This window comes from Globicatella sanguinis, from assembly GCF_002847845.2.
Lineage (GTDB): Bacteria > Bacillota > Bacilli > Lactobacillales > Aerococcaceae > Globicatella > Globicatella sanguinis.
Genome location: NZ_CP126962.1, coordinates 115,343 through 576,715, shown reverse-complemented (window position 1 = coordinate 576,715; position 461,373 = coordinate 115,343). Strand labels below are relative to the sequence as shown.

Below are 461,373 nucleotides of genomic sequence, written 5' to 3'. Positions count from 1 at the left end.
TTTGGTTGTACGTAGTTCGTCAAATGATAAAGTGGTTGGCAGGGTATTCGTTTGTGGTTTCATCTGCGTTTCCAAGGAATCGAGTACTCTAACGACCGTACTAATGGATACATAGGTATTTTTAGCAATCAGTGAAGCAGATTGTACGAGTCTCAATTGTTCTTTTACGAGTTGTTTTTGTAAGTTAGAAATCTGACAATTTGGCTCTACTAAATTGGTTTGTGCCATAAAGGTTTTCTTACACGCTTTACATATAAAACGTTGTTTTTTTAGCAGAATTAATTTAGGACAGGCAAGAGAACAAGCATATTTTACTTTTACTTGCTTAAAGCCATGCTTCAAAATAGAGTTATTAATATTTTTTTGATGACAGCAGGGGCAAGCCACTGGGTCATAAGAAAGCTTAGCAGATACAGTCTGGTAAACGACACCGTTCAATGTAATGGAATCTTGATCCAAACATCCTTCAATAAAAGTGATATTAGGGTCTGTTATTTCAAGTAATTTTCTGATATCATCTGAATAGGTCATGTGAGTTCCTCTTTTCTAATAGTTTAGTCGCTAATTAGATTATATCGGAATTCCATGACTTTTTGTATTGATTTATAAAGGTGTGAATGAACAGAGTCATTTCTATAAATCCACACCAAAAAGTATAGAGCCAAAATAATCATATATTGAGAGTGTTAGAGTCCCGAGAGGGGCTCTTTTTGTTTTCTGACTACTTCTTGCCCACTCCCTTTTTTTCTGATGCTTAAAAATTATAGCTAGTATTTGATGGTGTAAAAAGACGAAATGATAATTCTTTGATTGTACACTTTTTGCCGCTCCTTGTTGCTGATGGATTAATAAGATAATGCGAAAAGTCTCTGCTTTCCATGACATTGTTCGGAACACTCCACTCAAATCGTATGGTACTTAATTAAAAGATAAGACTGGGCAGAAACTTACTCGCTTCTGTCCAGTCTTGTTTTGGGGATTGGTTTGTAGCTGATAAACCAATAGTTTAATTATCTTATATTTAAGCTTTTTCTAAATGCCAAATATCTTCGTTGTAATCATTGATTGTACGGTCAGAAGAGAAGTAGCCAGCTTTAGCAATATTCACTAATGAGCGACGTAACCAATTTTCACGATCTTCGTATTCTGCATATAATTCTTCTTTAGCATCGATGAATTCTTCTAAGTCAATTAAAGTCATGAACCAGTCTTTATTGATTAATTCATTGTGTAGACGAGTTAAGCGTTCTTCATTACCGATTGCCATCATTTCATCACTTACAATAAAATCAACTAAAGGTTTGATTGTTTCACGCTCATAGTAGTCTTTAGCAACATAACCATTGGTGTCATATAATTCGATGATTTCATCACTTAATTTACCAAAGATTTTAATGTTTTCATCACCAACTAATTCATGAATTTCAACGTTAGCACCGTCCATTGTTCCTAAGGTCAATGCACCGTTTAACATGAATTTCATATTACCTGTACCAGAAGCTTCTTTAGAAGCTAATGAGATTTGTTCTGAAATGTTTGCTGCAGGAATTAAGTAAGTAGCGGCAGTTACATTATAGTTTTCAATCATTACGACTTGTAAGTGAGGGCTCACATCTGGGTCATTAGCAATGATTTCAGATAAGTTTAAGATTAAGTGAATTACATCTTGTGCAATTGTATAAGCTGGTGCTGCTTTACCACCAAAAATGATTGTAATTGGTGTAGCAGGAATTTCACCATTTTTAATTGCAAAATATTTATGAATAATATATAAAGCTAACATTTGTTGACGTTTATATTCGTGAATTCTCTTAATTTGAACATCAATAATAGAGTGGTTGTTAATTTCAACACCTTGTGTTTTTCTTAGACTTTCTTGTAATTTCTTCTTGTTATCATGTTTGATATCATTTAAAGCTTTGATTACATTTTCGTCATCAATGTGATCTAATAATGCAGTTAAATCACTGTTATTACGCCATTCAGAACCAATCGTATTATCTAATAATTTTGCTAATTCAGGGTTAGCATCCATAATCCAACGACGGAAGGTAATACCATTCGTTTTGTTATTGAATTTCTCTGGATAAATATCATAGAAATGTTTTAATTCTGAAGCTTTTAAGATTTCAGTATGTAAGGCAGCAACCCCGTTAACACTGTATCCAAAGTGAATCGCAATATGAGCCATATGAACACGGTTTTGTTTATCGATAATTGCGACTGCTTCATTACCAGGATATTCTGCTTCAACCACTTCAGCTAATTGATGAATAATTGGTAATAATTGTGGTGCTACTTCTTCAATATCAGATAATGGCCATTTTTCTAATGCCTCTGCTAAAATCGTATGGTTAGTATAAGCTGTCATAGAGCGAACAATCTTCACCGCTTCATCAAATTCAATACCACGTTCACCTAATAAACGAATTAATTCAGGAATTACAAAAGCAGGGTGAGTATCGTTGATTTGGATAATCGCATAATCTGCTAAGTCATGTAAGTTACTTCCTTTAGCGATTGCTTCATCTAAAACTAATTGAGCACCATTTGATACCATGAAATATTGTTGGTAAATACGTAATAATTCTCCTGCATGATCAGAATCATCTGGATATAAGAATAAAGTTAAGTTTTCTAAAATATTACCTTTATCAAAGTTAATACCATCAGTAATAATTTCTGAGTTAACAGAATCTAAGTCGAATAAACGTAGACGGTTTTTCTTCTCTTGTTTGTAACCAGGAACATCAATATCGTAAAGTGTTGATTTTAATTCAAAATCTTTGAATGGAACAACATAAGAATGTTCTGAGCGGATTACCCAATCGTCGCCATCTAACCATGGATCTGGAATAGCAGTTTGTTGATTGTCTTTAAATACTTGACGGAATAAACCGTAATGATAGTTTAAACCAACACCATCACCGTTTAATCCTAATGTTGCGATTGAGTCAACGAAACAAGCAGCTAAACGTCCTAAACCACCGTTTCCTAATGATGGTTCATTTTCTGCTTGCTCGATATCCATCATGTTTTTACCAGCAGCTGTTAATTCTGCTTGTACTTCATCATATAGACCTAAGTTTAATAAGTTGTTACTTAATAATTTACCAATTAAAAACTCAGCTGAGAAATAGTATAATTTTTTCTTTGTGTCATTGGTTGGTTGATCTTTTGATTTGTCACGAACAAGATGTAATAAAACCTTATATAATTCTTGTTCAGTACACTCAGCAACAGTCTTATTGAAAAGTTTGTTTGTATAATTTGATAATAAAGTCATTTGTTTTCTCCTTTTAAAATGTAAATTAGATATGTTATTAAAACTATGGTAATTTAACAAAATATTGAATAGTAGAAAATTGTCGATTTCCAAATGAACTAAATTTATTTGTTAGTTTTAGTCTTTGGTTTAGCAGCAACTTTTTTAGTTGATTTACTTTTTTCTTTTTCTTTTTGAGCAGCTTTAGCTTTTTCTGCTTCTTTTTTTACAATGTTTTGGTTTGCTCTGAAGTAGGTGACGGTGTAATCGGTCAACTTCGCTTCAATCGTTTCTGTAATAGCATCTTCTTTCATGCGCCATTTCCAGTTTTTACCAATGGTGGAAGGCTCATTCATACGTGCAGTATTATCTAAGTCTAATAAGTCTTGCATCGTGAAGATAACATAATCACTTACTGAAGCTGATAATGTACGGTTTAGAGCTTCGGCGATGGTTTCATCTTCTTTACGATTAGAATATTTATCAGCATTATGTCGGATATATTCAGGAACTGATTGATACCATCCTGTGATGGTTTCATTATCATGAGTCCCTAAGTAACTAATCGTATTACGCACATAGTTATGTGGTAATTCCATAGAGTCTGTACCATCAAAACCAAATTGTAAAATTTTCATTCCTGGGAAACCAGTAGCATCGCGCATATCAATTACTTCTTGGGTTAAGAAGCCTAAGTCTTCAGCGATAATATTTAAATCGCCTAATTCTTTTTTGATTTGCTTGAATAATTTAACGTCTGGACCTTTTTCCCAACGGCCATCAGCAGCAGTAGGGGAGCCAAAAGGCACTGCCCAATAAGATTCAAAACCTCGGAAGTGGTCAATACGAACCATATCATAGATTTTAAAGCTTTCTTTCATACGCAGAATCCACCAAGAATATTTATCTTTCTCCATATATTCCCAGTCATAAATTGGGTTCCCCCAATATTGACCGTCATCAGAGAAGTTATCCGGTGGTGTACCTGCAACAACAATCGGCATTTTGAATTCATCTACTTTAAATAGTTTTGAATTCGTCCACATTTCAACAGAGTCAGCTGAAACATAGATTGGCATATCACCAATGATTTGAATATCATTTTCATTAGCATAAGCTTTTAATTGTAACCATTGAGTGAAGAAGAAATATTGGGTTACTTTATGAAACTCAATTTCTTTCACCAATTTTTTACGGTATTCATTTAATGCTTTTTTATCGCGTAAACGAATATCCTCATCCCATTCGGTCCAAGAAACTAAACCGAAATCTTCTTTGATTGCCATATACTCTGCATAGTCTTCTAACCAATGTGCATTTTCGGCAACGAATTGTGTGTATCCTTCTAATTTGCCTCGTTTTAAAAAGTTTGCGACAGCTTTTTCGAGAATAGGACGACGGTTAATGAATATAGTGCCGTAGTCCACATTTTCTGGATCGTCACCAAAATCAACTTTTTCATAATCAGCTGGTTCTAAGAGACCTTCTTTACTTAATAATTCAAAATCAATAAAGTGAGGGTTCCCAGCGATAGCTGAAAATGATTGATAGGGTGAATCACCATAGCTAGTTGTACCTAAAGGAAGAATCTGCCAATAGGTTTGTTTGGTACGAACTAGGAAATCAACAAAGTCATAAGCTGATTGCCCAAATGTACCGATACCAAATTTATTTGGTAATGATGATATATGCATTAAGACGCCACTTGATCGGGCCATAACACGACCTCCTTTTATTTTGTTGTCGCATTCATTATATAAGGAATAAAAAATACTTACAAATGATTTTGGCCTTTTTCTAAATTCTGTTACCGGATAACAGTCTCAAAAGGCGATGATAGCAAGGTTTTCAATTTTGAGGAACTGACGAATGATGACATAAAAGTTAGTCATTAATTGCCAAAAAGATGTTTTTATATCAATATTTTTATATCCTAATCATAATAAAAAAATATTTACTTAACCCCTTTCAAAGTTTGTTTTATAGAAAATTAAGTGGTAAACTAGTTATGGATTTGTGTCATTTTCGAGAAGATAAATGTCAACAAAATTTTATTGACAACAGTCAATTACCAAAAAAAGGAGGGTCACTCTTGGATGAAACGATTGTGTTTGAACTATTAGGTATTTCTTTTGGGTTGAACACTTTTTTAGCTATTTTAGCAACTGTCGCTATCGTCACAGTGCTTTGTGTTTGGACTTCACATAATTTATCGGTGGATAAACCAAATAAGCCTCAACTATTAATGGAAACGATTATTGAATTTGTTCGAGGCGTAGTAGGGGGAGCAATCGATGATAAAGGAGCACAAAATTATCAATTATTAGGATTGACATTATTGTTATTTATTTTTACCTCTAATATGATAGGTTTACCTTTAATATTACATGTGGGTGAATTATCACTTTGGAGAAGTCCGACAGCCGATCCAATTGTGTGTTTATCGATAGCACTTTTAATGATTTTGTTATCTCATTTCCTAGGGATTACAGAACAAGGAATGAAGGGGTATGTGGTGAATGGCTATTTAGAACCTTCAGCATTTTTATTCCCAATAAAATTAGTTGAAGAGTTTACTAATGCTTTGACATTAGCACTTCGTCTATATGGTAATATTTTCGCTGGGGAAGTTTTATTAGGTTTAATTGCTAATTTAGCCAATGCTAAAGGTGTCTTTACATGGGTAATAGGATTACCATTACAAATGGTATGGCAAGGATTTTCAGTATTTATAGGTGCCATTCAATCTTATATATTTGTAACCTTAACAATGGTATATTTGTCGCATAAAGTTGAAAAAGAAGAAATATAGTTTTTAAAGATAAGGAGAATATAAAATATGAACGCTATTGCTGCTGCTATTGCTGTTGCGATTGCTGCTCTTTCTGCATCAATTGGTAATGGTATGGTTATTTCAAAAACAATCGAATCAATTGCACGTCAACCAGAATTAGAAGGTAAATTACGTATGACCATGTTCCTTGGAGTAGGGTTAATTGAAGCGGTGCCGATTATGGCCGTGGTTATCGCCTTTATTTTAGTTTTCAGATAATTAAACTAATTAAGCTGACGATACTAAATGAAGGGGGATTAAAATGTTAATTGTATATGCATCAAGTGGAAACACCGCATTAGGCAATACGATCGTTACGATGATTGCGTTTGTCGCTTTACTGATGATTATTAAGAAATTCACTTGGGAACCTTTTATGTCGATGTTAGCACAACGTCGTCAAATTATTGAAGGAGATTTAGCACAAGCAGCTGAAGAAAAAGCTACGAGTACTAAAGCTAAAGAAGATGCTCAACAAGCATTAAAAGATGCACGTGCGGAAGCTAATCAAATTATCTTAGCAGCTAAAAAACAAAGCTTACAAATTCAAGATAATATGATTAAAGAAGCAAAAGAGGAGATAGCACGTCTTCATGAATCTGCTAATCAAGAAATTGAACAAGATCGTGAACGCATCTTAAATGAAATTAAAAATGAAGTATCTGATATTGCTATTGAAATTGCAGAGAAAATTTTACGCCGTGAAATTAAAGAAGAAGATTACCATAAATTGGTCGATGATTTCATTGCAGGAATGGATGATATAGCATGATGAGTGAAAATGAAACTTTAAATCAAACAAGTGTTAATGAATCGTTAAAGGTTAATAAAAAAGTTAAAAACGAAGAAGATGCTTTATTAAAAAAAATCAATCAAGAACGTATTCGTGATTCGATTCAAAAATGGAACGATGATAATCCTGATGCGAATCGTGAGCATTTTGAAGATGAACTTTTAGGAAAAATCATGTTAAACATGATGCATGATGAAGGAGATTCTCTTAACAAAGAACAAAATCAAAGTGAAATGTTAATGATTACCTCTGCGGTTCCTTTAACTGACGAGGAAAAAGAACGCATTGTGCGTAAATTTTTAGATATTACCAAAAAGCCATTACGTCGTATTACGACAGTCGTCGATCCAAGTTTAATTGCGGGTGTCCGTATTCAAAGTGAAAGTTACTATTATGAAGTAACGGGTAAAAAGACTTTAAAAGAATTACGACGTCATTTAGATCGTAATTGGCATTATTAGGAGGGATTGAAATGAGTTTAGAAAGATTAGATGAACGTCTTCGTCAACAAATTCGTCAATTCCACAGTGAAGAATTAATTGAAGAAATTGGAACAGTTTCTTACATTGGGGATGGGATTGCCCGTGCTTATGGATTAGAAAATGTCATGGTCGGAGAAATGGTTGAATTTGCCAATGGAACAATTGGGATGGTTCAAAACTTAGAAACCAAAGATGTCGGGATTATTATTTTTGGTGAGTATGTGAATATTCACGAAGGTGATTTAGTCCGTCGTTTACATAAAATCATGGAAGTTCCAGTAGGAAATGGCCTATTAGGTCGTGTTATTAATCCTCTAGGTGAAGCGATTGACGGTATTGGTGAAATTGACTATAAAAAAACAAGACCTGTTGAAGCAGATGCGCCAGGAATTATGGAACGTCAAAGTGTTAATGAACCATTGCAAACAGGTATTAAAGCCATTGACTCTTTAGTACCAATCGGACGTGGACAACGTGAGTTAATTATCGGGGATCGTAAGACCGGTAAAACATCTTTAGCAATTGATACGATTTTAAATCAAAAAGGACAAGATGTTATTTGTATTTATGTCGCGATTGGTCAAAAAGAATCAACTGTAAAAAACATCGTGACGACATTGCAAGCACATGGTGCGATGGACTATTCAATTGTAATGAGTGCAAGTGCTTCACAACCGGCGCCATTACTTTATTTAGCACCATACTCTGCAACGGCAATGGCCGAAGAATTTATGTATGAAGGCAAGCATGTTTTAATTATTTACGATGATTTATCTAAACAAGCAGCAGCTTATCGGGAAATGAGTTTATTATTAAAACGTCCACCAGGTCGTGAAGCTTACCCTGGAGATGTTTTCTATTTACATTCTCGTTTATTAGAGCGTTCTGCAAAATTATCTGATAAGTTAGGTGGAGGTTCGATTACTTCACTGCCAGTTGTTGAAACGCAAGCAGGGGATATTTCGGCTTATATTCCAACGAATGTCATTTCCATTACCGATGGACAAATATTCTTGGAAAGTGATTTATTCCACTCTGGTGTCAGACCCGCAATTAATGCCGGTTTATCGGTATCGCGTGTGGGTGGATCGGCACAATTAAAACCAATGAAACAAGTGTCCGGTACTTTACGAATTGATTTAGCTAGTTACCGTGAATTAGAAGCCTTTACACAATTCGGTTCAGACTTAGACGCTTTAACACAACAAAAATTAAATCGAGGACGTAGAACGGTTGAAGTGTTAAAACAACCTTTACATAAACCAGTCAGTGTTGAAAAACAAATTATTTTATTCTACGCCTTAAATCATGGCTATCTTGATAGTGTTGGGATTGATAAACTTAAAGAGTATGAACAATCACTCTATAATTTCTTAGAAGAACGTTATGATGTTGTTTTACGTGATATTAGTCGTAACCATCGAATGCCTGAAGAAGATTTATTACAAACCATTTTAGAAGAACATTCTCAAATAGCACAATAGTTTTAGAAAGAGGTAGTGGTATGTCATTAAACCAAATAAAAAAAAGAATCGACTCCACTCGCAAAACAGCTCAAATTACCAAAGCGATGCAGATGGTTTCTGCTTCTAAATATAATAAAATGGTGCAAACTTCGAGTCGTTATTTTACTTATGGCCAAAAACTAAAGAAAATGGTTGCCCGTTTAGGTAAACAACAATTTGATTTATTAGATGATGGTGTACCGATGGATGTCAATGAAGTAAAAGATATTGATTTTCATGATATGTTAATTGAAAGACCGATTAAGAAAACCGGTTATTTAATTATTACATCAGATAAAGGTTTAGCAGGTGGCTACAATCATTCGATTTTAAAAGCAACCGAAACGATGTTAAAACAAGACCATCAAGATAAAAGCGAAGTGGTAGTGTTAGCAATAGGGGAACCGATCGCAAAATTTTGTCGCGATGAAGGGTATGAAGTCGCTTATGAAATTCATAATTTAACCGATCACCCTAGCTTTTTTGAAGTGTCGAAGATTGTAAAAAAAGCGGTCGAACTATTTAAAGAACAAGTCTTTGATGCCTTATATGTTTGTTATAACCATCATATTAATCCAATGACTTCTCAATTTCGTGCTGAACAAATTTTACCCATTACCGATTTAGAGTTAGAGGAAGAATTAGAAAATACCGAAACAGAAGTTGAGTTTTTAATTGAACCTTCTGAAAGCGAACTACTAGATGTATTATTGCCTCAATATGCTGAAAGTCAAATATATGGTGCAATTATTGATGCAAAAACATCTGAACATGCTAGTCGTATGAGTGCGATGCGTAGTGCGACGGATAATGCAGAGGAAATGATTGAAAATTTAAAACAACAATATAATCAAAAAAGACAATTAAAAGTAACGAATGAAATTATTGAAATAATTAGCGGTGCACAAGCACTGAATGATTAGAAGGAGGAATGTTGTACATGCGAATTGGTCGTATTGAACAAGTTATTGGACCCGTAGTCGATGTCACTTTCCCAATTGAAAATGGTGGTCCTGACATTCATAATGCATTAATTGTAACGAACGCTGATATGGCGGATGTAATGCAAGAAAATATTTCGGATGAAGAAAAATTATTAACCTTAGAAGTTGCACTGGATTTAGGTCATGGAATGGTCCGGACAATTGCGATGGAATCAACCGATGGTTTGGAACGCGGCATGACAGTTGTGGATTATTTAACACCGATTAAAGTGCCAGTAGGCGAAGCCACTTTAGGTAGAGTATTCAATGTTTTAGGTGAGACAATTGATGAACTAGAACCGGTTGGCGACGATGTTGAACGCAAAAGTATTCATCGTGAAGCCCCTAAATATGAGGACTTAGATAATAGTTTTCATGTTTTAGAAACCGGAATTAAGGTCATCGATTTATTAGCTCCTTATATTAAAGGGGGAAAAATCGGTTTATTCGGTGGTGCCGGAGTTGGAAAAACTGTCTTAATTCAAGAATTAATTCATAATATTGCAGAACAATTAGGAGGTATCTCCGTTTTCACTGGGGTTGGAGAACGTACACGTGAAGGGAATGACCTCGTTTTTGAAATGCGTGAGTCAGGTGTAAGCAAGAAGACGGCCATGGTTTTTGGTCAAATGAATGAACCACCAGGAGCACGTATGCGTGTTGTCTTAACAGGACTTACAATGGCGGAATATTTCCGTGACGAATTGAAACAAGACGTCTTATTATTTATTGATAATATTTATCGTTTTACTCAAGCAGGTTCCGAAGTGTCAGCCTTATTAGGTCGTATGCCTTCAGCAGTAGGGTATCAACCAACTTTAGCAAGTGAAATGGGACAAATGCAAGAACGTATTACGTCTACGAAGCACGGTTCCATTACATCAATCCAAGCGGTATATGTGCCAGCCGATGACTATACGGACCCTGCTCCTGCGACAACCTTTGCCCATCTAGATGCGACTACCAACTTAGAGCGCCATTTAGCAGAACAAGGGATCTACCCAGCTGTTGACCCATTGGCTTCTACTTCAAGTGCTTTATCTGAAGAAATAGTGGGTATACGTCATTATGAAATTGCCCGTCAAGTGCAAACTGTTTTACAACGTTACCGTGAATTACAAGATATCATTGCCATTTTAGGGATTGATGAATTATCAGATGAGGAAAAGATTACGGTGAAAAGAGCCCGTCGTATCCAATATTTCTTATCGCAAAACTTCCATGTGGCTGAAGCTTTTACTGGTTTACCAGGATCATTTGTTAGCATTCAAGAAACACTAGATGGCTTCGAAGGTATTCTAAATGGTAAATTCGATACACTCCCAGAAGAAGCTTTCCGTAATGTTGGAAATATTGATCAAGTGATTGCAAAAGCGAAAAAATTAGGTGCAAGTCTACCGGAAGAATTAGAATAAGGAAGTGAATGAATTGGCTAATAATGAAAATAATAGTCGTCCTTATATGACTGTGACCATTTCATCACCTGATGGTATTATCTATGAACACCGTTCCTATAGTTGTAATGTGAAGACAACCCAAGGCGGATTGACCATTATGCCGAATCATATTCCTATTTTAACACCGTTAGTCATTTCGGCTGTTAAAGTAACACGAGTGGAAGATGGAGAACCAGTTGATTATATTGCGATTAATGGTGGCATTTTATCAATGGCGAACAATCAATTAGAAATCATTTCTAATTATGCTGTTCGCGCGCGTGACATTGATGAAGCAGCCGTTGAAATTCAAAAACAACAGGCTGAAGAAGATATGGCTGCCGCCTTAAGAGAGAAAGATTCTCGCAAATTTAAGCGAGCAAAAATTTCACTAGAAAGAGCCATCAATAAAATTGCCGTTAGTCAACATCGTCGTTTATAAGATGATGAGTTGCTAATAGCGTCTCTCGACGTTTAAGCAGCAAAGGTTGGTTAACACATAAGGTGTTGATCTCTACTTAATACAATACAACGAAATAATAAAAGCCTAGAAATTAGGATCAAAAATTTTAAGTTTTTGATTCCCAGTCATTAATTGAGGCTGCAATCGTTGTGTGGTCTCAAACTAGGTCTTAAAGAGTTTGGGCAGATAAAACAAAACTATTCATGTTCGACTTCTGGTCCATTCCCACTCTTTTTTCGCTGACGAAAAGGGATGATAATTTATTCGTATAAAGCAAAATAATCCTAGTGTTTTTTTGGAACAAACGAAATATTTTCATAAAAAGATGATTAAATAGCTAAATATTAAATAGAGTCACGATACAATAACGGGTTTTTATAATGATTATCATTCTGTTACCGATAACAGAATTAAAAACCTATTGTATTATTTTCAATTATATAAGATAATATAGTTAAGAAAGCGATTTACGCAATATTTAGGAGGTTTCAATGATGAAATTGAATTTGAAGAAATTGGCAATTGGTACTTTGTCTACAGTTACAGCTTTATCTACATTAGTATCAACTGGTGTATTAGTAGCTGATGCTCAAGAAGAAACATTAGTTATTTCTGCAGCCGGAGAATATGACTATGTCAAAAATCACATCGCTAAATTCGAAGAAGAATATGGTGTGAAAGTAGAATTATTAGATGCTGATATGTTTGAGAAAATTGATGGTTTAGCATTAGATGGTCCTGCTGGAACTGCTCCAGATGTTTTAATTGCACCATATGACCGTATCGGTTCATTAGCTCAAACAGGTTTAATTAACGAAGTAGCGTTAAATGAAGAAGCAGGTTATGATGATACAGATAAACAACAAGTATCAACAGATGGTGTTGTTTATGGTGCGCCAGCTGTTATCGAAACAATTGTTTTATACTATAACAAAGACTTACTATCTGAAGCGCCAAAAACTTTTGATGAATTACGTGAATTGACTAAAGATGAAAAATATGCTTTTGCTGGGGAAGATGGAAAATCTACAGCATTCTTAGCTCAATGGACTAACTTCTACCATAGCTACGGTTTATTAGCTGGATATGGTGGTTATGTATTCGGTGAAGATGGTACTAACTACGAAGACTTAGGATTAAATTCTGAAGGGTCAGTAGAAGGTATTAACTATGCAGTGGACTGGTTCCAAAATGTATGGCCACAAGGTATGTTAGATGTTTCTTCAGTAAGTGACTTTGTAATGCAACAATTTACTGATGGTAAAGCTGCTGCGATTATTGATGGACCTTGGCAAGCTGCTGCTCTTAATGAAGCAGGCGTTAACTACGGTGTTGCTAAAATCCCTACATTACCAAATGGTGAAGAATACAAACCATTTGCTGGTGGTAAAGGTTGGGTAGTTTCAGCATTTACTGACAAACAAGAATTAGCACAAGAATTCTTAAATTGGGTAACATCTGAAGAAATGCAAACAGCTATGTATGAAGAAAGTGGACAAATCCCTGCTAACCAAGCAGCTCGTAAAGTTGCTGCTGAAGCTGGAAATGAATTAACAAATGCGGTTATCGATGTTTATTCAAATGCTGTACCAATGCCAAATATTCCACAAATGAGTGAAGTATGGTCAGGTGCTGAAAACTTAATGTTCGATGCTGGTTCAGGTAATAAATCAGCTCAAGAAGCTGCTGATGCTGCTGTTGAATTAATCAAACAATCAATCGAACAAAAGTATTAAAATTTCGTGAATCGTAAGTTTTTATCTGGCAGAGGTTGATCTTCTGCCAGATATTAATAGTTAAACAGCATTTTATTTAAAGGAGTGATTTTATGAGTCAGACAGCCAAAAAACAAAATCCGACATTAGCGATGCTCTTGTCGTTGATTCCAGGACTAGGTCAAATATATAATAAACAATTGATCAAAGGCTTAACCTTTCTAGGGATTACCGGGTTGTTTGTTTATGAATTAGTAAGTTTTGGTTTTGGTGCGTTGACTGACTTTATTACATTAGGGGATACTCCGGGGGTAAAAGGTGATAACTCCCTATTCTTAATGATTATTGGTACTTTACAAATTATCATTACGATCGTATTCTTAATCTTCTTGATTTTCAATATGATAGATGCAAAACGCATCGCGAATCTTTGGAATGAAGGATTTAAAGTTAATCAAACATTTAAAGAACATAAAGATAATATTTTAGATAATGGGTTCCCTTATTTATTAATTGTACCGGCATATATTTTTATGACTTTTGCTATTATTTTCCCAGTTTTAGTCACTTTATTTACAGCATTTTTAAATTATGATTTTAAAAATATGCCACCAGCAAAATTATTAGACTGGATTGGTTTTGCAAACTTCGCGAATATCTTTACATTAAGCACCTTTAGAGATGCCTTTACATCCGTATTTATGTGGACGTTAATTTGGACATTATGTGCGACTACTTTACAAATTGTGCTCGGTATTTTCACAGCTGTTGTAGCTCACCAACCATTTATTAAATTCAAACGTATTTTTGGGGTAATTTTCTTATTGCCATGGGCTGTACCAGCATTTATTACAATTTTAACGTTTTCAAATATGTTTAATGACTCAATTGGTGCGATGAATACACAAGTAATTCCGTTTATTAATAAATTAATTCCATTTGTTGAAATTGGAAAAATCGCTTGGAAAACCAACCCGTTTTGGACCAAAGTTGCGATTATTATGGTTCAAGGTTGGCTAGGGTTCCCTTATATTTATGTAATGGTAACCAGTATTCTTCAATCTATCTCCGAAGATTTATATGAAGCAGCCAAAATTGATGGAGCGAATGCTTTTAAACGATTCACTTCCATTACTTTACCTGTAATTTTCTCTGTTGCTGCTCCAACATTTTTAACTCAATATACTGGTAACTTTAATAACTTTACGATGATCTATCTATTTAACAATGGTGGACCTGGATCAGTGGGTGGTGGCGCTGGTGCAACCGACATTTTAATTTCATGGATCTATAAGTTAACAACTGGAACTTCACCGCAATTCTCATTTGCGGCAGCCTTGACACTGATTATTTCAGTAGTGGTTATTTCAGTATCGTTAATCGTCTTTAAGCGTACAAAAGCTTTTGAAATGGAGGGATAATCAACATGAAAAAATTATTTGCATCTGCCAAATTCAAAAAGTTTTTGGGACAGTTCTTTACCTATTTTTATATGATTCTCTTATCGATTATCATTATTTATCCATTATTAATTACGATTAGTTCTGCTTTTAGAGCAGGGAATATTACCGCATTTGATTTGAATTTTAATTCAAAATGGACCTTGAATCATTTTAAACGATTATTTGAAGAAACCTATTATTTACAATGGTATAAAAATACTTTAATCGTTGCAGTTAGTACCATGGTAGTGCAAGTTATGGCAGTAACCCTCGCTGGTTATGCTTATAGTCGTTACAACTTCTTTGGTCGTAAAAATAGTTTAATGTTCTTCTTAATTGTACAAATGGTGCCGACGATGGCAGCTTTGACGGCCTTCTTCGTAATGGCACTCTTGATGAAAGCTATTAACCAATTCTGGTTCCTATCCTTAATTTATATTGGTGGTGGTATTCCAATGAATACTTGGTTAATGAAAGGGTACTTCGATACAGTTCCTTATGATTTAGACGAATCAGCCAATTTAGATGGTGCAGGACATTTTAGAAGATTCTGGCAAATTGTGTTACCATTAGTACGTCCAATGATTGCTGTACAAGCTTTATGGGCATTTATGGGACCATTTGGAGACTTTATGTTATCTAAATTCTTATTACGTAAAGAAGAATTATATACTTTAGCTCCAGGATTACAAACGTTTATCAATGACCAACGTAACCAAAAAGTAGCATTGTTTGCGGCCGGTTCTATTTTAATTGCAGTGCCAATTTCAATTCTATTCTTTGTCTTACAAAAGAACTTTGTTACTGGTTTGACTAAGGGTGGAACAAAAGGTTAATCAATCGAGTGTGAGTCTGGGCATAAACTTGATAAATTTAGTCAATTATTGTTCGTTAATTAAAAGCACAATGGTTGAGAGATCTCAACTTTGCAAGGTGACCAGATGAATCGAATATTATTTGACTTTCTACTTCTGGTTCGATTCCTAGTTTTTCACTACTTTGGATTTTTTAGAAACATAATCGACGATTGATTTAAAATTTGTTAAGAAAATAAGGGTGGGCAGATGAAGTGAAAATCTTTTGATTTTCTACTTCATGTCCATTTTTTTCTTTTTTAAATGCTATAATATGTAGAATGAGGTGATTATAATGAACAAAGTATTTCCAATTAATTACTTTACAAATATCTTTTCGGCGAAGAAAATTTTTAAGAATCGTCAACAATTAATTTGGTGGCAAATACTGTTAATTGTATTGTTGCTTAATGGTTTAATGTTGATGCCGTTATCGGTTCAGTTAGGAAAAATTCAATCGGCTAATTTAAATGATTTTGTACCGAATGCTTTAGCAACGATGCATGACGACACTGTTCAACAATTTAATCAAATGGTAGAACAGGGAACAGTTGCTGAAACCAGTCAATTTATTCCTTCTATCAATGAGGTAGAGAGTGATTCTCTAGTAGAAAACTCCATCTTAATTGCTCCAGATGGCTTTATTATTAAAGAAGGAAAGAATCCCGAAATTAAACAAACCTATATTGAAGAGCTACCATTAACCACGGTGGCAGATAAAGAAGAACTGATTGCTTTATTGTCTCAACATTGGTTCCAAGCCAATCGTTTATCGATAGTGCTAACTAATTTTATTAATGTGTGGTTTTTAATGTTTTTTAACTTCGTTGGTTTATTATTAGGGACAGCTTTTTTACTTTGGTTAACGAAGTTTGGAAAAATATTTACGATTGCTAACTTTAATGAGGCTTTACAGTTATCACTCAATACTTTTGGCCTTCCCACTTTGATCGCGATGCTACTGGGCTTCTTATTGAAAGATCCAAATGTGATGGCCTTAACACAGAGTACCCTTTATATTTTATTGCTTTTATGGGTTTATTGGAAAACGCATTTTAATGATCATTATGTGGAAACAGCGAGTAAAATTTCTGTATTATAAAATATTTCTGTTAAACTATCCTTAGTAATATGATGAGGGTAGTTTTTTTATCTTGGATAAGGGTATTATTAATAAAGATAAATTGATGGTTTTTTTCTAAGCAAACGTATTTATATCTATATTTAAACGATTTTTTGTGATAGCATATATAGTTATGAAGGTGGTGATTTAATGCTTGCTAAAGTGATTATCGATATTCCAGTCGCTCAAGTTAATCGAGAATTTGACTATTTAGTCCCCGAACAGTGGGAAGAAGCCATTCAATTAGGTATGCGTGTTGAAGTGCCTTTTGGTCCAAGGCAATTACTGGGATTTGTAGTTGGTTTTTCAGATGAAACGAGTTTTACTGGAACCTTAAAACCAATTAGCAAATTATTAGATTATCGTAGTTTTTTGAATCAAGAATTAATCGAATTAAGTGATTACTTAGCCAATCATTTGCAGGCTTTTAGAATTGCTGTTTTACAAACAATGTTACCTAATTTATTAAAAGTAAAATATGAATCGTATTTTCTAATTCATAATCATGATCAAATTCAAGCCTTGACTAATACTTTGATTGAAAATCATGAAATTGAAAAAACGATGCTCGAAACGATGTTAACACCAAATCAAATAAAAGCATTAATTGATCAAGAGGCCATCGAACTAGAAAATCGAGTTTTAGATCGAAAATCAACCAAAATGGTGCAAGTGATCGATAGAGCTTTGGATGAACAACAATATAAAGCCGTTTCTGAAAATTTAAGCAGAGCGGCTAAAAAACAACAACAATTGCTTGACTATTTAATCTATCATCCGAAAATAACTTATCCGATTGCGATTCAAGATTTTTGTGAAATCACCGGTCTCAGCCGTACTGTTGTAAATACCGCTATTGATAAAGGATGGTTAATCAAATCTGAAGTGGCTGTTTACCGTAATCCATTAAAGGACCAGGAATTTATTCAAACGACAGCCAAAACATTAAGACCTAACCAACAAAGCGCTTATGATACCATTGTGGCTTCTGTAGAAAAAGGGCAAGCTAAAACCTTTCTACTAGAAGGCGTTACCGGTAGTGGCAAGACCGAAGTATATTTACAATTAATGGAAAAAGCCCGTCAACAAGGGCAGTCGGCCTTATTATTAGTACCAGAAATTGCCTTGACTCCACAAATGGTCAATCGAGTGGTAGGCAGATTCCAAAAAGGAGTGGCAGTTTTACATTCTGGTTTGTCTACTACGGAAAAATACGATGAATGGCAGCGAATTATTAAAGGTGAAGCGACGATTGTGGTCGGAGCCCGTTCTTCAATTTTTGCACCATTAAAAAACATTGGTATTATCATCATTGATGAAGAACACGAAACGACTTATAAACAATCCGATAATCCACGTTATCATGCGCGTGATGTCGCTTTATGGCGGAGTCAATATCATCAATGTCCAGTTGTTTTAGGAAGTGCCACCCCATCATTAGAAAGCCGAGCTCGGGCTCAGGTTAATCATTATCAACTCGTTATGATGAGTGAACGAGCAAACTTTTCTGAATTACCGGAAGTAGAATTAATCGATATGACCAATGTCTTAGTTTCGAAGACCTATACCGAGATATCGCCATTCTTACAACAAGCAATCGAGCAAGCCATTAGTCAAAAACAACAAATCGTATTGTTATTAAATCGTCGTGGGTATGCATCTTATATGCAATGTCGCGAATGTGGACATGTTGTTCAATGTCCTCGTTGTGATATTTCTTTGACCTATCATAAGAGTGAACATCGCATGAAATGTCATTATTGTGATTATCAACAAATGGTACCAACTGAATGTCCTCAATGTGGTAGTCAACATATTCGCAGTTTAGGTTCAGGAACCCAAAAAATTGAAGAGACTTTAGCAGAATTAATCCCCCATGCGCGAATTTTACGTATGGATAATGATACGACTAGAAGAAAAGGGAACCATGAACGGATATTAAAACAATTCGCTAATAAAGAAGCCGATATTTTATTGGGAACACAAATGATTGCTAAGGGGCTTGATTTTGAAAATGTTACTTTAGTCGGTGTTATCAATGCGGATACGGCCCTTAACATACCAGATTTTCGTTCGGGTGAGAAGACCTTTCAATTATTAACGCAAGTAGCAGGACGGACCGGACGTGGTCAATTAAAGGGGAAAGTCATCATTCAAACCTACAATCCCGATCATTATGTGATGCAATTGGTCAAGACGCACGATTATGAAAATTTCTTTAAATACGAGATGAAACGGCGTCATATTGGAAATTATCCCCCTTATTATTTTACAACTTTAGTCACTGTCTCCAGTAAAAATCAAGGGATGGCTGAACGTAAAATCCATCAGGTGAAACAATTATTATCCAATCCATCACTAGAACAACAACAACAATTATTATTGTTAGGCCCATCAAGAGGCGCTATTGCGCGCATCAACGACGTTTATTATTTTCAATTATTACTCAAGTATAAAGATAAGCAATTCATTCAAAATAAAATTAGTGAAATTGTCAATCAAGCTCAAAATGAATCACGGCAAGGTCTTTATGTTTCAATTGACCATGAACCATATCATTTTATTTAGAGGAGGTAAATTATATGAAGAAAATTATTTTTATGGGGACACCTGAATTTTCAGCAACAGTTTTAAAAGGGATTTTAGCACAATCCTCATTATATGAAGTGATTGCCGTTGTGACTCAACCAGATCGCCCTGTTGGTCGTAAAAAAGTATTAACCGCTTCACCAGTAAAAGAAGTAGCATTGAGTCATCAAATTCCTGTCTTCCAACCGGAAAAACTAGGTAAATCAGAAGAGATGGAACAAATATTAGCCATGGACGTTGATTTAATTGTCACGGCTGCTTATGGTCAATTTGTGCCGACCAAATTATTAAAACATCCAAAATATTTAGCCATTAATGTGCATGCATCACTATTACCAAAATATCGTGGTGGGGCACCGATTCATTATGCGATTTGGCAAGGTGACGAGGAAACAGGTATTTCAATTATGTATATGGAAAAAGAAATGGATGCGGGCGATATTTTAGCACAAGCTAAGACTCCTATCCATTTCAATGATGATGTCGGTCAATTATTCGAACGCTTGGCAATAATAGGGCGCGATTTATTATTAGAAACATTACCACCATTATTTGCTGGAGAATTAACACCCATTAAACAAGATGAGCAGTTGGTTACATTCTCTCCCACTATTTCTAAGGAACAAGAAAAAATTGATTGGTCGCAATCGGCAACGGCAGTACATAATCATGTCCGCGCTTTTCGACCATTTCCTTCCACTTATACTATGTGGAATGGTCAACGCTTAAAAGTGTGGGAAGGGCAACCGATCGCTTATGCCACAACGGAAACGGTGGCACCAGGGACGATTGTAGCCGTAGAAGATGACCAAGTAATTGTCCAATGCCAAGAAAGCTATTATGCGATTACATCATTACAACCAAGCGGTAAAAGAAGAATGGATGCAGCTACTTTCTTAAACGGAATGGATGCTGAAGATTTAATCGGTCAACGATTTGAATAGAGTGACAGCTAATGAAAATAAAACAACGTAGTGAAAAACAATTAGCTAAAAATGTTAGATGGCAGGCGCTCAAACTGATTCATCAAATTGAATATGAAAATCAATATTCGAATGTTTTAATCGATCAAACCATACAACATACTCATTTGAATGAATTGGATCAAAAATTATTGGTACAATTAGTCTATGGTGTTGTGCAACGTCGCTTAACGTTAGATTATTATTTAGAACCTTATCTCAAGGGCAAGAAAATCGATACTTGGATTGCTTCTTTATTTCGCTTAAGTATTTATCAACTATTATTTTTAGATAAAGTCCCAGATCATGCCGTTTTAAATGAAGCAGTCGAAATTGCGAAAACGAATGGGCATGGTGGCTTAGGCAAGTTTGTTAATGCCATTTTGAGACAATTTAATCGCCAACCATTAAGGGAATTACCCGATAAAGCAACGGCATTCTATGACTATTTGAGTATTCAATATAGCATGCCATTATGGTTAGTCGAGCAACTTTCACACTGGTTAGGGGATCAAAGTGATCAGTTAGAATCATTACTAAAAAGTTTATTAGAGACACCCCACTTATCAGCGAGAGTGATTGCGAATATTGATCAGCGTCAAGAGATTCAGCAACAATTACAAAGCGAACAAGTGATCACTGAACCTAGTAAGGTATCACCTTATGGCTTAATCGTACAAAGTGGTGATTTAATTCATTCTAATGTCTTTAAAGAAGGACGCGTGACCATTCAAGATGAGTCCAGCATGTTAGTCGCACCATTAGGAAAAATAACCGGAACAGAGCAGATATTAGATGCTTGTTCAGCACCTGGTGGTAAAGCGACTCATATTGCCCAATTATTAACGACAGGCCATTTGACTGCTTTGGATTTATCGAGCCATAAATTAAAGAAAGTGGATCAACATTTACAACGAATGGGTCTAGCAGAAAAAGTGACCACCCAACAGGCCGATGCTTCAAAATTTTTGCCGAAAAATAATGCATTATATGATACAATATATTTGGATGCTCCATGTTCCGGTTTAGGCTTGATGCGTCGAAAACCAGAAATAAAATATGAAAAACAAGCACAAGATTTAGTTGAGTTAGCAAAGATTCAAGCTGAACTATTAAATCATGTCGCAAGTTTATTAAAACCTGGAGGGGTGTTAGTATATAGTACATGTACACTAGCACCGATTGAAAATGAGCAAATGGTTGATCAATTTTTAGCCACTCATGCGGATTTTCAATTAGATCCAATCCAACCAACAGAATTACTACCAGCAGATTTACTTAATTCAGCGGGTCAAATTAGAGTTTGGCCGCATCAATATCATACAGACGGCTTCTTTATTAGTCGTTTCGTTAAAAAATAAACAGAGGTTTATATGAGAGGTGAAAGGATGAAAATCAAAGTCCGTTCAAATGTTGGACGAAAACGTTCATCAAATCAAGACTATGCTGATTATTTTACAAATCAACATCAGCAAGTATTATTTATTTTATGTGATGGTGTCGGAGGGCATCAAGCGGGCGATGTCGCCAGTAAACAAACCACTCAGTTTTTAGGGGAGCGCTTTGTTCAAACTGAAGAAAAATTTGATTTAACCAATATTCAAACGTGGTTAAAAGAACAAATTGAAGCCGTTAATTTATATATTTATGAAAAATCGAAGTCAGAAAGTCAACTGGAAGGCATGGGAACGACCTTAGTTGCGGCTATTGTAGTTGAGGATCAATTAGTTATCGTACATGTAGGGGATAGCCGGGCATATGTCTACAAAGAAGGCCAATTACTTCAGGTGACCGAAGACCATTCTTTAGTCAATGTCTTGATTAAAACAGGTGAAATTACGAAAGAAGAAGGCCAAATGCATCCGCAACGCAATGTGGTGACTCAATCAATTGGTGGCACTCCTGATGTTGAAGCTGAAAGCAACTTAATTCCATTGGAACAAGTAGAAATGCTGATGCTTTGTTCAGATGGCTTAACCAATATGGTAGAAGATACACAATTGCTTGAAATGTTTAATCAGGATCGTTTTGCAGATGATTTTCCTGAAAAATTAATTGAAGCCGCAAATAATGCGGGAGGCACTGATAATATTACCGTTATTTTAGCATCTGAATTCTCAAATGAGGAGGTGTCAGCATGATTGAAATAGGAGATAAACTCTCGGATCGTTATCAGATAAATGATGTTATTGGTCAAGGTGGCATGGCTAATGTGTTTTTAGCACGTGATCTAATCCTGGATCGCGATGTTGCTGTTAAAGTTTTACGATTTGACTTCCAGGATAATAAAGATGCGATACGTCGTTTCCAAAGAGAAGCGATGTCTGCTAGTCAATTACTACATCATCATATTGTTGAAGTTTATGATGTCGATGAGACCGATCAACAACAATATATTGTAATGGAGTATGTGAAGGGAACAGATTTAAAGTCCTTTATTAAACAAAATGCGCCACTTTCATTAGAATTAACGGTTTCGATTATGAGTCAAATTTTGTCAGCTATTGAAATTGCCCATAAAAACCGTATTATTCACCGTGATATTAAACCGCAAAATATTTTAATCACGGAAAATAATGAAGTGAAAATTACCGACTTTGGGATTGCGATTGCCTTATCGGACACCAGTATTACTCAAACGAATACATTATTAGGTTCGGTTCATTATTTATCACCAGAACAAGCTCGTGGTAGTAGTGCAACGATTAAATCAGATATTTATGCCCTTGGGGTCGTATTATATGAATTGATAACAGGTACCGTTCCCTTTAATGGTGAATCGGCGGTGTCGATTGCTCTTAAGCATTTCCAAGAGGCCTTTCCCCGTGTGAAAGATACGGTCGATTATGTGCCACAAAGTTTGGAAAATGTGGTCTTAAAAGCGACTACAAAAAATCCAGCCGATCGCTATAATTCTGTCGAAGAAATGCATCAAGACTTGACCACTAGTTTAAGTGCTAATCGTATGAATGAAGCACTTTTTGTACCAAAGGATATGTCTGAGACGACGGTTTTAAAACCAATTAAACCTATATCTTCAGCTCATAAAGCTTTAGATGAAAAAATGGAAGCGCCAGAACCTTTGGATGAAGAATTAGTACCTAGTTTTGATGTCGTCCCACCGATTGAACCTGTTCGCAAAAATTATCGTTTCGTGCGTTGGTTAGTGGGGCTATTATTACTAGTACTTTTATTACTTGGTGCCTATTATGTCTATGGTCAGACCACCCGTTTTGTAACGATACCGGATGTATACAATAAAACGCAAGAAGAAGCGATAAAGTTACTAGAAGAAAATAATTTAAACGTCAATCAAATTATTCCCCAGTGGGATAAGACCTTACCAGCGGGAACGGCTATTGAAACGAAACCGGAAGCCAATTCACGTATTGAAAAAAATAGTGCTGTTAACTTAGTGGTAAGTAATGGCAAAGAGCAAGTTGAAATTGGTAATTATATTGGGGAAGCTTATGAACCGATTCGTAAAGAATTGACGGATGCTAACTTTATTGTGGTGCGACGCGGAATGGCGACCAATGATGAAAGTCAAGTTGGGGTTATTCTAGACCAGAGCGTTGAGCCTGGCTCAAAGGTTGTACCAACTGATACTACGATTACCTTTACAGTAGGACAAATGTCGGATAGTATTTCTATGCAAGATTTTAATAATTTACCTTTATCCATGGTGCAAAACTTTGCAGATGAATATGGTTTAAATGTTGATGTCACCTATGCTTATGATGATTATATATCCGCTGATCAAGTTATTAGCCAAGACCCTGCGAGTGGTACAGCTTTAGTTCCAGGTGATACTATTTCAGTCGTTGTCTCACAAGGTGCACAAGAAGAAGTGGTTCTACAACATACCGAGACCATCACGCTTGAATATTTACCGACTTATGCAGATACTGATTTGGAAATGAAAAAGCCATTACCAAATGTAATCGATGTCTATATTGGTGATTCACAAAACAATATTAATACTTTACATCGTAGTTTTGAAATAACCGAAACAACGACCGTTCAATTAAAATTATTTATTAAGAATGATGGTGTCGGTCAGTATCGTATTTTAAGAGATGGTGAAGTTTATATGGAAAGTAATGCTGTTTACCCAGAACAATAGTTGAAGTGACAGGACTGCTATTGACCGATTAGAGTCGGCAGTAGTGGTCTATTTTTATAAAACGAGGAGGGAATCTGTGAAAGAAAAGCAATTCATTACGAAAGAAGGAATCATTTATCAGGCGATTAGTGGTTTTTATTATGTTTGGTCTGAAGGTCATTCATATGCCACTAAACCTAAAGGTAAATTTCGACATCAACAAGTAAAACCACTGGTTGGGGATCATGTTGAAATCGAAATCGATCTTGATGATAGTCAATCCGAAAGTCGTTTAGTGACGATATTTCCAAGAAAAAACAGTTTAGTGAGACCCCCGGTGGCCAATGTGGATGATGCGTTTATTGTGATGTCACTGGTCGAACCAGATTTTTCATATAATTTATTAGACTATTTTTTAGTATCGATTGAGTCTCATCAAATTGAACCGATTATTTTACTTACCAAATATGATTTATTAGTAAAAGCGTTAGGTGAAACGACAGCAGAATTAAAAGTGAAAGAAATTAAAGGCGTTTACCAAAAGATTGGCTATCAAGTCATCGTTAAAAATGAAATTAGTACTTTTGCAGAAGAAATAGAATCAGTAGTCAATAAAGATGCCATTTACATCGTGATGGGCCAATCAGGTGTGGGTAAATCGACTTTATTAAATGATTTATTGCCTAAAGCCGATATTGCTACCGGTGAAATTAGTGATTATTTAAATCGTGGACGTCATACGACCCGTGAAGTCACTTTATATCGCTTATATCAAGGGCTTCTTGCAGATACGCCTGGATTTAGTGCAATTGACTTTCCACAAATTGAAAAAGAAGCACTGAGTCAGTACTTTCCAGAAATTTGGCGCAAGAGTGCCGAGTGTCGATTTAGAGGATGTCTACATCAAAATGAACCTAACTGTGCAGTCAAAGAAGCGGTTGAAACCGGCGAAATTGCCACCTCTCGATATGAAAATTATAGTCAAATATTACAAAAAATTGAACAAAGAAAACCGATTTATCGTAAAAAGGAGAAATAAAAAATGAAAATAGCTCCCTCAATGTTGAGTGCGGATTTTACCAAATTATTAGCTGAAATTAAAGAAATTGAACAATATGGTGCAGATTATTTACATATAGACCTAATGGACGGTAACTTTGTCGGTAATATTTCTTTTGGGCCGATGGTCTATCAATGGTTAAGACCTCATACCGACTTAGTATTTGATGTGCATATGATGGTCGAACAACCAGAACGATATGTCGAAATGGTTGCCAATGCTGGGGCCGATATTATTACGGTACATGTCGAAGCCACTCATCATTTACATCGCGTGATTCAAATGATTAAACAACTAGGAAAAAAAGCAGGAGTGGTGATTAATCCTGGCACACCAGTGTCTGCCATTGAAGCTGTATTATCAGAAGTAGATTTAGTATTGGTCATGACGGTTAACCCTGGGTTCGGAGGACAAAGTTTTATCGAATCGACTTTAACCAAAATTAGTCAATTAAAAGAGTTACGTAGTCAACACCAATTTCAATATGAAATTGAAGTTGACGGGGGGATTAATGAAATGACAGCTCAACAATGTCTGGCAGCTGGAGCCGATGTTTTAGTAGCGGGTTCCTATATTTTTAACGCAACGGACCGTCAACAAGCGATTGAGTCTTTACGTAAATAAGGAGCGATGCGCATGGCAAAAGTCATTATTTGCGCAGGAGGACCTAATCCAGCCCTACACCAGTTGCGAATAAAAGAAGAAGACATCTTAATAGGAGTCGATCGTGGCGCCTATCGCTTAATAAAAGCCGGTTTTACTTTAACTCATGCTTTTGGTGATTTTGATTCAGTTAGTGCAAGTGAGTTAGCCTTCATTGAAGAGCATACGCAAACACTTCATCGCTATCCATCAGAAAAAGATGATACGGATTTGCAATTAGCTTTGTTATATGTGCTAGAGCATTACTCTCAATATGAAACGATTGCAATATACGGAGCCTTAGGTGGAGGCGGTCGTGTTGACCACTTTTTAGCCAATATTTGGTTAGTATTGGAACCGCGCTTTGAAAACATTGTTGAAAAGCTTCATTTTATTGAAGCTCAACATCAAGCGCGCTTTTATCAACCAGGTCATCATCAATTATTGAATCCATCGCAAGCGAAGTATTTATCGATCATTTCTTTAACCCCAGTTAGCTCGTGGCAAATTAAAGGTGCTAAATACAATTTACCAGCAACGGATTTTAAGACCCCGACTGCTTTAATTAGTAATGAGTTTATTCCCAATCATCCAGTGATTGAATTGTCATTTACTAAGGGGATGATTGTTGTAATGTGGGTTCAAGATGATCATTAATTTTTAAAAAACAAAAAAAGGCAAATTTCAAGTTTAAATTAGCCAGCGTACATCATCTCAAATGGTGATTTGTAGTTGAATATTCTTTTCGGATAATGATTAATCCAGTTTTCAATTTTCTTTACTTCTAATTCCGTTACATCTGTTGTTCCTTTAGGTAAAAACCGCCTTATTAGTCGATTGTGGTTTTCGTTTGTTCCCCGTTCATATGAACAATAGGGATGGGCATAATAAATATGCTCATAAGGAAAGACTTCATGCAGTCTAAAAAATTCAACACCATTATCCGCAGTAATTGATTTAATCGCATATTCATTGAGTATACCTAATAAAGCATTATTGACGGATGCCGCCTGTTTATTCGGAATCAGTCGAATAATTTGATGGCGTGTCCGACGATCGGTTAATACGAGTAAACATTTATTGGTCTTGCGCGTTAGAATCACGGTGTCAATTTCATAATGACCGTACTCACCACGCTGATTAATGACTTCCGGACGCATTTCTATGGATTGACCTTTCACTCTAAATTGCGAGCTAGTATTCTTACGTTTTTTCTTTGATTTACGTGGATAAAGTAAGTCATTCGATGTTAAACCTAAATGTCCGTTATGAATCCAATAGTAAATCGTTGAAACAGGAACGTTGACAAGATTAGAATGAACGATCATTTCTGGTGAATATTTCATTTCGGTCAGAAAATGAACGAGTGTTTCTTTGGTTTCCTTATCAAGTGACACTTTGCGGCCACACTTGTCACGCTGTTTTAAATACTGAGAATGAACATACTCAGCAGAATAAATCTTTTTGAAGCGACCTTTTCTCACTTGTTGAAGCACAAGCCCTCTTTTGATTTCATTATGAATCGTTTGAGGGGCTTTATCTAGAAGACGCGCAATTTCACGATTAGACTTACCACTATGGTGCCAACGCTCAATATTATGACGATCGTCCAAGGTTAAATGTTTATTTCGGGTCTTGCTTTCTGCTGAAAATGAATTATAATGATGATACATCTTAAAACGTCCTTTATTCTGGTTTTGTCACTACAATAATAACGTTTTGAGATGTTTTTTTCTATACTTTTTTCTATACCGTAGCACTTGACTGAATCGTCGAATCGGGTGCGGGGTCACTCCCCGACCTTTTTGCACTTTGTAAATGTCAACACAAAATTGTACAAAAGTGTGAATATAAATATGTACAATTACATATCGAATTGACTATGTTTATTCCTCTTCTTCCTTGTTTAAATGATCTTTTAACCGATAAGAATCACCATTAATTTGAATCACTTTTGAGTGATGAAGGACGCGATCAACAATCGCATGAGCAATTAAGGCATCTTGAAACAGCTCATCCCAATTACCAAAGGAAATATTCGTGGTGAGTATGGTGCTCTTAGTCTCATAACGCCGGTCAATGACTTGGAACAAGAGACGCTCATCTCCTGGATTTAAGGGTAAGTAGCCTAGTTCGTCAATAATGAGTAAGCTGGCCCGATTATAATAACGCAGACTGCTCTCTAATCGATTCTCTGACTGAGCCTTTCTGAGCTTCTCTAAGAGATCGCTACACTTAATGAAATAGGTGTTATAGCGATTCTTAGCTGCTTCTAAACCAATTGCCGCGGCTAAATGGGTCTTGCCTACTCCACTTGAACCCAAGAAGACGACATTCTCCTTTTTTTCTATAAAAGATAAGGTCATCAAATCACGGATTTCTCGCTCTTGAATGCTTGGTTGAAAGTCAAAGTCAAAGTTTTCAAAGGTCATATTGATTGGTAATTTAGCGATTTTAATCATCATATCCTTACTATTTTGACGCTTAATATCTACCTCATGATTCGTTAACCTTAAAAGGGTATCCACAATGGAGAGGTGGTCGTAATCGCCACTTAAAACCCTGTCTAAATGCAGGCTCATCTGAGTGAGCTTAAGATAGTCTAAGTTCTCCTTGAGCTGAAGATACGTTGTTTTATCCTTTCTTGCCATAAATAGCGTTCAACCTTTCTAAATTTTCTTTTGAATAAGCTTCGACCTCTTCTTGTGACTTATAGGGCATGGTGCTAGCGACGAGCTGTTCATAGTGTCCTGGCAAGTAATTCATGGCCAGATTAGATACTGGATGACTAGTGATCAACTTCGTGTTATCATAAAGATACAAGGTATTGTCTTCAACCTCTAGGCCAAGCCTTTTTCCGATGTATTCAGCTGGAACTGAATACTGATTCGATTGATAGCTAATCATCGAAGAGCTGTTCACCTTGACGGTTTGTTGATAATAGTAACGACTTCTTATCTCTTTGCTAGGCAGCGGGGATAGGAAGTCTTTTTCGTATTCCAAGAGACTCATGGGTGATTTTTTGGTGGTTGGATGGATCTCAAGATTTTTACGAAGATTCATCTTTTCAACATGGCCCACCAACTCTTCAAAGGAAAACTTTCCCTGATAAGCATCGAGTTCATCAATCAACTTCATTTGGCTTTCCACTTTCCCTTTGGTACTTGCACGCCGAGCGACACAAGCTCTGACATCAAAATTATAATCACGACTAAACTGTTCAAACTTCTGATTAACAGAGCCAGGACGATAGGACGTTCGTGGCTCTTCCATGATCGTCGTCATATTATCATTGAGTATTTCTTTGGGAATTCCTCCTAGCTTTTCAAAGATGTCGTTTAAGACGGCAAATAGGGTATATTGCCTCCGATTCAGGGTAACGTGATACAAACTATAGCGCGAGTAACCTAAGATACCCACAAAAACGTTCAGATAAATAAGCTCCCCTTCCTTCGTTACGTATTTAAAGTTCTCCTTCCAGTCTATTTGTAGTTGTTGACCCGGGTCTGTCTCAAAACGCAAGATTGGCTCATTGTTCATAAATTTCCTCTTCTCAAAGTATTGCTTAAACTCTGGCTTCTTGTTGATATAGTATCTGAAAGAAGATTCCTTTAGTTGCAGGTCATGGTTATCTACAAGATAGCGCCATAAGTGGCGAATATAGTGAAAAGTTTGGATACAGTCTTCGCTAAGCAACTCCTTGATCAACTTGTAGTAGTCATCCGCTTGAGAAGGCTTGACCCTCGTCGTTGCCTTTTCAAAACCTTCATAATACTTCTGAACCGTCCTTCGATCTTTCCCCAACTCTCGAGCGAGTTGAGAAAAATTAGGTTTCATATTGCACACCTCCATAACAGCCTTATAATTAGCTAAATCCTTAAGACATTTCACTTTTAAATCTTCCGCAAAATCTATCTTGATTGGATTATACATTCACATTACCTCATGAATGATTATCCGTTATCTCCTCCTGTCTGTGAAGCATCTATTTGTACATCTTTATTTTGTCACAACTGTACATTTTTATGTTAGCACTTATACACTTCGCTTAAATTTTCGGTCGAGTCATTTAGCTTACCCGATTCTCCCATTAAGCAAAGTGCTACTGTTGTATTGAAAGCCATAAAATAGTTCCCCTCCCAACCGCAACTAGCAGCTTTATTTTCAATCATAAAAATGGGGAGGATACACAATTTAAGTGGCTAATTTAATTTTAGAACTTTCAAAAAACAAAAAAAGTCTGTAAAGTATCTTGCCTTTACAGCTAAACTATGGTAAATTTGTAAGGTATGAAAAAGCAGAGACTCAGCTCCTGCGATATAAAGGAGGAATTACGATGGCTAAAGTATGCTATTTCACTGGTCGTAAAGCTAAATCAGGAAACACTCGTTCTCATGCTATGAATCAAAGCAAACGACGTTTCGGCGCTAATTTACAAAAAGTTCGTGTGATGATCGACGGAGAACCTAAAAAAGTTTGGGTATCTGCTCGCGCTTTAAAATCAGGTAAAATTGAACGTGTATAATTAACACAATATACTAATAGGGGCTAGGCAAACACATTCTTGTTGATTGCCAGTCCCTATTTTTGTTAAAAGAGTCATAATGACTGGATAGGACTAAATTCATTGAGATGCTTTCAATTCAAGCCAAATTGTATGGGATAGGTAAAGCGAGTTTAAATTGTTTGTTTTTAAGTTTAATGATATCTATTCTGTAAAATATACAGATTTCATCCGTAATAAATAGCGTTTAATCACTAGTTATGGTAAAATTATTACGATACAAAACATAAGTTTGAGGAGGCGTATATAAATGGCTATTAAAATTCAAACTCCAAATGGTCAAATTACATTAAACAACGAAGTAATCGCAACCGTAGTAGGTGCAGCTGTTACCGATAATTACGGTGTCGTGGGAATGGTTAGTAAAAATTTTATTCGCGATAATATTACAGAAATTCTAAAAAAAGATAACTATGCAAAAGGGGTCGTCATTAGCCAACAGGGGAATGATGTAGCAGTCGATGTGTATATTTTAGTTATATACGGCACCAAAATATCAGTCATTTGTCAAAATATTCAGCAAGCCGTGAAATATAATGTTGAACAATTATTAGGTTTTGAGACAAGTTATGTCAATGTTCATGTTCAAGGCGTTAAAGTGGACTAAGTCTTAAAATCGAGGAGGATTCAAGTGGAATTAACAAAAATAACTGCAGCCGAATTTCGAGCAATGGTGATTGCCGGTGGCCAACGACTAAATGATCAAATGGAACTTATTAACTCATTAAATGTGTTTCCAGTACCAGATGGTGATACCGGAACGAATATGAATATGTCGTTTACTTCTGGGGTAGAAAATTTAAAACAATCAAAATCTGACAAAGTAGGAGAATTAGCGGGTGCTTTAGCTAAAGGTTTATTAATGGGAGCACGTGGTAACTCTGGTGTTATCTTATCGCAGATTTTCCGTGGTTTTTCACAAGCAATTACAGACAAAGATACTTTAGATGCTAATGACTTTGCTGCTGCTTTTGCCGGTGGTGTCGAAGCTGCCTATAAAGCGGTGATGAAACCCGTAGAAGGAACCATTTTAACTGTTGCCCGCGAATCAGCTATTCGTGGTGAGAAAAAAGCGGCTAAAACAGATAATATTATTGAAGTAATGCAATCAATCGTAACAGGCGCTGAAAAATCTTTAGCCAAGACACCTGACTTATTACCCGTTTTACAACAAGTAGGTGTCGTTGACTCAGGTGGAAAAGGATTATTAAGTGTTTATGAAGGATTCTTATCTGCACTTAAAGGCGAAGCAAGTATTGCCCAAGATGCGGATGAATTATCACAACAAGCTCAAGCTCATGCACATGCAATGTTTGAAGAGGGTGCAGAAAATCCAATGACCCTTGAAGAGATTACGTATGGTTACTGTACCGAAATCATGGTGCGCATTGGGGAAGGACCTACTACAATTAAATCATTTAATTATGATGAATTTAGAAATACATTAGGTCAAAAAGGAGACTCATTATTAGTAGTAGCCGACGATGAAATCGTAAAAGTTCATATCCATACTGAAAACCCTGGGGAAATTATGCAATTAGGTCAAGAGTTTGGTGAATTAATTAAGATTAAAGTAGATAATATGCGTGAACAAGTGCGTAGTCTAGAAAATGATGAAAAAGCATTAAATGAAAAAGCTAAACAAGCGGCGGAACCGGCGAAACCAACGGAACCAGAACGTGAATATGCGATTATCGCAGTAGCAGCCGGTGAAGGGATTATGGAATTATTCCGCTCACTTGGTGTGACCGAAGTGTTATCAGGCGGTCAAACCATGAACCCATCTACTGAAGACTTTATTAAAGCAATTGAAAGAGTACACGCTAAGAAAATTATCTTATTACCTAACAATAAGAATATTGTCATGGCTGCAGAACAAGCAACGCAAGTGGCAGAAGTTCCAACAGTGGTCATTCCAACGACTACCATTCCAGAAGGAATTGCTTCATTAATGGCCTTTAATGTGGATGCATCGATTGAAGAAAATAAAGAACAAATGACTGCAATGAGTCACCAAGTAACCAGTGGTCAAATTACTTATTCTATTCGTGATACCGAAATTGATGGTGTTAAAATTAACAAAGATGATTACATGGGTATTGTGAGTGGTAAAATTATGTTATCCGTACAAGATGCTCCAACTGCATTAGACCAAACTTTAAAATTAATGATGACTGAAGAAACTGAAATTGTGACGATTATTGTTGGCGAAGACGGTTCAGTCGATGAAGCAAATCAAATTGCTGAAGAATTAGAAGAACGATTTGAAGACGTTGAATTTGAAATTGTAGAAGGTAATCAACCGGTATATAATTATATCATTTCAGCAGAGTAGTGTATTAAGGATGATAGTTAGAGCTGGGGCAACCCGGCTCTTTTGTGTTATTTTAAGGGAGGAGGCAAGGTCAGTGAGTGATTGGTTGGATAGTATTGGAACTTTAAAAGGAGTAGGCCCAGCAAAAGTACAACAATTTGCCTCTTTAGGCATTCTAACTATTCGAGATTTATTATTTTATTTCCCTTTTCGCTATGAAGATTTTCAAATTCGAGATTTAAAAACAATTATGGATCAAGAAAAAGTAACCTTAAAAGGACAAGTTGTATCACCACCGGTGGTCAATTATTATGGTCGGGGCAAGAGTCGTTTATCATTTCGTTTTGCTGTGTCTGACACTGAGGTCATCCAAGTTGTTTTTTTTAATCAACCTTATTTAAAAAAATCATTTGAATTAGGCCAAACAAAAGTGGTTTATGGTAAATGGCAAAGTAACCAACAAAGTTTACTAGGCAGGAAAATGATTAAAATTGATGAAGATGGGGAGAATAATATTGCCGGTGTTTATCCTAGCAAACAGGGAATTCGTCAAATCACCATTTTAAAAACAATTCAAGCTGGTTTTGATGAATATTATCATCAGATTCCTGAAATTATTCCCCAATATTTAAATGATAAATATCGCTTAATCCCATTGAATCAAGCTTTGTATCAAATGCATTTTCCAAAAGACTCAGTGCAAAAGAAACAAGCAACGCGCAAAATCATCTTTCTTGAATTTTTCTTATATCAATGGCGCTTATTAAACGCTGCTTATCGTGATAGTCAAGAGCAGGGTGTACGAATTTTTTATGAGGTAGAAGATTTAAAAAGTGTTATTAAGACCTTACCCTATGAATTGACCAATGCTCAGAAAAAAGCCGTGAATGAAATCTGTTATGACCTAATGGCGCCTTATCCTATGAAACGAATGCTACAAGGTGATGTCGGAAGCGGGAAGACCTTAGTGGCCTTTTTAGGGATGATAGCAACGATTCAAGCAGGTTTTCAAACGGCTTTAATGGCACCTACTGAAATATTAGCCAAACAACATTATGAGAATTTTAACCGGATATTTGAACCGATGGGCTTACACGCAGAATTATTAGTGAGTAATTTAAAAGCAAAAGAAAAACAAAATTTAATCGAAGGCTTACAAACGGGTAGAATTCGAATTGTGATTGGGACACATGCACTCATTCAAGATAATGTTCAATTCAAACAGCTTGGCTTAGCCATTATCGATGAACAGCACCGTTTTGGTGTTGGACAAAGACAAGCCTTACTGAATAAAAATGCTACGGCAGTTAATTTATTACAAATGACTGCTACTCCGATCCCTCGTTCATTAGCGATGACATTATATGGCGAATTGTCGGTTTCGACCATTGATGAATTACCAGGTGGACGTAAACCGATTACTACCCATCGAGTAGAAGCAGGAAAAATAGATGAAGTATATGAACGTATGCACATTGAACTGGCGGTAGGTCATCAAGTTTATTATGTGTTGCCATTGATTGATGCATCAGAAAATATGCAGTCGATTGATAATGTAATCGAGATTGCCGATCATTTAAGCGAGGTTTTTGTTCAATATCAAGTAGGCGTCTTACATGGACAGTTAGATAAAGAAGCACAAGAAAAGGTAATGGATCAATTTAATGATAACCAGATCCAAATTTTAGTGGCAACTACCATGGTGGAAGTCGGTGTCGATGTTCCTAACGCAACAGTCATTGTGATTCAGTCTGCTGAACGCTTTGGTTTAGCTCAGTTACATCAATTAAGAGGACGGGTCGGACGAAGTGATTTACCAAGTTATTGTTACCTCATCGGATCGCCTACTACTGAACAAGGAGAAGCACGACTGGATATTATGACCCAATCTCAAGATGGCTTTTTTATTAGTCAAGAGGATATGAAAATTAGAGGGATTGGCGATATTATGGGACGTAGCCAATCGGGATTACCACAATTTCATTTTGCGAATGTGGTCGAAGATGCGCATATTTTAGCGATTGCCCGTCAAGAAGCCAAAGAACTTTTAAATCATTTACATCATTTATCTGATGAAGAAGAACAAGCCTTAAAAGATTGGCAAGATTCTACCATCATTGAAATGTAATTTTCGAATCAAGATAATAATTAATAAATCACTGTATGGTGATGACTTTTTTGAAAACGACAAAATCTGAAAACTTATTTTGATAATAACCATATCAGATGAACTATTTAAAAAAGTAGTGTAAAATAACTTCATTAAGTGAACATAAAATCATTACTTATAAATCTTATCTATATAATAGGAAGAGATTTTTATTAGCTTGTTTGGAATGGGCAAAAATTTGATAAAATTGATTCAATTATTACACGTAAATGCTCAGCGCATTTTTTATTAGAAATCAAACAGTACCTAAAAAATAGGTTAATAATTTCTGACTGTGAGTGCTAGAAGTTGAAGCGAAAATCATCTCATTTTGTTATACTTGTCCACTTCCTAAATGAAAGATAAAAACGATAATATGTGTTTAAGAAAGAAGGTATATAATGTTTAAAATTGCAATCGATGCCATGGGAGGCGATCATGCTCCCAATGCAGTTGTAAAGGGAGTCAATAAGGCTATCGCGACTTTTCCCGAAATTGAAGTACTGCTATTTGGAGATGAAGCACAAATAAAACCATTATTAACAGTTGAAGACAGAGTCACCATCGTCCATACCGATGAAGTGGTTGAAAGTGATGATGAACCTGTGGCTGCGGTGCGTCGTAAAAAAGGTTCTTCAATGGTAATGGCAGCACAATATGTAAAAGAGAAAAAAGCGGATGCTTTATTATCAGCCGGAAATACTGGTGCTTTATTAGCAAGTGGTTTACTCGTCGTTGGACGTATGAAAGGGATTGATCGTCCAGGTTTAATGCCAGTATTACCAACTTTTAATCCTGAATCACCACATTTAATTTTAGCCGATGCAGGCGCAAATGCGGATTGTAAACCTAATAATTTATATCAATTTGCCGTGTTAGCTTCATTTTATGCCAAAGCCATGTTCGGTATCGCTAAACCAAGAGTAGGCTTAGTTAATAATGGTACTGAAGAAACCAAAGGGAATGAATTAAGTAAAGCAACCTTTCCTTTATTAAAAGAAGCAACTGAATTAAATTTTATAGGCAATGTCGAAGCAAAAGAACTGTTACAAGGTGTATGTGATATCGCCATTACGGATGGTTTTACTGGTAATGCTATTTTAAAATCATTGGAAGGAACTTCTAAATCCATTTTTAAAGCAATCAAAAATCAATTATTAAATACGGGCCTTAAATCCAAATTAGGTGGATTATTAATCAAAGATGCATTGAGTGATTTAAAAGATCAATTTGATGACACTAAAGAGGGCGGAGCTATTTTATTAGGAGTACAAGCGCCCGTCATTAAAGCACATGGCTCTTCTAATGAGGAAGCCATCTTCAATGCGATTAGACAAGCAAATAAAATATTAACAAGCAATGTTGTGGAAGAAATAGCTAACCATTTTAAAAATTTCTCATAATCTAATAGTGGATTCTTAAATTAAATTAATTTTTAGGTAGACAATTTAGTATTTAGTATGTAAAATAGTATGAGTATACTAGCGCGTGTAGACGCAAAATTAGTTGGAGGTATATTAATGGGAACTAAAGAAAATGTATTCGAAATTGTAAAAGAAATGATTATCGATCGTTTTGATGTTCAAGAAGAAAGTGTCACTCCGACAATGACGTTTAATGATTTAGGTGCTGATTCATTGGATATCGTTGAATTAGTAATGGAATTAGAAAATCGATTTGAAGTGACATTTGATGATGACAAAATAGAACAACTTGATAATGTTGGCGATGCCGTTCAATATATCGAGACGTTAACAGCGTAGTAGTATAAGGTATAACTGAACGGAGGGAAAACATGAATGAGCAAGAATTATTATTAGATATAAAAGACTTGCATGTTGGGTTCCGTATCAAAGATGATTATTATGATGCGGTAGATGGTGTTTCTTTACAACTATTCAAAAATGAAAAATTAGCAATAGTTGGAGAGTCAGGTTGTGGTAAGAGTACACTTGCAACGACCATTATGGGATTACACAACCCAAATGTAACAAAGATTACTGGTGAAATTATTTATCAAAACGAAAATGTTATTGAATATGATGAAGCAGCCTTTAATGGTATTCGTGGTAAGGAAATCGGAATGATTTTCCAAGATCCATTAGCTTCATTAAATCCTTTGATGACCATTGAATCTCAAATTGATGAAGCTTTAATTTATCATACAAAGTTAAATTCTAATGAGCGCCATAAACGCGTTTTAGAATTATTAGATCAAGTAGGGATTGCGAATCCACAACGAACAGCAAAACAATATCCACATGAATTATCCGGTGGGATGCGTCAACGTGTGGTTATAGCGATTGCTTTAGCTTGTAAACCGGCTATCATTATTGCCGATGAGCCTACAACAGCATTGGATGTTACTATCCAAGCTCAAATTTTGGACTTATTAAATGATATTCAGGAAGAAACTGAATCAGGTATTATTTTAATTACACATGACTTAGGAGTTGTAGCTGAAACAGCTGACCGTGTAGCCGTGATGTATGCAGGGCAAATCGTTGAAATTGCAACCGTACATGATTTATTCAATGATCCTCGACATCCATATACACGTTCTTTATTACGTTCAATCCCACAAACGGATAGTAATTTAGAAGATGAATCAGGTGATTTGCATGTTATTCAAGGAATTGTTCCACCACTACCTAAATTACCAAGAAAAGGTTGTCGTTTTGCTCCACGTATTCCGTGGATTGGATCAGAAGCTCATGAAGAAAATCCAACCTTACACGAAGTAGTGCCAGGTCATTTCGTTCGTTGTACCTGTCATGAACACTTCCACTTTGAAGAGGAGGCGAAATAATGGCAGAATTTATGAGAGTAGAAGGACTGAAAGTCCATTATCCAATTAGAAGTGGCTTCTTTAACCGTATTACAGATTATGTTTATGCAGTTGATGGCGTTGACTTAGTCTTCGAAGAAGGAAAAACTTATGGATTAGTAGGAGAATCAGGTTCAGGTAAATCAACAATCGGTAAAGCCATTATTGGATTAGAAAAAATTACCGACGGTAAAATCTTCTATGAAGGTAAAGACATTACTTCAGAAGCACGTAAAAGACGATCTGATTATCGTCGAAATGTGCAAATGATTTTCCAAGATGCAATGAGTAGTTTTAACCCTAAAAAGCGTATTACAGATGTTTTATCAGAACCATTACGTAACTTTGAAAATATGACACCAGAAGAAGAAAAACGTAAAATGATTGAGTTACTGCATATTGTCGGTTTATCCGAAGATGCTTTAAACAAATATCCACACGAATTCTCAGGTGGTCAACGTCAACGTATTGGCGTAGCCAGAGCGGTTGCGATTAATCCTAAATTAATCATTGCCGATGAGCCAGTTTCTGCTTTGGACTTATCTGTACAAGCACAAGTATTAAACTTTATGAGACGTATCCAAGATGAATATAATACGAGTTATTTATTTATTTCCCATGACTTAGGGGTCGTAAAACATATGTGTGATGAGTTAGCAATTATGTATCGGGGTCGTTTCACTGAATATGGTTCAAGAACCGATATTTATGGCGATCCAAAACATATTTACACTCGTCGTTTATTATCAGCGATACCGCAAACCGATCCAAATAACCGTGAAGAAAACAAAATGAATCGTTTGCGTGTTGAAAAAGAATACCAAACGAATGCATCTAAGTATTTCACGGAAGAAGGTCGCGTTTACGACTTGAAAGAATTATCATCTACGCACAAAGTAGCTCTGAAAGATGTTAATGGACAAGGAGGCATCAATTAATATGTGGAAAACAATTCTTAGACGTATTGTCTTAATGCTGCCACAATTGTTTATATTAACAATTTTAGTATTTGCATTGAGTATCTTAATGCCAGGGGATGCCCTAACCGGGACAATTGACCCAACAATTTCAGCAGCTCAATTAGAAGCAATGCGTGAAAAATTAGGCTTAAACAAGCCATGGTATGAACGTTACATTGATTGGATGAAAGGTGTTTTAGTGGGAGACTTCGGTAGAAGTTGGAAATACAAACAACCTGTATTATCTATCATTGGACAACGTGTATGGCCAACAATTTGGTTATCATTATTTACAGCAATTTTAACGTATCTTATTGCGTTACCTTTAGGTTTATTAGCAGGTCGCTACCAAGATTCTTGGATTGACCGTACGATTAACTTATATAACTTTATTTCGTATTCAATGCCATCATTTGTATTAGGTTTATTAATGATTTGGTTATTTGGTTATACATTAAAATGGTTCCCAACACGTGGGACAATCAGTTCAGGTGTCACACCGGGCACGATTCAAGCCATGTTATCACGCTTGTATCATATCATTTTACCGGGGACTACCTTAGCTTTAATTAGTACTACCGGTACCATTCAATACTTACGTACTGGAATTATTGATGCAAAATCACAAGACTATGTGCGTACTGCTCGTGCGAAAGGGGTACCTGAAGCTGTAGTATATCGCCGTCATATTTTCCGTAACTCATTGTTACCAATTGCAGCCTTCATGGGATATACCATTACCGGTTTAGTTTCAGGGGCAGTTATTACAGAAAATATCTTTACTTATCAAGGGATGGGACGTTTATTCTTAGACTCAATCAGTGGTCGTGATTTCTCAGTTATGATGACCTTAGTATTGTTCTTTGGATTTATGACCTTATTAGGTACCTTGTTATCTGATATTATTATGGTATTCGTGGATCCACGAATTAGAATAGACTAGGAGGAGGACACAATGGAATTACAACAAAATATGCAAGAAACCGAAGTAGTTCGAGATCAAGAAACATCTGTGCCACCCCTAGGTTTTGAAGTTATTCGCCGTGAATTTATGCGTGATAAAGTAGCGATTTTCGCTTTAGTATTATTGATTTCTATTATTTTAATTTCAATATTATCGCCATATTTTATCGATGTTCCCGCGGGAATGAAAGTTAACATTTTTGACCGTTTCTTAAAACCGGGAGTAGATGGCCATATTTTAGGTACTGATGAAGGTGGACGTGATGTCTTTACAATGTTAGTTGCCGGTACTCAAAATACATTATTCATCGGATGGTCCGTAACGGTTATTACCGCAGTTGTTGGGATTGCTTTAGGGGTAATCTCTGGTTATTATGGTGGTGCCGTAGATGATTTCATGATGCGTATTGTTGACTTTATTATGGTTTTACCGACGTTCATGTTTACCATCGTTATGATTACAATCGTTGAAGGGTTTAGTATGTGGAAATTAATTTTAATTATTTCTGTATTCGCGTGGCCAAGTACTACACGTTTATTCCGTACAGCAACCTTATCAGAAGCAGCTAAAGATTATATTAGTGCTTCAAAAACGATGGGAACTCGCGACTGGAAAATTATCTTATTTGAATTATTACCTAACTTAAGCTCGATGATGATTACCAACTTAACTTTAAGTTTTGCTGGAAATATCGGGATCGAGACCGGGTTAAGTTATTTAGGATTTGGTTTACCAGTAGGAACCCCATCAATTGGTACTTTAATCGGTTATGCTAATAACCCAGACGTTATTGAAAATAAAACTTGGGTTTGGTTACCAGCGGTTATCTTAGTATTAATCTTAATGCTTTGTGTTAACTATATCGGACAAACCTTACAACGTGCAGCAGACGCTCGCCAACGTCGTGGTTAGTCTTAATTTTAATAACTAATCAATATTTCCTCACCTACGGGTGGGGATTTTTGTGTGTCTAGACTTAAGAAAAATCGGAAAAGATTGACTAGATCATACAAAAATCCAGGAAATCATTAACATTTTCGGTAAACGGTTGCAAAAAATTTAAAAATAATGTAAATTAATATTAATATAAATTATTTATGGAGAGTGCCACTATGGAAGAAAATAAAATTTATAGTATCGGTCTGGATATTGGTATTGCCAGTGTTGGTTGGGCAGTGTTAAATACGAGAGCACAAAAGATTGATGATTTAGGGGTAAGGCTATTTTCTGCTCGTAATAGTGATAATAATCTTGAAAGAAGAACTTCAAGAGGTATGCGTCGATTAAATAGTAGAAGAAAAACGAGAAAAAATGATGCAAAAAGATTTTTAGCAGAGCTTGGATTTTACGAAGACGAAAAATTAATTAATGAATGTCCATACCAATTAAGAGTGAAAGGTTTAAATGAAGAATTATCTAAAGCTGAAATTTATAAGGTTATCCTTCATATATTAAAAAAACGTGGTGTGAGTTATTTAGATGATAGTGTCGTGGAAGATGCGCCTTCTGGTCAAGATTATAAAGGTGCTGTTGAATCAAACTTAAAACTCACGCAAGAATTATCACCGGGACAAATACAGTTTAATCGTTTAAATGAAGATGGCAGAATTCGAACAGGTGTCAACTTTAAGGGGGAGTATCAACTCAATGTATTTCCTGTTAAAGCATATGCCAATGAATTAAAAAGAATTTTAGAGTGTCAAAAAGATTATCATGAGGAAATTAATCAAGAATTTATAGATTTTTTTATTAGAAAAGAAGGTAAGCCAGAAGAAATCGGGCTCGTTTATCGTAAAAGACCTTATTATCATGGTCCAGGTAATAAATATAATAATTCTGAATATGGTCGATGGGCTAACTATAAAGAAGATGGAAAGCCTGCTGAAAATATCTTTGATAAATTAATCGGACGTGATTTACAAGGTTACTTAAGAGCGGCCAGCGTCAGTATTACAGCTCAAAAATACAATTTATTAAATGATTTGAATAATATTACCATTGATAGAGAAAACCTAAAAATAACGACGGAAGAAAAAGAACAAATTTTAGATTTCATTATTAATAGAGATTCTTCTCGCTTATCTTATAAAGATATTTTTAAGGAAATAGGCTTATCTATAGAGCAAATTAGAGGATATCGAATAGATCGTAATGGTAAACCAGAATTCCATACTATGGGCGCATATCGTCGTTGGAAGACAATATTCGCTGAATATGATATTGATTTAAACACCATTGATGATAACACCTACAATGAAATCGCAAAAGCCGTTATGTTGAACACCGAAAGAGACGGTATTCTAGATACACTGAATAATTCACTTCCAGACTTGGATAAAAATATTCTTGAAATTGTGTTAGATAATAAAGATAAATTACGAAGAAAAGATGGAAATGAATCATGGCACAGTTTTTCTATTAAAACGATGGAAATCCTAATACCAGAACTAATTAATACCAGTGAAGAGCAAAATACTATCCTTGAAAGATTAGGAATCAAGAAAATTAATCGTCAACAATTACAGAAAGAAAAAACAATTCCTGCTGATATTATTTTAGATGAAATCTATAATCCTACAGCTTCAAAATCCGTACGACAAGCCATTAAAGTTTTTAACGCCTTAGTGAAAAAATATGGTAAAGAGAATATTGCCAATGTTGTTATTGAAATGCCTCGCGATAAAAACGAAAAAGAAGAACAAGATAATATTAAATTGATGAATAAAAATAATGAGCAACGTAAGAAAGATAGCCAAGCGTACTTCTTAGAAAAATCCGGATGGAATATTGAAAGATTTGAATCAGAATTAAGAAGACCAGCTTTCGCGAAGAAACTTTATCATTATTTTGAACAAGATGGAAAATGTGCATATTCTGGAAAAGCTATTCAACCAGAAATGTTGTTGACCAATGAAACTGAGATTGATCATATTATACCTTTATCGATTAGTTTAGATGATTCTTTAAAAAATAAAGTGCTAGTAAAAGCTGAAGCTAACCAAGAAAAAGGACAACGATCGCCTTTACAAGCCTTTGATGAAGGGGCGAATTTTGGACAAAGTAAAGAAGAATTCATTGCTTGGGTTAGTCAGAATAAGAATTTTGCTGGCAAAGGAAAAGTAACGAAGGCCAAATTGTTATTAGAAGATAGAAATATTTATGATCCAGAAGTAAGAAATGAATTCATTGCAAGAAACTTAAATGATACCCGTTATTCAAGTCGTATTGTATTGAATGCAATTCAAAGCTTTTTCTACGAGTCAGGAACTAAAGTAAAAGTTATTAATGGAAACTTTACCCATACCTTACGAAAAAAATGGGGCGATAATTTAGAAAAAACAAGAGAAACTCACTATCACCATGCCGTTGATGCTGTATTATGTGCTGTAAGCCCCTATGTGAAACCAACAGCTTATGAATATCGTGAGACAGAAGAGGGCAGAGCCGAGATGGTTGATTTAGATACCGGTGAAGTGATGTCCTATGCCGAATATAAGAAGTTACGAAATATTGATAAAAAATCTTATATTCCGGAATGGAAAAATTTCAGAGAACAATTATATCCATCGTCACTATATCCACGAATCAAATTCTCACATCAAGTTGATAAGAAATCAAACCGCAAGGTTAGTGATGCTACTATTTATTCAACTAGAGAAAAAACAAGTATTACTAAAAACGGAAAAGAAAAAACGGAAGAATTTGTTATTGCTAAAATAAAGGATATCTATACTGTAGATGGTTATAAAGAGTTTGAGAAAAATCGTGATAAACTATTAATGAAGGAATTAGACTCTAAAACATTTGAAATTCTATGTAAGATAGCAGATACTTATCCAAATTACATCGAAAAACAAGATGCAAGTAGCAAAGTGAAAAAGGTGGATATCTCCCCATTTAAATTATATTGTGCCGAAAATAATATTTTAGCGATTCAAAAATATTCTAAGCGAGGCAATGGACCTTTTATTAGAAGCTTGAAATATTATAATAAAAAAATAGGTAATCATATTAATATTACAAAAGATAATGATGGACAAAAGATTGAACAAACTGAACGTGGGAAAAAAGTAATACTAGCTAATTTGAACCCTTGGAGAACCGATGTTTATTTTGATCCAAAGACTCAATCATATAATTTATTAGGAATTAAATATAATCATTTAAAATATCAAAAAGGTGAATATGGAATACCAAAAGAAATATATCAGGAACTCATGGAAAAAGAGAAGATTGGTAAAGAACAAGAGTTTCTATTTAGTTTATATCGTAAAGATCTAATACGAATAGAACAAGGAGATTTGTTTGTCGAAGGACTATATCATTCGAGAAATGAAGTTTCAAAAAATTATTTTGAAATAAAACCAGTTGAACAAAATAAATGGACTAAAGAGGAGTTACCAGTTTTAGGAATAACTTCAAATCAAAGAGTGATAAAAGGCATAAAACCAGAAATGATATTAAAAAAATACTATGTAGATGTGTTAGGAAACAAATTCGAAGTAAAAAAAGAAGAAGGTCCGCAAAATATTTTATAAAAAACGCTTGCATTCTATAACAGGTAGTGGTATTATATGGGTGTAGAGATATCACTACCATGTTTGACGAAACATGTCTTAATAATTTTTACTGATAGGAAATTATTAGAGAATCTGCAGAGATAAGGCTTTATGCCGAAATCAGACCACCCTTTGGTGGTCTTTTTTTATTGGGAGGGAACAGTATGGGATTTAGAACAGTTTTTGTTAAAAATGGCGATCGTTTGAATTTAAAGTTGGATAATCTTGAGGTTACTAAAAGTACAGAGACATTTACCATTCCATTATTTGATATCGAAAACATTATTTTAGAAGGAGACTATACCGTTATAACATCACGATTGTTAGCAAAGTTGGCACAGTTTCATATCAGTGTAATTGTTTGTGATAATCATTATTTACCATGTGGTCAATTTTTAGGATTTGGTCAATATCATCGAAGTGCAAAAAGAGCAGCTTGGCAGGCATCATGGTCAGATGTTGAAAAAGGGAATAGTTGGACAGAAGTTGTTAGCAATAAGATTAGAAATCAAATTACGGTAGCAGAGAAACTAAAAGTGGCAACTGAAAGAATCGAATTAATGGATGATTTATTGTTGGAAATAGGTTTTGCAGATAGTACTAATCGTGAGGGCCATGTAGCCAAAGTTTATTTTAATAGTTTGTTTGGTATGGGTTTTTCAAGAGAAGATAATATTCTACCTAATCATTGTTTAAATTACGGTTATTCCATTATTCGAGGTCAAATGGCTAGGTGTGTAGTTTCACTAGGCTTATTACCGATGCTTGGGATTTTTCATAGAAATGAATATAATTCATACAATTTGGTTGATGATTTAATGGAGCCATTTAGACCTTTGATGGATTATTTTGTGTTAACCGAGATATTAAATGAAGACGTTGAATTTTTAACGTATGAAATTAGATTGACCTTAATTAACTTTTTAAATCATAAAATGATGATCAAGGGTAAAAAGATATACATGTCTCAAGTGATGTTAGATTATGTTCAATCATTTATTAAGGCAATTGAGAAAAATGATTATTCTTTACTAATGAAGATTAATTTTGAAGATTATTTAGGATGTGATGAAAGTGAGATTTAGCCAAATGAGATTAGTTTGTATGTTTGATTTACCCACTGAAACATCTAAGGAACAAAAAGAATATAGAATCTTTAGAAAACATTTGTTAGAAAACGGATTTGTAATGATGCAATATTCAGTATATTATCGATCACTTCCTAATCGAAGTGCTTTGAAAAAATATGAAGCAATTTTAAAAAAGAAAGTACCTAGTTATGGTAATGTGCGTTTAATTTATGTGACAGAAAATCAATTTCAAGATATGTTGTTATTAACAGGGGATAGAACCAGGCAAGAAGAAATTGTAGGAATAAATCGATTGGTGGTGATTTAAATGGAACGAGTACAAATTCAATCGAAAATTGGAAATTTTGATTTTATGATGAATGATTGTTTGGTCTTTACAGGTTGTAATCATCAAACTAAAGAAACAATTTATAAATTAATCAATCGAAATTTTCAAAGCACTATCTATTCGATTATTGAAGAAGATACATTAGGAGAGGAGGGGATAAAATTATTAATTAATGATAAAGTAATCACGAGTCGTAAATTAAAGTATATATCAATAGAATCCACAAACGATTTAATGAATCAATTTAAAATTGAAAAGAAAAATTTTCTAGATCAAATTATGATTTCAATACTTAATGATTTTGATTTTTCAGAAATATTTGAAGAGCTAGGAGACCTTTTATTAAAGATTGAAAACAAACTAAATTATAAATTAAGAGAAATATTACCTAATGTTTATTCCGCGCTCTCAAGCCCACCTATACGCAGCATCAAGTCCGGCTGTAGCCAATTCAAGGCAATGAGTCCACGCTTCAAGGCAAGAGAGTAGCCATACTCATGGAGCATGGCTATGAATGAAGTTTTATTCTTGGTTGGCAAAATGTTCACGCATATTCAATTGTCCAGCATCTAACCACACCGAGTTATGAACAATTCGGTCCATAATCGCATCAGCATGAACCCCACCACCTAGTCGTTGATGCCAGTCGCTCTTCCTAAATTGAGTGCAGAAGATAGTTGAACCTGATTGATAACGTTTCTCAGTGATTTCAAAGATAAACTTTAAATCCTCGTCTGATAAGTCTTCTAACAACCATTCATCCAAGATAAGCAGGCCATAGTTCGAATATTTAGTAATCAGTTTTTTCATACCACTGGGTTTAAGCGTGGCTTCATCGCGTTCGACCAGAAGGTCAGGAAGTCGGATATAACGGGTTCGAACTTCTAACTTACAAGCCTCTTTACCTAGAGCGCAGGCTAAATATGTTTTCCCAGAGCCTGTGAATCCTTGAAAAACGACATTTCTATACCGATGAAGATAATTTCCTCTAGCCAGTTCTTGAATCACTTGTTGTTTAAGTTCTCGCTTCTCGTAGTAGATGGAGGTGACATCAGCTTCAGGCAAGCGGAAATTAGCCCGTTTGATCAATCCATGGACTTTCTTGTTATATTTCTCTTGATAGAGATAATCAATCGCTAATTGGAGTCGTTCATCAAAGGTCAGGGTGAGTGAATCATTCTCCAGTTCCTGCATTTCTAGCGCACTCACTAGCGGTTCTAAATCAAGCTGTCTCAACTTACGGATACTTTCACTGTTAATCATGATCTTCACCTCCGTAATAGGCTGCTCCTCTAACAAAGCCCATTGGCGGCTCGGGTTTGTGGTTCTCTTCGGATTGAGCTTGAACTGGATTGGTTAAGATGGCGTAGAGATGACGATATCTAGGGGAATGAATTCGCTCTAAGGCGATGTGACAAGCCGTTTCAAGGTCTTCATTCGAAAAAGATTGACTTAATTTGAGAATGGATTGACTGGGTTGGTAGCCTCGTTCTTTTAATGGTACTGTTTCAAAGACTCTTTGAATCACCTTGTGTGTGAAGGGTCCGATTGCTCTGGCTTGATTCAACAGCAAGGTATCATTCACTTGAGGACGATTGAATTGTTCGGGCAAATGCTCAGGGCTTGTCGAGAATTGATATTCTAAATAGCTTGGGAAGCGCTTATGAGTCGCGATACGTTCTTGATTGTAATAAACCTCAAGGAGACGATCTGTCACGCGTAAATCCACCTGTTTGCGAACATATTGGTAAGGGCAGGAATAGTTATTCTTTTGGAAAGTAATGTGACAGTCTAGTTTTACTTTGCGACCATAGACCCATTCTGCCACTTCATACGGTACCAACGGCAAGGGGCGCAAGGTTGGGTGTTCAACGGTTTCAAAAATTTGTTTGCGACTTCCTTCTCGTTTTTGGAACGGTGTTGCATTAAAGAGTGTGATACGTGTCATGATAGCGTCATTGAGTTCGTCAAGACGAGTAAAGATTTCATTTCTCAAAGGAGCAATAACTGCCATCGCAGTTTGATTGACGCCTCCTTCAACGGCAGCCTTTTGTTTAGGTTTCTTTACGCCCGTCGGCATAATCGCCATGACATAATGATCAGCTAAACCTTCATACTGGGCATTCAAAATAATATCGCCTTCTTTAGGATGTGAGATAACCCCCGTCTTTAGATTATCACTAATCAGGCGAATGGTTGTACCGCCCAGAAAATTAAAGAGGTTAACATGGCAACGAATCCAAGTATCACTGGTCATATCGAGGGTTCCTTCAACGTAAGTATATTGACTATAAGGTAGAACAGCCACAAAGAGATGCACTTCAATAAAGGCCCCGCTTTCAGGGTCTAAGAGTTGCATTGTCGCTCCAGCCCAATCCACTTGAGTAGAAACTCCAGGTTTATGTTTTAAGTGATTAGTGAGCTTATATTGGTCAATATGCTTATTGTAGTCTTCACAAAACTTACTGTATCCAACTGCAATGCTTTTCTGCTTCTTACATTCATCGACATACTCAGTCCACAACAACTTCAGTGTGACACCTACACGCTTAAGTTCCTCTTGCACATAATCGTAATCAGGCAAGGTATAGAGCGCCTCTGATTGGTGCTTGGAGGGAAAGAATTTTTGATAAACTTCTTGTTCAGATATGTTTTGGATATCTGCGTAAGTTAAATCTAACTCATCCGCACGTCGAAAGACTTCGCTGACAGAATCACGCCCGACTCTTTTTGTCTTAGCAATCATGTTTCTCGAGAGCCCTTGCTCTCTGAGTTCCATAATCAACTTGACCGGTATTTTTCTAGCCATTAAAAACAGCCTCCTTTTAGAATATTTTGAAGACGATGTCTTCAAAATAACTATACCTAAAAGAAAGGCCAAGGTGGACTCCAAACGTGGATTGATTGCCTTGATGTGCGGATGTAAATGTCAACACAAAATTGTACAAAAGTGTGAATATAAATATGTACAATTACATATCGCATTGACTATGTTTATTCCTCTTCTTCCTTGTTTAAATGATCTTTTAACCGGTAAGAATCGCCATTAATTTGAATCACTTTTGAGTGATGAAGGACGCGATCAACAATCGCATGCGCAATTAAGGCATCCTGAAACAGCTCATCCCAATTACCAAAGGGAATATTCGTGGTAAGTATGGTGCTCTTAGTCTCATAACGCCGGTCAATGACTTGGAACAAGAGACGCTCATCTCCTGGATTTAAGGGTAAGTAGCCTAGTTCGTCAATAATGAGTAAGCTGGCCCGATTATAATAACGCAGACTGCTCTCTAATCGATTCTCTGACTGAGCCTTTCTGAGCTTCTCTAAGAGATCGCTACACTTAATGAAATAGGTGTTATAGCGATTCTTAGCTGCTTCTAAACCAATTGCCGCGGCTAAATGGGTCTTGCCTACTCCGCTTGAACCCAAGAAGACGACATTCTCCTTTTTTTCTATAAAAGATAAGGTCATCAAATTACGGATTTCTCGCTCTTGAATGCTTGGTTGAAAGTCAAAGTCAAAGTTTTCAAAGGTCATATTGATTGGTAATTTAGCGATTTTAATCATCATATCCTTACTATTTTGACGCTTAATATCTACCTCATGATTCGTTAACCTTAAGAGGGTATCCACAATAGAGAGGTGGTCGTAATCGCCACTTAAAACCCCGTCTAAATGCAGGCTCATCTGAGTGAGCTTAAGATAGTCTAAGTTCTCCTTGAGCTGAAGATACGTTGTTTTATCCTTTCTTGCCATAAATAGCGTTCAACCTTTCTAAATTTTCTTTTGAATAAGCTTCGACCTCTTCTTGTGACTTATAGGGCATGGTGCTAGCGACGAGCTGTTCATAGTGTCCTGGCAAGTAATTCATGGCCAGATTAGATACTGGATGACTCGCGATCAACTTCGTGTTATCATAAAGATACAAGGTATTGTCTTCAACCTCTAGGCCAAGCCTTTTTCCGATGTATTCAACTGGAACTGAATACTGATTCGATTGATAGCTAATCATCGAAGAGCTGTTCACCTTGACGGTTTGTTGATAATAGTAACGACTTCTTATCTCTTTGCTAGGCAGCGGGGATAGGAAGTCTTTTTCGTATTCCAAGAGACTCATGGGTGATTTTTTGGTGGTTGGATGGATCTCAAGATTTTTACGAAGATTCATCTTTTCAACATGGCCCACCAACTCTTCAAAGGAAAACTTTCCCTGATAAGCATCGAGTTCATCAATCAACTTCATTTGGCTTTCCACTTTCCCTTTGGTACTTGCACGCCGAGCGACACAAGCTCTGACATCAAAATTATAATCACGACTAAACTGTTCAAACTTCTGATTAACAGAGCCAGGACGATAGGACGTTCGTGGCTCTTCCATGATCGTCGTCATATTATCATTGAGTATTTCTTTGGGAATTCCTCCTAGCTTTTCAAAGATGTCGTTTAAGACGGCAAATAAGGTATATTGCCTCCGATTCAGGGTAACGTGATACAAACTATAGCGCGAGTAACCTAAGATACCCACAAAAACGTTCAGATAAATAAGCTCCCCTTCCTTCGTTACGTATTTAAAGTTCTCCTTCCAGTCTATTTGTAGTTGTTGACCCGGGTCAGTCTCAAAACGCAAGATTGGCTCATTGTTCATAAATTTCCTCTTCTCAAAGTATTGCTTAAACTCTGGCTTCTTGTTGATATAGTATCTGAAAGAAGATTCCTTTAGTTGCAGGTCATGGTTATCTACAAGATAGCGCCATAAGTGGCGAATATAGTGAAAAGTTTGGATACAGTCTTCGCTAAGCAACTCCTTGATCAACTTGTAGTAGTCATCCGCTTGAGAAGGCTTGACTCTCGTCGTTGCCTTTTCAAAACCTTCATAATACTTCTGAACCGTCCTTCGATCTTTCCCCAACTCTCGAGCAAGTTGAGAAAAATTAGGTTTCATATTGCACACCTCCATAACAGCCTTATAATTTGCTAAATCCTTAAGACATTTCACTTTTAAATCTTCCGCAAAATCTATCTGGATTGGATTATACATTCACATCACCTCATGAATGATTATCCGTTATCTCCTCCTGTCTGTGAAGCTTCTATTTGTACATCTTTATTTTGTCACAACTGTACATTTTTATGTTAGCACTTATATGCGGATTCGGGGTTAAAACAGGGGGTGCCTAGGGGATGCCTTGAATTGGCTACAGCCTGCCTTGAAAGCGTGGAATAATCACCTAATATTGAATTGGAATTTGATACGTTTAATAGTGATATTTTATACCGTAAATTTTCAAAATTAATTTGGACGAAAAATGAACATGAGCAGTTACAGTATTTTTTAGATCATGAAATTCTTATTGATAATTTTTGTAGACTTTTAGAGACTTATATTGAACAAACAGGAGAACATGTCTGTATTCAAATAAAATATCCTGATGTTTTCTTAAGTGAAAAAAATATGGAATTATTTATGCGCCGATTAATCGATATTAATAAGAAATATAAAAAGATATTTCTTTTTGTTTATCATTACCAAAAGTGTGTTGATTTTGGCATCGAAAACTTTACTTCAATTGCTCTATGTACAAACATTATTCAACAATTGCCTGAATTCGAGTTTTATCGAAATTCAATAGAAAGGTATTATCCGATTGAGCTAAAAATAGGAGATGGCGAATTGTATAGTCGCACCATCAATATTTTGCCGTATGCAGGTAATAAATTGGATTATAAAAACTTGATTTCATCAAGAGATATGGTATTATTAAAGTTGTTGAATCAACTGTTAGATTTAGATGTATTTGAGGAGACGTCCTTAGATGGTCTAACAAAGTATGAACAACTTTACCTTCTCTCATGATGCAAAAATTTTTAATTTGAGGTTTTTGCACTCTCTATAATTTCCTATCAGTAAAACCAAGTTGACGAAGGCATGGATATTATCACGGTTTTTGCACTCTCTATAATTTCCTATCAGTAAAACTGCTATTTGACCATTCCCACGTAAATATACGTTTTTGCACTCTCTATAATTTCCTATCAGTAAAACGACAATCAAGGCATTGAATATGATGCGAAAGTTTTTGCACTCTCTATAATTTCCTATCAGTAAAACTGACCAATTCGATTTATGAAATGTATCACTGTTTTTGCACTCTCTATAATTTCCTATCAGTAAAACAATATCCTGTTAAAACTCTACTTACGGAGTGTTTTTGCACTCTCTATAATTTCCTATCAGTAAAACTATTAAATCTATTGATTGAAGCACTGATAGGTTTTTGCACTCTCTATAATTTCCTATCAGTAAAACCCAACTATCGTTGAAAGCGAAGAACGAGTTGTTTTTGCACTCTCTATAATTTCCTATCAGTAAAACTTCCTTCCTAAAAAATCCTAGTCAATGGCAGTTTTTGCACTCTCTATAATTTCCTATCAGTAAAACTTATGAACAAAGAAGAAAAAGTCGTAGTAGGTTTTTGCACTCTCTATAATTTCCTATCAGTAAAACCAATTAAACAAGGAACATGAGTTAGGTCAAGTTTTTGCACTCTCTATAATTTCCTATCAGTAAAACCATTAGTTTTAGCAATGATGACATCACCAAGTTTTTGCACTCTCTATAATTTCCTATCAGTAAAACCAAGTTGACGAAGGCATGGATATTATCACGGTTTTTGCACTCTCTATAATTTCCTATCAGTAAAACTGCTATTTGACCATTCCCACGTAAATATACGTTTTTGCACTCTCTATAATTTCCTATCAGTAAAACGACAATCAAGGCATTGAATATGATGCGAAAGTTTTTGCACTCTCTATAATTTCCTATCAGTAAAACCTGTTTATTACTCGAAGTTAGGCATCACTGGTTTTTGCACTCTCTATAATTTCCTATCAGTAAAACCAACTGATACCGTCTGCTGAAGGTATTCAAGTTTTTGCACTCTCTATAATTTCCTATCAGTAAAACTTCATTGGTATAGATTACGTGGCGCGCGTGGTTTTTGCACTCTCTATAATTTCCTATCAGTAAAACTTCCTTCCTAAAAAATCCTAGTCAATGGCAGTTTTTGCACTCTCTATAATTTCCTATCAGTAAAACTTATGAACAAAGAAGAAAAAGTCGTAGTAGGTTTTTGCACTCTCTATAATTTCCTATCAGTAAAACCAATTAAACAAGGAACATGAGTTAGGTCAAGTTTTTGCACTCTCTATAATTTCCTATCAGTAAAACTTCCTTCCTAAAAAATCCTAGTCAATGGCAGTTTTTGCACTCTCTATAATTTCCTATCAGTAAAACTTCAACGGATTAATGATTGTATTGAATTCAGTTTTTGCACTCTCTATAATTTCCTATCAGTAAAACAACAAGGGGAACACTCACTACGAGTATATTGTTTTTGCACTCTCTATAATTTCCTATCAGTAAAACCTGTTTATTACTCGAAGTTAGGCATCACTGGTTTTTGCACTCTCTATAATTTCCTATCAGTAAAACCAACTGATACCGTCTGCTGAAGGTATTCAAGTTTTTGCACTCTCTATAATTTCCTATCAGTAAAACAAAAAGGTCGTGAACCAGTTGTACGAGAACGTTTTTGCACTCTCTATAATTTCCTATCAGTAAAACGCAGTGCAGTTGAGTATCTACTTAGAGCATGTTTTTGCACTCTCTATAATTTCCTATCAGTAAAACAAGATTACATGTCTTAATGGAAGAAAAAGAGTTTTTGCACTCTCTATAATTTCCTATCAGTAAAACAGTTGTTTTAGCGATAGATGGCTCTGCATAGTTTTTGCACTCTCTATAATTTCCTATCAGTAAAACACATAGAATGGTACGAGCATTTAATCGAGAGTTTTTGCACTCTCTATAATTTCCTATCAGTAAAACTAATAGATGATTTAGATTTTAATTTACTAAGTTTTTGCACTCTCTATAATTTCCTATCAGTAAAACCCACGATAGGATACGGAAGTGGCTCACCCGGTTTTTGCACTCTCTATAATTTCCTATCAGTAAAACCATCAAATAACAATTCAGTAAAAGGTTTATGTTTTTGCACTCTCTATAATTTCCTATCAGTAAAACGTAGTGCGGTTGAGTATCTGTTACGTGCTTGTTTTTGCACTCTCTATAATTTCCTATCAGTAAAACATGTGGCTATTCTGTTAGGAACTCCTACAAGTTTTTGCACTCTCTATAATTTCCTATCAGTAAAACAGAGATTACGACTCAGTTAACAAATCTTAAGTTTTTGCACTCTCTATAATTTCCTATCAGTAAAACCCGCACGTGATACTGCCATTGAATTATCCAGTTTTTGCACTCTCTATAATTTCCTATCAGTAAAACATTATGATAAGGCACTCAAAATCAAGGATGTTTTTGCACTCTCTATAATTTCCTATCAGTAAAACCGATATTTGCTCTATACAGTGTGAGAATTGGTTTTTGCACTCTCTATAATTTCCTATCAGTAAAACTACAACTCAGGGGAACGTAAAGAAAGACGAGTTTTTGCACTCTCTATAATTTCCTATCAGTAAAACCATTGCCTAAAGGACAGTTTGAATTAGTGGGTTTTTGCACTCTCTATAATTTCCTATCAGTAAAACATTAAAGCAGGCAAAGAAACATTGGATGAGGTTTTTGCACTCTCTATAATTTCCTATCAGTAAAACTAGGCTTTTCTGCGAATGCTTTACAGTTGAGTTTTTGCACTCTCTATAATTTCCTATCAGTAAAACAAGAGTTGCAAGAATACAAACGCCAACTCAGTTTTTGCACTCTCTATAATTTCCTATCAGTAAAACAAACTCGATTGCGTGAAGAAATCGCTAAAGGTTTTTGCACTCTCTATAATTTCCTATCAGTAAAACCGCAAGAAAGTTTAAGAAATCAAAACCTTAGTTTTTGCACTCTCTATAATTTCCTATCAGTAAAACTCAACTTGCAACTGTGGTAATCCTTGTTCAGTTTTTGCACTCTCTATAATTTCCTATCAGTAAAACGTGTTATATGATAGTGTTTCAGCAAAATCGTTTTTTAAACCACTGTCATTTTCATACAAAATTTCATTTTGTTCCACTTTAACGGATTGTTTATCATTGCTATTGCGATATAATAGAATTAAATGCATTATATAAAAGTATATAAAAGTATATAAAAGCTTTGAGGTGACCATAATGGAATTTTTAATTTTTTTCATGATTTTGATTTTACTTTGTCATCCCTTAGTATTATCGGTTGTTACATACACTTGGTTGACGATTAAAGGATTGATCTTTTTAGCTTTAAAACTATTATCGATTTTATTTGAAAAGTTAAATATAAAATTGTAATTTTCATCATAGTAGTTTTATTATTTATCGGCCTTACTCTTATCCATATGAAAGAGAAGGCTGTTTTTGTTTGTCAATCACAACAATATTTTATTGAATCGGCACAATACCCAACAGCATCTGCTAGCCTCACTTAAAGCCGATCAATTTTGTGAACTTTAGTAGGGTACAAAATCAAATTTTATGTTTGGATTACTTTTATTTTTCCGTATCCTATTACAAAAGAAGAATTAAATTTTAGCTTTACATCAGTGAGATGACAAATATAATTTTCTTTAAATGGTAGGGAAATTGCTCGGAGATAAGCACTTCTTCATTGCAAACCCTCTTCCATATTGAGATAATAGGGGATAGACGAGGAGTGAGAGTTATGAATTTTGATCATACAGCTTTTGCTGTTTTTAATGAACCTGAACTAGCAGGAAGAATGGCGGCAATTCAAGCACGTATTCAACCAACTTTTCAATATTTTGGTGATATTTTAGCAGAACATCTTCATGAACAATCATCACAATCAACGGAGGTGTTCGTGCATATTGCAAAACATTTACGGAGAACGACTTATCCACCAGAATCAACATGGGTAGCGATTGGCGGCGATAAACGTGGATATAAGAAGTATCCTCATTTTCAAATTGGTATTAATGAACATTATGTATTTTTTACGTTGGCGTTAATTGATAATCCGCTCCATGAAAAAGAGATTGCTCAATTATGGCAACAAAAATTATCAGTATTTAAAGAGTTGCCACAAGATTTCGCAGTCATTCCGGATCATACCCAGTTTGGGTTTCAAGAGGGGCCGGATATTGATTGGGCAAACTTGCTTGAACGTTTGGAAAAAGTAAAAAAAGCTGAGTTAATGATAGGAAGAATCTATCCAAAGGATTCAGCGATATTAAGTGATAGTAAATTATTAACGAAAAGTTTCATTGAAACTCAAGATGAACTGATGCCGTTTTATATGGAAGCCATGTCATTTTATTAAAATTTTGATTGTCAAATTAAGCTAGAATTTTTACCTAACACATAATACGTTTGCTTTTTGTTTAATTGATAATTAAAATGTTTGTTCGAAAGTTCAAGTATAAATTATCCACTAACTTTAAGGTTTCCACAAAGTCAGATTTGTGGCAAGTGTAGTGAGTCAAATTGATGCATTAAATCGTTAGAGCTTTACTTGGATGCTCCGGTATGATACTCGCGAATAGCGAGTTGGGGAAAGGGTTTGGGTAGGAGACCCAAAAAGCATCCCCAAATCATCATGCCGGGCTAGGCACCAAGTCAAGCTCTAACAATCAGGTGCCTTACGCAATGGATTCACTGTCTTAACAAACACATTGTGTGCATTAGAAAGCATCTATCCATCCAAGTTCCTTACAACAATCGATAAAAACTTCAATTGGCGTTCGATAACCTAATGATTTTCGTGGAATTTCATTGCGGAAATGAGCTGTTTGGCTGAGTATTTCCTGCGATATATCGGTAAAATCCATCCCCTTAGATAACCCATCTCTTCGAAGTAGTCCATTAGAGTGTTCATTTAAGCCGCGTTGTGACGGACAACCGGGATCAGCAAAGTAAATATTGATGTCATTGACATTTGAAATGGCTTGCCAATCAGAAAATTCTTTTCCACAATCAAACGTAATGGATTTAAATATATTTCTCGGTAAATAAGCAAACCAGTTATCACAAGCGATTCGCACATCACTTGCTTTGCGACTGTTAATTTTTATCGGGATGATGAGTTTACTGATTCTTTCGACCAGTGTTAGGACTGCACTCTTATGGTCTTTTCCGACAATCGTGTCACCTTCTAGATGTCCAAATTCTTTCTCATATTGTGGATTTTCTTTTTTACGATCTTCGATGGTGCGTCTAAAGTGTTGTTTACCTCTTTTTTCCTGATGCCCATTGGGTTTTCTCTTACCTTTCATCGGTAAAGTTGAGGGATCAAAGAGTTCCGAGTCTTTAAAACGACGATAGAGTGTTCGAGCTGTACATCCTAATGGGAGTTCATTCCGACCAATGATGACGTCAGGAGACCACCCCTGGTCCACTTTTTTCTTAATATATGTGATTTGTTTAGTGTTAAAGACCTTCTTTTTGGCACCACAGCGTGATTTATTCTCTTTATATTGATCGTAGTATTCCTGAATATTACCACTATTTTTAAGAAAATTAACGACGTTATAAATGGTTTGGATGGCCCGATTTAATTTTTTAGCGATATCCGTTACTTTTTTACCGCTATCGTAATAATTTTCTATCCAAATCAATTCTTTCATGGTAAGATGTGTATAAGCCATTTGTATGTACTCCTTCCTTAGCATGTGTTCGTATGTTTAGGATACCATACAAATGGCCTATTTATTTTTCTAGCTTAATTTTACTATCCAAGAAACTAAAATAATTTGATATAGACCGCTTTCATCGGAAAAATGTTTTTATTTTTATTGCAAAATACTGTATAGTAGTACATGGACAGGAGGCGGGCTAATGCAAAATTATGCTTATCCTATCGATTCAGATTGGTCAACAGAAGAGATAGTTAAAGTTGTTGAATTTTTAGCAGCTGTTGAGCAAGTTTATGAGTCTTCAATGGATGTTAAAGAGTTCTCGATTAAGTATCAAAAATTTAAAGAAGTGGTGACCAGTATAAGTGGTGAAAAACAATTAGATAAAGTTTTCCAAAGTGAAAGTGGTTATTCTATTTATCAAGCTGTGAAATTAATGAAAGAGCTGAATAAGACGGAAGCCAAAAACAAAAAGATGAGGATTAATTAGGAGGAAGAATATGGATTACCAATTACATCATCGTATTTTAGTTTGGATGGAAGAAGCGGCAGAGGCTTTGAGAGAATCTCATAGTAGAAAATTACAAGTCGATGAAAAAAAGGATGCCAGTGATTTAGTTACTGAAATGGATAAAGCAACGGAAAAATTCTTTACTGAGAAAATTCGTCAGTTTTATCCTGAACACCGTATTATTGGCGAAGAAGGAATCAGTGATCCGGTAAATGATACCAATGGCATGATTTGGGTTATTGATCCGATTGATGGAACTTTAAACTTTGTTAAACAAAAGAATAATTTTGGTATTATGATTGGTTTATTTAATAATGGTAAGCCAGTAGCGGGCTATATTTATGATGTGATGCAGCATGATTTATATTATGGTATCGTTGGTGAAGGGATGTATCTCAATAATAAACCATTGAAACCATTACCGGTAGGTCCATTAAATGATAGTCTCATTATGGGAAATGTCGGGATGTTTAGTCGCAATCAAAATAATTGTCAAAGTTTATTAGCAACGGTATTAGGAGCCAGAGCACATGGTTCTGCAGCTTTAGAGGTGATTCAAGTTTTAAGAGGTGAAGCCTCACTTTACTTATCTTTTGGCTTACATCCTTGGGATTTTGCTGCAGGATATGCGATTTGTGAAGCGGGTGGTATTATTTGTACACAAGCAAATGGCTCACCATTATCTATTTTAGAAAAATCACCGGTCCTCTTTGCACATCCAAGCGTTTATAAGGAAGCAGTCGAAATTTTAAACAATCCAACAGAAATAGGGGAAATTAATGAATACGCGTAATGATATAAGAAATATTGCAATAATTGCTCACGTTGACCACGGTAAAACAACTTTGGTTGACCAATTACTAAAAAACTCAGATACTCTTGATGCTCGTTTACAGTTAGAAGAACGTGCAATGGACTCGGGAGATATCGAAAAAGAACGTGGCATTACCATCTTAGCCAAAAATACAGCTGTTAACTATAAAGGCACTCGTATTAACATTTTAGACACACCAGGACATGCCGATTTTGGTGGTGAAGTAGAGCGTATTCTTAAAATGGTTGATGGTGTTGTGTTAGTAGTGGATGCTTATGAAGGTACCATGCCACAAACACGTTTTGTATTAAAAAAAGCATTAGAAGTTGGATTAACGCCAGTAGTGGTTGTTAATAAAATTGATAAACCGTCAGCAAGACCGGCAGAAGTGGTCGATGAAGTGTTAGAATTATTTATTGAACTCGGTGCGGATGATGACCAATTAGAATTCCCAGTAGTTTATGCTTCAGCTATTAACGGTACTTCTTCTACTTCTGATCAACTAGAAGACCAACAGCCCTCAATGGATGCTATTTTTGATGCTGTTATCGAACATGTGCCAGCACCCATTGATAATAGTGATGAACCTTTACAATTTCAAGTTTCCTTATTAGATTATAATGCCTTTGTAGGTCGTATTGGAATTGGACGTGTTTTCCGTGGTAAGATTAAAGTGGGCGATAATGTTGCTTTAATGAAAGCAGATGGCACTAAGAAAAATTTCCGTGTCACCAAGATTTTAGGTTTCTTTGGTTTAGATCGTGTAGAAATTAATGAAGCTAAAGCCGGAGATTTAATTGCACTTTCTGGTATGGAAGATATTTTCGTTGGTGAAACAGTTGCTGACGCACAAAAGCCTGAAGCTTTACCATTACTACACATCGATGAACCGACATTGGAAATGACATTCTTAACAAATAATTCGCCTTTTGCTGGACGTGAAGGTAAGTATGTAACAGCGCGTAATTTACAAGATCGTTTAATGCAAGAATTACATACAGACGTTTCATTGAAAGTAGAACCAACTGATTCACCAGATGCGTTTAGAGTGATGGGACGTGGCGAGTTGCACTTATCCATCTTAATTGAAACAATGCGTCGTCAAGGATATGAGTTCCAAGTTTCAAGACCAAAAGTTATTTTACGTGAAATTGACGGTAAAATGTGTGAGCCATTTGAGCGCGTACAAATTGATACACCGGAAGAATATATGGGTTCGATTATCGAAGCATTAGGTTCTCGTAAAGCTGAAATGGCTGATATGATTCATACTGGTAATGGTCAAGTACGTTTAGTATTCTTAGTCCCAGCGCGTGGTTTAATTGGCTTTTCTACAGAGTTCATGTCGATTACGCGCGGTTACGGCATTATTAACCATACTTTCGATGATTATTTACCAGTAATAGAAGGAAGTATTGGTCGTCGTCGTAATGGTACTTTAGTTTCGATTGAAAATGGTACAGCAACGACTTATAGTATTATGGCTTTAGAAGATCGTGGTACGATTTTCGTAGAACCTGGTACGGAAGTTTATGGCGGTATGATAGTGGGAGAACATAATCGTGAAAATGACTTAACAGTCAATATTACTCGCGCGAAAAACTTAACGAACGTTCGTTCTGCTACTAAAGATCAAACAGCAGTCATCAAACGTCCTCGAATCTTGACTTTAGAAGAATCCATTCAATTTATGGATGATGATGAATATTGTGAAGTAACCCCAAAAAGTATTCGTCTAAGAAAACAAATTTTAGATAAATCTTTACGTGAGAAAGCCAATAAAAAAGAAAGTAAATAGTTTTTTGTAAGACACATAAAGCTTACCATAACTGGTGTCCCGAGGGAGACCAGTTTTTTGGGTTCTTTATTAATATGTGCGAGCTATGAAAGATTAACCATTCATCCAGCCATGGAGAAATTTAATTTTTGCCAATGACTTTTTTGATATTGGAAGCAGAATTAAGAAAGTTAATTTTGGCTAATGACTTTTTTGATATTGGAAGTAGAATTGAGAAAGTTAATTTTGGCTAATGACTTTTTTAGTTATTGGAAGTAGGTTGAATGTTAGCAAATGAATGCTGACTCTACTTGCTGTCTATAAAAAGTATATAGAGACTGAGTATAGTAAGCGAAAATTAGCTGTTATTTTCTTAGTCACTCCCATTTATTAATGTCAAAAAGCTTATTCTCGCGCTTTTATTGCAAATGAAACAAGGAGATTGACTAATTTACAATAAGATTACTTTTAAAAATTTTGATTACAAAATAACTTTTGGGTGTATTTAAATTTATTTTATGCTATGATAGAAAAGAAACGAGGGGTGAGAATAAAATGACAACAGCTAATGGTATGGCAGTACTGCTTGTAAGATTTTTATTCGTCATGATGTCTTATATGATTTTAGACAAAATCGATTGGCGTAAATTATTTTCCAAAAGAAATTATGTTTACGCTCAGTATGTTTGTATTTTAGCAAGCATCGCACTGGGACATCTTACTGGCTCGTTTGTTATTACGATCATGGAATTATTGCGTAGTATTTTATACAGCATATTCCTATAATTAAATCGACTTATCGTTCGCTCCAAAACGATAAGGTAAAACTAAAGGGGAATAAATTGAATATGGAAGAAATTTTAGTACAAGGCGGTAATCGCTTAGAGGGATCTGTTAAGGTTGAAGGAGCGAAAAATGCCGTATTACCCATTCTAGCTGCTTCTATTTTGGTTGAAGAGGGTAAGACATACTTGTCAAATGTTCCAGTTCTATCAGATGTCTATACAATTAATGAATTATTGAACAATATTAATGTAAAAAATAAATTTGATACAGAGAACAATACAATAGTTTTAGATGCAACAGGTGATATCTTAACAACGGCTGACTATGATTTTGTTAGCAAGATGCGCGCTTCTATTGTTGTAATGGGACCATTATTAGCACGATTTGGTCATGCTCGTGTCGCAATGCCAGGTGGTTGTGCGATTGGGTCAAGACCGATTGATTTACATTTAAAAGGATTTGAAGCTTTAGGCGCGAAGATTACGCGTGCTGCCGGCTATGTTGAAGCAACAGCTGAAAAATTAGTTGGAGCGCGTATATATTTAGATTTTCCAAGTGTCGGAGCTACTGAAAATATTATGATGGCAGCTGTATATGCTGAAGGGACTACTATCATTGAAAACGTGGCCCGTGAACCAGAGATTGTTGATTTAGCGAATTTTTTAAATAAAATGGGTGCTCATGTCGTCGGGGCTGGTACAGAGACAATTCGTATTGAAGGTGTGCAAACATTACATGGAACAGAACATTCCGTGGTTCCAGATCGAATTGAAGCGGGAACCTTTATGGTAGCGGCAGCTGTTACCAAAGGTGATGTCTATATTGAAGGAGCAATCGCTGAGCACAATCGTCCATTAATTAGTAAATTAAGAGAAATGGGCGTTGTTATTGAAGACTATCAAGACGGTATTCGTGTTCAAGGTCCTGAGAAATTAAAACCAGTTGATGTAAAAACTTTACCACACCCTGGTTTTCCAACTGATATGCAAGCTCAAATGACTATCGCACAATTATTAGCAGAAGGTAGTTCAGTTTTAACTGAAACAGTATTTGAGAATCGTTTTATGCATTTTGAAGAATTACGTCGTATGGGTGCAGAATTTAAAGTTGATCGACAAACCGTTGCAATGTACGGACCATCTGAATTAACAGGGGCGAGCGTTAAAGCGACTGATTTACGAGCAGCGGCCGCTTTAATAATTGCAGGTTTAACCGCAAAAGGATTAACCCGTGTTTCGGAATTACAATATTTAGATCGTGGATATTATAAATTCCATGAAAAACTAATTGCTTTAGGGGCGAATATAGAACGTGTTGACATTCATTCATTGAATCAAACCAATACGAAGCCTGTAACTGTCTAAGAAGGCAAAATGAGGTGAACATATGAGCAGAGATATAGGAATTGATTTCGGAACTGCAAATGTGTTAATTCATTTTAAAGGGCGCGGAATTGTGGTCAATGAACCTTCAGTAGTGGCGGTAGACAACCGGACACATGAAATTATTGAGGTTGGTAAACGTGCCTATGAAATGATAGGGCGAACGCCAGAATCAATTGACATCGTCCATCCTTTAAAAGGCGGTGTGATTGCTGATTTTGATTTAGCTGAAGCGATGTTAGTTTTATTTTTAGAAAAAATTCATGCACGACGCTGGTTTTCTAAACCCAATGTGTTGATTTGTTGCCCTTCTAATATAAGTGAAATTGAACAATTGTCACTAGTTGAAGCAACAGAAAGAGCAATTGGTGGTCGAATTTTTATTGAGGAAGAATCGAAAATTGCTGCTGTCGGAGCAGGGATTGATTTAACCGATGCTTCTGCTAACATGATTATGGACATCGGTGGCGGGACCACAGACATCGCTGTGATTTCATCAGGAGAAATTGTTAATAGTGAATCCTTAAAGGTCGCAGGGGATGATTTTGATTTAGCAATCGTCCAATATTTTAAGGAGCATCATAATTTATTAATTGGCGAACGCTCCGCTGAAGAAGTGAAAAAATTATTGGCGAGTGCTTTACCTGTTGAAGAAGGGGAACTAGCAACATATGATTTAAAAGGTCGCGATTTAGTATCGGGATTACCACGATCATTAAATGTCACTTCTAATCATATTTACGAAGCAATCTGGCCACAATTACAAATAATCGCACGTACAGCAAGACGTATTTTGGAAGACACCGAACCGGAAATGGTAGCTGACGTCATTGAAAAAGGGATTATTTTAACCGGTGGTGGCGCGATGACGTATCATTTGGATACATATTTAACCGAGGAGTTAGGGGTTAGCGCTTTAAGAGCAGAACAACCAATGAGTTGTGTTGCGATTGGCACTGGCCTCATGTTAGAATTAATCTTAAGTGGAAAATTAGAACGAAAAAATGTTTCCGAAAAACACAAACTAAAACGTTGGTTGTTACGACTTAAGAGACGATTAATTGGATAATAAAAGGATGATACTTATGAGCGAAACCTATCTTACAGAATCGATGCTCATTAAAGCATTGAAATTAATATTAAAAACAATCCTTTACCTATTATTACTTATTTTGTTTGTAGTGATTGGGTTGTTTGTTGGTTATTGTCTCATAGGAGATGGTAATTATTGGGAAGTATTAAATCGTGATACTTGGCAACATATTATTAATTTTGTAAAGTAACACTGAACAATTATTTTGATACAGAGGTTTGGCAAAAAAATGATGACTTTGCCCTGCCTCTTTTTTAGAAGGTGATAGAATGTACCCATTTTCATTAAGTGAACTAATGATTTATATTACGCCTATTTTAATGGTTTATTTAATTCAAAAGTATTTCAAAGCGTATCTGAAATTTTTTAAAGAGTGGCCACTGACGATGGCTATCATTTTAATACCATTATGGCTAACCTCCATTTATTTATTAGGGTGGCTTATTTTTGATTATAATTTAGTGCCGTTTATTTTATTTTTTTCATGTTTTATTTTAGTTTTGCAATTATATGATTATGTGCGTCGCATTGATCACTTTACCTTTAAAAATTATTATTTAATGGCAAGTAAATTATTATTTCAACATTTATCGGCTTTTTTTCTTGGCTTAGTGATTTTAAGATTATTTACGTATTTTGTGGGATAATCCCCCACCTTTTTTTATTTATAGGTGTTTCATGGGGGATTCTACCACTATTATGGGAAAATCCCCCACATTTTTGTTTAAATATAAACCTTATTATATCAACGCTTAGCGACTTTGTTTTATAAAAGTCGTATTTTTTTTGATATTTTTTAGGAAAAAGTGGTACGTTGTGGGGAATTGTGGTAAACTATAATCAAAGCATTAGAAAGTGGGTGAAGGGTCGTGCTTATTGGTGAATATCAACATAATATTGACACAAAAGGGCGACTCATTATGCCTGCAAAATTCAGACCTGATTTGGGTGAGCGTTTTATTATCACTCGTGGGATGGATGGATGCTTGTTTGGATTTCCGATGTCAAGTTGGGAAACCATCCATGAAAAATTGAAAAATTTACCTTTGTCAAAAAAAGATGCACGTACTTTTACGCGTTTATTCTACTCAGCTGCCACTGAAGTAGAGTTTGACCGTCAAGGACGTGTTAATTTACCGAAAAATTTAATAGAGTTCGCAAAAATCGATAAGGAATGCCGTGTGGTCGGCGTGTCAGACCGTATCGAGATTTGGAGTAGCGAACAATGGAATAATTTTTCTGAAATGAATGATGATGAATTTGAAAATATTGCAGAAGATTTGTTTGATTTTGGATTTTAATTAGGAGTGAGATTATGTCATTTGAGCACTATACAGTGTTATTAAAAGAGACAATTGATGGTCTAAATATTAAACCAAATGGCATTTATGTTGACTGTACATTAGGTGGGGCTGGACATGCCAAATATATCCTATCCCAATTAAATGATGATGGAAGACTTTATGCCTTTGACCAGGATATGGTGGCGATTGAGAATGCGAAAAAAGAATTAGCAGACGAAGTCGAAAAGGGTAAAGTAATCTTTATTCATAATAATTTTAGAAATATAACCGAAGCGTTAGCGACTTATGGTGTAACTGAAGTTGACGGCGTTTACTATGATTTAGGAGTTTCCTCCCCACAATTAGATGTTGCACAAAGAGGATTTAGTTATCATCAAGAAGCACGTTTAGATATGAGAATGAATCAAGAGGCAGCATTGACTGCTTACGAAGTAGTCAATCAGTGGCCTTTTGAAGAATTAATGAAAATAATATTTCGATATGGTGAAGAAAAATTTGCCAAACGTATTGCACGTAATATTGAAAAAGAACGTTCAATTGCGCCGATTGAGACGACGACACAATTAGCAGAAATTGTCAAAACTTCAATTCCAGCTGCAACGAGAAGAACAGGGGGCCATCCTGCTAAAAGAACTTTCCAAGCAATCCGTATTGCAGTAAATGATGAATTAGGAGCCTTAGAAGATTCAATGCAACAAGCAGTTAAATTATTAAAAGTTGGTGGACGTATTAGCGCCATTACTTTCCATTCTTTAGAAGATCGATTTGTAAAACAATATTTTAAAGAATTAAGTACTGCACCTGAAATACCACATAATTTACCAGTGTTACCCACAATAGCTAGTGCTGATTATACATTGGTTAATCGTAAACCTATTGTCGCAAGTGAAGAAGAACTATCTGAGAACAATCGTTCTCGTAGTGCTAAGTTAAGAATAATTGAAAGAATAAAACAATAAAGAGAAAAAATATCAAACTAACATTTGATATTTCATGAGGTGATAAAAATGGCGGAAGTAATAAGCAAAACAACTGAATATCCAACAATGAATCATCAAACTTATTCTCAACCATTTGACGCATCGATTAGTAAAACAGGAACATTTGTATTTGTCTTTACACGGATTCATGCCTTGGTGTTAATGGGAGTCATGTTAGTTTGCACCGTGTTAATCGCATTTAATTTAATAATGCAACAAAAGACAGCTGAAGCTGAAATCGCAGTTAGAAACTATGAAGCAGAGATTTCAACACTTCAGACACATACAGACACTATTTACAATAAAATTAGTGACCAATATAATTATGAAATAATAAAAAAAGCAGCTAAAGAAGGCAATTTAAACATTGATTCATCGAGAGTGAGGTCAGTTGAGTAATAATGAAAAGTAGTAAGCTAAACATATTTATTTTGGCTATGACGGCTGTAGTAATGTGTGTATTATTTATTACTAGAATTGTGCAATTAACTGTTCTAAAATCAGTAAATGGCGTCGATTTAGTTAGTTACACTGAAATAGCCAATGAAAGAAGTAGTATTACACAAGCAAGAAGAGGGACGATTTTTGATTCTAAAGATCAACCGATTGCCATGGATACTACTTCTTATTCTTTATTTGCAATTTTAAGAAATGCCGATGAGGAAGTAATTGTAAAAGATTATGATTTAACCGCCAAAGTACTATCTGAGAATATTGATTTAACCCGTGATCAAGTTTTAACCTTATTGCGTAATCCGGATGCTAATCAAATTGAATTTGGTGAAGCCGGTCGTAATTTATCAAAAGAAGTAAAAGAGAAAATTGAAGAAGCCAACTTACCGGGTGTCTATTTTGCGAGTGAAACAACGCGTCAGTACATTAATGACTTTTTTGCTTCCCATTTAATAGGCTATGCGACGCCCTTAATGGCAGGAGAAAATGATGATTATGAAGACGCTGAAATATTAAAAGGACAGTTAGGGATTGAATTAAGCTACGATGAACAGTTAAGTGGTGCGAAAGACTACCGAGAACAATGGGAAGCATCGAATAACCTTAATTATTTATCTGGTGATGATCTTTACTTAACGCTCGATAGTCGCTTACAAAATCAACTAGAGGATTTATTAAATACCGCCATTACTACTTACCAACCAAAAGAGATGGGAGCTTACCTAGTAGAAGTGAAAACCGGTAAATTAATTGCAGCGGCTCAACGGCCTTCGTTTAATTTAAATACCCGTGAAGGCATTGATAAAGAATGGCGAAATTTTTTAACCGAAGATGCTTATGAACCGGGATCAACAATCAAAATATTAACGATGAGTGTCGCTTATGACCATAATCTATATCAGCCAGACGAAAAGTATCATTCGGGAACGATTGAAATATTTGATACTAAAATTAATGATCATAATTTATATGGATGGGGAGATATTACCTTTGAAGAAGGTTTAGCTCGTTCAAGTAATACGGCGATGGTCACTTTAATTGAGCGCCTGGGTGAAGAAAAATGGATTGACGAACTTGCCAAGTTTGGATTTGGAAAATCAACTAACTCAGGATTAATTAATGAAATTGACGGCACCTTTAGTTTTGATAATCCCGTATCGCGATATATGTCAAGTTTTGGCCAAGCATTTTCGACAACACCGATTCAATTGCTTCAAGCTTTTACCTCTGTAGCAAATCATGGTACAATGGTTAAGGTTCAATACATCGAAGGTATTGGCGAAAAAAATAATCAGTATAAAGTACAAGAATTAGGACAACCTATTTCCAAAGAAGCTGCTGATCATGTCTTAGGCTTAATGGTCGATACCGTTGAAAAAGATTATGGGACGGCAAAACCATTCAAGAGTGACATCGTTAAAGTAGCGGCTAAAACAGGTACGGCTGAAATTGCCAATGAAGATGGTACCGGTTATTTAACTGGGCCGAATGATTATACCGACTCGGTAGTGGCTTTTTTTCCGGCTAATGACCCGAAATATATGATGTATCTTTATATGAAACAACCGACGGATAAGAAAGGCTTAATTGGTTCACAGATTTTAGCCCAAACATTTCATCCGTTTATTGAATCGATTTATATTAATCAGTAAAGAAAGAAGGAAATACATGAAAGCGACAGATTTAATCGAAGTCCTTCGATTAAAAGCTATTTATGGAGAACCATTAGCAAATAAAGAGATTAGTTTATTAGTGAATGATACACGCAAAATTATCGCAAACAGTTGTTATATTGCGATACGTGGTGAACATTTTGATGGGCATCATGCTATCGAACAAGCAGTTAAAGCGGGTGCCAATGTTGTAGTTGTAGAAGAATACCGTGAAGCATGGCAAAACTTAAATGCGACTATTATATTAGTAGATTCAACTTTTCGTGCTCAAGCAATTCTAGCTAATCAATTTTATCACCGTCCATCAGAAAGACTAACGATAACAGCGATTACGGGTACGAATGGCAAAACAACCACAAGTTCAATGATTAGTGATTGGTTAACGAGATTAGGTCATAAAACCGGCTTGTTAGGAACCTTACATTATAAGGTCAACGAAAAATATTATCCCGCAGTCAACACTACTCCGAATGCTTTAGAATTACAACGATTATTTAATGAAATGGTAGTAGAAGAGTGTCAAGATGCAATCATTGAGGCGTCATCACACGCTTTGCAATTAGGTCGTTTATGGTATACTGAAGTAGACTGTGCAATTTTTACCAACTTAACACGCGAACATTTAGATTTTCATCATACGATGGAGCATTATGCTTATGCTAAAAGTTTATTATTTGCTCAATTAGGTCAAAGATTATCCAACGGACGACCAAAACTAGCGATTGTTAATTTAGATGATGAATACAGTCAGCTAATGGCGCAAGCAACAGCTGCTGAAGTCGCCATTTATAGTATTGGTAACGCGGATGCCACCGTTTATGCTACAGACATTGAAGTAGTAGATAACCAAACTAAGTTTAAGCTCTGGGTGAATCAACGTCCACATCAAGTTACGTTAAAAATGCTAGGTGATTATAATGTTGCAAATTATATGGCAGCCTTTTTATGTTTGAAATATTATTATGGCTATTCTACCGAAGAAATTATTCGAGTAAGCGGTGAGTTTGAAGGTGTGAGTGGTCGCATGCAATTAGTAGATGAAGGACAACCCTATAAAGTAGTAGTTGATTTTGCCCATACACCAGATGCTATCGAAAATGTTTTAAAAGAATTAGCAGCTAAAAAGCAAGGAAGATTAATTACTTTGATCGGACATAGTGGAGGTAATCGAGATAGTGGCGCTCGTCCTGAAATAGGGGACATTGTCTTTAAATATTCAGATTATATCGTTTTTACAGCCGATAATCCACGCCATGAGCCAGTTCAAAAAATTTGTCAGGAAATAATTGGTCAGCATAATGAAGTAGACTATACAATTATTGAAAAAAGAGAAGAAGCGATAGCTTTCGCATTGAATCATGCAAATGAACAGGATACGGTTGTCTTTACAGGTAAAGGTGGCGAATTATATCAAGTCATTGGGGATGATTATGTCCCATATAATGAAGTTGAGGTAATTAAAGCTACTTTAAGAAAAAAATAAATAGAACATTAGGTGAATAAATATGGAATTAGCTTTACCATTGGCAGTAAGCTTCGCGATTACTGTCTCAATTATGCCATTTTTTATTGGTTATTTTAATTATAAAAAAATCGGTCAAACAACTCGTGAGGAAGGTCCAACGTGGCATGAAGTTAAAACGGGAACACCAACCATGGGTGGAACGGTCTTTGTTTTTGCAATCTTAGTTACTTTATTAATCAGTGCATGGTTAATGAAATTACTGGAAGGCAGTGTTTGGATGATTCTCTTAACCTTCTTATTATTTGGAGGAATCGGCTTTGTAGATGATTTTATTAGTATCTTTAAAAAGCAAAATGAAGGATTAACCGCCAAACAAAAATTCGTTTTGCAAATTATCTTTTCGATCGTTATTATGTTGATTGGCGTTTTACATCAATATAAAATATCCATCCCCTTAGGGTTTACACAAATTACCAATCCGGTTATCTTAATTATTTTTGCTAGTGTTTGGATTAATGGATTTTCCAATGCCGTTAATCTTACCGATGGTTTAGATGGTCTAGCAACAGGACTGAATGTTATTGCTTATGGTGCTTATTTTGCTATTGCTATTAATCAAGGTGCGCAGACTATTGCTTTAGCTTGTTTTGTGGTGGTAGGTGCCTTATTGGGATTCTTAATTTATAATAAGAAACCAGCGAAAATATTTATGGGTGATGTTGGATCACTCGCCTTAGGGGCCGGATTAGCAGTTATATCGATTTTATTAAATAATCCATGGAGTTTATTGATCATAGGTTTAGTATTTGTTGTGGAAACAGCAAGTGTTATTTTACAAGTATGGTCATTCAAAACAAGAGGTAAACGTATTTTTAAAATGAGTCCGATTCACCATCATTTTGAGATGAGTGGATGGTCTGAATCGAAAGTCGTTTATGTCTTTTGGTTAGTTGGTATGATTGCCGCAATCATTTATATTAGCATATTCAAATAAAAAAGGATTTAAGGTGTCAAAATGGATTTAAAAGATAAAAAAGTATTGGTTTTAGGTTACGCTAGAACGGGAAGAGGAGCCGCTGAATTTTTAGTTTCTCAAGGTGCGAATGTCACCATCAACGATTTAAATGATTTAAGCGAAGAACCATCGATTAAAGAGTTAAAAGCTAAAGGCGTTATCGTTGTTGATAAAAAACAACCAGTTACACTTTTAAACGAAAACTTTGACTTTATTGTTAAAAACCCTGGTATTCCTTATCAAATTGATTTATTACAAGCGGCTATTGCACAAGAGATTCCTATTTATACAGATATTGAAATTTTCGATTGGTATAATCCGGGAATATTAATTGGTATAACGGGCAGTAACGGTAAAACAACCACTACTACCTTGGTTGATAAAATTTTACAAAATAGTCAGTATCAAGCCCATTTAGCAGGTAATATTGGTATTCCGACACTATCGGTTTTACCAAAAGTAAAAGAAAATGATGTGGTAACGATGGAACTATCGAGTTTTCAATTGATGGGAACAGATAAATTCAAACCACATATTGCTGCCATTACGAATATCTTCTCCGCTCACCTAGATTATCATGGTACAAGAGAAGAATATGTTAAAGCAAAATTACGACTTATTCAAAACCAAGATAATCATGACTTTATAATCTTTAATGCAGATCAAAAAGAACTTGCCGGTTATGTGGTTGAATCACCTGCTAATAAAGTACCATTTGCTAGATTAAATTTAACGGATTCAGTACGACAAACTGGAGCGTATTATGAAAATGGTGGTTTATACTTTAAAGGCGAATTGATTATGAAAGAAAACGATATTCAAATTCCCGGTGAACATAATATTGAGAATATTTTAGTTGCTATTGCAATTACCAAAATATTAAACGTTCCAAACAACATTATTCACGATACAATTATGAATTATCATGGTGTTGAATATCGTATCCAACCTGTTGGAAGTTATAATGGTATTCGTTATTATAATGACTCTAAAGCGACTAATCCTGATGCAACCATTACTGCATTAAAGAGTTTTACTGAACCAACAGTCTATATTGGTGGCGGCTTGGACCGTGGCATTAGATTTGATGAATTAGTGCCATATTTAGAAAATGTCAAAGTTGCTATTTTATATGGTGAATCAAAAGAAATTATGAAAGAAGCGATGGAACAAGCTCAGATTGCAGAAATTGTGATGGTGGATAATTTAGAACAAGCAACGAAAGCCGCGCAATCATATGCTGAAAGTGGCGATGTTGTATTATTATCGCCTGCTTGTGCAAGTTGGGATCAGTACCAATCGTTTGAAGAACGTGGAGCACAATTTAACGAATTAATTGCTGGTCTCAATCAATAATCAAGCTTCAATTATTAGAATTTTTTGAAGGAGGTGTTATAATGCCAAATATTTTTGAAGATGATTTAGAGAATGTGCGACAATTTAACCAACAATTAGAAGCAGAAGTAAATGACGTTATAACATCTAATCAAAAAATTGTAAGAAGTAAACCAGAGAAAGCACCCATTAATTGGACTAAAGGGTTGCCAACCGGTAGAGTTGAATTAGCTAGTGTGACTGCCGTAATTTTCATTTTAATGTGGACATTCTGGTGGCAATTAGCCCCTTTTAATAAAGTCAATCATTTAACCGTTTCCGGTAATGAAATTGCAGAATCGGAAATGGTTGCTTATTCTTCTGGGATTCGCTCTCTTGACACAATTAAAAATGTCATGGCTAATAGAGAACAAATTGAAAAGAATATTATTCAAACCAATCCCATTGTTTCGGGCGTTGTTTTCGATCGTGTTAATTGGAAACAAATGGATATTAAAGTTTCAGAATATCATATTGTGGCGATTGTAGAAATTGAAGGGGAATTATATCCTTTATTGGAAAATGGTGAAATCTTAGTGGAATCCAATAAATATTTGCAAGAGAATATGGACCGATTTAATTTACCAAGAATTTTAAATGTTGAACAAAAAGGTAAATTAGTATCTGTAGCAACGTCTTTAAGAAGAGTTGAACCAGATGTCCTAGCTTTAATCGATACCATTGAATTATCGAAGGATTTGAATCGTCCAAATCATTTAACGATGAAAATGCAAGACGGGATGTATGTCAAAGCCGTCACTTCTACCGTGGCTGAAAAAATTAATAAATATCCTGCCATGAAAAAAATTATTGGCGACCAAATGGGAACTGTTAATTTAGAAGTAGGAGCTTACTTCACACCAGAAACAGAAGGTAATAATAATATTAAACTTGATACTAATTTAGATAATTAATAAATATTTCTGGTACTATTTGAAGTTTTATCTTCAATATAAATTTATTTTGTGTTAAAATTGTAGAGAGCTATTAGAGGTAGACACAACTCCTATAATACATAAAACTACGTTAAGGGGGTTACATATTGTAATGAGAAATCATGAAATTTTTGTGAGTTTAGATATCGGCACCACATCGATTAAAGTTGTGGTAGCAGAATATATTAATGGACAAATTAACATCATTGGTGTTGGTAATGTAAAGTCTAGAGGATTAAGTCGAGGCGTGATCGTTGATATTGACGAAACAGTTTACTCGATTCAACAGGCTGTTACATTAGCCGAACAAAAATCTAATGTTAAAATTAAAGAAGTATCGGTCGGCATTCCAAGTAATAAATTAGGTTTAGAATCTTGTCATGGAATGATAGCTGTATCGAATGAAAATAGAGAGATTACCAATCGTGATGTGGATAATGTGATTACCGCGGCTAAAGTTCGCTCTGTGGCACCAGAAAGAGAAATCATTTCGGTTATTCCAGAAGAATTTGTGGTAGATGGATTTAACGGTATACGTGATCCACGCGGCATGATAGGTGTTCGTTTAGAATTATATGCGACCTTATTAACAGGACCAAGAACGATTATTCATAACATTAAACGTTGTGTTGAAAAAGCCGGCTTAGTAATTAAAGAATTAGTTTTACAGCCACAAGCTATTGCTGAAGTAGCACTTAGTCAAGATGAACGTGAATTTGGTACCGTCATTATTGACATGGGTGGGGGACAAACCTCTGCTTCAATTATTTATGATAATCAATTAAAATATTCTTTCGTCGATCAAGAAGGTGGCGATTTTGTTACTAAAGACATTTCAATTATTTTGAATACATCTTTAGAAAGTGCTGAGCGGATTAAGCGTGAATATGGGTATGCAATTGCTAGTCAAACTTCAGATGAAGAGTATTTCCCCGTTGAGACAGTAGGTAAAAAAGAGCCTGTTCGTGTAGATGAGCGTTATTTAGCAGAAATTATTGAAGCGCGTTTAGCTCAAATTTTTGAAACGATACATGAAGACCTAGGAGCTGTGGATGCTCTTGATTTGCCAGGTGGTTTTGTGATCACCGGGGGTGCAGCATCATTACCAGGTGTCTTGGAATTAGCACAAAAATTCTTTGGTAGTAAAGTGCGTCTATTCATTCCCGAACAGATGGGGATGCGTAATCCAGTCTTTTCTACTAGTATGGGTATTATCGAATATGTTGCAGGCTTAGATGATGTTCATCGGATTGCTCAAGGAACTTATCGACCTAATAGTCGTCCGGCGCAACAACCTGAACAAAATCACGATGCAAGTAATGACTATTACCCAGCTCAACCTAATCGACAAACGACTCAATATCAAAGACCGATGTCTGAAGCGAGTCCAAGACCTGAAAGACCAAGAGCAAATTATGATCAATATCAACAAACGAATGGTCAAGAAAATCAACGATATATCGAAAATGAATATTATGAAGAGGAAACTAACCAAGGTGTTTATGAAGAACCAAGCAATGAAAATTCAGTTGCTTCAAAAGTAAAAGCATTTTTCAATACATTTTTTGATTAGTCATGAAATTAGGAGGAAATTATAATGGAATTATCTTTCGATTCATCAATGAATCAGACTGGCGCGGTAATTAAAGTTATTGGTGTTGGTGGTGCAGGTGGTAATGCCGTCAATCGTATGATTGTAGAAGATGTTCAAGGTGTTGAATTTATCGTTGCGAATACCGATACCCAAGCCTTAGCTGGTTCACAAGCAACAACTAAAATCCAATTAGGTTCAAAATTAACTAAAGGATTAGGAGCAGGATCGTTACCAGAAATTGGTCAACGTGCTGCTGAAGAAAGTGAAGAACAAATCCGTAGCGTTTTAGAAGGTGCGGACTTAGTATTTGTTACTGCCGGAATGGGAGGAGGTACCGGTACTGGTGCTGCCCCAATTGTCGCAAAAATTGCGAAAGAATTAGGCGCTTTAACTGTTGGGGTTGTAACTCGACCATTTACTTTTGAAGGACCAAAACGTGGACGCTATGCTGCTGAAGGGTTGAAAAATTTAAAAGACAGTGTTGATACTTTAGTTGTAATTTCAAATAATCGTCTATTAGAAATTGTAGACCGTAAAACGCCAATGTTAGAAGCATTTAGTGAAGCAGATAATGTTTTACGTCAAGGGGTCCAAGGAATTTCAGATTTAATTACCTCTCCTGGTTATGTAAACTTAGACTTTGCTGACGTTAAAACTGTTATGAAAGACCAAGGTACTGCTTTAATGGGAATTGGTACAGCAAGTGGTGAAAATCGCACAGCTGAAGCGACTAAAAAAGCTATTTCTTCACCATTGTTAGAAGTGTCAATCGATGGTGCAGAGCAAATCTTATTAAATATTACCGGCGGTTCAGACTTAACCTTATTTGAAGCTCAAGATGCAAGTGAGATTGTTGCTAATGCTTCGTCAGGTGATGTCAATATTATCTTCGGTACGTCAATTAACGAAAACTTAGGTGATGAAGTAGTAGTGACAGTTATTGCGACTGGTATTGAACAAGAAAAATCTGAACGCAATAAAATTAACCCACGTCAACAACGTACAACCTTCACGTCAACAAGTGGTTATAATCAAATTGGAAATGAACGTGAAGCAAATGTCAATCATAATCAACCACAATCGGGTAATACACCGAATCCACCATCTAATCAAGGTGGACCTGAATTAAATGTTCCACGTCAAAAAGAAGAACGTGATTTATTCAGTAATTGGGATATTAAACGTGAACAAAATACACGTGAGGTTTCAAATGAAGTTCCTCAACGTACGTTCCAACGTAATGATAATGAAGTGACTCGTAAAAATGATACTATCGAAGACGACGAATTAGATACACCACCATTTTTCCGTAAACGTCACCGTAACTAGTAAAGATTAAAATGTAATTCAGTAGACCGGGCAGATTTTCTCTGTCCGGTCTTGTATATATCTAGTTTGTGGGTAAATGAGAATTACATTAAGTTAATGTAGAGGCTATTACTGAAAATGAATTAATATGGGAACATAGGTCTAAGCAGTATTATGGGTTTTTTTGTTAGTATCTGACTTTGATTAATTAAGTATTAGGTCAAAATAGTATTACGTTATATTTATGTCTATCTGGCTTTGATTAGTCATGGTATAACGGGCTGAGTACGTCATTAATAAACATGGGAGTGGGCAAGAAGTAGAAAATCGAATGATTTTCGCTTCGTCGGGCTACCCCCGCACAGTTGAGTAGGCCTCAAACAAGTCGAAAGACGCAGGTTGAGGCCACTCAACCACTGCGCTTTTAATGAATAAGCACTAATTTGACTGAATTTTTCAAATTTATGTTCAATCTCATTAAGACGCAGTTTGAGGCCACTCAACCACTGCGCTTTTAATGAAAAAGCACTAATTTGACTGAATTTTTCAAATTTATGTTCAATCTCATTAAGACGCAGGTTGATGCCACTCAACCACTGCGCTTTGAATTAAATAGATATGCCTGAACAGAATTTAAATGGTTTTTGCCCAGCCTTATGTCCAACTTCTATAAGACGCAGATTGAGGCTGTTCAACCACTACACTTTTAAATTTCGAGCAATGACTAAACAAAATTTCAAAAGTTTATGCTCATCCTCATCTTTTAATTAATGATGAAGCGTGATTGGCAAGATATGAATGCTTTAGTATGATTGCCAGGATTTTCTTTTCTTAATCAATGATTCATTAGGTAAACAGTCATTTTTATGATAGAATAGCTTTAAGAAAATTTAAGGGGAACAGAGATATGATTTTTAATTTAGTCGTTTATTTAATGAAATTAATTGACGCTTACCAAATGGTCTTAGTTGTCTATGCATTATTAAGTTGGTTTCCAAATGCACGTGGCAGCAAAATTGAAGAGTGGGTTTCTAAATTATCAGAGCCATATTTAAATATTTTTGACCGTTTTATTCCACCCATTGGTGGTATTAGCTTTAATGTGATTATTGCTATTTTCACGCTCAACCTCGTTAAAAGAGGTATTATCGTTTTACTTAATTTGTTTTTATAATCGTTTAGAAAGAGGATTAAAGTGAATCAGGACATATATCAACATTATGGCAAAGAGGAGCAATCTTTTATTGACCAAGTTTTTGGTTGGATGCAAATAGTAGAAAATCGTTATAGTGCTTATTTAACACCTTTTTTAACACCTAGAGAAACACTTATTGTAAAACAATTAGTAGCAAGTAATGAAAATTTAGCCGTTTATTTTAGGGGAGGATATGAAAAAGCTGAACGAAAACGAGCTCTAATTGTTCCACCTTATCATGAACTGGAAGAAGATGATTTTAATTTGAGTTTATTAAATATCAAATTTCCAGTGAAATTTGCTAATATTTCTCACGGAAAAATATTAGGTACCTTAATTGGTAGTGGAATTGATCGCGAACGCATTGGGGATATTATTACCGATGGAGAAGCGTGGCATGTAATAGTCGATGAAACGATAAAATTATATTTAATGAGTAATGTTACCAAAATTGGTAATGTTGGTGTTCACTTAGAGGAGATTGAGTGGGAACAAATTTTAGAGTCCAATGAAGCCTGGGAAACCATGACGGTGATTAGTAGTTCTTTAAGATTAGATGCGATGCTTTCGAATGTTTATAATTTTTCAAGACAAAGAGCTAAAGATCAAATTAATGCCGGTAATGTAAAAATGAATTTTATGGCGATGACTCGTTCCGACATTGAAGTAAAACTTAATGATATTGTGTCACTTAGAAAATATGGTCGTTTTTGGATACAATCGATTGATGGTGTGACCAAGAAAGATAATTATCGTTTAACAGTCAATGTGCTGATCAAATAATGAAGTCCTATTTATCGATGATAATGTTTTATTTTTAATGATTTAACAAAAGTTCTCATGAAACTCTATAAATTTCAATCGAATTAGTGTAGAATAGTAATTGTATATTTTATCGATTGAAACTTTTGAAAGGAAGTGTCAGAATGTCTTTAACACCATCTGAGATTTTACATAAAGAATTTAACACGAAATTTAGAGGTTATGATTCAGATGAAGTCAATGACTTTTTAGATATTATTGTGGTTGAATTTGAAAAATTAACCAAAAGTAATAATGAGATGACGACCAAAATCGCCGACATGGAAGATAAATTGAATTATTTCAAACAGTTACAAGATTCATTAAATAATTCGATTATGGTCGCACAAGAAGCAGCTGAACGCTTAAAACAAAACGCGCGTAAGGAAGCTGAATTAATTTTATATGAAGCAGATCGAGAAGCTGAACGCATTTTAGAAGATGCTAATAACCGATCTAAAACCATTGTAAGTGAAACTGAACATTTACATCAATATAGTTTAAACTTTAGAAATCGCCTAAAAAATATGGTTGAAGCTCAATTGTCATTATTAAATAAAGAAGACAATCAAGAATTATTTAAAGAAGCGCAAGGAGAGATTGAAACACCAATTAATCATTTACGTGATGAATTAAGTGCTCAATCTGAAGATTTATCAGTTCAAACTGAACTTGAACCAATTCAAGAAGTAGAAGCTGCTCAAGCAGTTGTGGAACCTACTGATGAATTAAAAGAAGATAAAAGAAGTCAATTAGACCAAATGGATTTTGAAATTGCTGACGAAGATGGAAAAGATATTCCAGTACAAGATGATTTTTTTGAAGCAGATCCAGTTGACGAACATCATAACTATCCGGTTGCTGGAGAAGACTCTGAACAACCAGTTGAAAGTGTTCTTGGTCGTACAATTCGTATAGATTTACCAAAAGAGTAATTGGACACAATTATTTGATTATATTATCAGCGAGTCAAGGAGGGTGTGAGCTTGACATCACTAATCACTTAATTATCCCCAATTGTTAATTATAAAAATGAACTATAAGTAGTTTTTGTCGCTTAAATAGCGTTATCATGAAAGAGTGAGTTGCAATAATTTATTGAAACTAAACTGGGTGGTACCACGTAATTTTACGTCCCTTCTATTTGAAGGGGCATTTTTTATTATAATTAAAGGAGATAACAATGAAATTAAAAGAGACATTAAATTTAGGAAAAACAAACTTTGCCATGCGTGCAAATTTACCGGTCAAAGAAGTAGCATTACAAGAAGAATGGAAAGACGCAGATATTTATAGCAAAATCCAATTGAAAAATGAAGGAAAACCGTCATATATTTTACACGATGGTCCTCCATACGCTAACGGTAAAGTTCACATGGGGCATGCTTTAAATAAAGTAACGAAAGATTTTATTGTTCGTTATAAATCAATGAATGGTTTTAGTGCACCTTATATTCCAGGCTGGGATACACATGGGTTACCAATTGAATCAGCTTTAACTAAAAATGAAGGAATCGATCGTAAAAAATATTCGGTTGCTGACTTTAGAAGAATGTGTGAGGAATATGCTTTAAAACAAGTAGATGCTCAACGCGAAACATTTAAACGTTTAGGTGTCACAGGAGAATGGGAACACCCTTACTTAACTTTACAACCAGAATATGAAGCTGCTCAATTACGTATTTTCGGTAAAATGGCTGAAAAAGGATATATTTATAAAGGATTAAAACCGATTTATTGGTCGCCATCAAGTGAATCATCGTTAGCAGAAGCGGAAGTAGAATATCAAGATGTAACTTCACCAACAATTTATGTAGCTTTTAAAGTGAAAGATACGAAAGGCGTTGTCGATGAAAAAGCAGAATTTATTATTTGGACGACGACTCCATGGACTATTCCGGCAAACTTAGGGATTTCAGTTAAACCAGATGCTACTTATGTAGCAGTCAATGTGGCAGACCGTCAATTTATTGTCGCGAAAGAATTATTAGAAAAAGTTGCTCAAGAAATTGGCTGGGAAGATTACCAAGTGGTAGCTGAATATGAAGGGATTCAATTCGACCGTATGACGGCTCAACATCCTATGTATGACCGAGAATCATTATTAATGGTTGGAGATCATGTAACGATGGATGCTGGTACTGGATTAGTCCATACGGCACCAGGACACGGGGAAGATGACTACCAAATTGGTCAAAAATATGGATTAGAAATTTTATCACCAATTGATAATCGCGGACATTTCACGGATGAAGCACCAGGTTTAGAGGGCGTATTCTATCTTAAAGGGAATAAGCTTGTGATGGAGCAATTAGCTGAAAATGGCAGCTTATTACAACAAGATGAATTGCTTCATAGTTATCCACATGATTGGCGTACTAAAAAGCCAGTCATTTTCCGTGCGACGCCACAATGGTTTGCTTCGATTGATAAATTCCGTCAAGATTTATTAACGGCTGTTGATAATGATGTCACTTGGTATCATCCATCAGGTCAAGTTCGTATTTATAATATGTTACGTGACCGTGGCGATTGGGTCATTTCACGTCAACGTGTCTGGGGAGTTCCATTACCTATTTTCTATGCTGAAAATGGCGAAGCGATTCTTGATGGAAAAGTAATTGAACATGTGGCACAATTAGTTGCTGAAAATGGTTCTAATATCTGGTTTGAACGTGAGGCTAAAGAGTTATTACCTGAAGGCTTTACTCATCCTGGCAGTCCGAATGGTGAGTTTACGAAAGAAATGGATATTATGGATGTATGGTTTGATTCTGGAACTTCTTATGCAAGTGTCTTAGAAAGACCAGGTCAATCATTCCCAGCAGACCTATATTTAGAAGGTTCAGATCAATATCGTGGTTGGTTTAACTCAAGTTTTACTACTTCTATTGCGGTAAATGGCGTACCACCTTACAGAGCTGTATTATCACAAGGATTCGTCATGGACGGTAAGGGGCAAAAAATGAGTAAATCATTAGGTAATGTTATTTTACCTGAAGAAGTAATGGAAACATTAGGTGCTGACATTATTCGTCTGTGGGTAGCAAGTGTGGACTATGAAAATGATGTTCGTGTTTCGCATGATATTTTAAAACAAGTATCAGAATCTTATCGTAAAATTCGTAATACGATTCGTTTTATGCTATCTAACATTGGTGACTTTAATCCAGAGACCGATCGAGTATCCGAATTACGTAAAGTAGACCAATATTTAATGGCAAAATATAATGTATTGGTTCATGATGTATTGAAAGCTTATGATGAATTTGAATTTTCAACGATTTATAAGAAAGTAATCAATTTTATTACCGTAGATTTATCTGCATTCTATCTAGACTTTGCTAAAGATGTCTTATATATTGAAGCAGCAGATGCCAGTGCACGTCGCGCAATGCAAACTGTTATCTATGACATTTTAAGTGGGTTAATTCCATTGCTTACCCCTATTTTATTACATACAATGGAAGAGGCTTGGAAAGAATTACCTGGAGCTGAAGGCTTTGTACAATTACAAGATATGCCTAAAGCAAAAGACATTACCGAAGATTTAGCAGTGATTAAAGCATGGGAGCCACTCTTTGAAATGAAAGATGCTGTTAATAAAGTCTTAGAAGAAGCGAAAAACGTTGAAGAAGACCCAATTAAAAAATCATTTGAAGCAGCTGTTACGGTTTATACGGATGAAGAAATGCGTCAAGTATTGACTAATTTAAGTGATCAATTAGATCAATTATTAATTGTTTCTAAATTAGATTTAAAAGATATTACTGAGGCAGGAGCAAGTGCCCATGAATTTGATCATTTTAAAGTTTCAGTTAATCATGCACCGGGACATGTATGTGAAAGATGTCGTGCTATCCGTGAGGAAGTAGGGACAATTGCTGGAGCTGAAGAATTATGTTATCGTTGTAACGAGATTGTAACAAATCATTTTCCAGAATATTTTTCTGAAAAAGAAGCCTAGTATAAATTAAATGTATGAAACTAATTTAGATTTTACTGAGAAAGTCATCTTGATTCTAAATTATTGTTGATATAACAGTATTTTATTAAGTACCTGTGAGTGTTTTTTGAACTCTCACTAGGTACTTTTTTATTTATGAAAATTTTTTGAAAAAATTTTGAATTCGGATTAAAGCGCTTGACTAATTTATATGAGAGTGTTATCTTTAATGTAACAAAAGTGTTACAAATGTTTCAAAAAAGGGGAGTTAACAATGAATAATTTAAAACGTACTTTATTAGTTTCAATTGCCACTTTAGGATTTTCTGTATCACCATTAATGATTGAAGCTCAAGCAACTCAATATTCAGTAGTTGCCGGAGATACCCTATGGAAAGTTGCCAAAGCAAATGGTGTGACAGTAGCTGAATTAAAACAGTGGAATAATTTAACCAGTGATTTCTTACAAATTGGTCAAAAGTTAACTGTTTCTGCTACAACACCAGAAATACCAGAAACACCAGAAACACCAGAAACACCGACAGAACCAAGTACAGTTTATACGGTCGTAGCAGGTGATTCATTATGGAAGATTGCCAATGCGCATGGCGTAACTGTAGCGCAAATTAAGCAATGGAATAATTTAACCAGTGATTTCTTACAAATTGGCCAAAAATTAAAATTAACAGGTACGACTGCACCAGAAGCACCAGAAACACCGGAAGAACCATCTGAACCAAGTACAGTTTATACGGTCGTAGCGGGTGATTCATTATGGAAGATTGCGAATGCAAATGGCGTAACGGTAGCGCAAATTAAGCAATGGAATAACTTAACCAGTGATTTCTTACAAATTGGCCAAAAATTAAAATTAACAGGTACGACTGCACCAGAAACACCAGAAGAACCATCTGAACCAAGTACAGTTTATACGGTAGTAGCAGGCGATTCATTATGGAAGATTGCGAATGCGCATGGCGTAACTGTAGCACAAATTAAGCAATGGAATAACTTAACCAGTGATTTCTTACAAATTGGTCAAAAATTAAAATTAACAGGTACGACTGCACCAGAAACACCAGAAGAACCATCTGAACCAAGTACAGTTTATACGGTCGTAGCGGGTGATTCATTATGGAAGATTGCGAATGCGCATGGTGTAACCGTAGCGCAAATAAAACAATGGAATAACTTAAGCAGTGATTTCTTACAAATTGGTCAAAAATTAAAATTAGCAGGAACGACTGTACCAGAAACACCAGAAGAACCATCTGAACCAAGTACCGTTTATACCGTTGTAGCAGGCGATTCATTATGGAAGATTGCGAATGCGCATGGTGTAACGGTAGCGCAAATAAAACAATGGAATAACTTAACCAGTGATTTCTTACAAATTGGCCAAAAATTAAAATTAGCAGGAACGACTGCACCAGAAGAACCATCTAAACAATATACTGTTGTCAAAGGTGATTCATTATGGACTATAGCACAAGCCCATGGTACAACAGTTGCTAAAATTAAACAATTAAATAATTTAACGAGTGATTTCTTACAAATTGGTCAAAAATTAACTATTAAATAGTAGTTAAACTATATGTGAATCATTAATCGTTCGCTTGTTATGCTAACTAAGCTTCGTTATTTCCACCTCATTTCATCTATTACAAATGGAATGAGGTGGATTTATTTATACTGTCTTTTTTTATCGTCTTTAATTGGAATAATGGTGCATTTAAATTTAATAAATTGATGAACTCAACTGACATTTTACATAAAATCGCTTATAATAAGATTAATACCCCCATTGAGAGGATGAAGTTTATGAGTAAACCTATTTTGTTTTATAGTTCCGTTTGTCCAGATACGGATCCTTTTATTAAACTATTAGAGCCCTATCACATCGAATATGAGGCTATTAATATTACGGAAACGATGCCAAATTTGAAAAGATTTTTAAGTTTACGCGATACACGTAAAGAGTTCATGGAGAAAAAAGAATTGAATCAAGTAGGGATTCCAGTTTTAGTAACCGAAGATGCAACCTTAATTTTTGATGAAGCGTCATTAAATGACTATTACAAAGAAACATGAGGTGTTAAGATGACAACAAAAGAAGAATTAATTAAATTATCAAGAGCAGTACAAAAAAATGCATATATTCCTTATTCGCATTTTCCTGTAGGTTGTGCAATGGAAATGAAAGACGGCACCATTATAGAAGGTGTGAATGTTGAAAATGTCTCATTTGGTGTTACGAACTGTGCTGAACGTTCTGCGATATTTACTGCTGCCACGAAGGGTTACCGACCAAAGTCAATAGCAGCTATTGCGGTGAGTGGTGATACAGAAGATTTTCTTCCACCATGTAGTATTTGTCGTCAAGTAATGGTTGAATTTTGTGATCCAGATACGCCCGTATATTTAACGCGTAATAATGGTGATATTTTAACAACTTCGGTAAAAGAATTAGTGCCATTTGCTTTCGAAAAATTAGATATGTAAAGCAAAACTTTTGTTATTTTTGATTGTCAAATTAAGCTAGAATTTTTACCTAACACATAATACGTTGGCTTTTGGTCTAATTGATAATTTAAATGTTTGTTCGAAAGTTCAAGTATAAATTAGCTACTGACTTTAAGTTTTTCACATAGTTAAATTTGTGGCAGGTGTAGTGAGTCAGATTGATGCATTAAATCGTTAGAGCTTTACTTGGATGCTCCGGTATGATACTCGCGGATAGCGAGTTGGGGAAAGGATTTGGGTAGGAGACCCAAAAAGCATCCCCAAATCATCATGCCGGGCTAGGCACCAAGTCAAGCTCTAACAATCAGGTGCCGTACGTAATGGATTCACTGCCTTAACAAACACATTGTGTGCATTAGAAAGCATCTAGCCATCCAAGTTCCTTACAACAATCGATAAAAACTTCAATTGGCGTTCGATAACCTAATGATTTTCGTGGAATTTCATTGCGGAAATGGGCTGTTTGGCTGAGTGTTTTCTGCGATATATCAGTAAAATCCATCCCCTTAGATAACCCATCTCTTCGAAGAAGTCCATTAGAGTGTTCATTTAAACCTCGCTGTGACGGACAACCGGGATCAGCAAAGTAAATATTGATGTCATTGACATTTGAAATGGCTTGCCAATCAGAAAATTCTTTTCCACAATCAAACGTAATGGATTTAAATATATTTCTCGGTAAATAAGCAAACCAGTTATCACAAGCGATTCGCACATCACTTGCTTTGCGACTGTTAATTTTTATCGGGATGATGAGTTTACTGATTCTTTCGACCAGTGTTAGGACTGCACTCTTATGGTCTTTTCCGACAATAGTGTCACCTTCTAGATGTCCAAATTCTTTCTCATATTGTGGATTTTCTTTTTGACGATCTTCGATGGTGCGTCTAAAGTGTTGTTTACCTCTTTTTTCCTGATACCCATTAGGTTTTCTCTTACCTTTCATCGGTAAAGTTGAGGGATCAAAGAGTTCCGAGTCTTTAAAACGACGATAAAGTGTTCGAGCTGTACATCCTAATGGGAGTTCATTCCGACCAATGATGACGTCAGGAGACCACCCCTGGTCCACTTTTTTCTTAATATATGTGATTTGTTTAGTGTTAAAGACCTTCTTTTTGGCACCACAGCGTGATTTATTCTCTTTATATTGATCGTAGTATTCCTGAATATTACCACTATTTTTAAGAAAATTAACGACGTTATAAATGGTTTGGATGGCCCGATTTAATTTTTTAGCGATATCCGTTACTTTTTTACCGCTATCGTAATAATTTTCTATCCAAATCAATTCTTTCATGGTAAGATGTGTATAAGCCATTTGTGTGTACTCCTTCCTTAGCATGTGATTTTATGTTTAGGATACCATACAAATGGCCTATTTATTTTTCTAGCTTAATTTTACTATCCAAGTATTAAATTAATAATTTGCTATGATGTAAGTAGTAATGAAATAGGAGTGAAAACATGGCACAAACATTATTACACGCGTGCTATCGCGTTTATGATTTAGAAGCATCAATTAAATTTTATACAGAGGTATTTGACTTTACTGTTAGTCGTGAACGTCGTTTCCCAGAACATGGCTTTGATATTATTTATTTAGTAGTACCTGGTTCAGATTTTGAATTAGAGTTAACTTACAATTATGATTCAGATCGCTATGAAATTGGAAATGGCTTTAGTCATTTAGCTATCGGTGTAGATGATTTACAAGCAATTCATGCAAAATGTAAAGAATCTGGATATGAAACAACAGAGTTAAAAGGTTTACCTGGCTCTGAACCGTCTTACTTCTTTGTGACCGATCCAGATGGCTATCGTTTAGAAGTAATGCGTAACAAATAATTTATTATTGAATCATTGAGCTTTGGCTTATCCGAATAAGGGGCCAGAGCTCTTTTTTTATGCTTCATTTCGTATATAGCCATTATCATATAATTAGACGTTAACACAAAGGATAATGATCAAATATCTAAAGGCTAGGCATCATCTAGATAAACTCAGTCTGGTGATTGCTTTCTATGGAGGGATATGGTATAGTGTCACTATGCGATGAGTCGAAAGCAGTCTGGTAGACTGAAAGACAGTATAGCATGAAGCCAGGATGGCGCTATATGTTATCATGTTGTGAACCGTGATAACTGATACTTTAGTATTCTGTCGTTTCGTAGAGACTAACAATAAAGTTTTCTTTATTGTTAAATCTCTTTTTTTGTTATTAGCCGATTGTATAATAGCTGTTTGATAGTATATGTTCTGTCTTAGTATTAATAAATAATGATTACCATTGACAGTCAAATGATAAAAATTATACAATCAAGTTAGTAACGGAATAGAGAAGAGGGATTTAATGCAAGAGTTTATTAAAAAGTATGCGATTGATAGAAAAGGCACTCATTGTGTAAAATGGGATGGTCTCCAACCAATCTTTGGTGCCGAAAATTTGCTTCCACTTTGGGTCGCAGATATGGATTTTAAAGTAGCGGACGGAATCAATCAAGCGATTACGAAGCGTATTGAACATGGCGTTTATGGTTATTCTTATTTGGATAATGACTACTATGAGCCGTTTTTTAAATGGATGCAAGAACACTTTAATGTACAATTAAGCAAGGATTGGATTCGTTTCACTCCAGGTGTAGTAAAGGCTTTGTATCATTTTGTAAATGCTTTTACCAAACCAGAAGAGGCTGTTATTATTATGCAACCCGTTTATTATCCTTTTAGTCATGCTATCGAACATACCGGTCGGAAATTAGTATCAGCGGACTTAATCGAAACAACGGACCATCATTTTGAAATAGATTTTGAGGCATTTGAAGCCAAAATTATTGAACATCAAGTTAAACTCTTTATTTTATGTTCACCTCATAATCCAGTAGGACGGGTATGGAAGGAAACAGAATTAAGAAGATTATTAGATATTTGTCAAAAACACCAAGTTGTGATAATTGCAGACGAAATTCATCAAGACTTTGTTTATCAACCCCACCAACAAATTGCATTATTAAGCCTCAATCACCCTTATATACAAAAGGGTGTCATTGCGGTAACATCTGCATCTAAAACCTTTAATATAGCAGGTCTAACTCACTCAATTGTTATGATACCTAATGAAACATTACGTTCACAATATGATCAATATGTTAAACGTGTGGGCGACATCGGTGTCAATTTAATAGGTTCTATCGCTACTGCGGCGGCTTATGAAACAGGTGAAGCATGGTTAGAATCTTTATTACAAGTGATTCAATATAATGATCAATTAGTGCGGCAAAAATTGACAGAACATGCACCAGAAATTATCATACACCCATTAGAAGGAACCTATCTACAATTCATCAATTTGAATCCCATTTTAAAGGGACGTGATTGTAAGGAGTTTATTCAAGATCAATGTGGGTTGGCTGTTGATTTTGGAGAATGGTTTGGGAAAGATTATAATGGTTATATTCGTTTGAATTTAGCAACTTCACCTGCGATTATTGAAGAAGCTGTTCATAAGATATTAGACCATTTGTAAAAGATAAATAAAAACTCCGAGATAGAATCAGTCGATTAATACTGATTTCTTCTCGGAGTTTTTTGTTCTCAATTAACCTGGAGCAACGGTTGTACTAGCAGGTGGCTCTGTAACCTCTGGTTGAGTTTCAGGAGCTGGCGTTTCACTTTCATTTGGTGTTTCACCATCAGTTGTTGTTTCGCTAGATTCTGTTGTTGTTTGAGAGTTATTTCTTTGTTGTGCTTCTCGTTGTTTACGAGCCGCTTCTTGAACTTTAGCAATATAAGAAGCCCAGAAATTCTGTGCATCTTGCTCAGTTCCATTAAAGATAAAGTCGTATTTTAATTCAGGTGCAGGTCTAGAAGTTTTGAAAATTTCTTTAACCAGTGGTTGAGTAACATTAATGTTAGTACCGTTCACTGTTATAGACCCTGGTAGTGTACCTGTCTCTTGAAGGACTTCTGTTTCTTTAACACTATCTGGCATGACGAATGTTTCTTCGGTACCAAAGATGTCAGGATATTGAGCATAAAGTTCATTCATAATATTAGCCCAATAAATTTGGATACGCTCGGACTCACGTCCATAACCATCGTTAATATCAATATAATAATCATAATAACGATTGTCATAACCTAACCAAGTACCAGTAGTAATTTTAGGGGTTGAAGCTAAATACCAAATATCACGTGAATTTTCACTGATACCGGATTTGGCGATCCAATCACCACCCATTTGCATATGAGCAGCTGCTGTACGACCTGTACCTTCGGTATTAGTGTCTCTCAGCATATCCACTAAAATATAATTGGTATCTTCTGAAAAAACTTTTACAGGTTCTACGTCATGTTGATATATCACATTTCCATAAGCATCTTCAATACGCTCGATAAAGTAACCATCAACATATTGACCATTATTTGCAAAGGTCGTAAAGGCTCTTGTCTGTTCAAAAACGGTAGGACCAGTGGTGACTCCTCCTAAGGAGAAGGCTAAGTTTTCAGTATCTTCTTTAGTATATGAATCATTGATATCAAAGCCCATTTTTTTCATATAATCAAAAATTGGAATGTTATTTTCAACTAATTTTTGATAAATACGAACGGCTGGTAAGTTATCTGATTTCAGTAAAGCAGTGCGAGCAGTCATTAACCCTCCACTGACCACACCTCCGTAGTTAGTTGGGGTCCATGTGCTACCATCTTCAAAGGTAATTTCAAAGGCGGTATCCGGAATAACAGTCGATGGATTAATCAAATTATTTTCAACAGCCGGACCATATACTGCCAGAGGCTTAATGGTTGAACCGGGTGAACGTCTCATACCAAAGGCATGGTCAATTTGATTGTTTTCATAATCTGTACCAGCCACAAAACCAAGTACTTTACCTGTTTTATTTTCCATTACAACAATACCAGCTTGAACAGTTTCAACATAGTATGTTTCTTCGCCTGAATCAGGATCTGTATAGACACCATCATATGACACACCTAATTGATCTTTGTATTTAAAAGCTAGTGTTTGTAATGAATCATAAATATCTTTATTAATAGTGGTATAGACATGGTAGCCACCAGTTCTTAATTGTTCAAGAGCTTCAAAATAAAATTCGTTATACCATTCTACATCAGCATTAACCTGATCCCAAGTTAAACCTTGGTCGGCAATATTTAAACGCATAATTTGTTCAATGGCACCATTCATCATGGATTGATATAAGTAAGTTTGTCTTTCGACACTCTTTTGTTCAGTAGGAATAAAGTCTTTGGTGATATCATACTGTATCGCTTGTTCATATTCCTCTTTGGTAATTTTTTGTGCACGGTACATTCTAAACAGTACTTCTTTCATCCGTTCGATTCCTGCGGTTTGATCTTCATTAATTTCACCATATTGATTATAAGGCGTGTAATTATATGGATCTTGTGGTAAACCAACTAAGAAAGCGGCTTGAGCTAAGTTTACTTCATTTGGACTTTTTCCAAAAATACCTTCAGAAGCACTTAGAATACCTGCGACGTTTTCACCATTATTATTGCGGCCAAAAGGCGAAATATTTAAATAAGCAGTTAGAATTTCATCTTTACTAAAATAATTTTCAACACGTAAAGCTAGTAATATCTCGTTAGCTTTACGGAAGAAGGTGACATCATTCGTCAACATTTGTTGTTTAACTAATTGTTGAGTTAAGGTAGAACCACCAGTACCAGAACCAGACAATAACAACTCTTGTAAGGTTGCTCTTAAGATTGCTTTTGGCACAATGCCTGGATGTTCATAGAAATATTCATCTTCCGTTGCAACCAAGCCATCTACGATATATTGTGAAATATCACTTAGTTGAGTGACATTTCGAACCACATCGGCTCTAACATTCGCAATAGAATTACCATTGGCATAATATAGGGTACTTTGTTGTTCGACACGATTAATTTGTTCTGCCATTTCTTCCTTAGAAGGAGGGGGTGTCTTGGAAACTAAATTGGCAAAGTAGCCTAGACCAATACCACCCGCTAATGCCCCCATTAATAATCCAATTAATAAAATATAAATGGCAAAACGTTTTAGAACATCGAAGAAAACATTAAAACCAAAAATTACTTTTTCTTTGGTTGAAAGATTAGAAAGCGAATAGACATCATTTTCTTTTTTTCGTTTACGTTTCTTTTTATTATGTATTTTGGCTTTGATTATTTCAGTTTTATTTTGCGACACTGAAGATGCCACCACTACCCCTTCCAAGTTATCAGCGTCATTATTAATGTGTTGAGAATGAGCTTCATTTTTTGTTGTGGACTGGTTTTCCGTTTCGTTTTCAGTATGATCATCCATTATTAGAGGAACTGTAGGTCCATCTGCATGAACTTTAGCTCCTGAGTTGGAATAATCAGATTTAGCGTCTGCATTGTCAGATTCAGCGTCGGTTTTCTCAATTTCAGATTCTGTATTGTCAGTTTCATCATCGTTTTTGTCAATTTCAGATTCTGTATTGTCAATTTCTGAATCAGTTTTCTTAATTTCAGATTCTGCGTTCACAGTTTCTGAGTCAGAATAATCATTGGTGAATATCTCAGCTGTAGTTTTGGAATCAGACGCATCATTATGAGTTATTGATCTATTCTGCTCAGATGCGTTATTTCGCTCAACTTGACCATCTAATTGACTTTGAAGCCCATTGTTTTCATACGTTTCAGATCCGGTTAATGTTGAATCAACTGTGTTACCAGCTGATTTTGATAGGGAACTCGCATCACCGGTAGATGATACATCATCAACATTATCATCTAATTGCACTTGGTTGTCTCGCTGTTGTTCTCCCATCGTATACATTTTTGAAGGAGCTAAGGAATCCAAGATAGGTGGATTCCCTAAACCATCCTCATCCTGAGGTTGAATAGGATTCGTTTGATGATGGCTATCATCGACTTTCAAAGCTTGATTATAAGAATCGGTGTTATGATAAGTTGCATCTTCCAGATGGCTTTCTTTATGAGTAAACTTTGATTGACGATTAGAAGTTGCATTCGATTTTTCAATCAACTCATCATCATGAATTGGATTAAAATCAGATAAATTATCTTTTTTTGAATCGGTTGTTTCTTCAAGTGAGGAGTTAACACTTGATCCATCATAGAGTGAATCATTTTTCTTACGATTACGCTCATGGAAAGTTCTTTCGACTTCACTGGCATCAGCAATATTTTCTAACTCTTCAATGCGTAGACGGCGACGACGCTCTCTTTCAGCTCTAATTTGTTCGCGAGTAGGTAAGGGCATCTGGGCCATCTTATCCCGATTTTTTTCACGTTCATAAAAATCCATCTTATCATTTTTCTTATATGGATTTTGGTGAGGCGACTGACTATCGACTGCTTGAGTGAAAAGTGATTGAAGACGGCGGATTGAACGATCAATGTGACTAGAAGTTTGGCTTTTAGGCTCTACTTCTTTAGATTCATGAGGTAACTCCGGCTTTTTAGGTTTAGGAGGCTCATGATAGTCAAAATCAACATCGTAAAACTTGCCGTTCTGTTTATTGTTTTGAGGAATCTCATCTTCAAACTTACTCACTATCACACCTACTTTCTTCTATTATCGTCCATACTTAATTAGTTAATTTGATTAAAACTTACGCAGTAGCGGAATCTTTTAATGACTCTCCAATTGCGTTTAAACGTGTTTCCCATTCTTCTGTTGATAATTTTTTTTCCACAATGTATCGATTACGAGGATGGCGACGGCATTCGGCACAACAACCACGCACATATTTGTGCTCATTGTCTTCTGAACATAAGATTTGTTCATTACAGAATGGGTTACCACAATTGACATAGCGTTCACATGGTGTACCGTCAAAATGGTCTTTACCAATAACTGTTGGATCTACATGGTTAATTGGGACCGCAATACGTTCGTCAAAGACATACATTTTACCTTCCCATAGGTCTCCACGTACTTCAGGATCTTTACCGTAAGTATCAATACCGCCATGCAATTGACCAACGTCTTTGAAACCTTCACGAACCATCCAGCCTGAGAATTTTTCACAGCGGATACCACCCGTACAATAAACTACAACACGTTTTTCCATGAATTTTTCTTTATTATCTAACACCCATTGAGGAAGTTCACGGAAATTACGAATATCCGGGCGAATAGCACCTTTAAAATGACCTAAGTCATATTCATAGTCATTACGAGTATCTAAGACAATAGTATCTTCGTCTAAGATAGCGTCACGGAATTCTTTTGGTGACAAGTATTGTCCGGTAGTAGTAAGTGGATCAATATCTTCTTCTAAGTTTAAAGCCACAATTTCTTCACGTGGTCTGACAAACATTTTCTTGTGAGCATAGTCATCTGCTTCATCTTCTTTAAACCATAAGTCTTCAAAACCAGGTAATGAATGGACATACTCTTTATATTTTTCAGTTTGTTCAATTGTTCCTGAAACAGTCCCATTAATACCTTCAGTTCCGACTAATACACGCCCTTTAAGGCCGATACTTTTGGCAAAAGCCAAATGTTCTTGACAAAAAGCTTCTGGGTCTTCTATGGTTTGGTATTTATAGAAGAGTAATACACGGTAATCTTTTGACATAATTAATAATTCCTCCTTGTAGTTGCATGCTACAATTTTTTGCTATGGATAGCCTTTCTATTATATAATATTTTAACATATTTCTCCAATTTAGATAATTTATAAGCATAAATTTAACCTAGTTGTAACGATTTATGTAATAATTGACTTAAGAGAATTGTGAGTGTTGTTAAGAGGAGTGATTTTATGTTGAAAAAAGTCTTAGTGATTGCAAATCCAGGGTCAGGTAAAAATAAAGCAGTGGAGTATGCAGGAAAATTAACACAAGTTTTACTAGATGAGTATCAAGCAGAGGTAACTGTAAGAGTAACTGAAAAAGTGGGAGATGCGACGGAATGGGCCGCCCAATTTGAAGGGGATAGTGTCCTTTGTTTAGGTGGGGATGGTACTGTTAATGAAACAGCACAAGGTGTTTTGAAAAATCTTCAGCAACCTAATTTTGGTTTTATTCCTCTTGGAACGGTCAATGATTTAGGTCGGGCAATAGGGTATGATTTGAATCCTGAAAGAGCGATTGAACAATTTCGCAATGTTCATCCACAGCCACTTGATATGGCTAAGGTCAATGATGTTTACTTTGTTAACACTTTAGCAGTTGGTTCAATTGCAACTTCAGTGATGGAAACTGATTCTGATGACAAAAATACTTTTGGATTCTTTGCATATGTTAAAGATGCTGTGAGTTCATTTTTTGAGTCAGACGCATTGAAGTTAACAATTGATGATGGAGAAAATGAATATCCTATTGACACTAATTTAGTGGTTTGTGCTTTAACCAATAGTGTGGGTGGTTTTGAACAACTAGTACCAGAGGCGACAATTGATGATGGAAAAATTCACCTATTGGCAGCTAAAGGAAGTGCCCCGCAAGATTTAGTTAAAGCAGCCGTAGATGGCGGATTAAAACTACAAGATTCAGAGCATTTACTCGTCTTAGAAAGTGAACAATTTAATATTCGTTATACTGATAAAGATGATGAACATGAGGTTTATTGTAATATTGATGGAGATAAAGGACCGGCAGTGCCATTATCAATTAAATGTCTACCACAAGCGATTAAGGTATTGCAACCAGTTGTTGATTAATTAATAATAGCTGTTATCGTCTAACCTAATTTATTTTGATGAAAATAAAATAAACTGCGAATAGTTGTTCATCGGGCTATGACGGAAAAAAAGTTTTGCAAAAACTATAATAATTGTTTTGAAGCCAACGCATTACTTTTTAGCGCAGTGGTTGAGTGGCCTCAACCTGCGTCTTGCGAGGTAGGGATAGAGCTGATAAAATCAATTAAGCTATTGTTCGTTAATTAAAAGCGCAGTGGTTGAGTGGCCTCAAACTGCATCTTAATGAGGTTGGGCATAAATTTGAAAAATTCAGTAAAATCAGTGCTTATTCATTAAAAGCGCAGTGGTTGAGTGGCCTCAAACTGCATCTTGCGACTTGTTTGAGGCCTACTCAACTGTGCGGGGGTGGACCGACGAAGCGAAAATCATTCAATTTTCTACTTCTGGTCTACTCCCAACTGTGCGGGGTGGACAAACGAAGCGAAAATTATTCAATTTCTACTTCTGGTCCACTCCCAACTGTGCGGGGGTGGACCGACGAAGCGAAAATTATTCAATCTCTACTTCTGGTCCACTCCCAACTGTGCGGGGGTGGACCGACGAAGCGAAAATTATTCAATTTCTACTTCTGGTCCACTTCCATTTTATAGCGAGTGTCTAAGATTTTGACCTTAAAATTCGTAAATGTAGAGTTTTTGAACTTAAGTCGCAGTATCTATAAAATTCGAACGAAACATAGAAAAAAACTTTTACAACTTATGTATAAGTGAAAAATAGTATTGATGATGTTCATTGAAAAAATAAGTCATTATATATACTCATTTTAAAGCCAAATTAAGCTAAAGTTGCTTCAAGTGCAAATTGAATGCGTTTTTCTTTTAAATGTGGTATAATAGATTCAGTTGTAGGCGTTCTTGTCAATTAGGAAGAGGGTACGATATGACAAAAAAACTTAACTTAAAAACCAAGAACATAATTGAAAAAGAGTTACGTCGAGGGACAAGTAAATCACGAATTGCCGCTATTCTCAAAGTAGATTTTGATGAAGCACAAGAAATGATTGAAAAGGTTAAAAAATCTATTAGACCTGAGTTGAACGAAGTCATTACTTTTGAATTTAGGGATAATTTGATGCGTGGGACAATTATTAAATTATTGACTAATAGCGCCGTTGTTAAGATTAACTGGGACTATTCAGACACGACAATGAAAGATATCTGTGAAGATAAGACCATTGTTAATTTTAAGGATATTATTGATTTTATAGGCTAAAAGGTAGCGATTTGGTATTTATTTGAATGCTAAATCGTACTTTTTTGTTTTATCTTCAGAAAAAATATGGTAAGATGTTTAAGCGTGTTAAATAATGACATGATGCATAAATATGGGAGGGTTTATGACACTAAGAGAGGAGACAAAGTATGTCACGAAAAGCAGAATCTTTAAAAACTTATATTGCTTTAAAACACAGCATTAATGAAATAGAATCTAAAACCCGTAAATACGTAGGGAATTTTGGTTTAAATTTGAATGAATTTGCGGTCTTAGAAATCTTATACCATAAAGGAAAACGAACGACTCAACAAATTAAAGAGGGTATTTTAATTGCTAATAGTAGTACGACTTATATCGTTGATAAATTATGTGATAAAGGATTAGTTAAACGTGAATTTGCACCAGAAGATCGTCGAGTGATTAATGTAGAGATTACGGAAAGTGGACGCAAATTAATGGATGAGCTATTCCCAGCTCACGCGGAGCAACTAACTGCAAATTTTGATAAGTTAAGTGAGTACGATATTACTGAAATTCGTCAGTTATTAAAGAAAATGAATGGTATAAAATCTTAATATAAGCAAATAACTTTTTTATTATCTTTAAAGATGTTAAACTTAAATTAAAATACTAAGGAGGACTCTTTTATGACTTTTGAATTACCAAAATTAGACTATGAATATGCTGCTTTAGAACCCGTTATCGATGCTCAAACAATGGAAATCCATTATACAAAACATCATAACACTTATGTTACCAACTTAAATAAAGCAATTGAAGGTACAGAGTATGCTGATAAATCAATTGAAGAATTAGTTAAAGGTTGGGCAGAATTGCCAGAAGATATTCAAACCGCTGTTCGCAACAATGGTGGGGGTCACTATAACCATACATTATTCTGGGAAGAATTAGTAGCGCCTTCTCAAGCAAAAGAGATTCCAGCAGATTTGGAAGCAAAACTTGTTGAAGCATTTGGTTCTGTAGACGAATTTAAAGAAAAATTTGCTGCTGCTGCCGCTTCACGTTTTGGTTCAGGTTGGGCTTGGTTAGTTTCTAATAATGGTAAATTAGAAGTAGTTTCTACTCCAAATCAAGATAACCCATTAACAGAAGGCTTAGTACCTTTATTAGGTTTAGATGTTTGGGAACATGCATACTACTTAAACTACCAAAACCGTCGTCCAGATTATATTAAAGCATTCTGGGACGTAGTAAACTGGGAAGTTGTTGCAGAACGCTTAGCTTAGTCTAAGACTATATGGTTGAATTAATCTTCGTCTAGCATTTTACAATGTTGGGCGATTTTTTTATATAAAATTATCGTTACAAGAGTCGTAAACAAGCATTTGTAAGGCTGTTAGTTGTAGATTTTTCAATTTGTAACAAGTTGATAATCTTCTTTTTTAAAGGTTGTTAGTACGGGAATAATTAGCTATAATACAAAAGAGATAGGGGGAGAGTTTAATGAACTTTAAAAGATATTGCCTTGTAACTTTAAGTGTATTATTGCTAAGTGGATGTGTTGATTTAAGCCCAGTTAATCCCAATGAAACGACTAGTAATATTTCTGAGTCCGTTGACGATAGCAAAGTCAATGTAATGGAAGACCACCAACAAAGTACTACCAAGAAGCAACAATTGCAACAATTAATAGCTAAACGTTTTGAAGCCCTTGATAAAGTAGGCATGAATTTGGTTGTTTCCACTACGATTGATGATCAATTATATAAAGTCAATGAAAAAACAGAGGAACGTTATGAAGAAGGTCAACTTAAAGGTTATTTGGTGACTAACCAAATCGAGCAAAACTCTCACGAGCTTGAAGAACAAATATATTACAGTGGAGAAGACTATTATTATCGTTTTAATTCAAATTCGTGGCAAAATTTGTCAGGAGATACTAAATCGTCCATTCTTTATATTTCTTTAATGAAGTATTTATTTGAAGGAAGCGATGAATGGCAACTTGACGAATCAGAAAACAACGTAATAGTTAAGCGTACGATTGAGGATGAACAACTCTTAACAATTGCACCTCAATTATTTAGTTTACCGATGATGCTATCTAAAAATGCCCAGATTGAAATAGATGCACAATATCGTGTAGACACAGAAAATGGTAATATTACTTATATTGTAATGAATATGGTAATAAATGATTTAAATTCTCAATATAAGGTCAAAATCGAATCTAATATTAATTCGAAAGCTGAGTTTGAAGACTGGCAAATTGATACCAATCAAGCAGTTAGCTTAGACACCACACAAAAAGATCAACAACAATTAATTGCAGAAGCTAATCCCTATCAAGTGATTAATTATCTTGAAACTTATCGAGATGATCAAACCCAAACGACTTTAACAATGGGGAATTATCTAAATGCCGAACCTTATAGTTTAATAGAAGGTGAATTGCAAGAACAATCATTGATTAATGTAAGTTTTTGGAAGGCAAATCGACAGTATCAAGAAACAGAGGGAAATGTTGAAATTCAAGAGGTTAAGCAAAGTAATCGCTATGCACAATTTGTTCAACGCTTAGACCAACAGTATGAGCTGTTAGATCAATTGGAAGCGACAGAAGAATCAACTTTTATTACTTTGAGAGAGTTTTTTGAACAAGATTATGAACAATTTTCATCAACGTTAACTGAATTGGATAAGGAAATGTTTAATCAAGATAACAAAGTTTATGGAATTGATTATCTTATTCATAAAGAAACGTATCAATTGATGGGGGTTATTTTATGGAGTGCCGATGCCAATACAGCAGAAGTAGGAGCAACGATAACACTTAATTTTGATAACTTTAATGTATATAATCCGAGTTTATTAATGGATCAGGTGAGTGATCAAATTTTAAGAAAAATAATTGAATAAGAGGTTTGGTGAATGGAACAAAAAATCATTTTTATAAAACGATGTTAGCAATTGCGATACCAGTTGCGATTCAAAATTTAATAACTTCTTCTTTAAATATGCTAGACACGCTTATGATTTCATCATTAGGAGATATTACGCTAGCAGGTGTGGGGTTGGCTAACCAAGTATTTTTCTTTTATATTTTGATATGTTTTGGAATTAATACAGGGTCATCGGTGTTAGTATCACAATACTGGGGAAGAAAAGATACAGCCAATGTTCAACGTGTAACAGGCTTTGCAATTGCATTGTGTACCGGTTTTGGTTTATTGTTTACAATGATTGCTTTATTGTTCCCAAACTTTATAATGGGCCTACTCACTCGTGATCCAGAAGTCATTGCTAGTGGTAGTCGCTATTTGCAAGTGGTTAGTTTATCGTATATTATGACGAGCGTTAGTTTTGCTTTTGGTACCTCATTAAGAAGTACCGGAGCACCTAATCCACCACTATACGCTTCGATTGTCGGATTTTTTACGAATGCTATTTTTAATTATTTATTAATTTTCGGGATTGGCTTCTTCCCACGTTTAGGTGTGGTAGGGGCTGCATTAGGAACGGTTATTGCACGTTTAGTAGAATTTATTATGATTCTATGGTATACCTTCCGTTATAAAGGGCCGATTAATGCTTCATTTAAACAATTTTTTAATTTTGATCAAGCGTTTATACAACAATATATTGAAATTGTGAGTCCGGTTATTTTAAATGAAACCTTTTGGTCATTAGGGCAAGTGCTTTACAATATTGCTTATGCGATGACGGGGACTGAATCAACTGCGGCGGTTCAAATTGTTGCCTCAATACAAAACATCTTATTTGTATTAGTAAGGGGATTGGCTAATAGTTGTACGATTATGATTGGAAGTTCTGTGGGACGTGGCGAAACAGAAGAAGCCTACGATTTAGGGCGTCGTTTCATTAAAATTGTCATTATAATTGGAATTATCATCGGAACTTCGATTGTTTTTGGACGGGATATTTTATTAATGGCATTTCCATCATTAAGTCCAACGGTTCGACAGATTTCAAGTCAATTACTCATTGTGATTGGTTTATTTTATGTATTAAAAGCCTTTAATTCCATTATTGTCGTGGGCATCCTTAGAGGTGGCGGTGATACAAGGTTTTCAATGTTTATGGAGACTTTTGCGGTCTGGTTGGTAGGAGTTCCTTTGGCTTTTATTGGAGCCAAATTTTTACAATTACCAATCTTATGGGTGATGTCAATGGTGTTAATGGATGAAGTAGTAAAATCAATTGTCGGTATCATGCGGTTTAGGTCACAAAAATGGATTCATGTTATTAAGTAGGGTCAGCCTAGTATTTATTTTAATTAAAGCGACTTGACCAAAATGATGAGTCCAATTCATTGCAAGTAATCCTTATTATTGACAGATTTAGCTGAATGGCATTAATCAACAACCTAAGGCTTAAGGGATTTTGACTCAATGGTCTATACTCTGAAGCAATAAAAATAAATAACGCCATTCGATATTACTTATTTTAGTAATCAACGGTTATCATACATTAATTTAATGGACCAACATTATCTTTTGGACAAACTCAACTCTATAATCTAGCGAAATTATATATATTTGGATATACAAAAAGACTGAACAGAAATGATGGATAGCTCTCTATCAGATAGATAGAAGGCTGTTCATAATAAATTTCTGCTCAGTCTATTTATTTTTAATGTGGCTTGGCGATTAAGGTACCCCAAAAGCCATCTATTCAGAGTTATTTACTTCATTTGAAACGTCAAAATAAAAACGACTCATTCATTTTTATTTTGGACCGATTTTTTATTTATATTTTTCTTCTAATTGAGACATCCACCAACCTAATAAGGTACCGCCTAATAATGATAATAGGCATGCAAAATATTGGATAAAACCAAAACCAGTATAATCTGTTGGTATAATGACTAAAGTAGATGCAATGACAACTCCTACGATAAAGTGGAAGAAGCCAGAGTAATTACGATCAAAAATACTAGCAATTAATTTGGATAATAAGACAATGGTTGCTAAACCACCTAAAGCAATCGGAATAATAACACTAAGGTCTAAGGTTTTAAAACCATCTGACATTTTTTGATAAAGCCCCATATACATAATAAAATTAGAAGGACTAAGACCAGGGATTAAAATTCCAAGTGCAATTAAGGCACCAGAGATAAACCAACTAATAAAGTTAGCTGCAACTTGACCTTGGAATAATTGTTGGCCAAAAACTAATAAAACAAAACCAAAGATAAATGCAATTACCATCACGATGATGTCTTTTTGTTGGCGACCTTTTTTACCTGCCTCTGCCCATAATGAAGGAGCAGTACCTACAATACATCCGACAAAGAACCATCGAACAATTGTTTCATAATTTTCTAAAACCCAACTTACTCCAAAAGAGAAGAAGACAATACCAGCCAAAGCTCCGAAACCTACCGGAATAAAGTAGATGACATTTTCTTTAAAGTCTTTGGTTATATTAGATAAAAAACGAATAATACGTTCATACATACCAAAGATAGCAGCTAAAGCTCCGCCACTGATTCCTGGAACGATAAATCCTGAACCAATAAACATTCCTTTAATAAATCGTAAGAACCAACTTTCTGTTTTTGCTATTTCATTTGTTTGCATTTCAAACCTCCATTTGTGTATCTAAAAAAATATGACACTATAATAGTGTATAGTGCTTCACTATTTTTATCAAGTAATTTCCATATTTTGACCTTGAAAATAATGATAAGGGGCAAGGAGGGGTGTTAGAAACTTTAAATAATTCGTTTTTTTCATCTATTTATTTTATAATTTAGTGGTTGAGTGGTCTCACGCTGCGTTTTAAAGATGTAAGGCATTAACATTGTGAATTCAGTCAATTTATTGTGCACAAATTAAATGCGCAGGGGTTGAGTGGTGGATGTACGACAAAGCGAAAATTATTAGATTTTCTACTTATGGTTTACTCCCATTTTAAGTATACTCCCTCAACTATTCTATTATTTAAAATAAATTGATTTGCTATTATCACGAAGAAAATTTTGTAAAAGTACCCTTAAAACTTTCATTTATGCTATAATAATGAAACTGAGAGGAGGCCATTCATGAAATTAAATCAAATAAAATTCAAGCCATCTTTCAAGGATAAAAAAGGTTTACAATGGCTTAAAAAGGGATATTCGGCCATACACCATTATTTTTTATCTTTAGATCATGTATTATTGTTAATGACGTATATCTTAGTGATTATTGGAATGATTTTTGTCTTTAGCGCTTCTATGTATCAGACAAATAGTAATGGTTCCAATGAAGCAGTTAGTCTAGTTTTTAGTCAGTTTAGAGCGGTAATAATTGGTTCATTAGGATTGTTTTTGATGCCTTTAATCCCTAGTAAATGGTATCGCTCATTGCCATTAATCTTGACCATTTCAGGTTCGTTCATGTTAATAATGTTATATACTGCATTATTTGAGGAAGAACGTGGTGGTGCAGCTAACTGGTTATCAATTGGCGGTTTTTCATTCCAACCTTCCGAATTATCAAAACTAGCGTTAATCGCCTTATTTGCGTGGTATGCAAGTTTTAGCAATCTAGATTTGGTTACCAATACAGTGTTAAAGATTCCAAGCTTAGTAAAACAACCATCTGAAACCTTGAAAGACATAATCGAAGATATTAAAAATGAGCCACTCCATTTAATAAGTTTTATTATATTGTCAATGACTTTATTCGCGTTACTAAAAATGCCAGATTATGGCACAATATTAATTATTGGTTTAATATTAATATTGATTTTTGGTCACAGTTGGTTTTCCAAAAAAGGGATCGCGATAATTTATAGCATCTTGATGATAGGCTATCTGATGTTGCGTTTGGTGTCGAATATTTATGGTCCAAATTTAATTGCATCCGGAAATTATGGAAAAGCACGTATTGGTATTTTTACTAATCCTTTTATCGATGAATTAGGTTCAGGTTATCAGATTATTCAATCCCTGACCGCTTTTAGTAATGGTGGGTTATTTGGTAAAGGACTAGGGAAGGGTCTGGTCAAAAGAAATCATTTACCAGCAGCTCATACGGACTTTATATTTTCAATTATGGGAGAGGAGTTAGGACTTATAGGCATTAGTATCTTTTTAATCTTTTTCTTCTTTTTAATGATTTATATCCTTAAAATAGCTACCACTTTTAAAAATAGCTATCGTCGCCATTTAACAATGGGGATTGCAATTATGTTTTTGGTGCAGTCGATTGTTAATATTGGTGGTGCACTAAGTCTATTGCCATTAACGGGTGTGACCTTACCGTTTATTAGTTATGGTGGGACCAGTATCATGGTCAGTCTGATTGCAATCGGAGTAGTAGAGGCGATGTTCATTCATGAACAAAATGAAGATCATTCTCCTTCGACATCCAATAATAATCGTACAAATACAATACCAGCTAATGAAATTTATTCAGTAGAATCAATGGAGAGAAAACAATCAACAAGTTTTGAGAATGAGATGGATGATGATTCATTAGTAGACTGGAGTGATGAGAATGGAATTTGAATTAATTGAGCGTCAAGCATTAGTTGTTTGGCTCTATACCCTAAAACAAATTAAAAATATACGAAAATTTGGACATGTTCATTTTATTAGCAATCGATTACGTTATGTTATCTTATATGTAAATCGTGATGAACAGGATGAGATAATCGAAAAATTAAATAAATTACATTTTGTTCAAAAAGTAGAAGTTTCTTACCGTGATGATATTGATATGACTTGGAAGGATGCAATACCGAATCGTAAAGATAAAGATATGCTTCAAGAGAAAACGGTAGTTGAAGAAGAGGGAGATATCGTAACCGGTGATGTTAATTATGATTCATTTTTAAAATCATTACGCGATTCACTGTTAAATAAGGAAGAGAGCCAATGAGAGTCGTAGCAGGAAAATATGGCAGTCGCCCATTAAAAGCAGTCCCAGGACAAAATACGCGTCCGACAACGGACAAAATAAAAGAAAGTATCTTTAATTTATTAGGAAGTCGTTGTCACTCTGGCATTGTATTAGATTTATATGGTGGCACGGGTGGACTAGCAATTGAAGCTGTTTCACGAGGAATGGATCATGCAGTAATTTGTGAGAAACATCGAGCAGCAATAGCTACCATCAAACATAATATTAAAATTACTAAAGAAACCGAGCGTTTTACCTTATTAGCAGGTGATAATTATGTGAGTTTGAAAAAATATCAAACGGCACATCCAACAGTTATTTTTGATTTAGTATTAATTGATCCGCCTTATAAACGAGAGAAAATTGTTGAGGATATTAAGTGGTTAGCCCAACTCGGATTGATCAATCAAGATACAATCATTATGTGTGAAACGGATAATGAAACTACTTTACCTGAAACCATCGATCAATGGTCTAAATATCGTGAGAAGCATTATGGATTAACAGTAATTCATTTATATGAATGGGAGGATGAAGTAGAATAAAATGAAAAAAATCGGAATTTTTCCAGGTAGTTTTGATCCTTTGACCTTAGGTCATTTGGATTTAATTGAACGTGGTAGCAAATTATTCGATGAATTAATTGTCCTCGTTGCAGTTAATACAACTAAAAAAGGACTTTTTAAACCGAATGAACGTGTTACCTTAATTGAAGAAGCCGTTAAGGGAATTGAAAATGTTTCGGTAGAACTTTATTCTGATGGCTTAGTGGCAACCTATTATCGTAATAAAAATGCAGTGGCTTTATTAAGAGGCGTGCGCAATGCTCTGGATTTTGAATATGAAAGCAATATTGCGATTATTAATCGTAAACAATTTGAATCTCTGGAAACAGTGTTAATGTATGCCAACGAAGAATATCGTTATTTAAGTTCAAGTATGATTAAGGAAGTTGCTTATTTTAAAGGTGATATTAGTGATATGGTACCACCTAATGTGCGAATGGCCATTGAAGAAAAATATGGCACTTTAAAAGATATATAATAATAAAAAGGTTTGGCAGAACGAAAGTTTTGCCAAACCTTTTGCGATGTGCGCCCAGCATGGGCGTTAACTTGGCGGTTCAAGTCCGCTACTTCTAACGCATGTGAGACTGTAATGACTAAAGTCAAACAGTCTCAGCAAGGCTTTGCAGTAGGAACTGTTAGCTAAGGGCAAGGGTGTCGGTACCCTATCCTTAATCTCTAAGTGCTAAAGCACTAAGAATTAAGGTCGTCGTGAGGCGGAATCTGAAGGAAGCCTAAGGCAAACTCCTGCGCCGACGAACAGAAACTTGATAGAAGGTCTAATCATAAGGGTGAGCTTGCATTACAAAGTAAAGCCCAATACTGCACGGATTATGGTTGGATAAATCAAGCGGTGACATGGGAGGGAAGTTAACGCACCTTACCTGGGGAGGTCTCATGAGAGATAAGCATATCTTAGTAACAACGAATCATGAGAAGTCAGCAGAGGTCATAGTAGGTTGTCTACCAACTGAAGGACTGAACAATAATGAACATTGGAAAGAAAGAGAGGTAGTGAAGATGAAGAAGGCAGAAAACAAGCAAAAGCTTGGCAAGATGCAAAGGGATAAGACGGAATCGAAAGAGTATGCATCTGCGCAGAGTCAATCACTAGGAGAAGCTTTGGACCAATGGCGTCACTATCCGATAATGTCGAGGGTGGTAGAAAGAAATAACCTGAGACGCGCATGTGATAGAGTCAGAAGAAATGGCGGAAGCCCGGGTGTGGATGGGATGACTGTTGAAGAAGTGGAAAGTCATATCTTCAACTATTATGTTCCTTTGTGTAAGAAATTATTCGAAGGCACCTACCGTCCTCATCCAGTAAAACGGGTTGAAATACCTAAACCGAATGGAGGTGTCCGTAAACTAGGCATACCCGTTGTAAGGGATAGAGTGATACAACAAGCGATTAAGCAGGTTATTGAACCGTCAATCGACAAGACCTTTAGCCCTTACAGTTATGGGTTTAGACCAAATCGCAATGCTCATCAAGCAAGAAAACAATGTGCCAAGTATTATGAAGAAGGCTACCGATATGTCGTGGATTGCGATTTAAAACAGTACTTTGATACGATTAACCATGACAAGCTGATGTATCTTCTGAAACAACACATTGACGATAAATCAATATTAAGATTGATTAACCGATTCTTGCAAGCTGGCGTCATTGAACTAAACGGAAACTTCCAGAAGACAGGAAAAGGCGCCCCGCAAGGAGGCGTTCTGTCGCCATTACTCAGTAACATCTATTTACATGAGTTAGATAAAGAACTAACGAAACGGGGACACCGATTCGTACGCTATGCCGATGATTTTGTCATCTTTACGAAAAGTAAACGAGCAGGCGAACGAATTCTACAGAGCATCAGTCGATTCCTATCAAAAGAATTGAAATTGGTTGTGAATACAGAAAAAAGTAAAGTAGGTAGTCCTTACCGTTTAAAGTTCTTGAGTTGTCTGATAATGAAAGCGAATGGAGGTTGTCGATACCGACCGACTAAAGAAGCAGTGAAGCAATTCAAAGCGAAACTTAGACAAGTCACGAGTCGGAAAACACCGAAAACCTTTCAAATGTTGGTAAAGGAAATCAACCAAGTAGCCAGAGGGTGGATACAATACCACGGAAGAGGCTATATTAAAGGCACTATCCGAGCCACTGAATCCTGGTTACATCGTAGAATCAGACAACTAATACTCAAGCGATGGAAACGACCAAGAACGAAAATAAAAGAACTCATGAAGAGAGGGCTAACACTCGATGAGTCCAAACGTATCGCCTATTCAAGAAAGAAATATTGGCGATTGTCCTGTACTTGGGAAGTTCATCAAGCCATACCAACGGAAAAACTCTACCAATGGGGTCTTTTGAATATGACCCAATTGGCAGAGCAAGTGTACTTACATTATTGAACCGCCGTATACGAGAACCGTACGTACGGTGGTGTGAGAGGTCGACTAACCAACTAATGATTAGTCTCCTACTCGATTATATGTTATCATTTCTATTGCTAATTGATTCGAATTGAATGTGCTAGAAATATTAATTACGCTAGGACAATATTAACACATTCTGGTGCTAAGGCCGTTACTTTAGCTTTTTTCAATAAACCAGATTTTGTATCACGATTTAATACAGTAATCATATCGGTGTCTTGATGTGGAATAAGTAAAAACTTTTCAGTTTCATCTAAGATAAAATCACGAGGAATTTCACCATAAGTTGATATTCTTTGGATTTCACTTAACATTCCAACAGAATCTACTTTAAATGCTGTAATTACATTTGAAAAACGAGTTGAGCAATATAAGAATTGACCATCTTGAGTAATACGAATAGCCGCACCAGCTGAGGTCTCTACTTCAGATGCATCAACATTTGGTAAAGTGTTAATGACAGTTAAGGTCTTGTCTTCATTAATTCTCACCACTGAAGTCGTGTTACCAAGTTCACCAATGACATAAGCCACGTCTAAGGTTGGGTGAAGTGTGATATGACGCGGTCCTGTGCCGGCAGGGAATTTCGTTACTGAAAATTCTGATAGTAAACCATCATTTTGTATATCATAGACATATACTTCATCCGTTCCTAAATCACAAACATATAATTGGGATTGATCTTTACTAAAATGAGTCATATGAACATGAGGTGATTGTTGGTTTTTATGAAAACTTGAACCAGAATGAGTGACTTGCTCAATGAATGAGAGTTCTCCTGCTTCGTTATAACGGTAAATATCGATGGACCCATGGTGATAATTCGAAACATAAACAGTACGTGTTGCTTCATGATATGAAATATGACACCCAGGAATCTCAGTTGCAAAGCATTCTGATTGTGTAATGAAAATACCATTGGCATCTTTTTTCAGTACTGTCAGACCACCTTTATCAGCTTTACTAATAGCAAATAAGGTATCTTTATTTTCATTAAGGGTTAACCAAGTTGGATTATTGAGAGCAGAAACAGGGATGACTGGTCCGAATTTAGTCTTGCTTGGATCAAATGTGACTGAGGATATTCCTTTATTAACTCTTTTCGTGTATCCGCCTAAAAAGTAAGTTTGTTGCACGTATGTTCCTCCTAAAAGCAGTATTTGATTATTTATAGTATAACATCTGATTAAAAAAATTCAAAACATTATTAAAATTTATTAATAAATAGTCTTTAGGTCTTTAGTAGTATCTCTTTTTAGTTAAAATATGGTAGAATAAACATATCGCTTTAGAAAAGGAGGATTTTGATGGATCAACGTCATAAAAAATCAACAGATGCACGTCATCCTTTATTTTGGCATAATTTTTTAAACAGTAAAATGGTTACGACTTTAATGATTATTTTATTAGTTTTAATTATTATTTTCTTAATGACCAAATTAGCTTATATATTTACCCCAGTTTTAACTTTATTCGAAATATTTGGTTTTCCAATTGTTTCGAGTGCGGTTTTATACTATTTGTTTTACCCGATAGTCAATCAATTACATAATCGTGGGATAAAAAAATCGATATCAGTATTTGGGATTTTTATTTTCTTAATTTTAGCAATCAGTTTAAGTATTGGTTCCATTGTTCCGATTGTGCGTGACCAAGTCAATACCTTTATTGAAAATGTTCCTAATTATTACGAAACTTTAATGAAAATATTTAAAGATTTACCATTTTCTTTCAATGATGTATTACCTGAATTAGGCATTGATTTACAGAAGGTATTTGATGGTTTCTCAACTGAAGGCTTTAGCCAACGAATCGATAGTATTGTTTCTTCCACCTTTGGTGGATTAGGAAGTTTTGTTGGAACGGTAACTACCACCTTTACAGGACTATTAATTATCCCAATTTTTACTTATTATTTATTAGTAGACTCCGATAAAATTCCCAAAAAGATTTTATATTATATTCCGACAAGATATCGTCAAGTAGTCAGTCGAATGTTATATCAAGGTAATTACCAAGTCTCTCAATATATTCGTGGACAAATTATTGTGGCAATTTGTGTGGGAATAATATTTGCGATAGGGTATGCGATCATCGGTCTTGAATACGGAACAACATTAGCAGTGCTTGCGGGTCTATTAAATATCATTCCTTATTTAGGATCGTTTATTGCTATTATCCCGGCATTAATTGTTGGTTTAATAACATCACCCATCATGCTGATTAAAGTAATTATTGTGATGGTGGTCGAACAAACGATTGAAGGTCGATTTATTTCACCGCAAGTATTAGGCAATAGTATGCAAATTCACCCTGTGACGATACTGATGGTGTTATTAGCCAGTGGTAAGTTATTTGGAGTAGTAGGCGTGGTGATCGGTATCCCGACTTTTGCTGTCTTAAAAGTAATAGTCTCAGAAATATATTCATGGTACCGTGAAAATAATCCCGCTTATCAAGAGCCAATCGTTGACTATTCAACAGGTAGTACACCCGTGATTGACTCAATGATGCAAATGAAAAATATTAATGAAAGTACAGAGAAAACGGATGAGAATTAAGCAAAAAAAACTCTTACTATTACCCATAGTAGGCATGATACTGAGCGGTTGTGACTCAGTTAATCAAAAATACAATCAATTTATAGAACAAAAAACTGAAGAAAGTACAGTCGTTGAAAGTGAAGAAACAACTGAAGTTTCAGAAAAATTAGTCGATATTCGATTAGTTCCTGAGTTTGTCCAAGTAGAAGAAGCGGTAAAAGCCATTGATAATTTAGAAATAGGGGAAGAAATTTATCGTACTTCACAAACTATTACGCAATCACAAGATAATTTCGATATTTCAGTTAATCAAATGGTGGTTTATGAAGCGAAGTCGGATGATCAAATATTGGGTATAAAATCAACAGATAGTGATGAAGGAGCGATTGTTATCGTTAATGTCGCTATTACTAACAAAACGGCTGAAACTTTCTATTTCCCAATTGATGAACTAAAATTAAGCTATCCGAATGCACCTGTTGCTCGTTTGGCGACCGCAGGATTGTATCCTTTGCAATCAGGGAATTTATATGAAATTTTATTAAGTGATGATCATGGTGCTATCTCGCCAGCCTCCACTGTCGAAGGTTATTTAGTTTATAGTTTAACAAAAGAGGATTTTGAACATATTAAAGAGCAAAACGCTTTTAATTTAACAGTTGTACCACCCAGACTTGATGCTGATAGTATTGTAGGCCTTAGTTCAACCGATTTAGGCTATGTCTTACCTTTATATTTACCTCTCACGGACACGATTGAACAAGAATTAGTTGATAAAAATAAGCAAATTCAAGATCGTATTTCTGCTGAATGGTGGGGACGTAAAGAGATATTAGCGGATGAGATTCTTGAAGAAAAAGACACGGATGGTGAAGTTAATTTTACTTTAAAACGTATTGAAATTTCGAATTTTACCCCAAATGAAAATTATGAAGAATCATTTCAATACTTTCCTAATGGTCAAGTGATTGTTTCATTACAAATTGAAATTGATAATCAATCGGAACATACTTTATTACCTACCGATAGTTTAGTTAACTTAGTCATTAATGGCGATACTATACAAAGTGATTATATCTTAATTAATGAATTATATGGCGAGCATTTAGAGCCGGGTGAAAAAACAACCATCATTAAAACTTTTGCTTTAGATAAATATACGTATCAACAAAATTGGCAAAATCAAGATATACAAATTTATATTCAGGTATCTCCCGATGATTCAATAGACAATCAGGACGCAACCACAACGGTTGAAGAATCAACTGAAGTGGAACAAGTCGAAGAGTTTATGACGGGCGAAGAATCGGATATTATTGTAGAAGATGAAACAGGTGAAGAGACAGAGTTGATGTATGTGGGGAATTTTGTATGGGAACCAAAATTGGTGAAATATATTAACGAAGATTTAGAAGTAGTGGATGAATTAGTATCAGAAGAAGCGGATGATGAGACGACAGAAATGGATAACCTTGATGACGCAGATGCTATTCTAGAAGAAAGTACAACAGAAGCAATGAGTGAATAATGTAACACAATCATAAAAGGTTTTTGTGTTCACATAAAATAATATAATGAGATTTTACTTGAGGCAGGGCAACAATTTTTATCATTGCCTTGCCTATTTTTCTATGGTATCGATAGTGAATCAAAGTGATAGTATACATCGAATAAAATAAGTTCAACGAGTTTCGATATAGAATGATGCCAATTATTACGAAAGAAAAGAGGTTGTATCGATGACTGAAATTAATGGGTTTTATCGTTTATCGCCTGAGCAAAGAAGAAAAGTGTTAAAGGAAAATTTTCCTGATGTTTTTATAGAATCAGATACGCAATTATCGGAAACAACGGCAGATGCGATGATTGAAAACTATTTTCAAAATTATTCCTTACCAATGGGAATTGCGCCAAATTTTCAAATTAATGGACATCTTTATCATATTCCTATGGTGATAGAAGAACCTTCCGTGGTTGCAGCGGCTAGTAATGGTGCTAAAAGGGTTGGGAATATTATCACTACAAGTCAGCCACGTGAATTAATTGGGCAGATTATTGTGAAAGAAGTCATAGACCTTGAACAAGCGACTGCTGTGATTGAAAAAAATAAACACTGTTTACTGGATTTAGCTAAATCATTTTCCATCAATATGGTAGAGCGCGGTGGTGGTCCTACTCGAATTTGGACTAAAAATTTTGAATCGTATTTTACCGTTTACCTTGGCTTTAATCCTTGTGATGCCATGGGGGCTAATGCGATTAATCATGTATTAGAAGCACTTAGTGATGAAGTAGAACAGTTAGTCAACGGCGTTGCTTTAATGCGTATCTTATCTAATTATCAACCCGAATCATTAGTAACGGCTAAAGTTAAAATTCCTATTCACTCTTTAGCTAATAACCATGCAGACAGCCAGCTATTAGCGCAAAATATAGTGGCGGCTAGTGAATATGCCCATTTAGATGTCTATCGTGCCACCACTCATAATAAAGGTATAATGAATGGGATTGATGCCGTTTTAATGGCGACCGGTAATGATTGGCGAGCTGTCAGTGCCGGCGTACATGCTTATGCGAGTCATACCGGACACTATCAATCATTAACTGATTGGAAGATTGAAGAAGATTTTCTAATGGGTAAAATTGAACTACCATTAGCGGTCGCCACAGTGGGTGGAACCTTGTCGGTACATCCACAGGCAAAACAATCATTGGCTTTGTTAGGTAATCCTGATGCACAACAGTTAAGTGAAATTATCGCTGCAGTCGGTTTAGCGCAAAATTTTGCTGCGTTAAGAGCTTTGGTTTCAGAAGGTATTCAAAAAGGTCACATGAGTTTACATGCGCGCCAGTTAGCGATTCAAGCAGGCGCTAATGAGGCAGAAGCTCCACGTTTAATTGAACTTTTAAAAAGACAAGAAAAGGCTATTAGCATTTCGGTGGCTACTGAATTACTTGCAAAAATGCGCCAAAACTGATATTTTTTTTCAAAAGATAACAAATTTTTAAAATAATATGTTAATATACTATAGTGACTTGAAGAAGTGCATCATAGATTAGGAGGATATTGTGAAAGAACTAGAGGTAGGAATTGATAAATTAGGCCTATATGTGCCTAAGTATTATATCGATATGAAAGAATTAGCAACCTATCGTGGTGTAGATCCTAATAAATGGACCATTGGAATTGGTCAAGAACAAATGGCAGTTCCAACCTTAGCTAGCGATGTCGTTGCTTTAGCTGCTAATGCAGCCAACCAAATTATTACTGATGAAGATAAAACTTTAATTGATCAGGTGATTGTCGGTACCGAATCTGGTGTAGACCATTCGAAATCAATTGCGACTTTTGTACATGGCTTATTAGAAATAAACCCTTTTGCTAAAGCGTTCGAAATTAAACAAGCATGCTATGGCGCAACTGCTGCCTTGCAATTAGCCTGCGATTATGTACGTTTAAGACCAGAAAGAAAAGTGTTAGTCATAGCGACTGATATCTCACGTTATGGATTAGATACCAGTGGTGAACCAACTCAAGGGGCAGGAGCTATCGCAATGTTAGTTAGCGCCAATCCAAAAATATTGACCATTCGTCAAGAAAGTTTCATGCATACGAATCATCAATTCGATTTCTGGCGTCCCAATGATTCTGAATATGCAATGGTTGATGGTCATTTTTCAACCAAACTATATCAAGATGAATTTGTTAAAGTATTAGAGCATGTTGAGGCGATGAATCCTTCATTATTAGACCGTATCGAAGCGATGACCTTCCATTTACCGTTTACTAAAATGGGATTAAAGGCATTAAATGCTTACGAAGAAGCCAAAGGATCACATCCTATAATAGATAAATGGCGTTCTCATTATGATGCTTCACGTGTTTTAAATAGACGAGTAGGAAACATTTATACGGGTTCGCTCTTCTTAAGTCTAATATCATTATTAGCTAAAGATGATACCTTATCAGCTGGAGAAACAATTGGCTTATTTAGTTACGGTTCAGGAGCCGTTTCTGAATTGTTAATTGGTCAGTTACAGCCCGATTATCGTCAATATGTTAACTCAGAAATGATTGAACAACATTTAGATCGACGAGATGCTTTAACTGTTGAACAATATGAAACCATCTTTTTAGAAAAGCAGTTAGTCAACGATGGCCAATCAGCACCCTTAACCGCAGATGAAGTTGGTTTTTACTTTGCAGGTATAACAGATCATAAACGTCAATATCGTTATCAAGCATAACAGGGTCTTTATTAATCTTAACAACATATTAACCGCTGAATATCTAGAGTAATAGATAAATTCGGCGGTTTTTTATTGGATTGTTAGGTAAGGGGAGTGGGCAAGAAGTTGAAAATGTAATAATTTTCGCTTCGTCTGTCCACCCCCGCACAGTTGGGAGTAGACCAGAACTAGAAAACCAAATAAGTTGTGATTCGGCTTGTTTTCCAGCAGCGTTGGAGTGGGCTTCAAACAAATTTTTAAGACGCTGTTTAATACCACTCACCGCTTGGCTTTTAATGAGCGCGTAATAAGTTGACTGAATTTATCAAGTTTATGCTCAGTTTCATTTCAGTTGATGAGAGTCTATTTTCATTGAAAACAAATGAAATTTTCATAAGATAATGTTGTGTTTCAAAATATTGAAGGATAAATGACTTTTTTAAAAAATTGGGGTATAATTTAATAGAAAAAGGAGGGGATTCTCATCGTAACCTTAAAAGATGTGGCTAAAAAAGCAAATGTTTCTAAAATGACTGTATCACGAGTGATTAATCACCCTGACTTAGTAACAGACGAACTAAAAGAATTAGTTCATAGTGTTATGAAAGAATTAGGGTATAAACCTAACACAGTAGCACGCGCCCTAGCGCAAAATAGAACAATGGTAGTAAAAGTCTTGATTTTAGAAGAAATGGATAGTACAGAGCCTTATTTCATGCATTTAATTAATGGTATTGCGAAAGGTTTGGACCAATATCATTATGCATTACAATTAGTGACTGAAAATACTTATGATTTAGGACGCTGTGACGGTTTTATTATTTCAGGTATGACTCGTGAAGATTACGAATGGGTAAAAGAAATCAAGGAGCCCTTGATAGTTTTTGGTGAAAATGATATAAACTTACCTTTTGTCGATTCTGATAATGAACATGGAGTTGAAAATATGACCCTATTTGCATTAGAAAAAGAATATGACCATTATATATATGTAGGTATCGATGTACCGGAATTATTTGCAGCTAATCGTGAAAAAGGGTTTGAAACAGCGATGGCTACTCGACCAGAAAAAGGTCATGAAATTTATAAAGTAAAAAATTCTTCAACAGCAGCAGAAATAATGGTTGATGGTTTAGAATATCCTAAGAATACCTGCTTTATTTGTGCTACAGATCGCATTGCCGTCGGTGTACAACGTGCTATTTTGAAAAAAGGGAATATTCCTGAAGATTATGGTGTCACTGGTTTTGATGGTGTTTTCCTTGATCGCATTGCTTCACCTAAAATGACCACGATGAAACAAGAAGTTGAGCAAATGGGTCGAGCATGTGTGGAATTATTAATGAAAAGAATTGATGGCAAAAAGTTGAAAAAAACTGCCAATTATTTCGATGCGCATTTAGTTAAGAGAGAAACTTTACGCCCATAAGATATTGAAAGGCAGTCGATTATTATTATTTTTTTATTGCTTTAATGTGCTTATGTAAGACAGATTTAGCCAGCTGATCAGCGGCTAAATTTTGTTTTTCAGGAATCCAGTTGAAAAAAATTAAAGAGAAGTTTTTCTTTAAAGAGATGATTTTGTTAAGATAAGGTTGATAACGTTCATCTTTTACATACTCTTTTTCAATGGAACTGATGACGATTTTACTATCACTATAAATTTCGCACAATTGGTCCTGTAGCTGTTGTTGTATCAGTTTTTCAAGGCATAATATCATAGCTTTAAATTCGGCTTGATGATTGTCTTCAATTTGTGGTACAAATTCACTAAATTGAAAACGTTCATTGCTTTGATGATAAAGTGTCACAATTGCCGCCATTTTTTTATTAGGATCAAAAGCAGCATCTGTATAAATTTTGACCATTATATACCAACTTTCTGAAAGGAAATCATATGTCTGATATTATCAATTTACCAAATAATCATGAAAATTTCTATCGTAAAGGTGTTCAATCTTTGGAGAAGGGCGACTTTGATATGGGATATGACTTTTTTCAAAAATCATTAGCTCTTTCTTTTGAGCAAGAAGTGTTTTTAGAATTAGTTCATGCTTGTCTTATTTTTAATAAACTAGAAAACTTGATGGCTGTTTGGGAACAATACTATCCACAGACAGACGATATCTTTAAAGACGAAGCCCTTGTAAAGATGTACGTGGAGTCCATGGATTTAATGATACCAGTTGATAAACGTTTATTAAAATTTACACAGCTAAAACAACAATTGAATCAACAAAATTTTGATTTAAATCAAATCAATGAAAAAATTGAACGCTATCAAAACTTAAATCTACTGAAATTAACCGTAGAAGAATTAGTCAGTGAGGGGACTGTTGATCAGTGGGTAACAGCTAGATTGGATAAAGGGCAATATCATCTATTAACGCAGTTAAAAGAACTTTATTTATTAGATTTTTCATTAGTCCAACCTCTCTATCAAAGTATTTTAGAGCATCCATCGGTCTTTAATTATTTAAAAGCTGATATTATGCATTATTGTATTTTTCATCAAATTAATGCTTCATTTAATTGGTATTGGTTTAGTGATTCGAAAAACGTATCGATTAATGAATTAGTCGCTTACCACCAACAAAGCTTTTATCAAGAAGGTCTAAAACAAATAGAGCATTACTGTAATAAGGAAAATCCTCATTTAGAAGAAACCATCAAGGAACAGTTCCGTTTACAATATTTCGGATTATTTCCATTTTATGATGATTTGGCTTTAACGAGTCATCAATGGATTGATTTTTTACTCTATTCAATGGGGTTAGAAGAGTCGGCACCGAGTAACATTAATCAATTTACTTATCAATTATTGTTACGCAACCAACAAGAAATTATGTTATTGTTTTATTTAGATTAATTAAAAATATCCATTTAGTCCCGTCAGAACCGGCGAATCATACCGGGTTGGGTACTAAATGGATTTTTTTAAAAAACTTATTTTACTGTACTCCAAAATTGATAATAATCAACTTTCAAGGCACCATTATATAATTTTCGTTTTTTCGTTGCTTTTTCACCATAATAGGTTTCAAAGTTTTCATCGCTCGTTAAAATATATTTACTCCATGTTGGCATTTGACGGTAAATTTTTCCCATTTGACGATAAAGTTCATGAACCTTCTCTTCATCTAACAAACGGTCTCCATAAGGTGGATTGGCGATTAAAATGCCAAATTCTTTATCGGGCACGTAATCACTCAATTGCATTTGTTTAAATTGAATACTGTCCGCCACACCAGCTTCAAGCGCATTTTGTTTGGCGATTTCAATCATACGGTGGTCAATGTCAGTGCCTAATAAATCTAATTGGCGATCGTAGTCGGCTAAACTTTCTGCTTCATTGCGTACATCTTCCCATACTTCAGGATTTAATAAAGTCCATTCTTCAGCTTCAAATGAACGGTTAAAGCCTGGTGCAATATTATGTCCCATTAACGCTGCTTCAATTAAAATCGTACCAGAACCGCAAGTAGGATCATATAAAGGACGGTCAGGATGCCAAGTAGTGAGCATGATTAGTGCAGCAGCCATATTCTCTTTTAATGGGGCGCCACCTTTATCAATTCGGTAGCCACGTTTAAATAAACTAGAGCCACTCGTATCAAGTGTTATCATCACATGATCTTTATTAATGGCTACTTCAATAGGATATTTTGCTCCCGTTTCAGCAAGGGGAGTGCGACGATGATAGTATTCCTTGGATAGTAAAATTAAGCTAGAAAAATAAATAGGCCATTTGTATGGTATCCTAAACATAAAATCACATGCTAAGGAAGGAGTACATACAAATGGCTTATACACATCTTACCATGAAAGAATTGATTTGGATAGAAAATTATTACGATAGCGGTAAAAAAGTAACGGATATCGCTAAAAAATTAAATCGGGCCATCCAAACCATTTATAACGTCGTTAATTTTCTTAAAAATAGTGGTAATATTCAGGAATACTACGATCAATATAAAGAGAATAAATCACGCTGTGGTGCCAAAAAGAAGGTCTTTAACACTAAACAAATCACATATATTAAGAAAAAAGTGGACCAGGGGTGGTCTCCTGACGTCATCATTGGTCGGAATGAACTCCCATTAGGATGTACAGCTCGAACACTTTATCGTCGTTTTAAAGACTCGGAACTCTTTGATCCCTCAACTTTACCGATGAAAGGTAAGAGAAAACCTAATGGGTATCAGGAAAAAAGAGGTAAACAACACTTTAGACGCACCATCGAAGATCGTCAAAAAGAAAATCCACAATATGAGAAAGAATTTGGACATCTAGAAGGTGACACTATTGTCGGAAAAGACCATAAGAGTGCAGTCCTAACACTGGTCGAAAGAATCAGTAAACTCATCATCCCGATAAAAATTAACAGTCGCAAAGCAAGTGATGTGCGAATCGCTTGTGATAACTGGTTTGCTTATTTACCGAGAAATTTATTTAAATCCATTACGTTTGATTGTGGAAAAGAATTTTCTGATTGGCAAGCCATTTCAAATGTCAATGACATCAATATTTACTTTGCTGATCCCGGTTGTCCGTCACAACGCGGCTTAAATGAACACTCTAATGGACTACTTCGAAGAGATGGGTTATCTAAGGGGATGGATTTTACCGATATATCGCAGGAAATACTCAGCCAAACAGCTCATTTCCGCAATGAAATTCCACGAAAATCATTAGGTTATCGAACGCCAATTGAAGTTTTTATCGATTGTTGTAAGGAACTTGGATGGATAGATGCTTTCTAATGCACACAATGTGTTTGTTAAGACAGTGAATCCATTGCGTAAGGCACCTGATTGTTAGAGCTTGACTTGGTGCCTAGCCCGGCATGATGATTTGGGGATGCTTTTTGGGTCTTCTACCCAAACCCTTTCCCCAACTCGCTATTCGCGAGTATCATACCGGAGCATCCAAGTCAAGCTCTAACGATTTAATGCATCAATCTGACTCACTACACTTGCCACAAATCTGACGTTGTGGAAACCTTAAAGTCAGTGGCTAATTTATACTTGAACTTTCGAACAACCATTTTAATTATCAATTAGAAAAAAAGCAAACGTATTATGTGTTAGGTAAAAATTCTAGCTTAATTTGACAATCAAAATTCCATTAAACGTTTTGCAATCGCCTTTTTAACAATACGTTGACAATTAGGAACAGAATGTAATTTTGATTTTTGTGATTTACCACTGATTGGAAATTCTGCATCTAGTGGTAAGATGTCTTCCCATGGTAAAGCATAGGTTTGATCGAAGAGTTGTTCGAATGTTGTGGCTTTAAATTCACCAAAAATAATTTTAATGCGATCAGCCGTTCTTAACCAAAGATTGGTGAAAGCAATATCGCGTGCATTGCCATCAAATCGTACGCGTCCATTTTCGGTTTGAGTCTGGTAACCATGTTTTTTTAATTCTTGATTGACCAGCGATTCGATTCCAGCAGCAGCCGTTGCTAGTAAATGGTAATTTTTCATGTGTTCTCCTTTGTTTTGTCGATAATTTACAAAAAGGGCAGGACAACGTCCCACCCTCAAATCCTATAAAGCAAATTTTTATAAGCCATGTTCTGTCACTCGATTTATCCTAGGCAGATAAATCGACGGGTAACCATCTATCTACACTTTCGTGTCTTCTTCTTCCGTTCATTTACGTATAGAAGAAGCGCCCCTACCAAAGTTTGGGTTGCTCGCTCGAGGGGTTTACCAACGTTCCACTTTCATCGTTTCCAATGAAACTCGTCACTGTGGCACTTTCAAGTATACTAACACATAGTCCGTAGACCTTAGTGCGTTTTACTGCCGTCAATTAAATTGCCTTAGCTTATGGTTTCGCTAAGCACGAACACTACACGCATCTCAGCGTGTGCGAGCATGGACTTTCCTCAACTAATTATTAGCCGCGATTACCTAAAATTTGCTTAGTTAACTTTCTCATTTTATTTGTTTACTTGTGAATAGTCAATGGTATTATCAACATTATTTATTTTTGAGCCAAAAACATGCTTTTCTAAGTTAGAAAGACGTTTTAAAATATCAAAATTAGTCACGCCACTACCTGGTGTAGTTGGCGAAGTCTTTTTGTTTAAGGCTAATTGTTTTGTTAACTCATCAACTTTACCAATTAAACGTTCATTCTCAATTTTTAATTGAGTCACTTCTTTTTGATATGAATCATAGTCGCGGATAATACTATCTAAGTATTCGTCCACTTCAGCTGTATTATACCCTCTCATTGCACGGGTAAATTCTTTTTGTAAAATATCTTTTGCTGTTAAATTTTTTTCTGCCAAGTATATCACCTCTTAATATTCAATCCAATTTTATTATACAACATTAAGAATCATTTGAGTTAAAAATGAGAATTTTTTTAAAATTATGGCGGTAAAAAAATGCCATATAATCTATATTATGCCATTCATTGTCGAAAATATCTAGTAAAGAATAAGAAAAGTAATTAAAATAATTCTTAAAGCTAGCTTTTTATTGAATTTAAAGTTTTAATAAAGCATAATAGAAGAAAGAAGGTGAGCCGATGCAACAACATAATTTATTAACCTATCAACATTATTTATTAGAAGAATTATATTTTCATTGTGAGTGGCAGTTAAGTTGGCAAGAAGATTGGCATTGTATTGAACTGGTTTTACAATTTGAATTTGAAAATAATAATACTGATATTCAATTAAATTTAGACCAAGCAGATGAGACAGTGCTATACGAATGCAAAGTTTTATTTGTTGACCCTCAAGCTGCCCATTTCTATACACCAAATGTGATTCAACGTTTTGTAGTTGATAAGACAAAAGGGATTCCTACAGGAGAAGTGACAGCTATCTTTAAATATTTAAAGCAGAAAACAAGTCAAGCACAGGCTGCTTGGTATGATTTTATCCATGATGATTCTATCGATCATTTTGAAATAACTTGGCAAGAACAGGACTATCAAATCATAAAAGAACGCCTCGTGCAAACAAATCAATATAATCAACAAGCATTATTTTTGCCGATAGTTGATTAGAAAGAGGTCTATATGGAGGAAAAAAATTGGTATAAAGTAATATTAGAAACGACTAATAAGGAAGGCGAATTAATTGAATTGGTGTCCAATTTGTTTTTTGAATTAGGTTCTATTGGTGTAGAAGTAAATTATGCACAAGGTTACCTAGAAAATGATGAAAATCTATTTGGGGAAATTTTCGATGAAGAGATGTTAAAAGTATTGGATCGCGATACCGAAATCATTGCTTATTTTAACGAACCGATGGAACTTTCTGAATTAGAATTTGCGATAAAAAAATTATTCAACCAAACACCGTTTAAATTGACTCAAAATAAACAGTTGAATGAGAATTGGCAAAAGAATTGGATACAACACTATCACCCACAACCAATCAGTCGTTATTTAACGATTGTTCCTGTTTGGCAAGATGATTACCAAGCTCAACCTCAAGAACAAATTGTCTATTTAGATCCTGGCGTGGCCTTTGGGACCGGTAATCATCCAACAACTCAATTAGGTGCTCAAGCATTAGAAATCGTGATGCGTGGCGGAGAAACCATTTTAGACGTTGGTACAGGTTCCGGTATCTTAACCTTTATTGCGAAAGCATTAGGCGCTCAAACGGTTCACGGATATGATTTAGATCCACAAGCAGTAGCCAGTGCCAATGAAAATTTAAATTATCAACCAGATAAAGAAGGCATTCATTTTGCAGTAAATAATCTTTTGGTAGGGGTAGAGACTAAAGCTGATATCATCGTTGCGAATATTTTACCGCATATCATTATTGAAATGTTAGACGATGCCGAACGTTTATTAAAAGAAAATGGTTGGTTAATTTTAGGTGGTATTCTAATCTCAAAAAGCCTCGGACTTGAAGAAGAGTTACGAACTCGAGGTTGGAAATTGTATCAAAAGACTATAATGGGTGAGTGGGTTTCATTAATTTTAGAAAAGCAGGAGCAAGAGTAGATGCAACGTTATTTTATAGAAGAAAGTTTAACAATTGGTCAACAGGTCATTTTAGACGCTGATATTACGCATCATGTTTATGATGTCATGCGTGGTAAAACGGGAGCGCATATTTTACTAGTTGATACAAAGCAACAAGTATATTTGGCTTCTTTAGCAGCCAAAGAAGGTGCGTTTGGGATGGCGATAATTGAGAGTGAAATTGAACATCAATCTGAATTTCCTTTAAGTGAGGTTGCAATTGCTTGTGGTCTTTCGAAAAATGATAAATTAGAATGGATTGTTCAAAAAGCAACTGAGTGTGGGATGACTCAGTTTTATCCACTTACATTGAAACGCGATGTCATGAAATGGCCAGGGGAAAAAGCAACTAAGCGAATGATGCGTTTACAAAAAATTGCTCAAGAAGCGGCTGAACAAAGTCATCGAGTACAAATTCCGACTATTAATGAACTATCTTCTTTAAAGCAATTGATTAATTTAGCAGATGATTATACAATTAAGTTAATCGCTTATGAAGAAACTGCCAAAAGCGGTCAACATGCTCAGTTAAAAGAAGCGTTAATTCATTTAAAAGCAAGTGATCGTCTATTAATGGTCTTTGGATCTGAAGGAGGACTAACTCCAGAGGAAGTGAGCCAATTAGAGGAGGCTGGATTTATCTGTTGTAGCTTAGGTCCCCGGATTTTAAGAGCTGAAACGGCGCCTGTATACTTTTTAAGTGCATTAAGTTATCAATTAGAATTATAAATTTGGAGGAAGATCATGAATCAAAATTTAGCAAAATATATTGACCATACCATTTTAAAACCGGAAGCAACTAAGAAAATGATTGAAGTCTTATGTCAAGAAGCAATAGAGCATGACTTTATGTCTGTTTGTATTAATCCAACCTGGGTACCTTATGTGGCGTCTTTATTAAGTGACAGTGATGTTAAGGTTTGTACGGTTGTTGGTTTTCCTCTAGGGGCAAATACAACGTCATTAAAAGCTTATGAAGCAGCTGAAGCAGTTAAAAATGGTGCTCATGAAGTAGATATGGTAATTAATATTGGTGCAGCTAAAGCTGGTGATTGGGAGTTAGTATATCAAGACATTAAAGCAGTCGTAGATGCTGTACCATCAGAAGTGGTTGTTAAAGTTATTATTGAAACATGTCTATTAACAGATGAAGAAAAAGTGAAAGCTTGCCAACAAGCTAAAAAAGCGAATGCTGAATTTGTGAAAACTTCAACTGGTTTCTCAACAGGTGGTGCAACGGTCGAAGATATTCGCTTAATGCGCGAAACAGTTGGACCAGATATGGGAGTTAAAGCAAGTGGTGGTGTTTCGAATACCGAAGAAGCTTTAGCAATGATTGATGCAGGCGCAACACGTATTGGTGCATCAAAAGGTATTGCAATTATTGGCAAATAATTAGATACCGTTAATTTAAAGAATTAATGAATAAAGCTTAGACTGAATGTTTTTACAAAGAGGATAATTGGTTACTCCCAAACAGTAAAACATGATAGTCTAAGGCTTTTTTTAATCAGTTAACATTGTAGAATATACAAATTTATCGTATAATTAGTGGTACATATTTTAACAGAAATTAGGTGAAAAAAATGGCTCGTACTCAAGATTTAACTGCACAAGAAGTAATCGACATATGTAAAGAATATATGAATGACAAAAATGTACAGTTTATAAAAAAAGCTCTTGAATATGCCACCCATGCCCATCGTAATCAAGTACGATTATCAGGAGAAGCTTATATCATACATCCTATTCAAGTAGCTGGTATTTTAGCTCAATTAAAAGCAGATCCTGCAACAGTAGTAACGGGCTTTTTACACGATGTCGTTGAAGATACTGAATACACATTAGAAGATATTGAGTCTGAATTTGGGAGTACTGTGGCGTTTTTAGTCGACGGTGTTACCAAATTAGGTAAAGTCAAATTTCAAAGTAAAGAAGAGGCGCTAGCAGAAAACCATCGTAAAATGTTATTGGCGATGGCCAAAGATATGCGTATCGTGATGGTTAAATTAGCTGACCGTTTACATAATATGCGCACATTAAAATTTCAAAAACCAGAAAAGCAAGTGGAAAAATCACAAGAAGCGATTGAGATTTATGCACCCTTAGCTGATCGTATCGGGATGAATGCGATAAAATGGGAATTGGAAGATATTGCGCTACGTTACATTAATCCAGCTGAGTATTATCGAATTGTGCGATTGATGGATGCTAAACGTGATGAACGTGAAAAATATATTCAAGAAGCCATCGTCGAAATTAACGAAGCCGTAGCTGAAATGGACATTAAGGCTGATGTATATGGACGACCTAAACATATTTATTCAATTTACCGTAAAATGGTCGACCAGAATAAAGATTTTGACCATATTTATGATTTACTAGCAGTAAGAGTGTTGGTGGATACTATTAAAGACTGTTATGCAGTACTGGGAATTATTCATACTAAATGGAAACCAATGCCAGGTCGTTTCAAAGATTACATTGCGATGCCAAAAGCGAATATGTATCAATCGATTCATACAACTGTCATTGGCCCATATGGTAAACCGGTCGAAATTCAGATACGAACACATCAGATGCATGAAGTAGCAGAATATGGGGTCGCTGCCCACTGGGCTTATAAAGAGGGCAAAACAGATAAAGTAGAGTCTGAAAATAATATTGAACGCCAAATGAAATGGTTCCGTGAAATTGTTGAATTGCAAGACGAAGCAAGAGATGCTAGTGAATTTATGGATTTTGTTAAAGAAGATTTATTTAAAGACCAAGTCTATATTTTCTCTCCAAAAGGTGATGTTTTTGAATTGCCGGCAGGATCAGGGCCGATTGATTTCGCCTATCATATCCATACTGAGGTAGGAAATAAAATTATCGGTGCTAAAATTAATGGTAACATTGTCCCCTTAAATTATACTTTAAAAAATGGCGATATTATCGAAATATTAACCAATCCCAATTCAAATGGTCCAAGTCGTGACTGGTTAAAATTAACTCATACGAGTAAGGCCCGCAATCGTATTAAACGATTTTTTAAACTATTAGATCGTGATCGCAATAGTGAATTAGGTCAACAGATGTTAGAACGTGAATTTAAACCGGTTGGATTTTCAGTAAAACAGTTGAATAAGAAAAACCGTGATAAAGAGTTATTAGAACGGTTTAACTTTAATAGCTTAGAAGATTTATATGCAGCGGTAGGACTAGGAGAATTATCTCCACAGACCATCATTAACTTCTTAGGTTTAAAACCGATGGAAGAAACAACAGAAGTAAAAAAACAACCGATTCAAACCATTAAAAAAGAAGCACCAGATAATAAAATGCCACGTACCGTTCATGAAAGTGGTGTGGTGGTCAATGGTGTCGAAAACTTAATGGTGCGCTTAAGTCGCTGTTGTAATCCTGTACCAGGAGACGATATTGTTGGTTATATTACTCGCGGACGTGGTGTTTCAATTCATCGCAAAGATTGTCCAAACTTAGTGCATGAACCAGATTTAATGAAACGGACGATTGATGTTGAATGGGAAAATAAAGCAGATTTAACTTCAGATTATGAGACTGAAATAAAAGTCATTGGTTTTGACCGTTCAGGATTGATTAATGATGTTTTGCATGTGGTTAATCACACCGTAAAAAATCTAAAAAATGTTAATGGACGCGTCGATGCGGATAGTACGGCGACAGTCACCATTAAAGTAGCCATTTCTAATACCATTCAATTGAATGATTTAATGAATAAATTGCGCAATATACCCGATGTTCATGAAGTAGAGCGGGTCGCAAATACATAATTAGGATGAATTAAATGAGAGTTATTATTCAAAAAGTAAAAGAAAGTTCAGTAACAGTTAATAATACCTTGTTAGGGGAAACGCAACATGGATTAATGCTGTTAGTAGGATTTACTCACACGGATACGTTTGAGGATATTCAATACTGTGCTAAAAAAATTGTGCAGATGCGTATTTTTGAAGACGAGAATGAAAAAATGAACTTGTCTTTAAAAGATGTGGGAGGCTCTATTTTATCAATTAGTCAGTTCACTCTCTATGCGCAAACCAAGAAAGGCAATCGTCCTAGCTTTACCGAAGCAGCTAAGCCTGATTTAGCAACAGCGCTATACGAACAATTTAATGAAGAATTAAGAAGTTACGATGTAGAAGTAGCTACCGGTGAATTTGGGGCAATGATGGATGTGGCTTTAATCAATGAAGGCCCAGTAACCATTATTTTAGACTCCAAAAATCGCTAATGCTTGTTGAGTAAGTTGGCAAGAAGTAGAAATTGAATAATTTTCGCTTCGTTTGTCCACCCCCCGCACAGTTGGGAGTGGACCAGAAGTAGAAATTGAATAATTTTCGCTTCGTCTGCCCACCCCCCGCACAGTTGAGTGGGCCTCAACCAAGTCGCAAGACGCAGATTGAGGCCACTCAACCACTGCGCTATTCATTAGCGAGCAATCACTTATTTTCTATCTTTGATGACAAAACATTATATAACAAATAAAAAACACGTTGAGCACATGATTTTGTGTGTTCAACGTGTTTTTGTCCGATTAGGATTTATTTTCGGTGGTAGGCAAGAAGTAGTCATTAAAATGATTTCCACTAAATTTGCCAATCAACCACTGCGTTTTTAATTAGCGCGCAATGACTTGACTGAATTTACAATGTTGATGCTTTACTCTTTATGACGCCGTTTGAGACCACTCGACTCAGCGCTTTTTATTTACGAGCAATTACTTGATTGAATATCTCAAGTTATTGTCCAAGTGCTCATTTGCTTGATTTGATCAATTATTTGTCTAATGTATATTATTCTTTTTCAATAGAGTCAGCTTTTTCATCCTGATCAATGTTTGTCATAGAATTATTAGACGATATTTCTTTTGAGTTATCATGAGGTGCTGTGTCATCTGAAACCGTCGGGGCTTCATTCGCCTTATGATGAGGTGCAGTATCATTCGATTGAGTCATATTTTCATTCGTTTTATCTTCGTGTGTATCATCGTCTGATTGTGACGCTTTATCTTGTTGGTTAGTTTCGTCTTTAGTTTTTTCTTTAGCTAAACGTTCTTCGTATTGACGTTTTATTTTGGCTAAAGCTTCTTCTTTGGTATCAATTGGTTTTAAATCGTTAAAATAGGGATCGACGTCTTTGACAATGTCATGACGTTTCAATTTATTAAACTCATCACCGGTAAAAATATCAGGTGAGATAATGATCTTTTTTGGATTATCATCATCTTTTTCCATACGATTTTCAGGTTCAATATAATCAAGCTCTGGGAAATAATTATTGAACTTTGATAGATCGCCGGGCTTTTCTTCAGTAAGACTTAATAAAAACTCTTTAACAAAAAGGGTATGACGTATTACCATTTGGTAAAGGTAAATCATCAAGAAAACACCTAATGCAAAAAAGCTACCGACAAAACCCGGAACAAAGATTTTCACAATTTGAATTAAAACATAAGGTGCAAAGCTAATTGCCATCGTCAATTTAATCCGTTGCCAAAAACTAAAGGGTGTTGATATACGATGATTTAAACCAGTAGTTACAAGTGTGAGTAGTAATATTAACAATACATATGTTAGTAAGTTGACCACAAAATAACTAATCCATTGTGAAAAGAGTGTAATGTAAGGATGTTCATTCAAGGCATTTAATAAACGGATTAAAGTTGCTTTCGAAACAAAACCTGACTCTGTCTCACTTAAACGATAAAATTGCCCGCCAACCTTAGCAAAAGCACTGTTTTTAAACAGGTAAAGATTGATAAAGGTTTTGGAATCAATGGCTTTTGCTTTGTCCTTTTCGAGTGTAATATCTTCTAACTGTTTGTTAGATTCAATCGAATCATCAATAACCAATTGAAAATTTTTTGAACGATAATACAGTGGTTTTTCATTATGCGCGAGTTGTAATTGGCCATTTATATATTGATAATCCGGAACAAAAGTTGATGCATCTGCAATATTTTGTGATATTTCATTAAAGTAGGGTTGGTTACCAATCGTCATTGACGTAGCCGCTATCATGATTGCGACGATGGCCAGGTGGCGTAATTGTCTAAATTTCACCGCAATGATTTGAATAAATAAACGCGGTTCTTTATAGGCTTTCAATAAAAATTTAAAGATGTTTTTCTTCATTTAAATCTCCATTCTTTTTATAAATATAAACTGATAATGGGATGAGACATACAATTCCTAATCCAATAATACTAAGTATCGTACCATACTTAATTGACTTAGGTAAATAATTTAATTCAATTTGATGTTCCCCTTGAGTTAAGTCAATGGATAATAAGGTATTATTAAGCACGGAATGGGTTTGGACAATGTTGCCATCGACTTTTACTTGCCAGTTTTCATCATATGGGATGGTAAATAGTAACTGGCCAGTTGTTTGTTTAAAGTCTATCTTACCACGAATCGATGTATTTGAAAAATGTTCGACATTAAACAGATTGGTTTGTTTGGATTGCACCATTTGTTGGTAGCGCTCATTATCAAATTCATAAAGCGAGATTTGATTAGCTTTTAATTCTTTTTCTAATAAAGTAACCTCAAAAAGATGAGTCTGATTTTTTTGCTTAAAAGCAGCATTAGTCACTTGCCTTTGTCTAAAAGGGGAACTGAAATGATAGTCTAATTTATCTAACGTTAGTTTGACATTTTCATGATCATATTGGCTAGGCAGTGTAAAGTAATAGGGATTATCTGATTCAGTTTTAAATTGATATTGGATGGTTCCTTTTTCTTTTTCTAAGACATCAGTAATTAAAGAATGATAGGTAAAATAGTTCCCTTCGGTTTTATCCGTGATACTCACATTAATTAACTTGGTCTGTGACAAGGCTTTTTTGGTGAAATAAGGTTGACCTGAACCTTCGAAATCAATTAATCTCAATAATACCTCTTGATTTGCGATAGGATCATGTTTTTTAAAGGTACTAGAATCATCAAAAATTTGATTTGACACTTCAATACCCAAACCAAATCGTTGCTCATTTTCATAAACATCAATCCGTTGATAGTGTTTCACTAGAGGGTATTGTTTCACATCAAAATCACTAGTGCGTTGAGAAAGTGAATATTGTTCATCGGTCAGTTGTTCATTGGCTTCGATATTGGCTTCCAATAAATATTTAATATTAAAAAAGTCATCTGTGAAGAGAGTGCCATTGGCATAGGTAGCATTGCCGCTCGTTTCAGGTAAACCTAAATAGCCAAATAAACGGTTAGTCGCAGCTTCTATCGTTGAACTAAAATTATCTAATCCATAATAATGTGCAAAGAAAGCTTCGTCTTTTGTGCGAGCAAAATTTTTATGAATACGATAAAATTCATTGTGCGATGGTTTTAAAGGTGTGGTTGTTTCTACTAAAAGATCGGTATAGTCTTGATATTTACTTTGATCAACATAGCTCATTTGTTGGATAATCTGAACGCCATTAATAAATAAATCGATTACTACCACCATAACCAAAACGATTTCTTTATACTGCCATGTCATATTATTCGTTTCAAATAATAAAATGAGGATAAAAACAAAGACCATTGTTAATAAAATATTATGAGTTGTAAGATAAAAATAGTCAGCTTGATGCATTAAATAATAAAAGCAAAAACTACTAAATAAAACAATTATGATTAAGGTTTGTAAAATAGTAGGTTGCTTAAATTTTATTAACGGCACAGTCTCAAGAGCTAAGTAAATCATGAAAAAGGTAATTAGAAATGAATAACGATAAGGGTACCAAATTGGGTCTTGACCCCCATGAAAAAGCTGGTTAGGCACTTTAAAATATAAACTGATTGCGAAAAACAGTAGGATGATGAATGCTGTTATTTTTTGAGAAAGTTTGATTTCTTTGTTTATAAAATAAAAGACAAATAAAATAAGAATGAGGGCACCGGCATATAAGGGTGGCGCACCTTCCTTAATTTCATCAAATATAAAACTGCTTGAAAATAATTTTGAAATTAAAGTCATCCCATCCATCGTTGTTTCAAAAGACCATTCAAAATTGCTATTGGCGCCTTTACTGGATAATAAATAATAAAAAGCCGGAACGAGAGTAATACCGGCTAAACTAGTAGCTAATAAAGAAGTTCCTACAAATTTAAGATATTGAGTAATTCTGTTTTTAAATGAAACGCCTTCTGTTGCCGATATTAAGTAAATTGTAAAGAGACTTAAAAAGATGCAAATCATATAACCGATATAGTAATTAATCATGAGCATCGCTGTTAAAGCAATCAGATAATGTAGATAAGAAGTTCCTTTTAGAAGCTTATCAAGACCAACCACAATAATCGGCAGCAAGATGAGGCCATCTAACCACATAATATTTAAGGCATAAACCATAGTGTAGCTCATAAAAGCATAGCTTAAACTAAAACTCAGACTCACTAGCATTGAAGCTTTAAATTGATAGCGACAGCAATACATAAAACTTAAACTCATCGCTAGTAGTTTTAAATAAGTAATTATTGTTACAGCCAAATCTAATTGTTCTTGTTTAAAAAGCAAAAAGATCAGGTTAAAAGGACTCATTAAATAATAAGCCCATAAACCAATCATTTCACCGCCAATACTTTTTTGAAAACTATAGATGAAAAGAGAAGGGTCTTTTAATAGCGCTTGTCGATAGGCACTATAGAAATCAATATATTGTTGACCTAAATCAATTGTTAACATTGTCTTATGGCCAAAAGGAATAAAATTAAAAATAATAGCAATACAAGAAAAAATTGAAGTAAAGACTAGAAAGTTAATAAAATAAGGTATAAATGACTTGGATTTCAAGGTTTTTTCCTCCAAAATAGAATATCTATATTATAGCAAAACACTACTTAATCAACAATTATCAGTTAAATTCATGAAAAGTTCATCAAAAGATAATAATATTTTATTCCCCAAAGATTAAATAGTTTGTTATAATGATAAATGATTATTCTGAATCAAAATAAGTAACAGAATTGAGTGACACTATGGCTAAATACAAATTGAAAAAAAATAAGAATAATTCACATATTCCCAAACGCTTAAATATTTTGTTTTTTGCAGCATTTTTAAGTTTTGCGGCATTATTTGTGAGATTAGGATATTTACAACTTTATAAAGGGGACACCTTCTTGTCGATGGTACAAAAGACAGAATCGACCTTAACGACAGGTTCAGTACCACGAGGCATGATTTATGACAGCCAAGGACGAATCTTGGTGGGGAATCATCCTGAAATGGCAATACTTTTCACTCGTGATACCGATTCAAAAGTTGCCCCTTCAGATTTAGTGGACTTAGCACGTAAATTAGCTTCTTTAATTGATATTCCAACTCAAGGACTATCTGAGCGGGATTTAAAAGATTATTTTATTATCAATAATGAATCAACGGTTAATAGTCGACTCACTAAAGAGCAAAAGCAATTAACGGGTTCAGCCTTTTATAAAGAACAATTAAATGCCGTGAAATCAGAAGAATTAAATTATTCTGATGGTGAGAAAAAGGTAATAGCTTTATTTAAAAACATGAATAGTGCTTATGCATTATCAACGGTAACAGTAAAAAATCAAAATGTGACGCCACAAGAAATTGCACGTGTCAGTGAACAATTAGGTTCTTTACCTGGCATTTCGATTGGTACCGATTGGCAACGAACGTATCCTCAAAATGGTTTATTACGTTCCATCTTAGGTCAAGTTTCAACAGAACAGCGCGGACTCCCTAGCGAAAGAGCTAATGAATTAATAGCTAAAGGTTATGCGATGAATGACCGTGTAGGAATTTCGTTTTTAGAACAACAATATGAAGATGTATTACGAGGAACTAAATCCATTTCAACAGTCGTAACCGATTCGACCGATGACATTTTATCAAATCAACAAATTTTTGAGGGTTCTAAAGGCGATAATCTGGTATTAACGATTGATACAGCCTTCAATGCAAAATTAGACCAAATTGCTGAAAATGCCTTGAAAAACATGGACAATCAAGGATTAAATGACCGTGTTTATATCGTCGCAATGGATCCTAATAATGGTGATATTTTAGGTATTGCTGGTAAAAAGTTTGAATATGATGAAAATACCGACTCTTATACGGGTAAAATTATCGATGATGCCCTAGGTGCTATTAATACAAGTTACGGAATGGGGTCGTCTGTAAAACCGGCAATGGTTGCTATGGGATATTTAACCGGAGTCATAAACACAACCAACAATACCATCGTCGATGAACCTATGAAATTCCAAGCCTCTCAAGAGAAAAGTTCCGTTTTTAACCGTACTGGAGAAGTACCGATTACAGACATTCAAGCCTTACAATTATCATCTAACATTTACATGATTAAAATGGCGATGATGATTGGTGGACAATCTAGTTGGGAACAAAACGGTCAATTAACGATTTCACCTGATACTATTAATATTATGCGTAAGTATTTTGCAGAGTTTGGTTTAGGAACTCAAACCGGTATTGATTTACCAAGTGAATCAGAAGGATACACGCCTTATAGTTCCCAATTAGTATCGGCTCTTGATTTATCTTATGGACAGTTTGACTTATATACACCATTACAAATGGCTCAATATGTTTCAACGATTGCGAATAATGGTATCCGTTATTCACCAAGATTAGTGAAAGAAATACGGAGTACAGATGCCAATGGTGAATTAGGTGGCGTAAAAACTTCGATTGATCCTAAAGTAATGAATGTGGTCCAATTACCAAATGAAGCATTTGATCGTATACACGAAGGGATGTACCAAGTGTCCCATACGGATCAAGGGACAGCACGTTACTATTTCTTAAATTATCCAATCAAAGTCGGTTCTAAGACAGGGACTACCGAAGCTTTTTATTCTGGACCTATTCAATATGCACAAAACCAACCGGTAACGAATGCGACATTTATCGGTTATGCGCCATATGATAATCCAGAGATTGCGATTACTGTTGTTGTACCTTATTTAGAAGAAGCGGCCACTGGGCGCCAAAGTACCCATATTGCTCATCAAGTCATGAATGCTTACTTTGAAATGCAGGCTGAGACGAAAGATACGATCAAAACATATATGGAAGCTCACCCAGAGTTAGAATAGTATCATATAGAAGATTATAAAAATATCGTAATATAAGAGATTTAGTAAGAACGTAGGTTTTTGCTAAATCTCTATTTTTGATATTAGCAGTATCATGGAGGCTTATATCTTAGTGTAAAATAACTGTTGGTCATCTAAAAGCAAAAAAGATAATCCTCTGCTATACTGTAAGTAGGTAAATACACAGAAAGGTAGAGGATTATCCATGAGTATTATAACACAAATTATGCAAAAAATTAATGAAATGATGGCAGATTTATATAATCAAGCGATTCAAGGTGAAGTAGACTTTTCAACATGCATCAAAACCATTAGCGATACGATGCGTCAACTCTCAGTCGATTTAGGAGAAGATCTCTGTACAACAATTGAGGAATCACTCTTTGAAAGCCCTGCAAGAAAAGCAAGATATAGCGTTCATCGTTGCGATGATGAAAAAACAATCTCCACACTGATTGGTGACATTAAACTCTCAAGGCGTTATTACAAAGATAAACAAACGGGTGAGTTCTGCTATTTATTGGATGACTTCTTATCGCTCACGCCTCACCAGCGCGTGGATCTCGAGCTAGAAGCAGCCATTTACGAGAAGGCTAGTAAGCATTCTTATCAAGAGACCATTGATAGCTTCGAACATATCGGGATTTATAGTCGCCAGACAGTCAAGAATATTGTGCATAAGTATCGCCCAGATTCTGTTGCGTTACCGGTGGAAGCAAAGCGTCAGGTAGATTGCTTATATATTGAAGCTGATGAAGACCATGTAGCTTATCAAGATGGGAAGAATCGGGAAATGCGCTTGGCGTATGTTCACGAAGGATACAAAGAAAATTTAGAAGCAAGTGACCGAAAAGAATTAAATATTAGTCGCATCTTCACAGGCTTATACGAAGATAGCGAGGAATTGTGGGAAGATGTTTATTACTATCTCGACCAACAATACGATTTAGCAGCCTGTCCGACCCTTTATTTAAGTGGAGACGGGGATCACTGGATTAAGAAAGGGTTGGACTATCTACCGACTCAAACACGCTTTGTTCTTGACCCTTATCATACGGTTAAATACCTTCGTCAGGCATGTGTTGGTATCAGTAATGATCATTTATACGCCACTTTACATCGTTGGCTTTATACAGGTGAAAAAGGCTATTTACAGGACTACTTCGAAGTGCGACTCAGCGATCCGTCGCTACCCGACTCTTCGAAACAAACGCTTCAAAAGGTCCGTCGCTATCTGATAGGCAATTGGGATTCTATTCAAAGACAAAGGGACCCACAATATATCGGTTGTAGTGCCGAAGGTCACGTCAGCCATTGGTTAAGTGCTCGTTTAAGTTCGCGACCGCTAGGATGGAGTACAACAGGAGCAGAAAACATCGCTAAAGCACGTGCTTATGACTTAAATGGTGGTGATTTAAAAACTTGGGTAACAAATCAAATTAAAACAAAAGAAAGAAAAAGACGAGTAGAGAAATTAGATGGCCGTGTGGGACGGAAATACGCCCGTCAGTATGATTGGAATGGTAAAGTAGCCATCTTACACTATTCCAATAACACACGAAGTCGCCAGGCTTTTGGGACAATCGCTGGTTATTGAAATATAGTAGATTGAAGCCAGTCTTCATAATGATAGCTAAAGGCGATGAAGTGAATGCTTGATAGCGAGCAACGGCATGGTACTGGCGTCTAGCGAGACTGGATTGGATATAGGGAATACCTCCCTAAAGACTTCCAGAACCCATTATGCCGCTAGCGGCTCGCTATCAAGGATAGTGGTTAAAATACGGAATCCATGAAACTGGGTTCAGAGAATTAGTAAAAAGTATGGTAGAGGAAAACCAACAATAATTTGACACTATCGGCTTATATTAAATCAATTGACAATTAATATAATAAAGACTAAAATAAAAGATGTGTGAAAGCACATTTTTTAATTATTTAACTTCAATTTTTTTGAAATGAAATAAAATATAATAATGATACGGAGGTGACTCTTATGGACTTAGTGTCAATCGCCTTCGCTATCGTTGCTTTAATAATCGGATTAGTTTTAGGGATTTTTATTCAAAAGAAAAATGATGAAAAACGTGTCGATGGCGCAAAAGCAAATGCAGAAGCCATTGTGGATGATGCGATTAAACAAGCGCAAAATCTAAAACGTGAAGCATTATTTGAAGCGAAGGAAGATAACTTAAAGTTCCGTAATGAGGTTGAACAAGAATTAAAAGAACGACGCAATGAAGCAACTAGATTAGAACAACGTTTGATGCAAAAAGAAGAAAATTTAGACATCAAAAGTAACAATCTAGATAAGCGCGAATTAAATCTTGAGAAAAAAGAAACGGAATATACCAAACGCCAAGAAGCAATATCTGAAAAAGAAAAACAAGTTCAAGTATTAATCGATGAACAAAAGCTTGAATTAGAAAGAGTAGCGACTCTTTCAAGACAAGATGCCAGAGAGATTATTATGTCTGAGACTGAACAAGAATTATCTAATGAAATTGCTATTATGGTCAGAGATTCAGAACAAAAAGCCAAAGATGAAGCAGATCGTAATGCTAAAAACATTATTTTACAAGCTATTCAAAAATCTGCAACTGATTTAGTAGCTGAGAATACTGTGACCGTTGTACACTTACCAAGCGATGACTTGAAAGGACGCATTATCGGGCGTGAAGGACGTAATATTCGCACATTAGAAAGTTTAACTGGTATCGATTTAATTATTGATGATACACCAGATACTGTCGTCTTAAGTGGATTTGATCCAATCAGACGACAAATTGCTAAAATTGCCTTAGAGCGATTAATTCAAGATGGACGTATTCATCCTGCTAGAATCGAAGAAATGGTGGATCGTGCGCGTAAAGAAATTGATGAGAAAGTACGTGAAATTGGTGAAGAAGCAACATTTGACGTTGGCGTACATTCGCTTCATCCAGACATCATTAAAATTTTAGGACGTTTGTCATTTAGAACTAGTTATGGACAAAACGTTTTAAAACATAGTATTGAAGTAGCTAAATTAGCGGGAGTGATGGCTGGAGAATTAGGCGAAGACGTTGCTATGGCCAAAAGAGCAGGACTTTTACACGATTTAGGTAAAGCACTTGACCATGAAATCGAAGGATCTCACGTTGAAATTGGTGCCGAAATCGCCAATAAATACCACGAACCTGAAATTGTAGTAAATTCAATCGCATCTCATCATGGTGATACTGAACCGACCTCACCAATTGCAGTATTAGTAGCTGCTGCTGATGCCTTATCTGCCGCAAGACCAGGTGCAAGAAGTGAATCACTTGAAAACTATATTCGTCGTCTAGAGAAATTAGAAGAAATTTCTAACAGCTATGATGGTGTTTCTCATAGTTATGCTATTCAAGCTGGGCGTGAAGTCAGAGTAATGGTAAAACCACAAGAGTTAAATGATGCTCAAGCGATCAAAGTTGCGCGAGATATCAAAAATAGAATTGAAGCAGAAATGAATTATCCAGGAAATATTAAAGTGACGGTTATACGCGAAACGCGTGCTGTTGAGTATGCAAAATAAATCGAAGAATTGAGACGGGAAGAACAGTAGTTCTAATCCCGTCTTTTTTGAAACATTAAGTTAGTAACCAAATTAGGAGCTAACGTAAGTCATATTAACTGTTGTAGACAAATGGGTGCTATCTTTTTTAGTAGAACAATCAAATCTTATTCTTGTTAGCACTCTATGAAACTAGGTATGAACCTGACAATTCTAAAAATGAAAATTAAAGCTTTTAATCCTATGTGGACGATTATGAAAGAGCAATGAAATGAATGAATTGCTTCTTAAAGCAAAGTAATTTAATCGCAAAATGTAAACTAATTGCGCTATTGTAATGAGCTAGTAATTGTGAATTTTCGTAACGCAAATGATTATTTTGCCACGGGTTCTTTTAGTGAAAGATTTAAAATAATGAAACCAGCAATAAATAAAAACGTTAATGATGCCACGGCATATTGTTGATTACCAGTAAAAGACGTAATTAAAGAAACGATTAACGTTCCAAATATTGAAGCACCTTTTCCACAGATGTCAAAGATACCAAAATATTCTCCCGATTTTTCATTAGGAATGATTTTAGCAAAATAGGAACGTGATAATGCTTGAATTGCTCCTTGGAACATCCCAACCGCAATTGCTAGAATCCAAAACTCATACAATTGATCCAACTGAATGGCATATAATGCGATTAAACCATAAGCAATAATACAGATTTTTATTAAGGTTTCTGTTTTATATTGATGAGAAATTTTTGAAAAATAGAGTGCAGCTGGAAATGCTACTAATTGCGTAACTAATAAAGCTAAAATTAAACCGGTGGAATCTAAACCTAAAGAAGTACCATAAGCTGTAGCCATATTAATAATTGTATAGACACCGTCAATATAAAAGAAGAATGATAATAAAAACAGACTGATTTTACGGTCTTTAATAATTTGTTGTAAGGTCGCCCATAATTGTTGGAACACTTGATTGGCGTTATTTTCAGTGTTGATATGTTTTTGTTCATAGGTTTTAAGGAGTGGAATTGAAAATAAGAACCACCATAAAGCGTTAATCACAAATGCAGCAATCGTAGCATGAAAAGTTGTGATACCAAGCATGTCTTTACCAAAAATTATCGCGATACTAATGACAAAAGGAATCGTACTACCGACATATCCCCAAGCATAACCATGAGAGGAAACACGATCCATCCGTTCAGGAGTGGTAACATCGGTTAACATACTGTCATAGAAAACTAAAGATGAATTATAAAAGACCTTCGTTAAAACATAAGCAATGAGAAAAGATAACCAATGTTGAAAGAATGGCATTAAGATACAACCAATTGAACCGAAAACTAACATTATTGTGAACCAGCGTTTACGATGACCGTGACTATCCGATTTGGCGCCTAAAATAGGCCCTAAGATCCCAACGATAATCGTGCTAATAGTGACGGCATAACCCCAATACGAAAAATAGACATCTTCTGATAAACCCTTATTCTCAGCTAAAGTATTGAAGACAATCGGAATGATAGTAGTAGCTAATAGGGTGAAAGCACTATTTCCAACATCATATAAAATCCAATTTTTTTCTAATTTTGTTAAATCTTTCATAGTTTACTCTCCATCATAATTTATTTTAAATGCATCAGCCAACGCGTGTCCGTTCATTAAATATTGAAATACATTATCAATTAGAGCCGGGGACTTGTTCAAGGTAGTTTCAAAAATAGCATCCAATTGAGGATTAGCAACCGCCGCTTCCTTAAAAGGAGTTTGCAAGATAATGAGAGACTTAAAGTTAGAAAACCCAGCAAAATTAAGTAAAGATATTAAAAGGTTCTCTTTAATTTGTGATTCGCTATGAAAAAACCACTTAATATAACGAAAGAAACGAATGCCTAAAATAACATTTTGTGGTGTTCCTTTTGGGTAATGAGTATAAAATTTGGGTATTACCGTTTTAAAACCTGGCTCTTTCGCAATAAGATTTTCTAGTTTGAATTTAAAGGGATTTTTCTGGTCTTTGATTAAATAGTAACGGTCCAATTCTGTTTCAACATTTAAATGAGAAAATTCTCCTTCACTTAGTTGATTTACAAGTGGATGTATATTTGAATCAAGCAAGTAGTGACAAAGACTGCCAATAAAATAAGCCATCTCTGGGGAATTCCATTCGCAATCGAGGAGCATCTCTTTTTGATTCTCAATAAAATTTATCCCAGACTCTTTATGAATAATCATTCCAGGGCTATCTGATTTCATCAAGGTTAAAGGATTAAAGAAAAAAATATCTGGGCCTTGTTGACCTAATAAATAATAATCTCGATGTGTTTCGGCAATAATTTTATAGTGCTCAGGTAGTAATTCAAGCAATTGTAGACCAAAGCGATGATGGGTATAAATACTGGCCATAGAATCAATCCTTCCATATATTATAATAAATTAATCATAACATGATTTAGTCATTGATAGATAGAATAGATTGTAAACAAAATGTAAATTTGAATAGAAAAAGCAGCATACAAATTGAAAAACTAAATGATAATATTTATTTATAACGAGTAGAAAGAAGGGTTATTATTATAGGTTTATGAAAAAATTTGTTATAATATTGTCAATAAGTGAGGTGAGGATAAATGATTTGGCTATTTTTGGGAACAGCGCTTTTAACGCTAGCGTTATTTTTAAAATTTAAATGGCTAAATGTTGTAGTGGCTGTCGGTCTTTTTGCAGTATATTTTGATGTATTGAATCAACCGATTTTCGATTATATTATTTTTCTAATCGGGGTGGCATTTTTAATTATTGAATTGTATATTCCGGATTTTGGCATTGTGGGTATTTTAGGTGTTATCACCATTATCTACTCATTAGCTGAACAAATCAAAGATATTCCTGATTTAATTTTATTACTATTAGCACTAGTTGGTCTGGTATTAGCAGTAAGTTTTATTGCTTATCAAGCGGGATTAACATTACAACTCTCACCTCAATTCGTTTTAAATAAAGCAATTGGCAAACAGGTTGATGAAGATACTTTAGTTAGCTATGGTAAATTAATAAATGAAACAGGTATCGTTATCGAAGATTTAAGACCAGTTGGTAAAATTAAATTGGACTCAGATCAACAAGTTTACGAAGTGATGAGTGAAGAAGGTATGCTTGAAGCGAGTCAGCCTGTATACATTTCAAGGGTGAAAGGGACCCAGCTTTATGTGAGAAAAAATGGATAGTTAAATGATTACTTAGAAAAATAGATGAATAGTAAAAGGAGTGGAAAAAATGGGAGAAACAACCATCGTTTCGATAGTTATTATTGCTGTTTTGGCGATAATTTTTATTGCTTTGTTCTTTAGATTTGTACCAGTAGGATTATGGATTACAGCCTATTTCTCTGGAGTGAAAGTTGGGATTGGGAATTTAGTTGGGATGCGTCTACGACGAGTTGTACCCTCATATATCATTACCCCCCTTATAAAAGCAACTAAAGCCGGTTTAAAAATCAGTACAGATGAACTTGAAGCACACTATTTAGCGGGCGGTAATATTAATTTAGTAGTCGATGCACTAATTGCCGCTCAAAGAGCTAATATTGATTTAGAATTTGAGCAAGCAGCAGCTATTGATTTAGCAGGGCGTAATGTTTTTGAAGCAGTACAGGTATCCGTTAATCCTAAAGTAATTGAAACACCAATCATTGCTGGGGTTGCCATGGATGGTATTGAAGTAAAAGCAAAAGCCAAAGTAACAGTAAGAGCTAATATTGAGCGTTTAGTTGGGGGTGCTGGTGAAGAAACTATCATTGCCCGTGTTGGAGAGGGGATTGTAACGACCGTTGGTAGTGCGCCAAAACATTCAATCGTTTTAGAAAATCCAGACTCTATTTCGCAAACTATTTTAAGAAAAGGATTGGATTCCGGTACCGCATTTGAAATTCTATCGATTGATATCGCGGACGTGGATGTAGGTCGTAATATAGGAGCAAAATTACAAGCAGATCAAGCAATTGCCGATAAGAAGATTGCACAAGCCAAAGCCGAAGAGCGTCGTGCCTTCGCTGTTGCTCAAGAACAAGAGATGTTGGCCGAAGTTCAGCGTATGAGAGCTAAAGTAGTAGAGGCTGAATCAGAAGTTCCTTTAGCTATTGCTGAAGCATTCAAAAAAGGTAATTTAGGTGTAATGGACTATTATCAAATGCAAAATATAAAATCAGATACTGCGATGCGTGATTCAATTGCCAATCCAACTATTCAAAATGAAAATGAATAGGGGCGATGAACCATGGAAATATTTCTATTGATTCTCATCTACTTTTGGTTTATTAATACTAAATCAAAAGAAAAAAAGTTTGATATAGTAAAAAAGCTGGAAGTTGATGAAGAAAAGTTAAGTGAAAAAACAAAAAATGCGATTGAAGCAGCTGAACGTTCGATGAATCAACTTAAAAGCAGTTTAAAAGAAAACCAAAAAAGAGAAACAAAGAAAAATAGAAAAAGAAAGGTTTTAGAAGAGTTGGCAATCGATAGTGAAATGGAACAACTTTCTATAGAAGAAGATCAATCCTTGATGGATGAATTAGAAAGCGACAAAAATATAACACTTGACAATCAATCGTTGAATCATGAATCATTAGACGCGAGAGATTCAAAAGAAAAATCAATCGAAGACTATTTAACAAAGGATATTGATTATTTCGAGTCAATGGCAGATGACTTAATTGAAGATGAAGAAGATACACTACAAGTGGAAAGAACAAAGCATCATCAATTTAAACAACATCCGTATCAACGAATGTTACGATCTGGTAAAATTAAAGAGGTTATCGTCATGAGCGAAATAATGAAACGGCCACAAGGCCGAAAACAACTTAAATAAGATCTAAAAAACCGATTACGATTTAAAGTAATCGGTTTTTTCAAAAAATGTAAAAATAAAGTAAAAAAGGTGTTGACGCGTGTCGGATAACATGATACTATAAGGGAGTTCCAAGAGAACAAGACGAAAGATTGAAAAAGAAATAAAAAAAGTTGAAAAAACTTGTTGACAGTTTCAATCAAACGTGATACTATATAGAAGTTGCTTAAGTAAGCAACAACGAAGCTCATTGAAAACTGAACAAAGACAAACACCAAAAATGTGTAGGGGATAATTCAAACGAATTATCACAACATACCCGAATATAAATTCGAGACAGAGTGGTAACTCTATAAATATACAAGCTAGTAAATAGTAAGAGTCTGAAACGACTCATGAAACTTTCATGAGAGTTTGATCCTGGCTCAGGACGAACGCTGGCGGCGTGCCTAATACATGCAAGTCGAACGAACCATAACTTGAACTTGTTCTGGTTAAGGTTAGTGGCGCACGGGTGAGTAACACGTGGGGAACCTGCCCTTTAGTGGGGGATAACAGTCGGAAACGACTGCTAATACCGCATAGACAATTTAACCGCCTGGTTAAGTTGGGAAAGGTGCTACGGCATCATTAAAGGATGGCCCCGCGGTGCATTAGCTAGTTGGTAAGGTAACGGCTTACCAAGGCGATGATGCATAGCCGACCTGAGAGGGTGATCGGCCACATTGGGACTGAGACACGGCCCAAACTCCTACGGGAGGCAGCAGTAGGGAATCTTCCGCAATGGACGCAAGTCTGACGGAGCAACGCCGCGTGTGTGAAGAAGGTTTTCGGATCGTAAAGCACTGTTGTTAGAGAAGAACGGCTACTAGAGGAAATGTTAGTAGATTGACGGTATCTAACCAGAAAGCCACGGCTAACTACGTGCCAGCAGCCGCGGTAATACGTAGGTGGCAAGCGTTGTCCGGATTTATTGGGCGTAAAGGGAGCGCAGGTGGTTTCTTAAGTCTGATGTGAAAGCCCACGGCTTAACCGTGGAGGGTCATTGGAAACTGGGGAACTTGAGTGCAGAAGAGGAAAGCGGAATTCCATGTGTAGCGGTGAAATGCGTAGATATATGGAGGAACACCAGTGGCGAAAGCGGCTTTCTGGTCTGTAACTGACACTGAGGCTCGAAAGCGTGGGGAGCGAACAGGATTAGATACCCTGGTAGTCCACGCCGTAAACGATGAGTGCTAAGTGTTGGAGGGTTTCCACCCTTCAGTGCTGGCGTTAACGCAATAAGCACTCCGCCTGGGGAGTACGACCGCAAGGTTGAAACTCAAAGGAATTGACGGGGACCCGCACAAGCGGTGGAGCATGTGGTTTAATTCGAAGCAACGCGAAGAACCTTACCAGGTCTTGACATCTCTTGCATATCTTAGAGATAAGAGAAACCCTTCGGGGCAAGAAGACAGGTGGTGCATGGTTGTCGTCAGCTCGTGTCGTGAGATGTTGGGTTAAGTCCCGCAACGAGCGCAACCCTTATAACTAGTTGCCAGCATTGAGATGGGGACTCTAGTTAGACTGCCGGTGACAAACCGGAGGAAGGTGGGGATGACGTCAAATCATCATGCCCCTTATGACCTGGGCTACACACGTGCTACAATGGATGGTACAACGAGTCGCTAACTCGCAAGAGCATGCCAATCTCTAAAAGCCATTCTCAGTTCGGATTGTAGTCTGCAACTCGACTACATGAAGCCGGAATCGCTAGTAATCGCGGATCAGCACGCCGCGGTGAATACGTTCCCGGGTCTTGTACACACCGCCCGTCACACCACGAGAGTTTGTAACACCCGAAGCCGGTGGCCTAACCAATAGGAGGGAGCCGTCGAAGGTGGGATGGATGATTGGGGTGAAGTCGTAACAAGGTAGCCGTATCGGAAGGTGCGGCTGGATCACCTCCTTTCTAAGGAGTACTGGAACTACACAAGTTAGGATTTGTCATTGTTCAGTTTTGAGTGAGGTTTACTTACTCAAAACACCTAGTTCATTGAAAACTGAATAACAAAACAAACCATATTGATTATTTTAACAGGAGTAATCAATATAGATTATATAATTTCAAGAGAAAGATATAATAAACCGAGAATTGACCGAGTCTATATAATAATATAGAGAAATATGAGTAAAGGGGAAGAGCCTTTACGAGCGCAAAAATGTGGTTAAGAAACAAAGGGCGCACGGTGAATGCCTTGGCACTAGGAGCCGATGAAGGACGTGACGAACGACGAAACGCTTTGGGGAGCTGTAAGTAAGCTATGATCCAGAGATATCCGAATGGGGGAACCCACTGCTAAATGCAGTACGCGTAAGCGAGGAAGACGCAGAGAACTGAAACATCTAAGTACCTGCAGGAAGAGAAAGAAAAATCGATTCCCTAAGTAGCGGCGAGCGAAAAGGGAAGAGCCCAAACCATTGTGCATGCACAATGGGGTTGTAGGACTCCGATATAAGACCGAAGTGAGTAGTAGAATCTGATGGGAAGCAGAGCGAGACAAGGTGAGAGCCCTGTATACGAAACTGACTGAAGCCTTAGGAGTATCCTGAGTACGGCGGGACACGAGGAATCCCGTTGGAATCCGCCAGGACCATCTGGCAAGGCTAAATACTCCCTAGTGACCGATAGTGAACCAGTACCGTGAGGGAAAGGTGAAAAGCACCCCTGGAGGGGAGTGAAAGAGTACCTGAAACCGTGTGCCTACAAGTAATCAGAGCCCGTTAAGGGGTGATGGTGTACCTTTTGTAGAATGGACCGGCGAGTGACGATACCATGCGAGGTTAAGTTGAAGAAACGGAGCCGTAGCGAAAGCGAGTCTGAATAGGGCGAGAGTATGTTGTTGTCGACCCGAAACCAAGTGACCTACCCATGAGCAGGTTGAAGGTGTGGTAAGACACACTGGAGGACCGAACCAGGACACGTTGAAAAGTGTTTGGATGACTTGTGGGTAGCGGAGAAATTCCAATCGAACTTGGAGATAGCTGGTTCTCTCCGAAATATATTTAGGTATAGCCTCAGAGTAAGAGTCATGGAGGTAGAGCACTGTTTGAACGAGGGGGACGCAAGTTTTACCGAATTCAGATAAACTCCGAATGCCAAGGACTCATCTCTGGGAGTCAGACTGCGAGTGATAAGATCCGTAGTCGAAAGGGAAACAGCCCAGCCCACCAGCTAAGGTCCCCAAGTAATTGTTAAGTGGAAAAGGATGTGGAGTTGCACAGACAGCTAGGATGTTGGCTTAGAAGCAGCCATCATTTAAAGAGTGCGTAATAGCTCACTAGTCGAGTGATTCTGCGCCGAAAATGTACCGGGGCTAAACAATACACCGAAGCTGTGGATTCTAGTTTAAGACTAGAGTGGTAGGAGAGCGTTCTATATGCGGCGAAGGCATACCGTGAGGAGTGTTGGAGCGTATAGAAGTGAGAATGCCGGTATGAGTAGCGCAAGACGGGTGAGAATCCCGTCCACCGATAGACTAAGGTTTCCAGGGGAAGGCTCGTCCGCCCTGGGTTAGTCGGGACCTAAGCCCAAGCCGATAGGCGTAAGCGATGGACAACAGGCAGAGATTCCTGTACTTGATGTTATCGATTGAGTGAAGGAGGGACACAGGAGGTGACTCCACGCATCCGGATGGAAGAGGATGTGCAAGCAGTGAGTTTTAGTAAGAGTGAAATGCTTTTACTTAAAAGGATGAGCTGTTAAGCGTAGCGAATAAAGTAGCGAAGGTGGATAATCAAACTGTCGAGAAAAGCTTCTAGCGAGATAACATGAACCCGTACCGCAAACCGACACAGGTAGTCAAGTGGAGAACACTAAGGTGATCGAGAGAACTCTCGTTAAGGAACTCGGCAAAATGACCCCGTAACTTCGGGAGAAGGGGTGCTGGTAGAAATACCAGCCGCAGTGAATAGGTCCAGGCGACTGTTTATCAAAAACACAGGTCTCTGCCAAATCGAAAGATGACGTATAGGGGCTGACGCCTGCCCGGTGCTGGAAGGTTAAGAGGAGAGGTTAGCGCAAGCGACGCTTCGAATTGAAGCCCCAGTAAACGGCGGCCGTAACTATAACGGTCCTAAGGTAGCGAAATTCCTTGTCGGGTAAGTTCCGACCCGCACGAAAGGCGTAACGATCTGGGCACTGTCTCAACGAGAGACTCGGTGAAATTATAGTACCTGTGAAGATGCAGGTTACCCGCGACAGGACGGAAAGACCCCATGGAGCTTTACTGTAACTTGATATTGAGTGTTTGTGTGACATGTACAGGATAGGTAGGAGCTTAAGAATCGTGAACGCCAGTTTACGAGGAGGCGCTGGTGGGATACTACCCTTGTGATATGAACCCTCTAACCCGCGTTGTAAGGCAACGGGAGACAGTGTCAGGTGGACAGTTTGACTGGGGCGGTCGCCTCCTAAAGTGTAACGGAGGCGCCCAAAGGTTCCCTCAGAATGGTTGGAAATCATTCGTAGAGTGCAAAGGCAGAAGGGGGCTTGACTGCGAGACCAACAAGTCGAGCAGGGACGAAAGTCGGGCTTAGTGATCCGGTGGTACCGTATGGAAGGGCCATCGCTCAACGGATAAAAGCTACCCTGGGGATAACAGGCTTATCTCCCCCAAGAGTTCACATCGACGGGGAGGTTTGGCACCTCGATGTCGGCTCATCGCATCCTGGGGCTGAAGTCGGTCCCAAGGGTTGGGCTGTTCGCCCATTAAAGCGGTACGCGAGCTGGGTTCAGAACGTCGTGAGACAGTTCGGTCCCTATCCGTCGCGGGCGTAGGAAATTTGAGAAGAGCTATCCTTAGTACGAGAGGACCGGGATGGACGCACCGCTGGTGTACCAGTTGTTCCGCCAGGAGCATCGCTGGGTAGCTATGTGTGGGAAGGATAAGCGCTGAAAGCATCTAAGCGCGAAGCCAGCTTCAAGATGAGATTTCCCATTCGTAAGAAGTAAGACCCCTGAGAGACGATCAGGTAGATAGGCTAGAAGTGGAAGTATAGTGATATATGGAGCGGACTAGTACTAATCGGTCGAGGACTTAACCACGAAGATTTAAGGTTGAAAGGTTTGTGAGTTATTCAGTTTTGAGTGAACTAATATAAGTTTACTTAAAGAAAATAATGTACCTGTGTGGTGATGATGGCAAGAAGGATACACCTGTTCCCATGCCGAACACAGCAGTTAAGCTTCTTAGCGCCGATGGTAGTTGGACCTTTGGTCCTGTGAGAGTAGGACGTTGCCGCGCAGGGTAAATTATTTTCAAACTGGAGGTTTAGCTCAGCTGGGAGAGCATCTGCCTTACAAGCAGAGGGTCAGCGGTTCGATCCCGTTAACCTCCACCATGACTCGTTAGCTCAGTCGGTAGAGCAACTGACTTTTAATCAGTGGGTCACAGGTTCGAATCCTGTACGGGTCATCAGAATGCGGGTGTGGCGGAATTGGCAGACGCACCAGATTTAGGATCTGGCGCCTTCGGGCGTGGGGGTTCAAGTCCCTTCACCCGCATGAAGACGAACAGATGTTTGTCGAGGTAACAAGCCGGCTTAGCTCAGTTGGTAGAGCATCTGATTTGTAATCAGAGGGTCGAGGGTTCAAGTCCTTTAGCCGGCATATAGGCCTTTTTAGAAGAGGCCGGCTTAGCTCAGTTGGTAGAGCAACGCACTCGTAACGCGTAGGTCACAGGTTCAAGTCCTGCAGCCGGCATGAGTGAATAACAGAATGCGGAAATAGTTCAGTGGTAGAACACCACCTTGCCAAGGTGGGGGTCGCGGGTTCGAATCCCGTTTTCCGCTTTGCCAGCAAACTTAGGCAAATGCCGGGGTGGCGGAACTGGCAGACGCACAGGACTTAAAATCCTGCGGGTAGTGATACCCGTACCGGTTCGATTCCGGTCCTCGGCATTAAAGCATGCACCCATAGCTCAATTGGATAGAGTACTTGACTACGAATCAAGCGGTTGTAGGTTCGACTCCTACTGGGTGTATAGAAACGGGAAGTAGCTCAGCTTGGTAGAGCACTTGGTTTGGGACCAAGGGGTCGCAGGTTCGAATCCTGTCTTCCCGATTTTTTTGAACCAAAAATCAAAAAAACAAAACAAATAGTAAATTCATACCAAAATGGGGGATTAGCTCAGCTGGGAGAGCGCCTGCTTTGCACGCAGGAGGTCAGCGGTTCAATCCCGCTATTCTCCATTCATGGCGGTGTAGCTCAGCTGGCTAGAGCGTCCGGTTCATACCCGGGAGGTCATGGGTTCGATCCCCTTCGCCGCTATAAACACTGGGACCTTTAGCTCAGTTGGTTAGAGCAGACGGCTCATAACCGTCCGGTCGCAGGTTCGAGTCCTGCAAGGTCCATGTCTTGTAGGACAAGAGAAAAGGATAAAAGCATATCAAACGTATCATATGGAGGATTACCCAAGTCCGGCTGAAGGGAACGGTCTTGAAAACCGTCAGGCGTGTAAGAGCGTGCGTGGGTTCGAATCCCACATCCTCCTTTACCAATATCGCGGGGTGGAGAAGCTGGCATCTCGTCGGGCTCATAACCCGAAGGTCGTAGGTTCGAATCCTACCCCCGCAATTAAGAGAAGATGCGGGTGTAGTTTAGTGGTAAAACTACAGCCTTCCAAGCTGTTGTCGCGAGTTCGATTCTCGTCACCCGCTTAAAGCGACAACGGGCCTATAGCTCAGTTGGTTAGAGCGCACCCCTGATAAGGGTGAGGTCGATGGTTCGAATCCATTTAGGCCCATCTTTTTTGAATAAAAAAAGTATTAAACTTGGTTAATGGGGAAGTACTCAAGAGGCTGAAGAGGCGCCCCTGCTAAGGGTGTAGGTCGGGTAAACCGGCGCGAGGGTTCAAATCCCTTCTTCCCCGTCAGACGGTCCGTTGGTCAAGTGGTTAAGACACCGCCCTTTCACGGCGGTAACACGGGTTCGAATCCATTTAGGCCCATCTTTTTTGAATAAAAAAAGTATTAAACTTGGTTAATGGGGAAGTACTCAAGAGGCTGAAGAGGCGCCCCTGCTAAGGGTGTAGGTCGGGTAAACCGGCGCGAGGGTTCAAATCCCTTCTTCCCCGTCAGACGGTCCGTTGGTCAAGTGGTTAAGACACCGCCCTTTCACGGCGGTAACACGGGTTCGAATCCCGTACGGATCATTGAATGAAAGTAAAGAAGCTGATGGAGGATTACCCAAGTCCGGCTGAAGGGAACGGTCTTGAAAACCGTCAGGCGTGTAAAAGCGTGCGTGGGTTCGAATCCCACATCCTCCTTATCTATAATAACATCGCGGGGTGGAGAAGCTGGCATCTCGTCGGGCTCATAACCCGAAGGTCGTAGGTTCGAATCCTACCCCCGCAATTGGTTCCGTGGTGTAGGGGTTAACATGCCTGCCTGTCACGCAGGAGATCGCGGGTTCAAATCCCGTCGGGACCGTCGATGCGGGTGTAGTTTAGTGGTAAAACTACAGCCTTCCAAGCTGTTGTCGCGAGTTCGATTCTCGTCACCCGCTTCACGACTCACTTCGGTGAGTCTTTTTTTATAGTTAGGAGGGAACATTTTGTTAAGCGAAGAGAAATTGCGTCGAATTAATGAATTATCAAAAAAGAAGAAAGAACATGGTTTGACTGAAGCTGAATTAAAAGAACAATCTATTCTGAGAGAAGAATATTTACAAAATTTACGTAAAGGTTTTAGAAATCATATTGAAGGATTAAAAATCGTTGATGAAGAAGGAAATGATGTTACTCCTGATAAATTAAAAGCAATTCAAAAGGAAAAACGTATTCATAATCGTCATAATGAGGATTAATTAGATTATTACTTTTATTTTTAATCATTCTTTAGTATTATATATAATGTATTTAGTTAGGAAAGTGAGGGAATAGTATGCTACCAACATGGGCATGGTTAATTATTGTTGTAATTGGTATTATCGCTGGTTTCGTTGGAGGCTTTTTTGCTGCTCGTCGTTATATGATGAATTACTTTAAAGAAAACCCACCAATTGATGAACGTATGATTACACAAATGATGATGCAAATGGGTCAAAAACCATCTAAGAAAAAAGTTCAACAAATTTTAAATAGTATGAAAATGCAACAACAATAGACTTTATAGACTGCTTGACGAGTTAAAATTAACTTTGTCATCAGTCTTTTTTTATACCTTCATTTTAAAATGGGGCAGAAAATGGGTATTGTAATCAATCATTTTTAGGCTTTTTGTCAAGTAATGTTGGTAATATTAAATACTTCTTATATATGATCGAATCTTATGTTCTTAGTGATTGGATCAGTATTAGCGGGTGTAGCGATTATTTTATCGGCTATAAAAATCAATTCATTCTAACAAGCATTTTACTTTATAATCATAAAGAGATATGGCATAATACTGCTTATGAATTATTGAAAATCCAATTATTACGTTGATAATATTCGAAAAGTATTGGGTTCTATTAGGAGGAAATTTTATATGTTATTTGAGAACATTATCGAAACAATAGGAAATACACCTTTAGTAAAGTTAGCTAATCCAAATCAAGATCGTGCTGATATTTATGTTAAAGTAGAAAGTTTTAACCCAAGTGCAAGTATTAAAGATCGTGCTGCGAAATTTATTTTACAAGATTTATTAGATAAAGGAGTCTTAAAAACGGGTGGCACTATTATTGAGGCAACTAGTGGAAATACTGGAGTCGCTTTAGCTATGATGGGGGCTGCATTAGGAATCAAAGTTATTTTAGTAATGCCAGAAACTATGACGATTGAACGTCGAAACTTAATGGCGGCGTATGGGGCGGAGTTAGTATTAACTCCTGGTTCAGAAGGAATGAAGGGTGCTACTGCCAAAGCAGAAGCTTTAGCTGAGGAATTATCGGCACCTATTTTTGGACAATTCACTAATGAAGCGAATATTAAAGCACATCGAGAAACAACGGGTAAAGAAATTTTAAAAGACTTAGAACAAGTAGACGGTTTTGTGGCTGGTGTAGGGACCGGTGGAACTGTTTCAGGAACAGGATTAACTTTAAAAGAAGCAAATGCTGAAACGATTGTTTGGGCAGTAGAACCGACTGCTTCACCAATGTTAAGTGAAGGAAATGCGGGTCCTCATAAAATTCAAGGAATTGGAGCAAATTTCGTGCCTGATAATTATAGAGCTGACGCTGTAGATCGTATTTTTACCGTTTCTAATGAAGATGCGATTGAAACGACTAAATCATTAGCTAAAACAGCAGGATTGTTAGTTGGAATTTCCTCAGGTGCTAATGTCTTTGCAGCCACTGAATTAGCAAAAGAATTAGGATATGGAAAAACAGTGGTAACAGTTTTACCAGATACAGGTGAGCGTTACTTATCTGCTGGACTCTTTAATGCTTAAAGTATTTAAATTTTGGTGGGAAGAAGCCAGGTGGGCTTATCAGCAAGATCCTTCTTGTAATAGTGTGATACAAGCTTTCCTATTATTTCCAGGCATTAAAGCGAGACGTTATCATACCTTGAGTCATTGGCTATATCGTCATCACCATTTATTTTTAGCTCGTTGGGTCTCCGAAAGAGCCAAAACTAAGACGGGTATCGATATTCATCCAGGTGCTCAAATTGGGCATCATCTATTTATTGACCATGGTACCGGAGTCGTAATAGGTGAAACAGCCATCATTGGCAATCGTGTAACGGTTTTTCACGGTGTAACTTTAGGGGGGACCGGTAAGGAGAAAGGTATCAAACGGCATCCAACTGTTGAATCAGATGTGATTTTAGGGGCAGGCGCAACGGTTTTAGGAAATATTACTATTGGACAAGGTGCTAAAGTAGGTGCCGGTGCTGTGGTGTTAAAGTCAGTACCTCAAAATGTGACTGCTGTTGGAATACCGGCAAAATATTATCAAACAAAAGATATACCTGATAATAGTGTTCCACCTGAATGGTTTATTTAATTAAAATATGTTTATTATCGTGATTAAAAATATTATGGATATGTAATTAATCATTTAACAATTTATCTTTGAGAGACTGGCTTAAACTTGATTAATTTAGCTAACTGAGTGCTTGTTATTTTATAGCGTATTAGTTAAGTGGGGGTGAACAGATGAAGCGAAAACTATTCGATTTTCTAAGTCTGGTCCACTCCCTATTTTTAATCAATAAATAACTTAGTTAAGACAAGTTAATATCTTACAAAATAGAATTATTCGAATTGTATTTAGTTTAAATTTTAAGCCTGTTATAATCGGTTTCGGATAATTTTAAATGTATGAAATTTAGTATTATTAATTTTGATAAGCACTCAAATTTCACAAAAAACACTATATTTAGTGTTCAAGGAAAATTTAAACACAATATATAGTTGCAATAGCAGTAAAGATAGGGTAGTATATAGTCATTGACAATTAGTCGATAATCACATCGACGGAAAGAGAGTGGATTATGAAAACTGTAACTGTTTATTCAAAACCAAATTGTATGCAATGTAATTTCACCAAAAAATTCTTAGAAGATAATTCTGTAGAATATACAATGATTGATGTTTACGAAAATGAAGATGCATTAAATAAAATTAAGGAAATGGGCTTCCAATCTTTACCAGTAGTAGAAATTGAAGGCGAAGAACCATTCTTTGGCTTTAGACCTGATCGCTTAGAAAAATTAGCGATATAAATCAATAAAATTTAGATTGACTCGATTAATTAGTTATTAGACTAATAGTCGAGTTTTTTTATTGTTATGAATCTTGGTCAAATAGTATGGTTGAGCCACATTACTCAGTTTAATCACATCAAAAAAATATAAAGCAGTAGTTAAAAGGTATCTCTAATAATAGCTTACTTAGAGAAAATTTGTTGCAAATGAATTGCTATAATGAATAATTGTGATTGGCCATACGGACTTTTAAGCTTAACATGATTATGGCATAATAGAATAATATTTTTATTAAAGAGAGGAAATCTATTGGAAAACATCATTTTATTAACAACTAACTTGTTCGAGTATTTTTTTAACCATCTAAATGCTCAAAGTTTTTTCATTTTATATTTAATCATCCTAAATGTCAGTTTACTGTTCGCAATGTTATAGGATAAATGGATGGCTATTAAAAACGCGCAAAGGATCTCGGAGCAGACCTTATTAGCCATGGGATTTTTTGGTGGTGGACTTGGAGGATTAGTAGGAATGTTTCTTTTTCGTCATAAAATACGTAAACCTTATTTTACGATTGTTTATTTGGCAGGTATCTGTTTAGTAGTGTTGGTATATTATCTTAGTGTAAAATAACTGTTGGTCAGCTAAAAGCAAAAAAGATAATCCTCTGCTATACTGTAAGTAGTCTAAACACACAGAAAGGTAGAGGATTATCCATGAGTATTATAACACAAATTATGCAAAAAATTAATGAAATGATGGCAGATTTATATAATCAAGCGATTCAAGGTGAAGTAGATTTTTCAACATGCATCAAAACTATTAGCGATACGATGCGTCAACTCTCAGTTGATTTAGCCGAAGATCTCTGTAAAACAATTGAGGAATCAATCTTTGAAAGTCCTGGAAGAAAAGCAAGATACAGCGTTCATCGTAGCGATGATGAGAAAACAATCTCCACACTGATTGGTGACATTAAACTTTCAAGACGTTATTACAAAGATAAACAAACGGGTGAGTTCTGTTATTTATTGGATGATTTCTTATCGCTCACACCTCATCAGCGCATGGATGTCAATCTAGAAGCATCCATTTACGAGAAGGCTAGTAAGCATTCTTATCAAGAGACCATTGATAGCTTCGAACATATCGGGATTTATAGTCGCCAGACAGTCAAGAATATTGTGCATAAGTATAGTCCGGATTCTGTTGCGTTATCGGTGGAAGCAAAGCGTCAGGTAGACTGCTTATATATTGAAGCTGATGAAGACCATGTAGCTTATCAAGATGGAAAGAATCGGGAAATGCGCTTGGCGTATGTTCACGAAGGATACAAAGAAAATTTAGAATCAAGTGACCGAAAAGAATTAAATATTAGTCGCATCTTCACAGGCTTATACGAAGATAGCGAGGAATTGTGGGAAGATGTTTATTACTATCTCGACCAACAATACGATTTAGCAGCCTGTCCGACCCTTTATTTAAGTGGAGACGGGGCTCACTGGATTAAGAAAGGGTTGGACTATTTACCGACTCAAACACGCTTTGTTCTTGACCCTTATCATACGGTTAAATACCTTCGTCAGGCATGTGTTGGTATCAGTAATAATCATTTATACGCCACTTTACATCGTTGGCTTTATACAGGTGAAAAAGGCTATTTACAGGACTACTTCGAAGTGCGACTCAGCGATCCGTCGCTACCCGACTCTTCGAAACAAACGCTTCAAAAGGTCCGTCGCTATCTGATAGGAAATTGGGATTCTATTCAAAGACAAAGGGACCCTCAATATATCGGTTGTAGTGCCGAAGGTCACGTCAGCCATTGGTTAAGTGCTCGTTTAAGTTCGCGACCGTTAGGATGGAGTACAACAGGAGCAGAAAACATCGCTAAAGCCCGTGCTTATGACTTAAATGGTGGCGATTTAAAAACTTGGGTAACAAATCAAATTAAAACAAAAGAAAGAAAAAGAAGAGTAGAGAAATTAGATGGCCGTGTGGGGCGGAAATACGTTCGTCAGTATGATTGGAGTGGTAAAGTAGCCATCTTACACTATTCCAATAACACACGCAGTCGCCAGGCTCTTGGGACAATCGCTGGTTATTGAAATATAGTAGATTGAAGCCAGTCTTCATAATGATAGCTAAAGGCGATGAAGTGAATGCTTGATAGCGAGCAACGGCATGGTACTGGCGTCTAGCGAGACTGGATTGGCTATCGGGAGGAAATGCCTCCCTAAAGACTTCCAGATCCTCCCATGCCGCTAGAGGCTGGCTATCAAGGATATCGATTAAAATATGGAATCCATGAAACTGGGTTCAGATAATTAGTAAAAAGTATGGTAGAGGAAAACCAACAATAATTTAACACTATCGTATATTATCAATTTTTTGCTTCACTATTTTAAATTTGTTATACTTATTTCAATTAGAATGGAGGTTTTATAAATGACTGATTGTATTTTTTGTAAAATAATAAATGGAGAAATTCCTTCTGTAAAGGTTTATGAAGATGATTTAGTGTATGCCTTTTTAGATATTTCTCAAACAACTCCTGGTCATACATTATTAGTCCCGAAAGAACATGTGCAAGATATTTTTGATTATTCACCAACATTAGCGGGGGATGTGTTGGCACGTTTACCGAAAATTGCAAAAGGATTAGATAAAGCATTTCCCGATATGTTAGGTTTAAATATTTTAAATAACAATCGCGAGGCAGCTTATCAAACAGTTTTTCATTCACATTGGCATCTCATTCCACGTTATGGTGAAAAAGATGGCTTTAGTTTAACATTTACTAATCATATGGATGATGTATCCAAAGAACAGCTAACTTCTTTAGCTGAGCAAATTACTCAAGGGATTAGTGAGGTGACTGAATAATGAAACAAACTTTTTGGTCTGGCTTATTTTGGGGTGCTGTTATTGGAGGAGCCATTGGTCTACTCAATGCCCCCCGAAAAGGATCAGAAACACGGACGCAATTGAAAGAATTTAAAGAGCAAACGCAAAGCGATGTGACTGACTTAAAATTTAAAGTAGATCATTTGAATACTGTTGTCGATCAAGTGAAAAATGATGGTGTCCAAACTACTCAGGCATTGGTTGAAGAATTACAAGGTGATATTAAACATTTTATGGAAAATAATCAACCGCGTATTAATCGCATTCAAAGAAGAATTGAGACATTGAAAGATAATTTAGAAGAAAATATGAACAATCTATCAAATGTATCTGAAAATTAGTATTTTTCTTGAAAATGTACCATACGACCACAAAATATGTTATAGTTATCTTGTTATACACTTTAAGTCAATGAAGGAGTTTTATTTATAATGAAAAAAAGTTTAGTAAAAGTAGTGACTGGATCGGCAGTAATGTTCTTATTAGCAGGATGCACTCCTACAAAAGCGAATGAAAATGCAGAATCAGCAGCTGATAATAAATCAGAAGTAATCGCAACTATTGGAGACGAGACCATTTCGTTAGATGATTTCTATGCTGAATTAAAAGCGAAAGCTGGTACAGCTACTTTACGTAGTATGATTATTCAAAAAGTGTTAACTCAAAATGTAGATGACGCTGAGGCATTGAAGAAATCTGCTGACGAAGAAGTAAACGCACAAATTGAAAGTGCTGGTGGCGAGCAAGTTTTCCAACAATTATTAGCTTACCAAAACTTAGGATCAATTGATGATTTTAGAGAGTCTGTTTATATTCGTAACTTATTCCAAGAAGTTATTAGCAAAAATGTAGATACTTCAGAAGAAGCGATTAAAGCATACTACGAAAATGATTATGCGCCAAAAATGGAAGCACAACATATTTTAGTAGAAACAGAAGAAGAAGCTAACGCAGTTATTGAACGTTTAAATAACGGTGAAAAATTTGAAGATTTAGCAAAAGAATTATCAACTGATAGCTCATCAGCGGATGGTGGTAATTTAGGTGAATTCTCAGCTGGACAAATGGTTCCTGAATTTGAAGAAGCTGTTAAATCTGTTGCTAGCGGAGAGTTAGTGCCAGAACCTGTTAAATCACAATATGGATACCATGTTATCAATGTTATCAATAATGGTGAGAAGAAACCTTATGATGAAGTAAAAGATGAAGTGAAACAACAGTATTTAGATAGTAAATACAACGATTCTAATTTAGCTTATAGCATTGTTGGTAAATTCATTAAAGAAAAAGGCGTAGAAATTAAAGATGAAGATTTAAAACCAGCTTTAGATGAATTAATGGCTGCAATTGAAGCAGCTGAAGAAAGTGCTAAAGCCGCTGAAGAAGCCGCTGAAGAAACGACGGCTGAAGGTGAATCAGAAGCGGAAGAAACAACAGCTGAAGGCGAATCAGAAGAAACAGAAGCAGAAGAAACTGCTGCTGAAGACGAAGCCGCTGAAGAGACAACAGTTGCTGAGTAATTAAATAGATAATACAAATGACTAAGTTAGGTTTTGAGGCATTAAAAGGATTAACTTTTTAAAAGACTCAAGCCTGACTTTTTATTATTTTAGTAGTGAGATACAACTCCTAATATGATACAATTTATTTGTATGTTCTAACAAGAAGGAGAAAACAATGACAACATTTAAAGAATTAAATTTACAGCCGTTTATCCAAAAAGCATTAGCAGAATTACAATTTGAAAATTTAACGGCTGTTCAAGAAGAAGTTTTAAAACCGGCTTTAGCAGGTGAAAACTTAATTGTTCAATCTCAGACTGGTTCAGGTAAAACACATAGTTTTTTAGTACCGATTGTCAATCAAATCGATCCTCAAGAGGCAAGTGTGCAAGTCGTTATTACCGCTCCCAGTCGTGAGTTAGCGAATCAATTATATGATGTGACGCGACAATTGGTCAAAGATGCGCCAGAAGAAATTGTTGTAAATAATTATGTCGGTGGGACTGATAAGGATCGTCAAATTGAAAAGCTTAACAATCGTCAACCTCATATTGTTATCGGAACCCCTGGTCGTATTTTTGACCTCATGTCAGCCAATGCCTTATGGGTCCAAACAACTAAGATAATGGTTGTGGATGAAGCTGATATGACGATGGATCTAGGCTTTTTATCTATTATCGATGAAATTGCTTCGAGAATGCCTCAAGAGTTACAATTAATGGTCTTTTCAGCGACCATTCCTCAACAGTTATCGGTCTTTTTAAATAAATATGTGACTAGTCCCAAACAGATTAAAATTGAGCCAAAACAAGTATTAGCTGAAGAAATTCAAAATTATTTAATTAATACAAAAGGGCAAGATCGCCGTGAATTAGTTTATCAATTATTAACGATGGGTCATCCTTACTTAGCGTTAGTCTTTTGTAATACCAGACAATATGCTGATGAAGTGGCTGATTATTTAAAAGAACAGGGCTTAAAAGTAGCCTTGATTCATGGTGGAATCCCACCGCGTGAGCGTAAACGCCTAATGAAGCAAGTTCGAGATTTGGACTATCAATTTGTTGTAGCAAGCGACCTAGCTGCTAGAGGGATTGATATACCTGGAGTTTCAATGGTGATTAATACTGAAGTACCTAAAGAATTAGAGTTCTTTGTTCATCGTGTAGGACGAACAGGACGTAATAATATTGCGGGGACTGCTTATACCTTTGTGACCCCCGATGATGACCAAGCGATTGTCCAGTTGGAGAAAAAAGGTATTGAATTTACTGAAGTTGAGCTAGTAAAAGGTGAGATTCGACCAGCTAAAATACGTAATCGTCGTCAAAAGCGTCAAGATACTAAGAAAGATACGGACGATGCTGTAATCAAAGGCATGATTGCTAAAAATAAAAAACGTAAAGTTAAACCTGGCTATAAAAAAAAGCTAGATATTCAAATTAAAGAACAAAGACGTCAAACAGCTAAAAAGCAAGCACGTTCAATGAGACGGAATCAGGGACGTTCAGGTAAATAATTCTGAAAACGTGTTAAATATTTTAGCTAAACCCATTATGAGGATTGATAATGAAGAGAATCCTGTTTGTAAGTAGACGGATCACATTCACTATTATAATTTGGATGAGTGAGGTTTTAGGGAGTGGGCGTGGAGTAGAAAATCGAATAATTTTCGATTCGTCTGTTCATCCTAGCAAAGTTGGGAGCGGGCCAGAAGTAGAAAATTAAATGATTTTCGCTTCGTCGGCCCCCACAGTTTAGTAGGTCTCAAACAAGTCTTTAAGACGCAGTTTGAGATCGTACAACCACTGCGCTATAAACTAATAGATGGAGCCAAATAGATTTATTAAACTGTTTGCCCATTTTCTTCAATAAATTGTGGGTGTTATGCTATAATATGAAGCATATTCATTAAGAAAAGGTGTTTTAAATGTTAAAAACAATTGTCATATTTTTACTGATATTTTCAATTATTGTTGTATATCATGAATTTGGGCATTATTATTTTGCCAAAAAAGCCGGGATTCGGGTGCGGGAATTTGCTTTAGGTATGGGTCCTAAATTATTTGCCAAACAAGATAAATCCGGAACGACTTATACCGTGCGAATGTTGCCATTAGGAGGTTACGTGCGCTTAGCAGGTTTAAATGAAGAAGACGGGATTGAACCGGGGATGCAAGTAGGATTAATCCTCAATGAACAAAACATTGTCACTGGTATTAATCTTTCCGATAAAAATGACCCTGAGGAATTACCGGTACAAGTAGATGAAGCAGAATTGATTGATAAGATGATGATACGAGCACTTCCCATTGGGCAAGAAACGATGGTGACCTATCAAGTAGATCCAAATGCTTTTATTACCGAGGCCGATGGTACTAAAGTTTTGGTTTCACCAAGAGCGACACGTTATGAAAGTGCCACCCCTTGGAATAAAATTAAGACCAATATTGCCGGACCAGTGAACAACTTTATTTTAGCTATCGTTGGGTTTATGATTGTTGCCTTAATTTCAGGAGGCGTTGTGTCAGATACTTCCATCATAGGTGAGGTAAGTGCTGATTCTCCAGCAGCCACAGCCGGTTTAATAGCAGGAGACCGGATAACGAAATTTGGGGATCAAACGATTAATAATTGGAACGAATTAGCGATGGCCATCCAAGCAAATCCTGGAAAAACAATTCCTATCGAATATCAACGTGATAATCAGACCCACACCAGTCAAATTACCGTTAACGAAGTTAAGGATGAGGAATCTGGGCAAACATTTGGACAGATTGGGATTATCCGTTCTTATGACACAAGCATCAAGAGTCGCTTATTATTTGGCTTTAGCCAAACATGGGCTGTAATCACGATGGTTATTTCTACTATTTTAGGAATGTTTAAGCGTGGTTTTGATGTGAATCAATTTGGGGGACCGGTAGCCATGGCACAAATGACCAATACAGTTGTCCAACATGGCGCCTTAACGGTCATCAGCTTTATGTCTATGTTAAGTGCAAACTTAGGTATTATGAATTTATTACCTATACCAGCACTTGATGGCGGAAAAATTATCTTAAATATTTATGAAGCTATTAGAGGAAAACCACTAGCACAAGAAAAAGAAGGCATTATTACTTTAATTGGAGTAGCAATCTTATTTATTTTGATGATAGTAGTGACTTGGAATGATATTATGAGAGCTTTCTTTTAATCGTATAGTTTGATAAAATATAAAAGCCAAGAAAAGATGAGGTGGCAATAAAGTGACGCAGGTGACTTTATCCGCCTCCTTTTCTTTATGTTAGTGGAAATGGAGGATAATGATGGACAAGACAGAATTATTTCAACATTTGTTAAATCAAATTCAATTGCAAGATGAAGATATTTTAGACGCTTTATCGCAAACAGCTATTGACCATGTCGATATTTTAGCACAATCAAATCAATGGCATTTTCATTTGAAGAGTGCCGAACGATTCCATCCACATGTTTATAATGTTTTTATACACCATTTGCGCATGGCTTTTTCAGCTATTGCTAAAGTGGAGGTTTGGTGGCAGTTTGATCATGATCAATTGACTGATGAAATTATTTTAGATTATTGGACGGCCGTTTTAAGTGTCGTTTCAATGGAAAAACCATTCGTTAAAACACTTTTAGGTTCAGCTAAGCATCAATTGGATGGTCGAACAATTAAAGTTGCTTTAGCAATGGAACAACAAATTGATGTTATCCAAAACCAATATCATTCTTTATTAATGGAACATTTAGCAAGAGTTGGAATTAACAATATTCAAATTGAATATTATTTTGATGAAAAATTACATGAAGCAGAACGTTTAAGTGTAATGGAACGTAAGATGTTGGAAGATGAAAAAAATCTTAAAGACGCGATGGTAATGGCTGAAAAGCGTCAACAACAAACGCGTATTGAAGCACCAGTTAATAATAGTGATATTAAACCAATCGGTAAAGACATTACCAGCAACATTATTACCCCCATCAAAGAATTGCCTGATAATCAATTTAGACAAGTCATTGAAGGGTATGTCTTTAGTAAAGAAATTAAAGATTTACGTTCAGGCAATCAATTAATGATTTTAAAAGTCACGGACTATACGAGTTCGGTAACTGTAAAATTAATGAGTGGACGCGGTATTAAAAAAGAATCATTTACCTTGTACAATAAGGGCGACTGGTTACGTCTAGAAGGGGATATGGTACCGGATAACTTTACATCAGAATTAGACTTTAGACCCCGTAGTATTCGTCATATTACCCATAACGAACGGGTTGATCGTGCACCAGAGGGTGAAAAACGAGTTGAGTTGCATTTACATTCTAATATGAGTCAAATGGATGCTACTAATAGTGTTAGTGATTTTATTAAACAAGCTGCTAAATGGGGGCATCCAGCTATTGCTATTACCGATCATGGGGCCGCCCAAGCCTTTCCAGAAGCTTATTCTGCAGGAAAAGCGAATAACATTAAAGTGCTCTATGGTATTGAAGCTTATGTCGTCAATGATGGTGAACCGATTGCTTATTACCCACAACCAATCGAGTTAGATTCGGCTACCTATGTAGTGTTTGACGTGGAAACAACGGGGCTTTCGGCTGTTTATGATAAAATTATCGAATTAGCTGGTGTCAAAATGCAAAATGGCGAAGTGATCGATACGTTTGAAGCCTTTATTAATCCGGGTCATCCGCTTTCTGCCTTTACGACAGAGTTAACCGGTATTACTGACGCAATGTTACAAGATGCGCCCCCAGAAGCCGAAGTTTTACAAAAATTTTATGAATTTAGTAAAGATACGATTTTAGTGGCGCATAATGCGAGCTTTGATATGGGATTCTTAAATAAAGGCTATCTTCGTATGGGACTTAAAGAGACAACACAACCTGTCATTGATACTTTGGAGTTGTCACGTTTAGTTAATAGTCATTTACGGGCGCATCGTTTAAATACTTTAGCCAAACATTATAATATCAATTTAGAACAACATCACCGGGCAGTCTTTGACTCGGAAACAACGGGTTATATTTTGTATAAATTGTTAGAACAAGCTAAAGATGATTTTAATATGACCATGCATTCGCAATTAAATGATCAATTAGGTGAGGGTGATAGTTATAAAAATGCTCGTCCATTTCATGCGACGCTCTTAGCGAAAAATCAAGAAGGATTAAAAGATTTATTCAAAATTATTTCTGAATCCAATGTTAAGTATTTCTTTAGAACGCCACGAGTACCGCGAAGCTTATTAGTCAAATATCGCGAAAATTTACTAGTTGGTACGGCTTGTAGTGAGGGGGAAATTTTCACTACGATGATGCAAAAAGGGTTTGATGAGACGGCGGAGTTAGTAGATTTTTATGATTATATTGAACTTCAACCAAAATCAGTTTATCAAACTTTAATCGACCAAGAACAATTAGGTTCAGTAGCCGATTTAGAAAACATCATGCGTGAATTAGTACGTTTAGGTGAAGAAAAGAATATTCCGGTTGTTGCGACTGGTAATGTTCATTACTTAGATGAAAAAGACTCAATTTATCGTGAAATTCTAATTAAATCAATGAAAATTAATGCCAATCGTCAAGTGTTTTTACCACCTGTTCATTTTAGAACGACGGATGAAATGTTGATGGAATTTGCTTTTTTAGGTAGTGAAAAGGCTAAAGAATTAGTGGTAACCAATACCCAAAAAATTGCTGATTCAATTGATGAAATCGAAGTAATAAAGGATAAACTATTTACACCTAATATTCCAGGTAGTAATGAAGAAATCCGTCGCTTAAGTTATGATAAAGCGCATGAATTATATGGCGATCCATTGCCTGAAATTGTTGAAGCACGTATTGAAAAAGAACTGAATTCGATAATTTCAAATGGTTTTGCGGTTATTTATTTAATTTCCCAAAAACTGGTTCATAAAAGTAATGAAGATGGTTATTTAGTTGGTTCACGGGGTTCGGTAGGTTCTTCGTTAGTCGCAACCATGACAGGAATTACCGAAGTCAATCCTTTAGCACCCCATTATTATTGTAAAGAGTGTAAATTTAGTGAATTCTTCACTAAGGGGGAAGTTGGGTCAGGTTTTGACTTACAACCGAAGGATTGTCCGCATTGTGGCAAACCTTTACACCGAGATGGCCATGATATTCCATTTGAGACTTTCTTGGGATTCTATGGTGACAAAGTACCCGATATCGATTTGAACTTCTCTGGTGAGTATCAACCACGTGCCCATGCTTATACCAAAGTATTATTCGGTGAAGATTATGTTTATCGTGCCGGAACCATTTCGACAGTTGCAGAAAAGACCGCATTTGGTTATGTGAGAGGTTATCTCGAAACTACCGGAGAACATATGCCACAAGCAGAAAAAGAACGCTTAGCCAAAGGAATTGAAGGTGTAAAAAGAACTACTGGTCAACATCCGGGAGGGATTATTGTTATTCCAGATTATATGGATGTTTTTGATTTTACACCCGTGCAGTATCCAGCTGATGATTTGTCAGCCGAATGGCGAACTACCCATTTTGATTTCCATTCAATTCATGACAATGTCCTAAAACTTGATATATTAGGACACGATGATCCGACAATGATTCGGAAATTACAAGATTTAAGTGGCATTGACCCCCAAACCATTCCGATGAATGACCCAGATGTGATGTCTTTATTTAGTGGACCGGAAGCATTAGGGGTGACAAGTGAGCAAATCTTTTCGGAAACAGGAACTTTGGGCGTACCAGAATTCGGAACTTTCTTCGTTAGAGGGATGTTAACGGAAACCAAACCTAAGACTTTTGCAGAATTACTGCAAATTTCAGGTCTGTCACATGGTACCGACGTTTGGTTAGGAAACGCGCAAGAGCTAATTAAAAATAAAACGACGACGCTAGCCAAAGTAATTGGATGTCGTGATGATATTATGGTGACCTTAATGCAATATGGAATTGAAGATGGCTTAGCCTTCAAGATTATGGAAAGTGTTCGTAAAGGGAAAGGTATCCCAGATGATTGGCAAGAAACCATGCGTGAAAATAAAGTACCTGAGTGGTACATTGACTCTTGCTTAAAGATTAAGTATATGTTTCCGAAAGCCCATGCGGCAGCCTATATTATGATGGCCTTACGGGTGGCATACTTTAAAGTGCACTATCCAATGTATTATTATGCTGCTTATTTTTCAATTCGGGCTGAAGATTTCGATTTAGTAGCCATGCATCAAGGAAAAGAGATGGTCAAGCGACGTATTCGAGAAATCCAAGCGAAAGGGTTTGATGCTTCAGTGAAGGAAAAGAGTTTACAAACCGTCCTAGAATTAGCGAATGAAATGCTGGAGCGAGGCTTTAAATTCTCGATGATTGATATTGATAAATCAGAAGCTGATGTCTTTAAAATCGAAGGAGATACGCTCATTCCACCTTTCAATGCAGTATCAGGCTTAGGTCTAAGTGTCGCGCAACAAATCGTTAAAGCACGCTCAGAAGCGCCTTTTATTTCCAAAGAAGATTTACAAAAACGTGGCAAAGTTTCGAAAACAATTATTGAATATCTTACTGAAAATGGGGTCTTAGACCATTTACCAGATGAAGATCAATTAAGCTTATTTTAAGAAGCGTTAAGTTAATTGAGAGTAGGCATAAGAGGCTGGGCATAAATTTGATAAATTTAGTCAAAATTATTGTGCGTTAATTAAAAGCGCAGTGATTGAGTGGCCTCAAACTGCGTCTTAACGAGGCTGAGAATAATCTTGACCAATTCATTCAGATTAGTGCTCGATATTTAAAAGCACAGTGGTTGAGTGGCCTCAAACTGCGTCGTAACGAGGTTTAGAATAATCTTGACCAATTCACTCAGATTAGTGCTCGATATTTAAAAGCGCAGTGGTTGAGTGGCCTCAAACTGCGTCTTAACGAGGTTTGGCATAAATTTGATAAAATCAATCAAGTGATTGCTCGATATTAATAGCGCAGTGGTTGAGTGGCCTCAATCTGCGTCTTGCAACTTGTTTGAGGCCTACTCAACTGTGCGGGGGTGGACAAACGAAGCGAAAATTATTCAATTTCTACTTCTGGTCCACTCCCAACTGTGCGGGGGTAGGCCGACGAAGCGAAAATCATTCGATTTTCTACTTCTGGTCCACTCCCAACTGTGCGGGGGTGGACAAACGAAGCGAAAATTATTCAATTTCTACTTCTGGTCCACTCCCAACTGTGCGGGGGTAGGCCGACGAAGCGAAAATCATTCGATTTTCTACTTCTGGTCCACTCCCAACTGTGCGGGGGTGGACAGACGAGCGAAGATTATTCAATTTCTACTTCTGGTCCACTCCCAACTGTGCGGAGGTAGGCCAATGAAGCGAAAATCATTTGATTTTCTACTTCTGGTCTACTCACAACTTTGCGTGGGTGAACAGACGAAGCGGAAATTATTAAATTTTCTACTTCCAGTTCATTCCCCACGACAATGCCAAGTTCGCCCTATTAGTATAATCGAGAACGTACTAATAACTGTCAAGGAGTGTTATTTGGTAATATTCAACGATGATGCTATGTTTCACTTTATAGGGTAGGATGAAAGGTAATAATACAATACTTAAATTTATGAAGTACTGCTTGAGTTGAACTTAGGCAGTGCTTTTTTTAAGATGAAAGTTATAATAAAAACAAATCAATGATGGTTTGAATAAGATTAGTCCTAGAGAAATTAATGTTTTTGAAAGCATTTTATAGTGAATTATGTTAAAATATTGAATGAATGTGAGGTGTTGTTAGTGAAATATGGACAAATCGTCGTCGGTAAAATTACTGATGAGAATGAACAAGCTTTTTATGCACAGTATGAAGGGGTTACCTTCGAATTAAATAAAAAAACAACCGAGGATACTTATACATTAGGAGAAACGGTTGAAGGGATGATTTATGAGAATCGCTTTAACCAAAAAGTGATGCAAACAGAATTACCTTTAATTCGACCAGGATATTATGGTTGGGGGACTGTTATCAGTGCTCGTAAAGATTTAGGAGTTTTTATCGATGTCGGATTGGAAGAAAAAGATGTCGTGATGTCACTGGATTATTTACCAGAAAATAAACAGTTATGGCCGAAGAAAGGCGATAAACTATATCTGACTTTCTTTGTAGATGACAAGAATCGTTTTTGGGGACAGTTTGCTGAAGTAGAACAATTTAATCAATTATTTAAAAAAGCACCAGAACGATTAATGAACCAAGAATTAAAGGTGACAATCTATCAAGTAAAATTAGCGGGTGCATTAGCCATTTCTGAAGAAGGATTTAGAGTGTTCATTCATGAGAGTGAACAAACGGAAACATTAAGATTAGGGCAAGAAGTCACTGTGCGTGTGGTGAATGTCGCACGAGACTGCTCTCTAAATGGTTCTATGCGTCCTCGTGCTCATGAAACGATTACCGATGATGCGCAAATGATTTTAGCTATTTTAGACAAAGTTCCTAATGGATTTTTAGCTTTGCATGATAAATCTGATCCAGAAGCGATTCAAGCACAATTAGGGATTAGTAAAGCACAATTTAAACGCGCCGTAGGTAATCTTTTAAAAAATAAAAAAATTAGACAAGAGAAAAATGAAGGAATTTATCGATTATAATGTTAAGTTCCTATATCGAAGATTTTAAGCGATACTTATTATTAGACCAGGCGCGTTCTAGTAATACAATTGAAAGTTATGGCCGTGACTTGCGAAAGTTTAATGAGTTTGTTAAAGCACAAAACATTGAGACGATGTTACAATTAAATAAACCTTTAATCCAAAATTTTTTAGCACAGTTAAAAGCGGATCATTACTCAGCGAGTTCAACCAATCGCATGTTATCCAGTTTAAAACAATTTTTTAATTATTTGGTAATCGAAAAGGTCATCGAACAATCGCCGATGACCATGATTAAAAGTGCTAAAAAGCCCAAACGTCTACCTAAAGCACTTACGGTTAATGAAATTGATGATTTATTACAGGCCCCTGATTTAAGTACGACTTGGGGGATTCGTGATCGAGCTATTTTGGAAGTGATGTACGCGAGTGGCCTAAGAGTGAGTGAATTGACCCATTTATCGATGCGCCATTGTCATCTAGAGTTAGGCTTTATCCGAACGATTGGTAAAGGGAATAAAGAAAGAATCGTTCCGATAGGTGAAGAAGCAACCTATTGGATGCAACGCTATTTTGAAGAAGTTAGACCTGCATTTCAACGTAAAGGGAAACCAACGGATATTGTCTTTTTAACTGAGCGCGGTAAACCTTTTACTAGACAAGGTATTTGGAAAAACATTAAGAAATACGTAGCGCAAATAGGACTGGATAATGATGCCGTTTCACCACATGTTTTACGTCATTCATTTGCGACGCATTTATTAGAACATGGAGCCGATTTAAGGATGGTACAAGAATTATTAGGACATTCTGATATTTCTACCACTCAAATATATACCCATATTTCTAAAGCACGTTTGCAAGAAGTATATCGGAAAGCTTTCCCACGTTCTTGATAACAGGTCAATCGCTTAATAGACATCCTATCGATATTAAATTAGATAACTATTAATTTAGATAACAAATGTAAATATTAATCATTTTAAAGAAAGAAGGAAGTTATATGACAAAATTTAATCGTATCCATCTCATTGTAATGGATTCAGTCGGAATCGGAGAAGCACCAGATGCTAAAGACTTTGGTGATGTGGGTGCTCATACATTAGGCAATATTGCTAAAACTGCAGGACTATCACTACCTCATTTAACTGAATTAGGTTTAGTCAATATCGAGCCCTTACAAGGAATGACTCCAGTTGAACAAACGAAAGGATATTGGACTAAATTAGAAGAAATTTCTGCAGGGAAAGACACGATGACAGGTCACTGGGAAATTATGGGATTACATATTAAGACGCCTTTCCGTGTTTTTCCCGATGGATTCCCTCAAGAATTACTAGATAAAATTGAGGCTTTTGCTGGTCGTAAAATTGTTTGTAACTTACCATACTCTGGTACAGAGGTGCTAGAAGATTATGGTAAGCATCAAATGGAAACGGGTGACTTAATTGTTTATACTTCAGCTGATTCCGTATTACAAATAGCTGCTCATGAAAAAGTGATACCATTAGAAGAGTTATACCGTATTTGTGAGTATGCTCGTGAAATTACTTTAGAAGATCCTTATATGTTAGGCCGAATTATTGCGCGTCCTTATGTTGGGGAACCAGGTAATTTTGTGCGGACAGCAAATCGTCATGACTACGCGTTGAGTCCATTTTCGGATACGACTTTAGATTTCTTAAAAAATGCAGGAAAAAGTGTTATTTCAGTAGGGAAGATTGCTGATATTTTTAATGAAAAAGGAATTACTGAAAGCAATCGTACGCAAAATAATATGGATGGTGTTGACACCTTATTACGTGTCATGGATCAAGATTTTACTGGCTTAAGTTTTACCAACTTAGTCGACTTTGATGCTGTCTATGGTCATCGTCGTAACCCAGAAGGCTATGCCCAAGCGTTAGAAGAATTTGATGCACGTCTTCCTGAAATTTATGAAAAAATGCAAGAAGACGACTTATTAATCATTACTGCCGACCATGGAAATGATCCAACCTTTACTGGTACCGACCATACTCGCGAGTATGTGCCAATTTTAGTTTATAGTCCATCATTAAAGGAACCAAAAGAATTACAAGCGACTCACTTTGCAGACATTGCAGCAACCATTTCTGATAATTTCGAGGTTGAATCAACCGGACTTGGCCAATCATTCTTATCTCAATTAATTTAGGAGGCATAATATGTTTAAAGAAACCACTCAATATTTAATCAATCAAGGTATTCTAGACCCACAAATCGCATTAATTTTAGGTTCTGGGTTAGGTGAATTAGCGGATGAGATTGAAAACAAAATCGTCATTCCTTACGAAGATATTCCCAGTTTTCCTGTTTCAACCGTAGCCGGTCATGCGGGTCAATTGGTATATGGTGAGTTAGAAGGTAAAAAAGTTATTGCCTTACAAGGACGTTTTCATTATTACGAAGGCTATGATTTACAAACTGTCACTTATCCCGTGCGCATTTTCAAAGAATTAGGATGTAAAACGGTGATTGTAACCAATGCAGCAGGTGGAGTGAATGAAAACTTTACGCCAGGGGACTTAATGATCATTACAGATCAATTAAACATCACCGGAGAAAATCCTTTAATTGGAGCGAATATTGAGGAGCATGGTCCACGTTTTGTCGATATGTCTGAAGCTTATAGTAAAAGAGGTCAAGCTTTACTAAAAGAAGTGGCTCAAGAGATTGGGATTACTTTACAAGAAGGGGTTTATACTTGGTTTACAGGACCAACTTACGAAACACCAGCGGAAATTCGTTATGCACGTACTATCGGTGGGGATGCTGTTGGTATGTCAACGGTACCGGAAGTGATTGTAGCAAGACATTGTGGCATGGAAGTCATTGGGATTTCATGCATTACTAATTATGCTGCTGGGATGCAAGCAACCTTAAATCATGAAGAAGTGATGGAAAATTCACAAAAAGCGAAACCCAATTTCAAAAAATTATTACGTGGTACCATCGCTCGCTTAGATTAGGGTGAGGAATCGGGTCTAAATGAACACCTATCTTCACTTTCAAAGCTGATTGTTCTGAGGAAAGATTTGCATTTTTCGTCTTTTAATGTTAGTATATTTCGGTGATTAAGAGTTCAATAGTAAGACCAGAGGGATTCTCAGACAATGAATCAATAGCAATTTAAATTAACAAAACGAAGTTCAAATGAACAGGACTCTTTTAAACAGGTCATTTGTGCTTCAAAATTATGGAAAGAGGCATTACATGCTTATACGTTCAAAAAATAAAAATGAAAAAATAGTATGGGGATTATTATCATATACATTTGATGATTCAATGACATCGGCAGAGCAACATGAAATCATTGAAGCGATTAGAGAAAATCCTAATTATGAGATTTTTCTATATAAAGGAGAAGACTCAGACAACTACATCGGAGTTTTGGTAGTTGAAATTAATAAAAACGTATCTGAGGAGATTGAAATGGCAATTTCCATTCATCGTGCTGCCTTATTACCGTCTTATCGAACAGAAGGATTAGGCTATCAAATGTATGTCGAATTAAGAGACTTATATCCTGAAGCATCGATTCAGGGATCGATTTTGATGAGTGAAATCGTTAAAAATTGGTCGATTAGATATCGTGAGGAAAATCAAGAATAGTAAGTTAGAGGAGTAAATCGAGATGACCAAAGAAATACTGAAACTAGAGTTAGAAGCATTTCAAGGTCCTTTCGATTTGCTTTTGCATTTAATTAAAGAATTAAAAGTCGATATCAATGATATTCCAATGACCGAAATTACGGAACAATATATTGCCTATATTAAAAGTATGCAAGAATTGGAATTAGATATAGCCGGAGAATATTTAGTAATGGCTGCTACTTTATTAGAAATTAAGTCGCGGATGTTGTTACCGATTGAGCCGATAGAAGACATCGATAGTGAATATGAAGGTGACCCTAGGGAAATCTTAGTACAACAACTCTTAATGTATCAACAATTTCAGCAAGTGGCCACTGCCTTAGAAATTAAAGAAGCCAATCGTTCTCATTTATTTACGCGACCGGCGGAAGATTTATCAAAATATCAAAGCGCAATTCCTTTACCAGAAAATGAAATATCCTTAGCACAATTAGCGGATGCTTTTTCATTAGCTTTACAACGTGAATTAGCACGAGCACCAAAAGAAAGACAAATTGAACATGATCCGCTAACGGTAGAACAGAAAATTGCTGAAATACGTACTATCATTCAAACTCATAGGGAAAAAATTAATTTTTCATCACTTTTAAATTCCCATTCGCGCCATGAAATTATTACAACTTTTATGGCAGTACTGGAAATGGTGAGAAAGCAATCGATTGTCTTTTACCAAGAAGAAGCACTCGCCCCGATTACGATTAAGGCAGTTGCACAATAGGAGGAATTTTTTGGAACCATTGATTAAAAGAATTCATGGCATCTTATTTGTTGCTGGCAATGAAGGGGTAACGAGAGAGCAACTTGCTAACGCTTTGGAAGTTCCTTTAACGGATGTGACCAATGCACTACAACAATTATCATTGGACTTACAACATGATGCGCAGTCGCCGATTGAATTGGTAAACTTTAATCAGCACTATCGCTTAATTACCAAGCAAGAACTCGAATTAGATGTTGAAAAATTTGCCCAGTCACCACTAACGCAACAACTTTCAAGAGCAGCTATCGAGACCTTAGCCATTATCGCCTATCGTCAACCGATTACCCGAATGGGGATTGACGAGATTCGTGGCGTACAATCCAGTGGTATGTTACAACGATTGTTGTTAAGAGATTTAATTAAAGAAGTGGGGCGTGTAGAAGCACCAGGCCGTCCAGTTTTATATGGCACGACGGATTATTTTATGGATTATTTCGGGTTAACCACTTTAGAAGATTTACCGGAAATTGAACCACTGGCCTTGCATGGTCAACCGGTTAATGAATCATTATTTTCAACCAAACAATGGGAAATTGAATATTTTGACGAAGAGGAGTCAGATTAATGGAAAGACTACAAAAAGTAATGGCGCATGCAGGGGTAGAGAGTCGCCGTAAATGTGAAAGTATTATTCATGAAGGACGCGTAACGGTTAATGGCACAGTTGTCACTGAATTAGGATTCAAGGTATCGGCCAATGATAAAATTGAAGTCGATGGCGTGCCGATTTACCGTGAACACCCAGTGTATATTTTAATGTATAAACCTAAATCTTATATTAGTGCGGTTAGTGACGACAAAGGTCGTCCAGTGGTAGTAGATTTATTACCACAAATTGAGGAACGGATTTATCCTGTAGGACGATTAGACTATGACACAACGGGTTTACTATTATTAACCAATAATGGTGACTTTGCGAATTTAATGATGCATCCAAGTTCGCAAATGGATAAAGTCTATATTGCGAAAGTCAATGGGATACCGGATATTCAAGCGCTAAGACGTTTAGAACGCGGCATCGTTATTGATGGTAAGAAAACCAGTAAAGCCAGAGCAGAATTAATAAATTTTAATAAAGATAATAATACAGCAATTGTACAATTAACGATTCATGAAGGATGGAATCACCAAGTAAAACGAATGTTTGAAGCAGTCGGACATCCGGTAATGAAGTTAAAACGTGAACGCTATGCCTTTTTAGACTTAAAAGGTTTACAACCTGGCGACTCACGCGATTTAACGGCTTTTGAAGTGAATAAATTAATTCAAATGGCTGAAAATCGTTAAAAACTCCTAAAAATCGGGAGTGGGCAAGAAATAGCATAGCAATTGATTTTGGCTGTGTTTGCCCCAGACCGAAGCAGTGAGTACGACTCAAACGATATCTTAATGACTCGTTTGAGGCCAATAAACTGTTAACAGGCAAAGCATTTGACTGACTTGATGCCTAGCACGATATGATCGCTATTAAATAACGAAACTTGTAAGAGTGGTATAAAAAGTGAAAATCCAGTGATTTTTTACTTTAACCACTCCTTTTTTTATTTAGGGATAGACGAGTATCATTGACTGAAAAGCTGACGAAAAATCGATTTTCGTGATAGAACTTAACAGTGTTAAATGATTGACTTATCAAATTTTAATGGTAAACTAATTATTGATATAAGGAGAGTGGTATTTTGGAGATATTTTCAAGATTAGGATGGTTTTTTAAACAAGAGAAGAAGCAATACATTATCGGTGTCTCACTGCTATATTTAGTGAGTATTTTAGCGACGCTAGTGCCAATGGTCATTGCAGCTGTAAATGTCAACACAAAATTGTACAAAAGTGTGAATATAAATATGTACAATTACATATCGAATTGACTATGTTTATTCCTCTTCTTCCTTGTTTAAATGATCTTTTAACCGATAAGAATCACCATTAATTTGAATCACTTTTGAGTGATGAAGGACGCGATCAACAATCGCATGAGCAATTAAGGCATCTTGAAACAGCTCATCCCAATTACCAAAGGAAATATTCGTGGTGAGTATGGTGCTCTTAGTCTCATAACGCCGGTCAATGACTTGGAACAAGAGACGCTCATCTCCTGGATTTAAGGGTAAGTAGCCTAGTTCGTCAATAATGAGTAAGCTGGCCCGATTATAATAACGCAGACTGCTCTCTAATCGATTCTCTGACTGAGCCTTTCTGAGCTTCTCTAAGAGATCGCTACACTTAATGAAATAGGTGTTATAGCGATTCTTAGCTGCTTCTAAACCAATTGCCGCGGCTAAATGGGTCTTGCCTACTCCACTTGAACCCAAGAAGACGACATTCTCCTTTTTTTCTATAAAAGATAAGGTCATCAAATCACGGATTTCTCGCTCTTGAATGCTTGGTTGAAAGTCAAAGTCAAAGTTTTCAAAGGTCATATTGATTGGTAATTTAGCGATTTTAATCATCATATCCTTACTATTTTGACGCTTAATATCTACCTCATGATTCGTTAACCTTAAAAGGGTATCCACAATGGAGAGGTGGTCGTAATCGCCACTTAAAACCCTGTCTAAATGCAGGCTCATCTGAGTGAGCTTAAGATAGTCTAAGTTCTCCTTGAGCTGAAGATACGTTGTTTTATCCTTTCTTGCCATAAATAGCGTTCAACCTTTCTAAATTTTCTTTTGAATAAGCTTCGACCTCTTCTTGTGACTTATAGGGCATGGTGCTAGCGACGAGCTGTTCATAGTGTCCTGGCAAGTAATTCATGGCCAGATTAGATACTGGATGACTAGTGATCAACTTCGTGTTATCATAAAGATACAAGGTATTGTCTTCAACCTCTAGGCCAAGCCTTTTTCCGATGTATTCAGCTGGAACTGAATACTGATTCGATTGATAGCTAATCATCGAAGAGCTGTTCACCTTGACGGTTTGTTGATAATAGTAACGACTTCTTATCTCTTTGCTAGGCAGCGGGGATAGGAAGTCTTTTTCGTATTCCAAGAGACTCATGGGTGATTTTTTGGTGGTTGGATGGATCTCAAGATTTTTACGAAGATTCATCTTTTCAACATGGCCCACCAACTCTTCAAAGGAAAACTTTCCCTGATAAGCATCGAGTTCATCAATCAACTTCATTTGGCTTTCCACTTTCCCTTTGGTACTTGCACGCCGAGCGACACAAGCTCTGACATCAAAATTATAATCACGACTAAACTGTTCAAACTTCTGATTAACAGAGCCAGGACGATAGGACGTTCGTGGCTCTTCCATGATCGTCGTCATATTATCATTGAGTATTTCTTTGGGAATTCCTCCTAGCTTTTCAAAGATGTCGTTTAAGACGGCAAATAGGGTATATTGCCTCCGATTCAGGGTAACGTGATACAAACTATAGCGCGAGTAACCTAAGATACCCACAAAAACGTTCAGATAAATAAGCTCCCCTTCCTTCGTTACGTATTTAAAGTTCTCCTTCCAGTCTATTTGTAGTTGTTGACCCGGGTCTGTCTCAAAACGCAAGATTGGCTCATTGTTCATAAATTTCCTCTTCTCAAAGTATTGCTTAAACTCTGGCTTCTTGTTGATATAGTATCTGAAAGAAGATTCCTTTAGTTGCAGGTCATGGTTATCTACAAGATAGCGCCATAAGTGGCGAATATAGTGAAAAGTTTGGATACAGTCTTCGCTAAGCAACTCCTTGATCAACTTGTAGTAGTCATCCGCTTGAGAAGGCTTGACCCTCGTCGTTGCCTTTTCAAAACCTTCATAATACTTCTGAACCGTCCTTCGATCTTTCCCCAACTCTCGAGCGAGTTGAGAAAAATTAGGTTTCATATTGCACACCTCCATAACAGCCTTATAATTAGCTAAATCCTTAAGACATTTCACTTTTAAATCTTCCGCAAAATCTATCTTGATTGGATTATACATTCACATTACCTCATGAATGATTATCCGTTATCTCCTCCTGTCTGTGAAGCATCTATTTGTACATCTTTATTTTGTCACAACTGTACATTTTTATGTTAGCACTTATAGCAGCGATTATTGATGGGATGACAGCCAAAACATTAACAGCCAAACAATTGTGGATTTGGATTGCCATACTATTAGCTATTGCTGTTGCCCAGTATATTATGCGCTATTTTTGGCGAATGAATATTTTTGGAACAGGTGCTAAATTAGAAAAAATATTACGTCGTCGTTTATTTGTTCATTTTACTAAGATGGATTCGATTTTCTTTCAAGAACACCGTACCGGTGATTTAATGGCCCATGCAACGGTTGATGTTACCACGGTACGAATGGTTGCAGGCGGCGGAATCTTAACTTTATTTGATTCTATTTCTCAAGGTTTAATGACTATCTTCATGATGTTTTTTGCAGTCGATTGGCGCTTGAGTTTAGCGGCTATTTTACCACTCCCATTATTGGCGGTTATTATCCGTTTTAATGGGAAAAAGGTTCATTATCATTTCAGACATGCACAAGAAGCCTTTTCATCCATGAATGATAAAGTTCAAGAAAGTATGAGTGGCATGAAAGTCATTAAGACTTTTGGTGAAGAAGAGCGAGATATTGCAGATTTTGAAGCTCACACCAAAAAAGTGGTTGAAAAAAACCGCAATGCCTATCGTTATGATGCTTTGTTTAGACCCAGTATTCAAGCAGTGATGGGCTTATCATCGGTTATTTCAGTGTTCTATGGAGGCTATTTAGTTTCTAAAGGGGAATTAACAGTTGGTTTATTAGTAGCATTTCTAAATTATGTTACCCGCATGGGATGGCCGATGATTGCGATTGGACGCTTATTTAATACATTAGAACGTGGAGCGGTTAGCTACAATCGGATTGAGAATTTATTAAAAAATAAAACTCATATTGTCGAAGCGGCGGATGCTATAACAGCACCTGTTACCGGTGATATTGAATTTAATATTAATCAATTTACCTATCCAGGTGATCAAGAACCGACATTAGAGAATGTCCAATTTACCCTTAAACAAGGACAAACATTAGGGATTGTAGGGAAAACTGGTGCCGGTAAATCTTCGATATTCAAATTGTTAATGCGAGACTATGATCAATATGATGGTAAGATTAGTTTAAATGGAAATGATATTAAAGATTATTCATTAAATTCTTTATTAACCAATATCGGTTTTGTTCCTCAAGATAATTTTCTTTTTTCAACTACTGTTCGTGATAATATCCGATTTGCGGATCCGCAAGCGGCCCAAGAGGACGTTGAAGCAGCAGCCAAATTGACCAGTGTTCATGATGATATTGAAGGGTTTACCAATGGTTATAATACATTAGTTGGTGAACGGGGAGTAGCACTGTCTGGTGGTCAAAAACAACGTATTTCAATGGCCAGAGCGATGATGATGAACCCAGAATTACTTATTTTAGATGATTCATTATCTGCGGTTGATGCTCGGACCGAAGAAGAAATTTTAAATGCAATAAAAGCCAACCGTCAAAATAAATCGACGATTATTTCAGCTCATCGTATTAGTAGTGTGATGCATGCCGATGAAATTATTGTCATTGATAATGGAACGATTTCAGAACGTGGCACACATGATGAATTAATTAATTTAGGTGGATGGTATAAAGAAATGTTTGACCGTCAACAATTAGAACAAGAATGGTCGAAAGAGGTGACAGAATGAGTGCACAAGAAACTTATAAATCGGATTGGGCTAGAAAAATGCCCGTAAAAGAACAAATTGATGTTTCTCGTCGTATCATGGCGTTCGCCCTAGAATTTAAAGGACAATTTATCTTAGCGATGCTCTTTAGTGCAGTATCATCTATCGTGACCGTCATAATGCCGCGTGTTATTCAAACATATATCGATAAGTATTTAGGAAATGCTAGTGGTACCTTACAAACAGCTTTATTATTTGCTTTAATTTACTTAGTGTTGATTGTCATACAAGCGATTAGTAATTACTATTCTTCTTTTTTATTTAGTATGGCTTCTGAAAAGACAGTAGAATCGATACGAAATAAAATCTTTCGCAAAATTAATGGCTTAGGAATGCGTTATTTTGATCAAACACCAGCAGGTTCCATTGTCTCAAGAATTACGAATGATACCGAAACATTAAAAGATTTTTGGGTAGTCTTCTTCTCATTATTTGAAGGCATTGTCACCGCTACATCTGTTTTTGTAGGAATGTTTTTATTAAATCCGAAGATGGCCTTAATATTCTTAGGTTTCTTACCGATCATGTTAGCTGTTATTTGGTATTATCAATCTTATAGTTCACGCGTTTATCGTACTTTACGAGAAAATTTAAGTCGATTAAATACTAAATTGAATGAAAATATTACGGGAATGTCAGTAGTTCAACATTTTAGACAAGAACAACGGATGATTGATGAGTTTGATATTGATAACGAAGAACAGTATAGAGGACGTCGCAAAATGATTTCAATGCATGCATTAATGCTGAATCCTTTTATTGCGTTATTAGAATCAATATCATTAGCTATTGTCTTTTATGTTTTAGGAAATCAATTTTTTGATGGAGCGATTGAAGTGGGGATTGTTTATGCCTTCACTCAATATAGTACGACCTTTTTCAGACCAATGGGCATGATGATGGAAAGCTTGAGCCAAATGCAAGACGGAGTGGTTTCAAGTTCACGTATTTTGCGTGTCATGAATCATAAAGAGTTAGTACCTGAACAATTAGTGAATGATGAAGCAACGATTGATCAGGCAAAAGTTGAATTTAAAAATGTTTCTTTTTCATATGATGGCAAACAAGATGTCTTAAAGAATATTACTTTTACGGTTAATCCAGGTGAAACGGTTGCTTTAGTAGGACATACAGGTAGTGGTAAAAGTTCTATTATCAATGTGTTGATGCGATTTTATGAATACCATGCCGGTGATGTGTTAATTGATGGCCATAGTTTAAGGGAGTTTAGTTACGAACGATTAAGAGAGCAAGTAGGATTAGTATTGCAAGATTCATTTTTATTTTATGGAGATGTAGCGCGTAATATTCGTTTATTAGATACCTCCATAAGTGATGAAGAAATTAAAGAGGCGGCGCGATTTGTTAATGCTGATACCTTTATCGAAACAGATCCTAAAGGCTATCATAAGAAAGTGATTGAACGGGGTGCAAGTTATTCTAGTGGTCAAAAACAATTAATTTCCTTTGCTAGAACGATGGCACGTCATCCAAAACTTTTAATACTCGATGAGGCAACAGCGAATATTGATACTGAAACGGAAACGTATATTCAAAATAGTTTACAAAAGATGCGCCAAGGACGAACAACGATTGCGATTGCTCACCGTTTGAGTACCATTAAGGATGCAAATGAAATATTAGTCTTAGATAAAGGCCGTATTATTGAACGTGGTACCCATGATGAATTAATTGCTTTACAAGGTACTTATTATCAAATGTATCAGTTGCAATCCATGAATAACGCATCATAAACATTGAGAAGTTATATTATTTTAATGAAGACATCTTAATTAGAATAACGAATGTTGAAAATTTTTTATTGAGTAAGCGAGAGGTAAGAAATGGCAAATTTCAAGTTTAAATTAGCCAGCGTACATCATCTCAAATGGTGATTTGTAGTTGAACATTCTTTTCGGATAATGATTAATCCAGTTTTCGATTTTCTTTACTTCTAATTCCGTTACATCTGTTGTTACTTTAGGTAAAAACCGCCTTATTAGTCGATTGTGGTTTTCGTTTGTTCCCCGTTCATAAGAACAATAAGGATGGGCATAATAAATATGCTCATAAGGAAAGACTTCATGCAGTCTAAAAAATTCAACACCATTATCCGCAGTAATTGATTTAATCGCATATTCATTGAGAATATCTAATAAAGCATTATTGACGGATGCCGCCTGTTTATTTGGAATCAGTCGAATAATTTGATGGCGTGTCCGACGATCGGTTAGTACGAGTAAACATTTATTGGTCTTGCGCGTTAGAATCACGGTGTCAATTTCATAATGACCGTACTCACCACGCTGATTGATGACTTCCGGACGCATTTCTATGGATTGACCTTTCACTCTAAATTGCGAGCTAGTATTCTTACGTTTTTTCTTTAATTTACGTGGATAAAGTAGGTCATTCGATGTTAAACCTAAATGTCCGTTATGAATCCAATAGTAAATCGTTGAAACAGGAACGTTAACAAGATTAGAATGAACGATCATTTCTGGTGAATATTTCATTTCGGTCAGAAAATGAACGAGTGTTTCTTTGGTTTCCTTATCAAGTGACACTTTGCGGCCACACTTGTCACGCTGTTTTAAATACTGAGAATGAGCATACTCAGCAGAATAAATCTTTTTGAAGCGACCTTTTCTCACTTGTTGAAGCACAAGCCCTCTTTTGATTTCATTATGAATCGTTTGAGGGGCTTTATCTAGAAGACGCGCAATTTCACGATTAGACTTACCACTATGGTGCCAACGCTCAATATTATGACGATCGTCCAAGGTTAAATGTTTATTTCGGGTCTTGCTTTCTGCTGAAAATGAATTATAATGATGATACATCTTAAAACGTCCTTTATTCTGGTTTTGTCACTACAATAATAACGTTTTGAGATGTTTTTTTCTATACTTTTTCTATACCGTAGCACTTGACTGAATCATCGAATCGGGTGCGGGGTCACTCCCCGACCTTCCGCACTTCGCTTAAATTTTCGGTCGAGTCATTTAGCTTACCCGATTCTCCCATTAAGTAAAGTGCTACTGTTGTATTGAAAGCCATAAAATAGTTCCCCTCCCAACCGCAACTAGCAGCTTTATTTTCAATCATAAAAATGGGGAGGATTCACAATTTAAGTGGCTAATTTAATTTTAGAACTTTCAGAGAGGTAAGAAATAATGGTTACTCAATGAAGCACTTGCTCTAAAGATTTTGATTGCAATTAGGCTTCATTTCACTGAGTGAAGCTTAGATACGATGAGTGTCAATTCAAAGGTTAGTCAAAAGAGTAGTTTGATACCCACTCCCTCTTGGCTATTTCCGGTTTTGTAGTTTTCTAGTAGTTGGAAGACACAAAAAATCAAACATCTATGATAGTGATATGATCCTAATTACGAATTGATAGAGACGGAATAGTTTGTATTACAATGGTTTGACTTTGTTCTAATTATATCTCACATGTTCATCATTTAACCTATTCGAGTATCGTTTTAGTTGGTACAAAGGATTATTTCGAATAAAATCATTGAAAACGGATAACAAAAGTCATATAATAAATTTATGTTTAAGATTTTTTTAAGAAAGGAGACGTTTTCCATTAAGAAGTTTATTTTATTATTAAGTGTTCTTTTAATAAGCTATAACAATACGATGGAATTGATTGCCAATGCAGAAGAATCGACTGAAACGTCTGAAATTGTGACAGAACAGACAACTATCGATTTTAGTACTAGCCATTTCTTAGAAGTACAGCCTTTTGATTTGAATCAATTTGTCATTACGGGTACAACGTCTCCTTTAGCAGAATTAAAAATTGATATTTTGCTTGATCAACAATTGTATACATTTGATGGAGTAGCTGATAACCATGGTCAATTTAATTTTAATAAAGACTTTTTATTTGGCCCTGATCTTATGATTGACGAGTCGTTATTACATTCTATAACGGTCACGAGTACTTCTAATGAAACCCATGAGCAATTACAAGAGTCGCTATATTCACCCGCACCACAACCGACATCGCAGACGACTCAAAGCACAGCCATTGTAACCACTAAAACGAATGTTGAATTTTCAAAAACGAATGTCGGCGATATTTTTTTAACAGGATTTGGCGAAGGATATATCATTGAAGCGATAATGTCTAATGGTCAAACTTACCAAGTTACTTTTGATGAGATGGGGTATTTTTATATTGAACTGCCATGGAAATTAGCAAGTGCGGAACAATTTCAAATCAATATCTATGATGCGAATCAAGTACTCATTGAAACGATTCCCATTACGATGGAGACGAGTGTAACCGATACGCAAGCTCCCAATGCCCCGACATTAGAACAACATTTAGTTGCGGGACAAATGGTCATCACTGGCTATAGTGAGGCCAATACTTTAGTATTACTGCGTTCAACGACCAAACCACCGGTCATCATTCCTACAGATTCGACGGGTTATTTTTACTTAGAATTATCGACACCCATTGAAGAAGATGATATCATTTCGGTATTTAGTGTGGATTTAGCTGACAATATGTCTGAAGAAGGAATTATACAAGAGATTGACCCCAATCCAAATCGACCTGCAATACCAATAATTGAACCTGTGCAACAAACTAGTATTCAAGTGAAAGGAAAAGCAGCTTCCAATACATTAATCGTGTTTAAGAGAGTGATGGCAGAAAAAGTTACTTTTCTACAGACAGAAACTGATGAAAAGGGACTGTTTCAGATTAATTTAACGACACCTTTATCGCCAGGAGAAACTTTAATCTTTTATTCAGCCCAATTATTAGCCTATAATAATATTATTTTAAGTGAACCTGTGCAAATAGTATTAGATTAAAGTGACAGCTAAAAACTTTAAATTGAACTGCTCCCGTTAAAATAAGACTTTAAAAATTAAGTCTATTTAACAGGGGAAAGTTCTTTTTTGTTTCCTTAAAATTTTTACTCTTGATAAAAACCAATACGGGTTTATTATGTATTAAACATCGGGAGTGGGCAAGAAGTTGAAAATCAGTCGATTTTCGCTTCGTCTGTCCACCCCCGCACAGTTGAGTAGGTCTCAAACAAGTCAAAAAACGCAGATTGAGACCACTCAGCCACTGCGCTTTGAAATAAATAGATATGTCTGAACAGAACTTAAAAAGTTTTTGCCCAGCCTCATTATCGTAACATACTGTAGTAAGCTTACAAGACAGATTTTAATTAGATGAAATGTCTATAGTGATTTTTACTTTATCAATCGATATCAAGGCCAATTTTCATGTTATGCAATACAAAATTTTCATACAAACCTTCGATGAGGCATTTAATTAATCAAACGATTAAATTTAATTGAGATGCTTTTACAATCTTTCTTTAGTTTGATAAACTATATGACGCAGTGAACATCATAAGATTTTAATGATGATCACATTTTCAAGAGTGTTTTGAAAAGGATGATAGGTTTCCTTTAACAACCTAAATATTTTATAGTTGGAGTTTTTAATGAATAATTTTAATGATACTAGTAACTGGAATGATTTTTTTGCCGGTTATTTCAATACACCTGCCGGAATCCAATTAAAAAATGAGGTAGATTTAGAGTATCAAACAAATCAAGTATTTCCTCAATATGAGCAAATCTTTCATGCGTTTAAGCTGACACCATTAAATCAAGTAAGAGTAGTGATTCTTGGACAAGACCCTTATCATGATGATGGTCAAGCGCAAGGATTAGCTTTTTCAGTCCCTGATGGTATGAAGTTACCACCTTCATTGAGAAATATTTTTCAAGAGCTAGCCGATGATTTAGGCGTTGAGCCTCCGCTGTCGGGTGATTTAAGTCATTGGGCTACACAAGGCGTTTTATTACTTAACACCTCATTGACTGTAAGAGCACATCAAGCTAATTCCCATAAAAATATTGGTTGGCAACCCTTAACGGATCTCGTGATTCAACGATTAAATCAGCAATCACAGCCCATCATTTTTGTATTGTGGGGTAAACCCGCTCAAAAGAAACGGGCGTTGATTACAAATCCACAACATTATATTTTAGAGGCACCTCATCCGAGTCCTTTATCCGCTTATCGTGGATTTTTTGGTTCAAAACCCTTTAGCAAAATTAATCAAATATTGGATAAGCATCCCATTCAATGGGTTAAAAAATGATTGGCCAAGAGTACGATGCTCTTTTATAAGGGTTGAGCCTGTAGATTAACAATACAAATTCTATCAAATGACTGTCTAATCTGTATAATATTACACAACGTTACTAACAATAAATGATTCAAGAGTACCATGTCTATTATTAATCAATAAAATAAATTATCAAAAAGGAGTTATTAATCATGACATTTGAAGCAATCTTACCAGAATTAAAAAAAGGAGCTAAAATTATTCGTAAAGGTTGGGGCGGTTATGAAGAATATGTAAAATATATTCCTGAAACGACCATTGAAGGTGTTACCATGACCCCTTATTTTGTCATAATGGTACAAGGTGAAGGATATAGCATGTTTCAACCAACAGTCTGCGACATTTTGGCAGAGGATTGGATGATTGTCAATGACTAGTCCTAAAGTTAAGCGAGAACACTTTTTGCCACAGCAAATGACGGTCATCGTGACAGGTGCAAGTTCTGGCATTGGTTATGCACAAGTACAAGCTTTTTTAAAAGCGGGGCACAAAGTTTTAGCGGTCGACAAAGTACCCTATTCAGATAATCTATCAAAAACAGACCGTTTAATTTTTATCAAAAAAGATTTAACCGACGAAGCCAACGTTAAGGAAGTTTTTGAGGTTTTAAATCAACAATATGGGCAATTGCAAGTACTTTGTAATACGGCAGGAATGCTAGATAATTATCAAACAATTGAACAAACTAGCTTCAGTCAGTGGCAACAGATACTTGCGAATAATCTGACTTCTCAATTTTTAATGGCGAAGTATGCTTTACCGTATTTATTAAAAAATCCGACCTCGCGTATTATCAATATGGCTTCTATAGCGAGCTTAACTGCTGGTGGTGGTGGAGTTGCTTATACAGCTGCTAAACATGCGATTGCAGGACTCACGAAACAGTTAGCCTATGATTATGCTGAACGTGGTCTAAGAGTCAATGCGATTGCACCTGGCGCTATTCAAACACCTATGAATGCGAAAGATTTTATCGGTGAAGAGCCAATGGCAAATTGGGTTGCGGATCAAACACCAGTTAAGCGTTGGGCTCAACCGGAAGAAGTAGCCGAATTAACATTGTTTTTAGCGAGCGATGCAGCTGATTATATGCAAGGCGTTGTTCTTCCACTTGACGGTGGTTGGTTAATACGATAAAATAAGAGAGTTGTTAATAAACAACACGATGACACTTCGACGGAAGGAATACCTTCTGCATCCTTTGGTCATCGTTATTACTAGGCTAGGATGACAGCCTACAAAGGAGAATCAAAAATGAATCATCAAAGTTATACTGCGCAAAGTCGCACCATGGATTTGGTAAAATCCGCTATAGTCGTGTCTCTCTATATAGTTTTAACCTTATTAGTTGCACCAGTCGCTTATGGTCCAGTTCAATTTAGAATTTCAGAAATGTTAAATTTCTTAGGACTTTATAATCGTCGTTATATTTATGCTGTAACGTTGGGCGTTTTTTTAGCAAACTTTTATCAATATGGCCCAGTCGATATGGTCATCGGAAGTTTAACAACATTAGCTTCGATGCTTATTGGTCGTTGGGTAGGGGATTGGTTAGTATCATTAAATGAAACACACCAATTCTTTAAATATGATCCGATCTTTTTAAGATATTTAGCGATGGCTGTAGTATTTGCCGCAGGATGTATTACCATTGCGATTATGTTAGTAATGGTGGGCGCTGAAGCTGCATTTTGGCCAGTTTACGGTTCGTTATTTGTCAGTGAATTAGTCGTCATGTTATTAGGAATCCCTGTGATGTATGCGATTAGTAAACGTGTTGATTTTAATGCTTAATAAATAAAAATAACCTTATAGTCAAGCAATGATTCCTATTGGAGTCGCTAGACTATAAGGTTTTTGTTTATCTGAAAGGCTAAATAGGTTAACAAGAGACGACATCACTTGTTCATATATACTACTGTTGGATATTAAAAAGTTAAGATAGTATTAAGAGGCGATAGGCCGATTACCTGATTTCCATTTTGATTATTCTTTAAATAATGGGTATCTAAAGGTTAATGGTTTCGTAGTAACGCTTTTCAAACGCACTCATTTTATTTCAACAGGCGCCAATCTAAATAAAGGTTTCGCTGTATGCTGTTAATGCCATTCATTTGAAACTAAATGTCGTATATCTAATCAAATAGACTAATAGCCTAGCTCATATAAAGGCGACAAATTAATTTCACGGATGTTTCATCCATTTTAAAAGATAAAAAAACTAATGAGACACTAAGGGGCTGGGCATAAACTTGATAAATTTAGATAAGATTATTGTTCATTAATTAATAGCGCAGTGGTTGAGTGGCCTCAAACTGCATCTTAAAGTAGCTGAGAACAAGTTTGAAAAATCCAGTCAAGTCATTGTTCGATGTTTAAAAGCGCAGTGGTTGAGTGGTCTCAATCTGCGTCTTAAAGACTTGTTTGAGACCTACTCAACTGTGCGGGGGTGAACAGACGAAGCGAAAATCATTCAATTTTCTACTTCTGGTCCACTCCCTCTCTATTCATTAGTTTATTTTGATTAATGATCATGTTGGGGTTCTTGTTTTAAAATCGGAGCAATAACGAAAACAGTAATCGCAATAACAATACCTAATATTGAAGCACTTTTAAAGTCGTAGGCGGCAGTTGTTAATTGACTTCCTAAATAATAAGCAACTTGACCTAGAATAAAGGCCCAAACTAGCGTAACGATATATTTCATAATATAACAACCTTCTTTCAGGATTAGTGTAACACAATTAATGAAAAACGGGTAGTATTTCTATGATAATTAGTCGATTCGTAAAAAATTATTCAGTTTTGCTCCTCATCAAAGTATAGTATAATAGACTTAAAGTGTTAAAAGAAAGGAGGAGGGCAATGTTATTAAATGTACAAACAGCTTATTCATTATTACAAAGTACTTTGCGTCTTGACCAGTATGTTCAACAAGCCAAACAATATGGTTATCAACAAATCGGTATTGCCGATATTAATAGTTTAATTGGCGTTGTTGAATTTTATCAAGCAGCAAAAGCGCAGGATTTAACCCCTATGATTGGTATGACCATGAAAACTCATGGATTAATACGACAAGATCGAGAATACAAAGTGCTTTTATATGCTAAAAATTACCAAGGTTATCAAGAACTGATTGCCTTATCAAAAAAATTGTCACAAGAAAATTTAGGACTCCATGAACCATGGAGTTTTTTAAAAGAGCATACCGAAAATTTAGTGCTAATTTCGACTGGTAGTGAATCAGAATTAGAAGAGCTATTATTGGCGGGCGATTATGCCTCTGCTGAAAAAGTAGTCCGTTTGTGGCGTGAAATAATCGGATATGAGGATGTTTATTTTGGCATTGCTGCCTATCCTTATAACCCAAAAGATGTGGCATTATATACTAAATTTGCTCAGTCACATCATTTGACAATGGTAGCTAACCAAAAAGTAAATACATTAGAAGCCAAAGATTTATTTAGTTTGAAAGTATTGGAAGCCATCGATCAAGCCGAAACGATAGAATTGTCATTAAGAGAGATGAAAGGACATCATTTTCTATATCCGTTAGACGAATTAAGAACCATGTATCAATTAGCGAAAATACCGTTTGTCATGGAAAATACTCAGCAATTAATCAATCAACTTCAATTTGATATTCCGCTTGAACAGGCCTTCTTACCGAAATTTAAAGTACCAGATGGGTATGATGCGGATGCATATTTAAAAACTTTAGTAGAAGATTCGATGAAGGAAAAAGGTCTCTTTGAAAACCAGGCTTATGTCGATCGTGCTCATTATGAATTATCCATTATATCGCAGATGGGATTTAGTGATTATTTTTTAATCGTATGGGAAATTATGGATTTTTGCCAGAAAAATAATATACGGGTAGGTCCTGGGCGAGGTTCCGCAGCAGGCGCATTGGTCAGTTATTTATTAGGCATTACCTTTGTTGATCCTTTGCAGTACGATTTACTATTTGAACGTTTCCTTAATCCTGAACGCTATAATATGCCGGATATCGATCTGGATATTCCTGATAACAAACGTGATTTAGTATTAAAACACATTGAAGAACATTATGGTCATTCTCAAGTGGCTCAAATTGGGACACTGGGAACATTTGGCGCCAAACAAGCAGTGCGGGATACTTTAAGAGTATTAGGTGCGTCAACTCAAGAGATGAGTCAATGGTCTCGTTCAATACCGACGGAATTAAATATAACGTTAGAACGCGCCTATACCATCTCCGCTAAATTACGAGAAATTGTACAAATGAATGATCAAAATCGTGCCATTTTTCAAGTTGCTTTAACATTAGAAGGATTACCACGTCATATGTCAACCCACGCAGCAGGAGTTATTATTCATGATGAACCACTTGAACAAATAATACCAGTTATGGAACGATCTAACCAAATGTTGTTATCGCAATTAACGATGCATCATGTTGAAAAAGTTGGTCTCTTAAAAATGGACATCCTGGGATTAAGAAATTTATCGCTGCTTGACGATATTTTATTAAATATTAAGCGAACACATGGTCAAACATTAGATGTTTATCAATTTCCGATGAATGACGAAGCAACGTTGGCTTTATTCAAAACGGCCGATACTAATGGCGTTTTTCAATTTGAGTCGGAAGGGATTAAAAATGTCTTACGTAATTTACAACCAAGTGAATTTGAAGATATAGTCGCCGTCAATGCCTTATTTAGACCGGGTCCGATGCAACAAATTGATGAATATATCAAACGTAAAAAACAACAAGTACCCGTTGAGTATTTACACCCTTTGTTGGAACCAATATTAAAATCAACCTATGGCATTATCATTTATCAAGAACAAGTCATGCAGATTTGTCAACAGTTAGCTGGTTTTACCTTAGGACAAGCCGATATTTTACGTCGAGCAATGGGTAAAAAACAAGCGAATATCATGCAAAGAGAACAGGCACACTTTATTGAAGGGGCCCAAGAACGTGGCATTGAAGCTGATTTAGCGCAAAAGATTTATCATTATATTGAAGCCTTTGCCAGTTACGGGTTCAACCGTTCCCATGCGGTTGTTTATTCTACATTGGCCTATCAGTTGGCTTACTTAAAAGCACATTATCCCTTAGAGTTTTACCAAGCAATCTTGAATCAAGGACGTTCCAATTTAAATAGTTTTGTCGATTATATCGAAGAAGCAAAAAGGCGTTTAGGTAAAATTTTACCGGTTGATATTAATCGCAGTTTTCGTGGAGTGACGATTGAAGAGGATGCATTAAGAATCGGATTTGAAAGTATTAAAGGCCTTCGACGTGAAATGATTACTCATATTTTAGATGAGCGTAAATTGGAGGGTAATTATCAAGATTTATTTTCGTATTTAGGACGCTTACCGAAGAAATGGCAAAAACAAGAATTGATTGAAAATCTAGTTCGAGCGGGTGCCTTTGATAGCTTTGGTTATAATCGTGCCACCATTTTTTATAATTTACCAAGTTTCCTACAAAGTATCGAATATAGTGGCTTAAACCTTAACTTATTTGAAGCGATTGAACCAAAAGTGGACATACAAGAAGAATGGTCGCAGACAAAAATAGCTACAGAAGAAAAAGAGGCTTTAGGCTTTACACTGGCACCACATCCATTAGAACAGTATCAAGCACAGTTAGAGGCATTAGACGATTTAAATAACCTTTATCAAATGAAAATTAAACGTAAAATAAAGACAATTATTTTTGTACAAGATTTACGAGTAATTGAAACTAAAAAAGGGGATGAAATGGCCTTTGTCACAGCGGATACTGGAAAAAATGAAGTATCGCTAGTCGTATTCCCCAATGTTTATATACGTAGAAGTCGTTTGATACAACCGCATGCCATCTTATATATGGAAGGGACAGTTGATCGTAGCCGTCGAGGCGAAATGCAAGTCATTGTGAATCATTTGGCACCAGTAGACGAGTATATCGCTGTAGAAGAAAAGTCAAAATCGATGAGCAAATGTTTTATTCGTCTGACAGCTAATATTGACCTAAAAGAAGTAGTTGAATTTGTCAAAAAATTAGCAACAGAAAATCCTGGTCCATGTAACATTATTTTTGTGACGGAAGATAAAAAGACTTGGCAATTAGATGACACCTATCGAATAGGGTTTGGACAAAGCGTTCAAAAGGAATTAGAAAACCGTCTAGGCAAGCAAAATATAGCTTTTCGTTAAGACGATTTGATTGATTTTATGAAGTGTTTATGAAAATTAACTCATTTTCACAAAAAGGTTGATTTTGTAAATGTTTACATAAAAATAATTGTAAAATAAATCTTAATTTCTTGACAAATACATGACTTATATTAAAAAAAATGATACAATACCCATGAAGAGTCGAGTTGTGATTCTTGACAAAAAAATTGAGGTGAAGTTTTATATGAAACGTATTGCCGTTTTAACCAGTGGTGGCGATGCTCCAGGAATGAACGCAGCGATTCGTGCTGTTGTTGAACAAGGTGCTCACCATGGCATTGAAGTGGTAGGAGTAAACTATGGCTTTAAAGGTTTGGTTGAAGGAAACTTTAGAGAATTGACTGTTGCATACTGTCAAGATAAGATTCGTCGAGGTGGGACTTTCTTATATTCAGCACGTTTCCCAGAGTTCAGAGAAAAAGAAAACCAGCTTAAAGCTATCGAACAAATGAAAGCTAACGGTATCGAAGCTCTAGTAGCAATCGGAGGCGATGGTACTTTTACCGGAGCGTTACAATTACAAAAACATGGTTATCCAATTATCGGTATTCCTGGAACGATTGACAATGATATTCCTGGAACGGAATACACGATTGGATTTGATTCTGCTGTTAATAACGCCTTAGATGAAATTGATAAAATATCTGATACAGCATCTTCTCATAACCGTACTTTTGTGGTGGAAGTAATGGGCCGTCATGCAGGAGATATTGCTGTATGGGCTGGGGTTGCAACGGGTGCTGATGCGATTGCGATTCCTGAAGCAGATTTTGATATGAAGGATATTGTAAGACGTGTCCACTCTGGTCGTGCGAATGGTAAAGATCATTCAATGATTATCTTAGCTGAAGGTGTAATGGGTGTTGACGAATTTATCCATGGTTTCCAAAAAGTAGATCCTGGTATGGCAATTCGAGGTATTACTTTAGCCCACGTTCAACGTGGTGGTAGTCCAAGTGCTCGTGACCGTGTTTTTGCAACTTTAATGGGTGCACGTGCGGTTGACTGTTTAATTAATGGTGAAGCTGGTCTGTTTATGGGTGTGAAAGGTGAGCAATTCGCTACATTCGATATTATCGAAACTTTAGAGAAAAAATCTCATGCTGTACGTCAAGATTTATACCAATTAAACCAAGATTTAACTGATAAAGCCAACTAACATTATTTTGAAGTTCAATTAAAAGGAGAAAACATAGATGAAAAAGACTAAAATTATTTGTACTTTAGGTCCAGCAACTAATACACAAGATAAAATGGAAGCATTAATAAATGCCGGTATGAACGTTGCTCGTTTTAACTTTTCACATGGTAACCATGAGGAACATTTAGAGCGTTTCAATGCTTTAAAAGCAGCGCGTGAAGCAACGGGTAAATTAAATACAGCAATCCTTTTAGATACTAAAGGACCAGAAATCCGTACAAATGACATGGAAAACAATGGCGTCGAATTAGTCCGTGGAAATACTATCCGTATTTCAATGACAGAAGTATTAGGAAATGCTGAAAAATTCTCAGTTACTTATGCTGATTTAATCAATGATGTAGCTCCTGGTAATCATATTTTATTAGATGATGGTTTAGTTGATTTATTAGTTACAGAAATCGACCATGAAAATGGTGAAATTGTAACCAAAATTGAAAATACTGGTGTTTTAAAATCTAAAAAAGGTGTTAACGTACCAAATGTTTCCGTTAATTTACCTGGTATTACCGATAAAGATGAATCAGATATTCGTTTTGGTGTACAAAACGGAATTGACTTTATTGCAGCTTCTTTCGTACGTCGTGCAAGTGACGTTATGGAAATCCGTGCAATTTTAGAAGAAGAAGGCGACTCAAAAGTTAAAATCATTTCTAAAATTGAAAACCAAGAAGGTGTAGATAACATCGAAGAAATCTTAGCTGTTTCTGATGGTATCATGGTTGCACGTGGTGACTTAGGGGTAGAAATCCCAACTCATGAAGTGCCAATCGTTCAAAAATATATTATTAAAAAATGTAACGAAGCAGGTAAACCAGTTGTAACAGCTACTCAAATGTTAGACTCAATGCAACGTAACCCACGTCCAACTCGTGCAGAAGCAGGGGACGTAGCAAATGCTATCTTTGATGGTACTGATGCGGTAATGTTATCTGGTGAAACAGCAGCAGGTGACTTCCCAGTTGAAGCAGTTACCACAATGGCTGATATTTGTGTTCGTACAGAAGCAGCGTTAGAAGGTCAAGATGCTTTTGCTTTAAAACGTTACGATCAATCAGACATGACCGAAGCCATTGGACAAGCAGTTGGTCATACAGCGCGTAATTTAGGTATTGAAATTATTGTAGCAGCAACTTCTTCAGGTCATACAGCTCAAATGATTTCTAAATATCGTCCAAATGCCACTATCGTAGCAGCTACATTTGATGAACAAACAGCTCGTCGCTTATCAATTACTTGGGGTGTTAATGCACACGTGATTGAACGTCCTGCTTCAACGGATGAAATGTTCGATAATGCAACAGCTTTAGTTCAAGAAAAAGACTATGTTTCAGAAGGTGACTTAATCCTTATCACAGCAGGTGTACCGGTAGGTGAATCTGGAACAACTAACTTAATGAAAATTCAAGTTATTGGAACTCAATTAGCTAAAGGTGAAGGTGTTGGTAATGGACACTTTATTGGTAAAGCAATTTTAGCAGAAGATGCAGAATCAGCTAACAAAAATGCTGTCATCGGATCAGTGTTAGTTGCTCGCACAACCGATAAAGACTATGCACCAGCATTAGAAAAAGTTGGCGCAATTATTACTGAAGAAGGCGGAATCACTTCCCACGCAGCTATTATGGGGATTGAACGTGGTATTCCAGTAATTGTCTCAGCTAAAGAAGCTTTAGACAAAATTGCTAATGGTGAATTAATTACTGTAGATGCTCGTCGTGGCGTTATCTACCGTGGTGCTACCATTAGTATCTAATCTAATTAAATATACATAGTGAGTTATCAGAACGATTGGGTTCTGAACTCTGCTTGAATAATTAGCTCGAACTTCGGTTCGGGCTTTTTTTATTTATTAAGATGAGGCTGGGCATAGACTTGATAAATTTAGTCAAAATTATTGTTCCTTAATTTAAAACGCAATGGTTGAATGGCCTCAAACTGCGTCTAAATGACTTGTTTGAGACCTACTCAACTATGCGGGGGTAAACAGACGAAGCGATAATTATTTCATTTTATACATCTGGTCCACTCCCAACTGTGCGGGTGGACAGACGAATATAAAATCATTTGAGTTCTATTTCTTGCCTAATCCTATTTTTAACCACTAAACCAATAATAAGGACAACCAAATGAATGTTTATAACAATCTATGAATCAATAAAGACAACAATTTGTTAGTTAAGTCAATCGCTGGAGCAATAATTTCAGATATAAATCAAGTCCTATTTATGGTACAATCGATGAGAATAATTGTAGAAAGGATGATAATGTGACTTCGAGTAATATTCAATGGTTTCCGGGTCATATGGCGAAAGCTAGACGAGAAGCAAATGAAAAATTAAACTTAGTTGATATTGTGATTGAATTGGTCGATGCACGCATTCCTGAATCGAGTCGCAATCCAATGATTGATGAGATTGTCGGTCAAAAACCGCGTGTACTAGTCTTAAATAAGGCTGATTTAGCAGATAAACGAATGACACAACAATGGATTGATTATTATCAAGATATAGGTTTCCCTGCTGTAGCGATTGATGCACAGCATAATGTGGGGTTAAAACAGTTAATGAAGATTTGTAATGAAATCATGCAACCATATTTTGAAAAGCAAAAAGCCAAAGGAGTTAAACCACGTGCAATCCGTTTAATGATTTTAGGGATTCCTAACGTAGGTAAATCGACTTTAATCAATCGTTTTGTTGGTAAAAATCAAGCGATTACCGGTAATAAACCAGGCGTTACAAAAGCACAACGGTGGCTAAAGATGGGGAAAGATTTTGAATTATTAGATACGCCCGGGATTTTATGGCCTAAATTTGAGGATCCTGTAGTCGGTCAAAAATTAGCGATTACCGGTGCTATTAAAGATCAATTACTGCATATGGATGATATTGCGTTAGCTTTGATTGATATTATCCGCAATCGTTATGCCAATATTTTAATTGAACGTTATAAATTAACTGATGAACAAGTACAAGCTGAAACGAGCGTTAATCTTTTAATCGCAATGACAGAAAAAATGGGGTTGAAAGAAGATTATATGACGGCAGCGGAACGTTTTATTTTCGATTATCGTCAAAATAAATTAGGGTCATTAACATTGGACACACCGTATCATGAGGTGTCATTTGATGACTAATTTCTTATCCATTCAAGTAATTAAAGAATTAATCGATTCATTTCAAACAATGGAAGAATTGCAGGCGACTGATTTATTAAAAGATGAGCGTAAAGGTGTGCAAAAATTAATTCAACAGTTTGAAAAACGTTTAACACGAGAAGCATTAGTTAAAGAAGAACATTTACAACGTTTGAGTATTGAAAATAAACTTAGAACACAAGGATTTCAATATATTGCCGGCATTGATGAAGTGGGGCGGGGACCTTTAGCTGGGCCAGTTGTGACAGCGGCTGTTATTTTACCAGAAGATTGTGATGCCTTAATGGGTGTGAATGATTCTAAACAGTTAAGTCATGAAAAACGAGCTTATTTTGTTGACTTAATCAAGGCAACGGCTTTAGCTTATTCTATCACGGTAACGTCTGTTGCAGAAATCGAACAGTTTAATATTTATGAAGCCACTAGACGTTCAATGTTGGAATCAGTTCAAAAACTAACGTTACAACCAGATTTTTTATTACTAGATGCTATGAAAATTGATTCGCCTTTACCACAAGAATCTATCATAAAAGGGGATCAACGTTCTTTGTCGATAGCAGCTGCGAGTATTTTAGCTAAGGAATATCGTGATCAGTTAATGATAGATTATGGTAAAGAGTATCCAGAATTTGGTTTTGAAAAACATATGGGATATGGTACCAAATTACATTTGGCAGCTTTGGCTGAATTTGGTTATACCCCTATCCACCGTCAATCATTTTCACCTGTAGCTCAAACGCTTAAAATTTATAAAAAATGATTCTATTCATCCATGCGTATTTACTTATTAAGGAGAGTGAATACACATGGATTTATCTATTAAAGAGCAAATGATTGGGTTGATATATTCAGGGGTTAATTATCGTTCACAAAAATGCTACTTGTCTTATTTATTTCAAGAACACTTACAACAAGAAGCTTTACCAATAAAAGAGATTTATCAAATTATTAAAATGTTACGGCTTAATCACCAATTCACGGATCAAAAAGTGATTGATTGGCAAGTGGCTGAATTGGCATATTTCAAACAATTAGCAAAATCGACGATTATTTTTGGTGAAGCTCACTATCCACCTCTGTGGTATCAATTGGCGCAACCACCTTTATTGCTCTTTTATCAAGGGGATTTATCTTGTTTAAATCGTCCTTTGGTGTCAATCGTAGGTTCACGGCAGACCACGGAATATGGTCGAATGATGACGGAGTCATTAGTAGCTGCTTTTGCCAAAGAAGGTTGGGGTGTAGTTTCGGGCTTGGCGCGTGGTATCGATCGGATTGTGCATGAGACAGCGTTAGCTTATCATTCACGAAGCACTGTAGCCTTGATTGCTAGTGGTCTTAATCGCACCTATCCGCGTGAACACCAGGAGCTTCAACAAAACTTAGCCAAAAATCATTTAGTGATTTCAGAATACTTACCGGATAGTCCGCCTTTAAAGCATCATTTTATTATGCGCAATCGGTTAATAGCGGGGATTTCACCGGTCACTTGTGTGATGGAAGCAGCCCAAAAGAGCGGAAGTTTAATCACTGCTAATTATGCTTTGCAGTGTAATCGTGAAGTATTTGCTTTACCGGGGCGCGTGATTGATAAGCACTCTCAAGGCTGCAATCAATTAATTGCCAGTGGAGCGTATCCTATTTTAAATGTCTCGGAAACAGTGGCTGACATTCGCCAATTATTTAAAAATCAACATTATTTTTAATATTTATATTTGACAACCTGTCTTCTTTCCTATAATATGGTTAACGATTTGAATTAAAAAAATAACGAGTCAGTTTTTGACTATATAATAGAAGGAAAAATTCAAAAAGATTGAAAGAAAGGCAGGTGCGATAATGTCTACCTATAAAAATCTAGTCATTGTCGAGTCGCCAACAAAAGCGAAAACTATTGATCGCTATCTTGGAAAAAATTATAAAGTTGTTGCCAGTAAAGGGCATTTACGTGATCTACCTAAAAGTAAAATGGGAGTCGATATCGAAAATAATTTCGAACCTCATTATATTAGTATTAGGGGACGCGGCGACACGATTAAAGAATTAAGAAAATTGGCGAAAAACTCTGAAAAAGTTTTTCTTGCAGCCGACCCGGACCGTGAAGGTGAAGCTATTGCATGGCATTTATGCCACTTATTAAATTTAGATTTAGATGCAGAAAATCGAGTGGTCTTTAACGAAATTACTAAAGATACTGTTAAGGAAGCATTCAAAACGCCACGTAAAATAAATCAAGACTTAGTAGATGCACAACAAGCACGTCGTATTTTAGACCGTGTAGTAGGGTATTCTATTTCACCTTTATTATGGAAGAAAATTAAAGGCGGTCTATCAGCTGGACGTGTACAATCAGCTACTCTAAAAATTATTATCGATCGTGAAAAAGAAATTCGTAATTTCAAACCTGAAGAGTATTGGAAAATTCCAGCAAAATTTAGTAAAGGTCGTCAAAAATTTGAAGCAGAATTTTACGGTATGGATGGTAAGAAGATGGATTTACCAGATGAAACCGCTGTTCAACAGGTGATGAAACGTTTGGATGAAAAAGCACCTTTCAATGTCACCAATATCGAAGAGAAAGAACGTTTACGTAAATCTTCACCACCCTTTACTACCAGTACCTTACAACAGGAAGCATCTAATCGATTGAATTTTAGAACCAGTAAAACAATGATGGTTGCACAACAATTGTATGAAGGGATTACGATTGGACGCCAAACTGTTGGTTTGATTACTTATATGCGTACCGATTCAACGCGTATCGCACCTTCTGCACAGTCTGCTGCATATGAATTTATTCGTGAGAATTATGGTCCACAATATAATGGTAAATCTAGAGCAACTAAAAACAGTAGCGGAGCCCAAGATGCCCATGAAGCCATTCGACCATCCAATCCAGCAATGACCCCGGACAGCATTAGTGATTCGTTGACTAAAGATCAACTGAGATTGTATTCACTTATTTGGGCACGTTTTATGGCGAGTCAAATGGCTGATGCAGTGTATGATACTATTCGTTGTGATATTGATCAAAACCAAGTTCAATTTAGAGCATCAGGATCACGCATCAAATTTGATGGATTCTTAAAAGTTTATCCAAGTAAAGCGAAAGACAATTACTTACCAGAATTAACTGTCGGTGACGAAGTAAAAGCTGTTGAGTTAGAACCTAAACAACATTTTACTCAACCTCCAGCACGTTATAATGAAGCAAGTTTAATTAAGACTTTAGAAGAAAAAGGCATTGGTCGTCCGTCAACTTATTCACCTACAATCGAAACATTACGCAAGCGTTACTATGTTAAGATGGTTGCGAAACGCTTTGAACCAACCGAATTGGGTGAGATTGTCAATGATGTGATGTCAGAGTTCTTCCCACAGATAGTCGACACAGACTTTACTGCCGAAATGGAACACGAACTTGATTCAATTGAAGAAGGTAAAGAACAATGGGTCAATGTATTAAGTAAGTTCTATGGTGATTTTGAAACGGATTTAACGAAAGCCGAGTCAAAAATCGAAAAGATTGAAATCAAAGACGAACCAGCAGGGTATGATTGTCCGGAATGTGGAAATCCAATGGTCGTTAAAATTGGTCGTTATGGTAAATTCCATGCGTGTAGTAACTTCCCAGATTGTCGTCATACCGAAGCCATCGTGAAGAAAGTTGGGGTAAAATGTCCTCTTTGTCACGAAGGTGAAATTATTGAGCGACAATCGAAGAAAAATCGTATCTTCTATGGATGCGACCGTTATCCTGCTTGTGAGTTTGTCTCTTGGGACAAACCAATTGCACGTAACTGTCCAAAATGTGACCACTACCTTGTAGAAAAAACGACTCGTAAAGGTCGCGAAGTAAAATGTAGTAACTGTGATTACCAAGAAGAGGTAGAATCATAATATTAATCAAAAAAGCAGTCAAGCAAATGGAAAATTAATCCATTGGCAGACTGCTTTTTTATGCTATAAAAGGAGTCAAATAACAAACTTGTATTATAGAAAATTAATTTTTTGTTCTTAAATGAGAATATTTGAAAAACAACGCACCTGTTATTTAAATGTTATCTTTGTATCATTAATAATAGCTAGGTTATCGCCATTATTTCATTTATAAAGTGATAGTTTAAGTCAACTATTCGGTCAATGCTTTTTAACTATAATAATCATATGTAACAAATAATGATATTACATGCGTTTTGAATAGCCCTTTGCATATTCCGATGGGCTCATATTAAAAGCTTTGCTGAACGCTCGAGAAAAATATTGAATCGAACCATAGCCTAATTCAGTCGCGATTTGTGTAATCGATAAATTAGATTCACGAATTAATTGACGACTTTTTTCTAATCGTTGTTGGTTAATATAACTTTTTGGTGTGGTATGTTCATATTTATTAAACAACTGTTGCAAAGTAGAGCGTGATAGGTTGAATTCATTGACAAGATCACTCACTTTTAAGGCTACGATATCGCTTTGATGGATGTAATCGATGATTTCATTGAATATATCACTTTCATAGCGTTCACGCATAATAGTTGAACTAGATTCGTTGTTATTTTGATGCAATGACCGATGGAGTGCAAAGACGAGATTATCCAATTGATTCCAAACTTTATCGGCACCTAATGGTAAACTCAAGTCCTGATGCAAGACATCATATAACGGAGCTAGATATTCTGTCGCATTGATTAAGTTCTTAATTAATGCTGAGTCGATGCCTTCTGCAGTAAAGCGGATTGAATGTGTGAGTGTTCGTTTGTCAGCGTGATGAAATCTTATACTTGGTGTATCCGGTGGTAAAATCATTAAGTGGCCTTTAGTTAAAGTATGAACCGTATGATTAATTTCAATGTTGAATTGTCCCGACTCTACGATAATGATTTCAAAATGAGATTGCTTAACAAATTTTTTGCGGTAGTCTTCTGAGTAAAGCGTACTAACAGTGGATACAATGGTTAACAAATTAAAGGATACAGGTGTTGATTGGGCAGTAAAAATCTTATCTAATTTGATATAAGAAGGTTCTGCTTTGATTTGGGTTGATAGGTTGACAGTCGCACTGGAAGAAAGGCATAAGACATTGAACTCAATCCCTTTTCTTAAAGTGACTTCCGATTCAATTAGATAAGTTTGAAATCGATCTGTTTCGGCTATTTTAATGACTAATAATGTTAAGCCCTTGATGGGAGTGATCTTAACCGGCACTTCAAAATGGAACAGTGTTTGCGTATGATTGGCATTTAAGTTGATTTGACGATGATAGATATATTCCTTAGTTGAAGAGGGATTCTTTGGATTTTCAAAAAAATAAGCGGTATGATCAAACTTTTGATTAGTAAAATACATTCCAATGACCTCCATGAGTTTTTGATAATACTATTATATACTAATAAAGATAAATTATCATCTTTAATTATCTAATTTTACAATCATTTCTTTGATAAAGACAATTGACCGGCTAAGTTGAATATTTTATTATTAAAAGAAATCATTAAATTTAAAAATAAATGAGAAACTTTCTCATTTTGTGCTATAATACTCCTATATATTCCATAAGTTTTCGTGAGTGAAATGATGCTTACCAATTTACTTGGATGAATAGACAGAAGATGTAGACCAACGAGGAGGATTTATCATGAATAAAATTAAGAAAGTGCTAATCGCCAATCGTGGAGAGATTGCGATTCGCATTGGACGTGCATGTAAGGAGCTTGGCATTAACACTGTTAGTATTTACTCAAAGGAAGATATTGGCACCTTGCATCGTCAAAAAACGGATGAATCTTACTTAATTGGGGAAGATTTAGGTCCTATCGAAGCGTACCTAGATATTGAAGGAATTATTGCCTTAGCAAAAGAAAAATTAGTCGATGCGATACACCCTGGGTATGGATTTTTAAGTGAAAATGAAACTTTTGCTAGAAGATGTCAAGAAGAGGGAATTATTTTTATTGGACCCGAGTTAAGACATTTAGAAATGTTTGGTAATAAAACCCGTGCACGCGAAACAGCGATTAGTGCTGGACTGCCAGTTATTCCAGGAAGTGAGGGTATAATTCAATCTCTTGCAGAAGCTGAAGCGTTTGCGGCAACAACCGGTTACCCATTAATGATTAAAGCAGTCAGTGGTGGTGGCGGCAAAGGAATGCGTATCGTTCATTCGGCTAGTGAATTAGCTGAGAGTTATGAACGAGCAAAGTCTGAAGCTAAATCATCTTTTGGTGATGATCGCTTATATATAGAAAAATATATTGCCAATCCTAAACATATCGAGGTGCAAATATTAGGGGATCAACACGGCAATGTCATTCATTTATATGAACGAGATTGTTCAATCCAAAGACGCCATCAAAAAGTAGTGGAAGTGGCTCCTTCGTTCGGCTTGCAACCAGAGATGCGTCAAAAATTAACAGATGCTTCCTTGCAATTAATGCAACATGTCGGTTATGTTAATGCGGGTACGGTAGAGTTTTTAGTTGCCGATGATGAATTTTACTTTATTGAGGTCAACCCGCGTGTCCAAGTAGAACATACTATTACTGAATTAGTAACAGGCGTTGATATCGTGAAAACACAAATTCAAATTGCCGATGGTGAAAGTTTATTTGGCGAGGAGATTGGTATTCCACCACAAGACCAAATAGTGACAAGAGGATATGCCATTCAATGTCGTATTACGACTGAAGACCCATTAAATGATTTTGCACCGGATTCTGGCACTATCGTCAGTTATCAATCGCCAGGCGGAACAGGAATTCGTCTAGATGCTGGTGATGCCTTTTCGGGTTCAATGATTACACCGTATTATGATTCGCTTTTAGTCAAAATATCATCTTATGCTATTCATAAAAAAGGTGCGATTGTTAAAATGTCACGTGCATTGGATGAAATTCAAATTTCAGGTGTTAAAACGAATATTCGTTTCCTAGAAAATATTATTCATCATCCTGACTTTATGTTAGGAGACTATCATACTAACTTTATTGCTGAGAAAGTTGAGTTGTTTGACTTTGTTCCTCCACGAGAACGAGGAGTAAAATTACTTAAATATATTGCCAATGTGACTGTCAATGGTTTTCCTGGTATTGAAAAGATAGATAAACCTGATTTTACAAGACGTGAAATACCGACTGTTGAAGGGGTTCGCTCTAGTATTCACCCAGCAAGCTTCAATAAAGCGAGTCGCAACCGATTAAAAACAGTCCCCTCAGCGATACAGCAACCTACTTGGAAGCAACTATTAAATGACAAGGGCCCAAGCGCAGTCTCTAAATTACTATTAGAAGAAAAATCGACTCTATTAACCGATACCACTTTACGCGATGCTCATCAGTCCGTTTTAACGACTCGTATGAGAACAACCGATATGTTAAAAGTAGCACCGTATATTAATGCAACGATGAAAGATCATTTCTCACTTGAAATGTGGGGTGGTGCGACCTTTGATGTGGCTTATAATTTCTTAAAAGAAAGTCCATGGGAAAGATTACAGCAATTACGTGAATTAATTCCCGATATTCCATTCCAAATGTTATTGAGAGCCGCTAATGCAGTCGGTTATCAAAATTATCCAGACAATGTCGTTCAACGATTTATTAAAGAAAGTGCGCATGCTGGCATTGATGTTTTTCGTATTTTTGACTCATTAAACTGGGTCGAAGCCATGAAATTACCGATTGAAACGGCCTTGAAAACTGATAAATTTGTCGAAGGAACCTTGTGTTATACAGGAGATATTTTAAATCCAGAGCGTTCTTCTTTATATACATTAGAATATTATGTTAATTTAGCACGCGAACTTGAATCATTAGGCGTTCATGCGATTGCGATTAAAGATATGGCGGGACTATTAAAACCGGAGGCAGCTTATCAATTAGTTAAAGCCTTAAAAGAGGAAGTTGCTTTACCGATTCATCTACATACGCATGATACAGCTGGTAATGGTGTTTTAACTTATTCACGAGCAATTGATGCGGGCGTCGATATTGTTGATACCGCAAATCCAGCTTTAAGTGGTCAAAATTCGCAACCTAATGCCAATTCACTATACTATGCCCGTCAAGGGACCAACCGACAAATCAAGTTAAATGTGGAAGTTAATGATGTGTTAACTAATTATTGGAAAGTGACACGTCAATATTATCGTCCATTTGAGACCGATTTAACAACAGCTTGGACACCGGTTTATCAATATGAAATGCCTGGTGGCCAATACTCAAATTTAAAGATGCAAGCTGAATCCCTAGGTTTAGGGGACCGTTTTGATGAAGTAAGTGCAATGTATCGTCGAGTGAATTTATTATTTGGGGATATTATTAAAGTAACACCTTCTTCTAAAGTTGTAGGTGATATGGCACTATTTATGGTACAAAATGATTTAGATGAAGCTTCAGTCATTGAAAAAGGGGCTAAATTAGACTTTCCTGCTTCAGTTGTCTCCTTCTTTAAAGGCGAAATTGGTCAACCGGCAGGCAAGATGAACGAAGACTTACAAAAGGTTGTTTTAAAAGGAGAAGCTGCTTTCACTCAAAGACCGGGTGAATTGATGACGGAATTTGATTTTGAAGCATTGAGAGAAGACTTATCTAAACGACTCTATACACCAGTAAACGAACAATTATTATTAAGTGGTGCTTTATATCCAAAAGTGACCCAAGAATTTCTTGATTTTGTTGAAAAATATGGTAAGGTAAGTGTGTTAGAGACACCAACTTTCTTCTATGGGATGAAACCCCATGAAACAATTTCAGTTGAGTTACAACCAGGAAAAACAATCAATATTGAATTGACTTCAATCGGTTCAGTTAAATCAAATGGGTTAAGGACAGTTTACTTTAACTTAAATGGACTATCACAAAAAGTTGAAGTCCATGATTTATCCGCCAAAACGACTGTGGATATTAGACCATTGGCCGACCGTCAAAATGATAACCATATTGCAGCTCAAATGCCCGGAACTGTATTTGCTATTAAAGTTAAAGAAGGCGACCAAGTTGAAGCGGGACAATTATTGATTATTACGGAAGCAATGAAGATGGAGACATCGATTGTTGCGACTAAACCGGGTGTGGTGAAGAAATTGTACATCCAAGAAAAAGATTCAATCAAAGCAGGGGAGTTATTGATTGAATTAGGCTAATAGTATTAAGATAAGAGAGAGAGCATATAGATGAAAAGATTAAGAAACATTTTGTTATTAAGTGCATTAACCTTATTAAATGTCGCTTGTCAAAGTCCAACTACTAATTCTCAAGCCAATGATGCGCAAACGACTACGGTAAGTGCTCAAGATGCTACGACTACCGTAAGTACTGAAGAAGCGGATGAAGCAAACGCTGATGCTGAAGGGGAGACTCCTACTAAAGAAGGACGTTCGGTGACCATTCGTTCGATCGGTGATATATTAATTCACGACTGGGTTTACGACAATGCAGCGACTGCTGATGGCTATGACTTTACTCCAATGTTTGAACCCATTAAAAAATATTTAGAAAATGCGGACATCACGACGGCTAATTTAGAAGTGATTGCTGCTGGTGATACTTACCCATTATCTACTTATCCAGCCTTTAATGCCCCTTCGGAAATTATTGATGCATTAAAAACGGTTGGGGTGGATATTGTCAATAATGCTACTAACCACTCAATGGACTTAGGAGCAAAAGGAGCTTATGCTTCAATTGAAGCTTTGAAAGAACGTGATATGCCTTATGTTGGTAGCTATGAAAGTTGGGATGATTATAATAATATGCGCGTTTTAGACGCGAATGGTGTTAAAGTAGGATTCCTTTCTTATAGTTATGGTGCAAATGGGAATTATATTCCTGAAGATCAAGCCTATCTTTTAAGTTTAATTGATACGAATTTAATGCCATTAGAAGTTGAAGCTTTAAATAAAATTTCGGATATTTCAGTGGTGATGATTCACAATGGTGAAGAATATGATACATTACCGTCTGTCTATCAAGCTAATGTCAACAATGTCGTGCGTAATGCTGGAGCGAATTTTATTTTAGGTGGTCATCCTCATGTACCACAACCGTTTATTGTGTATAACAAGTATCAAGCCGCAATGTTTTCTCATGGTAACTTTTTATCAGGTCAAGTCGAACAAGAAAACAAAGTAGGGGGCATTGCCGAGTATACCTTTACCGAAGTGGATGGCGAATTTGAAATTAGTAAAATACGTTTTATGCCGACATATTGTATCGGTGCTCAATTCGAAGATTATTATGTCGTACCTTTGGCAGATTGGGAACAATATGGCATTTACAATGGCGATGGTTTGTTTGCTGATTTAGAAGAACGCATGACCTATTACTCAAACTTAGTTGAAGTGGTTGATTATTTAGACTAACTTTAGAGTAGGTGACCTTCCCCAAAGGTTGAATATAGTTCTCTAGAAAAGTCCCATGATTGTTTTAGATGCTATTTTAAGGATTATTGACTAATAATATAAGAATTTTACCCTCAAGCTTTATTTTATACTTAACGCTAGTAGGCAAGGTGGACCAACGAAGTGGAAATTATTTGATTTTCTACTTCTGGTCCACTCTTTTTTATATGCTCAAAAGTATTTGGCATTATTTTTACGTACCTATTCTTAGGAGGGTGTACAATGAAAAAATGGCATTTAATTACATTGATAGTATTTTTAATCATGACGATAGTACCGCACACTGTGACAGCACAAGCCGTTGAGTTAGCTCAACCTTACCAATTAATTACTAACTGGGAAGGAGACATCATTAATCAGGAAAATTGTCAAATTTTAATCCAAAACCAGTTTAATCAAAGTGACAATATGAGTGAACTTAATCAATTGATAACGAATTATCAAACAACTTTATCCGAATTAGAAAGCGAATTTAATCGCTTAACCAGTGAAATTGAATCTCTCGAACACAATGAAAACTATTCGATTATTCAAGCAACCAACACCTTAAATGAAGTCATCGAAGCAACTTATTTAACGCTGCAGACAACCGAACCGGAATTTAATAACCTTACAGAAGCGGAACAATTAAGTTTGGTGGAAATGGATCAAAATGTCATTGAGTGGCAACAATACTTGGAGGGAATTATTCAACAACAAAACGAAGTCATTGCTTCACGCTCAATGGTCGAAACACAGTATCATGAGACCCTATATTTATTGGAAGTAGCACAAAATCAATTAGCTGAAAATCAAATGGCTGATCAACAATTGAATCAATGTCTTCTATATGCTTATTCTGTGCCTAAGATCAATGCGGAAAGTTTTTTAATTGATCACCAAATGAGTAGTTTAACCGAATATTTAGCTAATTTAGATTTCTATTTATCACAATTAGTACCATATCCTTATTATCAACTACGATTTGAAGATATTTATCAACAATTTACTCAAATTTTAACAATTGAGGAGATAACGCAAACACTTAACTTAAAAGGGAATATTCAGCTAGACGATGATTTAAAGAGCGCCTATCAATATCGAAAAGAATTGAGCATTAATGATGTGATTCGCTTTGTCAGCATCGCACAAAATGATGTTTATCAAAGTCAAACCAGTGAAGACTATCTGATAAGGTATCAGGAATTATTATTAATTAAAGAAGCACAATTTCTTTATTTTAGTCAAATTAACGCCAATGCATGGCAACTAATTAAAGATCATTTAGCAAATTTTTTAAATCATCAAGGTTATGTAAGTGATGATGCGATTGCTTTAGTACGTCAACTTAATCAGAAATATCAAGTAAAAATGGTCACCTTTAATGAAGCGACTCAAACTTGGCACCCGGTCGAAGCATCAACTACCGGTTATTTAGCAGAATACTATTACCGTGACATCGATTGGCATACGCTTGTCGAAGAAGAAACCACGAGCGACATTGAAGTGGAAGATAATAATGCAATTACTGAATCATCAAATAATGAAGATACAAAAGAAGATGAATCTACCCATAATATAGTGGACAATTCATCTAACCAAGAGTCTCCATCATCGACTAAGCCATTATCGGGTTCAAGATATTCTGCTAATCGTAGCACGAATACCCAACAGGTACCATCGACAACAAAATCAAGTAATAACACTAATACGCTGGACAATATTAAAGCAAAATTAGCAACCAATCAAAAGACTAACAACAACAAGCAATCAAATTTAAATAAAAACAATATCTCAACAGAGAAATCGAATAATCAGTCGTCCCAGAAAAAGACACAATCAAATAATAATCAATCGAGTGAAAAGGATCGTAATAATCAAGCAAATGATACAGAAGCCAATAAGACTAACAATCAGCAACAGTCATCATCCAACGCAAATAAAAAGCAAACGGTCCAATTACCAACAACTGGAGAACAACAAAGAGCCATGACTTGGGCATTGATTTTGTTAATGTTAGGTGCTATTTTAATCTTAATTTCAACTATTTATAAACGCAAGCAACGTCAAAAATTGGATGAGATTGATTTAGATGCTTAAATAAAATTTTCATCATTTAAACTTATTTCCTATATATGTAGTCATACTTGATATTAACTCCAATATAATAATCAGTCCTCATTAAGTGAATTTCCCTTATAACTATGTTACAATTTACTCATATTATGGAGGTAGATAAAATGAATGAAATCGAAACTTATTTAGAACAAATTAAAGTATTTGAGGAAATTTCACCAGTCAAAGGGATTGAATTATTAGAACAAGAGGGGACAAATATTTATATCGGAAGAAAAACTTGTCCATACTGCCGTCGCTTTGTAAATAAATTAAATAAAGTAGCACAGGAGTATCAATATAAAATTTACTTAATTGATTCAGAAAGTGAAGAATATGATTTCAAAGATATTCAATCATTCCGCGAACAATTTAACATTCCTACTGTACCAGGATTTTTAGTTAAACAAGCTTCAGGTGTCGCAGTTCGTTGTGACAGTTCAATGACTGAAGAAGAAATCGTTCAAATGATAGAAGAGAAGTAAAATGAAAAAACTTCTCCTACTTTTAATCCTTTGTACATTTATTATTGGATGTGATAATAAAGAGGAAGTGGAAACTGATCATTCTACGAGTGAAGCTACTATCGAGATGACTACCCAAACCCTTGAGGATACCTTAGCGGAAATTTCAACAACCTTAGAGGCGACCACTGAAGAAATAATAATAGCTGAAACTACTGAAGAAGTAACAACTGTAGTAGATACTACACCACTGTCAGATGGTATTTATACCTCAACTGAAATTATTAATTGGAGTAGCCCAGTTAAGCCAGCAGAAAAAGGGCTGAAACGGATTATCAAAATACTGCAAGATAAAAAAGAATATTATGATGCGATTGAATATTTATTTTATGTCGAAAATATTAGTCATAACCCGGAAGAGTATCATGTGCGTGTGATTCAAAATTTTTCAGATCAACAAATCGAAGTAGGTAACTTTATCTTACATGGTGAAGATGTGGAAACTCAAAATTAACAGATGGCATAAACAATAAGTAGGTTGAAATTAAAACTAAAGAATTAGGTCTTGGAGCCATATTTTTGTAAGAAGGATTAATAAAATAAATCCAAATCTAAATGACATCATAAGTGACCACTCTTTTGTTACAAAAATAGACATTTAAATAAGACTGAACCGAAAGTATTATTTTGGTTCAGTCTTTTTGTGCGCCCAGCATGGGCGTTAACTTGGCGGTTCAAGTCCGCTACTTCTAACGCATGTGAGACTGTAATGACTAAAGTCAAACAGTCTCAGCAAGGCTTTGCAGTAGGAACTGTTAGCTAAGGGCAAGGGTGTCGGTACCCTATCCTTAATCTCTAAGTGCTAAAGCACTAAGAATTAAGGTCGTCGTGAGGCGGAATCTGAAGGAAGCCTAAGGCAAACTCCTGCACCGACGAATAGAAACTTGATAGAAGGTCTAACCATAAGGGTGAGCTTGCAGAACAAAGTAAAGCCCAATACTGCACGGATTATGGTTGGATAAATCAAGCGGTGACATGGGAGGGAGGTTAACGCACCTTACCTGGGGAGGTCTCATGAGAGATAAGCATATCTTAGTAACAACGAATCATGAGAAGTCAGCAGAGGTCATAGTAGGTTGTCTACCAACTGAAGGACTGAACAATAATGAACATTGGAAAGAAAGAGAGGTAGTGAAGATGAAGAAGGCAGAAAACAAGCAAAAGCTTGGCAAGATGCAAAGGGATAAGACGGAATCGAAAGAGTATGCATCTGCGCAGAGTCAATCACTAGGAGAAGCTTTGGACCAATGGCGTCACTATCCGATAATGTCGAGGGTGGTAGAAAGAAATAACCTGAGACGCGCATGTGATAGAGTCAGAAGAAATGGCGGAAGCCCGGGTGTGGATGGGATGACCGTTGAAGAAGTAGAAAGTCATATCTTCAACTATTATGTTCCTTTGTGTAAGAAATTATTCGAAGGCACCTACCGTCTTCAGCCAGTAAAACGGGTTGAAATACCTAAACCGAATGGAGGGGTTCGTAAACTAGGCATACCCGTTGTAAGGGATAGAGTGATACAACAAGCGATTAAGCAGGTTATTGAACCGTCAATCGACAAGACCTTTAGCCCTTACAGTTATGGGTTTAGACCAAATCGCAATGCTCATCAAGCAAGAAAACAATGTGCCAAGTATTATGAAGAAGGCTACCGATATGTCGTGGATTGCGATTTAAAACAGTACTTTGATACGATTAACCATGACAAGCTGATGTATCTTCTGAAACAACCCATTGACGATAAATCAATATTAAGATTGATTAACCGATTCTTGCAAGCCGGAGTCATTGAACTAAACGGAAACTTCCAAAAGACAGAAAAAAGGCGCCCCACAAGGAGGTGTCCTGTCGCCATTACTCAGTAACATCTATTTACATGAGTTAGATAAAGAACTAATGAAACGGGGACACCGATTCGTACGCTATGCCGATGATTTTGTCATCTTTACGAAAAGTAAGCGAGCAGGCGAACGAATTCTACAGAGTATCAGCCGATTTCTATCAAAAGAATTGAAATTGGTTGTGAATACAGAAAAAAGCAAAGTAGGTAGTCCTTACCGTTTAAAGTTCTTGAGTTGTCTGATAATGAAAGCGAATGGAGGCTGTCGATACCGACCGACTAAAGAAGCAGTGAAGCAATTCAAAGCGAAACTTAGACAAGTCACGAGTCGAAAAACACCGAAAACCTTTCAAATGTTGGTAAAGGAAATCAACCAAGTAGCCAGAGGGTGGATACAATACCACGGAAGAGGCTATATTAAAGGCACTATCCGAGCCATTGAATCCTGGTTACATCGCAGAATCAGACAACTAATACTCAAACGATGGAAACGACCAAGAACGAAAATAAAAGAACTCATGAAGAGAGGGCTAACACTCGATGAGTCCAAACGTATCGCCTATTCAAGAAAGAAATATTGGCGATTGTCCTGTACTTGGGAAGTTCATCAAGCCATACCAACGGAAAAACTCTACCAATGGGGTCTTTTGAATATGACCCAATTGGCAGAGAAAGTGTACTTACATTATTGAACCGCCGTATACGAGAACCGTACGTACGGTGGTGTGAGAGGACGACTAATCAACTAATGATTAGTCTCCTACTCGATTGGCTAAACTTTTCACAATCTAATTGTGATTAAGAGCACAAACTTTATGTAAGTAAAGGGAATAGTTTAAGAAAAACATTGTGAAATCACCTTATAAGAGTACCACGAATCGCTTCACAATAGGAAAAAAACGTCTAAAAATTTGATAGCGTTTTCGTTATTTTGTTATCGTCATCGGCTTCTATCGAAAAGATTTTTATAAAAAATATGTGATTTTTTGCACAAAATCCTTGACATAACATTGTGAAAAATGTAATATGTAGTTGTAAAGAAGAAACACCTATTGAGGAGGATTTAAAAAATGGCAGAAGTTGTAGAAAAAAACAAACAGCAAATTGCTGAAGAGCATGTCGATGGATTAGTAAAAAAAGCAGTGGTGGCATTAGAAGAATTCCGTCTTTTAGATCAAGAGCAAGTTGATTATATTGTCGCAAAAGCATCTGTTGCTGCATTAGATCAACATGGTGTTTTAGCAAAACACGCTTATGATGAAACAGGACGTGGTGTCTTTGAAGATAAAGCAACTAAAAACTTATTTGCTTGCGAACACGTTGTTAACAATATGCGTCATACTAAAACAGTTGGAATTATCTCAGAAGATGATGTTACAGGATTAACTTTAGTTGCTGAACCAGTCGGAGTTGTTTGTGGAATTACACCTACAACTAACCCAACTTCAACTGCAATCTTTAAATCATTAATCTCATTAAAAACACGTAACCCAATTGTTTTTGCATTTCACCCAGCAGCTCAAGAATCATCTGCACATGCAGCGAAAATTGTTTACGAAGCAGCAGTAGCAGCAGGTGCTCCTGAAAACTGTATTCAATGGATTACTTTACCTTCAATGGAAGCAACCTCTGCTTTAATGAATCATCCAAGCGTTGCAACTATCTTAGCAACAGGTGGTAACGCAATGGTTAAAGCCGCTTACTCTTGTGGTAAACCAGCATTAGGGGTAGGTGCAGGTAACGTACCAGCTTATGTTGAAAAAACAGCTAATGTTAAACAAGCCGCTTATGATATTGTGATGAGTAAATCATTTGATAATGGAATGGTTTGTGCTTCTGAACAAGCAGCCATTATTGATAAAGAAATTTACGATGAATTCTGTGACGAAATGAAGTCTTATCATACTTACTTCGTTAATAAAGATGAAAAAGCTAAATTAGAAGAATTCTGTTTCGGAGCAAAAGCAAATAGTAAAAACTGTGCTGATGCTAAATTAAATGCTGATATCGTTGGTAAACCTGCTACTTGGATTGCAGAACAAGCTGGATTTACTGTTCCAGAAGGAACAAATATTTTAGCAGCAGAAGTTTCAGAAGTAGGGCCGAATGAACCTTTAACACGTGAAAAATTATCACCAGTGATTGCTATTCTAAAATCAGAAGATCAAGCAGATGGATTGAAGAAAGCTTGTCAAATGGTTGAGTTCAATGGTTTAGGACACTCAGCTGCTATCCATACTAATGATGAAGATTTAGTAAAAGAATTTGGACGTCAAGTTAAAGCAATTCGTGTTATTTGGAACTCACCTTCAACTTTTGGTGGTATTGGGGACGTTTATAATGCCTTCATTCCTTCATTAACTTTAGGATGTGGTTCTTATGGTGCCAACTCAGTTGGTGATAACGTTAGCGCAATCAATTTACTTAATATCAAAAAAGTGGGGAGACGTAGAAATAATATGCAATGGTTTAAAGTTCCTTCAAAAATCTATTTCGAACGTGATTCAATCCAATATTTACAAAAAATGCGTGATGTTGAAAAAGTATTTATTGTAACTGATGAAATGATGGTTAAATTAGGATTCTTACATAAGATTATCGAACAATTACATTTACGTCGTAATAAAGTGGTTTATCAAGTATTCTCTAACGTAGAACCAGATCCAGATATTTCAACTGTTCGTCGTGGTGCTGATCAAATGAAGAGCTTTGAACCTGATACAATTATTGCTTTAGGTGGGGGTTCTGTAATGGATGCTGCTAAAGTAATGTGGATGTTCTATGAGCAACCAGAAATCGACTTCCGTGACTTAGTACAAAAATTCATGGATATTCGTAAGCGTGCTTTCAAATTCCCTGAATTGGGTGAAAAAGCAAAATACGTTGGTATCCCAACAACATCTGGTACGGGTTCAGAAGTGACACCATTTGCGGTTATTTCAGACAAGAAAAATAATATGAAGTACCCATTAGCAGACTACTCATTAACACCAACTATTGCAATTATTGACCCTGCATTAGTAATGACAGTGCCAGATTTTGTAACAGCAGATACTGGTATGGACGTGTTAACGCATGCGATTGAAGCTTATACATCATTAATGGCGAATGATTATACTGATGGTTTAGCGTTACAAGCGATTAAGATTGTATTTGAATACTTAGAACGTTCTGTTAAAGAAGCAGACTTTGAATCTCGCGAGAAAATGCATAATGCTTCAACAATGGCTGGTATGGCATTTGCGAATGCATTCTTAGGAATTTCTCACTCAATGGCTCATAAGATTGGTGGATTCTTCCATACTGTCCATGGCCGTACAAATGCGATTCTATTACCATATGTTATTCGTTACAATGGTACTCGTCCTGCAAAACAAGGTAACTGGCCAAAATATAACTACTATAAAGCAGATGTTCGTTACCAAGATATTGCACGCTTATTAGGACTTAAAGCTGATACACCAGAAGAAGCAGTTGCTAGCTTAGCTCAAGCAGTTTATGACTTAGGTGAACGTTGTGGTATCGAAATGAGTATTAAAGCTCAAGGTGTTGACGAAAAAGAATACATGGCACGTGCAGAAGAAATTGCTTATCTTGCTTATGAAGATCAATGTACACCTGTAAACCCACGTTTAGCATTAGTAAGCGATATGAAAGAAATCATCGAAGATGCTTACTATGGATATAAAGAACGCCCAGGTCGTTTAAAATAATTTAGTTGATAGATAATAATAAGAGCTTTGTGCTGATGCAGAGCACAAAGAACTCTTATTAACACGAAGCACAAAATAATTCGCTTCCTCTTCGTGTTAACTTCAATTGTGGACTAGTTTTTATGGGAGATAATATCTAGTCATTTAGTATCGGAATAGCCAATCGGCTATTCCGTTGTTTTTTTATTGGTAAAGAAAACTGGCCAAGTGTAGCATCGCTTGATTGGCCAATTATTAGTAAAAGGACGCTACAACTTTTAGTATGGACCCACAAGAAAAAGGTTATTAATTGTGTGGACCTACTAAATATTTAGTGAGGAAAATGAATATGGACAAGCGGCAAAAATTTTTCCTTTTTTTGCCCAATCTCTATTACTAAACAAAGCTATTTGAAGTATGTATAATAAGAAGTTTGCAAAGAGGCTGGGCATAAACTTAATAAATTTAGTTAAGATTATTGTTCATTAATTATTAGCGCAATGATTGAGTGGTATCAAACTGCGTCTTAATGAGGTTTGGTATAAATTTGATAAAATCAATAAAGTGATTGCTCGATAATAATAGCGCAGTGGTTGAGTGGCATCAAACTGCGTCTTAATGACTTGTTTGATACCTACTCAACTGTGCGGGGGTAGGCCGACGAAGCGAAAATCATTCGATTTTCTACTTCTGGTCTACTCCCAACTGTACGGGGGTGGGCAGACGAAGCGAAAATTATTTAATTTTCTACTTCTTGCCCACTCCCTGAAATCACACTTAAGAATAGGTGAATTTCATGGAAAGATACAAGTAGGCGTTACTGTATGATTTTACTCATGAGCATAAGCACAAGCTGCAAAGACAACATAACCGAACTTTTTTGCCCAAGCTATCCCTAGAAAACAAGCAAGCCATCCGCATAAAAACGGATGGCAAGTAAATATTATTAAATAAATATTTGATAACATTAAAATAGGTGATATTAGTTATTATTTGTTGGTTTTCTAAGACCGAAATTGATGCGACTTTCTTCACCTTTCATAAGACGGACCACATTAGTACGATGACGATAAATCATAAAGGCGGCGATTGCGATAAAGCCAAGACCAAATATTAACGGTTGGGTAATTAAAACATATAAGGCTGCTAATGAAAAACTCGTTAAGGCGGCTAAACTAATAGTGCTCGTTAAATAGATTAATAAAAATAACAATAATACAAAGCTTAAACCAATGAAAAAATTATAACCAGCTAATACTGCAAAAGAAGTGGCGACCACTTTTCCACCACGAAAATTGGCAAAAATAGGATAAGCATGACCTAAAATAGCGGCTATACCGGCTCCCATTATTACCCAATCAGTATTAGGATAAAAGTAATGTGCAAGTATCATCGCCACCAGTCCTTTTAGAACATCAATGACCGTTACAAAAATAGCAGCTTTAAATCCAAAATTACGTCCAATATTGGTGGCGCCACTATTACCACTACCCAATTCACGCACATCAATCTGGTGTTTAATTTTTGAGTACCAAACACCAGTTGGAATTGATCCTAATAAATAACAAATAAATAAAAATATAAATTGCATAATAAACCTCCATCTTTGGATATACGCTACTATTTTACATTAAATAAAGTGAAACAACAATGCTTAACGTATCATAATTAAGACAGCTGTAAGTTTATAATGCATTTATGATTATTTAAACAGCCATATATGTGGTTGTGTAATAAACTTTATAAATTTGTTTGGTTCCATTTATTTATGTATTTATTTTACTTATTTTACAGCGCAGTGGTTGAGTGGCCTCAACCTGTGCAGGGTTAGGCCGACGAAGCGAAAGTTATTCTATTTTCTACTTTAGGTCTACTCCCAACTGTGCTGGGGCGGGCAGGCGAATCGAAAATCATTCAATTTTCTACTTCTGGCCTACTCCCAACTGTGCTGGGGCGGGCAGGCGAATCGAAAATCATTCAATTTTCTACTTCTGGCCCACTTCAATGTAAGTTGTATTTGCTTAAATTACAAATTTCAAGTAATATTTGAAAAGCAGTAAAGTTATTTGCTATTATAGAAGAGTTGAATATAAGAAAATTTTAGAGGTGATTAAATGTCAGAAACTAAGACGACACCAATTCAATATAATGATGACGCGATTCAAATATTGGAAGGTTTGGACGCAGTAAGAAAAAGACCAGGGATGTATATCGGTTCGACAGACCAAAGAGGATTACATCATTTAATTTATGAGATTGTTGATAATTCAGTCGACGAAGCTTTATCTGGTTTTGCTGATTATATTAAAGTAGAAATTAAAGCAGATGGTAGTGTTCGAGTACAAGATAATGGCCGCGGGATGCCAGTTGGTCAGCATGCAAGTGGGGTACCGACCATTCAAGTTATCTTAACTGTCCTCCATGCGGGTGGTAAGTTTGGTCAAGGGGGCTATAAATCTTCCGGAGGACTTCATGGTGTTGGTGCAAGTGTGGTTAATGCATTGTCTTCCTGGTTAGAAGTGACTGTTGAACGTGATGGCAATCTTTATCGAATGCGATTTGAAAATGGAGGGAAACCTGCTTCAAAATTAGTTAAATCAAAAGCTTCAAGTAAAACGGCTCATGGTACTACCGTGCATTTTATGCCAGATAAAAGTATTTTTGGTAGTGCTCATATTAATTCCGAAGTGATTGCTGAACGATTAAGAGAATCTGCCTTTTTATTAAAGGGGTTAGCGATTGAACTAGTAGATGAACGCCATGACTACCAAGAAATTTTTCATTATGAAAAAGGATTAGAAGATTTTATTCAATATTTAAATGAAGAAAAAGATGTATTGGGAGATGCGTTCAGTTTTTCAGCGGCAGTGGAAGAATTTGAAGTTGATTTTTCAATGCAATACAATGACGGATACTCCGAAACAATTTTATCATTTGCTAATAATGTTCGGACTGCTTCTGGAGGAACGCATGAAGTCGGTATGAAAACCGGGATTACCAAAGCATTTAATGATTACGGTCGTAAAGTAGGTCTAATTAAGGAAAAAGATAAAAACTTAGAAGGTAGTGATGTTCGCGAAGGTTTGACCGCGGTGGTGTCTGTTCGTATTCCAGAACAATACTTACAATTCGAAGGGCAAACTAAAGAAAAATTGGGTACACCCAAAGCTCGTCCTTTAGTAGAGAATTTAATGTATGAACGTCTTTCAAGTTTCTTAAATGAAAATGGGAATTTTAGCCAAATGATCTTACGCAAGGCGATTCGTGCTCGTGAAACTCGCGAATTAGCGCGTAAAGCTAGAGAAGCCGCTCGTAGTGGGACGAAGAAATCGGCACAAGAAAAATTGATTTCTGGTAAGCTAACCAAAGCCCAGTCAAAAGATGCGAGTAAAAATGAATTATACCTAGTCGAGGGTGATTCAGCGGGTGGGTCCGCAAAATTAGGTCGTGACCGTCGTTATCAAGCTATTTTGCCATTACGTGGTAAAGTAATTAATACTGAAAAAGCGTCAATGCAAGACATTATGAAAAACGAAGAAATCAATACGATGATTTATACTATCGGGGCAGGAGTAGGAACTGATTTTGATATTAATTCCTGTAATTATGACAAAATTATTATTATGACCGATGCGGATACCGATGGGGCTCATATTCAGGTCTTACTCTTGACTTTCTTTTATCGTTATATGAAACCACTACTTGAAGCTGGAAAAGTTTATTTGGCAATGCCACCATTATATAAAGTTTCAAAAGGTTCTGGTAAGAAACAACAAGTAGAATATGCTTGGACCGATGAGGAGTTACAATCAGCGATTAAGAAGATTGGGCGAGGCTATATTTTACAACGTTATAAAGGTTTAGGGGAAATGAATGCAGACCAATTATGGGAAACAACGATGAACCCAGATTCTCGAATTTTAATACGTGTGACGATTGATGATGCGGCGCAGGTTGAACGCCGTGTGACGACCTTAATGGGTGCGAAAGTTGAACCGCGTCGTAAATGGATTGAAAGTAATGTTCAATTCACGATGGATGAAGAAGATACTTTATTAAAAGAAAATCAAGGGACTAGTCAGTCTACTGACCAAGCAACAGAAGAGTTAATTAAAGAAGCACATGGATTGAAAGATGACGAAATAGACACATTGGAAGAAGCTCTGGATTTAGAAGAACTTGATAATGGTAGTTCTGACCATTATGTAGTAGACGTGACCGAACAGAATTCAAAAGGCACCAAAAATACTACTAATAGTAAAAGCAAAGCGCAATCAATGGCCAACCGTCCACCGGCCAAAACAACAAATAAAAAATCGGCTCAATCAAAATCAAAAGCAAAGACAGTAAAAAAAGAGAACAATAAGCCATTGGATAATGAAGATGATGAAAATGGCCAGTTAGAATTATTTTAGGAGGTAAAACATGGTAAAAGAAAATATTCAAGAATTAAATTTTGCCAGTGTCATTGGAGATCGTTTTGGACGTTATTCTAAATACATCATCCAAGACCGTGCTTTACCTGATATTCGTGATGGATTAAAACCGGTACAACGCCGTATTTTATTTGCAATGTACATGGACCGCAATACCGCTAGTAATCCATACCGTAAGTCTGCTAAGACAGTAGGGAATGTAATTGGTAATTATCATCCTCATGGGGATTTTTCTGTTTATGAAGCGATGGTCCGCATGAGTCAAGATTGGAAATTGCGTGAAACTTTAATCGATATGCATGGTAATAACGGGAGTATGGATGGCGACCCAGCAGCGGCTATGCGTTATACAGAAGCGCGTTTATCACCCATTGCCGATGAGTTATTACGTGATATTCAACATGAGACGGTTGAGTATCTGCTAAACTTTGACGATACATTAGAAGAGCCAACTGTTTTACCTGCTCGTTTTCCAAATTTATTAGTCAATGGTGCCACCGGTATTTCTGCTGGTTATGCTACTGAGATACCACCTCATAATTTAGGAGAAGTAATTGATGCGGTTATCTATATGCTAACCCATAAGCGTTATCGTTTAGACGATATTATAAAATTAATTCCTGCACCTGATTTTCCGACTGGTGCGATTATTCAAGGGGCAGACCAAATTCGTAAAGCGTATGAAACGGGTCAAGGAAAAATTGTCGTACGTTCTTTAACTGAAATAGAAGACTTAAAAGGTAATAAGCAACAAATTGTGGTGACGGAATTACCATTTGATGTTAATAAAGCCAAATTAATTCAACGTTTAGATGATATTCGTATTCAGAAGAAAATTGAAGGGATATCGGAAGTTCGTGATGAAAGTGACCGAAATGGTGTGCGCGTGGTCATTGAATTAAAACGTGAAGTGAATGCTGAAGGCATCTTACAATATTTATTAAAAAATACTGAATTACAAGTTAATTATCACTTTAATATGGTCGCTATCCATAATCGCCGTCCGGAAGTGGTAGGCTTAATGCAAATGTTGGAAGCATATATTGATCATCAAAAAGAGGTGATTACGAAGCGTACCAAGCATATGTTAGCAACCGATAAAAAACGACTACATATTGTAGAAGGTTTGATTCGGGTTGTGTCCATTTTAGACGAAGTGATTGCCGTTATTCGAAACTCGGATAATAAAGCAGATGCTAAGCGCAACTTAGAGCGTGAATTTGATTTTTCAGAAGTTCAATCTGAATCAATCGTTAACTTACAATTATATCGTTTAACCAATACGGATATCGAGGCATTACAAAATGAAAAGCTTGAATTAAATGAGCGAATCATGATGTATCAAAATATTTTAAATAATGAAGATATCTTGAAAAAAGTATTGGCCAATGAATTAAAAGACATTAAAAAAAGTTTTGCATCACCAAGAACAACCATTGTTCAAGATAAAGTTGAAGAAATTATTGTCGAAACGAGTATTATGATTCCCGAAGAACAGGTTTATGTATCGGTAACGAATGAAGGCTATATCAAACGCACCAGTGTCCGCTCATTTAGCGCTTCCGACACGACTGACTTAGGAAGTCGTGATTTGGATTATCCAATCTTTGTAAAAGAGATGAGTACGCATGACGCGATTGTGTTAATTACGAATAAAGGAAACTATATTCATTTACCAGTTCATGAATTACCAGATATTCGTTGGAAAGATATGGGAATGCATATTTCAACCAATTATCATTTAGAAGATGGAGAGCAGTTAATTGCCGCTTTTAAATCGGTAATGGAACCAGATAAATTAAAACCTGAAGCTAATCCAACATTGGTATTGACTTCCCGTAATGGCAAAATTAAGCAAACAACTTTATCACAATTTACAACTTATCGTAGCTATAAAACTAAGACGATGATGGCGATGAAATTACAAGATAAAGAAGATGAATTGGTGTCAGTCCACCTAGCAAAAGTGGATCACGATTATCAAGTGGTTGTGATTACTGAGAAAAGTTATGGTGTCCGTTATGAATTGTCAGAAGTGGCGATTAGCGGAACCAAAGCGCAAGGTGTAGTGGCGATTAACTTGAAGGATGACGATCAAGTAGTCGCTTCATTATTAATTGATAAAGCGGTGGAACGTCCACAATTATTAGCATTAACTCAAAGAGGAAATATTAAACGCTTTGACGTAGAGGTTATCTCGCAAGTGAATAATCGCTCAAGTCGGGGACATTTATTATTAAAAGAATTAAAAACGAATCCACATCGCTTTATTCAAGTTTTAGCTTTACAAAAAGGCAATATTCCAGTCGTTATCTTAGGTGACACTGGTAAAACACACGAAATTAAGGCGATGGATATTGCTTTAACCGACCGCTTATCAAACGGATCCGCTATTCAAGGTTTAGAAACTTTAGGTAAAGTTGTCGGAATGTATCCTGCTCGCTTAAAAATGTTAGATGAGGAATAGTTTTATTTCGATAGGCTCCATCAATAGGATGATAAATATTGATGGGGTCTTTTTTATTTATTTAGGGTGTGAAATGGGAGTGGGCAAGAAGTAGAAAATTGAATAATTTTCGCTTAGTTGGCCTACCACCGCACAGATGAGTAGGTCTCAAACAAGTCATTAAGACGCAGGTTGAGACCACTCAACTCCTGCGCTTTTAATTATAACCGATAACTGAATAGAATCTTAAAAGGTTTATACCTATCTCCATTAAGACGCAGTTTGATGCCACTCAACCCCTGCGCTATTATTATCGAGCAATCACTTGATTGATTTTTTCAAAGTGATACCTCACCTCATTAAGACGCAGGTTGAGACCACTCAACCCCTGCGCTTTTATGTGCGCCCAGCATGGGCGTTAACTTGGCGGTTCAAGTCCGCTACTTCTAACGCATGTGAGACTGTAATGACTAAAGTCAAACAGTCTCAGCAAGGCTTTGCAGTAGGAACTGTTAGCTAAGGGCAAGGGTGTCGGTACCCTATCCTTAATTTCTAAGTGCTAAAGCACTAAGAATTAAGGTCGTCGTGAGGCGGAATCTGAAGGAAGCCTAAGGCAAACTCCTGCGCCGACGAACAGAAACTTGATAGAAGGTCTAACCATAAGGGTGAGCTTGCATTACAAAGTAAAGCCCAATACTGCACGGATTATGGTTGGATAAATCAAGCGGTGACATGGGAGGGAGGTTAACGCACCTTACCTGGGGAGGTCTCATGAGAGATAAGCGTATCTTAGTAACAACGAATCATGAGAAGTCAGCAGAGGTCATAGTAGGTTGTCTACCAACTGAAGGACTGAACAATAATGAACATTGGAAAGAAAGAGAGGTAGTGAAGATGAAGAAGGCAGAAAACAAGCAAAAGCTTGGCAAGATGCAAAGGGATAAGACGGAATCGAAAGAGTATGCATCTGCGCAGAGTCAATCACTAGGAGAAGCTTTGGACCAATGGCGTCACTATCCGATAATGTCGAGGGTGGTAGAAAGAAATAACCTGAGACGCGCATGTGATAGAGTCAGAAGAAATGGCGGAAGCCCGGGTGTGGATGGGATGACCGTTGAAGAAGTAGAAAGTCATATCTTCAACTATTATGTTCCTTTGTGTAAGAAATTATTCGAAGGCACTTATCGTCCTCAGCCAGTAAAACGGGTTGAAATACCTAAACCGAATGGAGGTGTCCGTAAACTAGGCATACCCGTTGTAAGGGATAGAGTGATACAACAAGCGATTAAGCAGGTTATTGAACCGTCAATCGACAAGACCTTTAGCCCTTACAGTTATGGGTTTAGACCAAATCGCAATGCTCATCAAGCAAGAAAACAATGTGCCAAGTATTATGAAGAAGGCTACCGATATGTCGTGGATTGCGATTTAAAACAGTACTTTGATACGATTAACCATGACAAGCTGATGTATCTTCTGAAACAACACATTGACGATAAATCAATATTAAGATTGATTAACCGATTCTTGCAAGCCGGAGTCATTGAACTAAACGGAAACTTCCAAAAGACAGAAAAAAGGCGCCCCACAAGGAGGTGTCCTGTCGCCATTACTCAGTAACATCTATTTACATGAGTTAGATAAAGAACTAATGAAACGGGGACACCGATTCGTACGCTATGCCGATGATTTTGTCATCTTTACGAAAAGTAAGCGAGCAGGCGAACGAATTCTACAGAGTATCAGCCGATTTCTATCAAAAGAATTGAAATTGGTTGTGAATACAGAAAAAAGCAAAGTAGGTAGCCCTTACCGTTTAAAGTTCTTGAGTTGTCTGATAATGAAAGCGAATGGAGGCTGTCGATACCGACCGACTAAAGAAGCAGTGAAGCAATTCAAAGCGAAACTTAGACAAGTCACGAGTCGAAAAACACCGAAAACCTTTCAAATGTTGGTAAAGGAAATCAACCAAGTAGCCAGAGGGTGGATACAATACCACGGAAGAGGCTATATTAAAGGCACTATCCGAGCCATTGAATCCTGGTTACATCGCAGAATCAGACAACTCATACTCAAACGATGGAAACGACCAAGAACGAAGATAAAAGAACTCATGAAGAGAGGACTAACACTCGATGAGTCCAAACGTATCGCCTATTCAAGAAAGAAATATTGGCGATTGTCCTGTACTTGGGAAGTTCATCAAGCCATACCAACGGAAAAACTCTACCAATGGGGTCTTTTGAATATGACCCAATTGGCAGAGCAAGTGTACTTACATTATTGAACCGCCGTATACGAGAACCGTACGTACGGTGGTGTGAGAGGTCGACTAACCAACTAATGATTAGTCTCCTACTCGATTATCGAGCAATCACTTGATTGATTTTATCAAATTGATGCCTATCCTCATTAAGACGCAGATTGAGGCCACTCAACCACTGCACTTTGAATTACATAGATATGCCTGAACAGAATTTAAATAGTTTTTGCCCAGCCGTCTATCGTTTTGCAGTTTGGCTTGGTTGAGAAAGCTTAGTACAACTCATTATAAGTATTTATTAAATATATAATGAAAAATGAGTTAATCACTCACAAATGAAAGCAATATCTGATATAATTAATTTTGTATGTAAAGGAGAGAGGCACAACATGAGAGGCTTATTACCCATTTGGAAAGAAAAAGGCATGACCAGTCATGATGTCGTTTTTCGTCTGCGCAAAATATTAAAAATGAAAAAAATCGGCCATACTGGGACACTCGACCCAGATGTAGACGGAGTTTTACTAGTCTGCTTAGGCGAAGGAACCAAATTGGTTGAATTATTAATGGATGGACAAAAAGAATATCAAGGTTCGATTACTTTAGGATATTCGACTGAAACGGAAGACGCTAGTGGAGAAAAAGTGTCGACCACCCCTGTGTTAACTCCCGTCACTACCGAGTTAATTGATCACAAAATGGCTGAAATGGAAGGGGTTATCAATCAGGTTCCACCGTATTATTCAGCGGTGAAAGTCAATGGTCGCAAACTGTATGAATATGCACGAGCTGGGGAAAAGGTGGAGCGTCCGGTAAGACAAGTACAAATTGATTCCTTTAAACGCACCAGTGAGCCTGTTTATAATGAAAGTCAACAAACCCAAACTTGGGATTTTCATGTTGTTTGTGGCAAAGGCACTTATGTTCGTACTTTAGCCGTTGATTTAGGAGAGAAATTAGGATTTGCCAGCCACATGTCGCGACTAACACGCAATGCAACGGGTGGTTTCAATCAACAGCAAGCGTTAACGCTTGATCAAGTTCAAGTAGCAGTTGAACAAGGAACCATTAACGAGGCAATTTGCCCGATTGAATCAGCGCTGACTGAATTTCCAAGCATCATCTTAACAGAATCACAATATCAGGATGTTCAACATGGGAAATTATTACCACATGATTATTTTAATTCATTAGTGTCGGAACCAACCGTCTTATTTTATCAAGGATTGGCTCGGGCCATTTACCAACCCCATCCCTTAAAACCAAATTTATTAAAACCATTAAGAATGTTCGTCGAGAACGAATAAGATTACTAGAAAGAAGGGTTTCGTAATGAATATAATAAAATTACATCATCCCTATAATCAAGAACAAATTTTTCCTGGGCCGATTGTCTTAGCATTAGGTTTCTTTGACGGTGTACACCGAGGGCACCAAGCGGTTATTAATACAGCGAAAAAAATTGCGATTGAAAAACAGATGCCTTTAGCAGTAATGACTTTTAATCAGCATCCCAAAATTATTTACCGTCAATTAAACCCAGATGATGTCACTTATTTGACTTTATTAGATCGTAAAGTTGAGCTATTGCGTGCATTAGAGGTAGATGTATTGTATTTAATAGACTATACAATAGAATTCGGTACGCAAAGTCCTCAAGAGTTTGTAGATCGTTACATTGTCGATCTCGGAGCGGTTACGGTGGTAGCCGGTTTTGATTATACCTATGGTAAACAAGAGCTTGCCAATATGAAAACATTGCCCGAACATGCTAAAGGGCGTTTTGACGTCATTGAAGTTCCAGAATTAAAAAATAATAATTTAAAAGTTGGGACTACCAATATTAAGGAATTATTGGTAAAAAATCAAATCGAAATCGCCAATGAAGAGCTTGGTTATTTATATCAAACTAGCGGAAAGGTCGTTCACGGGGATAAAAGAGGACGCACAATTGGCTATCCTACAGCTAATGTGCAAATTAATCCGCAAGAGGTATTACCAGGTGTTGGGGTCTATGTCTGCGAGATTGAAGTTGATGGAAAATGGTATCAAGGCATGGCATCCATTGGTTATAATATTACGTTTGAGGCGAATCGCCAAAAAACCTGTGAAGTCTATATATTAGATTTTGAGCAAGACATTTACGGACATTTTGTAAAAGTAAGATGGCATCATTATTTGCGTGGTGAAATGAAATTTGATGGCATTGAAGGTCTCATTCATCAATTAGACCAAGATTTAATGAACACAAAAACGTATTTTGAGCAGCTAGCACAACAGTCAACGACATCTGTTAATGAAAAGGTGAAAGATGATGAATAGAGCGGATGCTGTTTATATCCATATTCCATTTTGTAAGAAAATTTGTCATTATTGTGCCTTTAATAAATATTTCTATGATGGACAACCAGTAGGTTGTTATTTAGCGGGCTTAGCCAATGAAATGCGATTATATATGGATGAAGTAAAGTCTACCAAACCATTTGATACGATTTATGTAGGTGGTGGCACACCAAGTTGCTTAAATATTGAAGAATTGACGCAATTATTGGAGAACATCCAACAAATATTACCCTATGATGATCAAACGGAGTATACATTTGAAATTAATCCTGGTGAATTAACTCCAGAAAAATGTCAATTATTGAAGTGTTTTGGTGTTAATCGCGTGAGTATGGGGGTACAGAGTTTTAACGATTTGTTATTGCGAAAAATTGGTCGTAATCATCGTGAACGTCATGTTTATCAATGTATTGAATGGTTAAGAGAAGCTGGACTAACGAATTTAAGTATTGATTTGATATTTAGACTACCGGGACAAACATTAGCCGATTTTGATGATAGTTTAACTAAAGCCTTATCATTAGACTTACCACATTATTCACTCTATTCTTTGATCATTGAAAATCAAACGGTTTTTCAACAATTACAAAGAGAAGGCAAACTACCATTGCCCACTGAAGATGTAGATGCCGATATGTTTGAGTTAGCCATTCGCCGTTTACAAGAGAACGGTATTGAGCAATATGAAGTGAGTAACTTTGCACGACCTGGATTCGAGTCACGTCATAATTTAAAATATTGGCATTATACGCCATATTATGGTTTTGGCGCAGGAGCACATGGTTTTATTGATAATGTTCGATACTATAATAATGGCCCCGTTCATCATTATTTAAAAGCTACCGAAGCGAATCAAAAACCGGTTGTGAATAGATTGCCATTAACAGAGTCTGATCAGATGGAAGAATTTTTATTTTTAGCTTTAAGAACGACACGAGGTTTCTATTTAAGTGAATTTACGGAGCGTTTTAATCAAAATGCGACCGAATTGTTTGGTGATTTTTTTGTAGAACAACAACACAATGGCTTATTAAATATTGCCGATGACCATGTCTATTTAACGAATCGGGGATTGTTTTTAGCAGATACGGTATTTCGTGATCTATTAGGGACTATTACAAAATAGGGGGAGCTTATGAAAAAAGATCATATTAGAATTTTGGTGAATATCTTTTTGGTATTATTAGGTAATTTCATTTTTTCGATTGCGATTAATTCAGTGATTATTCCGAATGAATTAGGTGAAGGTGGTATCACGGGGTTCTCATTATTCTTTCTATATGTTTTTAATTGGAATAATGCTATTGTTAGTTTTGTGGTGAATACGATCTTACTAATTATCGGTTGGAAGTTTTTAGATAAGAAGACTATTTTTTATACAATTTTAGCAATTGCGTCATTATCAATTTTTTTACAATATATCCATTTAGGAGCATTTATTCCTGAAAATACTATTGTTGCACCTTTAGTAGCCGGTTTTCTAATCGGATTATCCGTTGGGATTGTTATCCATGGTAATGGAACTACTGCGGGTACAGATATTTTAGCCTTAATGATGAAAAAATATTTAGGGATTAGCGTGGCGCGTGGTTTGTTAATTTTAGACATTATGATTATTACCCCCTTAACCTTTGTCATCGGCTTAGAAAAAGGTGTGATGACGGTCATTACTTTATTGATTACAAGTCAAGTTCTTTCCTTTATTTTGGAAGGATTTAACCCACGTAAAGCTGTTACGATCGTTTCAAATGAGCATCAAGCGATCGCACAGAAAATTACCGATACATTAGATCGTGGTATTACAGTATTAAATGGTTATGGTTTTTATACGCAACTGGAAAAGCATGTGCTATATATTGTTATTAGCGAGCGTCAATTACTGGCATTACAAAAAATTGTTCATGAAATTGACCCTAAGGCATTTGTAACCGTCACCGATATTCATCAAGTAGTCGGCGAAGGCTTTACTTTCTTTATCGAACCTGAAAATGATACACCGGCAGTGACCAACCTTTCTGGTAATGAACCTTAATTTATTAGGGACATGGTAATATAGTAAAAGCTAGTCATTTCAAGTCGCTACCATGTTTTGATGATGGATTAATCAATGGAAAGTCTGGTATTGCGACCTAAAAGCCATTATTGCCTTCAATCGAAACTTACTCATTATGAGATGGAAGCAAAGAGACGATTACGAAAGTTATAAAGCAAATAGCTAACTCTCTGTATGAAGTAACTGTTAGTACAGGAGCCCTAACCAACTTTTTTATGACTCGATTAATGGCTTTGTTTTTAGCAATTATTTTCTATTTTAAACTAAACATTTTATCATTGTTATACAAAACCTTATAATAACAACCTTCTGTTGATTAGCACTCTCTATAAAAGAGTGCTAATTTTTTATTAAAAAGTGTTGACAAAGGCTATAGTAGGGTGTATGATATAGATAGGTTAGCACTCCAAGTGTATAAGTGCTAATTAGTGAGGTGAGAAAAATAGATGAATTTAACGCCTAGACAACAACAGATATTACAGTTGATTGTTAAATTGTACGGAGAGACCGAAGAACCTATCGGTTCGAGGACTTTATTGCAAAGAAGTGTCTTACAAGTAAGTCCAGCTACTGTTCGTAATGATATGATGGCGCTCGAGCAATTAGGGTTTCTAATGAAAGCTCATAGTTCAAGTGGTCGTATTCCTTCTTATGAAGGCTACCAATTTTACATTGATCAATTAATCGAACAAATAAAGCAAGAGTCTGAAAATAAGCCAGAACAATCAAATAAGTTATTTGGTGAACGATATTATGATGTTCAACAATTTGTCTTGCATGCGACTAATCAGTTAGCACAATATACTGGTTATCCGGTTGTCGTTTTGATTTCGAATCTGAGTCATCGTAGGATGCGCGATTTTAAATTAACCAAATTATCGGATTATCAACTCATTGCGTCAGTGATTAGTGACCATGGACAGGTTGAAAGTCAATTATTTGATTTACCATATGCTTTAAAAGACGAGGCAATCGATAAGATTGAACAAATTATTCAAGATGAATTGATCGATTTAACATTAGATGATGTGTATCAACGTATGAAATTGACAATTCCCTTAAAAATTCAACAGGCTGTTTCAGTACAATTGAATTTTGCCTCTTTAATCAAAAAGGCAAACGAAGCACATGACAGTCAGTATTATCATGTTGCAGGAAAAAATCATTTGTTTGATCTCATTGATCCAGAACTACCAACTGAAGGCTGGCGCACTTTGTTTGATTTAATCGATGGAAACGAAGCCTGGTATCAAATTTTAACTGATGCAAAAGTTGGTTTGAATGTCACATTTGATTTTACAACGCCACCGTATCACTTTAAAAATGTAAGTATCGTTACGGCGAAAAGTAAAATTGGCAATCATGTCATTACCTTTGGTTTGGTAGGTCCTGCGACAATGCCTTATCATAAAATTATGACAGGAATGCAAGATTTATTAATCGAACTATCGAATTATTAACAATTAAAAGGAGGTATCGTAGTGGCAGAAGAAAACAAACGTAATGAAGAATTAGAAAAAGATGTTTCAGAAGTTGAAGTTGAATCCCAAACTACCAAAGATGTTGAAGAAACAACAGCAGAAGTAGAAGCAAGCTCAACTGTTGATGAAACAGTAGAAACAAAGGTGGAAGAGAATCCACTTGCTGAATTAGAAGCAAAAAATGATGCTCTAGAAGACCAAGTGCTAAGATTACAAGCTGAAATTGCGAATATGAAAAGAACGAATGCTAAGGATCGTCAAGATTTAGCAAAATATCGTTCGCAAAAATTAGCAACTTCAATGTTAGAAGTAGTTGATAATCTAGAACGCGCTTTACAAAGCGAGACTAATTCTGATGACGCTAAAGCATTGAAAAAAGGTGTTGAGATGGTTCTCTCACAATTACAAAATGCTTTGGAAAGTGAAAACATTAAAGTCATTGATCCAATGGGAGAAAAATTTGACCCTAATTTCCACCAAGCAGTCAGCGTGATGGAAGCAGAAGAAGGTCAAGATTCTGACGTGGTAATCAATGTTTTACAAAAAGGATATTTATTGCATGAACGCGTGATACGACCAGCAATGGTTATTGTATCTCAATAATTAAATTATAAAGGAGAAATGTAAAATGGCTAAAATTATTGGTATTGACTTAGGTACTACAAACTCAGCTGTCTCTGTCTTAGAAGGTGGAGAAGCAAAAATTATTCCAAACCCAGAAGGTAATCGTACCACACCTTCAGTTGTTGCTTTTAAAAACGATGAAATTCAAGTAGGGGAAGTTGCAAAACGTCAAGCAGTGACAAATCCTAACACTGTAAGCTCAATTAAACGTTATATGGGTGAAGACCATAAAGTTTCAATGGGTGGCAAAGACTACACACCACAAGAAATTTCAGCAATGATTTTACAATACTTAAAAGGTTTTGCTGAAGATTACTTAGGTGAAAAAGTTGAAAAAGCTGTTATTACGGTTCCTGCTTACTTCAACGATGCTCAACGTCAAGCGACAAAAGATGCTGGTCGTATTGCTGGTTTAGAAGTAGAACGTATCGTTAACGAGCCGACAGCAGCAGCTTTAGCTTATGGATTAGATAAAACGGATAAAGAAGAAAAAGTGTTAGTATTCGACTTAGGTGGCGGTACCTTCGACGTTTCAATTCTTGAATTAGGTGACGGCGTATTCGACGTATTATCTACATCAGGAGACAACCACTTAGGTGGAGATGACTTTGACCAAAAAATTATGGATTATTTAGTAGCAGAATTCAAAAAAGAAAATGGTATTGACTTATCGAAAGATAAAATGGCATTACAACGTTTGAAAGATGCTGCTGAAAAAGCTAAAAAAGATTTATCTGGTGTGACTTCAACACAAATTAGCTTACCATTCATTACAGCAGGAGCAGAAGGTCCATTACATATGGAATTATCATTAACTCGTGCGAAATTTGAAGAATTAACCCATGAATTAGTAGAACGTACAAAACAACCTGTTCGTCAAGCAATTAAAGATGCTGGTTTATCACAATCTGAAATTGACGAAGTTATCTTAGTAGGTGGTTCAACACGTATTCCAGCAGTGGTTGAAGCTGTTCGTAAAGAAACTGGTAAAGAGCCTAACAAATCAGTTAACCCAGACGAAGTGGTTGCAATGGGTGCTGCTATCCAAGGTGGGGTTATCTCAGGTGATGTGAAAGATATCGTCTTATTAGACGTAACACCATTATCATTAGGTATTGAAACAATGGGTGGTGTGTTCACTAAATTAATTGACCGTAACACTACAATTCCAACATCTAAATCACAAGTGTTCTCAACCGCAGCTGATAATCAACCTGCAGTAGATGTACACGTATTACAAGGTGAACGTCAAATGGCAGCTGACAACAAAACATTAGGTCGCTTCCAATTAACGGATATTCCACCTGCACCACGTGGTATCCCTCAAATCGAAGTAACTTTTGACATTGACAAAAACGGTATCGTTAACGTAAGTGCAAAAGATTTAGGTACTCAAAAAGAACAAACGATTACGATTAAATCATCTTCAGGTTTAACTGATGAAGAAATCGATCGTATGGTGAAAGATGCTGAAGCCAACGCAGAAGCAGATAAAGCACGTCGTGAAGAAGCTGACTTACGTAATGAAGTGGATCAATTAATCTTCGCTACTGATAAAACTTTAGATGAATTAAAAGACAAAGTATCTGAAGAAGAAGTTAAAGAAGCAGAAGCAGCACGTGATGAATTGAAAGCAGCCGTTGAAGCAAACGACTTAGAAGCAATGAAAGCTAGACGTGATGCATTAAATGAAGTAGTTCAAAACTTAACCGTTAAATTATATGAACAAGCGGCAGCAGCACAACAAGCAGCAGCAGGTGCTGAAGCAACTTCAGATAACCAAAATGATGACGGCGTAGTAGATGCTGACTTCGAAGAAGTAGACGAATAATCAACTGCTAAAAAGATTATAAGGTCTGATTCGTTTTGAAGATAATGTTAGACTTTAATGAAGGTTTTTGTTATTAAATACATTCGAACAACCTAATAATTTAGTATGATAGCTGGGGTGGGCGAGGAAGTCAGAAACGATGAGTCTTGGCTTCCAGCTCACTCCTATTTAGTATTTCTCAGATGAATATTGATAAATTCTTAATTTTTGATTATGATAGATAAGTCTACAACGAAGGAGGTTGAAAATGGCAACTAAACGTGATTATTATGAAGTCCTTGGTGTTTCACGCGATGCCTCAGATGCAGAAATAAAAAAAGCATACCGTAAACTCTCAAAACAATATCATCCGGATATTAATAAAGAACCGGGTGCGGACGAAAAATTTAAAGAAATAACAGAAGCCTATGAAGTTCTAAGCGATAGTCAAAAACGAGCAGCATATGATCAATATGGTCATGCAGCCAATGATCCTAACTTTGGTGGTGGCTTTGGTGGCGGCTTTGGAGGTTTCGGCGGTGGTGCCGGTGGCTTTGGTGGCTTTGAAGATATTTTCGATACATTCTTTGGTGGCGGCATGGGAGGTGCCAGTCGTCGTCCAAATGCTCCTCAACGAGGAAATGATTTACAATATCGTGTAACCTTAACTTTTGAAGAAGCCATCTTCGGGAAAGAAACGACTATTACGTATAAGCGTAACGAAGAATGCCATACTTGTCATGGTTCCGGAGCCAAAGAAGGTACAGAACCCGTAACTTGTTCAAAATGTCATGGAACAGGTGCGATTCAAGTAGAACGTAATACACCATTTGGTCGTGTGATGACTCAAACAGTCTGTGATGTCTGTCAAGGTACAGGTAAAGAAATTAAAGAAAAATGTCATACTTGTCATGGTTCAGGTATTGAAAATAAAGATCATTCTGTTAAAATTACTATCCCAGCAGGTGTTGATGATGATCAACAAATGCGTTTATCAGGACAAGGTGAAGCCGGTAAAAATGGAGGTCCTTATGGCGATCTTTACGTTATTTTCCGTGTGAAACCAAGTGATAAATTTGAACGTAATGGTACTGAAATTTTCTACAATTTACCTATTAATTTCGCACAAGCGGCCTTAGGTGACGAAATTACTGTGCCAACGGTTCATGGTAATGTAAAACTTAAAGTTCCAGCGGGTACTCAAACGGATACCACTTTCCGACTACGAGGCAAGGGAGCACCAAGTGTACGTGGAACAGGCAATGGCGATCAACATGTAACCGTCAAAGTGGTAACACCAACTAAGTTATCTGATAAAGAAAAACAATTATTTAAAGACTTAGCCAAAGAAAGCGGATCGAGTGTAAAAGGACATGACCCAGGCTTTTTTAACAAAGTAAAAGATATGTTTGACGGCAAATAATATATTCTCACTGAGTTGACTTTAAAAGTGGAGATGGCAAGCTGTTTGTAATGCAGAGATAGAATAAATAATTTATAACAATGTGTAACTTAAACATCTTCTCATTGTGCTTTTGATAGTCAACTGAATGAGTTATCAAACCGGCCTTACTAGTTAGCGTACCCTAGCTAGTAGGTGTCGGTTTTTATTTTTTATTATCGTTAATATGTAATGCGTTTTAGCGTTTTTTAGCTGTAAACAGATAGATTACGATGATAGCGACAGTGGTTATCAGACAAAATGACAGAACTATTCTATTCTCTAGGATTTTTTGATATAATAAATTTAAGTTTAGAATTAAAAAGGGAAAAGGATTATATAACATGTCTAAAGAATTACAAACGATACCCCAGCATGTTGCGATTATTATGGATGGCAATGGACGTTGGGCTAAAAAAAGATTCATGCCGCGTGTAGCCGGCCATAAACGTGGAGTCGAAACTATTAAGCGTATCACCAAATATGCTAATCATAAGGGCATTAAGTTAATCACACTTTATGCTTTTTCAACCGAAAATTGGGGACGACCTCAAGATGAAGTCAACTTTTTAATGAAATTACCGGGTGATTTTTTCTCGTCATTTTTACCAGAATTAATTGAAAATAATTGTCGTGTTGAATGTATTGGTGATATTACCAAATTACCTGAGGATACCCAAAACATTTTAAATAAAGCGATTGCTGAAAGTGCGCATTGTACTGGACTAGTATTAAACTTTGCGATTAATTATGGTGGACAACAAGAGATGATTCAGGCCATTCAGGCGATTAGTCAAAAAGTTAAAGAGGGTGCCATTGAGATAGATCAAATTGATGAGGCATTAGTTGAAGATTATTTATTCACTGCACGTTATGGAGCCATCGCAAAACCTGACTTGGTGATTAGAACTAGCGGTGAGCAACGCTTAAGTAATTTCTTATTATGGCAATCCGCTTATAGCGAATTGTATTTTACAGATGTCTTGTGGCCAGATTTTTCTGAAAAAGATTTTGAAGAAGCCTTGGTTGCTTTTAGTAATCGTAACCGTCGTTTCGGAAAAGTTTAGGAGGGACCGATGAGAACAAGAATTATTGGGGCGATAATGGGGATAGCAGTGCTTATTCCCTTTGTTTATTTAGGAAGTCATCCTTTCGCGTATGGCATCCTGGTAGTAGCTATTTTAGGATTATTTGAAATTGCTCGCATGAAACAGATTCAATATTTTAATGCGATTGGATTGATTTCTTCGCTTGCAGTCGCTTTAATCGTTTTGCCAGAACACTATAATTTAAGTTGGATTACTAATTTCAATTCTCAGTTTTTATTTTATTTGTGTGGAATGGGGCTGTTGGTTTTAACCGTCTATGGTTATAAAGAAATCAACTTTGAAGAAGTATCGGTATTAATGTTTGCAGCTTTATACGTAGGGTTTGGCTTTCGTTTTATTATTTTAATTCGAGATATGGGCCTAGTCACATTAGCTTATCTATTCATTGTGATTTGGGCCACTGATATTGGCGCTTATTTTATTGGTAGAACCTATGGTAAACATAAACTAGCACCGGAAGTCAGTCCCAACAAAACGATTGAAGGTTCTATTGGGGGTGTCCTTTGTGCGATGCTTGCTGGTGTTGTCTTTGTTTTTATTTTCCAACCTAATTTAGGTGATACCAATCATGTTTGGCTATTGAGTATTATCTTATCGCTAGTCGGACAATTTGGTGATTTAGTCGAATCAGCGTTAAAGCGTCATTTTAATGTTAAGGATTCAGGAAAATTTTTACCAGGACACGGTGGAGTATTAGACCGATTTGATAGTTTAATTTTTGCGAGCTTTATGTTTATGATTTGGCTCAATTTATTTCAATAAAAATTCAGCATCTTCATTCTTATTAGTTTGAGGGTGCTTTTTGTGTGGAATAAACCTATTTGAAAAATGAAAAAATAATTAGTATAATGAGATTTAATTATTGATTTGTTAGAAAGTAAAGAAGGTGCGAGATGAGTTATTTAACAGATATTGAGATTGCGCATTCAGTTGAAATGGCACCCATTGATCAAATTGCAGAAAAGTTAGCTATTTCAGATGAACAACTCCATCATTATGGAAAATATAAAGCTAAAATAGACTATAAGAAATTACCCGCTAAAAATCCGGGGAAATTAATTTTAGTGACGGCTATTTCACCGACACCAGCAGGGGAAGGAAAAACAACGACGTCGGTAGGATTAGCAGATGGTTTAAATTATATTGGAAAAAAGGCTGCCTTAGCATTACGTGAACCGTCCTTGGGACCGGTCTTTGGTTTAAAAGGGGGTGCAGCTGGTGGTGGACGTGCTCAAGTCGTTCCAATGGAGGATATCAACCTACATTTTACTGGAGACTTCCATGCGATTAGTGCTGCTCATAATCTATTAGCGGCGATGTTAGATAATCACCTTCATCAAGGCAATCATTTGCAAATTGATCCACGCACCATCGTTTGGAAACGCGTGGTTGATATGAATGATCGTCAATTACGCCATATCGTATCCGGGCTACAAGGCAGTGCCAATGGTGTCCCGCGTGAAGATGGGTATGATATAACCGTTGCCAGTGAGATTATGGCGATTTTATGTTTAGCAGAAGATTTAGCGGATTTAAAATCACGGATTGCTAAAATTATTGTGGCCTATAATGTTTTTGGTGAACCGGTAACAGCAGCTGATTTAAAAGCGGCCGGTGCTATGACTGTTTTATTAAAGGAAGCAATCATGCCTAACCTTGTCCAAACTCTGGAACATACACCTGCTATTATTCATGGCGGCCCCTTTGCGAATATTGCACACGGTTGTAATAGTGTCATTGCGACTCGTACCGCACTTAATTTAGCCGATTATGTCGTGACGGAAGCTGGATTTGGAGCTGATTTAGGGGCGGAGAAATTTCTCGATATTAAATGCCGTACTGCCCAATTGAATCCTCACGCAGTGGTATTGGTGGCCACGGTACGCGCTTTAAAAATGCATGGTGGTGTGGCCAAGACTGACTTAAATCCGGAAAATATTGCAGCCGTTAAACAAGGTTTACCGAACCTTCAACGCCACTTAACTAATTTGCAAACAGTCTATGGTGTACCAGTTGTCGTGGCTATTAATAAATTTCCGACGGATACTGAAGCTGAATTACAAGAAATTTTGAGCTTATGTCAAAGTTTAGATGCAGAAGTGGTCCTTTCTGATGTGTGGGCTCAAGGGGGGAAAGGTGGCGCTGATTTAGCGCGAAAAGTAGTGGCGATGACTGAAAAAACGCCCGCTCCATTACGTTATGCCTATGAATTAGACGATAGTATCGAAGAAAAAATTACCAAAGTAGTACAAAAAATTTATCATGGTAGCCATGTTGTCTATGATAAAAAAGTGCGCAAACAAATACGACAATTGACGAATTTGGGCTTTGCTAATTTACCGATATGTATTGCCAAAACTCAATATTCCTTTTCTGACAAACCTCAGTTAATTGGGGCGCCAGAAGATTTTGATATAACGGTTAAGGAATTGCGATTATCGGCGGGCGCCGGCTTTATCGTCGTGATTACCGGGGAAATTATGACCATGCCCGGCTTACCAAAAGTTCCAGCAGCTGAATCAATCGATATTGATAATGACGGTACAATTACAGGATTATTTTAATCCTGGGGGTTTGCTTGGGTAAAATGTAGCGTATTAAAAATGCTCGGTATTCATTAAGTTTAATAGTAATTTTGAAGTCGAAACTGGTGAGGTTAATGATGCTTTTAACGTTTTTGAGTAATTCAATATCGGGGCTTTGTGAGCTAAGTCAGTATTAAGCGCGTATTTTAGTAAATTAAACGTATTGTTTTTCATTGGATAACTATTAACTTGCAACTCAATCCTTTATTTTGTCTAGTAAGTCAATCATAAGGGATTGTGACGAAAGGGAAGCGGTTAGTAATTTCGTTGCAGTGTAATTATTAAAAAAGAAATAGAGGAGTATCATGACGGATGAACAACGTCTTTGATACTCCTCTTAACTTTCAATTTCATCGGCTAATTGCATGGTAATAATATCTTTAATCGGAATAAAATGGTAATGTTGCTTAGTTTGGACACCAATTTGTTCGGTATTTAGTACCGTAATCGTTCCGGTAATGGTTTCGGTACCAACGACAAAATTGATGGTCAATTGATGAACATAAGCTTGAGAAAGTAATAACAGTTTTTCATCGAGTGATAAAGCTTTTGAAAAATCAATGACATCGCCATTATCATTTAAGGCACTATTATGTTCTGATAAGAAAAATCCCATCCATTTAGCCATCTTACGATCATGGTACATGCGAGCAGAACGAAAAGGTAAATAACTGCGATCAATCATGATAAACCATCTAACCCTCCTGCAGAATGTCCACCGATTAACTTACTACGTGCGACCATTCTCGAATTTTCCAATAGTGAATTCGCTTTTTGAACCGCAAGAAAACCATATTTACTGCGGATTTCATCAATGGCATGATCCATTTTTTCTTGCTTATCTAATTTAATGGGATCATCAAATAAGGTGTAAAAGGTATAAACTTCATCCACTAAACCACTATAACGTACCGCAATACTTCTTACGGGATGTCCCTTATATTTTTTACGAAAAAGAGTGAGGACATATTGAGTTAAGCGCTTGGTGCTTTGAGTGGGATCAACCTTCATTTGGGTATTGATACTAGCTACGTCTACATCATTGCTGAAACCTATATGAATTGCCACATTCGTTGCTTTCTTGTGGACACGTCGTAAGCGAATCGTGACTTGCTCGGCCATTTCACTTAAAACTAATTCAATATCGGATTGTAAATAATAATTTTTAGGTAAGATTTGTGAGTTACCAATTCCTTTAGCGCGAGGATGGTATCGTTCTAACACATTACTTTCATCCACACCATTAGCATGAAACCATAATTGTAGACCGATAATACCAAATTCTTTATTTAAATCATCAGGGTTAGCATTGGCTAACTCTTTAATAGAATAGATTTTTAATTTATTAAGTCGTTTTTCCGTTCGGCTACCAATACCCCAAAAATCAGTTAACTTAGGAATTTGCCATACTTTGGTTTCGACATCTTCATAAGACCAATTAGCTCGCATATTGCGATTATGCTTGGCTTCATTATCCAGTGCTAACTTAGCGAGTAGGGGATTCGCATTACTCATACCAATCGTAGAATAGATGCCGGTTGCTTGAAAAATATCGGTCTGAATTTTTTTAGAAATTTGATCTAGCTTTATTTTGCGACTGGTCGTAATACGGTCAGGAATAAAATAATCAAGTGAACGCGTTAAATCGATAAATCCCTCATCAATAGAATAAGGCAATATCTCTTCTTTAGGGGAATAATTTTGTAAAATGGCTTGGATTTCTAGATTACGCTCAATGTATAAACCCATACGTGGGGGCACAATATACGTACGTTGTGCCCAATATTCAATATATTGTTTAGTTCTTAAATCACTTTTTAATCCTTGTTTTTTAGCAATATAAGGATCAAAACGACGGGTTTGAATATTAAAAGGTAAATCATAGCTACGACTCACATTTTTCTTACCAAAGACCTTTTTAAATAAAGGGGAAGACGCTAAAATTAAACCATTTGAATTATCTGAACGACTCATCACACACAGGGAAGTCGTCAGCGGATTTAAGCCTAATTCAACACATTCAACACTGGCATAGAATGATTTCATATCGATAAACGCGATATCAGAGCGAGGCTCTCGCGAATAATCAATATAGCCCATTATTATCGCTCCAAGGGTATAAAATTACCGACGATTTTGCCGACAACACGTGGTTCTTCATCATAAGGGGCTAGTTTATCAGCATATTTTTTATTAAGTGAAACCAGTCTTAAGCCCTCTGCTTCACGGTAAACTTTCTTCAAATAAGTCTGACCGTCCCAAACCACAGCATAAATCGCACCATCATAATCGAAACCAGTGTCTTTAATTAAGGCGACCGAACCATTTAAATACTTCGGTTCCATGGAATCCCCATAAATCCAAGAGGCAATATCGTAATCAATTTCTTCATCGAAATAAACCGTCTCATAATTGCGATCATCCATTGCAGAATATCCCGTCCCAGCTGATAACTTCTCGTAAACACGGTATTCGAATAATTGGATGGGTTGAGCTGTTTTTTCTTGTTGAAGCTGATCATCTAATGTCTTTTGCGTATAATTGAGTACGACTTGTTGATTCGGTGGGGTGAGTTGCAAATATAAATCAACAATCTCATATTCCGATTCGAAGTAAGTCGGAGTCACCTCTAGCAATTCCGCTAATAAATCTAAGTTTTTTTGATTAGGACGCGTCTTGTCCGCTTCCCAATTGAAATATGAAGCACGACTCACACCGACTTGTTTCGCAAGTTGACTTTGTGATAAGCCAAGCTCTTCACGACGTTTTTTTAATTGTTGGCCAGAAAACATTAAAATCACTCCTTTGTGTAAGTTTGATAACTAACTATATTTTAGCACGCTTTGTAGCGGAAAGCAATCAAAAGTTAGTTTTGTAACTGACAATAAAATGAGAATTAAAATAGAGAGAAGTAAGGAAATTATAAAATTAATATGTTATAATAAGATTAAATTCTTCGCTAAGTTATTCTTAGCGCTATATATAGTATATATTTAATTCGTAATACTAAATATAGGATTGAAGAACCATAGACTCCGTTAGGGGACTGAAACATTAAGATCCATGAATTGATGGTTAAAATTTTGAACATTGAAGAACCATAGACTCCGTTAGGGGACTGAAACACACCACTTGCATAAACTTCCACAAAATCATAGTTATTGAAGAACCATAGACTCCGTTAGGGGACTGAAACTTCTTCTTTTACCGCTTTTTCATAGGCTTTGTACTCATTGAAGAACCATAGACTCCGTTAGGGGACTGAAACGCTTTATTTTATAAGTCTTTAAGCTAGACTAGTCACGATATTGAAGAACCATAGACTCCGTTAGGGGACTGAAACTTCAGTATCGTTAATTTTAGCTTGCGTGTGGATCATGATTGAAGAACCATAGACTCCGTTAGGGGACTGAAACTAGAAAATTGCATAATCATCATATTGTGGTAAATATTATTGAAGAACCATAGACTCCGTTAGGGGACTGAAACATTCTTCGTGAGTGCTTTAATTCTGCTCATCTTATCGCTATTGAAGAACCATAGACTCCGTTAGGGGACTGAAACATTTACCATTTTTATCTATCATCATATTAAGCCACCTATTGAAGAACCATAGACTCCGTTAGGGGACTGAAACAGTGTAAAATTGTATGAACAATACCGTACAATACAATTGAAGAACCATAGACTCCGTTAGGGGACTGAAACAATGTATTCGTCTTCCGATTTAATATTAATCTCTAGTATTGAAGAACCATAGACTCCGTTAGGGGACTGAAACATATATTGACTTATGCGTCAATTTCTTTTTTATTGTTATTGAAGAACCATAGACTCCGTTAGGGGACTGAAACTAATGCTTGTTTTTCATTCATTTTAAGTTCAGCCTTTATTGAAGAACCATAGACTCCGTTAGGGGACTGAAACTTCGATTAGCTTGTCACTTAATTCGCCAATCTTCTCAATTGAAGAACCATAGACTCCGTTAGGGGACTGAAACTTCTTCATTACTTAGGTTAGTGATAATGATTTCATTATTGAAGAACCATAGACTCCGTTAGGGGACTGAAACTGGAAGAGTATATCAATTGCATGCTCTACGCTACCTATTGAAGAACCATAGACTCCGTTAGGGGACTGAAACTTAATTTTGTTTTCAACTAATAAGTCGATTCATTTTATTGAAGAACCATAGACTCCGTTAGGGGACTGAAACGATATTATCAATGGTCAATTCGTTCATGTTATGTTTATTGAAGAACCATAGACTCCGTTAGGGGACTGAAACATTTTGTGGTCAATCACAATTTGAAAAGAGTTACCACCAATTGAAGAACCATAGACTCCGTTAGGGGACTGAAACTCAATATCTAAGAATTGTTCGCTAAATTCTTGCAATAATTGAAGAACCATAGACTCCGTTAGGGGACTGAAACAAAATCATTGCTTTCATATAAATCAACCACCTTTCATAATTATTGAAGAACCATAGACTCCGTTAGGGGACTGAAACCTTCAATAACTTTCTCTTTCACGTCTTCCATAGCTTCATTGAAGAACCATAGACTCCGTTAGGGGACTGAAACCTGTTAAGCCTGTGACATACAATGTAACATTATCATATTGAAGAACCATAGACTCCGTTAGGGGACTGAAACTTTCATTTTTGTTCCTTCTTTCTTAATTCGTTTTATTTTAATTGAAGAACCATAGACTCCGTTAGGGGACTGAAACTGCATGGTTTTTTTGCTATATGCCTCGCCTATTGGCACATTGAAGAACCATAGACTCCGTTAGGGGACTGTATATTGTTTAGATAAATGGAAGCGTTATAAAAAGAGGCTGTTATCGAAAATTTTTAATATAATGAGGGAGAGCATATGAAAGAATTAATTGTATACAGTTCAAAATGTTATATTGGAAAGCAGAATAATAATGTAGTAGTAAAAGATCAAAATAGAGAAATTATTCAGAGTATGTCAATTAAACAAATAGAAGCAATAAGTTTATACGGCAATCCCAGAATTTCGACACAACTAATTAAATTATTATCTAAAAATAATGTTAATTTATTTTTTTATTCACAGTATGGAGAGTTAGTCTCGTCAATTATTAGCGTAAATAGTTCCAATTATGAGAAGCAAGTTTCACAGTATAAAGCGAATTTAAATGCTGACTTTAAATTTGAAATGGCCAAAAAATTAATAAAAAACAAATTAAAAATGCAGTATAATTTATTAGATGCATATAATGTAGATAGATTAATTACCAAAAAAGAAATGTTAAATTTAATTGAGGCTTTGAATAAAATAGATAAAGCGATGGATTTAAAAGAACTACTTGGGATTGAAGGGCGTTTTGCTAAGTCCTATTTTTATTATTTAGGTATTTTAGTACCAAATGATTTCAGATTTTACGGCAGAAGCAAGAGACCAGCAAAAGATCCATTTAACATTATTCTTAATATAGGATACACACTTTTATATAGAGCACTTTTGGGTGTTATCATAAAATATGGATTAAATCCAGGAGTGGGCTTTATACATAAACCACGAAATAAGCATGGTGTTTTAGCGAGTGATTTAATGGAAGAATGGCGCGCCGTAATTGTCGATGAGGTAGCTATGCAACTTATTATAAAAAAATTAATAACTAAAGATCATTTTGAAGTGCTTGAAGATAAAAAGATAAGTGTAACGAAGGATGGTCATCAAATTATTTTAGAAGCTATGAGAGAACGAATGTTGGAACAACATCATTATCTTTATCCTAATAAAAAATTTTATACATTTTTCTATTCCATTAACTTACAAATTGAAAGTCTCTTAAGAAGCATTGAATCTGAGAAAGCAGAAGACTATATAGTCATAGGTTAAAAAATGAGAAGATGGTTTAACTTAACAGATGAAGAAAGAAAAATATCGCGAAATAAAAAAATGTTTTGTATAATTATTTATGATATATCTAATAATAAAAGAAGATATCGTTTTAAAAAGTTATTAGAAGGATATGGTATACGAGTTCAACGTTCATGTTTTGAAGTGTCTTTAACACCCAATATTTATAAATCATTGATAAATGATATTTCAAAGTTCTATAATAGTGAAGAAGAAGATAATATTATTGTTTATCGTGGAGACGAAGGTTTGGTGAATCGATATAGCACTTTGAATGTAATTCAAAATAATGAGTATTATCAATATATTTAAGGAGATTTATGAAAAAGTATACATTACAATTGTTTATTGAGTCCAATGAAAATATTAATGAAGTAAAACTCTCTACCTATTTACATGGTATGCTAATGAATTCCATTGAAGATGAATATGCAGATGAAATGCATCAGCAGAGTCTTAAACCTTATTCGACATACTGTCTTTGGCTAGGTGGAAGTGTATATGAGTGGACAATAAATTTATTAACAGAAAGAGCAATTAAAAATTTTGGTTTATTTTTTAATCAACCAAATTTTGAAAAACTGAATTTAAATGCTTTCAGTGATGCAGCGATAAAAGTTTTAGACGTAAAGATTGAAGAATTTTCTGAAATTGCTTTAGCAAATTTATTCTACAATGAAGATACTAATAATAGTTGGGAGATTGAATTTTTAACTCCGACTGCATTTAAAAGGGACGGAGAATATTTTTATTTCCCAGATCCGAAATTAATTATTCAAAGTGCCATAATTAAATATTCAACGGCATTTGAAGGGGAAACAATTTTTGATCAAACAATGTTAGATGAAATGATGCGTTATATTAGAGTGACAAACTTTAAAATTCGAAGTAAGCCATTTTATGTACATGGAAATTATGTACCTGGATTTGTTGGTAAGTTATCTTTAAAAGTAATTAAAAACAACACATTAGCACGTTACATACACCAATTATTACGATTTGCCGAGTATAGTGGAATTGGCATTAAATCAACCATGGGAATGGGTGCCATAAATTTAAAAACATTTAAAGGAGGTACGTCATTTGAACGAAAAAGAGATACAAGTCGTTAAATTAAGTCTCATGAACTCAATTAAGTTATTATCTGACTTTTTAAAAGTAAAAGACAATCAACTAACAAATTATGTGTTAGATTTATCTAAAGAAATCAAAGAATTATTTAGTGAAAAATTCTTTGAGGAACAACCCATTTTAAACCAACCTTTAGAAGATATATTTAATAAATTTTCGATATCAGAAATAGAAGATGACTATCAAATAAATCGCTACTATGAGCCGATTGCTTTTGGAAATGAAGATAAAATTAATTTTTCAAAAGAGAATATTAGCCTAGATTTATCATCATTACGAAAAAGATTTAATAAACTGATGAATATTTTGACGACAATAGGTCTAGATAAAATCGAAATTAATCAATTGTTATCTATAATGGAGGAACAATTAAGTTATGTTCAAAGTCCAATAGAAGATGCGTCATTGTATGATTATGCTAAATTAATGTCGGCAATCGATTTAACTTGGTATCAATACAATCAAAATGCAAGTGTAGAAAACACATTATTTGATACTAATAAACCTTTTTCATTGATAAGCTTTGATATAAGTGGTATTCAAGATTTTATTTATACAATCGCTACTAGTCGTGCAGCAAAAATGTTAAGAGCAAGATCATTTTATTTAGAGATTTTAAGCGAACACCTAATTGAAGAAATTTTATCAAGATGTCATTTAACAAGGGCTAACCTTATCTATAACGGTGGGGGGCATGCCTATATCATTGGAACTAATTCGCAAGATACTCATGACCAATTAAAAGCAATTCAAGGAGAGATTAATGACTTTTTATTAAAGAACTATGATATACAATTGTATATTGCTTTTGGAATAGTGCCATTTTCTACGAATGTGATACTAGGTAATCAGCAAGAATATTCAAACTTATATAAAGAATTAAGTGAGGTCATTAGTAAAAACAAACTTAATCGTTATGACTTAGAATCAATCCTACGTTTAAATGAAAATGGTAAAAAAGAAGGAAAAACATGTTCAGTATGCCATACAATTTCTGAATTAGATGATGATTTATGTTCAATTTGTCAAAAGTTAATTGAAGTTTCGCCAAAATTAATGACAGCGGATCAGTTTTCAATTACTTCAAATAAAAGCGGATTACCGATTGGGTTTAATCGATACTTGGAGATGGGTAGTAAAAAGGATGCCATCTTTATCTTTAATAAAAATAATAAAGCAGACTTTGGTATTCCAATTTGGATGGGCGATTATAATGTTGGAAAGACATATGAGCAATATACTGAACAAGACATCGGTATTAAAAGATTAGGCGTCTTACGATGTGATGTTGATAATCTTGGTGAAGCCTTTATCAATGGATTTTCAAAAGAAAGTGCCTCCTTTTTACGTTCAGCTACCTTTAGTAGACAAATGAGTTTGTTTTTTAAATACCACATCAATCATATTTTATCGAAACAAAATACTAATGGAACAATCATCTATGCTGGTGGCGATGACGTTTTTGTAGTTGGGCAGTGGGGAGATATGATAGATTTTTCAATCGAACTGAGAAATAATTTTATCCAATTTACTCAAGGAAAACTAACACTTTCTTCAGGCTTTGGTCTTTATCCAGCTAAATTTCCAATTTCAGTGATGGCCAAAGAAACTGGTAATCTGGAGTCATATGCAAAAGACTTACCAGATAAAAATGGTATTAGTTTATTTGATAAGAATTATACATTTAAATGGAATCGTTTCATTGATGGGGTCATTAATGAAAAATATAGATTAATTGAAAATTATTTAGAGAAGATTAATATAGAAATCAATTTAAAAAATTCTTTTATTTATCATTTACTTGAATTAATTAATAATAGCTTTGACGAGGTAAGAGATAGTAAACGTGGAGAAAGAAAAACAATTTCATGGGCTCGTTGGGTATATTATTTAGTTAGAATGGAGCCAGAAGGAAATGAAAATAAAGAAGTTTATCATGAACTAACCCAAAAATTAAACCAATATTTTAAAAATGAGGTTGAAGTGAAAGAATTACAGTGTGCCTTAATTTTATACGTTTACCATAATCGTGGAGGAGAAATATGACTATACTAACTGAAACTAACTATGTAGATAAAGCCGAAAAGATTGTCCAATCATTAAACAAAAAAAATGATAAATTTATTTTAACCACTTCGCAAATAAGAAATATTTTATCTTCAACTAGTCATTTGTTTGATAAAGTAAAGTACTCATCCTTTGAAGATGTTATTGGAGATATAAAGTATCTTCAGGTTCAAGTCATTTATCAAGCATCAAGACAATACAGCGTCAAAGATTTTGTAAATAAAGCAGAATTATTAGACATTTTAAAAGAAGTTAATAGCATCGAAAGTATAATCTTATTTTGTCGCTATATGGAAGCTTTAGTAGCCTATTTTAAATATTATGGAGGAAATGATTAATGAGCAATTTTAAGAAACTGAGAATTACAGGTGAGTTAGTAATAGTAACAGGTTTGCACATTGGTACCAGTGAAGGTTTTGCTGCTATAGGAGCAACTGATTCTCCAGTGATTAAGCATCCTATTAACCGATTACCATTAATACCAGCATCATCCTTAAAAGGTAAAATGCGTTCATTATTAGCTAAATCATATAATGAACAGATTGCCAAAAATCCAACTAAAGATAATATTAAAATCTTACGTCTATTTGGATCATCTCAAGTAGAAAAAGGACAAAAACCCCATAATGCTAGATTATTATTTAGAGATTTACAATTTATTAATCATGAAGAACTTAAAGCTGAAGGGATTAGTAGTCTAACAGAAATCAAATTCGAAAATACAATCAATCGAATCACAGCGATAGCCACACCACGTCAGATTGAACGGGTAATACCAACCAGTAAATTTCAATTTGAAGCAATTTATAATGTAGAAGATGAGGAAGAAATGTTTGAGGATTTTGAGATGATTGCTAATGGAATGAAGCTTTTAGAATATGATTATTTAGGTGGACATGGAAGTCGTGGGTACGGACAAGTAAAATTTGAAAATCTTAAAGTTACATCGGTTTTTGGTGAATTAGCTGAAGACAAACTATCAGAAATAAATCATATTATTTCGAATAATAAGTGGTGAAAATATGGATTTGCAGATTTATGAATTAAAATTTGATACAGTTCATTTTGGTGACGGATTATTAGAGAGTTCTATGGGTTTATTCACGGCAAGTAGAATTTTCTCTGCAATGTTTATCGAAGCAATTAATTTAAACTTATCTGATGAATTATATAGTTTAGCAATATCTGATGATTTTGTATTATCGGATGCATTAATACATAATGAAGAACTTTTTTTACCTAAACCAATTGGCTATCCCAAAAAAGAAAACCAAAAAGCTGAGCTAAATCGAGTTCAAATCAAACAATTAAAAAAAATTGAAATGATTCCAAGTAATACTTTTTATGATTTTATACAAGGTAATATTGATGTAGATTTGATTGAAGAACTTTACCACTTACAGCAGAATTTGTGGAAAAATAGTATTGTGACTAGAAAAGGAGAAGATCCTTATCGAGTAGGGATAGTAAGTTACTATGAAAATGTAAAAGTTGTTTTTATTTCGATTAAGCATCCTCTCATTGAAACATTACTTGAAAGCTTACAATATACTGGTATTGGTGGGAAAAAATCAACCGGATTAGGAAAGTTTGAACTAACTTTCAAAGAAGTACCCAAGTATTTAAAAAATAAAATAACACAAGACAGCGATTTTCCAGTAATGTTATTGACTACTGCAATTCCAATACAGGAGCAATTAGCTAATACTTTAAAAGATGCGAATTATTTATTAATTAAATCATCAGGATTTGCTGATAGTTCTTCAAATTTACAAAATTTACGAAAACAAGATCTTTATAAATTTAAGATAGGATCTACATTTAATCGAACGTTCCAAGGAGATATTTTCGATGTCTCTCCAGATGATTTTCCTCATCCAGTATGGAATTATTCTAAGCCATTATTTTTGAAATTGGGGTGATTTTTTGAATCATGAATATTCTTTTTTCGAATTTACATTATATACGCTAGCACCGGTTCATATAGGGTGTGGAGAAAGCATTTCTAAAAATGAAATGGTTTATGAAAATGGTGTTTATCATTATCTTGATATGGGGAAACTATACTTAGATATAGAATCAATGGGTTCTAAAAAAGTGCAAAAGTTTACAAATTATATGTTAAATACCAATAGAAATAGTTTGTTAAATTTTTTGAAAGATGAAAGAATTAATTATAAAAAATATGTAGTTGAAAAACGAAAAGAATATATATTGTCAACCAAAAATAGTGATAAAAGTAAAGTAAAAAATATTGAAAAAATGGTTTCTGATGCTTATGGAAAACCTTATATTCCGGGGAGTTCTTTAAAAGGTGCTATTAGAACCATTTTAGTGAATGGAGTCTTTAAAACAGATGATAATAGTATCATTAACACTAGGTATGCGGAAAATATTAGTGATGGTCATGATTTATTTAATCAAATTCGCGTTAGTGATAGCTTACCAATTGAAAAAGATAAATTAGTTATTGCCCAAAAAATTGATTATAATAAATTTAAAAGTAAAGAAAATTCAATTAATTTATATAGAGAATCTATCGCACCATTAAGTATTATTACGTTTAATATAACTTGTACAAGCGACTATGCGGCTCAATTAATAAGACAATTACCTGAGTTAGCTAAAAAGCATTATGAACATTATTTTCAACATTTTTTAAGTGAATTTCCCAAAACTTATATTGGAAAAAATCCTGACTTATCAACAATTTATATCGGTGGAGGAACAGGATTTTGGACCAAAACGTATATTAATAAAGCTAATCCAAGCAGACATAAACGAGGTGGTCGTACAAGAATGGTAGAAAAAGGTGTACTTAAATTAACAAAATCTATTAAAGAAAATAGATTAATAAATAATGATGAGCAGTTATTTGAAATGGGCTTATGTGCATTTAAGATTAAGGAGATAAACAAATGAAAATATTGATATCACCGATAGGAGATTCCGATCCGATTAGAAATAACCATGATGGTTCAATGTTGCATATTGCCAGGGTAAAAAGACCAGAAATAATATATTTAATATTTTCTGAAAAGATGCTACCAAAAAAAGAAGCGATTATTAAAGCAATAGCTAGTATCAATGATTATAATCCGAAAATTGAATACTTTGAAGAAGTGATTTCAGACAATGAGATTGCATTATATGATCCAGTCTTTAAAATTATTGATAAGCATCTATCCTTACTTGTTAAAAATATACGAAAAGAAAATCATAACGAAAATATTGAAATATTATTAAATCTGACTTCTGGCACACCTCAGTTAAAAAATGCTTTAAGAACTGTTAATATTATACATCAATTAAATTGTACAAATATGATGGTTTTAACTCCTAAACTTGGTTCCAATGCAGGGTCTGAACATGATAATTATTTGGATATTGATCAATCAATAGCGACAAACCTTGATAATGCAGACGACTTTTTAGATCGCACGCGTATAGATGCGGGTGATGAGCTATATAAAATGCTAGCAGTGAGAAACTTACGTGACATGATTAAGCAATACGACTTTTATGGTGCTTTACAATTAGTGAAGAATCAGCAATTTCTTGATAATCAAAAAGACATTAAAAAGGAACTTGAGCTAATAGTAGATTCAATTCATCGTCATGATTCTAATAAAATTATCAATCATTATTTTCCAAATACAAATGAAGATATTGTTTATAGAAGGGCTTGGTTTGCAAATTCTTTAGCTTCAATCGAGTATAAAACAGGAAATGTCGCTTCAAGTCTAATACGGACAACATCCATTACAGAATATTTATTAAGAGAGTATTTTAATCGTAATTTCTTTGGTTTATTAGATCCTAAAGATTCAAAATCGTTCAATCGTAATTATGATAAAATTATTACAAGAAATTTTGACAAACAAATACAACAAAATAATAATATTTTGGAATTTTATCGATGTTTATTAGTAGCGGTTGAAGCAGATAGTAGATTAATTTATAATTTAAAAAATATACAAGATATTGTTTTGCAAAGAAATGATGTGGCTCATCATTTATCCATCATCAGTGATTTAGACAACAGTAAATTACAGTCTGCTATTCAAGGAAATTGGAAAATATTTAATTTGATGTTTCCAAAAGCAGGTCTTAGTTTATTATTTGACCCGATAAAGGATAAACTATTAGAGTCAATTTAATTACATTATTTAAAGACGTGAGATGCCATATATAAGGTATCTCTTTTTTTACTACTGGTTCATTTAGTTGAAGGAGAAACACAATCAATTATAGAACAATAAGAACCGTTAAAGCATCAGTTTCAATGGGGTTAAAGAAGGATAGATGGAGTAAAAAGTATTGTAACTGATATTGAATATTGCCATCCCAAAGCTCCACTCGTGCCAATGTGAGCTCCGCCCTTTGCCAATTTTTGCTCCACTTGTGCCAAATATAGCTCCACCTCATTTAATAGCACTTAAAGCCCCATAAAAGGGCTTTAAGCTTGGAACACCTTATCGTATTCCCATACGCTCGCGCATGGAAATTTGCCCATCTATGAGGATATGGTAGGCATTGTGAACGATGCGGTCTAGTATGGCATCTGCTAACTGGACACTTTCAATTTTTTGGTGCCAGCCCTCTGGAGCGAATTGTGAACAGAAGATAGTAGAAGTTTTATTTAATCGTCCTTCTATCACTTCTAGTAAATACAGGGAGTCCTCTTGACTAATCGGAGTCAGTAGCCATTCGTCAAGAATTAAGAGTTCATACTTACTGTAACTCTTTATGATTTTACGATAGGGTCCACTTCCATCACGTTTGGCGATCTTTAGCTCATCAATCAACTCTGGTAGCCTAATATATTTGACCCGTTTGAATTGCCTACAAGCCTGGATACCGAACGCATTAGCTATCCAAGTCTTCCCATTGCCAGATGCTCCCATAAGGATGATATTTTGTTTATTTTCTAGATAGGTTCCTGTCGCTAATCGTTGAATTAAATCCCTATCTAAATGACGGTCGGCATGATAATGAATATTTTCAATATAAGCTTCTGGATTGGAAAAAGTAGCTTGATTGATTAGCCGATTCAACTTATTGTTCTGCCTCTTGGCATATTCGTGGTCAATCAATAAAGTTAACCTTTCTTCAAAGCTCATGGCTTGGTAGTCTTGGTTATTCATTTGCTGCTCATAGGCTTCAGCCATCCCGCTAAGTCGCATGGCTTTCATTTTATTTAGTGTTTCTTGTTTAACCATTATTTTTTCCTCCCAAAGTAATCTGCCCCTCGGACAAAACCGTGTTGTTCATCTTGTTTTTGTTGAACTGCCTCTTGATGGGTGGGGCGATTCGTTTCTTCCTTTATGATTTGTTTAAATGTCGATAAAGTCGGTTGCTTAGCGATGTCCAGTAGGATTGGCAAATTTCAAGTTTAAATTAGCCAGCGTTCATCATCTCAAATGGTGATTTGTAGTTGAACATTCTTTTCGGATAATGATTAATCCAGTTTTCGATTTTCTTTACTTCTAATTCTGTTACATCTGTTGTTCCTTTAGGTAAAAACCGCCTTATTAGTCGATTGTGGTTTTTGTTTGTTCCCCGTTCATATGAACAATAAGGATGGGCATAATAAATATGCTCATAAGGAAAGACTTCATGCAGTCTAAAAAATTCAACGCCATTATCCGCAGTAATTGATTTAATCGCATACTCATTGAGTATATCTAACAAAGCATTATTTACGGATGCTGCCAGTTTATTCGGTATCAGTCGAATAATTTGATGGCGTGTCCGACGATCGGTTAATACGAGTAAACATTTATTGGTCTTACGCGTTAGAATCACGGTGTCAATTTCATAATGTCCGTACTCACCCCGTTGATTAATGACTTCCGGACGCATTTCGATAGATTGACCTTTCACTCTAAATTGCGAGTTATTATTCTTACGTTTTTTCTTTGATTTACGCGGATAAAGCAGGTCATTCGATGTTAAGCCTAAATGTCCGTTATGAATCCAATAGTAAATCGTTGAAACGGGGACATTGACAAGATTAGAATGAACGATCATTTCTGGTGAATATTTCATTTCGGTCAGAAAATGAACGAGTGTTTCTTTGGTTTCCTTATCAAGTGACACTTTGCGGCCACACTTGTCACGCTGTTTTAAATACTGAGAATGAGCATACTCAGCAGAATAAATCTTTTTGAAGCGACCTTTTCTCACTTGTTGAAGCACAAGCCCTCTTTTGATTTCATTATGAATCGTTTGAGGGGCTTTATCTAGAAGACGCGCAATTTCACGATTAGACTTACCACTATGGTGCCAACGCTCAATATTATGACGATCGTCCAAGGTTAAATGTTTATTTCGGGTCTTGCTTTCTGCTGAAAATGAATTATAATGATGATACTGATTATTCCACGCTTTCAAGGCAGGCTGTAGCCAATTCAAGGCATCCCCTAGGCACCCCCTGTTTTAACCCCGAATCCGCACATCAAGGCAATCAATCCACGTTTGGAGTCCACCTTGGCCTTTCTTTTAGGTATAGTTATTTTGAAGACATCGTCTTCAAAATATTCTAAAAGGAGGCTGTTTTTAATGGCTAGAAAAATACCGGTCAAGTTGATTATGGAACTCAGAGAGCAAGGGCTCTCGAGAAACATGATTGCTAAGACAAAAAGAGTCGGGCGTGATTCTGTCAGCGAAGTCTTTCGACGTGCGGATGAGTTAGATTTAACTTACGCAGATATCCAAAACATATCTGAACAAGAAGTTTATCAAAAATTCTTTCCCTCCAAGCACCAATCAGAGGCGCTCTATACCTTGCCTGATTACGATTATGTGCAAGAGGAACTTAAGCGTGTAGGTGTCACACTGAAGTTGTTGTGGACTGAGTATGTCGATGAATGTAAGAAGCAGAAAAGCATTGCAGTTGGATACAGTAAGTTTTGTGAAGACTACAATAAGCATATTGACCAATATAAGCTCACTAATCACTTAAAACATAAACCTGGAGTTTCTACTCAAGTGGATTGGGCTGGAGCGACAATGCAACTCTTAGACCCTGAAAGCGGGGCCTTTATTGAAGTGCATCTCTTTGTGGCTGTTCTACCTTATAGTCAATATACTTACGTTGAAGGAACCCTCGATATGACCAGTGATACTTGGATTCGTTGCCATGTTAACCTCTTTAATTTTCTGGGCGGTACAACCATTCGCCTGATTAGTGATAATCTAAAGACGGGGGTTATCTCACATCCTAAAGAAGGCGATATTATTTTGAATGCCCAGTATGAAGGTTTAGCTGATCATTATGTCATGGCGATTATGCCGACGGGCGTAAAGAAACCTAAACAAAAGGCTGCCGTTGAAGGAGGCGTCAATCAAACTGCGATGGCAGTTATTGCTCCTTTGAGAAATGAAATCTTTACTCGTCTTGACGAACTCAATGACGCTATCATGACACGTATCACACTCTTTAATGCAACACCGTTCCAAAAACGAGAAGGAAGTCGCAAACAAATTTTTGAAACCGTTGAACACCCAACCTTGCGCCCCTTGCCGTTGGTACCGTATGAAGTGGCAGAATGGGTCTATGGTCGCAAAGTAAAACTAGACTGTCACATTACTTTCCAAAAGAATAACTATTCCTGCCCTTACCAATATGTTCGCAAACAGGTGGATTTACGCGTGACAGATCGTCTCCTTGAGGTTTATTACAATCAAGAACGTATCGCGACTCATAAGCGCTTCCCAAGCTATTTAGAATATCAATTCTCGACAAGCCCTGAGCATTTGCCCGAACAATTCAATCGTCCTCAAGTGAATGATACCTTGCTGTTGAATCAAGCCAGAGCAATCGGACCCTTCACACACAAGGTGATTCAAAGAGTCTTTGAAACAGTACCATTAAAAGAACGAGGCTACCAACCCAGTCAATCCATTCTCAAATTAAGTCAATCTTTTTCGAATGAAGACCTTGAAACGGCTTGTCACATCGCCTTAGAGCGAATTCATTCCCCTAGATATCGTCATCTCTACGCCATCTTAACCAATCCAGTTCAAGCTCAATCCGAAGAGAACCACAAACCCGAGCCGCCAATGGGCTTTGTTAGAGGAGCAGCCTATTACGGAGGTGAAGATCATGATTAACAGTGAAAGTATCCGTAAGTTGAGACAGCTTGATTTAGAACCGCTAGTGAGTGCGCTAGAAATGCAGGAACTGGAGAATGATTCACTCACCCTGACCTTTGATGAACGACTCCAATTAGCGATTGATTATCTCTATCAAGAGAAATATAACAAGAAAGTCCATGGATTGATCAAACGGGCTAATTTCCGCTTGCCTGAAGCTGATGTCACCTCCATCTACTACGAGAAGCGAGAACTTAAACAACAAGTGATTCAAGAACTGGCTAGAGGAAATTATCTTCATCGGTATAGAAATGTCGTTTTTCAAGGATTCACAGGCTCTGGGAAAACATATTTAGCCTGCGCTCTAGGTAAAGAGGCTTGTAAGTTAGAAGTTCGAACCCGTTATATCCGACTTCCTGACCTTCTGGTCGAACGCGATGAAGCCACGCTTAAACCCAGTGGTATGAAAAAACTGATTACTAAATATTCGAACTATGGCCTGCTTATCTTGGATGAATGGTTGTTAGAAGACTTATCAGACGAGGATTTAAAGTTTATCTTTGAAATCACTGAGAAACGTTATCAATCAGGTTCAACTATCTTCTGCACTCAATTTAGGAAGAGCGACTGGCATCAACGACTAGGTGGTGGGGTTCATGCTGATGCGATTATGGACCGAATTGTTCATAACTCGGTGTGGTTAGATGCTGGACAATTGAATATGCGTGAACATTTTGCCAACCAAGAATAAAACTTCATTCATAGCCATGCTCCATGAGTATGGCTACTCTCTTGCCTTGAAGCGTGGACTCATTGCCTTGAATTGGCTACAGCCGGACTTGATGCTGCGTATAGGTGGGCTTGAGAGCGCGGAATAAACAGATACATCTTAAAACGTCCTTTATTCTGGTTTTGTCACTACAATAATAACGTTTTGAGATGTTTTTTTCTATACTTTTTCTATACCGTAGCACTTGACTGAATCGTCGAATCGAGTGCGGGGTCACTCCCCGACCTTCCGCACTTCGCTTAAATTTTCGGTCGAGTCATTTAGCTTACCCGATTCTCCCATTAAGTAAAGTGCTACTGTTGTATTGAAAGCCATAAAATAGAACCCCCTCCCAACCGCAACTAGCAGCTTTATTTTCAATCATAAAAACGGGGAGGATACACAATTTAAGTGGCTAATTTAATTTTAGAACTTTCGGTCCAGTAGGATTTCACTCGTCTGTTCTATTATAGCTAGCGAATGTTGCTCCTTTAATCGTTGAATGCCTGCGATCATTCTTAGCGCTCGCTTCTCCACCTGTTGAGCTAATATCTTATCAATCAGTGCTTGGGTTGCTGGACCGATTGTTTGTGCCCAATTCCGGCTAGAATCGGGAGTGTGATCCAGATAGAGCCGATGATGGTCAGGCATATGATCCTTGTTCGTGCTATAAATTCCTATGTCACCATGAATTCGTTTATGAGATGCAATTCGCCCCTGATTGAAGTAAACTTCTAGTAAGTCCTGAGTGAGGCGTACCTCGACCTGACTTTGGACGTATTCATAAGGGACGGAGTAGTAGTTCTTGTCTACTTGGATATGATAATTAGTTTGGACTTTAGCTACTCTCCAGTCCGTTAGTTGAAATCGGGGTTGTCTAACCGGGGTGAGATATTCCCATTCTTCTTCTTCGAAGACGCTCTGTCTTGAGCCAAGCTTCTTTTGGAAAGGGGCAGTGGTAATTTCTTCTAACTTCTGAAAAATCAGCTCATTTAATTCATGAAGATAGAAACACTGGACATTCCTCAAGGCGGCAATGATTTGACGACTCGCTAGCCCGACACTTGATTCAACAGATGGTTTGTCTTTCGGTTTTTCTACACGTGCTGGGACAACAACGGTTCCGTAATAATCAGCTAAATCTTGATAAGCAGCATTCAGCTTAGGCTCCGCATAGTTGGGCGTTTGAATCCCCGTTTTCAAATTATCTGGAGACAAGAGTTCTGGGACACCATTGAAGTACTCAAAAGCATGAATGTGAGCAGTCAACCAACTAGGAGAAGTCATATCTAGAAAGCCTTCCACATAGAAATGCTGACTGAATGGCAGACAAGCCACAAAGAGATAAACATCAATATCAGGGCCACCAGCTAAATCTTTTAAAGATAAAGTTGCGCCCGCCCAATCTACTTCTAATGTTTCGCCAGGCTTCCGTTTCAATGGCATCGTGACTTTATACTTGCGAGCATAGTCTCCGTAGAAGCGACAATAAGATCGATAGGAATAGCCCATCAAGCCATCCTCTTTAGCGCGATCCTTATACTCCTTATGTAATAAAGTCAGTGACATGTGCTTCTTCCCCAATTCCTTATGAACATATTCCCAGTCTTCTTGATAATAGCCTTTGGCTACCGGCGTCTTTTCTGGAAAAAGAAAGGTCTCCAACCATTGATTGGTCATCTCATCTTCAAGAGAACTTAAGTCTCGAGCTTCAGCTCTTTCAACCACCTCCCTAATTGTGTGTCTGGAACTACCGACGAGACTTTCAATTGTTCGCTGACTCGTTCCTGAAAACGTCAATTCCAGTATTCTGCGATAATTAATCACAAAAAATACCCCCTTATAATATATTCATGCTGGAATTCAGCATGTAAGCCTATTATAAGGGGTTTATTCATTTAAGTGGGGCTCATATTGGCAATGGGTGGAGTCATTTTTGGCACAAGTGGAGCAAAAATTGGCAAAGGGCGGAGCTCACATTGGCACGAGTGGAGCTTTGGGATGGCAATATTCAGATATAGGTTAAATATTCAGTCGAACATACTAAGTATAAAAAATTGACTGAAAAAATTGGCAAAGGGTGGAGCTCACATTGGCACGGGTGGAGCTATTTGATGGCAATACCCACCTCATTTCCTTGAATTGCCTCTAGCCGGACTCGATGCTGTGTATAGGTGGTTTTGAGATCTCAGAATTAACAGTTTACAATTTCCATACAATTAATATACAGTTAATTAAGAAAATGTTTACAATAATTTGCTAATATTTTAATTATAAAATAAAGGAAAAGGGTGAGGTAATGTATTTGATGATGAATCCAGCGAATCAATTTCGGATTGTGCAAATTACGGATATTCATTTAAATCATTATCCATTCGACGAAAATGATCAAATAATTTTAACAGATATCAAGCAAGCGTTAGAAATGTTAAAACCAGATTTAATTATGTTAACCGGTGATTATGTGAATACTTATCAAAATGAACAAGAAGAATTAATTTTTAGAAACTTCTTTGCTTTTCTGAACCAATTTCATGCACCTAAAGCCATCACATACGGCCATCATGATTCTGAACGATATCTTGACCGAGTGGATATTGAAAAAATATTCAATGAGATTGTTGTAAATAAAGTTAAAAGGGAACATGAAGAATGGATTGAAGGCTTGTCACAATATGCCGTGATGATTAAAGGGGATAAGGGGTTATCCAATGTTCTTTATGTGATGGATTCTGGTAGAACAGCACCTGGATTAGAGCGTACCAACGACTGGATATTGCCTAAGCAAGTAGAATGGTTTAGAAAGGTATCCCAGCGTTATGCTGATATGAAGTACAATTTAGTATTTATGCATTCACCGTTACCAGAATATGATCAAGCGCGAGTTAATATTTTAGCGGGAGAATTAAGAGAACCGAATCAATGTATCTCGTTTAGTCGTATTAATACTGGACTATTTTCAGAGTTCTTTTTTTCAGAACAAATTGACTCGGTTTATTGTGGACATAACCATTTAAATAATGCTGAAATGATGTGGGAAGGAATTCGTTTAGTCTATGGTATGTTTTGTGGACGAGATGAAAAAACAGGGGATTTCCGTGGGGTTCGTTATATCGATATTGACGGTGCAACAGGCGCAGTTATGACTGACTTTAAGTATTTTTATGAGTTCAAAAAGGTGACAACCAATATCAAATGCCATGATTGTCACTTTGTTAGCTTTGGCCCTTAAAGTCTGTATCAGTATCCTATGATGTCATTGGATAACATCGAAACTTTATCAAACTAAGAGACTGGGCATAAATTCAATCAATATAGTATTCTTTATTTATAAACATAAAGATGGAGTGGCATCAAACTGTTTTTTAGAGACTCGTTTGATGCCACTCCATTGTGCGAGGATGGGTAGACGAAGCGAAAATAATCTAATTTTCTACTTCTTGCCCACTCCCTTATTCTTTTATATTTGATGAGTGCTTAATCAGCCTATGATTATTTATGTCTTTGAGTTTAATTATTATAATAAACGCTAAATTAATAGGGCTGTACAACGCTATTCCGCATCTACAGTTTAAATCGCTAATTTATAGGGCTATATGACGCTATTGCGCATCTACACTTTAAATAGCTAAATCAAAATAGCGGATAAGGTAATCAGCTAAACCATCTTCATCATTGGTTAGGCGAGTAATGTCATTAGCTGCGGCTTTAATTTCTTCGGTCGCATTTTTCATGGCTACGCCTAAACCAGCATACTCAAGCATTTCTAAGTCATTATTTTCGTCCCCAAAAGCTAAAATATTATCAACGGGTATACGGTAAAAATCAGCGATAGCTTTGACTCCGACGGCTTTATTAATCGATTTGCGAACAATTTCTAAACATGGTAAGCTACCACCCCAAGTTCGAACGGATACTTGGTCGCCATAATGTTCTTCAATTTTGGCACGAATATCAGCCATTTTTTCTTCAGGTGAGAAGACGGTAATGGCCGTTGGATTATAAGTTAAAGATTCACGGTTTAAACGGTCAACTAAGGCTAAATCAAAAGGATAGAAAGGACTATCAGGTAAATTCATTGAACTAGTAAAGAGGCGATCTTTACCTTCAGCACACAATAAATCAATATTAAGTCGATCTTGATTCGCAAATAAATCAAAAGCAATTTCTTTATCTAAAGTTAAATGATAGCTCGGAATATAATGATCACGGCCTGGGAAATGACAAAGCGCCCCATTGAAGTTTACCATCGGTGCTTCGATGCCAATTTCCCGATAAATATCACTACTATTACGGTAAGGGCGCCCCGTTACAATACAAACGAGGTGGCCAAGGTCACTAACAGCACGGAGTGCTTGAATGGTTTTAGATGTTAATTTTGATTGGTTATTTAAGGTAGTCCCATCCAGGTCTATCGCAATTAAATGTTGTTTCATGCTTTCTCTCCTTTGAATAATTTCTTTTCTATTATAACAGAATTTTAATAACTTGCAAAAATCCATAATTCTAGTAATATATATCTTGTATAATAGAATGAGGTGTTGAGATGACAGAAGAAACACAAGCAGCAGTGATGACCGCTCTTGAAACGGTCATTGACCCAGAATTAGGGATTGATTTGGTAAATTTGGGATTAATATACAATGTTGAAGTCAACAATGAAGGCGTTTGCGCGATTGATATGACATTAACGACGATGGGCTGTCCTTTAGCTGATGTGATTGTAACGGATGTACGCAATGCTGTCTTAAAAGTCGATGGTATTAGCGATGTAATGATTGAATTTGTGTGGTATCCGGCCTGGGGACCTGAACGCATGTCGCGTTATGCTAAAATTGCTTTAGGGATGCCATTTTAAAGGAGTAGGACATGGATAAAAACGAAAAATATTGTCAAGATTCAAGAACAGTGACGACTCATTATATCTTACCAAGTGATACCAATGGTCATGGTACATTATATGGTGGACGTTTAATGGAAATGATTGATAGTGTCGCCTACCTAGCTTTTGCTAAGCATACCCGTTTAGTGGGGGTAACAGCGTCAATGGACCAATTAAATTTTATTGCACCATTACCGGAAGGGGATGCGGTAACGATTGATACTTTTGTTTCAGGAGTTTCTAATCGCTCTGTTGAAGTGTTTTGTAAAGTAACGGGAGAACACCCACAAAAAGGCAAAACTTATTTAGCCGCAACAGCTTTTTTAACCTTTGTAGCAACCCAAAAGCCTGAACATCCTGAAGGTATCGTAGCGGTTATTCCACAAACTGATGAAGAAAAATTGGTGTGCGAAGGGTATGAAAGACGTCGTGCAGCACGTTTAAATGACCGAGAGAAAGATAAAGAATTTAATAATCGTTTAACTTTAAATTAATATTAAAGCCACCTCATTCTTTTCGAAGTTAGTGCGAAAAAAGTGAGATGGCTTTTTTTTTATATAAGCTATATGATTTTGTGCCTTAATAACCGTACACAGTCAGTATAGAACCTAAAGTATATCCTATATGTTACTTTTTAGGTTTAGGTACATAGACATACTCAGGGTCTAGTTGCTTATCTAATAAGGCGAATTGTTCAGCGATTTGAGCATCGACTTTGGCTAACATTTCCTTGTCATATTTTTGGGTTGAATCAAAGGGAATCGGTTGTCCAAAGGCAATTTTAGCTCGTTTACGGGTAATAAATTGCCAAAAACCAATAGGTGGTTGGATGGCTACCGGTACAATGGTGGCTTTACTTAGTTTTTGGATAAAGGCCGTTCCACTTTTAATTTCGGTGGTATGACGGGAACCTGATGGGAAAATTCCTAAATTTAAATTTTCTTTTGTTAAGACATTGACAGCATGTTTAATGGTTGTAGTGGATGGTTTCTCACGATTAACTGGAAAAACATTACCCTTAGCTAATAAATTCGCTAACCATTTTTGCTTAAATAAAGAATCTTTGGCCATAAAGGCAACCTCTTTAGGATAGACCACATCTGCTAATAAGAAGGGGTCTGTCATTGAACGATGCGTACTAGCGATAATAAGCGGTTGATCCTCAGGAAGATTTTCTAAGCCACTTACTTGCGGTTTTCCATTAAATAAGTGGAAAATAAATTTAATCATATGAACAGCAAATTGATAAAAGGTCATTTGATAACCTACTTTCTTTCTATATTACACTAACTTTAATTCTACCAATTTTTTCAGAAATAAGCTACAATTAAATATGAACTCACGAGGAGTGATGAATGTGAAAGACCGATATAAAAGCTTATTTTTATTATGGATACTTGGTATGCCGGTTAAAGTGCAAGCAGCTGATTCAGTATTAGTAATTGACCAATATCCCATCAATGAACCCGTCTTTACCCAAGGTTTGGAAGTGATAGAGAATCGCTTAGTATTAGGAACAGGATTATATGGCGGATCGGAAATTGGTTGGATTGACTTAGAAACTGGCGATTTTCAAGTACAAGATCAATTAGATGATGATTATTTTGGGGAAGGGTTAACCGCTACTACGGACTATTTATGGCAATTTACGTGGCGAGAAGAAAAAGCTTTTAAACGCTCATTAGATGATCTAACTTTATTAGAGGAAATTACTTTTGATGGGGATGGATGGGGAATGGCTTATGATGACAAAGCTGATGTGATTTGGACTTCTGATGGTAGTGCCCAATTGACCAAACGAGACCCTGAAACCTTAGTGGCACTCGACACCTTAACCGTCACTGAAAACAATCAGATGATTGAACGCATTAATGAGTTGGAGTATGCTAATGAGGCTATTTATGCGAATGTGTGGCAGACCAATGAAATAGTGAAAATAAATCTAGAAGATGGTCAAGTAGAACAAGTATGGGACTTAACGGATTTAGTGGAGGAACTTCATTTTACTAATGCTAATCCTGATCGTGTATTAAATGGCATTGCTCATCTTGAAGGGGATCGGTTTTATGTGACAGGTAAATTATTTCCTATCATATGGGAAGTGGAATTGACTTAGTCTATTTTTGCATCTCATAATAAATGTTTTGATTATTCCGTAACATTGAAGATGATTTTGTAGAAAGCACGCCCCTAATTACCACTTATGAATAAATGTTTGAGTATTGTGGAAAAAATGTAAATCAAACCAAATATGGAGAGTGCACAGGTTGCCGAATCCAAATAAACTAAAAAATTAATTGTCGAAACGACTATTCATTGATACAATAGAAAAGCAAATCAAAAAGAAAGAGGCGAACTAATTGAGTGAACCAGTAATTCGTTATGAATTAATTAAAGAAGAAAAACATACCGGCGCGAGACTAGGTAAATTACATACGCCACATGGTACCTTTGATACTCCAATGTATATGCCCGTTGGGACTTTAGCAACCGTCAAAGGATTATCACCTGAAGAATTAAAAGAGATGGGAGCCCAAGTCGTATTGAGTAATACCTATCATCTATGGTTACGACCGGGCGATGACTTAGTAGCGGAAGCAGGCGGCTTACATAAATTTATGAACTGGGATCAAGGAATTTTAACTGACTCCGGTGGATTCCAAGTATTTTCATTGAGTGATATCCGTCGTATTGAAGAAGAAGGCGTTCATTTTAGAAATCATTTAAATGGCTCAAAATTGTTTTTAACGCCTGAAAAAGCGATTCATATTGAAAATAATTTAGGTGCTGATATGATCATGAGTTTTGATGAATGTCCACCATTTTATGAAACACATGATTATGTGGAAAAATCAATTAACCGCACGACTCGCTGGGCAGAGCGTGGCTTAAAAGCTCATCAACGACCACATGACCAAGCGTTATTTGGTATTTTACAAGGAGCAGGTTATAAAGATTTAAGATTGCAACATGCCCGTGATATGATTAGCTTAGATTTCCCTGGATATTCAATTGGTGGCTTATCCGTGGGTGAGTCTAAAGAAGAAATGAATGAAGTGTTAGAATATTTAACACCCGTTATACCTAAAGACAAACCACGTTATTTAATGGGGGTTGGATCACCAGATGCGTTAATTGATGGTGCTATCCGCGGTGTTGATATGTTTGACTGTGTATTAGCCACTCGTATTGCTCGTAATGGAACAACGATGACAAGTACTGGACGTTTAGTAGTGAAAAATGCTAAATATGCCAGAGATTTTCGTCCATTGGATGAGCATTGTAATTGTTATACTTGTCGTAATTACTCTCGTGCTTACTTACGCCATCTATTCAAAGCCGATGAAATGTTTGGTTTAAGACTAGCTTCTATCCATAATGTTCATTTCTTATTGAATTTAATGAAACAAGTTCGTGAAAATATTATGAACGATTCTTTATTAGAGTTTAAAGAAGACTTCTTTGAGCGATATGGTTATAATAAAGAAAACGCTCGTGCATTCTAATGATTATTTTGTTATAATTATTAGGTGATTTAAATTATGAGAGGATGACTTGAATGGAACTTATAGCAACGTTTTTACCTTTTGCTTTGATGATGGGGGTAATGTGGTTTTTAATGATTCGCCCACAAAAGAAGCAAGCACAAGAACGTAAAACAATGTTAGAAAACATGCAACCGGGACACCATGTGGTAACAATTGGTGGCTTACACGGTATTTTAGAAGAAATTAATCGCGCTACTCAAACGGTCGTGATTGATTGTGAAGGTGTTTATTTAACATTTAATTTATCCGCTATCGCAACGGTTAAAGAAGCAACGCCAACTCAACCGACCACTACTGTTGAGGAAGAAGTTGAAGAAGAAATCGTTCATGATGCAGAGGTTGCACCTGAAGCGTAATAACTTGAATGGTATTTTCCCGCTAGTCACTCAAAACTAGTGGGATTTTTATTTCTTACATTTTTATGATGATGCGTATAGTTAAATTCATCAGCCAAGACATTAGTTTTTTCGTAACAAATTTATGATGATGGTTCATAACATTAAATTTATCAGATTCGATTCTAACGTCGTAACAATAAATTAATCAGATTCGATTCTAACGTCGTAACAATAATTTTAAACATAGAGCATTAATACCGTCGTGATACTAACGTTTAGGTTTATCCTTTTACCGTCGTGATACTAACGTTTAGGTTCATCCTTTTATCGTCGTGATACTAACGCTTAGCTTCATCCATTTATTGTTTTGATGCTAACGTTTAGCTTCATCCTTTTACCGATGTAATAGTATCGTTTAGATTCAACACCTTACAATTGTGTTATTAACGCTTAGGTTTATCACGATTAACAGCGTCAATTTTTCAGTGAAGCTGTCCCTAATAGAATCATCATTTTATCATTCATCACCCCTTCGCCACCGTGCAAAACTACTTAGTGTAAAATAACTGTTGGTCAGCTAAAAGCAAAAAAGATAATCCTCTGCTATACTGTAAGTAGCTAAAACACACAGAAAGGTAGAGGATTATCCATGAGTATTATAACACAAATTATGCAAAAAATTAATGAAATGATGGCAGATTTATATAATCAAGCGATTCAAGGTGAAGTAGATTTTTCAACATGCATCCAAACCATTAGCGATACGATGCGTCAACTCTCAGTCGATTTAGGAGAAGATCTCTGTACAACAATTGAGGAATCACTCTTTGAAAGTCCTGCAAGAAAAGCAAGATATAGCGTTCATCGTTGCGATGGTGAAAAAACAATCTCCACACTGATTGGTGACATTAAACTCTCAAGGCGTTATTACAAAGATAAACAAACGGGTGAGTTCTGCTATTTATTGGATGACTTCTTATCGCTCACGCCTCACCAGCGCGTGGATCTCGAGCTAGAAGCAGCCATTTACGAGAAAGCTAGTAAGCATTCTTATCAAGAGACCATTGATAGCTTCGAACATATCGGGATTTATAGTCGCCAGACAGTCAAGAATATTGTGCATAAGTATAGTCCGGATTCTGTTGCGTTACCGGTGGAAGCAAGGCGTCAGGTAGACTGCTTATATATTGAAGCTGATGAAGACCATGTAGCTTATCAAGATGGGAAGAATCGGGAAATGCGCTTGGCGTATGTTCACGAAGGATACAAAGAAAATTTAGAATCAAGTGACCGAAAAGAATTAAATATTAGTCGCATCTTCACAGGATTATACGAAGATAGCGAGGAATTGTGGGAAGATGTTTATTACTACCTCGACCAACAATACGATTTAGCAGCCTGTCCGACCCTTTATTTAAGTGGAGACGGGGCTCACTGGATTAAGAAAGGGTTGGACTATCTACCGACTCAAACACGCTTTGTTCTTGACCCTTATCATACGGTTAAATACCTTCGTCAGGCATGTGTTGGTATCAGTAATGATCATTTATACTGCACTTTACATCGTTGGCTTTATACAGGTGAAAAAGGCTATTTACAGGACTACTTCGAAGTGCGACTCAGCGATCCGTCGCTACCCGACTCTTCGAAACAAACGCTTCAAAAGGTCCGTCGCTATCTGATAGGCAATTGGGATTCTATTCAAATACAAAGGGACCCTCAATATATCGGTTGTAGTGCCGAAGGTCACGTCAGCCATTGGTTAAGTGCTCGTTTAAGTTCGCGACCGCTAGGATGGAGTACAACAGGAGCAGAAAACATCGCTAAAGCCCGTGCTTATGACTTAAATGGTGGCGATTTAAAAACTTGGGTAACAAATCAAATTAAAACAAAAGAAAGAAAAAGAAGAGTAGAGAAATTAGATGGCCGTGTGGGGCGGAAATACGTTCGTCAGTATGATTGGAGTGGTAAAGTAGCCATCTTACACTATTCCAATAACACACGCAGTCGCCAGGCTTTTGGGACAATCGCTGGTTATTGAAATCTAGTAGATTGAAGCCAGTCTTCATAATGATAGCTAAAGGCGATGAAGTGAATGCTTGATAGCGAGCAACGGCATGGTACTGGCGTCTAGCGAGACTGGATTGGCTATCGGGTGGAAATGCCTCCCTAAAGACTTCCAGAACCTCCCATGCCGCTAGAGGCTGGCTATCAAGGATATCGATTAAAATATGGAATCCATGAAACTGGGTTCAGAGAATTAGTAAAAAGTATGGTAGAGGAAAACCAACAATAATTTGACACTATCCAAAACTATCTTTTTCTTGTAGTCTGATGATGTCTGTGTTACAATAATGTTATAGAGTAAGTAGTTAGTGACTGAAGGAGTGAGCGGCAACGCTCGCTCCTTTGTTACGAAAAAGGCAAAATTTTGAATAAGAGGTGAAGTATGAGTGCAATTATTGATAAAGTCACACCTTTAGTCCAACCCATTATTGAGGATTTAGGTTGCGAACTGGTAGATATCGAATACGTAAAAGAAGGTAGAAATTGGTACTTACGAATTTTTGCTGATAAAGAAGGTCGCATCGACATTGAAGACTGTGCTTTAATTAGTGAAAAAGTAGGGGAAGTATTGGATGGGATTAAACCTGATCCATTTCCAGAAGCTTACTTTTTAGAAGTATCCTCACCAGGCGCTGAAAAGCCTCTAAAAACAGAAGAGGCCATTCAAGCTGCAATTGGTGAATATGTTCATTTCGACTACTATGTGCCACAACACGGTGAAAAGCAACATGAAGGTTTCTTAGTTGCAGTTGAAGATGACCATTATGAATTAGAAGTACGCATTAAGACAGCAACAAAAATACTTAATATTGATAAAAAAGCGGTCGCTAAGGCTCGATTAGCGATTCAATTTTAGTTGATTGAGGAGAAAAGGAAGATAATGAGTAAAGATTTAGTAAAAGCAATTCAAGTGCTAGAAGAAGAAAAAGGAATCTCACGTGCAGTGATTAAAGATGCCTTAGAAACAGCGTTAGAATTAGCTTACAAAAAAAATTATGACCAAGCGCAAAACGTTGAGGTTGAATTTAATGAAGAAAAAGGCTCGATTAAAGTATTTGCCGTTAAAGAGGTAGTAGAAGTTAACTACGATAGTACATTAGAAATTAGCCTGGAAGAAGCTCAAAAAATTAATCCAGTTTATGAAATTGGTGATAAAATACGTTTTGAAGTAACACCAAAAGATTTTGGTCGGATTGCAACACAAACAGCTAAACATGTTATTATGCAACGTATTCGTGAAGCAGAACGTGAAATTATATTTAATGAATATAGCCAATACTTAGATGAAGTATTAACGGGTACTGTTGAACGTCAAGATTATCGCTATGTTTATGTTAATTTAGGACGTGCCGAAGCAGTAATGCCGATTAATGAGCAAATCCCCGGTGAACAATTTACCATGGATGAGCGCATTATGGTATATGTGGCAAAAGTTGATAAAACAACTAAAGGCCCACAAGTAGTGGTAAGTCGTGCTCACGAAGGTTTCTTAAAACGTCTATTTGAAAAAGAAGTTCCTGAAATTTATTCTGGTATCGTTGAAATCATGAGCATTGCCCGTGAAGCTGGCGACCGTTCAAAAGTAGCGGTTCGCTCAAGAGATACTAATGTTGACCCGGTTGGTACTTGCGTGGGTCAAAAAGGACAACGTGTGCAAACAATCGTTAATGAGTTAAATGGTGAAAATATGGATATTGTACAATGGGATGAAGACCCAGCTGTATTCATTAAAAATGCGATGAATCCTGCAACGGTTGAAGAAGTTATCTTTGATGGCGACACTCCTTCTTGTATAGTGGTTGTACCAGATCACCAATTATCATTAGCTATTGGGAAAAAAGGTCAAAATGCGCGTTTAGCAGCACGTTTAACAAAACATAAAATTGATATTAAATCGGTAACTGCTTATAAAGAATACTTAGCGGAACAAGAAGCGTTAAAATCTGAATTAGCAGAAGACGAGGAAGCAACAGTTGAAGCAGTTGATTCAGTTACAACTGATGAAACAAACGAATTAGATACGACTGTAGAGGAAACAATTGGTGAAGTTGAAATGGCAATGGAAACCGCAAATGCAGATGCAGATGCAGAAGACTTAATCATTGAAACGATCACTGGTGACGTTGAAACCGTCGAAGAATTAGTTGAAGAGCTTGAAGCCGAAGAAGATATGGAAGGCTAATTTAGAAAATAGGTGAATCATCATAATGAAACAACAGCCGTCAAAACGAAAAGTTCCATTAAGAAAATGTACAGTTTCAGGAGAAATGTTTCCTAAAAAAGAATTAGTTCGTGTTGTCAAAACGAAAGAAGGAGACGTTTCGATTGATCCGACTGGACGTCAAAATGGACGCGGAGCTTATATTGGCTTAGATCCAGAATTAGCGAAACTAGCTAAGAAAAAACGAACATTTGATGCTGCTTTTAGTATGAAAATTAGTGACGAATTTTATGATGAATTGTATCGTTACATAGCACATCAAAAAGCACGTAAGGAATTATTCTAAAATGACTCCACAACAGAAAAAATTAAATTTACTTGGTCTAGCACTGCGTGCGGGATTTTTAGTCAGTGGCGATGAAATGGTTGAAAAAGCCATTAAAAATAATAGTGTTAAACTAGTCATTTGTGCTAGTGATGCGAGTAGTGCCACTATGGAACGTTATCAATCATTATGCGAAACATTTAATGCAAGATTGATTACTGAATTTACTAGAGAACAGATTTCGGATGCTATCGGCAAGAGCCGAACGATTTGTGCAATTGGAAATTCTGGTATGATTAAAAAATTCTTATCATATGAGGCTAAGTAAAATGATTAATAAATTAATGAAGAGAAACCTGTAATCGCAAAGGCTGACGGCGAATAAACTGTCTAGTACTTTGCAGAAGTAGGAAGGTGATTATATGACAGGAATTCGCGTATATGAATTTGCGAAACAAAATAAATTATCAAGTAAAGAAGTATTAGGATTGGCGAAAAAGAATGGGATTGAGTTCAACAGCCATATGTCCATGATGGATGAAAACCAACAAAAGACTTTGTTAAATAAGTTAAATCCCGCTAATACCGCTAAGAAAACTAATCATTCACAACAAGATAAGAAAGCAAAACAACCACATAACGGTAAAGCTATGAGTGAAGAGGTAAAAATGGCAGAGAAAAAAGAAAACAATCAAGCAACAAAACAAACAATGGACAATTCTAGTAAAGGAAAAGCTAAGCCTAGAAAATTAGTTGAAGAAGTTGAGAATGATGAAGATATCCCTGCGATTAAGAAAGCAACCAAAGGTGCAAAAGCTAACAAAGATAAAGCACCAGTAAAAAAAGTTAAAAATAAAGCAGATGATGCAGGGGAAAATAAAAAAGCATTTGAGCCTCGAGGACGTCGCAACCGCCGTCGTGGTCGTAATAACAAAAACAATCAACAACAAACACAATCCAAAGGAATTACACAACGTAAGTATAAAGAATTACCTGAGAAGTTAGTGTATACCGAAGGAATGAATATTCAAGATATTGCGAAATTAATTTATCGTGATGCTTCTGAAATCATCAAAAAATTATTAATGCTAGGAGTTATGGCTAACCAAAACCAAGCATTATCTAAAGATATCATTGAATTAATTGCTTTAGAATACGGAATTGAACCGGAAGAAAAAGTTGTCATTGATAAATCTGATTTGGAAGTTTATTTCAATGAAGAAGAAGTTAATGAAGAAGAATTAACAACACGTCCACCAGTTGTAACCATTATGGGACACGTTGACCATGGTAAAACAACTCTATTAGACCAATTAAGAAATTCTCGCGTAACAGAAGGCGAAGCCGGCGGCATTACGCAACATATTGGGGCTTACCAAGTTCAATTACAAGGTAAAACCATCACGTTCTTGGATACGCCAGGACACGAGGCTTTCACGACGATGCGTGCTCGTGGTGCGAATGTTACGGATATTTCAATTATCGTAGTCGCTGCTGATGACGGTGTGATGCCACAAACAGTAGAAGCAATCAACCATGCTAAAGCGGCTGATGTCCCAATTATTGTGGCAGTTAACAAAATCGATAAACCAACTGCTAATCCAGATCGTGTTATGCAAGAAATGACTGAACATGGTTTAATCCCAGAAGACTGGGGTGGCGATACTATCTTTGTCCCAATCTCAGCTAAATTTAATCAAAATATCGACGAATTATTAGAAATGATTTTATTAGTAGCTGAAGTTCAAGAGTTAAAAGCGAACGCCAATCGTTTAGCAATCGGTTCAGTGATTGATGCTCGTTTAGATAAAGCAACGGGTGCGACGGCGACATTATTAGTACAAGAAGGTACACTAAATGTAGGAGATCCAATCGTAGTAGGAAATACTTATGGTAAAGTACGTACGATGTTAAATGATACCGGTCGTCGTATTCGTCAAGCAGGTCCAGCTACCCCAGTTGAAATTACTGGTTTAAATGATGCACCACAAGCCGGTGACTTATTCGTAGTCTTCCCAGATGAAAAATCAGCTCGTCAAGCTGGTGAAGAGCGTGCTAGACGTGCATTAGAAGAACATCGTGATGCTAATAAGAAAGTAACGTTAGATAATTTATTCGAAAGCTTACAAGAAGGCGATTTAAAATCGGTTAACGTCATTATTAAAGCGGATGTTCAAGGTTCAGCTGAAGCATTAAATGCTTCTTTACAAAAAATTGATGTGGAAGGTGTTCGCGTAAATACAATTCACCAAGCAGTTGGAGCTATCAATGAAAGTGACATTTCATTAGCAGCAGCTTCAGGTGCGATTGTGATTGGATTTAACGTGCGTCCGACCCCTCAAGCACGTGCACAAGCAGAACAAGAACAAATTGATATTCGTTTACACCGAATCATTTATAATGTTATCGATGAAATTGAAACAGCGATGAAAGGTATGTTAGAACCAGAATATGTTGAAGAAATCACTGGACAATTAGTGGTTCGTGAAACGTATACTGTTTCTAAATTAGGAACGATTGCCGGGGCATATGTTTTAGATGGCTATATTCGTCGTAATTCAAAAGTCCGTGTAATACGTGATAACATCGTCATCTATGATGGGGAATTAGCGAGCTTAAAACGATTCAAAGATGATGCACGTGAAGTTACGAAAGGCTTTGAATGTGGGGTTATGATTGAGAAGTACAATGATATCCGTGTAGATGATATTATTGAACCTTACCATATGGTAGAAGTAGAAAGAAAATAAGATAGCACCACGCATAACAGTTTGAGTCTTAGCAATAGTTAGAGTCGAAAGATAGGATAGTTCTTCCACTCATCCAATTTTAAGTGAGTGGAAGTTATCTATTAAGAGGAGGCTAATCATGGCAAATTTCAGACATGGTCGTGTTAAACAAGAAATTTTAAGAGAAGTTAACCGTATTTTAATGCGTGAGATTAAAGATCCGCGCGTAGAAGGTGTGACCATTACCGATGTTGAATTGACAGGTGACTTACAACAAGCAACGATTTATTATAGTACACTTTCTGATAAAGCTGGCGCTCGTCAAAAAGAGCAAGCTGGTTTAGAAGCAGTGACAGGCAAAGTGCGTTCAGAACTAGGTAAAGCCATTAAGCTTTATAAAGTACCGGAGCTTAAATTTGAACGTGATACCTCTGTTGATTATGGTAATCGTATTGATGCTTTATTAGATAAAATTAAACAATCAGACGAAATCACCTATGAAGGTGAATAAAATCTGATATTAATGACTGTACAAAACTTATTTAGTTTTGGCAGTCCTTTTTTTATGTGTGCCCATTATGCGTGTAAAGTTGACGATTTAAAATCACTAGTTTAACATATTTTAAACAGTGATAACTTAAGTCAAACCGTCTCAGTAAAGCTTTACAATAGGGACAGCTAGCTATTTTAATTCATGAACAGAATAATCAATAAAATGATATTAGCTTTAAGTTTTTAATTTACCATTATTTGCCGTTCAATAAACATTAAACTGAGCTTAATAGAAATTCGTGCGTAACAAATAAGAGTGTGATATAATAGCAAGGATATGAACACTATAGGAGTTGAATCAATGAGAGTTTTACATATAATGAGTGGTTTTGGAGGCGGCATTTCATCTTTTATTTATAATAAAGCGATTGCCCTTAATGACAAAAACATTGTGTTTGATGTCGCCACTTATGATGAGTGTTCTACATTGTTTACGGATGCGATTCATAGTATGGGTGGGCAAATTTATCGTCTTGAAAATCCCAAAAAAGTAGGTTGGAGAAAATTTAAAACAACCTTTGAAAAAATCTTAAATGAACATGAGTATCAAGCGATTCATTGCCATATAACTGGCTATCGAGCTCTAGCTTATTATCTAGTTAGTCGTCATTATGTGAAACGCTTCTTCCTACATGCCCATATGACAAAAGCTTTACAGGTCACTGGATTTAAACAAAAATTACTGCGTAAGTTAGATCAAACGATTAATAAATCTATTACATCTAGTTATGTCGGTTGCGGTCGCTTAGCTAATTTAGCTATTTACGGTCCGATTCCAGAGGAACAAATGATGGTGATTCCTAATAGTATTTCGACTGAAAGGTATTTACTATCTGATGATGAATTTGAGCAGAGACGTAATCAGTTAAAAGCTCAATATGGTTTAGATGATCAAACACTCGTGATTGGTCAAATCGGGCGTTTACATAAAGTGAAAAATCAAGAACATACCATTCACCTAGCGGAGTATATCCGTGAACATCAATTAAAAGCAAAAATCTTTATTATGGGTTCAGGAGCAGATTTCGAATCACTCAATCAATTGGTAGCAACAAAGGATTTAAAGGATTATGTGACCTTTTTAGGAAGAATTGATAAAACCGAAACAGTGATGCCAATGTTAGATGTGCTCATTATGCCGTCATTGTATGAAGGCTTACCGACTGTTGTCGTAGAAGCTCAAACAGTTGGGATTCCTTGTTTGATGAGTGACACCATTACGGATGAAGTCGATTTCGATAAAGGACAAGTAGATTATCTTTCATTAAATGAACCAATAGAAAAGTGGTACCAATCATTGAAAGGCCTGAGTCAAGTACCACGACTATCTAAAAATGAAAGAGAACAAATATTGGTTGAACGAGGTTTTACAAACGAGCAATCGGCTCAAATTTACCTTGATTTTTTAAATCAAAAGATTAATAGCTATTTAATTAAATAGGAGAAAAGAATGAAACATTTTATTAAACGATTGTTAGGGTTCAGTTTAGGCCCTGTATTTGGTGCGTTTATCTCATTTATCCAAATACCAATCATCACTTATTTTATCTCGAAAGCAGAGTATGGAAAGGCTAGCTTATTCTCGAGTTTAATTGTAGCAATGCCTAATTATATTTATATTGGACTTGACCAGGCTTATACAAGAGAATACCAAGAAGCCGATGATAAAAAACAATTGATTCAACAAGCCGCCTTAATTCCAATGATTGTCGGCATATTATTGTTTATCGTGTCAATTGTTTTTGCACCAGAAATTTCCAATTGGTTATTTGATAGCCCTGAATATACTTACATTGTCCTCTATGGTGGTGTGTGGGTTTTAGCAACGATTATTGAACGCTTTATTTTATTATCGATTCGGATGGAAGAAAGAGCAATTGAGTTCTCTAGCTTTTCAATGATTTTAAAATTTAATGTTTTTGTATTATCCATGCTTTTAATTTGGATGGGGTGGCGCGATTTTAAAGTCATTGTTTACGGGTTAATCTTTGGTCAATTACTGGGCGATGTGGTCCTTTTCTGGCGTTATCGTCACTATCTTGATATTAGAGGATTTAAACTGAATCGTGAGTTAATTGTACGAATGTTAAAATTTGGTCTACCCTTGATGGTTGCCATCTCATTAACTAATTCGTTGACTTTAGTGGATAAAATCTTCATTAAAAATTATACGACTTTAGAAGACGTCGCCATTTATGGGGCAGCCTCAACGATTATTGCGGTAATTGGTGTCGTTAAAACAGCTTTTACCTCTTTCTGGATACCAACTGCTTATCGTTGGCATGAGGAGCAGAAGGAGATTCGTCACTTTAAATTTGTAAGTGATGCAGTTTTGTTTTTATTAACCGGTATCTTTTTTGGCTTATTATTATTTAAAGATTTAATTGCTTATATCGTGGTAGCGGAAGCTTATCGCGATGTCAAATATATTTTTGGTCTATTAGCATTCCCACAAATTATGTATACTTTATCTGAGACAACCAATTTAGGGATTGTCTTTTCTAGAAAAACATATTTGAATATCATTGTTAGTGTTTTAACTTTTTTACCTAGTATGGTATTAAATTTAGTCCTTACGCCTGTTTGGGGGTATCGTGGGGCAGCAGCTGCTTCATTTGCAGCTTATATTATGTTTTACTTTTCGAGAACTTATTTATCAAACCGTGTTGGCTTTGGATTTAGTCAAGTGAAACCGACAATTTCGATTATCATTATGTCGATTGCGGCTTTTCTAAATGTGTTTGAATTACCGTATATAGAATGGTACACTTTAGGCTTAGGTTTATTAGCATTAGTAGCACAGTGGTCGACCGTTCAACAAGCAATTGAAATAAAAAATGATAGTAAAAATTGGGACTTTACCTAGTTACGTCTCGTAGTAATCATTATAGAAAACAGAGAGACTCAGAAGGATGTGAAATGACCTTCTAAATATATTTTACGAGGAGGGAATGACAAAGCGTGCAACTTTATGTTTTAATATTAGTAATGGCTGTCTTCTTAGGAAGTAAATTGCTTGCCATTCCAACACCATTCGCCCAAATGACAATTTACCGATTACTAGCGATAGGGGTGCCAGTCATTTTGACCTATCAAGTGGCGATAAAAAAGAAAAATTTAGTTATCATACCTAATAGTGATGGTACTCGTGCTTTAGTTGGCTATCTTTTATGGTGGCTATATGCCTTATTATCGGTTATTTGGGTGGTTGATATTGTTAGTTGGTTCCAGGCAATGTTTTTAATGAGTTTGGGATTGTTCGTGATGCTAGCTCTTTATTTTTGGGTTACAAGCGAAAGACAATGGCAAACCTTAATTTACGGAGTCTGGTTTATGATCTGTACCCAAGTTATATGGGGCTATCATGAAATTATAACTGGAAAGTATTTATTTGCTAATTTAGACAAGTTAGATAAGTATCGCACCTTTGATCGAATTCCATCAACGCGCATGCCGATTACCTATTTCGCTAATCAAAATGATTATGCTACTTTATTATTAGCATTTATCGCGATTTCGACTATTTGTTATCACCGCACACAATCATTTTGGTTAAAAATAACAACGATTTTATTTGGTGGAGCCGCCAGTTATTTAATTTATCGTACGGATTCACGGATGGCTTTATTGGTATTATTGATGACGATTGGATTATATACGATTTTTCAATTTAATTTTAACTTAAAAAGAAAACATTGGCTTATTCTTTTAGTCGGTGGCTTAATGATGGTCATAGGGATTTTCTTTTTAAAACCTACTCTAGGTAAGAGTATTATGACGATGTTATTATCACAACAAAACTATGTCTTATCTGGGGACGGTGCAAGAATCAACCTTTGGAAAAATGGGTTAATCTTTTTAGCTGAGACCTATGGCTTGGGTGTCGGAGCAGGAAATATCGAAACGTGGATGGCACAGGTACCTTATTATCCTATCAATGGATTAGTGAATATTCACAATTGGTGGATCGAAATATTAGTCGCATATGGATTGGTATCTTTTATTATTTACATAGGTGTCTATTTTATCTTAGTGAGAAAACTTTGGATAATGTCCAAAACGAATAATCACCAACAAAGACAAACATCATTAGGTTTGTTAGTTTTTATGATAACATTTATCTTTTCTAGTATAACAAGTGCTTCCAATATGTTAATTGAATGGCATTGGATTATCTTTGCACTTATTATAAGTTATGTTAACATTATTGAGGTCAGAATGAATAAGGGGTGTAAGCGATGAGTTTAGTCACGATTATTAGTGAATTAATCAGATTTTTAAAAGACTATGCCTTAAAAATAATTTTAAGTGCATTATTAATAGGATTGACAGTTGCCGGTGCGCGCTATTTTTTTGGTGGATTTGAAACACCTGAAATAGAGGCAGCTTATCAAGATTTAAAACAACGATATGAGCAAGAACCAGCAGAATTTCAAATTATTTTGACGAATGCAGAAGGTGCTTTCTTTAGCAATTCATTTTTAATTGATGAATATTTTGGACAGCCTGAAGTGGTTGAAAAAATTGAAAAAGAAACGGGTATTCAATTTGCTGGATGGATTGAAAATGAAAACTTATTAGAATTAATAAAAACGAATCAGTTTCGTGGAGGAATGGCGGCCTTAAGAGATGGTTCGACTGAAATGATTACCGTTCGGGTGGCTGTCGGAGAGTCAGCTAAAGAAAACTTACAAATTGCTCAAGCCTATCAACATTTAATCGTTGAAGAAACCTTACCGTTTTTAGAATCTTATAAAGTCTCACTGGTTAACAAAGCCGAAATTGGCGAACAGTTATCGGAGTTAAAATTTCCTAATTTAGCTAATATTGAAACATTGGAACATTATAACCGCATTTCAACGCGTTCAGCCATTGTTTTTGGGGTGGCTGGTACTATTGGTGGAGCAGTATTAACGGCTTTAGCATTATTCTTCTTACGTTTATTTAAATCAAAAATTGGTTATGCATTTGATTATAGCTGGGCAATGGAAGATCAACATTTTATTTTTAATCGTACGAATATTGAACATGAAGCGGATGTGGTAGCGTTTATGTCAATTCCTAAACGTGATCATCGTTATGTCGTGATTCAAGGTGATCCAGAAAAATTATTGCCAGTAGAAGATCAAAAAGATTTAATCTTTGTAACAAAAGTACAAGATATCCAAGCTGATGTTGAAGAGATTATCTTTGTAATTTATGCTAATCAAACGGATAAAGCTTGGTATAATGAACAATATCATATGGCAAAATTATATGATGTTCCTGTTAAAATTATGCAATTAGTGTAGAAGGTGACTTTATGGACAAAGGATTAGTTTCAATTGTGACTCCGGTATATAATGCCGAAAAATTCATTAGACAAACAATTGAAAGTGTGCTGAATCAAACTTATGATGATTTTGAATACATTTTGGTTGATGATCAAAGTCAAGACCATTCTGTCGCAATCATTGAATCATACGCTAAGCAAGATATGCGCATTAAATTTATACAATTAGAACAAAATAGTGGCGCAGCTGTAGCACGTAACACGGGCATAAGCGCTGCTAAAGGTCAGTATATCGCCTTTATCGATAGTGATGATTGTTGGGCACCCTCAAAATTAAGTGAACAAATTAAATTTATGCAGGACTATCAATATGCGTTTACTTATACCAGTTTTTCACTAGTAGATGAAGCAGGACAGACACTTAAAGAAGCAACGCCGATACCTGAGAGTTTAACCTATCATCAATTACTAAAAAACACTGCCATTGCTTGTTCAACTGTTGTGATAGATCGTGCTATAGTTGGCGATTTTCGGATGCCTTTGGTGCGTAAAGGTCAAGATACCGCTACTTGGCTAATGTTAATGCGTGAACGCAATGTAAAAGCCTTTGGCTTAGATCGAGTTTTAAATGAGTATCGTCAAGTTGCCGGTTCGATCTCGAGTGACCGTTGGGGCGCTTTAAGAAGAACATGGAATACTTATTATAATTTAGAACAATTACCTTTACCAAAAGCAGTTTATTACTTTTGTTGGTATGTTTGGAATGCCATACTCAGAAGATTATAATTGTTAAATTTTTTATAAACATAGAAAAAACATTTGATTTATTGCTTAATAGATGATATTAAATAATAAGTTAGAAGTTCTTTTCTGTGTTTTTTTATTTTAACATTTATTTTTTAGACCTAAAATGTTATGATAACGATAATATAAAGCACAAGATTAATGGTAGGATGTGGCATATGAATATTAAGCGTAAATTAATTTTAGGAATTATTGGCGGTCTCATTGCTTTAACCGGCATCTTCTTTTTTGCGAAAAACACTTTTTTCCCAACACAAAAAGATGAGATGATGGGGAGCGAAAACATGGATCTGGGGCCAGATGGCATGCCGGTTGAAGGCGAAATCGCCTATACATTATATAATTTATTCAGACAAGATCCCGTTACTGTGGATGCGAGTGTAAAATTAAAGACTGATACCGCGTATTTTTATCAAGCGGATTTAGGTGAAATTGAAGCCATTTTAGTTAAAGATGGGCAAAAAGTAACTAAAGGCACCACTTTATATAATTACAAGCAAACCTCAAAAGAAAATCAATATGCTCTTGAGGATTTATACCGTGAGCAAACGAAATTATATAATACCCGCCAAGCATTAATCAAACAATTAAGTGATTATACAGGCGGAGAATATAATTATCAAGGGGATCAAATCGCGTATTATTGGGGAAATGATGGTAAACAAGTTTATTATATTGTTAAAGAAATTGGTAAAACAACTTCGCCTTCAATCAACACTCCGGCTAATACGAATACCGATAATACGCTCTCTCAAGATAGTCCTGAAGGAGCATTTGATACCGGTAGTCTGGAAATGTCAGCAATGGATTCGGCAGCAGATCCTAGTGAAGGTATTAAAGAACAAATCCGTCAAGTTAATGAGCAAGTTGAAGAATTAGAAATTAAATTAATTCGTCAACAAGAACTACAAAATAATAAAGTTATCGCTAAGACCGATGGGATTGCGATGGTTAACCCAGATGCCAAAGATAATCCTAATGTACCTGTAGTGCGCATTGTGTCTGAAGAAAGCTCCGTTGTCGGAAGTGTAACGGAATACGATTTTTATGCTTTAGCAGAAGATCGTGCCGTCAATATTTATATACCTGCAGAGGACCGGACGGTAACGGGGAAGATTGTGGATTATGATAAAATTCCTTCTTATAGCGGAACCAATGGCCAAACTGATTCAGCTGAAGGTCTAGCTGCTTCTAACCCAAGCGGCGGCAGCAATGCGAGTCAATTTAGTTTTGTTGTACAACCCGATGAACCTTTACAAGCTGGTTTTTCTGCTAAAGTGAATATCACATTACCAGGTTTTGCGATACCTTCTGATGCGATTGTTGAAGAAGGGGATGAACATTACGTCTTTTTATATTTAGATGGTAAAGCAGCCAAAACAAAAATTGAATTGATGACTCAAGGTTTACAAAAAGTGGTCTTAAAAGGGTTGAATGAGGGGGATCAATTGATCATGTATCCTTATGACTTAACCGATGGTCAAGCAGTGTCGGTGGTTGACCCGATGGCGATGCCTCCAGCAGAAGAGCCAATGGATGGGGATGTGCAGTAGTATGACTAGCGAAATGCAACAGCAACCGCTCATTGAAATGAAAAGGATCAACAAATATTATCAAGTGGGGGAGCATCAATTACATGTTTTACGCGATATTGATTTATCAATTTATCGCAATGAGTTTGTGACCATTATGGGACCATCAGGCTCTGGAAAATCCACTTTAATTAATGTTTTAGGATTTTTAGATAATAAGTTTGAAGGCCATTATAATTTTGATGGTAAACCAGTAGAAGCAAGAACCGATAAACAAATTTCTGTTTTACGTAATGAAATGGTTGGTTTTGTCTTTCAAGATTTTAATTTAATTCCGACTATGACGGTCAATGAAAATATACGTTTACCACTGTTGTATAAAGGTATGCCGGCTAGAAAAACTAAAGAAAGAGTTCAACAAGCTCTAGAGAGTGTCGGTTTAGGTAGTAAGTTTAATAGCCGTCCACATGAATTATCCGGGGGCCAAAAGCAACGGATTGCCATCGCAAGGGCCTTAATTAATCAGCCACGATTTATTATTGCCGATGAACCGACGGGCGCATTGGATACTAAAACATCCAAAGTGATTATGGATATCTTAGCCCGTTTACATCGTGAACAAGGGGTAACAGTAGTATTAGTAACGCACGATCCTAACTTACAAGCTTATGCGACTCGGAAAGTGCGTATTGTCGATGGGCAAATTCATTCGAATGAAGTGAGTGAAGCCACTTATGAATTAAGTGAAAAACCATTAGTTTTTGATGAGGTGTTAAATAATGAGGATGAGTGAAATTTTTAAATCGTCGTTATCAACCTTAAAAATGAATGGTCGACGAACGTTTTTAACGATGATTGGTATTATCATCGGCATTGCAGCGGTTATTACAATATTAAGTCTTGGGAATGGTTTTCGAAAGAAAACTTTGGATGAATTAGCACAAGATTCCAAGGGCCGTCCCAGTCAAATGTTCCATTTTAATGTATCCAATATGGATGCAGACTGGTCAAAATTAGATCCATTTGATACAAATACTTTGGACGGCATCCGTCAAATTCCAGGTGTTGATGAAGTCGTCCCATCTTCTGATGATGAGGATTCTGTTAATTATGCTACTGTGGATTTTGCCAATAAAGAATCCAAGACCTATGGCACAAAATATCTCGATGTAACGAATCAGCAAATATTATATGGGCGAAATTTATATGACTATGATTCTAAAGGAGCTAAACGTAATGTCATTATTGATGACATCGTAGCAGCCGATATCTTTGAAAATCCAGAAAAAGCCATTCATCAATCCATTAAGATTGATGGGACCAGTTATATAATTGTCGGAGTCTATGCAACAGAGTTAACGGCAAAAGAAATTGAAGACATCCAAAATTATGGTTTTGGAGGTTCTGATGCACCTCAAGTTATTATTCCTAGAGGAACCAATAAATTACTAAATCCCAATGCAAATGTGGACTTTAGTATTAAGGCATTTTATAAACCAGACTCCAATGTCAGTGGCATTAGTCGGAAAATCGCGGAATATTTAAAAGAAAATGGATCTGAGAAAGAAAACGGTACTTATGAATATTTCGATATGTCTGAAATGATGGAATCGATTGGTCAACAAGTGTCAATGGTAACCTACTTTATTGGAGCGGTGGCGGGAATTTCTTTATTTATCGCCGGAGTAGGCGTAATGAATATGATGTATATTTCTGTTTCTGAACGAACCAAAGAAATTGGGATACGTCGTTCCTTGGGAGCTACCCAAAATAGTATTCAATGGCAGTTTTTATTGGAAGGTATATCCATCACGACTTTAGGCGGTCTTATTGGATATCTGTTTGGTGTTGGTATTGCGATTATAGCAGGCAATTTCTTGCCGTTTAAAGCCTTAATCGATGTGCCGACAGCTTTAATTAGCGTCTCAATTTCTGTTTTAATTGGCATTAGTTTTAGTGTTTTCCCGGCTAGAGCTGCCGCTAGAAAAAACGTGGTTGAAATATTACGTTAAGATAAGTGATTAAAGGCGTAGATACTTGAGTAAGTCGAGTATTTGCTCCTTATTTTTGAAAGTTCTAAAATTAAATTAGCCACTTAAATTGTGTATCCTCCCCATTTTTATGATTGAAAATAAAGCTGCTAGTTGCGGTTGGGAGGGGAACTATTTTATGGCTTTCAATACAACAGTAGCACTTTACTTAATGGGAGAATCGGGTAAGCTAAATGACTCGACCGAAAATTTAAGCGAAGTGCAAAAAGGTCGGGGAGTGACCCCGCACCCGATTCGATGATTCAGTCAAGTGCTACGGTATAGAAAAAGTATAGAAAAAAACATCTCAAAACGTTATTATTGTAGTGACAAAACCAGAATAAAGGACGTTTTAAGATGTATCATCATTATAATTCATTTTCAGCAGAAAGCAAGACCCGAAATAAACATTTAACCTTGGACGATCGTCATAATATTGAGCGTTGGCACCATAGTGGTAAGTCTAATCGTGAAATTGCGCGTCTTCTAGATAAAGCCCCTCAAACGATTCATAATGAAATAAAAAGAGGGCTCGTTCTTCAACAAGTTAGAAAAGGTCGCTTCAAAAAGATTTATTCTGCTGAGTATGCTCATTCTCAGTATTTAAAACAGCGTGACAAGTGTGGCCGCAAAGTGTCACTTGATAAGGAAACCAAAGAAACACTCGTTCATTTTCTGACCGAAATGAAATATTCACCAGAAATGATCGTTCATTCTAATCTTGTCAACGTTCCTGTTTCAACGATTTACTATTGGATTCATAACGGACATTTAGGTTTAACATCGAATGACTTACTTTATCCACGTAAATCAAAGAAAAAACGTAAGAATACTAGCTCGCAATTTAGAGTGAAAGGTCAATCCATAGAAATGCGTCCGGAAGTCATTAATCAGCGTGGTGAGTACGGTCATTATGAAATTGACACCGTGATTCTAACGCGCAAGACCAATAAATGTTTACTCGTATTAACCGATCGTCGGACACGCCATCAAATTATTCGACTGATTCCGAATAAACAGGCGGCATCCGTCAATAATGCTTTATTAGATATACTCAATGAATATGCGATTAAATCAATTACTGCGGATAATGGTGTTGAATTTTTTAGACTGCATGAAGTCTTTCCTTATGAGCATATTTATTATGCCCATCCCTATTGTTCATATGAACGGGGAACAAACGAAAACCACAATCGACTAATAAGGCGGTTTTTACCTAAAGGAACAACAGATGTAACGGAATTAGAAGTAAAGAAAATTGAAAACTGGATTAATCATTATCCGAAAAGAATGTTCAACTACAAATCACCATTTGAGATGATGTACGCTGGCTAATTTAAACTTGAAATTTGCCTTGCTCCTTATTTTCATAAAATATTTCATTAAGACTCTGCTTAGAATAGGAATTCATGAAAGAGTATGCTATAATAATAAAAAAGAGTCAATATAGGAGGAGTCTTTATGGCAGCCGACATTTTAAAGGAAACAAAACAACGAATGAATAAAGCAATTGATGCTTACCGTAATGAATTAGCAACAATTCGTGCAGGACGTGCAAACGCTAGTATTTTAAATCATGTGAATGTATTATATTATGGCGTTCCAACACCATTAAATCAACTAGCAAGTATTACCGTTCCAGAAGCGAGAATGTTATTAATCTCACCTTATGATAAATCATCTTTAACTGAGATTGAAAAAGCGATTTTACAGTCTGATGTGGGGATTACCCCTTCAAATGATGGTAGCGTGATTCGTTTAGTCATTCCTGCTTTAACTCAGGAGCGACGTCAAGAATTAGTTAAACAAGTTGGTAAAGAGCAAGAAAATGCTAAAATTGTTTTACGTAATATTCGTCGTGATGCAATTGATCAAACGAAAAAAATGCAAAAAAATAATGAATTGACTGAAGATGATGTGAAAGATTATGAAAAAGATATTCAAGTAATCATTGATGAAGCAACTAAAGAGTTAGAAAAAGTTTCTGCAGAAAAAGAAACAGAAATTTTAGGTGACTAATTTTATATTTATGATTGAGGATGAACCAAAAGTTTGAAATACTGTTTGGTTCCCTCTTTTTTTATAGCTCAATGGGAGACTAGATTTAAAACTTCGTCTTACTGTGGGGAACAACTATTATATAAATTCAGTCAAATTTTAGTTCGTTAATTGAAAGTGCAATGGTTGTTTAGCATCAAATTTCATCTTTAAGACCTATTCCAACTTTTTTCGGGGGGAAGACGAAGCAAATTATCAACCTCTTGTCCAGTCCCGTTTTAATGTGAGATATTTTATAGTTACAACGATAAATAGGGGGCTCATTAACATAATAATTTGAATATTCGCGATAGTGTTTAAATAAACAAAAAGACCTTGAAGTCCAAAGATGAAGTTCAAGGTCTTAAATTTTTATTTACTAAAATATTCTTCTAAAGCAGCTACAATGACATTCGTTACTGCATCTTGATAATCAGCTGAAGTAATATATTGTATATCGGTCGCATTGGACATATAACCTAATTCCAATAATACAGCCGGACGCGTATTTTCTCTTAATACAGAGTAATTGCCAAATAAGGTTCCGTTATTCGGTAAGGCGAGTGTCGAAATCGCATCATTGATACTTTTGGCTAATTCATAATCATTCTCATGGAAGTAATAGGTAGTGGAACCAGACCAGCCAACTTGACCTTTATCAAAATGAATGCTGATAAAGGCATCGACTTGTTGCTCATTACTTAAATCACTACGCGGTATCAAATCGATGAATTCATCGGTTTCACGAGTCATAAGGACTTTTGCTCCAACCGCTTCTAATTTTTGTTTTAATAAGAGCGAAGTAGATAAGGTAATGTTTTTCTCAAAGACGGATTCATCTTCAGTTGTTGCACCGGAATCTTCACCACCATGACCCGGGTCAATCATAATGACCGCATCTTGTAATGATTGAGCAGTTTTCTCAGCCACATGGCCAATCGAATCAGCTTCCATTCCCGCAATTCGACTTTCTACATAACCTTGTAGACCATCACTATCTTCAACTAAAATAAATTCTGTTTCATTACCATCTGCCGAAACGACTTCATCAATGTATTTGAATTTTTGACCATAAGCAATATCATAAATACGATTGGCATTCAATGAAGGAGCATCAAATAATGGTTCACCAGAATATCTTACAACCACTATTTTTTCAGCTGCTTCTTTTGCTTTTTGAATGGCTACTGGGTCATAGACTTCATCCAGTTTATCAGGATCAATCGAAGGCACATCACTTAAATTGATTAAATTGACTGCCCGCGTCTTAATGTATCCATATCGACCATCGACTTCAACTTGTAGCCAACCTTTTTTCTCGAAGCGAACAATCAGGTAATTTTCAGGTTGAATCGTAGTCATCACAGCTGATTTTTCGTTCATTTCGGTATAAACCGGTGTGTCAACTAATATATGGGCCGCAATGGCATGATCACTAGTTAATGTTTCACTTTCAATAAACCATTCAGGCACCCAACCATCGCTACGAGCATTCAGTCTCAGTTTGTACCAACCATTCGCTTTAGATAAAATATCATAGCTTTTACCTTTTTCTAAGGTTGCGATACTTTCCGAATTTGTTGCTGGTTCTATCCGTGCTACAACTTGATCTTTTTCAATTGTGACCTGTTCATCTGTAATTAAACTGAAGACAGCTAAAGAACCAATTAATAGCATTAATACGGTCATGAAAGGAGGGAAGTATTGACGCGATAAGAGTAATCGCATGAATTTTATTAGATTATCTTTCATAATTCCTCCAATATAAAACAATTGTACTTTTTATTATTATAAGACATTTTTCATAGAAAATTCAAACTTTTCAATAATGTTATCGAATAGTAATCATTTTGTGATAATCGTGTCATTATAACGATTACAAATTGGACGATAGGTTAAAAGTACATTAAAAACATTTAATCAATCAATTGTTTTTATCAAAATAAACTTGACAAATTCTTTAACTAACGGTAATCTTATACAAAGATGAATAGTATATTCGATAACATAGACAAGTAGCAAGCTGAACTCCAGAGAGTACATTCCGTGGCTGAAAGAATGCACATAGGCAAGAGCGAAGACACTATCGAGAAGAATAATGAAAAGTTATTCCGTTAGCCGCGATATGGCTTCGAGGTGATAGTATGACTATTACAAAATTAGGTGGTACCACGTATTGAACGTCCTAAAGCAATTGTTTTTGCTTTAGGATTTTTTTACTTTATTAGACCGGTATTGCAATCCTTACTACGAAACTAAACATTTGATGTTAGTTTACAATCATTTGCGTTTTTACTAACATTGAAAGACTAGATTAAATCGAGGAGACCCGTTAGCCAAACTATTTAATAATCTCACATTTAAACGAGGATAAACCTAGACTAACCACTCTATAATACCCATCCATAAAATGTTAGAATCATCGCACTCGAAGTACAAAATTGATTATTTGATAATACTAAAACCATTCCATTGAGGAGGAACGAAAATGATTAAAAAGATGAAAGGGACAGAAGATATTCTGCCTAAAGATAGTTATAAATGGCAATATTTAGAAGATACTGTTAGAGCGATTTTTGACACTTATCAATTTAAAGAGATAAGAACACCGATTTTTGAAGCGAAAGAATTATTTGCTCGTTCAGTCGGTGACACGAGTGATATTGTTTCGAAAGAAATGTATGACTTTAAAGATAAAGGTGATCGTGATCTAGCGTTAAGACCTGAAGGGACAGCCGCGATTGTGCGTGCTTACGTTGAACACAAGTTATTTGGTCCTGAACATCCACAACCTTTAAAAGTTTATTATATCGGACCAATGTTCCGTTATGAGCGTCCACAAGCAGGGCGTCAACGTCAATTCCATCAAATTGGGGTTGAGGTATTCGGAAGTACTAATCCTGCCACTGATGCTGAAGTGATCGGTTTAGCTTGGGATATTTTAACTGAATTAGAAGTTGAAAATGTGGAATTAAACATTAATTCATTAGGTAAACCAGCGGATCGTCAAAAATATCGTGAAGCCTTAATCGAGTATTTTACTCCTTTAAAGGATCAATTAAGTGAAGATTCTAAACGCCGTTTAGCGGATAATCCTTTACGTATTTTAGATAGTAAAGATGCCAAAGATAAAGCCTTAGTAGCACAAGCACCTACAATTTTAGATTTCTTAAGTGAAGAAAGCCGTCAACATTTTGAACAAGTTCAAGCGATGTTAAAAGCTTTAGACATTCCTTATACCGTCAATCCTTTGATTGTACGAGGTTTAGATTATTATCAAGATACGATTTTTGAAATCATTGTCAATGATGATGCGATTGGCGCTCAATCGACCGTCATCGGTGGGGGACGTTATGATGGATTAGTGGAACAATTAGGCGGTCCCCAAGCACCTGGCTTTGGTTTTGGATTAGGGATGGAACGCTTATTATTATTATTAGAACAACAAAAGATTGAATTACCAGAAGAAGAACCATTAGATTTGTTTGTATTAACAATGGGAGATGCGGTTAATATTAAAGCTTTACAAATCGTTCAAGCAGCTCGACAAGCAGGTTATTTAGCTGAACGTGATTATTTAGGTCGTAGCTTAAAATCCCAATTTAAAACAGCAGATAAATTAAATGCTAAGTTAACCTTAACGTTAGGTGAAAATGAATTAGAGACTGGTAAGGTTACCATCAAAAATAAAGCATTAGATAAACAAAAAGAAGTGGCTATTGATGATTTATTAGCAGATTTCGAGAACATTTATCGTGAGTTGACAACCGATACTTCAGCCATCGATAAGTACTTTAGAGGAGAATAAACATGGAACAAAGAACAGTATATGCAGGTTTAGTAAGTGAAGAATTAGTTGGTAAAACAATTACGCTTAAAGGTTGGGTACAAAGACGTCGTGACTTAGGTGGCGTTATCTTTATCGATTTACGTGACCGTGAAGGATTTTGTCAAGTTGTATTTAATGCCGAAAATTTATCGGTTGAACAAATGGATTTAGCGGATCATTTACGAAGCGAATATGTCGTAGAAGTATCAGGAGTGTTAAATAAACGTGTCGCTGATCAAATTAACCCGAATATTCCGACCGGACAATATGAATTAATGGCTCATGAATTAAATGTATTAGCCAAAGCCAAAACACCGCCCATTTATATTGAAGAACGCTTAGATGTTGAAGAGGAAGTACGTTTACGTAATCGTTATTTAGATTTACGTCGTCCTAATATGTTCAACAATTTACGTTTACGTCACAATGTCACAAAAGCCATTCGTGAATACTTAGATAGTCTTGATTTTATCGATGTCGAAACACCTTATTTAACCAAATCAACCCCAGAAGGTGCACGTGACTATTTAGTGCCAACGCGTCGTGAAGCGGGTAAGTTCTATGCTTTGCCTCAATCACCACAAATCTTTAAACAATTATTAATGGGTGCTGGTATTGACCGTTATTATCAAATTGTTCGTTGTTTCCGTGACGAAGATTTACGTGGTGATCGTCAACCCGAATTTACTCAAGTCGACTTAGAAACAAGCTTCTTATCACAACAAGAAATTCAAGCAATCGTTGAAGGAATGTTAAAACGAGTCGTAAAAGCAGCTCGTGGCGTTGAAATGACAGAAGCTTTTCCAACAATGACTTATGAAAAGGCAATGAATGAATATGGGGTAGATAAACCGGATATTCGTTTTGAAATGAAACTAGTTGATTTATCAGAATTTGCTGCTCAATCTGAGTTTGGTGTCTTTAAATCTACGATTGAAAACGGCGGACAAGTAAAAGCCATTAACTTAAAAGGGTTAGCGGATGCTTATACGCGTAAAACAGCCGATGAACTGATTAATATCGTGAAGCCTTATGGTGCGAAAGGGTTAGCATGGTTAAAAATTACCGATGAAGGTTTCAATGGTCCGATTGCTAAATTCTTTGCTGATGAGACAAGTTATAAAGCCATCACTGAGCCAACGAATGCTGAACCAGGTGACATCTTGTTCTTCGTAGCCGATCAAAAAGATATCGTAGCAGCTTCTTTAGGTGAATTACGTGTTCGTTTAGCCAAAAAGCATGAATTATTCGATCAAGATGAATTAGCTTTTGTTTGGATTACTGATTGGCCATTATTCGAATATGATGAAGAAGCCAAACGTTATGTGGCAATGCACCATCCGTTTACCGCCCCTCAAAATATGGACTTAACGGCAATGAAAGAAGACCCAGCTAATGCATTAGCACAAGCATATGATATTGTATTAAATGGTTATGAAATTGGTGGCGGCTCAATCCGTATCTTCACGCGTGAAATGCAAAATCAAATGTTTGAATTATTAGGTTTTACACCGGAACAAGCACAAGAACAATTTGGTTTCTTAATGAATGCTTTTGATTATGGCTTCCCACCACATGGTGGCTTAGCATTAGGTTTAGATCGCTTAGTCATGATTTTAGCTAAAGAACCAAATATTCGTGAAGTGATTGCCTTCCCTAAAACAGGGCGTGGAGTCGACTTATTGTCAAATGCCCCAAGTTATGTTGCAAATGATCAAGTTAGAGAATTACATTTACGCATTCAAGAATAGGAGAGTAAATTAATGTTTATTGGATCTCATGTTTCAATGTCAGGTAAGGATATGCTTCTAGGTTCAGCCAAAGAAGCTGCTTCTTACGGTGCCAATGTCTTTATGATTTATACGGGCGCACCACAAAACACACGTCGTAAAGATATTTCGACTTTTAAAATTGAAGAAGCTCGTCAATTTATGGCAGCTAATGGTATTGATTTCTTTACCGTCCATGCTCCTTATATCGTAAACCTAGCCAATACCACTAAAGAAGGATATTTTGATTTCGCAGTTGAATTTTTAAGAGAAGAAATTAATCGTGTGGAAGCGGTAGGTGCCAATCAGGTTACTTTGCATCCTGGAAGTCATGTTGGAGCAGGTGAAGCGGTGGGGATTGCCCAAATTATCAAAGGTCTAAATGAAGTGATTCGCCCGGATCAAAACGTGCAAATCGCTTTAGAAACAATGGCCGGAAAAGGTACGGAATTAGGACGTACTTTTGAAGAAATTGCACAAATGATTGATGGTGTTACCCATAATGATAAATTATCGGTTACCTTCGATACCTGTCATGTTTATGATGCGGGTTATGATATTGTCAATGATTTAGATGGTGTGTTAAACCAATTTGATAAAATCATCGGTTTAGATCGCTTAAAAGTCATTCATATTAATGATTCCAAAAATCCATTCCATAGTAATAAAGACCGTCATCAAAATATTGGTTTAGGTTCAATTGGATTTGAAACTATTAATCAATTGGTTCACCATCCACAATTGATGCATTTACCCAAAATCTTAGAAACACCATGGGTGCCAAAACCCGATAATGAGAAGGTAAAAGTAGCCCCTTACAAGCAAGAAATTGCGATGTTAAGAAAAGGTGTATTCAATGAAAACTTAATGGATGATATTTTAAATAATCGTTAATCCTGATAGTATAGACTACCAACAGCAAATCTTTTGTTATTGGTAGTCTTTTTTAAGATGAAGAATAGGAAGGTGCCAACGTGTCCTCAAAATTTGAAATTATTTTGACGAAGTTAAAACCCAATGCAAACCCACAGAAAGCGGTGGAAATGAAACAATATATGCGCAATCAATTTGAATTTTTGGGCGTCAAGATACCTGTAAGAAAAGCGCTTATTAAAGAATTTATTCAAAATGAAAAAGCAACTCAAACAATCGATTGGCAATTTGTGAACGATTGTTATGATAGTCAATTTCGTGAGCTGCATTATGTCGCATTGGATTATTTACAAGCGATGACCAAATGGTTAACATATGATGATATTTCTAACTTATATCACTTGGCTAAGCACCATCAATGGTGGGATACTATTGACCGATTAGATCGTTTAATCGGTAATATTGGGTAAACAGATAATCGGGTCGATCATTTAATGCTTGAATGGTCAAAGAATGAGGATATTTGGCTTAGACGCTTAGCCATAGATCATCAAATTGGACGTAAAGATAAAACAAATACGGAATTGTTAACCGCCATCATTTTAAATAATTTAGGTAGCGATGAATTCTTTATTAATAAAGCGATTGGTTGGAGTCTTAGAGAGTATGCTAAAACCAATCCTCAGTGGGTACTTCAATTTTTAGCTGACTATCAACATCAGCTATCTGCATTATCCTATCGTGAAGCAAGCATTTAAAATAGGGAGTAGACCAGAAGTAGAAAATTATTCAATTTTCACTTCTGGTCCACTCCCAATATTTGATAGTGCAAGTATCAATGTTCTTTACTATTATTTATTTCACAAATGTGCTATGAATTTAGAATGTTAGTTGAATTTGGGAAAAGATTGAAAGACCAATAAAATTTAGTTACAATATATTTATAAATTTAAGGAGGCGTTCACATGTCTGTTTTAGAAATTAAAGATTTACATGTCAGAATTGAAGACAAAGAAATATTAAAAGGTGTGAATTTAACACTGAATACCGGTGAAATTCATGCCGTAATGGGACCCAATGGTACCGGAAAATCAACCTTAGCAGCCGCAATTATGGGCAATCCTGCGTTTGAGGTCACTCAAGGTGAAATTTTACTTGATGGCGAGAATGTATTAGAGATGGAAGTTGATGAAAGAGCGCGTGCCGGTCTATTTTTAGCAGTTCAATATCCAAGTGAAATTCCTGGCGTGACCAATGCAGAATTTATGCGAGCAGCAATCAACTCACGCCGAGCTGAAGATGATAAGATGGACGTGCGGACGTTTATTAAAAAACTAGACGAAAAGATGGCCTTATTAGATATGCCTGAAGAAATGGCAGGACGCTATTTGAATGAAGGATTTTCTGGTGGAGAAAAGAAACGTAATGAAATTTTACAATGCTTAATGATTGAGCCAAAATTTGCGATTTTAGATGAGATTGACTCTGGATTAGATATTGATGCTTTAAAAGTTGTTTCTAAAGGTGTTAATGCAATGCGGGGTGAGCAATTTGGTTCCTTAATCATTACTCACTATCAACGTTTATTAAATTATATTGAACCAGATGTCGTTCATATTATGATGGACGGAAAAGTTGTCATGACCGGAGGACCTGAGTTAGCACAACGCTTAGAAGCAGAGGGTTATAAAGGGATTAGTGAAGAATTAGGTCTAACGTTAGAAGAGAAAGAATAGGAGTGAATTTAATGTCATTAAATGAATTACACTCACAATATGAATTATTACCATATGCTTATGAATTACCAGAATGGTTTACTCAATTGCGTGATGAAGCAAGTGAAAAATGGGCAACATTAGCACTGCCGGTAATTGAGCGCGCTAAATTTCATCGTTGGCCATTATTTAACACCAAAATTGTTGATGTGGAAGCAATGATGGACCCCTTAACTTATGGAACAGCCGCTGCGTTAGAATTGGCCGAAGCAGAAGGAGCCAAAATCGTTCAAGCAGGTAATAGTACCATTATGGAGAGCTTACCAATAGACTTAAAAGAACAAGGCGTCATCCTAATGGATTTATTTGAGGCGCTAGTCGAATATCCTGATTTAGTCCAACAATATTTCGGTACCGTCATTGAACATCATACGGATAAAGTGGTTGCCTATAACACCGCACATCTGAATGGTGGATTGTTTATTTATGTGCCCAAAAATGTTGAAATTGAATTACCAATCGAAAGTATTTTAATGGCCGATGCCCGTTATCATCAAGCATTTAATAAACGCGTCTTAATCGTTGTAGATGAGAACAGTTCAGTTGATTACTTAGAGCGTGTCCAAGCTGAAGGAGAAGCAACCTTTAGTGCGACTATTATCGTTGAAGTGATAGTAAAAGCAGGAGCTCGTTTAAAATATATGGCTATCGATACCTTACCACAAACTACCCATGCCTATATTAAACGCTATGCAAGGACTGAACGTGATGCTCATATCGATTGGGCGATTGGAGAAATGAATGATAGTAATGTTATTTTAGATTTGGATACTTATTTAGATGGTAATGGATCTGAATCACAAGTGGCGATTGTCGGTATTTCTTCTAATAAGCAAGTTCAAGCCATTGATTCAAAAGTTGTTAATCGTGGTCACCATACGATTGGGAATATTTTCCAACATGGCGTCATCTTAGACCGTTCGACCTTGACCTTTAATGGCATTGGTTTAATTGAAAATGGCGCCAAACATGCTGATGCGCAACAAGAGAGTCGCGTTTTAATGTTATCAGATAAAGCACGCGGAGATGCCAATCCGATTTTATTAATTGAAGAGTTTGAAGTGACCGCAGGCCATGCTGCAAGTATTGGACAAGTCGATGAACAACAATTGCATTACTTAATGAGTCGTGGTTTAACAAAAGAAACAGCAGAATATTTAGTCATACGTGGATTTTTAGGACCGGTTATTTTAAGTATGCCTTCACAAAAAGTACGCGATGAATTAATGGAAGTTATTGATCATAAGTTAATGAGTATTAAGGCAGATGATTTAAATGATTAATCCATTACGTCAACAATTCCCGATTTTAAATCAAACGGTCAATGATGAGCCGTTGATCTACTTTGATAATGCAGCCACTACCCAGAAGCCACAGGCCGTATTGGAGGCAATGATGCGCTATTATCAAGAAGACAATACTAATATTCATCGCGGTGTTCACAGCTTAGCTGAAAGAGCGACCACCCAGTATGAAACGGTTCGAACGAAAGTGGCTCAATTTATCGGCGCTAAAGCAACGAATGAAATCATATATACAAGTGGGACAACGGCAAGTCTTAATTTTTTAGCACGTAGTTTGGTGGAACCAATCATGACAACGGGCGATATTATTTTAACCACGGCCTTAGAGCATCATTCTAACTTTGTTCCTTGGCAAGCCGTTTGTCAAAGAACAGGAGCCCAATTAAAAATGTTACCTTTAACAGAGGATTTTACTGTTGATTTGGCTCAATTGCCTCAAGCAGAAGCGTTAAAATCCGTTAAAGCTTTGGTAATCCAACATGTTTCCAATGTATTAGGCGTTGAACAACCTATTCGACAATTGACTGAGTGGGCACATCAACATAATATCATCGTGGTAGTGGATGGTGCCCAAGCGGTCGCTCATCAAAGTCTAGATATTGAAGCCTTAGATGTCGATGCTTATTGTTTTAGTGGTCATAAATTATATGGACCAACGGGTATTGGAATTTGCTATCTCAATCGTCGTCATCATGAAACATGTCAGCCATTCTTTTATGGTGGAGAAATGATTCATTATGTCGGAGATGAAACCAGTAATTATAAAGAAGCACCTTGGAAATTTGAAGGAGGAACACCACCCATTGCGGAAGTCATTGGATTAGGTGCAGCGATTGATTGGCTAAACGACAACGGCATGAAACCTATACAAACTCATGTCCAAGAGCTAACTCAACGGTTAACACAGGGGATGTCTGAAATCGATGGCGTGACCGTCTATCACCAAGGGCAAAATGGCATTTTAAGCTTTAATATTGAAGGGGTTCACCCGCATGATGCGGCGACCGGTTATGATATGGAAGGGATTGCCGTTAGAGCTGGCCATCATTGTGCGCAACCTTTGATGCGCTATTTAGGTGTTCATGCGACTTTAAGAGCCAGCTTAGCCGTTTATAATACAGAAGCAGAAGTAAACCATTTTATTGAAGTAACGAAAAAGGTAAAGGAGTTTTTTAATGGGCCTATCTAATTTATCTCATTTATATCGAGAAGTGATTTTAGATCATGCACAACATCCTCATCACCATTATGCTTTAGACAATGCAACCCATCACATGGAATTATTAAATCCAACCTGCGGTGACGCTATTATGGTGCAAATGGTAGTGAAGGATCAGATGATTGAAGAAGTGGCTTATACCGGACATGGATGTTCGATTAGTATGGCCAGTGCGAGTATGATGACAGAGGCTATTAAAGGACTTACTATTGATAAAGCCTTAAAGTTAATTGACGTTTTTAATCAATTGGTTAAAGGAGAAACAATTGATGAACAATGGGAGCTTGCCTTAAAAGATGCTTATTTCCTTGAAGGAGTTAAACAATTTCCTGCACGTTATAAATGTGCGGTATTAGCTTGGAAAGCTGCAGCAGGGGCAGTCGACCCACAGAAAGAGAGTGATTTAGATGACTGAAGTAGTAAGAGAACATGAAGTGCCAGTCGTGGATGACTATGCTTATGGTTTTAAAGACAATGCAGAAATCATTTTCTCAACTGGAAAAGGTTTAAAAGAAGAAGTGGTACGCACCATTTCAAAAGAAAAAAATGAACCCCAATGGATGTTAGACTATCGCTTAAAAGCTTTAGATGCCTATTATAATGCTAAAAAAGTTAATTGGGGACCGGATTTATCTGGCTTAGACTTAGATGATATTACTTATTATCAAAAAGCCACTAATAAACCAGCGAGAAGCTGGGATGATGTCCCTGAAGAAATCAAAAATACCTTTGAACGACTTGGTATACCTGAAGCTGAACGTGCTTATTTAGCAGGGGCGGCCGTGCAATATGAATCAGAAGCTGTTTATCATAATTTAAAAGCCGAGTTTGATAAACTAGGTATTTTATTTACTGATACGGATACAGCTTTAAAGGAATACCCAGAAATTTTTAAAGAACATTTTGGAACAGTGGTACCGCCCACTGATAATTTTATCGCGGGATTAAATGGAGCCGTCTGGAGTGGTGGAACTTTTATTTATGTTCCAAAAGGCGTAAAATGCGATATTCCATTACAAACATACTTTAGAATTAATAATGAAGGAACTGGACAATTCGAACGGACTTTGATTATTGTCGATGAAGGTGCCAGCATTCACTATGTTGAAGGTTGTACAGCACCGACTTACTCAACCGCTTCTTTACATGGTGCAGTGGTGGAAATTATTGTCAAAAAGGATGCCTATTGCCGTTATACCACCATTCAAAACTGGTCTCATAATGTTTATAATTTAGTAACCAAACGTTCGGTTGCTCATGAAGGCGCGACAATGGAGTGGGTTGACGGTAACCTTGGTGCTCAAGTGACCATGAAATATCCAAGTGTTTACTTACAAGGTCCAGGTTCTCGTGGTACCGTCATGTCCATTGCCTTTGCTGGAGCGAATCAAATTCAAGATGCCGGTGCCAAAATCTATCACAATGCACCAAATACCTCGAGCTCAATCGTTTCTAAATCGATTGCGAAAGACGGTGGTAGTGTCAACTATCGTGGACAAGTCTATTTTGGTAAAAATTCACAAGGATCCATGTCGCATATTGAATGTGATACGATTATTATGGATGAAAAATCAAAATCAGATACCATTCCATTTAATGAAATTCATAATGGCCAAGTGGCTTTAGAACACGAAGCCAAAGTATCGCGCATATCAGAAGAACAATTATTCTATTTAATGAGTCGCGGTTTATCAGAAGCGGCTGCTACTGAAATGATTGTCATGGGATTTGTTGAACCGTTTACCAAAGAATTACCGATGGAATATGCAGTTGAATTAAACCGATTGATCAGTTATGAAATGGAAGGTAGTGTGGGGTAGTTACTAACTATGAGCTAGGAATGTTATTATATCAACGTTCCTAGCTTATTTTTTTGATTGTTTTTATGAGTGACTAAGGAATTGATTAAGGTTTATTAAAAATTGACGTATTTAGTAAAATTATGTGCTAGTTAATTTTACACAATATTATGGACTTGACTTTAATTGATTAAAAATTATAAAGGACAAAATTATACAAAATTGTTTGAATATAATTATTTAAAGTGGCAATTACTACAAAAACGGTTGATTTTGTATTAAATAAATAGTATTATTTGAAAAACAATACTATTTGAGGTGATTTTGTGTCATATGAATCTTTAGAGAAGGTAAAATTTAGAAATGAACATAACTTTATACAAGAATATGAAAAAAGAATTAACGGCTATGGAACTTTACTAACAAATTTAAAAATTTTTCCCTTTAATAAGAAAATTGAAGTAAGGGAGACGAAGAAAAAATTCAAACTATTTGTTGTATCTAACATAGAGCTTATCATGATCCAAGAAAAAATAAATAATAATGCGGATAAAATCACACGCTTATTAAATCTATTACCTGAAATAGCTAAAATGTCATTTATAGATAATGTTTTGATTAATGAAATCCAAAGCACTAATGATATCGAGGGGGTTAGAAGTACAAGACAAGAAATTGAAGAAGCTCTGTTATATGTTGATAAAAAAAATAATAGAAGATTTACAGGAATTGTAAAACTATATAAATATTTGTTTGAAGAAGAATTTACACCTTTAACAAAGTTAGAGGAAATCAGAGAAATTTATAATGATTTAGTATTTGATGAAATAACAAATGATAATGAATTGGATGGATTTCTATTTAGAAAAGGTTCGATAAAAATAACGCAAGGTGAAAAGGTAATACATAGAGGTAATCCAGATGAAGAAAGCATTGTAAGAGATTTAAATAAATTTCTAGACTTTTTGAATAGTGATGACTTTCCATATTTAATTAAGGTAATGCTTTCTCATTACTTCTTTGAATATATTCACCCATTTTATGATGATAATGGCAGAACTGGTAGATATATAACTTGTAAATATTTATCAGATAAACTTGATCCTTTAACAGCACTAAGTTTCTCTCACATGATAAACTATCATAAAGAAAAGTATTATAAAGCATTTGATATTACGAGTAGAATTAATAACTGTGGGGAAGGTACAATGTTTGTATTTATGATGCTAGATATAGTATTAGATGGGCAAAAAGAGCTCATTAGAAATTTAGAAGAAAGTAAAAATATGTTAGATAGAACTTATATAACACTTGAAAGTGATAGTAAACTTAATGAAAAAGAAAGAGAAATAATGTTTTTGATGTCACAAAGTACTTTGTTTAATGGGATACTAACTGATAATGATATTTCAGAAATATTAGGAATTCATAGGAATACTCTTCGTCCACTTGTTAAAGGATTAGAAGATAAGATGTATATATACGAAGCAAAGAAGAGACCCACTATTCATAAGCTAACGGATACATTTATCAAAAAAATTGTGGATACAACTATATAGTTTATTATCATTGTTTTTATCCTTTCTTTTAAATAAACTAAAAAAAGGCTTGCAACATAATGCAAACAATAATACTTCTATTGTTGTAATATTTAATGTTGGATATAATAAGGATAGGAAGAGGAGGTAGGACTCCTCTATATCCTATTTAAGCGATTATCTAAACTTTCGTCGTCTAGGTGGTCGTTTTTATTTTGGTTTATCTTTAATTATTTCAATCATTTAGCTATGAAAATGCTGACATTAAATTTATTTATTCTATCTACCCTGCATAAACTATGGAAGAATGTTTAATAAAAATTTTGTAACAACCGGGCGATCCATATTAGTATTTTAAGCCTAATGAAATGTTTACTGGCCAGTCACATAATTTTAATTTTAAGATAGTAACATTTATGAGCATATTATTTTACATATTCATCATAAGGTAGTATAGTAGAAGTATGATATAAAACAAGGAGGAAATGAATATGTCAAATGAAAAAAATGAAGCGAAATTAGATAAAGTATCTGGGTCAGTAAAAGAAACTGTCGGAAAAGTTACCGATAATGAAAAATTACAATCTGAAGGCGTTGCTGAAAAAGTTAAAGGCGCTGTTAAAGAAGGTATTGAAGATGTAAAAGATACTGTAGAAGGTATTAAAGAAGGTTTATCTGACAAAGAAGATAAATAAATTAATTAAAAGATTGGGCTCTAGGGTTCAATCTCTTTTTGTTTGATAGTAAAACTAGCGTTGAATTTGATATCCATCGTCTAATATTGATGGCTTTTTGTCAAATAGTGGGGTTTATGGAGAATAATCTGTCCACCAACACTTTTAAAAAAGATCCTATATTTTTAATAGTCATTCCATTGTACCTATATTGAAATAGATGTTAGAATAGTATCAGATGAAAAAAAGGAGATTTCTTATATATGACTTATGCATTGGAAATATCGGATTTAAAGAAGGTTTATGATACAGGAGTACAAGCACTCAAGGGGATTGATTTAAAGGTCTCTGAGGGTGATTTTTATGCGTTATTAGGCCCTAATGGTGCTGGCAAGTCGACGACTATTGGTATAATTACTTCCCTAGTTAATAAAACTTCTGGGACTGTTAAAGTATTTGGTTATGATATTGATACTCAGTTAGAAAAAGCGAAGCAACAGATAGGCTTGGTACCACAAGAGTTTAATTTTAATCCATTTGAGACCGTCCAACAAATTGTGGTCAATCAAGCAGGATATTATGGCGTGCCTCGTAAAGAAGCTTATAAGCGCAGTGAAAAATATTTAAAACAGGCAGATTTATGGGAAAAGCGTGATGAAAAAGCGCGCATGTTATCGGGAGGAATGAAGCGTCGTTTGATGATTGCTAGAGCCTTGATGCATGAACCCAAACTATTGATTTTAGATGAACCGACTGCCGGGGTTGATATTGAGTTAAGAAGGGGGATGTGGCATTTCTTACAAGAGTTAAATGCTAATGGCACTACCATTATCTTAACGACTCATTATCTTGAAGAAGCCGAGATGTTATGTCGTAATATTGGCATCATCCAAGCGGGCCGACTAATTGAGAATACCAGTATGAAATCATTATTATCAAAATTACAGCATGAAACTTTTATCTTTGATTTGGATATATCGCAACAACAACCTAAGTTAGCAGGCTATGCTTATCAATTTGATGGTGACCAAACCTTGGAAGTCGAAGTTGAGCGCAATCAAGGAGTTAATGATATTTTTACTCAATTAACAAAACAAGGCATCAAGGTACTGTCGATGCGAAATAAATCGAATCGTTTGGAAGAGTTATTCCTGAAAATTACCGAAGAGAAACATCAGACGGAGGATCAACATGTTTAGTTTATATTTTACAGCTTTAAAAAGTTTAGTGATGAAAGAAACCAATCGTTATTTGCGAATTTGGGTTCAAACATTAGTTCCACCTGTCATTACCACTTCGCTATATTTTATAATCTTTGGAAAAATGATTGGTGGACGTATTGGTGAAATGGGAGGCTTCAGTTATATGGAGTTTATTGTTCCAGGATTGATAATGATGTCATCGATTACCAGTTCCTATGCCAATGTTTCCTCATCATTCTTCTCTCAAAAATTACAAAAGAATATTGAAGAATTATTAGTAGCACCTGTACCCACTCATGTTATCATTTTGGGATTTGTATTAGGAGGGGTTGGACGGAGTTTAATTGTCGCTTCGTTAGTGACCATGGTGTCATTATTCTTTGTACCATTACACGTTCATTCATGGTTAGTGGTAATGATGACCATTTTAATGACTGCTATTTTATTTTCTTTAGCAGGTTTAATTAATGGTGTGTTTGCTAGAAGTTTTGATGATGTCTCAATTGTGCCCACGTTTGTACTACAACCCTTAACTTATTTAGGTGGAGTGTTCTACGCCATTTCAATGTTACCGCCGTTTTGGCAAGCTATTTCGAAAATCAATCCAATCGTTTATATGATTTCGGGTTTCCGTTACGGTTTCTTAGGGATAGGCGATGTACCGATAGCGATGTCGATTACCATTTTAATCATTTTTATCGCGGTACTGTATTCATTAGCATATTATTTAGTGGATCGCGGTATTGGCTTACGTAGCTAATTTAACCAGTATAACAGTCAAATCCAACCCAAAAGTGCACAATATAATTCAATCTCCCTTGTTTATCACTGTAATAAGTGATAGCAAGGGAGATTTTTTTCAAATGATGCGAATGAACCTAGAAAATTCAGTCGACTCATACCTAAAAGTATTGAGTTCTTTTATTTCATTAATTTTACGAAGATGAAGGTGAGTACTCCCGTTAATAAGATTGCCAAAATCATCCAAATGATAAAGAGAGTTTCATATTTTAAGGTAGTTAAAAATAAACCGACTAATCCCATTGAGAAAAAGGCTGAAATGAGAGCTTTAATAATTTTAGTATCTTCAAGGTTTAACCAAACTTTTAGTTCATGGCGGAAATAGAATAAATATCCAGCGATAATCAACATTAAGAGGGGAAAAGCAAAATATAAAACCGTTAATATCATATAGTACTCCTTTAATTTCATTTATAAAAAAAGCTGGCTCGCGCCAGCTAATAAGAATATCCGAATATGCCGTCATGGCGTACACATGTAATGAACCCGCAAGTAACTGCAGGTGGGCTTCAAGAAAATCCTTCCTGACTTCCAAGTGTAAAAGGCTTGTCATTCCAGACCTTCAGTAGAATCCCTATATAATGATAAAGTGTTCGGTTCGCACGATGTGTAAACAACGTACACTTCAGATATCTCATCTATGACTATATTATAGCACTAAATGTTTTATAAATAAAGCGTTTTGCAAAAATATCATTATTAAACCGCAATTAATCAAGGGCAAATTTCAAGTTTAAATTAGCCAGCGTACATCATCTCAAATGGTGATTTGTAGTTGAACATTCTTTTCGGATAATGATTAATCCAGTTTTCAATTTTCTTTACTTCTAATTCCGTTACATCTGTTGTTCCTTTAGGTAAAAACCGCCTTATTAGTCGATTGTGGTTTTCGTTTGTTCCCCGTTCATATGAACAATAGGGATGGGCATAATAAATATGCTCATAAGGAAAGACTTCATGCAGTCTAAAAAATTCAACACCATTATCCGCAGTAATTGATTTAATCGCATATTCATTGAGTATATCTAATAAAGCATTATTGACGGATGCCGCCTGTTTATTCGGAATCAGTCGAATAATTTGATGGCGTGTCCGACGATCGGTTAATACGAGTAAACATTTATTGGTCTTGCGCGTTAGAATCACGGTGTCAATTTCATAATGACCGTACTCACCACGCTGATTAATGACTTCCGGACGCATTTCTATGGATTGACCTTTCACTCTAAATTGCGAGCTAGTATTCTTACGTTTTTTCTTTGATTTACGTGGATAAAGTAAGTCATTCGATGTTAAACCTAAATGTCCGTTATGAATCCAATAGTAAATCGTTGAAACAGGAACGTTGACAAGATTAGAATGAACGATCATTTCTGGTGAATATTTCATTTCGGTCAGAAAATGAACGAGTGTTTCTTTGGTTTCCTTATCAAGTGACACTTTGCGGCCACACTTGTCACGCTGTTTTAAATACTGAGAATGAGCATACTCAGCAGAATAAATCTTTTTGAAGCGACCTTTTCTCACTTGTTGAAGCACAAGCCCTCTTTTGATTTCATTATGAATCGTTTGAGGGGCTTTATCTAGAAGACGCGCAATTTCACGATTAGACTTACCACTACGGTGCCAACGCTCAATATTATGACGATCGTCCAAGGTTAAATGTTTATTTCGGGTCTTGCTTTCTGCTGAAAATGAATTATAATGATGATACATCTTAAAACGTCCTTTATTTTGGTTTGGTTACTACAATAATAACGTTTTGAGATGTTTTTTTCTATACTTTTTTCTATACCGTAGCACTTGACTGAATCGTCGAATCGGGTGCGGGGTCACTCCCCGACCTTCCGCACTACGCTTAAATTTTCGGTCGAGTCATTTAGCTTACCCGATTCTCCCATTAAGTAAAGTGCTACTGTTGTATTGAAAGCCATAAAATAGTTCCCCTCCCAACCGCAACTAGCAGCTTTATTTTCAATCATAAAAATGGGGAGGATACACAATTTAAGTGGCTAATTTAATTTTAGAACTTTCACGCAATTAATCAAGTTACATCAAGCTTAATCGCAAAAAAATATCGCTTTTTGTGAGGTGCTTTAATGTTTTGTTGCTTTAAAATGGGGCGATTAGACATTATAATTCAACCTAATTTAAAATGCATTTTCTGATCTAAGGCGTTACTATTTTTTATTTCACTAGTGGGCAGAGGCTGGGCATAAACTTGATAAATTTAGTCAAAATTATTGTTCGTTAATTAATAGCGCAGTGGTTGAGTGGCCTCAACCTACATCTTTCGACTTGTTTGAGGCCTACTCAACTGTGCGGGGGTGGGCAGACGAAGCGAAAATTATTTAATTTTCTACTTCTTGCCCACTCCCGCTTGAAATTATGATTGACTTTTTATTTTTTTATAGACATTAGCGAGGGCTTCTTCATATTTACCAGTTGGATCTGGTTTGAAGTATTGTTTACTTTTAACATTATCTGGTAAATATTGTTGTAAGACCCAATGACCAGGATAGCTATGAGGATATTTATATTCAACACCACGACCCAATTTAGCTGCTCCGCTATAATGAGCATCTCTCAAGTGATCAGGAATAGGGCCAACATTACCACTGCGAATATCAGCTAGCGCATTGTCTAATGCCATCATTGTGGTATTGGATTTTGGACTTAAGGCAAGTTCTACAGTCGCAAAGGCTAACGGAATACGTGCTTCAGGTAAGCCTAATTTTTCTGCGGCTTCGACAGCGGCTACTGTTCTTTCAGTTGCTTGAGGGTTACCCAAGCCAATATCTTCATAAGCAATGACCAATAAGCGACGACAAGCAATAATTAACTCGCCGGCTTCCAGTAAAATCGCTAGATAATAGAGGGCAGCATCTACATCACTTCCACGAATGGATTTTTGTAATGCAGAGATGGTATCATAATGGGCATCGCCATCTTTATCATGAGCCAAACGTTTGCGTTGCAAGCATTCTTCAGCAATATCTTGAGTAATGACTACTTTACCGTCTTCATTCGCTTCTGTCGATAAAACAGCTAATTCAAGTGAATTGAGGGCGCTACGAATATCGCCATTGGTGACATGTGCAAAATGACGTAAGGTGCTGTCATCCATTTCAACTTGATAGTGACCTAAGCCCCGTTCTGAATCGTAAAGCGCATTGGTTAAGCCTTCAACAATTTCGTCACTCGTTAGTGGCTTGACTTCGAAGATTTGTACGCGACTACGGATAGCAGGGTTAATGGATATATAAGGATTTTCAGTAGTGGCACCAATTAAAATCACTCGTCCACTTTCAAGGTGGGGGAGTAGATAATCTTGCTTAACTTTATTTAAACGATGTATCTCATCCAGTAATAAAATGACGGTGCCTGACATGTTTGCTTCTTCAACGACGACTTCGATATCCTTTTTGCTGTCAGTGGCGGCATTAAGGACGCGAAAGGCATGTTGTGTACTACCGGCAATGGCACTGGCGATACTGGTTTTTCCTGTGCCTGGAGGACCATATAAAATCATGGAAGTGAGTCTTTGAGCACGAACCATGCGATCAATGATTTTACCGGGTCCCACTAAGTGTTGCTGACCAATCACTTCTTCAATTTTTCGAGGTCTCATTCGGTAAGCTAATGGTTGAGACATTCTAATCCTCCTTTGTTTTTTATGAATTAATAACTCTATTTTAAAATATTTACTAAATTAAAGCAAAAGTCTTGGTTACGTTTTTATTATATGTTATGATACTGAAGTTGTGAATACATTATGATATTCGTTTGAATGAAGAAAGGATTGATTATGCATTTTATAGTTTGTTAGGATGTTATTTATCAAATGATCGATTCAATGATAGGGGTCCTTTAATTATCCATACACAAACAAATTGGAATGTAGTATAATAGACAATGTGATAAGGAGGAATGTGTCGTGATATATTTAGATAATGCCGCAACGACACCCGTTGATCCAGAAGTAGCAAAAGTTATCCATGAAGCTTTGTTGGAAAATTATTATAATCCATCAAGTGTTTATCAAGCGGGAAAGAAAAATAAACATTTAATTAATCAAGCACGCCAACAGATAAAAGAGCTAATTAATTTACCAAAAGCAGATTTATATTTTACCAGTGGGGCGACTGAAGCGAATAATTGGGCCATACTGTCACAAGCAATGAAAGCAAAAGCACTAGGTTATGGTCATCATATTGTCGCTACGGCAATTGAACATCCATCAGTGTTAGAAGTGTTAAAATATTTAGAGACTCAAGGTTTCGATATCACTTATTTAAAACCTCATGATTTAAATTTTTCTGTAGAACAATTTATTGCCGCAACCACTACACAAACAATTGGTTGGGTAGCGATGTTGGTTAACAATGAATTAGGTTCGCGTTTACCGATTGAAGATCTCGGAAAAATTGCGAATGACCATGTTAAATGGTTCCACGTTGATGCCGTTCAAGCATTTGGTCATGGTAAAGTAGATCTCGAGGCGTTAAATGCCACTTCTTATTCGGCTTCTGGTCATAAATTAGGTGCACCCAAAGGTATTGGCTTTTTAGCTTATCAACCATGGGATGAAAAAATGACACTTCAGCCTTTATTGCATGGGGGTGGACAAGAAGCCGGGTTACGTTCTGGAACAGAAAATCTTCCTTATATTTTAGGGTTGACGAAGGCTTTTGAATTAGCAAACCAAGCTAATTTGGACACCGCTAGTGAATTAGCGAATTATTTAATGGCTCAAATCAAGCAAAAGGGCATTGAATTTGAACGTAATGGCGCTCATCAAGTACCCTATATTGTTAATTTATACTTTCCCAATATTGATGCAAGTCAGCTATTAGTCCAAACTGATTTAGCTAATATCGCTATCTCAGCTGGAAGTGCTTGTTCAGCAGGTAGTTTAGAATTAAGTCATGTTTTATCAGCTTATTATCCAAATGATGATAAGCGCCATCACCAAAGTATTCGATTATCATTTGGTAAACAAAACACCAAAGAAGAAATTGATACCTTTATCCAACAATTAATTAATTTAAAAGAAAGGACCAAACAATTATGGCATTCACAACAACCGCAACATTAAAAGGATTCAATCGTACATTTAGCATGAGCCCAGAATGTAAACCTTATACCTTAAGAGATAATGGTTTCATGGAGACTAAAGGTGGTAATTTTCAATATAAACGACCTTTAGATACGGAACATCGGAGAGGTTTAGTATTGAAAGTGACAGTAAAAAATGATTTGAAAACATTAAAAATCTCGACTGTTACGAGTAATGAATTAACTGCTGTTGATGTCTCGAAATTAGATAATAATGCAATGTTAGTAGAAAAAATTAACTTTATTTTTGATGGTTTTGTCGATCGAAATGTAATGATTGAACACAAATAACAATATAAATAGGAGGTCATGTGTTGACTGATAACAAAAATACACGCGTCGTAATAGGCATGAGTGGTGGCGTCGATTCATCGGTGGCCGCACTATTATTAAAACAACAAGGATATGATGTCGTCGGTTTATTTATGAAAAACTGGGACGATACAGATGATGAAGGCTATTGTACCGCAACGGAAGATTATGAAGATGTAGCAAAAGTTGCTGAACAAATTGGCATTCCTTATTATTCAGTCAACTTTGAAAAAGAATATTGGGATCGCGTTTTTGAATATTTCTTACAAGAATACCGTAATGGTCGTACGCCAAATCCTGATGTCATGTGTAATAAAGAAATTAAATTTAAAGCATTTTTAGATTATGCGATGGGATTAGGTGCGGATTATATCGCGATGGGACATTATGCGCAAGTGGAAACAGATGAAAATGGTGTGGTTCATTTATTGCGTGGTAAAGATGCAAATAAAGACCAAACTTATTTTTTAAGTCAATTATCACAAGCACAATTGAAAAAAGCGATGTTCCCATTAGGTCATTTAGAAAAGCCACAAGTACGTAAAATAGCCGAAGAAGCTGGTTTAGCGACAGCTAAAAAGAAAGATTCAACGGGTGTTTGCTTTATCGGTGAACGTGATTTTAATGAGTTTTTAGCGAATTATTTACCTAACAAACCCGGTAAAATGATGACATTAGATGGTCGAGTAATGGGCGAACATATGGGATTAATGTATTATACCATTGGGCAACGTCAAGGTCTTGGAATTGGTGGCACAGCCGGTACTTCTAATGAACCATGGTTTGTTATTGGTAAAGACCAAGCTACTCAAACCTTATACGTAGGTCAAGGTTACCATCATGATAATTTATATTCTGAATATTTAGAAGCAAGTGAAATTCATTTTACAACTGATAATTGGACGGAAAAAGAATTTGAATGTACAGCTAAATTCCGTTATCGTCAGAAAGATATTAACGTGAAAGTGCAATTGGATGAATCAGGCACTAAAGCGAAAGTTATTTTTGATGAACCAGTGCGTGCAGTAACACCAGGACAAGCAGTTGTCTTTTATCGTGACGAAGAATGTTTAGGTGGCGGCTTAATTGATGCTGCTTATATGAACGGTGAAAAACGTCAATATGTTTAAAATGAAAAGATAATAAAAGATAGAGTGAATCGTTATAGGTACGTTTAGTGACTATTGTGAATTCACTCTTTTTTTGTTTGTGATATTGAAGATATAAGGTTGACTGTATTTTGTTGGCTGTGTGCTTTTGGTTGTGAATAGAAGAAATTTCCCTGGTGATTAGGTATAGGTGTAAATTTTGGTTTTATTTCGCACTAACTTCAAGCGCTATGTTGCACTAATAGAACAAAAAAAGACTATTTCGCTAAATGAAATAGTCCTTTTTATTACTTATTTTACTCCAATGACTAAACTATCTCGTGCAGCTTCCACTACTTCTGTCGTGATAGTTTCAAGGTTATTGATTTCTAATATTCTTTCGATTTGGGTGAAAAGTCTTTGGATAAGTCGAAAGTTTCCACTGGTAATTTTAATAATACTAGTGACAGCTTCATAATTAGCAAAATCTTCCAGTTGGACAGATAATCCTAACTCTTCCCATTTGTATTCCAGAATATGGTGGATCTCGTCTTTACTCAATCTGTCAAATTCATGGGCAAAACCTATTCTCGAGTAGAGTTGAGGATAACGAGCCAATCGCTTTTCTATACCCGGCATTCCAATAAAGATCATAGCCACATCTTTTTGGTCATAAATATCTCTTAATTGTTCTAAATGCTGTACTTTTAATCGATCTATTTCATCAATAATAATGAGATCAATTTCTTCATACACATTCGTTGAGTATTTTTCTTCTGCTCCTAACTGAAGAACTCTATACATACTTTTAACCATACCCATTTTACCACCGATCATATCGATTTCATTCGTCATTTTAGTCGCCCGTATGGCTGGAGCGGTGTAAAATATTGTTTTCGCTTCAAGGATTTTTTCATCTGCATTCATTCCGATTTCTTCCGATTTTTTGTAATCAATTTGTTTTTCGACCCAATTCCAATTTGAATATTGCTTAGCGGATAAAGTTTTCCCAACTCAGGGTAATCCATAACAAATTCCGATATATTTGTATTTGATACATGCCTGACAAAATTCTACAAAGCGTTTATATTCTTTTGTTTCAATAAAATAGGGTGTTTTATTCATTGTAATACCTCTTAATTTTTGACTTCTTAGAATCTTTTTTGTTTACAGGATTATCTAACTCTTTCTGCTTAGATGAAATAAGTTCTTCCGCAATATTATTTCCAGAATGGAGCTGATTTTAAGGTTTTTCCGTGCTTTATTACGTGCCGCAACAATCTCTTTTAAATCGACTTCGTAATCAGAAATTTCAGGAGAAATTGCCGTACATAAATATTGGTCTTTGTAAAATACACGAATCTCAGCAATATCTCTTGGATCATATCGAATGATAACAGTTTCACCTACATAAGCTGCTAAATTGGTGTCAATATATCTTAAACCTTGGAAGTGAATTCCATCAGAATGAACTTTTCTTGGCTTTCCAACATTTAATAACAATAAATCTAAACTTTCTAGACTATCTGGTTGATGAGGAAGAAATCCTGAATTATTCCACATCTTTATAGGTTCCTGTTTTGTAGTGCCATGCACTCTATGGTGATAGTCATATATAATAAAATGCGCTAATTTCTCATCAAGCTCTTTTATCGTAAGAACATTTAAAGTATTTTGATTCCCAATGTAACCTGGTAAATCTTGCAAAAATAATTGATTAATTGTTAAAAAGAAACGTTCTATTTTCCCCCGTCCTCTTGGCATACCTACCGTAGAAAAAATAAGATTGATTTTTAAATCAATTGCGACTTGCTCCAAATGATTTGAAGTGAAATCACTTCCGTGATCGGTATAGAAAGTTTCAGGTATACCGCATATTTGCCAATCAGAGTTGCTTTTTTTCCATATTGCTTGGTGTAAAACTAAAGAAGTTTGAATAGCAGAAGGAGCTTGAAAACTAAGGAAATACCCTGCAAATGCTCGGCTATAATCATCTAAAATAATTGTTAACCATGGCCTCTCAGGCTTTCCTTTTTCGTTTAAAACAAGGATATCCAAGGGAGTGTGGTCAGCCTGCCATATTTCATTGGGATAATAAGACTCACGACGATAAACCAAATCATAATTATTTTGATATTCTTTTTTTCCTTTATGAGCAAGTTCCTTTAATTGTGGCGACAGATTTTTAGCAATCGCATATACTTGATTGTAACTAGGCGGGGCCCAATTTTTCTTTTTACAAATTTTACAGACTTTCCGATGAATAGAAGTTAAGGTGTTTTTTTGTTTTCAAATATAAGCTTTTTAATTTCTTCTTGTACATTTTCTTCTACTTTAAAGCTTCCTGAATCCGAGCGCTTTCTTCGGATCAATCCTTTCAACCCTGATTGTTGATATTGATTTACCCAATGGTATAAAGTTCTTTTTGGAACCCCTGATTCTTCAGCAATATTACTCAAACTTTCTTCATGCTTAAGATAAGGGGCAATCACTTGATATTTATCCATCGCATTTTGTCGTAGTTCTTCTGAATATGAAGTTAATGGAGGAAGTTCTTGGTTCATGAGAACACCTCTTTCCCACGATTAAATAAAATTAATCGTCAATTTTTATTTATCCAAGTAACGATAAAGCGTTTACTTGCTGATTCCTGTCATCTCAACAATTTCTTTCACACTATATTCCTCACTTTTGTACAATTTTATTGCTCGTTCAATATCTCGTTGGTTCACAGGAGGACGCCCGCCTTTTCGCCCTCTAGCTCGAGCACTTTTTAAACCTTCTTTTGTGCGTTCAACAATCAAATCTCGTTCAAATTGACTAAATGCTTGAAACACAGTCATCATAAGTCGCCCTTGGGGAGTGACCGTATCAAAATTCTCTTTTTAGCTGATCAACTTTACATTATGTTCTTCAAAGTAATTTACAAGATCAATTAAATCTTTTGTGCTGCGCCCCAAACGAGAGAAGCTTTCCACGATAACTGTATCATCTGGACGCAATTTATCTTTCAGCCGATTTAATTGCGGACGGTTAGCTTTGGTTCCCGTCATTTTTTCGGTCAGTATTTCGTTGCAGTTATGTTCATTGAGCAAATCCAACTGACGAGACAATTCTTGTGATCGTGTACTTACCCTTGCATACCCATATATATACCCACTCATAATCCTCTTCCTTCTCTATTTTGATTTTTTCAATTGTATCATAAAGGGTGGGTAAAGATACGTAGATAAAGAGCAAAGTTTTGGCACTAAAAACCCTTCTTCTAGTCTATAAAAGTTGTTATTTAAAATCGTCCCATAATCGATTGTTTTTGATACTAACTGATTTATAAAAATATGCCTCTAAAGTTTCCAAAACTTCAGAGGCATATGAAAACGAGAATTAGTTAATATTTGAAACAGGTTATTAATTTTTGATAGGCTTAGAATTAGACCTTAACAATCGAAGCCCATTCAGAATAACAACCAATGTACTTCCTTCATGAATAATGACACTGATTGCAATATCCGTTAAGCCTAAGAAACTAACGACAACTAAAAAGGCAACAACGGCCATTGAAAAAATAATATTCTGCCAAATGACACGATTCATTTTCGTAGATATATTATGAGATTGTACCAATTTGGATAAATCGTTTTGCATTAAAACTAAATCCGATACCTCTACTGCCACATCGGTCCCATCTCCCATAGCGATTCCCACATCTGCGTTTACGAGAGCGGGGGCATCATTCACTCCGTCTCCAACCATGGTAACTACACCGTATTTTTCTTTTTGTTCGTCTATAATTCTGGATTTGTCTTCCGGCATGACATTCGCAATCACTTCATCTATTCCTAATTGTTTAGCGACAGCTTTACCCGTCATTTCTGAGTCACCAGTAATTAATGTGGTGTGTATGCCTTGTTCTTTGAAATAATCAATGGTTTCTTTTGCATGCTCACTCGGAACATCCATGAGGGCAATAAGACCTATAACAGCCTCATCTACTGCTACGTATACGACCGTCTTACCTTCTGACGACCATTCATTATTTAAACGACTATATTCATCTGAAACATCGTCAAACGAAGTCGGTTTTCCTATACGATAATTTCTCCCTTTGTAATCTCCTGTCAATCCTTTGCCGATCTGGTTTTCTACTTCGATAGTTAGTTTATTTTTTTGCTCAAACTTTCTTAGAATAGCATCTGCTAAAGGGTGATTGGATTCTTTTTCAAGAGCTACTACGATATCAATCATGTTTTCTTCGTTCACGGAATCAGCAAAATAGTAATTGGTTACTTCAGGTTTTCCTTTAGTCAAGGTTCCTGTCTTGTCAAATGCAATGGCTTGAGTATCGGCTAATTGAGACAGGTAAGAACTACCTTTTGAAAGGACGCCTTTTTTGGCCAAGTTAGAAGTCGTCGATAAAGTTACCGATACAGTAGCCGCTGCTAAAGCACAGGGTGAAGCTGCCACTAAAAGGACCAATCCTCTATAGATACTTTGTGACCATGTCCAGTCTAGGAGAAAAGGAGCCAATAACATGAATAACGGAATGGCAATTAAAACAACTGTAACGTATTTCGGTTCAAATTTTTGGATTATACTCGCAGCTTTTGTTTGGTTGTCTTGGTTCTGGTTTACTAACTGTAAAATTTTTGAAAATACTGTATCTTTATTTTCTTTAGTGACTTCCATTGTGAAAGTACCTGTTCCATTGATTGTACTTCCGAAAACGTCGTCTCCTTTGGACTTCTCTTTTGGGATACTTTCTCCATTAATAGATGACTCATCAATGGACGTAGAGCCTGACAAAATGACGCCATCAATGGGGACTTGATCGCCATTCAATACTTGAAGTTTATCTCCCACTTTTAATTCACTGACGTCAACATTTTTTGTACTGCCATCAGGCTGGATTAACCGGGCAGTCGTTGGATTCATTTCGAGTAATTTCGTGATTTCTCGTTTACTTCTTCCTTCTGCATAATCTTCCAAAAAATGTGCACCAGAAAAAATAAGAATCAATAATGTACCTTCCCAAAAATTCCCCATTAAAGAAGCGCCAATGGCCGCTAATCCCATCAAAATGTGAGAGTTGGGCATGAACTTTTTTTGAACTTTGGAGTTCTCGATTGTTTCTCCAAGGCCTTCAAGAATAATGACATGATATCCTGCACTGATTGTAGCGATTGAGAATAAAATATTTCGCATTAACTGATAATCTTCATTCAAAAATAAAGCGATCACCGCTAAGGCTAAACCAATAAAGTATAAAACGATTGGCATTTTTCCGTGTTCATGGTCATGGTCGTGGTTGTGATTATGTTTTTCTTGAGATTGTTGTTCTTCGATAGTTTCCATTTTTATCACCTTCCTATATAATTCCTTTGATTTCCATTCATTTACTTATTAAATCACACAAATTCCCACTAAAAGAAGAGAAGTATTCAAGTAATTTCCATTGTCTCTGACTCCTTTCAGTTGTCCCATATGTAAATGGAATCTTTACGTTTTACATATGAACAACAAATCATATGTTTATAAAATCATATTAACTCACTGTATGAGTTTTGTCAAGACAAGATGCTTCTTATTCAAATGGACTACTATTGCTGATACAAAAGTCTTAATTTTGTCTATAAACAAAAAACTAGCATCGTTTTACTCATGTGGTATTATATATATGAATAGAAAATCATGTGAGAGGAATAAGAGCATATGGATACATCAACAACTTCGCCAATCAATAAAGAGAAGATCCAATCAATAAGCAAAGTATTCAAAGTGATTAGTGACCCTACACGCTTGTCAATTCTCTTTCTTTTACAGAAAGAAGAGCTCAGTGTTGGAAACATTGTGCTTGCATTGGATATGGAACAGTCCGCGATTTCACACCAACTAAAAATATTGAAAGATTCACGTTTAGTGAAGGCAAGAAGAGAAGGGAAAAGCATGGTTTACAGTCTTGATGATCTTCATGTTTTCAGTATTCTCGAACAAGTATTAACTCATATCAATGAACAAGAACAATAAAAGCTAATAAGGTATAAAACTAAATGGAGGTTTTTAAAATTTCAAAGTCAGAGAAACAAGAAAATCACTCGCACCAAAATCAACCGAATAAAAATATTAAAATTGCTTTTTTCATCAACTTTATTTTTTCCATGATTGAATTTTTCTTTGGGTCTCTTTTCAATAGTGTGTCAATTATGTCCGACGCCGTTCATGATTTAGGAGATTCCATTTCTATTGGATTCGCTTGGTTTTTCCAGGGGTACTCAGAAAAGCAGCAAGATGAACAGTTCACTTTTGGTTATAACCGCTTTTCATTATTAGGGGCGTTGATAACTGGAGTAGTACTGATCGGCGGCTCATTTTTTATGATTTACCGAAGTATCCCACGTTTGATTGATCCGCAACCGGTTAATTACAGTGGCATGTTTTGGCTTTCACTCGTGGCTATTGGATTGAATGGATATGCGGCTTGGATTCTAAGCAAAGGGTCATCTAAAAACGAAGGCATGTTGAACCTGCATATGCTAGAAGATGTATCAGGGTGGATTGGGGTCTTGGTTGTGAGTATCGTAATGAACTTTACCGAGGCTTATCGATTGGATCCAATCTTATCGATTTTGATAGCACTCTATATCCTCTATAAAACTGTACCTGAATTTTTCAGTACAATGAAAATTTTATTGAACGGTTCGCCGGAAAATGTAAACGTAGAGAACCTGGCGAACTCCATTAACAATATTCCTGCTGTAAAGGACCTCTCTCATTTTCACATTTGGTCACTGGACGGAGAAGAAAATGCCCTTATCGTTACGGTTCTTATAGACTCTTCCGATATAAACAAGACTAGGGAAATCAAAGAAGAAATTGCAGAGCTTGCCCATACATCGGGTGTAAAGGATCATATCACAATAGAAATAACTACAAGTAAAGACGAACTGGAAAAAGGGTATGCTTATGGCAGTTAAAGTATTTATATATTGAAAAAAGGACTATTTTAAATCGAGTAGGAGACTAGTCAATTAATGGCTAGTCTCCTACTCGATTTATTAGTGCAAAGCACCCCTTAAATTTAATGCAAAATAAAATTACAATTTACAGGTATAGGTTTTAAAAAAGGCTGTTAAAGACGAATTCAGTTGTTTTTTTTAAACCTTGATCGGAGTAAAAAATGAAGCAAATCGATTGATTCTCGAATTGTTTATTCACCTCCCGTACAGTAAGAATTAGACAAAAAGTTGAAAAACGATTGAGTTTTGCTCTTGATTAGAATTCATTAGTATAAAAGGTTGAATAAAAAGTGGACAAGTTTACCAAAGTGCTGGATTTTATCGCTCGTCCACTGATAGTTTAAATTAAAATATCTAATATTTCTTTGAAGTTTTGTGCTTGATAGGTGATGGTTAAGTCGTCTGGCTGTTGCTTTTGGTGAGGATTATACCAAATCGAATGCATTTGAATATTGTGCGCACCACGCATATCAGAGGTAAGACTATCACCAATCATAATGGCTTGTTCAAAATCAAAATCATTAATTTGTTTAAATGATTCTTCGAAAAAGCGAGTATCAGGTTTACTAAAGCCTAATTTTTCTGAGATAAAGATATAGTCAAAATAGCCGATGATGCCAGTTTGATTTAGACGTTTTATTTGCGTTGGATAGACGCCATTGGATGCTGCTAGTAATGTTTTTTGATGTTGTTGTAGCGTAATTAAGAAGTTCTCTGCACCATTAATCAAATCACCAGCTTCTGCAAGTTGATCACGGAAATAATCATCCATATTATCCGATACTACCGAAAAACCGAACTGCTCAAAAAAATTCGGAAAGCGGGTTGCGAGTAGTTCTGACTTACTAAGTGTCCCTAATTCGATTTGATGCCATAGTTGTTGATTATATTGTTTAAATTGGTTGAATAGGTCATCTGAGTAGGGGAAACCAATATGTTCCGTTAATTTTTTAAAGGCTTTTTGTTCACTTTTTTGAAAATCAAAAATCGTATCGTCTAAATCGATAAAAATATATTGATAGGTCATCATGGACATCCTTTCGTCTTAAAGATTTTTACAAACTTAGCCTCTATTATAACATAAAAGAAGAGACAGAGTCGTTCGTATCAATTAAACGTCTACTCGGTCTCTTTTAAATTAATAATTTATATACGTTATGAAATAATTTAGACAACCCTGATAATAATAATTTAGCCATCAGGTACCATTTTTATAAGAGTGGCGCAAAGATTTTAACGATCCACCCTGTTAATTTTTGAGTAAAGGGACGACTATTCAGTTTATCAAATAAGATAAGTTCTGACATTCCTAATGTTTCTTGGAAATCCTCTTCAATATCGGCAATCGAGTCTGTTTTATAAAGTAAAACACCACATTCAAAATGATGGTACAAGCTACGATAATCTAAATTAATGGAACCGACAACCGCCGTATCATTATCACTGACAAAGACTTTTGCGTGGATAAAACCTGGCGTATATTCATAGATATCAACGCCGGCATCCATTAAAGAAGCGTAGTATGTTTTTGCAAGGGCAAAAGGAATTTTCTTATCAGGAATACCTGGTAAAATGATTTTTACCTCCACACCACGGTTGGAAGCAAATTTGATAGCATTTTCTAATTCACTATCAAGAATTAAATAGGGGGTCATGATGTGTACATATCGATTAGCACGGTTTAAGATATCGATATAAACATTTTCGCCAACTTTTTCATTATCAAAAGGTTCGTCTCCATAAGGAATGATAAAGCCATTTTGTTTGTTAGGTAGGGGATTGGCTTCATTTAAATAAGCAGAATAACGCGGCTTTTCTTCATCCATATTCCATAGTTGTAAAAACATCAGGGTAAATGTCTTAACCGCATCACCTTTTAACATAATGGCGGTATCTTTCCAATGACCAAAGCGGTGAATTAAGTTAATATATTCATCCGCTAAGTTAACGCCACCGGTAAAAGCCGTATGCCCATCAATGACCAGTATTTTACGGTGATCACGGTAATTGTAGTGAGTGGATACAAATGGTGTAATCGGGGCGAACATCTTACATTGAATCCCTAATTGACGAATCTTCGCATCATAATCCCAAGGAACTTTGGTAAAGGCATTGGTACCATCGTACATGACACGCACCTCAACCCCTTCGGCTGCTTTTCTGGCAAGTATCTCTAGAATGTGTCCCCACATTTCACCTTCTTGGATAATAAAATACTCTAAAAAGATAAAATGTTGGGCTTTTTCTAATTCAATCATCATCGCTTGATATTTATCTTCACCCGTTTTAAAGTACTCAGTTGTCGTTTGATTATAGACAGGATAATTACCATTTAATCTTAGATAGTGAGCAAGGGTAGCAGTTCCTTCATTAACTTTAGTTAGCTTTTCTATCACTTGTGGATTTTGGCGAACTTTATGTTCACTGCGGACGATGGAATGATTGATGCGACGCGCTAAAATTCGATGTCCTAAATTACTATGAGTGTAAGCATAGAGTAAGCCACCAAAGATTGGGAAAGTCATGATTACCATAATCCAGGTTGTTTTGGCAGTGGCACTAATTTTGTGTGAGTTTAAAATATAAATAACAATAAAACTTGAAAATGTAAGGGAAATACCATTGATTATTGGAAAATATTCACCAAACCACTTAAACATTGAGAAGAGGAAGAAAATTTGAACTAATAATAAAATGGTAATAACGCCGGTACGACTAAAAATTATTTTGAATAACCCATGTTTACCTTTATCCTTTAGTAGATATAAGGCTTTGGTTGTATGTTCTTCCTGTTTCATATTTCCTCCATAAAAAAGCAATACTTTCTTCTATTATACTGTCAGTACGCTATTTATTTCAACTTTTTTGAAAAACTTAATCTGATTGTAATAGCATTACTATTGAAAATTTTCAGTTTTTTGAATAAAATAGAAAGTATGAATAATGAAAGAGGTGCCTTATGGATATATGGATTTTAGTGATTGCACTATTAGCAATCGCCATCGTATTATTGATTGCTTCTATTTATGCAAAAGACGATCAAAATATTGAAAAACAATTAGAAGAATTTCAAATTCAACAATCAAGAGAATTATATAATATTAAAACACGAGTAGCTGAAATTGAGCAAGAATTAAAAGAACCTTCTCCTTTAGTTTATGGTAGTGACCAAAATTATCCTAACGAAACAGTTACCGATGAAGAACAATTAGTAGAAGAAGTTGAAGTAGTCGATACTACCGAAATTTCCGAATTAACCAAAGAGGAAGTAATTCGTTTATATTCTCAAGGATTCACCATGCAAGAAATTGCAGCTGATGTAGCATTGAATGTTAAAACCGTTCAAACGATTGTTGATGATTACATCGAAAATCGTTAGAAAGGAATGATTTCATGAGTAAACAAACATTAAGATCAATGGGAATTGGCTTTTTATGTGCGGCGTTATTATCAGGTGCTTATGCTGTTTTTGGTCAAGGAAATGTACCGGTACCGGGTGTGACGGTTAACTCTTTGTTTAATGGTTCTAATAACGATAAGGAATTAGCACAATATCGTGAGGAAGTAAGTAAATTACAAGAAGAGAAAAGTAATTTAGAGTCAGAAAAACAAAAATTATCTGAGAATATGTCAGCCTTAGAAGAGCAAATGAACAAACAATCAGAAAAGAAAGAAGAAACAACTTCTGGTAATTCTATTGAACCAACCAGTGGTGAAGAAAGTACGGTAGCCGAAGGCGAAACGACGGAAGCAGCGACGGAAGGAAATAATGATGAAGTGGCAGCTGAAGCGAGCTCAACCACTACTTTCACGATTAGTGAAGGGGAAGATTCAACGACTATCGCGAATCGTTTAGCAGATGAAGGTATTATTCAAGATTCAGCTGAGTTACAAGAAATTATTGCAAACTGGGGCTTAGATACATTAATTCAAGCAGGAGAATATGAATTAAGTCCAGATATGTCAGTCCATCAAGTGGCTGAAATCTTAACTAATGGTGCTTATTACTATATTCCATAGTATTAAATGAGTCGTTAGTAAGAACAGATTTAATCAGTTTAAAATCGTTTGTTTTTGCGTAGGTCGTACTGATTAGCAGTCATATAACGTCAACGGCGGTGTCGCAGTAGGAACATCGCGTTTGTAGGTTGTAATCATTAGCAATCATATATCGTCAACGTCAAAGGTTTTTATACGATTTTAACTACTCTAGAAATAGAAAATAAAAAGGGACTGGGAAGAAATTTTATTGAGTTTCATCCAGTCTCTTATTTATGTGGAAAAGCGCCATGAGGGATGAGGAAAATAAAATGCCTCAAAATGACTGAAAATTAAATATTTGTTTCTCAAAGGATCGTTTGATACGATAAGAGCGTTGTATAAAGTATCGTTGTCAATCAATTCTTAAGAGAATATGATAAAAATGACTATTCAATTAAGCAAAAATTTGTTACTATTAATCATGTATGTATAAAGCTTGAAATAAGTTTTTATTGAATTCAAGCAAAAGGATGTGAAATTATGTCTTTAAGAGATGATATGTTAAAAAGACAACAAAAAATAAGAAACTTTTCGATTATTGCCCATATCGACCATGGTAAATCAACTTTGGCCGACCGTATTTTACAACAAACCCATACGGTTTCGGATCGTGAGATGCAAGACCAATTGCTTGATTCAATGGATTTAGAGCGTGAACGTGGTATTACCATTAAGTTAAATGCCGTTGAGTTGAAGTATCAAGCAAATGACGGCGAAGAGTATATTTTTCATTTAATCGATACGCCAGGTCACGTCGACTTTACTTATGAAGTATCGCGTTCATTAGCTGCTTGTGAAGGGGCGCTATTGGTTGTCGATGCTGCTCAAGGGATTGAAGCGCAAACCTTAGCGAATGTTTATTTAGCATTGGATAACGATTTAGAGATATTACCGGTTATTAATAAAATTGACTTACCAGCAGCCGATCCTGAAAGAGTTCAACAAGAAATTGAAGATGTTATTGGGTTAGATGCCAGTGAAGCTGTTTTTGCGAGTGCCAAAGCCGGTATTGGAATTGATCAAATTTTAGAGCAGGTAGTTGAAAAGGTGCCTGCACCGACGGGGGATATTGATGAACCTTTACAAGCTTTAATCTTTGACTCAGCTTACGATAGTTATCGTGGCGTTGTCTTAAATGTCCGAATTGTGAATGGGACGGTTAAACCAGGTGACACGATTCGTTTAATGAGTAATGGCAAAGAATTTGAAGTAATCGAAGTAGGTGTATTTTCTCCAAAACCAATTAAGCGAGACTATTTAATGGTTGGGGATGTCGGTTATTTAACGGCTGGAATTAAGACGATTCAAGATACACGGGTAGGGGACACCATTACCTCAGCTGATCGTCCGGCAGCAGAACCGTTAGAAGGCTATCGTAAATTAAATCCAATGGTTTTTGCTGGTCTTTATCCGGTTGACTCCAATGACTATAATGATTTACGTGAGGCCTTGGAAAAACTGCATTTAAATGATGCTGCTTTAGAATTCGAAGCGGAAACGTCGCAAGCATTAGGTTTTGGTTTCCGTACTGGATTTTTAGGTTTACTGCATATGGATGTCATTCAAGAACGTCTAGAAAGAGAATTTAACATTGATTTAATTACGACCGCACCATCGGTTATCTATAAAGTTTTAAAGACGAATGGTGAAGAAGTAATTGTTGATAACCCAAGTATGATGCCACCAGCAACTGAAGTTGATAAGATTTTCGAACCTTATGTTAAAGCAACGATTATGGTGCCTAATGACTATGTTGGGGCAGTAATGGATATTGGTCAACGTAAACGTGGTAACTTTATTACGATGGATTACTTAGATGATTATCGTGTCAATGTTGTTTATGAATTGCCGATGGCTGAGATTATTTATGACTTCTTCGATAAATTAAAATCTAATACCAAAGGCTATGCTTCATTAGATTATGAAATTATTGGTTACAAACCATCTAACTTAGTTAAAATGGATATTTTATTAAATGGCGACTTAATCGATGCCTTTAGTATGATTGTTCATAAAGATTTTGCTTATGGTCGTGGTCGTGAATTAGTTGAGAAATTGCGTGGCATTATCCCACGTCAATTATTCGAAGTGCCAATCCAAGCTGCGGTTGGACAAAAGATTATTGCGAGAACGAATATAAAAGCATTGCGTAAAGATGTAACAGCCAAATTATATGGTGGGGACGTTTCGCGTCGTAAGAAATTATTAGAGAAACAAAAAGAAGGTAAGAAACGGATGAAACAAGTGGGGTCTGTAGAAGTACCTCAAGAAGCATTCATGGCTATCTTACAAATGGATGAAGATTAAGCTTAATTTAGATAAAAGGGCGACGAGATAGAAAGATTGATTTCTATCTCGTCGCCGATTATTTTTGTAATATTGACGTACGTTTAATTTTTTTCAAAATAAATCTAATGATTTTCAAGGAGGAAAGTAACAAGCGAGGCAGGGCAAAAACTTTTTTAATTCTGTTCAGCCATGTCTATATAATTCAAAGCGCAGTGGTTGAGTGGCATCAAACTGCGTCTTAATGAGGTTTGGCATCAATTTGACAAATTCAATTAAGTTATTGCTCGCTAAATAAAAGCGCAGTGGTTGAGTGGCATCAAACTGCGTCTTAATGACTTGTTTGATACCTACTCAACTGTGCGGGGGTGGGCAGACGAAGCGAAAATTATTTCATTTTCTACTTCTGGTCCACTCCCAACTGTGCGGGGGTGGGCAGACGAAGCGAAAATTATTTCATTTTCTACTTCTGGACCACTCCCAACTGTGCGGGGGTAGACCGACGAAGCGAAAATTATTCAATTTTCTACTTCTGATCCACTCCCTTCTAAATTTCCATTGTTGGTATCATTATCTTAATGTGAATTAGTAATGGCATTGTCTGAATAAAATCGCTTATTGCGATTATCGGCATCGTAGAAAGTAAAGCCTTGACCAATAACTTGTTGGACATCGGAGATGGTAACAAAGGCCTTAGCATCAATTTTTGAGATGAGTCGTTGAATTTGGATGACTTGATGACGACTCACAATGACATATAAAACATCTTTTTCGCGATGACTGTAATAACCATAGGCTTTTAAAACGGTTAAGCCACGACCAACTTGTTCAATAATAGCATGCGCTACTTCGTCTTGTTTTTCAGAGATAATCATTAACGATTTGCGACGATCAAAACCTTCTGTGAATATATCGATCATATAACTAGCAATAAACTTCATAATTAACGTGACAATCGCATTTTCTAAACCAATAACAAAGGAACTCGAAATAATAATTAATAAATTTATTAAGAAGACACCCAGTGAAAATCCTAAACCAAAGAATTTTTTTAACATTAAAGCGATAATATCGGTACCGGCAGTCGTTCCATTACCACGGACAATAATCCCCATACCGATCCCCATGATGACACCACCCGCAATCGAAGAAATTAAGACATTTTCTGAGGTGAATCCAGGTGTTTGGATAATTTCCATGAACCAACTCATCATAGCTAAGGCATAAATAGTGAAGACCAGTGTTCTCTTTTCAATAAATTTCCAGCCGATAAGTAGTAAAATCGCATTCAGGATAAAGTTGGAGGCTCCAACATTAATTTGACGCATATAGTATAAAATAATCGCAATACCCGACACGCCACCACTGGCAAATTTATTAGGTAGAACAAAACTATTAATACCTACCGCATAGATTGCGCAACCTAAAGTAATCATCACGATTGAGAAAATAATGGTTGATGTTTCCATTTTGAGATAATCATTTATTCTTTTCATTGAGAGCTCCTAATTTCTTATTTTATTCATCAATCATTATACCACGCTAAATAAAACTGTAAACGGCTATCTGATTAAAAACTGATTAATTATTTCACAATCACAGGTAGCGAAAATATTGGTACAATAGGAGTCGTTTATTAGCGGATCATGCTTCTATTCACAAATATTATAAGACTTTTTTGAATTTAATACTAAAAAAATAAAGCGTTTCATGTTATAATGGTTTTATGTAAAATTATTTAGAAATGGGGAACATGTTAAATGTCTATTACTATGGCAGTGAACGCTGGTAGTTCAAGTTTAAAATTTCAATTGTATACGATGCCTGAGGAAACGGTCATCGCTAAGGGATTAGTAGAACGTATTGGGATTAATGACTCTGTATTCAAATTAGAATATGGTGACGACCAAGAAGTGAAATTAGTGGAGGATATCGCAACTCACGATCGAGCTGTTGAAATCTTATTTGAACAATTAGAAGCTAATAATGTTATTCATTCATTTGATGAAATTACGGGAATTGGTCACCGTGTAGTGGCAGGTGGCGAATTATTTAAAGAATCTGCTTTAATAGATGATGAAGTAATCGAACAAGTAGATGCATTAGCAGAATTTGCACCATTACATAATGCAGCGGAAGCAGCAGTTATGCGTGCATTTAAAGAACGCGTTCCTAATGCAACAATGGCAGCAGTATTTGACACTTCATTCCATACAACTTTACCTGCTGAAAATTATTTATATAGTTTACCATATGAATATTATGAAGATTTCAAAGCGCGTAAATATGGAGCTCACGGAACGAGTCACCGTTATGTTAGCCGTCGTGCTGCCGAAATGTTAGGTAAAAACATTGAAGATTTAAAAATTATTACTTGTCACTTAGGTAACGGTGCGTCAATTACTGCGGTTGAAGGTGGTAAAGCAGTGGATACTTCTATGGGATTCACACCTTTAGCTGGTGTGACAATGGGAACACGTACTGGTGATATTGATGCTTCAATCATTCCTTTCTTAATGAAAAAATTAGAAATTACCGATATTAATGAAATGTTAAATATCTTCCAAAAACAATCAGGTTTATTAGGAATTTCTGGCATTTCAAGTGATATGCGTGAAATTATGGCTGCAAAAGAAACAAATGAACGTGCTAAAATTGCATATGACATTTTTATTAACCGTGTTCAAAAATACATTGGTCAATATATTGCCGTAATGAATGGTGTGGACGCGATTGTCTTTACAGCTGGTATTGGAGAAAACTCAGCTCCTGTCCGTGAAGATGTTATTAACAGTATCACTGTTTTCGGTGCAGAAATTGATGCAGAACGTAATGATACTCGTAAAGAAGCGGTTATTTCAACTGAAGACTCTAAAGTCGTGGTATTAAATATTCCAACGAATGAAGAAGTTGAAATTGCACGTGAAGTTGAGCGTTTAAAAGCGAATGCTTAATTAGTTGTAATACAAGATGATGAAGGGCTGGGGCTTGCTCCCAGTCTTTTTTCGTGATTAAATATGAAGTACTTACTATTTTACATGAATTTAATTGATATTTAACAAATTAGTAGCAGGATAGTCAATTATTCTTCTAATTTATTTTATAATATAGTAAGTGAAGAAATAGATGAAAGAAAGGTGGTGCCGCAAATGGCTAATCAAAACAAGTCGAGTCATATCTGGCAAGGCATCAAAAATTTATGGCGCTATTATCGTGGGTGGAAATGGCTCATCTTCATAGGGATGACGTTGTCTTTAATCTTATCCAGTTATTTAGTTCTGATTGCGAAAACAACTTCCGTAGATACTTTACAAGAAGCGTTAATGTCTCATACAACAGTCCTAGATATCAATGATGAAGTGGCCGGTACTTTACGCGATCAAAAAGGGAGTTATGTTAGTTTAGAAAACATTTCAACGCCGATGCGTGAAGTAGTCGTCAATACCGAGGATAAACGATTCTATCAACATGTCGGCTTTGACCCAATCGGGATGGGGCGGGCATTTGTACGCTTAATTATCAATCGTAACACTACCGGTGGTGGGGGAAGTTCGATTACACAGCAATTAGTAAAAAATGCGTTTTTAACGTTAGATCAAACGTTTAATCGTAAATTAAAAGAATTTTTCCTAGCTTTAGAAGTTGAAAAGAAATATACCAAAGATCAAATTTTAGAGATGTATTTAAACCATGCTTATTTTGGTAATGGAGTCTGGGGGATTGAGGATGCTTCTATGCGTTACTTTGGACATAGTGCCGCCACCCTAGATTATAATGAAAGTATGGTTTTAACGGGTATTTTAAAAGGACCTAATATTTTTAATCCGATTGATGATTATGAAGCAGCGATTGATCGTCGTAATGTCATTGCTGATTTAATGTATAAAGAAGGTATTCTTTCACAGTCTGATGTTGAAAATATTAAGGTCAGTTCGATTGTGCTGAATGATGCTTATTATGATACGGTGAGTCATGAATATCCGTTTTATTTTGATGCGACCATTTCTGAAGCAGTAGCCAAAGCGAAAATACCTGAAGATGTGTTAGTTTCAAGTGGTTATAAGATTTATACGTATTTAAATACAGACTATCAAAATGCGCTTGATTCTTCTTATACGAATGACTGGATTTTTGGTGATGATGGGATTGATCCGACCGTTCAAAGTGCTAGTGTAGTGGTTGACCCTAAGACAGGTGGCGTAATGGCGGTTTATGGAGGACGTGGCGAATATACCTATCGTGGCTTTAACCGTGCAATTGATATGTATCGTTCTCCTGGTTCGACGATTAAACCCCTAGCGGTCTATGTGAGTGCCTTGGAAAGAGGTTATACCATCCATTCGATGGTGCCGGATGTTGTAAAAGGATATGGTAGTGATAACTACGCACCAGAAAACTATGACCGTCAAGTGTCCGATACCGGTGAAGTTGAACTTTATTATGCTTTAGCTCAAAGTAAAAATACCAGTGCGGTCTACTTGATGGATCAATTTAAAATAGATACTGCCGTTAATAAATTAGCGCAATTTGGTATTAAGGTTGAAGAAGAAGATAAGTCCTTAACACTTGCTTTAGGAGCCATGAAAAACGGTGTTTCACCGCAGCAATTAGCATCAGCCTATTCCGCTTTTAGTAATGATGGCGTGCGTTTAGAAAGTAACTTTATTCGTCGTATTGAGGACCCAAGTGGTAAAGTTGTTTATAATAATGAAAACCCAACAAAATATAAGGTGATGACAGCCAATGTCTCAGCTGATATGACGAGTATGATGCTCGACACTTATGGTGGTTATGGAACGGCTTATGGTGCTGGCCCCGATTACGGATTAATTGCTGGTAAGACAGGTTCGACTGAAGTGAGCGAAGGCAATATGCAAACCCGTGATAAATGGATGGTAGGTTATACACCAGACTTTACCATTGTTACTTGGGTTGGTTTGGATAATGTTGGTGATGGTAACCTAGATGAGTTGATGCCGACTGGTATGGGGAGTCTATTCAATATTCAAACAACCAATTTGATGTTAAGTTCACCGCAAACACCTTTCAATGTTCAAATGGCATCACAAATGGAAGCGGATAGTAACTTTATCGATGAAGATATTTTTGGCGATAGCTTTAAAGCATGGTTAGAAGGTGCGGGTGAAACCTTAAATAAAGTCGTTGATAGATTAGGCAACGAGGCTTCTGAATTATGGCAATCAGCTAGTGAATGGTTAGAGACAGTTGAATTACCATTTTAAAACAATTAGATAATACTAACTGAAAAAATAATTTACTTAGTAATTTCATTGTAGAATGGTCTATATTTTGATATGATAGTAACGTAACTTAAAAGGAGATGACTAGAAAATGACACAAAATAACATTTATGATACAGCTAATCAATTAGAACGTGATTTACGTAACTTAGATGCTTATAAAAATTTAGTAGAAACAATGAAAGCAATTCAAGAAGATAGTGCTTCTAATGAATTATTTGAAGAATTTAAACAAATGGGACAAAGTTTCCAAATGAAGCAAATGACTGGTCAACAACCAACAGAAGATGAAATTAAAGATTATCAAGAACTTTCAGAAAAAGTGATGGCCAATGAGTCTATTAATAAATTAATGGAAAGTGAACGTCAGTTAAGTCAAATTATGGAAGACATTAATCGCATCATTACATTACCATTGCAAGAAGTATATAGCGAAAATAACGAACAATAGTTTATTTTCCATCTGAATTGCCAACTGCGTGTCAATCGAAGTCGATTTGCGTCAGTTGGTATTTTTTAAAACAAAATTGAAAGGAGTCAGCTATGAAATTACTACATGTATCTGACTTACATTTAGATACTCCTTTTAGTGGGATTGCTAAACAAGATTATCAATTACAACAAAAGCTGATTCAAGCTCCCTTTGAGTCTTTTGAACGATGTGTCTCAATCGCGATTAATCAAAAAGTAGATTTAATGTTAGTTTCAGGCGATATCTATGATGCGACTAAGCAAACTATTGCGGCTAAGCATTTTTTCTTTCAGCAAATGAATCGCCTAAAACAAGCAGAAATTCCAGTCGTCATAGGCCATGGTAATCATGATTATTACGAGCAGAATCACTTATCAATGAATTATCCTGACAATGTTCATTTATTCGAGGAAGAATTAGTGAAGCACTTTGATATTACCACTAAAAATAATGAAACTATCCGCATTTATGGTTTTAGCTATAATCATCGTTGGATTAAAGAACGAATGATTGAAAAGTATCCGATTAATCCGAGAACAACTGATTTCACCATTGGTTTATTACACGGTTCTTTAGATTCCACTGAAAGCGAACAAGCCAATTACGCACCTTTTAGCTTACAAGATTTGTTAAGCAAAGAATATGATTATTGGGCACTTGGCCATATTCATCAAGCTATGGTGCTAAATGAAGTCCCTTTAATTCAATATCCAGGTATTATTCAAGGAAAAAATGCTAAAGAATCGGGAGATAAAGGCGCTTATCTTGTCGAATTACGTCAAAATCAACCTACCTTAAATGAGTTTGTGTCGCTTGCATCCATTGTCTGGGAAACAGCTAATTTATATTGCGATTATGATTGGGATCAACAGCGGATTATTTCAGAAATTCAAGACATTGTTACTAATTATGAAGCAGAATCTGAAGGGACTCAGCAGTCTTATTTATTAACGATTCATTTGAATCATGCTCATAAATTATCCAATGCATTACAAGAACAAATTGAATCTGGGCAATTAGCAGAAGTATTTCAACCGAATTATGAGGCGAAACGCTTTACTAAAGTAGTTAAAATCAAATTAGTCACGGATAATCAATTAGAGGTTTTTGAATATGACCAACTATTGAATGAGAGCTATTTAGCGACTCTTCAAGAATTTAAAGATGGAACATTATACGATACAGTCATTAAAGAGATTACGAAGCATCCGGTCATGCGAAAATGGTTAAGAGATAGTGTTTTAACCGAGGATTTAAAAAATGATGCGCTTGAAAAAGCTAATCAACGATTACTGCAAACTTTGAGTATCGAATCGGAGGAGGATAACCATGAAAATTAAAAAGTTAGATATTTATGGTTATGGTAAATGGGTTGACCAAAGCTTTGAAATTGATGAACAATTACAATTGTTTTATGGTCCAAATGAAGCTGGAAAATCAACTTTACAATCCTTTATCCGAAGTATTTTATTTGGTTTCCCTACCAAACACCGACGTGTCAATCAACTCAATCGCTATGAACCTAAATTAGGTAGTCGCTATGGTGGGCGTATTTTATTAATAGATACTCCCGAAGGCGATTTATGGATTGAACGAACAGATTCCAAATTTTCAATTCATACAGTGGATGGAGAAGAAAAGGACCCAGCGCTATTGGAAACATTATTATCTGGGCTTGATGAACGTTTATTTGATACATTTTATGCTTTCAATTTGCAAAATTTACAAGAACTTTCACAATTAGACACCGAGCAAATTAATGATTATTTCTTAAGTATTGGGACCGTGGGAAGTGATCAATTTGTAAAAATTGCCAAGTCATTAGAAAAAGAAACCGATGATTTTTATCGTCCCCAAGCACAAAATCGTCCACTTAATCTATTATTAAGTGAATATGATCAATTAGCCTATAAAGTTGAAGCTGCCAAAGAAACTATGGGACAATATGATCAATTACTGCAAAAAAGACAAAATGAAGAAAAAACAATTGCTGAATTAAACGCTAATATTAAAGAAATAGACAACTCTATGCGCGAATTAGACAAGTTAGTTGGACGCTATGACATCTTTATCAAAGATAGAGCAGCTGTGCGTGAATTAGATCAACTCGTTTTTACCGAGATTGAAGACGAAATGCCTGAAAAGATTAAACAAGCGAATCGTGATATTTCTGACAATCACTCAGAAATTAGGCAATTAGAAGAAAAGATTGAGTTAATTCGTGGGGAATTAGGAACGATGACCCGTTTAAATTGGGCAGTGAACCATGAAGAGGAACGTAAAGTATGGTTATCAAAAACTCAACAAGCAAAAGACATCCAAGCTAAAATTGAGTATGCTCAAGCACGGATTGATGAACAAGAAAAATCGATGCACGAATTAGCGGCCAGAGGTCAATTTTATCCTGAACGCGTTGCCGATGATAATGAATATCAACTAAAAGTAGAAAGCGGACTTGATATTCAATCTAAAAAAATTGATTTAGCCAAACAAGAAGATAATTTGAAATCCGAGCGTAAAGTTTATTTGGAACAACGCAAAGAACAACAGAATTATAGTGCCATTGTCCGTTCGCAAGTCGCGAAACTTGAAAATCAACGCATGAATGATGAAGCTGTTTTGATAGAAGAGACCAGTTTAAAACATTATTTGATGGGAATTGTTTTCCTAATTTTAGGTTTAATGTTAATGGGATCGCAAATGATTAATTCTGTCTTTAATTTGAATGTATTATTCTGGTTAGGGGCTATTCTAACTGTTATTGGTTTAGTGAGTTCGCTCTATGTGTTTTTTGAACATCGTAAACGATTTAATATTTTCCACAATAGTCCAATTGTTAGCAAAATACAAGAATTAAGAGAGAAAGAAAGCGATTATCAAGAACAAAGTAAAGCAATTGGCATTCAAATAAATCAACGTGATGAAGCCTTAGAAAAAATTGTGGAAGAACGTGAAGAAGTCAACAAAGCTTTACAAAAATGGTTAGTTTCAATAGGGTTTTATCCAACAGCTGATCCCGAATTAGTCCTTAAAACCAATCCGGTAAAAGCATATTTTGAAGCGAAATCAGTAAAAGAAAAATTCATTGAAGAAAAAGAACATAATCTACAATTGATTAACGATTGGCGTGCTTTATTACAACCACTATTCGAACGTTTCCCATTTGATGATGAATCGGTACGGGCTCAAATTCGCTATGTTGAAGAATTGGAAGCCCAATTGAAAGTAACGCAGTTCAGAGGTCAAAATTTAAATGATCGCATTACGGAAGCCGAAACTAAAATTGCACAATTGAAACAAAAAGCTACCGATGATCAAGCTTTAATTGATGACATATTAGCGACAACGAATAGTCAAAATCAACTAATTTTCTTTGACAAAGTTCGTGATAATGAACGTATTTTAGAATTAACTGAAAAACATGAGTTATATCAACAACAAATGGCCGGTTTCGAAGAAGCACTTGCAGAAGTAGTGAATAAACAAGCGCTAGTTGAAGAATATAAACGATTAGAAGCGAAGATGGAATTAACACGCGAACAATTAGTACCACATCATTCGGAACGTGCTAATTTAGAAGTAGCGATTCGTAATCTAGAATCAGATGGCACTTACCAAAATCTAACGCAACAATTAGCGATTAAAGAAGCTGAAGTCAGAGAAGCTGTTTTAGAGTGGACATCTAAACGCATCGCGATGGAATTAATCTTTAAAACACTGCGTCATGGTATTGGGGACCCAGTACCTGCTATGATTGAACGTGCGAATGAAATATTTGAACGTTTATCTTATGGACGTTATACGCAAATTAAGCTGAACAAACAAGGTGTTAAAGTGATGCAGTTTAGTGGTATTTTATTTGAACCACATGAATTGTCACAAGGGACATTAGAGCAATTGTATGTTGCATTACGATTAGCATTTGTTGAAAGTGCTACTACAATGGTTAAATTACCAATTATTATTGATGATGCATTCGTTAATTTTGATGAATTTAGAAAAACGAGCATGTACCAAGTGTTAGAGAAATTTAGTGAAACAATCCAAGTCTTGTTCTTTACTTTTGATCAACAAGCGATTGAATCATTTAAAGAAGAACAGACCATTGATTTATCTGAGATTGAGCAAGTAGAAGAAAAGGCGGTGGAATAATGACTTATTTGTATGATATTCAAACAGGTGAAGATTTTAACCTCTTTTTATTAATAAAATCAGCAGAAGTAAAAATTGCACGAAATGGTAATCCATTTATCGCTTTTAGTTTCCAAGATCAATCAGGTTCGATGGATGGCATGTATTGGTCTGCTACTGATGAGGAAGTTGCCAAATTCCAAACTGGAAAAGTTGTATTTGTACGTGGAATGCGAGATAGTTATCAAGGAAAATCGCAAGTGAAGATTAAACAATTACGACTAGCTGAAGAAGGTGAACCAAATGATCCAGCCCTTTATCTAGAGCGGGTTGAAGTCAAACGTGAAGATATTAAACGTGAAATTGATGAAGCCATTTTCTTAATTCGAGAACCTAATATTGTACGTATTGTCCATAAAATTTTGAATACCGTTGAAGAGGACTTTTATAGTTATCCAGCAGCGAAAAGATTTCATCATGCAATGGTTGGAGGCTTAAGTTTCCATACGGTTTCAATGTTAAGAATTGCTAAAAGCTTATTAAAAATCTATCCAGATTTAAATGCGTCTTTATTAATTGCGGGGATTATCCTTCATGATATTGGTAAGACGATTGAATTAAGTGGTCCTGTCTCAACGGAATATACCTTAAAAGGAAAAATGATGGGACATATTGTCATCATGTCGGAGTTAATAGATCAAGCCTGTCGTGAAATCAATATTAATCCTGAAATGGAATCGATTGTATTATTGAAACACGTCGTTCTAGCGCATCATGGTAAATTAGAGTTTGGCAGTCCAGTAGTCCCTCAAATTGTTGAAGCTGAATTGATTCATCAAATTGACTTAATGGATGCAAACTTAAACATGATGTTAAGCGAAACAGCAAAAGTTGAAGGTGGAGAATTTACCGAACCCATCTTTGCTTTAGACCGTCGTCAATTTTATAAACCTAAATTTAAATAGAGGAGCCTTGCTATGTCCAATGAAAAAGAATTAGCATCTAATCAAACCGAAACAAGTGCCTGTGGCTATTCAGGTCACAGGGACGAACATCACCACCATGAGTGTAATTGCGGCCATCATCACGATCACGCGCACGAACATCAAGATGAATGTAATTGCGGCCATCATCATGACCATGCTCACGAACACCACCATGAGTGTAGCTGTGACCATCACGATCACGCGCATGAGCATCACCATCATGAATGTAGTTGCGGCCATCATCATGACCATGCTCACGAACACCACCATGAGTGTGGTTGTGCCCATCATCACGATCATCACCATCATGAATGTGGCTGTGGCCATCATCACGACCATCACCATCATGAATGTGGCTGTGGCCATCATCACGACCATCACCATCATGAATGTGGCTGTGGCCATCATCACGACCACGACCATGATTATGAACCGCATCATGGTTTAACCATCAATTTTGATGGTGAAGTCCAAGCGGATATTAATCGTGTTTGGGAAATTTTAACTGAGAATGAGTATATTACCCAATGGTCCCAAGGTTTACGGATTGAAGATTACCGTCCTGGTGGTAAATTGATACATACCGATGAATTAGAAACAGACCATTCCTTTATGATTTTAGATATTGAAGCACCGGTATTGTTCACCTTCACTTGGCAAAAGGGCACGATTGCTTTTGAATTAAAGGGAACGTCTGAAACAACCACGTTGATTAATTTTTCTAATTGGTTAGAAATTGTCGATGAGAATACAGCGATTAGTTTAACGAATTGGATGATTAATTTACAAACAATCGCAGCTTTAGCGGAAGGAGTCGCAATCGAAGATCGTGACACACAATATGTTGAGATATTACCAAAAATGCGTCAAATGTTGTCTTTAGAAGACACGAATACCATTGAATTTGAATAATAAAAGCAAATAACAAGACCGAGCAGAATTTTAATGATTTCTGTTTGGTCTTGTTTGTTTAGGTTATTTTTAACGAGTCAAAGTGCTGTCTACCTTAACAAAAGTATAAATTTAATAGTGTTTACTAAGCTAGCGATCATCGCCTGGTTTATGACCGAAGAAGTTTAGGTATTCCCGGTAAAAATAGGTTCTGTTAGAAAAACCGACGATATGACTAATCTCATTTATCGGTAAGCGTGTGGATTGAATTAACAATTGGGCTTTTTGCAATTTTTTTTGATTAATTAACTCAGTGAATGTCTTGCCACTTTTTTCTTTTATTAAGTTGCTTAAATAATTTTTATTAAAATTTAACTGATTGGCGGCTTCATTGAGTGTTAGTTTTTGATACTGTGTATCGATTAAATTTAACACTTGTAAATAAGGCGAATGTTCTTCAAAGGAATCTTTTTTGATTTCTGGTAGATCACGAGCCATTTCATAAAATAAAATAGGCAAGTACTGTTGAATAATGACTTCAGAAAAGTCACGTGGCAGGAAGTATTCGGTTAAAATTTGTTCTAAAATATGATTGATTTGACTACTTTCACCTTGTGAACGTATGAGGGCAAATTGTCCCTTTGTTTGATTAGAATTCGTTTGATTTAATAGAGTCTGGTATAACAAGCTATTTCGACTTTTTATTTGGTTTAACCACTCAATGGAAACGTGATTATTTTGAAAAAGAATATTGCACATAATATCTTCTTCATTTAATGCATGGATAGAGTGAATACTATCGACATCCATTAATAATAAATCACCAGCATTAAGGGTGATGAGTTCACCATTAATCACTTGTTGGCAAGTACCATGAACCATGTAATTTAATTCTAAGAAATTATGTGAATGTTCAGGGTATTTAGCATAACGACTGTGTTTACTAATATAAATATCTTTATTTTGAAAAAAGAGAGCATCATTAAGCTGAGGTACATGACCGGTTGGTAAATCCGAAATTCCTGGAATATCAGCAATAAAACGGCCTAATGCTTTTTGTTCCTTTTCATGTTGGGTTTCTTTTAATAAATATTTTGTGATTGTTTTCATTTTACACCTGTATATTTGATACTTTATTACTGTTCAAGTGTCATTGTATCATAATTCATTTTAGGTTTAAATAGTCATTGTAAGGGAAATCATTAAAAGAAAGATAGGAGGGGACTTATGAGTTACCATATTGCAGTTGATATAGGTGCATCCAGTGGACGCTTAATACTTGCTACTTATCATGATGATCAAAATATTTCATTTGAAGAAATTCATCGCTTTAAAAATGGCTTTTCATTAGTGGATGGACATGATCGTTGGAACATAACGGAGTTATGTCATGAGGTACTCACAGGATTACAGTTAGCGAAAAAACGTGGTATTGACAAATGTACTGTGGGAATCGATACCTGGGCAGTGGATTATGTATTGTTAGATGAAAAAGGTCAGTTAATAGCAGAACCGATTGCTTATCGTGATAATCGTACACACAATGCCATGAAAGAATTTGAGCAATTCATCTCAAAAGAAAGTATTTACCAAAAAACTGGTATTCAGTTCTTGAATTTTAATACTTTGTATCAACTCTTTAAAGAATCGCCGAGAAGTTTATCTAAAGCGAAACATTTATTGTTTATTCCAGATTATCTGGGGTATGTTTTGACTGGTAAGAGGGTAGGCGAGAAAAGTAATGTTTCTAGTTCACAATTTCTAAATTTAGACACGGGAACTTATGATAAGGAACTCTTAGACAAAGCTAATGTTCCAATAAGTATTTTACCTGAATTAGTGGACAGTGGGACTACGTTAGGTCCGTTAAAAACATCTTTAAAAGAAACTGGTTTATATCCTGAATGTGAAGTCATCGCTGTCGCAACCCATGATACAGCGAGCGCAGTCGTGGGGATTCCGGTTGTAAAAAGTAGTGGCAATTGGGCTTATTTAAGTTCAGGAACATGGTCATTGATTGGTGTTGAATTAACAGAGCCGATTAATGGGCCTGAAGCTTTGGAAGCTAATTATACTAATGAATGGGGTGCAGAGCACACTTATCGTTTCTTAAAGAATATCACGGGTATGTGGAGTGTTCAGGAGATTGCGCGTATGATGAATTATGAACTGAGTTACGCTGAAATGGCAAAAGCAGCATCACAAGTAGAGCCATTTCAACAGTTTATCGATTTAAATGATGATCGTTTTACCAATCCAAATAATATGATTGAAGCGATTCGTTCTTATTGTCGCGAAACTGATCAAATTGTTCCTCAAACCGTAGGTGAATTGGTTATGGCAGTCTATTCCAATTTAGCTTTATCTTATGCTTATGAAATGGGTCGCATAGAGCGCCTAACTGGTACGAAGTTAGACACATTACATGTCGTTGGTGGTGGTAGTAATGTTCAATTACTCAATCAATTAACCGCTGATTTATTAGGCATTCCTCTGTTGGCTGGCCCGGGTGAAGGAACAGCCATTGGGAATATTCTCGTACAAATGATTAATCAGAAAGTATTTGATAATCTAGCCGAAGCGCGTCAGTTTTTAGCGACACAAATTGAAGTGAAAACTTATACACCCCAAACAACTTATCCCAATGATTTAATGAGTCGATATATTGCTAAAGTCAAATAAATGGAGGAAAATAAATGGTAGAAGTTAAACAAATTGAACAAGCCTATGAATTAGCTAAACAACGTTATGCTGAATTAGGTGTTGATACAGAAAAAGTAATGGAACAATTAAAAAAAGTAAAAGTTTCTATGCATTGTTGGCAAGGTGACGATGTCAAAGGATTCCAATTCCCTGATCAAGAATTATCCGGTGGGATTGCTGTTAGCGGGAACTATCCAGGTGCAGCTCGCACGCCAGAAGAATTACGTCAAGATTTAGATAAAGCATTTAGTTTAATTCCTGGAAAACATAAATTAAATTTACATGCAATCTATACCGATACCGATGAAAAAGTAGAAGCGGATGAAATTGAACCCCGTCATTATCAAAAATGGGTTGATTGGGCTAAACAAAATGGTTTAGGTTTAGATTTTAATCCGACCCTCTTCTCACATCCTAAAGCAGCCAATGGTACATTAAGTGCCTTAGAAGATGAGACACGTGAATTTTGGATTGAACATACGAGACGTAGCCGTAAAATTTCTGAATATTTTGGTAAAGAAACAGGGATTGTTTCTGTTAATAATATTTGGTTACCTGACGGTTCTAAAGATAATCCAATTGATCGTTTATCACCAAGAAAACGACTAATGGAATCACTCGACAAAGCGCGTGAAGAAGCGATTGATCCGCAATATTCTATTGATGCAGTAGAAGGAAAAGTATTCGGAATGGGATTAGAAGCTTATACTGTGGGAACACATGAGTTCTACTTATCTTATGCATTGACGCGTAATATTTTATGGACGATTGACTCAGGACACTTCCATCCAACGGAGGATCCTGCGGATAAATTTGCAGCTGTAGCGCCATTTGGACAAGGGTTGTACTTACATGTGACACGACCAGTTCGTTGGGATTCTGACCATGTGGTAATCATGGATGATACATTACAACGAATTGCTGAAACCATTGTTAATAACGAATTATTAGATACTACTCATATTGGACTTGATTTCTTTGATGCCAGTATTAACCGTGTGGCAGCATGGGTTATTGGAACACGCAATTCCTTAAAAGCCATTTTACATGCTTTATTAGCACCCGTAGAAGAACTAAAAAACATCGAAAAAGAAGGTAATTTTACTAAACGTCTTGCTTTAACAGAAGAACTAAAATCGTTACCATTTTCAGCTGTTTGGGATTATTATTGTTTACAAAATAATGTTCCAGTGGGAACTGAATGGATTAAAGAAATCGAAGCATATGAAGCAGATGTCTTAAGCCAACGTCAATAGTCGTGAAAAGGAGAAACGCATGAAAAATATTTTAGAAGCCAAATTTGTTCGTGAAATGATGGATACTACTGCCAATCTTTATCGCTTAGGTTGGGATGAGCGCAATGGAGGTAATATTAGTTATCTATTAACTGAAACAGAAGTTGCTGAGTATTTGGATATTAACCATGTTGAACGAGTCATTCCGATAGACTTTGAAGGAGAAGCATTAGCAGGAAAATATTTCATTGTAACGGGTTCAGGGAAATATTTTAAAAATGTTGAAAAAGATCCTGAAGACAGTTTAGGCGTAATACGTATCGCACCAGATGGAAAATCGGTTGAGTTATTATGGGGCTTTGTGAATGGTGGCCGACCTACATCAGAATTACCATCTCATTTAATGAGTCATATTGCGCGTTTAGCAGTAGATCCAGAAAATCGTATTGTAATGCACTGTCATGCTACTCATTTATTAGCGATGACTTTTACCCATCCGTTAGAAGAACGTGAACTAACCCGTACTTTATGGCAAATGTGTACCGAATGTTTAGTGGTATTTCCTGAAGGAGTCGGCATTATTCCTTGGATTGTGCCAGGAACGAATGAAATTGGTGAAGCGACAGCTAATAAATTTAAAGAAACTCGCTTAGTCGTATGGCCGCATCAGGGTATTTATGGAGCAGGTAAAGATATGGATGAAACTTTTGGTTTAATTGAAACAGCTGAGAAAGCGGCACAAGTCTTTACTTATGTACGTAGTCAAGGTGAAATCTTACAAACAATTACGGACCAACAATTACAAGATTTAGCTGATGCCTTTGGGGTAACCGCTAGAGCAGGCTATTTAGATTTATAAAACTTAAAGACTACTAAATGAATAAAGGGACGACTCAAAAATTAGTTATTATTTTTGGGTTTGTCCTTTATCTCAATATGTGAAAAAGTTATTAAACGTTAATGACTCAATTACTTAATCATAAAGGAGGCGATGGTCTTTAATCATAGTAAACTTGTCTTGGCTCACAATAAAACAAAAATTTAAACATAAAGGAGAATGAGAAAATGTCAGTATTTTATGTACCTTCAACAAACTTAATTGGTCGTGGTGTTGTGAACGAAATAGGCCCTTATATTAAAGAATTAGGTTTAAATAAAGCTTTATTAGTAACGGATGAATTTATTGCCAATAGTGATATTTTAGCTAAAGTAGCAGCACCCTTAAAGGAAGCTAATATTGATTATGTTGTATTTAGTCAAGTGGAACCTAACCCAACAGTTAAAAATTGTGAAGAAGGCTTAGCAGTATTAAAAGAAAATCAATGTGATTTTATTATTAGTGTTGGGGGTGGTTCACCACAAGATTGTGCGAGCTGTATTTCGGTATTAGCAACGAATGATATGAAAGTACAAGAGCTAGAAGGACTTCATAAGACATCTAATAAAGGTTTACCCGTAGTAGCAATTAATACGACAGCAGGTACTTCAGCAGAGATTACAATTAACTATGTCATTACCGATGAGGAACGTAAAGTAAAAATGGTGATGGTAGATAAAAACTCATTAGCCACAATTTCTGTCAATGATCCTGAGTTAATGTTATCGAAACCCAAAGCATTAACAGCAGCAACCGGTATGGATGCTTTAACGCATGCCGTAGAAGCATTAGTGACCCCTGGTGCTTATGGTGTAACAAAGAAATTATCGATGGGTGCCATCGAATTAATTAAAGAATACTTACCTCGTGCGGTTGAAAATGGCGAAGATATTGAAGCGCGTGAAGCGATGGTTAATGCTATTTTCCTTGGAGGAATGGCTTTTAATAATGCTGGTTTAGGCTATGTTCACTCAATGGCTCATCAATTAGGAGCAGTATATAAATTACCACATGGTGTCTGCTGTGCGATGTTATTACCAGTAGTCGAACGTGAAAATGCAAAACGTGTACCGGCAGCCTTTAGAGATGTTGCGAAAGCATTAGGAATGGATGTTATGGATCATTCAGATGAAGAGTGTGCTGATTATGCTATCGCTGAAATTGAAAAATTATCTGAAACGGTGGGCATCCCTAAAAAATTAACCGAATTAGACATTAAAGAAGATGAGTTTGATTTTGAATACTTATCAAAAAATGCAATGATCGATGCTTGTGCACCAGGTAATCCTTTCACTCCAACCTTAGTAGAAACGATTAGTTTCTATAAAGAATTATTTTAGGAAATTAAAGACAAGTTTATTAAGTTAAGTGATTAAAAAGATTGGACCACACTTTAACAATCCATCTGTTGGTTGTATAGTGCAGGGGTTGAGTGGTAACAAACGGCGTCTGAAAGTAGCTGAGAATAATCTTGAAAAATTCCGTCAAGTTACTGCCCGATAATGAAAGCGAACGGGTTAAGTAGTCTCAAGCAATCTTTTAATGAGATTTGTTAAAAGAAGCGAAACTTATTTAATTTTCTACTTATGGTCCACTCTCAACTGTGGGGGTTAGATAGACGAGGCGAAAATTATTCGATTTTCTACTTCTGGCCACTTCCAACTGTTCGGTGGTAGGAAAAATTGCGGAATTTAATCGATACATTATTTCTCGCTCACTCCCTTTAAGTTGGATTTAAAGGCCTTTTAGCTTAAGAAAACTTGGTGAAAGTTACAATATTTTCTGAAAATGTATTGTTTTTAAAAATAGACAATGTTATAATTGTTTGGTACTGTTCGATGAAACAAATTACCAAACAGTTTGGAGGGAACAAAATGCGCGTAAACATTAACTTAGAATGTACAGAGTGTGGCGAACGTAACTATTTAACAAACAAAAATAAACGTAATAACCCAGACCGTTTAGAAGTTAAAAAATATTGCCCAAGAGATCGCAAAATTACTTTACACCGTGAAGTGAAAAAATAATCGCGAATTAAAAAGAAGCAACTGCTCGTTTGAAGTAGTTGCTTTTTCTTTAGGTAATAATTGACATAACCTTTAATGTTGTGAGTCATCAATATATAAACCGTAAACGCCGAATAACCAGGTACGTATCACAGCCCAACCACCTCCTGTATGATTAAGTTAAAACTTATGGAGGTGGTTGATTGATTATTAATCTCGATGCTGCTAAACGCTATTACATTATGACTGGTCGGACAGACTTACGCAAGGGAGTTGATTCTCTGGCTGCTCTCGTTCAAAATGATTATCAATTAAATCCCTTTGAAAAGAATCTCTTTCTATTCTGCGGGTCCAGGCTTGACCGCTTTAAAGCTCTTTATTGGGACGGCCAAGGTTTCTGGTTACTGTATAAACGCTATGAATCTGGCCGAATTCATTGGCCTAGACAGGAGGAGTCACTGAAGGAAATTGACCGTCACCAACTGATTCAGCTTATGGATGGCTTTTTGATCGAACCATCCGTTCAATCATTGGAAGGATCTTACACAATGTGAAAAAAACTTGATTAAATCGCTTACAAGGTATATAATCAAAGAAATTTGAACAGAAGGGAGGTCCGGGAATGGACATCAAATCCATAGAGACGCAGACACCTGAACAACTAATCGATATTATTGAAACACAAGAACGTGAAATTGAATGGTTGAAAGAACAGCTTCGTTTGATGATGAACCAACAGTTTGGTCGCAAGAAAGAAACGGCGCCTCAACCTGGACAAACCAGTCTGTTCGAGGATTGGCAGGAAGCTCTAGACAGCCTAGAACTAGAAGAAGATATCGTCCAAGAAGTGAAGGCTCATAAGCGTAAAGCAAAGAAGAATAAAGGGATCAAGCGGGCGATTCTCGACCAGTTCCCTGCCGAAGAAAAGCTACACGAACTTTCAAACTGCCAGTGTCCAGACTGTGGGGAATCGATGAAACAGATAGGTGCTAGTGCTGTTCGTGAAGAGCTTGTCTTCATTCCTGCTCATATGAAACGAATCATTCATAAACAAGCTTCTTATAAATGCGAGGGTTGCACTCAAAAAGAGGGGGCTAATGACAAAATCGTGAAGGCTCCCGTTCCTAAAGCTCCCCTCAACAATAGCTTGGGGTCTGCATCATTGATCGCTCAAACGATTCATCAAAAATATGGCTTGAAGTTACCCGCTTATCGTCAAGAACAGGAATGGAAACAAATGAATCTGCCCCTAAGTCGGGATACGATTTGCGGTTGGCACATTCGCACCTATCAATACTATTTCCAGAACCTCTGTGACTTACTTTTAAACAAGCTCCGTCAACAAGAAGTTCTCCACGCAGATGAAACCAGCTATCGGGTATTAGAGAGCCAAAAAGCGAAGAATTATTTTTGGCTTCTCATGAGTGGCAAGGATACACCAGAACAGGGGATTATTTATCAATTTGATGAAGGCAGAGGACGCCAAGTCATTCTTGACCTATTGGGTCCAGATTTTGAAGGCAGCCTTCATGCAGATATGTATGGCGCCTATGTCAACCTATGCAAGGAGAAAGTTAAAGTCAGTGGCTGTTGGGCGCATTTAAGGCGGAAATTCTTTGAAGCTCTGCCAGCTAAAGTGTCTAAGCATCATCCTGCTTATCAGGCGGTTAAATGGTGCGATTCCTTTTTCCAATTCGAACAGAATTGGAAGGAGCTGACAACTGAGGAACGCTTGACTTGGCGCCAAACTTGCCTTCAAAGACAAGTTGACGAGTTCTTTGATTGGGTCAAGACTTTGAATGCCTTACCTCAAACCAAGCTGGGAATGGCCATCTCCTATGCTCTCAAACATGAGCCTTTCTTCCGTCAATTTCTTGAAAATGGTCGACTAGAGATGAGCAATAATCGAGCGGAGAGACAAATCAAGCCACTGGTAATTGGGCGCAAGAACTGGTTGTTTAGCCAAAGCATTCAAGGAGCCCAAGCGGCCGGGGGGATCCTCAGTCTCTATGAGAGTGCGAAGCTTAATGGTATCCATCCTCCGTCTTATTTTCAATATTTACTTGAGGAGCTTCCTGAACTTCCGGTGCAAAATTTTGAAGCACTCGAGGCTTATTTGCCTTGGTCTTCGAAGGTCAAGGAAGCCTGTCAGGCCATGAAATAATTAAAAAGACTGAAACCGGCCCTTCAACACCTATTGTAGAGTGTTGAGGGGCCGGTTTCTATATACTTGGCTATTGGGCGCTTACTATAAACCATCATCATCTGCTTTAACAATAAAGCTGGGCCAAAACTAAAATAACAGTTTGGTCCAGCTATTATATTTATCGCTCGGTATTTGAATGGTATTGAATTGTGTCTTCATAGCTAGTTTGTTACCAACTTAACTCAACTTAACTCGACTTAACTTGACTTAACGTTGCAAGAAGAGTAGCAAATGAAGCGACAATCATTCAGGTTTCTACTCCTTGCCCAATGCTTCTATATCGCTTTGGATTATTTAAATAATTGAATCAATCCAGTAGCCGCTTCTTCTAATAACTCTTGGGGTATTAATTGCACTAAATACATTAAGATGACTGATAAAGCATTATTGACAAAGTGAAAACTAATGGAGCCCCAAATATTTCGGTCAAATCTTTCATACATATAAAGTAGAGAAATTGATAATGGCAGATAAATAAGAAAGTCTTGTAAAGAAACCACATGGGCTCCCGCAAATAATAAAGTAGAAACAATCCACATGATAACGACTAGTCCGCGGTTCGCTTTATTGACCCAACCGTTTAAAGACTCTCTAAAGACTAACTCTTCAACTAAAGGTGCTGAAATAACAGTAAAGAAAATAAATAATAAAGGATTGATTTGAGTTTGCATTTCCTCTAATGCCTGTTGGTTCATTCCTAATGATTCCAAATCTAAGTAAGGTTCAAAAAGGGTCATTAAAATAGTTCTAGCGAACACGTTAATGATAAATAAAAGAAAGGAAAGCCAAAGAATTTTCTTCACGGTTGTTTGTGTTTTAAATCGAGCCCATTCTTCTTTAAGGTGATCACCAAATAAAAATAATGCCAACATGACGTTTGTAATGCTGCTTAAAGCCGTACTGGTATACATATCTATGACACCACTCGCACCTAATACACCAAAAAGAATCATATTAATAAAGAAACCGAAAAACATAATTTTATTACGATGTTTTTTCATAACAACACTCCTTTTCTAATACAATAATCATAGCATATTGTAACGTTTACTTAAACTAATACCATTCATTATTAAAGTAAAACTATGATATAATGAACAAGAATAAAAAACGAGGAGAAGCCCATGAAAGAATTAAAGATTGAACAATTATCCAAAACATATGGTACTAAAACATTATTAGATAAAATTGACTGGTCAATTAGAACTGGACAGCGCGTTGGTTTAATTGGTCCCAATGGGACAGGGAAGAGCTCATTATTAAAAGTAATTGCTGGCTTAGATAATTATGATAGTGGGACTATTTCTAAGCCAAATCAATATACCATAGCTTATCTCGATCAACATCCAGAACTGGATCCTAATAAAACTATTTTAGAAACGGTCTATGATAGCCAAGCTCAAGACATTCAACTATTATTGCAATATGAGTTAATCCGGGAGCAATTAGAAGCTAATCCAATGGACGAGGATTTATTAACTCAATTTACGCGCGTTAGTGATGAAATGAATTTAAAAGATGCTTGGGATATAGAAGTAAAAGCAAAAGCTATTTTATCACAATTAGGCTTAACCAATTTATCACGACGAGTAGGGGAGTGTTCTGGTGGTGAGCAAAAAAGAATTGGTATTGCCCAAGTATTAATTGAATCCCCTGATTTATTAATTTTAGACGAGCCAACAAACCATTTAGATGTCAAAAGTATTCAATGGTTAGAAAAATATTTAGCTAATTATCCCGGCGCCTTACTTTTAGTAACTCATGACCGCTATTTTTTAGATCGTGCAGTTAATTTTATTGTTGAATTACGTCATGGAAAACTAACTGAATATGTTGGGAATTATGAAACCTATGTCATAAAACGGGCAGAACAAGCAGCCATTAATCAAAAAGTACAAGAAAAAGAGAATAAATTATTTCAACAAGAATTAGCTTGGATGAGAAAAGGCGCTAAAGCTCGTACCACTAAGCAACAAGCTCGTATCGATCGTTTCGAGGAGTTAAAAGGAAATATTGCGAATCGTCATCAAGAAGCTGAAGGAATAGAATTTGACTTCCAACAACAGCGTATTGGGAATCGTGTCATTGAATTAGAAGATATTGCCATCTCTATCAATGGGCAAAAAGTGATTGAAGGGTATACTAAGAATTTTGTTAAAGGAGACCGTATTGGCATAATCGGGGCAAATGGTGTGGGGAAATCAACATTTTTGAATACTTTAGCCGGTTATCATGCGCTTGATAGTGGCGTTTGCCAAGTGGGTCAAACCGTGCGTATGGCCTATTATCGACAACTTGATCAAGATCTGCCTAGTGATGTTAGAGTATTGGATTATTTAACTAAAATCGCCGATAATTTTAAACGTGAAGACGGCTCATTAGTAAGTGCTTCTCAATTATTGGAGCAATTTAATTTTCCAAGAAATACTCATGGTACACAAATTCAATATTTATCGGGTGGAGAAAGACGTCGTCTTTATTTACTTTCACTCTTAATTCAGCAACCAAATGTTTTATTATTAGATGAGCCGACCAATGATTTAGATATTGATACTTTAACTGTACTGGAAGATTATTTAGCTAATTTTGAAGGGGTGGTATTTGTCGTTTCTCACGATCGCTATTTCTTAGATAAGACGACGGATTATTTGTTAAATATTAAGGGAAATGGCGCCTATGATATTTTCTGGGGTAGTTATTCTGAATATTTAGAAGAAGCCGCTTTACAAACTAATAATGAATCCAAAGCTACCGTTAAAATGGATGAAGTAGCGAAACAAGAAACGGATGCTAGTCAGAATGATCATCAACCGAAAGCCAGAAGATTAAGTTATCATGAAAAGAAAGAATTAGAGAAACTACCAAGTGAAATTGAGCAATTGGAAATACGTTTAGACGAAATCCAACAAGAAATGAATACTATCACGAGTGATGCTGGTAAATTAATGGATTTACAGCGTGAACTTGAAGAAAAAGAAGAAGCGTTGATGGCCTTATATGAAAGACAAGAGGAATTAGCAACGCTCAATTAAAAGGAGCATTATGATGAAACAATATCAACAACTTGTCCAATCAGTATTAGAAAATGGACATTTTAAAGGAGATCGCACTGGCGTGGGAACCTATAGTTTATTCGGGTACCAAATGCGGTTTGATTTAAACGAAGGTTTTCCAATGGTCACCACCAAGCGGGTGCCATTTGGATTAATTAAAAGTGAATTATTGTGGTTTTTAAGAGGAGATACCAATATTAAATATCTATTGGAACACCATAATCATATTTGGGATGAATGGGCCTTCGAACGCTATATCAAAAGCGAAGACTATCAAGGACCAGATATGACTGATTTCGGTTTAAGAGTCTTGGAAGATGCTTCGTTTAAAGCAGAATATGAAATTCAAATGAAGCTGTTTCAAGAGAAAATATTATCGGATGCCACCTTCGCTGCTAAACACGGTGAACTAGGTGATGTATATGGTAAACAGTGGCGTCAATGGGAATTACGTAATGGTGAAACACTTGATCAAATTAAAGAGGTTATTAATCAAATTAAAACGAATCCCGATTCTAGACGTTTAATCGTTTCGGCTTGGAATCCAGAGGACATCCCAACCATGGCTTTACCACCCTGTCATACTCTATTTCAATTTTATGTGAATGATGGCAAGTTGAGTTGTCAACTTTATCAACGGAGTGCCGATATCTTTTTAGGTGTGCCTTTTAATATTGCAAGTTATGCCTTGTTGACTCATTTGATCGCCTTAGAGACTGGATTAGGAGTAGGAGAGTTTGTTCATACTTTAGGCGATGCACATTTATATCAAAATCATCTTGAACAAGCGAAGTTATTATTAACAAGAGAACCGAAAGCTTTACCAACATTGATTATTGATCGGTTCAATGGCTTTGACCAAATTGAAGCGGATGCGATTCGTTTGGAAGGATATCATCCTCATCCAACGATTAAAGCACCGATTGCAGTTTAAGAAAGGAAAAGAACCATGATTAGTTTTGTTTATGCACAAGAAGCACGTGGTGGCATTGGCTATCAAAATCAATTACCATGGCATTTGCCCAATGACTTAAAATTTTTTAAAGAAACGACCATGGGACATACAATGTTAATGGGGCGTAAAACATTTGAATCGATGGGCCAACGCCTGTTACCCGGTCGAAAAACGGTGGTGATGACGCGAGATTTAAATTATGGAAAAAATATTGAAGGCTTAACGGTTATTCATCGTTTAGAAGAAGGACTTGAACTAGCTAAAGACCAAGAATTAATGGTTATTGGTGGTGCTGATATTTTTAAGCTATTTTTACCATATGCCGATCAAATTATCCGAACGTTCATTGAAAGAGAATTCCCGAGTGATGTATTTATGCCAGCCATCGATGAAGCGGAGTGGCAATTAGTCAAAGTGGTAACGGGTATTTTAGATGAAAATAACACGATCCCTCATCAATATGAATGGTGGGAACGTAAGGAGTATCAAAATCATGAATAAGTTTACTTTTTTATTTTTAAGTCTAACATTTTGGGCTGTTATTAATGAGAAACCTATCAAGGCTCAAGACATCACGACAACTGAGGCAACCGAGATGACATCAATAACAAGCGAAGCTAATGAAACCAATCAGACAACAGAGGCTAATGATTCTAGTACCTCAGAAACAAAATATATTATTGATACGGAAGTCTCTTGGCCAGAAATTAATCAAAGTTTCGAAGAACAATCATCTTCCAATATGATTGCGGAGTTTAACGACCAAACGAAAAGTTTAATAGTGGATCAAATAAGCATTATTAAAGAACAGTCAAAAACAAGTTCCATTTTTGTACAAGCGGCTAACCGTCAACTTTCTTCTTCAGAAGATGCGACGGAAGTATTACCGGCCGATGATTTAATAAAATTATTTATTGCAGCAGTATATTTTCATCAAATAGAAACCAAACAAATAACTGCAGCAGATACGGTAAACATTGCTGAACAAGCAATTATTCCAGGAAGTACTTTAGCTAATTTACCACAGGATAAAAGCTATAGTTTAAAAGTACTGGTTCAATTAATGCTACAATCTCATGATAATATGGCAACCGATCTATTAATTGAATCATTAGGTGGCCTTGAAAAAGTAAATCAACAAATTCAAGAGTTAGGTTTTATTCAAACGACTTTGGTCAACAATATGGCGACGGAATTATCTGGAACCGTTAATCAATATAATGAAACATCAGCGAGTGATTTAGCAAATTTATTACTAGCTTTATTCCAAGGGGTATTATTTGATGAAGAAATTAACCAAGAAGCTTTGACGATGTATTCACAACATGGTCCTATTGGTATTGCTAATAGTTTATTCAATAATCAATTATTTTATGGTTTGAAAGCGAAAGCAATGCAAGAGGGGATGCTTCATGATGCCTTATTGTATGAAGTTGAACCAGGAGTTCCGATGGTCATTGTCGTGATGTCCGAACAATTAAACGATGCTGAAAATTGCTTAGATAATTTAGGCTATCAACTAAATCATCTCATTATGGAATAGGAGGGATACGATGGCTGGTTATTTAAATACAAAAATCAATCAAGTTTATTATTTAGAGGTGGATGAGACGCATACTCTTTATATTGAGGAATGTGGTAATCCAGAGGGTCAACCGGTTTTATTTCTCCATGGAGGACCTGGAGGATCCGTTGGCGAACCTTCACGTCGCTTCTTTAATCCGGAAAAATATCGTATTATTTTATTTGATCAAAGAGGGACCGGACAAAGTCAACCTTTTTTGAGTTTAGAAAACAATACCGTGCTCGATAGTGTCGCTGATATTGAAAAAATTAGACAATACTTACAAATAGAACAATGGTATGTATTTGGTGGCAGTTATGGGACCACTTTGGCCTTAGCTTATGCGATTCATTATCCGCAACAAGTTCAACATTTAATATTGAGAGGTATTTTTTTAGGTCGTCAAAGTGATGTTCATTGGCTTTTTCAAGAAGGGGCAGGCTACTTTTATCCTGAAGAATTTGAACGATTTAAAAATTATATCCCTGAAGCTGAACAGGATGATTTAGTAACCGCGTATTATCAACGTATGCTTGACTCAGATGAATCAGTCAGAGACGAAGCGTGTTATGAATGGAGTCAATGGGAAACAGCTATTGTTAAATTAGTCCAAAATCCTAAAGATTTAAGACAACCCGTTACGAAAGGTGATCGTTCAATCGGTTTATTAGAATCACATTATTTTGCTCATAAGATGTTTTGGAAAGAAGATAATTATTTGTTGAATCGAGTAGATAAGCTGCAAGACATACCGATGGATATTGTACATGGTCGCTATGATGTCGATTGTCGCTTAAGTGGTGCCTATGAATTACAACAGCATTGTCCAAAAGCTAAATTGCATATCGTTGCCTTAGGTTCCCATACACCTTATGATGATGCGATGTTCACTCAACTGGTAAGCATTATGGATAAATTAGCATAATAATAAATGACGAATTAATGCATAGGATGTTCATGCAAGAATCCACCGTCATAATAGTTGATTATTAGAAGTGGGTCAGCAGTATAAAATAAGTGCTATTAGCTTCGTGTGATAATCCCACACAATGTGTAGGAATCAAGAGGCTGAGCAAAAAATTTTTAAATTCAGGTCAGGAATAACTATTTAATTCAAAGCGCAGGGGTTGAGTGGGGGTGGACTGACGAGGCGAAGATTATTTCATTTTCTACTTCTGGTCCATTTCCTAAGACAAAATTTAATGCCACTCAACAACGGCAATTTTAATAAACAAATGATGGCTAGGCTAAATGTCTTAATATTTTGCTTAGCCTCTTTTTAATGTCTTATTGTATCTAACATTTAATAAAAGTTAGGATGTTAAGCGATAGCAAAATCGATAATATTAAGTGAAACTTGTGTAGTGGCAGTCGCTCATAAAATACTTTTTATTTCTAGTTAGTATTAATTGACATGGAAAGACTAATCTGTTTTAATATAAACATCTATATTAAAAGGAGCATTTGAATGATAGAATTAGGAGCAGTTGTATTAAACACCAAACACTTACAAGCACAGAAAAATTTTTACCAACATATTATTGGTTTATCGATATTAAAAGAAGATGATAATAAAGTTGAATTAGGGATCAAAGGTAACGAAGAACCACTTGTTACTTTAGTTACGACTAACTTACCTAAAGGCCATTACTATGGTTTATATCATTTGGCGATTTTAGTTCCTTCACGTAAAGATTTAGGTGATGCTTTATTGCATATTCTCAAAGCTCAAGCACCAATACAAGGGGCTTCGAATCATGGCTATAGTGAGGCTATTTATTTAGCAGACCTTGAAGGTAATGGTATTGAAATTTATCACGATCGTCCTAAATCAGTATGGAATTATCAACGCGATAAGATTATTGGCATTACTGAAGAGATGGATGCTGAAGGCGTATTAGCTTTAGCAGAAGATAAAAATCCTTATTTGATGCCGAAAGGTACCAAAATGGGACACGTTCACTTATCAGTCGAAAATCCGCTTGCAAGTAAAGTTTTTTTCAAAGAAATGTTAGATATGGACGAAAAGTTTTCAATGAGAGATCAGGCGACTTGGTTAGCTAATGGTGACTACCATCATCATATTGCTGCCAATAAATGGGCGGGTACATTGAATAAAATTCATGACATTCATACACCAGGTTTGAATCACTTTATAGTGAAGATCCTAGATGAGACTGACTGGCGCCGTTTCATTGAAGCGACCGAGACTCATCCAGAATATATCGTTAATCAATCAGCCAAAGAATATTTTATTAAGGATAATAATGGGATTCATATACTTGTTCGCCAAGACTATCAATAAGAATACGAACGTTTATATATAACTTTAAAATGATTACTAATTAGAGCAGGTGATACTATGGATGACTTGTTTTAAGACGGTGATCATTTTTTATTTATTGTTATAAAATAAAGAGTAAAATGTTTTATTGAAGCAATCGATTTGATACAATAAATAAGTAAGTAAAGTAAAAGGGGATTTTAAATGAATTCTGAAAAATTATCACCAAGATTAGCGAAAGTATGTGAATTTTTAGTTCATTATCAAAAAGATGCGATTCGCTTAGCGGATATCGGCAGTGACCATGCGTATTTGCCTTGTCATTTAGCATTAAATAAGCAACTTGAATTTGCGATTGCTGGCGAAGTAGTAGAAGGTCCTTTTCAATCAGCTAAAGCCGAAGTCGCAACCAGAGGACTTACTAAAGTCATTGATGTTCGTAAAGGGGATGGCTTGGCGGTTATCACTGAAGCAGATCAAATTAATGCTATTACGATTTGTGGAATGGGTGGCAGTTTAATACGTAATATTTTAGATGAAAACAAGGCCATCATTCGTGAAAACACGGTTTTAGTTTTACAGCCTAATATGGCGAGCTATCAATTAAGAAAATGGCTCAATCAAAATGGTTTTGTCTTTCTTAATGAAACGGTGGTGGAAGATCATCATCGTGAATATGAAATTATGGTTGTTAAAAAAAATCACTATCATAAGCAAATATTAACGGTTAATGAGTTGCAATTTGGAAAATATAATTTAGAAGATCCAACAGCTGCCTTTTATCAAAAATGGCAAAAGGAACTGTCATTACTTGAAACGACCTACCAATCAATCGTTAAAAAAGCTGGGGCAGATCATCCTAAAGTGCAATTAATGCAAGAGGAAATTAATCAAATTAAGGAAGTGCTTAATTAAAATGACACAAGTGACATTTCAAAATTTAATCGATGCTTTGAATGAATTGTATCCACCCACTTTGGCAGAAGATTGGGACCCAATTGGTTTACATTTTGGTGATCCAAAAGCACCAGTCAACAAAATCATGACCACTTTAGATGTTCGTCCTGCAGTTGTTGACGAAGCGATTAAGCTTGGGGTAGATACGATTATCGCGCATCATCCTTTATTGTTTAAACCTATTCAACGGTTTGATTTATCGTCTTTAACTAATCAACTTTATGCAAAATTAATTAAACATAATATTAAAGTGTTTGCGATGCATACTAATTTAGACATTGCCCATAATGGTATGAATGATTGGTTAGCTGAGCAATTAGGTTTAATCAATATTAGAGAATTGGCTGTGCAGGCTACCGACGAGTTACCGGGCTTAGGTCGTATCGGTCAATTGGCTACCCCTTTGAGCCGAACTGCTTTATTAGATTTATTAAAGTCAACTTATCAACGAAATGAATTACCCATTATCGAGAAAACACCTCAAGAATCTTATCAAACGATTGCGATTATTGGTGGAAGTGGTTCGAGTTTAATGGAAGCAGTAGCCAGCCAAGAAGTCGATGTCTTCTTAACAGGTGATATTACTTATCATACTGCGCAGGCTTTAGAAGATATTCCAATGATGACCGTTGATGTTGGTCATTATACAGAAAGTATTTTTGCCAAAAAGGCAGCTGAAGTGATACAATTATTAGTAAATGAAAAACAGTGGCCGGTGACAGTTCAAGCTACTGAATTGAATATTAATCCCTTTAGATATGAATAGGAGTGTTTAAATTATGGTCGATATTTTTAATCAAACAAAAGAACGTCTTTTAAAGTACACAAAAATTAATACGCGCTCAGATGAAAGCAGTGATACTATTCCTTCAACTGCGATTCAATTTGATTTATTAAAATTATTAGTGATTGAATTAGAACAATTAGGTCTAGAAGATGTAGAATTAAGTCCTACCAATGCTTTTGTTACGGCAACGTTACCTGCTAATACGGATGAACCAATACCAGCAATTGGTTTTATCGCGCATGTGGACACTGCTGATTTTAATTCAGTCAATGTGCAACCTCAAATTCATGAAAATTATGACGGTAAAGACATCGTTTTAAACGAAGATGAAAATATTGTAATGTCAGTCAAAGATTTTCCGAATTTACCACCATATAAAGGTCAAACACTTATTACGACCGACGGCACAACTTTATTAGGAGCTGACGATAAAGCTGGGATTGCTGAAATCGTAACAGCCTTAGAATATTTAATTGCTCATCCAGAGATTAAACATGGAAAAGTGAGAGTGGCTTTCGGTCCGGATGAAGAAATTGGACGTGGAGCAGATCATTTTGACGCGGAAGGTTTTGCAGTTGACTTTGCTTATACGATGGATGGCGGTCCAGTCGGGGAGTTACAATACGAAAGTTTTAATGCGGCTGGGGTAACGCTAAAAATCACAGGAAAAAATATCCATCCTGGTACTGCTAAAGGTAAAATGATCAATTCCATTGGTATTATCAATGAATTTATGAATGGTTTACCTGAAAAAGAAGTACCTGAACAAACAGAAGGTCGCGAAGGATTCTATCATATTACCAATATGGAAGCGACTGTCGATGAAGGTATTTTATCATTGATTATTCGAGATCATTACCGTGAAAAATTTGAAGAACGTAAAGCGTTTGTTGAACAATTAGTCAAAGATATTAACCAACGCTATCCTTATGAAGTCATTGAAGTTGATATTAAGGATCAATATTATAATATGGCAGAAGTTATCGAAAAAGATATGCGTCCGGTTGACTTAGCTAAAGAGGCTTTCGCAGCATTAGATATTCCTGCTGTCATTGAGCCGATTCGTGGTGGTACAGATGGATCTAAAATTAGTTTTATGGGTATCCCGACACCTAATATTTTTGCTGGCGGCGAAAATATGCACGGTCGTTATGAATTTGTTGCAGTCGAATCAATGGTCAAAGCGACAGAAGTGATTATTAAAATCGTGGAATTAAATGCTAAGTAAAAAAAGCTTATAATGAGTGGTATTTTAGGTTAAATGATGTCGTTTATTAAACTTCAGATAGATGACTGATAAATAACGCATAGTTGCTTTAAATTTCCACTCTTTACATCCAGATTTATAGAGATTAGGAAAGAAATGATTAACGTTTCTGCCTAATCTCTTTTTTTTGGACCGCTAAAGAATCTCAGTAAAAATATTATCATTTTTTATCAAAAGATAGGATGCTTTGTCAAGAAAAAGTTATAATATCTATCGATTTAAATAAAAACATTCGTTTTTCATTCGTTTTTTTAACTGAATATAAAAAATAGTAAAAACAAAGTTCGTCTTTAATCGTTTTCAAAATTATTTTTCTGTTGCAATTCTAGAAGGTATCAATTATAATGAAGAGTGAAACAAGGTTTCGATAACACAATCTTTTGGAGGGATTCGATGAAAAAATTTGTAAGTTTAGCATCGTCAGCATTATTAGTAGCATCTTTTGCTACACCAGTTTTAGCAGAGGAAGATTTCTCAACAGTGATGATCACTGATATCGGTGGGGTGGACGATGGTTCATTCAACCAAAGCGCATGGGAAGGTATGGTTGAGTTTGGTGAAGCTAACGGATTAGAACGTGGTGTGAATGGTTACGAATATTTACAATCAAATAGTGACTCAGATTTCGTAACACATTTAAATACAGCTGTTCAATCTAACTTTGACTTAATTTTTGGTATTGGATTCAAATTAGAAACTGCAATGAAAGAAATGGCTGAACAACAACCAGAAAAACATTTCGCAATTGTTGACTCAGTAATTGACTTACCAAACGTTGCATCATTAACATTTAAAGACCACGAAGCATCATTCTTAGCAGGTGTTGCTGCAGCAATGACAACTAAGACTAATAAAGTTGGTTTCGTAGGTGGACAAGAAGGGTTCGTAATCGACCGCTTTGAAGCTGGTTTTGTAGCTGGTGTTGAAGCCGTTAACCCAGATGTTGAAGTTGTTATCGAATATGCAGGTAGCTTCGGTGATGCTGCCAAAGGTAAACAAATTGCAGCAGCGATGTACGCAAACGACGTTGATATTATCTTCCACGCTTCAGGAGACACTGGTAATGGTGTGTTCTCAGAAGCTAAAGATATTGTAACAGCAGATCCTTCACGTGAAATCTATGTAATCGGTGTTGACCGTGACCAAGAAGCTGAAGGTATTGTTGAAATTGATGGTGAAGAGCGTCGTTTAACATTAACATCAACCTTAAAACAAGTTGGTGCAGCAGTTAAATCATTTGCTGAACAAACAAAAGCCGGTAATTTCGAAGCTGGTAATAAAGTTTACGGTTTAGAAGACGGTGGTGTTGGTTTAACAGATGGTCAATTATCAGAAGAAGTTTTAGCAGCAGTTAAAGAGTATTCAGATAAAATTATCGCTGGCGATATTAAAGTACCAGAAGCACCAGGACAAGATGTAGAAGCGGCTGATGATACAGAAGCAGAAGACTCAGAAGAAGCAACTGAAGAAGAAGCAACTGAAGAAGAAACTGCAACTGAAGATACAGAAGAAACAACTGTTGAAGAAACAACTGCTGAGTAATCAGAAGAAAACAGCCATTTAAGACACAACTGCTGAATAATTTTCAATTTATTCATAGTTAAACAGTAGGGCATTCAATCGAATGCCCTTTATTTTTTCATAAAAAGTATAGCCATTATTTAATAATTATATTAAAATATAGATGATGTAAATTATTATTACTATCAGAAAGTGAGGTTTCCAAATGACTGAAGTTAACTATCCAGTTATTGAGATGCGTGACATTACCAAACAATTTGGTGACTTTTATGCAAATAAAAATATTAATTTAGAATTGCGTAAAGGTGAAATTCATGCATTATTAGGTGAAAATGGTGCTGGTAAGTCAACATTAATGAATATGTTGAGCGGTTTGTTACAACCAACATCCGGTCAAATATACATGCATAATAAACCCGTAGAGATTGTCGATCCAACAACGGCTAATCGATTAGGAATCGGAATGGTTCACCAACATTTCATGTTAATTGAAGACTTCTCAATTGTTGAAAATATTATCCTTGGTAGTGAACCCAAAAAATTTGGAATTATTGATAAGCAATCCGCAAAAGAAGAAATTTTAGAGTTATCGAAACGTTATGGTTTGTCAATTGATCCTGATGCTAAAGTAGAAACCATTAGTGTGGGGATGCAACAACGTGCAGAAATTATTAAAACATTATATCGTGGTGCAGATATTCTAATTTTTGACGAACCAACAGCTGTATTAACACCGCAAGAAATTGATGATTTGATGTTAACTTTAAGAGCTTTAGCTGATGAAGGTAAGTCAATCATTATTATTACCCATAAATTAGATGAAATTAAAAAAGTAGCCGATCGTTGTACAGTAATTCGTCGTGGTGAATCAATTGATACTGTCGATGTAGCCACAACGACTTCTAAAGAACTAGCGGATATGATGGTAGGCCGTTCTGTTAATTTCAGAACTGAAAAAACAGAAGCTAATCCTAGCGAAGTGATGCTAGCAGTTGAAAATTTAGTAGTGAAAAATGAACGAGGTTTAGATGCCGTTCGTAATTTATCTTTCACTGTCCGTAAAGGAGAAATTGTCGGAATTGCCGGTATTGATGGCAATGGGCAAACAGAACTTGTGTTAGCTTTAACTGGATTAATGCCAATAGATTCTGGAGCAGTTCATTTTAAAGGGGAAGAAATTAACAATAAATCAACCCGTGAAATTACTGAAATGGGCATGGCTCATATTCCTGAAGACCGTCATAAATATGGACTTTCATTAGAAACAAAATTAGAAGATAATTTCGTGTTACAAGAATATTATAAAAAACCTTATTCACAAGGCGGCTTCTTAAACTTTAAAGAAATCAATCAAAAAGCATTGCGTTTAATGAAAGAATATGATGTTCGTGCGGCTTCTGAAAAAGTTCCAGCTCGTGCCTTATCAGGTGGAAACCAACAAAAAGCAATCATTGCTCGTGAATTAGATTTAAAACCGGATTTACTCATTGCCGCTAATCCAACGCGTGGATTAGACGTTGGGGCGATTGAATATATTCATAAAGCATTAATCCAACAACGTGATCAAAATAAAGCTGTGTTATTAATGAGTTTTGAATTAGATGAAATATTAAATGTTTCAGATCGCATTATTGTCATGTATGATGGTAAAATTATCGCTACCTTAGATGCGAAAGAGACCAATGAACAAGAGATTGGTCTAATGATGGCAGGAACAAGTTATGATGAAGTATTAAGATTGCGTGAAGAAGGCGGTGTAAACAATGAACAAACAGTTTAGAAGTATTTTAGTTCCCATATTAACTGTCTTCATTGGACTTTTCTTTGGAGCGTTAATCATGTGGGCTTTCAAATTTGACGCGATTGCTGGTTATAAAGCACTTTGGACAGGTGCAGCGGGTTCACCCTTTAATATTGGACAATCATTAAGAGCAGCCACTCCCTTAATATTTACCGGGTTAGGTTTTTCAGTAGCTTATACAGCTGGATTCTTTAATATTGGTCTTTCTGGTCAAGCATTAGCTGGATGGCTAGCTTCTATTTGGGTGGCTTTAGCCTTACCGGATGCACCTAGAATGATTGTCTTACCATTAGCCATCATTGCTGGAATGATTGCAGGTGCGTTTTGGGCTGCGATTGCCGGGGTATTAAAAGCTTACTTTAATACCAGTGAAGTTATTGTGACTATTATGTTAAACTATATTTCTGTTTATATTAGTGACTATTTGGTACGAAATGTGTTAACTAATAAAGGTGATGTAACGCCTCAAATTGGTGACAATGCCACATTACGTGCACCTTGGTTAAGTGAATTAACAAAAGGATCAACCTTACATACAGGGATTTTCTTAGCCGTTGTTGCTGTTATTCTAGTTTGGATTTTTATGGAAAGAACGACCTTAGGTTTCGAATTAAAGACAGTTGGTAAAAACCGTTTTGCCGCTCAATATGCTGGGATGAATGCCAAATATAATATTATCTTAGCAATGGTAATATCAGGTGGTTTGGCTGGTTTAGGTGGCGTAATGAACGGTTTAGGTGAATTCCGTAATATTTTCTTGATGAACGGTGTAGCACCCGCTATAGGATTCGATGGGATGGCCGTTTCATTATTAGGTGGCAACCACCCTATAGGAACTTTATTTGCTGCCATTTTATTTGGTGGATTAAAAACAGGGGGTACGTTAATGCCATTAGCTGCCAAAGTACCATCAGAAATTGTTAATATCGCAATTGCATCCATCATCTTCTTTATCGGTTCACAATATATCATTACGTTCTTCTTAGATCGTAAGAAAACAAATAATTAGGGGGTAGAGTAGCATGGTAAATATGTTAGCATTAATTGTTTCGTCCACTCTTGTTTATTCAGCACCTCTAATTTATACAGCTTTAGGTGGCGTTTTCTCGGAACGTAGTGGAATTGTCAACGTTGGATTAGAAGGAATTATGGTAATGGGTGCGTTTAGTGCGATTATCTTTAACCTTCAGTTTGCTCAAACTTTTGGAAGTTGGACACCTTGGATTGCTACTTTGTTTGGTGGTTTAATTGGTGTATTATTCTCTTCTATTCATGCGGTCGCAACGGTTTCTTTACGTGCGGATCATATTATTTCAGGTACTGTATTGAACTTAGTAGCACCATCTTTAGGTGTTTTCTTGACGCGTGTCATGTTTGATGGAGCAGGGCAAACCGATTTTATCAAACAAAAATTTGGTTATTGGAGTGTACCACTTCTTTCAAAAATTCCAGTGGTAGGGAAGATTTTCTTTAGTCAAACTTCTCAACCAGCTTTTGTTGGGATTGTGGTAGCGATTATTTGTTGGTTTATTGTGTTTAAAACGAGTTTTGGTTTAAGATTACGTTCTGTTGGGGAACATCCTCAAGCAGCCGATACTTTAGGTATTAATGTATACAAAATGCGTTATCTAGGCGTCTTATTATCTGGTTTAATGGGTGGTTTAGGTGGAGCGATTATGGCACAATCAATTAACTCACAATTCGCTATTACGACGATTACTGGACAAGGTTTCATGTCAATGGCAGCAATGATTTTCGGTAAATGGAATCCTATTGGTGCGATGTTGGCCGCTATTTTCTTTGGTTTTGCACAAAGTTTAGCGGTAGTGGGGTCACAAATACCATTTATTAAAAACATCCCTTCAGTTTATTTACAAATTGCGCCTTATGTCATCACCATCTTTGTATTAGTTGGGTTTGTTGGAAACTCTAAAGGACCAGCAGCTAACGGAACGACTTATATTAAATCTAAATAATATCTTTTAAATAAGTGGACAAAAGGCTAGGTCAGTTCATGACTACTTTTGTCCCTTTTTTAATTTAAAAATATAGTCAAAAATGGTCAAAAAATCCTTGACCTTTCTTAACCAAAGGTATATAATATAGTTAAGCTCTTAAAGAGAGCTACTTTTATAGGAAAAACTTACTGACTATATTTGACCAAAGGGGTGTTATTGAATGATTGAAAAAATGACAACAGCCATGCAAGAAGCTTTGGCACAAGCACAACAAATTGCGATGACAAGAAAACATCAAGAAATTGATATTCCACATTTATGGCGCATTTTTGTTCAACCCGATAGTTTTGCTTATAATTTATACCATGAATTCCAATTAAATATGGATGATTTCCAAAGAAAAATCGAACAAGAAATTGATAAGTTGCCGTCGATAACAGGAAGTAATGTTCAGTATGGACAGCAAATTAGTCAACGCTTATCGATGTTATTCCAAAAAGCTAATCAATTAGCACAGGATCAACAAGATCAATATTTATCGACTGAAATGGTAGTGTTAGCACTATTTGACCAAAAAAACAATCCATTAACAGAATATTTAATTTCAAACAATGTCACCGAAGCCAAGATGAAAGCAAGAATTGATAATTTAAGAGGAGGCGAGTCTGTGACTTCACAAAACCAAGAACAAACTTATGAATCTTTAGAAAAATATGCCACTAATTTAAATGAGGCAGTAAAACAAAATAAATTAGATCCAGTAATTGGTCGTGATGAAGAAATTCGTGATGTGATACGAATTTTATCAAGAAAGACTAAAAATAATCCGGTATTAATCGGTGAACCAGGTGTTGGTAAAACAGCAATTGTTGAAGGATTAGCCCATCGTATTGTACGTAAAGATGTACCAGATAATTTAAAAGGGAAACAAGTTTACTCATTAGATATGGGTTCATTAATTGCGGGTGCAAAATATCGTGGTGAGTTCGAAGAACGATTAAAAGCGGTATTAAAAGAAGTAACGAAATCGGAAGGTAATATTATCCTGTTCATAGATGAAATTCATACGATTGTCGGTGCCGGTAAGTCCGAAGGAGCAATGGATGCCGGTAATATTCTAAAACCAATGTTAGCTCGTGGTGAAATCCATTGTATCGGAGCTACCACTTTAGATGAATATCGTGAAAACATTGAAAAAGATAAAGCATTGGAACGTCGTTTCCAAAGAGTGTTAGTCCAAGAACCAACGGTGGAAGACACCATTAGTATTTTGCGTGGATTAAAAGAACGTTTTGAAATCCACCACGGTGTTAATATTCATGATAATGCTTTAGTCGCTGCGGCAACTTTATCTAATCGTTATATTACCGATCGTTTCTTACCAGATAAAGCGATTGACTTAGTCGATGAGGCTTGTGCGACGATTCGTGTTGAAATTAATTCGATGCCAACAGAAATGGATACTGTGAATCGTCGTTTAATGCAATTAGAAATTGAAGAAGCAGCGCTTAAAAAAGAAACGGATGATGCAAGTAAAAAACGTTTAGAATCTTTACAAGAAGAATTAGCTGAACTTCGTGAAACAGCCAATGAATTAAAGATGCGTTGGGAAGTAGAAAAAGAAGCGATGAATGAATTACGTGATAAACGTCAAGAAATTGATGATTTAAGACGTCAATTAGAAGAAGCAGAGTCCGAGTATCAATTAGAAAAAGCGGCTGAATTAAGACATGGTCGTATACCTGCATTAGAAAAAGAACTGAAAGAATTAGAAGCGAAACAATTAGGGCAAACAGAACGTCTAACACAAGAAAGTGTTACTGATGAGGAAATTGCTAAAGTTGTCGGTCGTTTAACAGGTATTCCCGTTACGAGATTAGTTGAAGGTGAAAGAGAAAAATTATTAAAATTAGATGAAACATTACACCAACGAGTAATCGGCCAAGATGAAGCGGTCACAAAAGTCTCAGAAGCGGTATTAAGAAGCCGTGCCGGTTTACAAAATCCTAATCGACCAATTGGTTCATTTTTATTCTTAGGACCTACAGGTGTCGGTAAAACGGAATTAGCGAAAGCTTTAGCTGAGGTATTATTTGACGATGAACACCACATCGTACGTATCGATATGTCTGAATATATGGAAAAACATACGGTCAGCCGATTAGTTGGAGCGCCTCCAGGATATATTGGTTATGAAGAAGGCGGACAATTAACGGAGGCAGTTAGACGTAGTCCGTACTCAATTGTCTTATTAGATGAAATTGAAAAAGCCCATCCAGATGTCTTTAATATTTTATTACAAGTATTGGATGATGGTCGTTTAACAGATTCAAAAGGACGGACTGTAGACTTTAAAAACACTGTCTTAATTATGACAAGTAATATCGGTTCACCATTATTGTTAGAAGGTGTTGATGAAAATGGTCAAATCGCTGAAGAAACTGCGAGCCAAGTTCGTCAATTGTTAAGAACACACTTCAAACCAGAGTTCTTAAATCGGATTGATGATACCATTATGTTTACACCATTATCAATGGATCATATGGGCGCTATTGTCGAAAAATTATTGATACAATTAAAAGAACGTTTAGCTTATCAAGATATTCATTTAACTGTGACGAAAGAAGCGATTGAATGGATTGCACGCAATGGTTATGATCCGATTTATGGTGCACGTCCATTGATGAGATTTATTACACGAGAAATTGAAACACCACTCGCTCGTTTAATTATTAAAGGCGATATTTTGCCAGGTCAATTGGTTACTGTCGACTTGATTGATAATCAATTGAATTTCCAAGCTAAAGACACAGTTGTTACAGAAAACTAAACAAGAGTCTAATCCTTGTATATAAATATTATAGTGACTCATTGAAGAAAAATTGATTCCTAGTTAAATCTTAAAAATTAAACGATTAACTTAGGAATTCGTATAAAAACTTGACGCAAACAGCTTGCATCATAACCTCTATGGCAGGTTATGTAAGTTGTTTGCGTCTTTTATTTAGTAATACTTTATTGGTTCTAATCGAGTTACATTATTATATTGTTTTGCTTTAACATAAGCTCGAGTTTCATTGATGATAATCGGCGATAAGGCAATCAGTGAAATAAGATTGGGAATGGCCATTAACCCATTGACGATATCAGCAATAATCCATACTAAGTCTAAATTTAAAAACGAACCGATAAAGACCATGGAAACAAAAAATAGATGATAATAGCGAATATATTTCAAACCAAATAAAAATTCAAAACAACGTTCACCGTAGTAATTCCATCCTAAAATGGTAGTAAAGGCAAATAAAGATAAACTAATGGTCAAAATGAAGGTACCGTATTCACTAAAATAAGCATTAAATGCATATTGTGTCATACTGGCTCCACGGAACTCTGTTTGCCAAGCACCGGTAATAATTAAGACAATACCTGTTAAGGTACAAATAATGATTGTGTCGATAAACGTTCCTGTCATTGAAACTAAACCTTGCTCAACCGCAGAGTTTGATTTTGCTGCAGCACTGGCAATCGGCGAACTACCTAATCCCGATTCGTTTGAAAACACACCACGAGCAATACCGTTCTGAATGGCAGCTTTCATAGTAGAACCGACAAATCCACCCGTAGCGGCCGTTTTAGTGAAAGCAGATTGAATAACAAGTAATAAGCTATCATCTAATAACTGCCAATTGGCTATAATGATAAAAAGACATGCTGCAATATACAAAAGAGCCATAAAAGGGACGATAAAACTAGCGACTTTTGAAATAATCGTAATACCATCAAAGACAATTAGCATGACTAACAAGGCTAAAATAAAACCCGTAAGCAAGTTTGATAGCGCAAATTGATTGTGGAGCGCTTCTGTAATGGCATTGACTTGTGTGAAAGTTCCAATACCAAAAAGCGCTACTAAGATACCACTAAAGGCGAACATCGTCGCTAATGGACGATATTTCTGTCCCATACCGTTTAAAATATAATACATCGGTCCGCCAGAAACATGTTGCTGTTCATCTTTAACACGAAATTTAACAGCTAACAGACCCTCTGAATATTTGGTTGCCATCCCAAACAGTGCTGCAAACCACATCCAAAATAAAGCACCAGGTCCACCGATAGCAATGGCGGTCGCTACGCCAACAATATTACCTGTTCCCACTGTACCTGCTAATGTTGTACAAAGAGCAGCAAAACTGGAAATATCGCCATCTGAATCTGTTTCATTTTTAAAGATTAAACGCAAACTATGGAACAATTGATTAAATTGTATTCCTCTTAAAACGAATGTTAAATAAATACCTGTTCCTACTAATAAGATTAAAAGGGGAGGTCCCCAAATAAAATCATCAATCATTTGAAATAAATCTACTACCATTCATACCACTCCTATTTTATAATGTTATTATCAATAAAAAAAGAGCAATAGATTTCTCTATTACTCCGGAATTGGTAAGAAGTTGTTATGGTATCATGTTATAATATAATAGGTATAACAAATAAACCATCAAAACAATTTCTCTGTCCTTTTGCCTGAGAGATTGAGCAAAGCCTTGCCCCTTCGGCGCCAAATTAATGGTCTCTCCAGAGTTCCGTCATTTAACAGTCTTACTTATTGCTAAGTACCTGAGAGTTTTGCTCCTTCGGTGGGGATGATCGAATCCACGCTCTTCTGCTAAATATCAACCGGTATTGATAATATAATGATAGCTTAGGCTATTTTGAAGAAAAAGTCAATGAGAAATTAAAAATCTATGAGAAAAAATATTAGGAGGCTATTAATGGAAAGAGTAGCGATTATTGGATTAGGTGTTAGTGGCTCGGGCGTCTTACGAGCCTATCAAAAAATAAAGAGTCAGGAGCCTTCATTGGAAATTGATATCCATGCTTATGATATTAATGAGCGAATCGGAAAAGGGATTCCTTTTAGTGAAGATTACTTGGGCGCATTAATTAATTCACGAAGTTATGAAATCAGCATTGATTATGAAAATATGGAAGAGTATTATCATTGGTTAAAAAACAATCCTGATTATCAACCATATGACTATACAGCCCGTTCCTGGTATGGTGATTATAATCTAGAAAAAACCAATGAACTGATCCAAGCATTGCAAGTAACTGTTCATCACCATATGGTTAAAACAGTGGACTATCAAAAGGGACAATGGGTCATCGAAGACGATAATGGACAAGTAAACTTATTTGACCGCGTCCATCTTTGTTGTGGAGAATTACCGGTTATCGATCATTATCAGTTATTAGGACAAAAACAATACATCCATAATCCGTATCCTTTAACTCAAATTAAAGATAAATTCACGGCTCAAGATCATGTAGCTGTCATTGGTACAGGATTAACCAGTATTGATATGATTAAATATTTAATTCATGAAACAAACGTTGAGAAAATTTTTGTCTTTTCAAAAAGCGGCTATTTTCCAACTGTAAGAGGCGATGATCAAGTTCCTGAATTTCACTATTTGACTGAAGAAAAAATGAATCAATTGATTGAGCAACGTTCAGGGTATTTGTATTTCGAAGATTTCCAAGAATTATTGTTAAATGAAATGAAACATTATGGTTTCGATCTAGATGAAATTATCGTTCAGTATTTTGCAACGGGTGTTAGGGGATTGAGGTTAACAATAGCTAACGCCGAAAGAGTTGGTAAATTACAAGCGATTGCTTTACAAGTTACCAATTTATTAACCACAGGATGGCGCGCCATGCGTCAAACAGATCGTGAACAATATGCAGCCAAATACCATAAATTAATTGTTAAATTAAGAAACCCAGTACCACCTTCATCAGCAGAAGAGATTATCGAAGCTGTTAATCAAGAAAGAGTGATCATTTTTGATGAAGTATCCGATATCGAAGCAATCGATAATGACGGTTTTGCATTGGTGTTAGAAAACCCAGATCATCAAAAGGTAGATTGGGTCATTAATACGACAGGAATGGTATTGAAAAATAAAGCAGATTTAACAAAAGATTCCTTATTATATCATTTAGTGAATCATGAATATGTTCAGATTGATGATTTTGGTGGATTATCAATCAATATTGAAACAGGCAATATTATTTCCCCTAAATTTGGCGAAATTGATACTTTACATGCTCACGGTATGTTAATCGAAGGGGTTGTTTATCAAAATAATTCTACGATTAAAATTCAAGAGTTTTCTGAAAGATTATTGCAGAGTATTTACTTTAACTAAAGATAATCAAGACGAAATATCTTTTCAAAATAAATTGAAATTTTGATTTTGAAGTAATTTGACAATTTTTTGAAAATGCTTTATAATTAAGTTAATAAAATAAAAGTCTTCAGGGCAGGGTGTAATTCCCGACCGGTGGTAAAGTCCACGAGCTAATGGTGATATTAGTTGAACTGGTGTAATTCCAGTACCGACAGTAAAGTCTGGATGGGAGAAGATGGATACGTCATTCATGTTTTTAAAACGTGTAGTGTATTTGCTGAAGATTTTACAATAGCAAGTATACTGCACGTCTTTTTATTTGAATAACGTAACCAATCCCTTTTAGCTCACTTAGAGACAAAAAGGAGAGAAAAAAATGAAAAACAAAAATTTGTTTTCGTTAGTACTGTTGGCGATTTTAGGTGCATGGGCAATCGTGTTGCGGATGTTTGATTTTCCGATTTTACCGGCCGCACCATTTTTAAAAGTTGACTTTAGTGATTTAATGGTCTTAATCGGTATGATGATTAAAGGACCTATTGGCGCAGTAGCTGTCGCATTAATAAGGGATTCAGTTAACTATATGATGAAAGGTGGGGAAGCAGGGCTTCCTATTGGCACCATGATGAGTTTTCTTGCTAGTATGGCGATGTTCTTACCGACACATTTTATTTTAAAACATACTGATCGTTTTAAACCAACTGTTCGTAAAATATTTATGAGTTTAACACTCATTTTAGGCTTAGTCGTTTCAATGGGACTATTTAATTATTTTGTAGCATTACCTATTTATGTGACGGTCATGAACTTTCCTATACCGGATATTACGGCCTATTTATTAAGTGTCATTATCCCATTTAATTTAATTAAAGGGGTCATTTTATCAGTGGGGCAATTAATTGTCGTTGAAAAAATTTGGCCAGAAATTTCAAAACGAAATATTGAATATGAAGATTATCATTTACCGATTAATTCTTCGAAGGTAACCATTTAATAGCCTTTGTAGGACAATCGTGAAGGGCACGCTCACTTGCGGCTTGTTGCTGAGGTGAGCTTTCTTTTTTTACAAATGCAATTCCCTCATCATTACAGTCAAAAACATCGGGGAAATTTAAAAAACATTTGCCACAGGCAATACATTTCTCTGGAATAACGTGTAATTGTGTCATATTGGGCTCCTTTTCTTAAAATAATATTACAATTTAGTATCAAATAGGTGTAAAATGCTTACAGATATGGTATAGTAATGTTATTATATCATGTGATGTATATTTAGTATATCATCAAACAGAACGCATACTTATGTTCATAATTGTAACATAAATAGGAGGAATTGTAATGACAACGGATAATGAAAATTCACGCCGTCCAGAACCCAATGAAACGGTTGACAAAGCAAAGGCGCCTTGGAACAATCGCTTTGGTTCTGATGAGAATTTAAAACAAAGAAAGTATTCAAGAACCTCTAGAAACCAACCTGTTAAAGAAGCGTCGAATATGTCTAGAGTTTTATTAGGGATTTTATTTTTAACCGTATTAACACCATTTTTATTATATTGGTTTGTTAAAGCTAATACGCCTACAAATAATAATACCCCTCAAACTGCTACTAGCGTGATGATTACGCGTAAATCAGAAGCGACGACCGAATCAAAAGCAGAAGAAGATACGACGACTAGTGGAACCTTTGTGCAAAATGGAAACAATGAAGGCGAAGAAGAGACGGTCGCTCCAGTTGATGTAAATGAGACAACAGCAGAAGTGGCACAAGTAACGGAACCACCAGTGACAGAAGCTGTTACGGAAGCACAACCAAGTGGACAAACTCATACAGTTGCAGCAGGCGAAACTTGGTATGGTATCGCTAGAACTTATGGGGTAGACGTGAATGCTTTAGCAGCAGCCAATGGGGTTACGACTGACTCACCAATTTATCCAGGAAATACTTTGGTGATTCCTTAATTCTTTTAATATAATTTAAATTTTCTGGGGCTAATAGTCCCAGTTTTTTTATTATATTTTTATACTTTTTTTAGCATTAGTTCATTGAAAATTCATAATAATATGATAGACTTAATTTTGTCATATGAGGGAGAGTGTCTTATGGATTTAGAGAAAAAGCAAGTTGCAGTAACTAAAAGAATTACGGGTCTCGATGGTTTAAGAGGATTATCAATTTTACTGGTTATTTTATATCATTTTTTCCCAAGAGTTGTTAAAGGTGGTTATTTAGGAGTTCCACTGTTGTTTATTTTATCTGGATATTTATTATCAAGTTTAGATACCAAAAAGTGGCATAGAGACCAATATTCGATTCTAAGATTTTATCAATCAAGAGTAAAAAGAATCTTTCCGCCATTATTCTTGTTTATTGGACTTATTTCATTATTTTGTTATTTATTTTTACCAAGATTATTAATTGGACGTACACCGGAAGTGATGAGTGCTTTTCTAGGCTATAATAACTTTTGGCAAATTGCTCAAAATGCATCTTATTTTGATCGAGTCACCAGTGCTTCACCCTTTACACATTTATGGTCTTTAGCGATTGAATTACAATTTTATCTCGTTTGGCCATGGGTATTTGTCATTTATCAAAAAGCTAAAGTACGAGGGAATGATTATCGGGTATTGTTTTTAATGCTGACGGGTATTTCGATGCTTTGTATGGCCTTTGGTTATTATAAGGGAGTCGATATCTCGATTTTGTATTATCACACCGCGACGCGTATTTCCGCGATTTTATTAGGTGTGTGGTTAGGTTTAGTGCGATCTAGTAAAATCACACGATTTATAGAAGAGTTTAGTGTTAATCGTTTGTATTTAACATTTGGTGCCATTTTAGCGGTCACAATTTTAGCGGTATTCTTGATGGATGGTCAATATCCTTCTACCTATTATATCGGACTTTCAATGATGACGTTTTTATTTGGTATCCTTTTAATTTTGGCCATTCAAAATCATTTACCATTTGGACGTCTGCTTGACAATCCAGTGTTAACTTATATTGGATCTAGAGGATATGAGTTATACCTATGGCATTATGCGGTCATGTTTATATCCAACTCGCTAAAAATTAAACCAAGTTTCATTAGTTTAACAATACAATTTTTAATCTTTATCTTATTAGCGGAGTTGTCATATCGATTAATTAATAATAAATTTAATTTCGTTAGTCAATGGTTTAAAGATGAAGCTGCGTTTCAGCAATATGTAAAAATGACGCGTAATGTACTTTATGGCGTATCTGCCTTAGGGCTAGCTTTACTTTTAGTCGCATCATCAAAAGCGGATGATTCCAAGAGTAAATTAGAAGCTGATTTGGCAGCTAATAGTGAGTTGTTAGCAAAACAAAGGGAGATAGCTAAGGAAAATCAATCAGCAGAAACGACGATTGACATGGTTAATGAAACCGAAACAACGGTTGCAACAACCGCTGAATCTGATGATGATTCTGAAGCTGAACCGGAAACAACGACCGTCACGCAGGACAGTGCAGATGTGACCCAACAACCGATTACTTTAATTGGTGATTCCGTTTTATTAGGTTCAGTAAAAGAAGTTCAAGCAGCATTTCCAAATGCATACATTGAAGCCGAGGAATCACGTCAAGCCTATGAAGTAGCAGATTTATTTAGACAGATGATTGCTAATGGAACGATGGCTAATCGCGTGGTAATTGCCTTAGGTACCAATGGCTACTTTGATATTAGCTTTGGACAAGAATTAATGGACTTACTTGGGCCAGACCGTGAAGTGTATTGGGTAACCGTTTATGGAGAATTTTTACAATGGGAGGCAAGTACCAATCAAGTAATCTATGAGCTAGCCAGTCAATATCCGAATTTAAAAATTATTGATTGGGAATCTCAAGTTAAAAATCATCGAGAGTGGATTATTGATGATGGCATTCATCCCGATTTTGGCGGACGCGATCAATACGCACGTATTCTAAAAGAAACCATTGAAACGAACCAGCCTTAGTTGTTAGAATGGTAAACTCATCAGTAGTAACGAGCTTTCTTTTGTATATGAAATTAAATCCTTTATCATAAAATTAAAATATAATGAAAATACCATTGACACTCTTTCAATCCGGTGTTATTATTAAGATAACATTTAGGAGAGGAGCTATAGAGTATGTTTTCAATTTTTTCAACAAAATCAAATCGCTGGCAAAGTTGGCATAGATAGGTTGTAGACTTGGAGAACATACTCCACGGATACAGCCCAGTTTAGACTGTTCTGTATCTATGTGGCGATTTTCAAGAGTTTACCACGTAGATGTACTGATATTACATACTATGTGGTATTTTTTTATGCTCGACAAGGGTCCCATAGTATGTGGGGCCAGTGTCGAGCTTTTTATTTTATAAGAAATGAGGAAAAAAGATGCGTAAACTTTATAAGTTATTTACAACACTGTTAGCTTTAACAGTTATGATGTCATTATCCATTAATATCCAAATCGCTTCAGCAAAAGAGGAAGCTAAAGTTGCTATTATTCAATTAGTAAGTCATCCTTCATTGGATCAAATTGTGTTGGGGATTAAAGAAGGACTGGCTGAAGGTGGGTATCAAGAAGGCGATAATTTAACCATTGAATTTCATAATGCAGAAGGGGATATGAATTTGCTTGGTTCAATTGCGGATACGGTTATTCATAATCAACCTGATTTAATTTTTGCAGTAACAACACCCGTTGCTCAAGCAGTAGCCGATGCAACTACGGAGATTCCTATTGTATTAGCAGGTATTACCGATCCGCTTGCAGCTTCATTAGTTGATTCATTGGACCAGCCAGGTGGCAACATTACCGGTGTTAGTGACGCTGTTCAGTTTGAGGAACAATTTGATTTAATCGTTCAATTACAACCAGAATTAAAAACTTTAGGTATGCTTTATACAACGAGTGAAGACAATTCCTTAGCAGAATTGAAAAAAGCTGAAGTCGTAGCAGAAGAATATAATATAGAAACAATCATTACGGGGATTGATTCTACACTAGATATGCAATTAGTCGCAGAAAATTTAGCTAAACAAGTGGATGCTATTTTTGTTGGTTCTGATAATTCCATCGCCAGTTCAATTGATACTTTATTAGATGTAACCGATAAAGCAGGCATTCCGGTATTTACGACGATTGACAGTTTTGTCGAAAAAGGCGCTTTATCAGCGATCGCCATTAATCAAAAATCCATTGGGATACAATCAGCAACGATGGGGATTGACATCCTAAAAGGTCAAAATCCAGCTGAAATGCCGATTCAATTAGTAACAAATAAACAACCTGTTTATAATTATGAAACGGCTGAAAAATTAGGCATTACGATTGATGAACAAGAAGAAAGTATGATTGCAGAAAATGAAGTTAACACAACTGCCACAACAAATAATAATTTTTCAATTTATTTTAATGCGATGTCTCAAGGAATTTTATGGGGCATTATGGGGATTGGTTTATATATAACATTCCGTATTTTACGATTTGCTGATTTAACGAGTGAAGTCTCATTTACCATGGGTGCATCAGTAGCAGTTGCATTAGCGTCTAGTGGCGTTCATCCATTAGTCGCAACAGTGATAGCGATTTTAGGTGGAATGGTTGCAGGGTATGTCACTGGACTTTTAATGACTCTGTTTGATATACCGTCCTTATTAGCTGGTATTATTACTTTAACAGGTTTTTATTCAATCAATCTCAGAATTATGGGCAAACCCAATGTTTCATTTAGAGGTCTAACGACCATTTATGACACCTTATCGGGATTATTCGCTTCAGATATATTACAAAGAACACTGATTGGTCTGGCGACAGTTGGGATTGTTATTCTCTTATTAGCCTTATTCTTTAAAACTGACTTTGGACAAGCGGTGATCGCAACCGGAGATAATGAAATAATGGCAGACGCATTAGGTATTTCAACCGCACGTATGAAACGATTTGCTTTAGTATTAGCCAATGGAATTATCGGTTTAAGTGGTGCTTTAATTGCTCAGGACAATGCTTATGCGGATATTTCAATGGGGGTCGGAACCGTGGTAGTAGCCTTATCATCGATAGTAATTGGCGAAGTATTGCTGAAAAATTTAACTTTACCCTTAAGGCTGTTATCGATTGTTGCTGGAGCAGTTATTTATCGTTTAATCCTTGTTTATGTACTGCAATTAGGATTTAATGCCAATGATTTTAAATTAATTTCTGCTACCGTTTTAGCGATTTTCTTAGCTTTACCTTCAATTTCTAAACGATTCAAAAATCTTAAGAAAGGTGGTGCTCAATAATGAGTCATGCAACGATTGAATTAAATCAAGTAACGAAACATTTTCAACGTCAAACAGGTGAACAAGTAGTTGGCTTAAAAAATATCAATTTAAAAATCAATGCAGGCGAAGTGATTGGCGTCATTGGGACTAATGGAGCCGGTAAATCAACTTTGATGAACTGCTTAACCGGTCAATTACCTATTGATAGTGGTGAAATCTTAATTGAAGGAGTCGCCATCCGTAAAATGAAGAAGCGTGATATTGCTAAAAAAATAGGGCGTGTCTTTCAAAATCCTCAGATGGGCACCGCACCACGAATGACCGTCTTTGAAAATTTAATGCTAGCTCAAAAACGAGGTGAACAACGAGGCTTTTCTCGCTCACTAACTAAAGAAAATTATCAAAAAATGTTGAAGGAATTAGCAGCCTTTAAACTAGATTTAGAAAACCGTTTAGACGTCCCCATGGAAAATTTATCAGGTGGTCAAAGACAAGCGGTATCACTGATTATGGCGACCATCCAAAAACCAGAATTATTATTATTGGACGAACATACAGCCGCATTGGATCCTAGAACTGCCAAGCAAGTGATGGCGATGACGCAATTGATGATCAAAAATTATGGTTTGACGACTTTAATGATTACTCACCATTTGCAAGATGCGCTTGATTATTGCGATCGTTTAATTGTGATGCATCGTGGACAAATTAGTCGTATTTATCAAAAGACAGAGTTGGCCTCATTGACCGCAGGCGATTTATACCAAACATTAGAAAATCTGGTCATCGAAGATGCTAAATAATGACTATATAATAGGAGTGGGCCATCGATTGATGTCTATCTTCCTTTCCAGCAGAGTAGGGATCAAATATGTCTATAAAATCTGCCATATGATACTTATTTGATGCCACTTAACCACTGGACTGATTAAACCAAATGGAACTATATGTTTTTGCCCAGCCCCATTAATACTATATATTACGATACTGGCTTAGTATTTATTTTAAGAAAAAATGATAATATCTATTTTAAAACGGAACATTATTGACAAAAAACATCGTTAATCCTGGATAAAAAAGTCAAATGATGAACAGGGCGGTAAATAAGACATGCTAGCTTTTACTCATTGGTTAAATGGAGTTTCTAATCATTTCCTTATTAAGAATCATCGTTTTTAATTGATTATTTAGAAATAATAAGAAAGTTATCATTGTTAATCAGATTGTGAAAAAACTTTTAATTAATAATGAAAATCTGATTAATATACACTTTGAAAACACTCGTATAAGCGCATACATTATAAGGTTAATCATCATTTTATGAAAATGAACTAAGGGGTTTTAAATCTAATCTTTATTGTGAAATATAGTGAAATATGTTACAATATAACTGTAGGTTGCATTAGATGTTTTTTTGAAAGGAAAAGGATCATGGAACAAAATACAGTGAAAAAACAACCCAAATTAATTATCCAAACAATGGCTAGAAGTTGTAAATACAAACCAGTAAGTTTCTTAAATACCGAAGAGGTTCAGGAAAATCGTAAAGTTTATACACCAAATGAAAACACGTCGATTATTGTAAGAAAAGCAAATTGGTTTGACAGATTATTTAAATAATATTACAAATACCGGGCAGAGACTTAATTTCTGACCGGTATTATTTTTATGTCTAATTTTAAAGATGAACTGGTATCAACAAAATTTTATAGATAATGATAGCTCATAGAATTTTGGAACAGTTGTAAATGCTATCTGAAGTATTAAATGAGGCATCACAGATCTTAACAATAATCAAATGATAAATGATTGAATCTAAATTTATCGCAACATAAAAAAATCACAAAAATAAATTCAAATATGACGACAGTTGTAGGAACAAATTATATCATTTGGATTATTAAATGGCATCGATAAAGATGTGTAATGAGCGTTGATATGCGATGTAGATTAAATTTGTTTAGTCAGCTGAAATTCAAATTACTGATGGAACAGTTCATTTAATAATATTAACCAGCTACCACAAACGACGTATATAAATGAATGCAATGATTGTGATTGTATGAATGAGATTGAATTATGGCTTTCATTGAATCGAAGTAAAAAAGCAACTATAAATGATATTTATAAATTAAGTTATAAATTATCACTACCGAAATGTAATGTATATTATGTTAACCCAGATATATTATTTTTCTGCATGACTCCCCACTCGTTCTTATGTTGTAATAATGTGGTCTATATGTCTAATACATCGTACTGTTTGTTGCAACTGTTTCATTAATTTGCGTTTTAAGATCTTTTCAAATATTAAGGTGGATGATTACCCATGAAACGACGTTAAATAAGGGATATTAATTTTAATGAAGGATCAATAACTTGCATCTTAAATCATAATTTATCATTAATTCTTCATATTCTCTCTTCATTTTAATAGAATACTTAAAAGTTTGATACATATACAGACATAAGTTGCTCCTAATTTATAAATACAAAATAATGCCTTTTTCAGTATCTTCGACCTTCACATCTTTTGGTGCTTTTAACAATTGATTTATTAAATAAAAATCCCCGATACATGTAGATAGATGAGTCGCCGTTAATATATCAAATAATGATGAATGAGGTACTACAATTGGAAATAATGCGATTAACGCTAAACTAATGATTAAACAAGGCATTAATGCAATAACTATAAATTGAGTGCGTGTATAGCGACTGCCGGGACTTGATGTGTACACCATTCCGGTTTGATAACCGAACTTAACTGTAGCATATGGATCAAATAGTTTAAAGAAGATACCATGAATCACTTCGTGAATGAGTAAGATAATCATAAAAAGAGCCACAAAACTAATCAGTTCAATAAAAATATGCTTAATATCTAATGGAATTGGCGCTTTACTAAACTGGTAAAAAGCTTGCATAATGCCGATGATCACTTGCAATATTATGACAGATGCAATAAGAATAACGAGTGAATAACGACTTAATTTCTTTAACGTTTTCTGGTCATCAACCAAATTAATTTCTTTCCATTTCTTCATTAAGCATTCTCCTAGCTATTTTTATTTTATTATATCAAATTATCACCCTTTTTTAAGCAATTTAACGATACTTTTGATTAATTATTTGAACTAAAAAACCATTAAAAGCACACTCTCCTGCTTCTAATGGTCTCAAATTTTAAGCTAAAAAGTTAATTTTAGAATTCACATCATAACGTGTTGAATCAAGGGGTTCTTCGCCTGGTTTACCAATTGAAATGGCCATAATAGGTACGAAACGTTCGATATCAAGTTCTAAAGTTGCAACTAAGTCTTTTGAATTATAGCCTGCCCATGCATTCGCTTCATATCCGTGTGCTCTAGCAACCAATAATAATTGCATTGCTAACATTGAACTGTCTAAGGTAGCATCTTTAATTAAAAAGTCGCGATCAGCTTTTTCATATAACGGTAAAAATGAATTGAAGATGGCGTCTAATTTCTCTTTGGTAATTTTGCCCTCTTCATACACTTTGGTCCAAACTTCGCGATAAACTTTATGTGAATGAGTATCGCCTAATATAAAGATTGTAACTGGTGCTGTTTCTAATTGTGGATAATTAAACGGCATCGTGATTGCTTTGACTTTGTTACGAGCTTCTTCATTATCAACGACGACAAAATGCCATGATTGTAAGTTACATGCGGATGGTGTGATTGTCGCTTCATCTAACATCTCAACGATTTCATCACGACTAACACTTTGACTTGGGTCAAATCGACGACATGAACGACGATTGAATACGATATCTTTATAGTCATTATTAACATAATCTTTTGCTAAAAATTTTTCTCTCGTGAAAACCCTTTCCTTTTATTATAAATTAATTTTATCACTAACCTTGTGGATGTTCAATTAATTTGTGAAAAATATAACTAATTTATTAAAATAAATATGAGACCAGATAGATTATTATTTCTTTCCAGTCCCCTAGTATAAATATGCTATTGTTGTCGATTGGGAGTGGGCAAGAAGTAGAAAATCACACGATTTTCGCTTCGTCTGTCCAGCCTCATGTTTTTATATTTTATTTACGATTAATATTTTGATTTAATTTTGTCCATAATACGCATTAGCACCGTGTTTGCGATAATAATGTTTATCAAGCACATATTGAGGTAGTTTTTCTGCGTTTGAACGAACGGCTTCAGTTATCTGTGCCATTTGACAACATTCGTCTAAAACTAAGCTGTTTTCGATGGCTTTTTGTGTAGTGGTTCCCCATGTAAAAGGACCATGACCATTGACTAACACTGCTGGAATAGCTAAAGGATCAAGATTTTGATTTTCAAATGTTTCCACAATGACTTTACCGGTATTTAATTCGTAAGCTTCTGTGACTTCTTCACTTGTTAGATGACGCGTAATCGGCACTTCGCCATAAAAAGTATCAGCGTGCGTTGTTCCATATACAGGCAAAGAACGTCCGGCTTGTGCCCAGGCGACCGCATTGGTACTATGAGTATGGACTACAGCCTTAATATTCGCGAAATGCTTGTATAAATAGACATGAGTTGGTAAATCAGATGAAGGTCGATAACCTTTCTCTAATGGGTTACCATCTAAATCGACCACCACCATTTGATCTGCCGTCATCGCTTGATAATCCACACCACTCGGTTTAATAACAATGACACCTAGTTCACGATTAATTTCACTGACATTACCCCAAGTTAATTTTACTAATCCCCAGTTTGGTAATTGTAAGTTTGCTTGAAAGACGCGTTCTTTCATTTCTCTAATTATTTCTTTAGTCAAAATAGTACCCCGCTTCCTCTAAAAGTGGTAAAAGATATTCTTTGGCCTCTTGAATACGTGCTGTTGGTTCTGAATCGGTTTCACTCCACATTTCAATAACAAAAGCACCTTGATAGCCGAGACGTTCCAAAGTTTTTAAGCAACCTAAAAAATCCACATCCCCTTCACCAAATGGGACATTTTTAAAGACGCCCGGTGAATCAGCGGTAACATTTTTAGTGTCTTTAAGATGGATAGCCGTGATAGATGCTAAGCCCAATGTTAATTCTTCAATCACATTATTTTCTGGCCATGCGGAAAGATTGCCAATATCTGGATAAACTTGTAACCACGGTGAAGGCACTGCTCGATTTATTTGTTTAAATTTGGTGAGTGAGTTAATATAGGGATCATCCATAATCTCGATAGACAACATTACTTGTTTTTCCGCTGCCATGCAAACCGATTTCTTGAGATTTTCAATAAAATAAGCACTGGTTAGCACATCTTTTTCTTCATAGTAAACATCATATCCGGCTAATTGTATTGTTCTAACGCCTAATTTACTTGCCAGATTAATGGCTTTTTGCATAATGTCTAATGCTTTTTCACGGGTATTTTTATCATGTGAACCAAGCGGAAATCGTCGATGACCACTTAAACAAATTGATGGAATGAAGATACCTGTTTGATCAATTGCAGCTCGGATTTCACAAATTTGATCTAAAGTCCAATCAAGTCGAGCTAATCGTTCATCGGTTTCATCAATTGACATCTCTACAAAATCGAATCCTAACTCTTTGGCAAGTTGCAATCGTTCTAGCCAACTGATGTCTTTAGGTAATGCTTTTTCATAAATTCCTAAAGTAGCCATGGATACTACCCCCAAATACGACGTATTTCGTCTTTAAAAGCTCGTGCGGCCGCCGCCGGATCTTCAGCTTGAGTGATGCCACGTCCTGCAATAAAGGTATATACATCAATGCCTTCAAATAATTTTAAAGTATCGATATTTAAACCGCCGGTGACACTTACTTTGAAGCCCATTTCAACTAATTTTTTAACTTTGTTTAAATCTTTTTTGCCCCAAGTTTCCCCAGCTAATAAAGCATCACGACTTTGGTGATAGATTGCCTGATTAATACCCGCATCTAACCATTGTTGTGCATGCTCATAAGTCCAGTCCCCATATAATTCAACTTGTATTTCTTTTACTTCTTTGGCCGCTGCTTTCATAGTAGCGATGGTTGCTGAACAGATACATGTCATCCAGTCTGCTCCACGATTAGCACAGTTTTTCGCTACCGTACCACCGGCATCGGCGCATTTTGTATCAGCTACGATTGTTTTATTAGGAAATAACTCGCGTAATATGCCAACGACTTCACTCCCTACCTCTAACATCAAAACGGTACCTGCTTCAATAATGTCGACTTCTTGTCCTACTGCTACCGCATCTTTAATCGCATCTTTAATATTGGAATGATCCAACGCGACTTGTAAATTTGGAATACTCATTTTATCTTTCCCTTTCTTCGTTAAAAAGGACGGGCTCTTCACCACGTCCCTCTTTCGTTTTTTAAATTATACTGTAAGCTGAATGGCTTCTAATTGTTCGGAGATTTCTTTTTCAGATAATAGATTTTGTAAACCTATCACATGAGTTTTAGGTAAATCTAAACCACTAAAAACATCCAATAATGCTTTAGAAACAAATACGATATCATATTGTTTGGCAAGCGACTTCGCTTCTGATACGGCACAATGGTAGATTTCAACCGGAATATTTTTCTTTCTAAAAACATTGGCTAGTTTCATTTTTATAATTTGGCTTGATCCCATACCACTGCCACATGCTGCTAATACTTTGATCATTTTTATCATCTCCATTTTTATATTTTATAATGACAATTCATTATGTTTAATTACTGTTGAGTTGCCTCTAAATAGCCTTCATAATCTTCAGCTACGGTGAAATAACGCTCTTTATTTTTCATATATTGTAATTGAGGTATTGCTAATAAGATTAATAGAATGGCTGCCACGCCAATAAAACCACCATATTTCATCATCAAGCCAAATCCAACCCAGATGGTATCCCAGTCGAAGTTACCATGCCAACCACCATATTTTGCTAATTGGAAGACTGAAGCGGCAAAGGCTCCCCCTAATACTTGAATAATTCCGGATAAAAATGGAATGATGGTCGCAGCTCTAAAGCCACCTTTATGGTTTGCATAAACAGCGAAGGTAGCATTATCAAAAAATACTGGCACGAAACCGGTAATTACTAATACTGGACTCTTAAATACTAATAACCCCATAATCGCAATAAATTGTCCTAATGTTCCGAATAAGAAACCGATGGTGACCGCATTTTCTGGCCCGAACCCATAAACGGCTGCACAGTCAATGGCTGGCATTGATCCAGGTAATAATTTATCAGAAATACCTTGGAATGATTCTGATAATTCTGATACGAACATCCGAACACCGAGTTGTAAGATTTGTAAATAAACCGTGAAGGTTAATGATTTTTGTAAAATATAGAATACATAGTTTTGTGCACCACCTGAACTACCATATGCCGTATCGATGGTCATCATTAAGTCTTTACCCAAGATGCCCATAATTAAACCAAAGAAGACAAACATTAAGATAGAAGTTGCGACAATACTTTCTTTAAAAATCGATAAGAAACCTGGTAATTCAATTTCATCAATACCTTTTCCATCTTTTGATTTAAAGAAAGGGGCTATTTTATCTGTTAACCAAACACCAAACATTTGTTGATGCCCAATAGCTAAGCCGGCTCCACCAGTCAAATCTTGAGTCGCTTCTACTGTTAAATTTGAAGAAACTGACCAATAAACCCCTAAGACTACACCTAAGATGATTAAAATTTGCGTATCTTGTAATTGCGGAAAGGCAAATAGCACTAACCATAAGGCCGTTGAAGATTGTTGAACCATGATGTGTCCAGTAATAAAAACAGTCCGTACTTTGGTCCATTTTCTAAAGATAACTAAGATAATATTGACAATAAAAGCGACTAATAAGACCATTAACATTAAACTAAATGAACGACCTGCTTCTTCAACGGCACTTTGCGCAGCAGATTGACCAAAATATGGATCAATGACCGCAGCCTGTAAGTCAAAACGTTCTTTTAAGCCCGCTAATATCGGACGGAAGTTAGAGACTAAACCACCAGCCGCAACGTTTAATATTAAGTAACCAACAACGGCTTTAATAAACCCAGCTAACGCATCATACCATTTCTTATTCATCAATAAGTAACCAATTAGCACTAGAAAACCAACGAAGAATGCTGGGTTGGTTAAAATGTTAATTTGGAAAAATTTCCAAAGATTAGTAATGATCTCCATATAAATCCTACTTTCTTGTGAGTGATAATAAATCTTCTGGGTTTTTTGCTGACAGCAGTTTTTCAACTAAAGACTCATCTTCCAATAAAGTGACCAATTGAGTTAAATTCTCAAGATGTTGGTCATTATTTATTGAAGCTAAAACAAAGAACAGGCGGGCTGTATAGTCACAGTTAGGTCCAAAATCTACCGGTACTTCTGTTTTCATAAAGCCAATTTCAGTTTGATACACACCTTTACCTTCTTGAGCATGAGGAATGCAAATTTCAGGCGCAATTACAATATAGGGTCCAAATTCGTGAACATTATTAATAATATATTGTGAATAGTCGGTCGAAATAATCCCTTTTTCTTCTAAAGGTCGGCAGGCTGCTTTAATGGCATCTTCCCAACTTTCAAATTGATGGTGAAAGGAATACAAGCCTTTTTCAACGATATTTTCTAACATAAAGAATCCTCCTACGGTTATGTTAAATTATAAGAATGATGGGAATGGTGTATCATTTTCATAGTGGAAAGCGTCTTTAAATCCACGGTTAAACATAAATTCAAGTTTTCCTAAATCTTGTGGGTAGTTAAAACGTCCACCTACTTGCCAAATGTATGGATTGAATTGATAATCTAAGCGATCTTTTTTCATTTTCCAAATTTGAACAATTTCTTGAGGGTCTGCCATAAAGTTTGTCCAAATATCGTGATGCACTGGAATAACGACTTTGGCATTTAAGTTTTCTGCCATTCTTAAAATATCCACTGATGTTAGTTTGTCGGTAATGCCACGTGGGTTTTCACCAAAAGCACCTAAACAAACATCAATTTTATGTTCATTTCCATGTTTGGCGAACATATTACAAAAATGTGAATCACCAGCATGATAAACACTACCACCTGATGTAGTAAATAGATAATTAACGGCGATATGATCCATATCTTGTGGCATTTTACCTTTTAATTCATATTCAGGATCACCGTCCCAAGTCACTAAAGCAGTACGGTCGAATGATTCTAAAGCGGTAATTTTAATGTCTTTTATCATCAATTCGTCATTAGGTTTTACCACGATGGTTCTAGCTTCAGGTACACCCCATTTTACCCAGGTGTCTACTACTGCTTGAGGTCCAACAAATTTAGCATCTGGACAATTTTTAGCTACTGCAGCTGCTGTATTAATATCTAAATGATCTGAATGGATATGAGTGACAACAAGGGCATCTACGTTTTGAATTTCAAAAGGATCTAATACGAATGGCTGATTACGTAAATTCGGTTGTAATTGTTTGACACCACTCATTCGCATCATTTGGTGTCCTTTTTTCATATCCCCTGCCCCATGAGTTCTCTTACCAGTACCTGTCCATAAATCACATAAAATATTGGTGCCTTCATGAGATTTTAGCCAAATACCTGTACAACCTAACCACCACATGGAAAATGAACCAGCGGGAACTTCAGCTTCTTGAATTTCTTCATTTAACCAAGTACCCCATTCTGGAAAAGTACTTTTTAACCAACTTTCTTTTGTTACATCTTGAATGTTCATTTAAATTCCTCCTTGAGCGTTTATAACGCTTTCATTAATTTAATAATAAACGATACTATTTAAGCTGACAACCCAGTTAAATGTTTGAATAAGATAATTTTATGCATTTTATGTTCGTTTAATCGTTTGTTAAGGAATTATACTTTATTTTAATGTTTGTTTTGATTATAATATGTTTGAAAAAGAGGTGAATGAGATGAAACAGTCAAAAGAAGTTGTTGAGGAAAGACGTTATAATATTTTGCAATTATTACAAGCAAGTCCCGATTTAGTATTGAGTGTGAATCAGCTAGCTAAACGATTAGCAGTCTCGCCTATGACCATTCGCCGAGACTTAACTGAATTGGAAACGATGGGGAAAATAAATCGTCTACATGGAAAAGCAAAAATACTGGAAAAACCCCACTTTGAAGGTAATACCAATAATGAACATATCGAAGCAATCAAATATAAAATTGCTAAACAAGCTAGTTCTTACGTTGAAAATAATATGACAATTTTTATCAATAGTAGTAGTACCGCTTTAATGACCTTGAATCATTTAATTGATAAGTCATTAGTAGTCTTAACCAATAATGCCCATGTCATTGACATGAAAAATAATCCTAATACCTCCGTTATTTTAACAGGTGGTGAAATCCGCTTCCCAAAAGAAGCTTTGGTTGGTGATTTGGCCTTAGCTTCATTAATGAATTTTCAAGCGGATGTATTAGTTTTAGGTTGTTCGGGTATTAGTCCTGAGCGAGGCATCTCGACAGTGAATATTCATGAATCAGCCGTTAATGCCCTTTTTATTCAAAATACAACAAAAAAAGTCATTGTCGTTGCAGATTATCGAAAAATTGGTTATGATGCGAATTTCTTTGTTGCGCCAACGGATGTCATTGATATCCTCATCACCGATTCATATGCAAATCCAGACATTATTGAAAGGTTTGAACAACAAGGCATTCAAGTCGTTCAATTGCCAATTTAAAAAGGTAATTTTGTTGAAATTAGAGTGGAACTGAACAGGAAGTTGATTGGATGTCGCTTTTACTATTGACTTTTGAAAGATAGGATTTGGCAAGAAGTAATAAATTGATTGATTTTTGATTTACCTTCCACCTAAGCACAGCTGGGAGTTGACCAGAAGTAAAAAAAATGACTAAGTATTGCTTCGTATGTTGACTCTGTCGCAGTTGAAGCTGGTTAATAATGGAAGCATATAACCTATTTAAAGGTATTGTCCATTCTTGTAAAATAAACTATAATTTTAAAAATTAACGCGCCCCACTCTTTTATGTGAGACGCGTTATTTTCATGGCTATAAATGATTCGGGAGTGGACCAGAAGTAGAAAATTGAATAATTTTCGCTTCGTCTGTCCACCCCCGCACAGTTGGGAGTAGACCAGAAGTAGAAAATCGAATGATTTTCGCTTCGTCGGCCTACCCCCGCACAGTTGAGTAGGTATCAAACAAGTCATTAAGACGCAGTTTGATGCCACTCAACCACTGCGCTATTATTATCGAACAATCACTTTATTGATTTTATCAGCTCTATCCCTAACCTCTTTAAGAAGCAGATTGAGGCCACTCAACCACTGCGCTTTTAAATATTTGACTAAATTTATTAAGTTTATGTTCAGCCTTGGACAATGAGCTGCAAACACTATCTATTTTGCGTGATACAATTGGAGAATTTTTGACAAAGCCGCTTCTAGGTACTTTGAGCCGCAGATACGACCAAACTATTAACCGTGAGCTACGACTTTATTGGCTAATTCTACGCAATTGGTAATGACCGCATTGACCTTGTGGGCTACCATCATTTCAAGATGCGCTTGTTCATTGACAGTCCAGACATTGGTTTTAATGCTTTTATCAGCCAAATTTTCAAAATCTTCCTTCGTTAAGCTAACGAAAACGGGATGATAATATTCAACACCATATTGAGCACAATAGTTACCAGGCTCTAATAAGGCAGTGTCTGATAAGAACCCGCAAGCAATGTGCGGTGCTTTTTCTTTCACTTCTTGGATAGTATGATGATTGAAAGATGAAATAATCACACGATCTTCAACGCTATATTTTTCAATTAAGGCAAGGGTTTTATCGACGATGCCAGGATAAACGAAAATATTATTTTTGATTTCAATATTGACCATTAAAGGTGTTTCAATTAACCATTCAAAAAACGCATCTAAAGTAGGTGCGGTAATGTCTTCATGGTTCGTTCCTTCAGGAATCCCTAGACCATTAGTGAAAGAGAATTGTTGAATTTCTTCTAAAGTTAAATCTTTTAAATAGCCCGTTCCATTCGAAGTCCGATCAATTTTTTCATCATGACAAATGACCACTTGTTCATCTTTAGTTAAATGAACATCTAATTCAATGCCATAAGCCTCATATTCAGCCGATTTTTTAAAGGCTAACATGGTGTTTTCTGGGTATAGCTCACTATAACCCCGATGTGCAATTACAAATGTCATTTTTACAACTCCTCTGCTAATTCTTTTGGTGAGAGAATGGTTTTACCAGTTGCTTTATCAAAGAGACTTAATTTTGTTAAATCCATTTTTACATGAACCGCTTGACCATATGAAATAATACGTGGCGGATTAAAACGTGCAGCGCATTGACGGATAGCATCTGGGAATTCAAAGTAAACATAGGTATCAGAACCGATTTGTTCGACATTATTAGCCGTTACCGTGAACACAGAAGAGTCATCATTCACCTTTTTATATTTAATGTTTTCAGGACGAATGCCGACTAATATTTCTTGATTGCCAACCGGCACAATTAAGCGTTCGGCGATTTCATTTGGTAGTTCAATCGTGCGATTCGATAAAGCAAATGATGGTTTACCATTCTGCATGACTAATTTAGATGATAGCATATTCATTTGCGGACTACCAATAAATTCAGCGACAAAAACATTTGCAGGATTATGATATAAATTAGCTGGTGTGTCAAATTGTTCGACATTCCCAACCGACATCACCGCAATCCGATCCCCCATGGTCATGGCTTCGGTTTGGTCGTGGGTCACATAGATAAAGGTGTTTTTTAATTCACGATGTAAGGCCACGATTTCAGCACGCATCGACACACGTAATTTCGCATCCAAGTTAGATAAAGGTTCATCTAATAAAAACACTTTGGGATTACGCACCATTGCTCGTCCTAATGCTACCCGTTGACGTTGCCCGCCTGATAAAGCGCCAGGCTTTTTATCGAGAACGGGTTCTAATTGTAAGATTTTGGCTACTTCTTCGGCACGACGATAGCGTTCTTTTTTAGATACACCGGATAGCTTCATTGAAAAAGCGACATTATCACGATTGGTCATATGTGGATACAGTGCATAAGATTGAAAGACCATCGCGATATCACGTGCTTTGGGCGACATATTATTGACTAATACATCATCAATGAATAATTCCCCTTCTGAAATACGCTCTAAGCCGGCAATCATTCTCAAAGTAGTTGATTTTCCACATCCGGAAGGTCCGACAAAGACAATAAATTCGCCATCTTGAATATCTAAATCAATATTCTTAACTGCTTTATAGCCATCTTCATAAATTTTGGCTACTTTCTTTAACTTAACATTTGCCATTTCATTCAATCCCCTTTTCTAACCTTTAACAGCACCTGCTGTTAAACCTTTCACCATATTGCGTGAACCAACAATAAAGATTACTAAACTTGGTATCATACATAAAACAACACCGGCGACCATTAAGACTAATGATTGTGAATCGGCACTATTTAACATGGAGATACCAATTTGTACGGTACGATTACTATCTTGATTGGTGACTAATAATGGCCACATATACATATTCCAACCACCTAAGAAAGATTGAACCGCCATTGCACCAAGTGTCGGTTTAATTAATGGAATTAAAATCCTAAAGACAAAGCGTAAATCAGGACAACCATCCACTTTGGCTGCTTCATAAATTTCATAAGGGAAATTTTGTAAAGCTTGCACACATAAAAAGATATTAAAGGCTGAAATCATAAATGGTATTATTAAAACTTTCAGTGAGTCGGTCCACCCCCATGATGAGACCATTAAAAATTGTGAAATGATAACCGATTCACCGGGAATCATCATCGTCGATAAGATTAAAGCATACAAAATACCTCTGCCCTTAAATTCTAAAAAACGAAAAGCAAAAGCTGCTAACGCTGAGGTGATAATTTGTAAAATCGTAATACTCGTTGCTACGATCATGGAATTACGGATATAAGTACCAATGGGTGCCGTCCGAAAAACATCAACGAAATTGGATAAGGTTGGAATTTTAGGAAACCAAATGGAAGTAGGATCGTATAATTCTCCGGCTGGTTTAACGGCCATTGAAAAGCCATATAATAAGGGAAACATGACAATTAGCCAGACGACAATATTTAATACTAATCGTAACCCCATCCAAAAACGACTCCAAAATAATTCATTTTCATTAAAAGCTTTATTGCTCATGGATTACTGCTCCTTTCGACGTATTTTGAACATCACGATGGTTAACAACATGACGATTATAAATAAAATAACCGATTCTGCTGAAGCAAATCCATAACGATAGTTCATAAAGGCATTACGATAAATATCATAGACAATGACATTAGTCGCTTGTCCAGGACCACCTTTAGTTAAAATATTAATCTGACCAAAACCTTGGAAGGCATTGATGATATTAGTCACGATCACAAAAAACAATGTCGGTTTTAACGATGGAATGGTAATATATAAAAACTGCTGAAAACTATTAGCGCCATCTACTTGCCCACTTTCATATAATGCATCATCAATCGATGCTAAACCAGAAGAAAAATAGAGAAAATTCATGCCACTATTTAACCACCCCGTCAATACTCCGATAACTAATAAAGCTGTTTCAGGTTTAGTTAAATAATTAATATAAGTACCTAAGAGACGATTGATAATCCCTACAGTCGGATTTAACATGACTTGGAAAATCATCGCCATTCCTGCAGAAGCAATCGCCATCGGCATCGCATAGGAAGTAGAAAAGAATTTCACACCAGGAAATGATTTTTGACATAATAAGGCCGTAAAAAACCCGAGCGTCACCCCCACTACTACGACGATCACAACAAATACAAAGGAGGTTTTGACACTATTCCAAAAACTATCACTACCCAATAGTTCAGTATAATTGCCAAATCCTAAATATTCGACATTAGCACCCATATTATTGGTTAAAAACATCGAGCGATATAAGGTTTGGATAAAGGGCCAAAACATAAATAGACTCAAAATAATGATGGCCGGCGATAAAAAAAGGTATCCTTTAATTTTGTCAAAGAATGTTTGTTCTTCTTTTATAATTACTACATCTTGATTCATCTTGTACTCCAATCTATAAAAAGAAAGTCAATCGAGATCAAAGCAAGCTGCCTTTATCCCGATTGATAACTTTCCCAAACTTAGCTGACTATTGATTTGCTTTGTTATAGTTTTCGATTGCGCTATTAATTTGGTCTGCCATTGATTGAGCTGCCGCTGCTGGTTCTAATTCACCATTAAATACTTTTTCAACTTCATTTTCAAAGATTTGACGGGCTTCTTGGGCTACACCTGATAATGCGCCTTGGTCTTCTGGTTTAGCATCATGTAATTGATCGATTGCGGTTTGGAATTGCGGATATTCTGCTAAATTGTCCTTGAAGACTTGTTCATCATGAGCACCAATATTTACTGGGAAGTACCCTGTGTCAACATTCCATTGAGCTTGAGCTGGTGCTGATACTAAGTATTGGATAAAGTCCCACGTTGCTGCTTTACGAGCGTCATCTCCTGATTCAATCATCCATAATGAAGCCCCACCGATTGAAACGCCACCTTTATCTTCCGCATCAATACCAGGATAATAAGCTACACCCACTTCAAAACGTCCGTCAACTTCAGTTAGGATTTGACGTAAACTAGCAGTTGAACCAAAAGTAATCGCAGATTGACCGGCGATAAATTCTGGTTGTCCTCCAGTTCGACCGACGTTTGGCATCATACCGCTATCTACCCCTTTTTTCCACATCGTTAAGATTTTTTCCATCCCACCATTATCGATAAAATCGACTGCCGTTGAAGGTTTGTCACCACGACCATTGGCCTCATTGAAAATGTCTTTTTCCATTTTGTTAAACCATTGATCAATCCACCAACCATAGATGGAAACAGTTGCTGGCATTGGGGCTCCCGCTTCTTGTAATTTAGGGCCGATTTCAATAATTTCTTCTAAAGTGGTCGGTACTTCGACACCCGCTTTTTCAAATAAATCTTTGTTGTAGTACATTAACGGTGTAGAAGAATTAAATGGCATTGAATTTAATTGTCCACCGATAGTATAGTAGGCTAATAAGTTTGGCTCTAATTGAGATAAATCAAATTGAGATTCATCGACAAATTGTTGGACTGGAACCGTTAATCCTGAATCAATCATAAAGGTTGATCCAACCTCAAACACCTGAACTAAGTCAGCACCTACTTCTGAACCAGAAGCTGTAGAACGTAATTTAGTTAACGTTTCATCATATGAACCTTGATATTGTGCATCGACGATTACTTCTGATTGAGAAGCATTGTATTCATCGACTAATTTTTGTAAAGCTTCCCCAACACTACCACCCATTCCATGCCAGAATGTAATTTTTGTTGGTTCAGCCGCATTCACTGTTTGATTAATCGGTAAAACCGCACTTGAAAGTGCAATTGATGAAGCCGCTAAAACTAATTTTTTCATCCATTTTTTCATCTATCATAGACCTCCAGAATAAAGTTCGAGTACTGTAGCACCCGTCATTCAGTATCTAATTTGCAATAGTCAAAGTCAATTCACTTTATTAAAAACTCATAAGAAATTTACTCTTCATTTACAATGTCCGAAATTATTTTACATTATTTTCAGAAATTTGATTTGACGTTTACATTTCTCGTTATGTTAACTGCTGTAAAAGTGGTATCACTGATGAACGTCTAAACGAGTCATTCTTGTCAAAAATATATTAATTACTGATATTTTAAAGGGTTTACATTTACACGAATGCTGGATTGTGATAAAATTTTTATATAGATGAATAAAGGAGTGATCTAGATGGTATTAGAACAATTGAAAGATAATTATATTTTTGCAGTCATTCGTGGTAAATCAGCCGATGATGCACTGGAAATTGCCCGTCATGCAATTAAAGGTGGCATCTTTAATATGGAAATCACCTATACAACACCGGATGCATCTGCTGTCATTAAACAATTAAAAGAAGAATTTAAAGACGATCGTCGTGTGGTGATTGGTGCAGGAACGGTGATGGATTTAGAATTAGCGAAGAAATCAGTAGCTGCCGGAGCGGATTTTATGGTAAGTCCCCATCTTGATCCTGAGATTTTAGCTTATGCTAAAGAGGCGAAAGTCGAATACTTCCCAGGATGTGGAACGGTCACTGAAATTGTGCAAGCAATGAACGGTGGGGCTAACATTATCAAATGCTTCCCTGGTGGCGTCTTAGGACCTAATTTTATTAAAGATGTTCATGGACCGATTCCAGAAGTTAATTTAATGCCTTCCGGTGGTGTTTCATTAGATAATATTGCTACCTGGAAGAAAAATGGTGCCTGTGCTGTTGGGGTTGGTTCTGCCCTAGCTTCTGATGTGAAGGAACATGGTTATGAAAGTGTGGTTACTAAAGCCAAAGCCTTTGTAGCAGCTTGTCACTCTTAAGATAACTATTCGGTACTTAATAAGCTTAACTTTTTCGCTCGGTCTTTATCTACGATGAAAGAAGAGTTAGTAAAATGTTAACTTGCCCTATTCAATCAAATAATAAAAAATGACTCCCTTAATTAAAGCAGTACTGTGGTGAAGTACGCTATAATTGAGAGAGTCTTTTTAATTGAGGTCTATTTTATAATAAGATAAAAGCATTCGTTAAACACAATAATATCTCTTATCTCTTCGTTAAACTTTCGTCAGCTCGTCATTTATCTAAACAACGACAGCTAATTATTTATCCGTATTTTTGGTGAAGTAATTTACGGCATTGTAGTAACAAATATTTTGAACTAAAGTCTTCAATAATGATTCATCATTAGGAATTTTACCTGCATCGACTTGTTCACCGATAAATTGGCACAAAATACGACGGAAGTATTCATGACGTGGATACGATAAGAAACTTCTTGAATCGGTTAACATACCGACAAAATTCATTAAAAGTCCTTGATCAGCTAAAGCAGCCATTTGAGCACGCATCCCACGTTCGGTATCATTAAACCACCAACCAGAACCTAATTGTAATTTAGATTTGATGCCTTTATCATTACTTTGGAAGTTAGCTAAAGCACTGCCAATAACATCATATTGCGTTGGATTCAATGGGTATATAATCATCTTAGGTAATCCATTATTTTGATTCATTGCGTCAAATAATCGGTTTAATCCACTTGCATCATTACTCGAGTCACGAATAGAGTCAAATCCAGTATCAGGTCCTAATGTTTCAAACATTTTAGTATTATTATTACGTAAAGCACCAAAATGAATTTGCATCGCCCAATCATAATCCGCATAAAGTTTTGCTAAATCGACTAATAAACGACTAGTATATTGGTTCACTTCTTGTACAGTGAGTGTGTCCACATTTAATCCTTTGGCAAAAATTGACTCTATTTCTTCATTAGTCGCTCCGACATAATTGACTTCTTCTAAAGCATGGTCTGAAGCAACAGTTCCCACTGAATCAAAGAATGCGATACGTTGAGCTAAAGCATCAACAAAATCTTGATAATGATTGACCTTTTTATCAGCTACTTTACCAATTAATTGCACATATTCATTAAACGTTGGATCGTTCACTTTTAAAGCTTTATCTGGTCTAAATGAAGGAACGACTTTTGTTTTGAAGGAATCGTCCTCAGCAATTTGTTGATGGAATTCTAAAGAATCTTCTGGACTATCGGTCGTACCAATTAGAGCGACATTTGATTGATTAATAAAATAACGAGTCGTCATTTGCTTTTCTTTAATTTGTTTGTTTAATTTTTCAAAAATTTCCTCACCATTGTCAGCTGTGGTTTATTATTTAATGAAGATGGCACTCCAACTGCATGTGCTAACAAAATCTTAACCAATACCCAAATGTGTCGCTTTGGAGAAGCGGAGGAACTAGTCGGTGGTACTTTCTTCTTAGCCGACGAAAACTTAGCAAGTTTTGTTAATGGTGTTTTTTTACCGATTGATGGTGGTTTTGCTGCCTACTCCGGTGTTTAATAAACTGATTTAAATCATATTCCTTCCTCCTACACACAATTTTATAAGGAATATATTTAATGATGACTAATAATCAATTGTACAAGGGTTTCTACTCCCCTTCTCACAGTTGATTATTAGTCTTTTTTTGAGAGTGGAGCAGAAGTAGAAAATTGAATAGTTTTCGCTAGTCTATTCACCCCCACATAGTGGGGAGTGGACAGTTAAGTAGGTCTCAAACAAGTCATTTAGACGTAGTTTGAGGCCATTCAACCACTGCGCTTTTTATTATCGAACAATAATCCAACTAAATTTATCAATCTTATGCCCAGCCCCTATTGAACTGTATTATTAGTAGTGTTGTAGCCATGATTACCATTTCCTCATTAAAACACTTTCATTCTTTTTTACTATTAATTATGAATAGTTTATAATAGAGTTATTATTAATTGAAGGTGGTTTTTTAGATGGTAAAAGTAGGTATTATTGGTGCTGGAAATATTGCGCGTAAAATGGCACATACGATTAATTGTGAAGAAAAAGCAACAGCGTATGCTGTAGCCGCACGTGATTTAACGCGAGCACAGGCATTTGCTGATGAGTTTGATTTTGAAAAAGCGTATGGATCCTATTTAGAATTAGTGGAAGACCCTGAAGTTGAATTAGTCTATGTCGCAACGACTCATAACTTCCATTATGAACATTGTAAATTAGCGATGAATCATGGTAAACATGTTCTTTGTGAAAAAGCTATTACGATTAATGCCAATCAATTAGCTGAATTAATCAAATTAGCCCATGAAAAACAAGTTACCTTTATGGAAGCCATTTGGAGTCGCTTTATGCCACTGCAATTAAAATTAAAACAAATGCTAGATGAAGGTGTGATTGGGACGCCGCGTTTAATTCAATCTAATCACGGCGCATTGCTTGAAGATAAGGAAAGAATGTATCGTCCGGATTTAGCTGGCGGTGCCTTGTTAGACTTAGGGGTCTATAATGTTCATTTTGTGTTGCAAATGTTTGGTAATGATTATGCCACTGTTAGCTCCTCAATGGATTTAACCGATGAAGGAGTTGATCGTACTACCGCCATTACCCTCACCTTTCCAGATGGACGGATGGCTCAAATGTTAACAACAATGGCAACTATGCGCTACACCGATGTCTTAATTATTGGTGATAAAGGAATGTTCAGAATTGAGGGTTCTAATCATATTGATGTGATGCGTCTGTATGACCAAGATAATCAATTAGTCGAAACTTATCAAAGACCCGCTGATAATGGTGGCTTTGACTTCCAATTGCGCGAAGTGATTCATTTAATTGAACAAGGTAAAATTGAATCAGACATTGTATCTTTAGAGGATTCATTAGTTGTCATGCGTTTAATGGATACAGTGCGAGCACAACATGGGTTTAAGTATCCTGAAGAAAAATAAGCATTATTGACAAAACGTGCTAAGGGTGAGAATATAGGTAAGTGAATGGCCTTATTCTCACCTGCCTTTTTATACTATTTTATATAACTTATAATGTATAAAGTGCAAAAAAATGAGAATATACCTCAAATATAAATAAAAAAGATAAGATTATTTTTAAAGGAGTCATAATGGTTTTATCAAAAAAACGCGCAAGAAAAGTAATTGAAGAAATTATTGCCCTATATCCTGATGTCCCACCTAGTTTAGATTTTACCAATCCGTTTGAATTAGTGGTGGCCGTTACTTTAAGTGCTCAAACAACTGATGTGGCAGTCAATAAAGTAACCCCTGCCCTGTTTGAACGATTTCCAACACCAAAAGCGTTGGCTTCAGTGCCCCCAAGTGAAATCGAGCCCTATATCGCTACTTTAGGACTCTATCGCAATAAAGCCCGATTTTTACATGAATGTGGTAAACAATTAGTCGAGAATTTCAATGGCGAAGTCCCACAAACGCGAGCAGAATTAATGAGTTTATCTGGAGTTGGTCGTAAAACAGCCAATGTTGTACTAAGTGTCGGTTTTGGCATTCCGGCATTTGCTGTTGATACTCATGTCACCCGCATCTGTAAACATCATGACATTGTTAAAAAATCAGCCACTGCCTTAGAAGTTGAAAAGAGAGTATGCGATGTACTCCCACCTGAATTATGGCTGAAAGCTCATCAAGCGATGATTTATTTTGGACGAGAGATTTGTCATCCGCGTAATCCCCAATGTCACTTATACCCTCAATTATACGAATTTGATTAAAAAAACGTCCCTTACTATTAGTAAAAGACGTAAAATGAGAGTGGGCAAGAAGTAGAAAATCAAATGATTTTCGCTTTGTCTGTTCACCCCCGCACAGTTGAGTAGGTATCAAACAAGTCATTAAGACGCCGTTTGAGAGCGCCCACCCACTGCGCTTATCAAGAACTTGTCGAACTTTATTTTGATTATGGCTAGCATTTTCTCTACTTTCCTATTTTCAGGAAAATAAAAGACTGCACGTTCTTAAAGGTTATTTTGATAGATGACGATTTTTTCTCGTGGATCTTGTTGATTTCCGGGTAATAAAATCGTCTTTTTTAATTGAAAGTCAGTTTTTTCTTCAATAAATTGAATACAGCTATCAAGTGGATAATAATATATCAAGGTTATTTTTCTTGGAAAGGCCACTACCGATTGCATAATACCATAGATAACCGGGCGCATAATGACCAATTGAAAAGGATTGAAAAAGTAAAAGACTGTATCACGACTTGAGATTTGATACTCTTCCACCGGTTGATTCAAAATCGTGATGGGATATTGTTGACCCATTTTTTCATTTAAGGCCAAAATATTGCGCTGAGCAATATCAAAAGCAGCTGGTATGAATTCAACCCCCACAACTGGAATTTCCAATTTATAAGCCGAATAAATCAATACACGACCGGTGCCACTACCCATATCCACTAATTGATCGGTTGCGCTAAACTTAAACTCACGAAAGAGATGATCAAGGACATAATAATCGGTTGATTCTGTTCGATGATAATGCCAAAAGTGATCGCCAAATTCTTGTTCAATTAGGTGATGAGTCTGAATCCCTAGGCGGGCATCTATTTGATGATTATCCATATTATGACTCATGATTCTCCAAATAATGGCGGTTTAAACTCACGGTATTCCCTTTAATATACCCTTCCGAATAGGCAGCATCTGCTTTCGTGTAGCGTGGCGCTTTATACGATAATTTTTGGCCTCCTACTTGGTTTCGAAAGGCTTTTTTTACTTCATCTGGCACTTGAATCACGAGTGCATAGGCATCATTTTCAGTTTGCATTTCTTCACGTTGGGCCGCAAATTTTTCTTCTAAACCATCGATAAACCCTTTGTAATAAGCTTTACGTAACTCTACTTGAGCTACATTTTTATTTTCCTTTTGAATCGCTTTTAAATGATTACTCGCATGATAACGCATGCTATCAGCTGCTAAATGAAATATTTCATAAGCTAAATCAGTATCTTCTGGAAACCCCATAAAGACAATTTTACGTACGGTTGAAGCTTGATGAGGGAGACGATTACTTTGTACGTATAACATCACTCTAAAATTATCAGCAATGACCATCGCTAATGACTTTTCCCACCAATATAAACGCTTATAAACCGATAATGAACGTAGGACGATTTCTTTTTTGTCTGACTTACTTAATTCATTTTGCGAAATTTTATGTTTCAGCATTAATTTCTGCGCCATAATCAAAGCCGTCTGACTTTCCTCGTCATTGCCGCCATCTTCGGCTAATTCGAGTAGATTGCGGATTTTTTCTAAAATCTTATCATTAGCAATCATAACGATACCTCCTTACTCTAGGGGCGTTAATGTTCTTAATATGTCTTCGAAATGCTCTGGCAACGGAACTTCAAAACTCATTGATTGATCGCTAATAGGATGTTTAAGATGAATTTCTTTGGCATGTAATAATTGTCCATCGGTTAATCGTGTCAACGCCCCTCGCATTTGACCGACACCGATGCGGTAAACAGGGTCCCCTACTAATGGGTGCCCAATATATTCCATATGAACTCTAATTTGATGAGTACGTCCTGTTGCTAACTGTAATTCAACGAGTGTTGAATCGGTATAACGTTGTAAAACTTTAAAATGGGTTAAAGCGTACTTGCCATCTGGTTGAACAGACCATCTTAATCGATTACTCGGATCACGTCTCAAGGGCACTTCAATCGTACCTTCGGGTTCTTTAATGGTGCCATGAACCAATGCATAATAGGTTCTTCCCATTGAATGATCCGCTAATTGCTCACTTAGTAAATGATGCGCTGCATTGTTTTTAGCGACTACTATTAAACCAGAAGTATCTTTATCAATGCGATGCACTAATCCAGGACGTGTAGTATCATCTGGATAGGCTAAATTATGCCCCAAATAATATAGTAAAGCATTAACAAGCGTGCCTGAATGATGCCCTTTTGAAGGATGAACCACCATGCCTGCTGCTTTATTGATGACGACTAAGTCTTCATCTTCATAAACAATATCTAAGGGAATGTCTTCTGCTTTTAACTTTTCTTCCTCTGGTTCTTCAACTTCAGGGATGACAATGGTAATGGTCTCGTGACCTTCTAATTTAAGATTAGCTTTCGCAACTTCCCCATTGACTTGGACTAAATCTTGTTTAATTAGTTTTTGGATCGTTGAGCGACTTTCGCTCGGTAATAAGGTCGTCAAGACTTTATCTAAACGTCCTGTTTCCCCTTGTAAATTAAATATTTGTGACATCATACGCTCCTTCTTTTTCTAATTCAAATAAAATAACAATCATTAAAATGATGACACCAAATGTCAATGCCATATCTGCGACATTGAATACAGGGAAATCAATAAATAATAAACGGAACATGTCGACGACATAGCCATTTAACAAGCGATCGATAAAATTACCTAAGGCACCACCAATCAACAAACCGTATGCTATTTGACTAAGTCGTTGTTGTGGTGTAGTCTTATAAAGTAAATATACTAAATATATTAGGATTAAGATGGTGGCAACATAGAATAAATTCATTTTTCCAGAAAGTATTCCCCAACCGGCACCTGTGTTACGTAAGTAATAAAAATCAAATACTTTGGGTACCCCTGGTAATGAACTATGTAAATCAATTTGGTTGATTGTCCAATATTTAACTAATTGGTCAATAATAACAATAAAAAATGCAATGCAAAGTCCAATTATCATGGTGTCCTCCTTGTGAAAATGCTTTTATATTTGGTATAATAATAAGCATACAACGTTTATTATACTTAATTTTAGGTGAAAAGTCATGTATTTAAGACTTTTTATTAAGGAGACTTTATGAAGAAGATAAAACCTTTTCTACTAACGGTCGTTTTAACGCTATTTGTAGCTGGCTGTGACAATTCTCTTGAAAGAGCGAGTAACACAATTGGATTAATGCAAGACCAAGTGACGAAAATCGTCAATGAACTTTATGAAGTTCAAAATTTAGAAAACACCCTTCAATCAGATTTTGAAGAAGATTTAGCCAATGCCAACAATAATTTAGAGTATTTTAATCAAGATGACATCTTGGTGATGCAAAATATTTCTGAACGTAAGACGCATTTAAACAATATGAATGATGCGATGAAAGAATTAAACAGTTTGGTACCGGAATTGGAAAGTACGAAAAAGAATCAGAACTTGCCGAGTGGTGACTTTGATAAATTAGCAACGATGATTACCAATCTGCAAACAGATTTATCGACTTACACGGGTAATTATCTTCCTAATCTTGATCTAGAAGCCCAAACGTTTCAATCAATCGGTAATCCTAATGTGGATTATAATTCTTTCTTTAAAGTATTTGATAATATTAATACCTTGTCACAAGACAATCTCTATTATTTAGATGCCTTATTGAAACACTTTGAGCCGTTGAATGGATTATTAGTCGACACTAAAGTAAAGATTGTGACTTTACAGGAAGCGAAATAGAGGTGTTAACATGAATACAAAACGATTATTAAGCATTACAGCGATCATCCTTCTAGCAAGTGGTTGTAATCAAGCACAAAATCAAACATCAACCCCGACCTATACAGAGTTACCGACAGTTGAAAGTAAATTAGACGCCCAGACCATTAGTGACTTTAGTAGTCGCCGCAAACAAAATCAGGGAAATCGTTATGAAGGTCTCGTTATTAATAAAAGCAATATTTTAACAAGACCCGATGACCTGCCCTCTTCCCTTTTCTATGATAGTGGCATTAATATTAGCTATCCTAAAGAAGGCGTTAAAGGTATTTATTTGCCCATTGATTGTGTGGTCAATACTGAGTATTTCCAAGAAAGCATCGATAAATTAAATTCGACAGCATTAAACAGTGCGGTGTTAGACTTTAAAGATGACTCTGGTCAAATTCTACCAATCTTAGAATCAGATAATCCCATGGTTAATGAAAACGTCGTAGGATTAGCTGATTATAAAGAAGTACTCAAAACCTTTGAACAAAACAATATTTATCCGATTGCTCGGATTGTTACCTTTAAAGACAACTTTTTAGCCTCATCACATCCTGAACTATCATTCCAAACAGAAGATGGTGAAATTTGGACGCCGGACGGTGAAGACTACTTTACTAATCCTTTCTTACAAGAAACATGGGATTATAATGTGGCCGTTGCGATTGAAGCAGCTAAAATGGGCTTTAAAGAGGTTCAATTTGACTACGTTCGTTTTTCTGATGCCTTTATGTATGAAGAAGAATACTTAACCTATCCTAAAGGACGCTTTGAAAACTATATTTCCGAAGATCCTAACGATAAAGGTGAAGAACGAATTGCGGCCATTACGGAGTTTTTAGCGTATGCAAAAGAAAAATTAGCACCCTATGGTGTTGATGTCAGCGCCGATGTCTTTGGTTATACAGCCATTGCTAATAATTCCGAAGATGTTCGTGGTATCGGGCAAAACTTTGCAGGAATTGCCGACCAAGTCGATGTTATTTCCTCAATGGTTTACCCTTCACACTGGAATGTCGGTTTCTTTGGCTTAGAAAACCCTGACCTCCAACCATATGACTTGATTAATGAGTATATGTTATCGGAAAAACAATTATTAGAACATGTAAATAACCCTGTTACGACTCGACCATGGTTACAAAACTTCTCTGACCACTCTTTCTATGGTGATGCAGAAGTACAAGCGCAAATTAATGCTTTAGCTGATAATGGTGTTTATGAGTACTTATTATGGAATGCTTCCGGTGACTATATCGAAAATGTCGATTATGCACCTGAAATTACTGCGCCAGAACAAACAGAAAGCACTGACACCACGAGTCAACCACAATAATAATGAATAGTTAAAAGAAGCTCTAGAAGATTTTGTTATTCTTCTAAAGCTTCTTTTATTTTGTATGGAATGATTGAATGGTATTAGCTAAAATATAGGTAAATAGATTGTCTTTTTTGCGTTTTATGTTATCTCAATGGAAAGACAATCGGTAAAAAATTAATTTTTGAAACTTCCTAAAGTATTAAGGGTATGCCAAAGTATAAAGCCAGCGAATATCAACGCTAAAAACCTCTTTAATAAATCAACTTCGCTTGCAAAGATAGCGAATATTAGAAGCGAAATAATACCTATCGCTTAAAAAGCTAAAACGATTATACGACTAAGCGTTCTAACCCAAGGTGTTGTTTGTTTATTGGCTGATTTTCTAAACAACAGACCTAGGATAAAAAATACCGTGATATAAATTAAACGATTAAAAAAAGAATCAGCGTTTATATGATTTCCTCCTTGAGCATCTGCTTTTAATTGAGAGATTAGACAATGGTTTGGCCTAGATATAAATCAAATGGCTGAGTGACATTCAACTGCGAATTAGAGATTATTTTGATAACTTATTCACCATACCCGTTAGCTCAAACGAAAAAAACAATCAAACAAGGTGTTTTTATTCGTTATTGTTGGATTAGACGATGTGCGAAATAATCGAATTGTCTACTCTTGTCTACGCCCTAATAATCTCGCTTCTGAGACAATAGACAATTCAGATTTGGTTCGATTTGATCATGAACAGCATATTGTAAGAAAAATAATTTTGATAAATATGGCCTTTATACATTCATTATATCGCTTCCCCCTTAGTGAGATGATAATACAAAATTAGTCACAGTAAGTTTTTCGAAAGATAATCATATTGTCTTAGATTTTGAGTCCAAATATTCCTATTATACTTATCGAGCTTTAGGTGTTGATAGTTATAATAATGCAGTTAATGCGATTCCTATTAATCGTCATACTGATGAACATAAAATCACCATTGTGAAAGAAAATGAGATGGTCGTGATTTACTTGGATGGCACGGCACTTTCAAATCGCATGTATAAAACAGAAGATAAAATAAAAATCTCGGCTTACAAAGGTGACGTGGTTTTTGAATAGTTTTTTTCACAAAGTTTCATTTTTCAAAATGACTCTAGATATTTTCATATGAAATGGAAGTGAACAATGTAAGCATTCCAAACATAACAAAAGTACTAAAAGTGATAAATATTGACAACTTTTTGTTTTCAGAAATTTTCATGGTGTCTCAAAATGAGACACGAAAACAGCCTTTTTCGAGTGTTATTTTCATTTTCATAAAATTTTGAAAAAATAATCTCAAATCTTGATAAAATCTTAATAATTAACCAAGAAATGTCTCAAAACGAGACACGGTATTGTGAATGAAAATAATCAAAATAAAATTCGTTTTTGAATTATAATCTTTAATTCATTTCACAAGCAACATGAATAATATTTAGATAAAATTGATATTTACACAGAATTGTTATGAATCAATAATATCAATTGAAAATGCCAGGTCCACGTTATTATAATCTTGTTCTAAAGCTTTTAATAATTCATCCCTTAAAATGATTTCTGCCTTTTTCATAACTTGTTTATTGAAATTATCTTGGGTGCTCTTTGATTTTTCTAGCCAAGGTTCTTATTCTTTGTAACCTAGTACTTACTAATCTAAGATTAAATCTAATTCCTAAAAATATCTTTTACAAGCAATAATATTTTGAAAGTGATGTGTGATCTTTACTGTTCCCTTGAAAGAACCTTTCACAAATAGTAAGTAATTAGGATAAAATATGAAGTTAATATTGTACTTGTTAATTTTACACAATGTTTTGGACATGAAATTAATTCATTTTAATCAGTATGTGAAACAAAACGGGCTGATATACATTCAAACCTTATCGAATGTATACCAGCCCATCTGCTTTTTACTTAAAAATTATAGAAAGTTTTATTCCTTATTAAAGATGTAACTATTTAGTCATACTTCACTTGATAAAAATTATTTTTTATCTAGTTTTAAAGTCATAGCATTAATTGCAACGATAACTGTTGACAAGGACATCAAAACTGCTCCGACTGCAGGGCTTAGAGTAATGCCAAATGGTGCAAGGATACCCGCTGCAATAGGTATTGCAAGAAAGTTATAGCCGGCTCCCCAAACAAGGTTTTGCTTCATTTTGCTAGTTGTATTATTAGCTAATTCAATAAATGACTCGATATCGCCAGGGTCTGACTGCATTAGAACAACATCAGCTGAATCCAGTGCTACTTGTGTTCCAGCTCCAACAGCGATTCCCACATCTGCTAATGCAAGAGATGGTGCATCGTTAACTCCATCACCAACCATAATAACGGTTTGTCCTTGTCTTTTAAATTTTTCTACCAATTCATACTTATCTTGTGGAGATTGATTCGCTTTATATTCAATTCCTAGAGCTTCAGCAGCTCCTTGCGCTGCTTTTTCATTATCGCCAGTAGCCATCAGAGGGGTAATTCCTTGTTCTTTCAAGACTTGAATGAGCTCCTTGCTCGAAGGTTTCAATTCGTCTCCCAAAGCTACTGCACCGATAGCTTGTCCGTTATCAACCAATATACTAATTGTCGCCCCTTTAGGAACATCAATATCTAAGTTTTGCCCGAATGCTTTTTGACTAATTAATTCATAGCGATGACCATTGGCCTCACCTTTCACACCAGCACCTGAGATAACATCAATGGAATCAAACGTTACAGGGGTTACACCTTGTTGCTCGGCATGTCTAATAATGGATTGAGCAATTGGATGACTCGATCCGCCTTCGATTCCGGCCATAAGAGCTATAACTTCCTCTTTAGTATAATGCTCACTTAACAAGTCAACATTCAATACTTTAAATTCACCGGATGTTAATGTACCGGTTTTGTCTAAAATCATAACGTCTGCGTTTGTAGCTAATTCCAATGCTTCTCGGTCTTTAACTAGCAAACCTCGGCTAGCTCCTAAACTAGTGCTTCGTGCAACGACCAAAGGAATCGCTAAACCTAAAGCGTGCGGACAGGCGATCACTAATGTTGTAACCATAAAAATGATGGCAGTTTGTACATCGGTTGTCAACATCCAATATATAAAAGCAATTACTGCAGCAATGACCGCAATGTAAAATAACCAACCAGCCACTTTGTTGGCAATATTCTCAGCTCGTGAAGGTTGATTCTGTGCTTGTCCAATTAGCGCTTGAACCTGAGAAATAAATGATTTATCTCCTGTTTCCTGTACTTCTACATATAAAACACCTTCACCATTGGTAGAGCCCCCTATAACTTCTTCACCCACATTTTTTTCAATAGGCTTAGATTCTCCCGTTAATAGAGCTTCATTAACTCGGGACTCTCCTCTCTTAATAATGCCGTCTGCTGGCACATTTTCCCCTGCCTGTACGCGAACAATATCTCCTACTTTTAATTCGGAAACGGGCCGAGTATCAATTGAGTCATCGTCAAGTACGACGTGCGCATCTTTTGGTAATAATTCAGCAAGTGCTTGTTGAGCATCTCCAGCTTCCCCAATGGCTTTCATCTCAATCCAGTGTCCAAGTAGCATAATCAAAATTAATGACGCAAATTCAAAGAAAAAGTCCATGACGTGTTCCCCTGTCAAATATTTAGCGACTACTGCGTAAATACTGTACAAATAGGAGACAGATATCCCTAAAGAAACCAGTGACATCATTCCGGGTGCTTTTTGCTTAAATTCTTCTAACGCACCTTGATAAAATGGTCTTCCGCCATAAATTAACAAGATAGAGGATAATATGGAAACAATAATATCTGAATATGGAAAAGTGAACTGAAATGGGAGCGTAACTCCCATCATAGGCGACAGCATCAGAATAATAATTCCCAATGGTAATGATTTTAAAAAGAGCTCTTTGAAATTTCCATGATGGTGGTGTTCATGTCCACCCCCACTATGGTCATGATGACCATGGTGAGCATGCAATCCTTCTTCTACTTGCACTTCATGATGACCATGGTGAGCATGATTATCATATTCTTCATGCTTATGACGTGGTTCATGTTCGTTAAAATTGTGTTCCATGTGGTCTTTGTGATTATGATGATGTTGTTGGTTATTTTTCATGTTAATCCTCCATATAATATATATTTAAAGATCTTTTTGACTATCGGGAAGTTCATTAAAAACCCCGAATATTAATCTCATTGCTTGGTTATTATGTCATATTCCTAAATAATAGGTCTTGATAACACACTACCTCTTTGTATTTCCAAAGCAAATCGTAACTTCTCAAATAAATAATTTATTATGTTGATTATAAAAACAACATGGCCAGTCATGTTTTCTTCATTTTTTATGAGCTCTTTTGTAATAATTGCTATGCTAATTCCTCATGATACATAAGAACAATATCCGCCAATTCAACCGTGCGAGTCTCTACCCAATCCAATCGCTATTACGATATTTTAATGAGCAAAGATAGGTGACTCTTGATACCACCCCCTACCAATGTTGTTTCTTAACTTTTCTTGCAGCTTTTCCCTTTTAGCTGCTATATTGTCAAATAATATTCTGCTTAGTACAGAATCAATAATAGCTTGTTTAGATAATCAATAGTGCAGTAAAGTTTTTAACTCTAATAAATATGATGACTGAAACAAAAACGTTTTTAGTTTTTCAACAACAAACTCACTGTTTTCATTTCATTTAATATCTTTTATATATTTTTATGAACTGCTTGATTAGGTTTGGCTTCTTCCATGATATTCGATAATGTTATTCCTACTTATATGTAGCAAATATGCAGAATAAATTCATTGCCACTTCATCAATACCCTCTTTTTCATGTCGTAGAGAAATATATATTCTCACCTATGTCTTTTTTGATTATGCGGCAATTAAAATTTTGAATATAGTTAGCTTCCATTTAATTATATTATTTATAATAATCTATTTACTGTACTCATTGTTTTCCTGAAATCCAGATACCTCGCTGATTTTCCCTTTAGAAGAATGAATTGGAACTGATTTTGAGCCTTTCATTTTTATTACGTTTCAAGATATAATTCTAGTTTACAATTGTAAACTGATAGTGTCAAGTTTTTGCACTCATTGCAATTATTAAAGAACATAAAGAATTAAAAATTTGATTATTCAATTACAAATGTATATCCAAGGTGTCTCTACAAGAAAAATGTCGAAAGCCTTTGAAAATTTATATGGAAAAACCTATTCTAAATCATTTGTCTCTTCCCTTACGAAACAACTGGATGAAGAGGTTCGACAATGGTGTCATCACGATTTAAGTTCTGTCTTAATGAATCGGTTGTTCATTTTCGACTTAAAAGCACCAATTGTCTGGAACGGTTAAATGAAGAGGTTAGAAGACGGGAAAGAGTCATTCGAATATTTCCTAATGTTGAATCAGCTTACCGTTTAATCGATCAAGACGAAGAGTGGCTAACAGCAGATAGAATATATATTCAAATGTAATCCTTCAATTTTCCCCCCTTTCAACATTTTAATTGCTTCTAAGAACCTGTCAAGGATCGCTTTGCTTTCCCCCTTTACAGAACCTTGTCAGCAATTAGTTATTCGTTAAGGAAAAAATGGAATAAAAAAATGTGCTATTTATTTTTACACAATATTATGGACTTGAATATAATTTCCTTTATAGTAAATAAAACTAATAATAATACGCTAAACTATTCTTTCGTTTACCATTCTATTTAATGGTTTCCCAGCTGTGTCATAAGATGTAATATCTAAGAAATTATTGGCAAAAAAACCTTATTTGTTTTAAAACTATTTATTTTGTCTAATATTTTTCTGTATATAAACTCATTATAAGCCTCTTTTGTCCCAAATGTTATATCATATCTGGGACAAACAACATGTACAATTAAAATTCAATTCCTTATTTTTAAATTTACGGATTTTTTCCATTTTCTAATCTTCGTTCTAAAAGTTCCAAATGGTACTACCGTGTTGACATGAATGAATTTATACACTTCCCAAGTAGCTGTTTTTGTTGCGCCGTCGGCCCATTTTCTCATATGTGGTTTAAACAATTCGTCATCTGTTAATTCATCTATCAGAATATAAATATCCTCTATATTCTGTGATAGTTGTTCTTTTAGTTCCTTTAACGATTTATGAGCATAGGTATCTGTAAACCATTGATACAAGTTTCCAAGTTGATTCCACTTAAATTGATCAGATGGTGTTTTAACATCTAGTCCATTTTTCTCATCTTGTTCCCATTTTAAAATTAAAGAAGTCCAACCTACTTGATAGGCAAGATTTTCTGCTGGCGTTCTATCAACTTCTACCACTCTTTTGTCTTTTAATTCTTCTGGGATATTATCAAATTCTGAAATATATTTTTCAAAAGCTATCTTTATCTCATTTTTTAAAGCTTCCTTACTTTCATAAGTCCTCATATTCCGACCTCTGTAGTTTGTATAGAGAGATTATACTTTAAAATTTACTCCTGACCTTGATTCATCATCCTGTAATTAAACTGTTTCCATTTATTCCTATTTTATAAAAAATCTACCACATCAAACAAGAGTTTTTGTTACAAATCTAAAATTTGATTGGAAGAATTGTTTATGAGATATATCAGTAAATTAATATTAAAAATTCAATCTCCAGTCAAAGAAATCTATAACAATCATGCAGAGACAATAATTAAAAAGCTGGACTCTACATTCCTATTAGGAGAAATGGGTAATAGAATTACTCTAGAACTTCTGGAAAAAAAGCCAGAGGCCACTATAACCCATTTGAAACAAGATCAACCTAAAATATTTTTGTTTAAACCATCAAAAAATTGATTAGGAACTGGTGATCCAAGATGAAATGACGAATGTCCATGCTACGAGACTACCTAAGCTTTAGCTATATTAACATAATATACAATGTCTACTACTCGTCTAAAAATTTTGTAAAATATGCTTTAAAGTCCTTATACTAGAAACTGAATGAAAAATATAAAATAAAAAAGCATCCGAGGATTAATCGAATGCTTCCCTATTAGTTAATTGTTTTCTAGCTCAGTGTATTTCTTATTGCTGCCCTTTGCTTGACTAATTGGATACTTAACGCAATTTTTCATGAGTTTTTCTCGGATAATATCCGTTACGTCTAAATCCAAATTATCAGCCATCATTAAAGTATAAATTAAAACATCAGCAATTTCTTCTTTTAAGTGCTCTAACGACTCTTCCTTTGCTTCCTCAGACGACCGCCACTGAAAAATTTCTAATAGTTCATTAGCTTCTAAACTAATCGAAATTGCTAGATCTTTCTCGTTATGATATTGTCGCCAATTACGCTCGTCTCTAAAATGATTAATTTCTTTAATAATTTCGTTGATTTCCATTTATTCTCCTCTATTCCGATAGACTTCTAATAATTTATTTCTTAATTGTTCATCAACAGCATAGATATATAGTCCATTTACACCGCGTGTTAACAATACATTCAACTCATTTTGAATGAGTTCTTCAGAAACATGGCGCTTTTCATTGTTTGAGAAGGTACGTCTTTGAGTTGCATGTTTATTTTTACTTTCGTTAGGATCGATAATAACTTTGCCATTTCTATATTTTACGGATGGTCCTATTATTACACCAGCATAATTCAAATCAAACCCTTGTACAGTATAATGAGAACCCACTTCATTTATAGTGTGTGGCTGTTCCGCCCATGAACGATTCTTATTTTGTTTTTTTAAAGTTTTATCGTATTCTTGTAACTGTAAGTTCCATGGCATCTCCCAAGTACCAATTTTCACCATCCAAAAATCAGTATTTTCTGGTTTTTTAGTAGAAGAATATTCCCAATCGAATGAAGCAATCGTTCTAGATATTCCTTTCTTAGAATCAAAATTTCTTTCTTTAATCGCTTGAACTAATTCTTCCGGAGAATCAAAAACTCTCAAATCATATGAATCATCTTTATTCATTGTCCCTATCTTGTTATGCCTTGCAAAGTTTTCAATCCATTCTATTGTCTTTAAACTAGCATTAATACGCATTTGATTTTTTAATGTAATTTTATGTAGTTTGGTTTTAGGAACTAAATGCTGAATATCTTTTTCCATATACTGATTAGTTTGCATAATTTGATCTTCATCAAAAACAGCAATCGTCACTTTACTCCTATTGATAATATCGATTAATTGATTTTTTCCGCGATATGATTGTTTACCTTGAGTCCAAAGTAAATGCGCCTCATCAATTAACACAATATCGGCTTTATTTTCCTCCGAATTTCTATTTATAAACTGAGTAGGTTTTAAAACGCGTTTTACATCCTTTCCTAAGATGTTAAGCTTACTTGCTATTTGCTCGTATACTACTAGTAACTGCTCATGATTCACCAAAAGGTAATTGTTTAAAGCGTTTTTTTCCAGTTTTTCTAATTGAAATTCTGTATCGTTAAATAAATCATAAAATAAACTACTTAACAAAACTGTTTTGCCAGAACCAGCTGCTCCATTAACAATAATTAAATTACCAGTTGTATTATTTTGGAAAATTTCGGCAACAGTATTGATAATTTCCATCTTAGCCTCTAGTTGTTCATTAGTTAATTTATGAAATGGCGAAGCTTTGAAAAGTGCAGAATCTTTAATGACAGATTCCATAGGAAACAGTTTTTTATTTTTACTTCTTAACTTCAACCAAATTTCGGAAAAAACCTCATCTAATTTATTTGAAGTATAATATTTATTTTGCTCATTAGTTCTTCGATTATAGACTGATTTTACATTTTCAACGCTTGATAAATACAACATTAAGCGATTTTCAATATCAAGAGTTAAAGATTTGTTAAAATATTTGTGTCCAATAATATACATAGAAGAGTTTTTTGCTTCCGATAAAGCTTTCCAATCTTCTCTAATTTTCGGATCAATTAATAAATGTTGTTGGGTTCGTTTATTAATATTAGTTGTTTCACCGACATAGACATAAAACTCGTCTTTTTCTTTATGATTAGCGATATAAACAGTTGGATATTCTAATAAATATTCTCTGTTTTTATCATTCTTAGATTTCGTTTCTTCAATAAATAAATCTAAATCTTCTTTATTAAATTTTATTTCTTCAATGAACGCATTTGAACTCATAATTAAACTCCTAAATATAAAAGATCATTATAATTTATTGTATCATATAAGCTTAGATATTTCTTTAAAGACATAGAATTAGTAATACCACTCATAGCGTAAAATATCTTGTGTAACCTCGGAGTCTCCCTGGAAAAAGAGACCTCTTTTTTGTAAGATTGTAATAACAACAAAACAATCACAAACAGGAGGTCCCTCATGAAAGATTTTAACACAAAATTAATCACAGCACTAGCACAAGGTGAATCGGTTCATGAAATATTTCGTCAAGCTTTAGAAGAAGCTATTAACCTACTCCTTGAAAGCGAAAGAACGGTTTTTCTTAATTATGAGAAATGGGAAGTGAAAGGCTACAATACCGGCAATTCAAGAAATGGTTATTATTCCAGAACATTAACGACAGAATACGGTAAGCTACAGCTCAAAATACCAAGAGATCGATTAGGTCTGTTTGATATTAAAACGATTCAATGTCTTCAACAAGCCCCTAATCACTTAGAAGAGATGATCATTTTAATGTATCAAAAAGGTGTGACAACACGCGATATCTCAGACCTCATTGAAAAAATGTATGGTCACCACTATTCGCCAACGACTATCTCTCATCTTTCTAAAACATTTGAAGAAGAATTAGCTGCTTACCGACAACGCCCTATTAAGCAAGACTATGTTTGTCTATATTGCGATGCCACCTTTATCCCTGTAAGACGTGGGAGTGTGTCTAAAGAAGCTGTCCATACCATTATTGGAATTGATGCTCAAGGCTATAAAGAAATACTCGATTTTCAAGTCTATCCGACAGAGTCCTCCTTGCACTATCGTGAAATGCTACAAGACCTAAAACAAAGAGGGCTCGAAAATGTGTTTCTCTTTGTGTCAGACGAATTAACAGGCTTAGCGGAAGCGTTAACCAATGAGTTTCCAATGGCCCTTCATCAAACCTGTTGGACTCATCTGCTGAGACATTTCGCCATGAAAGTACGGGTGAAAGATCGTCAAGAAGTATTAGAAGGGCTAAAAAAAGTCCCTAAAGCTGGTAGTATCGTAGAAGCCACGCGCTTACTTAATGAATTTATTCAGACTTGGAAAGGGACTTATCCAAAATTGGTAGAACAATTAAGACGAAAAAAGAACCTTTTCTCGTTCATGCATTTTCCCAAAGAGATATGGCCATCACTTTATACAAACAATCTATCCGAGGCCTTTAATAAGCAATTGAAGAAGCGAACGAAAATTAAAGAACAATTTCCACATGAGGCGTCCCTAGAAAAGACAGTCTATTGTTATGTCATAGAATATAATGCCAAGTTCGCAAATCGTATTCATAAAGGCTTTGGGAAGGTTGCATTTGAACTTCAACTGCTGATAGATCTCAAAAGGCCGGTTAATGAATTCAACTTAAGAAGAGAAACAGAAAAATCCTCAAGTATCATGTGAGGCTTAACTAGCGCCCTTCGGTTGCTGGCCTTGCCTTTTAGATGGATTATCTTGTTGAGAGGAAGTACAAGTTCACTGGTCGTTATGATAATTCATCTAAAAGGCAAGGTGAAATTCAATAAATAGTTATTAATTATATTACAATCTTAATATGCAGGTTACACAAAATATTTGACACTACCATACCACTCTCTATTAATAATAGTTATTAGACTTTATTTTTTAAAATGATTATAATTTATATGGTGAAAATTTATTTTAAGGAGTGACAATATGTCAATTTTAGCAATTATTTTAGCTTTCTTTGGTGGCGTATTTGGTGCTGCGATTGGAGCGATCCCTGCGATTGGTTTATGTGGGTTCTTCGTCTTAATCGGCTCATCAATCATGGCTGCTGGAGGTTCAGCAGATTTCTTAAACAATGTCGCATTTGGTTATTTCTTTGGACCCCATATCGCTTTCACCGGTGCTGTAGCAGCAACTGCTTACTTAGGTTCTAAAGATAACTCTGGTTTCCATGGAACAGATATTAATAAACAACCATTTGCTTCCAATGATCCAATGGCTTTATTAGTCGGTGGTATCTTCGCCGTTATCGGTTATTTATCAGCTTACCTAATTACCCAAGTATTGGGATTAAAAGTTGATGGTGGCGCAATCGGTATCGTGATTGGTTCAATCATTACTCGTTTAGTATTCGGTGGTGGCGAATTTATGTCGCAACCAGAAGAAGGACAACCAGTCTTCAATATGAGTACGAATGATTTAGTATTTGGTTTATTATGGTCAGCAGCTTACTCTGCTATCATCGCTTATGTAACGCAATTAACAGGTATTCCATTCTTTGGCTTTGGTTTTGGAGCATTCTTATTCTTCTTTACCATCTTTGGTGCCAACTTCCCGGTTGGACATCATGTTGGGATTATCTCAGCTTTAGCAATGGTTGCTTTTAATAACTTCTTCTTAGCGATTTTATTTGGTGTGATGGCGTGGTTCGTATTTGAGTTAGTTGCTCGTTTCTTCAACACCAATGTCAAAACACATATTGACCCACCCGCTTATGCAATTGCATTATTTTCATTCATATTAAATACATTCTTCATTAAATAATTGAAGCAGTAGAAATAGCCTAACAAACTCACATCGGGTTTGATAGGCTATTGTTTTTTGCGTGTCTGCCCTTATATCGGTATCACAATACATTATCAGCAAGGGCGCAACAATCATGGAAGATGTGCTTGTCCTTTCTTATATCGGTACAACGATACAATATGCTTTTCAAAATATTATGAATGGTATCTATCGCCAAAAATACCGGCAATTTTATCGGCGCCTTTGCCCTCGCCTTTTAGTAAGAATAACAATATGACGTATTTAGCAACGAAAAGCCATTGGCTAGACCACTCCCATTTCCTATTCCCTTTCAACAGCATTCAAAACACCTTAAGGCTGGCATAAACTTGATAAATTTAGTTAAGATTATTGTTCATTAGTTAAAAGCGCAGTGGTTGAGTGGTCTCAATCTGCGTCTTAATGACTTGCTTGAGACCTACTCAACTGTGCGGGGGTGAACAGACGAAGCGAAAATCATTCGATTTTCTACTTCTGATCTACTCCCACAACCAGTCTTCTGGTCGCATCAAACAGCAAATTCTTTATTGCCATTCCTCTCTCATTCTGAATCAAGGTATATAAAATTACTTTCTTAGTCTTTAATGATTTTCACGATCAAGTCATCATTATTACTTTGATTTAAACCGTAATTTCTAATTGATTGCCTTCAAAGATTATGAACTTACTCTCGTAATAACCGTCACCGGTTGTACGCGGGCCATCAATGAGTTCATAACCATCGTTTTCTAACTCTTTAGTTAAGGCATCTACTTTCTCCTTACTGCCCACACTCATTGCCATGTGAACCAATCCGGTTCGATTTAAGCCTTTATAAGTATCCACCATGTCTGGTCTTGTCATTAACTCTAATCGAGCTCCATCCTCAAATGTTAAAAAATAAGAGCTAAATTCTGTGTTCGGATTGAAGTACAATTCATTTGATTTTGCCTCAAAATATTTAACAAAGAAATCTCTCGCATCATCTAAATGATTAACATATATCGCTACGTGTTCAATTTTCATAGATTTCCCTCACTATTCAAGTTTGTTAATTATAGTTTAGCAAATAATCTCCTTCAAGACTATGGACTTTTTTATGATATATCAGAAATATTGCAACTAAAAGGTATATAATTCGTCATAACGATACACTACATTAAAATCTAACAATACCACACATACATCTTTAACTGGCTTAGCTTTGGCTTGACTCAAGGCTTGTGCATACAAACTCAACTGGAATTTATACTTATCGGCAACCAATTCAATCTGCTCACTACGCGGGACATTGCCATATTGACGATAGCGGTCTGTTTTATAGTCCAATATGACCAAGCCATCGTCTGTTTCGTAAAAGGTATCAATAATCCCATGGACTAATAATTGATCATCGGCCAACTGTGGCATTGTTTCCTCGGTTAATTGTGCTTTAAACAACCATTTAGCAGGCAATAAATAAGAAAAGGCTTGTTCACGTTGTAAAGTATGATGATGCTTAAATAATTGTTGTCCATACGGATCTTGTAAGAACCAGACTAAAGTCTCCATTTTAATTAAGGCCGCTTCTTCTTTGGTTAAATACTCTTCACTCACTAAGCGGCTGATTTCACTTGCCACCCAGGATTCAATCGCTTCACCTTGATACTGATCAAAGGCCAAATGTTGCATCACAAAGTGAGTTAAGCTACCGATTTCGGCATAAGTCATCGTTTTCGGTTTCATAAATTGTGGTGGTTCAAAGGTGTCCTCCGTATAGCGAATACTTTGAATCCCTTCCTGTTCAGTGACATCGCTTGCTGGCGTTACTGCTGCTTGATTATTAGTAGCGGATAACTGCCCTTCTCTTAGCTTGAGTTGTTGGTCCCTTTCAGTGTTGACTAGCTTAGTTCGGTCAGTAAAATAACTTAATTGATCATGTGCCGGTTCTTCATACAAACGTTTTAACTCGGATACCGATTGATAAGAGGACGTATGACTCGCCAACTGATAGGGGTAGATTGGATTGGCTAATGCGGCCATCGTTTGCATTAAGGGGGACCTTGGTTCATCCATCGAGACTTCTTTTATCGCTTTCAGTGTAAAGTCGAGCCAACTTTCTTCGGTGATGAATTGTCGTTGTTGAATTAATTCGCCTTGCGTTTGGAAAATCTCTGCTTGATTTTTAAAGGTAACATTAACTTGTGCTATATCAAAATCAGTAACTTTTTCGGCTAAAGTATCCGGTACTGCTAATGCCTGACGAATCCATTCTAACCATGAATTAGCGGCTTGACGTTCTTGTAAGACGACTAACTTATCTTGTTTATCGGTTAATTCACGGGTTTTTTCATTTTTTTCTTGCCATTTATCCTGTGAATCAATGGTTCCAACTAAAATTAATTGTTGTTCACAACGGGTTAAAGCCACATATAATTTACGCATTTCTTCGGCTTTAGCTTGCATCGTTTTTTCGATTTTAATGGCTTTATTAACCATCGATGGATATTTTAACATCGTGGTAAAATCATATAAATCGGTGCCCATTCCGGAGTTTTTCGATAATACATAGCGTTTATGATTAATATCCTGCATGTTAAATTGCTTTTCAATATTCATCAAATAAACAATCGGAAACTCTAATCCTTTACTACCATGAACCGTCATCATGCGCACATAGTCTTCATTATCGCCTAATAAGACCGGTTCAGCAATATCTTGATTATGTTCGGTTAATTCTTCAATATATCGAATAAAGCCAAATACCCCTTTAAAATTACTCTTTTCAAAGCTAGCGGCTTGTTGGTAAAACGCATGTAAATTCGCTTGACGTTGGGCACCATTGGTTAAGCCGGTAACATAGTCTAAGAAATACGTTTCTTGATAGATTTGCCAAATCAATTCAACTAAGCGTTTCTCACTGGCAATCGTTTGCCAATGAATCAATTGTTGATTAAACTGACTTAATTGATCCGCAAGCGCATCATCTACTTGGGTCATATAATCTAAGACGGCTTCATAATAGGCCCCGCTAGGATGATGAATTCGGATTTTACTTAATGCTTCATCGCTCAGTCCGACAAAGTATGATCGTAAAATCGCCACTAAAGGCAAGTCTTGTCGGGGATTATCAATGATTTTCAATAAGGCAATCATTAATTGAATCTCTTGTCTTTGAAAATAGGTATCAATTTTTTGCGCATTAATCGGTATTTCATATTGTTGGAAAGCCCGTTGAATTTCTAAAAATGGCTTTTTAGTAGATGATAAAATGACAAAGTCACGGTACTCAACCGGACGCATGCCTTTGGCTTTTTTATCATAGACTTGCCAACTAGACAGTACTTTTTGACGTATGTCTTGGGCAATTAAATGAGCTTGGGCTTCAATCGAACTATCAAAAGCGAGTTCATCTGCTACCTCATCGGTATCATTCGCTTCTTCATTAAAGCTAGTTGCCGCTGCTTCATCACTGTCCTCGGCTTTTTCATGCAATAAGAGTTGAATATTAAAGCGCGGTGAAGGCGAAACGGGTTCAAAGGACAGATTACCTGTTTTTAAGGACTCTTGTTCGCCATAGTTCATTTCGCCAAATTGCTCGTCCATAATGCGCTCAAATACATAATTGGTAAATTGCAGCACTTCATCGCGTGAGCGATAATTTTTATCTAACACAATTAATTTGCCGGCTTCATGTGCTTGGTATTGGCGATATTTTTTCATAAATAGGCTCGGTTCGGCCATACGGAAGCCATAAATCGATTGTTTAACATCCCCTACCATAAACAAATTACCTGTTAAATCCGGTCGTTGTTCATGTGATAACCAAGATAAAATTGTCGCTTGAATTTCATTAATATCTTGGTATTCATCGACCATGACTTCTTTAAAAAGATTTTGATAATAAGTAGCGGCAATACTGGCCTCACGGCGTCCAGTCTGTTGATTATAAGGGGCTAAAATATTTAAGGTTAAATGCTCTAAATCATTGTAATCAATAATATTAAGTTTAGCTTTATGCTGAGCGACCGCTTGTTTAAAGTGTAAGGTCAGTTGGCTTAATTTATCAATAATTGGGGCTAACTGGGCTTCGACTTTTTCCAATTCGAGATAAGCTAATGGAAAGACCGGTTGTACATTTTTGGTAATCAATGTTTTGGCTTGATCCCGGGCCACTTTCATCGCATCGATTAACTCGCCTTCCTCGGTCTTACGCGGTTTACTTGGCCAACGCTTAAATTCCACCCCCGCCAACATATTAGCAAAGTTCGCTAATTGATCTTGGTATAGATTATCTAATAATTGACCGATCATTTCTCGTTCAGTCGCTAAGAAATCCCCATATTTTTTCGCAATTTCATCGCTAGCACCTGTTAATAAGTTTTCAGCTTTTAATAATAATTGATAAGCCGATTGAAGATTACTTTGTAAATTAGGCGCTAATTGTTGTTTGTATAAGGTTGTTTGACTAAACTGATTAAAATCACGACTATATTGCGATAAGTTTTGTAAATAGATTTCCGGTTCAGGGTGGGACGAAGAAAATAGATGTAAGTTAAGCACTAAATCAAATAAGTCTTGGTCACTTCTAGGATTGGCATAACGACTTAATAATTCTTGTAAGTCATTCGCATCCAGTCCGGTCAACTTGCCTTCGATAATATCAGCCACTAATACTTCCCAAACATCTTGAAAAATCAAGGCCTTTTGTGTCTCGTCCACTAATAAAGTAAAGCTCGGATTAAAATCAATCAAATAGAAAAATTGTTGAATCACCTGTAAGCAAAAACTATGCAAGGTCCGAATATGGGCTGCGGGTAATTTAGCGACTTGTTCTAAAAAGAGGGCTTGTTTGTCTTGGTACTCCGGTTGGTAAATAACCGCTTTGAGTTTGGTTTCCATCCGTTCCTTCATTTCTTTAGCGGCAGCTTCGGTAAAGGTGACCACCAGTAATTCATCGATTTGTGCAAACTCTTTACGGATATGGGTTAAGATTCGCTCAATTAAGACCGTCGTCTTACCCGATCCTGCTGAGGCTGCGACCAGTAAGTTAGATCCTGTTTGTTGAATCGCTTGCCACTGCTCGTCATTGTATTGCGCATCTTTAGGTTTTGGTTCAATTAACATCTATCCTTCCTCCTTCCCTTCAAAGTCAATTTTCAATTGGTTAATAACTTCTTTAGCTTTGATCGTTTTACGGCGATATAAGTGATAATGTTCGGTAGCATCAAAGCCTGAAATGACCCGATACCCCGGTTGTAAAGCCGTTGTATAAGGATTATCTTTATACGGCGCTAAGTCAATACGACCCGACTGCATTTCTTCAGCGGCTTGGATAAAGCGCTCATCGGTCATACGTAAAACTAATTGTAAATCCTCGCCACGAATGACTTTTGAACTGGCCTTATATTGACCATCTTTCTTTAATGATACCGGATAAATCAAACTATCTGATTGTTCCTCAATATCGGGATCAATTTGCATTAAATCCGCTTCATCGGCTGCTACAAATCCCTGTAATAGATTGTTTTTTAATTGGGTATCATAAAGGGATCCTTGAGACGCTTGGGCTAAGACATCTGGTGTTACCTCATTAAAATTATGAATCAATGGTTGGTAAAAAGCACCTAATGCTTCAAACTGCAGATAGTTTTGTAAAGCAATATTTAAATAAGTTAGAATTTGTAAATCGTGACCATAATAAGCATCTTCTAGCTTAAATTGTTTTTTACCTGACTTATAGTCAATGATTTGTAATTTATTCGCCCCCACTAATTCGTCAATACGGTCAATTTTCCCGGTAATATATAATTTACCGCCACTGGACAATGGGTAACTCATCCCTTTTAAATCATGTTGCGGATTCATCCCAAAGATGGCTTCCGTTTTTAAGGTGCGCATCTTAATTTTAGCTTGTTGTTGATAGCTAAATTGTAAAAAGCGCCATAATTGTTGATCAAGTTGTAACTTAATGGCCTGCATTCGTGGATGACCACTGAAAATATTAAATTTCCACTCTTGATTAATGGCCTCGATGCTTTCATTTAAAATGGCACTTAATTCTTCAGCGGTTAAATTAACTAAAGTACGCCCAGAAGCAATAATTTTAGCCATCACCAAGTCTAGTGCATGATGGAAATAATCCCCGGTTTTAGCCGCATCAATTTCATATTGTTCTCGCTCTTTTAATCTTAAACCATAGGTTAAAAAATGACTGAATGGATCTTGATAATAAGCTTCTATCTTCGACACAGAGGCTGAAATATTTTGGCCAAATAAAGCAATGGCGGTTTCAGGTGTGAGTGCCGTTGGTAAAACATTGAATTTAAAAATCTGATGCACTAACTGTTGCCAATTCTTTTCAATGGCTTCTGGCGCATACAATACTTGATGTAATAATTGTTTTTGTTGATGCGTCATCGGTAAACTATTCTGATATTGATGACGCAATACTCCAAGTAGAGGCGATAATTGCATCGGCAGGCGCCCTAATTGGTTGCTGTGAATCTTTTCATTTAAAAATGGGTGTTGTTCACTACCAAATGACTCCACTTTAAATTGACAAGCTTTAATCAGATTGAGGATATAAGGTGAAAATTGTCTTTGTGAATCGCCTACACTGAGTGCCACTGAAAAATATAATTGATCGGTCGCATCCAATAATAATTGATAGCCAATGAGCTGTTCCATTTGATTGCGTTGCTTGGAGGTATCGGCTAGGTTTTGATGTGGTAGTAAACGTTCTTGAATCTCCGCACGATTATCTTCTGTTAAGAGAGAATCACTGGTATAAGTCTTCGGTAAACTATGATCATCGGCTCCTAGAATAAAACAAATTTTAGCCGGTTGCACTTGTGGACTTTCAATACTGGTAACCGTCACTTGATCCATCGTTGGTGGAATAATATGATAGGTCGCTTGTTGTAAACCAGTTAGTAATAATTCAGCAAACAACGCTAATGACAAGTTCTTTTCACCATAAAGTTGATGGAATTCATCTAAGGCATCCATCAATACTTGCCATACTTGTTCAAAACGACGTGACAACTCAATTTGTCCCCGTTCAATCGCTTGATCACGTAAAGCCATGAGGCGCTTTTGCACTTGGGTATCGACTAATAATTGATATAACCATTCTCCGGCTTGTTGACCTGACAGCCCTTTGTCCCAACGACTTAAGGGTTGATATAGATTGGACACAAGCCACTGACGCCAACGACTCACCCCTTCAAAAATGGTTTCGTTCGTTTCATCACCTTGATAATTAACATAGGGTTGTTCTGATTGCGGAAATTGCCATTCAAACTTTTCACTATAAAAGCGGAAGCCAAAATAACCATTGGCAATTAAAATATTCTCTAAGAGCGCCTTTTGATGACGTGCCTCTTCAATATTCCCTTCTAGCCATTCAGGCATTAACAAATCCGACTTGATGACGAGCATTAAGTCTTGATACCGCCAATGATTTAAGGACAAATTCAGTACTGCTTCTAACCACAAGACTAAGGGATGTTGCGACATATTCGCTTCATGGTCAAAAAAGTAAGGAATTTGATTCATCTCAAAGATTGGGCCTAGCATTTGTTGATATAAATCCATATCGCGGGTTAACACTAAAATATCACGATAACGATACCCTTCAATCGTTACTAAATAATGAATCTGATTACTAATATGACGTAATTCACTTTGCACTGTTTCAAATTGCCAAAAATAATGATGCGTAGTAGCGCTATTTAAAGCCTGTGGCACTAATAATTGTGATTGTTGTTGTTGGAAACGTGAGGCAACTTCTAAAATGGCGGGTTGATAATTAAAATAATGCGCTTGAATCTCCCAATCAGGCAACACTTCAAAATTAAATAATTGTCCATAATGTTTAAGTTGACGATAAGTGTCTTTTACTATTTGAACCATTGGTAACCATTCAGCACTATTAATTTGGGATTGTTTAATCGGTAAGGTTAACCAAACTCGCTTAAATTTTTGAGCGAGGTCTACTAATAATTGATATTGTTGTGCATTAAAAAAATAATGATGATCTACTACTAAATAATGATGGTCAAACGCTTCATGTTGGGCTAAATAGTGTGATAAATCCAAATACGTTTGATAATTAGCTAATGATTGCGTTTCGATTGTATCAATAAAAGCGGTATATAATAATTGTAATTCTTTAATACGTTGCGCTTCCATATTTAAAATCGTCGCCTCAACTACTTGTTTACTCACCATATCATCGGTTAAGGCTTCTGGATTAACATTGCCTTGATATAACTCTTCGAATAGCGCCAATAATTTCTCAACGAAACCTAAGTGATGTTGTTGCCCTTTATAAACAATCAATTGGTCTTGATATTGATCTAATAGTTGCTTAATCACCATCGTTAAACCGATATCGGATAGATTAGTGCGTTGATGTTGTTTCTCATCTAACATAAACCAAGCCAAACGTGTAAAGCTGACCACTTGAATATCCATCATGGCCGATTCTTGACGTCCGCTCATTTTTTGACTTTCTTTTAGTACAAAGGTTTCCATGTCAAACTTAATATGTTCCGGCACTAAATAATAAATAATTGCTTGCGGATCTTGTGCTTTAATTTTAAATAGCTCTTGGATTAGGGGAGCTTTTTTATTAACTGACAAATCGCCTGTTACAATTTGTAAAGCCATACTCTCGTCCCTCCTCGTAAAATAATATCGATAGTCCTATTGTATCAAATTCACTGCTGTTTAAAAATAGGCCTTCGTTGATTATTGAAGAATAATGCTTGATCCACTTACAGATAATTCTTCCTGCCTTAGGGTAAAATGAGTGATGCTAACTTTTATTAGAAAGCAAAAACAATTTCTAAAATCAATTAGTTTTTACGTTAATTATAGTCTCCACAAGATTAGGAGCCGACTAAAAGTAGAAAATTGAATGATTATCGCTTCGTCGGCCTACCCTCAAAAAGATGTTTACCCTATTCAATTGAAAAAATTCCCTTGCTTATGGGGTACTGGCATCAATCAAGTTTCCCTCCATACAATTAACTAAAATCCCTTGCTTATAAGAGCCACTGACACCATGCCAATTTAGCCCCATACAATTGAATAAAATCTCCTTCTATATTGCCTAACGCCAGAAACTAGATGGATTAGGACAAACAAAAAAGACCGAACAGAAATACATGCTCGGCTTCGTTTCAAATAGATATTCTAGTTTATTTGAAGGAGGCAGTCAGATATCTTTCTGTCAGTCTTAATTTATTAGTTTTCGTAAGCCGCCGTTAATTGCGGTACGACTTGTTTCTTACGTGAAACGACACCTGGTAATAATAGTTCATTGTCAGTCACTGTAGTACCAAAAGCTGCTTCTACTTGTGTGAAGTCTTCACCAGATACTAAACCGAATGAATTGCTTTCTAAAATATCGGTTACGATTAACACGAATAAATCATATCCTGAAGCATCCATTGCTGTTAATAATTCAGCTTTTTGTGCTTGCATTTCTTCGAAACCAATCGCGTTTACTTGTGCGATGCGCACTTTTTTACCATTCATGTCGAATGATTTCACATCTAATGTTAATAATTCATCAATTGTTTTAGTTGATAAATTGGTTCCTGCTTTTAATAATTCTAAACCATATTTTTCTAAATCAACTTCTGCGATTTTCGCTAATTCACGCGCTGCAGATTCATCTTGATTCGTGCAAGTGGGTGATTTAAATAATAAAGTATCAGAAATAATAGCCGATAACATTAAACCAGCAATTGATTTTGGAATATCGTAATCATGTTCCTTGAACATTTTTAATAAGACAGTGGCGGTACAACCAATGGGTTCTGCACGGTAATATAAAGGTTGCGCTGTTTCAAAACCAGCAATACGGTGATGATCGATGACATAATCCACGGTCACATCCGCTAAATCATCGACTGATTGTTGGGGTTCATTGTGGTCCACTAAAGCAACATGCTCAACTTCGTTGGCAACCGTGGTTACTACGCGTGGTGCTTCGACATTGAAATAACTTAAAGCAAATTCAGTTTCTTCATTTGGGGTTCCTAAAGCAACAGGTTCTGCGACATACCCTTGACGCTCTAAAAAGAAGCTCATCGCAATGGCTGAAGCAATCGTATCAGTATCTGGATTTTTGTGTCCGAACACTAAATATTTAGACATTTATTAATTCCTCCTAAAAAGGTCTTTTCTATATTTTATCACATCTTAAGCTATTTTAAAGAAATATTTTCATTTTCTTGTTGAATTTCTGCTAACCATTCTTGTTCTTGCTCTGTTAAATCAGCTTTTTCAAGTAAGTCAGGTCGTCTTTCATAGGTTTTGCGGATAGCTTCTTTGGCTTTCCATTTTTCAATCTTTTCATGATGTCCACTTAATAAGACATCCGGTACCACTTTTCCTCTAAATTCTCGTGGTCGTGTATACTGTGGATGTTCTAATAAATGACGTTGATGGGACTCATCTACAATTGAATGGGCATTTCCTAATACTTCGGGAATTAACCGGACGGTCGCATCAATCATCACCATTGTCGGCATTTCACCATTCGTTAAAACATAATCACCGAGTGACACCTCATCGGTTACATAATCACGAATTCGTTCATCGAAACCTTCATAATGACCACAAATAAAGATTAATTGTTCTGCTGTTGACCATTCTTGAGCCATTTGTTGGGTAAACGGCTTGCCGGTTGGATCAACTAAAATGACTTTCGATTTATCTTTACGTTCAATTGCTTCGAGTGTTTCGACAATCGGCTCAACCCGTAATAACATGCCCGCTCCGCCACCATATGGATAATCATCCACATGGCCATGTTTATTGACCGCTTTTTGACGAAAATCATGTAAATTTAAAGTCATTTTTTCTTTATTTTGTGCTTCCTTCATTAAAGAGGTATTAAGGGGTGCAAACATTTCTGGGAATAAAGTTAACACATCAATTTGCATCATCAATCAAACCTTCCATCAATTCAATCGTCGCGATGCCGTTGGTCAAATCTACCTCTTTCACGACATCATTAATAAAGGGCAATAACACATCGCGTTTTTTCGGTTCATGACGTTTAACCACCCAGACATCATTCGAACCTAACGATAGAATTTCCTTAACGGTTCCTAATTCATTACCATCGGTAGTGATAATCTTTAAGCCAATAATTTGATGATGATAAAATTCATCTTCAGGCAGTGCCTGTTGTTGGTCTTTTTCAATCGCTAACCAATAATTTTTATAGTGTTCAATATCATTAATATTATGGATTCCTTCAAAACTTAAAATATAAGTCCCTTTATGTAAATAGGCATCCGCTACGGTTAATTTTGTTAGTACCTTCTCTCCGTCGATAATCGCTAATTTTTCACCTGGAGCAAAGCGTTCATCAGGGAAATCCGTATCCGCAATGACTTTAATTTGACCTTTAATACCAAAGGTATTGACAATTCGCCCTACTTTATACATTATCCTTCCTCCTCAATCGGACCATTTTGGGTAAAACGTTCTGACATATATAACATTAAAATGGTTAATAATCCTAAATAAATCGGTAAAATTCCCATGCCTGTTACTTTCGTAATCCAACCAAAGATAGGTGGCATCGCCATTGCGCCCACATAGGCACTGGCCATTTGCACCCCAATAATGCCTTGTGATTTATCTTTTCCAAAATAACGTGGCGACATATGAATAATACTTGGATAAATAGGTGCACACCCTAATCCAATAATAATTAAACTAATTAGCGCAATCACTGGAATTTTGATTGGCAATAATAATAAAATTATGCCCGTTGCTAGGACACCTATCCCGATACGAATCATTTGCTCGTCATTAAATTTAAAGGTTAAGAAGCCACTCAACGCACGTCCTACCGTGATACCGATATAAAATAAAGCAGCATAACCGGCAGCAGTCTCAGGTTCAATGCCTTTTACTAATACAAAATAACTACTTGCCCAAAGTCCTGCAGTCGATTCAATCGCACAGTAACAAAAGAAAGCAATCATAATTTCTTTAGCACCTTTTAATGATAAAATCTCTGGAATGCTTAATGGTTTGCCTTCAGCACGTTTACCATTGCTTTTAGCTTCATGCGTTTGCCATAAAGGTAAGCTAATAAATAGACTCGTTGTTAAAACAATTTGAATGATTGCAATATATAAATAACTACTTTGCCAACCCGAACCATTCATCAAGGCATAGGACATAATATAAGGCCCAATCGCTGCTCCTACACCCCACATACAATGTAACCAGCTCATATGGTGACTCTTATAATGTAAAGCGACATAATTATTTAATGAAGCATCGACACTGCCGGCGCCTAGACCATAAGGAATCGCCCATAAACATAACATCCAAAATTGATTACTAATTGAGAAACCAAATAAAGCAACTGCCGTTAATAGCACACTAAATGCCGTTACTTTACCAGGACCAAATGTCTTCGTTAAGCGATCACTTTGCAAACTGGAAATGATTGTTCCAAAAGAAATAATTAACGAAATAACGCCGGCATAAGAAACATCAACCGCTAAAGTTTGATGCATTACGGGCCATGCTGAACCTAATAAGGCATCCGGTAAGCCAAGACTGATAAATGATAAATAAATCATGACTAATAATAAATGTATCATGCAACCTCTCCAATCTAAAATAATAACCTTCACTATTATACGACAGTTCAAGTAAATTCGCTATCGAAACCGTTTATTAATCGCGATAACTTTCACTTTAGTGGATAATCATGTAAAATGTATTTATATCTCTTTTTAGGAGGAACCAAGTATGACGTTTGATGGCTTTTTTACACGTGCCTTAGTCAAGGAATTAGCGGATCATCTAATTGGTGGCCGTATTTCCAAAATATATCAACCTTTCGAGCAAGAATTACAATTGGTGATTCGTAATCATCGTACCAATTATCGTTTAAACAGCTCGATTCATCCCACTTATTACCATTTAGGTTTAACAGATGAGCGTCCAAGTAATCCCACTCATGCACCAATGTTTTGTATGTTGATGCGTAAACATTTAGAAAATGCCATTGTATTAGACATCCGGCAAATTGACAATGACCGTATCGTACAATTTATTGTGAGTGGCTTAGACGAATTAGGCGACCAACAGAATTACCATCTTTATTTTGAATTGATGGGTCGCCACAGTAATATTCTATTAGTGAATCCGGCTAAAAATACGATTATTGACTGTATTAAACATGTCTCTCCTAGTCTTAATAGCTATCGCGGATTACAACCAGGTGCTGAATATGTTCAACCACCCAAAAATCCACAACAAATTAATGTCTTTGCTTTACCAGACTTAGAAAGTTGGGCGAATGAACATCATCAGCTATTAGCAGATGGTCTGGCATCTCGAATGATTGAAGGATTAGGAAAACTTGGTGCCAATGAAATCGAATATTTAATGAATCAAGAAAAAATGACAGCTGGTGAAGCTATCAATCAATTGATGGCGGCTACCACTACTGCACAACCCACGATTTTCAAGCAAAAAAATGCCAAATTATCCTTTTATTATTATCCTGTTAAGCATCTTAAAGCTGAACAAATTCACTACCCTTCACTTTCAACTTTATTAACAGCCTTTTTCCAACAAAAAATTCATTTAGATCGTATTCGTCAATTATCAGGCGATTTAATACAAAAAATTGAACATGTGATTGGACGCAATCAAATTAAAATAGCAAAATTAGCAGAAGATCGCAAAGTAGCCCAGGCTTCAGATACCTATCGGATAAAAGGTGAACTCTTAAAAGCCTATGCTTACCAAATTGAAAAAGGTCAAACAGAAGTGACATTGGATAATTATTATGACAATAATCAACCTTTATTAGTTGAACTTGACCCACGTTTATCAGCGATTGATAATAGCCAAAAATATTTTAAAAAGTATACTAAATACCGTGATTCATTAAAATATATTGACCACCAAACCCAATTGGCTGAAGCAGAAAATGAGTATTTAGAAACAGTACTTGTCCAAATTCAACAAGCTGATTTGGAAGACATTGAAGATATTAAAGAAGAATTAACGAGCGAAGGTTATGTTGCACAACGTAAACAAAATATTAAAAAACGTTCAAAATCAACGTCAAAACCAAGACGCTATCGCAGTGATGATGGGGTCATGATTTATGTTGGACGCAATAATCACCAAAATGACGAACTCAGTCTTAAAAAAGCCAGTAAAAATCACTGGTGGCTCCATGCCAAAAATATCCCAGGTTCTCATGTGATCATTGAAAGTGACCAACCAAGTGATGAAACCATTACACTAGCGGGAGAACTCGCTGCTTATTATTCTAAGTTCAGTGATTCAGCCTCCGTTCCAGTAGACTTATTACAAGTCAAACATTTACGTAAACCCAATGGTGCTAAACCGGGCTATGTGATTTATGAAGGTCAACGCACGATTTATGTGACACCTGATGAACAGAAATTACGTACCTATCAAATTGACAATTAACTAAATTGGCTATTTGAGTTGAGCCTTTAAAGTATTTAGCAGTCTATTTAATGACTAGCAAAAGCTTTTATCTATCAATATAATAAAAAAACTGAAGTTACAAGATGAGTTGAGTGTCGAGTAGACCGCACAACCACATCATAACTTCAGTTTCTTTTTTATTTTACAATGACCACTTGGTCTTCACCATTGTCGACTTCACTTAAGCGTACCGCAATTCGCTCTGTTTTGGCAGTTGGTACATTTTTACCCACAAAATCTGCTCTAATCGGTAATTCCCGGTGTCCACGATCCACTAAAATAGCTAATTGAATATGCGAAGGACGATGTTGGTCTAAAATCGCATCCATCGCAGCTCTAACCGTGCGTCCTGTATATAATACATCATCCACGATGACGACTTTTTTACCCGTTAAATCATGAGTAAAGCTCGCTTCAGTTACTTCTGGTTCATCGGAAACCGTCGCATGCGTTAGGTCATCTCGATAAAAGGTAATATCCACATAATCAACCGCCACTTCATGCCCTTCAATTTCTTTAATCTTCGTCGCAATGCGATTGGCTAAGTATTCGCCACGCGTTTTAATCCCGACTAACACAACGTCCTCTAAAGTCTTATTACGTTCTAAGATTTCATGGGCAATTCGTTTAAGTGTCCGATTGATGGCCATTTCATCCATTAAAACATTTTCAACCATTTCAACACTCCTTTCAAGGTGATAAAAATAAAGATCGTCATAGCCCATTAAAAATGAAACTATCACCATCTTTATTGACTAATATAGGCTGTACATTATTTTCTTGATTTTACTTTTCCGCCCCAAGTAGAAAAGCCATTTTTCAAGATAAAGACATTATCATGACCGTTTTTCTTTAAAATACGGGCACAACGTGGTGCTAAATTACCATCTTCGTCGTATAAATAAACGGGTTTGTCACGGCGTACCTCGGCTTGACGTTGTTTAAACAGTGACATTGGAATATTGCGTGCCCCTAAAATGTGACGTGCCTCGAATTCCGGTATTTCACGTACATCCACAATTTGTGCTCCAGCACGTAATGTTTCTAATTCCGTCGCTTCAATCATTTGAGCGGAATTACGTGCAATCCACCATAAATAAAGTAAGTAGCCACCATAAATTACTAAACCTAAAACAATTAAAGCTAAAATAAATTTCAAAATTTCCATTAAATTAATTACTCTCCTAACTCATCAACTGGTACTAATCGAGCAGCCCCGATAACACCAGCATCATTACCAATTGTTGCTAAACGGATTTTTGTGACATCACGTACTTGTGGGAATGAATATTGACGGTGATATTTTTCAACGCGCTCTTTTAAATAATTGCCAGCCGCCGAAACGCCGCCCCCTAAAACAATCGTACTTGGATTTAAAATATTCGCAATATGGGAAGTCGCGATGCCTAAATAGTGAGAAAACATATCAACTACATGTTCACTAAATGTATCGCTATCTTTTGCTGCATCAAAAATATCACGAGCGGTTACTTGGTCCCCACTGTCAATACGCGCTTTAATCGTTGAATCACCTGCAAATTCATTTGAATAATGACGTGCAAGATTAACAATTCCTGTTGCTGAGGCAACTGTTTCTAGACAGCCTTTATTACCACAAGTACATTCAAAACCATTTTCCGTATCAACAAAAATATGGCCCACTTCACCTGCTGTACCGCCGACACCATGTAATAATTTATTACCTAAAACGATACCGCCACCAACACCAGTACCTAAAGTAAACATCACGACATTGGGTTCTCCATTACCGGCACCTTTCCATTGTTCACCTAAAGCAGCCACATTCGCATCATTATCAATATAAAAAGGTAAATTAAAAGCTTCGGCAAATTGCTTTCCAACTTCTTGTAATTCACTCCAGTTTAAATTGTAAGCGCCAATAACTGTTTTGTTTTCAGCATCTACTTTCCCTGGCGTTCCCATCCCAATACCATAAAAACTCTCTTCTGTTAAATTTAATAATGATAATTGCTCTTTAATCGAATCGATAATATCCGGGACAATATGTACGCCATCATTTAAGATGTTGGTTTGAACACTCCATTTTTTTTGAATTTCACCAGCGGGTGTTAAAATTGCTAATTTTGCTGAAGTACCACCTAAGTCAATCCCAATAATTTTTTTCTCCATTTTTCCTACTCCTTTAAATTTCTCTTTGTATCCCAATAAAAATAAATGAAATCAATAATAAAACGATGCTAATGAATAATAATAATCGTTGTTTCTTCGTCAATGGATGATATTGCTTGATACCAATGGCTGCGGTCATCAAAGCTCCCATTAAAGCGCCACCCATATGACCCCAGTTGTCGATCGTACCTGAAAATAGATTCATCAAGACATTAATAACAAATAATGTCAGAAACGTTTGACCACGCTGTCTTAAATAATTTGATTGTGGATATAGACGACCTAATACAATATAAGCCGCAAATAAACCAAAAATACCGGTACTAGCTCCTGCAGAAAGAGAACCCGCACTCGCTAAGCCAAATGAAACAACATTTCCACCTAGAACACTCATTAAATAAATCAGTAAATAACGTCCATGACCTAATATTTTTTCCAGTTCAATCCCCACAAAATAAAGGGAAACCATATTCATCAAGATATGTTCGAATCCAATATGAATAAAACCGGCAGTCAATAAGCGCCACCATTCATTAAAATGAACAATGAAAGGTCTAAAATTTGCACCTGCATTTACTAATGCTTCGCTCGATTGTGTAGTACCAAAAACGAATAACATCCATATAAAAACAGCAATATTAAGTGTTAATAAAATATACGTTACAAATGGCGCCTGACGCCACCATTCAGGATTTTTAATTTTTTCCATTATTGCTCCTCTCTATCTCGCAATGATGAGCTTTTTAACAGGTTGATCAAATGATTCGACAGGCAATAAATCATTGTCGACCATTTGAATCGGAAAAACGAGCGAAACCGTATTGGTGGTAGGTAATTTTGCTAGTAGACGATCATAATAACCGCCACCAAAGCCGACCCGATACCCCTCACTCGAAAAAGATAAGCCTGGAACAATGATTAAATCTAATTGCTCAGGTTCTAGTCGTTGGTGAGTCTTCGGTTGCACCACTTTGCGATAAACTGTTTTAAGTGTGTCCCCCATTTTATAAGGAGCAAACTCTAATTGATAATTGGGAGCTAAACAAGGTAAATACACTTCATAACCTTGTGCTTCTAATTCTTCTAATATGGGCAAAACATTTACTTCAGGATGAAAGCTATAAAACAAAGCTAATTTTTGAACTTTGATTGTTTGTAAATACCCAAAAAATTGTTGCTTCAAATCACTTTCCCATTGGCGTCGTTGCCCACTATCCAACTCTTGAAGTTTATTGATACTTTCTAATCGAAGGGTTTGCTTATCTTTTTTCATAATACCTCCCTCTAAGATTACTAATATATTTTAACACATTTTAATGAAAAATGGGAGCGTTCTTTCAAGGAATCATAACGTTATCAAAATCATGTTTAGAGTGGACAAAATAGCATTAGATAAAGTTAAGCTTATCGTTTATAAATTTGATTAGAAATTAAGAACGGTGAATATTTTTGTTTAAATTTAGGTGAGACCATCGGGCTCAGAGCGTAATTCAATTCTAATAGAGTAACCCCGAGACGAATGGCATTTAGGTGAATATCTTATTGTAAATGAAAAATACCCGATTGACTGTCAATACAATCAACCGAGTATTCAAATCTTGGATTATCTAGTTCGTTCTTTAATTCTAGCTGCTTTACCAGACAATGCACGAATGTAGTATAATTTCGCACGACGTACGCGACCTTTACGAACAACTTCAATTTTCGCTACACGTGGCGTATGTAATGGGAATGTACGTTCTACACCTACACCATTTGAAATTTTACGAACTGTAAAAGATTCGCTAATTCCAGTACCACGACGTTTAATAACTAAACCTTCGAAAATTTGCACACGTTCACGTTCGCCTTCGACGATTAATGCGTGTACACGAACTGTATCACCTGCACGAAATTCAGGGATATCGTTACGTAATTGAGCTGCAGTAATTTTTTCAATTAATTTACTCATGTTTTTTTCTCCTCTTCTAACAAACACTCATAGATAGCAGAATTGTCTATCCAGCGGAATATCGTGATTTGGGGTCCGCAGACCACTCTTACTATTATACAATAAAAGATACGGTTGTAAAGAGCTTTTGTAAATATTTTTTTAATCCGCTAGAAATTCATAGCTTCGAAAGTTATATGACCTATTAAATGGTGTAGACTCTCCTTTTGAGATGGAAACTAATAAAATTTGATGAAATAAACAACATTGAAATCATCCATCAAGTGAATAGCTCAATCAAAATAAAGATCTATGCTCATGGAGACACTTATTCTCAAATCTATCAAAAATCTGATGAAAAGGATCTTCTAAAGTTAGTGCCACGGTATCTAGCCATAAAAAACATTAGAGTATGAGTTCATCCATCATCAAGCATCAAAAATAGTGCAACTAATCTATTTTTATAGCGTGTGATGTGTTATCTATCCTATTAACTTTTTCGCTATTCTTCTTCCTCCTAGCATAACGATTAACTAGACACATCTAGGTTTGAACGCTATAATTAATGAGAATAATTTTTAGGAGGCTCTTATGGTTAAACGAATTTGTTTTACTGGTGGTGGCTCTATTGGCCATGTGTCAGTTAACGTAGCCTTAATCCCTTATTTTCAAGAAAAAGGTTATGAAACATTTTATATAGGATCAAAAAACGGGATTGAACGTGAGATGATTAATAAATTAGACAATGTGCCCTACTATCCCATTAGTAGTGGTAAATTACGTCGTTATTTTGATTGGCAAAACTTTGTCGATCCTTTTAAAGTCATGAAAGGCGTTAGCGATGCTTATTTTATTTTGAAAAAGCAACAACCGACGATGATTTTTTCTAAAGGTGGCTTTGTAAGTGTGCCGGTTGCGATGGCAGCCAAAATGTTAAAGATTCCTATCGTGTTACATGAATCAGATGTGACACCAGGTTTAGCAAACAAAATTAGTATTAAGTTTGCTGATCATATTTTTACAACCTTTCCACAAGCAGCAGAACATTTGCCCAAAGGACAAGCTACCGTTATTGGCTCTATTATCCGCGATAGTTTATTTGAAGGTAATGCGGAACGTGGTTATCAATCTACAGGTCTAACACCTGATAAACCAATTATGATGGTTATGGGGGGCTCTTTAGGTTCGAAAGCAATCAATGATGCGATTCGTCAAAATTTAGATTATTTATTGACAGAATACCAATTAATCCATTTAACGGGTAAAGGTTTAAAAGATGACTCTCTAACTCAAGACGGCTATGTCCAATATGAATTTGTAACGGATGAATTAAATGATATATTAGCGATTACCGACTATGTTATTTCAAGAGCGGGTTCTAACTCAATTTTTGAATTTTTAGCTTTAAAAATACCGATGCTATTAATTCCCTTAACCGCTCAAGCTAGTCGTGGAGATCAATTATTAAATGCTCAAAACTTCCAAAATGAAGGATATGCCCTTGTTTTAAACGAAGAAGAACTTTCTCCAGAAACGTTGAAAGAAAAATTAGTCGCCTTGACTAAACAAAAAGACACTATCATTGAAAAAACGAATAAATACCAAATTAGCAATTCAATTGAAGACTTCTATCAATTGATTACGCAGTTTGAAAGATGAAGTTTAAAAACGCGCAAAAATATCACAATTTGCGCGTTATTTTTTATTTAATTATTTGGTCGATAACCTGAATATATTTTTCGAAATCTTCGTCAGGAACATCTCCACCCATTTGTAGTAAAACCTTTCCTTTTTGGTAAGTATGTGAATAGAATAGTGCAGATTGTTTAGCTAAGTCATCATAATATGCCTTTTGAAGTTTCATATCTTCCTCATCTTCAATGAAAAATAAACGTCCATAGTTGTAAGGATCTATCTCACCATTTTCATCAATCACTGGATCGACTGCTAATTGGGCACCGAAAAATACCATATTATCAGTTGTATAAGGTGCCATTCCTAAATCCGTTCTTTTTGCCATATAGGGCTCTAATACATTCAATTTATTATCTACAAATCCTTGCATTATTTCTTTTAATTCTTTATTTTCAATACTATTGATAAAATCTGAAGGGTCAGTATCTACTATGACGGTTGTTTCTTCAGTATTACTGCTTAATTCTTCAGTTTTTGGCTTCTCACCTGTTAAGATAATATTAACTGGTTCAGCATTAATATTCATAATATCTTTTAATTGTAATTCTAATGTATCAAAATCACCATTAAAACCAAAATACATTTTTTCATCCCCTGATTTTCCAGAAGGAATTGGTAAAAAGGATTCATCACCCATAAAATATGGCATTGTAAGCTTTCCATCTGTAAATAAAGATAATTCATTACCTGAATAAAAATCATCTTCGTTATTGTTGGTTACGGTATATTCAGCAACTAATAGGTTGTCAAATTTTTCTTCACTATACTCGTTTCGTTCTTCAGTAAGATATACATTATGAAACTCTATTTCTAAATTCCCTACCGTATATTTTTTATCTTTAATATGTGAAAAATCACCTTTTTCGAATTTATTTAGCATTTCTTCTAGCATTCTTTTGGTTTCTGAATCTTTAGCCGTTTCTGATTTAGCAAATGCAATAGCATGCTCTTTCATAGCATCGATTGCTGTTTTAGGTATACTATAATTTCCATCATTTAAAATGGATTCAACAATTTTGAATAAATCTTCATCCTTAATTTCTTTATTCTTTTCAACTAATAACACGATTTCATAATTTAATTTTGTAATAATTTTAGAAATTTCAGTTGAATTTAAGGAGGTTTCTTCAGTTAACAATTGTTCAATTTTAATTTGATTTTCTGCAATTCTAATATCTTCAGGATTTAATTCCATTCCTTGTTGACTAAAAATCTCATAAACACCTGCTAGAGCTCCTTCTCCTGTAACAGGTTGTGGTGAAGCTATTTGAATGTATGCATTCGTAGCTCCAGCAGCAATTGCTGCGTTTCGATACGCTGACTCTGAAACCTTTGTAATATTCTCTGGCGTTATTACAAACACTTCAACACCAAAACCTTTTGGCATAAATTCTACTTTTGAACTTGAATATATCCCCACTGTATTATCGGTACCATCATTTAAATATTTATTAACTGTATTGCCATCAATAGAAATAACATTATCACTTTGGTTGACCCCAAATAAGGATAACATAAATTCTTTATCTTCTCCTGTTAATGATACTCCCAATGAAACCATTGAAGTCCCCTCTTGAGCAAAAATACTCATAGGTAATAATATTGCAACAAGTATTGAAATGATAATTCGTTTCATGTAAGTGCCTCCATGTATTTTTAAGAACATTATAATATATCTATTTTAAATAACAAGATATTTTTAAACTTTTCTTTATTTTTAATAAGTATTTTTTCATACTCTTTACTTGACATTGGATTATGATAACTTTACAATCTAGTTATAAAGACTAGATGTAAGGGGGTGGCTATTTTATATGATAAAGTTACCGTATTGGCATCAATTGCCTGATTTAGATTTATATTTAGACCAAGTTTTAATTTTAATCAATGACTTGATAGTGGAACCCACATTGTCGGAAGAAAAAGGTTTAACAGCTTCAATGATTAATAATTATGTCAAACATCATCATATTGAAAAGCCAATTAAGAAAAAATACCGTAAAAGCCAAGTCGCTAGACTGATTGCGATAACTTTCCTTAAAAATGTATTTCCGATTCAACATATCAGTCAAACACTGAAGATGTTAAGTGAAGATTATGATTCGGAAACATTGTATAATGGTTTTGTCAAATGTTTAGCTAAAGATCAAAACAATGAAATCGAAGTCCCAGTAATTATTCAATCAGCTTGTCAAACAGTTATCTTATATTATCAAACACAAGCTCTTATTGCAGACTATAAAGGAGAAAAAAATAATGAACATGACACGATTTAAACCCAGTATTCAACTATCATTTGGTGAAGAAATTGGTAATAGTGTTTCGCATGGTGTAGCGGCTTTAGCCGTGTTAATCCTCTTACCGATAACCGCAATTTATGCTTATATCCATTATGACATCACGGCCATTGTGGGGATGTCTATTTTTACAATCAGTTTATTTTTAATGTTCTTAGCTTCTACCATTTATCATTCAATGAGTTACGGTTCACCTCATAAATATGTCATGCGCATCATCGATCATAGTATGATTTTTATTGCGATTGCGGGTAGTTATACCCCGGTTGCACTTTCGTTAATTGGTGGCTGGTTAGGCATCGCGATTATCGTTTTACAATGGGGCATCACCATTTTTGGTATTTTATACAAAATCTTCGCTAAAAAAGTCAATGAAAAGTTTTCCTTATTCCTTTACTTAATAATGGGATGGTTGGTCGTTTTTATATTACCGGATGTGATTAAACATACGAGCGCCATCTTTCTAGCTTTAATGGTATTAGGGGGTCTGCTTTATACGATTGGTGCCCTCTTCTATGCTAAGAAAAAACCATACTTCCATATGATTTGGCATTTCTTTATTATTCTAGCTTCACTGGCTCATTATATTGCGATTGTCTATTTCATGATTTAATGAGGCTATGCAAATTTTTATAATTCTGTTCAGGCATATCTATTCAAGTCAATGCGCAGTTGTTGAGTGGTATCAAAATGCGTCTTAATGGGGTTTGGCATCAATTTGATAAATTCAATTGAGTGAGTGCTCGATAATTAACAACGCAGTGGTTGAGTGGCCTCAAACTGCGTCTATCGACTTGTTTGAGGCCACTCAACTTTACGGGGGTGAACAAACGAAGCGAAAATTATTCAATTTTCTACTTCTGGTCTACTCCCAACAAAAAAGCTTTCTAGCTGAATTCTACTTGATGCGTTAGAATCCAGTTAAAAAGCTTATTTTTTATTTAATTATGACGTTTAACATAGCTTACTTGACATATACTTCGTTAAAAATTTGCGTAAAAATTGATTTCAACAGCATTATCTTACGCCATTTAGCTTCAACTTACTCGAGCCAAATGATGACGGCATTATTTAATAAACATTGCGTCGCCAAAACTAAAGAAACGATATTTCTCAACTACTGCATGTTCGTAGGCTTTTAAGATTTTTTCACGATCATAAAAAGCACTCACTAACATCACTAAAGTTGATTGTGGTAAGTGGAAATTCGTGATTAAATGGTCCACCACTTTAAATTGATAACCTGGTGAGATAAAAATGGAAGTCCAGCCAGAACTTGCGACGATTTCGCCATTATGTTCTGAGGCAATCGTTTCTAAAGTTCTCACACTCGTCGTTCCGACAGCGGTAATTTTGCCACCATTCGCTTTTACTTGACGAATTTTAGCCGCTGAATCTTCGCTTAACATATAGTATTCGGCATGCATTTCATGTTCTTCAATTTTATCGGTCGAAACAGGACGAAACGTTCCTAATCCAACATGAAGCACCAATGGAATAATTTCAATTCCCTTGGCTTTTACTTTCTCCAGTAATTCCGGAGTAAAGTGAAGCCCTGCTGTTGGGGCAGCAGCTGAACCATTTTCTTTGGCATAAACTGTTTGATAACGATCAGGATCATCTAAGCGTTCTTTTATGTACGGTGGTAATGGCATTTGACCTAGGGTTTCTAATAATTCTAGAAAAACTCCTTCATAATGAAATTCTATCATGCGACCACCATGGGTTAATTCTTTGGTAACCGTCGCTTTTAATTGTGCATTGTCACCAAAATGAATTTCGGTCCCCACTTTCGCTCTTCTAGCTGGCTTAATTAAACATTCCCAATGATTACCTTCTGTATTATTCAGTAATAATACTTCTAAATGTCCACCAGTATCTGGTTTTACACCAAAGATACGAGCCGGAATAACACGTGTTTCATTAACGACTAAAGCATCACCGGGATTTAAATAATCAATAATCTCAGTAAAATGAGTGTCTGTTAGTTCATCTGTTTCACGGTCTAATACCAATAACCTAGAAGAACTGCGATCACTCAAGGGGGTTTGGGCGATTAATTCTTCTGGTAATTCATAATCAAAATCTTTTGTAGTTAACATTAATTAATAATCCTCGTTTTCTAGTAAATATGGATAGCCTAAATGAGTATAAGCTAATTCGGTTGCGACACGACCTCTTGGCGTGCGTCTAATAAACCCATTTTGTAACAAGAAAGGTTCATACATATCTTCGACTGTTTCACTGTCTTCACTAATATTGATGGCGAGCGTCCCAATTCCGACAGGGCCACCCTTGTATTCTTCGATTAAAGTTCTCAATAATTTACGGTCAATTGGATCCAATCCTTTATCATCGATGGCTAAGACTTTTAGCGCTCTTTGAGTTAGCTCTTTGGTAATACGACCGTCCCCTTCAACTTGCGCAAAGTCACGCACTCGTTTTAAAATGCGATTGGCGATACGTGGTGTGCCTCGACTTCTTAACGCAATTTCCAATGCACCGTCAGGCGCAATCTTGGTATTAAAGACTTCAGCATTACGGTTAACAATTAAATTGAGTTCTTCCGTTTCATAATAGCGCATATGGGCAATGATGCCAAAACGATCACGTAAAGGCTGTGTCAGCATCCCTGCCCGAGTGGTCGCCCCAATGAGAGTAAAGGGTGGTAATTCAAAATGAACCGGATGGGCAGTTGTACCTTGTCCAATGATAATATCGACATAATAATCTTCCATTGCCGAATAAAGAACTTCTTCAATTAATCTTGGCATCCGATGGATTTCATCAATGAATAAAACATCTCCTGGATTTAATTCATTCAGTAATGCTAATAAATCCCCCGGTCGTTCAATCGCCGGGCCGCTAGTCGTTTTAATTCCCACATTTAATTCATTGGCAATGACCATTGCCATGGTCGTTTTACCTAGTCCAGGAGGCCCATAAAGGAGGACATGGTCTAAGGCTTCTTGACGTTGTTTGGCCGCTTGAATATAAATAGCTAATTCTTCTTTTAATTGTGATTGCCCAATATACTCATGTAAATATTGAGGTCGTAAACTAAAATTTTGACTGTCTTCAGCTAATTTTTCGCCAGAGACTAAGCGTTCTTCTTCCATACAGGCGCTCCCTTTCTATTTATTTAATAATAATTTAAATGCTAAACTTAACGCTTCTTGTGTCGTTTGACATTGTGCTTGTGCTAATGGTTTTTCAATACGCTTAATTTCGCGTTGAGAGTAACCTAAACCAGCTAATGCTTCAGTTACTTCCGTTATTAATTGCGTATTGGTACCTGCCACCTTCGTTTCGGCAGCCGAAGGCGTTGGCACACGATGATCCAATAAATCACCCAATTTACCTTTAAGATCTAAAATAATTTGTTGAGCAGTTTTTTTGCCGACTCCGGGAAACTTAGTTAAATAATTGCTGTCTCCTGATTCGATGGCTTGCACTAATCCTTGATGATCATCTGCTGCTAAAATCGACAAGGCACTCTTTGGTCCGATACCAGATACTTTATTTAAAGTTAAGAATAAAGCTTTTTCCTCTTGATCATTAAAACCATACAATGTATGGGCATCTTCTCTAACAACTTGTTCCACATAAATTTTAATTTCTTGATCTTGTTTTGAAGCATATTTAAAAGGATTCGGTGCTAGCACACGGTATCCAATTTGATTGACTTCAATCACTAAATAAGTGGGAGCGATGTGTGTCAGCTTCCCAATGAAATATTCATACATTTAATCCTACTCCACATATTGAATATAGTCAGCATAGCCTTCTGCTTCCATTTCGGCTAATGGTACAAAACGTAATGCTGCTGAATTAATACAGTAACGTAAACCACCTAATTCTTGAGGCCCATCTTCAAATACATGACCTAAATGCGAATCTGCATTCGAACTTCTCACTTCTGTACGAGTACGTGCTAAGGTATTGTCAACATGCTCGGTTAACATTGCTTCTTGAATTGGACGTGAAAATGATGGCCAACCACACCCCGCATCATACTTATCGGTGCTTGAGAATAATGGTTCCCCGCTAACGATGTCCACATAAATTCCTTTTTCGTAGAAATCATCGTATTCACCCGTAAAAGGTCTTTCGGTTGCATTTTCTTGTGTTACTTTATATTGTAACTCCGTTAATTCATTTAATCTTTCTTCAAATTCTTTTTTTGCCATTTTATTTCCTCCTTTAAGCACGATGGCCACTCTCATGAGCATCCATAATACGCTTAAATAATTTTTCTAATGTCGTTTGATTAAATTCAACAAAAACCGGTCTGCCATGAGGACAATGATAGGGATCTTCCAAGTCCGCCATCTCACGAATTAAAGCTTGTGCTTGAACTTCGCTCAAGTAATGATTAGCTTTAATCGCTCCGCGACAACTTTGCATAATAATCGATTTTTCTAATAATTGATTCACCGTTAAATTAGGTTCTTCATCTAATAAAGTGACTAAATCATGAACGGTCTTTTCTACTTGATCTTCATTTAACCAATTGGGATAACTTTCTAATTGATAAGTATTAGGTCCGAATGAAGATAAGCTTAAGCCTAATGCCTCAAAACGCTCAAGCAAGGATTCCACCACTGCAGCTTCCGCTGGAGAAAAATGAAAAACAAACGGTAATAATAAATGTTGTTGATCAAATTCAGTCGGTTCGTTTTTCATCAAACGTTCATACCGTATTTTCTCTTGCGCCGCGTGTTGATCAATTAAATAAAACCCTTCTTCGCTTTCAGCAATTAAATAGGTTCCATGAATTTGGCCGACATATCTTAAATCATAAAAAGGAACCTTTTGGGTATCCCAAGTCGGTGCTAACGATGATTGTTTAGCTTTAAAATCTGGATTATTACTAGCTGATAACGTTGACTGATGATTGCTCAACTCCTGTGAAGATGGGTCATAATCTTCCAGAGACGAAAGGTCACGACGATCTTCTGGATTAGACCTAGATGTTTCGGATCTTTCAATAGGATGATGATGTTCATTTCGCTCATTATCGTAGTGTTCTGTTGACTCATCAATTTTACCATATTTCTCTTTATTTTCATCATGATTTGATTGTGATGGGGCTACCGATAGATTTGAATCCAATTGAGAATCTTTTACTGTTGGACGAGCGGTTAAATCAAAAGGCAAATCTTCATACTGAATTTTCTCTTTTGTACGTGTTGTTTTAAACCCTGGTACATCCTCTACTTGTAATTGTGGTACTGGGTTAACCTCTTCAAGCACATCATTGACAGCTTGGGTTAATAAAGCACCTAATTCGGTTTCTTTACTTAAGCGAACCGTTTGCTTGGTAGGATGCACATTAACATCGACTAATTGAGGATCTAATTCAATATTGATAATCGCAATTGGGTACCGTCCAATCATTAATTGTCGACCATATGCTTTTAATAACATTTGGGTTAAGGGATAACTTTGAATAACGCGTCCATTGATTAACCAATGAATATAATACTTAGAGGTCCGCGTTAATTGAGGTGGCGATACATAACCACTAATAATAAAGTCTTCATCTTCAGCTGCTATGGGGATCAGTTGACGCGCGATTGAAGGTTGATAGACATTCGCAATCGCCTGTCTTAAATCACCTGTTCCATAAGAGCTAAAAATCTGACTGCCATCATTAATTAAAGTAAAGCGAATCATGGGGTATGCTAAAGCAATTTGTTGCACAAAATTTAAAATATGACGAATTTCAGTTTTTAAACTACTCAAATGTTTTAAACGGGCCGGTGTATTATAAAACAAACTTTCAACGGTCATGACGGTACCCGGACGAGGTGCGGTGACCCCTTCTTCAACGATTTCAGAGCCATGAACTTTGATGAAATAACCTTGATTAGCCGGAGTGCCGGTCATTTGATTAACGGTTGATTCAATGGTCATTTTACTGACAGACGCAATACTAGCAAGCGCCTCACCACGAAAACCTAAAGACTGTATTTGGAATAAATCGTGGACATCATAGATTTTACTAGTAGCATGCGGTAAGACCGACATGAGTAAGTCTGACTGTTCCATTCCAATCCCATCATCACTAATTCTAATAAGTTGAATGCCCGCTTCTTTTAATTCAATCAATATTTTAGTACTTTTAGCGTCAATAGCATTTTCGACTAATTCTTTCACGACGGATGCTGGTCTTTCGACAACTTCACCCGCAGCGATTTGGTTAGCTAATTGCTCAGGCATTTGTCGTATGATTCCCATCGCTTATCCCTCCTAACAAATGTAATTCTATAACTATTTTATTTTATTTTGTAATTGCATTAAAGTCGTTAAGGCTTCAATGGGTGTCATTTGATTAAGATCAAGTTGTTTTAATTCATCTATGACTGCGGTGTTTTCTGAATTATTTGAAGGTGTAGTTGCATCAAAAATCCGTTCATCAAATAAAGGGATAGCATCAGCATTGGTTCTGGTCGGCGCTTGTTGTTCTAATTGGGTTAACACTTCCCTACTCTGTAGTATTAAGGAATCAGGTAAACCCGCTAACTGGGCGACGTGAATACCATAACTTTTATCGGCAGGACCATCTAAAATTTTATGGAGGAACACCACTTTACCATCTTGCTCAATCGCACCAACATGGATGTTTTTTAAAACAGATAATCTTTCTACTAATGTGGTTAATTCATGATAATGCGTTGAGAAAATGGTTGCTGCTTGCACTTCATTGGCAATATAATCAATAATCGCTTCAGCAAGCGCCATACCATCATAAGTAGCCGTTCCCCGACCTAACTCATCAAATAATAACAAACTATTGGCCGTTGCGCCCCGAATCGCGGTATTTGTTTCCATCATTTCTACCATAAAGGTACTTTGACCGGTAGAAATATCATCAGAACTCCCAATTCGCGTGAAGATTTTATCGACCATTGGGAGTGTTGCTGCTTTAGCAGGGACAAAACAACCAATTTGGTTCAATATCACACAATAAGCTACTTGTCGCATATAAGTTGATTTACCAGACATATTCGGACCAGTTAATAGTAACATTTTTTGATCATTCGTAATCAATAGATCATTCGGAATAAATTTCGATTGGCCAATTAAATGCTCTACTACGGGATGACGACTATCCGTTAATTTAAAATAACCCTCTTCTTGACTAATGGTTGCTCGCACATAATTTTCCTCTTCGCTTAGTGCCGCAAAGTTCGCCAATACATCTAAAGCCGCAATTTGATGCGCTAATGCTTGTAAGCCGGGAATATAAGGTAAAACATCTTTTCGCAATTGAGTAAACAGTTGATACTCTAAGTTAACCGATTTTTCTTGAGCTGTTAAAATAGTCGTTTCCAATTCTTTCAGTTCTTCGGTGATGAACCGTTCATTATTCGCTAAAGTTTGTTTACGCTCATAACGCTCATCATTTAATTGAGCGGCTTGTAGACGACTAATTTCAATATAATAGCCAAAGACTTTATTAAATCCCACTTTTAATGTTTTGAGCCCTGTTTTTTCACGTTCACGCTGTTGTAATTCCGCTAACCACTGATGACCATTCGTTAAAGCATCTCTAAAGCGATCTAAATCTTGACTCACTTGGTCACGAATCAGCTCACCTTCGGTAACCGAAATCGGAGGTTCTTCCACTAATTGAGAATCAATTAAAGTATACAATTCATCAAATGAAGGTAACAAATCAAAGACTGGTACGGTTAAAGATTGTTGAATGACCGATAGCACTTGATTAATGGGACCTATTTGACTTAAAGAGTACCGTAATTGATCCAAATCACGGGCATTGGCGTGTCCCATACTAATTTTCGTCACTAAACGTTCTAAGTCATAAACATTTGCTAAGTAATCGACTAATTCTAAGCGTTCAAAATAAGCATTTTTTAATATTTCAACTTTTTGATGACGAACTTCAAGGGCTGACTGACTGAGTAAAGGTTTATCTAACCAACGTTGTAAAAGTCGTCCCCCCATCGCTGTTTTGGTTTTATCTAACAACCATAATAAACTCCCTTTTTTACGTTGGGTACGCAATGATTTGGTTAACTCTAATTGCGATTTCGTATAATGATTCATTTGTAAAAAATCACTAATTTCATATCGTTCAACGGGTTGCACAAAGTCATTCAGTTGTTTTTGAACACTCATTAAATATTGGAATAAAAAGGTTAATACTTTCTCTTCAGCGGGAGTCGCATCTTTTAAGGTCCAAGGTTTAACGGCTAAAGCTTCAGTAGGACTAAATTCAGTGAAATAACTGGTAACTTGTTGTTTTAATTGAGTTTTAAAATAGTCGTCTAATGATGGACTTAAAACAATCTCACTCGCTTCAATAGCTCTTAATTCGTTAATAAATAAATCTTGATTAGCCGTCGTCGTAAGTCGAATTTCACCTGTTGACACATCTACATAAGCGATATAATATTGGCCTGCTTCGTAAACAAATGAAGCTAAATAATTATTTTCTTTTCCAACCAAAGCTTCATCTTCGAGAATCGTTCCGGGTGTCACCACACGAATCACATCGCGTTTGACCATCCCTTTTGTTAATTTAGGATCTTCTAGTTGTTCACAAATCGCAACTTTGTGACCTTCTTCCACTAATTTTCGAATATAATCTTTTGAAGAATGATGTGGCACCCCACACATAGGAATTGGATTATCTGCATTTTTATTACGTGAAGTTAAGGTGATTTCTAATATTTTTGAAGCTTCAATGGCATCTTCATTAAATAGTTCGTAGAAATCGCCTAATCTAAAAAATAAGAACGCATCAGGATATTGAGCTTTTAAATCATTATACTGTTGCATCATTGGGGTTTGGGCTGATTGTTTTGCCATACGATTTCTCCTTTCTATCTAGTTATACATGACGATACTTACGTGTTTTAAATCGTTTTTGGTTTGTCATATAAATCGGTTCAATACTCAAGGCCGAACCTGTTTGGTTATCCAACTCAATTACACAGCCACTTAATAATAATTCATTTGTCTCTGATTGTTCTAAACGCATCGGTAAATGAGTAGAAAACTTTTGAATGACTTGTTGATGATTAAAGCCAATCACACTATCTAATGTCCCGGTCATGCCAACATCCGTTTGATAGGCTGTCCCTTTAGGTAAAATGCGCGCATCATTAGTTTGTACATGAGTATGGGTACCAACGATAGCTGAAACTTTTCCATCGAGTAAATAACCTAAGGCTTGTTTCTCACTGGTAGCCTCTGCATGAAAATCAATAAAAATAAAGGGGGTTTCTTTACGCACTTCATCGATTATTTCTGGTAAATAAGTAAATGGTTCAATGCAAGCATTCATAAAAACACTTCCCAAAACATTTATAACCGCTAATTTTTGTTGATTTACTTTAAGATAAGTAATTCCTTGTCCTGGAGTGCCTTTTGGTAAATTAATGGGTCGAACTAAACATTGGGCTTTTTCAATAAATTGGTAAATTTCATAATTATCCCAAGCATGATTACCTAAAGTCACGACATTAGCGCCCATCGTTAATAACCATTTGTATAATTTTTCTGAAATCCCTCTTCCGTCTGAGATATTTTCGCCATTAACAATTGTCACTTGCGGACGATGCGTTTGTTTTAACTCCGGTAAAAACTCCTTTAAAGCTGCTTGCCCTTTTTTACCTACAACATCACCTATGAACAGTATTTTCATTATGTTCCTCTTTCTAATTTTTTCATTCTCTCTATTTTATCAATCTTTGCAAGAAAAATAAAGAAAGGGAGTGGAATAGAAGTAGAAAATCAAATAAATTTTGCTTTGTTTGCCTATCCCCTTCTAGTTTGTGCTTAGATTAACATCATGTTTAGTTTTGAATTATTGCTATTTAGATTGGCTTGGTGTTAATAGCACGAATAAATTTTTCAATCTTGAACCGGTTGCGTTTTCCGATACCAGTTCAAAACAGCTGTTGGTAAATGACACAAATAACGATCTTCGGGATAAATATCTAAGTGATTTTGATGTATCAAAGCGCTGGCGATATAATTTGTCAAGGGTTTCACTTCGACTCTGATTTTTTTCGCATCATCACGTGCATCGATATATTGCCGGGCAACTATTAAAGGTTCTGTTTTTTGACTGTAGATGCCAGTACGATATTTTTCACCCTTATCAAATCCTTGTTGATTTAAACTATAAGGGTCGATAATTTCAAATAAATAATCCAATAATTGGGTCAAAGAAATTTTTTCTGGGTCATAATCAATCTTAACACATTCAGCGTAGCCATCATAAGGCCCCTCTAGAGAATTTGTAGTTCCATTAGCTCGACCAGCTTCCACATGATGAATCCCTGTCATTTCTTTAAAAAAGTATTGTATGCCCCATAAACAGCCTCCGGCCAAGTAAATCGTCTCGATGATCGTCACTCCTCTTTATACATTGTTAGTAATTCTAGTATCTCATTGAATAAATATTTTCTCAACTTTCAAAATATAATTAGATATCGTGTTTTTTTATCGTATTTCTATCATAAATAATACGCTTCCTTACAAATTTTTGATAAGATAAAGATAATCAATACGCTGATATCTAATATTGAAAGGATGATGACGATGCATTATGAAGTAACCACTTTATATACAAAAGAGCAAAAAGATAAAATGGTAACATTATTAAATCAACAAGGTATACGTCTCGATCAAAATATTGACTATAGTTGTGCCATTTTTAATGATAAAGATGAGATGATTGCGACTGGTAGTTATTATCGCAACACTTTACGTTGCTTAGCAATTGATGATCGCTATCAAGGTGAAGGGTTGATGAATCAAATTATTACCCATTTAATTCATCAGCTTTATTACCAAGATGTTTTTCATCTTTTTGTCTACACTAAAAATGACTCTGCGCATTTTTTTGAACAACTAGGATTTTATAAACTGGTGCAAACTGAAAATGGTATTACTTTTTTAGAAAATAAACCAAAAGGATTTGATCACTATTTAAACTCACTCAACCCATTTAAAAAAGATTCTGGCACGAAAGCGGCTCTCGTCATGAATTGTAATCCATTTACTTTGGGACACCAATATTTAGTTGAAACGGTTGCGGCTAAATTTGATTGGGTGTATCTATTTTTACTTGAGGAAGATGCGAGTGTTTTTCCCTACGCTGTTAGAAAAAACTTAGTAGAAAAAGGGATAGCATACCTACCGAATGTGATGATTGTACCAACTGGGCATTATATTATTAGCCAAGCAACCTTTCCAGGCTATTTCCAAAAAGATGAACAAAGTGTCATTGAAAGCCAAGCGGTGGTCGATGCAAGCATCTTTATGAAAATCGCCCAACACTTAGGTATTACCGATCGCTTTGTGGGTGAAGAGCCATATAGTCAAATGACAAACATTTACAACCAAATGATGAGAAATGTTTTTCAAGACTCCCCTCTTCGATTAACGGTTATTGAACGTAAACAAGATGAATCTAATCAAGCAATCAGTGCTTCAAAAGTTAGAACGGCCATTAAAGAGGATGACTGGGATTTTGTAAAAAAATCAGTGCCTAGTACCACTTTTGACTATTTAACATCCCCTGAAGCTCATACGATTATTCGCAATATTAAAGCTATAAAGGATAACCAACATCATTAATTGCAGACTTCAACCGCCCAATAACGCCCATCCTTAGCACACTACTAAAAAATAAACATGGATTGGAAAGACACTTTCGTCTCATCCAAGCCATGTTTTTACATTAATTCTTGACTCTTAACCAAAGAAGTATTCCTTGATAATTATATGATTGAACTCATATTTACGATGGATTTAATATAGAGTCTTTCCACTCGCCAATTAATTCAATAATAGGAATGACAATCGCTGCTACAAAACCACTCGCAAATCCATTATTATAAATATTCATCCCTAGATGAAGTTGTCCACTAATTTCGACCATGTGGAAATGGAGTACCCCGGCAACAAAGCCCCATAATGGTCCAAAACGAGCCGAAATCGGTGCTAATCCAGTACTAAATAGTAGCGCTAATACAATATAGGTACTATTAAATGAACTACCGGAAATATAAACAGAGAAAATGATACCTAAACTAATCGGCAATGAATTTAATATTGTTTTTCCAACAGCACCAAATAAAATAACCGTTAACATTGCACCGATTATTGGGCCATTTAAAGAGACATTTATCAACTTAAGTAACATATAGAATACAATACCATTAATTAACATATTAAGTGTTAAGGTAGAGGTTCTAAAATATCGAAATTGATCATGGTAAAAATTCCCTTTTATTTTAATAAAAGACCATAATTCTTTAAACTGAACCTTTTGACGATATAACCCAATGATTGCTAAAAGGATTAGCCAACCCCAAAAGTAAAATTCAAAATAATTGATCGCATACTCATTATCTTGAAACAAATTAATTTCCACATTCATATCGAAATAAGGGAATACAAAACTAATAAACATGGCGATGACACCCATGGTAAACCCAAAATTATATAGCGTATATCCTTTATGGAATTGGACAAATTGGTTGGCAATTTTAACTGAAATACCTCCAATAACAAATCCTACCGCCATCGCTAAAAGCCAACGATAAGGACCAAATACACTATCCAAATAAATTGAACTAACCAAGGGTGCATTAGCAGTCGCTAGAATACTTACCAAGCGATACTCTTTTTCATGATTCATAATATAATAGTAATACATCGTCCCTAAAATAATTGGCAGAATATTAATGATATGAGTTCCAAAAAAAGCATGTCCTACAAATAGTCCTGTTACACCTAATTCAAAACTGGTTAGATAACGCTGACCCTTCCACAATAAAAGCAAGTAAATAACGAGACTATGAAGACCCACATTAAAGAAAGTTGCTCTAAAACCAGCTATTTCAATAAAATCTGTTAGTAAATTAGTTTGGGACATGATTAATTGATAATACATCTGTAAAACACTCGTTTCTTCAGGAATAAACAGCGCAAATACAAATGTATATAAAGTAATAATTAATAAAAATTCTCGCCTATTGAGTAGCGATTTATTTAACTTCACCTTGATGCCTCCTCATCTTTTTTTATATCTTACAATATTTTTTCCAAATATAAAAAGAATACGACTATCGATAATAAATCAGCGGCCCCACCCGGACTCAAATTTTGATCAATCAATTCTTGGTCCCATTGGCTAATTAAATATTGAAAATTATCCTCATTTAATTCTTTTAATAAAGAAGCTGCCTTCGCTTTAACATTTAACCATACCTCATAATTACCTCGATGAATAATATTAGTATCTTCTGCTTGAGATATTAATAATAATAGCGCTTTGGATAAAACATATTGCAAATTATTCGTATAATTCAATAATTCTCTAGTAAAAGGTAAAACCGTCTCTCTCAATAAAGGATAACCGTTCATCGATTCGCCTTTAATCCCTGTTAAACCATAATCTAAATAAATGCGCTCCCCATTAGTAATCGCCTCTGTTTTATCTTTCAATTGCGCTAGTTCTGATTGCCAAAAATGATAGGTCATTGGTTCTGATAACGATAGGATTGCTTCGGTATCTTGTGCACTAAAGGTTGATTTTTCAGGATGTTGCTCTAAATAATATCCTAAAGCCGTTAAAATCGTTGCATAAGAGTAATTAGCACCCTTATGAGTATTAACCCCCTTAGTAGCTTGTAACATCGCTTGCTCGGCTTTTACACCCATTTGTCGAGCTTTCATAAATAATTGTTGTAAGTCACCTTCATGTTCCATTCCTAATTGTACATACTGTTTAAAAAATGGCGTCAATGCTTTCGTACTTTCAATAAAAGTAAAATAATTCATATCTGAATGCGCACCACTATTCATACAATCAACTAACCCTGGTTTGGGCGTTAACATCACTTCTACTAACAAAGCTTTTTCAGCATTTGACGCAATCCACTCACAAATATTGCTCATTTATCTGCTCTCTCTTTCTTAAATTATATGTATTTTATACTGATTTATGTTAAAATAATAAGCGTTAACCCTTAAAGCGCTTAATTAAAATTAATCTTATGTTCATTATAAACGATTTTAATTGTGTTTGTCTTAAAAAAAACAATAAAAACACAGTAGAAATATTATTTAAATGCTGAGTTTCATTAATAGAGAGGTGATTGTTTTGATAACGCCACAACATATTAATATTATCAAATCCAATATTTTAGTTTCTCAAGATATTCCTTTGAAAGATTCCGTGTATGAAGCATTACGGAAAACCATTATTATTGGGGAAATCCCTGCGGGTGAACGGATTAATGAAAAGGAATTAGCTGAAAAACTAAATATTAGTCGCACTCCCGTCCGCTATGCCTTATTGGAATTAGAAAAAGAAAAATTAGTCGAACATATTCCTCGAGTAGGACGGATTGTTAAAGGAATTACCATTAAAGATGCCTTTGAAATTTATGATATTCGCAAAGCTTTAGATACACTTGCGACAGTTAAAGCTTATGAACAAATGACAGATGATGACTTTGAAGAATTAAGACAACTATTATTAACGGGTGAAAAATATAATGATGCCAATGAGATTGATTTAGTTTTACAGAACTTTTCTGATTTCAACAATTTTATTTGGGAGAAAAGTAAAATGGTTCGTTTGAAATCAATCGTTACTAAATTATCTGAATATTTACTTTATTTTCGTGACTTATCGATTCGTTCATCTGATCGTCGTGACTTAGCTTTAAGAGAACACTGGTTAATCTACCGTGGAATGAAAAATCGTGATAAAGATCAAATCGAATTGATTATTGGTGAGCATCTAGAAAATTCTAAACAGTTTATTTTAAATGAAATGAAACGCCGTAACATCAATTAACTTTCTAAAAGTGACACCGGCCGAAACATCCACTAATTTTCTAAAGAGCCCCTGGTCAGAGACACTATTAAGAACCACCGGTTGAATCATTCATTAATTTTAGAAAGATATAGATTGGGATTTATTTAACTAGAACCTTCAATTTATATTTCATTTGATGCACGGATAGAGACAAATAGTGATAATGCCATGTCATTACTAAAAATTCAATACTGGTTTAATTTTAATAAAGCTAATGGCTTATTAACTACATTTTATGCAATAACTTGCCTAATGAAATAAGGAGTGGACAAGAAAAACTTGCCCACTCCCTATTTTTATTTTATTTTGATTGTCAAATTAAGCTAGAATTTTTACCTAACACATAATACGTTTGCTTTTGTCTAATTGATAATTAAAATGGTTGTTCGAAAGTTCAAGTATAAATTAGCCACTGACTTTAAGGTTTCCACACCGTCAGATTTGTGGCAAGTGTAGTGAGTCAAATTGATGCATTAAATCGTTAGAGCTTTACTTGGATGCTCCGGTATGATACTCGCGAATAGCGAGTTGGGGAAAGGGTTTGGGTAGGAGACCCAAAAAGCATCCCCAAATCATCATGCCGGGCTAGGCACCAAGTCAAGCTCTAACAATCAGGTGCCTTACGCAATGGATTCACTGTCTTAACAAACACATTGTGTGCATTAGAAAGCATCTATCCATCCAAGTTCCTTACAACAATCGATAAAAACTTCAATTGGCGTTCGATAACCTAATGATTTTCGTGGAATTTCATTGCGGAAATGAGCTGTTTGGCTGAGTATTTCCTGCGATATATCGGTAAAATCCATCCCCTTAGATAATCCATCTCTTCGAAGTAGTCCATTAGAGTGTTCATTTAAACCTCGCTGTGACGGACAACCGGGATCAGCAAAGTAAATATTGATGTCATTGACATTTGAAATGGCTTGCCAATCAGAAAATTCTTTTCCACAATCAAACGTAATGGATTTAAATATATTTCTCGGTAAATAAGCAAACCAGTTATCACAAGCTATTCGCACATCACTTGCTTTCCGACTGTTAATTTTTATCGGGATGATGAGTTTACTGATTCTTTCGACCAGTGTTAGGACGGCACTCTTATGGTCTTTTCCGACAATCGTGTCACCTTCTAGATGTCCAAATTCTTTCTCATATTGTGGATTTTCTTTTTTACGATCTTCGATGGTGCGTCTAAAGTGTTGTTTACCTCTTTTTTCCTGATGCCCATTGGGTTTTCTCTTACCTTTCATCGGTAAAGTTGAGGGATCAAAGAGTTCCGAGTCTTTAAAACGACGATAGAGTGTTCGAGCTGTACATCCTAATGGTAGTTCATTCCGACCTATGATGACGTCAGGAGACCACCCCTGGTCCACTTTTTTCTTAATATATGTGATTTGTTTAGTGTTAAAGACCTTCTTTTTGGCACCACAGCGTGATTTATTCTCTTTATATTGATCGTAGTATTCCTGAATATTACCACTATTTTTAAGAAAATTAACGACGTTATAAATGGTTTGGATAGCTCGATTCAATTTTTTAGCGATATCCGTTACTTTTTTACCACTATCGTAATAATTTTCTATCCAAATCAATTCTTTCATGGTAAGATGTGTATAAGCCATTTGTGTGTACTCCTTCCTTAGCATGTGATTTTATGTTTAGGATACCATACAAATGGCCTATTTATTTTTCTAGCTTAATTTTACTATCCAAGTTATTAAATTACTTTTCTTTTAAAACAACATTTAAGATTAAGGCTGCTAATGTACCAGTAGAAATACCAGATGATAATAACATTTGTAGCGCATTTGGTAAACCTTCTAATAATTCAGGACGAACCGTTACGCCAATCCCTAAGGCAAATGCAACGGAAATAATTAATAATTCTCGGTCGCCTAATTTAATTTGCGCTAAAGTTTTAATCCCTTGAGCAGCTACTAAACCGAACATAATGACCCCTACACCACCTAAAACTGGTTGAGGCATAACAGAGATTAATGCTGATAATTTAGGAAAAACACCTAAGATAGCTAAAATAATCCCGGCTACCACCATCACGTGACGACTCGCTACTTTAGTTAATGTAATTAAACCAACGTTTTGCGAGAAAGCGGTGTTCGGTCCACCACCGAACAAACCAGAAATCATTGAACCAACACCATCAGCTAAAACACCACTAGCAGCACGTTCGCTTGGTAATTTCTCACCTGATGCTTCCCCAATCGCCATCGTAATACCCACTGTACCAATTAAAGATACCACATAAGCAGGTACAAATGATAAAGTTGAAGCTAAATCAAATTTAAAACCGTAACGTAATACATTTGGGAACGCAAACCAAGCAGCGTCTTTTACGGAATCTAAATCAACCATCCCTAAAGGAATACAAACGATATAACCAAATACCATCCCAATAAAGACAGAAGCTGTACTCCACATCCCTTTACCATAATGATTTAAAAATAAAGTAAAGACCATAATCACAAAAGCAACCGCAATATTTTTAATTGAACCATAATCAGCAGCGCCAACACCACCAGCAGCCCAATCCATACTAACAGGTAATAAGGTAATCCCGATTAATGAAACAACTGTCCCAGTGATTAATGGTGGGAAAAATTTCATTAAGGGTTTAATAAAACGACTTAAAATAATTTCAGCTAGAGAACCTGTAATGGTTGCTGCCACAATCCCAGCTATGCCGAATTTAGCTCCTACACTAATGGATGGATTCACGAAAGTAAAATCCGTTCCCATCATGCCTGAAACTCTAGATCCAACTGGACCTACCCCTTTTGATTGGATAAATGTAGTAATTCCTGATGCAAAAATGGTAGCACTAACCATGATCGAAGTAGTTTGAACATCAAACCCTAATACACTACAGACAACTAAAGGAACAGCGATAATCCCGGCAAAGGCCGCTAAAATATGTTGTAACGCTAATAAAATACTCACACCCATAGGTGGCACATCATTAATGCCATATAATAGCTTATCTTCTGGGGATACGATTATTTTCTCTTCCACACTTACACCTCATAAAAAAATATTTGTTTAATCAACAAATAATAATATAGCCATATTATTGAAGTTCTTCAACCGAATTATTAATAATAAATTCGTTTTTAATTAGAATATTCGTGTTTTTTGCAATCTGAATTCAAATGATTCAATATTAACAACTAAAGGTGTATATGCTTAATCCAACCAATGACCAAAACTACATTTTTCAAAATTGATTAATGCTACGAGTAATCAAAAAAACCACGAAGTTGATGCCTCGTGGTCTTCACTCTTTTGTCTTAAATTATACTTTTATATCAACAAGACTACCCCATTTAATGATGACAATCTTTTTATCTAAACTAAGCTTTGATGTCAACTTGACCGATAGACGAACCTGCTTCTACTGATTTTTCATCTTCAATAATCGTACGGTTCACCATATCTGGGGTATTGGTTAAGGCAACGATGACATCGGTTTGTTTGCCTTCATTTAAAATATAACCTAAATCCATTTGTGCAACAGCGTCACCAGCTTTTAATTGGTCACCTTCTTGAACAAATAATTCAAATCCTCCCCCATTTAATTGAACAGTTTCAATACCCATGTGAATTAATAATTCTAATCCATCAACTGTTTTTAAACCAACCGCATGTTTTGAATCCATAATCATCACAACTTCTGCATCAACTGGAGATACGACTTTGCCATTTGTTGGTTGAACGGCAAATCCTTCACCCATGATTTTTCCACCAAATACTGGATCGTTTACTTTCGCAATATCAATCACTTTACCAGTAGCAGGTGCGTAAATCTCAACTAATTTTCCAGTTTCTGTTGGTAATTCAACTTTTTCTTCAACTACTTCTGTAGTGTCAGCTGCATGACCATTTGCTACGACACCTTCTTTTGGAGCATTACCAGATGCAATTAATTGATCAATCGATGATTTAACGTTAGGCACTGTTGTACCATAGACAACTTGAACGTTTTGACCGTTAACAACAACCGCAGCTGAGCCAGTTTGTTTTAATAAGGCTTCGTTTACAAGTGAACCGTCTTTAACTTGAACACGTAAACGAGTTGCACAGTTACTTACATCGTTTAAGTTGTTTGAACCACCTAAACCAGCCACAATACGGTAAGCACGTTGAGCTTTTTCATCTAATTCATCGTATGAAGCATCAGCAAATTCAACCGCTACTTCTTCTGATTCATCTTCTCTACCAGGAACTTTCCAGTCGAACTTGCGAACACCCCAGCTAAAGATGATAAAGTATAATACAAAATATGCTAATCCTAATAACAATACCGGAACCCAGTTAGTAATGTGGTTACCTGGTAAAACACCGTATAAGATGAAGTCAATAATACCACCTGAGAATGTTAAACCAACCCCAGCACCTAATACATAAACTAAGACACCTGAAATACCGTAAAGTACACAGTGGACTAAGTAATACATAACTGGTGAAGCAAACACGAAAGCAAATTCGATCGGTTCAGTAATCCCAGTCATAAAACAAGTTAAAGCACTTGAAGTATAGAAACCTTTAACTTCAGCTTTACGCTCTGGACGAGCAGCACGATATAAAGCGATAGCTGCTGCAGGAATACCAAATAACATAACAGGGAACATATACGTAAAGTGAGCCGCTGCATGAGGATCAATCGGTACCCCAGCTGCTAATTGAGCAAACACAATGTTTTGAGCCCCTACAATTGTTTTACCATTGACTACTGCTGTTCCCCCGATAGCTGTTTGCCAGAAAGGTAAATAAAACACGTGGTGTAAACCAAATGGAATTAAGGCACGGTAAATAAAGACATATAAGAAAATACCAAAAATGCCTAATCCTGAAATAAAACCACCCAAACTAGAGAAACCATAAGAAACAATTGGCCATACGAATGCCCACATAATTCCTAAGATTAGTCCAGCAACTGATGAGACGATTGGAATAAAATGTGTTCCCCCGAAGAATGATAAAGCTTCAGGTAATTCAATGGTATGGTATTTATTATGTAAATAGGCCACCACTAAACCGAGGACAATCCCACCTAAAACACCTAAGTTCATGGTATTGTCAAAGCCTAAATAGCTAGTAATTAAACCTTGTACTTTACTTAATTCTTCAACATCTCGGAAGTTGTTTAACGTACTTGTCATTGAAGCGTACATTACAAAATAACCAATAATACCAGATAACGATGCAACGCCTTTGTCAGTTTTTGCTAAACCTGAAGCAACTGAAATACCAAATAATAAACCTAAGTTACCGAAAATGATGTCCCCTGCATCAGCAAAGATTCTTAACACACCATATAAAAAGTTACCTTCATGTAAAATATTCTGTAAATTATACATTTCAATAACGGTTGGATTTGTAAATGAAGAACCAATCCCTAATAAGATACCCGCTACCGGTAATAATGAAATAGGTAGCATAAATGTTTGACCAAGTTTTTGTAGTAAACCAAAGATTTTTACTTCTCCCGTTTTAGCACGTAACTCAGCCTTTGTTTGAGCTTTAGCCAATAATAGATCCCCTTTCCTTATGAATAATTTAAGACGTCTCAATTATACTCTAAAATATTTTGCTTTTCAAACTACTTGAGAATAAACTCACAAAAATACCATTCAATATTATAAAAGCTTATATAATTTACGAAAATATTTAAAATTTAATCTATTAGAATCTAAAAAAACTCCCTGTATCAGCTATCTGATAACAAAGAGTTTCTATTTTAATAACCGGCAAATTCTTTAGGTTTATAATTTAAATATCCCTGGTAACTTTCAGTATTTAAAATACGTTTAGCATTTTCAACCCGGTCAGCTGTAGGCGGTTCGATACCTTCTAGACGGTATTTAATACCTAAAGCTTTATATTTATATACCCCTAATTTATGATAAGGCAATACTTCAAATTTTAACACATTATCTAATGTTGCCACAAAAGCGCCTAATCGCTCTAAATACTCATCATAATCTGTTCTTTCTGGTACTAGTACATGACGAACCCAAACAGGTTGATTAATTTCACTTAAATAACGAGCCAAATCTAAAATATTGTCATTAGGATGTCCCGTTAATTTACGGTGTCCTTCAGGATCGATATGTTTAATATCCAATAAAATTAAATCCGTATACTTCATTAATTCCTGGAAACGACTAAAGAATGGCTCTTTACGTGTAAAAGGAGCCCCACAAGAATCCAAGGTTGTGTTAACACCATTGGCTTTACATATCTTGAAATATTCAATTAGAAAATCAATCTGTAGTAATGGTTCACCACCACTCACAGTCACGCCACCTTTTTCTCCCCAGAAAGCTTGGTATTGAACTGCTTCATCAAACAATTGTTGCGGAGTATACTCTTTTCCTCCTCGTGTATTCCAGGTATCTGGATTATGGCAAAACTCACAACGCATCCGACATCCTTGCATAAAGCTAATAAATCTAATTCCTGGACCGTCCACTGAACCAAAGCTTTCGGTAGAATGAACATGCCCAATGACAGGAGTTACAGTTTCTGTCATCTTAAAATCCTCCTTGTCCTAAACTGTTATTAATAAATGTAATAGTCTTCTATAATTAAATTATATCACATAACGAGATCGCTTCAAGCCTTTTCATTAAATATTTTTATTAAATTAGTACAGTTTAATACCTCTGTTATATTAAAAAAAAGATTGTTCAATACAACTACTTAAACCATTAGAAAATCAAGGGTTTCTTTCTAATAATTAAAGATGACAGATAATTTAGTCATAAATCATAAAATGACTTATCTAAAAATTCGCACGGATATTGGGGAGTGAACTAGAAGTAGGAAATGAAATATTTTATAGTTTGGCTACCCACCCTAGCAAAGCTTGGAGTGAACCAGAAGTAGGAAATAAAGTAGTTTAAGCTCCGTCTAACCTCCTCGGAACAGTTGGCAGAGGGGTAGAAGTAGAAAATATGTTTTATCTTTTGTCTGCTTGTTTAATTGACTTTTCTAATCTGAAAAACTTTAGCCACTCTCCTATTTTATAGCAAAAAAGACCGAACAGAAATAATCAAACCTCCCCTTATTCAGTAGAAACTAAAAAGTAATACTGCTCTTAGGGACCGATTAAACATTTCTGTCCGATCGCTGGACATAAACTTGATAAATTTAGTTAAGATTATTGTTAATTAATTAATAGCGCAGTGGTTGAGTGGCCTCAAACTGCGTCTAAATGAGATTGGGTATAAATATTATAAATTCAATCAACTGATTGCTTGATAATTAAAAGCGCAGTGGTTGAGTGGCCTCAAACGGCGTCTTGAAGTGGCTGGGAATAATCTTGAAAAAATCAGTCAACTTATAGCACGATAATTAAAAGCGCAGTGGTTGAGTGGCCTCAAACTGCGTCTTTCGACTTGTTTGAGGCCTACTCAACTGTGCGGGGGTGGGCCGACGAAGCGAAAATTATTCAATTTTCTACTTCTGGTCCACTCCCAACTGTGCGGGGGTGGACAGACGAAACGAAAATCATTCGATTTTCTACTTCTGGTCCACTCCCAACTGTGCGGGGGTAGACCAACGAAGCGAAAATTATTCAATTTTCAACTTCTGGTCTACTCCCAAATACTATTTTCTGCTTTTCGTTATTTTTATTCTATAAAAAGATCATTATTAAAGGTTTTTGAGCATAATCCAATCAATATCAACTTGATTACCAGCTAAAAAGCGATGTTCTCCTACATGTTCAAAGCCATGGTTTTGATAAAATGCTTTAGCCGCTTCATTATGTTCCCAAACGCCCAACCAAATGCTCTTTTTACCTAAAGCACGGGCTCTGGTTTCAGCTAATTGCATTAATTGTTTACCGTAACCATTGCGCTTATGTTCCTTTAAAACATATATTCTTTGTACTTCTAACGTTTCCTCACCCATTGGTTCTGTTTGAGCATCTTCAATATTAAGTTTTAAATAAGCAACAATCTCTCCATCTGATTCTAGTAAATAAACTTCCGATAAAAGATTTTCTAGTTCTTGTTTTAAAGTGTCTAAATTATATGCTTCTTTAAAATAAAGTGCCAAATTTTCATCAGAAGTATTTTGATGAAAGGTATCCCTGTAGGTTGCAATCGCAACTTCTCTTAGATTAGGTAAGTCGTTAACTTCACATTTTCTAATCATTGGTATCACTTGTCAATTGAATAAACTCTTCAATCATGTTTTCATATTCTTTTAGAGCTGATGCCCAGAAATCTTTGGTTGTCACATCGATACCCATTTTAGCTGCGGTCTCTTCAACAGTCCCAACGGTTGTAGCATAAAGCATCTCACGATACTTTTCAACAAAGCCAGTCGGTTCATTTTGATATTGCACATAAAGACCTTTCGCAAATAATCCCCCAAAGGCATATGGGAAATTATAATAACTTAAACCGGTTGAATAATAGTGTCCTTTACATAACCACATAAATGGATGACGGAATTGAGGGTCTAAACCTTCACCATATGATTGATCTTGGGCTTCCAACATAATCGCTTCTAAATCTTTTGAGAATAAAAATGAATCATGACGTTTTTCAAAAACAGTCGTCTCGAAGATATAGCGTGATAAAATATCGACTACAATTTGCGCTACATCACTAATTAATGATTCCAATAAACCGATTTTTTCCTTATCATTCGCTTCAGCGATAACGGTGTTCATAATGATGTTTTCATTAAAAGTAGAAGCCGTTTCTGCCACTGGCATCGTATAAGAACGATTTAATGGTAAATGTTCCTGAATAATCGAGCCATGATAAGCATGACCTAATTCATGCGCCATGGTGACGACATTACGTAAATTACCGTCAAAGTTCATTAAAATACGTGATTGTTTAATTGGTGTTAAATTCGAACAAAATGCGCCACCTACTTTTCCTTTACGTGGGAATAAATCAACATATTCTTTATCAAAAACTTCAGTCGTCAATTCAGCCAAGTCAGGCGCAAATTTATTAAAATGCTCAACTAAATATTCTTTCATTTCATCAACCGTAAATTTCTTAGCTACTGATTCCCCAATCGGAGCGAATAGTTCATAAAATGGTAATCCATTTGCATAACCTAATAAACCGGCTTTATGTTTAAAATATTTTTGGAATGACGGTAAAGCATCTTTGATAGCAGCGATTAAAGCATCTAAAGTCGCTTTTGACATACGAGATTGTTCCAAAGTCACCTCTAATGCACTCTCATAACCTCTTAAACGAGAAATATCATTGACCTGTGATTTAATATTATTAAGTGCAAAAGCAACTGGTTCTTTAATTGATTCATACATCGCTAATTCCGCTTCATAAGCCGCTTTACGTGTCGCTGAATCATCTGCATAAGCTAAATTACGAATATCACTTAATGTCAAACTTTCACCATTAAATTCCGTTTCAACCGTTGAGGTTAAAAAGCTTTGTAATTGACTCCAAGACTGTCCAGCACTCAAATTCATTGTCGCAATAACTTCTTCAACTTCATCTGATAATAAATGAGTGGCTTGTTGTTTTAGTTCTGCAAATAAAAATTGATACTGTGCCAATTTTTCATCTTGAGTAATATCCGTTTCAATATTACCTAAAAACTTATCGATACGCGCATTGGTTTTGGCATGATTTGACAGCAATTTTCTTAGTTTTGCGATAGCTGTCAAACTTGGTTCATGCGTCGTGTTAGTTGATAATTGCAAACTTGAAAAGGCATAAAGTTTACGTGTTAAATCAGATTGAATCTCTAATAAATCAATGACCTTTTTAATTGTCGATAAATTATCTGTTAATTCCATATTAGACAATTGGTTGAGTGTTTCCTCAAGTTTTGTATAATCTGATTGGTATTCAGGTGTATCATAGCCTAAATATAATTCTTTTAATGACCATTGGCCGTTCATTCAATCACTCCTTCAAAAAAGTTTAGTTCTATTATACATTTTTTTGAAAGAAAAAACATTTTTTAGAATTATTTTACTTAGTTAATGATTAAAAACGGGAGTTGGCCAGAAGTAGAAAATCGTATGATTTTCGTTTCGTCTGGTCACCCCCGTACAGTTGAAAGTTGTCCGTAAGTAAAAAATTGAATGATTTTCGCTTCGTCTGCCTACTCCCATTTAGTTAATCCAATGTAATCATCAACCGTTATATGTTCCTAATGATTCATTAATTTTAATGATTTAATTGATCCGCTAAAATTTGTCCGGCATTCCAATCTGCAGGATAAAATGTTGGCCAATTATCCATCTCTTCTAGCAACTCATCATGACTGATGTCAGCCATATAAATATGATAATGAGTTAAGTCTGGCGTTGGACTAATGTTATGGTCAGAAAATTGGATAGATTGTGGTGCTTCTTCATCGCCAGATTCTTTAGTAAATAAATAACGAACTCCACGATTTCCTTTCTCATAAGTAAGTATTTTATAGCCATCATATTTATAAGTACCTGTTACTGTTTTATCACCAGTGGTAAAACTCATTTGATTATCTTTGATAACAATTTTTTCAACGTCCGTTGTATATCCTGTTTGGTAATAATCTGTATATTCTTCAGCCGACATGGTAGCACCCTCTTTACGTGCCTTCATCTCCATTACTGGTGTTAAGGTACCATCTTCTAAATATGGTAATACAGATTGCCATTCACCTGCCCAATCTTCTAAAGTACGATCTTCAACTTGATCATCTTCAAAATATCCGTTATAAATATTTTGAAGATGATCATATTCTTCTGCTAATTCAGGATGAGCAACTAACTGTTCATCGGCGGCTTTAATTTGTGCCTCGGTTAATTCACTAGCATCTATTTTGTGATAATGGTCGCCATGAATTAAAATATAAGCGTCACCTTCTTTTGCTACAACAGCTGAAGCATCAAATTCAAATTCATGATCGTGGTCGTGCTCGTGATCATGGTCATGATCGTGGTCGTGATGTTCTTCTTCCTCGGACGTTTGCGAACTATTTTCTTCTGCTCTAATCGTCAATGCTGGATGATGCATTAATTCAACACCTGCTACTAATGATAAGATTAACATGCTACTCATTAACTTTTTCTTCAAAATAATCCCTCCTCAAATAATGTAATTATTACTTTTTAGATTTTATGATAATAAAAACGATCTGTCAAGACAAATCGTAATTATTTCTTTTAATTAACATTTTTTGAATTCGTTCTCTCGTTTAAATAAATCATTAACTGACCATTGAGGGTGGTCAAAAATTTGGAAAATTTAGTTAAGATTATTGTTCGTTAATTAATAGCACAGGGGGTGAGTGGCCTCAAACTCTGTGTCTTAATAAGATTGAACATAAATCTAAAAAATTCAGTGCTTATTCATTAGCAGCGCAAGGGGGCTGGGCATAAACTTTGTAAATTTAGTTAAGATTATTGTTCATTAATTAATAGCGCAGTGGTTGAGTGGTCTCAAATGGCGTCTTAACGACTTGTTTGAGACCTACTCAACTGTGCGGGGGTGGGCAGACGAAGCGAAAATTATTTAATTTTCTACTTCTTACCCACTCCCATTTCACTTTTTTCAGCAGAGTAAACTATTTTAAATGTTCAACTAAAGTTTTTAATTGTTGCTCATAATTTTCAAAGAAGGACAAATCATTTTGAGGATCACTTTCTAAGGGATTTAATACTGCGATTTCCACACCGGTACTAGTGGCGATGATTTGGGCTATTTTATCGCTCATATTAGGTTCAACGAAGATTGTCTTAATATTATGCTCCTTAACAAATGCCATCACTTCATTTAATTGTTTGGCGCTTGGTTCTTTTTCTGCAGAAATACCCGTTACCCCAAATTGTTTTAAACCAAAGCGTTCAGCTAAATAATAAAAAGCTGTATGTTGGGTTAAAAAGGTTTTATTATCAAGCTCATTAAACATTGCTTGATATTGTTCGATTAATGCCTCCCCCTCTTTGACCATCTTTTCAGCATTTTGTGTATAAATGTCAGCATTATCAGGATCAATTTGGGCTAATGATTGGGCGATTAATTTGGCTTCATTCCCTACTTCAATTGGATCGAGCCAGGAATGTAAATCATAAGCATTGCCGTGTAAATCGGATTCTTCGCCATGGTCATGACCATCATCCACTGAACATTCTACTGTCTTAAATTCTAAGCCTTCTGATGCTTGTATCATTTGGACAGGGTGACTGCCTTTATTCGCTTCTAAATTTTTAGTCCAAGATTCTAATGACTTAGAATGATAAATAAAAATATCGGCATCATAAATTGCCGCCACATCAGATGCTGATGGTTCAAAACCATGAATGCCTGTTCCTGAATTAATCATTTGTACTTCATGAAGATCGCCAACTACCTCAGAGGTAATGGCATAAATGGGATAAAAACTGGTGACTATCGTCAAGTTATTTTCTGCTGCGTTAACGATTGATGATGGTAGCATTGTACTTAATAACAATAAAATACTACCTAAAAATGTAATCATTCTTTTCATTGTAATACTCCTTGTAAAATATATTTAAAGATTTTTGACTGATGGGAAATCCTTAAAAGCCCGTATATTAATCTTGTAGCTTGGTTGTGGTATCATATTACAGAATAATCTGTCTTAAAAGGTACGACTGGATAACACGATAGCTTTTGTTTAACGAAAAGAATCGTAAAAAATACCATTTTAACTGTCAATCCTATTCTATAATAAATGTTTAAAGTTTCAAAATAAATAAGGTTGAGCAGTACTATTTTTCCTACTCAACCTCATGGTTTAACACAACATAAATTAAATTTTAAGCGAATCGTCTACTGTTGCTCTAAAACATCTTTAATTAATGAGTACATATATTGTTCCGCATCAAATTTTTGTAAATCCGTTGCTTTTTCACCTAAACCGATGTATTTAACAGGTATATCTAACTCATAGCGAATTGAAAGGACAACGCCACCTTTAGCGGTACCGTCTAATTTCGTTAATACTAATCCGGTAATTTCAGTCGCTTCATTAAATTGTTTTGCTTGAATTAACGCATTTTGTCCAGTCGTTGCATCGAGAGCCAGTAAAACTTCTTGTACACCATTAGGGTTTTCACGTTCAATGATGCGCTTAATTTTGGCTAATTCTTGCATCAAATTCGCTTTAGTCTGTAAACGTCCAGCAGTATCCACTAATAAATAATCATAATGTTCTTCATTGGCTTTTTTCACCGCATCAAAAACTACAGAAGCTGGATCACTTTGAGCTTTTCCTGTAACAACAGGAATTCCTAAACGCTCGCCCCAGACATTCAATTGTTCAATCGCACCCGCACGGAAAGTATCAGCGGCAGCTAATAGTACTTTATGCCCCTCTTGTTTTAACTGATAACCAATTTTTCCGACAGAGGTCGTTTTACCCACACCATTGACACCAACGAATAATATAACCGTTGGACCATCTGGATTAAGACGAATATCATTACGCTCCTGGCCATCTTTTTCATAGATTTGCACCATTTTTTCTAACATGACTTGTTTGACATCATTGGCCTTATAGACATTACGGGCTTCTAATTCGTCACGAATTGCGTCCGTTAATGCCATGGTCATTTGAAAACCTACATCCGCACTGATAAAAGCTTCTTCTAGGTCTTCATAAAATTCTTCATCTATTTCTCTAAAGCTACTAAATAAATCATTGATACGATCTGAGAAGTTTTTTCGTGTTTTCTCCATCCCCTTGTCATACGTATCAAAAACGATCTGATCTTCGACGGGTTGTTCTATTTCCTTTATAACAGTATCTTCACCGGTAAAGGCACGACGAATACGGTCAAATAATCCCATGGGAATTCCTCCTTTTATTTGATGAATTGATAAATGGCTTCCGCGACACCATCATGATTATTATCTGCGGTAATGTGATCAGCTTTAGCGGTAACTTGTGGTACAGCATTGCCCATCGCCACTCCAACTCCAGCAAATTCAATCATCGATAAATCATTTTCTTGGTCACCGATTGCCATCACTTCACTTGGTTCAATTTTTAAGTAGTCGGCTAATTCCTTTAAAGTATTTCCTTTAGTAACACCAGGGGCTACAATTTCAAGTAAATTAGTTTGTGACTTAAAAACAGAATATTGACTGACTAACTCTGAAGGCAATTTTAAAATTTGCTCATCTAAATAGTTAGGTTCACAACATACTACAAACTTATTAAATTGATGATCTTTTGAAAAAGTTGCGAAGTCTTGAGTCTTGGCAATAGTCTTTTTACGATTATTAAAATAAATCGACGGATGGTTTTCTGGATAAAACGGTGGCTCATAGACATGTTCAGCATCAATAATATTCAATGGTAATGCCAAATCATTAGTTACATTATACCATTTTTGCATATCGGTTTGCGACAAAGTGTGCTGTTTAATCACTTCTCCATTAGCCGCTTTTTGAACGAGACCGCCGTTAAAGGTAATAATAAAATCCTCCGCTGAATTTAAGCCAATTTCCTCAACAAAATCCTTCATCAATAAATAAGGACGTCCAGTACATAAAACAATCTTCACACCTTGTTGATGCGCATCATGTAATGCTTGAATATTTCTTTTTGAAATATTGCCGTCACTATTTAATAATGTTCCATCTAAGTCAATGGCGATTAATTTAATCATCTTGTTAAGCACTCCTTTTCGCTTCTATTCCTCAATGTTAGCTTCACTCAAACGTACAGAAGCCAATTTCGATACACCTGAACGTTCCATGGTAACACCATATAGTACATCCGCATGTTCCATCGTACCTTTACGGTGCGTAATCACAATAAACTGTGTATTTTCAGTAAATTGTTGTAAATATTCTCCGTATCGATACACATTCGCATCATCCAAGGCCGCTTCTACCTCATCCAATACACAAAATGGTACGGGTTTAGTCTCTAAAATTGCAAATAACAAAGCAATGGCTGTAAAAGCACGTTCGCCCCCCGATAATAAAGCAAGATTTTGCTTACGTTTACCAGGTGGTTGCGCAATAATATCGACCCCAGTTATTAATAAATTGTCAGGATCGGTCAATTCTAATGAAGCTTCCCCGCCTCCAAATAAAGATTTAAAGGTACGTTTAAATTGTTGATTAATTTGATGGAAGGATTCACTAAATCGTTTAATAACTTCCGCATCCATCGCATCCATCGTATCTTGTAATTGTCCCATCGCTGTTAATAAATCTTCTTGTTGTTCTAATAAATAAGTGTAACGCTCATTTAAATTTTCAAAATCTTCAATCGCTGCTAAATTAATCGGTCCTAAATGATCGATTGCTTTTCTTAACTCTTTAACGCGACTGGACACTTCTGAAATAGCTAACTCTGTTTGGGCTTGTTGACTAGCCGCTTCATAACTTAATTGATAATTTTCATTTAAATAATTTAGATGGTTATCAATTAATTCTTTAAATTTCTCAATTTGTGCTTGTAATTTTGCTTGTAATTTAAATTGCGCTTGTTGTTGTTGTTGAATTTTTATCTTCTTATTTTCTAAATCGCGTAAATTTTGATTCCATTCACTACGATTTTGTTTGCTTTGATCAAGCTTTTTCGTATGTTCAACCAACTCATTATTTAAAGTGTCGATTTGAGATTCTACTTCCGTAATGGTTTCTTTCAATTGATTTAAATCTTGCTCACTACTTAATTGATTATTTTGATAATTTTCAATGAATTCGTTTAACTGAACAAGTTGTGCAGAAAGTTGCTCTACTTGAGTCTTAATTTGTCTTAACTCAGATTGTTTAACTGCTTTTTCGGTATTGAGTTGTGACAATTCATGATTTAATTGTTCAATTTTCTTTTGACGGTCTGCTTGCGAGACATTCATTTGTTCTAATTGCTGGGTACCTTCCGCAATCTTTTGCGTCATTAAACGAATTGTTTCTTGCGCTTCGGTTAATTTAGCTTGTGATTGATTGATAAACTGTTCCGCTTCATCAATATCCATTTGTGCTACTTTCAGTTCATTTTGATTAATTTTTACTTGTTGAACAAATTGTTGTAAAGCTTGTTTTTGTTGGTTTACTTCATGGTTAATTTGATTGACTTGATTCAGACTCGCCTCACCATTTTCACGCACGCTCTGTTCCAGACCTTCTATTTGATCAATTTTCTTAATCATTGACTTTTGACTGCTGGTAGCAGTTGCTAATTCTGTTAAGGCCTTTTCTAAGTCTGTTTGACGACTTAGCATCGAGGTTTGTTGGTTGCGTTGACGACCCCCGGTTATGGAGCCACCTGGCATTAAAATATCGCCTTCTAAGGTAACGATTTTTACTTGATGTCTTAATTGTTTAGATAAACTTTGAGCATTGACAATCGTATCCATCACAATGGTATTGCCCAATAAATTCTCTATGATGGCTTGATTAATCTCATCAAATGCTACCAATTGATGACCAATCCCAATATAACCCGCATGGTTTTGTGCCGTTTGCAAATGATAATCCTGAACGGAACGGCCCTTAATATTTGGTCTTGGTAAGAAGGTAGCTCGCCCAGCACGATGGTTTTTCAAATAAGCAATTGCCTTACGTGCAGATTGATCATCTTCAACCACAATGTGTTGTAATGAACCTCCTAAGGCTGTATCAATGGCTAATTGATATTCTGGCTTAACATGGATTAACTCGGCCACCGTGCCATCGATACCACCAATATCTTTAGCATGTTGCATCACAAATTTAACGCCACCATAATAGCCATCATATTGCTCTTGCATTTGTTTTAATGAGTTAACACGTACATTCAAGGTATTGACTTGCCGTTCGATTGCAAATAATTCTTTTTGAATTTGATTGCGTTTCTGTTGTAGGGCTTGCCATTCTTGTTGCAGTGATTGATGATGTTCATTTTGCGTTTTTTGGGTTGCCTCTTTTAATTCGAGTGATGTTTCTAATTCTTTTAATTCCGTTTCACTGGAGGCTAATGTTTCTTTTAACATTTGGTGTTTATTTTTGGCACGTTTCAAACGCATCGTTTGTTGTTCAATTTGTTGTTCTAATAGGTTCACTTCATTTTTGGCACTTGCTTCAGATTGATAAAATTGAATCATTTCACCTCTTAGTGTTTCAACCTGATCATCCGATAAACCAGCTGCCATTTTTCTATCTGATTCAAGCTGACTAATTTTATCTGTTAATTGTTCAATTTCGGTTTCAAGCGTCACTTTAGACGTACTTTGTTTTGCTAAGTCCTCTTGAATACGTTCTTTTTGAACCAATTGATTTTCAAATTGTAAAGTTTTTTCATCTGTATTGGCCTGATTGAATTGCAGTTCCTGTTGGAGCATCTGATATTTTGCTTTGGCTTGTTCAACCTTTCGAACGAGTTCTTGATGAGTTTCATTTTCACGGTCAATTGAGATTAATAAATCGTCCAACATTTGTTGTTGTTCAATGATCGTTTCCGATAAATTGGTCAATTCTTCCTCATCCAATTGAATAGCTTGGTCGACATTGGATAACTTCTCTTGAGCTTCATCCCATTTTATTCGATTTTGTTCAATTTGATGGGTATACAATGATATTTCTAAACTAGACAGTTCTTCTTGGTACGTTTGATATTTCAAAGCAGTTTCGCGCTGTTTTTTTAGGGGCTTAATTTGGCCTTCTAATTCATGAATAATATCTTTAACACGGCTTAAATGATCCTCAGATTTAATCAATTTACGTTCCGCTTCGGCTTTACGAAACTGATACTTTTGCACGCCAGCGGCTTCCTCAAAGATAGCTCGTCGCTCTTCTGGTTTATTTAGAAAAATACTTTCGACTTTTCCTTGAGAAATCATCGCAAAACTATTTTTTCCTAATCCAGAGTCTAAAAGTAAGTCGACAATATCTTTTAGTCGTACGGACTCATTATTAATATAATAATTACTTTCACCATTACGATTATAACTTCTGGTAATACTAATCTCACTAAAATCATAATCTAGATAGCGATCCTCATTATTCAGCACTAAGGTAACTTTAGCTAGGTTAACAGCCTTACGATCTTGGGTTCCGTTAAAAATGACGTCTTCCATTTTAGAACCACGCAAACTCTTAGCAGATTGCTCTCCTAAAACCCAACGAATGGCTTCAGAAAGATTACTTTTACCACTCCCATTAGGCCCCACAACAGCAGTTAATCCTTTGTCAAATTCAATGACTGTTTTATCGGCAAATGATTTAAACCCAGTCATTTCAACACGTGCTAAATACATGATATCACCTCCAATTTTTTCAAATTTCAATCTAGGTTATTATAACATAAATGCAATGACTTCACACTATTAGAGATAGGAGAAATGTTGAGATAAACCTTTAACCACTATCCCTTCTCGCCTCCCTCATCACTGCCTGCCACTAATAAATCTCAAATACTCTTAAAAATTTCTACTGATAAAATAATTGGATCATGCCTCATCAACCTCCTTTTCTCAAATACTCTTAAAAAATGACTACTGGTAAAATTTTCGCGGCTCTTATAATGACAGCTTAAGTTCAATAGTTTAGCCTACTTCATAAACTTTAATTAGAGCTAGCATCACGCTCGTAGCTCATATAATGATGGTTTAAGTTCTTTAGTTTATCGCTTGATTTATGATGGTTTTCTTGCATATTAACCATAATCTTGTATACTTTAAATTAGGAAACTGAAGAAAGTTGAGAGGGAATCAGATGAATCATCTATATATTATCGCCAATATTCAAGCTGGATCCGGCAATGGTGCCGACGTATTAAATCAAGCTCAAGACTACTTAAGAAAATTTCGTGCTCCTTTCATTACACTAACGACAGAATATAAAGGACATTCAATTGAATTAACCCAACAAATTTTAGCTAAAGCTGAACAACGAACAATTGATACGATTATTGTAGTAGGTGGTGATGGGACCCTACATGAAGTTGTAGCCACTTTAAAAAAAGCTAAGCAAACCATCCCCATCATCTATTTAGCCGCCGGTACTGGCAATGATTTTAAACGAACGTGGTCGCCAAATGCTTCGGTAGAATCTACATTACAAAAGTACTTGTTTCATAGACAAATCACGACAGTCACAATATTTGAATCGTATAATCATCTCACAAAAAATACGGATATTGTATTAAATAGTTTAGGTTTTGGTCTTGATGGTAAAGTTATTTATGAAGTCAATACAACGCCTCAAGATGCATTTTTCCATCAATTTCTTAACGGAAAATTTTCCTACTTGGTTAATGTCTTTAAAGCTGTTAGAAAATTAGACCATTTTGATGTGCACTTAACAGTTGATAATCAAACAATAGAGTTTGAGAACTGTCAGTTAATTTCGTTAATGAATTCACCCTATTTAGGTGGTGGTATTCAGCTATCCAATGATATCAAAGCCGATGAAAAGATTATCAATGTTGTTGCTATTAAAAATGTTAAGCCCATTAACTTAATCAAATTAATGTGGCAAATATTAGTCAGCAAAACCACACCGGCCGCTGAACACTATTTTTACACAAAAGGTGAAAAAGTAACGATTCAAATTGAAGAACCGATTCTTAGTCAAGTCGATGGTGAACTGCTTAATAAAGATCAAGCACATTTGACCTTGACTTTAACTGAATATCCATTTTACCTTTAATAGAAAAATGAAACTTGCTTCTCCTGGCTTTATGACCTTTTCAGCACCTTCTGTTGCTAATTGAGTCACGCTAGTTTGAAACAAGTTTCTTTTTTTAATTTGTTTTCATAAAATCATAAGGCGAGAGGTTCTCCATACCAATCATTGGGTCAATTAACCAAATCGTTTCTTCCGTTAATTCATTTAAATTAAGCCTTGGCTCTTCATCAGAAACTAACGCTTTTTGGGAATTGTCCTCATCAGTTGTTAAACCTTGATGATGTTTGGCTTCTAGCGAATCTGAATGCGCATGCTCTTCTGATTTAAGCTTTGTATCATCAATTGTTGGAGGTGTTAAAGTTAATTGTTCAAGCGTATCTACTGTATTTTCATTATGTTGACCATTAGGTGTAGCTGTTTCAGATGGAATGGTTAATAAATTCCCTTCTTCATCTTCATACGCTACCGTTTCATTGGCAAATTTTATTTTTAATAAGTCATTTAAAAATGTTTGTCTCGGAATGATATTAGCAGTAGTCGCTTTATAAAAACTATTAGGATTGCCGACCATTACTAAACTGGTCTTCGCCCG

At 35.9% G+C, this 461,373-nt stretch carries 364 protein-coding genes, 23 tRNA genes, 3 rRNA genes, 2 other RNA genes, 10 pseudogenes, 2 CRISPR repeat arrays and 2 riboswitches (2 of these 406 only partly in view); of the genes and pseudogenes, 286 read left to right on the top strand and 116 right to left on the bottom strand.

Annotation, left to right across the window (positions count from 1 at the left end):
- The 4 genes from CYJ72_RS02460 to malQ all read right to left on the bottom strand — a co-directional run.
- Window positions 1-531: the start of an ISL3 family transposase gene (locus CYJ72_RS02460; RefSeq protein WP_284630293.1), read on the bottom strand. The gene continues 828 nt to the left of window position 1, outside the view; 531 of the gene's 1,359 nt are visible here — the first part of the coding sequence; the start codon lies at window positions 529-531; its stop codon lies beyond the left edge, outside the window.
- 102 nt (window positions 532-633) lie between these two features.
- Window positions 634-885, bottom strand: a complete 252-nt coding sequence (locus tag CYJ72_RS02455) for a hypothetical protein (protein WP_284630292.1) — start codon at window positions 883-885, stop codon at window positions 634-636.
- Between the two features lie 136 nt (window positions 886-1,021).
- Window positions 1,022-3,286 (bottom strand): glycogen/starch/alpha-glucan phosphorylase, encoded by a 2,265-nt coding sequence (locus tag CYJ72_RS02450; RefSeq protein WP_284630291.1) that lies wholly within the window; start codon window positions 3,284-3,286, stop codon window positions 1,022-1,024.
- Between the two features lie 104 nt (window positions 3,287-3,390).
- Entirely contained in the window at window positions 3,391-4,983 is a 1,593-nt protein-coding gene (gene malQ, locus CYJ72_RS02445) for a 4-alpha-glucanotransferase (RefSeq protein WP_284630290.1), read from the bottom strand.
- Between the two features lie 374 nt (window positions 4,984-5,357).
- On the opposite strand from malQ, the gene atpB reads away from it, so the two are divergent.
- The 20 genes from atpB to CYJ72_RS02345 all read left to right on the top strand — a co-directional run bounded on the left by atpB (window position 5,358) and on the right by CYJ72_RS02345 (window position 26,909).
- Complete coding sequence (atpB, locus tag CYJ72_RS02440) at window positions 5,358-6,077, top strand: F0F1 ATP synthase subunit A (protein ID WP_066125331.1); 720 nt, start codon at window positions 5,358-5,360, stop codon at window positions 6,075-6,077.
- 27 nt (window positions 6,078-6,104) lie between these two features.
- The gene (gene atpE, locus CYJ72_RS02435) at window positions 6,105-6,317 is read left to right on the top strand and encodes a F0F1 ATP synthase subunit C (protein ID WP_066125333.1); all 213 of its coding nucleotides are present in this window, start codon (window positions 6,105-6,107) and stop codon (window positions 6,315-6,317) included.
- Window positions 6,318-6,360: 43 nt separating this feature from the next.
- Window positions 6,361-6,870 (top strand): F0F1 ATP synthase subunit B, encoded by a 510-nt coding sequence (atpF, locus tag CYJ72_RS02430; protein WP_066125334.1) that lies wholly within the window; start codon window positions 6,361-6,363, stop codon window positions 6,868-6,870.
- Window positions 6,867-7,352 (top strand): F0F1 ATP synthase subunit delta, encoded by a 486-nt coding sequence (locus CYJ72_RS02425; RefSeq protein ID WP_066125336.1) that lies wholly within the window; start codon window positions 6,867-6,869, stop codon window positions 7,350-7,352. The genes atpF and CYJ72_RS02425 overlap by 4 nt, the downstream gene beginning before the upstream one ends.
- An 11-nt stretch (window positions 7,353-7,363) precedes the next feature.
- Window positions 7,364-8,857 carry a F0F1 ATP synthase subunit alpha gene (gene atpA, locus CYJ72_RS02420; protein WP_348651912.1) on the top strand — a complete coding sequence of 498 codons (1,494 nt, stop codon included), beginning with the start codon at window positions 7,364-7,366 and terminating at the stop codon, window positions 8,855-8,857.
- A 20-nt stretch (window positions 8,858-8,877) separates the two neighbouring features.
- On the top strand, window positions 8,878-9,801 hold the full coding sequence (atpG, locus tag CYJ72_RS02415; protein ID WP_066125340.1) for an ATP synthase F1 subunit gamma: 924 nt from the start codon (window positions 8,878-8,880) through the stop codon (window positions 9,799-9,801).
- A 17-nt stretch (window positions 9,802-9,818) separates the two neighbouring features.
- The gene (gene atpD, locus CYJ72_RS02410; protein WP_284630289.1) at window positions 9,819-11,276 is read left to right on the top strand and encodes a F0F1 ATP synthase subunit beta; all 1,458 of its coding nucleotides are present in this window, start codon (window positions 9,819-9,821) and stop codon (window positions 11,274-11,276) included.
- Window positions 11,277-11,289: 13 nt separating this feature from the next.
- Window positions 11,290-11,739 (top strand): ATP synthase F1 subunit epsilon, encoded by a 450-nt coding sequence (gene atpC / locus CYJ72_RS02405; protein WP_257876905.1) that lies wholly within the window; start codon window positions 11,290-11,292, stop codon window positions 11,737-11,739.
- 512 nt (window positions 11,740-12,251) lie between these two features.
- Window positions 12,252-13,496: an extracellular solute-binding protein gene (locus CYJ72_RS02400; RefSeq protein WP_284630288.1), complete on the top strand. Its 1,245-nt coding sequence runs from the start codon at window positions 12,252-12,254 to the stop codon at window positions 13,494-13,496.
- A 92-nt stretch (window positions 13,497-13,588) separates the two neighbouring features.
- The gene (locus tag CYJ72_RS02395; RefSeq protein WP_284630287.1) at window positions 13,589-14,896 is read left to right on the top strand and encodes a carbohydrate ABC transporter permease; all 1,308 of its coding nucleotides are present in this window, start codon (window positions 13,589-13,591) and stop codon (window positions 14,894-14,896) included.
- Between the two features lie 5 nt (window positions 14,897-14,901).
- Window positions 14,902-15,753 (top strand): sugar ABC transporter permease, encoded by an 852-nt coding sequence (locus CYJ72_RS02390; protein WP_066124131.1) that lies wholly within the window; start codon window positions 14,902-14,904, stop codon window positions 15,751-15,753.
- Window positions 15,754-16,066: 313 nt separating this feature from the next.
- Entirely contained in the window at window positions 16,067-16,873 is an 807-nt protein-coding gene (locus CYJ72_RS02385) for a hypothetical protein (RefSeq protein ID WP_066124129.1), read from the top strand.
- A gap of 171 nt (window positions 16,874-17,044) precedes the next feature.
- Window positions 17,045-19,462: a primosomal protein N' gene (gene priA / locus CYJ72_RS02380; protein ID WP_284630286.1), complete on the top strand. Its 2,418-nt coding sequence runs from the start codon at window positions 17,045-17,047 to the stop codon at window positions 19,460-19,462.
- 14 nt (window positions 19,463-19,476) lie between these two features.
- Window positions 19,477-20,427 (top strand): methionyl-tRNA formyltransferase, encoded by a 951-nt coding sequence (gene fmt / locus CYJ72_RS02375; protein ID WP_066124125.1) that lies wholly within the window; start codon window positions 19,477-19,479, stop codon window positions 20,425-20,427.
- An 11-nt stretch (window positions 20,428-20,438) separates the two neighbouring features.
- Window positions 20,439-21,806, top strand: a complete 1,368-nt coding sequence (gene rsmB, locus CYJ72_RS02370) for a 16S rRNA (cytosine(967)-C(5))-methyltransferase RsmB (protein WP_284630285.1) — start codon at window positions 20,439-20,441, stop codon at window positions 21,804-21,806.
- A 27-nt stretch (window positions 21,807-21,833) separates the two neighbouring features.
- Entirely contained in the window at window positions 21,834-22,586 is a 753-nt protein-coding gene (locus CYJ72_RS02365; protein WP_284630284.1) for a Stp1/IreP family PP2C-type Ser/Thr phosphatase, read from the top strand.
- A complete protein-coding gene (gene pknB / locus CYJ72_RS02360; RefSeq protein ID WP_284630283.1) occupies window positions 22,583-24,571 on the top strand; it encodes a Stk1 family PASTA domain-containing Ser/Thr kinase in 1,989 nt (662 codons plus the stop codon). The genes CYJ72_RS02365 and pknB overlap by 4 nt, the downstream gene beginning before the upstream one ends.
- A 76-nt stretch (window positions 24,572-24,647) precedes the next feature.
- Window positions 24,648-25,589, top strand: coding sequence for a ribosome small subunit-dependent GTPase A (gene rsgA / locus CYJ72_RS02355; protein ID WP_284630282.1), 942 nt, complete (start codon window positions 24,648-24,650; stop codon window positions 25,587-25,589).
- A gap of 3 nt (window positions 25,590-25,592) precedes the next feature.
- Complete coding sequence (rpe, locus tag CYJ72_RS02350; protein ID WP_284630281.1) at window positions 25,593-26,234, top strand: ribulose-phosphate 3-epimerase; 642 nt, start codon at window positions 25,593-25,595, stop codon at window positions 26,232-26,234.
- A 12-nt stretch (window positions 26,235-26,246) separates the two neighbouring features.
- Window positions 26,247-26,909: a thiamine diphosphokinase gene (locus tag CYJ72_RS02345; protein WP_284630280.1), complete on the top strand. Its 663-nt coding sequence runs from the start codon at window positions 26,247-26,249 to the stop codon at window positions 26,907-26,909.
- Between the two features lie 38 nt (window positions 26,910-26,947).
- On the opposite strand, the gene CYJ72_RS02340 is transcribed toward CYJ72_RS02345, so the two are convergent.
- From CYJ72_RS02340 to istA (CYJ72_RS02330), 3 genes are all read right to left on the bottom strand, one after another.
- Window positions 26,948-27,925, bottom strand: coding sequence for an IS30 family transposase (locus tag CYJ72_RS02340; protein ID WP_284630279.1), 978 nt, complete (start codon window positions 27,923-27,925; stop codon window positions 26,948-26,950).
- A 213-nt stretch (window positions 27,926-28,138) separates the two neighbouring features.
- A complete protein-coding gene (istB, locus tag CYJ72_RS02335) occupies window positions 28,139-28,903 on the bottom strand; it encodes an IS21-like element helper ATPase IstB (RefSeq protein WP_284628748.1) in 765 nt (254 codons plus the stop codon).
- On the bottom strand, window positions 28,887-30,185 hold the full coding sequence (gene istA, locus CYJ72_RS02330; protein ID WP_284628750.1) for an IS21 family transposase: 1,299 nt from the start codon (window positions 30,183-30,185) through the stop codon (window positions 28,887-28,889). Before istA (CYJ72_RS02330) ends, istB (CYJ72_RS02335) begins: the two co-directional genes overlap by 17 nt.
- 403 nt (window positions 30,186-30,588) lie before the next feature.
- Here istA (CYJ72_RS02330) and rpmB point away from each other — a divergent pair, with 403 nt between their 5' ends.
- From rpmB to CYJ72_RS02260, 14 genes are all read left to right on the top strand, one after another.
- Window positions 30,589-30,777, top strand: a complete 189-nt coding sequence (rpmB, locus tag CYJ72_RS02325; RefSeq protein WP_066124112.1) for a 50S ribosomal protein L28 — start codon at window positions 30,589-30,591, stop codon at window positions 30,775-30,777.
- Between the two features lie 289 nt (window positions 30,778-31,066).
- Window positions 31,067-31,423: an Asp23/Gls24 family envelope stress response protein gene (locus CYJ72_RS02320; RefSeq protein ID WP_284630278.1), complete on the top strand. Its 357-nt coding sequence runs from the start codon at window positions 31,067-31,069 to the stop codon at window positions 31,421-31,423.
- 24 nt (window positions 31,424-31,447) lie between these two features.
- On the top strand, window positions 31,448-33,151 hold the full coding sequence (locus CYJ72_RS02315) for a DAK2 domain-containing protein (RefSeq protein WP_284630277.1): 1,704 nt from the start codon (window positions 31,448-31,450) through the stop codon (window positions 33,149-33,151).
- 73 nt (window positions 33,152-33,224) lie between these two features.
- Window positions 33,225-35,258 (top strand): ATP-dependent DNA helicase RecG, encoded by a 2,034-nt coding sequence (gene recG / locus CYJ72_RS02310; protein ID WP_284630276.1) that lies wholly within the window; start codon window positions 33,225-33,227, stop codon window positions 35,256-35,258.
- 422 nt (window positions 35,259-35,680) lie between these two features.
- Entirely contained in the window at window positions 35,681-36,682 is a 1,002-nt protein-coding gene (gene plsX / locus CYJ72_RS02305) for a phosphate acyltransferase PlsX (protein ID WP_066124103.1), read from the top strand.
- Window positions 36,683-36,799: 117 nt separating this feature from the next.
- Entirely contained in the window at window positions 36,800-37,042 is a 243-nt protein-coding gene (gene acpP, locus CYJ72_RS02300; RefSeq protein WP_066124101.1) for an acyl carrier protein, read from the top strand.
- Window positions 37,043-37,074: 32 nt separating this feature from the next.
- On the top strand, window positions 37,075-38,088 hold the full coding sequence (locus tag CYJ72_RS02295) for an ABC transporter ATP-binding protein (RefSeq protein ID WP_284630275.1): 1,014 nt from the start codon (window positions 37,075-37,077) through the stop codon (window positions 38,086-38,088).
- Entirely contained in the window at window positions 38,088-39,044 is a 957-nt protein-coding gene (locus CYJ72_RS02290; protein WP_284630274.1) for an ATP-binding cassette domain-containing protein, read from the top strand. Before CYJ72_RS02295 ends, CYJ72_RS02290 begins: the two co-directional genes overlap by 1 nt.
- A gap of 1 nt (window position 39,045) precedes the next feature.
- Window positions 39,046-40,008, top strand: coding sequence for an oligopeptide ABC transporter permease (opp4B, locus tag CYJ72_RS02285; protein WP_066124096.1), 963 nt, complete (start codon window positions 39,046-39,048; stop codon window positions 40,006-40,008).
- Window positions 40,009-40,020: 12 nt separating this feature from the next.
- The gene (locus CYJ72_RS02280) at window positions 40,021-40,941 is read left to right on the top strand and encodes an ABC transporter permease (RefSeq protein ID WP_284630273.1); all 921 of its coding nucleotides are present in this window, start codon (window positions 40,021-40,023) and stop codon (window positions 40,939-40,941) included.
- Between the two features lie 200 nt (window positions 40,942-41,141).
- Window positions 41,142-44,567, top strand: a complete 3,426-nt coding sequence (gene cas9, locus CYJ72_RS02275; RefSeq protein ID WP_284630272.1) for a type II CRISPR RNA-guided endonuclease Cas9 — start codon at window positions 41,142-41,144, stop codon at window positions 44,565-44,567.
- A gap of 185 nt (window positions 44,568-44,752) precedes the next feature.
- Window positions 44,753-45,673 carry a type II CRISPR-associated endonuclease Cas1 gene (gene cas1 / locus CYJ72_RS02270; RefSeq protein WP_066124094.1) on the top strand — a complete coding sequence of 307 codons (921 nt, stop codon included), beginning with the start codon at window positions 44,753-44,755 and terminating at the stop codon, window positions 45,671-45,673.
- Between the two features lie 4 nt (window positions 45,674-45,677).
- Entirely contained in the window at window positions 45,678-45,986 is a 309-nt protein-coding gene (gene cas2, locus CYJ72_RS02265; RefSeq protein WP_066124140.1) for a CRISPR-associated endonuclease Cas2, read from the top strand.
- Window positions 45,987-46,496, top strand: coding sequence for a P-loop NTPase family protein (locus CYJ72_RS02260; protein ID WP_284630271.1), 510 nt, complete (start codon window positions 45,987-45,989; stop codon window positions 46,494-46,496).
- A gap of 33 nt (window positions 46,497-46,529) precedes the next feature.
- Here CYJ72_RS02260 and CYJ72_RS02255 read toward each other — a convergent pair whose 3' ends face one another.
- The 4 genes from CYJ72_RS02255 to istA (CYJ72_RS02240) form a co-directional block, all read right to left on the bottom strand.
- Window positions 46,530-47,270: an ATP-binding protein gene (locus tag CYJ72_RS02255; RefSeq protein WP_284628647.1), complete on the bottom strand. Its 741-nt coding sequence runs from the start codon at window positions 47,268-47,270 to the stop codon at window positions 46,530-46,532.
- Window positions 47,263-48,816: an IS21 family transposase gene (gene istA / locus CYJ72_RS02250; protein WP_284630214.1), complete on the bottom strand. Its 1,554-nt coding sequence runs from the start codon at window positions 48,814-48,816 to the stop codon at window positions 47,263-47,265. The genes CYJ72_RS02255 and istA (CYJ72_RS02250) overlap by 8 nt, the downstream gene beginning before the upstream one ends.
- A 185-nt stretch (window positions 48,817-49,001) precedes the next feature.
- Window positions 49,002-49,766, bottom strand: a complete 765-nt coding sequence (istB, locus tag CYJ72_RS02245; protein WP_101813346.1) for an IS21-like element helper ATPase IstB — start codon at window positions 49,764-49,766, stop codon at window positions 49,002-49,004.
- The gene (gene istA / locus CYJ72_RS02240; protein WP_284630270.1) at window positions 49,750-51,048 is read right to left on the bottom strand and encodes an IS21 family transposase; all 1,299 of its coding nucleotides are present in this window, start codon (window positions 51,046-51,048) and stop codon (window positions 49,750-49,752) included. The genes istB (CYJ72_RS02245) and istA (CYJ72_RS02240) overlap by 17 nt, the downstream gene beginning before the upstream one ends.
- Window positions 51,049-51,249: 201 nt before the next feature.
- Between istA (CYJ72_RS02240) and csn2-St the strand changes: the two genes are divergently transcribed.
- A complete protein-coding gene (gene csn2-St, locus CYJ72_RS02235; protein ID WP_284630269.1) occupies window positions 51,250-51,864 on the top strand; it encodes a CRISPR-associated protein Csn2-St in 615 nt (204 codons plus the stop codon).
- A 21-nt stretch (window positions 51,865-51,885) separates the two neighbouring features.
- Window positions 51,886-55,022: direct repeats of the CRISPR family, unit length 36 nt; unit sequence GTTTTTGCACTCTCTATAATTTCCTATCAGTAAAAC.
- Window positions 55,023-55,722: 700 nt separating this feature from the next.
- Complete coding sequence (locus tag CYJ72_RS02230) at window positions 55,723-56,340, top strand: DUF1054 family protein (protein WP_284630268.1); 618 nt, start codon at window positions 55,723-55,725, stop codon at window positions 56,338-56,340.
- A gap of 361 nt (window positions 56,341-56,701) precedes the next feature.
- On the opposite strand, the gene CYJ72_RS02225 is transcribed toward CYJ72_RS02230, so the two are convergent.
- Window positions 56,702-57,664 (bottom strand): IS30 family transposase, encoded by a 963-nt coding sequence (locus tag CYJ72_RS02225; protein ID WP_284630089.1) that lies wholly within the window; start codon window positions 57,662-57,664, stop codon window positions 56,702-56,704.
- A 190-nt stretch (window positions 57,665-57,854) separates the two neighbouring features.
- Between CYJ72_RS02225 and CYJ72_RS02220 the strand changes: the two genes are divergently transcribed.
- From CYJ72_RS02220 to cdd, 25 genes are all read left to right on the top strand, one after another.
- Window positions 57,855-58,142, top strand: a complete 288-nt coding sequence (locus CYJ72_RS02220) for a UPF0223 family protein (RefSeq protein ID WP_066125407.1) — start codon at window positions 57,855-57,857, stop codon at window positions 58,140-58,142.
- Window positions 58,143-58,152: 10 nt separating this feature from the next.
- Complete coding sequence (locus CYJ72_RS02215) at window positions 58,153-58,956, top strand: inositol monophosphatase family protein (RefSeq protein ID WP_066125405.1); 804 nt, start codon at window positions 58,153-58,155, stop codon at window positions 58,954-58,956.
- The gene (gene typA, locus CYJ72_RS02210; protein WP_066125403.1) at window positions 58,943-60,775 is read left to right on the top strand and encodes a translational GTPase TypA; all 1,833 of its coding nucleotides are present in this window, start codon (window positions 58,943-58,945) and stop codon (window positions 60,773-60,775) included. Before CYJ72_RS02215 ends, typA begins: the two co-directional genes overlap by 14 nt.
- Window positions 60,776-61,309: 534 nt before the next feature.
- On the top strand, window positions 61,310-61,540 hold the full coding sequence (locus CYJ72_RS02205) for a DUF1146 family protein (protein WP_066125401.1): 231 nt from the start codon (window positions 61,310-61,312) through the stop codon (window positions 61,538-61,540).
- Between the two features lie 62 nt (window positions 61,541-61,602).
- Window positions 61,603-62,904 carry a UDP-N-acetylglucosamine 1-carboxyvinyltransferase gene (gene murA, locus CYJ72_RS02200; protein WP_066125399.1) on the top strand — a complete coding sequence of 434 codons (1,302 nt, stop codon included), beginning with the start codon at window positions 61,603-61,605 and terminating at the stop codon, window positions 62,902-62,904.
- Between the two features lie 22 nt (window positions 62,905-62,926).
- On the top strand, window positions 62,927-63,991 hold the full coding sequence (locus CYJ72_RS02195) for a rod shape-determining protein (protein ID WP_284630267.1): 1,065 nt from the start codon (window positions 62,927-62,929) through the stop codon (window positions 63,989-63,991).
- Between the two features lie 16 nt (window positions 63,992-64,007).
- Complete coding sequence (locus CYJ72_RS02190) at window positions 64,008-64,205, top strand: DNA-directed RNA polymerase subunit beta (RefSeq protein WP_078756016.1); 198 nt, start codon at window positions 64,008-64,010, stop codon at window positions 64,203-64,205.
- 79 nt (window positions 64,206-64,284) lie between these two features.
- Window positions 64,285-64,662 (top strand): hypothetical protein, encoded by a 378-nt coding sequence (locus CYJ72_RS02185; RefSeq protein WP_101812958.1) that lies wholly within the window; start codon window positions 64,285-64,287, stop codon window positions 64,660-64,662.
- Between the two features lie 222 nt (window positions 64,663-64,884).
- A complete protein-coding gene (mraZ, locus tag CYJ72_RS02180; RefSeq protein WP_066125391.1) occupies window positions 64,885-65,316 on the top strand; it encodes a division/cell wall cluster transcriptional repressor MraZ in 432 nt (143 codons plus the stop codon).
- Window positions 65,317-65,330: 14 nt separating this feature from the next.
- Window positions 65,331-66,278 carry a 16S rRNA (cytosine(1402)-N(4))-methyltransferase RsmH gene (gene rsmH, locus CYJ72_RS02175; RefSeq protein WP_066125389.1) on the top strand — a complete coding sequence of 316 codons (948 nt, stop codon included), beginning with the start codon at window positions 65,331-65,333 and terminating at the stop codon, window positions 66,276-66,278.
- A 48-nt stretch (window positions 66,279-66,326) separates the two neighbouring features.
- Complete coding sequence (locus CYJ72_RS02170; protein ID WP_066125387.1) at window positions 66,327-66,698, top strand: hypothetical protein; 372 nt, start codon at window positions 66,327-66,329, stop codon at window positions 66,696-66,698.
- A gap of 53 nt (window positions 66,699-66,751) precedes the next feature.
- Window positions 66,752-68,404, top strand: coding sequence for a peptidoglycan D,D-transpeptidase FtsI family protein (locus CYJ72_RS02165; RefSeq protein WP_284630266.1), 1,653 nt, complete (start codon window positions 66,752-66,754; stop codon window positions 68,402-68,404).
- 16 nt (window positions 68,405-68,420) lie between these two features.
- Window positions 68,421-69,908, top strand: coding sequence for a UDP-N-acetylmuramoyl-L-alanyl-D-glutamate--2,6-diaminopimelate ligase (locus tag CYJ72_RS02160; RefSeq protein ID WP_284630265.1), 1,488 nt, complete (start codon window positions 68,421-68,423; stop codon window positions 69,906-69,908).
- A gap of 22 nt (window positions 69,909-69,930) precedes the next feature.
- On the top strand, window positions 69,931-70,884 hold the full coding sequence (mraY, locus tag CYJ72_RS02155; protein ID WP_284630264.1) for a phospho-N-acetylmuramoyl-pentapeptide-transferase: 954 nt from the start codon (window positions 69,931-69,933) through the stop codon (window positions 70,882-70,884).
- Window positions 70,885-70,905: 21 nt separating this feature from the next.
- Window positions 70,906-72,261: a UDP-N-acetylmuramoyl-L-alanine--D-glutamate ligase gene (murD, locus tag CYJ72_RS02150; RefSeq protein WP_284630263.1), complete on the top strand. Its 1,356-nt coding sequence runs from the start codon at window positions 70,906-70,908 to the stop codon at window positions 72,259-72,261.
- Between the two features lie 41 nt (window positions 72,262-72,302).
- The gene (locus CYJ72_RS02145; protein WP_066125379.1) at window positions 72,303-73,193 is read left to right on the top strand and encodes a cell division protein FtsQ/DivIB; all 891 of its coding nucleotides are present in this window, start codon (window positions 72,303-72,305) and stop codon (window positions 73,191-73,193) included.
- Between the two features lie 133 nt (window positions 73,194-73,326).
- Window positions 73,327-74,787 (top strand): cell division protein FtsA, encoded by a 1,461-nt coding sequence (gene ftsA, locus CYJ72_RS02140; RefSeq protein ID WP_284630262.1) that lies wholly within the window; start codon window positions 73,327-73,329, stop codon window positions 74,785-74,787.
- A gap of 24 nt (window positions 74,788-74,811) precedes the next feature.
- Window positions 74,812-76,137: a cell division protein FtsZ gene (gene ftsZ / locus CYJ72_RS02135; protein ID WP_284630261.1), complete on the top strand. Its 1,326-nt coding sequence runs from the start codon at window positions 74,812-74,814 to the stop codon at window positions 76,135-76,137.
- An 886-nt stretch (window positions 76,138-77,023) separates the two neighbouring features.
- Entirely contained in the window at window positions 77,024-77,290 is a 267-nt protein-coding gene (locus tag CYJ72_RS02130; RefSeq protein WP_066126811.1) for a YggT family protein, read from the top strand.
- A 21-nt stretch (window positions 77,291-77,311) separates the two neighbouring features.
- A complete protein-coding gene (locus CYJ72_RS02125; protein ID WP_284630260.1) occupies window positions 77,312-78,094 on the top strand; it encodes a YlmH family RNA-binding protein in 783 nt (260 codons plus the stop codon).
- 143 nt (window positions 78,095-78,237) lie between these two features.
- On the top strand, window positions 78,238-79,047 hold the full coding sequence (locus CYJ72_RS02120) for a DivIVA domain-containing protein (RefSeq protein WP_071408782.1): 810 nt from the start codon (window positions 78,238-78,240) through the stop codon (window positions 79,045-79,047).
- Window positions 79,048-79,295: 248 nt separating this feature from the next.
- Window positions 79,296-82,079 (top strand): isoleucine--tRNA ligase, encoded by a 2,784-nt coding sequence (gene ileS, locus CYJ72_RS02115; protein WP_284630259.1) that lies wholly within the window; start codon window positions 79,296-79,298, stop codon window positions 82,077-82,079.
- A 253-nt stretch (window positions 82,080-82,332) separates the two neighbouring features.
- Complete coding sequence (locus tag CYJ72_RS02110; protein WP_284630258.1) at window positions 82,333-83,640, top strand: LysM peptidoglycan-binding domain-containing protein; 1,308 nt, start codon at window positions 82,333-82,335, stop codon at window positions 83,638-83,640.
- A 239-nt stretch (window positions 83,641-83,879) separates the two neighbouring features.
- Window positions 83,880-84,149, top strand: a complete 270-nt coding sequence (locus CYJ72_RS02105; protein WP_066126363.1) for a hypothetical protein — start codon at window positions 83,880-83,882, stop codon at window positions 84,147-84,149.
- A gap of 9 nt (window positions 84,150-84,158) precedes the next feature.
- The gene (cdd, locus tag CYJ72_RS02100; protein WP_066126361.1) at window positions 84,159-84,560 is read left to right on the top strand and encodes a cytidine deaminase; all 402 of its coding nucleotides are present in this window, start codon (window positions 84,159-84,161) and stop codon (window positions 84,558-84,560) included.
- 376 nt (window positions 84,561-84,936) lie between these two features.
- Here the strand turns inward: cdd and CYJ72_RS02095 are convergent, their stop codons facing one another.
- A complete protein-coding gene (locus CYJ72_RS02095) occupies window positions 84,937-85,899 on the bottom strand; it encodes an IS30 family transposase (RefSeq protein ID WP_284629705.1) in 963 nt (320 codons plus the stop codon).
- Between the two features lie 146 nt (window positions 85,900-86,045).
- Between CYJ72_RS02095 and gloA the strand changes: the two genes are divergently transcribed.
- Together gloA and CYJ72_RS02085 are read left to right on the top strand one after the other, a co-directional pair.
- Window positions 86,046-86,426: a lactoylglutathione lyase gene (gene gloA / locus CYJ72_RS02090; RefSeq protein ID WP_066126360.1), complete on the top strand. Its 381-nt coding sequence runs from the start codon at window positions 86,046-86,048 to the stop codon at window positions 86,424-86,426.
- Between the two features lie 505 nt (window positions 86,427-86,931).
- Complete coding sequence (locus tag CYJ72_RS02085; RefSeq protein ID WP_284630257.1) at window positions 86,932-88,104, top strand: MalY/PatB family protein; 1,173 nt, start codon at window positions 86,932-86,934, stop codon at window positions 88,102-88,104.
- A 72-nt stretch (window positions 88,105-88,176) separates the two neighbouring features.
- Here the strand turns inward: CYJ72_RS02085 and CYJ72_RS02080 are convergent, their stop codons facing one another.
- Both CYJ72_RS02080 and trhO read right to left on the bottom strand, forming a co-directional pair.
- Window positions 88,177-92,154 (bottom strand): transglycosylase domain-containing protein, encoded by a 3,978-nt coding sequence (locus CYJ72_RS02080; RefSeq protein WP_284630256.1) that lies wholly within the window; start codon window positions 92,152-92,154, stop codon window positions 88,177-88,179.
- Between the two features lie 58 nt (window positions 92,155-92,212).
- Window positions 92,213-93,184, bottom strand: coding sequence for an oxygen-dependent tRNA uridine(34) hydroxylase TrhO (gene trhO / locus CYJ72_RS02075; protein WP_284630255.1), 972 nt, complete (start codon window positions 93,182-93,184; stop codon window positions 92,213-92,215).
- A 186-nt stretch (window positions 93,185-93,370) separates the two neighbouring features.
- Here trhO and CYJ72_RS02070 point away from each other — a divergent pair, with 186 nt between their 5' ends.
- The 6 genes from CYJ72_RS02070 (at window position 93,371) to CYJ72_RS02045 (ending at window position 99,762) form a co-directional block, all read left to right on the top strand.
- Window positions 93,371-94,270, top strand: coding sequence for a diacylglycerol/lipid kinase family protein (locus CYJ72_RS02070; RefSeq protein WP_284630254.1), 900 nt, complete (start codon window positions 93,371-93,373; stop codon window positions 94,268-94,270).
- 921 nt (window positions 94,271-95,191) lie between these two features.
- Entirely contained in the window at window positions 95,192-95,524 is a 333-nt protein-coding gene (locus CYJ72_RS02065; RefSeq protein WP_066127299.1) for a DUF2187 domain-containing protein, read from the top strand.
- Between the two features lie 149 nt (window positions 95,525-95,673).
- Window positions 95,674-96,102, top strand: coding sequence for a MarR family winged helix-turn-helix transcriptional regulator (locus CYJ72_RS02060; protein WP_284630253.1), 429 nt, complete (start codon window positions 95,674-95,676; stop codon window positions 96,100-96,102).
- Window positions 96,103-96,174: 72 nt separating this feature from the next.
- Complete coding sequence (locus tag CYJ72_RS02055; RefSeq protein ID WP_284630252.1) at window positions 96,175-96,774, top strand: superoxide dismutase; 600 nt, start codon at window positions 96,175-96,177, stop codon at window positions 96,772-96,774.
- Between the two features lie 217 nt (window positions 96,775-96,991).
- Complete coding sequence (locus tag CYJ72_RS02050) at window positions 96,992-98,407, top strand: hypothetical protein (RefSeq protein WP_284630251.1); 1,416 nt, start codon at window positions 96,992-96,994, stop codon at window positions 98,405-98,407.
- A gap of 8 nt (window positions 98,408-98,415) precedes the next feature.
- On the top strand, window positions 98,416-99,762 hold the full coding sequence (locus tag CYJ72_RS02045; protein ID WP_284630250.1) for an MATE family efflux transporter: 1,347 nt from the start codon (window positions 98,416-98,418) through the stop codon (window positions 99,760-99,762).
- 495 nt (window positions 99,763-100,257) lie between these two features.
- Here the strand turns inward: CYJ72_RS02045 and CYJ72_RS02040 are convergent, their stop codons facing one another.
- Entirely contained in the window at window positions 100,258-101,097 is an 840-nt protein-coding gene (locus CYJ72_RS02040; RefSeq protein ID WP_101813890.1) for a DUF368 domain-containing protein, read from the bottom strand.
- A gap of 464 nt (window positions 101,098-101,561) precedes the next feature.
- Between CYJ72_RS02040 and CYJ72_RS02035 the strand changes: the two genes are divergently transcribed.
- From CYJ72_RS02035 to ltrA (CYJ72_RS02015), 5 genes are all read left to right on the top strand, one after another.
- A complete protein-coding gene (locus CYJ72_RS02035; RefSeq protein ID WP_066126508.1) occupies window positions 101,562-103,013 on the top strand; it encodes an FtsW/RodA/SpoVE family cell cycle protein in 1,452 nt (483 codons plus the stop codon).
- On the top strand, window positions 103,003-103,386 hold the full coding sequence (locus tag CYJ72_RS02030) for a YlbG family protein (RefSeq protein WP_101813891.1): 384 nt from the start codon (window positions 103,003-103,005) through the stop codon (window positions 103,384-103,386). The genes CYJ72_RS02035 and CYJ72_RS02030 overlap by 11 nt, the downstream gene beginning before the upstream one ends.
- Window positions 103,383-103,952 carry a 16S rRNA (guanine(966)-N(2))-methyltransferase RsmD gene (gene rsmD, locus CYJ72_RS02025; RefSeq protein WP_101813892.1) on the top strand — a complete coding sequence of 190 codons (570 nt, stop codon included), beginning with the start codon at window positions 103,383-103,385 and terminating at the stop codon, window positions 103,950-103,952. The genes CYJ72_RS02030 and rsmD overlap by 4 nt, the downstream gene beginning before the upstream one ends.
- Window position 103,953: 1 nt before the next feature.
- Window positions 103,954-104,451, top strand: coding sequence for a pantetheine-phosphate adenylyltransferase (gene coaD / locus CYJ72_RS02020; protein ID WP_066126503.1), 498 nt, complete (start codon window positions 103,954-103,956; stop codon window positions 104,449-104,451).
- A 419-nt stretch (window positions 104,452-104,870) separates the two neighbouring features.
- Window positions 104,871-106,385 (top strand): group II intron reverse transcriptase/maturase, encoded by a 1,515-nt coding sequence (ltrA, locus tag CYJ72_RS02015; RefSeq protein WP_284630249.1) that lies wholly within the window; start codon window positions 104,871-104,873, stop codon window positions 106,383-106,385.
- A gap of 134 nt (window positions 106,386-106,519) precedes the next feature.
- Here the strand turns inward: ltrA (CYJ72_RS02015) and CYJ72_RS02010 are convergent, their stop codons facing one another.
- Window positions 106,520-107,545 carry a lactonase family protein gene (locus tag CYJ72_RS02010; protein ID WP_066127313.1) on the bottom strand — a complete coding sequence of 342 codons (1,026 nt, stop codon included), beginning with the start codon at window positions 107,543-107,545 and terminating at the stop codon, window positions 106,520-106,522.
- 171 nt (window positions 107,546-107,716) lie between these two features.
- Here CYJ72_RS02010 and CYJ72_RS02005 point away from each other — a divergent pair, with 171 nt between their 5' ends.
- From CYJ72_RS02005 to CYJ72_RS01985, 5 genes are all read left to right on the top strand, one after another.
- Window positions 107,717-108,970, top strand: coding sequence for an AI-2E family transporter (locus CYJ72_RS02005; protein WP_284630248.1), 1,254 nt, complete (start codon window positions 107,717-107,719; stop codon window positions 108,968-108,970).
- Window positions 108,960-110,480, top strand: a complete 1,521-nt coding sequence (locus tag CYJ72_RS02000) for a DUF5068 domain-containing protein (protein ID WP_101813105.1) — start codon at window positions 108,960-108,962, stop codon at window positions 110,478-110,480. The genes CYJ72_RS02005 and CYJ72_RS02000 overlap by 11 nt, the downstream gene beginning before the upstream one ends.
- 211 nt (window positions 110,481-110,691) lie before the next feature.
- The gene (locus CYJ72_RS01995; RefSeq protein ID WP_284630247.1) at window positions 110,692-111,930 is read left to right on the top strand and encodes a hydroxymethylglutaryl-CoA reductase, degradative; all 1,239 of its coding nucleotides are present in this window, start codon (window positions 110,692-110,694) and stop codon (window positions 111,928-111,930) included.
- Between the two features lie 91 nt (window positions 111,931-112,021).
- Window positions 112,022-113,200 carry a hydroxymethylglutaryl-CoA synthase gene (locus CYJ72_RS01990; protein ID WP_083513254.1) on the top strand — a complete coding sequence of 393 codons (1,179 nt, stop codon included), beginning with the start codon at window positions 112,022-112,024 and terminating at the stop codon, window positions 113,198-113,200.
- 466 nt (window positions 113,201-113,666) lie between these two features.
- A complete protein-coding gene (locus CYJ72_RS01985) occupies window positions 113,667-114,611 on the top strand; it encodes a LacI family DNA-binding transcriptional regulator (protein ID WP_101813103.1) in 945 nt (314 codons plus the stop codon).
- Window positions 114,612-114,636: 25 nt separating this feature from the next.
- On the opposite strand, the gene CYJ72_RS01980 is transcribed toward CYJ72_RS01985, so the two are convergent.
- Entirely contained in the window at window positions 114,637-115,050 is a 414-nt protein-coding gene (locus CYJ72_RS01980) for a ribonuclease HI family protein (protein WP_101813102.1), read from the bottom strand.
- A 29-nt stretch (window positions 115,051-115,079) separates the two neighbouring features.
- On the opposite strand from CYJ72_RS01980, the gene CYJ72_RS01975 reads away from it, so the two are divergent.
- A complete protein-coding gene (locus CYJ72_RS01975) occupies window positions 115,080-116,051 on the top strand; it encodes a hypothetical protein (RefSeq protein WP_101813101.1) in 972 nt (323 codons plus the stop codon).
- A gap of 77 nt (window positions 116,052-116,128) precedes the next feature.
- Here the strand turns inward: CYJ72_RS01975 and CYJ72_RS01970 are convergent.
- A pseudogene (locus CYJ72_RS01970) lies at window positions 116,129-116,950 on the bottom strand (THUMP domain-containing class I SAM-dependent RNA methyltransferase); the annotation flags it as partial.
- A 32-nt stretch (window positions 116,951-116,982) separates the two neighbouring features.
- Between CYJ72_RS01970 and CYJ72_RS01965 the strand changes: the two are divergent.
- Window positions 116,983-117,945 (top strand): IS30 family transposase, encoded by a 963-nt coding sequence (locus CYJ72_RS01965; protein ID WP_101975427.1) that lies wholly within the window; start codon window positions 116,983-116,985, stop codon window positions 117,943-117,945.
- A 359-nt stretch (window positions 117,946-118,304) separates the two neighbouring features.
- Here CYJ72_RS01965 and CYJ72_RS01960 read toward each other — a convergent pair.
- From CYJ72_RS01960 to gpsB, 3 genes and pseudogenes are all read right to left on the bottom strand, one after another.
- Window positions 118,305-118,673 (bottom strand): annotated as a pseudogene (locus CYJ72_RS01960) (THUMP domain-containing protein); the annotation flags it as partial.
- Window positions 118,674-118,749: 76 nt separating this feature from the next.
- Window positions 118,750-119,113, bottom strand: an RNA gene (gene rnpB / locus CYJ72_RS01955) — RNase P RNA component class B.
- A gap of 21 nt (window positions 119,114-119,134) precedes the next feature.
- Window positions 119,135-119,488 (bottom strand): cell division regulator GpsB, encoded by a 354-nt coding sequence (gene gpsB, locus CYJ72_RS01950; protein ID WP_066126240.1) that lies wholly within the window; start codon window positions 119,486-119,488, stop codon window positions 119,135-119,137.
- 242 nt (window positions 119,489-119,730) lie between these two features.
- On the opposite strand from gpsB, the gene CYJ72_RS01945 reads away from it, so the two are divergent.
- The 6 genes from CYJ72_RS01945 (at window position 119,731) to dtd (ending at window position 125,449) form a co-directional block, all read left to right on the top strand.
- Complete coding sequence (locus CYJ72_RS01945; RefSeq protein ID WP_101813099.1) at window positions 119,731-120,216, top strand: DUF3013 family protein; 486 nt, start codon at window positions 119,731-119,733, stop codon at window positions 120,214-120,216.
- A gap of 12 nt (window positions 120,217-120,228) precedes the next feature.
- The gene (prmA, locus tag CYJ72_RS01940; RefSeq protein ID WP_101813098.1) at window positions 120,229-121,170 is read left to right on the top strand and encodes a 50S ribosomal protein L11 methyltransferase; all 942 of its coding nucleotides are present in this window, start codon (window positions 120,229-120,231) and stop codon (window positions 121,168-121,170) included.
- Window positions 121,171-121,920: a 16S rRNA (uracil(1498)-N(3))-methyltransferase gene (locus tag CYJ72_RS01935; RefSeq protein WP_101813097.1), complete on the top strand. Its 750-nt coding sequence runs from the start codon at window positions 121,171-121,173 to the stop codon at window positions 121,918-121,920.
- Window positions 121,921-121,935: 15 nt separating this feature from the next.
- The gene (gene deoC / locus CYJ72_RS01930; protein WP_101813096.1) at window positions 121,936-122,586 is read left to right on the top strand and encodes a deoxyribose-phosphate aldolase; all 651 of its coding nucleotides are present in this window, start codon (window positions 121,936-121,938) and stop codon (window positions 122,584-122,586) included.
- Between the two features lie 191 nt (window positions 122,587-122,777).
- Entirely contained in the window at window positions 122,778-124,988 is a 2,211-nt protein-coding gene (locus CYJ72_RS01925; RefSeq protein ID WP_066126828.1) for a RelA/SpoT family protein, read from the top strand.
- 14 nt (window positions 124,989-125,002) lie between these two features.
- Window positions 125,003-125,449, top strand: coding sequence for a D-aminoacyl-tRNA deacylase (gene dtd / locus CYJ72_RS01920; protein WP_066126829.1), 447 nt, complete (start codon window positions 125,003-125,005; stop codon window positions 125,447-125,449).
- 562 nt (window positions 125,450-126,011) lie between these two features.
- Here dtd and CYJ72_RS01915 read toward each other — a convergent pair.
- Window positions 126,012-127,352, bottom strand: coding sequence for a DUF1189 family protein (locus CYJ72_RS01915; RefSeq protein WP_284630246.1), 1,341 nt, complete (start codon window positions 127,350-127,352; stop codon window positions 126,012-126,014).
- Window positions 127,333-130,014: a YfhO family protein gene (locus tag CYJ72_RS01910; protein WP_066126732.1), complete on the bottom strand. Its 2,682-nt coding sequence runs from the start codon at window positions 130,012-130,014 to the stop codon at window positions 127,333-127,335. The genes CYJ72_RS01915 and CYJ72_RS01910 overlap by 20 nt, the downstream gene beginning before the upstream one ends.
- A 185-nt stretch (window positions 130,015-130,199) precedes the next feature.
- Between CYJ72_RS01910 and CYJ72_RS01905 the strand changes: the two genes are divergently transcribed.
- The 3 genes from CYJ72_RS01905 to rny all read left to right on the top strand — a co-directional run bounded on the left by CYJ72_RS01905 (window position 130,200) and on the right by rny (window position 135,867).
- Complete coding sequence (locus CYJ72_RS01905) at window positions 130,200-132,311, top strand: peptidoglycan D,D-transpeptidase FtsI family protein (RefSeq protein WP_066126730.1); 2,112 nt, start codon at window positions 130,200-130,202, stop codon at window positions 132,309-132,311.
- Between the two features lie 205 nt (window positions 132,312-132,516).
- The gene (locus tag CYJ72_RS01900; protein WP_284630245.1) at window positions 132,517-133,908 is read left to right on the top strand and encodes an ISLre2 family transposase; all 1,392 of its coding nucleotides are present in this window, start codon (window positions 132,517-132,519) and stop codon (window positions 133,906-133,908) included.
- 399 nt (window positions 133,909-134,307) lie between these two features.
- On the top strand, window positions 134,308-135,867 hold the full coding sequence (rny, locus tag CYJ72_RS01895) for a ribonuclease Y (protein ID WP_066126761.1): 1,560 nt from the start codon (window positions 134,308-134,310) through the stop codon (window positions 135,865-135,867).
- A 353-nt stretch (window positions 135,868-136,220) separates the two neighbouring features.
- Here rny and CYJ72_RS01890 read toward each other — a convergent pair whose 3' ends face one another.
- Both CYJ72_RS01890 and CYJ72_RS01885 read right to left on the bottom strand, forming a co-directional pair.
- On the bottom strand, window positions 136,221-137,453 hold the full coding sequence (locus tag CYJ72_RS01890; RefSeq protein WP_284630244.1) for an MFS transporter: 1,233 nt from the start codon (window positions 137,451-137,453) through the stop codon (window positions 136,221-136,223).
- A gap of 3 nt (window positions 137,454-137,456) precedes the next feature.
- Window positions 137,457-138,254 (bottom strand): zinc dependent phospholipase C family protein, encoded by a 798-nt coding sequence (locus CYJ72_RS01885; protein ID WP_284630243.1) that lies wholly within the window; start codon window positions 138,252-138,254, stop codon window positions 137,457-137,459.
- A 224-nt stretch (window positions 138,255-138,478) separates the two neighbouring features.
- On the opposite strand from CYJ72_RS01885, the gene CYJ72_RS01880 reads away from it, so the two are divergent.
- The 50 genes from CYJ72_RS01880 (at window position 138,479) to CYJ72_RS01635 (ending at window position 171,141) form a co-directional block, all read left to right on the top strand.
- Entirely contained in the window at window positions 138,479-139,075 is a 597-nt protein-coding gene (locus CYJ72_RS01880; protein WP_101813092.1) for an NfeD family protein, read from the top strand.
- A 49-nt stretch (window positions 139,076-139,124) separates the two neighbouring features.
- Window positions 139,125-140,111: a flotillin-like protein FloA gene (floA, locus tag CYJ72_RS01875; RefSeq protein WP_066126753.1), complete on the top strand. Its 987-nt coding sequence runs from the start codon at window positions 139,125-139,127 to the stop codon at window positions 140,109-140,111.
- Between the two features lie 12 nt (window positions 140,112-140,123).
- Window positions 140,124-140,717, top strand: a complete 594-nt coding sequence (locus CYJ72_RS01870; RefSeq protein WP_101813091.1) for a hypothetical protein — start codon at window positions 140,124-140,126, stop codon at window positions 140,715-140,717.
- 381 nt (window positions 140,718-141,098) lie between these two features.
- Window positions 141,099-142,647: ribosomal RNA gene (locus CYJ72_RS01865) — 16S ribosomal RNA — on the top strand.
- A gap of 254 nt (window positions 142,648-142,901) precedes the next feature.
- A 23S ribosomal RNA gene (locus tag CYJ72_RS01860) occupies window positions 142,902-145,782 on the top strand.
- Window positions 145,783-145,865: 83 nt separating this feature from the next.
- Window positions 145,866-145,981, top strand: a 5S ribosomal RNA gene (gene rrf / locus CYJ72_RS01855).
- Together the 16S, 23S and 5S rRNA genes with 23 tRNA genes alongside form the textbook arrangement of a ribosomal RNA operon.
- A 21-nt stretch (window positions 145,982-146,002) precedes the next feature.
- Window positions 146,003-146,078, top strand: a tRNA-Val gene (locus CYJ72_RS01850).
- Between the two features lies 1 nt (window position 146,079).
- Window positions 146,080-146,152, top strand: a tRNA-Lys gene (locus tag CYJ72_RS01845).
- A 7-nt stretch (window positions 146,153-146,159) separates the two neighbouring features.
- Window positions 146,160-146,241, top strand: a tRNA-Leu gene (locus CYJ72_RS01840).
- 32 nt (window positions 146,242-146,273) lie between these two features.
- A tRNA-Thr gene (locus tag CYJ72_RS01835) sits at window positions 146,274-146,346 on the top strand.
- 20 nt (window positions 146,347-146,366) lie between these two features.
- Window positions 146,367-146,439: transfer RNA gene (locus CYJ72_RS01830), tRNA-Thr, on the top strand.
- A gap of 17 nt (window positions 146,440-146,456) precedes the next feature.
- Window positions 146,457-146,528 (top strand) — tRNA-Gly (locus CYJ72_RS01825).
- A gap of 22 nt (window positions 146,529-146,550) precedes the next feature.
- A tRNA-Leu gene (locus CYJ72_RS01820) sits at window positions 146,551-146,636 on the top strand.
- 9 nt (window positions 146,637-146,645) lie between these two features.
- Window positions 146,646-146,719 (top strand) — tRNA-Arg (locus CYJ72_RS01815).
- 6 nt (window positions 146,720-146,725) lie between these two features.
- A tRNA-Pro gene (locus CYJ72_RS01810) sits at window positions 146,726-146,799 on the top strand.
- A 55-nt stretch (window positions 146,800-146,854) separates the two neighbouring features.
- Window positions 146,855-146,927 (top strand) — tRNA-Ala (locus CYJ72_RS01805).
- Between the two features lie 5 nt (window positions 146,928-146,932).
- Window positions 146,933-147,006: transfer RNA gene (locus tag CYJ72_RS01800), tRNA-Met, on the top strand.
- A 9-nt stretch (window positions 147,007-147,015) separates the two neighbouring features.
- Window positions 147,016-147,089 (top strand) — tRNA-Ile (locus tag CYJ72_RS01795).
- Between the two features lie 50 nt (window positions 147,090-147,139).
- Window positions 147,140-147,229 (top strand) — tRNA-Ser (locus tag CYJ72_RS01790).
- 10 nt (window positions 147,230-147,239) lie between these two features.
- Window positions 147,240-147,312: transfer RNA gene (locus CYJ72_RS01785), tRNA-Met, on the top strand.
- A gap of 12 nt (window positions 147,313-147,324) precedes the next feature.
- Window positions 147,325-147,395: transfer RNA gene (locus CYJ72_RS01780), tRNA-Gly, on the top strand.
- A gap of 12 nt (window positions 147,396-147,407) precedes the next feature.
- A tRNA-Ile gene (locus tag CYJ72_RS01775) sits at window positions 147,408-147,481 on the top strand.
- 37 nt (window positions 147,482-147,518) lie between these two features.
- Window positions 147,519-147,607 (top strand) — tRNA-Ser (locus tag CYJ72_RS01770).
- Window positions 147,608-147,722: 115 nt separating this feature from the next.
- Window positions 147,723-147,811 (top strand) — tRNA-Ser (locus tag CYJ72_RS01765).
- A 6-nt stretch (window positions 147,812-147,817) separates the two neighbouring features.
- Window positions 147,818-147,889 (top strand) — tRNA-Glu (locus CYJ72_RS01760).
- 24 nt (window positions 147,890-147,913) lie between these two features.
- Window positions 147,914-148,003 (top strand) — tRNA-Ser (locus CYJ72_RS01755).
- A 15-nt stretch (window positions 148,004-148,018) separates the two neighbouring features.
- Window positions 148,019-148,091: transfer RNA gene (locus tag CYJ72_RS01750), tRNA-Met, on the top strand.
- 2 nt (window positions 148,092-148,093) lie between these two features.
- Window positions 148,094-148,166: transfer RNA gene (locus tag CYJ72_RS01745), tRNA-Asp, on the top strand.
- Window positions 148,167-148,171: 5 nt separating this feature from the next.
- A tRNA-Gly gene (locus CYJ72_RS01740) sits at window positions 148,172-148,242 on the top strand.
- Between the two features lie 48 nt (window positions 148,243-148,290).
- Window positions 148,291-148,542 (top strand): DUF896 domain-containing protein, encoded by a 252-nt coding sequence (locus CYJ72_RS01735; RefSeq protein WP_066125870.1) that lies wholly within the window; start codon window positions 148,291-148,293, stop codon window positions 148,540-148,542.
- A gap of 77 nt (window positions 148,543-148,619) precedes the next feature.
- Window positions 148,620-148,841, top strand: coding sequence for a YneF family protein (locus CYJ72_RS01730; RefSeq protein ID WP_066125872.1), 222 nt, complete (start codon window positions 148,620-148,622; stop codon window positions 148,839-148,841).
- A 363-nt stretch (window positions 148,842-149,204) separates the two neighbouring features.
- Window positions 149,205-150,113, top strand: coding sequence for a cysteine synthase A (cysK, locus tag CYJ72_RS01725; RefSeq protein WP_066125874.1), 909 nt, complete (start codon window positions 149,205-149,207; stop codon window positions 150,111-150,113).
- On the top strand, window positions 150,106-150,672 hold the full coding sequence (gene epsC, locus CYJ72_RS01720) for a serine O-acetyltransferase EpsC (protein ID WP_101814076.1): 567 nt from the start codon (window positions 150,106-150,108) through the stop codon (window positions 150,670-150,672). The genes cysK and epsC overlap by 8 nt, the downstream gene beginning before the upstream one ends.
- Window positions 150,673-151,162: 490 nt before the next feature.
- Window positions 151,163-151,393, top strand: coding sequence for a glutaredoxin-like protein NrdH (nrdH, locus tag CYJ72_RS01715; RefSeq protein WP_066125877.1), 231 nt, complete (start codon window positions 151,163-151,165; stop codon window positions 151,391-151,393).
- 426 nt (window positions 151,394-151,819) lie between these two features.
- A complete protein-coding gene (locus CYJ72_RS01710; protein ID WP_219526026.1) occupies window positions 151,820-152,008 on the top strand; it encodes a DUF1294 domain-containing protein in 189 nt (62 codons plus the stop codon).
- 83 nt (window positions 152,009-152,091) lie between these two features.
- Window positions 152,092-153,483: an ISLre2 family transposase gene (locus CYJ72_RS01705; RefSeq protein ID WP_284630242.1), complete on the top strand. Its 1,392-nt coding sequence runs from the start codon at window positions 152,092-152,094 to the stop codon at window positions 153,481-153,483.
- 340 nt (window positions 153,484-153,823) lie between these two features.
- Entirely contained in the window at window positions 153,824-154,261 is a 438-nt protein-coding gene (locus tag CYJ72_RS01700) for an HIT family protein (RefSeq protein ID WP_066125880.1), read from the top strand.
- The gene (locus tag CYJ72_RS01695; protein WP_066125881.1) at window positions 154,261-154,623 is read left to right on the top strand and encodes a YtxH domain-containing protein; all 363 of its coding nucleotides are present in this window, start codon (window positions 154,261-154,263) and stop codon (window positions 154,621-154,623) included. The genes CYJ72_RS01700 and CYJ72_RS01695 overlap by 1 nt, the downstream gene beginning before the upstream one ends.
- 90 nt (window positions 154,624-154,713) lie before the next feature.
- Entirely contained in the window at window positions 154,714-155,802 is a 1,089-nt protein-coding gene (locus tag CYJ72_RS01690; RefSeq protein WP_284630241.1) for a peptidylprolyl isomerase, read from the top strand.
- Window positions 155,803-155,959: 157 nt separating this feature from the next.
- Window positions 155,960-157,303, top strand: a complete 1,344-nt coding sequence (locus CYJ72_RS01685) for a DEAD/DEAH box helicase (RefSeq protein WP_066125885.1) — start codon at window positions 155,960-155,962, stop codon at window positions 157,301-157,303.
- Window positions 157,304-157,714: 411 nt separating this feature from the next.
- The gene (rseP, locus tag CYJ72_RS01680; RefSeq protein WP_101813806.1) at window positions 157,715-158,983 is read left to right on the top strand and encodes an RIP metalloprotease RseP; all 1,269 of its coding nucleotides are present in this window, start codon (window positions 157,715-157,717) and stop codon (window positions 158,981-158,983) included.
- 109 nt (window positions 158,984-159,092) lie between these two features.
- On the top strand, window positions 159,093-163,403 hold the full coding sequence (locus CYJ72_RS01675) for a PolC-type DNA polymerase III (protein WP_066125888.1): 4,311 nt from the start codon (window positions 159,093-159,095) through the stop codon (window positions 163,401-163,403).
- 1,161 nt (window positions 163,404-164,564) lie between these two features.
- Window positions 164,565-165,419 (top strand): CvfB family protein, encoded by an 855-nt coding sequence (locus CYJ72_RS01670; protein ID WP_284630240.1) that lies wholly within the window; start codon window positions 164,565-164,567, stop codon window positions 165,417-165,419.
- Window positions 165,419-166,315 (top strand): site-specific tyrosine recombinase XerD, encoded by an 897-nt coding sequence (xerD, locus tag CYJ72_RS01665; RefSeq protein WP_101813808.1) that lies wholly within the window; start codon window positions 165,419-165,421, stop codon window positions 166,313-166,315. The genes CYJ72_RS01670 and xerD overlap by 1 nt, the downstream gene beginning before the upstream one ends.
- A 107-nt stretch (window positions 166,316-166,422) precedes the next feature.
- Complete coding sequence (gene deoB, locus CYJ72_RS01660) at window positions 166,423-167,595, top strand: phosphopentomutase (RefSeq protein WP_284630239.1); 1,173 nt, start codon at window positions 166,423-166,425, stop codon at window positions 167,593-167,595.
- A gap of 10 nt (window positions 167,596-167,605) precedes the next feature.
- A complete protein-coding gene (locus CYJ72_RS01655) occupies window positions 167,606-168,409 on the top strand; it encodes a purine-nucleoside phosphorylase (RefSeq protein ID WP_284630238.1) in 804 nt (267 codons plus the stop codon).
- A 244-nt stretch (window positions 168,410-168,653) separates the two neighbouring features.
- On the top strand, window positions 168,654-169,052 hold the full coding sequence (locus tag CYJ72_RS01650) for a hypothetical protein (protein ID WP_101813811.1): 399 nt from the start codon (window positions 168,654-168,656) through the stop codon (window positions 169,050-169,052).
- 22 nt (window positions 169,053-169,074) lie between these two features.
- The gene (locus tag CYJ72_RS01645; RefSeq protein WP_101813812.1) at window positions 169,075-169,812 is read left to right on the top strand and encodes a segregation and condensation protein A; all 738 of its coding nucleotides are present in this window, start codon (window positions 169,075-169,077) and stop codon (window positions 169,810-169,812) included.
- Window positions 169,813-169,822: 10 nt separating this feature from the next.
- Entirely contained in the window at window positions 169,823-170,419 is a 597-nt protein-coding gene (gene scpB / locus CYJ72_RS01640) for an SMC-Scp complex subunit ScpB (RefSeq protein WP_245631241.1), read from the top strand.
- The gene (locus CYJ72_RS01635) at window positions 170,419-171,141 is read left to right on the top strand and encodes a pseudouridine synthase (RefSeq protein ID WP_066124031.1); all 723 of its coding nucleotides are present in this window, start codon (window positions 170,419-170,421) and stop codon (window positions 171,139-171,141) included. Before scpB ends, CYJ72_RS01635 begins: the two co-directional genes overlap by 1 nt.
- Window positions 171,142-171,728: 587 nt before the next feature.
- Here CYJ72_RS01635 and istB (CYJ72_RS01630) read toward each other — a convergent pair.
- Both istB (CYJ72_RS01630) and istA (CYJ72_RS01625) read right to left on the bottom strand, forming a co-directional pair.
- Window positions 171,729-172,493 carry an IS21-like element helper ATPase IstB gene (istB, locus tag CYJ72_RS01630; RefSeq protein ID WP_284628748.1) on the bottom strand — a complete coding sequence of 255 codons (765 nt, stop codon included), beginning with the start codon at window positions 172,491-172,493 and terminating at the stop codon, window positions 171,729-171,731.
- Window positions 172,477-173,775, bottom strand: a complete 1,299-nt coding sequence (gene istA / locus CYJ72_RS01625) for an IS21 family transposase (RefSeq protein ID WP_284628750.1) — start codon at window positions 173,773-173,775, stop codon at window positions 172,477-172,479. Before istA (CYJ72_RS01625) ends, istB (CYJ72_RS01630) begins: the two co-directional genes overlap by 17 nt.
- A gap of 92 nt (window positions 173,776-173,867) precedes the next feature.
- On the opposite strand from istA (CYJ72_RS01625), the gene CYJ72_RS01620 reads away from it, so the two are divergent.
- Window positions 173,868-175,520: an ABC transporter ATP-binding protein gene (locus CYJ72_RS01620; protein WP_348651911.1), complete on the top strand. Its 1,653-nt coding sequence runs from the start codon at window positions 173,868-173,870 to the stop codon at window positions 175,518-175,520.
- Window positions 175,517-177,313 (top strand): ABC transporter ATP-binding protein, encoded by a 1,797-nt coding sequence (locus tag CYJ72_RS01615; RefSeq protein WP_284630237.1) that lies wholly within the window; start codon window positions 175,517-175,519, stop codon window positions 177,311-177,313. Before CYJ72_RS01620 ends, CYJ72_RS01615 begins: the two co-directional genes overlap by 4 nt.
- Before the next feature lie 111 nt (window positions 177,314-177,424).
- On the opposite strand, the gene CYJ72_RS01610 is transcribed toward CYJ72_RS01615, so the two are convergent.
- Window positions 177,425-178,402: an IS30 family transposase gene (locus CYJ72_RS01610; RefSeq protein ID WP_284630236.1), complete on the bottom strand. Its 978-nt coding sequence runs from the start codon at window positions 178,400-178,402 to the stop codon at window positions 177,425-177,427.
- 715 nt (window positions 178,403-179,117) lie between these two features.
- Between CYJ72_RS01610 and CYJ72_RS01605 the strand changes: the two genes are divergently transcribed.
- The 5 genes from CYJ72_RS01605 (at window position 179,118) to CYJ72_RS01585 (ending at window position 183,532) form a co-directional block, all read left to right on the top strand.
- A complete protein-coding gene (locus CYJ72_RS01605) occupies window positions 179,118-180,398 on the top strand; it encodes a hypothetical protein (protein WP_284630235.1) in 1,281 nt (426 codons plus the stop codon).
- 647 nt (window positions 180,399-181,045) lie between these two features.
- Window positions 181,046-181,711, top strand: coding sequence for a uracil-DNA glycosylase (locus tag CYJ72_RS01600; protein WP_101813989.1), 666 nt, complete (start codon window positions 181,046-181,048; stop codon window positions 181,709-181,711).
- Window positions 181,712-181,890: 179 nt separating this feature from the next.
- The gene (locus CYJ72_RS01595; RefSeq protein WP_101813990.1) at window positions 181,891-182,115 is read left to right on the top strand and encodes a DUF2829 domain-containing protein; all 225 of its coding nucleotides are present in this window, start codon (window positions 181,891-181,893) and stop codon (window positions 182,113-182,115) included.
- Window positions 182,108-182,875, top strand: coding sequence for a 3-oxoacyl-ACP reductase (locus tag CYJ72_RS01590; RefSeq protein ID WP_284630234.1), 768 nt, complete (start codon window positions 182,108-182,110; stop codon window positions 182,873-182,875). The genes CYJ72_RS01595 and CYJ72_RS01590 overlap by 8 nt, the downstream gene beginning before the upstream one ends.
- Window positions 182,876-182,992: 117 nt before the next feature.
- On the top strand, window positions 182,993-183,532 hold the full coding sequence (locus CYJ72_RS01585; protein WP_101813992.1) for a QueT transporter family protein: 540 nt from the start codon (window positions 182,993-182,995) through the stop codon (window positions 183,530-183,532).
- Window positions 183,533-184,262: 730 nt separating this feature from the next.
- Here CYJ72_RS01585 and CYJ72_RS01580 read toward each other — a convergent pair.
- The gene (locus tag CYJ72_RS01580; RefSeq protein WP_066124060.1) at window positions 184,263-184,445 is read right to left on the bottom strand and encodes a YjzD family protein; all 183 of its coding nucleotides are present in this window, start codon (window positions 184,443-184,445) and stop codon (window positions 184,263-184,265) included.
- 158 nt (window positions 184,446-184,603) lie between these two features.
- On the opposite strand from CYJ72_RS01580, the gene CYJ72_RS01575 reads away from it, so the two are divergent.
- The 7 genes from CYJ72_RS01575 to topA all read left to right on the top strand — a co-directional run bounded on the left by CYJ72_RS01575 (window position 184,604) and on the right by topA (window position 196,221).
- Window positions 184,604-187,939 carry a DNA polymerase III subunit alpha gene (locus CYJ72_RS01575; protein ID WP_284630233.1) on the top strand — a complete coding sequence of 1,112 codons (3,336 nt, stop codon included), beginning with the start codon at window positions 184,604-184,606 and terminating at the stop codon, window positions 187,937-187,939.
- Between the two features lie 205 nt (window positions 187,940-188,144).
- Window positions 188,145-189,119 carry a 6-phosphofructokinase gene (gene pfkA / locus CYJ72_RS01570; protein WP_066124066.1) on the top strand — a complete coding sequence of 325 codons (975 nt, stop codon included), beginning with the start codon at window positions 188,145-188,147 and terminating at the stop codon, window positions 189,117-189,119.
- Window positions 189,120-189,156: 37 nt separating this feature from the next.
- A complete protein-coding gene (gene pyk, locus CYJ72_RS01565) occupies window positions 189,157-190,917 on the top strand; it encodes a pyruvate kinase (protein ID WP_284630232.1) in 1,761 nt (586 codons plus the stop codon).
- A gap of 513 nt (window positions 190,918-191,430) precedes the next feature.
- On the top strand, window positions 191,431-192,300 hold the full coding sequence (gene ylqF, locus CYJ72_RS01560) for a ribosome biogenesis GTPase YlqF (protein ID WP_257876989.1): 870 nt from the start codon (window positions 191,431-191,433) through the stop codon (window positions 192,298-192,300).
- Entirely contained in the window at window positions 192,293-193,081 is a 789-nt protein-coding gene (gene rnhB, locus CYJ72_RS01555; protein ID WP_284630231.1) for a ribonuclease HII, read from the top strand. Before ylqF ends, rnhB begins: the two co-directional genes overlap by 8 nt.
- 46 nt (window positions 193,082-193,127) lie before the next feature.
- Window positions 193,128-194,027: a DNA-processing protein DprA gene (gene dprA, locus CYJ72_RS01550; protein ID WP_066124076.1), complete on the top strand. Its 900-nt coding sequence runs from the start codon at window positions 193,128-193,130 to the stop codon at window positions 194,025-194,027.
- A 133-nt stretch (window positions 194,028-194,160) separates the two neighbouring features.
- Entirely contained in the window at window positions 194,161-196,221 is a 2,061-nt protein-coding gene (topA, locus tag CYJ72_RS01545) for a type I DNA topoisomerase (protein ID WP_284630230.1), read from the top strand.
- A 285-nt stretch (window positions 196,222-196,506) separates the two neighbouring features.
- On the opposite strand, the gene CYJ72_RS01540 is transcribed toward topA, so the two are convergent.
- Entirely contained in the window at window positions 196,507-197,667 is a 1,161-nt protein-coding gene (locus tag CYJ72_RS01540) for a helix-turn-helix transcriptional regulator (protein WP_066124080.1), read from the bottom strand.
- A 289-nt stretch (window positions 197,668-197,956) separates the two neighbouring features.
- Here CYJ72_RS01540 and CYJ72_RS01535 point away from each other — a divergent pair, with 289 nt between their 5' ends.
- The 8 genes and pseudogenes from CYJ72_RS01535 (at window position 197,957) to adhE (ending at window position 210,886) form a co-directional block, all read left to right on the top strand.
- Window positions 197,957-201,460, top strand: coding sequence for a pyruvate carboxylase (locus CYJ72_RS01535; protein ID WP_066124081.1), 3,504 nt, complete (start codon window positions 197,957-197,959; stop codon window positions 201,458-201,460).
- 30 nt (window positions 201,461-201,490) lie between these two features.
- Window positions 201,491-202,678 (top strand): CapA family protein, encoded by a 1,188-nt coding sequence (locus CYJ72_RS01530; RefSeq protein WP_284630229.1) that lies wholly within the window; start codon window positions 201,491-201,493, stop codon window positions 202,676-202,678.
- Window positions 202,679-202,939: 261 nt separating this feature from the next.
- Window positions 202,940-204,796 carry a hypothetical protein gene (locus CYJ72_RS01525; RefSeq protein ID WP_284630228.1) on the top strand — a complete coding sequence of 619 codons (1,857 nt, stop codon included), beginning with the start codon at window positions 202,940-202,942 and terminating at the stop codon, window positions 204,794-204,796.
- A 140-nt stretch (window positions 204,797-204,936) separates the two neighbouring features.
- The gene (locus CYJ72_RS01520; protein WP_066124086.1) at window positions 204,937-205,296 is read left to right on the top strand and encodes a DUF6568 family protein; all 360 of its coding nucleotides are present in this window, start codon (window positions 204,937-204,939) and stop codon (window positions 205,294-205,296) included.
- Window position 205,297: 1 nt separating this feature from the next.
- Window positions 205,298-205,789, top strand: coding sequence for a hypothetical protein (locus CYJ72_RS01515; protein WP_066124088.1), 492 nt, complete (start codon window positions 205,298-205,300; stop codon window positions 205,787-205,789).
- Between the two features lie 521 nt (window positions 205,790-206,310).
- Window positions 206,311-207,349 (top strand): annotated as a pseudogene (ltrA, locus tag CYJ72_RS01510) (group II intron reverse transcriptase/maturase); the annotation flags it as partial.
- Between the two features lie 69 nt (window positions 207,350-207,418).
- Entirely contained in the window at window positions 207,419-207,865 is a 447-nt protein-coding gene (locus tag CYJ72_RS01505) for a group II intron maturase-specific domain-containing protein (protein ID WP_369599369.1), read from the top strand.
- A gap of 378 nt (window positions 207,866-208,243) precedes the next feature.
- The gene (gene adhE / locus CYJ72_RS01500; RefSeq protein ID WP_071409087.1) at window positions 208,244-210,886 is read left to right on the top strand and encodes a bifunctional acetaldehyde-CoA/alcohol dehydrogenase; all 2,643 of its coding nucleotides are present in this window, start codon (window positions 208,244-208,246) and stop codon (window positions 210,884-210,886) included.
- Between the two features lie 961 nt (window positions 210,887-211,847).
- Here adhE and plsY read toward each other — a convergent pair.
- The gene (plsY, locus tag CYJ72_RS01495; RefSeq protein WP_066126802.1) at window positions 211,848-212,456 is read right to left on the bottom strand and encodes a glycerol-3-phosphate 1-O-acyltransferase PlsY; all 609 of its coding nucleotides are present in this window, start codon (window positions 212,454-212,456) and stop codon (window positions 211,848-211,850) included.
- 523 nt (window positions 212,457-212,979) lie between these two features.
- On the opposite strand from plsY, the pseudogene parE reads away from it, so the two are divergent.
- The 15 genes and pseudogenes from parE to CYJ72_RS01420 all read left to right on the top strand — a co-directional run.
- A pseudogene (gene parE / locus CYJ72_RS01490) lies at window positions 212,980-214,983 on the top strand (DNA topoisomerase IV subunit B); the annotation flags it as partial.
- A gap of 307 nt (window positions 214,984-215,290) precedes the next feature.
- A complete protein-coding gene (parC, locus tag CYJ72_RS01485; protein ID WP_284630226.1) occupies window positions 215,291-217,768 on the top strand; it encodes a DNA topoisomerase IV subunit A in 2,478 nt (825 codons plus the stop codon).
- A 711-nt stretch (window positions 217,769-218,479) separates the two neighbouring features.
- Window positions 218,480-219,518: pseudogene (gene ltrA, locus CYJ72_RS01480) on the top strand (group II intron reverse transcriptase/maturase); the annotation flags it as partial.
- Between the two features lie 69 nt (window positions 219,519-219,587).
- Window positions 219,588-220,034, top strand: coding sequence for a group II intron maturase-specific domain-containing protein (locus CYJ72_RS01475; RefSeq protein ID WP_369599368.1), 447 nt, complete (start codon window positions 219,588-219,590; stop codon window positions 220,032-220,034).
- Window positions 220,035-220,399: 365 nt separating this feature from the next.
- A complete protein-coding gene (gene truB, locus CYJ72_RS01470; RefSeq protein WP_284630224.1) occupies window positions 220,400-221,317 on the top strand; it encodes a tRNA pseudouridine(55) synthase TruB in 918 nt (305 codons plus the stop codon).
- A 25-nt stretch (window positions 221,318-221,342) separates the two neighbouring features.
- Complete coding sequence (gene ribF, locus CYJ72_RS01465) at window positions 221,343-222,332, top strand: riboflavin biosynthesis protein RibF (RefSeq protein WP_284630223.1); 990 nt, start codon at window positions 221,343-221,345, stop codon at window positions 222,330-222,332.
- The gene (hemW, locus tag CYJ72_RS01460) at window positions 222,322-223,479 is read left to right on the top strand and encodes a radical SAM family heme chaperone HemW (RefSeq protein ID WP_284630222.1); all 1,158 of its coding nucleotides are present in this window, start codon (window positions 222,322-222,324) and stop codon (window positions 223,477-223,479) included. Before ribF ends, hemW begins: the two co-directional genes overlap by 11 nt.
- 9 nt (window positions 223,480-223,488) lie before the next feature.
- Entirely contained in the window at window positions 223,489-224,385 is an 897-nt protein-coding gene (locus CYJ72_RS01455; RefSeq protein WP_066124744.1) for a YitT family protein, read from the top strand.
- Window positions 224,386-224,852: 467 nt separating this feature from the next.
- Window positions 224,853-225,866 carry a heat-inducible transcriptional repressor HrcA gene (gene hrcA, locus CYJ72_RS01450; RefSeq protein WP_066124743.1) on the top strand — a complete coding sequence of 338 codons (1,014 nt, stop codon included), beginning with the start codon at window positions 224,853-224,855 and terminating at the stop codon, window positions 225,864-225,866.
- A gap of 21 nt (window positions 225,867-225,887) precedes the next feature.
- Complete coding sequence (gene grpE, locus CYJ72_RS01445) at window positions 225,888-226,490, top strand: nucleotide exchange factor GrpE (RefSeq protein ID WP_066124740.1); 603 nt, start codon at window positions 225,888-225,890, stop codon at window positions 226,488-226,490.
- A 25-nt stretch (window positions 226,491-226,515) separates the two neighbouring features.
- Window positions 226,516-228,342, top strand: a complete 1,827-nt coding sequence (gene dnaK, locus CYJ72_RS01440; RefSeq protein WP_284630221.1) for a molecular chaperone DnaK — start codon at window positions 226,516-226,518, stop codon at window positions 228,340-228,342.
- A gap of 247 nt (window positions 228,343-228,589) precedes the next feature.
- Window positions 228,590-229,744 carry a molecular chaperone DnaJ gene (gene dnaJ, locus CYJ72_RS01435; protein WP_066124736.1) on the top strand — a complete coding sequence of 385 codons (1,155 nt, stop codon included), beginning with the start codon at window positions 228,590-228,592 and terminating at the stop codon, window positions 229,742-229,744.
- A gap of 335 nt (window positions 229,745-230,079) precedes the next feature.
- The gene (uppS, locus tag CYJ72_RS01430; protein ID WP_257876976.1) at window positions 230,080-230,829 is read left to right on the top strand and encodes an undecaprenyl pyrophosphate synthase; all 750 of its coding nucleotides are present in this window, start codon (window positions 230,080-230,082) and stop codon (window positions 230,827-230,829) included.
- A 9-nt stretch (window positions 230,830-230,838) separates the two neighbouring features.
- On the top strand, window positions 230,839-231,633 hold the full coding sequence (locus CYJ72_RS01425; protein WP_066124730.1) for a phosphatidate cytidylyltransferase: 795 nt from the start codon (window positions 230,839-230,841) through the stop codon (window positions 231,631-231,633).
- Between the two features lie 131 nt (window positions 231,634-231,764).
- Window positions 231,765-233,435: a formate--tetrahydrofolate ligase gene (locus CYJ72_RS01420; RefSeq protein WP_066124728.1), complete on the top strand. Its 1,671-nt coding sequence runs from the start codon at window positions 231,765-231,767 to the stop codon at window positions 233,433-233,435.
- A 358-nt stretch (window positions 233,436-233,793) separates the two neighbouring features.
- On the opposite strand, the gene CYJ72_RS01415 is transcribed toward CYJ72_RS01420, so the two are convergent.
- From CYJ72_RS01415 to CYJ72_RS01405, 3 genes are read right to left on the bottom strand one after another with little or no spacing between them, the layout of a single operon-like run.
- Entirely contained in the window at window positions 233,794-234,141 is a 348-nt protein-coding gene (locus tag CYJ72_RS01415) for a hypothetical protein (protein ID WP_066124726.1), read from the bottom strand.
- A complete protein-coding gene (locus CYJ72_RS01410; RefSeq protein ID WP_284630220.1) occupies window positions 234,138-235,556 on the bottom strand; it encodes a Y-family DNA polymerase in 1,419 nt (472 codons plus the stop codon). Before CYJ72_RS01410 ends, CYJ72_RS01415 begins: the two co-directional genes overlap by 4 nt.
- A gap of 2 nt (window positions 235,557-235,558) precedes the next feature.
- Window positions 235,559-236,248 carry a LexA family transcriptional regulator gene (locus tag CYJ72_RS01405; RefSeq protein ID WP_284630219.1) on the bottom strand — a complete coding sequence of 230 codons (690 nt, stop codon included), beginning with the start codon at window positions 236,246-236,248 and terminating at the stop codon, window positions 235,559-235,561.
- A gap of 225 nt (window positions 236,249-236,473) precedes the next feature.
- A CRISPR array of direct repeats spans window positions 236,474-238,264; the repeat unit is 36 nt; unit sequence ATTGAAGAACCATAGACTCCGTTAGGGGACTGAAAC.
- Between the two features lie 72 nt (window positions 238,265-238,336).
- On the opposite strand from CYJ72_RS01405, the gene cas1 (CYJ72_RS01400) reads away from it, so the two are divergent.
- From cas1 (CYJ72_RS01400) to csm6, 9 genes are read left to right on the top strand one after another with little or no spacing between them, the layout of a single operon-like run.
- The gene (gene cas1 / locus CYJ72_RS01400; protein ID WP_101814129.1) at window positions 238,337-239,332 is read left to right on the top strand and encodes a CRISPR-associated endonuclease Cas1; all 996 of its coding nucleotides are present in this window, start codon (window positions 238,337-238,339) and stop codon (window positions 239,330-239,332) included.
- A gap of 3 nt (window positions 239,333-239,335) precedes the next feature.
- On the top strand, window positions 239,336-239,665 hold the full coding sequence (cas2, locus tag CYJ72_RS01395) for a CRISPR-associated endonuclease Cas2 (protein WP_284630218.1): 330 nt from the start codon (window positions 239,336-239,338) through the stop codon (window positions 239,663-239,665).
- 8 nt (window positions 239,666-239,673) lie between these two features.
- On the top strand, window positions 239,674-240,465 hold the full coding sequence (cas6, locus tag CYJ72_RS01390; protein ID WP_101814067.1) for a CRISPR-associated endoribonuclease Cas6: 792 nt from the start codon (window positions 239,674-239,676) through the stop codon (window positions 240,463-240,465).
- On the top strand, window positions 240,437-242,530 hold the full coding sequence (gene cas10, locus CYJ72_RS01385; protein ID WP_101814066.1) for a type III-A CRISPR-associated protein Cas10/Csm1: 2,094 nt from the start codon (window positions 240,437-240,439) through the stop codon (window positions 242,528-242,530). Before cas6 ends, cas10 begins: the two co-directional genes overlap by 29 nt.
- Window positions 242,527-242,889, top strand: a complete 363-nt coding sequence (csm2, locus tag CYJ72_RS01380) for a type III-A CRISPR-associated protein Csm2 (protein WP_284630217.1) — start codon at window positions 242,527-242,529, stop codon at window positions 242,887-242,889. The genes cas10 and csm2 overlap by 4 nt, the downstream gene beginning before the upstream one ends.
- The gene (csm3, locus tag CYJ72_RS01375) at window positions 242,889-243,569 is read left to right on the top strand and encodes a type III-A CRISPR-associated RAMP protein Csm3 (RefSeq protein WP_101814065.1); all 681 of its coding nucleotides are present in this window, start codon (window positions 242,889-242,891) and stop codon (window positions 243,567-243,569) included. Before csm2 ends, csm3 begins: the two co-directional genes overlap by 1 nt.
- 4 nt (window positions 243,570-243,573) lie before the next feature.
- Window positions 243,574-244,473: a type III-A CRISPR-associated RAMP protein Csm4 gene (gene csm4 / locus CYJ72_RS01370; RefSeq protein WP_284630216.1), complete on the top strand. Its 900-nt coding sequence runs from the start codon at window positions 243,574-243,576 to the stop codon at window positions 244,471-244,473.
- Window positions 244,474-244,477: 4 nt separating this feature from the next.
- On the top strand, window positions 244,478-245,473 hold the full coding sequence (gene csm5, locus CYJ72_RS01365) for a type III-A CRISPR-associated RAMP protein Csm5 (RefSeq protein ID WP_284630215.1): 996 nt from the start codon (window positions 244,478-244,480) through the stop codon (window positions 245,471-245,473).
- Window positions 245,470-246,711, top strand: coding sequence for a type III-A CRISPR-associated CARF protein Csm6 (csm6, locus tag CYJ72_RS01360; RefSeq protein ID WP_101814062.1), 1,242 nt, complete (start codon window positions 245,470-245,472; stop codon window positions 246,709-246,711). The genes csm5 and csm6 overlap by 4 nt, the downstream gene beginning before the upstream one ends.
- Window positions 246,712-247,026: 315 nt before the next feature.
- On the opposite strand, the gene istB (CYJ72_RS01355) is transcribed toward csm6, so the two are convergent.
- Both istB (CYJ72_RS01355) and CYJ72_RS01350 read right to left on the bottom strand, forming a co-directional pair.
- Window positions 247,027-247,773 carry an IS21-like element helper ATPase IstB gene (gene istB, locus CYJ72_RS01355; RefSeq protein ID WP_066125522.1) on the bottom strand — a complete coding sequence of 249 codons (747 nt, stop codon included), beginning with the start codon at window positions 247,771-247,773 and terminating at the stop codon, window positions 247,027-247,029.
- 178 nt (window positions 247,774-247,951) lie between these two features.
- Window positions 247,952-248,947 (bottom strand): IS30 family transposase, encoded by a 996-nt coding sequence (locus tag CYJ72_RS01350; protein ID WP_284630868.1) that lies wholly within the window; start codon window positions 248,945-248,947, stop codon window positions 247,952-247,954.
- Window positions 248,948-249,115: 168 nt separating this feature from the next.
- On the opposite strand from CYJ72_RS01350, the gene istA (CYJ72_RS01345) reads away from it, so the two are divergent.
- Together istA (CYJ72_RS01345) and CYJ72_RS01340 are read left to right on the top strand one after the other, a co-directional pair.
- Window positions 249,116-250,669: an IS21 family transposase gene (gene istA, locus CYJ72_RS01345; protein ID WP_284630214.1), complete on the top strand. Its 1,554-nt coding sequence runs from the start codon at window positions 249,116-249,118 to the stop codon at window positions 250,667-250,669.
- Window positions 250,662-251,402 (top strand): ATP-binding protein, encoded by a 741-nt coding sequence (locus CYJ72_RS01340; protein WP_284628647.1) that lies wholly within the window; start codon window positions 250,662-250,664, stop codon window positions 251,400-251,402. The genes istA (CYJ72_RS01345) and CYJ72_RS01340 overlap by 8 nt, the downstream gene beginning before the upstream one ends.
- Before the next feature lie 444 nt (window positions 251,403-251,846).
- Here the strand turns inward: CYJ72_RS01340 and istA (CYJ72_RS01335) are convergent, their stop codons facing one another.
- Window positions 251,847-253,247 carry an IS21 family transposase gene (gene istA / locus CYJ72_RS01335; RefSeq protein WP_284630213.1) on the bottom strand — a complete coding sequence of 467 codons (1,401 nt, stop codon included), beginning with the start codon at window positions 253,245-253,247 and terminating at the stop codon, window positions 251,847-251,849.
- 481 nt (window positions 253,248-253,728) lie between these two features.
- On the opposite strand from istA (CYJ72_RS01335), the gene CYJ72_RS01330 reads away from it, so the two are divergent.
- The gene (locus tag CYJ72_RS01330; RefSeq protein ID WP_284630212.1) at window positions 253,729-254,652 is read left to right on the top strand and encodes a metallophosphoesterase; all 924 of its coding nucleotides are present in this window, start codon (window positions 253,729-253,731) and stop codon (window positions 254,650-254,652) included.
- Window positions 254,653-255,040: 388 nt separating this feature from the next.
- Here the strand turns inward: CYJ72_RS01330 and CYJ72_RS01325 are convergent, their stop codons facing one another.
- On the bottom strand, window positions 255,041-255,856 hold the full coding sequence (locus CYJ72_RS01325; RefSeq protein WP_101813588.1) for a Cof-type HAD-IIB family hydrolase: 816 nt from the start codon (window positions 255,854-255,856) through the stop codon (window positions 255,041-255,043).
- Between the two features lie 110 nt (window positions 255,857-255,966).
- On the opposite strand from CYJ72_RS01325, the gene CYJ72_RS01320 reads away from it, so the two are divergent.
- Both CYJ72_RS01320 and CYJ72_RS01315 read left to right on the top strand, forming a co-directional pair.
- A complete protein-coding gene (locus CYJ72_RS01320) occupies window positions 255,967-256,278 on the top strand; it encodes a metal-sulfur cluster assembly factor (protein ID WP_284630211.1) in 312 nt (103 codons plus the stop codon).
- An 11-nt stretch (window positions 256,279-256,289) separates the two neighbouring features.
- Window positions 256,290-256,796 carry an acyl-CoA thioesterase gene (locus tag CYJ72_RS01315; RefSeq protein ID WP_066124712.1) on the top strand — a complete coding sequence of 169 codons (507 nt, stop codon included), beginning with the start codon at window positions 256,290-256,292 and terminating at the stop codon, window positions 256,794-256,796.
- Between the two features lie 133 nt (window positions 256,797-256,929).
- On the opposite strand, the gene CYJ72_RS01310 is transcribed toward CYJ72_RS01315, so the two are convergent.
- The gene (locus tag CYJ72_RS01310; protein ID WP_284630210.1) at window positions 256,930-257,559 is read right to left on the bottom strand and encodes a lysophospholipid acyltransferase family protein; all 630 of its coding nucleotides are present in this window, start codon (window positions 257,557-257,559) and stop codon (window positions 256,930-256,932) included.
- Between the two features lie 100 nt (window positions 257,560-257,659).
- Between CYJ72_RS01310 and CYJ72_RS01305 the strand changes: the two genes are divergently transcribed.
- The 21 genes from CYJ72_RS01305 (at window position 257,660) to frr (ending at window position 279,679) form a co-directional block, all read left to right on the top strand.
- Window positions 257,660-258,418, top strand: a complete 759-nt coding sequence (locus CYJ72_RS01305; RefSeq protein WP_284630209.1) for a glutaminyl-peptide cyclotransferase — start codon at window positions 257,660-257,662, stop codon at window positions 258,416-258,418.
- A 244-nt stretch (window positions 258,419-258,662) separates the two neighbouring features.
- On the top strand, window positions 258,663-259,808 hold the full coding sequence (gene tgt / locus CYJ72_RS01300; protein ID WP_101813584.1) for a tRNA guanosine(34) transglycosylase Tgt: 1,146 nt from the start codon (window positions 258,663-258,665) through the stop codon (window positions 259,806-259,808).
- Window positions 259,809-259,861: 53 nt separating this feature from the next.
- A complete protein-coding gene (gene yajC, locus CYJ72_RS01295) occupies window positions 259,862-260,206 on the top strand; it encodes a preprotein translocase subunit YajC (RefSeq protein WP_066124706.1) in 345 nt (114 codons plus the stop codon).
- A 631-nt stretch (window positions 260,207-260,837) separates the two neighbouring features.
- The gene (locus tag CYJ72_RS01290) at window positions 260,838-262,229 is read left to right on the top strand and encodes an ISLre2 family transposase (RefSeq protein ID WP_284630208.1); all 1,392 of its coding nucleotides are present in this window, start codon (window positions 260,838-260,840) and stop codon (window positions 262,227-262,229) included.
- A 408-nt stretch (window positions 262,230-262,637) separates the two neighbouring features.
- Complete coding sequence (gene rimP / locus CYJ72_RS01285) at window positions 262,638-263,111, top strand: ribosome maturation factor RimP (protein WP_066125735.1); 474 nt, start codon at window positions 262,638-262,640, stop codon at window positions 263,109-263,111.
- A gap of 24 nt (window positions 263,112-263,135) precedes the next feature.
- Window positions 263,136-264,437: a transcription termination factor NusA gene (nusA, locus tag CYJ72_RS01280; RefSeq protein WP_066125737.1), complete on the top strand. Its 1,302-nt coding sequence runs from the start codon at window positions 263,136-263,138 to the stop codon at window positions 264,435-264,437.
- Window positions 264,438-264,462: 25 nt separating this feature from the next.
- On the top strand, window positions 264,463-264,762 hold the full coding sequence (gene rnpM / locus CYJ72_RS01275; protein ID WP_066125739.1) for an RNase P modulator RnpM: 300 nt from the start codon (window positions 264,463-264,465) through the stop codon (window positions 264,760-264,762).
- A 1-nt stretch (window position 264,763) separates the two neighbouring features.
- Window positions 264,764-265,069 (top strand): L7Ae/L30e/S12e/Gadd45 family ribosomal protein, encoded by a 306-nt coding sequence (locus CYJ72_RS01270; RefSeq protein ID WP_066125741.1) that lies wholly within the window; start codon window positions 264,764-264,766, stop codon window positions 265,067-265,069.
- Window positions 265,070-265,163: 94 nt separating this feature from the next.
- Window positions 265,164-267,491 (top strand): translation initiation factor IF-2, encoded by a 2,328-nt coding sequence (gene infB, locus CYJ72_RS01265; protein ID WP_066125743.1) that lies wholly within the window; start codon window positions 265,164-265,166, stop codon window positions 267,489-267,491.
- Window positions 267,492-267,609: 118 nt separating this feature from the next.
- The gene (gene rbfA, locus CYJ72_RS01260; RefSeq protein WP_066125744.1) at window positions 267,610-267,981 is read left to right on the top strand and encodes a 30S ribosome-binding factor RbfA; all 372 of its coding nucleotides are present in this window, start codon (window positions 267,610-267,612) and stop codon (window positions 267,979-267,981) included.
- Between the two features lie 342 nt (window positions 267,982-268,323).
- On the top strand, window positions 268,324-269,463 hold the full coding sequence (locus CYJ72_RS01255; protein ID WP_284630207.1) for a glycosyltransferase: 1,140 nt from the start codon (window positions 268,324-268,326) through the stop codon (window positions 269,461-269,463).
- 9 nt (window positions 269,464-269,472) lie between these two features.
- Window positions 269,473-270,888 (top strand): lipopolysaccharide biosynthesis protein, encoded by a 1,416-nt coding sequence (locus CYJ72_RS01250; protein WP_284630206.1) that lies wholly within the window; start codon window positions 269,473-269,475, stop codon window positions 270,886-270,888.
- 95 nt (window positions 270,889-270,983) lie between these two features.
- Window positions 270,984-272,264, top strand: coding sequence for an O-antigen ligase family protein (locus CYJ72_RS01245; RefSeq protein ID WP_101813622.1), 1,281 nt, complete (start codon window positions 270,984-270,986; stop codon window positions 272,262-272,264).
- Window positions 272,261-273,313, top strand: coding sequence for a hypothetical protein (locus tag CYJ72_RS01240; RefSeq protein WP_284630205.1), 1,053 nt, complete (start codon window positions 272,261-272,263; stop codon window positions 273,311-273,313). The genes CYJ72_RS01245 and CYJ72_RS01240 overlap by 4 nt, the downstream gene beginning before the upstream one ends.
- Before the next feature lie 11 nt (window positions 273,314-273,324).
- Window positions 273,325-274,080 (top strand): glycosyltransferase family 2 protein, encoded by a 756-nt coding sequence (locus tag CYJ72_RS01235; protein ID WP_284630204.1) that lies wholly within the window; start codon window positions 273,325-273,327, stop codon window positions 274,078-274,080.
- Between the two features lie 176 nt (window positions 274,081-274,256).
- Window positions 274,257-275,651 carry an efflux RND transporter periplasmic adaptor subunit gene (locus tag CYJ72_RS01230; RefSeq protein ID WP_101813619.1) on the top strand — a complete coding sequence of 465 codons (1,395 nt, stop codon included), beginning with the start codon at window positions 274,257-274,259 and terminating at the stop codon, window positions 275,649-275,651.
- Window position 275,652: 1 nt separating this feature from the next.
- The gene (locus CYJ72_RS01225; RefSeq protein WP_257876957.1) at window positions 275,653-276,423 is read left to right on the top strand and encodes an ABC transporter ATP-binding protein; all 771 of its coding nucleotides are present in this window, start codon (window positions 275,653-275,655) and stop codon (window positions 276,421-276,423) included.
- Entirely contained in the window at window positions 276,416-277,642 is a 1,227-nt protein-coding gene (locus CYJ72_RS01220) for an ABC transporter permease (protein WP_284630203.1), read from the top strand. Before CYJ72_RS01225 ends, CYJ72_RS01220 begins: the two co-directional genes overlap by 8 nt.
- A 157-nt stretch (window positions 277,643-277,799) precedes the next feature.
- Window positions 277,800-277,922, top strand: a complete 123-nt coding sequence (locus tag CYJ72_RS01215) for a hypothetical protein (RefSeq protein WP_284630202.1) — start codon at window positions 277,800-277,802, stop codon at window positions 277,920-277,922.
- Window positions 277,923-278,017: 95 nt separating this feature from the next.
- Window positions 278,018-278,995: an IS30 family transposase gene (locus CYJ72_RS01210; protein WP_101813433.1), complete on the top strand. Its 978-nt coding sequence runs from the start codon at window positions 278,018-278,020 to the stop codon at window positions 278,993-278,995.
- Between the two features lie 126 nt (window positions 278,996-279,121).
- Window positions 279,122-279,679, top strand: a complete 558-nt coding sequence (gene frr / locus CYJ72_RS01205; RefSeq protein ID WP_066127042.1) for a ribosome recycling factor — start codon at window positions 279,122-279,124, stop codon at window positions 279,677-279,679.
- A 390-nt stretch (window positions 279,680-280,069) separates the two neighbouring features.
- Here the strand turns inward: frr and CYJ72_RS01200 are convergent, their stop codons facing one another.
- A complete protein-coding gene (locus tag CYJ72_RS01200; protein ID WP_284630201.1) occupies window positions 280,070-281,449 on the bottom strand; it encodes an N-acetylmuramoyl-L-alanine amidase in 1,380 nt (459 codons plus the stop codon).
- 736 nt (window positions 281,450-282,185) lie between these two features.
- On the opposite strand from CYJ72_RS01200, the gene hisS reads away from it, so the two are divergent.
- The 13 genes and pseudogenes from hisS (at window position 282,186) to CYJ72_RS01135 (ending at window position 296,439) form a co-directional block, all read left to right on the top strand.
- Window positions 282,186-283,505: a histidine--tRNA ligase gene (gene hisS, locus CYJ72_RS01195; protein ID WP_284630200.1), complete on the top strand. Its 1,320-nt coding sequence runs from the start codon at window positions 282,186-282,188 to the stop codon at window positions 283,503-283,505.
- Window positions 283,506-283,507: 2 nt separating this feature from the next.
- Complete coding sequence (gene aspS / locus CYJ72_RS01190; protein ID WP_284630199.1) at window positions 283,508-285,277, top strand: aspartate--tRNA ligase; 1,770 nt, start codon at window positions 283,508-283,510, stop codon at window positions 285,275-285,277.
- 12 nt (window positions 285,278-285,289) lie between these two features.
- On the top strand, window positions 285,290-286,189 hold the full coding sequence (locus CYJ72_RS01185) for a deoxyribonuclease IV (RefSeq protein WP_284630198.1): 900 nt from the start codon (window positions 285,290-285,292) through the stop codon (window positions 286,187-286,189).
- 80 nt (window positions 286,190-286,269) lie between these two features.
- Window positions 286,270-286,926, top strand: a pseudogene (locus CYJ72_RS01180) (DNA alkylation repair protein).
- Window positions 286,927-287,133: 207 nt separating this feature from the next.
- Window positions 287,134-287,904, top strand: coding sequence for a Fe-S cluster assembly ATPase SufC (gene sufC / locus CYJ72_RS01175; RefSeq protein ID WP_066126087.1), 771 nt, complete (start codon window positions 287,134-287,136; stop codon window positions 287,902-287,904).
- Between the two features lie 11 nt (window positions 287,905-287,915).
- Window positions 287,916-289,226 (top strand): Fe-S cluster assembly protein SufD, encoded by a 1,311-nt coding sequence (gene sufD, locus CYJ72_RS01170; RefSeq protein ID WP_066126085.1) that lies wholly within the window; start codon window positions 287,916-287,918, stop codon window positions 289,224-289,226.
- Window positions 289,219-290,436: an aminotransferase class V-fold PLP-dependent enzyme gene (locus CYJ72_RS01165; protein ID WP_284630197.1), complete on the top strand. Its 1,218-nt coding sequence runs from the start codon at window positions 289,219-289,221 to the stop codon at window positions 290,434-290,436. Before sufD ends, CYJ72_RS01165 begins: the two co-directional genes overlap by 8 nt.
- Complete coding sequence (gene sufU / locus CYJ72_RS01160; protein WP_284630196.1) at window positions 290,423-290,881, top strand: Fe-S cluster assembly sulfur transfer protein SufU; 459 nt, start codon at window positions 290,423-290,425, stop codon at window positions 290,879-290,881. The genes CYJ72_RS01165 and sufU overlap by 14 nt, the downstream gene beginning before the upstream one ends.
- On the top strand, window positions 290,874-292,286 hold the full coding sequence (gene sufB, locus CYJ72_RS01155) for a Fe-S cluster assembly protein SufB (RefSeq protein ID WP_284630195.1): 1,413 nt from the start codon (window positions 290,874-290,876) through the stop codon (window positions 292,284-292,286). Before sufU ends, sufB begins: the two co-directional genes overlap by 8 nt.
- A 305-nt stretch (window positions 292,287-292,591) precedes the next feature.
- Window positions 292,592-293,824 carry a Fic family protein gene (locus CYJ72_RS01150; protein WP_284630194.1) on the top strand — a complete coding sequence of 411 codons (1,233 nt, stop codon included), beginning with the start codon at window positions 292,592-292,594 and terminating at the stop codon, window positions 293,822-293,824.
- A 470-nt stretch (window positions 293,825-294,294) separates the two neighbouring features.
- Window positions 294,295-294,498: a CsbD family protein gene (locus CYJ72_RS01145; RefSeq protein WP_284630193.1), complete on the top strand. Its 204-nt coding sequence runs from the start codon at window positions 294,295-294,297 to the stop codon at window positions 294,496-294,498.
- A 242-nt stretch (window positions 294,499-294,740) separates the two neighbouring features.
- On the top strand, window positions 294,741-295,676 hold the full coding sequence (locus CYJ72_RS01140) for an ABC transporter ATP-binding protein (RefSeq protein ID WP_284630192.1): 936 nt from the start codon (window positions 294,741-294,743) through the stop codon (window positions 295,674-295,676).
- Window positions 295,669-296,439 carry an ABC transporter permease gene (locus tag CYJ72_RS01135; RefSeq protein WP_284630191.1) on the top strand — a complete coding sequence of 257 codons (771 nt, stop codon included), beginning with the start codon at window positions 295,669-295,671 and terminating at the stop codon, window positions 296,437-296,439. The genes CYJ72_RS01140 and CYJ72_RS01135 overlap by 8 nt, the downstream gene beginning before the upstream one ends.
- Before the next feature lie 161 nt (window positions 296,440-296,600).
- On the opposite strand, the gene CYJ72_RS01130 is transcribed toward CYJ72_RS01135, so the two are convergent.
- From CYJ72_RS01130 to CYJ72_RS01115, 4 genes are all read right to left on the bottom strand, one after another.
- Window positions 296,601-296,870 carry a hypothetical protein gene (locus CYJ72_RS01130; RefSeq protein WP_066127039.1) on the bottom strand — a complete coding sequence of 90 codons (270 nt, stop codon included), beginning with the start codon at window positions 296,868-296,870 and terminating at the stop codon, window positions 296,601-296,603.
- A 53-nt stretch (window positions 296,871-296,923) separates the two neighbouring features.
- Window positions 296,924-297,115, bottom strand: a non-coding RNA gene (gene ssrS / locus CYJ72_RS01125) — 6S RNA.
- 103 nt (window positions 297,116-297,218) lie between these two features.
- Window positions 297,219-298,196, bottom strand: a complete 978-nt coding sequence (locus tag CYJ72_RS01120; RefSeq protein WP_284629657.1) for an IS30 family transposase — start codon at window positions 298,194-298,196, stop codon at window positions 297,219-297,221.
- 670 nt (window positions 298,197-298,866) lie between these two features.
- The gene (locus CYJ72_RS01115) at window positions 298,867-300,135 is read right to left on the bottom strand and encodes a replication-associated recombination protein A (protein ID WP_284630190.1); all 1,269 of its coding nucleotides are present in this window, start codon (window positions 300,133-300,135) and stop codon (window positions 298,867-298,869) included.
- Between the two features lie 282 nt (window positions 300,136-300,417).
- On the opposite strand from CYJ72_RS01115, the gene CYJ72_RS01110 reads away from it, so the two are divergent.
- The 3 genes from CYJ72_RS01110 to mnmA are packed head-to-tail and all read left to right on the top strand — an operon-like array spanning window position 300,418 to window position 303,040.
- Window positions 300,418-301,578, top strand: coding sequence for a cysteine desulfurase family protein (locus tag CYJ72_RS01110; protein WP_284630189.1), 1,161 nt, complete (start codon window positions 300,418-300,420; stop codon window positions 301,576-301,578).
- Entirely contained in the window at window positions 301,551-301,889 is a 339-nt protein-coding gene (locus tag CYJ72_RS01105) for a cysteine desulfurase (protein WP_066124465.1), read from the top strand. Before CYJ72_RS01110 ends, CYJ72_RS01105 begins: the two co-directional genes overlap by 28 nt.
- A 23-nt stretch (window positions 301,890-301,912) precedes the next feature.
- A complete protein-coding gene (gene mnmA, locus CYJ72_RS01100) occupies window positions 301,913-303,040 on the top strand; it encodes a tRNA 2-thiouridine(34) synthase MnmA (RefSeq protein ID WP_101813998.1) in 1,128 nt (375 codons plus the stop codon).
- A gap of 270 nt (window positions 303,041-303,310) precedes the next feature.
- On the opposite strand, the gene CYJ72_RS01095 is transcribed toward mnmA, so the two are convergent.
- From CYJ72_RS01095 to CYJ72_RS01075, 5 genes and pseudogenes are all read right to left on the bottom strand, one after another.
- Entirely contained in the window at window positions 303,311-303,955 is a 645-nt protein-coding gene (locus CYJ72_RS01095; protein WP_081325865.1) for an AAA family ATPase, read from the bottom strand.
- A 222-nt stretch (window positions 303,956-304,177) separates the two neighbouring features.
- Complete coding sequence (locus CYJ72_RS01090; protein ID WP_284630188.1) at window positions 304,178-305,116, bottom strand: Mu transposase C-terminal domain-containing protein; 939 nt, start codon at window positions 305,114-305,116, stop codon at window positions 304,178-304,180.
- 152 nt (window positions 305,117-305,268) lie between these two features.
- Window positions 305,269-305,562 carry a helix-turn-helix domain-containing protein gene (locus tag CYJ72_RS01085; RefSeq protein WP_002330462.1) on the bottom strand — a complete coding sequence of 98 codons (294 nt, stop codon included), beginning with the start codon at window positions 305,560-305,562 and terminating at the stop codon, window positions 305,269-305,271.
- Window positions 305,563-305,634: 72 nt separating this feature from the next.
- Window positions 305,635-306,162 (bottom strand): annotated as a pseudogene (locus tag CYJ72_RS01080) (recombinase family protein).
- 244 nt (window positions 306,163-306,406) lie between these two features.
- Window positions 306,407-308,350, bottom strand: coding sequence for a heavy metal translocating P-type ATPase (locus CYJ72_RS01075; RefSeq protein ID WP_066124459.1), 1,944 nt, complete (start codon window positions 308,348-308,350; stop codon window positions 306,407-306,409).
- A 357-nt stretch (window positions 308,351-308,707) separates the two neighbouring features.
- On the opposite strand from CYJ72_RS01075, the gene CYJ72_RS01070 reads away from it, so the two are divergent.
- On the top strand, window positions 308,708-309,022 hold the full coding sequence (locus CYJ72_RS01070; protein ID WP_048728532.1) for an ArsR/SmtB family transcription factor: 315 nt from the start codon (window positions 308,708-308,710) through the stop codon (window positions 309,020-309,022).
- A gap of 23 nt (window positions 309,023-309,045) precedes the next feature.
- Window positions 309,046-309,969 (top strand): cation diffusion facilitator family transporter, encoded by a 924-nt coding sequence (locus CYJ72_RS01065; protein ID WP_284630187.1) that lies wholly within the window; start codon window positions 309,046-309,048, stop codon window positions 309,967-309,969.
- Window positions 309,970-310,351: 382 nt separating this feature from the next.
- On the opposite strand, the gene CYJ72_RS01060 is transcribed toward CYJ72_RS01065, so the two are convergent.
- Both CYJ72_RS01060 and cls read right to left on the bottom strand, forming a co-directional pair.
- A complete protein-coding gene (locus CYJ72_RS01060) occupies window positions 310,352-311,038 on the bottom strand; it encodes a YjjG family noncanonical pyrimidine nucleotidase (protein WP_284630186.1) in 687 nt (228 codons plus the stop codon).
- Between the two features lie 184 nt (window positions 311,039-311,222).
- Window positions 311,223-312,809: a cardiolipin synthase gene (cls, locus tag CYJ72_RS01055; RefSeq protein ID WP_157064754.1), complete on the bottom strand. Its 1,587-nt coding sequence runs from the start codon at window positions 312,807-312,809 to the stop codon at window positions 311,223-311,225.
- 161 nt (window positions 312,810-312,970) lie between these two features.
- Between cls and CYJ72_RS01050 the strand changes: the two genes are divergently transcribed.
- The 3 genes from CYJ72_RS01050 to lepA all read left to right on the top strand — a co-directional run bounded on the left by CYJ72_RS01050 (window position 312,971) and on the right by lepA (window position 316,359).
- Complete coding sequence (locus CYJ72_RS01050) at window positions 312,971-313,390, top strand: helix-turn-helix domain-containing protein (RefSeq protein ID WP_066124454.1); 420 nt, start codon at window positions 312,971-312,973, stop codon at window positions 313,388-313,390.
- 14 nt (window positions 313,391-313,404) lie between these two features.
- Entirely contained in the window at window positions 313,405-314,031 is a 627-nt protein-coding gene (locus CYJ72_RS01045; RefSeq protein ID WP_066124450.1) for an endolytic transglycosylase MltG, read from the top strand.
- A gap of 501 nt (window positions 314,032-314,532) precedes the next feature.
- Window positions 314,533-316,359 (top strand): translation elongation factor 4, encoded by a 1,827-nt coding sequence (gene lepA / locus CYJ72_RS01040; RefSeq protein ID WP_101813203.1) that lies wholly within the window; start codon window positions 314,533-314,535, stop codon window positions 316,357-316,359.
- A gap of 554 nt (window positions 316,360-316,913) precedes the next feature.
- Here lepA and CYJ72_RS01035 read toward each other — a convergent pair.
- Window positions 316,914-317,834 carry a YitT family protein gene (locus CYJ72_RS01035; RefSeq protein ID WP_101813202.1) on the bottom strand — a complete coding sequence of 307 codons (921 nt, stop codon included), beginning with the start codon at window positions 317,832-317,834 and terminating at the stop codon, window positions 316,914-316,916.
- A 264-nt stretch (window positions 317,835-318,098) separates the two neighbouring features.
- Here CYJ72_RS01035 and CYJ72_RS01030 point away from each other — a divergent pair, with 264 nt between their 5' ends.
- The 7 genes from CYJ72_RS01030 (at window position 318,099) to CYJ72_RS01000 (ending at window position 328,100) form a co-directional block, all read left to right on the top strand.
- Complete coding sequence (locus tag CYJ72_RS01030) at window positions 318,099-319,292, top strand: acetate/propionate family kinase (protein ID WP_284630185.1); 1,194 nt, start codon at window positions 318,099-318,101, stop codon at window positions 319,290-319,292.
- Between the two features lie 195 nt (window positions 319,293-319,487).
- The gene (locus tag CYJ72_RS01025) at window positions 319,488-321,581 is read left to right on the top strand and encodes a transglycosylase domain-containing protein (protein ID WP_174519393.1); all 2,094 of its coding nucleotides are present in this window, start codon (window positions 319,488-319,490) and stop codon (window positions 321,579-321,581) included.
- A gap of 109 nt (window positions 321,582-321,690) precedes the next feature.
- Window positions 321,691-322,050 (top strand): YlbF/YmcA family competence regulator, encoded by a 360-nt coding sequence (locus CYJ72_RS01020; protein WP_066124444.1) that lies wholly within the window; start codon window positions 321,691-321,693, stop codon window positions 322,048-322,050.
- Between the two features lie 92 nt (window positions 322,051-322,142).
- Window positions 322,143-323,411, top strand: a complete 1,269-nt coding sequence (locus tag CYJ72_RS01015; RefSeq protein ID WP_066124442.1) for a metallophosphoesterase family protein — start codon at window positions 322,143-322,145, stop codon at window positions 323,409-323,411.
- A complete protein-coding gene (locus CYJ72_RS01010) occupies window positions 323,401-326,223 on the top strand; it encodes an ATP-binding protein (protein ID WP_284630184.1) in 2,823 nt (940 codons plus the stop codon). The genes CYJ72_RS01015 and CYJ72_RS01010 overlap by 11 nt, the downstream gene beginning before the upstream one ends.
- Window positions 326,223-327,167: a 3'-5' exoribonuclease YhaM family protein gene (locus CYJ72_RS01005; RefSeq protein WP_066124436.1), complete on the top strand. Its 945-nt coding sequence runs from the start codon at window positions 326,223-326,225 to the stop codon at window positions 327,165-327,167. The genes CYJ72_RS01010 and CYJ72_RS01005 overlap by 1 nt, the downstream gene beginning before the upstream one ends.
- 12 nt (window positions 327,168-327,179) lie before the next feature.
- A complete protein-coding gene (locus CYJ72_RS01000; protein ID WP_284630183.1) occupies window positions 327,180-328,100 on the top strand; it encodes an SRPBCC domain-containing protein in 921 nt (306 codons plus the stop codon).
- A 129-nt stretch (window positions 328,101-328,229) separates the two neighbouring features.
- On the opposite strand, the gene CYJ72_RS00995 is transcribed toward CYJ72_RS01000, so the two are convergent.
- A complete protein-coding gene (locus CYJ72_RS00995) occupies window positions 328,230-329,189 on the bottom strand; it encodes an AraC family transcriptional regulator (protein WP_284630182.1) in 960 nt (319 codons plus the stop codon).
- Window positions 329,190-329,306: 117 nt separating this feature from the next.
- On the opposite strand from CYJ72_RS00995, the gene rhaB reads away from it, so the two are divergent.
- From rhaB to tnpC, 7 genes are all read left to right on the top strand, one after another.
- Complete coding sequence (gene rhaB, locus CYJ72_RS00990; protein ID WP_284630181.1) at window positions 329,307-330,761, top strand: rhamnulokinase; 1,455 nt, start codon at window positions 329,307-329,309, stop codon at window positions 330,759-330,761.
- A 14-nt stretch (window positions 330,762-330,775) separates the two neighbouring features.
- Window positions 330,776-332,038, top strand: a complete 1,263-nt coding sequence (locus CYJ72_RS00985; protein WP_284630180.1) for an L-rhamnose isomerase — start codon at window positions 330,776-330,778, stop codon at window positions 332,036-332,038.
- Between the two features lie 19 nt (window positions 332,039-332,057).
- Entirely contained in the window at window positions 332,058-332,876 is an 819-nt protein-coding gene (gene rhaD, locus CYJ72_RS00980; protein WP_284630179.1) for a rhamnulose-1-phosphate aldolase, read from the top strand.
- A gap of 206 nt (window positions 332,877-333,082) precedes the next feature.
- Complete coding sequence (locus CYJ72_RS00975) at window positions 333,083-334,234, top strand: iron-containing alcohol dehydrogenase (protein ID WP_284630178.1); 1,152 nt, start codon at window positions 333,083-333,085, stop codon at window positions 334,232-334,234.
- A 534-nt stretch (window positions 334,235-334,768) separates the two neighbouring features.
- Window positions 334,769-334,921, top strand: a complete 153-nt coding sequence (gene rpmG, locus CYJ72_RS00970; protein ID WP_066125827.1) for a 50S ribosomal protein L33 — start codon at window positions 334,769-334,771, stop codon at window positions 334,919-334,921.
- A gap of 182 nt (window positions 334,922-335,103) precedes the next feature.
- Window positions 335,104-335,454, top strand: a complete 351-nt coding sequence (gene tnpB / locus CYJ72_RS00965; protein WP_084801928.1) for an IS66 family insertion sequence element accessory protein TnpB — start codon at window positions 335,104-335,106, stop codon at window positions 335,452-335,454.
- 68 nt (window positions 335,455-335,522) lie between these two features.
- Window positions 335,523-337,064 carry an IS66 family transposase gene (tnpC, locus tag CYJ72_RS00960; protein WP_284630177.1) on the top strand — a complete coding sequence of 514 codons (1,542 nt, stop codon included), beginning with the start codon at window positions 335,523-335,525 and terminating at the stop codon, window positions 337,062-337,064.
- Between the two features lie 332 nt (window positions 337,065-337,396).
- Here tnpC and CYJ72_RS00955 read toward each other — a convergent pair whose 3' ends face one another.
- Window positions 337,397-338,107: a CPBP family intramembrane glutamic endopeptidase gene (locus CYJ72_RS00955; RefSeq protein ID WP_284630176.1), complete on the bottom strand. Its 711-nt coding sequence runs from the start codon at window positions 338,105-338,107 to the stop codon at window positions 337,397-337,399.
- A 123-nt stretch (window positions 338,108-338,230) separates the two neighbouring features.
- Between CYJ72_RS00955 and CYJ72_RS00950 the strand changes: the two genes are divergently transcribed.
- The 14 genes from CYJ72_RS00950 (at window position 338,231) to clpB (ending at window position 356,083) form a co-directional block, all read left to right on the top strand.
- A complete protein-coding gene (locus CYJ72_RS00950; protein WP_284630175.1) occupies window positions 338,231-340,138 on the top strand; it encodes an ABC-F family ATP-binding cassette domain-containing protein in 1,908 nt (635 codons plus the stop codon).
- Between the two features lie 10 nt (window positions 340,139-340,148).
- Window positions 340,149-341,093 (top strand): thymidylate synthase, encoded by a 945-nt coding sequence (locus CYJ72_RS00945; protein ID WP_284630174.1) that lies wholly within the window; start codon window positions 340,149-340,151, stop codon window positions 341,091-341,093.
- A gap of 15 nt (window positions 341,094-341,108) precedes the next feature.
- Window positions 341,109-341,615 carry a dihydrofolate reductase gene (locus CYJ72_RS00940; protein WP_284630173.1) on the top strand — a complete coding sequence of 169 codons (507 nt, stop codon included), beginning with the start codon at window positions 341,109-341,111 and terminating at the stop codon, window positions 341,613-341,615.
- Window positions 341,608-342,657, top strand: coding sequence for a serine hydrolase (locus CYJ72_RS00935; RefSeq protein ID WP_284630172.1), 1,050 nt, complete (start codon window positions 341,608-341,610; stop codon window positions 342,655-342,657). The genes CYJ72_RS00940 and CYJ72_RS00935 overlap by 8 nt, the downstream gene beginning before the upstream one ends.
- 10 nt (window positions 342,658-342,667) lie before the next feature.
- Window positions 342,668-343,603 (top strand): prolyl aminopeptidase, encoded by a 936-nt coding sequence (gene pip / locus CYJ72_RS00930; protein ID WP_284630171.1) that lies wholly within the window; start codon window positions 342,668-342,670, stop codon window positions 343,601-343,603.
- A 543-nt stretch (window positions 343,604-344,146) separates the two neighbouring features.
- Complete coding sequence (locus CYJ72_RS00925) at window positions 344,147-344,983, top strand: VOC family protein (RefSeq protein ID WP_284630170.1); 837 nt, start codon at window positions 344,147-344,149, stop codon at window positions 344,981-344,983.
- A gap of 183 nt (window positions 344,984-345,166) precedes the next feature.
- The gene (locus CYJ72_RS00920) at window positions 345,167-345,877 is read left to right on the top strand and encodes a tRNA (adenine(22)-N(1))-methyltransferase (RefSeq protein WP_284630169.1); all 711 of its coding nucleotides are present in this window, start codon (window positions 345,167-345,169) and stop codon (window positions 345,875-345,877) included.
- 1 nt (window position 345,878) lies between these two features.
- Window positions 345,879-346,685, top strand: a complete 807-nt coding sequence (locus tag CYJ72_RS00915; protein ID WP_284630168.1) for a Nif3-like dinuclear metal center hexameric protein — start codon at window positions 345,879-345,881, stop codon at window positions 346,683-346,685.
- 13 nt (window positions 346,686-346,698) lie between these two features.
- A complete protein-coding gene (pepT, locus tag CYJ72_RS00910; RefSeq protein WP_284630167.1) occupies window positions 346,699-347,934 on the top strand; it encodes a peptidase T in 1,236 nt (411 codons plus the stop codon).
- 432 nt (window positions 347,935-348,366) lie between these two features.
- Window positions 348,367-349,515, top strand: coding sequence for a BMP family lipoprotein (locus CYJ72_RS00905; protein ID WP_284630166.1), 1,149 nt, complete (start codon window positions 348,367-348,369; stop codon window positions 349,513-349,515).
- Between the two features lie 184 nt (window positions 349,516-349,699).
- Window positions 349,700-351,274 carry an ABC transporter ATP-binding protein gene (locus CYJ72_RS00900; protein ID WP_284630165.1) on the top strand — a complete coding sequence of 525 codons (1,575 nt, stop codon included), beginning with the start codon at window positions 349,700-349,702 and terminating at the stop codon, window positions 351,272-351,274.
- Window positions 351,258-352,304: an ABC transporter permease gene (locus CYJ72_RS00895; RefSeq protein WP_284630164.1), complete on the top strand. Its 1,047-nt coding sequence runs from the start codon at window positions 351,258-351,260 to the stop codon at window positions 352,302-352,304. The genes CYJ72_RS00900 and CYJ72_RS00895 overlap by 17 nt, the downstream gene beginning before the upstream one ends.
- A gap of 13 nt (window positions 352,305-352,317) precedes the next feature.
- Window positions 352,318-353,271: an ABC transporter permease gene (locus CYJ72_RS00890; protein ID WP_066125289.1), complete on the top strand. Its 954-nt coding sequence runs from the start codon at window positions 352,318-352,320 to the stop codon at window positions 353,269-353,271.
- Between the two features lie 202 nt (window positions 353,272-353,473).
- Window positions 353,474-356,083 carry an ATP-dependent chaperone ClpB gene (gene clpB / locus CYJ72_RS00885; RefSeq protein ID WP_071408746.1) on the top strand — a complete coding sequence of 870 codons (2,610 nt, stop codon included), beginning with the start codon at window positions 353,474-353,476 and terminating at the stop codon, window positions 356,081-356,083.
- A gap of 174 nt (window positions 356,084-356,257) precedes the next feature.
- Here the strand turns inward: clpB and CYJ72_RS00880 are convergent, their stop codons facing one another.
- Complete coding sequence (locus CYJ72_RS00880; protein WP_284630163.1) at window positions 356,258-357,631, bottom strand: alanine/glycine:cation symporter family protein; 1,374 nt, start codon at window positions 357,629-357,631, stop codon at window positions 356,258-356,260.
- 133 nt (window positions 357,632-357,764) lie between these two features.
- A riboswitch (glycine riboswitch) is annotated at window positions 357,765-357,851 on the bottom strand.
- Window positions 357,852-358,034: 183 nt separating this feature from the next.
- Between CYJ72_RS00880 and CYJ72_RS00875 the strand changes: the two genes are divergently transcribed.
- Together CYJ72_RS00875 and CYJ72_RS00870 are read left to right on the top strand one after the other, a co-directional pair.
- Window positions 358,035-359,477: an FAD/NAD(P)-binding protein gene (locus CYJ72_RS00875; RefSeq protein ID WP_284630162.1), complete on the top strand. Its 1,443-nt coding sequence runs from the start codon at window positions 358,035-358,037 to the stop codon at window positions 359,475-359,477.
- Window positions 359,478-359,578: 101 nt separating this feature from the next.
- Window positions 359,579-359,700, top strand: a riboswitch (FMN riboswitch).
- A gap of 135 nt (window positions 359,701-359,835) precedes the next feature.
- Window positions 359,836-360,453, top strand: a complete 618-nt coding sequence (locus tag CYJ72_RS00870; protein ID WP_284630161.1) for an ECF transporter S component — start codon at window positions 359,836-359,838, stop codon at window positions 360,451-360,453.
- Here the strand turns inward: CYJ72_RS00870 and CYJ72_RS00865 are convergent.
- Window positions 360,428-360,628 carry a ferredoxin gene (locus tag CYJ72_RS00865; protein WP_284630160.1) on the bottom strand — a complete coding sequence of 67 codons (201 nt, stop codon included), beginning with the start codon at window positions 360,626-360,628 and terminating at the stop codon, window positions 360,428-360,430. The two genes, CYJ72_RS00870 and CYJ72_RS00865, sit on opposite strands and share 26 nt — an antisense overlap.
- 169 nt (window positions 360,629-360,797) lie before the next feature.
- Between CYJ72_RS00865 and CYJ72_RS00860 the strand changes: the two genes are divergently transcribed.
- From CYJ72_RS00860 to CYJ72_RS00840, 5 genes are all read left to right on the top strand, one after another.
- Complete coding sequence (locus tag CYJ72_RS00860) at window positions 360,798-361,421, top strand: LysM peptidoglycan-binding domain-containing protein (protein WP_284630159.1); 624 nt, start codon at window positions 360,798-360,800, stop codon at window positions 361,419-361,421.
- A gap of 141 nt (window positions 361,422-361,562) precedes the next feature.
- A complete protein-coding gene (locus tag CYJ72_RS00855; RefSeq protein WP_284630158.1) occupies window positions 361,563-363,443 on the top strand; it encodes an acyltransferase family protein in 1,881 nt (626 codons plus the stop codon).
- A gap of 408 nt (window positions 363,444-363,851) precedes the next feature.
- The gene (locus tag CYJ72_RS00850) at window positions 363,852-365,744 is read left to right on the top strand and encodes an ABC transporter substrate binding protein (RefSeq protein ID WP_284630157.1); all 1,893 of its coding nucleotides are present in this window, start codon (window positions 363,852-363,854) and stop codon (window positions 365,742-365,744) included.
- Window positions 365,744-366,529, top strand: a complete 786-nt coding sequence (locus CYJ72_RS00845) for an ABC transporter ATP-binding protein (protein WP_284630156.1) — start codon at window positions 365,744-365,746, stop codon at window positions 366,527-366,529. The genes CYJ72_RS00850 and CYJ72_RS00845 overlap by 1 nt, the downstream gene beginning before the upstream one ends.
- Window positions 366,530-367,157: 628 nt before the next feature.
- The gene (locus tag CYJ72_RS00840; protein ID WP_071408738.1) at window positions 367,158-367,346 is read left to right on the top strand and encodes a hypothetical protein; all 189 of its coding nucleotides are present in this window, start codon (window positions 367,158-367,160) and stop codon (window positions 367,344-367,346) included.
- 863 nt (window positions 367,347-368,209) lie between these two features.
- Here CYJ72_RS00840 and CYJ72_RS00835 read toward each other — a convergent pair.
- From CYJ72_RS00835 to ulaG, 9 genes are all read right to left on the bottom strand, one after another.
- A complete protein-coding gene (locus CYJ72_RS00835; RefSeq protein ID WP_284630155.1) occupies window positions 368,210-368,773 on the bottom strand; it encodes a DUF3267 domain-containing protein in 564 nt (187 codons plus the stop codon).
- A gap of 139 nt (window positions 368,774-368,912) precedes the next feature.
- The gene (locus CYJ72_RS00830; protein WP_284630867.1) at window positions 368,913-369,521 is read right to left on the bottom strand and encodes a nitroreductase family protein; all 609 of its coding nucleotides are present in this window, start codon (window positions 369,519-369,521) and stop codon (window positions 368,913-368,915) included.
- A gap of 303 nt (window positions 369,522-369,824) precedes the next feature.
- Complete coding sequence (locus CYJ72_RS00825; RefSeq protein ID WP_284630866.1) at window positions 369,825-370,535, bottom strand: L-ribulose-5-phosphate 4-epimerase; 711 nt, start codon at window positions 370,533-370,535, stop codon at window positions 369,825-369,827.
- Window positions 370,525-371,385: an L-ribulose-5-phosphate 3-epimerase gene (locus CYJ72_RS00820; RefSeq protein WP_284630154.1), complete on the bottom strand. Its 861-nt coding sequence runs from the start codon at window positions 371,383-371,385 to the stop codon at window positions 370,525-370,527. The genes CYJ72_RS00825 and CYJ72_RS00820 overlap by 11 nt, the downstream gene beginning before the upstream one ends.
- A 5-nt stretch (window positions 371,386-371,390) precedes the next feature.
- On the bottom strand, window positions 371,391-372,029 hold the full coding sequence (locus CYJ72_RS00815; RefSeq protein ID WP_284630865.1) for a 3-keto-L-gulonate-6-phosphate decarboxylase UlaD: 639 nt from the start codon (window positions 372,027-372,029) through the stop codon (window positions 371,391-371,393).
- 66 nt (window positions 372,030-372,095) lie between these two features.
- Window positions 372,096-372,386, bottom strand: coding sequence for a PTS sugar transporter subunit IIB (locus tag CYJ72_RS00810; RefSeq protein ID WP_284630153.1), 291 nt, complete (start codon window positions 372,384-372,386; stop codon window positions 372,096-372,098).
- 50 nt (window positions 372,387-372,436) lie between these two features.
- On the bottom strand, window positions 372,437-373,900 hold the full coding sequence (gene ulaA, locus CYJ72_RS00805; RefSeq protein WP_284630152.1) for a PTS ascorbate transporter subunit IIC: 1,464 nt from the start codon (window positions 373,898-373,900) through the stop codon (window positions 372,437-372,439).
- A 7-nt stretch (window positions 373,901-373,907) separates the two neighbouring features.
- Complete coding sequence (locus CYJ72_RS00800) at window positions 373,908-374,348, bottom strand: PTS sugar transporter subunit IIA (protein WP_284630151.1); 441 nt, start codon at window positions 374,346-374,348, stop codon at window positions 373,908-373,910.
- Window positions 374,349-374,375: 27 nt separating this feature from the next.
- Complete coding sequence (gene ulaG, locus CYJ72_RS00795) at window positions 374,376-375,440, bottom strand: L-ascorbate 6-phosphate lactonase (protein WP_071408730.1); 1,065 nt, start codon at window positions 375,438-375,440, stop codon at window positions 374,376-374,378.
- A gap of 196 nt (window positions 375,441-375,636) precedes the next feature.
- Between ulaG and CYJ72_RS00790 the strand changes: the two genes are divergently transcribed.
- Window positions 375,637-376,416, top strand: a complete 780-nt coding sequence (locus tag CYJ72_RS00790; RefSeq protein ID WP_284630150.1) for a DeoR/GlpR family DNA-binding transcription regulator — start codon at window positions 375,637-375,639, stop codon at window positions 376,414-376,416.
- A gap of 758 nt (window positions 376,417-377,174) precedes the next feature.
- On the opposite strand, the gene CYJ72_RS00785 is transcribed toward CYJ72_RS00790, so the two are convergent.
- The 5 genes from CYJ72_RS00785 to CYJ72_RS00765 all read right to left on the bottom strand — a co-directional run bounded on the left by CYJ72_RS00785 (window position 377,175) and on the right by CYJ72_RS00765 (window position 382,211).
- The gene (locus CYJ72_RS00785; RefSeq protein ID WP_284630149.1) at window positions 377,175-377,912 is read right to left on the bottom strand and encodes a glycerophosphodiester phosphodiesterase; all 738 of its coding nucleotides are present in this window, start codon (window positions 377,910-377,912) and stop codon (window positions 377,175-377,177) included.
- 2 nt (window positions 377,913-377,914) lie between these two features.
- Complete coding sequence (locus CYJ72_RS00780; RefSeq protein WP_284630148.1) at window positions 377,915-379,045, bottom strand: ABC transporter ATP-binding protein; 1,131 nt, start codon at window positions 379,043-379,045, stop codon at window positions 377,915-377,917.
- Between the two features lie 18 nt (window positions 379,046-379,063).
- The gene (locus tag CYJ72_RS00775; protein WP_284630147.1) at window positions 379,064-379,918 is read right to left on the bottom strand and encodes a carbohydrate ABC transporter permease; all 855 of its coding nucleotides are present in this window, start codon (window positions 379,916-379,918) and stop codon (window positions 379,064-379,066) included.
- A 3-nt stretch (window positions 379,919-379,921) separates the two neighbouring features.
- Window positions 379,922-380,806, bottom strand: coding sequence for a carbohydrate ABC transporter permease (locus CYJ72_RS00770; protein ID WP_284630146.1), 885 nt, complete (start codon window positions 380,804-380,806; stop codon window positions 379,922-379,924).
- Window positions 380,807-380,894: 88 nt separating this feature from the next.
- Window positions 380,895-382,211: an ABC transporter substrate-binding protein gene (locus tag CYJ72_RS00765; protein WP_066126068.1), complete on the bottom strand. Its 1,317-nt coding sequence runs from the start codon at window positions 382,209-382,211 to the stop codon at window positions 380,895-380,897.
- Between the two features lie 339 nt (window positions 382,212-382,550).
- Between CYJ72_RS00765 and CYJ72_RS00760 the strand changes: the two genes are divergently transcribed.
- Complete coding sequence (locus CYJ72_RS00760; protein WP_284630145.1) at window positions 382,551-383,174, top strand: bifunctional 4-hydroxy-2-oxoglutarate aldolase/2-dehydro-3-deoxy-phosphogluconate aldolase; 624 nt, start codon at window positions 382,551-382,553, stop codon at window positions 383,172-383,174.
- A gap of 282 nt (window positions 383,175-383,456) precedes the next feature.
- Here the strand turns inward: CYJ72_RS00760 and uxaC are convergent.
- Window positions 383,457-384,512: pseudogene (gene uxaC, locus CYJ72_RS00755) on the bottom strand (glucuronate isomerase); the annotation flags it as partial.
- 15 nt (window positions 384,513-384,527) lie between these two features.
- Here uxaC and CYJ72_RS00750 point away from each other — a divergent pair.
- The 3 genes and pseudogenes from CYJ72_RS00750 to nth form a co-directional block, all read left to right on the top strand.
- Window positions 384,528-384,722: pseudogene (locus tag CYJ72_RS00750) on the top strand (D-mannonate oxidoreductase); the annotation flags it as partial.
- Between the two features lie 446 nt (window positions 384,723-385,168).
- On the top strand, window positions 385,169-386,143 hold the full coding sequence (locus tag CYJ72_RS00745; RefSeq protein ID WP_066126064.1) for a Gfo/Idh/MocA family protein: 975 nt from the start codon (window positions 385,169-385,171) through the stop codon (window positions 386,141-386,143).
- Window positions 386,144-386,313: 170 nt separating this feature from the next.
- Window positions 386,314-386,937, top strand: a complete 624-nt coding sequence (gene nth / locus CYJ72_RS00740) for an endonuclease III (RefSeq protein ID WP_066126063.1) — start codon at window positions 386,314-386,316, stop codon at window positions 386,935-386,937.
- 243 nt (window positions 386,938-387,180) lie between these two features.
- On the opposite strand, the gene CYJ72_RS00735 is transcribed toward nth, so the two are convergent.
- Genes CYJ72_RS00735 through lspA form a run of 4 tightly spaced genes read right to left on the bottom strand, consistent with a single transcriptional unit; the run spans window position 387,181 to window position 389,912 of the window.
- Window positions 387,181-387,789, bottom strand: coding sequence for a class I SAM-dependent methyltransferase (locus CYJ72_RS00735; RefSeq protein WP_066126203.1), 609 nt, complete (start codon window positions 387,787-387,789; stop codon window positions 387,181-387,183).
- 1 nt (window position 387,790) lies between these two features.
- Window positions 387,791-388,507, bottom strand: coding sequence for a DUF2786 domain-containing protein (locus CYJ72_RS00730; RefSeq protein WP_284630143.1), 717 nt, complete (start codon window positions 388,505-388,507; stop codon window positions 387,791-387,793).
- Window positions 388,508-388,519: 12 nt separating this feature from the next.
- Window positions 388,520-389,455 carry an RluA family pseudouridine synthase gene (locus CYJ72_RS00725; protein ID WP_284630142.1) on the bottom strand — a complete coding sequence of 312 codons (936 nt, stop codon included), beginning with the start codon at window positions 389,453-389,455 and terminating at the stop codon, window positions 388,520-388,522.
- Window positions 389,439-389,912 (bottom strand): signal peptidase II, encoded by a 474-nt coding sequence (gene lspA / locus CYJ72_RS00720; protein ID WP_284630141.1) that lies wholly within the window; start codon window positions 389,910-389,912, stop codon window positions 389,439-389,441. Before lspA ends, CYJ72_RS00725 begins: the two co-directional genes overlap by 17 nt.
- 117 nt (window positions 389,913-390,029) lie before the next feature.
- On the opposite strand from lspA, the gene CYJ72_RS00715 reads away from it, so the two are divergent.
- Window positions 390,030-390,671: a YkyA family protein gene (locus CYJ72_RS00715; protein ID WP_066126195.1), complete on the top strand. Its 642-nt coding sequence runs from the start codon at window positions 390,030-390,032 to the stop codon at window positions 390,669-390,671.
- Between the two features lie 10 nt (window positions 390,672-390,681).
- Entirely contained in the window at window positions 390,682-392,031 is a 1,350-nt protein-coding gene (locus tag CYJ72_RS00710; protein ID WP_284630140.1) for a putative glycoside hydrolase, read from the top strand.
- 2,005 nt (window positions 392,032-394,036) lie between these two features.
- Here CYJ72_RS00710 and CYJ72_RS00705 read toward each other — a convergent pair.
- A complete protein-coding gene (locus tag CYJ72_RS00705) occupies window positions 394,037-396,157 on the bottom strand; it encodes a heavy metal translocating P-type ATPase (protein ID WP_284630139.1) in 2,121 nt (706 codons plus the stop codon).
- A 1,039-nt stretch (window positions 396,158-397,196) separates the two neighbouring features.
- On the opposite strand from CYJ72_RS00705, the gene CYJ72_RS00700 reads away from it, so the two are divergent.
- Complete coding sequence (locus tag CYJ72_RS00700) at window positions 397,197-397,403, top strand: transposase (protein WP_348651915.1); 207 nt, start codon at window positions 397,197-397,199, stop codon at window positions 397,401-397,403.
- Window positions 397,364-397,525: pseudogene (locus CYJ72_RS00695) on the top strand (transposase); the annotation flags it as partial. The gene CYJ72_RS00700 and the pseudogene CYJ72_RS00695, both read left to right, overlap by 40 nt.
- 416 nt (window positions 397,526-397,941) lie before the next feature.
- Here the strand turns inward: CYJ72_RS00695 and CYJ72_RS00690 are convergent.
- The 3 genes from CYJ72_RS00690 to CYJ72_RS00680 form a co-directional block, all read right to left on the bottom strand.
- Window positions 397,942-398,475, bottom strand: coding sequence for a ClbS/DfsB family four-helix bundle protein (locus CYJ72_RS00690; protein ID WP_284630137.1), 534 nt, complete (start codon window positions 398,473-398,475; stop codon window positions 397,942-397,944).
- Window positions 398,476-399,074: 599 nt separating this feature from the next.
- The gene (locus CYJ72_RS00685) at window positions 399,075-399,419 is read right to left on the bottom strand and encodes a nucleotide pyrophosphohydrolase (protein ID WP_066126189.1); all 345 of its coding nucleotides are present in this window, start codon (window positions 399,417-399,419) and stop codon (window positions 399,075-399,077) included.
- The gene (locus CYJ72_RS00680) at window positions 399,420-401,171 is read right to left on the bottom strand and encodes a DUF2075 domain-containing protein (protein ID WP_284630136.1); all 1,752 of its coding nucleotides are present in this window, start codon (window positions 401,169-401,171) and stop codon (window positions 399,420-399,422) included. It lies immediately after the preceding gene.
- A 198-nt stretch (window positions 401,172-401,369) separates the two neighbouring features.
- On the opposite strand from CYJ72_RS00680, the gene CYJ72_RS00675 reads away from it, so the two are divergent.
- On the top strand, window positions 401,370-402,608 hold the full coding sequence (locus CYJ72_RS00675) for an IS256 family transposase (protein ID WP_066127251.1): 1,239 nt from the start codon (window positions 401,370-401,372) through the stop codon (window positions 402,606-402,608).
- A 273-nt stretch (window positions 402,609-402,881) separates the two neighbouring features.
- A complete protein-coding gene (locus CYJ72_RS00670; protein WP_284630134.1) occupies window positions 402,882-403,718 on the top strand; it encodes a DUF7973 family transport facilitator in 837 nt (278 codons plus the stop codon).
- 642 nt (window positions 403,719-404,360) lie between these two features.
- Here the strand turns inward: CYJ72_RS00670 and CYJ72_RS00665 are convergent.
- From CYJ72_RS00665 to CYJ72_RS00635, 7 genes are all read right to left on the bottom strand, one after another.
- Window positions 404,361-404,744 carry a VOC family protein gene (locus CYJ72_RS00665; protein WP_276932984.1) on the bottom strand — a complete coding sequence of 128 codons (384 nt, stop codon included), beginning with the start codon at window positions 404,742-404,744 and terminating at the stop codon, window positions 404,361-404,363.
- A 96-nt stretch (window positions 404,745-404,840) separates the two neighbouring features.
- Window positions 404,841-408,824, bottom strand: a complete 3,984-nt coding sequence (gene addA, locus CYJ72_RS00660) for a helicase-exonuclease AddAB subunit AddA (RefSeq protein ID WP_284630131.1) — start codon at window positions 408,822-408,824, stop codon at window positions 404,841-404,843.
- Window positions 408,825-412,373, bottom strand: coding sequence for a PD-(D/E)XK nuclease family protein (locus tag CYJ72_RS00655; RefSeq protein ID WP_284630130.1), 3,549 nt, complete (start codon window positions 412,371-412,373; stop codon window positions 408,825-408,827).
- Between the two features lie 579 nt (window positions 412,374-412,952).
- Entirely contained in the window at window positions 412,953-413,870 is a 918-nt protein-coding gene (locus CYJ72_RS00650) for a manganese-dependent inorganic pyrophosphatase (RefSeq protein ID WP_284630128.1), read from the bottom strand.
- A 50-nt stretch (window positions 413,871-413,920) separates the two neighbouring features.
- Window positions 413,921-414,661, bottom strand: a complete 741-nt coding sequence (trmD, locus tag CYJ72_RS00645; protein WP_101813021.1) for a tRNA (guanosine(37)-N1)-methyltransferase TrmD — start codon at window positions 414,659-414,661, stop codon at window positions 413,921-413,923.
- Window positions 414,651-415,172: a ribosome maturation factor RimM gene (rimM, locus tag CYJ72_RS00640; protein ID WP_284630126.1), complete on the bottom strand. Its 522-nt coding sequence runs from the start codon at window positions 415,170-415,172 to the stop codon at window positions 414,651-414,653. The genes trmD and rimM overlap by 11 nt, the downstream gene beginning before the upstream one ends.
- Window positions 415,172-416,347 (bottom strand): MFS transporter, encoded by a 1,176-nt coding sequence (locus CYJ72_RS00635; protein ID WP_284630124.1) that lies wholly within the window; start codon window positions 416,345-416,347, stop codon window positions 415,172-415,174. Before CYJ72_RS00635 ends, rimM begins: the two co-directional genes overlap by 1 nt.
- 151 nt (window positions 416,348-416,498) lie before the next feature.
- Here CYJ72_RS00635 and CYJ72_RS00630 point away from each other — a divergent pair, with 151 nt between their 5' ends.
- Window positions 416,499-418,202 carry an Rqc2 family fibronectin-binding protein gene (locus CYJ72_RS00630; protein ID WP_284630123.1) on the top strand — a complete coding sequence of 568 codons (1,704 nt, stop codon included), beginning with the start codon at window positions 416,499-416,501 and terminating at the stop codon, window positions 418,200-418,202.
- A gap of 158 nt (window positions 418,203-418,360) precedes the next feature.
- On the opposite strand, the gene pyrR is transcribed toward CYJ72_RS00630, so the two are convergent.
- The 6 genes from pyrR to rplS form a co-directional block, all read right to left on the bottom strand.
- Window positions 418,361-418,900: a bifunctional pyr operon transcriptional regulator/uracil phosphoribosyltransferase PyrR gene (gene pyrR, locus CYJ72_RS00625; RefSeq protein ID WP_284630121.1), complete on the bottom strand. Its 540-nt coding sequence runs from the start codon at window positions 418,898-418,900 to the stop codon at window positions 418,361-418,363.
- 95 nt (window positions 418,901-418,995) lie between these two features.
- The gene (locus CYJ72_RS00620; protein WP_284630119.1) at window positions 418,996-419,391 is read right to left on the bottom strand and encodes a rhodanese-like domain-containing protein; all 396 of its coding nucleotides are present in this window, start codon (window positions 419,389-419,391) and stop codon (window positions 418,996-418,998) included.
- 8 nt (window positions 419,392-419,399) lie between these two features.
- Entirely contained in the window at window positions 419,400-420,374 is a 975-nt protein-coding gene (locus CYJ72_RS00615) for an ROK family glucokinase (protein WP_284630117.1), read from the bottom strand.
- 13 nt (window positions 420,375-420,387) lie between these two features.
- Complete coding sequence (locus CYJ72_RS00610) at window positions 420,388-421,083, bottom strand: rhomboid family intramembrane serine protease (RefSeq protein WP_101812976.1); 696 nt, start codon at window positions 421,081-421,083, stop codon at window positions 420,388-420,390.
- Between the two features lie 12 nt (window positions 421,084-421,095).
- A complete protein-coding gene (locus tag CYJ72_RS00605; protein ID WP_066123336.1) occupies window positions 421,096-421,647 on the bottom strand; it encodes a 5-formyltetrahydrofolate cyclo-ligase in 552 nt (183 codons plus the stop codon).
- 330 nt (window positions 421,648-421,977) lie between these two features.
- Window positions 421,978-422,325, bottom strand: a complete 348-nt coding sequence (rplS, locus tag CYJ72_RS00600; protein ID WP_066123339.1) for a 50S ribosomal protein L19 — start codon at window positions 422,323-422,325, stop codon at window positions 421,978-421,980.
- A 570-nt stretch (window positions 422,326-422,895) separates the two neighbouring features.
- On the opposite strand from rplS, the gene murG reads away from it, so the two are divergent.
- Window positions 422,896-423,963, top strand: coding sequence for an undecaprenyldiphospho-muramoylpentapeptide beta-N-acetylglucosaminyltransferase (gene murG, locus CYJ72_RS00595; RefSeq protein WP_284630112.1), 1,068 nt, complete (start codon window positions 422,896-422,898; stop codon window positions 423,961-423,963).
- 43 nt (window positions 423,964-424,006) lie between these two features.
- Here murG and CYJ72_RS00590 read toward each other — a convergent pair whose 3' ends face one another.
- Window positions 424,007-425,635 (bottom strand): DUF1002 domain-containing protein, encoded by a 1,629-nt coding sequence (locus tag CYJ72_RS00590; RefSeq protein ID WP_284630110.1) that lies wholly within the window; start codon window positions 425,633-425,635, stop codon window positions 424,007-424,009.
- 178 nt (window positions 425,636-425,813) lie between these two features.
- On the opposite strand from CYJ72_RS00590, the gene CYJ72_RS00585 reads away from it, so the two are divergent.
- Together CYJ72_RS00585 and trhA are read left to right on the top strand one after the other, a co-directional pair.
- Complete coding sequence (locus tag CYJ72_RS00585) at window positions 425,814-426,275, top strand: DUF1836 domain-containing protein (protein WP_284630108.1); 462 nt, start codon at window positions 425,814-425,816, stop codon at window positions 426,273-426,275.
- Window positions 426,256-426,909 (top strand): PAQR family membrane homeostasis protein TrhA, encoded by a 654-nt coding sequence (gene trhA / locus CYJ72_RS00580; RefSeq protein ID WP_284630107.1) that lies wholly within the window; start codon window positions 426,256-426,258, stop codon window positions 426,907-426,909. The genes CYJ72_RS00585 and trhA overlap by 20 nt, the downstream gene beginning before the upstream one ends.
- A gap of 454 nt (window positions 426,910-427,363) precedes the next feature.
- Here trhA and queA read toward each other — a convergent pair whose 3' ends face one another.
- From queA to CYJ72_RS00540, 8 genes are all read right to left on the bottom strand, one after another.
- On the bottom strand, window positions 427,364-428,398 hold the full coding sequence (gene queA, locus CYJ72_RS00575) for a tRNA preQ1(34) S-adenosylmethionine ribosyltransferase-isomerase QueA (protein WP_066123351.1): 1,035 nt from the start codon (window positions 428,396-428,398) through the stop codon (window positions 427,364-427,366).
- A 3-nt stretch (window positions 428,399-428,401) separates the two neighbouring features.
- Complete coding sequence (ruvB, locus tag CYJ72_RS00570; RefSeq protein ID WP_066123355.1) at window positions 428,402-429,415, bottom strand: Holliday junction branch migration DNA helicase RuvB; 1,014 nt, start codon at window positions 429,413-429,415, stop codon at window positions 428,402-428,404.
- A 15-nt stretch (window positions 429,416-429,430) separates the two neighbouring features.
- A complete protein-coding gene (ruvA, locus tag CYJ72_RS00565) occupies window positions 429,431-430,042 on the bottom strand; it encodes a Holliday junction branch migration protein RuvA (protein WP_284630103.1) in 612 nt (203 codons plus the stop codon).
- A gap of 6 nt (window positions 430,043-430,048) precedes the next feature.
- Window positions 430,049-430,486: a peptide-methionine (R)-S-oxide reductase MsrB gene (gene msrB, locus CYJ72_RS00560; protein WP_101812981.1), complete on the bottom strand. Its 438-nt coding sequence runs from the start codon at window positions 430,484-430,486 to the stop codon at window positions 430,049-430,051.
- Window positions 430,487-430,499: 13 nt separating this feature from the next.
- The gene (mutL, locus tag CYJ72_RS00555) at window positions 430,500-432,539 is read right to left on the bottom strand and encodes a DNA mismatch repair endonuclease MutL (protein ID WP_101812982.1); all 2,040 of its coding nucleotides are present in this window, start codon (window positions 432,537-432,539) and stop codon (window positions 430,500-430,502) included.
- A 33-nt stretch (window positions 432,540-432,572) separates the two neighbouring features.
- Complete coding sequence (mutS, locus tag CYJ72_RS00550) at window positions 432,573-435,137, bottom strand: DNA mismatch repair protein MutS (protein WP_101812983.1); 2,565 nt, start codon at window positions 435,135-435,137, stop codon at window positions 432,573-432,575.
- A gap of 22 nt (window positions 435,138-435,159) precedes the next feature.
- Window positions 435,160-435,975 carry a TIGR00282 family metallophosphoesterase gene (locus CYJ72_RS00545; RefSeq protein ID WP_066123369.1) on the bottom strand — a complete coding sequence of 272 codons (816 nt, stop codon included), beginning with the start codon at window positions 435,973-435,975 and terminating at the stop codon, window positions 435,160-435,162.
- Between the two features lie 209 nt (window positions 435,976-436,184).
- Window positions 436,185-436,691 carry a peptide-methionine (S)-S-oxide reductase gene (locus CYJ72_RS00540; RefSeq protein WP_217994616.1) on the bottom strand — a complete coding sequence of 169 codons (507 nt, stop codon included), beginning with the start codon at window positions 436,689-436,691 and terminating at the stop codon, window positions 436,185-436,187.
- A gap of 186 nt (window positions 436,692-436,877) precedes the next feature.
- Between CYJ72_RS00540 and citC the strand changes: the two genes are divergently transcribed.
- Window positions 436,878-437,918 (top strand): [citrate (pro-3S)-lyase] ligase, encoded by a 1,041-nt coding sequence (gene citC / locus CYJ72_RS00535; RefSeq protein ID WP_101812984.1) that lies wholly within the window; start codon window positions 436,878-436,880, stop codon window positions 437,916-437,918.
- Between the two features lie 163 nt (window positions 437,919-438,081).
- On the opposite strand, the gene CYJ72_RS00530 is transcribed toward citC, so the two are convergent.
- Both CYJ72_RS00530 and citG read right to left on the bottom strand, forming a co-directional pair.
- Window positions 438,082-439,347, bottom strand: a complete 1,266-nt coding sequence (locus CYJ72_RS00530) for a DUF1576 domain-containing protein (RefSeq protein WP_284630091.1) — start codon at window positions 439,345-439,347, stop codon at window positions 438,082-438,084.
- Between the two features lie 29 nt (window positions 439,348-439,376).
- The gene (gene citG, locus CYJ72_RS00525) at window positions 439,377-440,246 is read right to left on the bottom strand and encodes a triphosphoribosyl-dephospho-CoA synthase CitG (RefSeq protein WP_284630090.1); all 870 of its coding nucleotides are present in this window, start codon (window positions 440,244-440,246) and stop codon (window positions 439,377-439,379) included.
- A gap of 223 nt (window positions 440,247-440,469) precedes the next feature.
- Here citG and CYJ72_RS00520 point away from each other — a divergent pair, with 223 nt between their 5' ends.
- Entirely contained in the window at window positions 440,470-441,153 is a 684-nt protein-coding gene (locus CYJ72_RS00520; protein WP_371441409.1) for a GntR family transcriptional regulator, read from the top strand.
- A gap of 683 nt (window positions 441,154-441,836) precedes the next feature.
- Here the strand turns inward: CYJ72_RS00520 and CYJ72_RS00515 are convergent.
- The 11 genes from CYJ72_RS00515 to smc form a co-directional block, all read right to left on the bottom strand.
- Entirely contained in the window at window positions 441,837-442,799 is a 963-nt protein-coding gene (locus tag CYJ72_RS00515) for an IS30 family transposase (protein WP_284630089.1), read from the bottom strand.
- Between the two features lie 100 nt (window positions 442,800-442,899).
- Window positions 442,900-444,207 (bottom strand): nucleobase:cation symporter-2 family protein, encoded by a 1,308-nt coding sequence (locus CYJ72_RS00510; protein ID WP_284630087.1) that lies wholly within the window; start codon window positions 444,205-444,207, stop codon window positions 442,900-442,902.
- A 338-nt stretch (window positions 444,208-444,545) separates the two neighbouring features.
- Window positions 444,546-446,723, bottom strand: a complete 2,178-nt coding sequence (locus CYJ72_RS00505) for a PTS sugar transporter subunit IIABC (RefSeq protein WP_284630085.1) — start codon at window positions 446,721-446,723, stop codon at window positions 444,546-444,548.
- Between the two features lie 209 nt (window positions 446,724-446,932).
- Window positions 446,933-447,727 (bottom strand): pyruvate formate-lyase-activating protein, encoded by a 795-nt coding sequence (gene pflA / locus CYJ72_RS00500; RefSeq protein WP_101812989.1) that lies wholly within the window; start codon window positions 447,725-447,727, stop codon window positions 446,933-446,935.
- A gap of 1,124 nt (window positions 447,728-448,851) precedes the next feature.
- Window positions 448,852-449,358, bottom strand: coding sequence for a GNAT family N-acetyltransferase (locus CYJ72_RS00495; protein ID WP_101812990.1), 507 nt, complete (start codon window positions 449,356-449,358; stop codon window positions 448,852-448,854).
- Entirely contained in the window at window positions 449,351-451,099 is a 1,749-nt protein-coding gene (locus tag CYJ72_RS00490; protein WP_284630083.1) for a M3 family oligoendopeptidase, read from the bottom strand. Before CYJ72_RS00490 ends, CYJ72_RS00495 begins: the two co-directional genes overlap by 8 nt.
- A 271-nt stretch (window positions 451,100-451,370) precedes the next feature.
- Window positions 451,371-452,264: a ZinT/AdcA family metal-binding protein gene (locus CYJ72_RS00485; RefSeq protein ID WP_284630081.1), complete on the bottom strand. Its 894-nt coding sequence runs from the start codon at window positions 452,262-452,264 to the stop codon at window positions 451,371-451,373.
- Between the two features lie 490 nt (window positions 452,265-452,754).
- Entirely contained in the window at window positions 452,755-453,678 is a 924-nt protein-coding gene (locus CYJ72_RS00480) for a metal ABC transporter solute-binding protein, Zn/Mn family (RefSeq protein ID WP_101812992.1), read from the bottom strand.
- 305 nt (window positions 453,679-453,983) lie between these two features.
- Window positions 453,984-455,003, bottom strand: coding sequence for a signal recognition particle-docking protein FtsY (gene ftsY, locus CYJ72_RS00475; protein ID WP_071408909.1), 1,020 nt, complete (start codon window positions 455,001-455,003; stop codon window positions 453,984-453,986).
- Window positions 455,004-455,017: 14 nt separating this feature from the next.
- Window positions 455,018-455,827 carry a Cof-type HAD-IIB family hydrolase gene (locus CYJ72_RS00470; RefSeq protein WP_284630076.1) on the bottom strand — a complete coding sequence of 270 codons (810 nt, stop codon included), beginning with the start codon at window positions 455,825-455,827 and terminating at the stop codon, window positions 455,018-455,020.
- Between the two features lie 24 nt (window positions 455,828-455,851).
- Complete coding sequence (gene smc, locus CYJ72_RS00465) at window positions 455,852-459,409, bottom strand: chromosome segregation protein SMC (protein ID WP_101812994.1); 3,558 nt, start codon at window positions 459,407-459,409, stop codon at window positions 455,852-455,854.
- Between the two features lie 457 nt (window positions 459,410-459,866).
- On the opposite strand from smc, the gene CYJ72_RS00460 reads away from it, so the two are divergent.
- Window positions 459,867-460,802 (top strand): diacylglycerol/lipid kinase family protein, encoded by a 936-nt coding sequence (locus CYJ72_RS00460; RefSeq protein WP_284630073.1) that lies wholly within the window; start codon window positions 459,867-459,869, stop codon window positions 460,800-460,802.
- Between the two features lie 94 nt (window positions 460,803-460,896).
- On the opposite strand, the gene recD2 is transcribed toward CYJ72_RS00460, so the two are convergent.
- Window positions 460,897-461,373, bottom strand: the end of a protein-coding gene (recD2, locus tag CYJ72_RS00455; RefSeq protein ID WP_101812995.1) for an SF1B family DNA helicase RecD2. Its footprint extends 2,124 nt past the window's final position; the window shows 477 of its 2,601 coding nt (coding positions 2,125-2,601); its start codon lies off the right edge, out of view; it ends in the stop codon at window positions 460,897-460,899.

Bases quoted from the DNA above. Each gene is read 5' to 3' on its own strand.
- CYJ72_RS01340 (WP_284628647.1), top strand. From the start codon at position 250,662: ATGATTAACAGTGAAAGTATCCGTAAGTTGAGACAGCTTGATTTAGAA.
- istA (WP_284628750.1), bottom strand. From the start codon at position 30,185: ATGTATAATCCAATCAAGATAGATTTTGCGGAAGATTTAAAAGTGAAA.
- aspS (WP_284630199.1), top strand. From the start codon at position 283,508: ATGGAACAAAGAACAGTATATGCAGGTTTAGTAAGTGAAGAATTAGTT.
- queA (WP_066123351.1), bottom strand. From the start codon at position 428,398: ATGTTAACTACAAAAGATTTTGATTATGAATTACCAGAAGAATTAATC.
- CYJ72_RS02230 (WP_284630268.1), top strand. From the start codon at position 55,723: ATGAATTTTGATCATACAGCTTTTGCTGTTTTTAATGAACCTGAACTA.
- CYJ72_RS01000 (WP_284630183.1), top strand. From the start codon at position 327,180: ATGTCCAATGAAAAAGAATTAGCATCTAATCAAACCGAAACAAGTGCC.
- istB (WP_284628748.1), bottom strand. From the start codon at position 28,903: ATGGCAAGAAAGGATAAAACAACGTATCTTCAGCTCAAGGAGAACTTA.
- CYJ72_RS01525 (WP_284630228.1), top strand. From the start codon at position 202,940: ATGAAAAAATGGCATTTAATTACATTGATAGTATTTTTAATCATGACG.
- ltrA (WP_284630249.1), top strand. From the start codon at position 104,871: ATGAGAGATAAGCATATCTTAGTAACAACGAATCATGAGAAGTCAGCA.
- rpmB (WP_066124112.1), top strand. From the start codon at position 30,589: ATGGCTAAAGTATGCTATTTCACTGGTCGTAAAGCTAAATCAGGAAAC.
- CYJ72_RS00700 (WP_348651915.1), top strand. From the start codon at position 397,197: ATGTATATCCAAGGTGTCTCTACAAGAAAAATGTCGAAAGCCTTTGAA.
- ftsY (WP_071408909.1), bottom strand. From the start codon at position 455,003: ATGGGATTATTTGACCGTATTCGTCGTGCCTTTACCGGTGAAGATACT.
- CYJ72_RS01605 (WP_284630235.1), top strand. From the start codon at position 179,118: ATGTTTAAGATTTTTTTAAGAAAGGAGACGTTTTCCATTAAGAAGTTT.
- cdd (WP_066126361.1), top strand. From the start codon at position 84,159: ATGACAACAAAAGAAGAATTAATTAAATTATCAAGAGCAGTACAAAAA.
- CYJ72_RS00890 (WP_066125289.1), top strand. From the start codon at position 352,318: ATGGTAAATATGTTAGCATTAATTGTTTCGTCCACTCTTGTTTATTCA.
- cas9 (WP_284630272.1), top strand. From the start codon at position 41,142: ATGGAAGAAAATAAAATTTATAGTATCGGTCTGGATATTGGTATTGCC.
- CYJ72_RS02425 (WP_066125336.1), top strand. From the start codon at position 6,867: ATGATGAGTGAAAATGAAACTTTAAATCAAACAAGTGTTAATGAATCG.
- CYJ72_RS02385 (WP_066124129.1), top strand. From the start codon at position 16,067: ATGAACAAAGTATTTCCAATTAATTACTTTACAAATATCTTTTCGGCG.
- ftsA (WP_284630262.1), top strand. From the start codon at position 73,327: ATGAGAAATCATGAAATTTTTGTGAGTTTAGATATCGGCACCACATCG.
- CYJ72_RS01635 (WP_066124031.1), top strand. From the start codon at position 170,419: ATGGAAAGACTACAAAAAGTAATGGCGCATGCAGGGGTAGAGAGTCGC.
- CYJ72_RS01270 (WP_066125741.1), top strand. From the start codon at position 264,764: ATGACTCCACAACAGAAAAAATTAAATTTACTTGGTCTAGCACTGCGT.
- CYJ72_RS02220 (WP_066125407.1), top strand. From the start codon at position 57,855: ATGCAAAATTATGCTTATCCTATCGATTCAGATTGGTCAACAGAAGAG.
- pflA (WP_101812989.1), bottom strand. From the start codon at position 447,727: ATGACAGAAACTGTAACTCCTGTCATTGGGCATGTTCATTCTACCGAA.
- cas2 (WP_284630218.1), top strand. From the start codon at position 239,336: ATGAGAAGATGGTTTAACTTAACAGATGAAGAAAGAAAAATATCGCGA.
- cas6 (WP_101814067.1), top strand. From the start codon at position 239,674: ATGAAAAAGTATACATTACAATTGTTTATTGAGTCCAATGAAAATATT.
- CYJ72_RS00875 (WP_284630162.1), top strand. From the start codon at position 358,035: ATGGAAAGAGTAGCGATTATTGGATTAGGTGTTAGTGGCTCGGGCGTC.
- CYJ72_RS00620 (WP_284630119.1), bottom strand. From the start codon at position 419,391: ATGGAAATTTTGAAATTTATTTTAGCTTTAATTGTTTTAGGTTTAGTA.
- CYJ72_RS01685 (WP_066125885.1), top strand. From the start codon at position 155,960: ATGACAACATTTAAAGAATTAAATTTACAGCCGTTTATCCAAAAAGCA.
- pepT (WP_284630167.1), top strand. From the start codon at position 346,699: ATGGTCGATATTTTTAATCAAACAAAAGAACGTCTTTTAAAGTACACA.
- atpE (WP_066125333.1), top strand. From the start codon at position 6,105: ATGAACGCTATTGCTGCTGCTATTGCTGTTGCGATTGCTGCTCTTTCT.
- CYJ72_RS01620 (WP_348651911.1), top strand. From the start codon at position 173,868: ATGTTAGCACTTATAGCAGCGATTATTGATGGGATGACAGCCAAAACA.
- CYJ72_RS01420 (WP_066124728.1), top strand. From the start codon at position 231,765: ATGAGTTATTTAACAGATATTGAGATTGCGCATTCAGTTGAAATGGCA.
- CYJ72_RS01505 (WP_369599369.1), top strand. From the start codon at position 207,419: ATGAAAGCGAATGGAGGCTGTCGATACCGACCGACTAAAGAAGCAGTG.
- CYJ72_RS00940 (WP_284630173.1), top strand. From the start codon at position 341,109: ATGATTAGTTTTGTTTATGCACAAGAAGCACGTGGTGGCATTGGCTAT.
- hisS (WP_284630200.1), top strand. From the start codon at position 282,186: ATGATTAAAAAGATGAAAGGGACAGAAGATATTCTGCCTAAAGATAGT.
- CYJ72_RS02295 (WP_284630275.1), top strand. From the start codon at position 37,075: ATGAATGAGCAAGAATTATTATTAGATATAAAAGACTTGCATGTTGGG.
- istA (WP_284628750.1), bottom strand. From the start codon at position 173,775: ATGTATAATCCAATCAAGATAGATTTTGCGGAAGATTTAAAAGTGAAA.
- CYJ72_RS02165 (WP_284630266.1), top strand. From the start codon at position 66,752: ATGTGTGTATTATTTATTACTAGAATTGTGCAATTAACTGTTCTAAAA.
- CYJ72_RS00770 (WP_284630146.1), bottom strand. From the start codon at position 380,806: ATGAATCAAGATGTAGTAATTATAAAAGAAGAACAAACATTCTTTGAC.
- prmA (WP_101813098.1), top strand. From the start codon at position 120,229: ATGGAGGAAAAAAATTGGTATAAAGTAATATTAGAAACGACTAATAAG.
- CYJ72_RS01225 (WP_257876957.1), top strand. From the start codon at position 275,653: ATGACTAGCGAAATGCAACAGCAACCGCTCATTGAAATGAAAAGGATC.
- CYJ72_RS00675 (WP_066127251.1), top strand. From the start codon at position 401,370: ATGAAAGATTTTAACACAAAATTAATCACAGCACTAGCACAAGGTGAA.
- CYJ72_RS00810 (WP_284630153.1), bottom strand. From the start codon at position 372,386: ATGATCAAAGTATTAGCAGCATGTGGCAGTGGTATGGGATCAAGCCAA.
- hemW (WP_284630222.1), top strand. From the start codon at position 222,322: ATGATGAATAGAGCGGATGCTGTTTATATCCATATTCCATTTTGTAAG.
- CYJ72_RS01700 (WP_066125880.1), top strand. From the start codon at position 153,824: ATGACTGATTGTATTTTTTGTAAAATAATAAATGGAGAAATTCCTTCT.
- CYJ72_RS01695 (WP_066125881.1), top strand. From the start codon at position 154,261: ATGAAACAAACTTTTTGGTCTGGCTTATTTTGGGGTGCTGTTATTGGA.
- tnpC (WP_284630177.1), top strand. From the start codon at position 335,523: ATGGACATCAAATCCATAGAGACGCAGACACCTGAACAACTAATCGAT.
- CYJ72_RS01690 (WP_284630241.1), top strand. From the start codon at position 154,714: ATGAAAAAAAGTTTAGTAAAAGTAGTGACTGGATCGGCAGTAATGTTC.
- CYJ72_RS01610 (WP_284630236.1), bottom strand. From the start codon at position 178,402: ATGTATCATCATTATAATTCATTTTCAGCAGAAAGCAAGACCCGAAAT.
- CYJ72_RS01325 (WP_101813588.1), bottom strand. From the start codon at position 255,856: ATGAAACAACATTTAATTGCGATAGACCTGGATGGGACTACCTTAAAT.
- CYJ72_RS01935 (WP_101813097.1), top strand. From the start codon at position 121,171: ATGCAACGTTATTTTATAGAAGAAAGTTTAACAATTGGTCAACAGGTC.
- CYJ72_RS02205 (WP_066125401.1), top strand. From the start codon at position 61,310: ATGACAACAGCTAATGGTATGGCAGTACTGCTTGTAAGATTTTTATTC.
- clpB (WP_071408746.1), top strand. From the start codon at position 353,474: ATGATTGAAAAAATGACAACAGCCATGCAAGAAGCTTTGGCACAAGCA.
- CYJ72_RS01255 (WP_284630207.1), top strand. From the start codon at position 268,324: ATGAGAGTTTTACATATAATGAGTGGTTTTGGAGGCGGCATTTCATCT.
- CYJ72_RS01215 (WP_284630202.1), top strand. From the start codon at position 277,800: ATGGCTTTCAATACAACAGTAGCACTTTACTTAATGGGAGAATCGGGT.
- CYJ72_RS01230 (WP_101813619.1), top strand. From the start codon at position 274,257: ATGAATATTAAGCGTAAATTAATTTTAGGAATTATTGGCGGTCTCATT.
- infB (WP_066125743.1), top strand. From the start codon at position 265,164: ATGACAGGAATTCGCGTATATGAATTTGCGAAACAAAATAAATTATCA.
- CYJ72_RS00845 (WP_284630156.1), top strand. From the start codon at position 365,744: ATGAGTCATGCAACGATTGAATTAAATCAAGTAACGAAACATTTTCAA.
- rpmG (WP_066125827.1), top strand. From the start codon at position 334,769: ATGCGCGTAAACATTAACTTAGAATGTACAGAGTGTGGCGAACGTAAC.
- CYJ72_RS01320 (WP_284630211.1), top strand. From the start codon at position 255,967: ATGACAGAAGAAACACAAGCAGCAGTGATGACCGCTCTTGAAACGGTC.
- CYJ72_RS01020 (WP_066124444.1), top strand. From the start codon at position 321,691: ATGACACAAAATAACATTTATGATACAGCTAATCAATTAGAACGTGAT.
- rhaD (WP_284630179.1), top strand. From the start codon at position 332,058: ATGAAAAATATTTTAGAAGCCAAATTTGTTCGTGAAATGATGGATACT.
- CYJ72_RS02145 (WP_066125379.1), top strand. From the start codon at position 72,303: ATGCCAAATATTTTTGAAGATGATTTAGAGAATGTGCGACAATTTAAC.
- rbfA (WP_066125744.1), top strand. From the start codon at position 267,610: ATGGCAAATTTCAGACATGGTCGTGTTAAACAAGAAATTTTAAGAGAA.
- CYJ72_RS00650 (WP_284630128.1), bottom strand. From the start codon at position 413,870: ATGTCTAAATATTTAGTGTTCGGACACAAAAATCCAGATACTGATACG.
- CYJ72_RS01060 (WP_284630186.1), bottom strand. From the start codon at position 311,038: ATGACCTATCAATATATTTTTATCGATTTAGACGATACGATTTTTGAT.
- ulaA (WP_284630152.1), bottom strand. From the start codon at position 373,900: ATGGAGATCATTACTAATCTTTGGAAATTTTTCCAAATTAACATTTTA.
- CYJ72_RS00880 (WP_284630163.1), bottom strand. From the start codon at position 357,631: ATGGTAGTAGATTTATTTCAAATGATTGATGATTTTATTTGGGGACCT.
- csm2 (WP_284630217.1), top strand. From the start codon at position 242,527: ATGACTATACTAACTGAAACTAACTATGTAGATAAAGCCGAAAAGATT.
- CYJ72_RS00590 (WP_284630110.1), bottom strand. From the start codon at position 425,635: ATGAAACGAATTATCATTTCAATACTTGTTGCAATATTATTACCTATG.
- rsmD (WP_101813892.1), top strand. From the start codon at position 103,383: ATGAGAGTCGTAGCAGGAAAATATGGCAGTCGCCCATTAAAAGCAGTC.
- istA (WP_284630214.1), bottom strand. From the start codon at position 48,816: ATGGCTAGAAAAATACCGGTCAAGTTGATTATGGAACTCAGAGAGCAA.
- CYJ72_RS00470 (WP_284630076.1), bottom strand. From the start codon at position 455,827: ATGATTAAATTAATCGCCATTGACTTAGATGGAACATTATTAAATAGT.
- CYJ72_RS00680 (WP_284630136.1), bottom strand. From the start codon at position 401,171: ATGAGTTCAAATGCGTTCATTGAAGAAATAAAATTTAATAAAGAAGAT.
- CYJ72_RS01235 (WP_284630204.1), top strand. From the start codon at position 273,325: ATGGACAAAGGATTAGTTTCAATTGTGACTCCGGTATATAATGCCGAA.
- ulaG (WP_071408730.1), bottom strand. From the start codon at position 375,440: ATGAACATTCAAGATGTAACAAAAGAAAGTTGGTTAAAAAGTACTTTT.
- trhA (WP_284630107.1), top strand. From the start codon at position 426,256: ATGAACATGACACGATTTAAACCCAGTATTCAACTATCATTTGGTGAA.
- CYJ72_RS02455 (WP_284630292.1), bottom strand. From the start codon at position 885: ATGTCATGGAAAGCAGAGACTTTTCGCATTATCTTATTAATCCATCAG.
- CYJ72_RS02280 (WP_284630273.1), top strand. From the start codon at position 40,021: ATGGAATTACAACAAAATATGCAAGAAACCGAAGTAGTTCGAGATCAA.
- CYJ72_RS00615 (WP_284630117.1), bottom strand. From the start codon at position 420,374: ATGGAGAAAAAAATTATTGGGATTGACTTAGGTGGTACTTCAGCAAAA.
- atpD (WP_284630289.1), top strand. From the start codon at position 9,819: ATGCGAATTGGTCGTATTGAACAAGTTATTGGACCCGTAGTCGATGTC.
- sufU (WP_284630196.1), top strand. From the start codon at position 290,423: ATGGGCCTATCTAATTTATCTCATTTATATCGAGAAGTGATTTTAGAT.
- dnaK (WP_284630221.1), top strand. From the start codon at position 226,516: ATGGCTAAAATTATTGGTATTGACTTAGGTACTACAAACTCAGCTGTC.
- CYJ72_RS02160 (WP_284630265.1), top strand. From the start codon at position 68,421: ATGAAAGCGACAGATTTAATCGAAGTCCTTCGATTAAAAGCTATTTAT.
- xerD (WP_101813808.1), top strand. From the start codon at position 165,419: ATGTTAAGTTCCTATATCGAAGATTTTAAGCGATACTTATTATTAGAC.
- CYJ72_RS00820 (WP_284630154.1), bottom strand. From the start codon at position 371,385: ATGGCTACTTTAGGAATTTATGAAAAAGCATTACCTAAAGACATCAGT.
- CYJ72_RS02130 (WP_066126811.1), top strand. From the start codon at position 77,024: ATGATTTTTAATTTAGTCGTTTATTTAATGAAATTAATTGACGCTTAC.
- CYJ72_RS00950 (WP_284630175.1), top strand. From the start codon at position 338,231: ATGAAAGAATTAAAGATTGAACAATTATCCAAAACATATGGTACTAAA.
- CYJ72_RS01520 (WP_066124086.1), top strand. From the start codon at position 204,937: ATGAATGAAATCGAAACTTATTTAGAACAAATTAAAGTATTTGAGGAA.
- yajC (WP_066124706.1), top strand. From the start codon at position 259,862: ATGGAACTTATAGCAACGTTTTTACCTTTTGCTTTGATGATGGGGGTA.
- CYJ72_RS01135 (WP_284630191.1), top strand. From the start codon at position 295,669: ATGTTTAGTTTATATTTTACAGCTTTAAAAAGTTTAGTGATGAAAGAA.
- CYJ72_RS01915 (WP_284630246.1), bottom strand. From the start codon at position 127,352: ATGAAGAAAAACATCTTTAAATTTTTATTGAAAGCCTATAAAGAACCG.
- CYJ72_RS01615 (WP_284630237.1), top strand. From the start codon at position 175,517: ATGAGTGCACAAGAAACTTATAAATCGGATTGGGCTAGAAAAATGCCC.
- adhE (WP_071409087.1), top strand. From the start codon at position 208,244: ATGGCAGAAGTTGTAGAAAAAAACAAACAGCAAATTGCTGAAGAGCAT.
- atpA (WP_348651912.1), top strand. From the start codon at position 7,364: ATGAGTTTAGAAAGATTAGATGAACGTCTTCGTCAACAAATTCGTCAA.
- hrcA (WP_066124743.1), top strand. From the start codon at position 224,853: ATGAATTTAACGCCTAGACAACAACAGATATTACAGTTGATTGTTAAA.
- sufC (WP_066126087.1), top strand. From the start codon at position 287,134: ATGTCTGTTTTAGAAATTAAAGATTTACATGTCAGAATTGAAGACAAA.
- rpe (WP_284630281.1), top strand. From the start codon at position 25,593: ATGAAAATAGCTCCCTCAATGTTGAGTGCGGATTTTACCAAATTATTA.
- CYJ72_RS00865 (WP_284630160.1), bottom strand. From the start codon at position 360,628: ATGACACAATTACACGTTATTCCAGAGAAATGTATTGCCTGTGGCAAA.
- CYJ72_RS01595 (WP_101813990.1), top strand. From the start codon at position 181,891: ATGACATTTGAAGCAATCTTACCAGAATTAAAAAAAGGAGCTAAAATT.
- CYJ72_RS00800 (WP_284630151.1), bottom strand. From the start codon at position 374,348: ATGTTAGAAAATATCGTTGAAAAAGGCTTGTATTCCTTTCACCATCAA.
- CYJ72_RS00985 (WP_284630180.1), top strand. From the start codon at position 330,776: ATGGTAGAAGTTAAACAAATTGAACAAGCCTATGAATTAGCTAAACAA.
- cas1 (WP_101814129.1), top strand. From the start codon at position 238,337: ATGAAAGAATTAATTGTATACAGTTCAAAATGTTATATTGGAAAGCAG.
- priA (WP_284630286.1), top strand. From the start codon at position 17,045: ATGCTTGCTAAAGTGATTATCGATATTCCAGTCGCTCAAGTTAATCGA.
- CYJ72_RS00705 (WP_284630139.1), bottom strand. From the start codon at position 396,157: ATGAAAAATAACCAACAACATCATCATAATCACAAAGACCACATGGAA.
- CYJ72_RS01995 (WP_284630247.1), top strand. From the start codon at position 110,692: ATGACTGAAATTAATGGGTTTTATCGTTTATCGCCTGAGCAAAGAAGA.
- CYJ72_RS01980 (WP_101813102.1), bottom strand. From the start codon at position 115,050: ATGGTCAAAATTTATACAGATGCTGCTTTTGATCCTAATAAAAAAATG.
- parC (WP_284630226.1), top strand. From the start codon at position 215,291: ATGGTAAAAGAAAATATTCAAGAATTAAATTTTGCCAGTGTCATTGGA.
- csm4 (WP_284630216.1), top strand. From the start codon at position 243,574: ATGGATTTGCAGATTTATGAATTAAAATTTGATACAGTTCATTTTGGT.
- CYJ72_RS01590 (WP_284630234.1), top strand. From the start codon at position 182,108: ATGACTAGTCCTAAAGTTAAGCGAGAACACTTTTTGCCACAGCAAATG.
- CYJ72_RS01455 (WP_066124744.1), top strand. From the start codon at position 223,489: ATGAAAAAAGATCATATTAGAATTTTGGTGAATATCTTTTTGGTATTA.
- CYJ72_RS01650 (WP_101813811.1), top strand. From the start codon at position 168,654: ATGCTTATACGTTCAAAAAATAAAAATGAAAAAATAGTATGGGGATTA.
- CYJ72_RS02040 (WP_101813890.1), bottom strand. From the start codon at position 101,097: ATGCAAACAAATGAAATAGCAAAAACAGAAAGTTGGTTCTTACGATTT.
- fmt (WP_066124125.1), top strand. From the start codon at position 19,477: ATGAAGAAAATTATTTTTATGGGGACACCTGAATTTTCAGCAACAGTT.
- CYJ72_RS00745 (WP_066126064.1), top strand. From the start codon at position 385,169: ATGGTAAAAGTAGGTATTATTGGTGCTGGAAATATTGCGCGTAAAATG.
- CYJ72_RS02320 (WP_284630278.1), top strand. From the start codon at position 31,067: ATGGCTATTAAAATTCAAACTCCAAATGGTCAAATTACATTAAACAAC.
- CYJ72_RS01600 (WP_101813989.1), top strand. From the start codon at position 181,046: ATGAATAATTTTAATGATACTAGTAACTGGAATGATTTTTTTGCCGGT.
- ruvA (WP_284630103.1), bottom strand. From the start codon at position 430,042: ATGTATGAATATTTCATTGGGAAGCTGACACACATCGCTCCCACTTAT.
- malQ (WP_284630290.1), bottom strand. From the start codon at position 4,983: ATGGCCCGATCAAGTGGCGTCTTAATGCATATATCATCATTACCAAAT.
- CYJ72_RS00780 (WP_284630148.1), bottom strand. From the start codon at position 379,045: ATGGCAAATGTTAAGTTAAAGAAAGTAGCCAAAATTTATGAAGATGGC.
- CYJ72_RS00655 (WP_284630130.1), bottom strand. From the start codon at position 412,373: ATGGCTTTACAAATTGTAACAGGCGATTTGTCAGTTAATAAAAAAGCT.
- rimP (WP_066125735.1), top strand. From the start codon at position 262,638: ATGAGTGCAATTATTGATAAAGTCACACCTTTAGTCCAACCCATTATT.
- CYJ72_RS02195 (WP_284630267.1), top strand. From the start codon at position 62,927: ATGAGCAGAGATATAGGAATTGATTTCGGAACTGCAAATGTGTTAATT.
- CYJ72_RS00605 (WP_066123336.1), bottom strand. From the start codon at position 421,647: ATGAAAAAAGATAAGCAAACCCTTCGATTAGAAAGTATCAATAAACTT.
- CYJ72_RS01585 (WP_101813992.1), top strand. From the start codon at position 182,993: ATGAATCATCAAAGTTATACTGCGCAAAGTCGCACCATGGATTTGGTA.
- rnhB (WP_284630231.1), top strand. From the start codon at position 192,293: ATGACTAATTTCTTATCCATTCAAGTAATTAAAGAATTAATCGATTCA.
- pip (WP_284630171.1), top strand. From the start codon at position 342,668: ATGGCTGGTTATTTAAATACAAAAATCAATCAAGTTTATTATTTAGAG.
- CYJ72_RS02450 (WP_284630291.1), bottom strand. From the start codon at position 3,286: ATGACTTTATTATCAAATTATACAAACAAACTTTTCAATAAGACTGTT.
- CYJ72_RS01130 (WP_066127039.1), bottom strand. From the start codon at position 296,870: ATGATATTAACGGTTTTATATTTTGCTTTTCCCCTCTTAATGTTGATT.
- CYJ72_RS01250 (WP_284630206.1), top strand. From the start codon at position 269,473: ATGAAACATTTTATTAAACGATTGTTAGGGTTCAGTTTAGGCCCTGTA.
- CYJ72_RS02065 (WP_066127299.1), top strand. From the start codon at position 95,192: ATGACAAAAAAACTTAACTTAAAAACCAAGAACATAATTGAAAAAGAG.
- CYJ72_RS00585 (WP_284630108.1), top strand. From the start codon at position 425,814: ATGATAAAGTTACCGTATTGGCATCAATTGCCTGATTTAGATTTATAT.
- addA (WP_284630131.1), bottom strand. From the start codon at position 408,824: ATGTTAATTGAACCAAAACCTAAAGATGCGCAATACAATGACGAGCAG.
- nusA (WP_066125737.1), top strand. From the start codon at position 263,136: ATGAGTAAAGATTTAGTAAAAGCAATTCAAGTGCTAGAAGAAGAAAAA.
- CYJ72_RS00665 (WP_276932984.1), bottom strand. From the start codon at position 404,744: ATGAAAATTGAACACGTAGCGATATATGTTAATCATTTAGATGATGCG.
- CYJ72_RS01925 (WP_066126828.1), top strand. From the start codon at position 122,778: ATGGCTCGTACTCAAGATTTAACTGCACAAGAAGTAATCGACATATGT.
- CYJ72_RS00635 (WP_284630124.1), bottom strand. From the start codon at position 416,347: ATGATACATTTATTATTAGTCATGATTTATTTATCATTTATCAGTCTT.
- CYJ72_RS00955 (WP_284630176.1), bottom strand. From the start codon at position 338,107: ATGAAAAAACATCGTAATAAAATTATGTTTTTCGGTTTCTTTATTAAT.
- CYJ72_RS00735 (WP_066126203.1), bottom strand. From the start codon at position 387,789: ATGGATAATCATCAAATAGATGCCCGCCTAGGGATTCAGACTCATCAC.
- CYJ72_RS01965 (WP_101975427.1), top strand. From the start codon at position 116,983: ATGGCTTATACACATCTTACCATGAAAGAATTGATTTGGATAGAAAAT.
- CYJ72_RS00710 (WP_284630140.1), top strand. From the start codon at position 390,682: ATGAATACAAAACGATTATTAAGCATTACAGCGATCATCCTTCTAGCA.
- CYJ72_RS00855 (WP_284630158.1), top strand. From the start codon at position 361,563: ATGGATTTAGAGAAAAAGCAAGTTGCAGTAACTAAAAGAATTACGGGT.
- CYJ72_RS00670 (WP_284630134.1), top strand. From the start codon at position 402,882: ATGTCAATTTTAGCAATTATTTTAGCTTTCTTTGGTGGCGTATTTGGT.
- CYJ72_RS01425 (WP_066124730.1), top strand. From the start codon at position 230,839: ATGAGAACAAGAATTATTGGGGCGATAATGGGGATAGCAGTGCTTATT.
- CYJ72_RS00490 (WP_284630083.1), bottom strand. From the start codon at position 451,099: ATGAACGGCCAATGGTCATTAAAAGAATTATATTTAGGCTATGATACA.
- CYJ72_RS00775 (WP_284630147.1), bottom strand. From the start codon at position 379,918: ATGAGCAATAAAGCTTTTAATGAAAATGAATTATTTTGGAGTCGTTTT.
- CYJ72_RS01885 (WP_284630243.1), bottom strand. From the start codon at position 138,254: ATGGCCAGTATTTATACCCATCATCGCTTTGGTCTACAATTGCTTGAA.
- cas2 (WP_066124140.1), top strand. From the start codon at position 45,678: ATGAGATTAGTTTGTATGTTTGATTTACCCACTGAAACATCTAAGGAA.
- CYJ72_RS00935 (WP_284630172.1), top strand. From the start codon at position 341,608: ATGAATAAGTTTACTTTTTTATTTTTAAGTCTAACATTTTGGGCTGTT.
- istA (WP_284630270.1), bottom strand. From the start codon at position 51,048: ATGTATAATCCAATCCAGATAGATTTTGCGGAAGATTTAAAAGTGAAA.
- CYJ72_RS00920 (WP_284630169.1), top strand. From the start codon at position 345,167: ATGAATTCTGAAAAATTATCACCAAGATTAGCGAAAGTATGTGAATTT.
- CYJ72_RS00905 (WP_284630166.1), top strand. From the start codon at position 348,367: ATGAAAAAATTTGTAAGTTTAGCATCGTCAGCATTATTAGTAGCATCT.
- CYJ72_RS01310 (WP_284630210.1), bottom strand. From the start codon at position 257,559: ATGACCTTTTATCAATTTGCTGTTCATATGATTAAATTTATTTTCCAC.
- CYJ72_RS00515 (WP_284630089.1), bottom strand. From the start codon at position 442,799: ATGGCTTATACACATCTTACCATGAAAGAATTGATTTGGATAGAAAAT.
- ribF (WP_284630223.1), top strand. From the start codon at position 221,343: ATGAATATAATAAAATTACATCATCCCTATAATCAAGAACAAATTTTT.
- nth (WP_066126063.1), top strand. From the start codon at position 386,314: ATGGTTTTATCAAAAAAACGCGCAAGAAAAGTAATTGAAGAAATTATT.
- CYJ72_RS01530 (WP_284630229.1), top strand. From the start codon at position 201,491: ATGAAAAGATTAAGAAACATTTTGTTATTAAGTGCATTAACCTTATTA.
- CYJ72_RS00495 (WP_101812990.1), bottom strand. From the start codon at position 449,358: ATGATTAGAAAATGTGAAGTTAACGACTTACCTAATCTAAGAGAAGTT.
- CYJ72_RS00790 (WP_284630150.1), top strand. From the start codon at position 375,637: ATGAAACAGTCAAAAGAAGTTGTTGAGGAAAGACGTTATAATATTTTG.
- CYJ72_RS02225 (WP_284630089.1), bottom strand. From the start codon at position 57,664: ATGGCTTATACACATCTTACCATGAAAGAATTGATTTGGATAGAAAAT.
- CYJ72_RS02260 (WP_284630271.1), top strand. From the start codon at position 45,987: ATGGAACGAGTACAAATTCAATCGAAAATTGGAAATTTTGATTTTATG.
- sufB (WP_284630195.1), top strand. From the start codon at position 290,874: ATGACTGAAGTAGTAAGAGAACATGAAGTGCCAGTCGTGGATGACTAT.
- csm3 (WP_101814065.1), top strand. From the start codon at position 242,889: ATGAGCAATTTTAAGAAACTGAGAATTACAGGTGAGTTAGTAATAGTA.
- CYJ72_RS01030 (WP_284630185.1), top strand. From the start codon at position 318,099: ATGTCTATTACTATGGCAGTGAACGCTGGTAGTTCAAGTTTAAAATTT.
- pyk (WP_284630232.1), top strand. From the start codon at position 189,157: ATGAAAAAGACTAAAATTATTTGTACTTTAGGTCCAGCAACTAATACA.
- CYJ72_RS02340 (WP_284630279.1), bottom strand. From the start codon at position 27,925: ATGTATCATCATTATAATTCATTTTCAGCAGAAAGCAAGACCCGAAAT.
- CYJ72_RS02190 (WP_078756016.1), top strand. From the start codon at position 64,008: ATGAGCGAAACCTATCTTACAGAATCGATGCTCATTAAAGCATTGAAA.
- deoB (WP_284630239.1), top strand. From the start codon at position 166,423: ATGACAAAATTTAATCGTATCCATCTCATTGTAATGGATTCAGTCGGA.
- CYJ72_RS02060 (WP_284630253.1), top strand. From the start codon at position 95,674: ATGTCACGAAAAGCAGAATCTTTAAAAACTTATATTGCTTTAAAACAC.
- rplS (WP_066123339.1), bottom strand. From the start codon at position 422,325: ATGAGTAAATTAATTGAAAAAATTACTGCAGCTCAATTACGTAACGAT.
- CYJ72_RS01540 (WP_066124080.1), bottom strand. From the start codon at position 197,667: ATGTATTTTACTAATCAAAAGTTTGATCATACCGCTTATTTTTTTGAA.
- pknB (WP_284630283.1), top strand. From the start codon at position 22,583: ATGATTGAAATAGGAGATAAACTCTCGGATCGTTATCAGATAAATGAT.
- csm6 (WP_101814062.1), top strand. From the start codon at position 245,470: ATGAAAATATTGATATCACCGATAGGAGATTCCGATCCGATTAGAAAT.
- CYJ72_RS01580 (WP_066124060.1), bottom strand. From the start codon at position 184,445: ATGAAATATATCGTTACGCTAGTTTGGGCCTTTATTCTAGGTCAAGTT.
- murD (WP_284630263.1), top strand. From the start codon at position 70,906: ATGGATTTAAAAGATAAAAAAGTATTGGTTTTAGGTTACGCTAGAACG.
- trmD (WP_101813021.1), bottom strand. From the start codon at position 414,661: ATGCAAATTGATGTGTTAACTTTATTCCCAGAAATGTTTGCACCCCTT.
- CYJ72_RS01025 (WP_174519393.1), top strand. From the start codon at position 319,488: ATGGCTAATCAAAACAAGTCGAGTCATATCTGGCAAGGCATCAAAAAT.
- CYJ72_RS00895 (WP_284630164.1), top strand. From the start codon at position 351,258: ATGAACAAACAGTTTAGAAGTATTTTAGTTCCCATATTAACTGTCTTC.
- smc (WP_101812994.1), bottom strand. From the start codon at position 459,409: ATGTATTTAGCACGTGTTGAAATGACTGGGTTTAAATCATTTGCCGAT.
- CYJ72_RS01905 (WP_066126730.1), top strand. From the start codon at position 130,200: ATGGCTAAATACAAATTGAAAAAAAATAAGAATAATTCACATATTCCC.
- CYJ72_RS01220 (WP_284630203.1), top strand. From the start codon at position 276,416: ATGAGTGAAATTTTTAAATCGTCGTTATCAACCTTAAAAATGAATGGT.
- CYJ72_RS02170 (WP_066125387.1), top strand. From the start codon at position 66,327: ATGGCGGAAGTAATAAGCAAAACAACTGAATATCCAACAATGAATCAT.
- rhaB (WP_284630181.1), top strand. From the start codon at position 329,307: ATGAGTTACCATATTGCAGTTGATATAGGTGCATCCAGTGGACGCTTA.
- cls (WP_157064754.1), bottom strand. From the start codon at position 312,809: ATGAAACAGGAAGAACATACAACCAAAGCCTTATATCTACTAAAGGAT.
- cas1 (WP_066124094.1), top strand. From the start codon at position 44,753: ATGGGATTTAGAACAGTTTTTGTTAAAAATGGCGATCGTTTGAATTTA.
- CYJ72_RS01010 (WP_284630184.1), top strand. From the start codon at position 323,401: ATGAAAATTAAAAAGTTAGATATTTATGGTTATGGTAAATGGGTTGAC.
- CYJ72_RS01575 (WP_284630233.1), top strand. From the start codon at position 184,604: ATGTTATTAAATGTACAAACAGCTTATTCATTATTACAAAGTACTTTG.
- CYJ72_RS02095 (WP_284629705.1), bottom strand. From the start codon at position 85,899: ATGGCTTATACACATCTTACCATGAAAGAATTGATTTGGATAGAAAAT.
- CYJ72_RS01145 (WP_284630193.1), top strand. From the start codon at position 294,295: ATGTCAAATGAAAAAAATGAAGCGAAATTAGATAAAGTATCTGGGTCA.
- CYJ72_RS01200 (WP_284630201.1), bottom strand. From the start codon at position 281,449: ATGAAAGATAATCTAATAAAATTCATGCGATTACTCTTATCGCGTCAA.
- CYJ72_RS00900 (WP_284630165.1), top strand. From the start codon at position 349,700: ATGACTGAAGTTAACTATCCAGTTATTGAGATGCGTGACATTACCAAA.
- epsC (WP_101814076.1), top strand. From the start codon at position 150,106: ATGCTTAAAGTATTTAAATTTTGGTGGGAAGAAGCCAGGTGGGCTTAT.
- CYJ72_RS00815 (WP_284630865.1), bottom strand. From the start codon at position 372,029: ATGAGTATTCCAAATTTACAAGTCGCGTTGGATCATTCCAATATTAAA.
- frr (WP_066127042.1), top strand. From the start codon at position 279,122: ATGGCAGCCGACATTTTAAAGGAAACAAAACAACGAATGAATAAAGCA.
- CYJ72_RS01140 (WP_284630192.1), top strand. From the start codon at position 294,741: ATGACTTATGCATTGGAAATATCGGATTTAAAGAAGGTTTATGATACA.
- CYJ72_RS00995 (WP_284630182.1), bottom strand. From the start codon at position 329,189: ATGAAAACAATCACAAAATATTTATTAAAAGAAACCCAACATGAAAAG.
- rsmB (WP_284630285.1), top strand. From the start codon at position 20,439: ATGAAAATAAAACAACGTAGTGAAAAACAATTAGCTAAAAATGTTAGA.
- CYJ72_RS00725 (WP_284630142.1), bottom strand. From the start codon at position 389,455: ATGTCACAAATATTTAATTTACAAGGGGAAACAGGACGTTTAGATAAA.
- CYJ72_RS01535 (WP_066124081.1), top strand. From the start codon at position 197,957: ATGAATAAAATTAAGAAAGTGCTAATCGCCAATCGTGGAGAGATTGCG.
- nrdH (WP_066125877.1), top strand. From the start codon at position 151,163: ATGAAAACTGTAACTGTTTATTCAAAACCAAATTGTATGCAATGTAAT.
- CYJ72_RS00460 (WP_284630073.1), top strand. From the start codon at position 459,867: ATGAATCATCTATATATTATCGCCAATATTCAAGCTGGATCCGGCAAT.
- CYJ72_RS02085 (WP_284630257.1), top strand. From the start codon at position 86,932: ATGCAAGAGTTTATTAAAAAGTATGCGATTGATAGAAAAGGCACTCAT.
- CYJ72_RS01120 (WP_284629657.1), bottom strand. From the start codon at position 298,196: ATGTATCATCATTATAATTCATTTTCAGCAGAAAGCAAGACCCGAAAT.
- CYJ72_RS01185 (WP_284630198.1), top strand. From the start codon at position 285,290: ATGTTTATTGGATCTCATGTTTCAATGTCAGGTAAGGATATGCTTCTA.
- lspA (WP_284630141.1), bottom strand. From the start codon at position 389,912: ATGATAATTGGACTTTGCATTGCATTTTTTATTGTTATTATTGACCAA.
- CYJ72_RS01645 (WP_101813812.1), top strand. From the start codon at position 169,075: ATGACCAAAGAAATACTGAAACTAGAGTTAGAAGCATTTCAAGGTCCT.
- CYJ72_RS00840 (WP_071408738.1), top strand. From the start codon at position 367,158: ATGGAACAAAATACAGTGAAAAAACAACCCAAATTAATTATCCAAACA.
- CYJ72_RS00765 (WP_066126068.1), bottom strand. From the start codon at position 382,211: ATGAAAAAATGGATGAAAAAATTAGTTTTAGCGGCTTCATCAATTGCA.
- CYJ72_RS02345 (WP_284630280.1), top strand. From the start codon at position 26,247: ATGGCAAAAGTCATTATTTGCGCAGGAGGACCTAATCCAGCCCTACAC.
- CYJ72_RS01405 (WP_284630219.1), bottom strand. From the start codon at position 236,248: ATGTTTTCTGGCCAACAATTAAAAAAACGTCGTGAAGAGCTTGGCTTA.
- CYJ72_RS01945 (WP_101813099.1), top strand. From the start codon at position 119,731: ATGCAACAACATAATTTATTAACCTATCAACATTATTTATTAGAAGAA.
- deoC (WP_101813096.1), top strand. From the start codon at position 121,936: ATGAATCAAAATTTAGCAAAATATATTGACCATACCATTTTAAAACCG.
- lepA (WP_101813203.1), top strand. From the start codon at position 314,533: ATGTCTTTAAGAGATGATATGTTAAAAAGACAACAAAAAATAAGAAAC.
- CYJ72_RS01240 (WP_284630205.1), top strand. From the start codon at position 272,261: ATGAGTTTAGTCACGATTATTAGTGAATTAATCAGATTTTTAAAAGAC.
- citG (WP_284630090.1), bottom strand. From the start codon at position 440,246: ATGAGCAATATTTGTGAGTGGATTGCGTCAAATGCTGAAAAAGCTTTG.
- atpF (WP_066125334.1), top strand. From the start codon at position 6,361: ATGTTAATTGTATATGCATCAAGTGGAAACACCGCATTAGGCAATACG.
- topA (WP_284630230.1), top strand. From the start codon at position 194,161: ATGTCTACCTATAAAAATCTAGTCATTGTCGAGTCGCCAACAAAAGCG.
- CYJ72_RS01015 (WP_066124442.1), top strand. From the start codon at position 322,143: ATGAAATTACTACATGTATCTGACTTACATTTAGATACTCCTTTTAGT.
- CYJ72_RS00870 (WP_284630161.1), top strand. From the start codon at position 359,836: ATGAAAAACAAAAATTTGTTTTCGTTAGTACTGTTGGCGATTTTAGGT.
- CYJ72_RS00760 (WP_284630145.1), top strand. From the start codon at position 382,551: ATGGTATTAGAACAATTGAAAGATAATTATATTTTTGCAGTCATTCGT.
- CYJ72_RS02110 (WP_284630258.1), top strand. From the start codon at position 82,333: ATGAATAATTTAAAACGTACTTTATTAGTTTCAATTGCCACTTTAGGA.
- sufD (WP_066126085.1), top strand. From the start codon at position 287,916: ATGTCATTAAATGAATTACACTCACAATATGAATTATTACCATATGCT.
- CYJ72_RS00480 (WP_101812992.1), bottom strand. From the start codon at position 453,678: ATGAAAAGAATGATTACATTTTTAGGTAGTATTTTATTGTTATTAAGT.
- CYJ72_RS02395 (WP_284630287.1), top strand. From the start codon at position 13,589: ATGAGTCAGACAGCCAAAAAACAAAATCCGACATTAGCGATGCTCTTG.
- ruvB (WP_066123355.1), bottom strand. From the start codon at position 429,415: ATGGAAGAAGAACGCTTAGTCTCTGGCGAAAAATTAGCTGAAGACAGT.
- CYJ72_RS00975 (WP_284630178.1), top strand. From the start codon at position 333,083: ATGTCAGTATTTTATGTACCTTCAACAAACTTAATTGGTCGTGGTGTT.
- plsY (WP_066126802.1), bottom strand. From the start codon at position 212,456: ATGCAATTTATATTTTTATTTATTTGTTATTTATTAGGATCAATTCCA.
- CYJ72_RS01035 (WP_101813202.1), bottom strand. From the start codon at position 317,834: ATGAAAAGAATAAATGATTATCTCAAAATGGAAACATCAACCATTATT.
- CYJ72_RS00915 (WP_284630168.1), top strand. From the start codon at position 345,879: ATGACACAAGTGACATTTCAAAATTTAATCGATGCTTTGAATGAATTG.
- CYJ72_RS00685 (WP_066126189.1), bottom strand. From the start codon at position 399,419: ATGGAAATCAACGAAATTATTAAAGAAATTAATCATTTTAGAGACGAG.
- acpP (WP_066124101.1), top strand. From the start codon at position 36,800: ATGGGAACTAAAGAAAATGTATTCGAAATTGTAAAAGAAATGATTATC.
- CYJ72_RS00715 (WP_066126195.1), top strand. From the start codon at position 390,030: ATGAAGAAGATAAAACCTTTTCTACTAACGGTCGTTTTAACGCTATTT.
- citC (WP_101812984.1), top strand. From the start codon at position 436,878: ATGCATTATGAAGTAACCACTTTATATACAAAAGAGCAAAAAGATAAA.
- CYJ72_RS01710 (WP_219526026.1), top strand. From the start codon at position 151,820: ATGGCTATTAAAAACGCGCAAAGGATCTCGGAGCAGACCTTATTAGCC.
- CYJ72_RS00785 (WP_284630149.1), bottom strand. From the start codon at position 377,912: ATGACATTTGTAATTGCACATCGGGGTTATAGTGAGCTATACCCAGAA.
- CYJ72_RS01410 (WP_284630220.1), bottom strand. From the start codon at position 235,556: ATGGGCTATATTGATTATTCGCGAGAGCCTCGCTCTGATATCGCGTTT.
- CYJ72_RS00690 (WP_284630137.1), bottom strand. From the start codon at position 398,475: ATGAGGACTTATGAAAGTAAGGAAGCTTTAAAAAATGAGATAAAGATA.
- mutL (WP_101812982.1), bottom strand. From the start codon at position 432,539: ATGGGAATCATACGACAAATGCCTGAGCAATTAGCTAACCAAATCGCT.
- CYJ72_RS02070 (WP_284630254.1), top strand. From the start codon at position 93,371: ATGTTGAAAAAAGTCTTAGTGATTGCAAATCCAGGGTCAGGTAAAAAT.
- CYJ72_RS00630 (WP_284630123.1), top strand. From the start codon at position 416,499: ATGACGTTTGATGGCTTTTTTACACGTGCCTTAGTCAAGGAATTAGCG.
- CYJ72_RS00860 (WP_284630159.1), top strand. From the start codon at position 360,798: ATGACAACGGATAATGAAAATTCACGCCGTCCAGAACCCAATGAAACG.
- CYJ72_RS02390 (WP_066124131.1), top strand. From the start codon at position 14,902: ATGAAAAAATTATTTGCATCTGCCAAATTCAAAAAGTTTTTGGGACAG.
- CYJ72_RS00925 (WP_284630170.1), top strand. From the start codon at position 344,147: ATGATAGAATTAGGAGCAGTTGTATTAAACACCAAACACTTACAAGCA.
- murA (WP_066125399.1), top strand. From the start codon at position 61,603: ATGGAAGAAATTTTAGTACAAGGCGGTAATCGCTTAGAGGGATCTGTT.
- mraY (WP_284630264.1), top strand. From the start codon at position 69,931: ATGGAATTAGCTTTACCATTGGCAGTAAGCTTCGCGATTACTGTCTCA.
- CYJ72_RS01730 (WP_066125872.1), top strand. From the start codon at position 148,620: ATGCTACCAACATGGGCATGGTTAATTATTGTTGTAATTGGTATTATC.
- CYJ72_RS02105 (WP_066126363.1), top strand. From the start codon at position 83,880: ATGAGTAAACCTATTTTGTTTTATAGTTCCGTTTGTCCAGATACGGAT.
- CYJ72_RS01705 (WP_284630242.1), top strand. From the start codon at position 152,092: ATGAGTATTATAACACAAATTATGCAAAAAATTAATGAAATGATGGCA.
- dprA (WP_066124076.1), top strand. From the start codon at position 193,128: ATGGATTTATCTATTAAAGAGCAAATGATTGGGTTGATATATTCAGGG.
- CYJ72_RS01975 (WP_101813101.1), top strand. From the start codon at position 115,080: ATGTCTGATATTATCAATTTACCAAATAATCATGAAAATTTCTATCGT.
- CYJ72_RS01890 (WP_284630244.1), bottom strand. From the start codon at position 137,453: ATGAAAGATTTAACAAAATTAGAAAAAAATTGGATTTTATATGATGTT.
- CYJ72_RS02030 (WP_101813891.1), top strand. From the start codon at position 103,003: ATGGAATTTGAATTAATTGAGCGTCAAGCATTAGTTGTTTGGCTCTAT.
- CYJ72_RS01045 (WP_066124450.1), top strand. From the start codon at position 313,405: ATGAGTAAACAAACATTAAGATCAATGGGAATTGGCTTTTTATGTGCG.
- rny (WP_066126761.1), top strand. From the start codon at position 134,308: ATGGACTTAGTGTCAATCGCCTTCGCTATCGTTGCTTTAATAATCGGA.
- murG (WP_284630112.1), top strand. From the start codon at position 422,896: ATGGTTAAACGAATTTGTTTTACTGGTGGTGGCTCTATTGGCCATGTG.
- trhO (WP_284630255.1), bottom strand. From the start codon at position 93,184: ATGTCAAAAGATTACCGTGTATTACTCTTCTATAAATACCAAACCATA.
- coaD (WP_066126503.1), top strand. From the start codon at position 103,954: ATGAAAAAAATCGGAATTTTTCCAGGTAGTTTTGATCCTTTGACCTTA.
- floA (WP_066126753.1), top strand. From the start codon at position 139,125: ATGGGAGAAACAACCATCGTTTCGATAGTTATTATTGCTGTTTTGGCG.
- CYJ72_RS01075 (WP_066124459.1), bottom strand. From the start codon at position 308,350: ATGGAAACTATCGAAGAACAACAATCTCAAGAAAAACATAATCACAAC.
- istA (WP_284630214.1), top strand. From the start codon at position 249,116: ATGGCTAGAAAAATACCGGTCAAGTTGATTATGGAACTCAGAGAGCAA.
- CYJ72_RS01005 (WP_066124436.1), top strand. From the start codon at position 326,223: ATGACTTATTTGTATGATATTCAAACAGGTGAAGATTTTAACCTCTTT.
- pfkA (WP_066124066.1), top strand. From the start codon at position 188,145: ATGAAACGTATTGCCGTTTTAACCAGTGGTGGCGATGCTCCAGGAATG.
- CYJ72_RS02290 (WP_284630274.1), top strand. From the start codon at position 38,088: ATGGCAGAATTTATGAGAGTAGAAGGACTGAAAGTCCATTATCCAATT.
- CYJ72_RS00835 (WP_284630155.1), bottom strand. From the start codon at position 368,773: ATGAAGAAATGGAAAGAAATTAATTTGGTTGATGACCAGAAAACGTTA.
- CYJ72_RS02120 (WP_071408782.1), top strand. From the start codon at position 78,238: ATGTCTTTAACACCATCTGAGATTTTACATAAAGAATTTAACACGAAA.
- rimM (WP_284630126.1), bottom strand. From the start codon at position 415,172: ATGTATAAAGTAGGGCGAATTGTCAATACCTTTGGTATTAAAGGTCAA.
- pyrR (WP_284630121.1), bottom strand. From the start codon at position 418,900: ATGGTTGAAAATGTTTTAATGGATGAAATGGCCATCAATCGGACACTT.
- CYJ72_RS01415 (WP_066124726.1), bottom strand. From the start codon at position 234,141: ATGATTGATCGCAGTTATTTACCTTTTCGTTCTGCTCGCATGTACCAT.
- CYJ72_RS01115 (WP_284630190.1), bottom strand. From the start codon at position 300,135: ATGTCTCAACCATTAGCTTACCGAATGAGACCTCGAAAAATTGAAGAA.
- CYJ72_RS01880 (WP_101813092.1), top strand. From the start codon at position 138,479: ATGATTTGGCTATTTTTGGGAACAGCGCTTTTAACGCTAGCGTTATTT.
- CYJ72_RS01900 (WP_284630245.1), top strand. From the start codon at position 132,517: ATGAGTATTATAACACAAATTATGCAAAAAATTAATGAAATGATGGCA.
- CYJ72_RS01050 (WP_066124454.1), top strand. From the start codon at position 312,971: ATGGATATATGGATTTTAGTGATTGCACTATTAGCAATCGCCATCGTA.
- istB (WP_066125522.1), bottom strand. From the start codon at position 247,773: ATGGTTAAACAAGAAACACTAAATAAAATGAAAGCCATGCGACTTAGC.
- CYJ72_RS02035 (WP_066126508.1), top strand. From the start codon at position 101,562: ATGAAATTAAATCAAATAAAATTCAAGCCATCTTTCAAGGATAAAAAA.
- ftsZ (WP_284630261.1), top strand. From the start codon at position 74,812: ATGGAATTATCTTTCGATTCATCAATGAATCAGACTGGCGCGGTAATT.
- CYJ72_RS02185 (WP_101812958.1), top strand. From the start codon at position 64,285: ATGTACCCATTTTCATTAAGTGAACTAATGATTTATATTACGCCTATT.
- CYJ72_RS00730 (WP_284630143.1), bottom strand. From the start codon at position 388,507: ATGATTGCTAATGATAAGATTTTAGAAAAAATCCGCAATCTACTCGAA.
- rnpM (WP_066125739.1), top strand. From the start codon at position 264,463: ATGAAACAACAGCCGTCAAAACGAAAAGTTCCATTAAGAAAATGTACA.
- CYJ72_RS02215 (WP_066125405.1), top strand. From the start codon at position 58,153: ATGGATTACCAATTACATCATCGTATTTTAGTTTGGATGGAAGAAGCG.
- CYJ72_RS02050 (WP_284630251.1), top strand. From the start codon at position 96,992: ATGAACTTTAAAAGATATTGCCTTGTAACTTTAAGTGTATTATTGCTA.
- gloA (WP_066126360.1), top strand. From the start codon at position 86,046: ATGGCACAAACATTATTACACGCGTGCTATCGCGTTTATGATTTAGAA.
- ileS (WP_284630259.1), top strand. From the start codon at position 79,296: ATGAAATTAAAAGAGACATTAAATTTAGGAAAAACAAACTTTGCCATG.
- opp4B (WP_066124096.1), top strand. From the start codon at position 39,046: ATGTGGAAAACAATTCTTAGACGTATTGTCTTAATGCTGCCACAATTG.
- CYJ72_RS01065 (WP_284630187.1), top strand. From the start codon at position 309,046: ATGGAGGTTTTTAAAATTTCAAAGTCAGAGAAACAAGAAAATCACTCG.
- CYJ72_RS01655 (WP_284630238.1), top strand. From the start codon at position 167,606: ATGTTTAAAGAAACCACTCAATATTTAATCAATCAAGGTATTCTAGAC.
- istB (WP_284628748.1), bottom strand. From the start codon at position 172,493: ATGGCAAGAAAGGATAAAACAACGTATCTTCAGCTCAAGGAGAACTTA.
- CYJ72_RS01165 (WP_284630197.1), top strand. From the start codon at position 289,219: ATGATTAATCCATTACGTCAACAATTCCCGATTTTAAATCAAACGGTC.
- CYJ72_RS01330 (WP_284630212.1), top strand. From the start codon at position 253,729: ATGATGAATCCAGCGAATCAATTTCGGATTGTGCAAATTACGGATATT.
- CYJ72_RS02000 (WP_101813105.1), top strand. From the start codon at position 108,960: ATGAGAATTAAGCAAAAAAAACTCTTACTATTACCCATAGTAGGCATG.
- CYJ72_RS00610 (WP_101812976.1), bottom strand. From the start codon at position 421,083: ATGGAAAAAATTAAAAATCCTGAATGGTGGCGTCAGGCGCCATTTGTA.
- truB (WP_284630224.1), top strand. From the start codon at position 220,400: ATGAGAGGCTTATTACCCATTTGGAAAGAAAAAGGCATGACCAGTCAT.
- CYJ72_RS00945 (WP_284630174.1), top strand. From the start codon at position 340,149: ATGATGAAACAATATCAACAACTTGTCCAATCAGTATTAGAAAATGGA.
- rsmH (WP_066125389.1), top strand. From the start codon at position 65,331: ATGTCATTTGAGCACTATACAGTGTTATTAAAAGAGACAATTGATGGT.
- rseP (WP_101813806.1), top strand. From the start codon at position 157,715: ATGTTAAAAACAATTGTCATATTTTTACTGATATTTTCAATTATTGTT.
- typA (WP_066125403.1), top strand. From the start codon at position 58,943: ATGAATACGCGTAATGATATAAGAAATATTGCAATAATTGCTCACGTT.
- CYJ72_RS02005 (WP_284630248.1), top strand. From the start codon at position 107,717: ATGGATCAACGTCATAAAAAATCAACAGATGCACGTCATCCTTTATTT.
- CYJ72_RS01085 (WP_002330462.1), bottom strand. From the start codon at position 305,562: ATGAACCAAGAACTTCCTCCATTAACTTCATATTCAGAAGAACTACGA.
- dnaJ (WP_066124736.1), top strand. From the start codon at position 228,590: ATGGCAACTAAACGTGATTATTATGAAGTCCTTGGTGTTTCACGCGAT.
- CYJ72_RS01315 (WP_066124712.1), top strand. From the start codon at position 256,290: ATGGATAAAAACGAAAAATATTGTCAAGATTCAAGAACAGTGACGACT.
- CYJ72_RS02055 (WP_284630252.1), top strand. From the start codon at position 96,175: ATGACTTTTGAATTACCAAAATTAGACTATGAATATGCTGCTTTAGAA.
- cysK (WP_066125874.1), top strand. From the start codon at position 149,205: ATGTTATTTGAGAACATTATCGAAACAATAGGAAATACACCTTTAGTA.
- CYJ72_RS01105 (WP_066124465.1), top strand. From the start codon at position 301,551: ATGGCATTCACAACAACCGCAACATTAAAAGGATTCAATCGTACATTT.
- CYJ72_RS01515 (WP_066124088.1), top strand. From the start codon at position 205,298: ATGAAAAAACTTCTCCTACTTTTAATCCTTTGTACATTTATTATTGGA.
- CYJ72_RS02400 (WP_284630288.1), top strand. From the start codon at position 12,252: ATGATGAAATTGAATTTGAAGAAATTGGCAATTGGTACTTTGTCTACA.
- atpG (WP_066125340.1), top strand. From the start codon at position 8,878: ATGTCATTAAACCAAATAAAAAAAAGAATCGACTCCACTCGCAAAACA.
- plsX (WP_066124103.1), top strand. From the start codon at position 35,681: ATGTTTAAAATTGCAATCGATGCCATGGGAGGCGATCATGCTCCCAAT.
- CYJ72_RS02365 (WP_284630284.1), top strand. From the start codon at position 21,834: ATGAAAATCAAAGTCCGTTCAAATGTTGGACGAAAACGTTCATCAAAT.
- msrB (WP_101812981.1), bottom strand. From the start codon at position 430,486: ATGGCAAAAAAAGAATTTGAAGAAAGATTAAATGAATTAACGGAGTTA.
- CYJ72_RS01870 (WP_101813091.1), top strand. From the start codon at position 140,124: ATGGAAATATTTCTATTGATTCTCATCTACTTTTGGTTTATTAATACT.
- CYJ72_RS01290 (WP_284630208.1), top strand. From the start codon at position 260,838: ATGAGTATTATAACACAAATTATGCAAAAAATTAATGAAATGATGGCA.
- CYJ72_RS01675 (WP_066125888.1), top strand. From the start codon at position 159,093: ATGATGGACAAGACAGAATTATTTCAACATTTGTTAAATCAAATTCAA.
- CYJ72_RS00850 (WP_284630157.1), top strand. From the start codon at position 363,852: ATGCGTAAACTTTATAAGTTATTTACAACACTGTTAGCTTTAACAGTT.
- istB (WP_101813346.1), bottom strand. From the start codon at position 49,766: ATGGCAAGAAAGGATAAAACAACGTATCTTCAGCTCAAGGAGAACTTA.
- CYJ72_RS01475 (WP_369599368.1), top strand. From the start codon at position 219,588: ATGAAAGCGAATGGAGGCTGTCGATACCGACCGACTAAAGAAGCAGTG.
- mutS (WP_101812983.1), bottom strand. From the start codon at position 435,137: ATGGCAAAACAATCAGCCCAAACCCCAATGATGCAACAGTATAATGAT.
- CYJ72_RS01210 (WP_101813433.1), top strand. From the start codon at position 278,018: ATGTATCATCATTATAATTCATTTTCAGCAGAAAGCAAGACCCGAAAT.
- dtd (WP_066126829.1), top strand. From the start codon at position 125,003: ATGAGAGTTATTATTCAAAAAGTAAAAGAAAGTTCAGTAACAGTTAAT.
- CYJ72_RS00545 (WP_066123369.1), bottom strand. From the start codon at position 435,975: ATGAAAATACTGTTCATAGGTGATGTTGTAGGTAAAAAAGGGCAAGCA.
- CYJ72_RS01070 (WP_048728532.1), top strand. From the start codon at position 308,708: ATGGATACATCAACAACTTCGCCAATCAATAAAGAGAAGATCCAATCA.
- CYJ72_RS02255 (WP_284628647.1), bottom strand. From the start codon at position 47,270: ATGATTAACAGTGAAAGTATCCGTAAGTTGAGACAGCTTGATTTAGAA.